The organism is Paracoccus jeotgali, from assembly GCF_002865605.1.
GTDB lineage: Bacteria > Pseudomonadota > Alphaproteobacteria > Rhodobacterales > Rhodobacteraceae > Paracoccus > Paracoccus jeotgali.
Map to the genome: position 1 here is coordinate 1,504,772 of NZ_CP025583.1, position 449,028 is coordinate 1,953,799.

421 protein-coding genes, 6 tRNA genes, 1 other RNA gene and 3 pseudogenes (2 of these 431 only partly in view) are annotated in these 449,028 nt (G+C 67.4%); 170 read left to right on the forward strand and 261 right to left on the reverse strand.

Features of this window, described 5'->3' with window-relative positions:
- Positions 1-277, forward strand: partial view of a dihydroxy-acid dehydratase gene (gene ilvD / locus CYR75_RS07390; protein WP_101499465.1) — the 3' end only. 1,562 nt of this gene lie to the left of the window's left edge; only the last 277 of its 1,839 coding nucleotides appear in the window; the start codon falls outside the window, past its left edge; its stop codon occupies positions 275-277.
- 179 nt (positions 278-456) lie between these two features.
- Here ilvD and proB read toward each other — a convergent pair whose 3' ends face one another.
- Positions 457-1,569: a glutamate 5-kinase gene (proB, locus tag CYR75_RS07395; protein ID WP_101499466.1), complete on the reverse strand. Its 1,113-nt coding sequence runs from the start codon at positions 1,567-1,569 to the stop codon at positions 457-459.
- A complete protein-coding gene (obgE, locus tag CYR75_RS07400; RefSeq protein ID WP_101499467.1) occupies positions 1,557-2,585 on the reverse strand; it encodes a GTPase ObgE in 1,029 nt (342 codons plus the stop codon). Before obgE ends, proB begins: the two co-directional genes overlap by 13 nt.
- 159 nt (positions 2,586-2,744) lie before the next feature.
- On the opposite strand from obgE, the gene CYR75_RS07405 reads away from it, so the two are divergent.
- The 3 genes from CYR75_RS07405 to eno all read left to right on the forward strand — a co-directional run bounded on the left by CYR75_RS07405 (position 2,745) and on the right by eno (position 6,203).
- The gene (locus CYR75_RS07405) at positions 2,745-4,154 is read left to right on the forward strand and encodes a protein adenylyltransferase SelO (RefSeq protein ID WP_101499468.1); all 1,410 of its coding nucleotides are present in this window, start codon (positions 2,745-2,747) and stop codon (positions 4,152-4,154) included.
- Positions 4,151-4,846 carry an endonuclease/exonuclease/phosphatase family protein gene (locus tag CYR75_RS07410; RefSeq protein ID WP_101499469.1) on the forward strand — a complete coding sequence of 232 codons (696 nt, stop codon included), beginning with the start codon at positions 4,151-4,153 and terminating at the stop codon, positions 4,844-4,846. The genes CYR75_RS07405 and CYR75_RS07410 overlap by 4 nt, the downstream gene beginning before the upstream one ends.
- Positions 4,847-4,928: 82 nt before the next feature.
- Complete coding sequence (gene eno / locus CYR75_RS07415; protein WP_101499470.1) at positions 4,929-6,203, forward strand: phosphopyruvate hydratase; 1,275 nt, start codon at positions 4,929-4,931, stop codon at positions 6,201-6,203.
- Positions 6,204-6,287: 84 nt separating this feature from the next.
- Here the strand turns inward: eno and CYR75_RS07420 are convergent, their stop codons facing one another.
- Positions 6,288-6,887 (reverse strand): riboflavin synthase, encoded by a 600-nt coding sequence (locus CYR75_RS07420; protein ID WP_101499471.1) that lies wholly within the window; start codon positions 6,885-6,887, stop codon positions 6,288-6,290.
- Positions 6,888-7,056: 169 nt separating this feature from the next.
- Between CYR75_RS07420 and CYR75_RS07425 the strand changes: the two genes are divergently transcribed.
- From CYR75_RS07425 to CYR75_RS07435, 3 genes and pseudogenes are all read left to right on the forward strand, one after another.
- Positions 7,057-8,400, forward strand: coding sequence for a capsule biosynthesis protein (locus tag CYR75_RS07425; RefSeq protein WP_101499472.1), 1,344 nt, complete (start codon positions 7,057-7,059; stop codon positions 8,398-8,400).
- A 90-nt stretch (positions 8,401-8,490) separates the two neighbouring features.
- The gene (locus tag CYR75_RS07430) at positions 8,491-9,645 is read left to right on the forward strand and encodes a polysaccharide biosynthesis/export family protein (protein WP_225972894.1); all 1,155 of its coding nucleotides are present in this window, start codon (positions 8,491-8,493) and stop codon (positions 9,643-9,645) included.
- A pseudogene (locus CYR75_RS07435) lies at positions 9,638-11,643 on the forward strand (capsular polysaccharide biosynthesis protein). The gene CYR75_RS07430 and the pseudogene CYR75_RS07435 overlap by 8 nt, the downstream one beginning before the upstream one ends.
- A gap of 56 nt (positions 11,644-11,699) precedes the next feature.
- Here CYR75_RS07435 and dctP read toward each other — a convergent pair.
- The 3 genes from dctP to CYR75_RS07450 all read right to left on the reverse strand — a co-directional run bounded on the left by dctP (position 11,700) and on the right by CYR75_RS07450 (position 14,705).
- Positions 11,700-12,788 carry a TRAP transporter substrate-binding protein DctP gene (gene dctP / locus CYR75_RS07440; protein WP_101499473.1) on the reverse strand — a complete coding sequence of 363 codons (1,089 nt, stop codon included), beginning with the start codon at positions 12,786-12,788 and terminating at the stop codon, positions 11,700-11,702.
- Positions 12,789-12,805: 17 nt separating this feature from the next.
- Positions 12,806-14,104, reverse strand: coding sequence for a TRAP transporter large permease (locus CYR75_RS07445; RefSeq protein ID WP_101500932.1), 1,299 nt, complete (start codon positions 14,102-14,104; stop codon positions 12,806-12,808).
- An 88-nt stretch (positions 14,105-14,192) separates the two neighbouring features.
- On the reverse strand, positions 14,193-14,705 hold the full coding sequence (locus tag CYR75_RS07450) for a TRAP transporter small permease subunit (protein ID WP_225972895.1): 513 nt from the start codon (positions 14,703-14,705) through the stop codon (positions 14,193-14,195).
- Between the two features lie 128 nt (positions 14,706-14,833).
- On the opposite strand from CYR75_RS07450, the gene CYR75_RS07455 reads away from it, so the two are divergent.
- Entirely contained in the window at positions 14,834-16,489 is a 1,656-nt protein-coding gene (locus CYR75_RS07455; RefSeq protein WP_101499475.1) for an acyl-CoA synthetase, read from the forward strand.
- 4 nt (positions 16,490-16,493) lie between these two features.
- Positions 16,494-17,264, forward strand: a complete 771-nt coding sequence (locus tag CYR75_RS07460; protein WP_101499476.1) for an enoyl-CoA hydratase-related protein — start codon at positions 16,494-16,496, stop codon at positions 17,262-17,264.
- A gap of 3 nt (positions 17,265-17,267) precedes the next feature.
- On the opposite strand, the gene ribD is transcribed toward CYR75_RS07460, so the two are convergent.
- The 8 genes from ribD to hemC form a co-directional block, all read right to left on the reverse strand.
- Positions 17,268-18,251, reverse strand: coding sequence for a bifunctional diaminohydroxyphosphoribosylaminopyrimidine deaminase/5-amino-6-(5-phosphoribosylamino)uracil reductase RibD (ribD, locus tag CYR75_RS07465; RefSeq protein WP_101499477.1), 984 nt, complete (start codon positions 18,249-18,251; stop codon positions 17,268-17,270).
- A gap of 23 nt (positions 18,252-18,274) precedes the next feature.
- A complete protein-coding gene (nrdR, locus tag CYR75_RS07470; RefSeq protein ID WP_101499478.1) occupies positions 18,275-18,742 on the reverse strand; it encodes a transcriptional regulator NrdR in 468 nt (155 codons plus the stop codon).
- Positions 18,743-18,870: 128 nt separating this feature from the next.
- Entirely contained in the window at positions 18,871-20,379 is a 1,509-nt protein-coding gene (gene rmuC, locus CYR75_RS07475) for a DNA recombination protein RmuC (RefSeq protein WP_225972896.1), read from the reverse strand.
- A gap of 109 nt (positions 20,380-20,488) precedes the next feature.
- A complete protein-coding gene (locus tag CYR75_RS07480; RefSeq protein WP_101499479.1) occupies positions 20,489-20,890 on the reverse strand; it encodes a BLUF domain-containing protein in 402 nt (133 codons plus the stop codon).
- Positions 20,891-20,981: 91 nt separating this feature from the next.
- Positions 20,982-22,943, reverse strand: a complete 1,962-nt coding sequence (rpoD, locus tag CYR75_RS07485; RefSeq protein WP_101499480.1) for an RNA polymerase sigma factor RpoD — start codon at positions 22,941-22,943, stop codon at positions 20,982-20,984.
- A 121-nt stretch (positions 22,944-23,064) separates the two neighbouring features.
- On the reverse strand, positions 23,065-24,978 hold the full coding sequence (gene dnaG, locus CYR75_RS07490) for a DNA primase (protein WP_101499481.1): 1,914 nt from the start codon (positions 24,976-24,978) through the stop codon (positions 23,065-23,067).
- A gap of 69 nt (positions 24,979-25,047) precedes the next feature.
- Positions 25,048-25,632 carry a TetR/AcrR family transcriptional regulator gene (locus tag CYR75_RS07495; protein WP_101499482.1) on the reverse strand — a complete coding sequence of 195 codons (585 nt, stop codon included), beginning with the start codon at positions 25,630-25,632 and terminating at the stop codon, positions 25,048-25,050.
- Positions 25,632-26,612 carry a hydroxymethylbilane synthase gene (hemC, locus tag CYR75_RS07500; protein WP_101500934.1) on the reverse strand — a complete coding sequence of 327 codons (981 nt, stop codon included), beginning with the start codon at positions 26,610-26,612 and terminating at the stop codon, positions 25,632-25,634. Before hemC ends, CYR75_RS07495 begins: the two co-directional genes overlap by 1 nt.
- Before the next feature lie 76 nt (positions 26,613-26,688).
- Between hemC and hemE the strand changes: the two genes are divergently transcribed.
- Positions 26,689-27,735 carry a uroporphyrinogen decarboxylase gene (gene hemE / locus CYR75_RS07505; RefSeq protein ID WP_101499483.1) on the forward strand — a complete coding sequence of 349 codons (1,047 nt, stop codon included), beginning with the start codon at positions 26,689-26,691 and terminating at the stop codon, positions 27,733-27,735.
- On the opposite strand, the gene CYR75_RS07510 is transcribed toward hemE, so the two are convergent.
- From CYR75_RS07510 to CYR75_RS07520, 3 genes are read right to left on the reverse strand one after another with little or no spacing between them, the layout of a single operon-like run.
- Complete coding sequence (locus CYR75_RS07510; protein ID WP_101499484.1) at positions 27,732-28,697, reverse strand: response regulator; 966 nt, start codon at positions 28,695-28,697, stop codon at positions 27,732-27,734. The genes hemE and CYR75_RS07510 overlap by 4 nt on opposite strands.
- Positions 28,694-30,016, reverse strand: a complete 1,323-nt coding sequence (locus CYR75_RS07515) for a sensor histidine kinase (RefSeq protein ID WP_101499485.1) — start codon at positions 30,014-30,016, stop codon at positions 28,694-28,696. The genes CYR75_RS07510 and CYR75_RS07515 overlap by 4 nt, the downstream gene beginning before the upstream one ends.
- Positions 30,013-30,465 (reverse strand): molybdopterin-dependent oxidoreductase, encoded by a 453-nt coding sequence (locus CYR75_RS07520; protein WP_225972897.1) that lies wholly within the window; start codon positions 30,463-30,465, stop codon positions 30,013-30,015. Before CYR75_RS07520 ends, CYR75_RS07515 begins: the two co-directional genes overlap by 4 nt.
- Before the next feature lie 262 nt (positions 30,466-30,727).
- Between CYR75_RS07520 and CYR75_RS07525 the strand changes: the two genes are divergently transcribed.
- The 3 genes from CYR75_RS07525 to CYR75_RS07535 all read left to right on the forward strand — a co-directional run bounded on the left by CYR75_RS07525 (position 30,728) and on the right by CYR75_RS07535 (position 33,901).
- Entirely contained in the window at positions 30,728-31,150 is a 423-nt protein-coding gene (locus tag CYR75_RS07525; protein WP_158644613.1) for a hypothetical protein, read from the forward strand.
- A 1-nt stretch (position 31,151) separates the two neighbouring features.
- Positions 31,152-32,087 (forward strand): tellurite resistance TerB family protein, encoded by a 936-nt coding sequence (locus tag CYR75_RS07530; protein ID WP_101499488.1) that lies wholly within the window; start codon positions 31,152-31,154, stop codon positions 32,085-32,087.
- Positions 32,088-32,248: 161 nt separating this feature from the next.
- Positions 32,249-33,901: an FMN-binding glutamate synthase family protein gene (locus CYR75_RS07535; RefSeq protein WP_101499489.1), complete on the forward strand. Its 1,653-nt coding sequence runs from the start codon at positions 32,249-32,251 to the stop codon at positions 33,899-33,901.
- Here the strand turns inward: CYR75_RS07535 and CYR75_RS07540 are convergent.
- From CYR75_RS07540 to CYR75_RS07555, 4 genes are all read right to left on the reverse strand, one after another.
- Positions 33,898-35,274: a phosphohexomutase domain-containing protein gene (locus tag CYR75_RS07540; protein WP_101499490.1), complete on the reverse strand. Its 1,377-nt coding sequence runs from the start codon at positions 35,272-35,274 to the stop codon at positions 33,898-33,900. The two genes, CYR75_RS07535 and CYR75_RS07540, sit on opposite strands and share 4 nt — an antisense overlap.
- Complete coding sequence (locus tag CYR75_RS07545) at positions 35,271-36,746, reverse strand: mannose-1-phosphate guanylyltransferase/mannose-6-phosphate isomerase (RefSeq protein ID WP_101500935.1); 1,476 nt, start codon at positions 36,744-36,746, stop codon at positions 35,271-35,273. The genes CYR75_RS07540 and CYR75_RS07545 overlap by 4 nt, the downstream gene beginning before the upstream one ends.
- A gap of 205 nt (positions 36,747-36,951) precedes the next feature.
- Entirely contained in the window at positions 36,952-38,211 is a 1,260-nt protein-coding gene (locus CYR75_RS07550; protein ID WP_101499491.1) for a urate hydroxylase PuuD, read from the reverse strand.
- A gap of 155 nt (positions 38,212-38,366) precedes the next feature.
- A complete protein-coding gene (locus CYR75_RS07555; RefSeq protein WP_101499492.1) occupies positions 38,367-40,640 on the reverse strand; it encodes an NADP-dependent malic enzyme in 2,274 nt (757 codons plus the stop codon).
- A gap of 203 nt (positions 40,641-40,843) precedes the next feature.
- Here CYR75_RS07555 and CYR75_RS07560 point away from each other — a divergent pair, with 203 nt between their 5' ends.
- Positions 40,844-42,202: an efflux RND transporter periplasmic adaptor subunit gene (locus CYR75_RS07560; RefSeq protein ID WP_192876693.1), complete on the forward strand. Its 1,359-nt coding sequence runs from the start codon at positions 40,844-40,846 to the stop codon at positions 42,200-42,202.
- Positions 42,203-42,205: 3 nt separating this feature from the next.
- Complete coding sequence (locus CYR75_RS07565) at positions 42,206-45,319, forward strand: multidrug efflux RND transporter permease subunit (protein ID WP_101499493.1); 3,114 nt, start codon at positions 42,206-42,208, stop codon at positions 45,317-45,319.
- A gap of 19 nt (positions 45,320-45,338) precedes the next feature.
- On the opposite strand, the gene CYR75_RS07570 is transcribed toward CYR75_RS07565, so the two are convergent.
- The 4 genes from CYR75_RS07570 to CYR75_RS07585 are packed head-to-tail and all read right to left on the reverse strand — an operon-like array spanning position 45,339 to position 49,121.
- Entirely contained in the window at positions 45,339-46,598 is a 1,260-nt protein-coding gene (locus CYR75_RS07570) for a glycerate kinase type-2 family protein (RefSeq protein ID WP_101499494.1), read from the reverse strand.
- 33 nt (positions 46,599-46,631) lie between these two features.
- Positions 46,632-47,474: an S-formylglutathione hydrolase gene (gene fghA, locus CYR75_RS07575; RefSeq protein WP_101499495.1), complete on the reverse strand. Its 843-nt coding sequence runs from the start codon at positions 47,472-47,474 to the stop codon at positions 46,632-46,634.
- The gene (locus CYR75_RS07580) at positions 47,464-47,997 is read right to left on the reverse strand and encodes a GNAT family N-acetyltransferase (protein ID WP_404825366.1); all 534 of its coding nucleotides are present in this window, start codon (positions 47,995-47,997) and stop codon (positions 47,464-47,466) included. Before CYR75_RS07580 ends, fghA begins: the two co-directional genes overlap by 11 nt.
- Entirely contained in the window at positions 47,994-49,121 is a 1,128-nt protein-coding gene (locus tag CYR75_RS07585) for an S-(hydroxymethyl)glutathione dehydrogenase/class III alcohol dehydrogenase (RefSeq protein ID WP_101500937.1), read from the reverse strand. The genes CYR75_RS07580 and CYR75_RS07585 overlap by 4 nt, the downstream gene beginning before the upstream one ends.
- Positions 49,122-49,249: 128 nt before the next feature.
- On the opposite strand from CYR75_RS07585, the gene CYR75_RS07590 reads away from it, so the two are divergent.
- The 4 genes from CYR75_RS07590 to bfr all read left to right on the forward strand — a co-directional run bounded on the left by CYR75_RS07590 (position 49,250) and on the right by bfr (position 57,729).
- Positions 49,250-54,739: an alpha-2-macroglobulin family protein gene (locus CYR75_RS07590; RefSeq protein WP_101499496.1), complete on the forward strand. Its 5,490-nt coding sequence runs from the start codon at positions 49,250-49,252 to the stop codon at positions 54,737-54,739.
- The gene (locus tag CYR75_RS07595; protein ID WP_192876694.1) at positions 54,717-56,366 is read left to right on the forward strand and encodes a transglycosylase domain-containing protein; all 1,650 of its coding nucleotides are present in this window, start codon (positions 54,717-54,719) and stop codon (positions 56,364-56,366) included. The genes CYR75_RS07590 and CYR75_RS07595 overlap by 23 nt, the downstream gene beginning before the upstream one ends.
- Before the next feature lie 610 nt (positions 56,367-56,976).
- On the forward strand, positions 56,977-57,228 hold the full coding sequence (locus tag CYR75_RS07600; protein ID WP_101499497.1) for a (2Fe-2S)-binding protein: 252 nt from the start codon (positions 56,977-56,979) through the stop codon (positions 57,226-57,228).
- A gap of 15 nt (positions 57,229-57,243) precedes the next feature.
- Positions 57,244-57,729 (forward strand): bacterioferritin, encoded by a 486-nt coding sequence (gene bfr / locus CYR75_RS07605; protein ID WP_101499498.1) that lies wholly within the window; start codon positions 57,244-57,246, stop codon positions 57,727-57,729.
- 79 nt (positions 57,730-57,808) lie between these two features.
- Here the strand turns inward: bfr and CYR75_RS07610 are convergent, their stop codons facing one another.
- The 3 genes from CYR75_RS07610 to CYR75_RS07620 all read right to left on the reverse strand — a co-directional run bounded on the left by CYR75_RS07610 (position 57,809) and on the right by CYR75_RS07620 (position 62,507).
- Positions 57,809-61,252 (reverse strand): pyruvate carboxylase, encoded by a 3,444-nt coding sequence (locus tag CYR75_RS07610; protein ID WP_101499499.1) that lies wholly within the window; start codon positions 61,250-61,252, stop codon positions 57,809-57,811.
- Positions 61,253-61,332: 80 nt separating this feature from the next.
- Entirely contained in the window at positions 61,333-62,118 is a 786-nt protein-coding gene (gene xth, locus CYR75_RS07615; RefSeq protein WP_101499500.1) for an exodeoxyribonuclease III, read from the reverse strand.
- Between the two features lie 62 nt (positions 62,119-62,180).
- The gene (locus CYR75_RS07620) at positions 62,181-62,507 is read right to left on the reverse strand and encodes a HesB/IscA family protein (protein WP_101499501.1); all 327 of its coding nucleotides are present in this window, start codon (positions 62,505-62,507) and stop codon (positions 62,181-62,183) included.
- A 69-nt stretch (positions 62,508-62,576) separates the two neighbouring features.
- Between CYR75_RS07620 and CYR75_RS07625 the strand changes: the two genes are divergently transcribed.
- Entirely contained in the window at positions 62,577-63,743 is a 1,167-nt protein-coding gene (locus tag CYR75_RS07625; protein WP_101499502.1) for a deoxyguanosinetriphosphate triphosphohydrolase, read from the forward strand.
- Here the strand turns inward: CYR75_RS07625 and CYR75_RS07630 are convergent.
- Complete coding sequence (locus tag CYR75_RS07630) at positions 63,740-64,678, reverse strand: DMT family transporter (protein ID WP_225972638.1); 939 nt, start codon at positions 64,676-64,678, stop codon at positions 63,740-63,742. The genes CYR75_RS07625 and CYR75_RS07630 overlap by 4 nt on opposite strands.
- Before the next feature lie 46 nt (positions 64,679-64,724).
- Here CYR75_RS07630 and CYR75_RS07635 point away from each other — a divergent pair, with 46 nt between their 5' ends.
- Positions 64,725-65,147, forward strand: a complete 423-nt coding sequence (locus CYR75_RS07635) for an OsmC family protein (protein WP_318778981.1) — start codon at positions 64,725-64,727, stop codon at positions 65,145-65,147.
- A 73-nt stretch (positions 65,148-65,220) separates the two neighbouring features.
- Here the strand turns inward: CYR75_RS07635 and CYR75_RS07640 are convergent, their stop codons facing one another.
- Genes CYR75_RS07640 through CYR75_RS07655 form a run of 4 tightly spaced genes read right to left on the reverse strand, consistent with a single transcriptional unit; the run spans position 65,221 to position 69,567 of the window.
- Positions 65,221-67,548 carry an aldehyde dehydrogenase family protein gene (locus tag CYR75_RS07640; RefSeq protein WP_101499504.1) on the reverse strand — a complete coding sequence of 776 codons (2,328 nt, stop codon included), beginning with the start codon at positions 67,546-67,548 and terminating at the stop codon, positions 65,221-65,223.
- Positions 67,549-67,555: 7 nt separating this feature from the next.
- Complete coding sequence (deoC, locus tag CYR75_RS07645; protein ID WP_101499505.1) at positions 67,556-68,509, reverse strand: deoxyribose-phosphate aldolase; 954 nt, start codon at positions 68,507-68,509, stop codon at positions 67,556-67,558.
- Positions 68,510-68,545: 36 nt separating this feature from the next.
- A complete protein-coding gene (locus CYR75_RS07650; RefSeq protein ID WP_101499506.1) occupies positions 68,546-69,277 on the reverse strand; it encodes a DUF1523 family protein in 732 nt (243 codons plus the stop codon).
- A 29-nt stretch (positions 69,278-69,306) separates the two neighbouring features.
- On the reverse strand, positions 69,307-69,567 hold the full coding sequence (locus CYR75_RS07655; RefSeq protein WP_225972639.1) for a hypothetical protein: 261 nt from the start codon (positions 69,565-69,567) through the stop codon (positions 69,307-69,309).
- Positions 69,568-69,729: 162 nt separating this feature from the next.
- Between CYR75_RS07655 and CYR75_RS07660 the strand changes: the two genes are divergently transcribed.
- Positions 69,730-71,022, forward strand: a complete 1,293-nt coding sequence (locus CYR75_RS07660) for an acetylornithine deacetylase/succinyl-diaminopimelate desuccinylase family protein (RefSeq protein WP_101500939.1) — start codon at positions 69,730-69,732, stop codon at positions 71,020-71,022.
- On the opposite strand, the gene CYR75_RS07665 is transcribed toward CYR75_RS07660, so the two are convergent.
- Complete coding sequence (locus tag CYR75_RS07665; RefSeq protein ID WP_101499508.1) at positions 71,019-71,408, reverse strand: NUDIX hydrolase; 390 nt, start codon at positions 71,406-71,408, stop codon at positions 71,019-71,021. The two genes, CYR75_RS07660 and CYR75_RS07665, sit on opposite strands and share 4 nt — an antisense overlap.
- A gap of 206 nt (positions 71,409-71,614) precedes the next feature.
- Between CYR75_RS07665 and CYR75_RS07670 the strand changes: the two genes are divergently transcribed.
- The 4 genes from CYR75_RS07670 to CYR75_RS07685 all read left to right on the forward strand — a co-directional run bounded on the left by CYR75_RS07670 (position 71,615) and on the right by CYR75_RS07685 (position 75,794).
- Positions 71,615-71,908: an FtsB family cell division protein gene (locus CYR75_RS07670; RefSeq protein WP_101499509.1), complete on the forward strand. Its 294-nt coding sequence runs from the start codon at positions 71,615-71,617 to the stop codon at positions 71,906-71,908.
- Between the two features lie 89 nt (positions 71,909-71,997).
- Positions 71,998-73,059, forward strand: coding sequence for a pyruvate dehydrogenase (acetyl-transferring) E1 component subunit alpha (pdhA, locus tag CYR75_RS07675; RefSeq protein WP_101499510.1), 1,062 nt, complete (start codon positions 71,998-72,000; stop codon positions 73,057-73,059).
- A 14-nt stretch (positions 73,060-73,073) separates the two neighbouring features.
- The gene (locus tag CYR75_RS07680; RefSeq protein ID WP_101499511.1) at positions 73,074-74,456 is read left to right on the forward strand and encodes a pyruvate dehydrogenase complex E1 component subunit beta; all 1,383 of its coding nucleotides are present in this window, start codon (positions 73,074-73,076) and stop codon (positions 74,454-74,456) included.
- A gap of 12 nt (positions 74,457-74,468) precedes the next feature.
- A complete protein-coding gene (locus CYR75_RS07685) occupies positions 74,469-75,794 on the forward strand; it encodes a pyruvate dehydrogenase complex dihydrolipoamide acetyltransferase (protein ID WP_101499512.1) in 1,326 nt (441 codons plus the stop codon).
- Positions 75,795-76,012: 218 nt separating this feature from the next.
- Here the strand turns inward: CYR75_RS07685 and CYR75_RS07690 are convergent, their stop codons facing one another.
- Together CYR75_RS07690 and dps are read right to left on the reverse strand one after the other, a co-directional pair.
- Positions 76,013-77,614: a peptide chain release factor 3 gene (locus CYR75_RS07690; protein ID WP_101499513.1), complete on the reverse strand. Its 1,602-nt coding sequence runs from the start codon at positions 77,612-77,614 to the stop codon at positions 76,013-76,015.
- Positions 77,615-77,730: 116 nt separating this feature from the next.
- On the reverse strand, positions 77,731-78,204 hold the full coding sequence (gene dps / locus CYR75_RS07695; protein WP_101499514.1) for a DNA starvation/stationary phase protection protein Dps: 474 nt from the start codon (positions 78,202-78,204) through the stop codon (positions 77,731-77,733).
- Between the two features lie 204 nt (positions 78,205-78,408).
- Between dps and ihfA the strand changes: the two genes are divergently transcribed.
- The 4 genes from ihfA (at position 78,409) to CYR75_RS07715 (ending at position 80,664) form a co-directional block, all read left to right on the forward strand.
- Positions 78,409-78,711: an integration host factor subunit alpha gene (gene ihfA / locus CYR75_RS07700; protein ID WP_101499515.1), complete on the forward strand. Its 303-nt coding sequence runs from the start codon at positions 78,409-78,411 to the stop codon at positions 78,709-78,711.
- A gap of 1 nt (position 78,712) precedes the next feature.
- A complete protein-coding gene (locus tag CYR75_RS07705) occupies positions 78,713-79,321 on the forward strand; it encodes a MerR family transcriptional regulator (protein ID WP_101499516.1) in 609 nt (202 codons plus the stop codon).
- Positions 79,322-79,426: 105 nt separating this feature from the next.
- Positions 79,427-79,504 (forward strand) — tRNA-Pro (locus CYR75_RS07710).
- Between the two features lie 53 nt (positions 79,505-79,557).
- Positions 79,558-80,664 carry a 2'-deoxycytidine 5'-triphosphate deaminase gene (locus CYR75_RS07715; RefSeq protein WP_225972640.1) on the forward strand — a complete coding sequence of 369 codons (1,107 nt, stop codon included), beginning with the start codon at positions 79,558-79,560 and terminating at the stop codon, positions 80,662-80,664.
- Here the strand turns inward: CYR75_RS07715 and CYR75_RS07720 are convergent.
- From CYR75_RS07720 to CYR75_RS07755, 8 genes are all read right to left on the reverse strand, one after another.
- Positions 80,645-80,878: a hypothetical protein gene (locus CYR75_RS07720; RefSeq protein WP_225972641.1), complete on the reverse strand. Its 234-nt coding sequence runs from the start codon at positions 80,876-80,878 to the stop codon at positions 80,645-80,647. The two genes, CYR75_RS07715 and CYR75_RS07720, sit on opposite strands and share 20 nt — an antisense overlap.
- Complete coding sequence (gene scpB / locus CYR75_RS07725; protein ID WP_101499517.1) at positions 80,875-81,534, reverse strand: SMC-Scp complex subunit ScpB; 660 nt, start codon at positions 81,532-81,534, stop codon at positions 80,875-80,877. Before scpB ends, CYR75_RS07720 begins: the two co-directional genes overlap by 4 nt.
- Positions 81,531-82,313, reverse strand: a complete 783-nt coding sequence (locus CYR75_RS07730) for a segregation and condensation protein A (protein ID WP_101500942.1) — start codon at positions 82,311-82,313, stop codon at positions 81,531-81,533. The genes scpB and CYR75_RS07730 overlap by 4 nt, the downstream gene beginning before the upstream one ends.
- Before the next feature lie 120 nt (positions 82,314-82,433).
- Positions 82,434-83,429: a beta-N-acetylhexosaminidase gene (gene nagZ / locus CYR75_RS07735; protein ID WP_101499518.1), complete on the reverse strand. Its 996-nt coding sequence runs from the start codon at positions 83,427-83,429 to the stop codon at positions 82,434-82,436.
- On the reverse strand, positions 83,426-84,544 hold the full coding sequence (locus tag CYR75_RS07740; RefSeq protein ID WP_101499519.1) for an SPOR domain-containing protein: 1,119 nt from the start codon (positions 84,542-84,544) through the stop codon (positions 83,426-83,428). The genes nagZ and CYR75_RS07740 overlap by 4 nt, the downstream gene beginning before the upstream one ends.
- Positions 84,545-84,609: 65 nt before the next feature.
- Positions 84,610-86,355 (reverse strand): arginine--tRNA ligase, encoded by a 1,746-nt coding sequence (argS, locus tag CYR75_RS07745; protein WP_101500943.1) that lies wholly within the window; start codon positions 86,353-86,355, stop codon positions 84,610-84,612.
- 64 nt (positions 86,356-86,419) lie between these two features.
- Entirely contained in the window at positions 86,420-87,076 is a 657-nt protein-coding gene (locus CYR75_RS07750; protein WP_101499520.1) for a GntR family transcriptional regulator, read from the reverse strand.
- A 31-nt stretch (positions 87,077-87,107) separates the two neighbouring features.
- A complete protein-coding gene (locus CYR75_RS07755) occupies positions 87,108-87,809 on the reverse strand; it encodes a M48 family metallopeptidase (protein ID WP_101499521.1) in 702 nt (233 codons plus the stop codon).
- Between the two features lie 99 nt (positions 87,810-87,908).
- Here CYR75_RS07755 and CYR75_RS07760 point away from each other — a divergent pair, with 99 nt between their 5' ends.
- From CYR75_RS07760 to CYR75_RS07770, 3 genes are all read left to right on the forward strand, one after another.
- On the forward strand, positions 87,909-88,229 hold the full coding sequence (locus CYR75_RS07760) for an FYDLN acid domain-containing protein (RefSeq protein ID WP_101499522.1): 321 nt from the start codon (positions 87,909-87,911) through the stop codon (positions 88,227-88,229).
- 357 nt (positions 88,230-88,586) lie between these two features.
- Positions 88,587-88,662: transfer RNA gene (locus CYR75_RS07765), tRNA-Ala, on the forward strand.
- 188 nt (positions 88,663-88,850) lie between these two features.
- Positions 88,851-89,759, forward strand: coding sequence for a HEPN domain-containing protein (locus tag CYR75_RS07770; protein WP_225972642.1), 909 nt, complete (start codon positions 88,851-88,853; stop codon positions 89,757-89,759).
- Positions 89,760-90,056: 297 nt separating this feature from the next.
- On the opposite strand, the gene CYR75_RS07775 is transcribed toward CYR75_RS07770, so the two are convergent.
- The 5 genes from CYR75_RS07775 to CYR75_RS07795 all read right to left on the reverse strand — a co-directional run bounded on the left by CYR75_RS07775 (position 90,057) and on the right by CYR75_RS07795 (position 96,274).
- On the reverse strand, positions 90,057-91,487 hold the full coding sequence (locus CYR75_RS07775; RefSeq protein ID WP_101499523.1) for a UdgX family uracil-DNA binding protein: 1,431 nt from the start codon (positions 91,485-91,487) through the stop codon (positions 90,057-90,059).
- Positions 91,487-92,716 (reverse strand): putative DNA modification/repair radical SAM protein, encoded by a 1,230-nt coding sequence (locus CYR75_RS07780; RefSeq protein ID WP_101499524.1) that lies wholly within the window; start codon positions 92,714-92,716, stop codon positions 91,487-91,489. The genes CYR75_RS07775 and CYR75_RS07780 overlap by 1 nt, the downstream gene beginning before the upstream one ends.
- 83 nt (positions 92,717-92,799) lie before the next feature.
- Positions 92,800-93,903, reverse strand: coding sequence for a M24 family metallopeptidase (locus tag CYR75_RS07785; protein ID WP_101499525.1), 1,104 nt, complete (start codon positions 93,901-93,903; stop codon positions 92,800-92,802).
- Between the two features lie 67 nt (positions 93,904-93,970).
- The gene (locus CYR75_RS07790) at positions 93,971-95,560 is read right to left on the reverse strand and encodes an ABC transporter substrate-binding protein (protein ID WP_101499526.1); all 1,590 of its coding nucleotides are present in this window, start codon (positions 95,558-95,560) and stop codon (positions 93,971-93,973) included.
- 36 nt (positions 95,561-95,596) lie between these two features.
- The gene (locus CYR75_RS07795; RefSeq protein WP_101499527.1) at positions 95,597-96,274 is read right to left on the reverse strand and encodes a helix-turn-helix domain-containing protein; all 678 of its coding nucleotides are present in this window, start codon (positions 96,272-96,274) and stop codon (positions 95,597-95,599) included.
- Positions 96,275-96,425: 151 nt separating this feature from the next.
- Between CYR75_RS07795 and CYR75_RS07800 the strand changes: the two genes are divergently transcribed.
- Genes CYR75_RS07800 through CYR75_RS07820 form a run of 5 tightly spaced genes read left to right on the forward strand, consistent with a single transcriptional unit; the run spans position 96,426 to position 100,473 of the window.
- Positions 96,426-97,469 carry an ABC transporter permease gene (locus tag CYR75_RS07800; RefSeq protein WP_192876642.1) on the forward strand — a complete coding sequence of 348 codons (1,044 nt, stop codon included), beginning with the start codon at positions 96,426-96,428 and terminating at the stop codon, positions 97,467-97,469.
- Between the two features lie 16 nt (positions 97,470-97,485).
- On the forward strand, positions 97,486-98,391 hold the full coding sequence (locus tag CYR75_RS07805; RefSeq protein WP_101499529.1) for an ABC transporter permease: 906 nt from the start codon (positions 97,486-97,488) through the stop codon (positions 98,389-98,391).
- Positions 98,388-99,224 (forward strand): ABC transporter ATP-binding protein, encoded by an 837-nt coding sequence (locus CYR75_RS07810; RefSeq protein WP_101499530.1) that lies wholly within the window; start codon positions 98,388-98,390, stop codon positions 99,222-99,224. The genes CYR75_RS07805 and CYR75_RS07810 overlap by 4 nt, the downstream gene beginning before the upstream one ends.
- Positions 99,221-99,976: an ABC transporter ATP-binding protein gene (locus CYR75_RS07815; protein ID WP_101499531.1), complete on the forward strand. Its 756-nt coding sequence runs from the start codon at positions 99,221-99,223 to the stop codon at positions 99,974-99,976. Before CYR75_RS07810 ends, CYR75_RS07815 begins: the two co-directional genes overlap by 4 nt.
- Complete coding sequence (locus CYR75_RS07820; protein ID WP_101499532.1) at positions 99,973-100,473, forward strand: GAF domain-containing protein; 501 nt, start codon at positions 99,973-99,975, stop codon at positions 100,471-100,473. Before CYR75_RS07815 ends, CYR75_RS07820 begins: the two co-directional genes overlap by 4 nt.
- Before the next feature lie 21 nt (positions 100,474-100,494).
- On the opposite strand, the gene CYR75_RS07825 is transcribed toward CYR75_RS07820, so the two are convergent.
- From CYR75_RS07825 to CYR75_RS07835, 3 genes are all read right to left on the reverse strand, one after another.
- Positions 100,495-100,571, reverse strand: a tRNA-Arg gene (locus CYR75_RS07825).
- 61 nt (positions 100,572-100,632) lie between these two features.
- The gene (locus CYR75_RS07830) at positions 100,633-101,127 is read right to left on the reverse strand and encodes a GNAT family N-acetyltransferase (protein ID WP_101499533.1); all 495 of its coding nucleotides are present in this window, start codon (positions 101,125-101,127) and stop codon (positions 100,633-100,635) included.
- Positions 101,128-101,143: 16 nt separating this feature from the next.
- The gene (locus tag CYR75_RS07835; protein WP_101499534.1) at positions 101,144-101,455 is read right to left on the reverse strand and encodes an ETC complex I subunit; all 312 of its coding nucleotides are present in this window, start codon (positions 101,453-101,455) and stop codon (positions 101,144-101,146) included.
- 150 nt (positions 101,456-101,605) lie between these two features.
- Between CYR75_RS07835 and uvrB the strand changes: the two genes are divergently transcribed.
- Positions 101,606-103,792 (forward strand): excinuclease ABC subunit UvrB, encoded by a 2,187-nt coding sequence (gene uvrB / locus CYR75_RS07840; protein WP_101499535.1) that lies wholly within the window; start codon positions 101,606-101,608, stop codon positions 103,790-103,792.
- Positions 103,793-103,843: 51 nt separating this feature from the next.
- On the opposite strand, the gene CYR75_RS07845 is transcribed toward uvrB, so the two are convergent.
- From CYR75_RS07845 to CYR75_RS07855, 3 genes are all read right to left on the reverse strand, one after another.
- Complete coding sequence (locus CYR75_RS07845) at positions 103,844-104,146, reverse strand: I78 family peptidase inhibitor (RefSeq protein ID WP_101499536.1); 303 nt, start codon at positions 104,144-104,146, stop codon at positions 103,844-103,846.
- Between the two features lie 111 nt (positions 104,147-104,257).
- Complete coding sequence (gene parA / locus CYR75_RS07850; RefSeq protein WP_101499537.1) at positions 104,258-104,893, reverse strand: ParA family partition ATPase; 636 nt, start codon at positions 104,891-104,893, stop codon at positions 104,258-104,260.
- Positions 104,894-104,983: 90 nt separating this feature from the next.
- Positions 104,984-105,307, reverse strand: a complete 324-nt coding sequence (locus tag CYR75_RS07855; RefSeq protein WP_101499538.1) for an antibiotic biosynthesis monooxygenase family protein — start codon at positions 105,305-105,307, stop codon at positions 104,984-104,986.
- 122 nt (positions 105,308-105,429) lie between these two features.
- Between CYR75_RS07855 and CYR75_RS07860 the strand changes: the two genes are divergently transcribed.
- The gene (locus CYR75_RS07860; RefSeq protein WP_101499539.1) at positions 105,430-106,479 is read left to right on the forward strand and encodes a dipeptidase; all 1,050 of its coding nucleotides are present in this window, start codon (positions 105,430-105,432) and stop codon (positions 106,477-106,479) included.
- Here CYR75_RS07860 and CYR75_RS07865 read toward each other — a convergent pair.
- The 7 genes from CYR75_RS07865 to CYR75_RS07895 all read right to left on the reverse strand — a co-directional run bounded on the left by CYR75_RS07865 (position 106,457) and on the right by CYR75_RS07895 (position 115,093).
- A complete protein-coding gene (locus CYR75_RS07865) occupies positions 106,457-107,125 on the reverse strand; it encodes a thiamine diphosphokinase (protein WP_101499540.1) in 669 nt (222 codons plus the stop codon). The genes CYR75_RS07860 and CYR75_RS07865 overlap by 23 nt on opposite strands.
- 2 nt (positions 107,126-107,127) lie before the next feature.
- Positions 107,128-107,343, reverse strand: a complete 216-nt coding sequence (locus CYR75_RS07870; protein ID WP_101499541.1) for a DUF2842 domain-containing protein — start codon at positions 107,341-107,343, stop codon at positions 107,128-107,130.
- 4 nt (positions 107,344-107,347) lie between these two features.
- Positions 107,348-108,640: an adenylosuccinate synthase gene (locus CYR75_RS07875; RefSeq protein WP_101499542.1), complete on the reverse strand. Its 1,293-nt coding sequence runs from the start codon at positions 108,638-108,640 to the stop codon at positions 107,348-107,350.
- 217 nt (positions 108,641-108,857) lie between these two features.
- Positions 108,858-111,512, reverse strand: coding sequence for an alanine--tRNA ligase (alaS, locus tag CYR75_RS07880; RefSeq protein WP_101499543.1), 2,655 nt, complete (start codon positions 111,510-111,512; stop codon positions 108,858-108,860).
- A gap of 85 nt (positions 111,513-111,597) precedes the next feature.
- A complete protein-coding gene (gene glyS / locus CYR75_RS07885) occupies positions 111,598-113,682 on the reverse strand; it encodes a glycine--tRNA ligase subunit beta (protein WP_101499544.1) in 2,085 nt (694 codons plus the stop codon).
- A complete protein-coding gene (locus CYR75_RS07890; protein ID WP_101499545.1) occupies positions 113,679-114,164 on the reverse strand; it encodes a DUF6446 family protein in 486 nt (161 codons plus the stop codon). The genes glyS and CYR75_RS07890 overlap by 4 nt, the downstream gene beginning before the upstream one ends.
- On the reverse strand, positions 114,161-115,093 hold the full coding sequence (locus CYR75_RS07895; protein ID WP_101499546.1) for a glycine--tRNA ligase subunit alpha: 933 nt from the start codon (positions 115,091-115,093) through the stop codon (positions 114,161-114,163). Before CYR75_RS07895 ends, CYR75_RS07890 begins: the two co-directional genes overlap by 4 nt.
- A 106-nt stretch (positions 115,094-115,199) precedes the next feature.
- Here CYR75_RS07895 and CYR75_RS07900 point away from each other — a divergent pair, with 106 nt between their 5' ends.
- Positions 115,200-116,666 carry a peptidoglycan-binding domain-containing protein gene (locus CYR75_RS07900; RefSeq protein WP_158644614.1) on the forward strand — a complete coding sequence of 489 codons (1,467 nt, stop codon included), beginning with the start codon at positions 115,200-115,202 and terminating at the stop codon, positions 116,664-116,666.
- Positions 116,667-116,748: 82 nt separating this feature from the next.
- Here CYR75_RS07900 and CYR75_RS07905 read toward each other — a convergent pair whose 3' ends face one another.
- The 64 genes and pseudogenes from CYR75_RS07905 to CYR75_RS08220 form a co-directional block, all read right to left on the reverse strand.
- Positions 116,749-118,200 (reverse strand): TrkH family potassium uptake protein, encoded by a 1,452-nt coding sequence (locus CYR75_RS07905; RefSeq protein WP_101499548.1) that lies wholly within the window; start codon positions 118,198-118,200, stop codon positions 116,749-116,751.
- Between the two features lie 85 nt (positions 118,201-118,285).
- Positions 118,286-119,275, reverse strand: a complete 990-nt coding sequence (locus CYR75_RS07910; RefSeq protein ID WP_101499549.1) for a dipeptide ABC transporter ATP-binding protein — start codon at positions 119,273-119,275, stop codon at positions 118,286-118,288.
- Positions 119,272-120,261: an ABC transporter ATP-binding protein gene (locus CYR75_RS07915; protein ID WP_101499550.1), complete on the reverse strand. Its 990-nt coding sequence runs from the start codon at positions 120,259-120,261 to the stop codon at positions 119,272-119,274. Before CYR75_RS07915 ends, CYR75_RS07910 begins: the two co-directional genes overlap by 4 nt.
- Positions 120,262-120,264: 3 nt before the next feature.
- Positions 120,265-121,134, reverse strand: coding sequence for an ABC transporter permease subunit (locus tag CYR75_RS07920; RefSeq protein ID WP_101500945.1), 870 nt, complete (start codon positions 121,132-121,134; stop codon positions 120,265-120,267).
- Between the two features lie 104 nt (positions 121,135-121,238).
- On the reverse strand, positions 121,239-122,246 hold the full coding sequence (locus tag CYR75_RS07925; protein WP_101499551.1) for an ABC transporter permease subunit: 1,008 nt from the start codon (positions 122,244-122,246) through the stop codon (positions 121,239-121,241).
- Between the two features lie 82 nt (positions 122,247-122,328).
- Positions 122,329-123,915 carry an ABC transporter substrate-binding protein gene (locus CYR75_RS07930; protein WP_101499552.1) on the reverse strand — a complete coding sequence of 529 codons (1,587 nt, stop codon included), beginning with the start codon at positions 123,913-123,915 and terminating at the stop codon, positions 122,329-122,331.
- A 167-nt stretch (positions 123,916-124,082) separates the two neighbouring features.
- A complete protein-coding gene (locus tag CYR75_RS07935; RefSeq protein ID WP_101499553.1) occupies positions 124,083-125,666 on the reverse strand; it encodes a cytochrome D1 domain-containing protein in 1,584 nt (527 codons plus the stop codon).
- Positions 125,641-126,858 (reverse strand): heme d1 biosynthesis radical SAM protein NirJ, encoded by a 1,218-nt coding sequence (nirJ, locus tag CYR75_RS07940; protein ID WP_101499554.1) that lies wholly within the window; start codon positions 126,856-126,858, stop codon positions 125,641-125,643. Before nirJ ends, CYR75_RS07935 begins: the two co-directional genes overlap by 26 nt.
- Before the next feature lie 13 nt (positions 126,859-126,871).
- Positions 126,872-127,354 carry a siroheme decarboxylase subunit beta gene (gene ahbB, locus CYR75_RS07945; RefSeq protein WP_101499555.1) on the reverse strand — a complete coding sequence of 161 codons (483 nt, stop codon included), beginning with the start codon at positions 127,352-127,354 and terminating at the stop codon, positions 126,872-126,874.
- A complete protein-coding gene (locus tag CYR75_RS07950) occupies positions 127,351-127,821 on the reverse strand; it encodes an Lrp/AsnC family transcriptional regulator (protein ID WP_101499556.1) in 471 nt (156 codons plus the stop codon). Before CYR75_RS07950 ends, ahbB (CYR75_RS07945) begins: the two co-directional genes overlap by 4 nt.
- Entirely contained in the window at positions 127,821-128,816 is a 996-nt protein-coding gene (gene ahbB, locus CYR75_RS07955) for a siroheme decarboxylase subunit beta (RefSeq protein ID WP_101499557.1), read from the reverse strand. Before ahbB (CYR75_RS07955) ends, CYR75_RS07950 begins: the two co-directional genes overlap by 1 nt.
- A gap of 2 nt (positions 128,817-128,818) precedes the next feature.
- A complete protein-coding gene (locus tag CYR75_RS07960) occupies positions 128,819-129,982 on the reverse strand; it encodes a cytochrome D1 domain-containing protein (protein ID WP_192876643.1) in 1,164 nt (387 codons plus the stop codon).
- Complete coding sequence (locus tag CYR75_RS07965) at positions 129,979-130,323, reverse strand: c-type cytochrome (protein ID WP_101499558.1); 345 nt, start codon at positions 130,321-130,323, stop codon at positions 129,979-129,981. Before CYR75_RS07965 ends, CYR75_RS07960 begins: the two co-directional genes overlap by 4 nt.
- A complete protein-coding gene (cobA, locus tag CYR75_RS07970; RefSeq protein ID WP_225972643.1) occupies positions 130,316-131,125 on the reverse strand; it encodes a uroporphyrinogen-III C-methyltransferase in 810 nt (269 codons plus the stop codon). Before cobA ends, CYR75_RS07965 begins: the two co-directional genes overlap by 8 nt.
- A 244-nt stretch (positions 131,126-131,369) precedes the next feature.
- Entirely contained in the window at positions 131,370-132,014 is a 645-nt protein-coding gene (gene pdeM, locus CYR75_RS07975; protein ID WP_404825344.1) for a ligase-associated DNA damage response endonuclease PdeM, read from the reverse strand.
- Positions 132,011-134,434: a ligase-associated DNA damage response DEXH box helicase gene (locus tag CYR75_RS07980; protein ID WP_225972644.1), complete on the reverse strand. Its 2,424-nt coding sequence runs from the start codon at positions 134,432-134,434 to the stop codon at positions 132,011-132,013. The genes pdeM and CYR75_RS07980 overlap by 4 nt, the downstream gene beginning before the upstream one ends.
- Complete coding sequence (locus CYR75_RS07985) at positions 134,431-136,014, reverse strand: cisplatin damage response ATP-dependent DNA ligase (RefSeq protein WP_101499560.1); 1,584 nt, start codon at positions 136,012-136,014, stop codon at positions 134,431-134,433. The genes CYR75_RS07980 and CYR75_RS07985 overlap by 4 nt, the downstream gene beginning before the upstream one ends.
- The gene (locus tag CYR75_RS07990; RefSeq protein WP_101499561.1) at positions 136,014-137,018 is read right to left on the reverse strand and encodes a ligase-associated DNA damage response exonuclease; all 1,005 of its coding nucleotides are present in this window, start codon (positions 137,016-137,018) and stop codon (positions 136,014-136,016) included. The genes CYR75_RS07985 and CYR75_RS07990 overlap by 1 nt, the downstream gene beginning before the upstream one ends.
- Positions 137,019-137,489: a pyridoxamine 5'-phosphate oxidase family protein gene (locus CYR75_RS07995; protein WP_101499562.1), complete on the reverse strand. Its 471-nt coding sequence runs from the start codon at positions 137,487-137,489 to the stop codon at positions 137,019-137,021.
- 73 nt (positions 137,490-137,562) lie between these two features.
- The gene (locus tag CYR75_RS08000) at positions 137,563-138,342 is read right to left on the reverse strand and encodes an amino acid ABC transporter ATP-binding protein (RefSeq protein ID WP_101499563.1); all 780 of its coding nucleotides are present in this window, start codon (positions 138,340-138,342) and stop codon (positions 137,563-137,565) included.
- 9 nt (positions 138,343-138,351) lie between these two features.
- Positions 138,352-139,806, reverse strand: a complete 1,455-nt coding sequence (locus tag CYR75_RS08005; RefSeq protein ID WP_101499564.1) for an amino acid ABC transporter permease — start codon at positions 139,804-139,806, stop codon at positions 138,352-138,354.
- A gap of 3 nt (positions 139,807-139,809) precedes the next feature.
- Positions 139,810-141,063 carry an amino acid ABC transporter permease gene (locus CYR75_RS08010; RefSeq protein WP_225972645.1) on the reverse strand — a complete coding sequence of 418 codons (1,254 nt, stop codon included), beginning with the start codon at positions 141,061-141,063 and terminating at the stop codon, positions 139,810-139,812.
- 100 nt (positions 141,064-141,163) lie between these two features.
- Positions 141,164-142,189: an amino acid ABC transporter substrate-binding protein gene (locus CYR75_RS08015; RefSeq protein WP_101499565.1), complete on the reverse strand. Its 1,026-nt coding sequence runs from the start codon at positions 142,187-142,189 to the stop codon at positions 141,164-141,166.
- 170 nt (positions 142,190-142,359) lie between these two features.
- A complete protein-coding gene (locus tag CYR75_RS08020; protein WP_101499566.1) occupies positions 142,360-143,070 on the reverse strand; it encodes an ATP12 family chaperone protein in 711 nt (236 codons plus the stop codon).
- On the reverse strand, positions 143,067-143,720 hold the full coding sequence (locus CYR75_RS08025; protein WP_101499567.1) for an HAD-IA family hydrolase: 654 nt from the start codon (positions 143,718-143,720) through the stop codon (positions 143,067-143,069). Before CYR75_RS08025 ends, CYR75_RS08020 begins: the two co-directional genes overlap by 4 nt.
- A complete protein-coding gene (locus tag CYR75_RS08030) occupies positions 143,717-144,763 on the reverse strand; it encodes an RluA family pseudouridine synthase (protein WP_101499568.1) in 1,047 nt (348 codons plus the stop codon). Before CYR75_RS08030 ends, CYR75_RS08025 begins: the two co-directional genes overlap by 4 nt.
- Positions 144,760-145,134 (reverse strand): fluoride efflux transporter CrcB, encoded by a 375-nt coding sequence (crcB, locus tag CYR75_RS08035; RefSeq protein ID WP_101499569.1) that lies wholly within the window; start codon positions 145,132-145,134, stop codon positions 144,760-144,762. Before crcB ends, CYR75_RS08030 begins: the two co-directional genes overlap by 4 nt.
- Positions 145,135-145,165: 31 nt before the next feature.
- A complete protein-coding gene (locus CYR75_RS08040) occupies positions 145,166-146,491 on the reverse strand; it encodes a replication-associated recombination protein A (RefSeq protein ID WP_101499570.1) in 1,326 nt (441 codons plus the stop codon).
- A gap of 74 nt (positions 146,492-146,565) precedes the next feature.
- Positions 146,566-147,156 carry an acyl-homoserine-lactone synthase gene (locus CYR75_RS08045; RefSeq protein ID WP_101499571.1) on the reverse strand — a complete coding sequence of 197 codons (591 nt, stop codon included), beginning with the start codon at positions 147,154-147,156 and terminating at the stop codon, positions 146,566-146,568.
- Positions 147,157-147,212: 56 nt separating this feature from the next.
- Positions 147,213-147,824, reverse strand: a complete 612-nt coding sequence (locus tag CYR75_RS08050; RefSeq protein WP_101499572.1) for an autoinducer binding domain-containing protein — start codon at positions 147,822-147,824, stop codon at positions 147,213-147,215.
- Positions 147,825-148,118: 294 nt separating this feature from the next.
- A complete protein-coding gene (gene rplQ / locus CYR75_RS08055; protein ID WP_101499573.1) occupies positions 148,119-148,538 on the reverse strand; it encodes a 50S ribosomal protein L17 in 420 nt (139 codons plus the stop codon).
- A 117-nt stretch (positions 148,539-148,655) separates the two neighbouring features.
- Positions 148,656-149,672 (reverse strand): DNA-directed RNA polymerase subunit alpha, encoded by a 1,017-nt coding sequence (locus tag CYR75_RS08060; protein ID WP_101499574.1) that lies wholly within the window; start codon positions 149,670-149,672, stop codon positions 148,656-148,658.
- A 118-nt stretch (positions 149,673-149,790) separates the two neighbouring features.
- Positions 149,791-150,180, reverse strand: a complete 390-nt coding sequence (gene rpsK, locus CYR75_RS08065) for a 30S ribosomal protein S11 (RefSeq protein WP_101499575.1) — start codon at positions 150,178-150,180, stop codon at positions 149,791-149,793.
- Positions 150,181-150,192: 12 nt separating this feature from the next.
- Positions 150,193-150,561, reverse strand: coding sequence for a 30S ribosomal protein S13 (gene rpsM, locus CYR75_RS08070; RefSeq protein WP_101499576.1), 369 nt, complete (start codon positions 150,559-150,561; stop codon positions 150,193-150,195).
- 172 nt (positions 150,562-150,733) lie between these two features.
- Positions 150,734-151,408, reverse strand: coding sequence for an adenylate kinase (locus tag CYR75_RS08075; protein WP_101499577.1), 675 nt, complete (start codon positions 151,406-151,408; stop codon positions 150,734-150,736).
- Between the two features lie 39 nt (positions 151,409-151,447).
- Positions 151,448-152,818, reverse strand: coding sequence for a preprotein translocase subunit SecY (gene secY, locus CYR75_RS08080; RefSeq protein ID WP_101499578.1), 1,371 nt, complete (start codon positions 152,816-152,818; stop codon positions 151,448-151,450).
- Positions 152,819-152,936: 118 nt separating this feature from the next.
- Entirely contained in the window at positions 152,937-153,422 is a 486-nt protein-coding gene (gene rplO, locus CYR75_RS08085) for a 50S ribosomal protein L15 (RefSeq protein ID WP_101499579.1), read from the reverse strand.
- A gap of 195 nt (positions 153,423-153,617) precedes the next feature.
- A complete protein-coding gene (gene rpmD / locus CYR75_RS08090) occupies positions 153,618-153,806 on the reverse strand; it encodes a 50S ribosomal protein L30 (RefSeq protein ID WP_101499580.1) in 189 nt (62 codons plus the stop codon).
- Between the two features lie 12 nt (positions 153,807-153,818).
- Entirely contained in the window at positions 153,819-154,412 is a 594-nt protein-coding gene (rpsE, locus tag CYR75_RS08095; protein ID WP_101499581.1) for a 30S ribosomal protein S5, read from the reverse strand.
- 129 nt (positions 154,413-154,541) lie between these two features.
- On the reverse strand, positions 154,542-154,901 hold the full coding sequence (gene rplR, locus CYR75_RS08100) for a 50S ribosomal protein L18 (protein ID WP_101499582.1): 360 nt from the start codon (positions 154,899-154,901) through the stop codon (positions 154,542-154,544).
- A gap of 11 nt (positions 154,902-154,912) precedes the next feature.
- Positions 154,913-155,446, reverse strand: a complete 534-nt coding sequence (gene rplF / locus CYR75_RS08105; RefSeq protein ID WP_101499583.1) for a 50S ribosomal protein L6 — start codon at positions 155,444-155,446, stop codon at positions 154,913-154,915.
- A gap of 10 nt (positions 155,447-155,456) precedes the next feature.
- Positions 155,457-155,855, reverse strand: a complete 399-nt coding sequence (gene rpsH / locus CYR75_RS08110; protein ID WP_101499584.1) for a 30S ribosomal protein S8 — start codon at positions 155,853-155,855, stop codon at positions 155,457-155,459.
- 10 nt (positions 155,856-155,865) lie between these two features.
- Positions 155,866-156,171, reverse strand: coding sequence for a 30S ribosomal protein S14 (gene rpsN, locus CYR75_RS08115; protein ID WP_101499585.1), 306 nt, complete (start codon positions 156,169-156,171; stop codon positions 155,866-155,868).
- Positions 156,172-156,190: 19 nt separating this feature from the next.
- Complete coding sequence (gene rplE, locus CYR75_RS08120; RefSeq protein ID WP_101499586.1) at positions 156,191-156,751, reverse strand: 50S ribosomal protein L5; 561 nt, start codon at positions 156,749-156,751, stop codon at positions 156,191-156,193.
- Complete coding sequence (gene rplX, locus CYR75_RS08125; RefSeq protein ID WP_101499587.1) at positions 156,751-157,056, reverse strand: 50S ribosomal protein L24; 306 nt, start codon at positions 157,054-157,056, stop codon at positions 156,751-156,753. The genes rplE and rplX overlap by 1 nt, the downstream gene beginning before the upstream one ends.
- Positions 157,056-157,424, reverse strand: a complete 369-nt coding sequence (gene rplN, locus CYR75_RS08130; RefSeq protein WP_101499588.1) for a 50S ribosomal protein L14 — start codon at positions 157,422-157,424, stop codon at positions 157,056-157,058. Before rplN ends, rplX begins: the two co-directional genes overlap by 1 nt.
- 64 nt (positions 157,425-157,488) lie before the next feature.
- The gene (gene rpsQ / locus CYR75_RS08135; protein ID WP_101499589.1) at positions 157,489-157,734 is read right to left on the reverse strand and encodes a 30S ribosomal protein S17; all 246 of its coding nucleotides are present in this window, start codon (positions 157,732-157,734) and stop codon (positions 157,489-157,491) included.
- A 12-nt stretch (positions 157,735-157,746) separates the two neighbouring features.
- Entirely contained in the window at positions 157,747-157,953 is a 207-nt protein-coding gene (gene rpmC, locus CYR75_RS08140) for a 50S ribosomal protein L29 (protein WP_101499590.1), read from the reverse strand.
- A 233-nt stretch (positions 157,954-158,186) separates the two neighbouring features.
- Complete coding sequence (locus CYR75_RS08145) at positions 158,187-158,780, reverse strand: outer membrane protein (RefSeq protein WP_101499591.1); 594 nt, start codon at positions 158,778-158,780, stop codon at positions 158,187-158,189.
- Positions 158,781-158,951: 171 nt separating this feature from the next.
- Complete coding sequence (gene rplP / locus CYR75_RS08150; protein ID WP_101499592.1) at positions 158,952-159,365, reverse strand: 50S ribosomal protein L16; 414 nt, start codon at positions 159,363-159,365, stop codon at positions 158,952-158,954.
- A 13-nt stretch (positions 159,366-159,378) separates the two neighbouring features.
- The gene (gene rpsC, locus CYR75_RS08155) at positions 159,379-160,095 is read right to left on the reverse strand and encodes a 30S ribosomal protein S3 (protein WP_101499593.1); all 717 of its coding nucleotides are present in this window, start codon (positions 160,093-160,095) and stop codon (positions 159,379-159,381) included.
- Positions 160,096-160,169: 74 nt separating this feature from the next.
- Positions 160,170-160,547, reverse strand: a pseudogene (rplV, locus tag CYR75_RS08160) (50S ribosomal protein L22); the annotation flags it as partial.
- 5 nt (positions 160,548-160,552) lie between these two features.
- Positions 160,553-160,831, reverse strand: coding sequence for a 30S ribosomal protein S19 (rpsS, locus tag CYR75_RS08165; RefSeq protein WP_101499595.1), 279 nt, complete (start codon positions 160,829-160,831; stop codon positions 160,553-160,555).
- A gap of 3 nt (positions 160,832-160,834) precedes the next feature.
- Complete coding sequence (gene rplB / locus CYR75_RS08170) at positions 160,835-161,671, reverse strand: 50S ribosomal protein L2 (RefSeq protein WP_101499596.1); 837 nt, start codon at positions 161,669-161,671, stop codon at positions 160,835-160,837.
- Positions 161,672-161,752: 81 nt separating this feature from the next.
- Positions 161,753-162,049 carry a 50S ribosomal protein L23 gene (locus CYR75_RS08175; RefSeq protein WP_101499597.1) on the reverse strand — a complete coding sequence of 99 codons (297 nt, stop codon included), beginning with the start codon at positions 162,047-162,049 and terminating at the stop codon, positions 161,753-161,755.
- On the reverse strand, positions 162,046-162,666 hold the full coding sequence (gene rplD, locus CYR75_RS08180; protein WP_101499598.1) for a 50S ribosomal protein L4: 621 nt from the start codon (positions 162,664-162,666) through the stop codon (positions 162,046-162,048). Before rplD ends, CYR75_RS08175 begins: the two co-directional genes overlap by 4 nt.
- The gene (gene rplC, locus CYR75_RS08185; protein WP_101499599.1) at positions 162,663-163,529 is read right to left on the reverse strand and encodes a 50S ribosomal protein L3; all 867 of its coding nucleotides are present in this window, start codon (positions 163,527-163,529) and stop codon (positions 162,663-162,665) included. The genes rplD and rplC overlap by 4 nt, the downstream gene beginning before the upstream one ends.
- Before the next feature lie 12 nt (positions 163,530-163,541).
- Positions 163,542-163,850 carry a 30S ribosomal protein S10 gene (gene rpsJ, locus CYR75_RS08190; protein ID WP_042247848.1) on the reverse strand — a complete coding sequence of 103 codons (309 nt, stop codon included), beginning with the start codon at positions 163,848-163,850 and terminating at the stop codon, positions 163,542-163,544.
- Between the two features lie 211 nt (positions 163,851-164,061).
- Entirely contained in the window at positions 164,062-164,598 is a 537-nt protein-coding gene (locus CYR75_RS08195) for an HNH endonuclease (RefSeq protein ID WP_158644615.1), read from the reverse strand.
- Between the two features lie 196 nt (positions 164,599-164,794).
- A complete protein-coding gene (gene tuf, locus CYR75_RS08200; protein WP_101498624.1) occupies positions 164,795-165,970 on the reverse strand; it encodes an elongation factor Tu in 1,176 nt (391 codons plus the stop codon).
- Between the two features lie 63 nt (positions 165,971-166,033).
- Positions 166,034-168,157, reverse strand: coding sequence for an elongation factor G (gene fusA, locus CYR75_RS08205; protein WP_101499601.1), 2,124 nt, complete (start codon positions 168,155-168,157; stop codon positions 166,034-166,036).
- A 14-nt stretch (positions 168,158-168,171) separates the two neighbouring features.
- Entirely contained in the window at positions 168,172-168,642 is a 471-nt protein-coding gene (gene rpsG / locus CYR75_RS08210; protein WP_101499602.1) for a 30S ribosomal protein S7, read from the reverse strand.
- Positions 168,643-168,654: 12 nt separating this feature from the next.
- Positions 168,655-169,026: a 30S ribosomal protein S12 gene (rpsL, locus tag CYR75_RS08215; protein WP_022705687.1), complete on the reverse strand. Its 372-nt coding sequence runs from the start codon at positions 169,024-169,026 to the stop codon at positions 168,655-168,657.
- A 281-nt stretch (positions 169,027-169,307) separates the two neighbouring features.
- On the reverse strand, positions 169,308-170,672 hold the full coding sequence (locus CYR75_RS08220; protein ID WP_101499603.1) for an ATP-binding protein: 1,365 nt from the start codon (positions 170,670-170,672) through the stop codon (positions 169,308-169,310).
- A gap of 61 nt (positions 170,673-170,733) precedes the next feature.
- Here CYR75_RS08220 and CYR75_RS08225 point away from each other — a divergent pair, with 61 nt between their 5' ends.
- From CYR75_RS08225 to CYR75_RS08235, 3 genes are all read left to right on the forward strand, one after another.
- Positions 170,734-171,573 carry an MBL fold metallo-hydrolase gene (locus tag CYR75_RS08225; protein WP_101499604.1) on the forward strand — a complete coding sequence of 280 codons (840 nt, stop codon included), beginning with the start codon at positions 170,734-170,736 and terminating at the stop codon, positions 171,571-171,573.
- Positions 171,574-171,632: 59 nt separating this feature from the next.
- Positions 171,633-171,707 (forward strand) — tRNA-Asn (locus CYR75_RS08230).
- Positions 171,708-171,793: 86 nt separating this feature from the next.
- Complete coding sequence (locus tag CYR75_RS08235) at positions 171,794-172,174, forward strand: hypothetical protein (RefSeq protein ID WP_101499605.1); 381 nt, start codon at positions 171,794-171,796, stop codon at positions 172,172-172,174.
- 259 nt (positions 172,175-172,433) lie between these two features.
- Here CYR75_RS08235 and CYR75_RS08240 read toward each other — a convergent pair whose 3' ends face one another.
- The 5 genes from CYR75_RS08240 to CYR75_RS08260 all read right to left on the reverse strand — a co-directional run bounded on the left by CYR75_RS08240 (position 172,434) and on the right by CYR75_RS08260 (position 177,389).
- Positions 172,434-173,681 carry an extracellular catalytic domain type 1 short-chain-length polyhydroxyalkanoate depolymerase gene (locus tag CYR75_RS08240; RefSeq protein ID WP_101499606.1) on the reverse strand — a complete coding sequence of 416 codons (1,248 nt, stop codon included), beginning with the start codon at positions 173,679-173,681 and terminating at the stop codon, positions 172,434-172,436.
- A gap of 26 nt (positions 173,682-173,707) precedes the next feature.
- Positions 173,708-174,100 carry a CopG family transcriptional regulator gene (locus CYR75_RS08245; RefSeq protein ID WP_101499607.1) on the reverse strand — a complete coding sequence of 131 codons (393 nt, stop codon included), beginning with the start codon at positions 174,098-174,100 and terminating at the stop codon, positions 173,708-173,710.
- A 96-nt stretch (positions 174,101-174,196) separates the two neighbouring features.
- Positions 174,197-175,027 (reverse strand): methyltransferase, TIGR04325 family, encoded by an 831-nt coding sequence (locus CYR75_RS08250; protein ID WP_225972646.1) that lies wholly within the window; start codon positions 175,025-175,027, stop codon positions 174,197-174,199.
- Positions 175,024-176,562 (reverse strand): oligosaccharide flippase family protein, encoded by a 1,539-nt coding sequence (locus CYR75_RS08255; RefSeq protein WP_101499609.1) that lies wholly within the window; start codon positions 176,560-176,562, stop codon positions 175,024-175,026. The genes CYR75_RS08250 and CYR75_RS08255 overlap by 4 nt, the downstream gene beginning before the upstream one ends.
- A 2-nt stretch (positions 176,563-176,564) precedes the next feature.
- The gene (locus CYR75_RS08260; protein WP_101499610.1) at positions 176,565-177,389 is read right to left on the reverse strand and encodes a sugar transferase; all 825 of its coding nucleotides are present in this window, start codon (positions 177,387-177,389) and stop codon (positions 176,565-176,567) included.
- 163 nt (positions 177,390-177,552) lie between these two features.
- Between CYR75_RS08260 and CYR75_RS16045 the strand changes: the two genes are divergently transcribed.
- Positions 177,553-177,792 (forward strand): hypothetical protein, encoded by a 240-nt coding sequence (locus tag CYR75_RS16045; protein WP_158644616.1) that lies wholly within the window; start codon positions 177,553-177,555, stop codon positions 177,790-177,792.
- Here the strand turns inward: CYR75_RS16045 and CYR75_RS08265 are convergent.
- The 3 genes from CYR75_RS08265 to CYR75_RS08275 are packed head-to-tail and all read right to left on the reverse strand — an operon-like array spanning position 177,774 to position 190,344.
- Positions 177,774-180,662, reverse strand: a complete 2,889-nt coding sequence (locus CYR75_RS08265) for a condensation domain-containing protein (RefSeq protein WP_158644617.1) — start codon at positions 180,660-180,662, stop codon at positions 177,774-177,776. The genes CYR75_RS16045 and CYR75_RS08265 overlap by 19 nt on opposite strands.
- A 2-nt stretch (positions 180,663-180,664) precedes the next feature.
- On the reverse strand, positions 180,665-188,548 hold the full coding sequence (locus CYR75_RS08270; RefSeq protein ID WP_101499612.1) for a hybrid non-ribosomal peptide synthetase/type I polyketide synthase: 7,884 nt from the start codon (positions 188,546-188,548) through the stop codon (positions 180,665-180,667).
- Positions 188,545-190,344: a non-ribosomal peptide synthetase gene (locus CYR75_RS08275; protein WP_158644618.1), complete on the reverse strand. Its 1,800-nt coding sequence runs from the start codon at positions 190,342-190,344 to the stop codon at positions 188,545-188,547. Before CYR75_RS08275 ends, CYR75_RS08270 begins: the two co-directional genes overlap by 4 nt.
- A gap of 468 nt (positions 190,345-190,812) precedes the next feature.
- On the opposite strand from CYR75_RS08275, the gene CYR75_RS08280 reads away from it, so the two are divergent.
- From CYR75_RS08280 to CYR75_RS08295, 4 genes are all read left to right on the forward strand, one after another.
- The gene (locus CYR75_RS08280) at positions 190,813-192,231 is read left to right on the forward strand and encodes a hypothetical protein (RefSeq protein ID WP_101499614.1); all 1,419 of its coding nucleotides are present in this window, start codon (positions 190,813-190,815) and stop codon (positions 192,229-192,231) included.
- Between the two features lie 241 nt (positions 192,232-192,472).
- Positions 192,473-193,381 (forward strand): glycosyltransferase family 2 protein, encoded by a 909-nt coding sequence (locus CYR75_RS08285; protein ID WP_225972648.1) that lies wholly within the window; start codon positions 192,473-192,475, stop codon positions 193,379-193,381.
- On the forward strand, positions 193,368-194,627 hold the full coding sequence (locus tag CYR75_RS08290) for a glycosyltransferase (protein ID WP_101499616.1): 1,260 nt from the start codon (positions 193,368-193,370) through the stop codon (positions 194,625-194,627). Before CYR75_RS08285 ends, CYR75_RS08290 begins: the two co-directional genes overlap by 14 nt.
- Positions 194,628-194,669: 42 nt before the next feature.
- Positions 194,670-196,691: a hypothetical protein gene (locus tag CYR75_RS08295; protein ID WP_101499617.1), complete on the forward strand. Its 2,022-nt coding sequence runs from the start codon at positions 194,670-194,672 to the stop codon at positions 196,689-196,691.
- On the opposite strand, the gene CYR75_RS08300 is transcribed toward CYR75_RS08295, so the two are convergent.
- From CYR75_RS08300 to CYR75_RS08315, 4 genes are read right to left on the reverse strand one after another with little or no spacing between them, the layout of a single operon-like run.
- Complete coding sequence (locus CYR75_RS08300) at positions 196,688-197,374, reverse strand: 4'-phosphopantetheinyl transferase family protein (RefSeq protein WP_101499618.1); 687 nt, start codon at positions 197,372-197,374, stop codon at positions 196,688-196,690. The genes CYR75_RS08295 and CYR75_RS08300 overlap by 4 nt on opposite strands.
- Positions 197,371-198,543, reverse strand: a complete 1,173-nt coding sequence (locus tag CYR75_RS08305; protein WP_101499619.1) for a glycosyltransferase — start codon at positions 198,541-198,543, stop codon at positions 197,371-197,373. The genes CYR75_RS08300 and CYR75_RS08305 overlap by 4 nt, the downstream gene beginning before the upstream one ends.
- A gap of 11 nt (positions 198,544-198,554) precedes the next feature.
- Positions 198,555-200,843 carry a GumC family protein gene (locus tag CYR75_RS08310; protein ID WP_101499620.1) on the reverse strand — a complete coding sequence of 763 codons (2,289 nt, stop codon included), beginning with the start codon at positions 200,841-200,843 and terminating at the stop codon, positions 198,555-198,557.
- Complete coding sequence (locus CYR75_RS08315; RefSeq protein WP_101499621.1) at positions 200,840-202,156, reverse strand: polysaccharide biosynthesis/export family protein; 1,317 nt, start codon at positions 202,154-202,156, stop codon at positions 200,840-200,842. The genes CYR75_RS08310 and CYR75_RS08315 overlap by 4 nt, the downstream gene beginning before the upstream one ends.
- A 202-nt stretch (positions 202,157-202,358) precedes the next feature.
- Between CYR75_RS08315 and CYR75_RS08320 the strand changes: the two genes are divergently transcribed.
- A complete protein-coding gene (locus CYR75_RS08320; RefSeq protein WP_101499622.1) occupies positions 202,359-203,099 on the forward strand; it encodes a glucose 1-dehydrogenase in 741 nt (246 codons plus the stop codon).
- A 3-nt stretch (positions 203,100-203,102) separates the two neighbouring features.
- The gene (locus tag CYR75_RS08325; RefSeq protein WP_101499623.1) at positions 203,103-204,083 is read left to right on the forward strand and encodes a P1 family peptidase; all 981 of its coding nucleotides are present in this window, start codon (positions 203,103-203,105) and stop codon (positions 204,081-204,083) included.
- A 54-nt stretch (positions 204,084-204,137) separates the two neighbouring features.
- On the opposite strand, the gene CYR75_RS08330 is transcribed toward CYR75_RS08325, so the two are convergent.
- The gene (locus CYR75_RS08330) at positions 204,138-204,806 is read right to left on the reverse strand and encodes a DUF1236 domain-containing protein (protein ID WP_101499624.1); all 669 of its coding nucleotides are present in this window, start codon (positions 204,804-204,806) and stop codon (positions 204,138-204,140) included.
- Between the two features lie 182 nt (positions 204,807-204,988).
- On the opposite strand from CYR75_RS08330, the gene CYR75_RS08335 reads away from it, so the two are divergent.
- Together CYR75_RS08335 and CYR75_RS08340 are read left to right on the forward strand one after the other, a co-directional pair.
- Positions 204,989-206,473 carry an NAD-dependent succinate-semialdehyde dehydrogenase gene (locus tag CYR75_RS08335; protein WP_101500950.1) on the forward strand — a complete coding sequence of 495 codons (1,485 nt, stop codon included), beginning with the start codon at positions 204,989-204,991 and terminating at the stop codon, positions 206,471-206,473.
- A 145-nt stretch (positions 206,474-206,618) separates the two neighbouring features.
- Positions 206,619-207,896 (forward strand): SH3 domain-containing protein, encoded by a 1,278-nt coding sequence (locus CYR75_RS08340; protein WP_158644619.1) that lies wholly within the window; start codon positions 206,619-206,621, stop codon positions 207,894-207,896.
- A 75-nt stretch (positions 207,897-207,971) separates the two neighbouring features.
- On the opposite strand, the gene CYR75_RS08345 is transcribed toward CYR75_RS08340, so the two are convergent.
- Entirely contained in the window at positions 207,972-208,712 is a 741-nt protein-coding gene (locus CYR75_RS08345; RefSeq protein ID WP_101499626.1) for a DUF1013 domain-containing protein, read from the reverse strand.
- Positions 208,713-208,933: 221 nt separating this feature from the next.
- Here CYR75_RS08345 and CYR75_RS08350 point away from each other — a divergent pair, with 221 nt between their 5' ends.
- On the forward strand, positions 208,934-209,611 hold the full coding sequence (locus CYR75_RS08350; protein WP_225972649.1) for a ribonuclease T2: 678 nt from the start codon (positions 208,934-208,936) through the stop codon (positions 209,609-209,611).
- A 7-nt stretch (positions 209,612-209,618) separates the two neighbouring features.
- Here the strand turns inward: CYR75_RS08350 and CYR75_RS08355 are convergent, their stop codons facing one another.
- Both CYR75_RS08355 and CYR75_RS08360 read right to left on the reverse strand, forming a co-directional pair.
- Entirely contained in the window at positions 209,619-210,611 is a 993-nt protein-coding gene (locus CYR75_RS08355) for an NAD(P)H-quinone oxidoreductase (RefSeq protein ID WP_192876644.1), read from the reverse strand.
- Positions 210,611-211,255 (reverse strand): COQ9 family protein, encoded by a 645-nt coding sequence (locus CYR75_RS08360; RefSeq protein ID WP_101499627.1) that lies wholly within the window; start codon positions 211,253-211,255, stop codon positions 210,611-210,613. Before CYR75_RS08360 ends, CYR75_RS08355 begins: the two co-directional genes overlap by 1 nt.
- A 97-nt stretch (positions 211,256-211,352) precedes the next feature.
- Here CYR75_RS08360 and rpsU point away from each other — a divergent pair, with 97 nt between their 5' ends.
- Together rpsU and CYR75_RS08370 are read left to right on the forward strand one after the other, a co-directional pair.
- On the forward strand, positions 211,353-211,559 hold the full coding sequence (gene rpsU / locus CYR75_RS08365) for a 30S ribosomal protein S21 (protein ID WP_101499628.1): 207 nt from the start codon (positions 211,353-211,355) through the stop codon (positions 211,557-211,559).
- 164 nt (positions 211,560-211,723) lie between these two features.
- The gene (locus CYR75_RS08370; RefSeq protein WP_101499629.1) at positions 211,724-212,107 is read left to right on the forward strand and encodes an META domain-containing protein; all 384 of its coding nucleotides are present in this window, start codon (positions 211,724-211,726) and stop codon (positions 212,105-212,107) included.
- Positions 212,108-212,114: 7 nt separating this feature from the next.
- On the opposite strand, the gene recO is transcribed toward CYR75_RS08370, so the two are convergent.
- Together recO and CYR75_RS08380 are read right to left on the reverse strand one after the other, a co-directional pair.
- Positions 212,115-212,831, reverse strand: coding sequence for a DNA repair protein RecO (recO, locus tag CYR75_RS08375; RefSeq protein ID WP_101499630.1), 717 nt, complete (start codon positions 212,829-212,831; stop codon positions 212,115-212,117).
- Between the two features lie 3 nt (positions 212,832-212,834).
- Positions 212,835-213,302, reverse strand: a complete 468-nt coding sequence (locus CYR75_RS08380) for a YbaK/EbsC family protein (RefSeq protein ID WP_101499631.1) — start codon at positions 213,300-213,302, stop codon at positions 212,835-212,837.
- A gap of 24 nt (positions 213,303-213,326) precedes the next feature.
- Here CYR75_RS08380 and CYR75_RS08385 point away from each other — a divergent pair, with 24 nt between their 5' ends.
- Together CYR75_RS08385 and CYR75_RS08390 are read left to right on the forward strand one after the other, a co-directional pair.
- On the forward strand, positions 213,327-213,716 hold the full coding sequence (locus tag CYR75_RS08385; protein ID WP_225972650.1) for a hypothetical protein: 390 nt from the start codon (positions 213,327-213,329) through the stop codon (positions 213,714-213,716).
- Between the two features lie 132 nt (positions 213,717-213,848).
- Complete coding sequence (locus CYR75_RS08390; protein ID WP_225972651.1) at positions 213,849-215,084, forward strand: lytic murein transglycosylase; 1,236 nt, start codon at positions 213,849-213,851, stop codon at positions 215,082-215,084.
- A 359-nt stretch (positions 215,085-215,443) separates the two neighbouring features.
- On the opposite strand, the gene ntrX is transcribed toward CYR75_RS08390, so the two are convergent.
- The 4 genes from ntrX to dusB form a co-directional block, all read right to left on the reverse strand.
- Positions 215,444-216,832 carry a nitrogen assimilation response regulator NtrX gene (gene ntrX, locus CYR75_RS08395; protein WP_101499633.1) on the reverse strand — a complete coding sequence of 463 codons (1,389 nt, stop codon included), beginning with the start codon at positions 216,830-216,832 and terminating at the stop codon, positions 215,444-215,446.
- Complete coding sequence (locus CYR75_RS08400) at positions 216,829-219,096, reverse strand: sensor histidine kinase NtrY-like (RefSeq protein ID WP_225972652.1); 2,268 nt, start codon at positions 219,094-219,096, stop codon at positions 216,829-216,831. Before CYR75_RS08400 ends, ntrX begins: the two co-directional genes overlap by 4 nt.
- 85 nt (positions 219,097-219,181) lie before the next feature.
- Positions 219,182-220,150: a sigma-54-dependent transcriptional regulator gene (locus CYR75_RS08405; protein WP_101499635.1), complete on the reverse strand. Its 969-nt coding sequence runs from the start codon at positions 220,148-220,150 to the stop codon at positions 219,182-219,184.
- Positions 220,147-221,094, reverse strand: a complete 948-nt coding sequence (gene dusB, locus CYR75_RS08410) for a tRNA dihydrouridine synthase DusB (protein WP_101500953.1) — start codon at positions 221,092-221,094, stop codon at positions 220,147-220,149. The genes CYR75_RS08405 and dusB overlap by 4 nt, the downstream gene beginning before the upstream one ends.
- 281 nt (positions 221,095-221,375) lie before the next feature.
- On the opposite strand from dusB, the gene CYR75_RS08415 reads away from it, so the two are divergent.
- The 3 genes from CYR75_RS08415 (at position 221,376) to CYR75_RS08425 (ending at position 224,962) form a co-directional block, all read left to right on the forward strand.
- Complete coding sequence (locus CYR75_RS08415; protein ID WP_101499636.1) at positions 221,376-221,969, forward strand: COG3650 family protein; 594 nt, start codon at positions 221,376-221,378, stop codon at positions 221,967-221,969.
- Between the two features lie 150 nt (positions 221,970-222,119).
- Complete coding sequence (locus CYR75_RS08420; RefSeq protein WP_101499637.1) at positions 222,120-224,264, forward strand: YjbH domain-containing protein; 2,145 nt, start codon at positions 222,120-222,122, stop codon at positions 224,262-224,264.
- Positions 224,261-224,962 carry a YjbF family lipoprotein gene (locus tag CYR75_RS08425; protein ID WP_101499638.1) on the forward strand — a complete coding sequence of 234 codons (702 nt, stop codon included), beginning with the start codon at positions 224,261-224,263 and terminating at the stop codon, positions 224,960-224,962. The genes CYR75_RS08420 and CYR75_RS08425 overlap by 4 nt, the downstream gene beginning before the upstream one ends.
- 135 nt (positions 224,963-225,097) lie before the next feature.
- On the opposite strand, the gene CYR75_RS08430 is transcribed toward CYR75_RS08425, so the two are convergent.
- The 4 genes from CYR75_RS08430 to CYR75_RS08445 form a co-directional block, all read right to left on the reverse strand.
- A complete protein-coding gene (locus tag CYR75_RS08430) occupies positions 225,098-225,307 on the reverse strand; it encodes a hypothetical protein (protein WP_376780309.1) in 210 nt (69 codons plus the stop codon).
- 196 nt (positions 225,308-225,503) lie between these two features.
- Positions 225,504-226,316 carry a metal ABC transporter permease gene (locus tag CYR75_RS08435; protein WP_101500954.1) on the reverse strand — a complete coding sequence of 271 codons (813 nt, stop codon included), beginning with the start codon at positions 226,314-226,316 and terminating at the stop codon, positions 225,504-225,506.
- A complete protein-coding gene (locus tag CYR75_RS08440; protein WP_101499640.1) occupies positions 226,285-227,115 on the reverse strand; it encodes an ATP-binding cassette domain-containing protein in 831 nt (276 codons plus the stop codon). The genes CYR75_RS08435 and CYR75_RS08440 overlap by 32 nt, the downstream gene beginning before the upstream one ends.
- Positions 227,112-227,585, reverse strand: coding sequence for a transcriptional repressor (locus CYR75_RS08445; protein ID WP_225972654.1), 474 nt, complete (start codon positions 227,583-227,585; stop codon positions 227,112-227,114). Before CYR75_RS08445 ends, CYR75_RS08440 begins: the two co-directional genes overlap by 4 nt.
- A 77-nt stretch (positions 227,586-227,662) precedes the next feature.
- On the opposite strand from CYR75_RS08445, the gene CYR75_RS08450 reads away from it, so the two are divergent.
- Together CYR75_RS08450 and hemP are read left to right on the forward strand one after the other, a co-directional pair.
- Positions 227,663-228,577: a zinc ABC transporter substrate-binding protein gene (locus CYR75_RS08450; protein ID WP_101499642.1), complete on the forward strand. Its 915-nt coding sequence runs from the start codon at positions 227,663-227,665 to the stop codon at positions 228,575-228,577.
- A gap of 74 nt (positions 228,578-228,651) precedes the next feature.
- Positions 228,652-228,828: a hemin uptake protein HemP gene (gene hemP / locus CYR75_RS08455; RefSeq protein WP_101499643.1), complete on the forward strand. Its 177-nt coding sequence runs from the start codon at positions 228,652-228,654 to the stop codon at positions 228,826-228,828.
- 86 nt (positions 228,829-228,914) lie between these two features.
- Here hemP and CYR75_RS08460 read toward each other — a convergent pair whose 3' ends face one another.
- Positions 228,915-230,723 (reverse strand): pseudouridine synthase, encoded by a 1,809-nt coding sequence (locus CYR75_RS08460; protein WP_225972655.1) that lies wholly within the window; start codon positions 230,721-230,723, stop codon positions 228,915-228,917.
- 136 nt (positions 230,724-230,859) lie between these two features.
- On the opposite strand from CYR75_RS08460, the gene CYR75_RS08465 reads away from it, so the two are divergent.
- Entirely contained in the window at positions 230,860-231,312 is a 453-nt protein-coding gene (locus CYR75_RS08465) for a nucleoside deaminase (RefSeq protein WP_225972656.1), read from the forward strand.
- Between the two features lie 11 nt (positions 231,313-231,323).
- On the opposite strand, the gene CYR75_RS08470 is transcribed toward CYR75_RS08465, so the two are convergent.
- A complete protein-coding gene (locus CYR75_RS08470; protein WP_101499645.1) occupies positions 231,324-233,513 on the reverse strand; it encodes a primosomal protein N' in 2,190 nt (729 codons plus the stop codon).
- 120 nt (positions 233,514-233,633) lie between these two features.
- Between CYR75_RS08470 and fsa the strand changes: the two genes are divergently transcribed.
- The 5 genes and pseudogenes from fsa to CYR75_RS08495 all read left to right on the forward strand — a co-directional run bounded on the left by fsa (position 233,634) and on the right by CYR75_RS08495 (position 238,215).
- Positions 233,634-234,290, forward strand: a complete 657-nt coding sequence (gene fsa / locus CYR75_RS08475) for a fructose-6-phosphate aldolase (RefSeq protein WP_101499646.1) — start codon at positions 233,634-233,636, stop codon at positions 234,288-234,290.
- Positions 234,287-234,979, forward strand: coding sequence for a DUF484 family protein (locus CYR75_RS08480; protein WP_101499647.1), 693 nt, complete (start codon positions 234,287-234,289; stop codon positions 234,977-234,979). Before fsa ends, CYR75_RS08480 begins: the two co-directional genes overlap by 4 nt.
- Positions 234,976-235,905, forward strand: coding sequence for a tyrosine recombinase XerC (locus CYR75_RS08485; protein ID WP_101499648.1), 930 nt, complete (start codon positions 234,976-234,978; stop codon positions 235,903-235,905). Before CYR75_RS08480 ends, CYR75_RS08485 begins: the two co-directional genes overlap by 4 nt.
- Before the next feature lie 50 nt (positions 235,906-235,955).
- The gene (locus CYR75_RS08490) at positions 235,956-236,663 is read left to right on the forward strand and encodes a CDP-alcohol phosphatidyltransferase family protein (protein WP_101499649.1); all 708 of its coding nucleotides are present in this window, start codon (positions 235,956-235,958) and stop codon (positions 236,661-236,663) included.
- A 77-nt stretch (positions 236,664-236,740) separates the two neighbouring features.
- Positions 236,741-238,215 (forward strand): annotated as a pseudogene (locus tag CYR75_RS08495) (ABC transporter substrate-binding protein).
- 54 nt (positions 238,216-238,269) lie between these two features.
- On the opposite strand, the gene CYR75_RS08500 reads toward CYR75_RS08495, so the two are convergent.
- From CYR75_RS08500 to map, 10 genes are all read right to left on the reverse strand, one after another.
- Positions 238,270-239,196, reverse strand: a complete 927-nt coding sequence (locus tag CYR75_RS08500; RefSeq protein WP_101499650.1) for a lytic transglycosylase domain-containing protein — start codon at positions 239,194-239,196, stop codon at positions 238,270-238,272.
- A 166-nt stretch (positions 239,197-239,362) separates the two neighbouring features.
- Positions 239,363-240,124, reverse strand: coding sequence for a hypothetical protein (locus CYR75_RS08505; protein WP_101499651.1), 762 nt, complete (start codon positions 240,122-240,124; stop codon positions 239,363-239,365).
- A 132-nt stretch (positions 240,125-240,256) separates the two neighbouring features.
- Positions 240,257-241,039, reverse strand: a complete 783-nt coding sequence (locus tag CYR75_RS08510; protein ID WP_225972657.1) for a L,D-transpeptidase — start codon at positions 241,037-241,039, stop codon at positions 240,257-240,259.
- Positions 241,040-241,214: 175 nt separating this feature from the next.
- Entirely contained in the window at positions 241,215-244,124 is a 2,910-nt protein-coding gene (gene uvrA / locus CYR75_RS08515; RefSeq protein ID WP_404825345.1) for an excinuclease ABC subunit UvrA, read from the reverse strand.
- A gap of 275 nt (positions 244,125-244,399) precedes the next feature.
- Entirely contained in the window at positions 244,400-245,791 is a 1,392-nt protein-coding gene (lpdA, locus tag CYR75_RS08520; RefSeq protein ID WP_101499653.1) for a dihydrolipoyl dehydrogenase, read from the reverse strand.
- Positions 245,792-245,830: 39 nt separating this feature from the next.
- Positions 245,831-246,409, reverse strand: a complete 579-nt coding sequence (locus CYR75_RS08525) for a DUF924 family protein (protein WP_101499654.1) — start codon at positions 246,407-246,409, stop codon at positions 245,831-245,833.
- A gap of 70 nt (positions 246,410-246,479) precedes the next feature.
- Positions 246,480-247,835: an MFS transporter gene (locus CYR75_RS08530; protein ID WP_101499655.1), complete on the reverse strand. Its 1,356-nt coding sequence runs from the start codon at positions 247,833-247,835 to the stop codon at positions 246,480-246,482.
- A complete protein-coding gene (gene queA, locus CYR75_RS08535) occupies positions 247,832-248,890 on the reverse strand; it encodes a tRNA preQ1(34) S-adenosylmethionine ribosyltransferase-isomerase QueA (protein WP_101499656.1) in 1,059 nt (352 codons plus the stop codon). Before queA ends, CYR75_RS08530 begins: the two co-directional genes overlap by 4 nt.
- 94 nt (positions 248,891-248,984) lie before the next feature.
- Positions 248,985-249,815, reverse strand: a complete 831-nt coding sequence (locus CYR75_RS08540; RefSeq protein ID WP_101499657.1) for a BadF/BadG/BcrA/BcrD ATPase family protein — start codon at positions 249,813-249,815, stop codon at positions 248,985-248,987.
- On the reverse strand, positions 249,812-250,615 hold the full coding sequence (gene map / locus CYR75_RS08545) for a type I methionyl aminopeptidase (RefSeq protein WP_101499658.1): 804 nt from the start codon (positions 250,613-250,615) through the stop codon (positions 249,812-249,814). The genes CYR75_RS08540 and map overlap by 4 nt, the downstream gene beginning before the upstream one ends.
- A 141-nt stretch (positions 250,616-250,756) precedes the next feature.
- Between map and CYR75_RS08550 the strand changes: the two genes are divergently transcribed.
- Together CYR75_RS08550 and CYR75_RS08555 are read left to right on the forward strand one after the other, a co-directional pair.
- Positions 250,757-251,497, forward strand: coding sequence for a competence/damage-inducible protein A (locus CYR75_RS08550; RefSeq protein WP_101499659.1), 741 nt, complete (start codon positions 250,757-250,759; stop codon positions 251,495-251,497).
- 2 nt (positions 251,498-251,499) lie between these two features.
- On the forward strand, positions 251,500-252,237 hold the full coding sequence (locus tag CYR75_RS08555) for a GNAT family N-acetyltransferase (protein ID WP_101499660.1): 738 nt from the start codon (positions 251,500-251,502) through the stop codon (positions 252,235-252,237).
- On the opposite strand, the gene CYR75_RS08560 is transcribed toward CYR75_RS08555, so the two are convergent.
- On the reverse strand, positions 252,234-252,614 hold the full coding sequence (locus tag CYR75_RS08560; RefSeq protein ID WP_101499661.1) for a hypothetical protein: 381 nt from the start codon (positions 252,612-252,614) through the stop codon (positions 252,234-252,236). The two genes, CYR75_RS08555 and CYR75_RS08560, sit on opposite strands and share 4 nt — an antisense overlap.
- Before the next feature lie 28 nt (positions 252,615-252,642).
- The gene (locus CYR75_RS08565; protein ID WP_264080885.1) at positions 252,643-253,404 is read right to left on the reverse strand and encodes a DUF6478 family protein; all 762 of its coding nucleotides are present in this window, start codon (positions 253,402-253,404) and stop codon (positions 252,643-252,645) included.
- 197 nt (positions 253,405-253,601) lie between these two features.
- On the opposite strand from CYR75_RS08565, the gene CYR75_RS08570 reads away from it, so the two are divergent.
- Positions 253,602-254,192 (forward strand): CAP domain-containing protein, encoded by a 591-nt coding sequence (locus CYR75_RS08570; RefSeq protein WP_225972658.1) that lies wholly within the window; start codon positions 253,602-253,604, stop codon positions 254,190-254,192.
- A 113-nt stretch (positions 254,193-254,305) separates the two neighbouring features.
- On the opposite strand, the gene cls is transcribed toward CYR75_RS08570, so the two are convergent.
- Complete coding sequence (cls, locus tag CYR75_RS08575) at positions 254,306-255,736, reverse strand: cardiolipin synthase (protein ID WP_101500957.1); 1,431 nt, start codon at positions 255,734-255,736, stop codon at positions 254,306-254,308.
- A 95-nt stretch (positions 255,737-255,831) separates the two neighbouring features.
- On the opposite strand from cls, the gene accD reads away from it, so the two are divergent.
- Complete coding sequence (accD, locus tag CYR75_RS08580) at positions 255,832-256,806, forward strand: acetyl-CoA carboxylase, carboxyltransferase subunit beta (RefSeq protein WP_101499663.1); 975 nt, start codon at positions 255,832-255,834, stop codon at positions 256,804-256,806.
- Between the two features lie 15 nt (positions 256,807-256,821).
- Positions 256,822-258,096 (forward strand): bifunctional folylpolyglutamate synthase/dihydrofolate synthase, encoded by a 1,275-nt coding sequence (locus CYR75_RS08585; RefSeq protein WP_101499664.1) that lies wholly within the window; start codon positions 256,822-256,824, stop codon positions 258,094-258,096.
- On the opposite strand, the gene zapE is transcribed toward CYR75_RS08585, so the two are convergent.
- The 5 genes from zapE to CYR75_RS08610 form a co-directional block, all read right to left on the reverse strand.
- Positions 258,093-259,199 (reverse strand): cell division protein ZapE, encoded by a 1,107-nt coding sequence (gene zapE / locus CYR75_RS08590; protein ID WP_101499665.1) that lies wholly within the window; start codon positions 259,197-259,199, stop codon positions 258,093-258,095. The two genes, CYR75_RS08585 and zapE, sit on opposite strands and share 4 nt — an antisense overlap.
- On the reverse strand, positions 259,199-259,945 hold the full coding sequence (locus CYR75_RS08595; protein ID WP_101500958.1) for a glycerophosphodiester phosphodiesterase family protein: 747 nt from the start codon (positions 259,943-259,945) through the stop codon (positions 259,199-259,201). The genes zapE and CYR75_RS08595 overlap by 1 nt, the downstream gene beginning before the upstream one ends.
- A complete protein-coding gene (locus CYR75_RS08600; RefSeq protein WP_101499666.1) occupies positions 259,945-260,400 on the reverse strand; it encodes a RidA family protein in 456 nt (151 codons plus the stop codon). The genes CYR75_RS08595 and CYR75_RS08600 overlap by 1 nt, the downstream gene beginning before the upstream one ends.
- Before the next feature lie 145 nt (positions 260,401-260,545).
- Positions 260,546-261,106 (reverse strand): NADPH-dependent FMN reductase, encoded by a 561-nt coding sequence (locus CYR75_RS08605; protein ID WP_101499667.1) that lies wholly within the window; start codon positions 261,104-261,106, stop codon positions 260,546-260,548.
- A 111-nt stretch (positions 261,107-261,217) separates the two neighbouring features.
- Positions 261,218-262,084, reverse strand: coding sequence for an NAD(P)-dependent oxidoreductase (locus CYR75_RS08610; protein WP_101499668.1), 867 nt, complete (start codon positions 262,082-262,084; stop codon positions 261,218-261,220).
- A gap of 154 nt (positions 262,085-262,238) precedes the next feature.
- On the opposite strand from CYR75_RS08610, the gene CYR75_RS08615 reads away from it, so the two are divergent.
- The 4 genes from CYR75_RS08615 (at position 262,239) to CYR75_RS08630 (ending at position 267,326) form a co-directional block, all read left to right on the forward strand.
- A complete protein-coding gene (locus CYR75_RS08615) occupies positions 262,239-264,683 on the forward strand; it encodes a penicillin acylase family protein (protein WP_101499669.1) in 2,445 nt (814 codons plus the stop codon).
- Positions 264,684-264,744: 61 nt separating this feature from the next.
- Positions 264,745-265,638: a PfkB family carbohydrate kinase gene (locus tag CYR75_RS08620; protein ID WP_101499670.1), complete on the forward strand. Its 894-nt coding sequence runs from the start codon at positions 264,745-264,747 to the stop codon at positions 265,636-265,638.
- Positions 265,635-266,573: a pseudouridine-5'-phosphate glycosidase gene (locus CYR75_RS08625; RefSeq protein WP_101499671.1), complete on the forward strand. Its 939-nt coding sequence runs from the start codon at positions 265,635-265,637 to the stop codon at positions 266,571-266,573. Before CYR75_RS08620 ends, CYR75_RS08625 begins: the two co-directional genes overlap by 4 nt.
- A 12-nt stretch (positions 266,574-266,585) precedes the next feature.
- Positions 266,586-267,326, forward strand: a complete 741-nt coding sequence (locus tag CYR75_RS08630) for a DUF502 domain-containing protein (RefSeq protein ID WP_404825346.1) — start codon at positions 266,586-266,588, stop codon at positions 267,324-267,326.
- On the opposite strand, the gene CYR75_RS08635 is transcribed toward CYR75_RS08630, so the two are convergent.
- From CYR75_RS08635 to sciP, 6 genes are all read right to left on the reverse strand, one after another.
- On the reverse strand, positions 267,242-268,336 hold the full coding sequence (locus tag CYR75_RS08635) for a patatin-like phospholipase family protein (RefSeq protein ID WP_101499672.1): 1,095 nt from the start codon (positions 268,334-268,336) through the stop codon (positions 267,242-267,244). The genes CYR75_RS08630 and CYR75_RS08635 overlap by 85 nt on opposite strands.
- 145 nt (positions 268,337-268,481) lie before the next feature.
- Positions 268,482-268,619 carry a hypothetical protein gene (locus CYR75_RS16050; protein ID WP_158644620.1) on the reverse strand — a complete coding sequence of 46 codons (138 nt, stop codon included), beginning with the start codon at positions 268,617-268,619 and terminating at the stop codon, positions 268,482-268,484.
- Between the two features lie 72 nt (positions 268,620-268,691).
- Positions 268,692-270,806, reverse strand: coding sequence for an ATP-dependent DNA helicase RecG (gene recG, locus CYR75_RS08640; protein WP_101499673.1), 2,115 nt, complete (start codon positions 270,804-270,806; stop codon positions 268,692-268,694).
- Entirely contained in the window at positions 270,785-273,037 is a 2,253-nt protein-coding gene (gene ligA / locus CYR75_RS08645; RefSeq protein WP_101500960.1) for an NAD-dependent DNA ligase LigA, read from the reverse strand. Before ligA ends, recG begins: the two co-directional genes overlap by 22 nt.
- Before the next feature lie 223 nt (positions 273,038-273,260).
- Positions 273,261-273,971 (reverse strand): response regulator transcription factor CtrA, encoded by a 711-nt coding sequence (gene ctrA / locus CYR75_RS08650; RefSeq protein WP_101499674.1) that lies wholly within the window; start codon positions 273,969-273,971, stop codon positions 273,261-273,263.
- Between the two features lie 129 nt (positions 273,972-274,100).
- Positions 274,101-274,376: a CtrA inhibitor SciP gene (gene sciP, locus CYR75_RS08655; RefSeq protein WP_101499675.1), complete on the reverse strand. Its 276-nt coding sequence runs from the start codon at positions 274,374-274,376 to the stop codon at positions 274,101-274,103.
- 142 nt (positions 274,377-274,518) lie between these two features.
- Here sciP and mnmA point away from each other — a divergent pair, with 142 nt between their 5' ends.
- Positions 274,519-275,664, forward strand: coding sequence for a tRNA 2-thiouridine(34) synthase MnmA (gene mnmA, locus CYR75_RS08660; RefSeq protein ID WP_101500961.1), 1,146 nt, complete (start codon positions 274,519-274,521; stop codon positions 275,662-275,664).
- A gap of 28 nt (positions 275,665-275,692) precedes the next feature.
- On the opposite strand, the gene lpxB is transcribed toward mnmA, so the two are convergent.
- The 8 genes from lpxB to CYR75_RS08700 all read right to left on the reverse strand — a co-directional run bounded on the left by lpxB (position 275,693) and on the right by CYR75_RS08700 (position 285,890).
- Entirely contained in the window at positions 275,693-276,853 is a 1,161-nt protein-coding gene (lpxB, locus tag CYR75_RS08665) for a lipid-A-disaccharide synthase (protein WP_101499676.1), read from the reverse strand.
- Between the two features lie 25 nt (positions 276,854-276,878).
- Positions 276,879-277,673 (reverse strand): LpxI family protein, encoded by a 795-nt coding sequence (locus tag CYR75_RS08670; protein WP_101499677.1) that lies wholly within the window; start codon positions 277,671-277,673, stop codon positions 276,879-276,881.
- Positions 277,670-278,455 (reverse strand): acyl-ACP--UDP-N-acetylglucosamine O-acyltransferase, encoded by a 786-nt coding sequence (gene lpxA, locus CYR75_RS08675; RefSeq protein ID WP_101500962.1) that lies wholly within the window; start codon positions 278,453-278,455, stop codon positions 277,670-277,672. The genes CYR75_RS08670 and lpxA overlap by 4 nt, the downstream gene beginning before the upstream one ends.
- Complete coding sequence (fabZ, locus tag CYR75_RS08680; protein WP_101499678.1) at positions 278,445-278,951, reverse strand: 3-hydroxyacyl-ACP dehydratase FabZ; 507 nt, start codon at positions 278,949-278,951, stop codon at positions 278,445-278,447. Before fabZ ends, lpxA begins: the two co-directional genes overlap by 11 nt.
- 71 nt (positions 278,952-279,022) lie before the next feature.
- Positions 279,023-281,143 (reverse strand): hypothetical protein, encoded by a 2,121-nt coding sequence (locus CYR75_RS08685; RefSeq protein WP_101499679.1) that lies wholly within the window; start codon positions 281,141-281,143, stop codon positions 279,023-279,025.
- Positions 281,140-283,941, reverse strand: a complete 2,802-nt coding sequence (locus CYR75_RS08690) for a DUF4159 domain-containing protein (RefSeq protein WP_101499680.1) — start codon at positions 283,939-283,941, stop codon at positions 281,140-281,142. The genes CYR75_RS08685 and CYR75_RS08690 overlap by 4 nt, the downstream gene beginning before the upstream one ends.
- Positions 283,942-284,001: 60 nt before the next feature.
- Entirely contained in the window at positions 284,002-284,895 is an 894-nt protein-coding gene (locus tag CYR75_RS08695; RefSeq protein ID WP_225972659.1) for a DUF58 domain-containing protein, read from the reverse strand.
- The gene (locus CYR75_RS08700) at positions 284,892-285,890 is read right to left on the reverse strand and encodes an AAA family ATPase (RefSeq protein ID WP_101499681.1); all 999 of its coding nucleotides are present in this window, start codon (positions 285,888-285,890) and stop codon (positions 284,892-284,894) included. The genes CYR75_RS08695 and CYR75_RS08700 overlap by 4 nt, the downstream gene beginning before the upstream one ends.
- Positions 285,891-285,946: 56 nt before the next feature.
- On the opposite strand from CYR75_RS08700, the gene CYR75_RS08705 reads away from it, so the two are divergent.
- Both CYR75_RS08705 and CYR75_RS08710 read left to right on the forward strand, forming a co-directional pair.
- Positions 285,947-286,534 (forward strand): DUF1285 domain-containing protein, encoded by a 588-nt coding sequence (locus CYR75_RS08705; protein WP_101499682.1) that lies wholly within the window; start codon positions 285,947-285,949, stop codon positions 286,532-286,534.
- Positions 286,510-287,277 (forward strand): hydroxypyruvate isomerase family protein, encoded by a 768-nt coding sequence (locus CYR75_RS08710; RefSeq protein ID WP_101499683.1) that lies wholly within the window; start codon positions 286,510-286,512, stop codon positions 287,275-287,277. The genes CYR75_RS08705 and CYR75_RS08710 overlap by 25 nt, the downstream gene beginning before the upstream one ends.
- Before the next feature lie 10 nt (positions 287,278-287,287).
- On the opposite strand, the gene CYR75_RS08715 is transcribed toward CYR75_RS08710, so the two are convergent.
- The 4 genes from CYR75_RS08715 to CYR75_RS08730 form a co-directional block, all read right to left on the reverse strand.
- Positions 287,288-288,496, reverse strand: a complete 1,209-nt coding sequence (locus CYR75_RS08715) for a beta-ketoacyl-[acyl-carrier-protein] synthase family protein (RefSeq protein ID WP_101500964.1) — start codon at positions 288,494-288,496, stop codon at positions 287,288-287,290.
- Positions 288,497-288,540: 44 nt separating this feature from the next.
- Positions 288,541-288,801 carry an acyl carrier protein gene (locus CYR75_RS08720; RefSeq protein WP_101499684.1) on the reverse strand — a complete coding sequence of 87 codons (261 nt, stop codon included), beginning with the start codon at positions 288,799-288,801 and terminating at the stop codon, positions 288,541-288,543.
- A gap of 12 nt (positions 288,802-288,813) precedes the next feature.
- A complete protein-coding gene (locus CYR75_RS08725; protein WP_101499685.1) occupies positions 288,814-289,899 on the reverse strand; it encodes a UDP-3-O-(3-hydroxymyristoyl)glucosamine N-acyltransferase in 1,086 nt (361 codons plus the stop codon).
- A 74-nt stretch (positions 289,900-289,973) separates the two neighbouring features.
- Positions 289,974-291,563, reverse strand: a complete 1,590-nt coding sequence (locus CYR75_RS08730; RefSeq protein ID WP_225972661.1) for a L,D-transpeptidase family protein — start codon at positions 291,561-291,563, stop codon at positions 289,974-289,976.
- A gap of 285 nt (positions 291,564-291,848) precedes the next feature.
- Here CYR75_RS08730 and CYR75_RS08735 point away from each other — a divergent pair, with 285 nt between their 5' ends.
- Complete coding sequence (locus tag CYR75_RS08735) at positions 291,849-292,406, forward strand: YcbK family protein (RefSeq protein ID WP_101499686.1); 558 nt, start codon at positions 291,849-291,851, stop codon at positions 292,404-292,406.
- A 143-nt stretch (positions 292,407-292,549) separates the two neighbouring features.
- Here CYR75_RS08735 and CYR75_RS08740 read toward each other — a convergent pair whose 3' ends face one another.
- From CYR75_RS08740 to CYR75_RS08755, 4 genes are all read right to left on the reverse strand, one after another.
- A complete protein-coding gene (locus CYR75_RS08740) occupies positions 292,550-293,179 on the reverse strand; it encodes a DsbA family oxidoreductase (RefSeq protein ID WP_101499687.1) in 630 nt (209 codons plus the stop codon).
- 128 nt (positions 293,180-293,307) lie between these two features.
- The gene (locus CYR75_RS08745; RefSeq protein ID WP_101499688.1) at positions 293,308-293,514 is read right to left on the reverse strand and encodes a cold-shock protein; all 207 of its coding nucleotides are present in this window, start codon (positions 293,512-293,514) and stop codon (positions 293,308-293,310) included.
- Positions 293,515-293,722: 208 nt separating this feature from the next.
- Positions 293,723-295,669, reverse strand: coding sequence for a threonine--tRNA ligase (gene thrS, locus CYR75_RS08750; protein ID WP_101499689.1), 1,947 nt, complete (start codon positions 295,667-295,669; stop codon positions 293,723-293,725).
- Positions 295,670-295,776: 107 nt separating this feature from the next.
- Positions 295,777-296,736, reverse strand: a complete 960-nt coding sequence (locus CYR75_RS08755; protein ID WP_158644621.1) for a glycosyltransferase family 2 protein — start codon at positions 296,734-296,736, stop codon at positions 295,777-295,779.
- A 118-nt stretch (positions 296,737-296,854) separates the two neighbouring features.
- Between CYR75_RS08755 and CYR75_RS08760 the strand changes: the two genes are divergently transcribed.
- A complete protein-coding gene (locus tag CYR75_RS08760) occupies positions 296,855-298,075 on the forward strand; it encodes a multidrug effflux MFS transporter (RefSeq protein WP_225972662.1) in 1,221 nt (406 codons plus the stop codon).
- Here the strand turns inward: CYR75_RS08760 and CYR75_RS08765 are convergent.
- The gene (locus CYR75_RS08765) at positions 298,072-298,815 is read right to left on the reverse strand and encodes a GNAT family N-acetyltransferase (protein ID WP_318778982.1); all 744 of its coding nucleotides are present in this window, start codon (positions 298,813-298,815) and stop codon (positions 298,072-298,074) included. The genes CYR75_RS08760 and CYR75_RS08765 overlap by 4 nt on opposite strands.
- Positions 298,816-298,928: 113 nt before the next feature.
- Here CYR75_RS08765 and msrB point away from each other — a divergent pair, with 113 nt between their 5' ends.
- Positions 298,929-299,336 (forward strand): peptide-methionine (R)-S-oxide reductase MsrB, encoded by a 408-nt coding sequence (gene msrB, locus CYR75_RS08770; protein ID WP_101499692.1) that lies wholly within the window; start codon positions 298,929-298,931, stop codon positions 299,334-299,336.
- On the opposite strand, the gene CYR75_RS08775 is transcribed toward msrB, so the two are convergent.
- Both CYR75_RS08775 and CYR75_RS08780 read right to left on the reverse strand, forming a co-directional pair.
- Positions 299,333-300,526, reverse strand: coding sequence for an AI-2E family transporter (locus CYR75_RS08775; RefSeq protein ID WP_101499693.1), 1,194 nt, complete (start codon positions 300,524-300,526; stop codon positions 299,333-299,335). The genes msrB and CYR75_RS08775 overlap by 4 nt on opposite strands.
- 37 nt (positions 300,527-300,563) lie before the next feature.
- Complete coding sequence (locus CYR75_RS08780; RefSeq protein WP_101499694.1) at positions 300,564-301,007, reverse strand: outer membrane protein assembly factor BamE; 444 nt, start codon at positions 301,005-301,007, stop codon at positions 300,564-300,566.
- A gap of 134 nt (positions 301,008-301,141) precedes the next feature.
- On the opposite strand from CYR75_RS08780, the gene CYR75_RS08785 reads away from it, so the two are divergent.
- Complete coding sequence (locus CYR75_RS08785) at positions 301,142-301,675, forward strand: YceD family protein (protein WP_101500967.1); 534 nt, start codon at positions 301,142-301,144, stop codon at positions 301,673-301,675.
- A 224-nt stretch (positions 301,676-301,899) separates the two neighbouring features.
- Here CYR75_RS08785 and rnhA read toward each other — a convergent pair whose 3' ends face one another.
- From rnhA to ispH, 3 genes are read right to left on the reverse strand one after another with little or no spacing between them, the layout of a single operon-like run.
- Positions 301,900-302,361 (reverse strand): ribonuclease HI, encoded by a 462-nt coding sequence (gene rnhA / locus CYR75_RS08790; protein WP_101499695.1) that lies wholly within the window; start codon positions 302,359-302,361, stop codon positions 301,900-301,902.
- A complete protein-coding gene (locus CYR75_RS08795) occupies positions 302,361-302,819 on the reverse strand; it encodes a DUF3429 domain-containing protein (RefSeq protein WP_101499696.1) in 459 nt (152 codons plus the stop codon). Before CYR75_RS08795 ends, rnhA begins: the two co-directional genes overlap by 1 nt.
- Positions 302,816-303,784, reverse strand: a complete 969-nt coding sequence (ispH, locus tag CYR75_RS08800) for a 4-hydroxy-3-methylbut-2-enyl diphosphate reductase (protein WP_101499697.1) — start codon at positions 303,782-303,784, stop codon at positions 302,816-302,818. Before ispH ends, CYR75_RS08795 begins: the two co-directional genes overlap by 4 nt.
- Positions 303,785-303,900: 116 nt before the next feature.
- Between ispH and CYR75_RS08805 the strand changes: the two genes are divergently transcribed.
- Positions 303,901-305,082: a PQQ-dependent sugar dehydrogenase gene (locus CYR75_RS08805; RefSeq protein ID WP_225972663.1), complete on the forward strand. Its 1,182-nt coding sequence runs from the start codon at positions 303,901-303,903 to the stop codon at positions 305,080-305,082.
- 21 nt (positions 305,083-305,103) lie between these two features.
- Here CYR75_RS08805 and CYR75_RS08810 read toward each other — a convergent pair whose 3' ends face one another.
- Positions 305,104-305,688 carry a LabA-like NYN domain-containing protein gene (locus CYR75_RS08810; RefSeq protein WP_101499699.1) on the reverse strand — a complete coding sequence of 195 codons (585 nt, stop codon included), beginning with the start codon at positions 305,686-305,688 and terminating at the stop codon, positions 305,104-305,106.
- Between the two features lie 64 nt (positions 305,689-305,752).
- On the opposite strand from CYR75_RS08810, the gene folK reads away from it, so the two are divergent.
- From folK to CYR75_RS08865, 11 genes are all read left to right on the forward strand, one after another.
- Complete coding sequence (folK, locus tag CYR75_RS08815; RefSeq protein ID WP_101499700.1) at positions 305,753-306,421, forward strand: 2-amino-4-hydroxy-6-hydroxymethyldihydropteridine diphosphokinase; 669 nt, start codon at positions 305,753-305,755, stop codon at positions 306,419-306,421.
- Entirely contained in the window at positions 306,390-306,746 is a 357-nt protein-coding gene (gene rpoZ / locus CYR75_RS08820; RefSeq protein ID WP_101499701.1) for a DNA-directed RNA polymerase subunit omega, read from the forward strand. The genes folK and rpoZ overlap by 32 nt, the downstream gene beginning before the upstream one ends.
- Before the next feature lie 18 nt (positions 306,747-306,764).
- The gene (locus CYR75_RS08825; RefSeq protein ID WP_101499702.1) at positions 306,765-308,891 is read left to right on the forward strand and encodes a RelA/SpoT family protein; all 2,127 of its coding nucleotides are present in this window, start codon (positions 306,765-306,767) and stop codon (positions 308,889-308,891) included.
- Between the two features lie 139 nt (positions 308,892-309,030).
- On the forward strand, positions 309,031-309,726 hold the full coding sequence (locus CYR75_RS08830; protein WP_101499703.1) for a DUF2062 domain-containing protein: 696 nt from the start codon (positions 309,031-309,033) through the stop codon (positions 309,724-309,726).
- 221 nt (positions 309,727-309,947) lie between these two features.
- On the forward strand, positions 309,948-311,510 hold the full coding sequence (locus CYR75_RS08835; RefSeq protein WP_101499704.1) for a 2-isopropylmalate synthase: 1,563 nt from the start codon (positions 309,948-309,950) through the stop codon (positions 311,508-311,510).
- Positions 311,511-311,722: 212 nt separating this feature from the next.
- Positions 311,723-312,757, forward strand: coding sequence for a rod shape-determining protein (locus CYR75_RS08840; RefSeq protein ID WP_101499705.1), 1,035 nt, complete (start codon positions 311,723-311,725; stop codon positions 312,755-312,757).
- A 15-nt stretch (positions 312,758-312,772) separates the two neighbouring features.
- Entirely contained in the window at positions 312,773-313,741 is a 969-nt protein-coding gene (gene mreC, locus CYR75_RS08845; RefSeq protein ID WP_101499706.1) for a rod shape-determining protein MreC, read from the forward strand.
- Between the two features lie 7 nt (positions 313,742-313,748).
- On the forward strand, positions 313,749-314,276 hold the full coding sequence (locus CYR75_RS08850) for a rod shape-determining protein MreD (protein ID WP_101499707.1): 528 nt from the start codon (positions 313,749-313,751) through the stop codon (positions 314,274-314,276).
- Positions 314,276-316,222 (forward strand): penicillin-binding protein 2, encoded by a 1,947-nt coding sequence (gene mrdA, locus CYR75_RS08855; protein WP_101499708.1) that lies wholly within the window; start codon positions 314,276-314,278, stop codon positions 316,220-316,222. The genes CYR75_RS08850 and mrdA overlap by 1 nt, the downstream gene beginning before the upstream one ends.
- On the forward strand, positions 316,219-317,358 hold the full coding sequence (rodA, locus tag CYR75_RS08860; RefSeq protein ID WP_101499709.1) for a rod shape-determining protein RodA: 1,140 nt from the start codon (positions 316,219-316,221) through the stop codon (positions 317,356-317,358). The genes mrdA and rodA overlap by 4 nt, the downstream gene beginning before the upstream one ends.
- Complete coding sequence (locus CYR75_RS08865) at positions 317,358-318,260, forward strand: 2-hydroxyacid dehydrogenase (protein WP_101499710.1); 903 nt, start codon at positions 317,358-317,360, stop codon at positions 318,258-318,260. The genes rodA and CYR75_RS08865 overlap by 1 nt, the downstream gene beginning before the upstream one ends.
- Here the strand turns inward: CYR75_RS08865 and CYR75_RS08870 are convergent.
- Together CYR75_RS08870 and CYR75_RS08875 are read right to left on the reverse strand one after the other, a co-directional pair.
- Complete coding sequence (locus CYR75_RS08870) at positions 318,257-319,039, reverse strand: SseB family protein (protein WP_101499711.1); 783 nt, start codon at positions 319,037-319,039, stop codon at positions 318,257-318,259. The genes CYR75_RS08865 and CYR75_RS08870 overlap by 4 nt on opposite strands.
- Entirely contained in the window at positions 319,026-319,625 is a 600-nt protein-coding gene (locus CYR75_RS08875) for a uracil-DNA glycosylase family protein (protein WP_101499712.1), read from the reverse strand. The genes CYR75_RS08870 and CYR75_RS08875 overlap by 14 nt, the downstream gene beginning before the upstream one ends.
- Before the next feature lie 142 nt (positions 319,626-319,767).
- On the opposite strand from CYR75_RS08875, the gene CYR75_RS08880 reads away from it, so the two are divergent.
- The 3 genes from CYR75_RS08880 to kdsA are packed head-to-tail and all read left to right on the forward strand — an operon-like array spanning position 319,768 to position 322,875.
- The gene (locus CYR75_RS08880) at positions 319,768-320,421 is read left to right on the forward strand and encodes an ABC transporter ATP-binding protein (protein ID WP_101499713.1); all 654 of its coding nucleotides are present in this window, start codon (positions 319,768-319,770) and stop codon (positions 320,419-320,421) included.
- Positions 320,405-322,045: a capsule biosynthesis protein gene (locus CYR75_RS08885; protein ID WP_101499714.1), complete on the forward strand. Its 1,641-nt coding sequence runs from the start codon at positions 320,405-320,407 to the stop codon at positions 322,043-322,045. Before CYR75_RS08880 ends, CYR75_RS08885 begins: the two co-directional genes overlap by 17 nt.
- Entirely contained in the window at positions 322,042-322,875 is an 834-nt protein-coding gene (gene kdsA / locus CYR75_RS08890) for a 3-deoxy-8-phosphooctulonate synthase (protein ID WP_101499715.1), read from the forward strand. Before CYR75_RS08885 ends, kdsA begins: the two co-directional genes overlap by 4 nt.
- Before the next feature lie 24 nt (positions 322,876-322,899).
- Here kdsA and arsC read toward each other — a convergent pair whose 3' ends face one another.
- Positions 322,900-323,247, reverse strand: a complete 348-nt coding sequence (arsC, locus tag CYR75_RS08895; RefSeq protein ID WP_101499716.1) for an arsenate reductase (glutaredoxin) — start codon at positions 323,245-323,247, stop codon at positions 322,900-322,902.
- A gap of 82 nt (positions 323,248-323,329) precedes the next feature.
- Here arsC and CYR75_RS08900 point away from each other — a divergent pair, with 82 nt between their 5' ends.
- Positions 323,330-323,686 carry an SUF system Fe-S cluster assembly protein gene (locus tag CYR75_RS08900; RefSeq protein ID WP_101499717.1) on the forward strand — a complete coding sequence of 119 codons (357 nt, stop codon included), beginning with the start codon at positions 323,330-323,332 and terminating at the stop codon, positions 323,684-323,686.
- Between the two features lie 60 nt (positions 323,687-323,746).
- Here the strand turns inward: CYR75_RS08900 and guaB are convergent, their stop codons facing one another.
- Both guaB and CYR75_RS08910 read right to left on the reverse strand, forming a co-directional pair.
- Positions 323,747-325,195: an IMP dehydrogenase gene (gene guaB / locus CYR75_RS08905; RefSeq protein WP_101499718.1), complete on the reverse strand. Its 1,449-nt coding sequence runs from the start codon at positions 325,193-325,195 to the stop codon at positions 323,747-323,749.
- Positions 325,196-325,274: 79 nt separating this feature from the next.
- On the reverse strand, positions 325,275-326,336 hold the full coding sequence (locus CYR75_RS08910) for a hypothetical protein (protein WP_158644622.1): 1,062 nt from the start codon (positions 326,334-326,336) through the stop codon (positions 325,275-325,277).
- Between the two features lie 229 nt (positions 326,337-326,565).
- Between CYR75_RS08910 and CYR75_RS08915 the strand changes: the two genes are divergently transcribed.
- From CYR75_RS08915 to CYR75_RS08940, 6 genes are all read left to right on the forward strand, one after another.
- Positions 326,566-327,726: an OmpP1/FadL family transporter gene (locus CYR75_RS08915; protein ID WP_101499720.1), complete on the forward strand. Its 1,161-nt coding sequence runs from the start codon at positions 326,566-326,568 to the stop codon at positions 327,724-327,726.
- A gap of 94 nt (positions 327,727-327,820) precedes the next feature.
- On the forward strand, positions 327,821-328,732 hold the full coding sequence (locus tag CYR75_RS08920; RefSeq protein WP_101499721.1) for an ATPase: 912 nt from the start codon (positions 327,821-327,823) through the stop codon (positions 328,730-328,732).
- Between the two features lie 3 nt (positions 328,733-328,735).
- The gene (locus CYR75_RS08925; RefSeq protein ID WP_101499722.1) at positions 328,736-329,659 is read left to right on the forward strand and encodes a homoserine O-succinyltransferase; all 924 of its coding nucleotides are present in this window, start codon (positions 328,736-328,738) and stop codon (positions 329,657-329,659) included.
- Between the two features lie 33 nt (positions 329,660-329,692).
- Entirely contained in the window at positions 329,693-330,436 is a 744-nt protein-coding gene (locus CYR75_RS08930) for an SDR family NAD(P)-dependent oxidoreductase (RefSeq protein WP_101499723.1), read from the forward strand.
- A gap of 83 nt (positions 330,437-330,519) precedes the next feature.
- On the forward strand, positions 330,520-331,584 hold the full coding sequence (locus tag CYR75_RS08935) for an ABC transporter substrate-binding protein (protein ID WP_101499724.1): 1,065 nt from the start codon (positions 330,520-330,522) through the stop codon (positions 331,582-331,584).
- Positions 331,585-331,711: 127 nt separating this feature from the next.
- Complete coding sequence (locus tag CYR75_RS08940; protein WP_101499725.1) at positions 331,712-332,974, forward strand: SulP family inorganic anion transporter; 1,263 nt, start codon at positions 331,712-331,714, stop codon at positions 332,972-332,974.
- Between the two features lie 15 nt (positions 332,975-332,989).
- Here CYR75_RS08940 and CYR75_RS08945 read toward each other — a convergent pair whose 3' ends face one another.
- Entirely contained in the window at positions 332,990-333,256 is a 267-nt protein-coding gene (locus CYR75_RS08945) for a PepSY domain-containing protein (protein ID WP_101499726.1), read from the reverse strand.
- Positions 333,257-333,332: 76 nt separating this feature from the next.
- Here CYR75_RS08945 and ssrA point away from each other — a divergent pair.
- The 7 genes from ssrA (at position 333,333) to CYR75_RS08980 (ending at position 338,747) form a co-directional block, all read left to right on the forward strand.
- Positions 333,333-333,690, forward strand: a transfer-messenger RNA (tmRNA) gene (ssrA, locus tag CYR75_RS08950).
- A gap of 120 nt (positions 333,691-333,810) precedes the next feature.
- A complete protein-coding gene (locus tag CYR75_RS08955) occupies positions 333,811-334,299 on the forward strand; it encodes an SspB family protein (RefSeq protein WP_101499727.1) in 489 nt (162 codons plus the stop codon).
- An 84-nt stretch (positions 334,300-334,383) separates the two neighbouring features.
- Positions 334,384-335,778: a class II fumarate hydratase gene (gene fumC, locus CYR75_RS08960; RefSeq protein WP_101499728.1), complete on the forward strand. Its 1,395-nt coding sequence runs from the start codon at positions 334,384-334,386 to the stop codon at positions 335,776-335,778.
- A 113-nt stretch (positions 335,779-335,891) separates the two neighbouring features.
- Positions 335,892-336,074 (forward strand): DUF4169 family protein, encoded by a 183-nt coding sequence (locus CYR75_RS08965; protein ID WP_101499729.1) that lies wholly within the window; start codon positions 335,892-335,894, stop codon positions 336,072-336,074.
- A 10-nt stretch (positions 336,075-336,084) separates the two neighbouring features.
- The gene (locus CYR75_RS08970) at positions 336,085-336,303 is read left to right on the forward strand and encodes a ribbon-helix-helix domain-containing protein (protein ID WP_101499730.1); all 219 of its coding nucleotides are present in this window, start codon (positions 336,085-336,087) and stop codon (positions 336,301-336,303) included.
- 26 nt (positions 336,304-336,329) lie between these two features.
- Positions 336,330-337,640, forward strand: a complete 1,311-nt coding sequence (gene purB, locus CYR75_RS08975; RefSeq protein WP_101499731.1) for an adenylosuccinate lyase — start codon at positions 336,330-336,332, stop codon at positions 337,638-337,640.
- 60 nt (positions 337,641-337,700) lie between these two features.
- The gene (locus tag CYR75_RS08980; protein WP_101499732.1) at positions 337,701-338,747 is read left to right on the forward strand and encodes a flagellar motor switch protein FliG; all 1,047 of its coding nucleotides are present in this window, start codon (positions 337,701-337,703) and stop codon (positions 338,745-338,747) included.
- A gap of 37 nt (positions 338,748-338,784) precedes the next feature.
- Here the strand turns inward: CYR75_RS08980 and CYR75_RS08985 are convergent, their stop codons facing one another.
- The 3 genes from CYR75_RS08985 to pyrC all read right to left on the reverse strand — a co-directional run bounded on the left by CYR75_RS08985 (position 338,785) and on the right by pyrC (position 342,128).
- Positions 338,785-340,272 carry a replicative DNA helicase gene (locus tag CYR75_RS08985; RefSeq protein ID WP_101499733.1) on the reverse strand — a complete coding sequence of 496 codons (1,488 nt, stop codon included), beginning with the start codon at positions 340,270-340,272 and terminating at the stop codon, positions 338,785-338,787.
- Positions 340,273-340,410: 138 nt separating this feature from the next.
- Positions 340,411-341,082, reverse strand: coding sequence for an orotate phosphoribosyltransferase (locus CYR75_RS08990; RefSeq protein WP_101499734.1), 672 nt, complete (start codon positions 341,080-341,082; stop codon positions 340,411-340,413).
- Positions 341,079-342,128 (reverse strand): dihydroorotase, encoded by a 1,050-nt coding sequence (gene pyrC / locus CYR75_RS08995; RefSeq protein WP_101499735.1) that lies wholly within the window; start codon positions 342,126-342,128, stop codon positions 341,079-341,081. The genes CYR75_RS08990 and pyrC overlap by 4 nt, the downstream gene beginning before the upstream one ends.
- Before the next feature lie 163 nt (positions 342,129-342,291).
- On the opposite strand from pyrC, the gene CYR75_RS09000 reads away from it, so the two are divergent.
- Complete coding sequence (locus CYR75_RS09000; RefSeq protein WP_225972664.1) at positions 342,292-342,594, forward strand: antibiotic ABC transporter; 303 nt, start codon at positions 342,292-342,294, stop codon at positions 342,592-342,594.
- 48 nt (positions 342,595-342,642) lie between these two features.
- Here CYR75_RS09000 and gap read toward each other — a convergent pair whose 3' ends face one another.
- The gene (gene gap / locus CYR75_RS09005; RefSeq protein ID WP_101499737.1) at positions 342,643-343,644 is read right to left on the reverse strand and encodes a type I glyceraldehyde-3-phosphate dehydrogenase; all 1,002 of its coding nucleotides are present in this window, start codon (positions 343,642-343,644) and stop codon (positions 342,643-342,645) included.
- 73 nt (positions 343,645-343,717) lie between these two features.
- Positions 343,718-343,861, reverse strand: coding sequence for a hypothetical protein (locus tag CYR75_RS16225; protein WP_192876647.1), 144 nt, complete (start codon positions 343,859-343,861; stop codon positions 343,718-343,720).
- Between the two features lie 278 nt (positions 343,862-344,139).
- On the opposite strand from CYR75_RS16225, the gene CYR75_RS09010 reads away from it, so the two are divergent.
- Together CYR75_RS09010 and CYR75_RS09015 are read left to right on the forward strand one after the other, a co-directional pair.
- A complete protein-coding gene (locus CYR75_RS09010; RefSeq protein ID WP_101499738.1) occupies positions 344,140-345,393 on the forward strand; it encodes a DUF5930 domain-containing protein in 1,254 nt (417 codons plus the stop codon).
- Positions 345,383-345,886, forward strand: a complete 504-nt coding sequence (locus CYR75_RS09015) for a bactofilin family protein (RefSeq protein ID WP_101499739.1) — start codon at positions 345,383-345,385, stop codon at positions 345,884-345,886. Before CYR75_RS09010 ends, CYR75_RS09015 begins: the two co-directional genes overlap by 11 nt.
- An 80-nt stretch (positions 345,887-345,966) precedes the next feature.
- Here CYR75_RS09015 and CYR75_RS09020 read toward each other — a convergent pair whose 3' ends face one another.
- The 4 genes from CYR75_RS09020 to CYR75_RS09035 form a co-directional block, all read right to left on the reverse strand.
- The gene (locus CYR75_RS09020) at positions 345,967-346,767 is read right to left on the reverse strand and encodes a DUF2189 domain-containing protein (protein ID WP_101499740.1); all 801 of its coding nucleotides are present in this window, start codon (positions 346,765-346,767) and stop codon (positions 345,967-345,969) included.
- Between the two features lie 60 nt (positions 346,768-346,827).
- The gene (gene coaD / locus CYR75_RS09025) at positions 346,828-347,328 is read right to left on the reverse strand and encodes a pantetheine-phosphate adenylyltransferase (protein WP_101499741.1); all 501 of its coding nucleotides are present in this window, start codon (positions 347,326-347,328) and stop codon (positions 346,828-346,830) included.
- A 77-nt stretch (positions 347,329-347,405) separates the two neighbouring features.
- A complete protein-coding gene (locus tag CYR75_RS09030) occupies positions 347,406-347,846 on the reverse strand; it encodes a CBS domain-containing protein (RefSeq protein ID WP_101499742.1) in 441 nt (146 codons plus the stop codon).
- 50 nt (positions 347,847-347,896) lie between these two features.
- Positions 347,897-348,814, reverse strand: a complete 918-nt coding sequence (locus CYR75_RS09035; RefSeq protein WP_101499743.1) for a LysR family transcriptional regulator — start codon at positions 348,812-348,814, stop codon at positions 347,897-347,899.
- A gap of 107 nt (positions 348,815-348,921) precedes the next feature.
- Between CYR75_RS09035 and CYR75_RS09040 the strand changes: the two genes are divergently transcribed.
- From CYR75_RS09040 to CYR75_RS09065, 6 genes are all read left to right on the forward strand, one after another.
- Entirely contained in the window at positions 348,922-350,421 is a 1,500-nt protein-coding gene (locus tag CYR75_RS09040; protein ID WP_101499744.1) for a CoA-acylating methylmalonate-semialdehyde dehydrogenase, read from the forward strand.
- 68 nt (positions 350,422-350,489) lie between these two features.
- On the forward strand, positions 350,490-351,632 hold the full coding sequence (locus CYR75_RS09045) for a carboxylate-amine ligase (RefSeq protein WP_101499745.1): 1,143 nt from the start codon (positions 350,490-350,492) through the stop codon (positions 351,630-351,632).
- A 77-nt stretch (positions 351,633-351,709) separates the two neighbouring features.
- The gene (locus CYR75_RS09050) at positions 351,710-352,858 is read left to right on the forward strand and encodes an acyl-CoA dehydrogenase family protein (protein WP_101499746.1); all 1,149 of its coding nucleotides are present in this window, start codon (positions 351,710-351,712) and stop codon (positions 352,856-352,858) included.
- The gene (locus tag CYR75_RS09055; protein WP_101499747.1) at positions 352,855-353,871 is read left to right on the forward strand and encodes an enoyl-CoA hydratase/isomerase family protein; all 1,017 of its coding nucleotides are present in this window, start codon (positions 352,855-352,857) and stop codon (positions 353,869-353,871) included. Before CYR75_RS09050 ends, CYR75_RS09055 begins: the two co-directional genes overlap by 4 nt.
- Positions 353,868-354,752 carry a 3-hydroxyisobutyrate dehydrogenase gene (gene mmsB / locus CYR75_RS09060; protein ID WP_101499748.1) on the forward strand — a complete coding sequence of 295 codons (885 nt, stop codon included), beginning with the start codon at positions 353,868-353,870 and terminating at the stop codon, positions 354,750-354,752. The genes CYR75_RS09055 and mmsB overlap by 4 nt, the downstream gene beginning before the upstream one ends.
- A gap of 101 nt (positions 354,753-354,853) precedes the next feature.
- Positions 354,854-355,147 carry a hypothetical protein gene (locus CYR75_RS09065; RefSeq protein WP_158644623.1) on the forward strand — a complete coding sequence of 98 codons (294 nt, stop codon included), beginning with the start codon at positions 354,854-354,856 and terminating at the stop codon, positions 355,145-355,147.
- Between the two features lie 65 nt (positions 355,148-355,212).
- Here CYR75_RS09065 and recN read toward each other — a convergent pair whose 3' ends face one another.
- The 13 genes from recN to CYR75_RS09130 all read right to left on the reverse strand — a co-directional run bounded on the left by recN (position 355,213) and on the right by CYR75_RS09130 (position 370,632).
- Positions 355,213-356,859: a DNA repair protein RecN gene (gene recN / locus CYR75_RS09070; protein ID WP_101499750.1), complete on the reverse strand. Its 1,647-nt coding sequence runs from the start codon at positions 356,857-356,859 to the stop codon at positions 355,213-355,215.
- 22 nt (positions 356,860-356,881) lie between these two features.
- Positions 356,882-357,730 (reverse strand): outer membrane protein assembly factor BamD, encoded by an 849-nt coding sequence (locus tag CYR75_RS09075; protein ID WP_101499751.1) that lies wholly within the window; start codon positions 357,728-357,730, stop codon positions 356,882-356,884.
- A gap of 136 nt (positions 357,731-357,866) precedes the next feature.
- Entirely contained in the window at positions 357,867-358,805 is a 939-nt protein-coding gene (lpxC, locus tag CYR75_RS09080; RefSeq protein WP_101499752.1) for a UDP-3-O-acyl-N-acetylglucosamine deacetylase, read from the reverse strand.
- A 250-nt stretch (positions 358,806-359,055) separates the two neighbouring features.
- Entirely contained in the window at positions 359,056-360,675 is a 1,620-nt protein-coding gene (gene ftsZ, locus CYR75_RS09085; RefSeq protein WP_101499753.1) for a cell division protein FtsZ, read from the reverse strand.
- 222 nt (positions 360,676-360,897) lie between these two features.
- A complete protein-coding gene (gene ftsA / locus CYR75_RS09090) occupies positions 360,898-362,232 on the reverse strand; it encodes a cell division protein FtsA (protein ID WP_101499754.1) in 1,335 nt (444 codons plus the stop codon).
- A 27-nt stretch (positions 362,233-362,259) separates the two neighbouring features.
- Positions 362,260-363,246, reverse strand: coding sequence for a cell division protein FtsQ/DivIB (locus CYR75_RS09095; RefSeq protein ID WP_101499755.1), 987 nt, complete (start codon positions 363,244-363,246; stop codon positions 362,260-362,262).
- On the reverse strand, positions 363,234-364,157 hold the full coding sequence (locus CYR75_RS09100; RefSeq protein ID WP_101499756.1) for a D-alanine--D-alanine ligase: 924 nt from the start codon (positions 364,155-364,157) through the stop codon (positions 363,234-363,236). Before CYR75_RS09100 ends, CYR75_RS09095 begins: the two co-directional genes overlap by 13 nt.
- Before the next feature lie 104 nt (positions 364,158-364,261).
- Positions 364,262-365,134 (reverse strand): NAD-dependent epimerase/dehydratase family protein, encoded by an 873-nt coding sequence (locus CYR75_RS09105; RefSeq protein ID WP_101499757.1) that lies wholly within the window; start codon positions 365,132-365,134, stop codon positions 364,262-364,264.
- Positions 365,134-365,967: a glycosyltransferase gene (locus tag CYR75_RS09110; protein ID WP_101499758.1), complete on the reverse strand. Its 834-nt coding sequence runs from the start codon at positions 365,965-365,967 to the stop codon at positions 365,134-365,136. Before CYR75_RS09110 ends, CYR75_RS09105 begins: the two co-directional genes overlap by 1 nt.
- 37 nt (positions 365,968-366,004) lie before the next feature.
- Positions 366,005-366,928: a UDP-N-acetylmuramate dehydrogenase gene (gene murB / locus CYR75_RS09115; RefSeq protein WP_101499759.1), complete on the reverse strand. Its 924-nt coding sequence runs from the start codon at positions 366,926-366,928 to the stop codon at positions 366,005-366,007.
- Between the two features lie 34 nt (positions 366,929-366,962).
- On the reverse strand, positions 366,963-368,390 hold the full coding sequence (murC, locus tag CYR75_RS09120; protein ID WP_101499760.1) for a UDP-N-acetylmuramate--L-alanine ligase: 1,428 nt from the start codon (positions 368,388-368,390) through the stop codon (positions 366,963-366,965).
- Complete coding sequence (gene murG, locus CYR75_RS09125; protein ID WP_101499761.1) at positions 368,387-369,469, reverse strand: undecaprenyldiphospho-muramoylpentapeptide beta-N-acetylglucosaminyltransferase; 1,083 nt, start codon at positions 369,467-369,469, stop codon at positions 368,387-368,389. The genes murC and murG overlap by 4 nt, the downstream gene beginning before the upstream one ends.
- On the reverse strand, positions 369,469-370,632 hold the full coding sequence (locus CYR75_RS09130) for an FtsW/RodA/SpoVE family cell cycle protein (RefSeq protein ID WP_101499762.1): 1,164 nt from the start codon (positions 370,630-370,632) through the stop codon (positions 369,469-369,471). Before CYR75_RS09130 ends, murG begins: the two co-directional genes overlap by 1 nt.
- 245 nt (positions 370,633-370,877) lie before the next feature.
- Here CYR75_RS09130 and CYR75_RS09135 point away from each other — a divergent pair, with 245 nt between their 5' ends.
- From CYR75_RS09135 to CYR75_RS09155, 5 genes are all read left to right on the forward strand, one after another.
- Positions 370,878-371,078 (forward strand): twin transmembrane helix small protein, encoded by a 201-nt coding sequence (locus CYR75_RS09135; protein ID WP_101499763.1) that lies wholly within the window; start codon positions 370,878-370,880, stop codon positions 371,076-371,078.
- Positions 371,078-371,674, forward strand: coding sequence for a cob(I)yrinic acid a,c-diamide adenosyltransferase (locus CYR75_RS09140; RefSeq protein WP_101499764.1), 597 nt, complete (start codon positions 371,078-371,080; stop codon positions 371,672-371,674). Before CYR75_RS09135 ends, CYR75_RS09140 begins: the two co-directional genes overlap by 1 nt.
- Positions 371,675-371,778: 104 nt before the next feature.
- Complete coding sequence (locus tag CYR75_RS09145; RefSeq protein WP_101499765.1) at positions 371,779-372,537, forward strand: electron transfer flavoprotein subunit beta/FixA family protein; 759 nt, start codon at positions 371,779-371,781, stop codon at positions 372,535-372,537.
- Positions 372,537-373,463 (forward strand): electron transfer flavoprotein subunit alpha/FixB family protein, encoded by a 927-nt coding sequence (locus tag CYR75_RS09150; protein WP_101499766.1) that lies wholly within the window; start codon positions 372,537-372,539, stop codon positions 373,461-373,463. The genes CYR75_RS09145 and CYR75_RS09150 overlap by 1 nt, the downstream gene beginning before the upstream one ends.
- A gap of 161 nt (positions 373,464-373,624) precedes the next feature.
- Positions 373,625-374,500: a 3-hydroxybutyryl-CoA dehydrogenase gene (locus CYR75_RS09155; RefSeq protein WP_101499767.1), complete on the forward strand. Its 876-nt coding sequence runs from the start codon at positions 373,625-373,627 to the stop codon at positions 374,498-374,500.
- Between the two features lie 43 nt (positions 374,501-374,543).
- On the opposite strand, the gene CYR75_RS09160 is transcribed toward CYR75_RS09155, so the two are convergent.
- From CYR75_RS09160 to CYR75_RS09180, 5 genes are read right to left on the reverse strand one after another with little or no spacing between them, the layout of a single operon-like run.
- Positions 374,544-375,224, reverse strand: coding sequence for a TetR/AcrR family transcriptional regulator (locus tag CYR75_RS09160; protein ID WP_101499768.1), 681 nt, complete (start codon positions 375,222-375,224; stop codon positions 374,544-374,546).
- Positions 375,225-375,228: 4 nt separating this feature from the next.
- Positions 375,229-375,507 (reverse strand): HPr family phosphocarrier protein, encoded by a 279-nt coding sequence (locus tag CYR75_RS09165; RefSeq protein WP_225972665.1) that lies wholly within the window; start codon positions 375,505-375,507, stop codon positions 375,229-375,231.
- The gene (locus CYR75_RS09170) at positions 375,504-375,923 is read right to left on the reverse strand and encodes a PTS sugar transporter subunit IIA (protein ID WP_101499769.1); all 420 of its coding nucleotides are present in this window, start codon (positions 375,921-375,923) and stop codon (positions 375,504-375,506) included. The genes CYR75_RS09165 and CYR75_RS09170 overlap by 4 nt, the downstream gene beginning before the upstream one ends.
- The gene (rapZ, locus tag CYR75_RS09175; RefSeq protein ID WP_101500969.1) at positions 375,920-376,888 is read right to left on the reverse strand and encodes an RNase adapter RapZ; all 969 of its coding nucleotides are present in this window, start codon (positions 376,886-376,888) and stop codon (positions 375,920-375,922) included. The genes CYR75_RS09170 and rapZ overlap by 4 nt, the downstream gene beginning before the upstream one ends.
- Before the next feature lie 8 nt (positions 376,889-376,896).
- On the reverse strand, positions 376,897-377,343 hold the full coding sequence (locus CYR75_RS09180; RefSeq protein ID WP_101499770.1) for an HPr kinase/phosphorylase: 447 nt from the start codon (positions 377,341-377,343) through the stop codon (positions 376,897-376,899).
- A gap of 172 nt (positions 377,344-377,515) precedes the next feature.
- On the opposite strand from CYR75_RS09180, the gene CYR75_RS09185 reads away from it, so the two are divergent.
- Both CYR75_RS09185 and CYR75_RS09190 read left to right on the forward strand, forming a co-directional pair.
- Positions 377,516-379,114, forward strand: a complete 1,599-nt coding sequence (locus CYR75_RS09185; protein ID WP_101499771.1) for a phosphoenolpyruvate carboxykinase — start codon at positions 377,516-377,518, stop codon at positions 379,112-379,114.
- 186 nt (positions 379,115-379,300) lie between these two features.
- Complete coding sequence (locus CYR75_RS09190; protein ID WP_264080886.1) at positions 379,301-380,578, forward strand: short-chain fatty acid transporter; 1,278 nt, start codon at positions 379,301-379,303, stop codon at positions 380,576-380,578.
- A 37-nt stretch (positions 380,579-380,615) separates the two neighbouring features.
- Here the strand turns inward: CYR75_RS09190 and CYR75_RS09195 are convergent, their stop codons facing one another.
- From CYR75_RS09195 to cobS, 3 genes are read right to left on the reverse strand one after another with little or no spacing between them, the layout of a single operon-like run.
- Positions 380,616-382,406 carry an aminopeptidase P family protein gene (locus CYR75_RS09195; RefSeq protein ID WP_101499773.1) on the reverse strand — a complete coding sequence of 597 codons (1,791 nt, stop codon included), beginning with the start codon at positions 382,404-382,406 and terminating at the stop codon, positions 380,616-380,618.
- 38 nt (positions 382,407-382,444) lie between these two features.
- The gene (cobT, locus tag CYR75_RS09200) at positions 382,445-384,304 is read right to left on the reverse strand and encodes a cobaltochelatase subunit CobT (RefSeq protein ID WP_101499774.1); all 1,860 of its coding nucleotides are present in this window, start codon (positions 384,302-384,304) and stop codon (positions 382,445-382,447) included.
- Between the two features lie 43 nt (positions 384,305-384,347).
- Positions 384,348-385,325 carry a cobaltochelatase subunit CobS gene (gene cobS, locus CYR75_RS09205; protein ID WP_101499775.1) on the reverse strand — a complete coding sequence of 326 codons (978 nt, stop codon included), beginning with the start codon at positions 385,323-385,325 and terminating at the stop codon, positions 384,348-384,350.
- A gap of 129 nt (positions 385,326-385,454) precedes the next feature.
- On the opposite strand from cobS, the gene CYR75_RS09210 reads away from it, so the two are divergent.
- The 5 genes from CYR75_RS09210 (at position 385,455) to ugpC (ending at position 390,792) form a co-directional block, all read left to right on the forward strand.
- Positions 385,455-386,477: a DUF808 domain-containing protein gene (locus CYR75_RS09210; RefSeq protein ID WP_101499776.1), complete on the forward strand. Its 1,023-nt coding sequence runs from the start codon at positions 385,455-385,457 to the stop codon at positions 386,475-386,477.
- A 195-nt stretch (positions 386,478-386,672) separates the two neighbouring features.
- Positions 386,673-387,992, forward strand: coding sequence for a sn-glycerol-3-phosphate ABC transporter substrate-binding protein UgpB (ugpB, locus tag CYR75_RS09215; RefSeq protein WP_101499777.1), 1,320 nt, complete (start codon positions 386,673-386,675; stop codon positions 387,990-387,992).
- A 66-nt stretch (positions 387,993-388,058) separates the two neighbouring features.
- Positions 388,059-388,937, forward strand: coding sequence for a sn-glycerol-3-phosphate ABC transporter permease UgpA (gene ugpA, locus CYR75_RS09220; protein ID WP_101499778.1), 879 nt, complete (start codon positions 388,059-388,061; stop codon positions 388,935-388,937).
- A complete protein-coding gene (ugpE, locus tag CYR75_RS09225) occupies positions 388,937-389,785 on the forward strand; it encodes a sn-glycerol-3-phosphate ABC transporter permease UgpE (protein WP_101499779.1) in 849 nt (282 codons plus the stop codon). Before ugpA ends, ugpE begins: the two co-directional genes overlap by 1 nt.
- Positions 389,785-390,792 (forward strand): sn-glycerol-3-phosphate ABC transporter ATP-binding protein UgpC, encoded by a 1,008-nt coding sequence (gene ugpC, locus CYR75_RS09230; protein ID WP_101499780.1) that lies wholly within the window; start codon positions 389,785-389,787, stop codon positions 390,790-390,792. Before ugpE ends, ugpC begins: the two co-directional genes overlap by 1 nt.
- A gap of 95 nt (positions 390,793-390,887) precedes the next feature.
- Here ugpC and CYR75_RS09235 read toward each other — a convergent pair whose 3' ends face one another.
- On the reverse strand, positions 390,888-391,259 hold the full coding sequence (locus CYR75_RS09235; RefSeq protein WP_101499781.1) for a hypothetical protein: 372 nt from the start codon (positions 391,257-391,259) through the stop codon (positions 390,888-390,890).
- Positions 391,260-391,552: 293 nt separating this feature from the next.
- On the opposite strand from CYR75_RS09235, the gene CYR75_RS09240 reads away from it, so the two are divergent.
- From CYR75_RS09240 to CYR75_RS09260, 5 genes are all read left to right on the forward strand, one after another.
- Positions 391,553-392,056: a type III secretion system chaperone family protein gene (locus CYR75_RS09240; RefSeq protein ID WP_101499782.1), complete on the forward strand. Its 504-nt coding sequence runs from the start codon at positions 391,553-391,555 to the stop codon at positions 392,054-392,056.
- Positions 392,057-392,107: 51 nt separating this feature from the next.
- Positions 392,108-392,920, forward strand: a complete 813-nt coding sequence (gene proC, locus CYR75_RS09245) for a pyrroline-5-carboxylate reductase (RefSeq protein WP_101499783.1) — start codon at positions 392,108-392,110, stop codon at positions 392,918-392,920.
- The gene (locus CYR75_RS09250; RefSeq protein ID WP_101499784.1) at positions 392,917-393,252 is read left to right on the forward strand and encodes a tRNA-binding protein; all 336 of its coding nucleotides are present in this window, start codon (positions 392,917-392,919) and stop codon (positions 393,250-393,252) included. The genes proC and CYR75_RS09250 overlap by 4 nt, the downstream gene beginning before the upstream one ends.
- Entirely contained in the window at positions 393,252-394,208 is a 957-nt protein-coding gene (locus tag CYR75_RS09255; RefSeq protein ID WP_101499785.1) for a 2-hydroxyacid dehydrogenase, read from the forward strand. Before CYR75_RS09250 ends, CYR75_RS09255 begins: the two co-directional genes overlap by 1 nt.
- A 93-nt stretch (positions 394,209-394,301) precedes the next feature.
- Entirely contained in the window at positions 394,302-394,502 is a 201-nt protein-coding gene (locus CYR75_RS09260) for a CsbD family protein (RefSeq protein ID WP_101499786.1), read from the forward strand.
- 531 nt (positions 394,503-395,033) lie between these two features.
- Here CYR75_RS09260 and CYR75_RS09265 read toward each other — a convergent pair.
- The gene (locus CYR75_RS09265) at positions 395,034-395,717 is read right to left on the reverse strand and encodes a DUF1045 domain-containing protein (RefSeq protein WP_101499787.1); all 684 of its coding nucleotides are present in this window, start codon (positions 395,715-395,717) and stop codon (positions 395,034-395,036) included.
- Positions 395,718-395,740: 23 nt separating this feature from the next.
- Between CYR75_RS09265 and CYR75_RS09270 the strand changes: the two genes are divergently transcribed.
- Positions 395,741-396,874: an alpha-D-ribose 1-methylphosphonate 5-triphosphate diphosphatase gene (locus CYR75_RS09270; RefSeq protein WP_101499788.1), complete on the forward strand. Its 1,134-nt coding sequence runs from the start codon at positions 395,741-395,743 to the stop codon at positions 396,872-396,874.
- A gap of 6 nt (positions 396,875-396,880) precedes the next feature.
- On the opposite strand, the gene hutG is transcribed toward CYR75_RS09270, so the two are convergent.
- From hutG to hutI, 4 genes are read right to left on the reverse strand one after another with little or no spacing between them, the layout of a single operon-like run.
- Positions 396,881-397,816, reverse strand: a complete 936-nt coding sequence (gene hutG / locus CYR75_RS09275) for a formimidoylglutamase (RefSeq protein ID WP_101499789.1) — start codon at positions 397,814-397,816, stop codon at positions 396,881-396,883.
- 6 nt (positions 397,817-397,822) lie between these two features.
- Positions 397,823-399,520, reverse strand: coding sequence for a urocanate hydratase (gene hutU, locus CYR75_RS09280; RefSeq protein ID WP_101499790.1), 1,698 nt, complete (start codon positions 399,518-399,520; stop codon positions 397,823-397,825).
- Positions 399,521-399,543: 23 nt separating this feature from the next.
- On the reverse strand, positions 399,544-401,064 hold the full coding sequence (hutH, locus tag CYR75_RS09285; RefSeq protein ID WP_101499791.1) for a histidine ammonia-lyase: 1,521 nt from the start codon (positions 401,062-401,064) through the stop codon (positions 399,544-399,546).
- Positions 401,058-402,254: an imidazolonepropionase gene (gene hutI / locus CYR75_RS09290; RefSeq protein ID WP_101500970.1), complete on the reverse strand. Its 1,197-nt coding sequence runs from the start codon at positions 402,252-402,254 to the stop codon at positions 401,058-401,060. Before hutI ends, hutH begins: the two co-directional genes overlap by 7 nt.
- A gap of 86 nt (positions 402,255-402,340) precedes the next feature.
- Between hutI and CYR75_RS09295 the strand changes: the two genes are divergently transcribed.
- A complete protein-coding gene (locus CYR75_RS09295) occupies positions 402,341-402,997 on the forward strand; it encodes a UTRA domain-containing protein (RefSeq protein ID WP_101499792.1) in 657 nt (218 codons plus the stop codon).
- Positions 402,998-403,173: 176 nt separating this feature from the next.
- Here CYR75_RS09295 and CYR75_RS09300 read toward each other — a convergent pair whose 3' ends face one another.
- The gene (locus tag CYR75_RS09300; RefSeq protein ID WP_101500971.1) at positions 403,174-405,243 is read right to left on the reverse strand and encodes a catalase; all 2,070 of its coding nucleotides are present in this window, start codon (positions 405,241-405,243) and stop codon (positions 403,174-403,176) included.
- 348 nt (positions 405,244-405,591) lie between these two features.
- Here CYR75_RS09300 and CYR75_RS09305 point away from each other — a divergent pair, with 348 nt between their 5' ends.
- The gene (locus tag CYR75_RS09305; RefSeq protein WP_225972666.1) at positions 405,592-406,815 is read left to right on the forward strand and encodes an MFS transporter; all 1,224 of its coding nucleotides are present in this window, start codon (positions 405,592-405,594) and stop codon (positions 406,813-406,815) included.
- Between the two features lie 141 nt (positions 406,816-406,956).
- Here CYR75_RS09305 and metE read toward each other — a convergent pair whose 3' ends face one another.
- Positions 406,957-409,239 (reverse strand): 5-methyltetrahydropteroyltriglutamate--homocysteine S-methyltransferase, encoded by a 2,283-nt coding sequence (metE, locus tag CYR75_RS09310; protein WP_101499793.1) that lies wholly within the window; start codon positions 409,237-409,239, stop codon positions 406,957-406,959.
- Between the two features lie 99 nt (positions 409,240-409,338).
- Between metE and CYR75_RS09315 the strand changes: the two genes are divergently transcribed.
- On the forward strand, positions 409,339-410,211 hold the full coding sequence (locus CYR75_RS09315; protein WP_101499794.1) for a LysR family transcriptional regulator: 873 nt from the start codon (positions 409,339-409,341) through the stop codon (positions 410,209-410,211).
- Between the two features lie 159 nt (positions 410,212-410,370).
- Here CYR75_RS09315 and CYR75_RS09320 read toward each other — a convergent pair.
- Both CYR75_RS09320 and gltX read right to left on the reverse strand, forming a co-directional pair.
- Positions 410,371-410,447: transfer RNA gene (locus CYR75_RS09320), tRNA-Met, on the reverse strand.
- Positions 410,448-410,617: 170 nt separating this feature from the next.
- Positions 410,618-411,940, reverse strand: coding sequence for a glutamate--tRNA ligase (gltX, locus tag CYR75_RS09325; RefSeq protein ID WP_101499795.1), 1,323 nt, complete (start codon positions 411,938-411,940; stop codon positions 410,618-410,620).
- Positions 411,941-412,031: 91 nt separating this feature from the next.
- On the opposite strand from gltX, the gene CYR75_RS09330 reads away from it, so the two are divergent.
- The 11 genes from CYR75_RS09330 to CYR75_RS09380 all read left to right on the forward strand — a co-directional run bounded on the left by CYR75_RS09330 (position 412,032) and on the right by CYR75_RS09380 (position 421,709).
- Entirely contained in the window at positions 412,032-412,439 is a 408-nt protein-coding gene (locus CYR75_RS09330) for a metallopeptidase family protein (protein WP_101499796.1), read from the forward strand.
- Positions 412,436-413,386, forward strand: a complete 951-nt coding sequence (locus tag CYR75_RS09335) for a 1-phosphofructokinase family hexose kinase (RefSeq protein ID WP_101499797.1) — start codon at positions 412,436-412,438, stop codon at positions 413,384-413,386. The genes CYR75_RS09330 and CYR75_RS09335 overlap by 4 nt, the downstream gene beginning before the upstream one ends.
- Before the next feature lie 2 nt (positions 413,387-413,388).
- Complete coding sequence (gene dtd / locus CYR75_RS09340; protein WP_101499798.1) at positions 413,389-413,838, forward strand: D-aminoacyl-tRNA deacylase; 450 nt, start codon at positions 413,389-413,391, stop codon at positions 413,836-413,838.
- A gap of 383 nt (positions 413,839-414,221) precedes the next feature.
- Positions 414,222-415,463 (forward strand): DEAD/DEAH box helicase, encoded by a 1,242-nt coding sequence (locus CYR75_RS09345; protein ID WP_225972923.1) that lies wholly within the window; start codon positions 414,222-414,224, stop codon positions 415,461-415,463.
- Between the two features lie 157 nt (positions 415,464-415,620).
- Positions 415,621-416,196 (forward strand): thymidine kinase, encoded by a 576-nt coding sequence (locus CYR75_RS09350; protein WP_101499800.1) that lies wholly within the window; start codon positions 415,621-415,623, stop codon positions 416,194-416,196.
- A 132-nt stretch (positions 416,197-416,328) separates the two neighbouring features.
- Positions 416,329-417,468 carry a D-alanyl-D-alanine carboxypeptidase family protein gene (locus tag CYR75_RS09355; protein WP_101499801.1) on the forward strand — a complete coding sequence of 380 codons (1,140 nt, stop codon included), beginning with the start codon at positions 416,329-416,331 and terminating at the stop codon, positions 417,466-417,468.
- Positions 417,447-418,073 carry a dTMP kinase gene (gene tmk / locus CYR75_RS09360; RefSeq protein WP_404825347.1) on the forward strand — a complete coding sequence of 209 codons (627 nt, stop codon included), beginning with the start codon at positions 417,447-417,449 and terminating at the stop codon, positions 418,071-418,073. Before CYR75_RS09355 ends, tmk begins: the two co-directional genes overlap by 22 nt.
- Positions 418,070-419,158 carry a DNA polymerase III subunit delta' gene (locus CYR75_RS09365; protein WP_101499802.1) on the forward strand — a complete coding sequence of 363 codons (1,089 nt, stop codon included), beginning with the start codon at positions 418,070-418,072 and terminating at the stop codon, positions 419,156-419,158. The genes tmk and CYR75_RS09365 overlap by 4 nt, the downstream gene beginning before the upstream one ends.
- A gap of 3 nt (positions 419,159-419,161) precedes the next feature.
- Entirely contained in the window at positions 419,162-419,968 is an 807-nt protein-coding gene (locus CYR75_RS09370) for a TatD family hydrolase (RefSeq protein ID WP_101499803.1), read from the forward strand.
- Positions 419,965-420,771 (forward strand): MBL fold metallo-hydrolase, encoded by an 807-nt coding sequence (locus tag CYR75_RS09375; protein WP_101499804.1) that lies wholly within the window; start codon positions 419,965-419,967, stop codon positions 420,769-420,771. Before CYR75_RS09370 ends, CYR75_RS09375 begins: the two co-directional genes overlap by 4 nt.
- Positions 420,768-421,709: an AEC family transporter gene (locus CYR75_RS09380; RefSeq protein ID WP_101499805.1), complete on the forward strand. Its 942-nt coding sequence runs from the start codon at positions 420,768-420,770 to the stop codon at positions 421,707-421,709. Before CYR75_RS09375 ends, CYR75_RS09380 begins: the two co-directional genes overlap by 4 nt.
- Here the strand turns inward: CYR75_RS09380 and CYR75_RS09385 are convergent.
- The 4 genes from CYR75_RS09385 to CYR75_RS09400 form a co-directional block, all read right to left on the reverse strand.
- Positions 421,706-422,677 (reverse strand): ABC transporter permease, encoded by a 972-nt coding sequence (locus CYR75_RS09385; protein ID WP_101499806.1) that lies wholly within the window; start codon positions 422,675-422,677, stop codon positions 421,706-421,708. The two genes, CYR75_RS09380 and CYR75_RS09385, sit on opposite strands and share 4 nt — an antisense overlap.
- Before the next feature lie 4 nt (positions 422,678-422,681).
- Positions 422,682-424,016 (reverse strand): ABC transporter permease, encoded by a 1,335-nt coding sequence (locus CYR75_RS09390; RefSeq protein WP_101499807.1) that lies wholly within the window; start codon positions 424,014-424,016, stop codon positions 422,682-422,684.
- 55 nt (positions 424,017-424,071) lie between these two features.
- Positions 424,072-425,145: an ABC transporter substrate-binding protein gene (locus CYR75_RS09395; RefSeq protein ID WP_101499808.1), complete on the reverse strand. Its 1,074-nt coding sequence runs from the start codon at positions 425,143-425,145 to the stop codon at positions 424,072-424,074.
- A 63-nt stretch (positions 425,146-425,208) separates the two neighbouring features.
- A complete protein-coding gene (locus tag CYR75_RS09400; protein WP_101499809.1) occupies positions 425,209-426,327 on the reverse strand; it encodes an ABC transporter ATP-binding protein in 1,119 nt (372 codons plus the stop codon).
- 183 nt (positions 426,328-426,510) lie between these two features.
- Here CYR75_RS09400 and CYR75_RS09405 point away from each other — a divergent pair.
- The 6 genes from CYR75_RS09405 (at position 426,511) to CYR75_RS09430 (ending at position 430,989) form a co-directional block, all read left to right on the forward strand.
- A tRNA-Leu gene (locus CYR75_RS09405) sits at positions 426,511-426,597 on the forward strand.
- A 119-nt stretch (positions 426,598-426,716) separates the two neighbouring features.
- Positions 426,717-427,127: a hypothetical protein gene (locus tag CYR75_RS09410; protein WP_101499810.1), complete on the forward strand. Its 411-nt coding sequence runs from the start codon at positions 426,717-426,719 to the stop codon at positions 427,125-427,127.
- Between the two features lie 45 nt (positions 427,128-427,172).
- Entirely contained in the window at positions 427,173-427,844 is a 672-nt protein-coding gene (gene lipB, locus CYR75_RS09415) for a lipoyl(octanoyl) transferase LipB (protein WP_404825348.1), read from the forward strand.
- Between the two features lie 175 nt (positions 427,845-428,019).
- A complete protein-coding gene (locus CYR75_RS09420) occupies positions 428,020-428,493 on the forward strand; it encodes a c-type cytochrome (protein WP_101499811.1) in 474 nt (157 codons plus the stop codon).
- 260 nt (positions 428,494-428,753) lie between these two features.
- The gene (ctaD, locus tag CYR75_RS09425; RefSeq protein ID WP_101499812.1) at positions 428,754-430,427 is read left to right on the forward strand and encodes a cytochrome c oxidase subunit I; all 1,674 of its coding nucleotides are present in this window, start codon (positions 428,754-428,756) and stop codon (positions 430,425-430,427) included.
- Between the two features lie 73 nt (positions 430,428-430,500).
- Positions 430,501-430,989, forward strand: coding sequence for a DUF2244 domain-containing protein (locus CYR75_RS09430; RefSeq protein ID WP_101499813.1), 489 nt, complete (start codon positions 430,501-430,503; stop codon positions 430,987-430,989).
- A 9-nt stretch (positions 430,990-430,998) separates the two neighbouring features.
- Here CYR75_RS09430 and CYR75_RS09435 read toward each other — a convergent pair whose 3' ends face one another.
- Complete coding sequence (locus CYR75_RS09435; protein WP_101499814.1) at positions 430,999-431,187, reverse strand: DUF3008 family protein; 189 nt, start codon at positions 431,185-431,187, stop codon at positions 430,999-431,001.
- 80 nt (positions 431,188-431,267) lie between these two features.
- The gene (locus CYR75_RS09440; protein WP_101499815.1) at positions 431,268-431,729 is read right to left on the reverse strand and encodes a GatB/YqeY domain-containing protein; all 462 of its coding nucleotides are present in this window, start codon (positions 431,727-431,729) and stop codon (positions 431,268-431,270) included.
- 130 nt (positions 431,730-431,859) lie between these two features.
- On the opposite strand from CYR75_RS09440, the gene carA reads away from it, so the two are divergent.
- Together carA and CYR75_RS09450 are read left to right on the forward strand one after the other, a co-directional pair.
- Entirely contained in the window at positions 431,860-433,023 is a 1,164-nt protein-coding gene (gene carA / locus CYR75_RS09445; RefSeq protein ID WP_101499816.1) for a glutamine-hydrolyzing carbamoyl-phosphate synthase small subunit, read from the forward strand.
- 53 nt (positions 433,024-433,076) lie between these two features.
- The gene (locus CYR75_RS09450; RefSeq protein WP_101499817.1) at positions 433,077-435,230 is read left to right on the forward strand and encodes a glycosyltransferase; all 2,154 of its coding nucleotides are present in this window, start codon (positions 433,077-433,079) and stop codon (positions 435,228-435,230) included.
- Between the two features lie 61 nt (positions 435,231-435,291).
- Here the strand turns inward: CYR75_RS09450 and CYR75_RS09455 are convergent, their stop codons facing one another.
- Positions 435,292-438,108 carry a [protein-PII] uridylyltransferase family protein gene (locus CYR75_RS09455; protein WP_101499818.1) on the reverse strand — a complete coding sequence of 939 codons (2,817 nt, stop codon included), beginning with the start codon at positions 438,106-438,108 and terminating at the stop codon, positions 435,292-435,294.
- A gap of 189 nt (positions 438,109-438,297) precedes the next feature.
- Here CYR75_RS09455 and CYR75_RS09460 point away from each other — a divergent pair, with 189 nt between their 5' ends.
- The 3 genes from CYR75_RS09460 (at position 438,298) to ilvN (ending at position 441,607) form a co-directional block, all read left to right on the forward strand.
- Positions 438,298-439,116 carry an arginyltransferase gene (locus CYR75_RS09460; protein ID WP_101499819.1) on the forward strand — a complete coding sequence of 273 codons (819 nt, stop codon included), beginning with the start codon at positions 438,298-438,300 and terminating at the stop codon, positions 439,114-439,116.
- 174 nt (positions 439,117-439,290) lie between these two features.
- Positions 439,291-441,036, forward strand: coding sequence for an acetolactate synthase 3 large subunit (locus CYR75_RS09465; RefSeq protein WP_192876649.1), 1,746 nt, complete (start codon positions 439,291-439,293; stop codon positions 441,034-441,036).
- 13 nt (positions 441,037-441,049) lie between these two features.
- Positions 441,050-441,607: an acetolactate synthase small subunit gene (gene ilvN / locus CYR75_RS09470; protein WP_101500976.1), complete on the forward strand. Its 558-nt coding sequence runs from the start codon at positions 441,050-441,052 to the stop codon at positions 441,605-441,607.
- A gap of 74 nt (positions 441,608-441,681) precedes the next feature.
- Here the strand turns inward: ilvN and CYR75_RS09475 are convergent, their stop codons facing one another.
- The gene (locus CYR75_RS09475; RefSeq protein WP_101499820.1) at positions 441,682-442,047 is read right to left on the reverse strand and encodes a carbohydrate kinase family protein; all 366 of its coding nucleotides are present in this window, start codon (positions 442,045-442,047) and stop codon (positions 441,682-441,684) included.
- Between the two features lie 320 nt (positions 442,048-442,367).
- A complete protein-coding gene (locus CYR75_RS09480) occupies positions 442,368-443,186 on the reverse strand; it encodes a M48 family metalloprotease (protein ID WP_225972667.1) in 819 nt (272 codons plus the stop codon).
- Positions 443,187-443,250: 64 nt separating this feature from the next.
- Between CYR75_RS09480 and CYR75_RS09485 the strand changes: the two genes are divergently transcribed.
- Entirely contained in the window at positions 443,251-443,487 is a 237-nt protein-coding gene (locus tag CYR75_RS09485) for a hypothetical protein (protein ID WP_101499822.1), read from the forward strand.
- A gap of 4 nt (positions 443,488-443,491) precedes the next feature.
- Here CYR75_RS09485 and CYR75_RS09490 read toward each other — a convergent pair whose 3' ends face one another.
- A complete protein-coding gene (locus CYR75_RS09490) occupies positions 443,492-443,758 on the reverse strand; it encodes a DUF167 domain-containing protein (protein WP_101499823.1) in 267 nt (88 codons plus the stop codon).
- Between the two features lie 87 nt (positions 443,759-443,845).
- On the opposite strand from CYR75_RS09490, the gene CYR75_RS09495 reads away from it, so the two are divergent.
- Complete coding sequence (locus CYR75_RS09495) at positions 443,846-444,418, forward strand: nitroreductase family protein (RefSeq protein WP_101499824.1); 573 nt, start codon at positions 443,846-443,848, stop codon at positions 444,416-444,418.
- On the forward strand, positions 444,415-445,116 hold the full coding sequence (locus tag CYR75_RS09500; protein WP_225972668.1) for an EI24 domain-containing protein: 702 nt from the start codon (positions 444,415-444,417) through the stop codon (positions 445,114-445,116). The genes CYR75_RS09495 and CYR75_RS09500 overlap by 4 nt, the downstream gene beginning before the upstream one ends.
- Here CYR75_RS09500 and CYR75_RS09505 read toward each other — a convergent pair.
- Positions 445,088-445,357, reverse strand: a complete 270-nt coding sequence (locus CYR75_RS09505) for a DUF1467 family protein (protein WP_101499825.1) — start codon at positions 445,355-445,357, stop codon at positions 445,088-445,090. The two genes, CYR75_RS09500 and CYR75_RS09505, sit on opposite strands and share 29 nt — an antisense overlap.
- Positions 445,358-445,516: 159 nt before the next feature.
- Here CYR75_RS09505 and CYR75_RS09510 point away from each other — a divergent pair, with 159 nt between their 5' ends.
- Positions 445,517-446,245, forward strand: coding sequence for a response regulator (locus CYR75_RS09510; protein ID WP_101499826.1), 729 nt, complete (start codon positions 445,517-445,519; stop codon positions 446,243-446,245).
- A gap of 233 nt (positions 446,246-446,478) precedes the next feature.
- Here CYR75_RS09510 and aspS read toward each other — a convergent pair whose 3' ends face one another.
- From aspS to CYR75_RS09525, 3 genes are all read right to left on the reverse strand, one after another.
- A complete protein-coding gene (aspS, locus tag CYR75_RS09515; protein WP_101499827.1) occupies positions 446,479-448,254 on the reverse strand; it encodes an aspartate--tRNA ligase in 1,776 nt (591 codons plus the stop codon).
- A 63-nt stretch (positions 448,255-448,317) separates the two neighbouring features.
- Entirely contained in the window at positions 448,318-449,019 is a 702-nt protein-coding gene (locus tag CYR75_RS09520) for a CPBP family intramembrane glutamic endopeptidase (protein ID WP_101499828.1), read from the reverse strand.
- Positions 448,992-449,028 carry the 3' portion of a glycoside hydrolase family 25 protein gene (locus CYR75_RS09525; RefSeq protein WP_101499829.1) on the reverse strand. It continues 761 nt past the right edge of the window, so the window shows 37 of its 798 coding nt (coding positions 762-798); its start codon lies beyond the right edge, outside the window; its stop codon occupies positions 448,992-448,994. Before CYR75_RS09525 ends, CYR75_RS09520 begins: the two co-directional genes overlap by 28 nt.

Below are 449,028 nucleotides of genomic sequence, written 5' to 3' on the forward strand. Positions count from 1 at the left end.
GTCGGGGCTGTCGATCGGCCATTGCTCGCCCGAGGCGGCGCAGCGCGGCGATATCGGGCTGGTCCGCAATGGCGACCGGATCGAGATCGACATCCCCAACCGCACCATCCACATCGCCGTCCCCGAGGATGAACTCGCCGCACGTCGCGCCGAACAGGACCGTCTGGGCTGGAAACCGGCCGAGCCGCGCAAGCGCAACGTGACCACCGCGCTGCGCGCCTACGCCACCTTTGCCGCCAGCGCCGACAAGGGCGCGGTGCGGGTGCTGCCGGAGTAAGAACTGATTGCCTCGCCCTCGGAGCCTTGGCGGCTGCGGGGGCGGGGCGGCTTCGGGGCAGGATCGCGCTGCGAGGCGCAAGCGGCGCAAGCTTGTCGACGCTGATGGCCGCTGGAGCGGTCTAGGGGCGACAGCGACTCCTGACGTTCAGGGTCACGGTCAACAACCACCCGCCTCGCTCACACCACCATATCATCCCGATGCACCAGGGCGGCGCGGGCGGCGTAGCCGAGCAGCGCGGCGATCTCGGTGCTGCGGTGGCCGGCGATGATGCGGGCTTCATCCGCGGTATAGCGGACCAGCCCGCGCGCCAGCGTGGCGCCGGACGGGCCGGTGATCGCCACCGGCTCGCCCCGGCCAAAGCGGCCCTCGACCCGCGTCACGCCCGCCGGCAGCAGGGATTTGCCGCTGTGCAGCGCCGCCTCGGCCCCGGCATCGACATGCAGTTCCCCGCGCGGCTTCATCGCCGCGATCCAGCGTTTGCGCGCCAGTTGCGGGTCGCCGTCGGGCAGGAACCACGTCACCCGCGCGCCCTTAGCGACCGCGCTGATCGGTCGCTGGACCGAGCCCTCGGCAATCGCCATCGCGCAGCCGCCGGCAACCGCGGTGCGCGCGGCCAGCAGCTTGGTCTTCATCCCGCCCCGCGACAGCCCCGAGATCGGATCGCCGCCCATCGCCTCGACCTCTGGCGTCAGATGCTCGACAACCGGCAGATGCACCGCGTCGGGCTCGGTCTTGGGGTTGGCGGTATACAGCCCGTCCACATCCGACAGCAGCAGCAGTTGATCGGCCCCCGCCGTGACCGCGATCTGCGCGGCCAGCCGGTCATTGTCGCCATAGCGCATCTCATCCGTGGCGACGGTGTCGTTTTCATTGACAATGGGCACCACGCCGGCGGCCAGCAGCGCCTGCATGGTCGCGCGGCTGTTCAGATAGCGGCGGCGGTCGGTGATGTCGTCGAGCGTCACGAGGATCTGCGCCGTGGTGACGCCGTGCGGCGCAAGCGCCTCTTCGTAGGCGCGGGCAAGGCGGATCTGCCCCACCGCCGCCGCCGCCTGCGCCTGTTCCAGCGCCAGCGCCCCCGGCGCCAGCCCCAGCACCCGCCGACCCAGCGCGATCGAGCCGGACGAGACGAGCACCACATCGGCCCCCCGCGCCCGCCACGCCGCGACATCGTCGCACAGCCCGCGCAGCCAGTCGACGCGCAGCCCCTCGGGCCCGACCAGCAGGGCCGAGCCGATCTTGACCACCAGCCGCCGGGCGGCCGCGATATCGGGTGTCAGGGCTGCCACCGGCCCGTCTCCTCGGTCTGGACATGGCGCGTGGGCGCGATCTGCACCCACAGCGCGCGCAGCACCTCGGTCAGCCCCTCATGGGTGACGCCCGACATCAACAGCACCGGCCCGTCCAGCGCCGCTTCGAGCGCCGCGCGGCCCTCGGCCAGATCGTCCGGGTCGACCGCGTCGATCTTGTTCAACGCGGTGACGCGGGGCTTGGCCATCAGCACCGGGGAATAGGCGGCCAGTTCGGTCAGCACGGTCTGCGCATCGCCCACCACATCGTCCGAGGTGGCGTCGATCAGATGCAGCAGCACCGCGCAGCGCTCGACATGACCCAGAAAGCGGTCGCCGATCCCGCGCCCCTCGCTGGCGCCCTCGATCAGGCCGGGAATATCGGCCATCACGAACTCGCGCCCGTCGATGCCCACGACGCCCAGATTGGGGTGCAGCGTGGTGAAGGGGTAGTCCGCGATCTTGGGCCGGGCGTTCGAGGTCGCGGCGAGGAAGGTCGATTTCCCGGCATTCGGCAGCCCCACCAGCCCCGCATCCGCGATCAGCTTGAGGCGCAGCCAGATCACGCGCTCAACCCCCGGCTGGCCCGGATTGGCGTTGCGCGGCGCGCGGTTGGTCGAGGATTTGAAGTGCAGGTTGCCAAAGCCGCCATTGCCGCCGCGCGCCAGCACGACGCGCTGCCCGACCTCGGTCATGTCGGCGATCACCGTCTCCTGATCCTCGTCGAGGATCTCTGTCCCGACCGGCACGCGCAGCACGATGTCCTCGCCCGAGGCGCCGGTCCGCTGCCGGCCCATCCCGTGCTGGCCGTTGCGGGCGAAGAAATGCTGCTGATAGCGGAAATCGATCAGCGTGTTCAGCCCCTCGACCGCCTCGACCACGACATCGCCGCCGCGCCCGCCATCGCCGCCGTCCGGGCCGCCGAACTCGATGAACTTCTCGCGCCGGAAGCTGACGGCACCCGCCCCCCCGCCGCCCGAGCGGATATGCACCTTGGCCAGATCGAGGAACTTCATCGCGGCACTCCTTTTGTCAGGCGGATACGCCGAAAACGCCCTCGGCTGCAAGCGTGGCAGGGCTTTGCGGCCCGGTTTCGCGCCCGTCGCGCGGCTTCGCGCGGGGCGGGCGCGCGCCGCGCCCCTTGGCATTCCCGCCGCAAGGCTTACATCAGCGCCATGAACGCACCGGTTTTCGACAACAGTTACGCCCGCCTGCCGCAGCGAATGTTTGCGCCGGTCCGGCCCATGGGCAGCCCCGATCCGCAACTTCTGGCGCTGAACGCGCCGCTGGCACAGCGTCTGGGGCTGGACCCGGACTGGCTGGCCGGACCCGAGGGGCTGGCGATGCTGTCGGGCAATGCGCTGCCGCCCGGCGCGGCGGGGATCGCGCAGGCCTATGCGGGCCAGCAATTCGGCCATCTCGTGCCGCAACTGGGCGATGGCCGCGCGCTGATGATCGGCGAGGTCGTGGCCCCGGACGGGGCGCGCTTCGATCTGCAACTGAAGGGCAGTGGTCCGACGCCGTTCTCGCGGCAGGGCGACGGGCTGTCATGGCTGGGGCCGGTGCTGCGCGAATATCTGGTCAGTGAGTTCATGGCCGCGGCCGGTGTGCCGACCACGCGCGCGCTGGCGGCGGTGGCGACCGGCGGCATCGTCCGGCGCGAAAGCCGCCTGCCGGGCGCGATCCTGACCCGCGTCGCGTCAAGCCATATCCGCGTCGGTACCTTTGAATATTTCGCCCTGCGCGGCGATTGCGAGGCGCTGCGCGCGCTGACCGAACACGCCGGGACGCGACATTTTCCGCAGGCCGAGACGCCTGCCGAGTTCCTCTCTGCCGTCGTCGCCGCGCAGGCGCGGCTGATCGCCTTGTGGATGGGGCTGGGGTTCGTCCACGGCGTGATGAACACCGACAACATGGCCGTGTCGGGCGAGACGATCGACTATGGGCCTTGCGCGTTTCTGGATGAATATCAGCCGGATAAGGTATTCTCCTCGATCGACCGGGGCGGGCGTTACGCCTATGACCAGCAGCCGCATGTGGCGGTGTGGAACCTCGCGCAGCTCGCCTCGTGCCTGATCCCGCTGCTGGATGAGGATGAGGACGCGGCGGTGGCCGAGGCCACGCGCATCGTCCACGCCTACCCCCAGTTGTTCGAGGTCGAGCGGGACCGCGTCTTCGCCGCCAAGCTGGGCCTGCAGCCGTCAGACACGGCGCGAAATCTGGTCGCGCGCCTGCTGGAGCAGATGGCCGAGGAGGCCGCCGACTTCACCCGCGTCTTTGCTGGGCTGTCGGACGGCAGCGCCCGCGCCCAATTCCGCGACACCGCCCGCTTTGACGTCTGGGAACAGGACTGGCGTGCCGCCGCCCCGGAGCAGGACATCATGTCCCGCGCCAATCCCCGCCGCATCCCGCGCAACCACCGCATCGAGGCGGCCATCGCGGCCGCAGTAGGCGGCGACACGGCCCCCTTCGACCGGCTACGTGCGGCCCTGAGCGACCCCTTCGCGGATCGCGAGGAATGGGACGATCTGGCCGCCGCCCCCCTTGCTTCCGAACGCGTAACCCGGACATTCTGCGGGACATGATCCTGCGCGTCGCCAGCTATAACCTGCACAAGTGCCAGGGCCTGACCGGCCCCCACGCGCCCGAGCGCAATCTGCAGGTCATCGCCGATCTGGCCCCCGACATCATCGCCCTGCAAGAGGTCGATTTCCGCTTTGGCGCCCGCCCCGAGGCCCTGCCCCGCGCGCTGATCCAGGACATGACCGGTCTGGTGCCGGTGCAGATGCGGACCACAGGCGAGACCTCGCTTGGCTGGCACGGTCAGCAGGTGCTGATGCGTCCCGATCTGGCCAGCAAGGCCACGACCCGTCGCCTGCCCCTGCCGGGGATCGAGCCGCGCGGCGCGCTGGCTGTCCGGGTGGCGGGGCTGACGCTGATCGGCGTGCATCTGGGGCTGGCGCGGTCGTCGCGGCGCGCGCAACTGGCCCGGCTGGCGGCCAAGGCGTCGCGGCTGGCGGGCGATGCGATCGTGCTGATGGGCGATTTCAACGAATGGCGCGGGGATCGCGGGCTGGAATCGCTGGAAGGGCTGCATGTGATCACGCCCGGTCCGTCCTATCCCGCGCCGATGCCGACGCTGCGGCTGGACCGGATGGCGTTTTCGTCGAGCGTCGAGGTCCTGCGCTGCGGTGTGGCTGACAGCGACCTTGCGCGGCAAGCCTCGGACCACCTGCCGATCTGGGCCGAAATCCGGCTGCGCGGCCGCAGTCACTGACGGACCCGCGCCGGGCAATTGCGGCTTTCACCGCCGGGCCGCCCCGGCTATATCCGACCCCAACCGCATCAGGAGGGGTTCCATGACCGCCATTATCGACATCTATGCCCGCGAAATTCTGGACAGCCGGGGCAACCCCACGGTCGAGGTCGACGTGCTGCTGGAAGACGGCACCATGGGCCGCGCGGCCGTGCCGTCAGGGGCCTCGACCGGCGCGCATGAGGCGGTCGAAAAGCGCGATGGCGACAAGCTGCGCTATATGGGCAAGGGCGTGCTCGACGCCATCGACAGCGTGAATGGCGAGATCGCCGAGCTGCTGGTGGGCGAGGACGCGACCGATCAGCGCGGTCTCGACGCCGCGATGTGCGAACTGGACGGGACCCCGAACAAGGGCCGGCTGGGCGCCAACGCCATCCTCGGCGTATCCCTCGCCGCCGCCAAGGCCGCCGCCGAGGCCTCGGCCCTGCCGCTCTACCGCTATGTCGGGGGGGCCTCGGCCCATATCCTGCCGGTGCCGATGATGAACATCATCAATGGCGGCGAACATGCCGACAACCCCATCGACATCCAGGAATTCATGATCATGCCGGTCAGCGCCGACAATATCCGCGAGGCCGTGCGGATGGGCGCCGAGATCTTCCACACGCTGAAGAAAGAGCTGTCGGAGGCCGGCCTCTCGACCGGCATCGGCGATGAGGGCGGGTTCGCCCCCAACCTCTCCTCGACCCGCGAAGCGCTCGATTTCGTGCTGCGCGCGGTGGAAAAGGCGGGCTACGCCCCCGGCGATGACATCATGCTGGCGCTCGATTGCGCATCGACCGAATATTTCCGCGATGGCAAATATGTCATGTCGGGTGAGGGCAAGACCCTGACCCCGGCTGAAAACGTGGATTATCTGGCCGCGCTCTGCGCCGATTACCCGATCCTGTCGATCGAGGATGGCTGCGCCGAGGACGACTGGGACGGCTGGAAGCTGCTGACCGACCGTCTGGGCAAGTCGGTGCAACTGGTCGGCGACGATCTGTTCGTCACTAACCCCGCCCGTCTCGCCGAAGGCATCCGCGCCGGCTGCGCCAACTCGCTGCTGGTCAAGGTCAACCAGATCGGCACCCTGACCGAAACCCTCGACGCAGTCGCTATGGCGACCCGCGCCGGCTATACCAGCGTCATGTCGCACCGGTCGGGCGAGACCGAGGATTCCACCATCGCCGATCTCGCGGTGGCGACGAATTGCGGCCAGATCAAGACCGGCTCGCTGGCCCGCTCGGACCGGCTGGCGAAATACAACCAGCTGATCCGGATCGAGGAAATGCTGGGCGATTCCGCCATCTACGCCGGCCGCTCGATCCTGCGCTGACCTTTGGACGCCGCGCCCGGCTGCGGGCGCGGCGTTTGAGTATTTAGGCAAAGAAGAAACCGGGCTTCTTCTTTGTCCAAATACTCATCCGGCCTCGGCCAGCCGTGCGACGTAACGGGCCAGCGTGTCGATCTCGACATTCACGCGGTCGCCCTCTTCGACGTCTCCCCAAGTCGTCACCTGGCGCGTGTGCGGGATCAGGTTGACGCCGAAGCGGTTGCCGTCGACCTCGTTCACGGTCAGCGACGTGCCGTTCAGCGCGACCGAGCCCTTGGGCGCAATGAAGCGGGCGAGATCGGGCGAGACCTCGAAGGTCAGGCGCAGACTGTCGCCCTCATGCTGCAGCCCCACCACCTCGGCGACGCCATCGACATGGCCGGAGACGATGTGGCCACCCAGTTCATCGCCCACCCGCAGCGCGCGTTCTAGATTGAGGCGCTGGCCGGTGGCCCAGTCGCCGGCGGTGGTCTTCGACAAGGTTTCGGCCGAGATATCGACGTCGAACCAGTCCTGCCCCGCCTCGCTTCCCTTGGCGACGACGGTCAGGCAGACCCCGTCGCAGGCGATCGAGGCGCCCAGATCGACATGGTCCATGTCATAGCCGGTCTGGATGCGTGCGCGCATGTCGCCGCGTTGCTCGATCTGCGTCACGGTGCCGATATCGGTGATGATGCCGGTGAACATGGGGCCTCCGCTCTGGGTCAGCAACCGATCTAGTCCGCGGCGGCCGGGCAGGCAAGTGGCGCGGCCGCCACAAGCCGTTGGCGACGAGCGTCTTCCCCCACAGGACGCTTCCCAAGTCACGGTCAAGCTGCAACAGATAGGGGTCAGACATATTCAGGTTGCGCCGCACATGAACCTTGCCACCTCTGTCAGCTGGGCGTCAGACCCGACGACGCAGGCGCCGGATATTCCGGCGGCGCAGCGGGTGTTTCTGTTGCTGCAAGGGCCGCATGGTCCCTTCTTCGACCGGCTGGGCAGGCTGCTGCGGGCGACCGGCGCCACGGTCTGGCGCGTGGCCTTCAACGCGGGTGATGCGTTCTTCTGGTCGGACCCCGATCACCTGCTGCGGTTCCAGCAGCCGGTTGCGGCGTGGCCCGAGGCGTTGGCACGCATCCTGAAGGAAAAGGGCGTGACCGACATCGTGCTGTATGGCGATGTCAGGCCCATCCACGCCGCGGCGAAGCAGGCGGCCGAGGCGCAGGGCCTGACGCTGCACATCTTCGAAGAGGGCTATTTGCGACCCTTCTGGATCAGCTATGAGCGCGGCGGCTCGAACGGGTTTTCTCGGCTGATGGGGTTCAGCCTGCCGCAGATGCACGCGGCCCTGCGCGGGCATCAGGCGGAAGTGCCGCGCCCGCCGGCGAACTGGGGCGATATGCGGCAGCACAAATTCTATGGCGCGCTTTATCATTTCCTCGTTCTGGTCGCGAATCGCCGCTTTCCGCATTTCCGCACCCATCGCGAGATCCCGGTCCGGCGCGAATTCGTGCTGAACCTGCGCCGCCTGCTGCTGTCGCCGCTGCTCGCGGTCGACAACGCCGTGCGCACCGCGCGCATCCGGCGCAGCGGGCATCCCTTTACGCTGGTGCTGATGCAGCTGGAACATGATGCTAGCTTTCGCGCCCATTCCGACTATCCCGACATGGCCGCCTTTACCGCCGAGGTGCTCGAGGCTTTCGCCGCCCATGCGCCGCGCCATCATCACCTGGTCTTCAAGGCCCATCCGCTGGATGACGGTCGCTCGCATCAGCGTCGCGACATCCGGCATAAGGCGGCGCAGCTCGGGATTCTGGACCGGATTCACCACGTGCCGGGCGGCAAGCTGGCGCCGCTGCTGGCGCAGGCGCGCTCGGTGGTGACGGTGAACTCGACGGCGGCGCAGCAGGCGCTGTGGCGGGGCCTGCCGGTCAAGGCGATGGGGCGCGCGGTCTATGACAAGCCGCAACTGGTCTCCGACCAGCCGCTGGCCGAGTTCCTGCTGCAGCCGCAGCGGCCGGACCCGGCGAAATACCGCAGCTATCGCGACTATCTGCTTGAGACCTGTCAGATCCCCGGAGGGTTCTATGCCGCCCGCGCACGCGCGCCGGCGCTGCGTCTGGTGGTCGATCTGATGCTGGCGCGCAACGATCCCTATGATTCGCTTGCCGACGGACATGGGACCGCACGGCAACAGCCCGGCTCGGATCGCCGCTAAGGGTGGGCTTGTGCTAGATAATCAGGCAAAGCCCCGCTAGTCTCCACGACAGCGCGCCGGCCGAGTCGGCAAACAGCAGGAGTGACACGTTTGACCGCCGTTGATGTTTCCGCCGCAGCCCGGCACCCTTTCCGCCATACCCTGATCCTCGCGCTGGTCGCCGTGACCGCGCTCGGCGCCTGCGGCCTGCCCCGCTCTGGCCCGAGCAAAAAGGAAATGCTGTCGGGGGCTGTCGAAAATGGCGGCGATGCGCATGTCATCTTTGTCAACAACCACGTCAACCGGACGGCGAATTTCCTGCCCTCCTACGGCTTCTCGCGCGAGTTTCTGCAGGCCGGCGTTGTCGGCGCGGACGAGATCCGGCCCGGCGACGTGCTGGGGCTGATGATCTGGGAAAACGTCGATGACGGGTTGCTGGTGGGTCTGGGTCAAAGCTCGACCCAGCTTCAGCAATTGCAGGTGGACAGCCAGGGCTTCATCTTCGTGCCCTATGCCGGGCGCATCCGCGCGGCCGGAAACTCGCCCGAGCAGCTGCGTCAGTTGATCACCGCACGGCTGGAAACCCAGACCCCGGACCCGCAGGTCAGCGTCACCCGCGTGGCAGGCGACGGGGCCACGGTCTCGATCATGGGCAAGGCCTTCGGCCAGGGCGTCTACCCGATCGAGCGGCCGACCCGGACGCTGTCGGCGATGCTGGCCAAGGCCGGCGGCGTCGCCATCGACCCCGAGGTGGCGACCATAACCGTCAAGCGCGGGCGCGAGACCGGCAAGGTCTGGCTGTCGGACCTGTATTTCAACCCCAGCTATGACATCGCGCTGCGCCCGGGCGACGTGATCCTGGTGGAAGAGGATCAGCGCAGCTTCACCGCCCTGGGCGCGCTAGGCCGGCAGACCAAGGTGCCGCTCGGCAGCGAGCAGATCAGCGCGCTGGAAGCCGTGGCGATGGTCGGCGGCCTGTCGACGCTGTCGGCTGACCCGACCGGCGTTTTCGTGCTGCGTGACGAGCCGTCGCAGGTGGCGTCGGCCGTGCTGGGGCAGCCGGTGTCGGGCACGCAGCGCATGGCCTATGTGCTGGACCTGACGCGGCCGAACGGGCTGTTCCTGTCGCGCGACTTCATGATCCGCGACGACGACACGATCTATGTGACCGAGGCGCCTTACGTCCGCTGGCAGAAGATCCTCGGCGCGATCACCGGCAGTGCCAACTCTGCCCGCGCGCTGGCGGCGACGACCGGGATTGACTGACCCCACGGACCTAGGGTCCGACGAGGCCGCGCCCCGGCCGCTTTACGTCTTCAACGGTGGCCTGCTGCGCGGACGGGTGCGGCGCATTCTTGAGCTGTCGGGCTGGTCGCCACGTCTGGGTTTGCCCGGTCGCGATGATGCGGTCGGCATCTGGGGCGCGGCCGGCACGGCATGGCGCGGGCGCGCGATCGCGGCGCGGCGCGGGGCGGGGCTGGTGCATATCGAAGATGCCTTCCTGCGCTCGATCCTGCCGGGGCGGGCGCGGGGGCGGTTGGCGCGGCGCGGGCCGGTGGGGCTGGTGGTCGATCCGGTGGGGCTGCATTTCGATCCCACCCGGCCGTCGCTGATCGAGACGCTGGTGAGTTCGGGCCGGGCCGCGGGTTTCGAGGCCGAGGCGCGGCAGGCGATGGCCCGGCTGATCGCTGCAGATCTGTCGAAATACAACGCCCACCTGCCCGACGCGCCGGCCCCGCCCCCGATCATGTGCTGGTCATCGACCAGACCGCCGGTGATGCGGCACTGATGGGCGCGGGCCGGGCCGCGTTCCTGCACATGCTGGATACCGCCCGCGCCGAGCATCCGGGCGCGCAGATCGTCATTCGCAGCCATCCCGAAACCGCGCGCGGCCTGCGCCCCGGCCATTTTTCCCCCGCCGATCTGCGGCCGGGCGAGGTGTTTTGCGACGCCCCCCTCTCGCCCTGGCGGCTGCTGGCGCAGGCGCGGGCGGTCTATGCCATGTCCTCGCAACTGGGATACGAGGCGATGCTGGCCGGCCACCGGCCGCGAGTCTTCGGGCAGCCCTTCTATGCCGGCTGGGGTCTCAGCGAGGATGAGCAGCCGGTGCCGCGCCGGGGCCGCGCCAGCATCGAAACACTGTTCGCCGCCTCGCATCTGCTGGCGCCGGTCTGGTATGATCCCTGCGCCGACCGGCTGACGGATTTTGAAGGCGCGCTTCGCCAGATCGAGGCAGAGGTAAAGGCTTGGCGGCAGGATCATCACGGCCATGTCGCCCATGGCATGCGGCTGTGGAAGCGCCGCCACGTCAGCCAGTTCTTCGGCCAGGCCGCCCCGGTTCGCTTCAGGGCGCGGGGAAACGTCCCGACGATCGCCTGGGCGGGAAAGGCCGACGAAGTCATCGGGTTCGACGGGCTGCGGATCGAGGACGGGTTTCTGCGCTCGCGCGGGCTGGGGGCCGCCTTGGTCCCGCCGCTGTCACTGGTCGCGGATGATCTTGGGATCTATTACGACCCGACCCGCCCCTCGCGTTTCGAGGCGCTGATGGCGGCGCCGCTGCCGCCGGCGGGCGCGGCGCGGGCGGCGGCCTTGCGGCAAGCGCTGATCGCGGCGCGGCTGACGAAATACAGCCTCGGCGGCGGTGGTGCGTTGCCGCCGCGCGACGGACGGCGGCGGATCCTGGTGCCGGGGCAGGTCGAGGATGACGCCTCGATCCGGCTCGGCGCGGGGGTCGAGCGGTCGAACCTAGACCTACTGAAACGGGTTCGCCGCGAGAACCCCGAGGCCATGCTGATCTACAAGCCGCATCCGGATGTCGAGGCCGGCCTGCGGCGCGGCAGTATTCCGGAAGCAGAACTGAACCGGCTGGCCGATCACGTCGCCACGCAGGCGGACCCGCTGGCCCTGCTGGCCGATGTCGATGAGGTCTGGACCATCACCTCGACCCTCGGGTTCGAGGCGCTGCTGCGCGGCGTGCCGGTCACGACGCTTGGCGCGCCCTTCTATGCCGGTTGGGGGCTGACGCGGGATCTGGGGCCGGTGCCCGCGCGTCGGCAGGCAAGGCCGGGGCTGGATGCGCTGACCCATGCCGCGTTGATCGCCTATCCGCGTTATTTCGACCCGGTGAGCCGCCTGCCCTGCCCGCCCGAGATCGCCGTTCTGCGGCTGAGCGGCGCGGCGGCTGTCGCGCAGCGCCCGGCGCTGCGGCTGTTGGCGAAACTGCAGGGAGCGTTGGCCGGACATGACTGGATCTGGCGGCGCTGACCGCGCCGCCAGATCGCTTTGATGACGGACGGGCCGTCAGCCCGTCCGCCGCCGGATCACTCCCCGGCGCATTCCTTGATCTTGGCCAGATCCGGCCCGCTCGGCGTGCGGCCCAGGTTGAACGGCGCCGAGGCGTCGCGCCACTTGGCGTAGTCATCGACATAGCTCAGCATCGAGGCATAGACCTTGGCCGAGGTCGGGTTCGCGCAGGCCACCTCGACGATGGTTTCGTTGGCCATGGTCTGGATGTTATCCAGCGTCTCATCGTCCAGACGGGTGATGTTGATGCCCTTGTCCTGGAACGTCTGATACGCCTCGGTCGCGCGCTTTTCGGTGTTGGCCAGCGACCACAGCATGGTGGCGTCGGCCGCGACCTTCAGCTTTTCCTGCGTCTCGGGGCTGAGCGCGTCCCACGACGCCTTGTTGATCATCACCCCGAAGACCGACGACGACTGATGCCAACCCGGCGTCGACCAGTGCTTGGTCACCTGATCGAAACCGCCCGACAGATCGACGTTGGGAGTCGAGAACTCGGCTCCGTCGATGACGCCGCGCTCGAGCGACTGGTAGATCTCGCCACCGGCCATCGAGACCTGGCTGCCGCCCAGTTTTTCCAGCAGCTTGCCCTGTTCAAGTCCCGAAACGCGCAGACGCATGCCTTTCAGGTCGTCGGTCGTCTCGATCGGCTTGTCGACGGTGCGGAAGCCGGATTCGTTGTTGGTCACGCCGTAGGGCAGATAGACCATGCCGAACTTGCCATAGACCTCGTTATAGATGTCGGCGCCGCCCCAGGCCTTGATCCAGTTGACGTAGTCGACGGCGTTGAACAGGCTCGCCGTCGTCGCCAGCGGCGAGAAGGCCGCGTCGCGTCCGGCCCAATAGCCCGGCCAGTCGGCGCCGGCCTGAATCGTGCCCGATTCGACCGCGCCGAACACCTCGCCCGCCGGCACCAGCGCGCCGCCTTCGAAGAATTCGATGGTTAGCTCCTCGTCGGGGATCAGCGCATTGGCGATCTCGACGAAGTGCTTGTCGATCTCGATCAGCTCGAGCGAGGACGGCCAGGTCGAGGTCATGGTCCAGTTGTCGGCCAGCGCGGGTCCAGCCAGGATCGTCGTTGCGGCAAGAATGGTCAGGGTCGTCTTCATGAAAGTTCCTCCTCAGGTCAGCTTCGATACAGGGTGTCAGGCAGCCAGGTGACGAGTTGCGGGAAGAATACGATCAAACCGCACATCAACAGGACCATGACGATAAACGGGATGACACCGCGAATGATGTCCCCGGTCGAGATGTCAGGGGGCGAGATCGCCCGCATGTAGAACAGTGCATAGCCGAAGGGCGGCGACAGGAAGCTGGTCTGCAGCACCACCGCCATCAGCACCACGAACCACAGCGGGCTGACGCCCATTTCGGCCACGATGGGCAGAAAGATCGGGAAGCACAGGAGCACGATGCCGGTCCAGTCAAGGAACATGCCCAGGATGAAGACCGTGACCAGCATCACCACCAGCAGCGTGTTCGGGTCCTCGGCCAGCCCGCGGATCAGGTTCTGCGTCGCGGTCAACCCGCCGGTGATGTTGAAGACGCCGGTAAAGGCGGTGGCGCCCACGACGATGAACAGGATCATCGCCGAGGTGCGGCCGGTCTCCAGAAACGCGCTGTAGAAATTCGCCCAGGTAAAGCGGCGGCGACCAATGACGATCAGCAGCGCCAGCATTGCGCCGATGGCCGACGCCTCGGTCGCGGTCGCCACCCCCATCAGCATCGAGCCGAGAATCCCCAGGATCAGGATCAGCGGCGGCACGGCCTCGACGACCAGCATCCGCCACATCGCGCCGCGCCCGATCTGTTCGGATTCGAGCATGCGCGGCGCGAGGTCAGGCCGCACCACCGCCACGATGAAGACATAGATCCCATACATCAGCCCCAGCAGGATGCCGGGGATCATGGCGCCCGCGAACAGCTCGCCCACCGACAGGCCCGGCGCATAGGACGCCATCAGGATCAGCATGATCGAAGGCGGGATCAGGATGCCAAGGCAGCCCGAGGCCCCGATCAGCCCCGTCGTCAGCCGCTTGTCATAGCCGTATTGCAGCATCGGCTTCAGCGCCATCACGCCCATCACCGTGATCGAGGCGCCGATGATGCCGGTCGTGGCCGCCAGCAGGATCGAGATGAACACGACCGCCAGACCCAGACCCCCGCGCACATTGGCCATCAGGTGACGCAGCGCCTCGAACATCTTGTCGGTGACGCCGCTGTCGGACAGGAACCGCGCCATCAGCACGAACAGCGGAATCGCGATCAGCGTGTAATTGTCCAGCACATCGCCGAAGATCCGGTTGATGGTGATGCCCAGGACCATGGGCTTGCCGGCGATGAAGGCGCCCAGAACCGCCGTCCCGCCCAGCACGAAGGCAAGCGGGTGGCCCATGAACAGGCCCAGAACCAGCAGCGCGGCCATGATCAGCGCGATCGCCTCGCCGCCGATGCCGGGCACCGCCATCCAGCCCAGCACCGGGTTCAGCGCCCCGATGGCGCCGTTGATGAAGTCAGTGAACATCCAGCGGCTCCAGCGGTTCAAGGTGGTCGGTGCGCAGGATCAGCTTGAGCAGCTCGGCGACGCCCTGGATCAGCAGCAGCGTCGCCGCGACCCCCATCGCCAGCTTCAACGGATAGACCGGCAGCTGCACCGCCCCATAGGTCCGCTCTCCCTGATCCAGCGCGCGCAGGGCGAACTGCCAACTATACAGGGTGAATACGATGCTGAAGGGCAGGAAGAACAGGATATAGCCCAGGATTTCGACCCAGCGGCGCACGCGCGGCCCAAGCTGCGCGGTCAGCAGGTCGACACGCACATGCGCCTGATGCCGCAGCGCATAGCCACCGAGCATGACGAAATAGAAGCCATACATCATCTTGGTGACGTCAAAGGCCCAGGGCGTCGGTGCCAGCATCACGTAACGCATGAAGACGTCATAGATGATGATGGCCGCGAACACACCGGCCAGCAGTGACACGACGCGGCCGACCGCCTCGTTCACCCAGTCGATAAGCGAGATCAAAAGCCGCTCTCCCCGTTTTATTTTTTTGAGACTGTCGGTATTTAGGGGCTGTCTGTCAATGGCATGCCACAGATTGCGTTAACGCGCGGTGAAGGCCAGTATCGATTGACGAGGCTGAAGGAGCAGTCATGTTGAGAAATATGGGCGACCCCGTCGCGACCCGAAACGCCTTCCGCTGGGACATCCCCGAACGCTTCAACCTCGGCGCGGCGATCTGCGACCGCTGGGCCGCGACCAAGCCCGAGCGTCTGGCGATCCTCGACGTCACCCCCGGACGCCCGCCGCGCGAATGCAGCTTTGGCAGCTTGTCGGAACAGGCGAACCGGCTGTCGAACGGGCTGGCGAGCCTCGGCGTGGGCCGTCAGGGCGAGGTCGGCGACCGGGTCGGCGTGCTGCTCGCGCAATCCATCGAGACCGCTGTGGCGCATGTCGCCGTGACGCGGATGGGCTGCATCTCGATCCCGCTCTTCACACTCTTCGGGGATGAGGCGCTGCTGCACCGCCTGCGCGATTCGGGCGCCCGTGCCGTCATCACCGACGCCGCAGGCGCCGCGCGCCTGTCCGCGCTGCGGGACCACCTGCCCGATCTGCGGCATATCGTCTCGATCGACGGCGAGGACGAGAACGCCATCGGGATGGACGCGCTCTGCAACTCGCAATCGCCCGAATATGAGGCTTTTCCGACGCTTGCCGACGATCCCGCGATCCTCATCTACACCTCGGGCACCACCGGCAACCCCAAGGGCGCGCTGCACGCCCACCGCGTCCTGCTGGGCCACCTGCCCGGTGTGGAGATGAGCCACGATTTCCTGCCCCAGCCCGGCGACCAGGTCTGGACGCCGGCCGACTGGGCGTGGATCGGCGGGCTGCTGGATGTGCTGATGCCCGCGCTTTACCACGGCGTCCCGGTCGTCGCCTGCCGCTTTCCGAAATTCACCGCCGAGGCGGCCTTTGCCCTGATGCGCGATCACGGCGTGCGCAACGCCTTCCTGCCGCCCACCGCGCTCAAGATGATGCGTGCCTGGCCCGAGGCAGCGCAACATCCGCTCTCGCTGCGTTCGGTGGCGAGCGGGGGTGAGACCTTGGGATCAGAACTGCTGAACTGGGGCCAGCAGGTGCTGGGCGCGACGATCAACGAATTCTACGGCCAGACCGAGTGCAACATGGTCGTCTCGGCGTGCGCGGCGCTGGAACCGCCGGTGCCGGGCAGCATGGGCCGCGCCGTGCCGGGTCACGAGGTCGAGATCATCGACCCCGACAGCGGCCGCGTCCTGCCGCCCGAGACCGAAGGCGTGATCGGCGTGCGCGCCCCGGACCCGGTGATGTTTCTGGGATATTGGAACAACCCGCAGGCAACGCAGGACAAATTCATCGAAGGCCCCGAGGGGCGCTGGCTGCTGACCGGCGATATGGGCCGCAAGGATCGGGACGGGCGGCTGTATTTTGTGGGCCGCGATGATGACGTGATCAGCTCCGCCGGCTACCGCATCGGCCCCGCCGAGATCGAGGATTGCCTGCTCGGTCATCCCGCGGTCCGGCAGGCGGGTGTGGTCGGCAAGCCCGACCCGCTGCGCGGCCACATCGTCGCGGCCTATGTCGTGCTGAATCAGGGCTTTGCCCCCAGCGACGCGCTGGCGTCCGAAATCGCCGCGCATGTCAAAACCCGTCTGGCGGCGCATGAATATCCGCGCCTCGTGCGCTTCATCGACGAGATGCCGATGACCACCACCGGCAAAGTCATCCGCAGGGCCCTGCGCGAATGGGCCGTCAAGGAAGGGGCGTGACATCATGACCGAGGACTCGATCCTGTTCGACCGCAAGGGGGCGGTCGCGACCATCACCCTGAACCGCCCCGCCCGCCGCAACGCCATCGACGCGGCCACCGGCGACGAGTTGCGGCAGGCGGTCGAACGCTTCGCCACCGACCCCGATCTGCGCGTCGCCATCCTCGCCGCGACCGGGCCGGTCTTCTGCGCCGGCATGGACCTGAAGGCCTTTGTCGAGGGCGAGGCCGAAGAGATCCTCTTCGGCGAGGGCCGGCTGGGCGGTTTTGTCAGCCGCGTGGTCCCGAAGCCAATGATCGCCGCGGTCCAGGGCCCGGCCCTCGCCGGCGGGTTCGAGCTTGTGCTGGCCTGCGACCTGGTGGTTGCGTCCCGCGACGCGCGTTTCGGCCTGCCGGAAGCTCGTATCGGCCTTGTCGCCGGCGCGGGCGGCGCGTTCCGCCTGGGGCAGATGCTGCCGCGCGCGCTGGCGACCGAGATGCTGCTGACCGGCGCGCCGATCAGCGCCGAGCAGGCGCAGGCGCATGGGCTGGTGAGCCGGCTGACCGACGCCGATCCGCTGCCCGAGGCGATGGAGCTGGCGCAGCAGATCGCCGCCAACGCGCCCCTCTCGCTTGCCGCGAGCCTCGAGCTGTCGCGCGCCGCCAGCCGGCTACATGACGAGGGCTGTTGGGCGCTGAACGATCGCCTGCTGCGGCGGCTGGTCGACAGCCGCGACGCCGTCGAGGGTGCGCGCGCCTTTGCCGAGCGCCGCGCGCCGGTCTGGCAGGGCGATTAACCCCTAGCCGCCGTCGCGCGACCAGATCTGGCACAGATCCGGCCCGACCCGAAACGCCCGCCTGAACTGCAGCCGGGGCCCCTGCGCAAGACCTGTCAGCCCAAGCGCCGCTACCGCCGCGGCCCCGTCGCCGCCCAGCACCATGCCGGCGCTGTAGATCACCAGATCATCGACCAGATCCGCCGCCAGCAGCTGCGCCGCCAACCCGCCGCCGCCCTCGCAGAGCACGCGGGTGATCCCGTGCGCGGCGAGATCGCGCAGGATGTCCTGAACCGGGCCGGAGGCGCGCAAGATCGGCCCGAAATCCTCCCCCTCCGGCGGCAGATCGGGCAACTCGCCGCTCGAGACGATCACCCGCACCGGCTGACGACGTGGTCCGAAACCGCGCACATTCAGCGAGGGGCGATCGGCCCGCGCTGTTCCCCCGCCCACCATGATTGCATCATGCCGCAGCCTGAGCAGATGGGTATGCTGTCTCGCGGCCGGGCCAGTGATCCACTGGCTTTCGCCGCTCGCGGTGGCGATCCGACCGTCGAGGCTGCAGGCAAGCTTCAGCGTCACCATCGGCCGCGCCTCTGTCACCCGCAGCAGGAAACCGCGCTGCAGATGCCGCGCCTCTGCCGACAGCACATCCTCGGTCACCTCGATCCCCGCCGCCCGCAGCATCGCGTGACCCTGCCCGGCGGTGCGCGGGTCGGGATCAGTCAGCGCGGTGACCACGCGGGCCACACCGGCCTTGATCAGCGCATTCGCGCAAGGCGGGGTGCGCCCCTCATGCGCGCAAGGCTCCAGCGTGACATAAGCGGTGGCGCCACGAGCCGCCTCCCCGGCCTGATCCAGCGCCATCCGCTCGGCATGGGGCCGACCGCCCGTCTGCGTCCAGCCGCGCCCGACGATCCGTCCATCCCTGACCAGCACGCTGCCCACCGCGGGGTTCGGCCAGACATTGCCCAGCCCACGCTGCGCCAACCGCAACGCGTGCGCCATATGGCGCCGGTCCTGCGGCTCACTCACGCCGTATCAGGTCCCGGAGGGCGCAGTTCGGAAACGAACTTGTCAAAATCCCCGGCATCCTGAAAATTCTTGTAGACGCTGGCGAAGCGGACATAGGCGACATTGTCGATCCGCGCCAAGGTCTCCATCACGATCTCGCCGATCACCTTTGAAGGGATGTCGGTCTCGCCCATGCTTTCGAGCCTGCGAACGATACCCGAGATGATCTGATCGATCCGCTCGGCGTCGATGGGGCGTTTCTGCATGGCGATGCGGATCGAGCGGGCCATCTTGTCGCGGTCAAAATCCTCGCGCCGGCCATTGGTCTTGACCACGACCAGATCGCGCAATTGAACGCGCTCGTAGGTGGTAAAGCGGCCGCTGCATCCGGGGCAGAACCGGCGACGCCGGATGGCGGCGTTTTCCTCGGCCGGGCGAGAATCCTTGACCTGCGTATCGGCGTTTCCGCAAAACGGACAGCGCATTGCCCAACCCCTATGTCGTCGCGATGGCCCAGTTATCCACAAGAGAGGGACAATTCGCAACAGTCATTGTGGAATCGCCCTCGCCTCGCACCAGATACAGGCGCAGCACGCGGGGCGCTGGCAACCAGTCACTCGGCCGCGTCCCGTCCCGTGGGCTCCACCTCTCGCGCCTCATCCTCCTGTACGCCCGCCTCAGCCGGCCCCGGCAAGGCCGCGGCCTCGAAATCGGCCTCGCGATCATGGTCCATCTGGATGCGCTTGGTGGCGCGGGCGCCCAGTTCTTGCAGCATCTGCACCTGACGGATGACGTTGCCATTGCCCCGAGAGAGGCGGTCGACGGCCTGCCGGTGCGCGTCGCTGGCGCGATTGATTGCGACGCCGACATTGTCGAGCGACTCGATGAAGCCGGCCATCTTATCGTAAAGTAGCCCCGCCCGCCGGGCGATTTCCAGCGCGTTGGACTCGCGGCGCTCGACCGTCCAGACATGTTCGACGGTGCGCAGGGTCAGCATCAGCGTTGTCGGCGTCGTCAGCCCGACGCGGCGGTCCATGGCGAAGCTGGCGAGTTCCGGATCGAAGCGCATCGCCTCGGAAAAGGCGCCTTCGATGGGGATGAACATCAGCACGTAATCGACCGCGCCCTCGGCCAGTTGGTCATAGCCCTTGCCCGAGAGGGTGGTGATATGCGCGCGCATGGCCTCGACATGGCGCTTCATCGCGGCGCTGCGGGCGATGTCGTCCTCGGCGTTCACCGCCTGCTCATAGGCGTTCAGCGACACCTTGCTGTCGACGACCAGCAGCTTTTTCTGCGGCATCCGGACGATCACGTCCGGGCGCCATGTCTTGCCGTCTTCGTCCGTCCAGCTGGTCTGCACATCGTAATGGATCGACCGCTCGAGGCCGGATTCCTCCAGAATCCGTTCCAAGATCATCTCGCCCCAGGCGCCCTGCTTCTGCTTGTCGCCCTTCAGCGCGCGGGTCAGGGCGCTGGCCTCGTTGCCGATATTGGCGATCTGGTCGCGCAGCCTTGCACCCTCTTCGTCGAGGATACGGTTGCGGTCGCGCAGCTCTCGCTGGAAATGCTGGACCTGTTCTCGGAAAGGGGTCAGCAGCGCGTTCAGCTGCTCGCCATGCGTTTTCTGCATGTCCGCGCCCTGAACCCGCAGCGTCTCATTCGCCATCAGGCGGAAATGGCCGGTCATCTCCTCGCGCAATTCGCGCAGCTGGGCCAGATCATGCGCCGCGCGCTCCTGATCCTTTTCTGCCGCCAGACGAACGCTCGCCAGATCGCGTTCCAGAGTCGAGACCTGATTGCGGCTCTGGTGCAGCGCGTCGGTCAGCGAATCGCGTTCCTCGGCCAGTTCCGCCAGCCGAGCCTCGCGCGCCTCAAGCCGGGCGAGAGATTTTTCCAGTTGCAGCGACAATTCGCGGTGCTCTGATTGCAGGACGTCGTGACGCGAGGACAGATCCTCGGCCAGTTGCACCTGCCGGGCTAGCGTCTCATCCCGATGCCCCAGATCGCGCGTGGCGCCATCATGCGCCATGCGCAGATCCGCCAGCGCCCGCTGCGAGCGCCACAACAGCGCCGCCAGCACCAACACCAGCCCGATGGCGAGCCAGATCGCCGGTTCGGCCATGATCATTCCTGACAAACCGTCACCCCACATGTTCCGCTTTTGTGCCTAGCCCATGCCGCAGGGCACGGCAAGCATCAAGCCACCGCAGGGTTAATGCCGGGTTACCGGCCTAGGCCGCGCGGGCGAGCAGGAAGCGCTGCAGGCTCTGGGCATAGGCGGTGACGTCGCGGGAGTTCGCGTCGTCCTTGGCAAGCCATTCGAACAGCGGCGCCGTCCGGCCCTGCGAGAACCCCATCGACCACGACGGAAATTTTCGTGCGGCGACAGGGCCTTGGCCCAGGATGGTAATGTCTCGGTGGCGCGTGTCGGCCAGGATCGAGGCAATGACCGGGTCCAGCAGTTCCGGCGCCCCCTCGATCCATTGCAGGAACATGCCGTCTTCTGCGTGCAGAAACCCGGTCAGGCCCGCCTCGCCGTTTCTCTGGCGCGCAACCGAAAGGATGTCGTCGCAATCGCGGTCGAACGCATCGAGCCGGCCGGAACTGCGGTAAAACAAATGGGCAAGTTGCATGAATCACACTAAAAAAATGGCCAGACAAGGCTAGGACCCGCTGGCCGTGCGGCGCAAGCAAAAACTCGCGCCGGTTGATAAACAGCAACTTTTACTGGTCGAGGAAGCTGCGCAGTTTGCGCGAACGCGACGGATGCTTGAGCTTGCGCAGGGCCTTGGCCTCGATCTGGCGGATGCGTTCGCGGGTCACGCTGAACTGCTGGCCGACCTCTTCCAGCGTGTGATCGGTGTTCATGCCGATGCCGAAGCGCATGCGCAGCACGCGTTCCTCGCGCGGGGTCAGCGACGACAGCACGCGGGTCGTGGTTTCCTTCAGGTTTTCCTGAATCGCGGAATCCAGCGGCAGAACCGCGTTCTTGTCCTCGATGAAATCGCCCAGCTGGCTGTCTTCCTCGTCCCCGATGGGAGTTTCGAGGCTGATCGGTTCCTTGGCGATTTTCATCACCTTGCGAACCTTTTCCAGCGGCATCTGCAGCTTTTCGGCCAGTTCCTCGGGCGTCGGCTCGCGGCCGATCTCGTGCAGCATCTGGCGGCCGGTGCGGACCAGCTTGTTGATCGTCTCGATCATGTGGACCGGGATGCGGATGGTGCGGGCCTGATCCGCGATGGACCGCGTGATCGCCTGACGGATCCACCAGGTCGCATAGGTTGAGAACTTGTAGCCGCGGCGGTATTCGAACTTGTCCACGGCCTTCATCAGGCCGATATTGCCTTCCTGAATGAGATCAAGGAATTGCAGGCCCCTGTTCGTGTATTTCTTGGCGATCGAGATGACCAGACGCAGGTTCGCCTCGACCATTTCCTTTTTCGCCTGACGGGCCTCGCGTTCGCCGCGCTGCACCTGGTTCACGATGCGGCGGAATTCCTCGATATCGACGCCGACATACTGGCCGACCTCGGCCATGTCGCCGCGCAGCGCCTCGACCTTGTCGAGGCTGCGTTCGAACAGCGCCTGCCAGCCGCGGCCCTTGTTGGCTGACATCCGCTCGACCCAGGTCGGGTCAAGCTCGGCGCCGCGATAGGCGTCGATGAACTCGCGCCGGTTGATGCGGGCGGCGTCGGCCAGCTTGACCATGCCGCTGTCGATGGTGACGATCCGGCGGTTGATGCCGTAAAGCTGGTCGACCAGCGCCTCGATGCGGTTGTTGTGCAGATGCAGCGAGTTGACCAGCGTCACGATCTCGCTGCGCAGCTTCTGATATGCGTCCTCGGCCCCGGCGGAAAAGCTGCCATCCTCGTTCAGCGTCGCGGACATGCGCTGATCCTGCATGTCGGCCAGCTTTTCGTAGTCGAGCGCAATGGCTTCCAGCGTTTCCAGCACCTGCGGCTTGAGGCTCGCCTCCATCGCGGCCAGCGACAGGTTCTGGCCGTCATCCTCGTCCTCGTCATCATCGGGCAGAGGGTTGCCGTCGGCATCGGTTTCCTGCTCGCGCTCGGGCTTGTTGGGGGACGCCGCGTTCGCTGCCAGCTCTTCCTCGGCCTCTTCCTCCATGGCCTGACCGAAAGTCGCGTCGAGGTCGATGACGTCGCGCAGCAGGATGTCTTCGTCCAGCAGCTCTTGCCGCCACATGGTGATGGCCTTGAAGGTCAGCGGGCTTTCGCACAGCCCGAGGATCATCGTGTTCCGACCGGCCTCGATCCGCTTGGCGATGGCGATCTCGCCCTCGCGCGACAGCAGCTCGACGCTGCCCATCTCGCGCAGATACATCCGCACCGGGTCGTCGGTGCGGTCCAGCTTTTCGGTCTCGGTGGTGGCGACGGTGACCTCGCGAGAGCCGGCGGTGGTGGCCACCTCGCCGCCTTCGGGCTCGTCGCCCTCTTCCTCGTTCTCGACGACCTGGATGCCCATTTCGGACAGCATCGACATCACATCCTCGATCTGGTCGGAACTGACCTGATCGGGGGGCAAGGCCGCGTTCAGCTGGTCATAGGTGATGAAGCCACGCTCTTTCGCCTCGGCGATCATCTTCTTGACCGCCGCCTGAGAGATATCCAGAGAATGTGCGTTGTCCTGGCTGTCGTCGCGGGAGGTATCGTCGTCCTTGGCGGCCATGGTCATCCTGTCGTCAAAGTGATTCGGGGGTGCCGAATCAGATGGGGATGCGAGGTGTTTTAGACAAGATGCGGCGCGGTTGATAGGTCGCCCCACATATGAACAGGTGATTCGGGCCGAATCACCCCTGCCCCTCGCCCGATCGCGGCCGGCGTTTGGTGCCGGCATAGGCGGCCAGCCGGGCCGACAGGGCGTCGCGATCCTCGTCCAGATCGGCGCTGTCGGCAAGTTCGGGATGTTCGGCGCGGTGGCGCGCCCGCGCCGATTCGCCCATGCGCCAGGTCAGCCCCTCATCGACAAGCCCTTGAATCTCGGCCTCGGCGCGCAGCAATTCCGACAGCGCGGCCCGGCGGGCCTCGATCTTGTCCAGCAGATTGACCAGCACGGCGGCGGCCCGGTCCAGTTCCACCGGCGCCCGGATCAGCGGCGAGGCGCGGACATAGGCATCGCCCATGATGCGCTGCAACGCCTGCTGGCCATCGGTGCTTTCCGTGCCGGCCAGCAGATCGTGACACAGCGCCGCACGCGCCGGGTCCTGCGGCGCCAGCAGTTCCAGCCGCGATTCGACCCGCGCCGCAAGTCCCGGATAGGTCGCGCACAGCGCCAGCACCATCGCCTCCATCGTCGATTCGGCGGCGTCCTGCTGGCCAAGGGCGGTGGCGCGGGTCTGGGCCAGAACCGGCGGCGTGCCAAAGCTGACGCCGCGCCGCCGCTCGCCGGGGCTGGGGGTCAGGCGGCCGGCGCCGCGCCTGCCGCCGAACAGCGCGTGGCGGCGTTCCTTCAGCGTCGCCGTATAGTGGTTGCGCGTGGCCTCGTCCGGGATCACCGCGATGGCCTTGCGCAGGCTCGCATCCAGCCCCGCGCGGCGTTCGGGGCTGTCGAAATCGCGGCCCTCGGTCTCGCGCTGCCACAGCAGATCGACCAGAGGGCGGGCCTCGTCCAGCAGGGTCTGAATGGCCGCGGGGCCGCGCGCGCGCAGCAGGTCGTCGGGGTCCTGCCCCGCCGGCAGCAGCGCGAACCGCAGCGCCTGCCCCGGCCCGGTCATCGGCAGCGCCAGATCGATCAGCCGCAGCGCCGCGCGCTGACCGGCGCTGTCGCCGTCCAGCATGATCACCGGCTCGGGCGAGATGCGCCACATCAGGCGCAGCTGATCCTGCGTGATTGCGGTGCCGAGGGGCGCCACCGCGCCGCCGAACCCCGCAAGCGCCAAGGCGATGACGTCCATATAGCCTTCGGCGACGATCAGCGGCGCGCCCTTGGCCACCGCCGCCCGCGCCGGGCCGACATGGTAGAGGCTGCGGCCCTTGTCGAAGAGCGGCGTTTCCGGGCTGTTGAGGTATTTGGCCCGCGCATTCGGGTCCATCGCCCGCCCGCCAAAAGCAATCGCCCGGCCGCGCGCGTCGCGGATGGGAAAGATGATGCGGCCGCGGAACCGGTCAAAGGGCGCGCCGCCGTCATCGGGCCGCGCGGCCAGCCCGGCCTCGACGATCGTCTCGGGCGGGATGCCCTTTTCGCGCAAGGCGGTGAACAGCCCTTGGCGGCTGTCGGGGGCAAAGCCGATCTCGAACCGCTCGATGGCCTTGGCGTCCAGCCCGCGCCCGGTCAGATAGTCGCGCGCCGCCGCCCCCTGCCCGGTGCCCAGTTGCAGGCGATAATGCCGCGTCGCGGCCTCCATCGCGTCGGCCAGCGTGGCGCGGCGGTCGGCGCGGCGGGCCTCGGCCGGGTCGCGGTCGGGCATCGCCATCCCCGCCTCGGCGGCGAGGACCTTGACCGCCTCGATGAAATCCAGCCCCTCGGCCTCGCGCAGGAATCCCACCGCGTCGCCCTTGGCGTGGCAGCCGAAGCAATAGAAAAAGCCCTTCTGGTCATCGACGTGAAAGGACGCGGTCTTTTCGCCGTGAAACGGACACGGCGCCCACCAGTCGCCCTTGGCCTGATTCGAGCGCCGCAGATCCCATGTCACCTTGCGCCCGATGATGCGGCTGATCGGCACCCGGGCACGCAATTCATCAAGGAAAGCAGGCGAGATCGACATCTGGAACCCGGACTGAAACTGACAGGAAGGCGCGGTGGCCGAAACGGCGACACCCGGACCGGCCGAAGCTTACGCCCCCACCGCCCCCCGGACAAGCGCACCGTAATGACGGTAGAGCGCCTGCCGATCCAGCCGCCCGCCCGAGCGATACCAGTTCGTCACCCCGGTCAGCATCGCAATCAGCGCCATGGTCGCCAGCCGCGTGTCATCGACGCGCAGCACCCCGGCCGCGACCCCGTCATCCAGGATGTTCTGCAGCCCGTTTTCATATCGGCGACGCAGGGCGGCGATGCGGGCGTGGTTGTCGGGTGTCAGGCTGCGCAGCTCCATATAGGACAGGAACACCCCGTCGGCATGGTCGAGGCTGGTGTCGATGTGGAACCGCACAAAGGCATCCAGCCGCGCGGTGACGGCGGCGGCGGGATCGTCCTGCCAGCTTTCCAGCAGCAGCGTCATGTGATCGGACAGAAGATCGGCCAGCAGCGCCTGCTTGTCGGCGGTATAGGCATAGAGCGTGCCCGCCTGCACCCCCACCGCCTGCGCGATCTGGCGCATCGAGACGGCGGCATAGCCGTGCCGGGCGAACAGGCTGCGGGCCGCGTCGCGGATCAGCGGGCCGGTGATGTCGGCCCGCGATCCCTGCGTCCGCGCCATCAGCGCGGGATTGGCGGAGAGCCGCGCCCCGCCGCGCTGCCGATCAGGTCAAAAAAGTCCTCGGGCGCCTGCGCGCGCAGCTCGGCAGCCAGATCGCGGCCCATCGCGGCCCCGTCATCCGCCGCGCCCTCGCGCGTGCCGCGAAACACGGCAGAGCCGTCGGGCAGCAGGATCTCGCCCCGCAGATGCAGGCGGCCGTCGCGCAGCAGCGCCAGCCCGGCGATGGGCGTCTCGCAGGACCCGTCCAGCCCGGCCAGGAACGCCCGCTCGGCCAGCAGCCGCAGCGTGGTGTCGGCATCGTTGATCGCCGCCAGCAGCGTGGCCACGCGGTCATCGTCGCGCCGCCGCTCGATCCCGATGGCGCCTTGCGCCACGGCCGGCAGCATCTCTTCGGACGAGATCTCGCTGCGGGCCAGATCGACGCGGCCCAGCCGCACCAGCCCGGCCATGGCAAGGAAGGTCGCCTGCGCCACGCCCTCTTGCAGCTTCTTCATCCGCGTCTGCACATTGCCGCGGAACTCGACCAGTTGCAGATCGGGGCGGCGATGGGCCAGCTGCGCGCGCCGGCGCAGGCTGGAACTGCCGACCACCGCGCCCTGCGGCAGATCGGCGATGCTGGCGTGATGGGGGCTGACAAAGGCGTCACGGACGTCCTGACGCGGCAGATAGCAGTCGATCACCAGCCCGTCGGGCTGCAGCACCGGCATGTCCTTCATCGAATGGACGGCGATGTCGATGCCGCCGTCCAGCAGCGCATCCTCGATCTCGCGGGTGAACAGACCCTTGCCGCCGATCTCTTTCAGCGGGCGGTCGATGATGCGGTCGCCCGTGGTCTTGATCACGACGATCTCGAAGGCGTCGGCGGAGAGCCCGTGGGCCAGCATCAGCCGATCGCGGGTTTCATGGGCCTGCGCCAATGCCAGCGGCGATCCGCGCGTGCCGATTTTCAGGGTGTTTTCGGGGTCGGGCCAATGTGTCATGGGCCAGCCATAGCCGCGGCGCCCCGCCTTGACAATGGCCCGCCCCCTGCGATGAAGGGCCGCAAAGGAGAGTGCGATGACCAAGAAGATCCTCCGCGCCCTGGCCGGCGAGACATTGCCCACGCCGCCGGTCTGGATGATGCGGCAAGCGGGACGTTACCTGCCCGAATACCGCGCCACCCGGGCCGAGGCGGGCGACTTTCTGTCGCTGTGCTACGCGCCCGAACTCGCGGCCGAGGTGACGCTGCAACCGATCCGCCGCTTCGGCTTCGACGCGGCCATCCTCTTTGCCGATATCCTGCTGATCCCGCAGGCGCTTGGCAGCGATGTCTGGTTCGTCACCGGCGAGGGGCCGCGCCTGTCCACGATTACCGATGCAAGCGGCGTGAAGGCGCTGAAACCGGCGGCGGATGTGCATGAAACGCTGTCGCCCGTGTACGAGACGCTGCGCATCCTGACCCGCGAACTGCCCCGCGACACCACGCTGATCGGCTTTGCCGGTGCGCCCTGGACGGTGGCCACCTATATGGTCGCCGGGCGCGGCACCCCGGATCAGGGCCCGGCCCATGCCTTCAAGGCCGAGGATCGGGCCGCCTTTTCGGCGCTGATCGACCGCATCGCCGAGGCGACCATCGAATACCTCTCGGCCCAGATCGAGGCCGGGGCCGAGGTCGTCAAGCTGTTCGATTCCTGGGCCGGCAGCCTGAAGGGCGAGGATTTCGACGAATTCTCACTCGCCCCCGCCCGCCGCATCATCGCCGCGCTGAAAGAGCGTCACCCCGGCATCCCGGTCATCGCCTTCCCGCGCGAGGCGGGCCCCCGTTACGAAGGCTTCGCCCGCGCGACCGGCGCCGATTGCGTGGCGCTCGACCAGTCGGTCGATCCGGCATGGGCGGCGGCGCATGTGCAACGCGACGGCTGCGTGCAGGGCAATCTGGACCCGCGACACATGGTCACGGGCGGTCAGGCCCTGATCGACGAGACGCGGCGCGTGGTCGAGGCGTTCCGGGGCGGGCCGCATATCTTCAATCTCGGCCACGGCATCACCCCAGACGCCGATCCCGACAATGTCGCGCTGATGGTGGAAACGATCCGCGCGATGGACCCGGGCGACAGCGCCTAGACCTCGCCCGTCACCAGCGGCATGGACAGGATCAGGCCGACCAGTTCGGCCTGACGCCCCGCCCCGGTCTTGCCGAAGATGTTGCGCAGGTGAAAGGCGACGGTGGTCTGCGAGATCCCGATCTGCGCCGCGATCTGGTCGCGGCGCAGCCCCTCGGCCAGCAGGCTTGCGACCCGCGCCTCGGTCGGGGTCAGGCCGAACAGTTGGCCCAGCATCGCATCACCCATCGGCGCGACCCGGTCAGGGTCGCGCAGGACCAGCATCGCGCGCGCCCGACCCCCCGGCCCGTCCTGGCGCAAACGCAGCCCCGCGACCATCACCGCCGCCCCGGCCTGCAGGCGCAGCGCCTCTTCGGCATCGCCGCCGGGGGTCAGCAGGCGGTCGATCAGGGCGGCCAGCCGGCGGCCATCCTCGCCTATGCCGCTGACCCGCCCCGACAGCGTGATCCCGGCCAAAGGTGCCAGCTTGCGGGCGGACAGGTTGGCGTGAACGACGCTGCCCTCCGCGCCCAGCAGCACGACACCGAGCGACAGCAGGTCCAGCGCCGCGAGCCCCGCGCCATCCGGCTGCGCGTCGCGCAGCCGCGTCACCTGCCCCAGACGCGCCGCCACCGTCGCCCGCAGCAGGTCATAGTCGATGGGCTTGGTCAGATAATCGTCCGCCCCCGCGATCCGCCCGTCGATCACCTGCGCGCGCGAGGTCAATGCGGTCAGAAACAAGAACGGCACCACGTCCAGATCGGGCCGCCGCTGCCGCAGATGGGCCAGCAGCGCCTTGCCGTCCATGCCGGGCATGACGATGTCGCACAGGATCAGATCGGGGCGCTGGCCTTCCAGCAGCGTCAGCGCCTGATCTGCGTCGGCGGCGGTCAGCACCTCATATCCGGCATCGCGCAGGTCAAAGGCGATGTCGTCGCACAGCGCGGGCTCGTCCTCGATGCACAGGATCAGCGGCGCGGTCATGGCGCGGGCTTCGGCAGCGTCAGGGTCGCGGTCAGCCCGCCACCCGCCCGCGGCGCCAGCGTCACCTCGCCCCCCTGCAGCCGCGCCAGATGCCGCGCCAGCGTCAGCCCGAGGCCAGAGCCGGGGACGCTGCCCTGCCCCGCCCCGCGCCGGAACCGGTCGAAGGCGCGCGCCAGATCCGCCGCGCTCATTCCCGGCCCGCGATCGCTGATCCGGCACCACACCTGCCCGTGATCCGCACCCACAGCGACCTCGACCGGGCTTTCCGGCGGCGCATAGGCCAACCCATTGCCGATTAGGTTCGACAGGATCTCGGAGGTCAGCGACAGATCGCAGGCGGCGGTGACGGGCGTCTCGGGCGCAATGACCGTGACGCGAGCGGCATCAGCGGGGCGCGAGCGGGCCAGCCCCTCGACGCAGGTCTGCGCCAGTTCGTGCAGATCATGGGCGCGCAGCCGGGGCTGGATCGCATCCCGCTCTAGCCGCGACATCATCAGCGCGGTGTCCGACAGGCTGACCAGCCGCGCCACCGCCTCGCGCGAGACGGCGGCCTTTTCGGCGATCAGCGCGGCCGAGGCGGTGGCCCCGTGCCGGGTCAGCCGGTGCATGGCGCTGTCGATCACCGCCAGCGGCGTCCGCAGCTGATGGGCGATCAGATCGGCGAATTGGCGGTGGTTCTCGGACAGCTCACGCTCTCGCTCCAGCGCATGGGCCAGCCGCGCGGCCTCGATCCGGTCGAGGCGCGCGCGCATCAGCCGCCGCTCGCGGTCGATGAGGATTAGCGCGAGGCCCAGCCCCGCCAGCCCCGCCACCAGCACCGCCATCAGCGCCAGCCGATGCAGGTGCCCCAGCCGATCCAGATGCGCCGCCTGCTCTTGCCATTCATGCGACATGGCAAGGCTGGCGCTGCCGCGCAGCGTGGCAGTCAGGCGGGTCACATCCTCGGCCAGCGCGCCAAGGTCGCCCCCCGCCGCCGGGTCGTTGTCCAGCAGCGTCGCGCTCCAGCCCGACAGCACGTCAAACACACCCGCCGCCTGCAGAAACCGCCGCTGCGGCCCCTGATCCAGCAGGCCCAGCCGCGACAGCAGCAGATCGAAGCGCGTCTCGACCGCCGCTGGATCGGCGCCGTCCGACAGCGCCAGCGCCAGATGCAGCGCCTCGGCCTGGGTCTGGCCAAAGATCCAGATCATGTTCTCGGTCGCCGAAATCCGCATCTGCCGTTCAAGCGCGACCAGATGCCACGCCGCCAGCCCCAGCAGGCCCAGACAGACCACGACCAGCCCCCCCATACCCAGAAACCGCGCCCGCAGCGGGGTCATCTGACCTCGAGCCCGACCAGTTGCCAGACCCAGCGCATGTCATAGCGGATATCCTGAAGCTCGGCAAAATCGTCGCGGGGATAGACGATCCAGACCGGCCCCTTGTCGCGCGGTCCAAGCGCCTCGCCATTCATGTAGAGCGCCGCGAGGACGTCGAACCGGTCGAAATCGCTGGCCGGGATGTCGATGACATAATCGTTCAGCGCGGTCGCCCGCACGCTGTCCCCCTGCGCCCCGGCAAGCGCCAGCAGGTCGCGCATCAGCACCCCCCGAAACCGCTGCGGCCCATCGGTGACGCTGGTCGAGGTGACGAGTTCGTGCCAGCCCAGCCCCTCGAGCTGCGCCCGGCTGATCGCGACATGGCCGCCTGAGACCTTGCCGGTCAGCGTCAGGATCGGCTGATCGGCATGGGCCGGAAGGGTCAGGGTAAGCAGGGCGGTGAGGGTCAAATTGGACAGAAATACTCGCATTCGCAGAGCCTAGCACCGGAATCGCCAAAGCGGCCAGATCAATCCCTTGTCTTATGGGCCAGACCCGAGTCACTTCGCAAAAGCGGTCAGGCGCAGGACATGCAATTCGCGCCTTGTCACTCGTAAGCCGGGCGAAACGAACAGGGCCTCGAACGGAAAGCAACGAGCGAAACAAAAGCTTGTCCGCCTCGCACATCGCTTCTATCTTCACGAAAGCGTTTTCTCGGTATGGTGTTGTTTGATGAGTACAGCGTTTGACAGCCTTGCGCGTGAGTTGAATTCCGCGCCTCCCACTCGCAAGATCCGGCAGATGTTGGAGCGGACGGACCTTCCCGCCGATGTCAAGGCGCTGCTCTTTGAACTCGCCGACATCACGGTCACTGTCGGCGGCAAGATCCTCGCCATCGGCCGAAAGCTTCTGGACTTTGCGCTAAGCCTTTTGCGCGCTTTTCCCGGAATCGCCTTGGGGATCATCGTTGCCTATGTGCTCGCCGGGGTGATTGACGCTATTCCGCTGTTGGGCAAGTTGCTTAGGCGGATCATGGGACCTCTATTGCTGGCGATGGGTATTGCCATGGGTGCGCTGAAGGATTTCACTGCCGACGACTTCCGGGCACGCGTGGACGGTTTCATCGATGCGTTTCGCGCCTTGACGGAGGCCTGAGATGGACCAGGAACAGCAGCAGGCGACCGAGAGGCTCGTCGACGACCTGAACCAGGTCGAGATGGTGGTCGCGGATAGCAACAAATTCAAGTTGAAGCTTGGCATCGGCGAGGACGCCTACACCAGCCAGAAACTCTTGAATGTCTATGACCTTTTCACTGACGCTAAGAGTGCCTTTTTCTTGGGTTCGACTGGCGCAGGTTTTGCCGCCACTCTGATTCCCGCTGCCAAGGTCGGGTTGATGACGAAGGCGGCGATAGCCGTCGGTCTCGCCACCGCACCCGCGACCGCGCCGCTGGCGCTGGTCGCAACGGCTGCGGCGGGGATTGCCTCGGGGGGCGTTTATTTCGGCGCAATGCGCGCTATCAAGGGCGGAACCTCGAGGCAGGTCGAAACAATCCCGAAATTCATCAATACCCCCATCGACATTCTGGGCGCCACGCTGTTCGACATGATTGCCGGGCTGGCGCTGAAGGTCGCATCATTTTCCGGACCTGTCGACGAGAGCGAGCGCGAAGCGGTTGTGAATTATTTCTCCGAGGAATGGGGAATTTCGACCGATTATGCCCGCAAGGCTTTGCCTCTGCTGGAATTGCAGATCCGCGATCAAAGCCTGAAGGCAATGGCGAAATCGTTGGCAGATTTTCAGTTGGACAACCCGGACTGCGAGCCGGACGCGATGCGGAAGGTGATCAAGGATTTCCTGATCGAGATTGCAGAGGCCGACGGCGAACATGACGAGGCCGAAACATTGGCCATCGACGCGGTCGAACGCGAATTCGCCGCGGCATTGTCCACCCAAGCCAAATTGACGCGCAAGGCAGGGCAATATTCGTCCAAGGCGACGGATATGGCGAAAAGCGGCGGATCGGCGGTCAGCGCCGGTGCCAGAACCGCATTTCAGAGCCTGCGCGGCCGGATGTCGCGGGAAAAATAGCGACCGCGCGTCGAAGGCGGGTGGCACCACCCTCGGGGTCGCTCCCCGGGGGCTGTCTTGGCTGCGCCGAACTGCTATGACCAGAGTCGCATCAAGGGTGCCCCCGGCCGCAGACACCTATATGTCGCGGCCGGGCGCAGCCCGCCCATGTTGGAAAAGCGATGAAGATTCTCAAGCGATACACCATTTTCGCGCTGTCGGGCCTGCTGGCCCTGGCGGCGCTTGTGGCGGCGGTCCGGACCGGCAGTTTCGGCTGGTATGCGGCGGCGGCGGTGCCGGTTCTGCTGTTTCTGCTGGGGATCTATGACCTGATCCAGCGGCGGCACGCGATCCTGCGCAACTATCCGATCATCGGCCATCTGCGCTTTCTGTTCGAGAATTTCCGCCCCGAGATCCGCCAATACATGATCGAGGGAGACCGCGACGAGGTGCCGTTCAGCCGCGATGCCCGCGCGCTCGTCTATCAGCGCGCCAAGGGGGTCGAGGACAAGCGGCCCTTCGGCACGATCGAGAATGTCTATGGCTCGGGCTATTCCTGGCTGACCCATTCGGCGACGCCTGTCGCCAATACCGACAGCGATTTCCGCGTCACCGTCGGCGGGCCGGACTCCCTGCAACCCTATTCCGCCAGCCTCTACAACATCTCGGCGATGAGCTTCGGGGCGCTATCGGGCAATGCGATCCTGGCGCTGAACAAGGGCGCGCGCATGGCCGGGTTCGCGCAGGACACGGGCGAGGGCAGCGTCAGCCGCTTTCACCGCGAGGGCGGCGGCGATCTGATCTTTCAGGTCGCCTCGGGCTATTTCTCGTGCCGCAACCCGGATGGCAGCTTTTCGCCCGAACGCTTTGCCACCATCGCCGCCGATCCGCAGATCAAGATGGTCGAGATCAAGCTGAGCCAGGGCGCCAAGCCCGGTCATGGCGGGATGCTGCCCGCCGCCAAGATCTCGGCCGAGATTGCCGAGGCGCGGGGCATTCCGATGGGCGTCGACTGCATCTCGCCGCCCGCGCACAGCACCTTTTCGACGCCGATCGGGCTGATGCAGTTCATCAAGCAGCTGCGCGACCTGTCGGGCGGCAAGCCGGTCGGGTTCAAGCTGTGCATCGGGCACCGGCGCGAGTTTCTCAGCATGGTCAAGGCGATGCTGGAGACCGGCATCCGCCCCGATTTCATCGTCATCGACGGGGCCGAGGGCGGGACCGGCGCGGCCCCGGTCGAGTTCGTCAACCGCGTCGGCATGCCGATGCTCGAGGGGCTGACCTTCGTCCACAACGCCCTGCGCGGCGCCGGGCTGCGGGACGAGATCCGCATCGGCGTCGCGGGCAAGATCGTCTCGGCCTTCGACATCGCCCGCGCGCTTGCCCTGGGCGCGGACTGGTGCAATTCGGGCCGCGGCTTCATGTTCGCCATCGGCTGCATCCAGGCCCAATCCTGCCACACCAACACCTGCCCGGTGGGCATCGCGACGCAGGACCCGCTGCGCCAGCGCGCGCTGGATGTGGGCGACAAAAGCGAGCGCGTGGCGCGGTTCCACCGCAACACCATGCACGCCCTGGGCGAGATCGCGGGCGCGGCGGGGCTGCGAAATCCCAGCGATTTCATGCCCTATCACTTCATGTTCCGGCAAAAGGACAATGAGTTCCGCGACGGGAACGAGGCCTATCCCTATCTGCCCGAAGGCTTCCTGCTGTCGGATGAAGAGATCCCCGAACTCGCCGACTGGTATGCCCGCTGGGGCCGGGCCAGCGCGCACAGCTTTGACCCGCCGGAAATTCCGCACGGGCCGTTTCCGCGCAGCATGAAGCGCGCCTAGCCGTCAGCGCCGCCCTGGATCAGGCGGCGCAGTCGGGCCACGCCGTCCGCCAGCAAGGCGCGGTCGCCGCGCGATTCCGCGTTCAGCCGCAGCAGGGGTTCGGTGTTCGAGGCGCGCAGGTTGAAGCGCCAATCGCCCAGATCCAGCGACAGCCCGTCGGTCTCGTCCCGCCCGATCGCGGCGGGGCCGAAAGCGGCCTCGACCCTTGCGCGGGCGGCGGCGGCGTCATCGACGACGAAGTTGATCTCGCCCGAGGACGGAAACGCCGCCCGCCGCGCCGCGATCAGCGACGACAGCGGCTGGCCCGAGCGCGACAGCAGCCCCGCGACCAGCAGCCACGGGATCATGCCGCTGTCGCAGCAGGCGAAGTCGCGGAAATAGTGATGCGCGGACATCTCGCCGCCATAGACGGCGCCGGTTTCGCGCAGCGCGGCCTTGAGGAAGGCGTGCCCGGTGCGCGACTGAATCGCCCGCCCGCCCGCCTTTGCCACGATGTCGCGGGTGTTCCAGATGATGCGCGGGTCGTGGACAATGGCAGCCCCCGGCTCGCGGGTCAGGAACTCTTGCGCCAGCAGGCCGACGATATATTCGCCGTCGATGAAGGCGCCGGTTTCGTCAAAGAAGAAGCAACGGTCGAAATCGCCGTCGAAGGCGATGCCCAGATCTGCGCCGTGATGCAGCACCGCCTGCCCGGTCACCGGCTGGTTCTCGGGCAAGAGCGGGTTGGGGATGCCGTTGGGAAAGCTGGGATCGGGCTGGTGATGCAGCCGGGTAAAGCGCAGCGGCGCGCCCTTGGCGGCCAGCGCCTCGGCGATGGCGTCGAGGGTCGGGCCAGCGGTGCCGTTGCCGGAATTGACCAGCAGATGCAGCGGGCGCAGCGCGTCCAGATCGGCGAACTCGACCACCCGCGCGACATAGGCCGCCCGCGCCGCTTTTGCCACGTCGCGGCGCGCGCCGCCGGGCACGGCGGGGCCGAACTCATCCGCCTCGGCCAGTTGCCGGATCTGGTCCATCTGCGCGGGCGACAGCGGTGCCGAACCCGCGCCCACCATCTTCATCCCGTTGTAATCCATCGGATTATGCGAGGCGGTGACGGTGATCCCGCCATCCGCGCCCAGATCGGCGGTGGCGAAATACATCTCCTCGGTGCCGGCAAGGCCAAGGTCCAGCACGGTGGCGCCTTCATCCATCAACGCCTGCGCCACGGCCCCGGCCAGCTCGGGGCTGCGCTGCCGGATATCGCGCCCCAGCACGACCGTCCTGGCCCCCAGCGCCCGCGCGAAGCCGCGCCCGATCCGATAGGCGATGCCCGCATCCAGATTGTCGCCCAGCCGGCCGCGGATGTCATAGGCCTTGAAGCAGGTCAGCGTCATCCCTTGGCCCCCTGCCCGCGCGCATAGATGTCGTCATAACGAATGATGTCATCCTCGCCCAGATAGCTGCCGGTCTGCACCTCGATCAGCACCATGGGCAGCTTGCCCGGGTTCTCCATCCGGTGGACCGCGCCCAGCGGGATATAGACCGACTGGTTTTCGGTGATCAGCCGCGTCTCGTCGTCGATCTGCACCTTGGCGGTGCCTTCGACGACGATCCAGTGCTCGGCCCGGTGGTGGTGGCTTTGCAGGCTCAGCGAGGCGCCGGGATTGACCACGATGCGCTTGACCTGAAAACGGCCGCCCAGCACCAGCGTCTCGTACCAGCCCCAGGGGCGGTAATCGCGGGGCAGCATCTCGGCCTGCGTCTGCTGCTGGCGGCGCAGCAGATCGACGGCCAGCTTGACGTCCTGCGCGCGGTCCTTGCGCGCCACCAGCACCGCGTCGGGCATGGCAATGGCGATGATGTTGTCCAGCCCGATACCGATCAGCACCTGCGCGTCGGATTCGGCGCGCAGCAGGCTGTCGCGGCAGCCGATCGCATGGGCAGGCCCCGACAGCGCCACGCCCTGTTCGTCCGGGTCCTGCGCCCGCCAGACCGCGTCCCAGCCGCCCAGATCGGACCAGCCGTCCGAAAACGGCACCACGGCCAGATTGCCGGCCTTTTCCATCACCGCATAATCGACCGAGATCGAGGGCACCTTGGCATAGGCGCGCGGGTCGAGCCGCAGAAAGCCCAGATCCGCGGTCGCGGATTTCAGCGCGGCCGAGACCGGCTCGACCACCTCGGGGGCGTGGGTGTGGAAGGCCTGAACCATATCCGCCGCCCGCGCGAGGAAGATGCCCGCGTTCCACAGGAAATTGCCGGATGCGAGCATCGCCCGCGCCGCCTCGGCATCGGGCTTTTCCACGAAGCGCACCAGATCGACGGCACCCGCATCATCGGGCGCGGCGGCGAGTTCCAGATAGCCATAGCCGGTCTCGGCGCGGTCGGGGGTGATCCCGAAGGTCACGATCCGGCCATTCCGCACCGCCGACAGCCCGCGCCCCACCGCGGCGCGAAACGCGGCCGGGTCGGGAATGGCATGATCCGAGGGCGCCACCAGCATGATCGCCTGCGGGTCGCGGGCCAGCAGGTAATAGGCGGCGGTCAGCACGGCAGGGGCGGTGTTGCGGCCCTCGGGTTCGATCAGCACCGCACCGGGGTCAAGGCCGATCTGCTGCAACTGCTCGACCACGATAAAGCGGAAATCGCTGCCCGTGACGACCAGCGGCGCGTCAAAGACCGGCGCTTCGGGGGCGTCGGTGCCCTGCGCCGGCACAAAGCGGCGGGCGGCCTGCTGGAACAGCGTCTCGTCCCCCAGAAGCTGCGCAAATTGCTTGGGATAGGATTTCCGCGACAGGGGCCAGAGGCGCGTGCCCGAGCCTCCGCACAGCAGAACCGGAACGATATGAGGGTTGTCGTGATCCATGATGTCATCCGCAATCTTGCCAGGCTGGCAAAGGCGCAGCGGCATCGGGTGATGATTACGCTGCGCGGCCCAGTCTGGCAATCATGCAATCACAGGATGAGCAGCGGCCGAGACGCCGGCGGCGCCCGGCACGGCTGCCGAGCGCCAAAGTTGTCCGTCTCGGCACCGGATCAGCAGCGCGCGAGAACAGCGCGTGCCGTGCTCTTCAATTGCTGGCGACCCGACGCGGATCGGCGCCGGTCGCGGCGCGGTACCAGGCGACGATCGCCTGCCGCTCTGGCTCTTCCATATAGCTCACATTGGCGGGCGGCATGGCGTGGGTCAGCCCGGCCTGCAGATAGATCTGGCGGGCCGCGCGGGTCACGTCGTCGGGGGTTTCCAGCAGCAGCCCCTTGGGCGCGTAATGGATGCCGTCATAGCCCGGCTCGCGGCCGTGGCACATGGCGCAGCGGCCGGGGACGATGCCCATCACCTCGTCAAAACCCGCCGCATCCGCGAATTTCTGCTGCGCGGGCGACAGCACCCGCGCCTCAGAGTCCTCATAGCTGACCATCCGCATCGGCGCGGTCGACAGCCACATCACCCCGATGAACAGCAGCACCGTCGCGGCCCAGGTCCACCACTTCATCCCGCCGCCGGCATGCATGGTGTTGAAGAAGTGCCGGATGGTGACGCCCATCAGGAACACCAGCGCCGCGATCAGCCAGTTATAGTCGGTTGCGAAGGCCAGCGGGTAATGGTTCGACAGCATCAGGAACACGACGGGCAGCGTCAGGTAGTTGTTGTGGGTCGAGCGCAGCTTGGCGATCTTGCCGTATTTCGGGTCGGGTTTGCGACCTTCCTGCAGATCCTTCACCACGATGCGCTGATTTGGCATGATGATGAAGAACACGTTGGCGGTCATGATGGTGGCGGTGAAGGCGCCCAGATGCAGCATGACGGCGCGGCCGGTGAAGACCTGATTATAAGCGTAGCCCATGACCACCAGCAGCGCGAACAGCAGCAGCATCAGAACCGTCGGACGCTCGCCCAGCGGGGATTTGCACAGCCGGTCATAGACCAGCCAGCCGATCGACAGCGACAGCGCCGAGATGGCGATGCCCTGCCACAGCGCCAGATCCGCCTTGGCCGGGTCGATCAGGAACAGCTCGCCCCCGACCCAGTAGACGATCATCAGCAGCGCCGCGCCCGACAGCCAGGTGCTGTAGCTTTCCCATTTGAACCAGATCAGGTGGTCCGGCATGTTGGCCGGCGCGACCAGATATTTCTGGATGTGATAGAAGCCGCCGCCATGGACCTGCCATTCCTCGCCATGGGCGCCGGGCGGCAGATGCGGGGCCTTGCGCAGCCCCAGGTCGAGGGCCACGAAATAGAAGCTGGAGCCGATCCAGGCGATTGCGGTGATGACGTGAAGCCATCGCACCGCAAAGGCCAGCCAGTCCCACATAATGGCGAATTCACTCATCAAGGCATCTCCTCGGCTGATTTCCGGGCGTGTGTGCAGTCACGCTAACGCAAGCCGGGACCGCCCGTTAATGGGGATATTTCCCAAATACTTTCAAACAAAACCCGAAAGCCGGGGCCGCGACGCGCGCCGGGCGGTCGCAGCCCCGCAAAGCCTCAACTGTAGGTCGAGACGTTGCTGCCGGCGAGGGCGGCGATGTTCATCAGCCCGCGCACGGTGATGCCGGGGGTGACGATATGGGCGCGGTTGCCCATCCCCATCAGAATCGGCCCGACCTCGAGCCCGCCCGCGACCGAGCGCAGCATGTTGCGCGCCGCGCCCGCGACCTCGGCATTGGGATAGATCAGGCAGTTGGCGCGCCCGGTCAGGCGGCTGCCAGGGAACAGCCTTTCGCGCAGTTCGGGTTCCAGCGCGACATCGGCGGGCATCTCGCCCTCGTATTCAAAGTCGAGCTCCATCTCGTCGAGGATGTCCAGCGCGTCGCGCATGTTGCGGCCCGACCGCGTCTCCATATTGCCGAACTGCGAGCTGGCGCACAGCGCGATGCGCGGCTTGACGCCAAAGCGGCGCATGTGGCGCGCGGCGCCGATCACCGTGTCGGCGATCTGGACCGGGGTCGGGAACAGGTTCACCTGACTGTCGGCCACGAACAGCGGCCCCTGATCCAGAATGATCAGCGACAGCGCGCCCACCGGGTGATAGCTGTCGCGGCCGAGGATTTCCGAGACGTATTTCAGGTGCCAGCGATATTCGCCGAAGGTGCCGCAGATCAGCGAATCGGCGTCGCCCAGATGCACCATCATGGCCGCGATGACGGTCGTGTTGGTCCGCAAGATGGCGCGGGCCAGATCCGGCGTCACGCCGCGGCGGCGCATCAGCTGGTGATAGGCCGACCAATAGTCGCGGTAACGGGCGTCGCTTTCGGGGTTGATGATCTCGATCGCGTCGATGTCGATCGAGATGCCCTCGCGGTTCAGGCGCTGCGCGATGACCTCGGGGCGGCCGATCAGGATCGGGGTGTCGTGGCCGTCCTCGATCAATTCGCGGGCGGTGTGCAGGATGCGTTCGTCCTCGCCCTCGGCAAAGACCAGACGGCGGCTGGCCATGCGGTCGGCCTCGAACACGTTGCGCATGATCGAAAAGCTGCGATAGACGCGCGATTTCAGCTGGCGGTGATAATCGTCCAGATCCAGCTCGCGCGTGGCCACGCCCGATTCCATCGCCGCCCGCGCCACGGCGACCGCGATGCGCGGCAGCAGGCGGGGATCGAAGGGCTTGGGGATCAGGTATTCGGGGCCGAAGGTCAGCGTCTCGCCGCGATAGGCCTGCCCGACCTCGGCCGAGATCGTCTCGCGCGCTAAGGCGGCGATGGCCTCGACGCAGGCGACCTTCATCTCGTCATTGATCTGGGTCGCGCCCACATCCAGCGCGCCCCGGAAGATGAAGGGGAAGCACAGCACGTTGTTGACCTGATTGGGATAATCGCTGCGGCCGGTGGCGATCAGCGCGTCGGGCGCGGCTTCGCGGGCGAGGTCGGGCATGATCTCGGGCGTCGGGTTCGCCAGCGCAAAGATGATCGGGCGCGGCGCCATGCGCGACACCATCTCGGGCGTCAGCAGGCCGGGGCCCGAGACGCCAAGGAACAGGTCCGCCCCCTCCATCGCGTCCAGCGTGCTGCGCATTTCGGTGTCGCGGGCGAACTCGGCCTTTTCCGCGTTCAGATCGTTGCGGCCGGTGTGGACGACGCCCTTGCTGTCCAGCATGATGATGTTCTCGCGCTTGACGCCCATCACCATCAGCATCTTCAGACAGGCGATCCCCGCCGCGCCCGCGCCAAGGGCCACCACCTTGATATCCTCGAAGTTCTTCTTCGCCAGCCGCATCGCATTGGTGGCGGCGGCGGCGGCGACGATGGCGGTGCCGTGCTGGTCGTCGTGAAAGACCGGGATGTTCATGCGCTCGCGGCACAGCCGCTCGACCAGGAAACATTCGGGCGCCTTGATGTCTTCCAGGTTCACCGCGCCGAAGGTGGGTTCCAGCTTGCAGACGATATCGGCCAGCTTTTCGGGATCGGTCTCGTTCACCTCGATGTCGAAGCAGTCGACGCCGGCGAATTTCTTGAACAGGACCGCCTTGCCCTCCATCACCGGTTTCGAGGCCTGCGCGCCGATATCGCCCAGACCCAGCACCGCCGTCCCGTTCGAGATCACCGCCACCAGATTGCTCTTGGCGGTATAGCGCATCGCGTCCTGCGGGTTCTTCTGGATTTCCAGACAGGCTTCGGCGACGCCCGGCGAATAGGCGTTGGACAGGTCGCGGCCGGTGTCCATGGCCTTGGTGGCGCGGATCTCCAATTTGCCGGGGCGCGGAAATTCGTGGTAATCCAGCGCTTCCTGGCGGCGGTCGCTTGGCAGTTCATCGTTCGGCACGGCAAGTCCTCCCTTTTCGCGTTGAACGCGCTTAGGGGTTCATTTGCGCATTGTTACGTCCGTTTTTGCAATGGCAGACTTGCCGGAAACAGCTTGTGGAAATCGCAGGCAAATCCGGGGCGAAATCCGGGGCGCGGGTTGCGGCACCGTGCCTCACGCGTTTGGGACTTGCCGCGCCCGGTCTGCGCGGCGAAGTTGCTGACATGATCACGCACCCCCCCTTTCCGGCCCTGCGGCGCGCCCTGCTGGCGCTGATCGCGGTGGCGACGCTGGCGCCGGGCGTGGCGCTGGCGCAGTTTCAGGGCGGGCCGCAGGGGCCGGTGACGGTGGGCGTGATGCCGATGACGCGCAGTGATGTGCCGGTCCGGGTCGAGCTGCCGGGCCGGGCCGTGGCCTATCAGATGGCCGCCATTCGTCCCCGCGTCGGCGGCGCGATCACCGACATCCCCTATCAACCCGGCCACGAGGTCGAGGTGGGCGAGATCCTGTTCCGGCTCGAGGACGAGACCCTGGCCGCCCAGCTTGCCGCGGAAGAGGCCTCGGTCGCCTCGGCCGAGGCTGCCCGCGACGGTGCGCTTGCCACCGCCGAACGCTACCGCGCGCTGCGCAATTCCGGCGTCAGCCGGGCCGAGCTTGAACAGGCCGAGACCGCCCTTGCCACCGCCGAGGCCGGCGTCGCCACCGCGCAGGCCCGGCGCGATCTGGCGCGGCTGGCGCTGCAGCGCACCGATATCGAAAGCCCCATCGCCGGCGTCGCCGCCGTCAGCCCGTTCAGCGTCGGCGACATCGTGCAGGCCGGCCAGTCCGAGCCGCTGACGACGGTCGTCCAGCTGGACCCGATCTATGTCGATGTGATGGAATCGCGCGCCCATGTCCTGCGCCACATGCAGCGGCTGGCCGATGGCCGCATCCAGCGCGACAGCGCCCCGCCCGCCGCCCGGCTGACGCTGGAAACCGGCGCCGACTATCCCGAGACGGGGCGGATGCTCAGCCCCGGCAGCCGGGTGTCGGCCACCACCGGCACGACGACGCTGCGGCTGCAATTCGCCAATCCGGACCGGCTGATCCTGCCCGGCCAGTTCGTCCGGGTGACGATGACGGTCGGGCAGTTGAACGCCTTTCTGGTCCCGCAGCGGGCGACGACGCGCAGCGCCGATGGGCAGCTTGCCGCCTTCGTGGCCCGTGACGGCCGCGCGGTTCAGGTCGCGCTGACCGAGGAAGGCACCCATGACAACGCTTGGCTGGTGACGGACGGGCTGCAACAGGGCGACCTGCTGATCCTCGACGGCTTGGGAAATCTGCGCGACGGGGCCGAGGTCACCACCACCCCCGTCACCATCGACGACAGCGGCGTGGTTCGCGATGTGACGCCCGACACCGACCCCGCCGCCGCGCAGGCGGCCGAGGGCGACGCCGCGCAGGCGGCCGAGGGCGACGCCGCGCAGGCGGCCGAGGGCGACGCCGCGCAAGCGGCGGATGGCGACGCCGCGCAAGCGGCCGAGGGCGACGCCGCGCCGCGCCCGCCCGCCACCGCGCAGCCCGCCCCGACCCGGGACGGCTGAGGGGTGGGACAGTTCTTCATCCATCGCCCGGTCTTCGCCTGGGTTCTGGCCATCGTGACCATGCTGGCCGGGGTGGCGGGGCTGCTCGGGCTGCCGGTCTCGCAATATCCCGACATCGCCCCCACCACCGTCCGCATCAGCGCCAGCTATCCCGGCGCGACGGCCGAGGCGGTGCAGAACTCTGTCACCACCCCCATCGAGGATGCGCTGACCGGGATCGAGGGGCTGGTCTATTACGAATCGAACTCGTTTCAGGGCCGCTCGTCGCTGACCCTGACCTTTGACGAGCGGGTCGAGCCGAATGACGCGCTGAACGATGTGCAGGGCAAGGTCCGCAGCATCGAATCGCGCCTGCCCTCGGTCGTGCAGTCGAACGGGGTCAGCATCTCGCGGTCCAGCTCGTCCATGCTGATGGTCGGCTCGCTGGTGTCGGCGGATGGGCGCTATTCGACGGTGGAACTCGGCAACCTGCTGGAAGAGGTGGTCGAGGGGCCAGTCAAGCGCGTCACCGGCGTCGGCGGGATCAACGTCTTCAGCTCGGGCTATGCGATGCGGATCTGGCTCGACCCGTTCCGGCTGGTGCAATACGGGCTGCTGCCCACGGACATCACGGCGGCGGTCTCGGCTCAGAACGCCATCGTCTCGGTCGGCTCGCTGGGGGCGCAGCCGGTGGTGCCGGGCCAGCAGTTCACCGCCACCATCACCGCCCAGAGCCAGCTTGCGAGTGTCGAGGAATTCCGCCGCATCCTGCTGAAAACCGACGAGGAAGGCGCCGCCGTCTGGCTTGGCGACGTGGCCGAGATCGAGATCGGGCAGAACCGCTATGGCTCGGACAGCCGGTTCAACGGGATGAACTCGGCCGGGTTCGGGGTCAATCTGGAAACCGGCGCCAACGCGGTCGATACGGCGCGCGGCGTGCGCGCGGTGCTGGCGCAGTTGAACGACGCCCTGCCGCAGGGGGTCGAGCTGCAGGTGGCCTTCGACACCTCGCCCTTTGTCGAACGCTCGATCAACAAGGTCTGGCAGACGCTGGTCGAGGCGATCGTGCTGGTCGTCGCGGTGATCCTGATCTTCCTGCAAAGCTGGCGGGCGACGATCATCCCGGTGGTGGTGGTGCCGGTGGTGATCCTGGGGACATTCGCCGTGCTGGCGGCCCTTGGCTATTCGATCAACACGCTGACCATGTTCGCCATGGTGCTGGCCATCGGCCTTCTGGTCGATGACGCCATCGTCGTGGTCGAAAACGTCGAACGCGTGATGCGCGAGGACGGCATCGGCCCGGTCGAGGCGACCGAGCAGTCCATGCGCCAGATCACCGGCGCGCTGATCGGCATTGCCGCCGTGCTGGCGGCGGTGTTCCTGCCCATGGGCTTCATGGCCGGGGCGACGGGCGTCGTCTATCGGCAATTTTCCGTCACCATCATCACCGCCATGGGCCTGTCGCTGGCCGCCGCGCTGATCCTGACGCCGTCACAGACCGCCAGCCTGCTGCGCCCGCATCGCGGCCCGCCGCGCTTTGCGCCCGCGCGCTGGTTCAATGCCGGGTTCGATCGGCTGTCGCAGGGTTACGGCGCCGCGGTCGCCCGTCTGGTCCGCCGCCCGGTGCTGGCGCTGGTGCTGCTGGCGCTGATCGCGGGCGGCGCCTGGCACCTGTTCACCCGGCTCAATTCCACCTTTCTGCCGACCGAGGATCAGGGCGTGCTGATGGCCCAGATCAGCCTGTCCGAAGGCTCGACCGCACAGCAGACCAAGGCCGTCGTCGAAGAGATCGAGGCCTATCTGCTGAACGAGGAGGACGCGGTGGAATCCGTCTTCGGCGCGCTCGGTTTCGGGATCTCGGGCAGCGGGCAGTCGCGCGCGATGCTCTACGTCAAGCTGCGCGATTTCGACCTGCGCCCGGACGAGGTGCAATCCGCAAGCGCCGTCGCCCGCCGCGCCAACAAGCGCTTTGGCGACCACCGCGCCGGACGCATCTTTTTCGTCCAGCCCCCGCCGATACAGGGGTTGGGCGATCAGTCGGGCTTCAGCTTCTATCTGATCGACCAGACCGGTCAGGGCCTCAAGGCGCTGCGCGAGGCCTCGGCCGCGCTGGAAAACGCCGCCGACGCGCATCCGATGATCGCCGATCTTCGCGGCCGGGGGGATGAGGATGACGCCGCGCTGCGCCTGCAGATCGACACCCAGCGGGCGGAAACGCTGGGGCTGCGGATCGCAGATGTGAACGCCATGCTGTCGGTGATCTTTTCGGGGCGCGAGGTGAATGATTTCGCCCTTGGCGCCTCGCTGCGGCCGGTGATCGTGCAGGGCGCGGCCCGTTTCCGGATGCAGCCCGAGGATCTGCAGGCCTGGTATGCCCGCAACAGCGCGGGCGAGATGGTCCCCTTCAGCGCCTTTTCTAGCTATTACTGGGAGCCGGTCGCCCCGCGCCTTCAACGCTATCAGGGCAGCGACGCGATCTCGATGTCGGGGACCGAGGCGCCGGGGGCCAGTTCCGGTCAGGCGATGGACGCGATCCTGGATCTGGTCAGCGATCTGCCGGGCGGGTTCGGCGTCGCCTGGACCGGGCTGTCCCTGCAAGAGCAGCAATCCGGCAGTCAGGCGCCGATGCTGTATGCGCTGTCGGCGCTGGTCGTGTTCCTGTCGCTGGCGGCGATCTATGAAAGCTGGTCGGTGCCGTTTTCGGTGCTGCTGTCGGTCCCGGTGGGTATTCTGGGCGCAGTCGCGGCGGCACTGATCTTCGGGCAGGCGAACGACGTCTATTTCAAGGTCGGGATCCTGACCACCATCGGGCTAGCCGCGCGCAACGCCATCCTGATCGTCGAGTTCGCCCGCGTGCTGGAACTGCAGGGCCGTAGCACCGCCGAGGCCGCGACCGAGGCCGCGCGGCTGCGGCTGCGGCCGATCCTGATGACCTCGCTTGCCTTCATCATGGGCGTGGTGCCGCTGGCCACGGCGCGGGGCGCGGGGGCGGCGGCGCAGAACTCGATCGGGATCGGGGTGATGGGCGGGATGATCGCCGCGACGGTGATCGGGATCTTTCTGGTGCCGGCGTTCTACGTGGCGGTGCGGCGGTTGGGCGGCCCGCTGCGGGCAGCGCCGAAGCCGGTGCGCGAGTAGCTTTGTCGGCTTGGGCCCGTCACTCTGCCGGGCGGATCAGCAGCGCACGGAAGTCATTGACGTTGGTCAGCGTCGGGCCGGTCACCACCTGATCGCCAATCGCCGCGAAAAAGCTGTGCGCGTCATTGCGCGCCAGCGCCGCATCGGCATCGAGCCCCGCCGCATGCGCCCTTGCCAGTGTATCGGGCGCGACCGTCGCCCCGGCCACCTCGGCCGCGCCGTCGACGCCGTCGGTGTCGCAGGCGATGGCGTGGATGCCCTGCGCCCCTTGCAGCGCAAGGGCCAGCGCCAGCGCATATTCCGCATTCGGCCCGCCAATGCCGTCACCCCGGCGCGTCACCGTCAACTCTCCCCCCGACAAGATCAGCAGCGGCGGGTCTGCGGGGGTGCGCTCTGCCTGCGCCGCCAGCGCGCGTGCGGCGTGAGCGCGGGCCACCTCGCGCGCCTCGCCGGCCAGATCATCGCCCAGGATTTGCACTTCGAACCCTGCCTTGCGGGCGTCATCGGCAGCGGCGGCAAGCGACTGCGCCGGGGCGGCCACGACATGGTTCCGAACCCGCGACAGGCGCGGATCGCCCGGCGGCACGACCCCGGTCGGCCCCGACAGCACCTTGTGCGCCGAGGGCGGCAGCGGGATGCCCCAGCGCTCGGCCACCGCCATCGCCTCGGCCGGGGTCGAGGGATCGCCCACGGTCGGCCCCGATCCGATCATCGCCGGATCGTCGCCCGGCACGTCCGAGATCAGCAGCGCCACCACCTGCGCCGGCGCCGCCGCCGCCGCAAGCTGGCCGCCCTTGACCCCGCTCAGATGCTTGCGCAGCAGGTTCATCTGCTCGATCGGTGCGCCCGATTGCAGCAGGGACGCGTTCACCGCCTGCTTTTCCTGCAGCGTCATCGCCCCGGCAGGCTTGCACAGCAGCGCCGAGGCCCCGCCCGAGACCAGCGCCAGAACCAGATCATCCGCCGTCAGCCCACGCAGCAAATCCAGCATCTGCTGCGTGGCGGTGACCCCGGTCGTGTCGGGCACCGGATGGGCGGCCTCGATGATGCGGATGCCCTGGGTCGGTCGGGCATGGCCGTAGCGTGTGATCACAAGCCCCTCGCACGGCCCCCACGCGGCCTCGACCGCCTCGGCCATGCGGGCGGACGCCTTGCCCGCGCCGACCACCAGCACCCGCCCCTGCGGCCGGGTCGGCAGGTTGCGGGCGATGAAGCGCATCGGATCGGCCGCCGCGACGGCCGTCTGGAACAGCGAGATCAGAACCGCCTTGTCGTCCATCCCTGCCCCGATCCCTGTCCTGAGCCGCCGCGCCTAGCCCTTGGCCTTCAGCCGCTCGGCATGCCAGTCGACATGATCGCCGATGAAGCTGTTGACGAAGAAATAGCTGTGGTCATAGCCGCGCTGCATCCGCATCACCGAGGGCTGGCGGCGCCGCGCCATGGCGGCGGCAAGCGTCTCGGGCTTGAGCAGGTCGAGGAACTGGTCCTCGCTGCCCTGATCGATCAGCACCTCGCCCGGATAGCCCTGCTCGGCCATCAGCAGGCTGGCGTCATGCGCCCGCCACGCCTCGCGCCCTTGGCCGAGATAGGCGCCGAACTGCTTCTGACCCCAGTCGCTTTCCGTCGGGTTGGCGATGGGGGCAAAGGCCGAAACGCTGCGGAACTGGTCGGGCAGGCGCATCGCCATGGTCAGCGCGCCATGCCCACCCATCGAGTGCCCGGTGATGCCCTGCGCCTCGGCCTGCAGCGGAAAGTTGTCGAGCACCAGCTTGGGCAGATCGCTGGTGATATAATCCCACATGCGGAAATGCGGCGCCCACGGGGCCTCGGTCGCGTTGACATAGAAGCCCGCGCCCTGCCCCAGATCAAAGGCGTCGTCATCGGCCACCCCCTCGCCGCGCGGCGAGGTGTCGGGAAAGATCAGCGCCAGACCGGCGCGGGCGGCATGTTCCTGCGCGCCGGCCTTGGTCATGGCGTTTTCATGGTTGCAGGTCAGGCCGGACAGATACCACAGCACCGGCACCGGGCCGCGTTGGGCGGCGGGGGGCAAATACAGGCCAAAGGTCATGTCGGTGCCGGTCGCGTCCGAGGCGTGGCGATAGACGCCCTGCACGCCGCCGCAGCTTCGGTTTTCGCTTATTGTCTCAAGGCTCATCGGAACCTCCTTGGGTCAGGTCGTGATACATGACAAGCGCGTCCACATGGCCCAGGCGCGGATGATCGAACGCGCCCGGCAGCCGGCCCACGACCGTGAAGCCCGCCTTTTGCCACAGATGGACCGCATCGGAATTGCTGGCCACGACAAAGTTGAACTGCATGGCCCGGAACCCTTCGCCCCGCGCCCAGTCCTTGGCGTGGGCGACCAGCCGCGCCGCCACGCCCTGCCCGCGTGCGGCCGGTGCGGTGGCAAAGCTGGCATTGGCGACATGCGCGCCGCCGCCGGGCCGGTTCGGGCCGATATGGCTGGTGCCCAGCACCGCGCCCCGCGCCTCGGCCACGAAGACGCGGAAGGGGGCGGCGAACCAGTCCTGCAACGCCGCCTGTCGCGGGATGTCGCGGGGGATGCAATAGGTCTCGCCCGCGCGATAGACGGGTTCGAGGATCGCCCAGATCGCGTCGTGATCCTGCGGACCCGCGGCGCGGATGGTCAGCGGGTCGCGCAGCGCCAGCGTGGTCAATAGGTCACGACCGAGCGGATCGACTTGCCCTGCCGCATCAGCTCGAACCCTTCATTGATGCGGTCGAGGGTCAGGTCATGGGTGATCATCGGGTCGATCTCGATCTTGCCGTCCATATACCAGTCGACGATCCGCGGCACGTCGGTCCGCCCCCGCGCGCCGCCAAAGGCCGAGCCTTTCCAGATCCGCCCGGTGACAAGCTGGAAGGGCCGAGTGCTGATCTCGGCCCCCGCCGGTGCCACGCCGATGACGACCGAGACGCCCCAGCCGCGATGCGTGCATTCCAGCGCGTCGCGCATCACCGCCACATTGCCGGTGCAGTCAAAGCTGTAATCCGCCCCGCCGATCTGGTCGAAGGGCGTCTTCGTCATCTCGACGATTGCCTGCACGACATTGTCGACGTTTCTCGGGTTGATGAAATGGGTCATGCCAAAGCGTTCGGCCATGGGCTTCTTGTCGTCGTTCAGATCGACGCCGATGATCATGTCGGCGCCCGCCAGCCGCAGGCCCTGGATGACGTTCAGCCCGATCCCGCCCAGACCGAAGACCACCGCCTTGGCGCCAATCTCGACCTTGGCGGTGTTGATCACCGCGCCGATCCCGGTGGTGACGCCGCAGCCGATATAGCAGATCTTGTCAAAGGGCGCGTCGGGCCGGACCTTGGCCACGGCGATTTCCGGCAGAACCGTGTGGTTGGCGAAGGTCGAGCAGCCCATGTAGTGATGGATCGGCGTGCCATCCAGCATCGAGAACCGCGTCGTGCCATCGGGCATCAGCCCCTGCCCCTGCGTCGCGCGGATCGCGGTGCACAGGTTGGTCTTGCCTGACAGGCAGGACGGGCATTGGCGACATTCGGGCGTGTAAAGCGGGATGACGTGATCGCCGGGCTGGACGCTGGTGACGCCGGGGCCGACCTCGACCACGACGCCCGCGCCCTCATGGCCGAGGATCGCGGGGAACAGCCCCTCGGGGTCGTCGCCCGACAGGGTGAATTCGTCGGTGTGGCAGATGCCGGTGGCCTTGATCTCGACCAGAACCTCGCCCGCCTTGGGGCCTTCCAGATTGACCTCCATCACCTCCAGGGGTTTTCCGGGTTCCAGGGCGACTGCGGCGCGGGTTCTCATCGGCATCTCCTGATCTGAGGTTCGGCCCATCATGGCCATGGCTGCCATAGCGTCAACCGGTTCGTCATTGCCCCGTCACCCGCGCTCTGTCAGGTTCGCATCAGGGCTGCAGTTGAAGGAGTCGCAACATGCGCGGGTTGATCCTTGGTATCCTGGCGACGCTGTCGCTGCTAAGCGCGGCCCCGGCCCAATCCCAGCAGGCCGTGCCGCAGGCGCGGGTGCCCCTGCAGCAGGATTTCGACCGCCCCGGCGGCGATCTGGGACCGATCTTCAACATCGGTCAGGCGGCCTGCGTGCAGGCCTGTCTGGCCAATGATGCCTGCACGACCCTGACCTATAACGCGACCAGCCGCGCCTGTTTTCCGAAGGCCGGCGCCGGCCCCGCCATGCCCTTTGCGGGCGCGCTGTCGGGCGACGTGATCCCCACCAGCCCCGCCGTTCTGTCCCGGGCCGAAGCGCGGGTCCAGTCGTCGCGGCCCTGGCTGACCGAGCGTGACCGCCAGTTCGCCTATGAGCAGGCGGCAGAGCTGGGCCAGACCTATCCCGGGCCGGGGCTGGATGCGCAGGGGTTGCGGGCCTCGGCGCAGGCGCGGGCCGGTGACGATCCGCAGGGCGCGCTGCAGCTTCAGGGGGCGGCGACGGCGCTGACGGACAGTCCCCGCGACTGGGCGGCGCTGTCGCGGCTGATGCTGGCGGCGGCCGAGCGTGACCAGAACCCCTACCCGCTGCGCCGCGCGGCGCTGAACGCCGCCACCAATGCCTGGCTGCGCGCCGATGGCGAGGGCGCGGCGGAACTCGCCCTGTGGGCCGAGGCGGCCGAGGCGAATGACCGGGGCCGCGACGGGCTGCTGGCGCTGCGCATGGCGCCTGCGGGCGATGCCGGGATCGCCGCGATGCTGGACAGCTTCGAGGGCCGCTTCGGCTTTCGCGTCACCGACAACAACGTCGAGGCGAACGGCCCGGAGCCGCGCCTGTGCATCAGCTTTTCCGACGACGTCGCGCGCGACGCCGATCTGCGCCCCTATCTGGGCCTGCCCGACCCCGGCTTCGGGATCGAGCAGCAGGGCAGCGAGGTCTGCATCACCGGCATGACGCGCGGTCAGGACATCAGCGTGACCATGCGCGCCGGCCTTCCCGCCGCCTCGGGCGAGGTGCTGCGCCGCGACGTGGCGATCAGCAGCTATATCCCCGACCGCAGCCCGACCGTTCGCTTTCCGGGCCGCGCCTATGTTCTGCCGGCCTCGGGCGATCTGGGGCTGACCATGTCCACGATCAACGCGGACGAGGTCGAGTTGACGCTGTATCGCATGTCCGACCGCAACCTCGTCGCCGCGCTGCGCGACGATTTGTTCGGCACGCCGCTGTCGGGCTGGCGCGCGGACAATTTCCGCGACGGGCTGGGACAGGCGGTGTGGGAAGGTTTCGCATCGATCGCCCCGCCGCCCGGTGGCGGCAGCCACCCGCTGAACGCCGAGGTGGCGACCCGCCTCGATCTGCGGCAAGAGGCCGGGCCGCTGAAGCCCGGCGTCTATGCGCTGTCCGCGGCCGTGCCCAATACCGACCCGGATGAAAACCCGGCCGCGACGCAGTGGTTCATGGTCTCGGATCTCGGCCTCAGCAGCTTTTCCGGCACCGATGGGCTGACGGTGGCGGTGCGCGGCCTGTCGGATGCCGGCCCCCGTCCGGGGATCGAGGTCGCGCTGATCTCGCGCGGGAACGCGGTTCTGGGGCAGGCCGTGACCGACAATCAGGGCTTTGCCCGATTCGAGGCCGGTCTGACCCGTGGCCGCGACGCCGCCGCGCCGGCGCTGATCACCGCGACCCGGATGCAGGGCGAGGCGGTCGAGGATCTCAGCTTTCTGTCGCTGATGGACCCGGAATTCGATCTGTCGGATCGCGGGGTCGAGGGCAACCCGCCCGCGCCGCCGGTCGATGTCTTCCTCAGCCTCGATCGCGGGGCCTATCGCGCGGGTGAAACCGCCCATGCGACGATCCTGGCTCGCGACGGGCTGGCGGCGGCAATCGAGGGCCTGCCGCTGTCGGCGCGGATCATCCGGCCCGACGGGGCGGAATATCAGCGCCTGATGCCCACGCCCGTCGGTGCGGGCGGTTACGTGCTGGACCTGCCGATCCCGCCCACCGCGCCGCGCGGGGCCTGGCGGATCGACCTGCGCATCGAAGAGGACGGCCCGCCCCTCGCCTCGGCTCGGATGCTGGTCGAGGATTTCCTGCCCGAGCGGATCGATTTCACGCTGGACCTGCCCGACACGCCCTTGCCCCCCGACGCCCCGCTGACGACGCAGATCGAGGCGCGTTGGCTGTTCGGCGCCCCCGCCGCCGATCTGACGGTCGAGGGCCAGATGACCCTGACCCCCGCCCGCAGCCTGCCCGGCTGGCAGGGCTGGCAGTTCGGCCGCCATGACGACACCGATCCGCTTGGGGCCGAGGTCCTGGCCGGAACCACCGATGAACAAGGCCGCTTCACCGCCCGGATCGAGATGCCGCCCGCGCTGGCTAACGCCACCCGCCCCTATGACGCAGCACTGCGGCTGTCGGTTCTGGAAGGCGCGGGCCGCCCCGTCGAGCGGCAGGACACCGCGCTGATCCTGCCCGCCCGTCAGGCCGTGGGCATCCGTCCCGCCTTCGAGGGCGGCACCGTCCCCGAGGGCAGCGAGGCCGGTTTCTCGGTCATCGCGCTCGGCAAGGATCTGACGCCGGTTGCCGCGCAGCTCGACTGGACGCTGACCCGGATCGAGACGGATTATCAGTGGTATGCCATCGACGGCGACTGGCAGTGGGAGCCGGTGACCCGGCGCAGCCCGGTCGCCTCTGGCAAGCTGGACATCCCGGCCGAGGGGCCGGCGACGCTGTCGGTTCCGGTGAGCTGGGGCCAGTTCGAACTGGCCGTCACCGCCCCCGATGGCGCGCAGACCAGCACGGTCTTCGATGCCGGCTGGGGGGCTGCCACGGGCGCGCAGGACACGCCCGACCGGCTGCGCGTGACGCTGGACAAGCCCGCCTATCGGCCGGGCGAGACCGCGACCGTCAGCTTCGAGGCCCCGGCGGATGGGGCGGCGCTGGTCTCGGTCATGTCGAACCGGCTGGTCTCGCTGCAATCCGTGGCGGTGACGCAAGGCGACAACAGCGTCGATCTGCCGGTGACGGATGAATGGGGCGCGGGCGTCTATGTCGCGGTCAGCGCGATCCGCCCGGTCGCGCAGGATGCCGGCCACGCGCCGGTCCGGGGGCTGGGGCTGGTCACCGCCGGCGTCGATCCGGGCGACAAGCAGTTGCAGGCGCAGCTTGAGGTGCCGGCGCAGACCGACCCGCGGCAGGACGCGATCGTGACCCTGCGCGTGGACGGCGCGGCACCGGGCGAGACGGTGCACGCGACCCTCTGGGCCGTCGATCGGGGTATCCTGAACCTGACCGGCTATCAGCCGCCAGACGCGAGCGAGCATTACTTCGGTCAGCGCCGCTTGGGCGTGGGGCTGCGCGACCTCTATGGGCGGCTGATCCTCGCCTCGGGGGCGGCGGATGGGGCGCTGCGCAGCGGCGGTGACGCGATGGGCGGCAATGCGATGGCGCCACCGCCGACGGAAAAGCTGATGGCGTGGTTTTCCGGCCCCGTCACCCTGGGGCCGGATGGCAGCGCCAGCGTCCAAGTGCCGCTGCCCGACTTCAATGGCGAGGTCCGGGTCATGGCGCTGGTCTGGACCGAGACGGCACTCGGTCAAGCCGATGCGACGATGCTGGTCCGCGACCCGGTGGTGATGACCGTGACCGCGCCCGCCTTCCTCGCCCCCGGCGACCGCGCCCGGGCCGAGGTCACGCTAACCCATGTCGCAGGCCCGCCGGGCGAGCTCGCGCTGCAGGCCACGAACGATCCCACCGGCGCGCCGCTGGCCACCGCCGATCTGCCCGACCGGCTGCAGATCGCGCAGGATGAACGCAAGCGCCTGACCCTGTCGCTGTCGGCCTTGCCGGATGCCGCCGAGGGCGTGGCGGGCGTCACCATCGCCGCCACCCTGCCCGACGGGCGCGAGATCACCAAGGATCTGCAGATCCCGGTCCTGCGCCTTGACCAGCCGGTGACGCGGGCGCTGCGGCTGACCCTGCAGCCCGGTCAGGTGCAGACCCCGGATCTGGCGGCGCTTGGCAGCTTTTATCCCGGCTCTGGCCGGGTCAGCATTTCGGTCGGCGCCTATGCGCTGCTGGATGTGCCGGCGGCGCTGACGCTGCTGCGCGACTTCCCCTATGGCTGCACCGAGCAGATCGTCTCGGGCGCGATGCCGCAGCTGTATGTGGACGCGCTGCTGCCGGACGGGGCGCAGCCCTTGCCGGGGCAGCCGGACCGCTCGATCCCCGATGCCGTGACGCGCATCCTGACCCGACAGACCGCCTCGGGCGGGTTCGGGATGTGGCGGGCGGATGGCAGCGATCCGTGGCTGGACGCCTATGTCACCGACTTCCTGTCGCGCGTGCGGCAGGCGGGCCATGACGTGCCGGATGCCAATTTCCGCCGCGCGCTGACCAATCTGCAGAACAACCTGAACGCATCCGCCGATCCGCAATATGCCGACGCGGATGAGGCTGCCGCCATCGCCTACGCCGCCTATGTGCTGGCGCGAGAGCGCGCGGCGGTGGTCAGCGATCTGCGCTATTATGCCGATGTCGGGGCCGACAGCTTTGCCACGCCGATGGCGGCGGGGCAGCTTGGCGCGGCGCTCGCCTCGGTCGGGGATCAGCCGCGCGCGGACCGGATGTTCGACCGCGCCCGTGTGCTGCTGGCGTCCCCGCCCGACGGCAAGGGCCTGCGCCGCGATCTCGGCACCGCCACCCGCGACAAGGCCGCGCTGCTGACCCTCGCGGCCGAGGCCGGCACCCAGCGCATCGACCTGCCGCAGCTTGCAACCGAGATCGCCTCGGACGTGGCGCAGGCGTCGAAGAATGGCGGGCTGTCCACGCAAGAGGCGCTGTGGGTGGTGCTGGCCGGTCACGCGCTGGCGGCGGGTCAGGCGGCGGGTCAGGGCGTGACCATGGCCGGCGCGCCCCTGCCCGGCCCGGTCGTCGATCTGGGCGACGCGGCCGCACCGCTGTCGGTGCCGCTGGCCAATACCGGCACCCGCGCCGTCGATGTGACGCTGTCGGCCACGGCGGTTCCGACCGATGCGCCGCCGGCGGGCGGCACCGCCTATCAGGTCACCCGGCGCTATTTCACCCCCGACGGCGCCCCCGTCGATCCGGGGCTGATCCCGCAGGGGCAGCGCATGGTGGCGGTGATCGAGATCACGCCCTTCGACGACAGCTCGGCCCGGCTGATCGTGACCGATCCGCTGCCGGCGGGGTTCGAGATCGACAACCCGAACCTGATCGCCTCGGGCGAGTTGTCGGGGCTGGATTGGGTGGACAGCGCCTTCCCCGACATGGCCGAGTTCCGCGCCGACCGCTTTGCGGCCTCGCTGGACATCGCGGGGGGTGAGAGCATCCAGCTCGCCTATCGCCTGCGGGCGGTGACGGCGGGCAGCTTCCATCACCCGGCGGCGACGGTGTCGGATTTCTACCGCCCCGAGCGGCGTGGCTGGACCGACAGCGATGACATCACCATCGCCCCCTGACCCCGCCGCCGCCCGGCCCCGGCGTCAGGGCGGCCGGATCATCGCGCTGACGCTGGCGCTTGGCCTGCTGGCGGGCGCTATGGATGCCGGGCGGATGCAGTTCGACCGCTGGCTCGACGCGACGCCGATGCCGCCCCTTGCCGTGCCGGTGGGCACCGAGGTCGTGGCGCGGAACGGCAGCCTGCTGCGCGCCTTTCAGGTGGGTGACGGGCTGTGGCGGCTGGCGCCCCCGGCCAGCGGCGTCGATCCGCGCCTGCTCGACATGCTGATCGCGTGGGAGGATCGGCGCTTTGCCAGTCACCACGGCGTCGATTGGCGGGCGGTGCTGCGGGCGGCGGGGCAAGCTGTGCGGCATGGGCGCATCGTCTCGGGCGCTTCGACGCTGTCGATGCAGACCGCGCGCCTGCTGGAACGCGGCCCGACCGCCGACTGGCGCGGCAAGCTTAGGCAGGCACGGCTGGCGATGGCGCTGGAACGGCGCATCGGCAAGGACGGCATCCTTGCGCTCTACCTGCGGCTGGCCCCCTATGGCGGCAATACCGAGGGCGTGCGCGCCGCAGCCCTGATGTGGTTCGGCAAAGAACCCACCCGCCTGACCCCGGCCGAGGCCGCGCTGCTGGTGGCCCTGCCGCAAGCCCCCGAAAGCCGCCGGCCCGACATCGCGGCGCGGCGCGGGGCCGCGCAGGCGGCGCGTGACCGGGTGCTGGCCCGCGCCGAGGCCGCCGGGATCATCGACGCCGACACCGCCGCCCTTGCGCGCAAGACCCCGCTGCCCACCGGGCGCCGCGCCTTCCCCGCCCATGCCGCCCTGCTGGCCGAGCGTCTGCGCGCCGCCCATCCCGGCGCGGTGCGGATCGAGACGACCATCGACCCGCAACTGCAACGCGCGGCCGAAACCATGGTCGCCCGCGCCATCGCGCGCGGGTCCGAGCGTCTGTCAGCCGCCGCCATCGTCGCCGATCACGTGACGGGCGAGGTGCTGGCCGAGGTCGGGACCGCCGATTTCGGGGCCACGCCGCGCGCCGGCTTCATCGACATGACCCGCGCCCTGCGCTCGCCTGGATCGACGCTGAAACCCTTTGTCTATGCGATGGGCTTCGATGACGGGCTGATCCACCCCGACAGCCTGATCGAGGACCGCCCCGCCAGCTTCGGCCGCTGGCAGCCGCAGAACTTCGACCGCCAATTCCGCGGCACCGTCACCGTGCGCGAGGCGCTGCGGCAATCGCTGAACATCCCCGTGGTGCGGATCGCCGATGCCCTTGGACCGGCCCGCGTCGTGGCCGGGCTGCGCCGCGCCGGAATGCGGGTCGAGACGCAGGGCGGCGCGCCGGGGCTGGCGGTGGTGCTGGGCGGTGCGGGCGTGTCGCTGCATGATCTGGTGTCGGGTTATGCAGCGCTGGCACAGGGCGGGCAGCGGGTGGTGCTGCACGATCTGGCGGGCGCGGCAGAGGCCGCCGGCCCCGGTTCGGTGCAGGGGGCAGCGCGTGGTCAGCCGCAGTGCGGCCTGGCAGGTGGGCGACATCCTGTCGCGCATCCCCGCGCCGGAAGGCCGCGCGCAGGGGCGCATCGCCTACAAGACCGGCACCAGCTATGGCCACCGCGACGCGCTGTCGGTGGGCTATGACGGCCGCTTTGTCGCCGGGGTCTGGATCGGGCGGCCGGATGGCACGCCGGTTCCGGGCGCCTTTGGGGGCGAGGTCGCCGCGCCGCTGCTGTTCGACCTGTTCGACGCCCTGGGCGCGCGCCACCGCCCCCTGCCCCCACCCCCGCCCGAGACGCTGATCGCGCCCAACGCGCATCTGCCCATCCCGCTGCGGCGTTTCACCGCGCCCGGCCGTGTCGTCTCGGGGGATGCCGGTCGGCTGACGCCCGACAGCGACCCGCTGACCATCCTGTTCCCGCCGGACGGGGGCCGAACTGGAACTGACGGGCGACCAGATCCCGGTGCGGCTGCGCGGCGGCGTGCCGCCCTATACCTGGCTGATGAATGGCCGCCCCGCCGCCATCGCCTCGCCCCTGACCGAGGCGCGGCTGCCGGGGATGGCGGGGATGTCCGAGATCTCGGTCACGGATGCTCTGGGGCGCACGCAAAGGGTGCGGCTGCGGATGACGCGGCCCTTGGGCGGCTGAGGCGCTGCACGGGCTTGTGAAGATACCCGAGCGAAAGCGTTTGACATAACCGCAGCAAAAGAGTCAGAAAGAACCCGCCACCAACCACGGCGAGGTTCGCCACCATGATCATCTGCCACTGCACCCAGACCACCGACCACGAAATTCGCTCTGCGGTCGACTGGATGCGCGCATCCGACCCTGATACCATCGTCACGCCGGGCAAGATCTACCACGCGCTCGGCCGGCGGCCCGATTGTGGCGGCTGCATCAAGTTGTTCGTCGCCACCATGCGCGCGGCGGATGGTTTTGCCGTGGGCAGACAGCCAGATCTGCCGCCGGTGCTCATGGGCCTGCGCAAGGCTGCGGCGGGCTGATCGAAAGGACAGTGAATGAAGGGCGACGCGAAGGTCATCGAATATCTGAACGCGGCATTGCGGTCGGAACTGACGGCGGTCAGCCAGTATTGGCTGCATTACCGGCTGCAAGAGGATTGGGGCTTTGGTCGCCTCGCCGACAAGTCGCGCGCCGAGTCCATCGAAGAGATGAACCACGCCGACCGGCTGATCCAGCGCATCATCTTTCTGGAAGGCCACCCGAACCTGCAAAAGCTGGACGCGCTGCGGATCGGCCAGAACCTCAAGGAAACGCTCGAGGCCGATCTGGCCGCCGAGCACGAGGCCCGGACGCTGTACATCGAGGCCCGCGACCATTGCGAAAGCGTCCGCGACTATGTCTCGAAAGACCTGTTCGAGGATCTGATCGCGGACGAGGAAGGCCATATCGACTTCCTCGAAACGCAGCTGGAGCTGTATGAAAATATCGGTGCGGCGAATTACGGCCAGCTGAACGCCAAACCGGCGAACGAGGCGGAATAAGCCAAGCCTTCAAGCCTGAGACCGAACGGCGCCGCTCTCGCGGCGCCTTTTTCGTTGCAAGCGGACCGAAGCGGCGCCGCTATTCCATCTCGATCAGCAGATCCTTGGCGTCGATCTGCTGGCCGGGTGTCACATGGACCGCCTTGACCGTGCCGTCGCTGTCGGCGTGGATCGCGGTTTCCATCTTCATCGCCTCGATGGTCAGCAGCAGATCGCCCGCCCGCACCGGCGCCCCGACGCTGGCCGCGACCGAGGCCACGACGCCGGGCATCGGCGCGCCGACATGGCCGGGGTTCGACGCATCCGCCTTGGGCCGGGCCACGATGCTGGCGGCGCGGGCGCGGTCTGGCACGCGGATGTTGCGGGGCTGGCCGTTAAGTTCAAAGAACACCCGCACCTCGCCCTTGTCGTCGGTCTCGCTGATCGCCTGCAGGCGGATTTCCAGCGTCTTGCCGGGGTCGATCTCGACCGAGATCTGGTCGCCCGGCTCCATCCCGTAGAAGAAGTTGCGGGTCGGCAGGGTGCGGACCGGGCCATAATTCTGATGGCGCGCGGCATAGTCGAGGAACACCTTGGGATACATCAGATAGCCGTTCAGATCCTCGTCATCGACCTGCGCCCGGTCCAGCTTTTGCGCCAGCTCGGCGCGGGTGGCTTCCAGATCGACCGGCTGCATGCTGGCGCCGGGGCGGGTCGTCAGGGGCTTTTCGCCCTTCAGCACCTTGCGTTGCAGCGTCTCGGGCCAGCCGCCGGGGGGTTGGCCCAGATTGCCGCGCATCATGTCGACGACGGAATCCGGGAAGGACAGATCGACCTGCGGGTCTTCGACCTGCGCGCGGGTCAGGCCCTGGCTGACCATCATCAGCGCCATGTCGCCCACCACCTTGGACGAGGGCGTGACCTTGACGATATCGCCGAACATCCGGTTCACATCGGCATAGGTCTGCGCCACCTCGTGCCAGCGGTCCTCGAGCCCAAGGCTGCGGGCCTGCGCCTTGAGGTTGGTGAACTGACCGCCCGGCATCTCGTGCAGATAGACCTCGGAGGACGGCGCCTGCAGACCGGATTCGAAGGCCGCGTAATCGGCCCGGACCCGTTCCCAGTAATTCGAGATCTCGCGGATCGCGCCGATGTCCAGACCGGTGTCGCGCTCGGTACCCGACAGCGCCTCGACCACCGAGCCCAGCGTTGGCTGGCTGGTGTTGCCCGACAGCGCGTCCATCGCGCCATCGACGATATCCACCCCCGCCGCCGCCGCGGCAAGACAGGCGGCCCCGCCCATGCCAGAGGTGTCGTGGGTGTGGAAATGGATCGGCAGCCCGACCTCGTCCTTGAGCGCGCGGATCAGCCGCGTCGCGGCGGCGGGTTTGAGCAGCCCGGCCATATCCTTGAGGCCGAGGATATGCGCCCCGCCCTCGCGCAGCTCTTTCGCCAGCGAGACATAATATTTCAGGTCGTATTTCGACCGGTCCGGGTCGTTCAGATCGCCGGTATAGCAGATCGCGGCCTCGCAGATCCGGCCCGAGTCGAGCACCGCGTCCATCGCCACGCGCATGTTCTCGACCCAGTTCAGGCTGTCGAAGACGCGGAAGACGTCGATCCCGGTCTCGGCCGCCTGCCGGACAAAGGACTGCACGACATTGTCGGGATAGTTGGTGTAACCGACCCCGTTCGAGGCGCGCAGCAGCATCTGGGTCAGAAGGTTCGGCATCGCGGCGCGGATGTCGCGCAGCCGCTGCCACGGACATTCCTGCAAAAAGCGATAGGCCACGTCAAAGGTCGCCCCGCCCCAGCATTCCACGCTGAACAACTGCGGCAGGTTGGCGGCATAGGCGGGCGCGACGCGGATCATGTCGATGGACCGCATCCGCGTCGCCAGCAGCGACTGGTGGCCGTCGCGCATGGCGGTGTCGGTCAGCAGCAGGCGGGTCTGCCCCGCCACCCAGTCCGCCACCGCCTGCGGGCCTTGCGCGTCGAGCATCTGCTTCAGCCCCTCTGGCGGGGGCGAGACGCGGGGGCGCGGCGGCACGGCGGGCCGGGCCTCGGCCGCAGGCAGGGCGCGGCCGGCGGTTTCGGGATGCCCGTTCACGCTGATATCGGCCAGATAGGTCAACAGGCGTGTGGCCCGGTCCTGCGGGGCGCGAAACTCGAACAGCTCGGGCGTGGTGTCGATGAACTTGGTGCTGTAGTCGTTCGACAGGAACACCGGGTGCTGTAACAGGTTGATGACAAAGTCGATATTGGTGCTGACGCCGCGGACGCGGAACTCTCGCAAGGCGCGGTCCATGCGGCGGATCGCCTGTTCCGGGGTCTGCGCCCAGGCCGTCACCTTGACCAGCAGCGAGTCGTAATAGCGCGTGATCACCCCGCCCGAATAGGCGGTGCCGCCGTCGAGCCTGATCCCCATGCCGGTGGCGCTGCGATAGGCGCTGATCCGGCCGTAATCGGGGATGAAGTTGTTCTGCGGGTCCTCGGTGGTGACGCGGCACTGCACTGCATGGCCCGACAGCGTCACCGCCGACTGGTCCGGCGCGCCGGTCGCCTCGGCCAGCGTCGCGCCTTCGGCGATGCGGATCTGGGCCTGCACGATGTCGATGCCGGTCACCTCTTCGGTGACGGTGTGCTCGACCTGGATGCGGGGATTAACCTCGATGAAATAGAACGCGTCGCTGTCCATATCCATCAGGAACTCGACGGTGCCGGCGTTCTGATAGCCGACGGCGCGGCCGATCTTCAGCGCCAGATCGCAGACCTCGGCCCGCTGCGCCTCGGTCAGATAGGGCGCGGGGGCGCGTTCGACCACCTTCTGATTGCGGCGCTGCACGGTGCAGTCACGCTCGTACAGGTGATGGAGGCCGCCATGCAGATCGCCCAGCAACTGCACCTCGACATGACGGGCGCGCAGGATCATCTTTTCCAGATAGCCCTCGCCATTGCCAAAGGCGGCCTCGGCCTCGCGGCGGCCCTCGCGCACCTTCTCGGCCAGTTCATCGGGCGAGTCGATGGGTCGCATCCCGCGCCCGCCGCCGCCCCAGCTGGCCTTCAGCATCAGCGGATAGCCGATGGCGTCGGCCTGACGGCGGATGTCGTCGAAATCCTCGCCCAGAACCTCGGTCGCGGGGATGACGGGAACGCCTGCCTCGATCGCCACGCGCCGCGCGCTGGCCTTGTCGCCAAGGGCGCGCATGGTCGCCGCCGTGGGCCCGATAAAGGTGATCCCGGCCTGGGTGCAGGCATCGACCAGATCGGGGTTTTCAGACAGCAGCCCGTAGCCGGGATGGATCGCGTCGGCGCCGCTTTCGCGCGCCACGCGGATGATGTCGGGAATCGAGAGATAGGCCGCGACCGGCCCCAGCCCCTCTCCGATCCGATACGCCTCGTCCGCCTTGAACCGGTGCAGGCCGAGCTTGTCTTCCTCGGCATAGACGGCGACGGTTTTCTTGCCCAGCTCGTTCGCGGCCCGCATGACGCGAATGGCGATCTCGCCGCGGTTGGCGATCAGGATCTTGCGTATCTCGGCCATGGCGGTCCTTTTCAGGTTTCTGCGACTGCGAAACCATAGCAAAGGAACAAGCCATGTAAACGACCGAAGTCGCGGCAGCATTACGCGGCCAGTTCGACCCAGACCGGGACGTGATCGGACGGCTTGTCCCCGGCCCGCGCCTCGCGGTCGATGCCCACCGCGCGCAGCAGGTCAGCAGCCTGCGGGGACAGCATCAGATGGTCGATGCGGATGCCGTTGTCGCGCTGCCAGGCGCCTGCCTGATAGTCCCAGAAGGTGAAGGGGCCGCGCGTGGCGAACGGGTCCGAGACGCGGACGGCATCGGTCCAGCCCTGCGCTGCGATGCGGCGAAACGCGGCGCGGCTGTCGGGCAGAAACAGCGCGTCATCGACCCATTTCTGCGGCTCGGCCGCGTCGCGGGGTTCGGGAATGACGTTGAAATCGCCCAGCATCACCACCGGCATTTCCGTCGCCAGCAACTCCGCCGCCCGCTGGCGCAGGCGTTCCATCCAGGCCAGCTTGTAGTCGTATTTCGGCCCCGGCGCCGGGTTGCCGTTGGGCAGGTAAAGCCCGGCGAGGCGGATCGCCGTCTCGCCCGTCACCGTCGCCTCGATATAGCGGGCCTGTTCGTCGCTGTCGTCGCCGGGCAGGCCACGGCTGACATCCTCGATCGGCAGGCGCGACAGGATCGCCACGCCGTTGAAGCCCTTTTGCCCGTGGGTTTCGACATTCCAGCCCAGATCGCCGAAATGCTCGGTCGGAAAGCCCTCGTCCACGGTCTTGATTTCCTGCAGCACCACCACATCGGGGGATGCGGCTTCCAGCCAGTCGGTCAGCGCGCCGATGCGGGCGCGCACGCCGTTGATGTTGAAACTGGCGATCTTCATGGCAGGCTTCCGGGGCTGGGGCGTGTCAGGGGCGCACACACCGCGCCCGGCGCAAGGGGGGGTTACAGCGAAAACGATGTGCCGCAGCCGCAGGACGAGGCGGCGTTGGGGTTTTCGATGACAAAGCGCGCGCCGATCAACTCGTCGGCAAAGTCGATCACCGCGCCGGCCAGAAACGGCAGAGAGACCGGGTCTACCAGCACGCGCTGGCCCTGCCCTTCAAGGACCAGATCATCCTCGGCCGGGGCGTCCAGCTTGATTTCATATTGAAAGCCCGAGCAGCCGCCGCCCTCGACGGCGACGCGCAGCCCTTGCGGGGTTTCGGCGCCGTCATTGATCTCGGCCAGCCGGGCAAAGGCGCGTTCGGTGACGGATGGAGGCAGGTTCATGGGGCGTTCCCGTTTCACTAGGCTAGGTCGGAATATAGGCTCTGGTCGGTATCGCTGCAAGGAACCCGCATGACCGCGCCCTATGCCTGCCAGCCCGCCGACAGTCGCGGCCGGCTGTATGATGAAGACCTGTCCAGCTTTCGCAGCCCCTGGCAGCGGGACCGCGACCGGATCATCCATTCCAGTGCGTTCCGGCGGTTGAAGCACAAGACGCAGGTCTTTGTCGAGCAGGAAGGCGACGCCTATCGCGGCGATTACTTCCGCACCCGGCTGACCCACACCATCGAGGTGGCGCAGGTCGCGCGCACCGTCGCGGGCGCGCTTGGCCTGAACACCGACCTGGCCGAGGCGGTGGCGCTGGCCCACGACCTCGGCCACCCGCCCTTCGGCCACACCGGCGAGGATGCGCTGGCCGCGTTGATGCAGCCCTTCGGCGGCTTCGACCACAACGCGCAGGCGCTGCGGATCGTGACCCGGCTGGAGCGGCATTACGCCGGCTTTGACGGGCTGAACCTGACATGGGAGACGCTGGAAGGCATCGCCAAGCATAACGGCCCGGTCGCCCCGCCCTATCCCTATGCGCTGGAACAGGTGAACGCGGCCTGGGATCTGGAGCTTTCGACCCATGCCAGCGCCGAGGCGCAGGTCGCTGCCGTGGCCGACGACATCGCCTATAACCACCACGATCTGCATGACGGTCTGCGCGCCGGCCTGTTCACCGAGGATGATCTGGCGCAACTGCCGATCATCGGCCCGGCCTTTGCGCAGGTGGACCACAGGCACCCCGGCCTCGACCCCGACCGCCGCCGTCACGAGGCGCTGCGCCGCGTTTTCGGCGTCATGGTCGAGGATGTGATCGCGGTGGCGAACGACCGGCTGGCCCGGCTGAACCCTGCCTCGGTCGACGATATCCGCGCGGCGCAGGGCGCGGTCATCAGCTTTTCGCCCCCGCTGCATCAGGGGCTGCGCGAGATCAAGACCTTCCTGTTCAAGCGCATGTATCGCGCCCCGTCCGTCGTGGTCGAGCGGCGGCTGGTGACGGCCATGCTGAACGAGCTGTTTCCGCTGTTTCTCGCCCGGCCCGAGGCGCTGCCCGGCCATTGGCAGACCGACGCCGCCGCCGCCCCGATGCAGGAACGCGCCCGGATCGTGCTCGATTACGTCGCCGGCATGACCGACCGCTATGCGATGGCGGAATGGGAGCGGCTTTGCAATTCTGCCGCGCCCACGGGCTAGCGCAGAAAGATCAGCGCCATGCCGACCACCGCGATCAGCGCCCCCAGCCAGCTTGTCAGGCTGGGCCGGGCGCGGGTCACGACCCACAGCCCCGGCAGGATGAAGACCGGCGACAGCGCCGACAGGGTCGAGACGATGCCGACCTTGCCGCCCTGCAGGGCGAACAGCATCAGCGACATGCCGACGACCATGGCGACGATGCCGCTGGTTGCCAGCAGCAGAAACACCGGCCATGTCATCGGGTTCTTCTTGCGCACCTGATCCAGCGGCAGCGCCATCAGCGCGGCCAGACAGGCAAAGGCGGTGGCGACGCGGATCAGGCTGCCGGTAAAGGGGTCCATGCCCCCTTCCATCACCGGCCGCGCGATCAGCGAGCCGACCGCCTGCCCCAAGGCCGCCAGCAGCCCCGCGCCGACCGCGATCCACAGCGCGCCCTGCACCCGTTCGAAGGCGTGGGTGCCGCTGCGGCCGGGGCGGCCCATCACCGCCACGCCCACGCCCAGACTGCACAGGCCGACGCCGGCCCAGCCAAGCGGCAGCAGCGTCTCGCCCAGAAACACCTGCCCCAGCACCGCAGCCATCGGCGCGTTCAGCGCGAACACCGCCCCGGTCCGCCGCGGCCCCATCCGGTCGAGCGCGGCGAACAGCAGCGTGTCGCCCAGAAAGATCCCGACCAGACCCGAGGCGAAAAGCTGCGCCACCTGCGCCGGTGTCGTCCCGTGCCACAGCCCGCCCAGCCCCACGATCAGCGCCAGCACCAGCGTCACGAAGCCCTGCCGATACATGTTGAAGCGATAGGCGCCCAGATGCGACACCGCCGGCATCGCCATCAGCCCGGTGACCGCCCAACAGATCGCCGACCCGATCGCGGCCAGTTCATAGATCGGCAAAACCATGTCCGCGCTTTCCGCATCGACGCTGTGATATGAACCCATCCGCCTGTCATGCGTTGGGTGTGCTGAGCAGATACAGGAGGCTTTGATGATTACCAAGAGCGGTTCCGCACAGTGGCAAGGTGGGCTGAAGGACGGAAAAGGCTCGGTTTCTTCGGAATCCGGCGCGTTGTCCGAACAGCCCTATGGCTTCAACACCCGCTTCGAGGGCAAGCCCGGCACCAACCCCGAGGAATTGATCGGCGCGGCCCATGCGGCGTGCTTCTCGATGGCGCTGTCCAAGGCGCTGGAAGAGGCCGGCGTCACCGATGTCAGCGTCAAGACCACGTCAAAGATCAGCATGGACAAGGACGGCGAGGGCTTCTCGATCACCAAGGCCGCGCTGACCTCGACCGTCAGCGGTAATGGCGACCGCGACACCATTCAGCAGGCCGCAGACGGCGCCAAGGTCGGCTGCCCGGTCTCGAAGCTGCTGAAGGCCGAGATCACGCTGGATCTGACGATCTCGTAACGCGTCGCGCGACGGGACATTTCAAGGCCCGGCCTGTTCGTTCGGGCCGGGCCTTGCGTTTTGATCGGCTGGCTCAGTAGGCCGGCCCCGCGCTGCCCGCCGGCAAGGCGCCATAGGGCAGCCAGATCGTCTTCCACTGCACCGCCTGGTCCAGAAACGCCCGGCCCTGCGCATCCGCCGCCGACCAGTCGCGATTGGGCAGCGCCCAGACCGGCTTGAGGTTCCCGGCCGAGGCGGCCTCGACCGCATCACGCCCGGTCTCGCCGCAGAACCACATCGCCGCGACATCGTCATGCTGCGCCAGCGTCAGCGCCAGATCGCGGCGCGGGCCGGACACAATATTGACCACCCCGCCCGGCACGTCGGAACTGTCCATCACCTGCGCCAGATCGAAGGCCGCCACCGGGTCGTCCTGCGACGGCACCGCGACGACGCGGTTGCCCATCGCAATCGCGGGCGCGATCAGGCTGACAAAGCCGATCAGCGGCGCGTCATTCGGACAGACGATGCCCATGACCCCGAACGCTTCGGGCACGACATTGACCAGATGACCGGGCCGGGTCTGGACGTTCCAGCCGTCGAACTTGTCGGCCCAGGCGGCATAGTGGAACAGCCGCGCGATGGCCGCCTCGACCTGATCGGCGCCGTGGAGGCGGGACAGATCGCGTTGGCGCTGCGACAGGTTCTCGGCCAGGAAATACAGCACCTGCGCGCGGGCGGGACCGCCCATCGTGGTCCATTTCCCGGCCTTTTGCGCCGCCTCGACGGCGTTGCGGATGTCCTTGCGGTTCCCCAGCGGCACCAGATCGCCCGAGGCAGCGCGGTAACTCGCCCCGCCATCGGGCCGCTTCTGCGCGCCACCGATATAGAGCTTGATCGTGCGGTCGATCCCCGCTGCCTCGCTTGCCACGGGTGCCGCCTCGGCGTTTGGTTCAGGATCGGGCCGCGTCTCAACCGGCGGCGGGGCCAGATATTCGGCCAGCCCGACCCGCCCGCCCTCGCGCCCGAAGCCGCTTTCGCGCATGCCCCCAAAGGGGGCGGCGGAGTCAAACATGTTGGCGCCGTTGATCCAGACCACGCCCGAGCGGATCAGCGCCGCCAGATCGGTCGCGACCGTGGCACTTTCCGACCAGATCTGCGCCGCCAGGCCATAGCGGCTGTTATTGGCCAGGGCGACCGCCTCGTCCGCGGTGCGGAAGGTGGTCAGGGTGGCGATGGGGCCGAAGATTTCCGCCGACCACAGCGGGTTGGCGGGCGAGACGGCGCGCAGATAGCCGGGGTTGACGAAACACCCCTCGGCCGGGGGCGAACCGATCAGCTCTGCCCCGGCGGCGATCCCCTGATCCAGCAGCGACAGGATGCGATCCCGCTGCACCGGGTGCACGATGGCGCCGATATCGGTGGATTTGTCCAGCGGCGGACCGACCCGCAGCGTGGCCAGACGGCGCTGCAACAGATGCTCGAACCGCGGGGCCACGGCCTCGGCCACCAGCAGGCGTGACCCGGCGCAGCAGACCTGCCCCTGATTGAACCAGATCGAATCGACCACGCCCTCGACCGCGGCGTCGAGATCGGCGTCCTCCATCACCACAAAGGGCGATTTGCCGCCCAGTTCCAGCGTCAGCCGCTTGCCCGTCCCCGCCGTCGCCTGCCGGATCGCGCGTCCGACCTCGGTCGAGCCGGTGAAGGCGATCTTGTCCACCTCGGCCCGGACCAGCGCCGCCCCGGTCTCGCCATCGCCGGTCACGATGTTGACGACGCCCTTGGGCAGCCCGACCTGCTGGCAGATCTCGGCGAAGGCCAGCGCGGTCAGCGAGGTATATTCGGCCGGTTTCAGCACCACCGTATTGCCCGCCGCAATGGCCGGCGCGATCTTCCAGGACAGCATCAGCAGCGGGAAGTTCCACGGGATGATCTGCCCGGCCACGCCCAATGCCTGCTGGCCGGGGAATTCATCGGCCATGATCTCGGCCCAGCCGGCGTGGTGGTAGAAGTGGCGCACCGCCAGCGGGATGTCGATGTCGCGCGATTCGCGAATCGGCTTGCCGTTGTCCAGCGTCTCCAGCACCGACAGAAAGCGCTCGCGCTTCTGGATCGTCCGGGCGATGGCATAAAGGAACCGCGCCCGGCCATGACCGCCCAGCCCCTGCCAGCCGGGTTGAGCCGCGCGGGCGGCGGCCACGGCGGCGGCGATGTCGTCTGCCGTTCCTTGCGTCACCTGCGCCAGCAGATCGCCGCTCGCGGGGTCGCGGCTGTCGAAGAGGTCGCCGGCTTCGGTGAAGCCGCCGTCGATGAAATGCCCGCGTGCCGGCGTCGCGGCCAGCCAGTCCCGCACCGCGCTGCTGTCTTCGACCGAGGGGCCGTATTCCATGCTTTCCATGATCTCGCTCACACTCGGCATGTCATCCTCAGGCCATGGTCAATCGGTGGGCGGCCGCATAGCGGCCAGTGACGTGGTGGCTGATCTGGCGTTCCAGATCGCCCAGCAAAGAGCTGGCGCCGATGCGGAACCGCGCGGGCCGCAGCCAGTCGCGGCCCAGCTCCTCGCGCATCAGCACCTGCCAGGCGATCGCGTCCTTGGCGGTCTTCAGCCCGCCCGCCGGCTTGAAGCCGACCGCGATCCCGGTGCGGTCGTGGTGGTCGCGGATGGCGCGGCACATGACCAGACTGACGGTTAGCGTCGCATTCACCCCTTCCTTGCCGGTCGAGGTCTTGATCCAGTCCGCGCCGGCCTGCATCGCCACATGGCTGGCCCGCGCCACGTTTTCCAGCGACTTCAGATCGCCGGTGGCAAGGATCGCCTTCATCCGCGCCGGACCGCAGGCCTGCCGCATGGCGCGCAATTCGTCATAAAGCGCGGGCCAGTCGGCTTGCAGCACATGGGCGCGGGTGATGACGATGTCGATCTCGTCGGCGCCCTGGTCGCGGGCGTATTCGATCTCGGCCAGCCGCAGGTTCAGGGGCATCAGCCCGGCCGGAAAGCCGGTGGCGACGCTGGCCACGGGGATGTCGGTGCCGCGCAGCGCCCGCTTGGCCGCCGCGACCATGGTGGGATAGACGCAGACCGCGCCGGTGGTCAGCCCCGACACCCCCATCGCGTCCAGCAGATCGGGCGCGATGGGCTGGCGCGCCTTGGCGCACAGCCGGGCGACGCGATCCTCGGTATCGTCGCCCGACAGCGTCGTCAGGTCCATGCAGCGCACCGCGTTCAAAAGCCACGCCGCCTGCCACTCTTTCTTGAGCGAGCGGCGGCTGGGCAGACTGGCGGCGCGACGCTCGACCGCCGGGGTATTGATGCGGATGGTGTCGAACCAGTCGGTCTGCAGTTCCGTGCCGGAATTGCGGGGCGCGTCATCGGTCATGGCATGTCCTTGCGGGCGAGGCTGGGGCGGCCGCGATCAGGGCCGCGTGCTGCGCTTCCAGGTGTCGAGCCAGCCGGTGAAGCCGGGCTGCGGGGCGGGCTGAGGGGCGGGCTGGGGCGGCGGCGGGGCGGGCGCAGGTTCACGCGCCGCGGCGGGTGGTGACGCGGGCGGCGGAACAGGGGCGGCCTCGCGGCTGCGGCGGCCGCCAAAGCGGCGGCGGAACGGCAGCAGGCTGCGCTCGCGGAACTGGTTCCACATCCGCCAGATCAGCGCCAGCAGCAGGCCCAGGATCGTCAGCACCAGCGCCGCGGGCCAGTTCAGCGGGTGGACGTCCGGCCCCGCCACCGGCCGCACCGAGATCGCGTTCGGATAGATTGAGAACAGCGGGATCCGCCACCCGTAAGAGGTGATGCTGACCCATTGCGGATCGGCCGAGGTCGAGCGCAGATTGGTCATCTCGGCATGCAGGTTCGAGCTGTCATATTTGAAATAAGGCGGCCAGATCAGCCCGGTATCCTCGTTGCGATAGACGAAGACCTTGCCGTTCGGGCGCACCGTCTCGACAAAGCGGACATCGCGCTGGCCGGACGAATTCTCGATCGTGCCGGTCTTTTCCGAGGCGTAGAAGATCGAGTTGGCCCCGATCTCGGTCAACCGGTTCAGCGTGTTCGACACCCGGACCGTGTTCTTGCTGGGCAGGGCATAGTCGAGGAACAGAAACACCGCGACCCCCAGGATCACCCCCAAGGCCACCTTGACGTAATGCATGCGCGTCTCTCCTGATTGCCGGCGTGTCGTCATTGCACATTAACCACCCAGGCGATGACCACAATCGCCACCGTGGGCAGAATGAAGACCAGCCCCACCAGCCGGGCGCGCATGGTCTTCTGAAACCCCTGCATCGCGCGGCGCACAAAGACGCGCCGTTCGGGGCTGTCGCCGCTGCGGTCGGGGTGGCGGCGGTCCCATTCCTCTTCCAGCGATTCGCGGCGGGTCGAGCGCAGATAGATCGTCAGCAGCAGATAGAAGATCGCCTCGATGAAGAAGAGAATCAGCATCAGCCGCAGAAAGACCATCTTTCATCTCCAGTGACGCCGCGCCCGACATGGCCGGTCTTGCCACCTGACCGGGATGGGCGGGCAATGTCCAGCCGCACGCGGCAGATGGCGCTGCGGCGGGACGGCTGGACAGCCCGCCCCGCCCGCGCCAATGTGCCTGACATGAAAGCCCTTTCCGACGCCATCGGCGCCCGCCGCGACGATCTGATCCGCCTGACCCAGGACCTGATCCGCATCCCGACCCTGAACCCGCCGGGCCAGCATTATCACGACATCTGCGCCTTTCTCGAGGCGCGGCTGGCGCCCGGTGGGTGGGACTGCGAAATGGTCCGGGCCAAGGGCACGCCGGGCGATTGCGCGGCCTATCCGCGCTGGAACCTGATCGCGCGGCGCCGCGGCACCCGGCCCGGCGACTGCGTGCATTTCAACTCTCATCACGACGTGGTCGAGGTGGGCGCGGGCTGGACACGCGATCCCTTTGGCGGCGAACATGACGTGGCGCAGGACCGGATCTATGGGCGCGGGTCGTGCGACATGAAGGGGGGCCTGGCGGCCTCGATCATCGCCGCCGAGGCCTTCGTCGCGACCTGCCCCGATTTCGCCGGCCGGATCGAGATTTCGGCCACCGCCGACGAGGAATCGGGCGGCTTCGGCGGCGTGGCCTATCTGGCCGAGCGCGGCGATTTCGCCGATGTGCAGCACGTCATCATCCCCGAACCGCTGCACAAGGACCGCATCTGTCTGGGCCATCGCGGCGTCTGGTGGGCCGAGATCGAGACCCATGGCCGCATCGCCCACGGCTCGATGCCGTTTCTGGGCGACAGCGCCATCCGCCACATGGGCGCGGTGCTGGACGAGATGGAGCGGACGCTGTGGCCGCTGCTGGCCGGTCGCCACACCGAGATGCCGGTGATCCCCGAAGGCGCGCGGGCCTCGACCCTGAACGTCAACTCGATCCACGGTGGAGAGCCGGATCTGGGGCCAGAATTCACCGGCCTGCCCGCCCCCTGCGTGGCCGACCGCTGCCGCATCACCATCGACCGCCGCTTTCTGGTCGAGGAAGACCCCGCCGAGGTCAAGCGCGAGATCGCCGCCCTGATGGAGCGTGTCCGCGAGCGCCGCCCCGGCTTCCGCTACGAGATCCGCGACCTGTTCGAGGTCGCGCCCTCGATGACCGAACGCGACGCGCCCGTGGTCCGCACCACCGCCGCCGCGATCGAGCGGGTTCTGGGCCGGCAGGCCGGCTACGTCGTCAGCCCCGGCACATATGACCAGAAGCATATCGACCGCATCGGCAAGCTGAAGAACTGCATCGCCTATGGGCCGGGGGTGCTGGAAATGGCCCATCAGCCGGATGAATGGATCGGCGTCACCGACATGATCGATTCGGCCCGGGTGATGGCGCTGGTGCTGAACGATCTGCTGGGACAGCCGGGCGAGAGCGGTCGGCCTTAGCCCCAGATCGCCGGCACGACGTGGTCGCGGGTCAGGGGTGCGAGGACGAATTCCTGCAACTCGCCCGAGCGGAACCAGCGCGCCTCGGCGATGCAGGCATCGGCCGAAAAATGATCGTCGATATCGACGCGGTAAAGCTCGGCGAACAGCCGCGCTTCGTCGCTGTCGGGGGCGCGCGTCTCGACCCGGCCCAGAAAGCGCGGGCCGGGCTCGGGCGGGGTCAGGCCCAGCATCTCGGCCAGCGCCCGGCACAGCGCGACCAGCGGCGCCTCGCCATCCTTCAGCAGGCAGCCCGGTTGGTCAAAAGCGTGGTCGCCCTGATGGCGCAACAACAAGGTCGCCCCATCGGGACGCATCACGACCGCAGCGGCGATATGAACATCCATGATCTTGCCCCGGCGTCAGCCTGCACGATCAAATCGTGCCAGCCGCGCGGCAAAAGCGCAATATTCCACCCGCACCCGCCTGCCGGAATCTTTCCGCAGGCCAGAATCCGCCGATCCCTCCGCGCGCGCAGGCATCTTTTCCAGCCCCGTCTTTCGTGCCAGGATTGCATCACGGGCCGCCACAAGGCCGGAACAGGGGACAGGTCATGGCGCAGCGCCTTTCGCTTTCGGCGATCATCATCGTTCTGCTGGCCGGGCTCGCCAGCCTCTATTTCGCCTTTGCCGCCGTTCAGGGGCCGTCCGGGCTGATGCGGCGTATCCAGTTGCAGGCGGAAACGCAGGAACTGATCGAACAGCGCGACGAGCTGCAGGCCGAGGTCGACCGCATGAAGAACCTGACCCGGCGGCTGTCCGACGACTATCTGGATCTGGACCTTCTGGACGAACGCGCGCGCGAGGTTCTGGGCCTGATCCGCCCCGACGAAGTCATCATCCGCTAGCGTTCAGATCGCAGATTGCAGCCCCTGCGACGATGCGTTACGGATAGTTTAACGCTGAACTATCTCGCCAGCTCGCAGGAGGAACCCGCATGGCCAGGAAACCCGCAGCCAAAACTCCCGATGAAAAAGCGGACGACACGCCGCAGGACGCGCCCGCAAACCGGTCCAACGTCTCTCGCGACGAGTTGCTGAACTACTACCGGGACATGCTGCTGATCCGCCGATTCGAGGAAAAGGCCGGGCAGCTTTACGGGATGGGCCTGATCGGCGGTTTCTGTCACCTGTATATCGGGCAAGAGGCCGTCGTCGTCGGTCTGGAAGCGGCGGCCGAGGAAGGCGACAAGCGCATCACCTCGTATCGCGACCACGGCCACATGCTGGCCTGCGGCATGGACCCCGGCGGCGTCATGGCCGAACTGACCGGGCGCGAGGGCGGGCTGTCCAAGGGCAAGGGCGGCTCGATGCACATGTTCTCGAAAGAGAAGCATTTCTACGGCGGTCACGGCATCGTCGGCGCGCAGGTGCCGCTTGGCGCCGGGCTGGCATTTGCCGACAAGTATCTGGGCAATGGCCGCGTCACCTTCACCTATTTCGGCGACGGTGCGGCCAACCAGGGTCAGGTCTATGAGACCTATAACATGGCGGAACTGTGGTCGCTGCCGGTGATCTTCGTGATCGAGAACAACGGCTATGCCATGGGCACCAGCATGAAACGCTCGACCAAGTCCACGACGCTTTACGGACGCGGCGAGGCGTTCGGGATCAAGGGCGAGCAGGTCGACGGCATGGACGTGCTGGCGGTCAAGGAGGCCGGCGAGCGCGCCGTCGCCCACTGCCGCGCCGGCAACGGCCCCTATATCCTCGAAGTCATGACCTATCGCTATCGCGGCCACTCGATGTCCGACCCGGCCAAGTATCGCACCCGCGAAGAGGTCCAGAAGATGCGCGAGGAACGCGACGCCATCGAACATGTCCGCGAGCTGCTGCTGCAAGGCAAGCACGCATCCGAAGAGGATCTGAAGGCCATCGACAAGGAAACCAAGGACATAGTCAACAAGGCCGCCGATTTCGCCAAGGAAAGCCCCGAGCCGCCCCTGGAAGAGCTGTGGACCGATATCTACGCCGAAGACATGGCGCCGCAGGAAGCCTGAGGGAGGGAACAGACATGGCAACCGAAATCCTGATGCCCGCATTGTCCCCGACCATGGAGGAAGGGACGCTCGCGAAATGGCTGAAAAAGGAAGGCGACAGCGTCGCCGCCGGCGACATCATCGCCGAGATTGAAACCGACAAGGCCACGATGGAATTCGAGGCGGTCGACGAAGGCATCCTCGGCAAGATCCTGATCGAGGAAGGCACCCAGGGCGTCGCCGTCAACACCCCGATCGCGGTGATGCTGGACGAGGGCGAAAGCATGGACGATGTCCATCTTTCCTCGGGCGACAAGAAACAAGACGACGCACCCGCGCCGCAGCAGACCGAAGACACCCCGCCTACCACCTCGGCCGTGGCCGAGCGCAAGACGCCGCAGCCCGACACCTCGCCCGACTGGCCCGAAGGCACGGCGATGAAGACCATGACCGTGCGCGAGGCCCTGCGCGAGGCGATGGCCGAGGAAATGCGCCGCGACGACACCGTGTTCCTGATGGGCGAGGAAGTCGGCGAATATCAGGGCGCCTACAAGATCTCGCAGGGGTTGCTGGACGAATTCGGCCCCAAGCGCGTCGTGGACACCCCAATTTCCGAGCATGGCTTCGCCGGCATCGGCGTCGGCGCGGCCTTTGGCGGCCTGCGTCCGATTGTCGAGTTCATGACCTTCAACTTTGCCATGCAGGCGATGGACCAGATCGTCAACTCGGCCGCCAAGACGTTGTATATGTCGGGCGGACAGATGGGCGCGCCGATGGTGTTCCGTGGCCCGAACGGCGCGGCCGCCCGCGTCGCGGCCCAGCACAGCCAGGATTACGCGGCATGGTTCGCGGCGATCCCGGGCCTCAAGGTGGTGATGCCCTATTCGGCGGCGGACGCCAAAGGGCTGCTCAAGACCGCGATCCGCGATCCGAACCCGATCATCTTCCTTGAAAACGAGATCCTCTATGGCCGCAGCTTCGAGGTGCCGGATCTCGAGGATTTCACCATCCCCTTTGGCAAGGCGCGCATCGCGCGCCAGGGCAAGGACGTGACCATCGTCAGTTTCGGCATCGGCATGGCCCATGCGCTGGAAGCTGCCGACAAGCTGGCGCAGGACGGGATCGAGGCCGAGGTCATCGACCTGCGCACCCTGCGGCCCATCGACTATGACGCGATCATCGCCTCGGTCCAGAAGACCAACCGCATGGTCACGGTCGAGGAAGGCTTCCCGGTCGGGTCCATCGGAAACCATCTTTCCGCCTATGTGATGGAACATTCCTTCGACTATCTCGATGCGCCGGTCCTGAACTGCACCGGCAAGGACGTGCCCATGCCCTATGCGGCGAATCTGGAAAAGCTGGCGCTCATCACCCCCGACGAGGTCGTCGAGGCGGTGAAGAAAGTCACCTACAAATAAGGAGAGAGCGAGATGCCAACGGAAATCCTGATGCCCGCGCTTTCTCCGACGATGGAGGAAGGCACGCTGGCCAAATGGCTGGTGAAAGAGGGCGACACCGTCAGCAGCGGCGACATCATCGCCGAGATCGAGACCGACAAGGCCACGATGGAATTCGAGGCCGTCGATGAAGGCACCATCGGCAAGATCCTGATCGAGGAAGGCACCTCGGGCGTGCCGGTCAACACGCCCATCGCCGTGCTGCTGGAAGAAGGCGAAAGCGCCGACGACATCGACAGCGCCGCCCCGGCCCCTGCGGCCAAGGACGGCCAGCCCGCATCGGGCGATCAGGCCAAGCCTGCCGAACAGGCCGCGCCCGCATCGGACGGCAAATCGTCAAGCCCCCTGCCCGAGGCCAAGGCCGGTGACGGCTCGCGCATCTTCGCCTCGCCGCTGGCGCGGCGCATCGCAGCCGACAAGGGTCTGGATCTGGCGGCGATCAAGGGCAGCGGCCCGCATGGCCGCATCGTCAAGGCCGATGTGGAAGACGCCAAGCCCGGCGCCAAGCCTGCCGCCGCAGCCGCCGCGGAACCTGCCAAGCCCGCCGCGGCTGCACCGGCCGCGCCCGCCTCGCCCTCGGCCGAGACGATCAAAAAGATCTATGCCGACCGCGAGACGGTCGAGGTCACGCTGGACGGCATGCGCCGCACCATCGCGGCGCGACTGGGCGAGGCCAAGCAGACCATCCCGCATTTCTACCTGCGCCGCAGCGCCAAGCTGGACGCGCTGATGGCGTTCCGCGCGACACTGAACAAGCAGCTCGAGGCGCGCGGGATCAAGCTGTCGGTCAACGACTTCATCATCAAGGCCAGCGCGCTGGCCCTGCAAGAGGTGCCCGAGGCCAATGCCGTCTGGGCCGGCGACCGCATCCTGCAACTGAAGCCGTCGGATGTGGCCGTGGCCGTCGCCATCGAAGGCGGTCTGTTCACCCCGGTCCTGAAGGACGCGCAGCAAAAGACGCTGTCCACGCTGTCGGCCGAGATGAAGGACCTGGCCGCCCGCGCCAAGACCCGCAAGCTGGCGCCGCATGAATATCAGGGCGGCAGCTTTGCCATCTCGAACCTCGGCATGTTCGGGATCGAGAACTTCGACGCGGTCATCAACCCCCCCCACGGCGCGATCCTCGCCGTCGGCGCCGGTATCCCGACGCCGGTGGTGGAAGACGGCGAGGTCGTGATCCGCAACGTGATGTCGATGACGCTGTCGGTCGACCACCGTGTGATCGACGGCGCCCTGGGCGCACAACTGCTCGAACGCATCGTCGCGCATCTGGAAAACCCGATGGGGATGCTCGCCTGAACGCGGAAACAGTCTGAAGAAGGGGCGGGGTTTTCCCGCCCTTTTTTCATGGCGCAGTCGGCAGAGGCTGACGAGTCGGTAACTCGGCCGCCATCAGCGCCCCGGTGCCGCGCTTTAACCGTAAACCAAGACGTGGCGTGTCCAGCCGACAGTCCTCAGAAAGCCGCTATCCGCGCTGACGATGCGTCTGGCAGGCAGGAAACCGTGCCTGCGCCTGCCTAGACCATCATCTCTTTCGTCGCGGTCAGCCGCAGTTCCGGGTGATCGCGGGTCACGCGGTCGATGTCCCATTGCAGGCGGGTCAGATAGACCAGATCGCCGTCGTGATCCGTTGCCATGTGCTGCTTGTTGACGTTGGCGAAGGCCTCGACCTTGTCCTGCGGGCCGGTCAGCCAGCGGGCCGAGGTGAATTGCGAGCCCTCGAAGCGGACCGGGATGCCGTATTCCAGCTCGATCCGGCTGGCCAGCACCTCGAATTGCAGCACGCCCACCACGCCCACGATGAAGCCAGAGCCGATCTGCGGCTTGAAGACCTTGGCCGCGCCCTCTTCGGCGAATTGCATCAGCGCCTTTTCCAGATGCTTGGCCTTCATCGGGTCGGTGGCGCGGACGCTTTGCAGCAGTTCCGGCGCAAAGCTGGGGATGCCGGTAAAGCGCAGCGCCTCGCCCTCGGTCAGGGCGTCGCCGATGCGCAGTTGGCCGTGGTTCGGGATGCCGATGATGTCGCCGGCCCATGCCTCTTCCGCCAGTTCGCGGTCGGCGGCCAGAAACAGCACCGGGTTCGAGATCGCCATCTGCTTGCGGCTGCGGACATGCAGCAGCTTCATCCCGCGTTCGAAATGCCCCGAGGCCATGCGAACGAAGGCCACCCGGTCGCGGTGCTTGGGGTCCATATTGGCCTGCACCTTGAAGACAAAGCCGGTCACGCGCGGCTCTTCCGGCGCGATCTGACGCTCGGCGGCGGTCTGGGGCTGCGGGGCGGGGCCGTATTCGGCCATGCCGTCCATCAGCTCGCGCACGCCGAAGCTGTTGATCGCGCTGCCGAACCAGATCGGGGTCAGATGCCCTTCCAGAAAGGACTGCCGGTCGAATTGCGGTAGCAGCTCGCGCGCCATCTCGATCTCCTCGCGCAGCTTTTCCAACTGGTGGGGCGGCACATGCTCGGCCAGCTTGGGATCGTCGATGCCAGAGATGCGGATGGTTTCCGCGACCCGGTTGCGGTCGGCGCGGTCCATGATCTCGAGCCGGTCGTGGATCAGGTCATAGGCGCCCAGAAAATCGCGTCCCATGCCGATGGGCCAGCTTGCCGGGGCCACGTCGATGGCCAGGTTTTCCTGGATCTCGTCGATGATCTCGAAGGTGTCGCGGCTTTCGCGGTCCATCTTGTTGCAGAAGGTCAGGATCGGCAGATCGCGCAGGCGGCAGACCTCGAACAGCTTGCGGGTCTGGCTTTCGACGCCCTTGGCCCCGTCGATGACCATGATCGCGGCATCGACGGCGGTGATGGTGCGATAGGTGTCCTCGGAAAAATCGCTGTGACCGGGGGTGTCGACCAGATTGAAGCGGAACTTGCCGTAATCGAACGACATCGCCGAGGCCGAGACCGAGATGCCGCGCTCCTGCTCCATCTTCATGAAGTCGGAGCGCGTGCGCCGCGCCTCGCCCTTGGCGCGGACCTGCCCCGCCATCTGGATCGCACCGCCGAACAGCAGGAATTTCTCGGTCAGGGTGGTCTTGCCGGCGTCCGGGTGGCTGATGATGGCAAAGGTGCGGCGGCGGGCGATCTCGGCCGGCAGGTCGGGGCGGTTGGTCAGGGTCATGGTGGTCCTTTCAGCGCCCGTTGCCTTATCCTGCCTTGGCCGCGCCCGCAATGAAAAGGGGCGCGGCCCTTGCGGCCACGCCCATTGTCGATCGGTCGGGGTTGATACCGAACCGATTATTCCAGATGCGACTCGAGGAACCACAGATCCTTGTCCGCCTCGCGCGAGGCGGCGGTCAGCAGATCGGCGGTGGCGGCGTCGCCGGCCTCGTCGGTGGTGTCGATGTCCTTGCGGACCTTGCTGCCGTAATCGCGCAGCCGCTCGCACAGCGCGTTCAGATGATCCTCGACCTTGGTCAGATCGGTCGGATAGGGCTCGATGGTGGTGGCGTCCGCGACCTTTTCGACGGTGCCGACGGCGGTGCCGTCCAGAACCTGGATGCGTTCGGCCATGGTGTCGACGTGACCATCGACGCGGGCCTTCACCTCGTCAAGAAACTCGTGCACCGCGATGAAATTGCGGCCTTTCATGTTCCAATGCGCCTGCTTCAGCGCCATCGACAGCGACAGCGCGTCGCACAGCCGGGCCTGCAGGCACTCGATTGCGGTCTTGCGGGCGTTGTCTTTCAGTCCTTCGACGTTGACTGCCATGAAAATCTCCTTGTTTGATGGTGGGGGTTGCCCAGACAACGTATGTCCTGCCGGCAAGTTCCTGCCCCGGCGGGATTTGGGGAAAGCCGGGCTAGCGCCCTCATTTCATGGGCAGTTCCACCGGCGTCGGGAACGAAATGGGCCCGGCTCCTGTTGACTTCAGGCAGGCTTGACCGCATCCTTTCCGCATCTGAGAGGTACGCCATGAACGACAAGACCCTGACACGGATGGACCTTGCCGAGGCCGTTTTCCGAGAAGTCGGGCTGTCCCGACATGAATCCGGCCAGCTTGTCGAATCTGTGCTGACCCATATCTCGGATGCTCTGGTGCGTGGCGAACAGGTCAAGATTTCCTCTTTCGGCACCTTCTCGCTGCGCGACAAGAACGAGCGTGTGGGTCGCAATCCCAAGACCGGGGAAGAAGTTCCCATCACGCCGCGCCGGGTGCTGAGCTTTCGGCCCTCGCATCTGATGAAGGACCGCGTGGCGGCCGGCAACAAGCGCTGACATGGCAAAGGCGGCGGCGGCATTCCGTTCCATTGGCGAGGTGTCGCAACTGGTCGGGGTCGCACCGCATGTGCTGCGCTATTGGGAGACGCAGTTTCCCTTGCTGTCGCCGGTGAAACGCCGCGACGGTCGGCGCTATTACCGCCCCGACGATGTGCGCCTTGCCGCCGGGCTGTGCGAGATCCTGCGCGAGGAAGGCATGTCGATCCGCGGCGCCAAGCAGCAGATGTCGGCCGACAAGGGCGCCGCGATCCGCGCCCGCGGCGCAGCGCGTCTGGGTGGCGATTTCGCGGTAGAAGCGCCGGAGCAGGCGCGGGAAGGGGCTGAGGATATGGTGAAGGTCTCGGCTGACCCGGTGCGCCCGTCCAAACCCGCAGAACCCGTCGCGTCCGAACCCGCGCGCCGCCGAAAGGAGGCCGACACCCAGCCCCTGCCGCTGTTCCCCGACGCCACCCCTGCCCCTCAGGCCTCCCCTTGCCTCGACTGGCTGCACCGCCTGCGTCAGCTGCGTCAGGAGTTGTCAGGCTTCGCCCCCACCGCGTCCTGCCGGCACGGTTTGGCCGCGATCCACCAGCGCCTGTGCCAGGCGCGGGCCTCGCTTGCTGCGTGATCCGGCAACTCTCCGACCCTTCTGAAAACCCGTCAGAAGTTTTTCGTGTCGGCCCCCGATTCCGCCCTTGTGTCCCTGTCGCGCTTCGCCCTATATGACCGGCGTCGGGCCGTGGCGCAGTCTGGTTAGCGCGTCCGTCTGGGGGACGGAAGGCCGCGAGTTCGAATCTCGCCGGCCCGACCATCACCGAAACGCCCACCCCTTTCGGGTGGGCGTTGGCATATGCGGAACCTGACATGAGCGGCAGCACCTCGTTTTCCGGCATCAGCGGCGTCCTGCCCGACAGCGCGCTGCGGCAGCTGGTCGAGACCGGCGCGATCGCCGCCGATGTCCCGATCCTCGACGCCCAGATCCAGCCCGCCAGCCTCGATCTGCGGCTGGGGACGCAGGCCTGGCGGCTGCGGGCCTCGTTCCTGCCGGGGCGCGGGCGCAGCGTCGAAAGCCGCCTGCCCGATTTCGAGATGCACCGGATGGACCTGACCGATGGCGCGGTGCTGGAACGCGGCTGCGTCTATCTGGTCCCGCTGATGGAGCGGCTGTCGCTGCCTGCGGGCCTGTCGGCAGTCGCCAACGCCAAATCCTCGACCGGGCGGCTGGACCTGCTGACCCGGCTCATCACCGATGGCGGGACCGAGTTCGACCGCTTGCCCGACGGCTATGACGGCCCGCTTTACGCCGAGATCTGCCCGCGCAGCTTTTCGGTACTGGTGCGGCCGGGGATGCGGCTGAACCAGCTTCGGCTGCGGGGCGAGCATGCGGTGCTGGACGATGACAGCCTGCGGGCGCTGCACGACGCCTCGCCCCTGGTCGAGGGGCCGGCGCTGATCGATCAGGGCCTGGGTTTTTCCGTTGATCTGCGGCCCGAGGGCGGCAGTCTGGTCGGCTTTCGCGCCAGACCGCATAGCGGCGTGATCGACCTCGACCGGATCGGCGCCTATGACCCGCGCGATTTCTGGGACGCGCTGCATGCCAGCGACGGGCGGCTGATCCTTGACCCCGGCGCCTTCTATATCCTCGTCAGCCGCGAGGCGGTGGCGATTCCCGGCGAATATGCGGCGGAAATGGCCCCCTATCTGGCGATGGTGGGCGAGTTCCGGGTGCATTATGCGGGGTTTTTCGATCCCGGCTTCGGGATCGGCCAACAGGGCAAGGGCGCGCGGGGCGTGCTCGAGGTGCGCTGCCACGAGGCGCCCTTCGCGCTGGAACACGGGCAGGTCGTCGGCCGGCTGGTCTATGAACGGATGAGCGCGCGGCCCCGGCGGCTTTACGGCCAGGACATCGCGTCGAATTATCAGGGCCAGCGGTTGAAGCTGGCCAAGCAGTTCAGCGAATACGCCGGGTGATGCGCGCCGCCTGACGGGCCCGCTTGACCATGTCGCGCGAGTTCTTCTGCGTCTTCTTGGCCTGCGCTCGCTCGGCCGGGGTCATGGAAGCGGGGTCCTTGCCGCGATTGGCGACGGTGTTGATGCCCTTGGCGATGCCGACCGCCATGGCCGCGCGCATCAGGCTGCGAATGATCCGGCGCCCGAACGGGCCGCCAAGCTGGTTAAGGTTCAAATCTCGTCCTCCTCTTCACCGAACAGATCGCCCGGACGGGCGCTGTCCCCCATATCGTCATCTTCGTCCGTCCGCGCAAGCGGCGCGCCCAGATCGGTTTGCGGGCGGCCGTCCAGCAGCCCTGCGGCGCGCAACTCGGCCAGACCGGGCAGATCGCGAGCGGTTTCCAGCCCGAAATGGTCCAGAAACGCATCGGTGACGATGAATGTCACCGGCCGCCCCGGCGTCATCCGGCGCCGCCCGATCCGCACCCATTCCAGCTCGATCAGCTGATCCAGCGTCCCGCGCGAAGTGCTGACGCCGCGGATCTCTTCGATCTCGGCGCGGGTGACGGGCTGGTGATAGGCGATGATCGCCAGCGTCTCGGTCGCCGCCCGCGACAGGCGACGGGTGTCGAGCGTCTCGGTCTGCATCAGAAAGCCCAGATCGGGCGCGGTGCGAAAGGCGAAGCCGTCGCCGACCCGCGTCAACTCGACCCCGCGCCCGGCATAGCGGCGGCGCAGACGGGCCACGGCCTCGGCCGCGTCGGCGCCATGCGGCAGCCGCTCGGCCAGATCGGACAGCGCGAGGGGCTGGGCCGAGGCGAACAGCATCGCCTCGACCATGCGTTCCTGCTGGTCGAGCGGCGGCGGGGGGAAGCTCGACGGCTCACTCATCTCTCGGGTCCGCTGTCGCGGCGGCGCAGGGTGATGGGGGCGAAGCTCTCGCTTTGGCGCAACTCGATCCGGCCCTGCCTTGCCAGTTCCAGCGAGGCCGCAAAGGTCGCCGCCAGCGCCGAGCGTTGCCGCGCCGGATCGCCCCAGCCTTCGGGCAGAAAGCTGGCCAGCGCGATCCAGTCGCCGGCAAAGCCGATCATCCCGCGCAGCTTTTCCAGCGCCTCCTCCATGGTGAAGATATCGCGGCGGTCAAAGGCAAAGGGCCGGAACTCGTCCCGCGTACGCAGCCGGGCATAAGCGCGCATCAGGTCGATCAGCCCGACGCGATAGGTCACGTTCCGCCGCCGCGCGATCTGTTCCGGCATCCCGCGCGCAAATCGCGTCAGCCCCAGCCGATCCCGCGCCATCAGCCGCGCCGAGGCGCCGCGCATCGCGTCCAGCCGTTCCAACTGGAACGCCAGATGCGCCGCCAGATCCTGCGCCGAGGGGCCGTCCTCGGCCGGGTCGGGGGGCAGCAGCAGCCGCGATTTCAGAAAGGCGAGCCAGGCGGCCATGACCAGATAATCCGCCGCCAGCTCGATCCGCAGCGCCCGCGCCTTGTCCACGAATTGCAGATATTGCTCGGCCAGTTGCAGGATGGAGATCTGCATCAGATCGACCTTTTGCACGCGGGCGAGGTTCAGCAGCAGATCGAGCGGGCCCTCGAACCCGTCCACATCGACGATCAGCGATTCGCCCGCCACACGCTCGGCCACGGCGCGCTGCGCGGCCTCGGGGATGGGGTCCGGAGCCGTCGCGCGGGTCCGGCGCGGCAGGGTCAGGGGGGTGACGTTGTCGGTCACGATGATCTTTCCGATGGTTTGCCGGGTGAAACAGGGTCGTCAGGCAGGGCGCGGCTGTCAAGCCTGCGGCCATTCCACCTGCCCGCCAAGGGCTCGATATTCGGCCAGCAGTTCCGCTGCGGGCACATCGTCGCCCGGATGCCGCAGCGACAGCGCCCGCGCGGCGCGAGAGGTGGCCTGAGGCACCAACGCACCGGCATTGGCGGCCACATCCTCCATCTCGGCCCGGTCGCCGTTGCAGTGCAGCACCAGATCGCAGCCGGCCGTAATCGCCGCCGTCGCCCGCTGCGCGATGGTCCCGTGCAAACCCTGCATCGACAGATCATCGGTCATCAGCAGCCCGTCAAAGCCGATCTCGTCCCGGATCAGCCCGATCACGCGGGGCGAGGCGGTGGCGGGCACATCGTCCAGCGCGGTAAAGCGGATATGCGCCGTCATCGCCAGCGGCAGATCGGCCAGCGCCCGGAACGGCGCGAAATCGGTGTCGCGCAGATCATCCAGCGTCGCCGTCACCTCGGGCGTCTCCAGATGGCTGTCGGCCTGCGCGCGGCCATGGCCTGGCATGTGCTTCATCACCGGCAGGACGCCCGCCGCCAGCATCCCGTCCGCCGCCGCGCGGCCATGGGCGATAACGCTGTCCGCGTCGCGGCCAAGGCAGCGGTTCTGCAGGAAAGGGTGGGTCATATCGCCGGCGATATCCAGCGTCGGCGCGCAATTGCTGTCGATGCCGAGGCCCCGCAGCTCGTGCCCGATCAGGCGATAACGCAGCAGCGTCGCGCGGGGGCCGTGGCCGGCATCGTCCAGCGGCGGTGCCCATTCGGCCCAGAATGGCGCGCGCAGTCGCTGCACCCGCCCGCCTTCCTGATCGACGGTGATCAGCGCCTCGCGCCCGACCGCCATGCGCAGCTCCTCGGTCAGCCGGCGAAGCTGGTCGGGGTCGGCGACATTGCGGGCGAAGAGGATAAAGCCCCAGGGGTCGGCCTCGCGGAAGAAATCCCGCTCGGCCGGGGTCAGCGCGGGCCCGGCCAGCCCGAAAATCGCCGCAAGCGTCATTGCTGGGTGGCGATGCAGTCCGCGCCTTCGGCCAGCAGCGCCGCACAGAAGCGCCGCGCATCGTCGCGCGATTCGAAGCCCGCGACGCGCAGGCGATAGAAGGTGCGGCCGTTCTTGACCGTGGTCTGGACCACCTGCGACTTGCCCGCGAACATCGACGAGAAGCGGTTCGAGATCCGGCCCCATTCGCTGTCCGCGATGCTGCCCGAATCGAAAGCGCCCAGTTGCACCACCGGCGCACCGGCGGGGACGCTGGCCCGCTGCGGCTCGGGTTCGGGTTCGGCCTCGGGTTCGGCGACGGCTTCGGCCACGGCGGCCTCGATCGCCGGGCGCTGCTCGGCCGCGGCAGGTGCCGCCGCAGGTGCGGCGGCGGCGCGGGCGGCGATGCTGGCCGGGCGCGGGGCCGGGCGCGGGCCGGTGGCGGCAGGGACCGGGGTCAGCGCGATCTCGGCATCGCTCAGCGTCGCCTCCATCGGGTTTTCACCGGCGGCGGCGGCCAGGTCCTCGGCGGTGACGATGCCAAGCGCGGCAAGGTCGGTGGGCTGCCCGTCCGGGCTGGCGGCGGTTTCGGCGTCGGTCATGGCGACGACCGGGGCCGCGGCCAGCGGCGGCGCAGGTTCGGCCGCAGGCGCGGCAAGCCCCGCCACATCGGCCAGCTCGCCCATTGCGATGTCATCCTCGGTCAGCGCGGTGGGCGCGGGGGCAATGGCGATTTCGGCATTGGGGGGCATGGCGACACCGGCGGCGACCTCGTTCACGGTCAGCCCGCCATTGCGCGCCAGCTCGCCGCCCGGCTCCTCGGGCGTGGTGCGCGATTCGCCCTCGACCGCGCGGATCACCGGCACGCCCGAGACGTCGCGCGCCACCAGCTTGTAGCCCCAGACCACCAGCCCGATCATCAGACCGACCGAGACGATGGCGCCCAGATATTTGGTGACCCGGCCCATGCGCGCGCCCAGGGTTTCGGGCTGCATGGGATCGGTCAGCCCGTCCTCGTCATACCAGCCGTAATCGTCGTCATAATCGTCCTGCGCACGGTGCTGATACGCATAGGCGCGGCCCTGCCGTGCCTCGGAATCGACGATACGGCCCGCGCCGAAATCGGTAACTGCCATAAGGTGCCTGCCTGCCGGTGTACCGGCTGTTGATTACTGCCCGAGACCGGCCAGAGCACTTTATGTCAGCGCATTTCCTTGGCCGGAGTCACGCCAAGAATAGCAAGCCCGGACGAAATGACAACGCCAACCGCACGAACCAGCGCGATTTTCGCCGCCGTGGCCGCAAGGTCGCCATCCTGCAGGAAGCGCAGCGACTGGTCGTCATTGCCGCGATTCCACAGCGCGTGCAGGCTGCCGGCCAGGTCATACAGGTAGAAGGCGACCCGGTGCGGCTCGTGCGCGGCGGCGGCGGCCTCGATCAGGCGCGGATATTCGGCCAGCTTTCCGGCCAAAGCGAGTTCGGCCGGGTGATCCAGCCGGTCCAGATCGGCCTGCGCCAGCGCCTGTTCCGAAAGGTCGATCCCCATCTCGGCCGCGCGGGCCATGACCGAATGGACGCGGGCGCTGGCATATTGGACATACCAGACGGGGTTGTCCTTTGACTGTTCCAGAACGCGGGCGAAATCGAAATCGAGCGCGGCGTCGTTCTTGCGGGTCAGCATGTGGAACCGCGTCACGTCGCGCCCGGCCTGTTCGACCACGTCGCGCAGCGTGACGAAGGTGCCGGCGCGCTTGGACATCTTGAACGGCTCGCCGTTCTTGAACAGCCGCACCAGCTGGATCAGCTTGACGTCCAGCGGCACTCGCCCGTTGGACAGCGCGCTGACGGCGGCCTGCATCCGCTTGACATAGCCGCCATGATCGGCGCCGAACACGTCGATCAGCTGGTCGAAGCCGCGGTCGATCTTGTCCCAGTGATAGGCGATGTCGGGCGCGAAATAGGTCCAGGCGCCGTCGGATTTCCGCACCGCCCGGTCCTGATCGTCGCCATGCGCGGTCGAGCGGAACAGCGTCTGTTCGCGCGCCTCCCAATCGTCGGGCAGCTTGCCCTTGGGCGGCTCCAGCACGCCTTCGTAAATCAGCCCGGCGCTGCGCAGCCGCTCGATCGCGGCCTCGATCCGGCCCGAGCCATACAGCGCCTTTTCGGACGAATAGACGTCCATCTGCACGTTCAGCAGCGCCAGATCGTCGCGGATCATGTCCATCATCGCGGCGGTGGCAAACTCGCGGACCTGCGGCAGCCAGTCCTCTTCCGGCTTGTCCAGCAGCGAATCGCCGTGGATCTCGCGCAGGGCCTGCCCGACCGGGATCAGGTAGTCGCCGGGATACAGCCCCTCGCGGATCTGGGCGGGCTGGCCATTGGCCTCGCGGTAACGCTCATAGGCCGAGCGGGCCAGCACATCGACCTGCGCGCCACCGTCGTTGATGTAGTATTCCCGCGTCACGTCGAAGCCCGCGAAATCCAGCAGGCTGGCCAGCGCATCGCCGAACACCGCGCCGCGGGTATGGCCGACATGCATCGGGCCGGTCGGGTTGGCGCTGACGAACTCGACATTGACGCGCACCCCCTGCCCCTGCGTCGAGCGGCCAAAGCCAGATGGGTCGCGCAGCGCCGCGCGCACCACCTCGTGCCAGGCCGAGGGCGCCAGCCGCAGATTGATAAAGCCCGGCCCCGCCACCTCGGCCGAGGTGATGCGCGCATCCTGCGCCAGCCGGTCGGCCAGCAGGGTCGCGATGTCGCGCGGCTTCATCGCGGCGGGACGCGCCAGCACCATCGCGGCATTGGTGGCCATGTCGCCATGGGCGGGGTCGCGCGGCGGCTCGACCGTGACGGCGCCAAGCTCCAACCCCCGGGGCAGCGCCCCTTCGGCAGCAAGAGCGTTCAGCGCATCCAGCACGACGCCGCGAATATCGGCAAAAAGGTTCATCATCGTCTTCCGCTTGTTCCTGCCTGCGATAGCCTCGGCAGGGTCCAAAGGTCAACGGCCCGCCTCAGCGCGAGGGCGCCTCGGCCGTCAGGTGGCGCAGCCCGTGGGTGACATCGGCGCGGATCGCCAGCCGCAGCCCCGGCTCGTCCCCCGCCTTCAGCGCGGCAAGGATCAGCCGGTGGTGACGCGGCGGCTCGTTGCGCTGCACCCGCCCATACAGCGCGCGCATCGTCGGCCCAAGCTGCAGCCAGACGGTTTCCAGGATCGCCAGCATCGCCGGGGCCTGCGCGCGCAGATACAGCGTGCGGTGAAACTCCAGATTGGTGCGGATATAGGCGGTCGCGTCGTGGCGCATCACCGCGTCGGCGATGTTGGCGTTGATCGCGCCCAGCCGGTCGATCAGCGCGAAATGGGCGCGCGGCAGGGCGCGGCTGGCCAGCTCTGGCTCGATCAGCGCGCGCAGGGCGGCCAGTTCCTCGATCCGCTCGACCGACAGCTCCGGCGTCGTGACCCGGCCCGAGGCAGACAGCGTCAGCGCCCCTTCCGCCGCCAGCCGGCGCACCGCCTCGCGCGCGGGGGTCATCGAGACGCCATATTCCGCCGCCAGCCCGCGCAGCGTCAGCGGCAGGCCGGGCGGCATCTCGCCCACCAGAATCCGCCCACGCAGATTGCGGTATAGCCGTTCATGTGCGGCAGGATCGGTTGAGCGCGTCGGGGTCATCGTCGCGATGTGCGGCCAATATCGGGCAGCGTCAAGGCTGCGCGTCGGGCGCGTCGCGAAAGCGCCATGCCATCAGCTCGGCCCCGTGTCGGCGCAGCCAGGCGCGGTGCGGGGCGTGGCCGGGCATCAACGCCTCGACCTGCGCCCAGAAGCGCGGCGAGTGGTCCATATGCGCCAGATGCGCGACCTCATGCGCGGCGACGTAATCCAGCACCGGCGGCGGCGCCATCGCCAGCCGCCACGAAAACATCAGCCGCCCCTCCGCCGTGCAGCTTCCCCAGCGAGAGCGGGTGTCGCGCAGCGCCAGCGCCGTGGGGCTGCGGCCCAGAACGGCGGCGTGGCGGTCGACCGAGACCCGCAGCGCCAGATGCGCCCGATGCCGCAGCCAGGCCTGAACCGTGGGCCCGGCGGGGCGGTTCTGCGGCACCGCCAGTATGTCGCCCTGCAGCGTCACCGCCTTGACCGGCAGCAGCCGCAGCGTGACCTCGACCCCCGCCACCGGCAGGCGCGCGCCCTCGGCCACGACCGAGGGCTGCGGCATCTGTGCGACGGTTCGCCGCAACCACCCTGCCTTCGAGGCCGCGAATTGCTGCCCCGCCCGCAGGCTGGCGCGCAGGGGCAGCGTCAGCAGCACCCGCCCGTCCGCACGCGAGACCCGCAGCGTCATCCGCCGCGCCCGCGCATGGCGCCGGACCAGCACGACAAATTCCTCGACCGCGATCTGTTCGTCCATCGTCACATTCGGTCCATGCGGGCGGAAAGTTCTTTACAGCCTGAAAGGCGTGTGGCAGGGCGTCCGCGATTCACCTAACCGCCGCGCAAGGAGATTACCATGCCCAAGGAAGAATGGGGCACGAAGCGCCTCTGCCCGCATTGCGGGACGCGTTTCTATGACCTTCAGAACGACCCGATGACCTGCCCGGCCTGCGAGGCCCAGTTCACGCTGGACAGCCTGACCAGCGGCCGCGGCCGCACCATCGCCGCCGAAAAGACCTCGAGCAAGGTGGTCGAGCCGAGCGACGATCTGGTCGATGACGAGTTGGAAGAAGACGACAGCGCCGAGCTGGACGACGACCTGCTGGACGATGACGACGACGACGCCGACGTCTCGCTGGACGAGATCGCCGACCGCACGACCGAAGACGAAGACTGATATCCGCTGCCGGACCGGAGGGCATCGCCTATCTGGTCCGGCGGTTCCGGCTGCGCGTGGCGACCGCTTGGTGCGGCGCTGGCGGCAGGCCGCCCGCCTCCCCACAACGCCGCTGGAACGGCAGCCCGAATGCTGCAGCGAACCCGCTTGCCTGCGCCTTGTTCGCGGCCCTCAGTCCCCACCGCACTGGCAAGGGGGGCTCTCCGAAACCTCGGCGAGATCAAGCCGTCAACCGGCTTTCCATGCCCGCGCGCCGGAAGATCGTCACCACCGCATTTTTCCGCTTGCACCCCCCCCGGACGCGCCCTATACGACGCCCCACAGCCGCAGCGCATGGCGCCGCAGCAGACCTCCGGTGGGGCCATAGCTCAGTTGGTAGAGCGCTTGAATGGCATTCAAGAGGTCAGGGGTTCGACTCCCCTTGGCTCCACCACTCAAATAATTTTTCGATTTGTTATCAACAACTTATAGCTGACATCCCGCAACATCACGCTGCTTCCAAGGTTTGCCGCAACAAATCCCGCAACATCGGTGGCTTGGCTGTCCCGCGGAGACGTTACATCATCCCCTGGTTCGAGTGCGCTTCAACCCGAGGGGCCTCATCCGGCGCAGGGGATTCGCATGAGCACGTTTCATTTCCCGGCTCTTTTTTGGAACTGCCCCAAGTCCGAAGAAATCGTTCTCGACGGCTTCTCCTTGGTCAGCCGGAGATGGGACGTGTCCATCTTTGATCTGTACTCGCTTGAAGTCGGCGGACACATGAGAGTTCCTGCCGGCTTAATGGACCTGTTCCTAAAGCACGTAAACCTTGAGATTTCGATAGAAGCCGCCGATCCTCGTGAAGCTTATGATCTCCTGGACATACTGCGTGCTGCCTTATATGCGGCTGGAATGTCGCCGACCATTGTACCGCTTGCAACAAGTCACTCGCTCAACGCTTATGCGGGCATTAACGCTCGATCTTCGCCGATCCGACATTCCAGCCTGCCGGACGATTTGTCAGAGGGCATAACAATTCACGAATCGAAGGTGAAAAGTTGGTCGAAGGAATTAACCTTCAGCTGCCTCAGGGGCGACAGCAACGAAACCAGAAATTGCCTGACCTCGGCGGTGTTCTCGAAGGCAGTCGAGGATGCGGCAGTGTGGAGAAGAATTGAAGAAAAGCATGCGCCTGCCCGGATTGTCCGCGGGGCAATGAACAAAGCTCCGCTAATGCCTGATATATCTTCTTCAATTCTTCATATCTGGCAGGCGCTTGAAAGTCTCTTCCGAGTTCAGTCCGAAATAACGCACAGAATATCGTTGCTGTTAGCGCAACTACTGTCGTCAACTGAATCCCGCGCCACGACCTACAGTGTCGCAAGAAAAAGCTATCGCGATCGGAGCAGGATCGCCCATGGTTCAGAATCGAAGCTTGAGCCAGAAAACTGGACGAGGGCGTGGTTGCTTCTTTGCAATGCTCACAAATCGATTCTATCTCGGGGCGGACTCCCCTCAGAAGATGATTTGATCAGAGAGCTTTTAGCATGAGCGAGGAACCTCATGTGGGGTCGTCTGGGCGCGTATTGAGCTAGCAAGAATCCCGCAACAAATCCCGCAACATTGTCTGGCGCTGCGGTTAGAATATCTAAATATTTTTCTTTCAAAACAAGGGTTTGTATTAAATTGCCCGTCGGACTGCAAACTCCTTGGCTCCACCAATTTGATTTTCAATTGATTTTCGTCGTGAGCGTGCAGCGACCCTTGCGGTTGCTCAGCCAAGATTGCTGGCGCCTAGAGCCGTCTCTGTCGCTCCTCCGGCCGCCGTGCTTCGACACCGCCTAGACGCTACCCCGCCTCGATCCTTGCCAGCACCTCCCGCGCCGTTGCCAGGTCGGCGGCCAGTTCGGCGCGGGCGGCGGGTTGGTCCGGCGTGGGCAGGCGCAGGATGCGGCTGGGGTGCCAGGTCAGCAGGACCGGGCCGCCGTCGGTGGCGGGCTCGATCCGGCCACGGCGGGGGGTCAGGGGGGCGGCGCTGCCGGTCAGCGCGAAGGCGGCCGAGGCGCCGAGCGCCACGGTCAGCTTTGGCCGCACCATCTCGCGTTCCAGATCCAGCCACCAGCGGCAATGGCTGATCTCGCCCCGCGTCGGGTTCTGGTGCAGGCGGCGCTTGCCGCGCGGGGTGAATTTGAAATGTTTCACCGCGTTGGTCAGCCAGGTGGGGCCGATCTCGGCGCGGGCCAGTTCCTCGCGCAGCAACTGCCCGGCGGGGCCGACAAAGGGGCGGCCTGACAGATCCTCGGCGTCGCCCGGCGCCTCGCCCACGATCATCAGGGGCGCATCGGGCGGACCTTCGCCCCACACGGTCTGGGTCGCGGCCTCGCACAGTCCGCAGCGGCGGCAGGCGGCGGCCTGATGCTGCGCCTCTGCCAGTGTCTGCGGGCGCTGTAAGTCCATCTGCGGCGCCTGCCGGTTAAGGATGCGCTGCGCCCGCGCCGGCGTGTCGGTGGGCATGGCGGCGCGCATGGCGGCGACGCGCGCATCGGCGCCGGCCAGCATCTCGGGGATCAGCCGCGTTTCGGGCAGGTTCGACCAGTATTTCCGCGGCATTTCCGACTGCATCGCCTTTACCGCCAGCCGCGCGGGGTTGAAGATATTGGCGAAATAGGTGCCCCACAGCGCCTCGGAGGCGTCCTCGGGCAGGTCGGGCCGGGGCGCGGGCGGGTGAAAGGTCAGCCTGCCATCGAAGCGCGCGACACCCTGCGGCGTCGCGATCATCCAGTCCATATCGGCGAAGCGTTTTGCGAAAAACGGCGTCGCGGCTTCGAGAATCGCGTGCTCGGGCTCGAACCAGGCGCCAAAGCTGCGGCGCGGGCCAGCGGCAGGCAGCTCGCGAAAGCGGACGAAGGCGTGCATCTTGTGGATCTCGCGCCGGACCGGCTTGGCCAGTTCCTCGAGCCTGCGGGTCAGCGGGTCGGCGGGGTTGAATAGCGCGCGCAGGTCGCGCTGGTGCCGGTGAAGCGCCTGATACAGCCATGACGGCGCCTGCGGGTCGCGGTGGCAGAGCACCGTCTCGACCAGCCGCTGAAAGGATGCGGGCGCGGTCACGCGCGCCGGTCCGTCGCGTTCGGGCAAGGGATCGCCGCCGCCGAACAGATCCGCCGCCGCGTCGCGCGACCAGATCACCGATTCGGGCGGCGTGTCATGGCTGGCCAGCAGCCGTGCCGCATCGCGCCAGATCTGCACGAACCCCAGCGGCGGCAGCGTGACGCGGATCATCAGAACAGGGACAGCTGCTCGGGCGGCGGCGCGAACTTGTCGCGCAGCGCCTGGCTGTCGGTCAGCGCGCCGGGCCGCCAGTCCGGCAGCACGACAAAGGGCGCGGCCTTGCCCATCAGCGCCCCGATCCGCAGCAGATCGCCGTACCGCACCGGTCCAGAGCGGCGGGCAGCGAGGATGCGGGTGACCGTGCGCGTGCCAAAGCCGGGGATGCGCAGCAGCATCTCTCGCGAGGCCTTGTTCACATCGACCGGGAACTGAGCGCGGTTGGCCAGCGCCCATGCCAGCTTGGGATCGAGCGTCAGATCGAGATTGCCCGAGGGCGCGACGCCGGCGATTTCCTCGACCTCGAAGCCATAAAACCGCATCAGCCAGTCAGCCTGATACAGCCGATGCTCGCGCATCAATGGCGGCTTGATCAGCGGCAGCGCGGTCGAGGCGTCGGGGATCGGCGAAAAGGCGGAATAATACACCCGCTTCAGATCATAGCCGCTATAGAGCCGCGCCGAGGTGGTCAGGATATCGCGATCCGAGGCCGCATCCGCTCCCACGATCATCTGCGTCGATTGCCCGGCCGGGGCGAATCGCGCGGAGCGCTTGCCGGTATGGCTGCGCTCTCGGCTGGCCTCGCGCGACAGGCGGACGCCGGCCATGGCGGCGCGGATGGTTTCGGGCTTTTTCTGGGGCGCCAGCTTGCGGGTGCTGGCATCCTGCGGCAGCTCGATATTGACTGACAAGCGGTCGGCGAACAGCCCCGCCTGCTCGATCAATTCGGCCGAGGCCTCGGGGATGGTCTTGAGGTGGATATACCCCTTGAAGCCGTGGTCGATCCGCAGCATCCGCGCGATCCGCACCATGTCGGCCATGGTGTCGTCGGGGCTGCGGATGATGCCCGAGGACAGGAACAACCCCTCGATATAATTGCGGCGATAGAATTCCAGCGTCAGGCTGACGACTTCCTCGGGCGAGAACCGCGCCCGCTCGACGCCTGACGAGACGCGGTTGATGCAATAGGCGCAGTCATAGATGCAGAAATTCGTCATCAGGATCTTCAGCAGGCTGACGCATCGCCCGTCGGGCGTGTAGGCGTGGCAGATGCCCGACCCGCCCGCGCTGCCGATCCCGCCGGCGCGCGAATCGCGCCGCGTGGTGCCGGACGACGCGCAAGAGGCGTCGTATTTCGCCGCATCGGCCAGAATGGCCAGCTTGTCCTGAAGGCTGCGTTTCATCCGAACAAAGATAGAACGCAAGGCGCGGTTGCACAAGCCCGAATGAAAGCCGCCGGCCCCGGATGGCGGGACCGGCGCAGGCGTTACAGCACGACCATGTCGCGCGGCATGTCCGAGAAGATCTCGGGGCCGTCCTCGCGCAGGATGACGATTTCCTCGAGCCGCACACCGAAGCGGCCGGACAGATAGATCCCCGGTTCGATGGAAAAGACGTTGCCGGCCTGCAGCACCGCGTCGGAACTGGCGGCGATATAAGGCGGCTCGTGGATATCCAGCCCCAGCCCGTGGCCGGTTCGGTGCAGGAAATTGTCGCCGTATCCGGCATCGGCGATGGTCTGGCGGGCGGCGCGGTCGACCTCGGCCGCCGGGACGCCGGGTTTGGCGGCCTTCAGCGCCGCCTGCACCGCGCTTTCGACGACGGCGAAGACGCGGCGGTATTCCTCGTCCGGGGTGCCGAAAAAGCCGCTGCGCGTCATGTCGGACGGATAGCCGTCGACCCGACAGCCGGTGTCGATCATCACCGCCATGTCGCGCGCCAGCCGCGTGGTGCCGGAACTGTGATGCGGAAAGGCGCTGTTAGGCCCGAAACAGACCGAGCAGAAGACCGGCGCCGCGCCCTGCCGTTCGTATTCGGCGGCAATCAGCGCCTGCACCTCAAGCTCTGTCATGCCCTCACGCAGCGCGGCGAAGGCCTTGCGGACGGCCTGATCGTTCACCCGATGCGCGGATTTGATCGCGGCGGCCTCGCCTGCATCCTTGACGGCGCGCAGCGCGGCCAGGGTATCGCCGGTGAAGCGGCGGCTTGGGCTGTCCATCGCGTCCAGCAGAAGCAGCGCGAAATCGGCGCGCATGGTCTCGTCCAGAACCACCGACAGGCCGGGGCGGCGGGCGTCGCAATCCTCCAGCAGCGCCGACAGCGCGGCATCCGGGCCTTCATCGTCGCGCCAGCAGCGGAAGGGCAGATCGGTCGCCTTGCGCGCCGCATCGGCGTTCAGCGAGGGCATCAGGAAGCCGGCGCGATCGGCGCTGATCAGCAGCAGCACCGGGCGTTCGTCGCCGTGAGGATGGACGCCGGTCGTCCACAGCATATGGCTGGACGGCCCAAGCGCCACCAGATCGGTGCCGGTCGAGGCCATGCGGGCGCGCAGGCTGGCAAGGCGGGTTTCGGTCAGGGGAAAAGCGGACATCGGCGGCCTTCATTGCGGTAACGGGAATGGAAACGGGCCGCCCGGATGCGGCGGCCCGAGGGGCTGATCACTCTTTCTCGACCAGACGGTAATAGACAAAGTCGGAGGTCGCGCCGTTCACATAGCCGGTCACCCCCTTGTCCATCGCCACCTGATAAGCGGCCTGGAACATGATGATGATGGGCGAATCTTCCTGCACCTTGCGCTGCAGGTCGCGATACATCTCCTCACGCTTGGCGGGGTCGGTTTCGGACAGGGCGGCCATGGTCTCGGCGTTCATCTCGTCCGGGACGGCCCAGGCGTTGCGCCATGTCGTCGTCGCGGCATAGTTCTCGTCCGAGTTGTCGGGGTTATAGGCGAAGGCCTTGGCGTTGGAATGGGGGTCCATGAAATCGGGGCCCCAATACAGCAGCATCGCCTGATGGCTGCGCTCGCGGTATTTGGTGATGACCTGGCTGCCGGTGCCGGGCAGGATCTCGAAATTGATCCCGGCCTCGGCAAAACCCGCCTGAAGCGACTGCGCCATATCGGTGAAGGGGGCCGAGTTGATGACGTCCAGCGTCACCGTGATCGGCGTTTCCACACCCGCATCGGCGAGGATCTGCTTGGCCTTTTCCGGGTCATGGGTAAACGGCGTCTCGTCATAGGAACCGGGGAAGCCCTGCGGCCAGAAGGCCTGATGCACCTTCATCTGCCCCTTGACGATGCTGTCGGCCATGCCTTCGTAATTCACCAGATAGCGCGCGGCCTGCCACACCGCCGGGTCGGTCAGGCTGTCGGTTTTCTGATTGAAGGACAGGAAGTGGACGGCGGCCTGGGGATAGGTCTCGACCTTGATCTCATCGCTGTTCATCGAGGCGATCTGGTCCGGGGTCAGGTTTCGCGCCAGGTCGATATCGCCTTTTTCCAGCAGCAATTGCTGGGTCGCGGCCTCGGCCACATGGCGGATGATGACGCTGTCGATGGCCGGCGCGCCCTTGAAATAATCCTTGTTCGCCGACATGCGGACCATCTGCGCTGGCGTATAGCGGTCGAGCACAAAGGGGCCGGACCCGGCCGCGTTCTCGTTCAGCCAGGCATTGCCCATGTCGCCGTCCTGCTCATGCTCCTTGACCACGACGCTGTCGACGATCGAGGCCGGGCGCGAGGCCAGCACGTTCAGCACGAAGGACGGCGAGAAGTCGCCCTCGTATTTCACCGTCACCTGCCCGTCCTGCCCGGTCACCATCTGATCGACATTCTCGGGCGTCCAGCCAAGCTGGGTCAGGATGAAGGCCGGGGTCAGGTTCAGCTTGACCACGCGGGCCAGCGAATAGACCACGTCATCCGCCGTCACCGGATTGCCCGAGGCGAATTTCGCCCCGTCGCGCAGGGTGAAGGTGATGGTCCGCGCATCGGCATCGACCTGCCAGTCCGAGGCAAGCCCGCCGGCCAGCACGGTCACATCCTCGGCATCATACTGCACCAGCCGGTCATAGAGGTTGGTCACGATCTCGCCCGAGGTGAACTCATAGGCCTGCGCCGGGTCGATGGCCACGATGTCGTCGATGTTCTGCGCGACGACCAGCACGCCGTCGGGCGTCTCGGCCAGCGCGGCGGGCGCGCTCAGGGGCAGCGCAAGCGCGCTTGCCAGCAGGGCGGAAGTCAGGTGTTTCATGGTCTCTCTCCTCGTTGGATGGGGGGGCCGGTGCCGTCAGTCGTCGCGGGCGCGGGTCTTGCTGCGCGCGGTCTGGCGCGGGGCACGCGGGGTCATTTCGGGGATCGCGGCGGCACCGCGCGGGGTCAGCACGGTCAGCGTGCCGGTCCACAGGATGCGCGCCGGGCGGTCGGTCGGGTTGCGCCAGGCATGGGGGGTGTCGCCGCTGTAATGCAGCGCGTCGCCCTGCCGCATGTGGAACGCCTGCCCGCCCAGTTCCTGCACGATCTCGCCGTCGAGCAGATAGATGATCTCTTCACCCTCATGCTGGACAAGTTCGGATTCGTAACCCGGCGGCACGGTCAGGATATAGCTGGACAGCTCGGCCCCCGGAAAACCGGCGGCGAGGTCTTCATAACCCAGCGCGGAATGGGGCAGCGAGAATGTCGGCCGCTGATCTGCGCGGGTCAGCCCGTCGGCCGGTTTGGGGGCCGAGACGAAATAATCCAGCCCCACCCCCAGCGCATCGGCGATCTGCGCCAGCGTGCCCAGCGTAGGGGTGGCATTGTCACGCTCGACCTGGCTCAGATAGCCGACCGAGACCCCCGACGCGGCCGAGACCGCCTGCAGCGTCAGCCGCATCTGCTTGCGCCGCTTTCGGATCGCGGGGCCAAGACGCGGCTCGGCCCGCGCGGCATCCGGCTGGGGCCGGGTCTGCGGCTGTTCGTCGTTCATCGCAACCGCCCTCCCCCTCGCTTGCCGCGACAGGCCCGCGCGGCCCGTCTGCCGGAACGCTACTAAGAAAATATTGGCAACGCAAAAATTATTTTTTGTAATTCCTGAAAATTGCTCTATCACCGCAGGCAGCATTCACGAGGAGGCGCGAATGGCTGCTTTTCTGCAGGGACGACCCCGTTGGCGGCAGACGGTCGGCTCGGTCACCGAATTCGCGGTGCTGACGCTGCTGACATTCATCGGCCTTCTGGCGATCACCTTCTTCATCGGGCGCGTCATTCCCATTGACCCGGTGCTGGCGGTGGTCGGCGACCGCGCCACGACCGAGCAATACGAGGCCGCGCGCAGCGCCATGGGCCTTGACCGGCCGCTGATCGTGCAGTTCGGCAGCTATGTGACCGACGTGTTCCGGGGCGATCTGGGCCGGTCGGTGACGACTAACCGTTCCGTCGCGCAGGATCTGGCGGTGGTGTTTCCGGCGACGCTGGAAATGGCGACGCTGGGAATCCTGATCGGCGTGGGCTTGGGCGTGCCGCTGGGGGTCTGGGCGGCCGCGCGGCAGGGGCAATGGGTCGATCAGGTGATCCGGGTCGTGGCCCTGCTGGGCTATTCGGTGCCGGCCTTCTGGCTGGGGCTGGTCGGGCTGGCGGTGTTTTATGCCGGTCTCGGCTGGGTCGCGGGGCCGGGGCGTGTGGATATCTTCTATGACGGGCTGGTGCCGGCGCGGACCGGGCTGATGCTGGTCGACGCCACCCTCGCCCGCGACTGGGACGTTCTGCGCAACGCCGTCGATCACCTGATCCTGCCGGCCGCGATCCTTGGCTTCTTTGCGCTGGCCTACATCGCGAGGATGACGCGCAGCTTCATGCTGGACCAGTTGGCGCAGGAATATGTCACCACCGCCCGCGTCAAGGGCGTGGCCGAGTGGCGGGTGATCTGGGTCCACGCCTTTCGCCCCATCCGCGTGCAGCTGATCACCGTGATCGGGCTGTCCTATGCGGCGCTGCTGGAAGGCTCGGTGATGATCGAGACCGTGTTCAGCTGGCCCGGCATCGGCAACTACCTGACGCAGGCGCTGCTGAACGCCGACATGAACTCTGTTCTTGGGGCCACGCTGGTCATCGGCGCCGTGTTCATCCTGATCAACCGCCTGTCGGACGTGCTGTATCGCGTGCTCGACCCGCGCAGCCGCTAGGACAAAGGGGGCCAAGATGATCCTGACGAAACGCTGGCTGCTGGACGAAAGCCCGGCCTCGCGGCTGCAGGCGAGCATGGGGCGGCTGTATCGGATGTGGGTGGCGCTGCTGCGCAATCCGCTGGCGGTGCTTGGCGGGGTGATCCTGCTGGTGCTGCTGCTGACCGCGGCCTTTGCGCCCTGGATCGCGCCCTACAGCCCCTATGGCCAGAACCTCGGCCAGCGGTTGCTGCCGCCCTCGGGCCTGCACTGGATGGGCACGGACGAGCTGGGCCGCGATATCTTCAGCCGCGTGGTCTATGGCTCGCGGATCACGCTGATGATCGTGGCGCTTGTCGCGGTGATCTCGGCCCCGCTGGGGCTGCTGATCGGCGCGATCTCGGGCTATTTCGGCGGTTGGGTGGACAAGGTGCTGATGGGCGTGACCGATGTGTTCCTGTCCATGCCCAAGCTGATCCTGGCGCTGGCCTTTGTCGCGGCGCTTGGACCGGGGATCGAGAACGCGGTCATCGCCATCGCCATCACCGCCTGGCCCGCCTATGCCCGCATCGCCCGGGCCGAGACGCTGACCTTCCGCAATTCCGAATTCATCATGGCGACGCGGCTGCTGGGGGCGTCCGACCTGCGGGTGATCGTGGGCCATGTGCTGCCGCTGTGCAGTTCCTCCATGATCGTGCGGGTGACGCTGGACATGGCAGGCATCATCCTGACCGCCGCCGGGCTGGGATTCCTGGGTCTGGGCGCGCAGCCGCCGCTGCCGGAATGGGGGGCGATGATCTCGCGCGGGCGGACGTTCATCCTTGACCAATGGTGGGTGGCGACGATGCCGGGCTTTGCCATCATCCTCGTCTCGCTGGGCTTCTGCTTTCTGGGCGACGGGCTGCGCGACGTTCTGGACCCCAAGCAGGGGGGCAAGTCATGACCGCGCCCCTGCTGGAGATCGAGAACCTGCGCGTCAGCTTTCCGACCAACAAGGGCCGCGTGGACGTGGTGCGCGGCCTGTCGCTGACCCTGGGCCGCGAGCGTCTGGGGATTGTCGGCGAAAGCGGCTCGGGCAAGTCGATGACCGGCCGCGCCATCCTGCGCCTGATCCGGCGTCCGGGCCACCAGCAGGCCGACCGGCTGATCTTCGACGGCATCGACCTGCAGGCGCAGTCCGAACGCGCCATGCGCCGGCTGCGCGGGGCGCGGATCTCGATGATCATGCAGGACCCGAAATTCTCGCTGAACCCGGTGATGACCGTCGGCGCCCAGATCGCCGAGGCGCTTGTCACGCACGAGAACCTGCCCCGCAGCGACCTGCGCGCGCGGGTGATCGAGATGCTGCATTCGGTCCGCATCAACGAGCCGGAGCGGGTGACGGCGCTTTATCCGCACGAGGTCTCGGGCGGGATGGGCCAGCGGATCATGATCGCCATGATGCTGATTCCGCGCCCCGACCTGCTGATCGCGGACGAGCCGACCTCGGCGCTGGATGTCTCGGTGCAGGCGCAGGTGCTGGACCTGATCGACGAACAGGTGCGCGACAAGGGCATGGGGCTGATCCTGATCAGCCACGACCTGAACCTTGTGGCGCGCTATTGCGACCGCATTCTGGTGATGCATGCGGGCGAGGTGGTGGAAAGCTGCGTCGCCTCGGAACTGCACAAGGCGCGCCATCCCTATACACGCGGGCTGCTGGCGGCGGTGCCGCGGATGCGCGAGACCCGCGACGAATTGCCGGTGCTGGACCGCAGCGCATGGGGTGGAACATGAACGCGATCACGCTGACCGATCTGAACATCGCCTATGGCGCCTCGCGCGTCGTCCATGACGTCACGCTGTCCGTGGCCGAGGGCGAGAGCTTTGCTCTTGTCGGGGAAAGCGGGTCGGGAAAATCGACCATCCTCAAGGCTATCGCCGGCCTCGCCCCCGATTGGACGGGCGAGATCACGGTGCTGGGCCAGCCCTGCGGCAAACGCCCGGACCGGGCCTTTGCGCGGCGCTGCCAGATGGTGTTTCAGGACCCCTATGGCTCGCTGCATCCGCGCAAGACCGTCGATGCGGTCCTGTCCGAGCCGCTGATCATCCACGGCATCGGCAACCGCGACCGCCGCGTGGCCGAGATCCTGTCCGCCGTCGGCCTCGACCAGCGCTTCCGCTTCCGCTTTCCGCACCAGCTTTCCGGCGGGCAGCGGCAGCGCGTCGCCATCGCGCGAGCGCTGATGCTGGAACCCAAGGTGATGCTGCTGGACGAGCCGACCTCGGCGCTGGATGTCTCGGTGCAGGCGGAAATCCTGAACCTTCTCAAGCGGCTGCGGCGCGAACAGGGGCTGACCTATCTGATGGTCACCCACAACCTGCCGGTGGTGGGTTTCATGTGCGAGCGCATGGCCGTGATGAACAAGGGCCGCATCGTCGAGATCGCGCCCGCCACCGCGCTGCATGACGGCAGCTTCAACCACCCCTATTCGCAGGCGCTTTATGCGGCCTCGGTCGGGGCCGATCACGACAAGGAAATCGCATGACCCAAGACCCGCGCCATATTTTCGAGGCCGCACTGGCCTCCGCCGAGACGCCCACGCAGGCGTTCGACGCGCTGTGCACCCTGACCAAGGCCACGGTCGGCGCCAAACTGTTCACCGTGATGACGGCGGATATGGAACGGATGGAGTCGCGCCGCGCCTATACCGACGACGCCGCGAACTATCCCACCTCGGGCACCAAGACGATCCAGATGAACCGCTGGTTCGAGCAGGTTCACGGCCGCCACGAGGCTTTCGTCGCCAACACGCTGGCCGAGATCGACACCGTCTTTCCCGATGCCGAGCTGATCGGCCGCCTTGGCTGCGGGTCGGTGGTGAACCTGCCGATCATCCTTGCCGGCAAAATGGTGGCCACGGTCAACATTCTGCACGAGGAAGGCTATTACACCCCCGCCCGCGTGGCGCAGGTCCACGACCTGCTGACCCTGCCCGCGCTGGCGGCGCTGGCGGTGGCACGGGTGCTTGAAGCGGATAGCTGAAGGCGCGTGACTGGTTTCTGCTGGCGATCCCGGGACGACTCGAACGCCCAACCTGCCGATTAGAAGTCGGCCGCTCTATCCAGTTGAGCTACGGGACCGCGCCCGCATTGAATGCGCGAAACGCCGGCCGGATGCAAGCAACGGGCGGCGAGAAATCGGCTAGAGCTCGCAGGTCATGAAGACGCTGTTTGGGTCCGGGCCATAGCCCTGAAACGGACCACATTCGACGAAGCCCGCGCGCTGATACAGGGCGCGGGCGGCGATGAAGGTGGGCTGGATGCCGGTTTCCAGACTGACGCGGCGATAGCCCCGGTCGCGGGCGGCGTCCAGCAACGCGGTCAGCATGGCGCGCGACAGGCCCCGGCCGCGATCCTCGGCCAGCACATGCATCGACTTGATCTCGGCATGGGTCGCGTCGATCCGCTTCAACGCCCCCATCGCCACCGGCCGGCCCGCATCGCGCATGACGAAGAACCCGATATCGGGCGCGACGAGGTCCGAGCGATCCAGCATGTGGATCGATTCGGGCGGCGTGTCGGCGTGCATGTCCTGCGTGTGGCGCTGAAACAGCAGGTCCAGATCCGCCGCCAGCGGGCTTTCCGGCGCGATCTTCAGCGCGTCGGGCGACGTGGTCTTCGATTCGTGCTGCGTCATGTGAACCGCGCGGCGTTCAATGCGTCCAAGGCGCCACGCGGTCGGTCGCGAAATTCTCGCCATAGCCGCGCGGGCGGATGTTCAGCGAGCGCTTGTGCGAGGGCTGGATGACGTAATCCAACCCGTTCTCGCGGGCATAGGCCTCGGCGTCGGCGCGGGTGTCGAAGCGCATGCGGACCTGGCTTTGGGTGTCTTCGGAACTGGTCCAGCCCATCAGCGGGTCGATGTCGCGCGGCTCGGCCTGCGGGAATTCCAGAAACCAGTGCCGCGTCCGTGCGGTTCCCGATTGCATGGCGTTGCGGGCGGGCTGATAGATGCGGACGCGCATGGCTGGCTTTCCCAATATTGGCTCTGGCCATGTTATCGGCCATGTGCGCCACGGGATCAAGTGGCGCGCCCACGTCACGCTGTCACACCGCCCGGCCCTTGCAACGGCTGTCTGAATCGCCATTTAGGGAACCGGAACAAAGGTAAAACCATGGGTCACAACAATACCAACGCGCCCCTGCCCCGCTTTGCCGAGGTGACGCGGCCAAAGCTCGAGGGCGGGCGGCGCTTTGTGATGAAGTCGGATTTCGAACCCGCGGGCGACCAGCCGACGGCCATTGCCGAGCTGACGGCGGGCATCACGGCGGGCGACCGCGATCAGGTGCTGCTGGGCGCCACCGGCACCGGCAAGACCTTCACCATGGCCAAGGTGATCGAGGAAACGCAGCGCCCGGCCATCATCCTCGCCCCCAACAAGACGCTGGCGGCGCAGCTTTACGGCGAGTTCAAGGGGTTCTTCCCCGACAACGCGGTCGAATATTTCGTCAGCTATTACGACTATTACCAGCCCGAGGCTTATGTCGCCCGCTCGGACACCTATATCGAGAAGGAATCGCAGATCAACGAGGCCATCGACCGGATGCGCCACTCGGCAACGCGGGCGCTGCTGGAACGCGACGATGTGATCATCGTGGCCTCGGTATCCTGCATCTATGGCATCGGCTCGGTCGAGACCTATTCGGCGATGACGCAGGACATGATCGTGGGGCAGAACTACGATCAGCGCGAATTCATCGGCCAGCTTGTCGCCCAGCAATACCGGCGGCTGGACGCGGCGTTCCAGCGCGGCGGGTTCCGCGTGCGCGGCGACGTGGTCGAGGTCTGGCCCGCCCACCTCGAGGACCGGGCTTGGCGCTTCGACTTCTTTGGACCGGAACTGGAAAAGATCACCGAGTTCGATCCGCTGACCGGCGCCAAGACCGATGATTTCAAGCAGATCCGCATCTACGCCAACAGCCACTATGTGACGCCTCGTCCAACTTTGCGTCAGGCTATCAAGGGGATAAAGGAAGAACTTCGCGTGCGGCTGATCCAGCTGAATGACGAAGGCAAGCTGCTCGAGGCGCAGCGGCTGGAACAGCGGACGAATTTCGACCTCGAAATGCTCGAGGCGACCGGCGTCTGCAACGGGATCGAGAACTATTCCCGCTATCTGACCGGCCGCGCGCCCGGCGAGCCGCCGCCGACGCTGTTCGAATTCATTCCCGACAATGCCATCGTCTTTGCCGACGAATCGCATGTCAGCGTGCCGCAGATCGGCGGCATGTATCGCGGCGACTACCGGCGCAAGTTCACGCTGGCAGAGCACGGCTTCCGGCTGCCCTCCTGCATGGACAACCGCCCGCTGAAGTTCGAGGAATGGGACGCGATGCGGACCCAGTCGGTCTTTGTCTCGGCCACGCCGAAAGAGTGGGAGCTGGACCAGACCGGCGGCGTCTTTGTCGAACAGGTAATCCGTCCCACCGGCCTTCTGGACCCGCAGGTCGAGATCCGCCCGGTCGAGATGCAGGTCGACGATCTGCTGGACGAGATCCGGCGGGTGAACGCGCAGGGCTATCGGACGCTGGTGACCACCCTGACCAAGCGCATGGCCGAGGATCTGACCGAATATCTGCACGAGCAGGGCATCAAGGTGCGCTACATGCACTCGGACATCGACACCATCGAGCGGATCGAGATCCTCCGCGACCTGCGGCTGGGTGCGTTCGATGTTCTGATCGGAATCAACCTGTTGCGGGAAGGACTTGATATTCCCGAATGCGGGCTGGTGGCGATTCTGGATGCCGACAAGGAAGGTTTCCTGCGCTCGGAAACCTCGCTGATCCAGACCATCGGGCGGGCGGCGCGGAACGCGGACGGGCGGGTGATCCTGTATGCCGACCGCATGACCGGCAGCATGGAACGCGCGCTGGCCGAGACCGACCGCCGCCGGGCCAAGCAGATGGCCTATAACGAGGAACACGGCATCACCCCGCAGACGGTGCGCAAGAATGTCGATGATGTGCTGGCCGGGCTGTGGCAGGGCGACACGGATCAGGCGCGTATTACGACGCGCGTCGAAAAGCCGCTGATCGGCGCCAATCTGGCCGCCCATCTGGACGCGCTGCGGGCCGGGATGCGCAAGGCCGCCGAGAACCTGGAATTCGAGGAAGCCGCCCGGCTGCGCGACGAGGTCAAGCGGCTCGAGGCGGTGGAACTGGCCGTGGCCGACGATCCGCTGGCGCGGCAGGCCGCGGTGGAAGCGGCGGCCGAGGCCGCGGTCGGGGCCTCTGGCCGGTCCAGCGCCGGGCGCGCGGGCCAGCGCGGCGGCAACAAGCGGTCCAAGCGGCGGCGCTGAGGCGCGGACGGGAAACGAAAGAGGGCGGCCAGAACGGCCGCCCTTGTCATGTCAGCCGCAGCTCACGCGGATCAGCGTGCCGCTGCGGTCATATTCAAAGTTCAACCGCTCGGGGCGCAGGTCCAGCGTCACCGGATCGCCGGTGCGATAATGGCGGAACTCGGCCCCTGCGGGCAGCGAGATCGCGGGCGATTTCTGCCCCACGAATTGCTGATAGGCGGCAGAGCCGCAGGCGTCGGTTTCGGTCGCGGGCGAGGTCGGGACAACGACGGGATCACTGGCCGGCACGCAGGCGGCGATCCCCATGGGCGCCAGCAGCGCGAGTGCCAGTGCCGATTTGCGAATGTCGGTCATGGAAAATTCCTTTCAACGCAAGGGACGGGCGCGCGGTCTGATCCTTGCGCCCGGTCATGCCGGGAAAAGCCCGGCCGCGTCGAAAAGTTCCCCGGCGGCGTCAGTCGGCGCTTAAGCCCACATCTCCAGCAGTTCGGTTACCAGCGCCTCGATCTCGTCCCGCGCGGGCTTGGCGTCGCTGCGCTCGGCGACTGCCAACCCCTGCCCCAGCGTCTCGGCATAGGCCACGCGGTTGCCGATCTGCGTCGCCGCAAGCGTCGCGCCCAGATCGGCCGCGCCCTGCGCCACCTCGACCCCCAGCCGCGTGTTCGGGCGCGTGCGGTTCATCACGACCAGCACCGAGGCCCGCTCGCGCCGGGCAAGGTCCAGCACGCCCTCGGTCGCCCACAGATCGACCTGCGACGAGGCGACCGGCACCAGCACCAGATCCGCCACCCGCAGCGCCGGGCGCAGGTCGCTGTCGATCTTGGGCGGCGTGTCGATGATGACGACGTCGAAGCGCTTCTTCAGCTTTTCGCTTTCATAAGACGCACCCCAGGCGGACGAGGTTGAAAACTCCAGCCCCTCATCCTCGCCGAAACGCGCCATGCGCTCCATGTACCACCGGCCAAGGCTGCCTTGCGGGTCGGTATCGATCAGCGCCACGCCCAGACCGCGCCGGCGCAGCGCGACGGCCAGATTGACGGCCATGGTTGTCTTGCCCGAGCCGCCCTTTTGCTGCGCCACGGTGATGATGCGTCCGGCCATGCCCTGCGCCCCCTGCCTGTGATGGGCGCGACCCTAGCCGCCCCGGCCCGGATTTGCACGGAGTTTCTGCACCTGCATCATACCCCGCGCTCAGCCGTCATAGACGGAATGCAGCTCGTACATCACCGGCTCGAAGCTGCGGCACAGCGCGTTGATGACGCGGTTGCGCTCTCGCATCTCGGGGGTGCGCAGCATGGCCTGATAGTCGCCCCGGTCGCGCCACTGGGAATAGGTCGCGACGCGGGTCTGGGCGTCGTTCAGATGCACCGCGCCGCCGATGAAACCGGGCTGGCGGCTGATGACCTTGTCCCACGCATCGGTCAGCGCGTCGATCAGATCATGCGCCGTGCCGGGGGTGACCTCAAAGGTGGTGATGACGGTCTGGCCGTCAAAGTCGGGGCTGATCCGTGGCATGGCTGGCTCTTTCCAAAATTGGCTGTGCCGGGTCAGACTGCCACGGATCGGCGCGGGCGGAAAGACGGTTGCGACGGCACGGGCGGCGACGCAAACTGCCGCCGAACTGCAAGGAGCCCGCGATGATTCCGGTGTTTGACGGCCATAATGATTTCCTGCAACGGCTGGTGGCACCGGGGGCCGACCCGGCGGCGATCTGGGCCGAGGGCGATGGCAGCGGCCATATCGACCTGCCCCGGCTGCGCGCGGGCGGCATGTTCGGCGGGTTTTTCGCGCTGTGGGCGCCTTCGCCCGCCGGGACCGATGGCATCGACTGGAAGGCGCGGCAGGAAAACCCGCCCTATGCCGTGCCTCTGGATCAGCCGATCCCCACCGGCCCCGCGACCGAGCATATGCTGCGCCTTGCCGGGCAGTTGGCGGCGCTGGAACGCAGCGGGACCCTGACGATTTGTCGCAGCGTGGCCGATATCGAGACCGCGCGCGATCAGGGCCGCATCGCCGCCATCCTGCATATGGAGGGGGCCGAGGGCGTGGCCGACCCCGATGTGCTGCATCTGTGGCATACGCTCGGCCTGCGCTCGCTGGGGCCGGTCTGGTCGCGGGCGAACGCGCATGGCCACGGCGTGCCCTTCGCCTTTCCCGGCGACCCGGATACCGGCCCCGGCCTTAGCGATCAGGGCAAGGCGCTGATCGCGGAATGCGACCGGCTGCGGATCATGGTCGATCTGGCGCATCTGAACGCCAAGGGGATCGAGGATGTGGCCCGGATCAGCGGCGCGCCGCTCGTCTCGACCCATTCCGGGGCACATGCCGTCGCGCCCTCGACCCGCAACCTGACCGACGCGCAATTGCAGATGATCGCGGCGACCGGGGGCGTCGTGGGCCTGAACTTTGCTGCGGGCTTCGTGCGGCCCGACGGGCGGCGCCTGCCCTTTGACGGGTTCGACCCCTATCTGCGCCATCTCGACCACCTGCTGACCCATCTGGGCGAGGACGGGGTGGCGCTCGGCTCGGACTTCGACGGGGCGCTGATGCCGAACGATCTGGCCGACGCGGCCGCCCTGCCCCGGCTGGTCGAGGCGATGCGGGCGCATGGCTATGACACGCCGCTTCTGGAGAAAATCTGCTGGCGGAACTGGCTGTCGCTGCTTAGCCGGACGTGGCAGCGGTAAGCGCCGCCAGCGCCAGATCCAGACAGTCGCGCGGCAACAGCCCGATCACCGGCCCCGTCACCGCCAGCGTCACCGGCCCAAGCGCCGCGTTCGAGGTGCCGATGGAGCCGTCGGGCGCAAAGGCGATGCCGTCGATCGGCCACAGCAGCCCGGTGCTGCGCCCCTGCGCCGGCCCCATCGGAAACAGCGAGACACGGGTGCCGGGCGCCAGCGGCAGGTCAAGCTGCGGCGGGACGGCAAAGGCGATATCCTCGGCCGTCAGCATGATGCAGGGCAGATGGCGGTGGCGCACCATCACGTTCAGCGCCGCCAGCGTGTGATCCAGCCGGCGCCCCGAAAACCCGGTGGCGATGACAAAGGGCGCCTCGATCCGCGTCAGCGCCTTGGCGAAATCGGTGCTGTCCTGCTCGGCCACATGCAGCAGGCGGTCCGGCCCCAAAGCGGCGCGGGCGGCGTCCGAGATCGAATCGAGGTCTCCGATCGCCCGGACCGGCATGTGACCCAGGGCAAGCGCGGCGTCGGCCCCGCCATCGGCCGCCACCAGACAGGGCGCATGCGCCAGCGCCAGGTCCAGATCGCCCGGTTGCAGCGCGCCGCCGCCGATCAGCGTCACACCGACCCGGCTGTGCAGCACGCCATCCGCCACGCTCAGTCCTCGGACTTGCCGATGCCGCTGAAGACGCGGCGGAAGGGCAGGATCCAGACGATGCCCAGGAACATGACCAGCAGCCCCTCGGCCCAGATCGGCAGGCGGCCCCAGCGGTCGTTGACATAGGCCAGCAGCATCCAGGCGACGGCGATATAGCCCGGCAGCCCGATGATCAGGATCAGCAGCGACAGGCGCTTGCGGGTCTTGAGGTCCATCGGCTCAGTCCGCGAAGGGGTCGGTGACAAGGATGGTGTCGTCCCGCTCGGGCGAGGTCGACAGCAGCGCCACCGGGCACTGGATCAGCTCTTCGACGCGGCGGACATATTTGATCGCGGCGGCGGGCAGATCGGCCCAGCTGCGCGCGCCTTGCGTCGATTCCTGCCAGCCCTCCATCTCTTCATAGATGGGCCGGACGCGGGCCTGCAGCGCGGCCGCGGTGGGCAGATAGTCATAGGTCTCGCCGTCGATCTCGTAGCCGGTGCAGATCTTCAGCGTGTCGAAGCCGTCCAGCACATCCAGCTTGGTCAGGGCGATGCCGTTGACGCCGGAAATCGCACAGGTCTGGCGCACCAGCACGGCATCGAACCAGCCGCAGCGGCGCTTGCGGCCGGTGACAGTGCCGAATTCATGGCCCCGCTCGCCCAGCCGCTGGCCGTCGGCGTCGTGAAGCTCGGTCGGGAACGGGCCTTCGCCGACGCGGGTGGTATAGGCCTTGACGATGCCCAGCACGAAGTCGATGGCGCTCGGCCCCATGCCGGTGCCGGTCGCGGCCATGCCCGACATGGTCGTGGACGAGGTGACATAGGGATAGGTGCCGAAATCGATGTCCAGCAGGCTGCCCTGCGCGCCTTCGAACAGGATGCGCTTGCCGGCGCGGCGGGCCTCGTTCATCACCTTCCAGACCGGCGCGGCATAGGACAGCAGCTTGGGCGCGATCTCGACCAGCGCGGCCTTCAGCGCGGCGCGGTCGATGGCCTCGGCCCCCAGCCCCTGTCGCAGCGCGTCGTGATGCGCCAGCAGGCGGTCGAGGCGGCTGTCCAGCGTCTCCTCATCCCCCAGATCGGCGAGGCGGATGGCGCGGCGGCCAACCTTGTCCTCGTAAGCCGGGCCGATGCCGCGACCGGTGGTGCCGATCTTGGCCGTGCCCGCCGCCTGCTCGCGGATCTGGTCCAGATCCTGATGCAGCGGCAGGATCAGCGGCGTGTTTTCCGCGATCAGCAGGTTGTCGGTGTCGATGCGGACGCCCTGTGCGGACAGCTTGTCGATTTCCGCAAACAGCGCCCAAGGGTCCAGCACGACGCCGTTGCCGATCACCGCCAGCTTGCCCGGCCGCACGATCCCCGAGGGCAGCAGCGACAGCTTATACACCGTCTCGCCGATGACCAGCGTGTGCCCGGCATTATGGCCGCCCTGAAAGCGGGCGATGATCTCGGCCCGTTCCGAGAGCCAGTCGACGATCTTGCCCTTGCCTTCGTCGCCCCATTGCGCGCCGACCACCACGACATTGGCCATTTTGCTTTCCTTCCGCGATCACGAATGCCGCGGCTGGTATAGTCGGCCTGCGGGACGGGGGGAAGCGTCATTCGTGGCGGTCGGGGCGCCTGCAGTGGGGACGCATGACGCGACAGCCCCCAAGGACGGGGTCCAGGGGGGCTGCCGGTCAGTTTCGCCATGTCGCGCCGGTTCCGGCGCGGGTTCTTCGTCATGTCGCGCCGGTTCCGGCGCGCGGTCAGGCCGCCGCGATCACCGCCTCGACCGCCGCAATCGCCGCGTCGGCGGCATCCAGCGACGGCGCGCCGCCCTGCGCCCGGTCGGGACGCCCGCCGCCGCCCTTGCCGCCCAGCGCCTCGGTCGCGGCCTGCACCATCGACACCGCGCTGAGCCGGTCGGTCAGATCGCCGGTCACGCCCGCGGCCACGGTCGCCTTGCCGTCCGACCCGCCCAGCACCAGCACTGCGCCGCTGCCTAGCTGCGACTTCATCTCATCGACCAGCGCCCCCAGCTCCTTGCCCGAGACGCCTTCGACGACGCGCCCGACAAAGCGCACGCCGCCGACATCCTTGGCCTCGGCCGCGCCACTGCCGCCCATGGCGAGCTGGCGCTTGAGCTGCGCGACCTCATTGGCCAGCGCGCGCCGCTCATCCGCCAGCGCGCGGACCCTGTTGACCACATCGCCCGACTGCGCCTTGAGGATGCCCGCGATCTCGGACAGTTCGCGGTCCACGCGGCGCAGTTCGGCCATGGCGGCGTCGCCGGTCAGCGCCTCGATCCGCCGGATGCCCGCCGCCGAGGCGGTCTCGCCAGTCAGGGCGAACATGCCGATATCGCCGGTGCGCGCAACATGGGTGCCGCCGCAAAGTTCCAGCGAATAGGTCTGCTTGTCGCTGCCCTTGCCCGAGCCTTCCAGCTGCCCCATCGAGACAACCCGCACCTCGTCGCCGTATTTCTCGCCGAACAGCGCCTGCGCACCGATGGCGCGGGCGTCGTCGGGGGTCATGATCCGGGTCTGGACCGGCGCGTTCTGGCGGATGAACTCGTTCACCTCGGCCTCGACCCGGGCGATCTCCTCGGGCGTCAGCGCCTTGTTGTGGCTGAAGTCGAAGCGCAGACGGTCATGCGCGTTCAGCGAGCCGCGCTGCGCGACGTGATCGCCCAGCGCCCGGCGCAGCGCCTCGTGCAGCAGATGTGTGGCCGAATGATTGGCCCGGATCGCCGTGCGGCGGCTGTGATCGACCTCGAGCTTGGCGGCCTGTCCGCGGTCGATGCGGCCCATCGTGACCTCGGCCATGTGGATGAAGATGCCGCCGGATTTCTTGGTGTCGGTGATCCGCGCCATGCCGGATTCGGTCTGGATCGTGCCGCTATCGCCGACCTGACCGCCGGATTCGGCGTAAAAGGGCGACTGGTTGACGACGATCTGCACCGCCTCGCCCTCGCTTGCGCTGTCGATGGGCGAACCGTCGCGGACCAGCGCCAGCACCTGCCCCTCGGCGGTTTCGCTGTCATAGCCCAGAAACTCGGTCGCGCCGTGCTGCTCGGCCAACTCGTACCAGATGGCCGCATCGCGGGTCTCGCCAGAGCCGGCCCAGGCGGCGCGCGCCTGCGCCTTTTGTTCCGCCATGGCGGCATCGAAGCCCTTGATGTCCACCCCGCGCCCCTTTTCGCGCAGCGCGTCCTGCGTCAGGTCGAGCGGGAAGCCATAGGTGTCATACAGCCGGAACGCCGCCTCGCCGGGCAGATCCGCGCCTTCGGGCAGGCGGGAGATCTCGTCGTCGAGCAGGCGCAGGCCGCGATCCAGCGTCTTGCGGAAGCGGGTTTCCTCGGACAGCAGCGATTCCTCGATCATCGCCTGCGCGCGGCCAAGCTCGGGATAGGCCTCGCCCATCTGGCGCACCAGCGCGGGCACCAGCCGGTGCATGACCGGATCGGCTGCGCCCAGCATGTGCACATGGCGCATGGCGCGGCGCATGATCCGGCGCAGCACATAGCCGCGCCCCTCATTGCTGGGCATCACCCCGTCGGCCAGCAGGAAGCTGGTCGAGCGAAGATGGTCGGCGATGACCCGGTGATGGACCTTGCCCGGCCCGTCCGGGTCCGAACTGGTGGCGTTGGCCGAGGCCTCGATCAGCGCGCGCATCAGGTCGGTGTCGTAATTGTCGTGCTTGCCCTGCAGCAGCGCGCCGATGCGTTCCAGCCCCATGCCGGTGTCGATGGACTGCATGTCGAGTTCGCGCATGCTGCCGTCCTCGAACTGCTCGTTCTGCATGAAGACGAGGTTCCAGATCTCGATGAAGCGGTCGCCGTCCTCGTCCTTGCTGCCGGGCGGGCCGCCCCAGATGTGGTCGCCGTGATCGAAGAAGATCTCGGTGCAGGGGCCGCAGGGGCCGGTCGGACCCATGCGCCAGAAATTGTCGTCGCTGGCGATGCGGATGATGCGGTCGTCGGGCAGGCCCGCGACCTTTTTCCACAGCGCCGCCGCCTCGTCATCAGTGTGATAGACGGTGACCAGCAGCTTGTCCTTGGGGATGTCGAAATCGCGGGTCAGAAGTTCCCACGCAAAGGGGATCGCCTGGGCCTTGAAATAGTCGCCGAAGCTGAAATTGCCCAGCATCTCGAAGAAGGTGTGGTGGCGGGCGGTATAGCCCACATTGTCGAGATCGTTGTGCTTGCCGCCCGCGCGCACGCATTTCTGCGAGCTGGTGGCGCGGACATAGTCGCGTTTCTCGACCCCGGTGAACAGGTTCTTGAACTGCACCATTCCCGAATTGGTGAACATCAGCGTCGGGTCGTTGCGCGGCACCAGCGGGCTGGAGGGCACGACGGTATGATCGTTGCGCCGATAGAAGTCGAGGAAGGTCGAGCGGATGTCGTTAAGGCTGGGCATGGCGGCGTGTCCTTGGGGTTTGGACTGATTTAGGGTGCCCGGCGCGTGCTGTCCACGCCGATGAGTATTTAAGCAAAGAAGAAGCCTAGCCCTCGATCCGCCCGAAATCGGCAATCTGGCGGCCGGCGGCGCGGATGCGGTGCAGCAGGTTCAGCCGATTGCGGCGGACGATCTGGTTGTCGGTATTGACCTGCACGGCCTCGAAGAAGGCGTCGATGGGCGCGCGCAGATCGGCGATGGCGGCGAGGGCGGCGGTCACATCCTCGGAGGCGACGGCCTGACGGATCGCCGGTTCGGCGGTGTCGAGTGCAGTGAAAAGGGCGCGTTCCTGATCAGTTTCGGCGAATTTGGGGTCTGCGCCGAAGCTGTATTCGACGCCGTCGCGTTCCTCGGCCTGGGCGAGGATGTTGCTGGCGCGTTTCAGGCCCTGCGTCAGGTTCTGCCCGTCATCCGTGGCGAGGAGCGCGTTCAGCGCGCGTGCCCGGCTGACCACCAGCACCAGATCGTCATTGCCCGGCTGCGCCAGCACCGCGTCGATGATGTCGTGGCGGATGCCCTGGTCGCGGAGATGGACCTTGAGGCGGTCGTGGAGGAAAGAGAGGAGGCTGTCGGCGGCGTCGCTGTCGTCTGCTTTGGGCGCCTCATGCGCGGCGAGGCCGCTTTCGATCAGCTTCGCCAGCGGCAGGCGCTTGTTGTTGTCGACCACCAGACGGATCACACCCAGGGCGGCCCGCCGCAGGGCGAAGGGGTCTTTCGAGCCGGTCGGCTTTTCGTCGATGGCCCAGAAGCCGGTCAGTGTGTCCAGCTTGTCGGCAAGCGCCACGGCGACCGAGACCGGCGCGGTCGGCACCTGATCCGAGGGGCCGAGCGGGGCGTAGTGGTCGCGGGCGGCGTCGGCGATTTCCGGCGGTTCGCCGGCCTCCAACGCGTAATAGCGGCCCATGACGCCCTGCAGTTCCGGGAACTCGCCGACCATGGACGAGCGCAGGTCCAGTTTGGCCAGCCTGGCCGCCCGTTCGGCCTGATCCGGGTCCGCACCGACCATCGGCGCGATCTCGCGGGCAAGGGACGCGATGCGGGCGACGCGGTCGGCCTGACTGCCCAGCTTGTTGTGGAAGGTGACGCTGGCCAGCCCCTGCGACCAGTCATCCATCCTGGCGCGGGCGACGCGCAGGTCGTTGTCCCAGAAGAACGCCGCATCCGACAGCCGCGCCGCCAGCACGCGTTGATTGCCGGCGAGGATGGTGGCGCCGTCATCGGGTGTCTCGATATTGGCGACGGTGACGAAGCCCTCGATCCGGCCGGTCTTGGGGTTGCGGGCCGAGAAGAACTTCTGATGCTCTTTCATCGAGGTCTGCAGCACCTCGGGCGGCAGGTCCAGAAACTGCGGCTCGATCCGGCCCATCAGCGTCACCGGCCATTCGACCAGACCCGCGACCTCGGTCAGCAGGGCCTGATCCTGCACCACCTCGAGCCCGCGGGCGAAGCCCAGATTGTCGGCCTCCTGCGCGATGGCGGATTCGCGTTCGGCGGGGTCGAGCATCACCTTGGCGCGGCGCAGCTTGGCGGCGTAGTCATCAAAGCTGCGGACCGCGAAGGCGTCGGGCGCCATGAAGCGGTGACCGTGCGTCCGGTCGCCGGCGGTGATCCCGTCCACGGTCAGCGGCACGATCTCGGCCCCGCTTTCGTCTTCCAGGATGCACAGGATCGCGTGCAGCGGCCGCACCCAGCGCAGCGAACCGCTGCCCCAACGCATGGATTTGGGCCAGGGAAAGTCGCGGATGGTGCGGGTCAGCACCTCGGCCACGATCTCGGCCGCCGGGCGGCCCGGCTTATCGAAGACGGCGACATAGACCTGCCCCTTCTTCTCGTCGCGGATCTGCAATTCCTCGCGCGTCAACCCGGTCGAGCGCAGGAAGCCCTGCAGCGCCTGTTCCGGCGCATCGACGCGCGGGCCCTTGCGCTCTTCCCGCTGCGGTTTCGACGCGGGGTCCAGCCCCTCGACCGACAGGACCAGCCGGCGCGGGGTCGAGAACGCCCCGGCGCTGGCAAAGGTCAGCCCCGCCTCGACCAGCCCGTCGGTGACCAGCCGCCGCAAGTCGTCCCGCGCACGCGGCTGCATCCGGGCCGGGATTTCTTCCGAGAAAAGCTCGATCAGCAGATTGGTCATTTGATCACTTTCGTCTCTTCGGCGGTTTCGTTCAGCTGATGCCAGGCGAATGCGCGGCCATCGGGATAGACCGCGATGACGCGGTCGACGCCGGGCAGAATGTTGCGTTCGCCAAGAAAAGCCCGCGCGGCACCGCTTTGCAGATCGCCGGTCAGGCCGCGCGCGGAAAAGCAGGAAAACCAGCGCGGCCCGACCAGGGGGGTCGCATCGGGATAGGGCTGCGCGGCCGCGGGCAGCGCCGGGTCGTCCAGACGGAAGCAGGCGCGATAGCGCAGGGGCGAGCTTTCGGCGTCGATGCCGCGGAACTCGCTGACCTGCACGGGCAGCAGCGTGCCCTGGGCATCGGCGAGATGGATCTGCTCGGCCCCGGTGATGTCGTCGACGGGTTCATAGAAGCCGTAGACCTGCATGTAATAGATCGCCATGCCGGTCAGCAGGGCCGACAACAGCAGCATCGAGACGAGGATCTTGCCAGAGCTCATGAGTGCACCTGTGCCAGCGGAGTTTGCATGAAGAGGTCGGCGCAGCGCTTGGTCAGCGCCCGGACCCGTCGGATATAATCGGCCCGCTCGGTCACCGAGATGACGCCGCGCGCGTCGAGCAGGTTGAACAGGTGGCTGGCCTTGATCGCCTGATCATAGGCCGGATGGGCCATGATGATGCGCCGCCCGGCCTCGTCGGCCTCGGCCGCGTCGGCGATGCGTTCGCATTCCGCCTCGGCATCGCGGAAATGGCGGAACAGGTTGTCGGTATCGGCCACGTCGAAATTCCAGCGGCTATATTCCTGCTCGGTCTGGCGAAAGATGTCGCCATAGCTCAGCGGAATGGCGCTGTCGGGGTCGTTGAAGGGCATGTCCATCACATGCTCGACCCCCAGCACATACATCGCCAGCCGTTCCAGCCCATAGGTCAGCTCGCCCGAGACGGGGTGGCAGTCATAGCCCGCGACCTGCTGGAAATAGGTGAACTGCGACACCTCCATCCCGTCGCACCAGACCTCCCATCCCAGACCCCAGGCGCCGAGCGTGGGCGATTCCCAGTCATCCTCGACAAAGCGGACGTCATGGATCAGCGGGTCCAGCCCGATGGCGCGCAGGCTGTCCAGATACAGGTCCTGCAGATCGGGGGGGCTTGGCTTGATGATCACCTGATACTGGTAATAATGCTGCAGCCGGTTGGGGTTCTCGCCATAGCGGCCATCGGTCGGCCGGCGCGAGGGCTGCACATAGGCCGCAGCCCAAGGCCGCGGACCCAGGCTGCGCAGCGTCGTGGCGGGGTGAAAGGTGCCGGCGCCGACCTCCATATCATAGGGTTGCAGGATCGCGCAGCCGCTCTGCGCCCAGTGATCCTGAAGCCGCAGGATCACATCCTGGAAACAACGCGGCTTATCGGCGCGACGGGGGCTGGTCATCCGGGCATCCTTTTTCGTATGTGTGCGGAAACACGCGCGTGTTCTAGGCGCGGCGCAAGGCATGGTCAATCGGACCTGGGCGCGCAGGGATCAAGGGGCTGACAAGATGATGAAGCGTACCGCATTGCTGCTGCTTGGCGCGACCCTGCCCTGGCAGGCCCTGGCCGAGGACGTGTTCATCCGCGTCGAGGCCAAGCGCAGCGAGGCCAGCGCGCAGGCGGCGGCGGTCGCGTGGCAGGAAAAGCTGGGCGATCTGCCGGTGGCGATCTTCCCGCTTGGCAGCGAATGGACGGCGATCGGGCTTGGCCCCCTGCCCCGGGGAGAGGCCGAGGCCCGGATGCAGGCGCTGAAGCAGTCCCGCAGCATCCCCGCCGACAGCCTGCTGACGCAGGCGGAAGGGGTGGACGCGACCGGCATCACCGATGCGGCCAGCGACCGGACCGGCGCGGTCAGCATCGACGACGCGCCCGAACCGGCGGCAAGCGGCAGCCCCTCGACCGCCGGCCTGCCCGGGGATGATGCGGCAGAGGCGGCGCCAGAGGCGGTCGAGCCACCCGCCCCACAACATTACATCCGCATGGCGTCCTTTGCCGACCGGGCCGAGGCCGAGGCCGCGCTGGCCGAACGCCGCCGCAAGATCCCCGAGGCCGGGTTGTGGCAGTTGCCGAATGACCGCTTCGCCATCGTCGCAGGCCCGCTGAGCGAGACGGCGGCCCGGCAATGGCTGAAGGCCCTGCAGGGCGAGGCGATCCCCTCTGACAGCCTGATCGCGACCGGGGACGAGTTGGGTCAGCCGCTTGACCAAGGCACCACCCCCGACTGGCCCGAGGCGCCCGAAACCTCCGCCGAGATGCCGCCGGTGGCCGAGATGCAGGACACGCTGCAATGGGCCGGATTCTATGATGGCGAGATCGACGGCAAGACCGGCCCCCAGACCCGCGCCTCGCTGGCGGCGGCGGTGGCGGCGCAGCGCCAGTCGCCCGATCCGGCGCAGGTGCTGCAGGCGCTGCGCGACGAACGTCAGGCCTGGCGCGACCGCATGGGGTTCGAGACGCTGACCGACGCGCATACCGGGCTGGCCCTGTCCGCGCCGATGACCCGGCTGGAACATGACCGGGACGAACGTGCGCTGTCGATCTATGGCCCCAAAGGCGATTCCGGCGCGGCGTTGATCCTGTTTTCGCAGCCGGGCGGCCAGCAGGAAATGCTGGACATGACCGGGCTGATCACCGCGCTTGGCTGGGTGCCCGCGCCCAGCCGCGACATCGGGCGCGGCAGCGCCAGCCTGTCGGGCCGCGACGAGACCCATATCGGCCGGGCCGAGGCCCGCGTCAGCGATGGCCGGGTCGAGGGCTGGGTGCTGGTCTGGCCGGTCGAGGACGCACAGAACGCCCCGCGCATCGCCTCGGAAATCGCGGCGACCTTCGAGCGCGCCGCGCCGCCGCGGTCGGAACAGCCGGTCGAGGCGGAAGCGGGTGAGGCGGAAAGCGAAGCGACAGCGGCCGAAGGCGAGGCCGTGGACGCACCCGCTGACGTGCCGCAGGCAGATGCGACCGAGGCTTCGGACCAATAGCATTAACGGCGCGGCGTCTCGCCCCTTCGACCACGTCGGATGAAGCCGCGCCCCTGCGGCACGCCGTAAGCACCGACCCCGGCTAGCCGCGCCAGAAGCGCGGCAGCAGCAGCACGAAGACGCTCATCAACTCGAGCCGCCCCAGATACATCCCCAGCGTCATCAGCCATTTCGCGGCGGTGGGAAAGCTGGCGATGCTGCCGTTATAGCTGACCTCGGGGCCCCAGACCGGGCCGATATTGGCAATCGCCGTCCAGGCCCCGGTCAGTGCCGTCTTGGGGTGCAGCCCGGTCAGCGCCAGCCCCACGATCAGCAGACCGAAGGTCAGCACGAACATGGTGAAGAAGGCCATGACCGAATAGACCACGTCATGTTCCAGCCGCTTGCCCGACAGGCGCAGCGAATACAGCCGGTGCGGCGACTGCATACGGCGGATCTGGGCGCGGATCGCCTCGAACAGGACCTGATAGCGGAAGATCTTGACCGAACATCCGGTCGAGCCGGTGCAGCCCCCGATCAGCCCGACGCAGAACAGCACCACAAAGGGCAGATGCCCCCATTCCAGCACATTGGTCGAAGCAAAGCCGGTGCCGGAAAAGATCGTGATGACGTTGAAGGTCGTCTCGCGCACCGTGTCCCAAGGGTGCATGGTCTGGTGGATATACAGCATCCGATAGGCCACGATCACCGCCACGCTGTAGAAGATCCAGCGAAGATAGGTCCGCACCTGCGTGTCGCGCCATAGCGGCACGAAATCGCCGCGCGTGGCCTGGATCATCCGCACGAAGGGGATCGAGGCCAGCACCATGAACAGCGAGGCGACCCATTCCGCCGGGCCGATGAACCCGCCAAAGCTGGCGTCGTAATTGGAAAAACCGCCGGTCGAGCAGGTGGTCAGCGCGTGCAGAAGCGCGTCGTAAAAGCTCATCCCGCTGGCGATGAACATGACCGCGCAGGCGATGGTGATGCCAAGGTAAAGCCACGTCATCTCGGCCGCGATCTGGCCCGCGCGCGGCAGCACCTTGCCCAGCGTGTCGAACCCTTCCGAGCGGAAGAACTGCATCCCACCGACCTTCATCACCGGCAGGAACACCATGGCCACGACTACGATCCCCAGCCCGCCCGACCATTGCAGGATCGCGCGCCACATATTGGCGCCGGGCGGCAGATCGTCGAGTTTCGGGATCGCGGTGGTGCCGGTGGTGGTCAGGCCCGACATCGATTCGAAATAGGCATCGGTGAACGACAGCTTGGGCGCGCCCAGCATCAGCGGCAGCGCCCCGATCAGCGGCAGGACCAGCCACAGCCCCGAGGTCAGCAGAAAGCTCTGCTCGATGGTCAGGCTGCCGGCGCGGGATCGGCTGGCGGTGGCGATCAGCGCCGACAGCACCGTGACGATCAGCATCGACTGGACCATCCGCACCCAGTTCGGATCGCGGGCCTGATAGTCGATCACCGCCGGCAGCGCCATCATCAGGCCCAGCACAAAGCCGATCCGGGCGATCAGGTTGATCACCGGCCGCAGGTCGATCACCGCGCCGCCCCGCCTCTTGTCGCGGCGAGCCACGACTGGCCCGGTACCGCCACGCGCGAGCGAGCCGCGCGTCGCCGGGACCGGATCATGCGGCGGCGGTTTCGTCGTCGGGGACGGGATTATGGCAGGCATAGCAGTGATCCCCCTGCCCCTCCAGCGCGGGCTCGACCGATGTGCAGATCTCAAGCCGGCGCCAGCAGCGCGGGTTGAAGGAACAGCCCGGAGGCTTGTTCATGGGCGAGGGCAACTCGCCAGTCAGCTTGATCCGCTCTTTGCGCAGCGCGGGGTCGGCGACCGGCGTCGCCGACAGCAGCGCCTTGGTATAGGGGTGGCGGGGGCGGGCGAACATCTCGTCCTTGGGGCCGACCTCGACCGGCTGGCCCAGATACAGGACCAGCACCTCGTCGGCGATGTGACGCACCACGGACAGGTCGTGGCTGATGAACAGATAGGCCAGCCCCAGCCGTTCCTGCAGATCCATCAGCAGGTTCAGCACCTGGCTTTGAATCGACAGATCCAGCGCCGAGACGGGCTCGTCCAGCACCAGGATCTTGGGATCCAGCATCAGCGCGCGCGCCACCGCCACCCGCTGCCGCTGCCCGCCCGAGAACATGTGCGGGTAGCGGTCGAAATGCTCGGGGCGCAGGCCGACAAGGGTCAGCATCTCGCGCGCGCGGGCGTCACGCTCGGCGGGTTTGATCTCGGGCCGGTTCAGCAGCAGCGGCTCCATCAGGGTCTGGCCGATGGTCTGGCGCGGGTTCAGGCTGCCGTAAGGGTCCTGAAACACGATCTGCACCATCGCCCGCAGATCGCGGTCGCGAGACGCGCCCTCGGGGCCGATCAGGCGGCCGCCGATGGACAACTCGCCCTCGGTCGGAGGTTCGATCATGGTCACGACGCGGGCCAGCGTGGACTTGCCCGAGCCGGATTCGCCGACCACTGCCAGCGTCCGGCCCGGCGTCAGCGAAAAACTCGCGCCGTCAAGCGCGCGCACCGTCGCCGGGGGCTTCATGAAGCCGCCCTTGACCTCGTAATGGCGTTTCAGGTTCCGGGCGGTCAGGATCGGTTCGCTCATGCGGCTGTCTCCTTGCCGGTTGGCTGGCCGTTGACCAGCGGATAGTGGCAAAGCGCGTGACCCATCGCCGCGCCCGCATCGGGGGGGCGGATGGTCCGGCAACGCTCATCGGCAAAGCGGCAGCGGGGCGAGAACAGGCAACCCTGCGGCCGGTCGAACTGCCCCGGCACGACGCCGGGAATCGTCGGCAGCCGCCGTTCCGTGGCGCGTTCCGGCAGCGCCGCCAGCAGGGCGGCCGTATAGGGGTGGTGGGGGTCGTCGAACAGCCCGCGAACCTCTTGCAGTTCAACGCGTTGGCCGGCGTATTGCACCTGAACCCGCTCGACCGTTTCGGCGACCACGCCCATGTCATGGGTGATCAGAACCAGCGCCATGCCGATCTCTTCCTGCAGGCCGGTCAGCAGTTCCAGGATCTGCGCCTGAATGGTCACGTCCAGCGCCGTCGTCGGCTCGTCCGCGATCAGCAGCTTGGGCTTGTTGGCCAGCGCCATGGCGATCATCGCGCGCTGGCTCATCCCGCCGGAAAGCTGGTGCGGATAGGCCTGCAGGCGCTTTTCGGGCGCCGGGATGCCGACCTGCTGCATCAGTTCGACCGCGCGGTCCTGCCGCTGGCGGCGGTTCATGTCGGTGTGCTTGCGCAGCGATTCGCGGATCTGCCAACCAATGGTGAAGGACGGGTTCAGCGAGGACATCGGCTCTTGAAAGATCATCGAGATGTCGCGCCCGATGATCTTGCGCCGCGCGCGCCCCGACAGCGTCCGCAAATCCTGCCCGTCGAATTGCAGCTTGTCGGCGGTCACGGTCGCGGTCCAGGGCAAAAGCCCCATCAGCGCCAGCATCGACACCGACTTGCCCGAGCCGGATTCGCCCACGATCGCCAGCAGGTCGCGCTGATCGACGGTGACATCGACCCCGTCCACGGCCCGGAACTGGCCCGAAGCGGTGGCGAAATCGACGCTGAGGTTACGGATTTCCAACAGGGCCATGGCTCAGCTCCGCTTCAGTTTCGGATCGAGCGCGTCGCGCAGCCCGTCGCCCATCAGGTTGATCGCCAGCACGGTGATCAGGATGCAGAGGCCGGGGAAGGTGACGACCCACCAGGCGCGCAGGATGAACTCTCGCGCCTCGGCCAGCATGGTCCCCCATTCGGGCGTCGGCGGCTGCGCGCCCATGCCCAGAAAGCCCAGTGCCGCAGTGTCCAGAACGGCGGTGGAAAAGGACAGCGCCGCCTGCACGATGATCGGCGCCAGGCAGTTCGGCAGCACGGTGCGGAACATGATCCGCAGCGGCCGCCCGCCCGCCACCCGCGCCGCGGTGACGTAATCGCGCGAGCGTTCGGACAGCACCGCCGCCCGCGTCAGGCGCACGAAATGGGGCTGCAGGACGACGGCGATAGCGATCATCGCGTTCAGCAGGCTGGGGCCGAGGATCGCCACCAGCACCAGCGCCAGCAGCAGGCTGGGGAAGGACAGCACGATATCCATCAGCCGCATGATCAGCGTGTCCAGCCAGCGCGGCGCAAACCCCGCCACCACGCCCAGCAGCACGCCGAAGGTCGTCGCCAGCGTCACCACCAGCAAGCCGATGAAGAACGAGAACCGCGCGCCAAAGATCAGCCGCGACAGCAGATCGCGGCCCAGCGCATCGGTGCCCAGCAGAAAGCGGGTCGTGCCGCCATCCTGCCAGAAGGGCGGAACCAGCAGCGCGTCGCGATATTGCTCATGCGGGGCATAGGGCGCCAGCAGCGGCGCGAACAGCGCGACCAGCAGAAACAGGACAAAGGCCGCCAGCCCCATGACCGCGCCGCGATTCTCGCGGAAGGACGACCAGAACTCGCGCAGGCGCGAGGGCGGGGCCATCGCACCCGCCGGGGGCGGGGCGTCGGGGGGCAGTCCGGCGGCGCGCTGATCGCCTGCGGGCAGGCGGGCGGCAGAGGCTTCGCTGACGGTATCACTCATGTCGCTCAGCCCTTCCGAATCTTGGGATTGATGAAGCCATAGGTCAGGTCGACGATCAGGTTCACGATCATTACCACGAGCGCGATCAGCAACAGCCCGCCCTGCACCGCCTGATAATCGCGGCGGAAGATCGAATCCACCATCCATTTGCCGATGCCGGGCCATGAAAAGATGGTCTCGGTCAGGATCGCGCCGGCCAGCAGCGTGCCGACCGACAGGCCGATCACCGTGACCACCGGGATCAGCGCGTTGCGCAGCGCATGGATGCCGTTGACGCGCATCGGCGACATGCCCTTGGCGCGGGCGGTGCGGACGTAATCCTCGCCCAGCACCTCGAGCATGGCCGAGCGGGTCTGCCGCGCGATCACCGCCAGCGGGATCGTGGCCAGCGCAATCGTCGGCAGGATCAGATGCGACACGGCCGAGCGGAACGCCCCCGGCTGCCCCGACAGCAGGCTGTCGATCAGCATGAAGCCGGTGGGCTGGTCAAAGAAATACATCAGCCCCAACCGGCCCGACACCGGCGTCCAGCCCAGCGTGCCCGAAAACACGATGATCAGCAGCAGCGCCCACCAGAAGATCGGCATCGAATAACCCACAAGCGCCGTCGACATCAGCGCCTGATCGAAGAACTTGCCGCGATTGACGGCGGCGATGACCCCGGCCGGGATGCCCAGCAAGGTGGCGAGGATGATCGCGCACAGCCCCAGTTCCACCGTGGCCGGAAACAGCGCCATGAATTCGTCCAGCACCGGCCGCTTGGTCACGAAGGACGTGCCCAGATCGCCGTGCAGGATGCCCCAGACATAGTCCAGATATTGCCGCCAGACCGGCTGGTCGAAGCCGAACTGCTGACGCAGCGCCTCGTAGCGTTCGGCGCTGACGCCGCGTTCGCCTGCCAGCAGCAGGATCGGATCGCCGGGCAGCAGGCGGATGAAGGCGAAGGCGATGACCGTCACGCCGATGAAGGTCGGCAGAAAGGTCGCCAGTCGGCGGATCAGAAAGCTCAGCATCGGGGGGTTCCGGGCTTGGCGGGACAGAAACGAGACGGCCGGGCAGCATCATGCCGCCCGGCCGCGAGGCTTGGAAACGGGCCTACTCGGCCAGGCTGACGCCGTAGAAGACGTGGCCGCCGAACGGGTCGATCTTGTAACCCTGGACCTTGCTGCTGATCGGCTCGTTCACGACCGAATGGGCGATGGTGGCCCAGGGCGCCTGATCCTTGAACACGACCTGCGCCTGCTCATACAGCTTGGTGCGCTCGGCCTGATCGGATTCGACCTTGGCCTTCTGGATCAGATCGTCGAACTCTTCATTGCACCACAGCGCGCGGTTGGCGCTGCCCACGGCATCGCAGCCCAGCAGCACTGCGAGGAAGTTGTCCGGGTCGCCATTGTCGCCGGTCCAGCCCAGCAGCACGGCACCGTCGCGGTCCTCGGCCTTGGAGCGTTCCAGATACTCGCCCCACTCGTAGGACACGATCTCGGCCTTGACGCCGACCTTGGCGAAATCGGCCTGGATCATCTCGGCCATGCGGCGGGCGTTGGGGTTGTAGGGACGCTGCACCGGCATCGCCCAGACCTTCATCGACAGATCGGTGACGCCGGCATCTTCCAGCATCTTCTTGGCCGCTTCGGGATCATAGGGGTCGTCTTCGATGGCGTCGTTATAGGACCACATCGTCGGCGGGATCGGGTTCTTGGCCACCGCGCCGGCACCCTGGAAGATCGCGTCGACAATGGCCTTCTTGTCCATCGCCATGTTCAGCGCCTTGCGGACCTCGGGCTTGTCGAAGGGCTCCTGCTTGGTGTTATAGGCCAGATAGCCGACGTTCAGCCCCTCGCGGCTGACAACGTTGATGTTCTCGTCCGACTTCATGGCCTCGAGATCGGCCGGGTTCGGATAGGGCATGACGTGGCATTCGCCGGCCTTCAGCTTCTGGTACCGGACCGAGGCGTCGGGCGTGATCGCAAAGATCAGGTTCTCGATCGCGGCCGGTTCCTGCCAGTAATCGTCGTTGCGGGCAAAGCGGATCACGGCGTCCTTCTGATAGCCCACGAACTTGAACGGGCCGGTGCCGATGGGCTGCTGGTTCATCAGCTCGGGCGTGCCGGCCTCGACCAGCTTGTCGGCATATTCCTTGGACAGGATCGAGGCGAAGGGCATGGCGAGGTTGGCCAGCATCGGCGCCTCGGGGCGCGACAGGATGAACTTGACGGTATAGTCGTCCACCTTCTCGATCGACTTGATCAGGTCGGGCATCGACATCGAGTTATAGTATTCGTAGCTGCCGCCCTGCGTCATCTGATGATAGGGGCTGTCGGCATTGCCCTGACGATCGAAGGTAAAGATCACGTCGTCGGCATTGAAGTCGCGGCTGGGGGTGAAGAAGTCGGTGGTGTGGAACTTCACGCCCTGACGCAGATGAAAGGTGTATTCGGTCCCGTCCTCGCTGACCTCCCAGCTTTCCGCCAGGCCCGGCTCGGTCGAGGTCTCGCCATGGGTGAATTCCACAAGCGTATTCATCACGTTACGCGCCGAAGCATCGAAGGACGTCCCCGAGGTATACAGCGCCGGATCGAACCCCTCGGGCGAACCTTCGGAACAATAGACCAGATTCGCAGCCGAGGCCGCGCTGCCCATCAGCATCGCGGACAGGCTGATCGCGATGAGTTTTCTCATGTTATCTCTCCTGTTGGTATGACGCGCCTCGAAAGGCGCGGTCTTGACCTCGCCAAATTGCCCCGAAGGGGCGTTGAATTGCAAGCGTTTAACTGACGTGACCGTGAACGCGCGCCAGCGCCGCGAAAGGCGGGGGCAAGCGCCCCCTGCCCCCCGTCTCGCCTGCCTCAATGGCTGGTGCCGTCCTCGAAGGTGATCTTGTTCCAGACGTTGTACTTGCCCGAGGGCTTGCGCATCGGCAGGCGCTTGACCTCTTCCAGGGTGGCCGCGTCATAGATCAGCACCGCGCCGTCATCTTCCCACAGCGAGACCAGCACATGACTGCCGTCGCGGGTGAATTCGGCATGGGCGAAGGTCTTGCCCGGAAACGGCTTCAGCGTCTGCACGATTTCCAGCGACTGCTTGTCGATGATGTGCATCTCGTCCTTGTGGTCGCCGATGAAGACATCCGCCCAGACATAGGGCGTGCTGTCATGGCTGCGCAGGAAAAAGCCCGGCCCGTCGGTCTTGACCTGCCCGACCAGCGACCAGTCGGTCATGTCGATCACCGACAGCACGCCCTCGTTCAGATGCGGGGTGGCCATGACCCGGTGCCCGTCGCGCTGCCAGGTGATACCCGACCCCAGATGCGGCATCCCCGGCAGAGGCAGCTCCGCGATCCGCCGCCCGACATCGAGGTTGATGACCACGCCCTTGTCGCCGTCGCGATTGGTGCCGATCAGCTCGCGATAATCGGGGGTGAAGAAGAAATCGTCCAGCGGCTCTTCGATCACGATGCGGCGGCGGGCGAACAGACCAGCCTCGGCGCCCAGCGCCTCGGTCATGCCCTTTTCGTGGCTGTGCACGAAGCCGTCACGGAAGGGGCCGGCGTCGGGGTCGGTGGCGATCTCCCAGATCTCGGGCGCGTCCTTCAGTGCCAGCACGAAGGATTTGCGCGCCGGGGCCTGATAGACCGCCGAGACGCGGCTTTCCGTGCCGTCGCGGGCGGTGACCGGCAGGCTGGCGGCCAGGCTCAGATCCTCGGTCGACAGGATGCTGAGACTCGCGGGCAGGTAGTTCGCCACCGCCAGCCATTTGCCGTCATGGCTCATGGCGATGTTGCGGCTGTTCAGCCCGGCGCGAACGCGGCCGACCTCGGCCAGCGACCAGATGTCGTATTTCTGCACCCAGCCGTCGCGCGACATGATGTAGACAAAGCGCCCGTCGGGGCTGAATTTCGGCCCGCCATGAACGGCAAAGGGCGTCTCGAACCGGTCCAGCACCTCGAAACTGTCACCGTCCAGCACGCTGACGTGGTGGTCGCCGGTCTCGACGACCAGCGTGATGTTCATCGGATCGCCGGAAAACACCGGCGCGGGCGCGGGCACGTAATCCGCGTTCATCGCCCGGCTTTCGGCCACCTGCTCGGGCGACCAGCCGGGATGCCCCTCGACCGGCTGTTTCAGGTAATCGACCAGCGAGGCGATCTGGTCGGGGTCCAGTTCCTCGGCGAAACCCTGCATCTGGGTCAGCGGGCGGCCTTGGGCGATCACGGTCTCGATCCCGCGCACGCGGCCCAGCGTGTCGGGGATCAGCGCCGGGCCGGTGCCGCCCAGACGGTCGTCGCCATGGCACGAGGCGCAGTGTTCGGCATAATCCGCCGCCGCATGGGCGCGGACGGGGCCGGCGGACAGTGCCGCCAGCCCCAGACCTGCCGGCAGCGCGGCCAGCAGAAGAACGGCAAGATCAGTGGAAGCGATGCGCCGGATCATGGCTTTTCCCGCGGAAAGGGGTGACAGAAAGCCGCGCCAGATCGGCGTCATCGACCCCGATTTCCGCCGCGTCCAGATAGCAGGCCGGGTCTTCGGCCCAGGGGTCGCCGGTCAGTTGCAGCGCGCGGATGCGGGTGTTGCCACCGCAGACATCCTTGTGCAAGCACGCCCCGCAGCGCCCCTTGAGCGGGCGCGGCCGCGTCCGCAGCGTGGCGAGGATCGGGTCGTCGCCGGTCCAGATCTCGGAAAACGGGCGTTCCTTGACCGAACCCAGCGTATAGTCGGACCAATAGGTGTCGGGGTGGACCTTGCCCTGCGGGTCGATATTGCCGACCCCAAGCCCCGACGAGTTGCCGCCCCATGCCTTCAGATGCGCGCGCAGATGGGCAATCTTTTCGGCCGGGAAGCGGTCCTTGGCCCAGTTCAGGAAATAGACCGCATCGGCGTCGTTGTTTCCGGTGACAACTTCGAAGGCCTCGCCCGCCTGAACGGCGGCCCATGACCGCTCCATCAGCAGATCGAGCGCGTTGCGGGTGTGGTCGTGGCCGGTATCCTCGGCCCGGTGCTTGTCGCCGCGCCCGGCATAGACCAGATGCGACAGATAGAACTTGTCCACGCCCTCGTCCCGGCACAGATCCAGCATCTCGGGCAGATGGTGGGCGTTGTCGCGGGTGATGGTAAAGCGCAGCCCGACCTTGACGCCGCGCGCCTTGCAGGCCCGAACCCCGGCCAGCGCCTGGTCGAAGGCGCCCTCGACGCCGCGGAACCAGTCATTGACCGCCCCGATCCCGTCCAGCGAGATGCCCACATAGTCAAAGCCCAGATCGGACAGCCGGTCGATGTTCTGCGCGTCGATCCTGGTGCCGTTGGTGGACAGCGACAGGTGGCGGAAGTCCAGCCGCCGCGCCTCCGCCGCAAGCTCCCAGAAATCGAAGCGCGACATCGGCTCGCCGCCCGACAGGATCAGCGCCGGGATGCGGAAATCCGACAGGTCCCGCAGCACGCCCATCGCCTGATCATGGGTCAGCTCGCCCGGAAAGGGCCGATCCGCCGAGACCGTATAGCAGTGACGGCATTTCAGGTTGCAGCTGCGCGTCAGGTTCCAGATCACCACCGGCTTGACCGCCCCCGTGCGCTGCCGGGGCGGGGTCGGGTGCAAAAGCTGGTGCATGTATTGGGTCAGGCGGAACATCGGTTCTCCTCTCCTAGCCGTCGCGCAGGCGAAGGCCGGTCTTTTTCAGGATCCGGGTTGAAAACAGGATGTCATGGGCGGCGCAATCGTCGCCCAGCATCTCGCGGATGATCTGGCGCTTTTCCTCGACCTCATCGCGCGAGCGGCCATGCAGCATGGCGAACAGGTTGTAGCGCCAGACTGGCGCGCGGGGACGCAGATAGCAATGGGTGACGAAATCGAGCGCGCCGATCTGGCGCCCAAGCTCGGTCGCGCGGGCATCGGTGACGTCCCAGACGCTCATCCCGTTGGCGGTCATGCCCAGCGCATAGTGATTGGGCGCAATGGCGATGCGGCGGATGATGCCGCGTTCCTGCATGTCCGCCAGCCGCGCGATGACCTCGTCCTCGGTCAGGTCCAGCGTCTGGGCGATGCGCGCATAAGGGCGCTCGGTCAGGGGCAGGCCCCCTTGGGTCGCGGCGATCACGCGCCGGTCGGTCTGGTCCAACACGCTCATGCCTGCACCCGAAAGCCGATGAAGAATTCTTCCAGTTTGGGGAATTGCCAGACCTTCAGCCCGGTCTCGCTTTCGATGCGCTCGCAGGTCTCGGCGATGCCCTCGGGCTTGCCGGTGGCCAGCACGAACCACATGTTCAGCTCGTGGTCGCGCTGATAGTTATGCGCGACCTCGGGGAAGGCGTTGACGGTCGCCGCGACAAAGTCGAAATCCTGCGGCGGCACCGCCATGGCGCACAGGCAGAACGCGCCCCCCATGGCGGCGGCGTCAAAGAACGGCCCGAACCTTGTCGTGGCGCCGATCTGGCGCAGGCGGGTCAGGCGCGCGATCAGATCCTCGCCCGACAGGCCCAGCGGCTCGGCGGCGGCGGCATAGGGCTCGGGCACCAGGGGAAAGCCTTCCTGCAAGGTGTTGAGAATGGCGCGATCCGTCGCGTCCAGCGCATCTTCGGGCAAAGTTTCACGCATCAGGCCGCCCTCCCCTTGCGGCGTGGTAGTGTATCTGTGGTGATGACGGCCCCGCGCTGGCGAAAGCAGCGGGTGGAAAACAGGATGCGATGCTCGACGCCGTCGAGCTGCGGCAGGGCGCGGGCGCGGTCCAGAACCGCCATCGCCTCGGGGCGCGAGCGGGCGTGGATCATGCAGAACAGCGGAAACTCCCACAGGCCGGGCACGGTGCGGCGCTGATAGCACAGGGTGACGCCGGGGATGCGCGCCAGCGCCTCGCCCGCGGCCTCGATCTGCGCCTCGGGCAGGCGCCAGACGACCATTGCGTTCTCGCGCCAGCCCAGCGCGCGATGCCGCACGATGACGCCGACGCGGGTCAGGATGCGCGCCTGCGCCAGCGCCTCGATCCGCTGCAGGATCTCGGCCTCGGGCCGGTCCAGCGTGGCGGCGAGCGCGGCGAAGGGCTGCGGCACAAGCGCCAGCCCCTGCGACAGCGCCTGCATGATCGGCCGGTCGCCGGGCTGCATCGCGTCCTCATCCGCCGCGCGGTCCAGCGCCATGCTGCGGCGCGGGCCGGACAGCGGAAAGCCCAGATCGATGTTGAAGGCCCGCAGCAGCGGCAGCGACAGGACGGGCAGCCCCGAGGCGTCTTCGATCCGCGCCAGGCTTTCGGCCAGCTGATCCTGATCGGGCGCGGTGGCGACGAACCAGATGTTCCAGTCGCCCTCGCGCAGATAGGAATGGTTGACGCCCGTCTCGGCGTTGACGATTTCCGCGACCTCTTCGATGCGGTCCTCGGGCACGGCCAGCGCCGCCAGCGTCGAGGCCGCCGCCGTATTCGGCCGGCAGGTCGCGCCGACCCGGCTGATCCGGCCCATCTCGCGCATCGCGGCCAGCCGCGACAGCACCTCGGCCTCGGTCAGGTTCAGCGTCTCGCCCATGGCGCGAAAGGGGCGCGACACCAGCGGCATGTCGCGCTGAAACTCATTGAGCAGGCGCAGGTCCAGATCATCCATGGTCACAGCCCCATCCGATGCGCGCGGTCGGTGAAGAAGATGCCCGAGGGCGCGCGCGCCTCGATCTCGGCCAGCACCTCGTGGCTGCGGGCGTCGCGGATCTCGACCCGGTTCTCGTCACGCACCGACAGCCAGACCTCGCGGCCGCGCGGGGCGAATTCCATGTGCAGGACGCCTTTGCCCGGCGTCAGGGTGCGCGTCACCTTCCGCGTCATCACGTCGATGATCTGCACCTTGTCATTGTCCGGCGGCGCGAAATTCACCCAGACTTCGCGCTTGTCCGGGCGGGCGAGCGCAAAGACGGGCTGGCCGGCAAGTTCGGTCCGGCCGGTCTCGGCCAGCGTCGCGGCATCGACCCACAGCAGCTGGTGCAGCCCCACCGCCGGCAGCGCATAGACGCCATCGGCCAGCGTCCAGCCCTGCAGATGCGGCATTTTATACACCGGCATGTCCGGCTGATCGCGCCCGTAATCGGGCAGGAAGCGCGTGGCCTGCGGCGGGTCCTGCCACAGATCGACGGCGGTCAGGCCCTTTTCGCCGAACAGCCCGACGATATAGGTCCGCCCGTCGCCGGTCAGCAGCGCGTCATAGGGGTTGGCGCCGATGCCCTCCAGCCGGGTGATTTCGGGGTTGGCGGGATCGGCGGAATGGTCCAGCAGCCACACCTCGCCCGTGTCCCAGGTGGCGACCACGAAGCGAGAGCCGGGCACATCGGCGATGCCCACCGTCTTGGAGCCCATCGGGATGTCCGCCACCAGCGCCAGCGTGTCGGCGTCAAAGACCTTGACCCCGCCCGGTTCGTAATTCGACACCGCCACCAGCCGCCCGTCATCCGAGATCGCGCCGCCGATCGAGTTTCCGCCCTGAATGACGCGGTTGACGACGCTTTGGGTCAGCAGATCGACCTTGCTCAGCCCACCATCGCGGCCAAAGACAAAGGCGAAGCGTTCGTCGGGGGAATAAACTAGGCTGGCATGGGACAGATCGCCCAGGCCCTCGATCCGGCCGATGGCGGCGCGTTCGCTGCGGTCCACGACCAGAAGCGAGCCGGCCTCGCGTTCCACGATCAGCCCCAGATCGCCGGTGCCGCGCAGATCGTCGGCCATGGCAGGGCCGGTCAGCATCAGCACCGCCAAAGCGGCTGCGGCAAGCGCGCGCAAGGTCATTTCTCGTCCCCTTCCAGCAGATAATCGGCGATCCACAGCGCCTCATCCTCGGTCAGCAGCGGCCGCCAGGGTGGCATCGCGGTGCCGGGGATGCCGTCGAGGATCAGCCCGGCCAGATCCTGCGGGTCGCGGTCGGCCAGATCTTCGGGCGTGATCGCGGCCCCCAGCCCGCCGGTCATCCGCAAGCCGTGGCACGATCCGCAATCCTGCCGGACCATGTGGCGCAGCTCGTCCGCGCGGGCCTCGGGGATCGCGGTCGCGTCGCCCGACATCGCCGCCGCGGGCCAGCCCGGCACCAGCGCCACAAGGCAGACGGCCAGCAGGGTCCGCGTCTCAGTCATGGCTCGCCAGTTCCACCGCCGCGTTGAAATCGGGCGCAAAGCCGGCCGCCAGCGCAGCCGGGACCGGACAGGGCAGCGCCGCATCCTCGGCCAGCGCGGCGACATGGCCGATGATGAACAGCAGCGGCGCGGGCATGGGCCCCGGTTCCTGCCCGTTCGCCAGCCCCGCCAGATCGAAGCGGCGGCGCGTTTCCGACGGCGTTGTCGCGGCAGAGACCGCCAGCACCGGCAGCGCCGCGGGCATGCCGTGGGCGATCAGCCGGGTCGCGATGTCCTGGATATTCGCCCCGCCCATATAGACGACCAGCGTGGTGTCGGGATCGGCCAGCGAGGCCCAGTCGAGGTCCAGCGCCGCGTCTCGCGCCCGATGGCCGGTGACCAGCCGAAGCCCGGTGGCCAGCCCGCGATGCGTCAGCGGCAGGCGCGCCGAGGCCGCAGCCCCCTGCGCTGCCGTGATGCCGGGCACGTAATCGCAGGGGATGCCCGCCGCGCGCACGGCCTCGAATTCCTCGCCGCCGCGCCCGAAGATCGTCGGATCGCCGCCCTTCAGCCGCGCCACATGCAGCCCGGACAGCGCCAGTTCGACCAGCAGCGCGTTGATGCTTTCTTGCGGGACCGGGTGGCAGCCCGATTCCTTGCCGACAAAGATGCGGCGCGTGCTGGCGGGGATCAGTTCCATGATCTGATCCGACACCAGACGGTCATGGACCACCACCTCGGCGGTCTGCAGCAGCCGCAGCGCGCGGATGGTCAGCAGGTCGGGATCGCCCGGCCCCGCGCCGATCAGGTCGACGCGGCCCATGGGGCGCTGGCCGGCAGGCCCCCGGCGCGGCGAATCGGAATAGCCGTCGCGCATCATGCCGCCCTCGCCCTCTGTGCGACTGGCGCGCCGCAGCCCTGTCCGTTCCGATCTTGCATGGGGACACCCCGTCTGGCTGGATCATCTTTGCCCCGTGATGCCCCGTCGGCTCTGTCCGGGCCTTGACGTCGGTCAACGTCGCGGCGGAATCTTCACAAGCTGGCCAAGGGTTAGGGCGCGGCCTTCGCTAGCGCAGCGGCAATGGCAGCGGCAGCGCGCGGCGGCCGGTCAGCACCGCCAGCCCCGCCGGCACCAGCGCCCGCAGCACCGGCGCGTCATGCGCCAGCCCGCCGGTATAATGCCCGAAGGCGGGCAGGATCAGGTGGTCGCGCCCGACCAGAAACACCGGACGCGAGCGCCCGGCGAGGCTGAGCTTTGGGTGGTAATGCCCTGAAATGTCAGGCCCCTGCCCCGACACCGCGATATGGCGCAGGACCAGCCCGGCGCAGGCCCAGTCCACCGGCCCCGAGGCGACATCATGGTTCCCGGCCAGAAACAGCGTCTCGACCCGCGCCGCGATGGCGTCCAGCGTGGCGCGGTCGGTCTCGGTCAAGGCATGGGCCGCCAGATCGTCGTCGAAGATATCGCCCAGCAGCACCAGCCGCGCCGGGCGGGTCGCCGTCAGTTCGGCACCCAGCCGGGCCAGCGTCTCGCGCGTCTCGAATGGCGGCAGCAGCGTGCCGCCGCGCCGGGCCATCCGCTCGGACTTGCCCAGATGCAGGTCGGCCGCGATCAGCATGTCCTGATCCGGCCAGTAGAGCGTGCCCGAGCCGCGCGCCACCAGATGCTGCCCGCCAAAGCGGAAGCCGTATCCCGCCCCGCCCTCGATCACATCAGATCCGCAAGCCCGGCCTCGGCCATCAGGCGGGCGGCCTCGCGCTCGATCAGACGCTCGGCGCCCTCGCCCTCGATCCGCACCCGCCCAGCCTCGAGCAGCAGGGGCGCGGCCAACGGGGTGACATGGGGGGCGCGGGCGTGGACGATGCGCGGGCGGTCGGCCAGCATCTGCTCGATCCGACCGAAATCGACCAGGCCCCGCATCGCCTCGGTCCGGGTCAGGCGCAGCAGCAGGTGGTCGGGGTCGTGACGGCGCAGCGTGTCATAGATGATGTCGCTGGAAAATGTCGCCTGCCGCCCCGATTTGCGCTGCCCCGGCAGGTTGCGCTGCAGCAGCCCTGCCACCGTCGCCACGTCGCGAAAGGCGCGTTTCATCACCGCGTTCCCCGCCAGCCAGTCGGCCAGCCCTTCGCGCAGGCTGTCGGGGGCAAGGAAGGGCGCAGGATCATCCACCGGATCGACCGACCAGATCAGCACCGCGTAATCGCTGGCGATGAAGCCCAGCGGGCCAAGGCCCGCCTGCTCCATCCGCCGGGTCAGCAGCAGGCCCAGCGTCTGGTTGGCGTTGCGCCCGGCAAAGCTGTAGGCGACGAGGCAGGCCTGATCGCCGCGCAGGAACGTCTCGCAGGTCAGCGTGCCGGGCTGCGGCAGGACCGAGATCTCGCGCTGCAGCTCAAGCCATTCGCGGGTGTGGCCGGGCAGCGCATCCCAGGCGCCGGGATCGCCGATCAGCGCCAGCACCCGTTCCGACAGCCGGGTCGAGGTCGCCAGCTTGGTGCCCGAAAACACCGCGATCTTGGGCTGGCGCGAGGGGTTGGGCGTCACCTCGACCACCATGTCGCGCAGCCGGTCATAGCGCACCGTCTGCCCGCCCATCAGAAAGGTGTCGCCGGGCGAGAGCTGCGCGGCAAACGCCTCTTCGACCTCGCCCAAAGGCGCGCCGCCGCGCCCGCTGCGGCGGACCTTCAGCTTTTCGGTGTCGGTGATGGTGCCGATGTTCATCCTGATCGCGCGCGCTGCCCGTGGATCGCGCAGATGCCATAATCCGTCGCGCTGAACCAGCCTTTGCCAGCGGTCATAGGCGCGCAGCGCATAGCCGCCCGTCGCCGCGAAATCGAGGCAGTCGTCAAAGGCTGCGCGGCTGACCCCGCCATAGGGCCCGGCAGTGCGGATCTCGGCAAACAGCGCATCGGCGTCGAAGGGCCCGGCGCAGGCGGTCAGCAGGATCTGCTGGCACAGCACGTCCAGCCCGCCGGGGCGCCTAGCGTCATCCTCTCCATCCAGATCATGGGCGGCGACGGCTTGCAGGGCGGCCACGCATTCGATCACCTCGAAGCGGTTGGCGGGCACGATCCGCGCCCGGCTGGGGGCGTCGTAGCGGTGGTTCGCGCGCCCGATGCGCTGCACCAGCCGCTTGATGTTCTTGGGCGCGGCGACCTGTATGACCAGATCGACATCGCCCCAGTCGATCCCCAGATCGAGGCTGCCGGTCGCCACCACGGCCCGCAACGCGCCGGCGGCCATCGCCGCCTCGACCCGGGCGCGGGTCTCGCGGGCGAGGCTGCCGTGATGCAGTCCGATGGGCAGGTTGGCGTCGTTGACGGCCCACAGCGCCTGAAAGAACAGCTCAGCCTGGGCGCGGGTGTTGACGAAGACCAGCGTCAGCCGCGCGGCCGCGATGGCGTCCATGACGTCCTGCGCGGCGTGCCGCCCGCCGCCCCCCGACCAGGGCGGCGGGCGGGCCACATCCAGCATCGCGATGTCGGGCGGCGGGCCGGGATCGGCCTCGACCACGCGCGCGCCGCCCATCCACCGCGCCAGCGCCGGCGGGTTTTCCACCGTCGCCGACAGCGCCGCGACCTGCAGCCCCTGCGCGAGGCTGCGCAGCCGCGCCAGCCCCAGCATCAGCTGATCGCCGCGCTTGCTTTCGGCCAGCGCATGGATCTCATCGATTACCACCCGCTTCAGCGCGCCGAAGATCCTGGGCGCTTCGGGATAGGACAGCATCAGGGCGAGGCTTTCCGGCGTCGTCAGCAGGATCTCGGGCGGGTCGACGCGCTGTCTGGCGCGACGGGTCTGGCTGGTGTCGCCGGTCCGGTCCTCGATGCGGATCGACAGGCCCAGATCGGCCACCGGGCGCGACAGGTTGCGGGCGATGTCATGGGTCAGCGCCTTCAGCGGGCTGACATACAGCGTGTGCAGCCCCTCATGCGGGTCCTGCAGCAATTGCGCGAGCGTCGGCAGAAACCCCGCCAGCGTCTTGCCGCCCCCGGTCGGCGCCATCAGCAGCACATCGCCCTGCGCCGCCAGCAGGTCAAGCTGATGCGGATGCGGCTGCCAGTGCTGCGCGGCGAACCACGCCGCAATCTCGCGGGGCATGACCTCCGCGCCGAGCGCTTGCGCCGCCTCGCTCATGGTGTTTCGGGCGGCAGCATGGCGCGGAGCGTCTCGATCCGGTCGGCCTCGGCGGCGGGCTTGTCGTCGCGGATGCGGCTGATCCGGGGAAAGCGCATGGCCAGCCCGGATTTGTGGCGGGGCGAGCGGTTCAGCCCCTCGAACGCGACCTCGACCACCTGAGTCGGACGCAGCGCGCGGACCGGGCCGAAACGCTCGGTCGTGTTGCTGCGCACGAAGCGGTCCAGCCCGCGCAGCTCCTCGTCGGTGAATCCGAAATAGGCCTTGCCAACCGGCACCAGCTCATCCCCGTCCCAGACGCCAAAGGTGAAGTCGGAGTAATAGCCCGACCGCTTGCCATGCCCGCGCTGCGCATAGAGCAGCACCGCGTCCACCACCATCGGATCGCGCTTCCACTTGAACCAAGGGCCCTTCATCCGCCCGGCCAGATAGAGGCTGTCGCGGCGTTTCAGCATCAACCCTTCGATGATCGCGTCGGGCGGATCGGCGCGCAGCGCGGCCAGCGCCTGCCAGTCGTCAAAGGGCAGCAGCGGCGACAGGTCGATCTGCGGATCCGCGATTTCGGCAATGGCGGCCTTTAGCGCGGCGCGGCGGTCGTCGAAGGGCTGAGCGCGCAGATCCTCGCCCTTCCACAGCAGCAGATCATAGGCGCGCAGCAGGGCCGGGTGGGTGCCGAGCAGCTTTTTCGGCACGGTCTTGCGGTTCAGCCGCTGCTGCAGGTCGGAAAAGCTGCCGACCGCCTCGCCGCGCGTCACCAGCAGCTCGCCATCGATCACCCCGTCGAAATCGAGCCGGTCGAGCAGGTCGGGGAAACCCGCGCTGATATCCTCTCCCCGCCGGGAATATAGCCGCCGCACGCCCTGATCGGCCACCGCCTGCACGCGGATGCCGTCCCATTTCCACTCGGCGGCGAAATCGGCCGGATCAAGCTGGGCCAGCGCCTCGGCATCGGTGGGGGTGGACAGCATCACGGGGCGAAAGGGTGCGCGGGCGGCGGCCTCGGGGCGGTCGCCGCCCTCGGCCCAAGCGAAAAGGTCGAGATAGGGCGGGCTGAGGCCGTGCCAGATCTCCTCGATCTCGGTCAGGGGCAGATTGCCGAACTCGGCCAGCGCCGCCCGCGCCAGCCGGGCCGAGATGCCGACCCGCAGCGCCCCGGTCGCCAGCTTCAGATAGGCATAGCGTTCCGACGGCGGCAGCCGGTCCAGCTCGCCCGCGATGATGCCGGGCAGCGCAGCCTTGCCGCTGGTCTGCAGTTCGTGCACCAGATCGGGCAGGTCGGGGTCGCTGTCGTTGCGCCGCAGATCGTCGGGCGCGGGCCAGATCAAGGCGATGGTCTCGGCCAGGTCGCCCACGAAATCGTAGCTGATGGCGAAAAGCTGCGGATCGACGCGCTCGGCCACCAGCCCGCGCAGCAGCGACGGCGTCACCGCCCGCAGCTTCAGATCGCCGGTCAGCGCGGCCAGCGCCAGCCCGCGCTCGGGATCTGATGTCTCGCCGAAATATTCGGCCAGCAGGCGCAGCTTGCCATTGCGCTGCGGCGTGAAGGCAAGGCGTTCCAGCAGGGTCGCAAAGCGCCGCATCACTCGGCCTCGTCTTCAAAGCCGGCCAGATGCAGCGGGATCGCGACCCGGCCCTGCAGCTCGCACCAGCGGATCACCGCATCCTCGCGCCCATGCGTCACCCATGTCTGGGCGGGGTCCAGTTCGGTGATGGTGCGCGTCAGGTCCGGCCAGTCGACATGGTCCGAGATCACCAGCGGCAATTCCACCCCGCGCTGCCGGGCCCGCGCCCGCACCGCCATCCAGCCGCTGGCAAAGCAGATCACCGGATCGGGGAAACGCTGCGCCCATGTCGCCTCGAAGGCCGAAGGCGGCGCGAGGATGATCTGCCCCGCGAAATCCGCCTTGCGCATCTGATCGGTGGTGGCGGGACGCAGATCGCCCAGCGCGACCCCCTGCTGGATGTGGTATTCGCACAGCGCCAGCATCGCGCCGTGCAGATAGATCGGCCCCGTCCAGCCCCGCTCGCGCAGCAGCATGATGACCCGCTGCGCCTTGCCCAGCGCATAGGCGCCGACCAGATGGGCCCGTTCGGGAAAGCGGGCGACGGAATCGAGCAGCTTGTCGATCTCGGTCGCGGGGTCGGGGTGGCGAAAGACCGGCAGGCCGAAGGTCGCCTCGGTCACGAAGATGTCGCAGGGGACCGGCTCGAACGGCGCGCAAGAGGGGTTGGCGACGCGGGCATAGTCGCCCGACACCGTGACCCGAACGCCCTGCGTGTGCACGGCGATCTGGGCCGAGCCGAGGATATGGCCGGCCGGGTGAAAGCTGACGCGGGCATCACCGATCTGCGTCTCTCCCTGCGCGGGCTGGCGGCTGGCGGTGAAATCCTCGCCATAGCGGATCGCCATCAGGTCCAGCGTCTGCCGGGTGGCCATCACCGCGCCATGCCCGGCGCGGGCGTGGTCGCCATGGGCGTGGGTGATCAGCGCGCGCGGCACCGGGCGCTGCGGGTCGATGTAAAAATCGCCCGAAGGGCAGTAAAGCCCTTCGGGACGCGGGATCAACGGCGCAGGGGCCGACATTCAGAACTGAAGGGTGAAATTGCTGCCCAGATCAGGATGCTTGCCGGTGATCTGCGCGCGCGCCATCTGGTAGAGGAAGTTGATGGTGCCGCCCTCGCTCATCCAGACCTCGGCGCTGCGCGGCTGATACGAGACCAGCAGCACATCGTCGTCGCGCTTGCCATCCTCGAACCAGCTTGACGCCACCACGTTCCAGACCTCGTCCAGCTTCTCGCGGTCATGCGAGACCGAGAGATGCCCGGACACATCGGCGTAAAGCCCCTTGTCCTCGCTGGACAGGACCAGCCGCGCATCGGTGCCCTTGCTGGCCTCTTTCGCCATCGGGGTTTCCTTGGCGGTGATGAACCAGATCGTCTTGTCGCCCTCGACGAGGTTGGGGGACATGGGCAGATAACGGTCACCGACCTGCAGCATGCCAGCCTGAATACCCTTGAGACGGTCGTAGAATTCTTCCTTGCGGTCGGTCGTCATGAAACACCTCTTTGCTGAGTCGTGCCTCAACACCGCGCCACCGGGCGAAGTTCCCCGCCCGGCCACGCAATCCTCAGCGGTCGAGGATCTGGCTGAGAAACAGCTTGGTGCGTTCGGATTTCGGATTGTTGAAGAACTCTGTCGGGTTGTTCTGTTCGACGATCTGGCCCTGATCCATGAAGATCACCCGATCGGCGACCGCCTGGGCAAAGCCCATTTCATGCGTGACGCACAGCATGGTCATGCCGGTTTCGGCCAGCTCGATCATGGTGTCCAGAACCTCCTTGATCATCTCGGGGTCGAGGGCCGAGGTCGGTTCGTCGAACAGCATGATCCGCGGCTCCATGCACAGCGATCGGGCGATGGCCACGCGCTGCTGCTGGCCGCCGGACAGCTGGCCCGGATATTTCTGCGCCTGCTCGGGGATGCGGACCTTTTCCAGAAACCGCATGGCGATCTCGTCCGCCTTCCGGCGTGGCAGCTTGCGGACCCAGATCGGCGCGAGGGTGCAGTTCTCCAGCACCGTCAGATGCGGGAACAGATTGAAGTGCTGGAACACCATCCCGACCTCGGACCGGACCTTGTCGATGTTCTTGATGTCGCTGGTCAGCTCGGTCCCGTCGACGAAGATGCGGCCGGTCTGATGCTCTTCCAGCCGGTTGATGCAGCGGATCAGCGTCGATTTCCCCGACCCCGACGGGCCGGCGATGACGATGCGTTCGCCCGTGGCCACGGTCAGGTTGATGTCGCGCAGGACGTGGAAGGCGCCATACCACTTGTTCATCGACTGGATCTGGATGGCGGGCCGTTCGGCCGGGGCGGCGGGATCGGCGGCTGGGATCGGTTCGGACATGACGCCCCCTTAACGGTGTTCGCGGCTGAGCCGGCGCTCGAGATACATCGAGTAACGCGACATGGCGAAGCAGATGGAAAAGAAGATCGCGCCGACAAAGACGAAGGGCTCCCAATAGATGCCCTTCCAGGCGAAATCGGCGCGCACGAAATCCGAGATCCCCTTGAGCGGCTCGTAAAGCCCGATCAGCCCGACCAGGGTGGTGTCCTTGAACATGCCGATGAAGGTGCCGACGATGCCGGGGATCGAGATCTTCAGCGCCTGCGGCAGCACGATCAGCCGCTGCGCCTGCCAATAGGTCAGCCCCAGCGAATCGCTGGCCTCGTATTGCCCGCGCGGCAGCGCCGCCAGCCCGCCGCGAATGACCTCGGCCATATAGGCGGCGGCGAAGATGGTCACCATGATGATGACGCGCAGGATGATGTCGAAATTCGTCCCCGGCGGCAGGAAATAGTTGAGCAGCATCGAGGCCACGAACAGCAGCGTGATCAGCGGCACGCCGCGGATGAACTCGATGAAGACGACGGCGAAGATGCGGATCAGGAACATCTCGGATCGGCGAGCAAGGGCGAGCACGATGCCCAGCGGCAGCGACATGGCGATGCCCGAGACGCCGATCACCACGGCCAGCAGAAAGCCCCCGAACTCGCGCGATTCGACGGCGGGCAGCCACAGCGGCAGCGCCCGCGCCGCCGCCTGCGCCAGCGGCGCGGCCAGGAAGGCCAAGAACAGCACCGTCGCCGCGACACCGATCAGGGGCGCCAGCGCCGGCAACCGCGTCGCCAGCAGCCGCGCGATCACCAGCCCCACGCCGGCCCCCGCCAGCACCATCAGGGGCAGCCACAGCGTCCCGCCCCACAGCAGCCAGACCCCGGCAAAGGGGTAAAGCAGCGTGAACCACAGCAGCCCACGCGGCGCGGACCGGGCAAGAAACAGCGCCAGCGCGAACAGCGCCAGCGTGAAGCCCATTGCCGGCAGACCCACCCCCGCCACATACATCAGCGCCAGCGTCAGCAGCCCGCCGCCGACCAGCACCCGCAGCCGGATCGCGGCGCTGACCGAAAACAGCACCGGGGCCAGTGCGATGAACAGCAGCCCCATGGTCAGGATCGGGCGCCAGTATTCGGCGCGGGGATAGAAGCCGAACAGATATTGATGCCAACGCTCGCGGATGACGGCGAAACAGGCGCCGGTGGCATCCGGGCCCCAGGTGGCGGCGATGATCTCGCGGCATTCCTTTAGGCTGTCGGCGCGCCAGACGGCATGGGCGAACCACGGCCAGAAATGGCTGACCAGCAGCCAGATGATGATTAGCCCCAGCACCGTCAGCAGGCTGTTCACCCAGCCCGAGAACAGGTTCTGCCGCAGCCAGCCGACCGCGCCCTGCCCACCCGGCGGCGGCGGTTGCGGCGGCAGCATGGTGTCGCGGACAAAGGGCACGGTCTCGGCGTGGATCTCGCTCATCGCTCAGCGCTCCTTCAGGGTGACGCGGCGGTTATAGAGGTTCATCACCCCCGAGATGATCAGGCTGATCGCCAGATAGACCAGCATCATCAGCAGGATGCCCTCCAGCTCTCGCCCGGTCTGGTTGACCGTCGTGCCGCCCAGCGTGCCGCGCAGATCCATGTAACCGACCGCGATCGCCAGTGACGAGTTCTTGGTCAGGTTCAGATATTGCGAGATCAGCGGCGGCACGATCACCCGCAGCGCCTGCGGCAGGATCACCAGATTCATCGTCTGGCGCGGCCCCAGCCCCAGCGAGTAGGCCGCCTCGGTCTGGCCGCGCGACACGGCGAGGATGCCCGCCCGCACGATTTCCGCGATGAAGGCGCCGGTATACAGCGTCAGCGCCAGCCACAGCACCACCAGCGAGTTGTCGACGCTGATCCCGCCCTTGAAGTTGAATCCCGCCAGCGCCGGCAGTTCCAGATGCAGGCCAAAGACCTGCCACAGCACCACCGGCGGCACCGCGAACAGCGCCAGATTGATCCACCATGTGACCGGCCTGCGCCCGGTCCGGCCCTGTATCCGCCGGGCGCGACTGTTGATGGCAGAGCGGATCACCACCGCCGCGACCAGCAGCCCGATGAACATGATGGCGAGCCACGGAATATGGATGCGCCCCAGTTCCAGCACGCCGGGCGAGTGTTCGGCCACGATGGCGGGGATCGCGGTATAGCGGTTGGTCGGCGCGACCAGACCCAGGATCAGCTGGCGCCCGTCCTCGCCCTGATAGGCGCGGGGCGCGGGCGTGATCTCGGTGAATACTGCATAGATGATCAGGATCCACAGCAGCAGCGGGATGTTGCGGAAGGTCTCGACATAGATCGTCATCAGCCGCGCGAACAGCCAGTTGCGCGACAGGCGCAGCACGCCGGCCGTGATCCCCAGCAGCGTCGCCGCGATACAGCCAAGGGCCGAGACCAGCAGCGTGTTCAGCAGCCCGACGACCGCCGCCCGCAGATGGGTGTCGTCGCTGTCATAGGGGATAAGCTGTTGCGGGATGTCATAGCCCGCGCGGTTGAACAGGAACCCGAAATCGATGTCCTTGCCCAGCCGCGACAGGTTCTCGACCGTGTTTCCGATCAGCCACCAGGCCAGCGACATGACCAGAATGAAGACGATGACCTGAAAGGTAAGCGACCGGTAACGGCGGTCATAGATCAGCATGCCGGGGCGAAAGGGCGGCGCGGGCGGGGCAGCCGGAAGGCTGTCTGTCATCGCTGTCTCTCCGTGGCGGCGGACGCGGACGCTCCTGTCTGGTCAGGCGTGGCGGACGCGCAGGCAGCCCCGCGCGTCACGCCCGTGTTCCCGGCCGCGATCAGCGGAAGGGCATCGCATACAGCAGACCGCCCTGCGTCCACTGCGCATTCAGCCCGCGCGGCAGGCCGATGGGGGTCTGCTCGCCGATGGTGGCGGCGAAGATCTCGCCGTAATTGCCCGAGGCCGCGATGGCACGCTTGGCCCATTCCTTGTCCAGCCCGATCATCGCGCCCAGATCGTCGGTGGTGCCCAGCAGGCGCTGCACTTCGGGGTTCTGCGAGGATTTCGCCAGTTCCTCGATGTTGGCCGAGGTGACGCCGTATTCCTCGGCCGCGATCAGCGCGAACAGCGTCCAGCGCACGATATCGCCCCAGTTGTTGTCGCCGTGGCGCACGATCGGACCCAGCGGCTCTTTCGAGATGATCTCGGGCAGGATGACGTGCTGATCCGGGTTGGCAAAGGCCGCGCGGGTCGCGGCCAACCCCGAGGCGTCGGTCGTATAGCTGTCGCAGGCGCCGGCCATGTATTGCTGCTCGCCCTCGGCATTGCTGTCGATATTGACCGGGCGGTATTCCATGTTGTTGGCCTTGAAGTAATCGGCCAGGTTCAGTTCCGTCGTGGTCCCGGTCTGGATGCAGATGGTCGCGCCGTCCAGCTCCTTGGCCGAGCTGACGCCCAGCGATTTCGGCACCAGGAAGCCCTGCCCGTCATAGTAATTGACCCCCGCGAAATCGAGCTTAAGGTCGGTGTCGCGAGAAAAGGTCCAGGTCGAGTTGCGGGACAGCACATCGACCTCGCCCGAGGACAGGCCGGTAAAGCGCGTCTGCCCGGTCAGCGGCACGAATTTCACCTTCGAGGAATCGCCCAGCACGGCTGCGCCCAGTGCTTTGCAGAATGCGACGTCAAAGCCGGTCCAGTTGCCGTTCGCGTCGGGCGAGGCAAAGCCCACCAGCCCGGTATTGACCCCGCACAAAAGCTCGCCCCGGCTTTTCACCTGCGCCAGCGTGTCACCTTCGGCTGCGACACTCGCGCCGGCGACCAGCGCCGTCGCGGCGGCGACGCTGAAAAAGACGGATTTCCTCATGAATTTCCCTTCCCGTTGGGCGGTCGGCGCCGCCTGTTATCGCCGGACCTTGACCAGCCCGCTTGGCGATATTGTGACGATCACCGCCAACGCGTCAAGCATGGCGTCGGCCAGTAAGGCGATTGTGCGCGGCAGCAGTCGGTCGGCGAAGGGGCCGGGGGTTGCGCCGATCAGTCCCGCAGCAACTGCAGCAGGCGTTCGGCGTCGCGCATGGCCTGCAGGCGACCGGCGGCCGCGCTCGCAGCCTCGGCATCGGCCCCCCAGACCGAGGCCTGGTAATCCTCGTCCACCCGCGCCAGCCCATGCGCCTGTTCGGCGTCCAGTCGGCCCTCATAGACCGCGAGGCCGAGGATCAGCGAGCCGGGCAGCGTCACCAGATCATGCAGCCCGGTCAACTGGAACGGCGTCAGCGGGTCCAGCCGCGCCCGCAGCGCCGCCAGCGTCGGCGCGGGCTGCGTCACCGGCATCACCCCTTGGGTCACGGTCAGTTCGATCCCGTAACGGTCCTGCGCCCAGTCGATCAGCGGGTCCCAGGCCTGCGCCTGCGCCTGCACCAGTTCCGCCGGGGCGGTCGCGCGATAGCAGAGCAGATCGGTCGCGCCATAGCTGGCCAGTATGTCGGCCACGGCGTCGAATTGCGGCGCGACCTTTTCGATGGCGGAATTGGCGGCGCGGGTCAGCGGCATCGACAGCGGCGCAATCACCTCGCCTTGGGCGTCCCACTCGGCCGCGACCGCCTCGGCCAGCGGATGCGAGGGCAGACGCAGGGGCTGCTTGCCCGGCGTCAGGACCGGGCGCCCGTCCAGCAACACCTGCCAGCCGCCGTCGCAGGGCGCGACCGTGGCCTTTGTCCAGAACCGCCGGGCCTTCCATTCGGTCATGCGCCCCACCTTTCGATCATCGCCATCAGCGCCGGAAAATCGCTGGCGACCTCGACCCCTTCGGCTTGCAGCGCGGCGCTGTCGTGATAGCCCCAGGACACGCCCAGCCCGGCCACCCCGGCGGAACGCGCCATCTGCATGTCGAACACCGTGTCGCCGATCATCGCCGCGCGGGCCGGATCGACCCCGGCGGTCTCGCAGGCCGCCAGCAGCATCGCCGGATGCGGTTTCGACGGGTTGCCGTCCGCAGTTTCCAGCGCCACGAAATGCCGCGCCAGCCCGTGATGGTCCAGGATCGCGTCCAGCCCGCGCCGCGATTTGCCGGTGGCCACCGCCAGCAGCACATCGTCGCGCCCCGCCAGCGCATCCAGACAGTCGCGCGCGCCGGGATAAAGCGGCGCCTCGTCCGACAGGCGGCGGGACATGTAGGCGCGGCGATATCCTTCGACCACCTGCCCCTGCGCGCGCGGCGCGGCGTCGGGCACAAGCGTGCTGACCGCGACCGGCAGCGACAGCCCGACGATGGAGAGCACCTGACGGTCCGGCAGGGGCGGCAGATCGGCGGCGGCCAGCCCCGCCTGCATCGCCGACAGGATCAGCGCCTGACTGTCCACCAGCGTCCCATCGACATCGAAGACGACCAACTTCACGAAGCATCCTCGAACGGGTCGGCGGGCACGTCGTTCTCGATCCAGCCGAGCGTCTTCCAGGTCCGCTTCATGTGATCGGGCAAGGGCGCGGTCAGGGTGATCGGCTGCTTGGTGATCGGGTGGAGGAAGGACAGGCTGCGGGCGTGCAGATGCAGCTTGCGGCTGATCTCGCCGCCCAGCTGCGCGCCCCAGCCATCGCCCAGATTTTCCTGCCCCGAGCCGCCATATTTCCCGTCGCCGATGATGGGATGCCCCAGCTCGGCCATATGCGCGCGCAGCTGGTGGGTGCGCCCGGTGATCGGCACCAGCGCGCACCAGCTGACCCGCTGCGCGAGATTGTCGAGCACGGCGTAATCGGTGGTCGCGCGCTTGGCGCCCTCGGTCCGGTCGATGTCGCGGGGGTGGACGGCGATCATCTTTTCGCCCTCACCACCGCGGCCGTGACCGGGGGCCTTGACCAGGCCATAGCGGATCGTGCCCATGCGCGGCTGCGGCACGCCCGCGACGGCGGCCCAATAGATCTTGCGGGTGGTGCGGGCGCGGAAGGATTCGGACAGCGCCCGCGCCACGCGGTCGGTCCGCGCCAGCAGCAGCAGACCCGAGGTGTCCTTGTCCAGGCGATGGACCAGCTTGGGCTTGTCCTTGTAGCCAAAGCACAGCGCCGCCGACAGCCCGTCGACATGCCGGTCCCCCTGCCCCGAGCCGCCCTGCGAGGGCAGCCCCGGCGGCTTGTTGAGGGCGATGATGTGCTGGTCCTTCCAGATCACCGCCTGCTGGATCATCTCGGCATCCGACTCTGCGATCCGGGGGCCGGACAGGGCCACTGGCGGCGGCGCGTCGGGCAAGGGCGGGATGCGGACCTCTTGCCCGGCCTCGATCCGGGTATTGGCGCGCACCCGGCCGCCGTCGACGCGCAGCTGCCCGGTGCGGCACATCTTTTCGACAGTGCCTTGCGAAAGCTGCGGAAATTTCCTTTTCAGCCAGCGGTCGAGGCGCTGATCGCCGTCATCCGCGCCCACGCGAACGGTCTGCACCGCGCTCATGCCCAAATCCCTCTTCCGATGGCCAGACCGGCGATCACCGCCGCCAGCGACAGCAGCACCGACCCCGCCACATAGATGCTTGCCGCGACCGGCTGCCCACGTTCCCACAGGGTCAGCGTGTCCAGCGAAAAGGCCGAAAACGTGGTGAACCCGCCCAGCAACCCGGTCATCAGCAGCGGTGCGAGCTGGTTGTTCCAGCGCAGCGCCATCAGCGCGGCGAGCAGGCCCATGACAAGGCTGCCGCTGACATTGACCAGCAGCGTGGCCAGCGGAAAACCCGCCCCCTGCAGGGGCAGCGCGCGGCCGACGCCGTGGCGCAGCACGGCACCGGCGGCCCCGCCAAGGGCGATCTGAAGCACGGGGTTCATCATCCGTCCCCCATGTGTCCGGGCGCGGGCAAAGTCAACCGCCGCGCCTTGCCCGCTGGCTGACGAACCAGTCCAGCCGGCGCTTCAACTCGCGCTCGAACCCACGCTCGACCGGGGTATAGAGGACCGGGCGTTTCATGCCGTCGGGGAAATAGTTCTGACCGCTGAAGCCGTCCTCGGCGTCGTGGTCGTAATCATAGCCCGCGCCGTAACCCTGCTCTTTCATCAGCTTGGTCGGCGCGTTCAGGATATGGGCGGGCGGCATCAGGCTGCCGGTGCGCCGCGCCTCGGCCCGCGCGGCCTTGTAGGCGCTGTAGCCGGCGTTGGATTTGGGTGCGAGCGCCAGATAGATGACCGCCTGCGCCAGCGCCAGCTCGCCCTCGGGCGAGCCGAGCCGTTCATACAGCGCCCAGGCGTCAAGACAGTGGCGCTGCGCCGCCGGGTCGGCGAGACCAATATCCTCGATCGCCATGCGCGTCACCCGGCGCGCGATATAGCGCGGGTCCTCGCCCCCCTCCAGCATCCGCGCCAGCCAATACAGCGCCGCGTCGGGGTCCGAGCCGCGCACCGATTTGTGCAGCGCCGAGATCAGGTTGAAATGCTCGTCCCCGGATTTGTCATAGACCGCCGCGCGCCGCATCAGGCGCTGCGACAGCTGCGCCTTGGACAGCCGGCCATCGACCTTCCACGCCACCACCTGCTCGATCAGGTTCAGCGCGGCGCGGCCGTCGCCATCGGCCATCTCCAGCAGCGCGTCGCGCGCGGGGCCGTCAAGCGGCAGCGGGCGGCCCAGTTCACGCTCCGCCCGTTGCGCCAGCAGTTCCAGATCGGCCAGTTCCAGCCGCTTCAGCACGATGACCTGCGCGCGCGACAGCAGCGCGGCGTTCAGCTCGAAACTGGGGTTTTCGGTGGTCGCGCCGACCAGCAGGATGGTGCCGTCTTCCATATGGGGCAGAAAGCTGTCCTGCTGCGCGCGGTTGAAGCGGTGGATCTCGTCCACGAACAGCAGCGTGCCGCCGCCCTGCTGACGGCGCAGGCGCGCGGCCTCGAACACCTTGCGCAGTTCGGGCACGCCGGAAAAGATCGCGCTGATCTGGACGAAATGCAGGTCGGTCTCTGCCGCCAGCAGCCTTGCGATGGTGGTCTTGCCGACCCCCGGCGGCCCCCAAAGGATCAGCGAGGACAGGCTGCCCGAGGACAGCATCGCCCCCAGCGGCCCGTCCCGCTCCAGCACGCGGCCCTGCCCGATCACCTGCGACAGGGTCGCCGGCCGCAAGCGGTCGGCCAAAGGCGCCGCGCGGGTGGTCCGCGCGGCGGCGCCGGGGTCAGGCCCCGGAGAGGTATCGAACAGATCAGCCATACCGGGCGAAGATAGGCTGCAAGCCGGGGCGGCGAAAGGGCCGCCACAACAAATCCGCTCGCCCGGCAGGCCGGTCAGTGCAGCTTTTGCACCAGATTGGTCGCAACCACCTGAAACTCGCCATCGTCGAAGTTCAGGACCGGACCCATGGCTTCGCCCTCCATGCCGCAGCGGCGATACCAGCGCGGCCAGTTGGCGTTGATCAGGCCCAGGTGGCGCGTCGCCCCCAGCTCGCGCGCGGCCTGGTTCAGCCCGGCGATCAGCTCGGCGTGGACCTTGCGGCGCACGCCCATGGGCACGGCATGGCTGACGAACACGCGGCTGGATTCCCAGACATGTTCATCGACCGGCGCCTCGTCGAACAGCAGATGCTTGGGGATCGACCCGCCAAGGATGCCCCGCTGCGCGTCGCGGATCATGTAGGAATAGATCCCGCAGCGCGCGGTGGTCGGGGTCAGTCGTATCCCGGCCAGCACCTCGCCGCGCTCATGAACCGCTACCCAACGCGAGGCGGGTGTGTCATACTGGTCGAACTCCATGCCTTCGGCCTGCGGCAGGTCCCAGTTGTTCTGGACGATAAAGCTCTGCCGCCGGGCGCGCAGAACATTGGCGAAAAGCTCCCCATGCGTGTGCATGTTGGTGAAGGAAATTGTGGTCGTCTGCATTGGTCTAGCTCCTGGGATGAAGGGCAGGCCCCAGGTTGACGGAATGCGGGTGTGCCCTACAGCAGACGGTATTCCTTGGCCCGCTGAAGCGCTTCGGCTGTGGTTCTGGCCATCAGCCGTTCACGGGCTGAAATAAGCCGTGCCTTGAATGCGCTTTCCGTGATGCCAAGTTTGGCAGCCGCTGCCGCATGACGGTCACCCTCCGCAATACACCGAAGGGCCTCGATCTGAGCCTTTGTCAGGCTCTCCGGCGGCTCCGTGATCTCATGGAGCTGACGGATCAGTTTCGAGATCGTCTCGATCTCGGAATCGGTGTACTCACGGTCGCCGCGGGTCAGTCCGGCAATGGTGCGCGAGCTGATCTCGCCAACCGAAACTGCGACGCCGTATTTCATTCCGTGACGCGCCGCGTCGCCCAGAATGTCGAAGGGGTCAGGCACCGGCACCGCCGACCAACGCACCGCACCGGTGGTCGAGAACCCCCAGGCGATCATCGGGTCGCGCAGCGCATACGCCCTGGCCGAGTAATGGTCGCTCCATTCCGTGCTGTAGGTCTGGAACTGCATGATGGGCACCGCAAAGCGGATATGTAGCCCGATGAAATAGCCGGTCGGGGCAAGCGGGTTAAGCTTGTCAATGACGACTTTGATCTCTGCGCGTGCTGCCATCTGTCTTTTTAGTCAATATGTATCTATTTGGGTAGGTTCACCCTTACGCGTTTCGTGCGACAAGGGAAGCAAAATATCGCGCTGCAATCACAAGATGTAGTTGTGTTGCCCGAAATCAAGTCAACAAATGGTTAATTTTGCGGCTTTGGCCGCGCTTTGCGCATGATTTCGCCGGTTTTCCGGCCGCCCCGGCGATTCTGGCCATCGGCGAATCACCGCCGTGGAAGCAAAAACCCCGCAACCCAAGGGCTGCGGGGCGAATCTGTGCGGTCGTGGACGACCGGCGGGGACGAATCAGTCCTCGGCAGCCTCTTCGGCTTCCAGCCGGGCGCGGTCGGCCGAACCTTTGGCCGAGATGTCGCGGTCGACCAGTTCGATGATCGCCATCGGCGCCATGTCGCCATAGCGGAAACCGGCCTTCAGCACGCGGACATAGCCGCCCTGACGGTCCTTGTAACGCTTGCCCAGCACGTCGAACAGCTTGGCGGTGTGGTGGTCCTGCTTCAGCTGCGAATGCGCCTGGCGGCGGGCGTGCAGATCGCCGCGCTTGGCCAGCGTGATCAGCTTTTCAACGATCGGACGCAGTTCCTTGGCCTTGGGCAGGGTCGTCTTGATCTGCTCGTGCTCGATCAGCGAGCCGGCCATGTTAGCGAACAGCGCCTTGCGGTGTTCGTGGGTACGGTTCAGGCGGCGATAGCCGCGGGCGTGACGCATTGTCATCTCCTATAGCGTTTTTACTTTGTCCGGTGACCCATGCGTGGCGGGCCACTCTCCTTGGGGCGCGTTGCGCCCGGTCGTGCAGCGGGGACCGTCCGGGCCCCCGCCGATCTCTTAGAACTGGTCGTCGAAACGCTTGGCCAGATCCTCGATGTTCTCCGGCGGCCAGTCGACCACGTCCATGCCCAGATGCAGGCCCATGCCCGACAGCACTTCCTTGATCTCGTTCAGGGACTTGCGGCCAAAGTTCGGGGTCCGCAGCATCTCGGCCTCGGTCTTCTGGATCAGGTCGCCGATATAGACGATGTTGTCGTTCTTGAGGCAGTTGGCGGAACGCACCGACAGTTCCAACTCGTCAACCTTCTTCAGCAGGCGCGGGTCCATTTCAAGACCGTCATCGCTGTCCTGCGCACGCGCCGCTTCCGGCTCGTCGAAGTTCACGAACACCGACAGCTGGTCCTGAAGAATGCGCGCGGCATAGGCCACGGCGTCTTCCGGCGTCAGCGAGCCGTCGGTTTCGACCTTCATCGTCAGCTTGTCGTAATCCAGCACCTGACCTTCGCGGGTCGGGGTGACTTCATAGCTGACCCGCTTGACCGGCGAAAAGATCGCGTCGATCGGGATCAGACCGATGGGGGCATCGTCGGGGCGGTTCTTGTCCGCAGCCACATACCCCTTGCCGGTAGTAACGCTAAGTTCGACCTGCAGTTCCGCGCCGTCATCGAGGTTGCAGATGACGTGGTCGCGGTTCAGGATGGTGATCCCGGCGGTTTCCTGGATGTCGCCGGCCTTGACTTCGCCCGGCCCCTGCTTTTTCAGGGTTAGGCGTTTGGTGCCCTCGACGTCCATCTTCAGCGTGACGCCCTTGAGGTTCAGCACGATGTCGGTCACATCCTCGCGGACGCCCGGCACCGACGAGAACTCGTGCAGCACGTTGTCGATCTGAACGCTGGTGATCGCGGCGCCCTGCAGCGAGGACAGCAGAACCCGGCGCAGCGCGTTGCCGAGCGTCAGGCCGAAGCCCCGCTCGAGCGGTTCGGCGGTGACGGTCGCGGTGCGCGTCGCGTCCGAGCCGGTCTTGATCGCCAGTTGTGCGGGCTTGATCAGTTCAGCCCAGTTCTTGTGGATCATGCGTTTGCCTCCATACCTGTTCCGACGCCATGACCAGCAGAGGGAACGCCCGAGGTGAAATGCGAAAAACCCCGCCTGCGCCCCGGTCGCGGGACGCAGGCAGGTGTGTCAGGTCCGATCAGACGCGGCGGCGCTTCGGCGGACGGCAGCCATTATGGGCGATCGGGGTCACGTCGCGGATCGCGGTGATGTTGAAGCCGACGGCCGCCAGCGCACGCAGCGCCGATTCGCGGCCCGAGCCGGGGCCCTGGACTTCGACTTCCAGCGTGCGGACGCCGTGTTCCTGGGCTTTCTTGCCCGCATCCTCGGCAGCCATCTGGGCGGCGTAGGGGGTCGATTTCCGCGACCCCTTGAAACCCATCGTGCCAGCCGACGACCACGAGATCGCGTTGCCCTGGACGTCAGAGATCAGGATCTTGGTGTTGTTGAACGAGCTGTTCACATGCGCGACGCCCGTCGCGATGTTCTTGCGTTCCTTGCGCTTGGTGCGCACCTTGTCACGTGCCATCTGCCTGCCTCCTTATTTCTTCTTGCCGGCGATCGGCTTCGCCGGGCCCTTGCGGGTGCGGGCATTGGTGTGGGTGCGCTGACCGCGCACAGGCAGGCCACGGCGGTGGCGCAGACCGCGATAGGACCCCAGATCCATCATCCGCTTGATGTTCATCTGGGTGTCGCGGCGCAGGTCGCCTTCGACGGTCAGGTTTGCGTCGATATATTCGCGGATCTGCAGGATTTCGGCATCCGACAGGTCATTGACGCGACGGCCCGGCTCGATCCCCACGGCAGCGACGATCTCGCTGGCGAAGTGGTTACCGATGCCGTGAATATAGGTCAGAGCGATGGGGACGGGCTTTCCCGTCGGGATGTTGACGCCAGCGATACGAGCCACGCGTTTTCCTTTTCCAAGTTGCGGTTCCGTAGCACCGGAACCTTTTTTCACAACCAAAGGCCCGAAATTCGATTTCGGGCCCCAGCCAATTCACCGGAGTGGTGATTCCCCTTGCGGGATGCCGTCAACTAAAGGCTATCCGCCCGCTTGTCAACAGGCGGCGCCCGATCGGTCAGCCCTGCACCGAGTTGCGCGGGATGCTGTCCATCACCTGCGCGATCTCGGAGGCGACCTGCGTGACCTCGGCCATGCCGTCGATCGTGTTCAGGCTGCCGCCGCGATAATAGTAGCCGATCAGCGGCGAGGTCTTCTTGTAATATTCCAGCAGCCGGATCTTGAGGCTCTCGGCATTGTCATCGGCGCGGCGGCGCAGATCGGTCGAGCCGCAGACATCGCAGACGCCCTCGGTCTTGGTCGGCCGGGTGGTGTCGTGATAGACCTCGCCGCAATTGCCGCAGGTATAGCGCCCCGAGATCCGGTCGACGAGCGCGTCGTCATCGACCCGCATCTCGATCACCGCATCGACCGCCTGCCCCAGCCCGTTCAGCAGCGTGCCAAGCGCATCGGCCTGCGCCAGCGTCCGCGGAAACCCGTCGAAGATAAAGCCGGGCGCGTCCACGCTTTCCAGCTTTTCGCGGATCAGCCCGATCACGATCTCGTCCGTGACCAGCTGGCCCTTGTCCATGACCTCGGCCACGACCTTGCCCATCTCGGTGCCCGAGCTGCGCGCCTCGCGCAGCATGTCGCCGGTGGAGAGCTGCACCAGCCCACGCTCTTCGACCAGCCGGCGGGCCTGCGTGCCCTTGCCGGCGCCGGGCGGTCCCAGAAGAATGATGTTCACGGTCATGTTGATCCCTCGTCCGTTTTCAGCCCGACCGGCCGCGCCCTAGCGGCGCGCCGGGGCCTTTCGTGGCCGGGCGGTTCCCGGTTTGCGCTTGCCGCGAAGCTGCGACTTTTCGATCAGGCCCTCATATTGATGGGCAAGCAAGTGGCTTTGTACCTGGTTGATGGTGTCCATCACCACCGACACCACGATCAGAACCGATGTGCCGCCGAAATAGAAGGGCACGGCCAGCTGGCTGCGGATCACCTCGGGCAGCAGGCAGACCGCCGCCAGATAGCCGGACCCCAGCACCAGCACCCGGTTCACGACGTAATCGAGATATTCCTCGGTCCGTTTGCCGGGCCGGATACCCGGAATGAAGCCGCCCTGGTTCTTCAGGTTCTCGGCCACGTCGTCGGATTTGAACGCGACGTTCTGGGTATAGAAATACGCGAAGAAGACGATCATCAGCGCGAAGAACAGCAGATACAGCGGCTGCCCCGGCCCGAAATAGGCCAGCACGCGCGACATCACCGGCCCGGTCTGGTTGCCGGAAAAGGTCGAGATGGTGACCGGCAGCAGCAGCAGCGAGCTTGCGAAGATGGCGGGAATGACGCCCGACGGGTTGACCTTGATCGGCAGGTGGCTGCTCTGCCCGTCATACACCTTCATCCCGACCTGACGGCGCGGATACTGGATATGGATCTTGCGCAGCGCGCGTTCCATGAAGACGACAAAGGCGATCACCGCGATGACCATGACGATCACGCCGATGACCACCGGGGTCGAGACCGCGCCCGACCGCCCCTGGCTGAAGAACTGCGCCAGCGCGCCGGGAATCTCGGCGATGATGCCAACAAAGATGATCAGGCTGATGCCGTTGCCGATGCCGCGCGCGGTGATCTGCTCGCCCAGCCACATCAGGAACATGGTCCCGCCGACCAGCGTGATGACGACCGACGCCTCGAAGAACAGGCCCGGCTCGTTCGCCAGCCCGCCCGCTTCCAGCGATTTGGCCAGACCGAAGGCCTGGAACAGCGCCAGCAGCACGGTGCCATAGCGCGTATACTGGTTGATCTTCTTGCGGCCCTGCTCGCCCTCTTTCTTCAACTGCTCGAGCGCCGGCACCATCGAGGCCAGCAGCTGCACGATGATCGAGGCCGAGATATAGGGCATGATGCCAAGGGCAAAAACGCCCATCCGGCCAAGCGCGCCGCCGGTGAACATCGACAGGATGCCGCCGATCCCGGCCTGCGCATCGGCCATGAAGTTGCGCAGCGCAACGCCGTCGATGCCCGGCACCGGGATATAGGTGCCAAGGCGATAGATGATCAGCAAGCCAAGGGTGAACCAGATTCGCTGACGAAGTTCCGTGGCCTTGCCGAACGCCCCCCAAGAGAGGTTCGCGGCCATCTGTTCTGCGGCTGACGCCATTTCTGCCCCCAGTATCGGGTCTGTTCATGACAGCGCCGCCGGACCTCGCTGAGATCCCGCGGCGCTTAGGAAACTCGGTGCCGTATGTAAGGGGACGCGCGCCCCCTCACAAGCACAATCACTCGGCCGCGGCGTCTTCGCGAACAGGCGCGGTCAGGGTGATCTTGCCGCCGGCCTTCTCGATGGCCTCGACCGCCGATTTCGACGCGCCGGCCACGGTCAGCTCCAGCTTCGAGGTCAGCTCGCCCTTGGCCAGCACCCGCACGCCGTCCAGCTTGCGCCGCACCAGACCCGAGGCGACCAGTGCGTCCTCGGTCACCGGGCTGCCGGCATCCAGCTTGCCCGCGTCGATGAAGGCCTGCATCTGGCCCAGATTGACGACGGCGAACTTCTTGGCGTTGGGGGCGGTGAAGCCGCGCTTGGGCAGGCGGCGATACAGCGGCATCTGGCCGCCTTCATAGCCGTTCAGCGCCACGCCGGACCGCGAGGTCTGACCCTTGATGCCGCGACCGGCGGTCTTGCCCTTGCCCGAACCGGGACCGCGCGCAACGCGCTTCTTCTTGCGGTTCGCGCCTTCATTGTCGCGGATTTCATTCAGTTTCATTGTGCTTCTCCTTGGCCGGAAGCGCCCCACGAAGCGAAAGGGCGGACACGGCATATGCTGATCGTGAAGGCAGCCCTTACGGCTGCCGGGGGTTCCTAGTCCATCGCGGCTCGCCGGTCAAGCGCCGGGCGGTGGCCGCGAAACGAAAACGCCCCGGACAGGCCGGGGCGTGATCTGCGGGGTCAAGCCTGCGGCTCAGCCCTTTTCCTCGATGATGACGGCCAGATGCGGGATCTTGGCGACCATGCCACGGACGGCCGGGGTGTCTTCCAGCTCGCGCGTGCGGTTCATCTTGTTCAGGCCCAGACCCTTCAGCGTCTCACGCTGGATGGCGGGGCGGCGGATCGGCGAGCCGATCTGCTTCACGACGATGGTTTTTGCCATGATGTGCTCTCCTTACGCCTCGGCCGAGGTCACGGTGGCGTCGGTGCCGACCGTGGCTTCGGGCGCTTTCTCCTGCGGGGGCAGGATGTCGGCGACCTTCTTGCCGCGACGCTGCGCGACCGAGCGGGGCGAGGCGCCGCTTTTCAGCGCGTCCAGCGTGGCGCGGATCATGTTGTAGGGGTTCTGCGAGCCCAGCGATTTCGCCACGACGTCCTGAACGCCCAGCATCTCGAACACGGCGCGCATCGGACCGCCGGCGATGATGCCGGTGCCGGGAACGGCGGTGCGCATCACGACGCGACCGGCGCCGTGGCGGCCTTCGGCGTCATGATGCAGGGTGCGGCCGTCGCGCAGCGGGACGCGGACCATCTGGCGCTTGGCCTGCTCGGTCGCCTTGCGGATCGCCTCGGGCACTTCCTTGGCCTTGCCCTTGCCGAAACCGACGCGGCCGCGCTGATCGCCGACCACCACCAGGGCCGCAAAGCCGAAGCGCTTGCCACCCTTGACGGTTTTCGAGACGCGGTTGATCGCGACCAGACGATCCTGAAATTCCGGGTTCTCATCACGGTCGTCGCGGCGACCCCGGCGGTTATCACGTTCTGCCATTCAGGCATCCTTTCCATGGTGGCGCAGCGCGCCGAATGATCCAATCGAAGTGGGCAAGGCGCGACAGCCCCCTGCCCCCCGATCATCGGGATGGCGCGCGGGCAAGACCCGGCGCCATCCGCATTTTCGTCAGAACTTCAGGCCGCCTTCGCGGGCCGCATCGGCCAGCGCCTTGACCTTGCCGTGGAACAGGAAGCCGCCACGGTCGAAGACGACGTCCTCGACCCCGGCCTTCCTGGCCCGCTCGGCAATCGCGGCGCCGATCTTGGCGGCGGCCTCGACGTTGTTCTTGCCCACCACGCCAAGATCCTTCTCGAGCGTGGATGCCGCCGCCAGGGTCACGCCCTGCAGGTCGTCGATCACCTGAACCGAAATGTTCTTGTTCGAACGGTGAACCGACAGACGCGGACGGCCCGAGGACATCGCGTGCAGTTTGTTCCGGTTGCGCAGACGGCGCTTGAGGAACAGTTCCCTTTTTGTCAGTGCCATATCTGCGTTCCTTACTTCTTTTTGCCTTCCTTGCGGAAGACGAACTCACCCTTGTAGCGGATGCCCTTGCCCTTGTAGGGCTCGGGGCGCTTCCACTCGCGGATGTTCGCGGCGACCTGCCCGACAAGCTGCTGGTCGATGCCTTCCACAATGATTTCGGTCTGCTTCGGCGCCGTGATCGTCACGCCCTCGGGCGTTTCAAAGTTCACGTCATGCGAATAGCCGAGCGCCAGCTTGAGCGTCTTGCCCTGCATCTGCGCGCGATAGCCGACGCCCTGGATCTCGAGCTCTTTCTTGAAGCCGTCGGCGACGCCGGTCACCAGGTTCGACACCATCGAGCGGGTCATCCCCCACTGCTGGCGCGCACGCTTGGACAGGCCGCGCGGCAGAACCGACACGGAACCGTCTTCGACCTTCAGCTCGACATCATCGGTGGCGGTGAAGCTACGGGTGCCCTTCGGCCCCTTCACCTCGATGGTCTGGCCCTTGATCTCGGCCGTCACGCCCTTGGGCAGTTCGACCGGTCTTTTACCAATACGAGACATCCTGCCCTCCTTAGAATACGGTGCAGAGCACTTCGCCGCCGACATTGGCGTTGCGAGCGGCTGCATCCGACATCACGCCTTTCGGCGTCGAGACGATGGAAACCCCAAGGCCCTGACGGACCTGCGGGAGCTGGGTGGCACCGGCATAGACGCGGCGACCGGGCTTGGACACGCGGGACAACTCGCGGATGACCGGCTGACCTTCATAGTATTTCAGCTCGATCGACAGCTCGGTGTGGCCGGTGTCGGTGGTGACTTCTTCATAGCCGCGGATATAGCCCTCGGCCTTCAGCACATCCAGAACCCAGGCGCGAAGCTTGCTGGCAGGCGTGCGGACCGTCGACTTGCCGCGCAGCTGCGCGTTGCGGATGCGGGTCAGCATATCGCCGAGAGGATCGTTCATGTTCATCTTCGTCCCCTTACCAGCTCGATTTCACCAGGCCCGGAATCTGACCTTGCGAGCCGAGCTCGCGCAGCATGATCCGGCTGAGTTTCAGTTTGCGGTAATACGCATGCGGACGGCCGGTCAGTTGGCACCGGTTGTGCAGGCGCGTGGCCGACGAGTTGCGCGGCAGATCGGCCAGCTTCAGCGTGGCCTTGAACCGCTCTTCCATCGGACGTTCTTGATCGTGGATGATCTCGTTCAGCTCGGCCCGCTTGGCGGCATATTTCTGAACCAGACGCTCGCGCTTCTTCTCGCGCTCGACCATGGATTTCTTTGCCATATCTTCTATCCCCTCGCGATCAGCTGTTGAACGGCATGTTGAATTCCTTCAACAGCGACTTCGCTTCCGCATCGGTCTGTGCGGTGGTGCAGATGATGATGTCCATCCCCAGAACTTCGTCGACCTTGTCGAAGTTGATCTCCGGGAACACGATGTGCTCTTTCAGGCCCATGGCATAGTTGCCGCGGCCGTCGAACGAGGTGCCCTTGACGCCGCGGAAGTCGCGGACGCGGGGCAGCGCGATGTTGATCAGACGGTCGAGGAACTCGTACATCCGGTCGCCACGCAGCGTCACCTTGGCACCCAGCGGCATTTCCTCACGCAGACGGAAGCCGGCGATCGACTTCTTGGCCTTGGTGATGACGGCCTTCTGGCCAGCGATCAGCGACAGTTCTTCTGCGCCCTGCTTGACCTTCTTGGTGTCCTTGACGGCTTCGCCGATGCCCATGTTCAGCACGATCTTTTCAAGACGCGGGATCTGCATGTCGTTCTTGTAGGAATATTCTTCCTTCAAGGCGGCACGGATCCGGTCCTTGTACTCGGCCTTCAGACGCGGGGTGTAATTGGCTTGGTCCAGCATCAGATCACGTCTCCCGTGGTCTTGGCAAAACGAACCTTCTGGTCGCCTTCCATGCGGAAACCGACGCGGGTCGCCTTGCCGTTCTTGTCCATCAGCGCCAGATTCGACAGGTCGATCGGCATTGCCTTCGGCACCCGGCCGCCCTGGCTGGTCTGCGACTGGCGGGTGTGACGCAGCGCGATGTTCACGCCGTCCACGATGGCCTTGTTGTCCTGCGGCATGACGCGGGTGATCTCACCCTGCTTGCCCTTGTCCTTGCCGGCCAGCACGACGACCTTGTCGCCCTTTTTCAGCTTGGCAGCCATCACAACACCTCCGGAGCGAGCGAGATGATCTTCATGAAGTTCTTGGCACGCAGCTCGCGCACGACCGGCCCGAAGATCCGGGTGCCGATCGGCTCGCCCTGGTTGTTCAGGATGACGGCGGCGTTGCGGTCGAAGCGGATCGAGGTTCCGTCCTCGCGCTTCACTTCCTTGGCGGTGCGGACGACGACGGCCTTGCGGACGTCACCTTTCTTCACGCGACCGCGCGGGATGGCTTCCTTGACGGAAACGACAATGATGTCGCCCACCGACGCATAACGCCGGTGCGAGCCACCCAGAACCTTGATGCACTGCACCCGGCGAGCGCCAGAGTTGTCAGCAACATCCAGATTGGTTTGCATCTGGATCATGGTTTACTCCCGACCTTTGGGGACGGCGATGCATGCCGCCCCAGGGTTTCGTATGAATGCTGGTTCAGGCTGTGGCCTGTTCGTCCGCCAGGACGGTCCAGCGCTTGGTTTTCGAGACCGGCGCGCATTCCATGATGCGAACCTTGTCACCGACCTTGAAACTGTTCTCCGCGTCATGCGCACGGAATTTCTTCGAGATCCGAACCGTCTTCTGCAGCAGCGGGTGCTTGAAGCGACGCTCGACCAGGACCGTGACGGTCTGGTCGTTCTTGTCCGAGGTGACGGTGCCTTGCAGGATGCGTTTGGGCATAAGTCAGCCTCCTCAGTTCGACGCGGCGGCGTCTGCCGCTTTCTGGTTCAGAATGGTCTTCACGCGGGCAACCTCGCGGCGCACGGTCCGCATGCGGGCCGTGTTCTCAAGCTGGCCGGTGGCCTGCTGGAAGCGCAGGTTGAACGCTTCCTTCTTCAGCGCGACGAGTTGATCCTTCAGCTCGTCAGGCGTCTTCGATTTCAGTTCCTGCGCGGTCATGCGCGTCGTCCTTTCCAACATCACCAGCAGGCCCTGGAGAGGTGACCTGATACCCGGTGGAGTAAATGATAAACCCGCGACATCCGCATGACGGACGCGCAGGTTGCGTCCCTATAGGCAAGCGGGACGGGAAGCGCAAGCAAAACTTTTGCCGAAGCGCCGAAACCGGCGACGCGGACGCCGCCGGCGGTCGTCAGGGGTCCGCTGGGCAGCACCCTGCCCCGCCGCCCGGATCAGAAGCGGAAGGCCGCCCGCATCTGGATCGTCGTCGCATCGACGTCGATGCCGCTGTCGTTGAAGTCGTCGAACTTGTGATACAGCACCTCGCCGCCCAGGCTGAAGCGGTCGCTCAGCCTGTGCTCGTAACCGGCGCCGACGAAATAGCCGTCGTCATTGCCCAGCACATCGGTCTTGGCCTTGGCATAGCCGCCGGAAAGATAGGCCAGACCGTTGCCGATCTTGTAGCCGCCGCGCAGCTTGACGCGCATCACCTCTTCGACCTCGACCGCGGCCGGCTCCAGCTCGATCCCGGTCCAGTCATAGTCCAGCCCGGCGCCGATGACCCAGTTGCCCAGATCATAGTCATAGCCCGCGATCAGACCCCCGATGGCGCCGTCGCCCTCGACCCCCTTCAGCGAGGTGCCGATGTCGCCGTAACCGATCTGCGCGCCCAGATAGCCGCCGGTCCAGTTCGGGCCGACGCTGGTGGCCATCACCACCGGCTCGACCACCACCGGCTCGGCGACCGGGGCGGTCAGGCCGCCGGCCAGGGCGGGTGCCGCGCCCAGCATCGTCACAGCGACCGCACTATAGAAGCTTGTCTTCATGGCATTCTCGCTTTCAGTTTGTTGACGCGCCAATGCTACGATTTTTCCGGCGAACAGGCAAAATCCGGCCAGCGCGATCACGAAGTTTTGCGCGCGGCCCACGTCACAGACGCGACAACGCAAAACCCCGCCCGGTGAGGGGCGGGCTTCCATCTTGTCCGTCAGGCGCGCTTACCAGTCGGTGCGCTCGACGATGCGGGTCATGACCGGCAGCTTCATCGCGCCGAGGCGCAGCGCCTCGCGGGCGATGGAGTCCGACACGCCGTCGATCTCGAACATCACGCGGCCGGGATGGACGCGGGCGGCCCAGAAATCGACCGAGCCCTTGCCCTTACCCATCCGCACTTCGGTCGGCTTCGACGAAACCGGGACGTCCGGGAAGATCCGGATCCAGACCCGGCCCTGACGCTTCATGTGACGGGTGATCGCGCGGCGGGCCGCCTCGATCTGGCGGGCGGTGACACGCTCGGGCTCGGTGGCCTTCAGCGCGAAAGACCCGAAGTTCAGCTCGTAACCGCCCTTGGCTTCGCCGTGGATGCGGCCCTTGTGCTGTTTGCGGAACTTTGTCCGTTTCGGTTGCAGCATTGTTGTCTACTCCTTACCGGGCGTCGCGGTCGCGGCGCGGGCCACGAGGCGCAGGTCCGTCCTGCGCTTCGGCCGCGCGGCGGTCGTGGGCCTGCGGATCATGTTCCATGATCTCGCCCTTGAAGATCCACACCTTGATGCCGATGATCCCGTAAGGGGTCATCGCCTCGCCCAGGGCATAGTCGATATCGGCACGCAGCGTGTGCAGCGGAACGCGGCCCTCGCGGTACCACTCGGTCCGTGCGATCTCGGCACCGCCAAGGCGGCCCGCGACGTTGACACGGATCCCCAGCGCACCCATCCGCATGGCGTTCTGAACCGCACGCTTCATGGCGCGACGGAACGAGACGCGACGCTCGAGCTGCTGCGCGATGCTTTCCGCGACCAGGGCCGCGTCCAGCTCGGGCTTGCGCACCTCGACGATGTTCAGGTGCAGCTCGCTATCGGTGAACTGCGCCAGCTTCTTGCGCAGAACCTCGATATCGGCGCCCTTCTTGCCGATGATGACACCCGGCCGAGCGGCATGGATGGTCACGCGGCACTTGCGGTGCGGACGCTCGATGATGACGCGGCTGATGCCGGCCTGCTTGGCCTCGGACTTGACGAAGTCGCGAATCTTCAAGTCTTCCAGCAGCAGATTGCCGTATTCCTTGTCATCGGCGTACCAGCGGCTGTCCCAGGTCCGGTTGACCTGCAGGCGCATCCCGACGGGGTTGACCTTCTGACCCATTACGCTTGCTCCTCTGCGGTGGCGGCCGTGGCCGGCTTGCGGGCAGCTTTCTTGGCTTCCGCAGCAGCCGCAGCGGCGGCCGGATCGACCTCGCGCAGCTTGATGGTGATTTCCGAGAACGGCTTCAGGATGCGGCCGTAACGACCACGCGCCCGCGGACGGCCGCGCTTGAGCACCATGTTCTTGCCCACCCAGGCTTCGGCAACGATCAGGTTGTCGACGTCCAGGTTGTGGTTGTTCTCGGCGTTCGCGATGGCCGACTGCAGGCACTTCTTGACGTCGCCAGCGATGCGGCGCTTCGAGAAGGTCAGGTCGGACAGCGCGGTTTCGACCTTCTTGCCGCGGATCAGACCGGCGACAAGGTTCAGCTTCTGCGGCGAGGTGCGAAGCATCGTGGTCTTGGCCATCGCTTCGTTATCCGCCACGCGGCGCGGATTCTTTTCCTTACCCATGACGATTACTTCCTCTTCGCTTTCTTGTCGGCGGCGTGACCGTAATAGGTCCGCGTCGGCGAGTATTCACCGAATTTCTGGCCGATCATCTCTTCGGTCACGTTGACCGGGATGTGTTTCTTGCCGTTATAGACGCCGAAGGTCAGACCGACGAATTGGGGCAGGATCGTCGAGCGGCGCGACCAGATCTTGATCACGTCGGACTTGCCGGCTTCGCGGGCCTTCTCGGCCTTCTTCAGAACATAGGCGTCGACGAACGGGCCCTTCCAAACAGAACGTGCCATGGATTAACGCCCCTTCTTCACGTGACGCGACCGCAGGATATACTTGTCGGTCGACTTGTTCGAGCGGGTCTTCCGGCCCTTGGTGTCCTTGCCCCAGGGCGTCACCGGCGTCCGGCCACCCGAGGTGCGGCCCTCACCACCACCATGCGGGTGGTCGATCGGGTTCATGGCGACACCGCGCACGCTGGGACGGATGCCCTTGTGACGGTTGCGGCCAGCCTTGCCGAAATCCTGGTTCGAGTGGTCGGCGTTCGACACCGCGCCGATGGTCGCCATGCATTCCTGCCGGACCAGACGCAGCTCGCCCGAGGACAGACGGATCTGGGCATAGCCCCCGTCGCGCCCGACGAACTGGGCATAGGTGCCGGCCGAACGCGCGATCTGGCCACCCTTGCCGGGCTTCAGCTCGACATTGTGGACGATCGTGCCGATCGGCATCCCCGCGAACGGCATCGCGTTGCCCGGCTTGACGTCGACCTTGGCGCCCGACAGGACGCGGTCGCCGATGCCCAGACGCTGCGGCGCCAGGATATAGGCGCGCTCGCCGTCCTCATACTGCACCAGCGCGATGAAGGCCGTGCGGTTGGGATCGTATTCGATCCGCTCGACGGTGCCTGCGACATCAAACTTGTTGCGCTTGAAATCGACGATGCGATACAGGCGCTTTGCGCCGCCGCCCTTGCGGCGCATGGTGATCCGTCCGGTGTTGTTCCGGCCGCCCTTCTTGGTCAGACCCTCGGTGAGGGACTTGACCGGACGACCTTTCCAAAGCTCCGAACGGTCGATCAGAACCAGCCCGCGCTGGCCAGGCGTCGTCGGTTTATACGACTTGAGTGCCATCTTTCTGTCTTCCGTTGCTTTGTTGAGTCAGATGCGTCTGCGGCCCCCGCGCCGGCGGAGGCCGCTGTCTTTCCGTCTCGATCACAGACCGCTGGTCATGTCGATCGAGTTGCCTTCTTCCAGCGTCACATAGGCCTTCTTGACGTCCTTGCGGACACCCGGACGGCCCCGGAAACGCTTGACCTTGCCTTTGGTCACGGTGGTGTTGACCGCCTTGACCTTGACGCCGAACAGGCTTTCCACCGCATCCTTGATCTGCGGCTTGTTCGAGTCGATGGCGACTTCGAACACGAAAGCATTGCTCTCGCCGGCCATGGTGGCCTTTTCTGTGATGACCGGCTTGCGGATCACGTCGTAATGTTCAGCTTTCGCGCTCATTTCAGGCGAGCCTCCAGAGCTTCGACACCCGCGCGCGTGATCACCAGCGTGTCACGCTTGAGGATGTCATAGACATTCGCACCCATCGACGGCAGCACGTCGACGCCTTCGAGGTTGCGCGCGGCGCGGGCGAAATCTTCGTTCACCTCGGTGCCGTCGATGACCAGCACCCGCTTCCAGCCATTCTCACGGACCGCCTTGGCGACGGCTGCGGTCTTGGCATCGGCGAGGTTCAGATCCTCGATCACGAACAGCTCGCCCGCGGTGGCCTTGGCCGACAGCGCATGACGCAGACCCAAAGCGCGGACCTTCTTGGGCAGGTCGAACGCGTGGCTGCGCGGAACCGGACCCTTGTAGATGCCGCCCTTGCGGAAGATCGGCGCACTGCGCGCACCGTGGCGAGCGCCGCCGGTGCCCTTCTGGCGATAGATCTTCTTGGTCGAATACGACACTTCGGACCGGCCGAGCGTCGAATGCGTCCCCTGCTGCGCCTTGGCGCGCTGCCAGCGCACCACGCGCTGCAGCAGATCGCCGCGCGGCTCGAGGCCAAAGATCTCGTCCGACAGCTCGATCGTCCCGGCCTTGCCGGAATCCAGCTTGATTACGTCGAGTTTCATTCCTTGTTCTCCCCTTCCGGCGCGGCGTCGCCCTGCTCGGCCTTGTCGGCCTCGATCGAGGCTTCGGCTTCCTGCAGCGCGGCTTCCTGGGCAGCGGCTTCGGCTTCCAGAGCAGCCTGACGGGCGGCTTCTTCCTCGGCAGCGGCGGCGGCAGCAGCCTCTTCGGCCATGCGCTGAGCTTCCTTCAGCTTCGAACGGGTCGCAGCCGGGGTAATCAGGTTTTCAGGCAGTTGCTTCTTGACCGCGTCCTTGATCGTGACCCAGCCGCCACGCGAACCGGGCACCGAACCCTTGACCATGATCAGCCCGCGCTCGCTGTCGGTGCGGATGACCTGAAGGTTCTGGGTGGTGACACGGACGGCGCCCATATGGCCGGCCATCTTCTTGCCCTTGAACACCTTGCCCGGGTCCTGGCACTGACCGGTCGAACCGTGCGAACGGTGGCTGACCGACACGCCGTGCGAGGCACGCAGACCGCCAAAGTTGTGACGCTTCATCGCGCCCGCAAAGCCCTTGCCGATCGAGGTGCCGGCGACGTCGACGAACTGACCGGCAAAGTAGTGATCGGCGACGATCTCTTCACCGACCTCGACGAGGTTGTCCTCGGAGACGCGGAACTCGGCGATCTTGCGCTTCGGCGCGACACCGGCCTTGGCGAAATGGCCGCGAACCGGGGCCGTGACGCGCTTGGCCTTGGCATCGCCCGCACCCAGCTGAACTGCGACATAGCCGTCACGATCCGAGGTGCGCTGCGCGACGACCTGCAGATTGTCGAGATGAAGAACGGTCACCGGAACCTGGCGGCCGTCTTCCATGAACAGCCGGGTCATGCCCAGCTTCTTGGCGATAACACCCGTACGCATGACGCTTCCCCTTTAAACCTTGATCTCGACATCCACGCCGGCGGCGAGGTCAAGCTTCATCAGGGCGTCCACGGTCTGGGGCGTGGGGTCCACGATGTCCAGAAGCCGCTTGTGCGTGCGGATCTCCCACTGGTCGCGCGACTTCTTGTCGATGTGCGGACCACGCAGGACGGTGAATTTCTCAATCTTGTTCGGCAGCGGAATCGGACCGCGAACGGTCGCGCCGGTGCGCTTGGCGGTGTTGACGATTTCCTGGGTGCTGGCGTCCAGCACGCGGTAATCGAACGCCTTCAGCCGAATGCGGATATTCTGACTTTGCATCGTCATCCCTCGGTCGTTGAGGGTTCGAGTCGAGAGGCTGACGACACACCACGCGGCGCCAGCATCGGACCTTGTGAAAAAACTGCAAGGCCGCCCCCATAGCGGGCGGCCCTGTCAGGTGCAACCGATTCGTGCGCGAGTTGGCTGAAGCGGCGGCGATGGGGGCTTATCGTGTCATTGTCCCCCAGTGTCAAGTCCAAGAGGATCTTCGCTATGAAAGCAGCCGTGTCAGCCCGTCCCACTCGATTGTCATCGGCGCGCGTTCTCGCGGATCGGACAGGTCGAGCTGATGAAGCGTGTAGTTGTGCTTGCCGAAATTGCAAAGGCCACAAGAGATCACGACATTCTCCGCATCCGATCGTCCGCCGTGACTATGCGGAACGACGTGGTCGTATTGCAGCCATAAAGCGGCGAAGCCTGCATGTTGACGACGCAGATCAGTCGTGACCCACGGGACAGCGACCGGGTATAGCAGGTGCGCACGTTTGCGAACCTGCGCCGGGATCACTCGGACGCTGCAGTAACGGCAGCGATACCCATCCCTGCCCAGAACCTCTCTCCTGACCTGCGCACAGATGGTTCGGTCCGGATCCCGATCAGCCTTGGGAACGGCTACGCTGTCACCGACAGGCGCGATCTCTACGACGTTCTTTTCCACGTCGAACCAGCACGGATTCAGCCAGAAGAAAACCGACAAACTGTCTGCTGCTCGAAAATGCCGGGCAGCGTCTTTGTCATCGCCAGCCAAGTGCGCATCTATTGCCCGCCTCAGACGATCTGCAGCGGCGTGCACTGCCTTAGTGGGGTCTTTGATACAGTTTCTCATCCGACGTCACCGCAAGCCATCTCGGGTCATCCAGACGTAGCGCTATCATTGGAGTCAGGCCAACGAAAAAGGCCCGCCCCCTGCGGGACGGGCCTTCAATGTCGCGATAGCTGTCAGATCACTCGATGATCTTCGCCACGACGCCGGCGCCGACGGTGCGGCCGCCTTCGCGGATGGCGAAGCGCAGCTTTTCTTCCATCGCGATCGGGGCGATCAGCTCGACCTCGAACTTCAGGTTGTCGCCCGGCATCACCATTTCGGTGCCCTCGGGCAGCATCACCGTGCCGGTCACGTCCGTGGTGCGGAAGTAGAACTGCGGGCGGTAGTTGGCGAAGAACGGGGTGTGGCGGCCGCCCTCTTCCTTGGTCAGGATATAGGCCTCGGCTTCGAACTTGGTGTGCGGCTTGACCGAGCCGGGCTTGCACAGCACCTGGCCACGCTCGACGCCGTCACGGTCGATGCCGCGCAGCAGCGCGCCGATGTTGTCGCCCGCTTCCCCGCGGTCGAGCAGCTTGCGGAACATCTCGACGCCGGTGCAGATGGTCTTTTTCGTCGGGCGGATGCCGACGATTTCCAGCTCGTCACCCACGTTGACCGCGCCACGCTCGACCCGGCCGGTGACCACGGTGCCTCGGCCCGAGATCGAGAACACGTCCTCGATCGGCATCAGGAAGGGCAGGTCGACGGCGCGCTCGGGCGTCGGGATGTATTCATCCACCGCCTTCAGCAGCTCGCGGATCGAATTCTCGCCGATTTCCGGGTCGCGGCCTTCCAGGGCGGCCAGCGCCGAGCCCTTGATGATCGGGATGTCGTCGCCGGGGTAGTCGTACGAGGACAGCAGCTCGCGGACCTCCATCTCGACCAGTTCGAGCAGTTCCTCGTCATCCACCTGGTCGACCTTGTTGAGGTAGACGACCATGTAGGGGATGCCGACCTGACGGCCGAGCAGGATGTGCTCGCGGGTCTGCGGCATCGGACCGTCGGCGGCGTTCACGACCAGGATCGCACCGTCCATCTGCGCCGCGCCGGTGATCATGTTCTTGACGTAGTCGGCGTGGCCGGGGCAGTCGACATGGGCGTAGTGGCGGTTCTCGGTCTCGTACTCGACATGGCTGGTCGAGATGGTGATGCCGCGCGCCTTTTCCTCGGGCGCCCCGTCGATCGCGTCATAGGCCTTGAAATCACCGAAATACTTCGTGATCGCAGCGGTCAGCGTCGTCTTGCCGTGGTCGACATGGCCAATCGTGCCGATGTTGACGTGCGGCTTGTTCCGTTCAAACTTTGCTTTTGCCATAGGGGCCAAGCTCCTGATAATCGATTGCGTTGGTGGCGGGGGTCACCCCCCGCCCTGCCCTTGTCAGGCAAATTTCTTCTGGATCTCGTCCGAGATGTTCTGCGGCACGGCGTCGTAATGGTCGAACTGCATCGTGAACACTGCGCGGCCCGAAGACATCGAGCGCAGGTTGTTGATATAGCCGAACATGTTGGCCAGCGGCACGAAGGCGTCGATGACGTTCGCGTTGCCGCGGCTGTCCTGACCCCGCACCATGCCCCGACGGCTGGTCAGGTCGCCGATGATCGAACCGGTGTATTCTTCCGGCGTCACCACCTCGACCTTCATGATCGGTTCCAGCAGCTTGGCCCCGGCCTTGCGCAGACCTTCGCGCATCGCGGCACGAGCCGCGATTTCAAAGGCCAGCACCGACGAGTCGACGTCGTGGAACGCACCGTCGATCAGCGCGACCTTGAAGTCGATCACCGGGAAGCCCGCCAGCGGACCGGAGTCCATCACCGACTTGATGCCCTTTTCGACGCCCGGGATGTATTCCTTGGGCACCGAACCACCGACGATCTTGCTTTCGAACGAATAACCTTCGCCCGGCTCGGTCGGGGTGATGACCAGCTTGACGCGGGCGAACTGGCCCGTACCACCGGTCTGCTTCTTGTGAGTGTAGTCGATCTCGGCTTCGTTCGAGATGGTCTCGCGATAGGCGACCTGCGGGGCACCGATATTCGCCTCGACCTTGAACTCGCGCTTCATGCGGTCGACCAGGATGTCGAGGTGAAGTTCGCCCATGCCCTTCATGATCGTCTGGCCCGATTCCAGATCGGTTTCGACGCGGAAGGACGGGTCTTCGGCGGCCAGGCGCTGAAGGGCGAGGCCCATCTTTTCCTGATCGGCCTTGGACTTCGGCTCGACGGCAATCTCGATCACCGGCTCGGGGAAGGACATGGTTTCCAGAACCACCGGCTTGGCCGGGTCGCACAGGGTGTCACCCGTGGTGGTTTCCTTCAGCCCCGCCAGCGCGATGATGTCGCCGGCATGTGCCTGGTCGATTTCCTCGCGGTTGACGGCGTGCATGACCATCATCCGGCCGACGCGCTCGCGCTTGCCCTTGGTCGAGTTCATCATCTGGTCGCCCTTCTTCAGCGCGCCCGAATAGATGCGCGTGAAGGTCAGCGAACCGACGAAGGAGTCGTTCATGATCTTGAACGCCAGCGCCGAGAACGGCTCGTCGTCCGAGGCATGACGCTCGATGTTGCGGGTCTCGGTCTCGTCACCGGGGGCGAAGCCGACATAGGCCGGCACGTCCAGAGGCGAGGGCAGATAGTCCACAACCGCGTTAAGAAGCGGCTGCACACCCTTGTTCTTGAACGACGAACCAGCCAGCACCGGGAAGAAGGACAGCGACAGCGTGCCCTTGCGGATCAGCGCGCGCAGGGTGTCCTCGTCAGGCTCGTTGCCTTCGAGATAGGCTTCCATCGCCTCGTCGTCCTGTTCGACGGCGAGTTCGATCATCTTGCCGCGCCATTCCTCGGCCAGGTCCTGAAGCTCTTCGCGGATCGGCTGACGGATCCAGCTTGCGCCCAGATCCTCGCCGCGCCAGACCCATTCTTCCATCTTGACCAGATCGACGATGCCTTCCAGCTTGTCCTCGGCGCCGATGGGCAGAGCCACCGGGCACGGGGTCCCGCCGGTGCGGTCCTTGATCATCTGGACGCATTTGAAGAAGTCGGCGCCGATCTTGTCCATCTTGTTGACGAACACCAGACGCGGAACCTTGTAGCGGTCGGCCTGGCGCCAGACGGTCTCGGTCTGCGGCTCGACGCCGGCATTGGCGTCCAGCAGCGCGATCGCGCCGTCCAGAACCGCCAGCGAACGCTCGACCTCAATGGTGAAGTCGACGTGGCCGGGGGTGTCGATGATGTTGAAGCGCATCTTTTTCGACTGGTCGGGCACGAAGTCAGTGTCTTCATGACGCTCCCAGAAGGTCGTGGTCGCCGCCGACGAGATGGTGATCCCGCGCTCGGCTTCCTGTTCCATGAAGTCCATCGTGGACGCACCCTCGTGGGTTTCGCCCATCTTGTGGTTCTTGCCGGTGTAGAACAGGATACGCTCGGTCGTCGTGGTCTTGCCCGCGTCGATATGGGCCATGATCCCAAAGTTGCGGTAACGCTCCAGCGGATATTCGCGTGCCATAGGCTTTCCCCCGTTTACCAGCGATAATGGCTGAACGCTTTGTTGGCGTCGGCCATCTTGTGGGTGTCTTCGCGTTTCTTCACGGCGGTACCGCGGCCATTGACGGCGTCGGCAAGTTCGCCGGCAAGACGCTCTTCCATTGTGTTTTCGTTGCGGTTCTTGGCCGCGGTGATCAGCCAGCGGATCGCCAGCGCCTCGCGGCGGACGGGGCGGACCTCGACCGGCACCTGGTAGGTGGCACCACCGACGCGGCGCGAACGCACCTCGACCGAGGGCTTCACGTTGTCGAGGGCCTCGTGGAACACCTCGATCGGGGCGCGCTTGAGGCGGACTTCGACACGTTCCAGCGCGTTGTAGACGATGCGCTCGGCGGTCGATTTCTTGCCATCGACCATCAGGTTGTTCATGAACTTGGTCAGCACGCGATCGCCATATTTGGCGTCGGGCAGCACTTCGCGCTTTTCAGCGGCGTGACGACGGGACATCTGGTTATCTCCTTATTTCGGACGCTTCGCGCCGTATTTCGAACGACGCTGACGACGATCCTTGACGCCCTGGGTATCCAGCACACCGCGCAGGATGTGGTAACGGACACCCGGAAGGTCTTTCACGCGCCCGCCACGGATCAGCACGACGCTGTGTTCCTGCAGGTTGTGCTTTTCGCCCGGAATATAGGAGATGACCTCGAAACCATTCGTCAGGCGCACCTTGGCAACCTTGCGCATGGCCGAGTTCGGCTTTTTCGGCGTCGTGGTATAGACGCGGGTGCAGACACCGCGTTTCTGCGGGCAGCCCTGAAGGTGCTGCGACTTGCTGCGCTGCACTTTCGGCTGCCGCGGTTTGCGGATCAGCTGTTGGATCGTCGGCATTCGGTTCTTCCCGTTGCTTACTGTCAATACTCGCAGCAAACCTTGCTGCGCCACTTCTCGACAACGTTCCGCGCGAATCGCGAAACGCAAAATCCCGTCCGGTCCCCGATCCCGGGTCGCGGCGGGTTTTCCCCAAAATTCATGGCCTTGTGAAAAAACGCGGCGATGAGTCTGGCTGCCAGTTCAAGACCCGGTCATGACGAACATGTGCAGGGTCTGGCGGCATATAGAGGCTGGGTCAGGCCAAGTCAACCAGAGCCGGGCCGCCGCGCCGCGGCCCGTCACCGCGCGACCAGCGTGATCTCGGCCCGCAGCCCGCCCAGATGCGGGCTCTGGTCCAAGCGCAACTGCCCGCCATGGCTGCGCGCGGCGTCGGCGGCGATGGCCAGTCCCAAGCCCGCCGCACCGCCCCCTTGCGGGCGCGAGCGGGCCTTGTCCAGCCGCGAGAAGGGCCGCATCGCCTCTTCGCGCAGCTCTTCGGGAATGCCCGGCCCGTCATCCTCGACCGCGATGCGCAGATGGCGGGGGCTGCTGGACAGCCGCAGCTGTGCTTTGGTGCCGTGGCGCACGGCGTTGTTGATCAGGTTCTCGATCGCGCGCCGCATCAGGTCGGGCCGCAGGCTTGCCGCCGGCACACGGGCACCTTGCTTCGTGGTCTCGTCGATCCATGCGATGTTGTGCCCGGCGCGATGGGCGTCCTGCACGATGCGTTCGAGAAACGGCCGCAGCGCCACCGTCTCGGCCGGCCCGTCCTGCGCGGCGTCGCGGGCAAAGGCCAGAAACGCGTTCACCATCTGCGTCATGTCCGACACGTCGCGCTGCATGGCGGCGATCTCTTCCTCGTCCGGGGGCAGGTCCGGCGACAGCATCGACAGCGACAATTGCAGCCGGGTCAGCGGAGTCCGCAGGTCGTGGCTGATCCCGGTCAGCATGATCCCCCGGCTTTCGGCCAGCCGCTCGAGCCGGTTGCGCATATCGACAAAGGCCGCGCCCGCGCTACGGATCTCGGCCGCGCCGCCGGGGCGATAGGGCGTGATGCGCCCGCGCCCGTAATCCTCGGCCGCCAGACCCAGCTGACGGATCGGGCGCAGCTGGTTGCGCAGGAACAGCCCCGCGATCACCGTCATCAGCGCGGCCGTGAACCCCAGCAGCACCAGAAGCTGATGCGGGTTCGAGGCGCTGACCCGCGCCCGCGGAAATGACAGCGTATAGCGCCCATGCCGCCCCGCCAGCCCCAGCCGCACCAGCTTTATATCGCTCAGCGCCACCGCCTGCACCGCGCTGACCCGATCGCGCAGCTCATCCGCGACGATCCGGCCCGAGACATCATAATAAAGCCGCGAATCCGTCAGATCCTCGCCCGGCATGTCGAAGGCAAAGCCCAGCTGCGCCCCCAGCCGCGTCCCCAGCTCGCGCGCGGTGGCGGCGTCGGGGGCCTGATCGACGCTGTCGGCCACGAATTCCAGCCCCGGCGCGACGCTGGCGGTCATCTGGCGGGTGACCCCTTCGAAGTGCCGCTGCAGAAAGGTGACGGTGACGACCAGCACCAGCGTAAAGACCGGCAGCAGCAGGATCAGCGCCGCGCGGCCATACAGCCCGCGCGGCATGAAGCGTTTCAGCCAGCTGAAATCGGGTCCGAATTGCATGGCGCCCCCTTCTCCGGCGGGTTACGTTACAGGCCGGACAGGCCAAGGGAAAGCCGTGACGATGCTGCAGACGATCCTTGCCCCGAACCCCTCGCCGCTGACGGGTCCGGGCACCAACACCTTCCTGATCGGCAGGGATCAGATCGCCGTCATCGACCCCGGCCCCGACATTCCCAGCCACCGCGACGCGATCCTGTCAGCCGGCGCGGGCCGGATCAGCCATATCTTCGTGACCCACGCCCATCTCGACCATTCCGAGGGCGCCGCCGCGCTGGCGCAAGCGACCGGCGCGCCGGTGCTGGCCTTTGGCGACGCGAATTCCGGCCGCTCGGTCGCCATGCAGCGGCTGGGCGAGGCCACCGGCGGCGGCGAGGGCCGCGATCTGGCCTTCCGCCCCGACCTGCTGCTGCGCGACGGTGACGAGGTCACGAGCGACGAGTGGACCCTGCGCGCCATCCACACCCCCGGCCATATGGGCGGCCATCTGGCGTTTCTGTGGGACAAGACGCTGTTTTGCGGCGATCTGGTGCTGGGATGGTCCTCGACGCTGATCTCGCCTCCGGACGGCGATCTGCTGGATTATTTCCGCAGCCTCGACCGGATCGAGCTGCTCTCGCCCACCCACCTGCTGCCCGCCCATGGCGACCCCGTCGAGGCCCCCGGGACGCGTCTGGCCGAGCTGCGCGCCCACCGCCAGGACCGGACCGCGCAGATCCTGCACGCGCTGCAGGACGGCCCCGCCAACGCCACCGCGCTTGCCCAGAGGCTCTATCACGTCCCCGCCGCCCTGATGCCCGCCGCCGCCCGCAGCGTGCTGGCCCATCTGATCGCCCTGACCGAACTCGGCGCCACCACCGCCACCGCCCTTCCCGGCCCGGAAACGCCCTTCTCGCTGCGCTGAAAATTCTTCGAAATACCCTCTGGACGTCCCCGAAACCGGCCGCTATATCACCCCCGTGTTCCGGCGTAGCTCAGCGGTAGAGCAGTTGACTGTTAATCAATTGGTCGTAGGTTCGATCCCTACCGCCGGAGCCAATTTTCAAAAAGTCGAAGAGTAAGTCTGTGCGCCCCGAAGGGGCTTTTTCTCGTTTGTAAGCGACTAAGAGCAGGGATGGCAAAGAGTGGAACTGAAAGAGTTCGTTAAGGCAACACTGCAGTCGCTGCAGGATGCAAGTCTGGAGCTCACCTCCGCAGGCATAAACGTCAATCCTGCCACGGATCGGACAATGCGCGGAACCGACGTCGTTTCCTATTTCAATGGGTTCGTCCCTGTTACAAGCGTCAAGTTCGATGTTGCTGTGACTGAGTCTTCCGCCGACAAAGCAGCTGGGAAAGCCGGCATTTCCATTTTGCCCTTGCGGGCGGAAGCAGGTGGCGAGGTGAGCAACGCTACTCAGAACGCCAGCCGGATAACCTTTGAGATGCGCATCGCCCTGCCTTCAACAAAGGTCGAAGGGGAGACTGAAGAGGTCCCTACGTTTCAGCGTCGCAGCATTCTCTAGAAAACAGTTGGACTGTCCACCGTTGTCACTCCTCCGTCCGAGTTCGCTCACGGTGGAGCCACCATGATAAAACCTGTCGAACTCGGAACGAGCGGGGCTACAGTCTTCATCCAAGCTCAGCCTCTGCGGAGTTGACTGAAACAATCGCACCGCTTCGCGAGGCGTGCGGCTGGTAAGCTCCAGCCGCACGCCTCGCAAGAACGGTCTCATTTGGTCGCGGCCTCGGCAGTCCGCTGCACGACCGCCAGAACCACCCTTCCTACCCCATGAAAAACCGCACCATTTCCGCCGAGGCGTCGGGGCCGCTCGGGTCGGTGAAGCTGCCGTCGGGGCTGCCGCCGGACCAGGCGTGTCCGGCGCCGGTGATGGTCCAGGCTTCGACCACTACCTTTCCGTCGGGGGTCTTGACGATGTCTCGGCTCCACGACCGGTTGGCCTTGGTGGTGCCGGTTTCGCGGCGGGGTTTGCCATGCGCGCCGGCGCCGGTCGAGGCGAAGAGCGCCTTGGCGTTGGAGGGGTGGACGGTCGCATCGGCGCTGCCGTGGAAGATGATCATCCGCACCGATCCTTGCGTTTTAGTAATGCTCCCATTCGGCTGCCCGCGCATGGCGGCGAAGGCCGAGGGCATGTCGTGCGCCGCGCCGTGCGGCAGGCCGGAATGGACGCCGACCGCCCCGAAAAGCTCGGGGTGGGTGGCGGCCAGCGTCGCGGCCATGGCGCCACCGGCGGACAGGCCCGCCGCATAGACGGCGCCCTCGGGGACGGCGAACTCGGCGCGAACCTCGCGGGCCAGCGCGGCCAGCAATGCGGCCTCGCCCGAGGCGGCGCGTTGATCCTCGGGCCGGAACCAGTTCCAGCAGCCCTGCGCGTTATGGGCGCGGGACTGGTGCGGGTAGACAAGGATCAGCCCGTGCCGCTCGGCGTGGCTGTTCATGTCGGTCCCGCAGGCGAAATCATCCGGGTTCTGGGTGCAGCCATGCAGCATCAGGATCAGCCCCTTGGGACCGTCCGGCAGGCTGGACGGCACGAACAGGCGATAGTCGCGCGCACCATGTTTCGAGGTGAAGTGCCGCGTCTCGTAGCACGCGCCCTCGGGGATAGCGGGTGTCTTGCCGCTGCCGGGCAGGCCCTGCGGCAGGCCCGTCAGACCCTGCGGCAGGCCGTTCAGCCCCTGCGGCGACATCGCGCCCAGCTTGCCCAGCATCTGCTGCAGATCCACGCCGCCCTGACCCAGACCCGAGGGCATGGCAAAGCCCGCCATCGGCCCGCGACGCGGCGGCGTTTCCGAGATGATCTCGGCATCCTCGATAGGTGCCTTGGCCCCCGGCTTGACCGAGGGTGCAGGCGGCGCGGCCTTGGCCTTGGCCGCCGGTGCCGGTGCCGGTGCCGGTGCCGGTGCCGGTGCGCCGGTCAGCGCGGCCTGGATCAGACGCGTTGCCTCGGCCGGGTTTCCGGCGCGGGTATGTTCCATCGCGCGGCCAAGCGCCGCGGTAAAGTCGTTGTTCATGTCGTGTGTCTCCGGGGGCTGCGCCCCTAGCTGATGCGGTCCTTGAGAGCCGCCTTGATCTCTGGCCGGGCCTGCAACGCGCCCAGCACGGTCAGCGAGCCGATGGCCTTGCGAGCCAGTTCGACGCTGACATCGGGGGCGATCCGCGCCAACCCGACCACCTTGATATGCAGCACCTCGCCTGCCTCGGCGGTGGCTTCCAGTTCCGCGCGGCTGATGTCGCGCAGGCCCATCTCCAGCGTGTGCCGCTCGATCGAGCGGCTGACCGCGTCGGCTTCGGCGGTCAACTGGTTGCGGATGGCGGTGCGGATGAAATCGCTGCGATTGCCATAGAAGCCTTCCTGCACCAGCAGGTCGATCCGCCCAAGATCGACGTGACCGAGGTTGATCGTGATCTTCTCGTTATCCGTCAGCTTCATCGGCCTGCGCCTCACCTTACCATCCGCGTAGATGGTATATGGATGTATAGTGGCGGGTGTGCAACCCTCTGGGGAATTATTCGTTCACGGCGCCTGTCAGCCCTCAGCCCGGCGCAGCGCGTAGCCGCAGCTTTGGCTTTGACCCTGCCAGGGATGGGTGGGGATCACATGCGCCAGTTCGGGAATCGTCCAGCTATCCGCGATATCATACCCAAGGGCCGAGATGTCGTTAAGCCATTCGCGGCGATTCCGGATCCGATAGGGCACCCGCGCGGTGCCGATCCGCTCGAGCGTGAACAGGGTCGGCCCCTCGCGCACCGCCACCTTGTTGAGCAGGATGAAACGCGGCGGCCGCGGGAACTGCGCGATCAGATCGGCAAAGGGCACATCCAGATATTGCAGCAGCCCGGACCCGAGGAGGATGTCGGGCGTCTCGGCGACATCCAGCCGGTCGATGAAACCGATCTCTGCCGGCAACTCGCCTGCCTTCTGACGCGCACGCGCCGTGCGGATGATCGCAGGCAGGTCATAGACCGTCCAGTCCGTCCGCGACAGATCGAGAAGGCGGGAAAACGCGATGAACTTTGTGCCCATATGCCCGCCGGCATCCAGCAGCGAGCGGCTTTCCGGCAGCCAGCGGTCCAGCCAGAACAGGACGGGATAATCCCAGGCGGCCGTCCGGCACATCCGGGCGAAAGAGACATCCGCAAGCGCCTCGTGATCGTAACCCACATCTCCCAGACGGGCGGCGGCGGCCACCGCCTGCTCGCGGCTGTCATAGGCCCCGGCAAAGCGCGGCGGGCGCGCGGTCGGGGCGCGCAGCCGGGCGACAGCGGCGGCGGGCGCAGCGCGCAGCAGCCGGGCCGCGCCCCTGAGACGGGGCCGCCAGCCGTCAAGCGACCCCATGGCAGCAGATGTGTCGATCATGGCGAGACCTCGACGCCGGGGCGCCTGCGGCGCAGGATGATGGTGACCTGCTGGAAGATGGACTGGTCGAAGACAGCCAGCGCCAGCAGATATCCCGCGCCCCCCGTCAGCCCGACCGCGATGGCCCGCACCAGCGCAGGCAGGCCGGTTCCCGCGAACAGCCGGTCCAGCAGCAGCAATGCCAGCATGCCAAGGATCAGCGGCACGATCAGCGTCGCCAGAGGCCCGACCAGACCGCGCCACGGCACACCAGCCCGGCGGTCGAACAGCCAGAAGGTCGCGACCATGACCATGGCGCAGATCGCGCTTTGGCCCCAGGCGATGGCGATCACGCCGAAGGGCGCCGTCACCAGCGTCAGCAGCACCGAAACCCCCAGGATCGACGCCATGAAGCGCGGCAGATCGCTGACCCGGCCCAGTATCGTCATCAGCGGCTCGGTCAGGATCCCCGGCATCATGATCAGCCGCCCGGCGGCCAGGATCGCCACCAGCACCGCCGCAGGCGTCCATTCCGGGCCCAGCAGCCCCTCGATCAGGGCGTGGTTCATGATCACCAGCCAAAGCAGCAGGGGCGCGCCAAGGGCCATGACGACCTTCAGATGCCGCGTCGCCTGCTCGCGGACCCGCGCCGCCTGATGCGCCGGATCGCCCTGATCGCGGGCCTGACGCAGATGCGCCCACGCAAGCATCTGCGCGGGCACCATGATCAGCTCGCACACCGCGCCGACCAGACGCTCGGCGGCGCGATAGAAGCCGACGGCCGCCGGGCCAAGAAACGCGCCGATGGTCAAGGTGATGAACTGAAAGCGCAGCTGCACCAGCATCCGGCTGGCAAAGAACTGGACCGAGAAGCGCCACAGCTCGCGCAGCACCTCGCGCGGCAGGCCGGGGCGGGGCAACCGCCGCATTGCCAGAAGACCCAGCACCAGCGTCACGCTCTGCGCAGACAGCCGGCCATAGACGAGGGCGAAGACCCCCTGCCCCTGCTGCAGGGCGTAGATGGCGACGACCAGCCCCGCCAGCTCGCCGCCGATCTCGCACAGCGCGCCGGCCTTCAGCCGGTTCATCCACATCAGCACCCCGCGCTGCGCCCGGGAGGCATTGGCCAGCGCCACCCACAGCGCGAACAGCACGCCCAGCATCACCAGATCCTGCCCCAGCCCCAGCAATCCGGCGCCAAGGGACAGCAGCGCACCCAGCACGCCGAAGACCGCACCGTTCAGTATCGCCACGAACAGCACCTGCAACGGCACCGATTCGTCGCCGTCGCGCGACATGATAAACGGCACCCAGGCGACCTCGGCCACGCTGAGCAGCAGGATCGCGCAAGCCGAGACTAGCGAGAACAGCCCGAACTCGGCAGGGCCAAGGATGCGCGCGGCGAGCAGAAAGATCGCGAATTGCGAGACCTGCAGGATGATCCGCTCGGCAATGGTCAGGATCGCATCGCCCGCGGCCTTGTGGCTTGAGGCGTGGCTGGACGCGCTTGTGGCCTGATCCCGTGCCGTCGCAGAATTTCGGAACCGTCCCGGCATGATCAATAGGCACCGTGGCCGGTCAGCACGACGCGCACCGTCCGCAGCAGGATGCGCAGATCCAGCGCCAGCGACATCTCGCGCACATAGCGGACATCCAGCGCCACGCGCTCGCCATAGGTGGTGTTGTTGCGGCCGCTGACCTGCCACAGCCCGGTGATGCCCGGTCGCGCGGCCAGGTAATAGCGGATGAACTGGCCGTAATTGCGCATCTCGGCGCGCACGATGGGCCGGGGGCCGACCAGGCTCATATCGCCGATCAAGACGTTGAAAAGCTGCGGTAATTCGTCGAGGCTCGATTTCCGCAGGATCTTGCCGACGCGGTGGACGCGGGGATCGCATTTCAGCTTTTGCGTGGTTTCCCATTCGTCGCGCAGGCGCGCATCGCTTTCCAGGCAGTCGGCCAGGATGCGGTCGGCGTCGGGATACATGCTGCGGAACTTGAAGCAGTTGAACTCGGTGTCGCCGCGACCGATGCGGCGATGGCCATACAGCACCGGCCCACCATACCGCAGCTTGAGCGTCACCGCGATCAGCAGAATCACCGGCGCGAGGAACATCAGCAGCAGGAAAGAGAGCACCAGATCGAAGGCCCGCTTGGCCAGATCGGCGAGAATTGGCCGGTCGAAACAGGGCTCGACCGGGCCCGCGGCGTCGCCGCTTCCGGCCTCGACCAGATAGATCCGCGGCAGCGGCGGGCCGGAAACCTCCTCTGCCGCGACCGTCGCCGCCCCGGTTATCGTTTGATCCTGCAACAGAATCTGCGGGCCTGCCTGCTGCAGGGCCTCCTTGACCTTATCTGTGACCGCCAGCCGTTCCGACATCATCCACACCCGACGTTTAAAATTTTACTCACTAAGACACTGGTAACGCGGGCAGATACGCATCTGCCCGATTGCATCGCGGCCCCCGCTTATGGCACAACCATGGATGGAGCTTGCGCGGTGGCCGGGTTCCTCTCTGGAACTGACCGCACCAAAGGCAGGGGCCGTGACCGCGCAACGCCGTGACCATTCAGACTATCAGCCACGATCAGAGTGGACCGATGACGAACTCTCAGACCTGCCGGATGGCAGTTGGTATCCATCGGGCGACACCGCGTCGTCGGCAGTGGAAGACCCTGCGGTGACGGCCGGCAGACGCGAGATCGCCGGGCACCAATGGCGCCTGATCGCGATTGCGGCCTGTGCCGCGGTCTGGGGTCTGACAGCCTATGTGACATTGTTCTGACCCTGCCCTTGCGCTGACGCCGTTCCGGGTTTGGCGCCGGCATCCTCGGCCGCAGACAGCAGATCCTCGATCCGCCGGGCGGCTTCATCAATGCCCTGCTTGGCGCGCCTGCCGACATAAAGCTGCGGCAGCGCCTGCGTGACCAGCCGCCCAGTCACCAGCCGCGCCCAACCCATTTCCGGGTCGAAGGGCGGCCGCGTCGGCGTCTCGCGCGTCACGAAGTGCAGCACGGTGCCGTCATAGGGGTCCGGCCTGTGGACGTTGCGGGCGTCGGTCAGATAGTTCACGAACTCCTCCTGCTCCTGATCCATGTCGGTGTTGCGGACCCGCTCGATCAGCCCCAGCTTGACGCCGGCGGTCAGCAGCCCAGTCTTTCGGACCAGCCGGAACGTGCCCAGGAACGCCGACAGCGACTGCTCGCCCGCCAGCACCAGACGCAGCCGGGTTTTCAGGAAATGCAGCCGCCCGAGGATCGCCGCGCTGCGGCTGTCGTCGAGGCTTGCGGCATAGGCCGGCTCCCACACATCCTTCAGGATCACGGCCGCGACCTCTTCGCCCGCGGCCTGCAACTGCCGCGCCACCTCGATCGCGAGGTTGCCATGCACGCAGATGCCGAACAGCGCGTAAGGCCCGTGCGGCTGCGCACTGCGGATCGCCTCTATGCATTCCGTCGCGATCTCTTGGAACGGGCGCGGGGTCAGCTTGGCGCCGCGGTGTTTTTCGAACATCCTGACCGACAGAACGGGCCGCGGGACGCTCATGCCCCGGGCCAGTTCAAAGACCATCTGCGCATTGTTGATCGCGATCAGGGGAATGCCCTCGCCCGCCTCGATCAGCGGCTGAACGCGCCAGAGGCGATCCTCGGCAGGATCGGCCTTCTCCTCCGGCTCGGATTTGTCCGAGATGCTCGCAAGGTGCTGGGCAAGCGCCCGCAAGGTCGGCACATGATAGATCGTGGCGAGGCTGAGGCGTCGCCCGAACTCGCGCTCGATCATCACCAGCATCCGCACCGTCAGCAAGGAATGTCCGCCCAGATCGAAGAAATTTGCCGAGGGCGAGATGTTGTCCAGCCCCAGCAGGTCGGACCAGATCGCCGCCAGCCGCGCCTCGATGTCGGCGGCGGCCGCCATCGGCGAGGGGGCGGGCGCTGCCGGGGTCGGCGCGTATGTGGTCGCGGCGGCGGCCTCGGGCAGAGGCAGGCGATGCCGCGCGATGTTGCCGTTACGGTCACGAGGCAGGTCCAGCAGCACGCTGATCCCGTCCGGGCGGTCGGGTGAACCAGCGGCTTGGTCCAGATGTTCCGCCAGCGCCCGGGGCAGCGCCTCGAGCGGCATCGGCGGCGCGTCCCTGTCCGGCGCGACAAAGGCGTGCAGCCGCTCGGACCCATCGTCGCCGCGATACCGGACCGCGGCGGCCGCGCTGACGCCGCGATGCGCGGTCAGCACGGCTTCCAGATTGTCCAGCCGCCGCGCGGTCTCGGCACGCGCCTGCGGCCCGATGGGGATCAGCGGCAGGTCCGACAGCAGCCTGTCCTCGCCGTCGAAGGCGAATTGAAACGCCGCCAGCCACGCCGCCAGCAGGTCCTGGGCTGTCTTGCGGTCGAACAGATCGGTGCTGTGTTCCAGCGTCATCCGCCAGCCGCTCGCCCGTCCGATCAGCACGAAATTAAGGTCATAGATCGCCCCCGGCGCCTGCGACGGCGAGCTGGACAGTTCGAAGTCGCCGTAGCGCGCCGTTTCCATGAACACTTGCTGCAGAATGAAGTTGATCGAGATCAGCGGCGTACGCGAAGGGTCACGCGGCGGGTTCGCGATCTCGACCAGCTTGTTGAACGGCACCGGGTGGCCCGTCAGCGTGTCCTGCAGGGTCTCGCGGACATGGTCCAGATGCAGCGCCATGGTGCGATTTTGGGCGGTGTCGAAGCGCAGAATGACATTGTCGATGAACACGCCGATCAGCGGCTCCAGATCGACCTCGGACCGTCCGGCGACCTGGCTGCCGAACAGCACCTCGGGCGCGCCGGTGAGGCGCGAAAGCAGGGCGGACAGCACGGCGGCACCATATCCGAACGGGGACATCGACCGGGCCCGCGCGGCGGCCCGCAACCGCTCGCCAAAGGCCGGGGGAAGCTCGGTCGTGACAAGGGCACAGGCGGGGCTGCGCTGAAGAGAGCGCGGGAAGTCGGGTTCAAGCTCGAAATAGGGCGCGTCCCGCAACCTGTCGTGCCACGGCGCCAGCTCGGCAGCAAAGGGCGCGCTTTCGGCATATTCGCGCTGCCACAGCGCGTAATCACCATATTGCAGCGGCAATTCCGGCAAGTCGGCGGTCACGCCCTTCTGGAAGGCCGCCGCCAATTGCCCGACCTCGCGGCCCAGAACGCCGATGGACCAGCCGTCGAAACAGATGTGATGCACCGTGATCGCCAGCAGCGCGCGGTCGTTCGACAAGCGGATCAGGGTCGCGCGCAGCAGGCCCGGCTGGGCCAGATCGAACGGCATTCGCGCGTTTTCCATCGCAATTGCGTCGATCCGATCCTCTTGCTCGGCCTGCGGGGTGTTGCGGATGTCGATCTCCGACAGATGGAAGGGCGCCGAGGGCATGATCTGCTGAACCGGCCGGCCATCCTTCAACAGATACCGGGTCCGCAGGATCTCGTGCCGCGCGATGACGCCCTTGAAGGCCGCCTCGAACGCCGCAGCGCTGAATTTTCCGCTGACGTTCCAGCGAAAGGCGATGTTCAGGGCCAGATTGCCGGGGTCCATGCGGTCGAGAAACCAGAACCGCTCTTGCGTGGCCGAGCAGGGCAGCAGCTCGCTGCCCGCATCGGGTGCCAGCGCATCGTCAAAGTCTTCGGTCGGTCCAATCGGCATGGTCATGTCCCTGACGCGGCCTGCCGCCGCGCTCCCTTGCGAAAATCGCGCAGGGACGGGCCGGTGGGCGTCGCCTCGCGTGATTGGTGGAAGGCTGCGGCGGCGCGCACGGTCGGGTGCTGCATCAGATGCCGCGCCTCAATCCCCAGCCCCTTGTCCAGCATCCGCGCCGCGATCCGGAAGATGCTGAGCGAATCCGCCCCAAGCTGGAACAGATCCTGCGTGACCCCGATCCGTTCGAGGCCCAGAACACCCTGCCAGATCTCGGCCAGCAGCTGTTCCAGATCGCCGTCGGGGGCGACCAGTTTCGTCGCGGCGACTGCCGGGCCGGGTTGATCCAGCGGCGGCAGCGCGCGGCGGTCAAGCTTGCCGTTGGCAGTCTGGGGCAGCGCGTCCAGACGCTGGAAGCGCGTCGGGATCATGTAAGCCGGCAGCACGGCTTTCAGCGCCTGCGTGATCGCCGCTGCATCGACCGCCTCGGACCCCACCCAAAAGCCCACCAGCATGGCGCCGCCGGGGCCGTCGCGCAGCGCCACCGCTGCGGCAGCGATGCCCGGCACGGCGCGCATCGCGGTCTCGATCTCGCTCAACTCGATGCGGAAGCCGCGCAGCTTGATCTGGCCGTCGCGCCGGCCCAGCAGGGTGATCCGGCCATCCGCGCCGCGCCGCGCCAGGTCGCCGGTGCCGTAGAGCCGCATCGGCTCCTGGCCGGGGATCTCGACCATGCGGAACGCCGCCTCGGTCAGGTCGGGTCGGTCCAGATAGCCGCGCGCAAGGCCCGCGCCGCCGATGTTCAGCTCTCCGATCACGCCGATGGGGGCGATCTGGCCGCCCTCGTCCAGCACATGCATCACGGTGTTGGCGATGGGCGTGCCGATGTCGATGGGCCCGCTGTCGACCCGCCCACAAGAGGACCAGATCGTCGTCTCGGTCGGCCCATACATGTTCCAGACCGACCCGCCGAGCGCGATCAGCCGGTCGGCCAGATCACGCGGCAGCGGCTCGCCGCCGACCAGCAGGGTCAGGCGCGGGTCGGGGGTCAGTCCGGCTTCGAGCAGCATCTGCATCAGCGTGGGCGTGGCCTGCAACATGGTGATATCGCCCTGCCCCAGCCGCGCGACCAGCGGGAACGCCTCTTTCACCTCCTGCTCGGCGGCGATGACGACGCGCCCGCCGCAGACGAGCGGCAGGAACAGCTCCAGCGCCGCGATATCGAACGACACCGTCGTCACCGCCAGCAGCACGTCGTCGCGGGTGAAGCCGGGCCGGTCGGCCATGGACAGCAGGAAATTCGCCAGCGCCGAATGCGGCACCTCGACCCCTTTCGGGGTGCCGGTCGTGCCCGAAGTAAAGATGACATAGGCGCTGTCATTGCCCGCCGCGTCAGCCAGCGGCGGCAGGTCGGTCGGCGCGTCCGCGGCGATGTCCGCCGGGTTCATGCAGATCAGGTCCAGCCCCTTCGTCAGATCCGCAACCTCGCCGTCATGGACCAGCCCGGCGGCGCCCGACGCCTGCAGCACGGCACGCAGCCGCGCCGACGGGTGCAGCGGGTCGAGCGGGATGTAAACCTTGCCCGCCTTCATCACCGCCAGCAGCGCGACCACCATCCGGGCCGAGCGGTCCATCAGCACCGCGACCCGTCCGCCGGATTCGGGCAGGCGACGGCGGATCTCGGCCGCCAGCCGATCGCTTTGCCGACCCAGATCGGCATAGCTCAGCCCGCCGGTCGCGTCCTCGATGGCGATGGCGTCGGGCTGGCTTTCGATCATCTTGTCGATCAGCGCATCGGCGCGCAGCGGCAGGGGGACGGGGCGCGCGGTGTCGTTGCCCATCGCCGCCAATGCCGCAGCCTCGTTCGGCGGGATCAGCGGCACCGACGCCAGCGGGCGGTCCAGATCGGCGACCAGTTCCTGCAGCAGATGCTCATACTGGCGGCACCAGCGGGCGCAGGTCTGATCGTTCAGGATGTCGCTGGCATAGGTCAGGTCGATCCGCAGCCCCTCGGGGCTTTCGGTGACGTTGAAGATCAGGTCGAAATTGGTGAAGGCGCGCGGATTGCTGGCGACCGAGGTCCGCAGCCCCGGAAAACCGAAATCGGCGGGCTGCTGGTCAAGGTTGAACTGAATCTCGGACAGCGGCTGGCGGTGCATCCCGGCCCGCAGCCCGGCCGCCCGCAGGATCGAACCATAGGTCATGTCGCCCCGGTCGAAGCAGTCCAGAAACCGCGTCGAGGCCGCCTTCAGGTGCTCGCGCAGCGGCATCTGACAATCGCAGTCCAGCTTGACCGGCAGCAGGTTCACGCAATGCCCGACCAGACGGTCGTTCGCCAGCAGGGTTTGGCCCGCAAAGGGGACGGCCAGCACGATCTGATCGCTATGCGACATCCGCCCCAGCATGGCCGCCAGCGCCCCGCCAAGGGCCGCAAACAGGGTCACGCCCTCGCGCCCCGCCGCCCGCTTCAGCGCGCGGGTGGTCTCGGCGTCGATATGGTGGATGTGGGTGGCGCCGGTAAAGCTGCGCATCCCGTCGCGGCGGGCGTCGGTCGGCAGTTCCGGCAGTTCCGGCATCTGCGGGAACTGCGCCTGCCAGAAACCGGCGGAGGCTGCATCGGGGGCGCGTGCCTCGGCCTGACCGGCGTAGTCGGCAAAGCTGGGCGCGGGCGGCAGATCGGCCGTGGTGCCGCGACGCTGCGCATCATAAAGCGCGGCGAGTTCGTCCAGCACGACGCTGGTCGACCAGCCGTCGCAGACGATGTGATGGCTGGTCAGGATCAGCACATGGCGGTCGGGCTGCAGCCGCAGCAGGCGGGCGCGGATCAGCGGCCCTTCGACCAGATCGAAGCCGGTCCGGGCGTCCTCGGCGATGATCGCCTGCAAGCCGTCGGGGTCGGTCTCCTCGGGCGTCAGCGTCAGGCGCAGCTCGGGCATGACCTCGGCCCCGCCGCCATCGGCGTCGAAGCGCAGGCGCAGCGCGTCATGGCGGGCGATGACGTGGTTCAGCGCGGTCTCGAGCGCGGCGGCGTCCAGGTCGCCGTCAAAACTGATGCGGGCGCTTTCGATGAAGACGCTGGACGCGGCCTCGCCCAGCTGCGCGGCCATCCAGACCTCTTTCATCGGCTCGGTCAGCGGCAGCGAACGCGGCTGTTCGGGCTGTGCCTGCCCCTCGCCCAGCAGGATCCCCGCCGCCTGCAGCCGGTCGAGCGCCGCGGCAAAGACCTGCGCCACCTTGGCGAAATCCTCCTCGGAATGGGCGGTGGTGAAGAACCAGCCATAGCCGTCGATGACATGCACGCCGCCCAGCCGCATCAGCGGGAACAGCAGCCCCGCCCGCGGATCGAGCGGGGTCAGGTTGACGATCAGCCAGCTTGACACCCCGGTCACGGCCGGAGGCAGCCCGCGCTGTTGCAGGATGTCGTTCAACTGCGCCAGCAGCGCCTGCGTACGCGGCCCGACGCGGTCATACAGCGCCCGCCCCTCGCCCGCGATGTGATCGAGCACGGCCGAGGCCGCCGCCAGCACCAGCGGGTGCCGCACGAAGGTCCCGGCAAAGAAGGTCGGCGCGACCTCGGGGATGGATTCGTCGCCGAAGGACCAGAACCCGCCATCCAGCGCGTCCATGAAGCGCGCATCCCCGGCCAAGACGCCGATGGGCATGCCGCCGCCCACGACCTTGCCATAGGTCGCGAGGTCGGGCCGGATCTGCCACAGCTCCTGGATGCCGCCCGCCGCGACGCGGAAGCCGGTGACGATCTCGTCGAGGATCAGCGCCGCCTCGCCCTGTACCGTGATCTCGCGCAGGGTTTCGACAAAGGTGCGGGGGCGCAGCTCGGGGTGGCGGCTCTGGATCGGTTCGACCAGCACGGCCGCCACCTCGTCGATATTCTCGCGGATCCAGTCGAGCGCCTCGTCGCTGCCATAGCTCAGCACCACCATGTTCGAGACCGAGGCGGCGGGAATCCCCGCCACCGCCGGCATCGCGGTCGGATCGCCGGACCGGCGGCCGCGCACCAGCACCTCGTCGAACATGCCGTGATAATCGCCGTTGAAGCAGACCACCGTGTCGCGCCCGGTCACCGTCCGCGCCAGCCGGATCGCGGCCATCACCGCTTCGGAGCCGGTATTGCAGAAGGTCACCCGCTCATGCCCGGTGGCCTTGATGAATTTCTGCGCGACCTCATGGGCCAGCGCGGTCTGGGGGCCGATGGGAAAGCCCTTGTCCAGCTGCGCCGAGACGGCGCGGGTGACGAAATCGGGCGCGTGGCCAAAGGCGGTCTGGCCGAAGCCGTTGACCAGATCGATCAGCGTGTTGCCGTCAGGGTCGGTCAGCTGGGATCCATGCGCGGTCTCGGCGATGATCGGAAAGACCAGCTCTTTCCATTCCGGGCGGAAGCCGCCTGCGGTGCGCGGATCGGCCAAAGCCCGCCGGTTCGCCTGCGTCCGCGCCTTGGAGGTGGGAAAGCGGGCACTGTATTCCTGGCACAGGTCGCGGACGAAATGCATCTGTTCGGGCGACAGATCGGCATCGCCCGCCGCGCGGCGGTTCATGTCCAGCCGGCTGCCCTCCTCCGCGCCGGGGCTGGCGGCTGCGGGGGCGCGGGTCTTGATAACGGGCGCGGCGGTCGGGGCGGCGGCTTGGGAAGCGGCGACGGGCTGCATGGCCGGGGCGGGCTGGCCGCCGCCCGACAGGCCGCGGATCTGGGTTTCGAACAGCGACAGCATCGCCTGCGTCTGCGCCTGCATCAGCGCGCCCAAATCGCCGCTGGCTTGGGGCATGGGCGAGGTCGCAGGCTGCGCGGCGACAGTCGTCGGCTGCGGTGCGGTCACAGGCTGCGGATTGGCTGCGGGCTGCGGCTCGGTCGCTTGCGGCGGGTCGTCGGGCAGCACCGTGTCCAGATGCGCGACGAGGGTCGCGGCATCGGGATAATCCGTCATCAGCTGGCGGAAGGTCAGCTTGCAGCCCATCTCGCGGTCCAGCCGCTGCGCCAACTGGCCCAGCAACAGCGAATCGAAGCCAAGCTCCAAAAAGCTGCTCTGCGCGTCGGCGGGGGTGAAGCTGTCCCCGCTGAGATCCGACAGCAGCGCCAGCAGGGTTTGGGTCAGACGGTCGGTGCGGTCGGGTTGTGCCATGACAGGCCTCGTGTTGCTGAGTTCGGTATCCGCAGCCTGCGCGGGTGGGGGCGCGTCGCGCAGCGGGGCCTGCGCCTGCCGTGACAGCGGCACCGGCGGTTCGATCCAGTGCCGCGATTTCTGGAACGGATAGCCGGGCAGAGAAACCCGCTGCCCGCCCTGCCGCATCTGCGACCAGTCCACCTGAACCCCATGGGTCCAGAGCGTGCCGAAGGCCGCGGCCATCGTCTCGCGGTCGCGGTCGGGCGCATCGTGATCGGGCAGCGACTGGATGACCGCGCCGCGACGGTCGCGCGGCAGGATCTGGCCGGCAAAGGCGCTGAGCGTCCGCCCCGGCCCGACCTCGAGCAGCGCCGGCGCGGCATTGTCGCCGGCCAGCGTCCGCAGCCCGGCGTCGAAATCCACGCTGGCCCGGCAATGGCGGGCCCAATAGGCGGGGTCGGTCGCCTGCTCCGGCGTGATCCATGTGCCGGTGACGCAAGAGACATAGGGGATCTGCGGCGCGGCAAAGCTGTGTCGTGCAGCCTCGGCCTGCAGCGCCTCGACCACCGGGTCCATCATCGCGGAATGGAACGCGTGCGAGGTGTGCAGCTTTCGCGCCGGCAGGCCGGCCGCCTCAAGCGTCGCGGCAAAAGCGTCGATCGCCTGATCCGGCCCGGCAAAGACCAGCAGGCTGGGCGCATTCCGGGCCGCCAGATCGACGCCCTGCGGCACAAGTGCCTGCACCGCGTCAAGGCTCGCGCGGACCGACAGCATCGCCCCGGATGGCTGGGCCTGCATCAAGCGGCCGCGCGCCGCAATCAGCGCAAGCCCGGTCTCGAAACCCATCACGCCGGACAGCGTGGCCGCGACGAACTCGCCGACCGAATGGCCGATCATCGCCCAGGGCTGGATGCCGCGATGCTGCCACAGCCGCGCGGTGGCGTATTCGATCAGATACAGCGCGGGTTGCGTGATCGCGGTATCCCGCAGCACCCGCGCCGCGTCGGCAGCGTCCGTGCTGCGAAACAGCAGATCGGCGAGGTTCAGCCCCAGCGTCGAGGCCAGCGCCTCGGCCCCGTCATCGAGGATGCGGGCAAAGACCGGCTCGGTCTGATAAAGCCCCTGCCCCATGCCCGGATATTGCGCCCCCTGACCGGGGAACATGAAGGCGATTGCTGGCGCCTCGGCCGGCGCGGGTCGGGCGACAAAGGGCGCGCTCAGCGCCCCAATCGCCTCTTGGCGGGTCGCGGCCACGACCACCCGCCGATGGTCGAAGGCGCGGCGCCCCTCTTGCAGGGTGAAAGCCACATCGGCCAGTTCGGGCGCAGCGTCGCTGGACAGAACCGCTGCCAGTTGCTGCGCCTGCGCCGCCAGCGCGGCCTCGTTCCGCGCGGAGAGCGGCAGGATCGACAGCCCCCCGGCTTGCGTCTCGGCCTGCGTCTCGGCCTGCGTCTTGCTGCGCGGCGGTGCCTCTTCCATTATCACATGAACATTCGTGCCGCCGACGCCGAAGGCGCTGACCCCGGCCCGCAGCGGACCATCGGCGGTCCAGTCCTCGGCCGTCATGGGGATGCGGAAGGGGCTGGGGCCAAGGTCGATATTCGGGTTCGGCCGCGTATAATTGGTCATCGGCGGCAGCACGCGGTCGCGCAGCATCAGCGCCGTCTTGATCAGCCCGATCACCCCCGCAGCCGCATCGCAATGCCCGATATTTGCCTTGACCGAGCCGAGCGCCACCTGCCCCTGCCCGACCCCCTGAAACGCCTTTTTCAGCCCCTCGAATTCGATCGGATCGCCAAGGGGCGTGCCGGTGCCGTGACATTCGATATAGCTGATGCTGCCCGGATCGACCCCCGCCGCGCCCTGCGCCTGCGCGATGGCGATGGCCTGCCCGGTGACGCTGGGGGCGGTGAAGGCGATCTTGTCGGCGCCGTCATTGTTGATCCCCACGCCCCGGATCACCGCATAGATGTGGTCGCCGTCGGCCACCGCATCCTCGACCCGGCGCAGCGCCACGACGCCCGCGCCATGGCCGAAGACCGTGCCTGTCGCCCCCGCATCGAAGGGCCGGCAATGCCCGTCGCGCGAGACCATGCCGCCTTCCTGATACAGATAGCCGCGTTCCTGCGGAAAGGTGATCGAGACACCCCCGGCCAGCGCCACATCGCATTGAAACGCATCGAGGCTCTGGCACGCCAGTGCCACCGCCGTCATCGAGGTCGAGCACGCGGTCCCCACCGTCAGCGCCGGCCCGGTCAGCCCCAGCCGGAAGGCAGTGCGGGTGGCCAGGGTATCGGTCAGCGCGCCCATCGAGATGTGGTAATCGCCCAGTTGATAGGTCGAGACGAAATTCTCGATGGCGCCGCGCTCTGCCATCACATTGTTCAGGAAATAGGTCGGCATCCCGGCCCCGCCGAAGACGCCCACCGGCCCCGGCGCGCGCATCGGATCGCAGCCGGCATCCTCGAGCGCGTGCCAGCAGCATTCCAGAAACACCCGGAATTGCGGGTCGGTCAGCGCCGCCTCGCGCGGCAGCATGTTGAAGAAGGGCGCGTCGAACATCGCCGCATCGCTGATGGACGGCCGGACCGGCACATAGGCCTCGCTGGCGCGGTCGGCATCGGTGAAATTGTCGGCCAGCACCGCGCGGTCATGCGGGCGGATCAGGTCGCGGCCCTCGCGGATCGCGGACCAGAACGCCTCGACCGACTCCGCGCCGGGAAAGCGGCCGGCGAGCCCGACGATGGCAAAGCCCGAACTGGCGATGTCCTGCGTCATTGCAACGCCCCCCTTCTGGCCCGCGCCCGCGACATCCGCACCCGGCTGGCGGCAACGGGGTCGAGGGCCGCAGCCGGCGCGGTGAAATCAGGCGCGGCGCCGGCGATCAGCACCTCGAGATCGCGGATGCGCGGGGCCTCGAACAGGCGGGCGATGTCGAAGACGCGCCCTAGCCTCTGCTGCAGGCGGGCATGGACGGCGATCAGCTGCAGCGAGGTGCCGCCGAGGTCGAAAAACGTCGCATCGGCGGGTTCGGCCGGCCGGCCCAGAACCTCGGCCCAGGTCGCCCGGATGACCGCGCCGATCCCATCGGCGGTCGGCGAAGCCGAGGGCGGTTGCATCGCCTCGACCTCGGCCGCCAGACGCTTGCGATCCACCTTCCCCGAGGCGGAGAGGGGAAACGCGTCCCTGATCATCAGCTGCGACGGCACCGCGGCGGCAGGCAGCGTGGCGCGCAGCCGCGACAGGATCGGCGCGACCTGCCCCTCGGGCCCCGCACCGGCTTGCGGCTTGACGAAGCCGAGGATCTCACGGCTGCCATCGGGCCGTACCCGCGCCACGACCGCCGCATCCTCGACAGCGGGTTCGGCGCGCAGGGCGTGTTCGACCGCATCCAGTTCCACCCGCTGGCCGTTGATCTTGACCTGCCGATCCATGCGCCCGTGGAACATGAACACCCCGTCGGGCCGCATTTCCGCCAGATCGCCGGTCAGATAGACCTTGCCGGAAAAGCCGTCTGCCTCGAAATGCACGAAGGACGCAGCCGTCACGTCGGGCCGGCCCAGATAGCCGAGCGCAATGCCGGCCCCGCCGACGGCAATCTGCCCGACCTCACCGGGACCGAGCGGCCGCAGATCCTCGTCCAGAATGAACACCCGGTCATGCGCCAGCGGCCGCCCGATGGGCACCGGGCCGCCGGTCCAGTCGTCCCCGATGGTGTGAAAGCAGGTAGCGACGGTGTTTTCGGCCGGACCATAGCCATTGATCAGGCGCAGTTGCGGCAGCCTGCGCCGGATCTGCGCCACATGGGTTTCCGACAGCACATCGCCGCAGGAACAGACCTGCCGCAACGGCGCCAGAAGCGCCGGCCGATGCTCGGCGATGATGTGGAACAGCCCGGCGGTGATGAAGGCGAATGTCACGCCGTGGTCGCGGATCGCCGCCTCGATCCGGTCCAGCGACGGCGCGGCATCGGGCAGAATGACCAGCGTGCCGCCATTCATGATCGCGCCATAGGTCTCGATCACGATGGCGTCGAAGCCGACGGCAGCCATGCAGAGGATGACCTGATCCGGCCCGAAACCCGCGTAATCCTGCCCCCGCACCAGCCGGCAGACCCCACGATGCGGCACCATCACCCCCTTTGGCTCGCCCGTCGAGCCAGAGGTGAAGATCACATAGGCCAGATCCTCTGGGCCCGGACCCTGCGGCCAGACCAGATCGGCCGGCGCGGCAGGAATGTCTTGCAAGTCGATGATGTGGCGGCCTTTGCCCGCATCCGCAGCGGCATCGCCATGCGTCAGGATCACATGGATGCCCGCCGCGTCCAGTATGCCCGACTGCACCGCGCCGGGCGAGGCCGGGTCGAGCGGCACGAAGGCGGCGCCGATGGTCAGCACGCCCAGTTGGGCGGCCACCGCTTCGATGCTGCGGCCGGACAGGATCGCCACGCGGTCGCCCTTGGTGACACCCGCCGCCAAAAGCGAGGCGCCGATGCGCTGCGACAGCTCTGCAAGCTGGGCATAGCTCAACCGCCGGTCGCCGCAGATCACGGCGATCTTCTCGGGCCGTTTCACGACCTGAGAATTGAAGTTATCGATTATCGTCGACTCCGGGGCGTAAAGCGAATGACGCCAGAGCCCGGTTGCAGCCGTTTCATGGAGCACCATTTTCCAACTCGCTAACCCAACAGACTGCAACCTGCAGTCGAATACCCACATCTTAATTGACTACACGATAATCCCGAAATCGCCAAACAATACCGGAAAAGACAGCGTATTTACCGCCAATGGACGAAATGGAATCGAATTGCTCAACCGGCGAGATATGTGTTTAGCTGAAACTCGCGACGCGGACTGGAAGACAGGGTTATTCGGACCCTAGCCAATTAGTCTAATCCTGCTAAAACTTTTGGGCATTCCATCGAACATCGGGAAATAACCGCAATTGTTTTTGCGGTTTTCCTGAAACGGGCTAGAATCAGAACCGATCCCGCCGCCCTGCCAATGGGGCGGCGCCAGGCATCCTGCCGGAAGGAGCAGCGCGTGGAGGCCTATGCCGTCACCCCCATCTTCGGCCTGATCCTGCTGCTCGCCATGATCGGCGGCGCACGTTGGCTGTTGATGCTGACGGCGGCGATGATCCCCTTTGGCATGATGGCGGTCATCACCCTGCCTTCAGTCGGCGGCCTGTCGCTTCTGGCGGTGAACCTGTCGGCGGCCGCCCTTGTCGGCTGGGGATGTCTGGCGCTGATCGGCTGGGTCATGGCGGCCAGACCCATCCGGATCGAGCCCGCGACCATCGCGCTGCTCTGCTTCGCCGGCTATGCGATCTTTTCCGCGACGGTGCTCGTGCGGCTGTTCGCGGGCGAATCGATGGTTTTCGCGCTGGCACGAGGGGCGACGGGGGTGCGGGTCAGCACCTTCTTTGCCTGGGGCAAGGTCTGGCTGGGGCCCAGCAACGCCAATATCTCGCAGACCTTCTATGTGCTGCTGGCCTGCGGGTTCTTCGTCGCCGCCGTCCATGTGCTGACGCGGCACGGGGCGGGGTTCGGGGCCAGATGCATGGCGCTGGCCGCGTGGCTGAACCTGGTGCTGGGGATCATGGATCTGGCCGCGCTCGACACGCTCCTGTCCTTTATCCGCACGGCGAACTATTCGCTTTTGAACGAGGCGACGGTCAAGGGCATCCCGCGCATCGTCGGCGGATTCTCCGAGCCCTCGGGCTTTGCCTCTGCCAGCGCAATGTTCTTCGGCTTCTTCGCCTCGGCCTTCCTTCACTCGCGGCGGCGGGGCGACGCGGTGCTGGCGCTGGGCAGCGGGACAATGACGGTGCTGGCGCTGTCGTCGTCGGGTTTCATCGCGCTGGCGGTCGTCGGCGTGGCCCTCGCCCCGCGCCTGCTGCGGCTGCGCGCGCGCCTGCGCCGGCCAGAGATCATCGTGATTGCCGTCATCGGGGGCATCCTGACCGGCGTGATCGCGGCGCTGCTGCTGTTCACCTCGGCCCCCGATATGGTCGCCTCGGTCATCGACGATCTGATTTTCAGCAAGACCGAAAGCTCTTCGGGGATGGAGCGGACGGCATGGGCGATGGGCGGGCTCGAGGCGCTGCGCGACACCTGGGGGCTGGGGGCGGGCACGGGGTCGCTGCGATCGAACGGGATGATCTTTGTTCTGCTGGGCAGCGTCGGGATCATCGGGACGGGCGCGTTTCTGGCGTTCCTGTTCCTGGCCTTTGGCGGCCGGGCGCGGGGCGCGAATGCCGCGCAGCTGTCCAACGCCCGGATGGGCGGGCTGGCGGTGCTGTCGACCATGATGCTGTCGGCCACCGTCCCCGATCCCGGCGCGCCGCTGATGCTGCTGGCCGCCATCGCGGTCGCGTCGCGGCGCAGAGAGCCCGCCCGCGCACCCGAGGCCGCCTCTGGCGCCAGAGATTATGCCGGACATATCGCAGGCGAGATCTGAAGGAATGGCGATGCCACCGGGGCGTTATTGCGGCCTTTGTTATTCAGTTCATTTCGTTAGCGAATTAACGAACCGCAAGAGGCGGAAATAGGGCTATACTCGAATCGGCAAGTTTCCTAATCTGACCCTAGCCGGTCATTTCCATGATCTCTGCCGTCATGTGCAAATGGCCCGCTTTGTTTTCGCGGTGATAATAACTCATCGCGCTTGTTTGGTCAGCGTTTTCATCGGTATGAATGGCATGAAGATTACAGTCGCAATTGCAACCACCGGGCGGCCGCAAATCATCGGCACCGCCATTCGCGATCTGGCACGGCAGCAGCGCCTGCCGGATCGGCTGATCATCTCGGCCGCGTCTCGGGCGGATGTCGATCCGCGCGACATCGCCGCCAGCGTCGTGGCGCCGGAAATTGTCTTCGGCCCCCGCGGCGCGACCACGCAACGCAACGCGGCGCTGGCGCGGCTGACGGATGAGGATGTGATCCTGTTCCTCGACGATGATTTCGTCATGGCGGGCGACTTTCTGCTGCGGCTCGAGGGGCTTTTTCGCGACCACCCGGATCTGTCCGTTCTGACCGGCCGCGTGCTGGCCGACGGGATCGGCAATTCCGGCATCGCGCATCACGACGCGCTGCAGATGCTCGCCGCGCATGAGGGCGCAGGCGATGCCGGACCCGGCGCGCTGCGGCCCGTGAACAACGCCTATGGCTGCAACATGGCCTTTCGCTGCGCCCCGATCCGCGCCCATGGCCTGCGGTTCGACGAGAATCTGCCGCTCTATGGCTGGCTCGAGGATATCGACTTTTCGCGCCGCGTCGCCGCCCATGGGCGCTGCATGCAGGCGAGTGCGCTGACCGGCGTGCATCTGGGCACCAAGAGCGGGCGCAGCAGCGGGTTGCAGTTCGGCTATTCGCAGGTCGCGAACCCCGTCTATCTGTTCCGGCGCGACACGATGCGCGGCGGCCATGCGCTGCGGATGATCAGCCGCAACTTCGCCGCAAATCTGGCGAAATCCCTGCGGCCAGAGCCGTGGGTCGACCGGCGCGGGCGGCTGCGCGGCAATATGCTGGCGCTGGCCGATCTGCTGCGCGGACGGCTGGAGCCGCGCAACATCCTGACGCTCGCCGGGCCTGCCGATGCCAGATCCTGATCGCGTGGTGATCCTGAACGACTTCGCCTCGGCCGAGGGCGGGGCCGGCTATCTGGCATCGCGGCTGGCCGAGGGGGTCGCGGCGCGCGGCGTCCCGGTGACCTTCATCACCGGCGATGACCCGGCGGGCGCGGCGCTTCCGGGCGTCACGCCGCTGGGTCTGGGCGGGGCTGGCTTGCTCGCCAGCGGTGCCGCACGCGCCGCGGTCAAGGGGCTGCGCAACCGCGAGGTGCTGGCGCAGATGCGGGCTTTGATCGCCGCCCATGACACGCCCGGGACAATCTATCACCTGCACAACTGGTCGAACATCCTCTCGCCTGCCATCTTCGACGCGCTGGCGCCGGTGGCGGATCGCTGCGTCATCCACGCGCATGATTTCTTTCTCGCCTGTCCGAACGGCGCGTTCCTCGACTATCCCCGCGCCGCGATCTGCCGGCGCGTGCCGCTGTCCCTCGGCTGCGTGACGACGAATTGCGACAAGCGGGCGTATAGCCACAAGCTGTGGCGGGTGGTGCGGAACGGCGTGCTGGCCACCGCGCTGCGGCCGCATCTGAAATCCGCCAGCTTCGTCCTGATCCACGAGGCGATGCGGCCCTGGCTCGCGCAATCTCTGCCGGGCGCGCGTTTCACCGCGATCCGCAACCCGGTCACGCCCTTCGGCCCCCTCGCCCCTGCCCCCGAGGCGCAGCGCGGCATCGCCCATATCGGGCAGGTGCAGCGGTTGAAGGGCGTTTTTGAGCTTGCGGCGGCGGGCGAGAGGCTGGGCCAGCAGATCGAGTTCTTCGGCAGCGGCGAAGATCTGGACGATCTGCGCCGCCGTTACCCGAGCCACCTCTGGCACGGTCATACCGACCGCGCCGTGGTCGGGCAGCGGCTGCAACGGATGCGCGCCGTCGTCGTTGCCAGCCAAAGCCCAGAGCCGTTCTGCATGGCAGCCTTTGAAAGCATTGCGACGGGACTGCCGCTGGTGCTGTCCGACGCGATCCTCGCCGCGCCAGAGCTGCGCGACAGCGGGGCCGCGCTGACCTTTCCCGCCGCCGACACCGATGCGCTGACCGCGACCCTGCGGCGGGTGCTGGCGGATGATGTGATGGTCGCCACGATGGCCGCGGCGGCCCTCCGGTCGGGTCCGGCGCTGTCGCATGGGCTGCCGGACTGGGTCGACGCGCATCTGGCGCTCTATGCGACGCTGACGCAGCCAGACCCTCTGCCCGCGCAGATGGGCGGGGTGCCCGCCCATGCCTGACCGCACGCGCCTGTCAGCCGCAGATTCCCGGCTGGCCCGCCGATGATCTCGCGCCGCACGCTCTTTCGCCTGACCTCGATGGCCACGGCCGCCCTTGGCGGGTCGGCACTGGCGAAAGCCGCGCAGGCCCGGCCTGCGGCTGTCACCGATCTGGCGGGGTTGGCCGATCTGCCCGCACCGGACGACGCCGCACCCATCCACATTCCCGGCCAAGGCTGGTTCGAACCGGCCGACCCCTCGGGCGGGGAACCGGACGGGATCACGCGGATCGCAGGCGCGGATGGCCGACACTGGCGGCGCAGCGGTTATGCGGGCAGGCTCGATCCGGCATGGTTCCGGCAGCCGCAGGACGGCACCGACGACGCGCCGGCGCTGCAGCGCGCCTTGGATCACCCCAAGCCCGCGGATGCCGTGGTCGTGGCGCTTGGCAGCCGCCATTACCGCTGCCTGTCCAGGCTGACCATCGACCCGACCCGCTGCGCGGTGGAAGGCCACGGCGCGGTCCTCGACTTCTCCGACATGCCGCCACCGCCCGATCTGCCCCCGGCGCTGACGCTGGCGGATCTGCCGACGGGCCAAGGCTGGCAGCATCAGGACGGCAGCTTTTCGCGCGACGAGGGTCCGGGCGAGGCGCTGACCCATCAGCTTTCGCTGCCCGAACCGGGCCGCTACCGCTTCGAGCTGCTGATCACCGAGCTGTCCGGCCGCATCGACTATCCCGCGCTCTACCTCATCGTCACCGATCAGGACGGGACCGAGTTGGGCGGCACGGTCGCCGTCTCGCCCGGCCATTTCGATTTCGAGATCGAGAGCCCGCAAGGCCCGGCCACGCTGTCGATCCAGACCGACTGCGCCCTGCGTCTGACCCGCTTTGACGTGACGCCGCAGCACCGGCGCGAGGCGGTGCTGATCCAGGCGGGCGAGGACAGCGCGCAATACGGGCATCTGTGGCTGTCGGGCGTGACGCTGCGCGGGCCCGGCGCGGACGCCACGCTGCACGGCATGCGGTTCGAGACGCTGGCCGAGGCGCGGTCATCGCGGCTGGCGATGCGCGATGTCACGGTCGAGGGCTTTCACACCGGGGTGATCCTGTCGCACCGCGCCTATCTGATCCACGCGACCGGCCTGCACTGCGCCTGCGAGACCGGGCTGCATTTTCTGGGCGGGGCGCGGGATGCGGGCGAGATGATCTCGCTCTACGCCAGCACCATCGAGGCCGCGCGCATCGCCCTGCGCAACAATGGCGGCGAGTTCGCGCTGTTCGGCACCAGCATCGATTTCGTCGATCAGGTTCTGGTCGGCACCGGTCAGCTGGGCCTGCAGGCCTGCCATCTGGAAACCAACCGGCCCAAGGCGGCCGACAAGCCGCTGTTCGATCTGGGCCACGGCACGATCACCATCGATTCAGGTTCGTTCCAGATCGGCGGCAACGAGTTCGAGTTGGGCAACCAATGTGATCACATCTTCCTGCTGCGCTCGCGGCTGGCGACGGCGCGGATGCAGGACGTGGCGATCTATAACCTGCTCAGCCAAAGCGGTGCGCTGGCCGGCGGGTTGGGGCGGCTGGATATCGCGCGTATCCGCGGCAACCGGCCGCGTCACATGGCCCCCATCGTCCAATTTGCGCCGGAACGGAACCTGCTGGGGCCGCTGCCGCTGGACCTGCGCAGCAGCGATTCGCCCACTGGCGCGATGCGGCGGTTTTCGCTGGCCCAGACGCGGGTGACGGTCCCGCCCGAGCATCGGCATCTGTGGGTGGTGGGCGCCGCCGTGCCGGGGGCAGAGTTGGGCCTGTCCTTCCGCATCCGCAGCGATGCGACCGGGGTGGTCTGGGTCACGGCGCAGGCGCTGGATGGCGAGACACGGCTGGGCATCGGCGACGGCTGGCCGGTCGAGGTCGGGCCGGACTGGACGGCGGTGATGCGAAACACTGGCGGCCCGCACCCGCTGGCGCCCTTGGATGGGCGCATGCCGCAGGGCTTTGCCGAGATCGCTCTGGTGCTCGACCTGACCGGCGTCATGGGGCCGGTCGAGATCGACGACGTCTTTCTCTGCGCAAGCTAGGGGGCGCCGCGCAGCCGCAGCCCGATCGGTCGGCCGCAGTTGCGGATGGCGAGGGCACCCGCGATGCCTTCAGGCGTGGCGAGGTCCAGCAGCGTCCAGTGTCCCGGCGCATCCCCGGCGCAGGACAGCAGGCGGGGCGGATCGTCGGGCGCAAGGGTGACGCAAAAGCTGGACAGATCAGTCGACAGCCCGGTGCCGACGGCCTTCAGATATGCCTCTTTCCGGGTCCAGCAGCGATAGAACGCGGCCTGCTGCCCGACATCCGGCAGGGCGCGCAGGGTGGCGATTTCGGTGGCGGCAAAATGCGCCTCGGCGACCGCCATCTCGATGGGAGCGACGGTTTCGATGTCGATGCCAAGCGGCAGGTTGGGGACGGTCGTCACGACAAGCGCGGCAAAATCGCCGGTATGGCTGAGGTTGAAGGACAGGCCCGCGACCAGCGGCCGCCCGAACGCGCCGTAGCGAAAGCGGATTTCGCGCGGCGCGAGGTCCAGACAGCGGCCCAAAACCCGCCGCAAGGCCGCCCGGCCAGCGATATAGCGCGCGCGGTCGCGGTCAAAGACAAACCGCGCGGCGCGGGCCTGTTCGTCGGCGGACAGATCGCTCGCATCGCCCCCGGCAAGCCGCCATTGCCACAGATCGAGGCCGAGCGGCTGCGCCTCCGCCTCGGCACCCGCTGTCACCGCGTCTCGAACCGCGCCGCCTTGCGGGCGCGGGTCGCCTCGATCTCGGCCAGAAGCTCGCGCCGGAACCGGTCGGGACCGAAGCCCGCAGCGTGGCGGGCGAGGGTTTCCGGGTCGAACCGGTCGCGCTGCCCGTCGAAGGCCAGCACCGCGTCGCGCAGCGAGGCGGGCGTCGGCGCGTCGAAAAACAGCCCCGTCACCCCCGGACGCACCGAATCGAGCACACCGCCGCGCCCATAGGCGATGACCGGGGTGCCGCAGGCCATCGCCTCTAGCGGGACGATGCCGAAATCTTCTTCCCCCGGAAAGATCAGCGCGCGGGCGTTGCGGTACAGCTCTGCCATCTCGGCATCGCCGACGCGGCCCAGCATCTGCACGTTTGGCGGCGCGGCGCGCGAGAGGGCGTCGAACTCGGCCCCCTGCCCCACCACCTTCAGCGGCAGGTCGAGGTCGCGGAACGCCTCGATGGCCAGATCGGCGCGCTTGTAGCGGACCAGTTCCGAGACAAAGAGGTAATAGCCGCGCTCACCCTGCGGCACCCCCGGCCCGACAAGCGAATAGCGGTCCAGATCGACCGGCGGGTTCACAACCCCGGCCTCGCGCCCCCAGACCCGCTCGATCCGCGCGGCCACAAAGCGCGAATTGGCGACGAAACGATCCACCCGCGCCGCCGAAGCCACATCCCAGCCCCGCAGCCGATGGGCGAGGCCCGAGAAATAGCGCCGCTTCAGCGCCCCCAGCGGCCCCTGCAACTCGGCCCGATAGGTCGCATAGTGATCCCAGATATAGCGCATGGGCGAGTGGCAATAGCACAGATGCGTGGCGTCGGGCCGCGCGATCACCCCCTTGGCCGGGCCGGATTCCGAGGACAGGATCAGGTCATAGGCGCCCAGATCCAGCTCTTCCAAGGCGCGGGGCATGAAGCCCAGATATTTCTGGTAATGCCGCCGCGCGCCCGGCAGGCGGCCCACGAAAGTCTCGGTCACATTGCGCTCGGCCAGCAGCGGGCTGAGCCGCGATCGGTCGACGACATGGGTGAAGATATCGGCAGCGGGATAGAGCCGGGCCATCTCCTCGAGCACCCGCTCGCCCCCGCGCATCCCGACCAGCCAGTAATGGATCAGCGCCACCCGTCGCGGGGGCGCCAGGCGGTCGGCGGTGTCAGACATGGCTTGCCGGGTCAGGCATGGGTCGCGGGTTCGGTGACGGGCGCGGTTTCGCGCGCCGGCTGCTTCAGCATCAGGCGCCGGGGGGCCTGAACGCGGACCCGTTCCTCGGCATGGGAAAGCACCGTCCCCAGCACATCGCCGCCCGCGCCTTCCAGCGTGTTGATCGCATCGACCACCCGCGCCTCGTCCACCGACCGGCTGCGGACCACCAGAACCACCAGATCGGCCAGCCCCGCCAGCGTCGCCGTGTCGGCCATGCCGGTGGCGGGCGGCGCGTCGATCAGCACCACGTCATGACGCTGCGCCAGCTCCCGGATCAACGCCTCGAAAGCGGGGGAAGAGATCAGATCGGCCGCCATCGCCGGGTTGCGCGGGGCGTGGATGACCGACAGCCCCGGCTCGACCTGCGCGCGGGTGATGTCGCTGACGGTCGCGGTGCCGGCCAGATAGGATTCGATGCAGGCATTCCCGGTGCCAGTGCCGGTGCCCAGCAGGCCGGCGAGCCCGGGCCGGCGCAGATTGGCGTCCAGGACCACGACGTTCAGCCCGACATCGGCCATGACGCGGGCCAGGCCCACCACCGTGGTCGAGGTGCCGGCGCCCCAATCGGCGCCGGTCAGCAGCACGATCCGGGGCGGCTCGGCGCCCGCGTTCTTCATCAGGCTGAAGCGCAGCAGCCGCAGCCCCTCGGCATAGCTCGACGCCGCCGCGCCGCGCAGATGCCGCGTCTGCCACGACCCCGCCGGGCCGCGCAGCCGCAGCCGGGGCAGCGTCGCCAGCACCGGCAGCCTGGTGATCCGCGTCAGCTCGGCCGCGCTGCGGATGCGGCGGTCCATCGCCGCGCTGATCAGCGCCGCCGCGATCCCCAGCATCGCGCCCAGCACCAGCGCCACCGCCATCACCAGCTTTTTGCGCGGACGCGCCGGCGACAGCGAGGGCTGGGCCGCGCTGATCACGCGGGCATCGGCGCGCTGGAATTCCAACTGCTGCGCGGTTTCCTGAAATCGCGCCAGAAAGCTTTCATAGACCTGACGCATCGCGCCCGCCGACCGCTCGAGCTGGCTCAGCCGCACGCGCGAGCGCAGCAGTTCAACCTGCAATTGCTGAGCCGTGGCGATATCGGCGAGGATCGCCGCCTCGCGCCCCTTGGCCTCTGCCTCGGCGGCGGCGAGTTCGTCCACCGCCGCCCGGATCGCCGCCGCGCGGTCGCGCAGCACATCCTGCAGCGCCATCTGCACCGCCCGCATGTCCGGGTGCTGCGGCCCCAGCCGGCTCGCCAGCTGCGCGCGCTGCCGTTCCAGTTCGGCCAGTTCGGTGTCCAGATTGGTCAGCCGCGTGGTGGACAGGATCGCGGCCGCATCCTCCGCGCCCTTGGTGTCCAGCACCTCGCGGATATAGGCCAGACGCGAGGCGGCGGCGGCGCGGTCGCTGCGCGCGACCACCACGGCGTTGTTCATCTGCGTCAATTGCTGGCTGACGCCCTGTTCGTCGCCGCCTTCCTCGCGCACCTGCTTGGCCATGAAATCGACGACCGCATCCTCGGCATTACGCAGCTGGGTCTCAAGCTCGATCAGGCGCCGGTCCAGCCAATCGACCACGCGCCGGGTCGCGACCAGCTTGGCCTCAAGCTGGTCGCCGATATACTTGTCTGCGATGGCATTGGCGATATCGGCGGCGGCCTTGGGGTCTTCGGCCCGCATCGAGATCGTGATGACATAGGAAATCCCGCTCTGGAACACGGTCAGGTTCCGGCGGACCTTCCAGATCACCAGATTGCGCGCATCCTCTTCGCTCAGCCGGCCCGATTCGGGCGTGTCGGGCATCGGCTCGGGCGCGGCGGCCCTCAGACCGATCGCGCTTAACACCGCAGCGACGCGGTCGCCCATCCGCGACAGCAGGCCGGGACTGGCGATGGCTTCGGGCGCGAATTCGGGATGGTGCATCAGGTCCAGTTCATCGACCACCTGCCCCAGCAGCAGGTTCGACTGCACCACCGCGATTTCGCCCGCGACGATCGAGTTGCTGACATCCAGCGCCGAGATCACCTGCTCGACCCCGACCACGCGTTCCTCGCGCGTGTTCAGCAGCACCTCGACGGTCGAGAAATATTGCGGGCGGGCGTTCTTCAGCACCGCCATCGCGATCAACCCCGAGACGAGGATGCAGCCGAGGATCATCCATTTCCGCCGGCGCAGCGCGCGGAACAGCTCGGTCAGTTCCAGCCCTTCGGGCTCGGGCGGCGGCGGATAGGGCGCCGCGCGGCGCGAGAAGGGACCGGGGGTGGCGCGCTGACGGTTCATCTGATCAGGACATCCTGTGCCAGCGGGTCGCCCCGGCTTTCCGAGAGGGTGGTTTCGGTCCGCTGCAGCTTGACGATGATGACGTCGCCGGGCTGGACGGTGTCGGTTTCGGTGACGGTGATCGTCTCGTGCTCGCCCTCGGGCGTGCGGCGGCGAACGACAAAGCTGACCCGCAACCCGCGATCGGCATCGGCGGTGCGGCGGGACCAGTCTTCGACCAGCGCGATGCGGTCGAGCACCGAATCCTGCGTCGCGCGCAGCTGCGCGATCTCGACCTCGGCATTCGCCAGCGCCTCGCGCCAATCCTGCGTGCGGCGGAACTTGATGCTCAGCAATTCGCGTTCCAGCCCGGCCCGGTCGCGGCGGGTGGCGGCGAGGGTGGTTTCCAGCCGCAGCAGGGCGGTCTGTTCATCGGCCACCCGGCGCAGCAATTGCGCACGCACCGGGGCCGCAACCAGCCCGCGATCGGACAGCGTCTCGTTGCTGGCAAGCTCGGCGTCATAGCTTTCGATCTGGGCGGTCTGGGCGCTGATCTGCTGAATGATCAGGTCGATCTGCTTCGAGGCTTCCTCGATGGCGCCTTCGACCAGGGCCTGATCCTCGCCGTGATGCACGCGCTCGGCGGCGATGATGGCGTTTTCCTGCACGACAAGGCTGGCGATCAGCGCCGCATCGGGGGTCGAGACGGCGGGCACATCGACATCGCCCGGCGCGATCCGGTCGCTGCCGGCCAGTTGCGCGCGCAGCCGCGCCGCCGTCACTGCCGCCCGCAGGATGCGGCTGTCATTGGCGACCATCTCGCCCTGCAACGCCACCCGCTGCAGCGAACGCGCCTCTTCCCCGCCGGGGTCCTGCCGCGGCCCACCGGCAAGACCCACCGCCTGTTCGATGGTGATGTTCTCGCGATAGTCGAAAAAGCCGGGGGACTGCACCTCGCCGATGACGGAAAACGGGCGCAGATTGACGATGGACAGGTCAAGCTGCGGCTCGACCAGGATCTGGCGCTCGGCATATTGCGCGATCATCGCCAGCCGCGCCTGATCCAGCGTCTGCCCGGCCACGGCGAAACTGCCCAGATAGGGAAGCTGCACATTGCCGCGCCCGCCGACCGTCAGGGGAAAGGCTTCCTCGCTGTCATCCAGAAAATCGAGCTGCAGCGCATCCCCGACCGAGATCCGATAATCAGCCGGGTCCTGCGCCGTGGCGGCGGTGGCGGTCAGCATCGTCGCGACAAGCAGGGCAAGCACCGGCAGAACCCCGGCCAGACGGCTGAAGCTGCGCGCACAGATCTTGCTGATGATGCCACCACTCACGACAGGATACTCGCCAACTTCCGCAGCAGATCGCTGCAGAGAAACACAACACGCCGCGCAACACTGATCCCCTGCTTAGCAAGTTTCCGCGCAGATTTCTACAGATTTGCACGGCGGCGGCCCGGCATCCGCGAACGCCGCCGTCTTGCCCTCTGCCCCGCTTGCCGCCACAGTCACGCCGTCAACAACAGGGGCGCAGGGCATGAGGCTAGAGACCAAGACCGCAATCATCACCGGGGCCGGATCGGGATTTGGTGCCGGCATCGCGCGGAAATTCGCGGCCGAGGGCGCGCGGATCGTCGTCGTGGACCTGAACGCCGAGGCCGCGCGCGCCGTCGCAGCCGAGGTCGGCGGTATCGCCGTGACCGCCGATGTGGCCACGATTGAGGGGATCGAGGCCATGACCGCCGCCGCGCTGGAGGCGGGCGGGCGCGTCGACATTCTGGTCAACAATGCCGGCGTCACCCATCTGCCCGCCTCGATGGAGGAGGTCAGCGCCCATGATTTCGACCGCATCTTTGCCGTCAACTGCAAGTCGATCTATCTGGCCGCGCAGCGGATCGTGCCGATCATGAAGGACCAGAAGGCCGGCGCCATCGTCAACATCGCCTCGACCGCCGGCGTGTCGCCCCGGCCGCGGCTGTCGTGGTATAATGCCTCCAAAGGCTGGGTCATCACCGCGACCCGCGCCATGGCGGTCGAGCTTGCCCCCTTCGGCATCCGCGTCAACGCGCTGAACCCGGTCGCGGGCGAGACGCCGCTGCTGGCCAGCTTCATGGGCGAGGACACGCCCGAGATGCGGGCCAAGTTCCTGTCCACCATCCCCATCGGCCGCTTTTCCACGCCCGAGGATCTGGGCAACGCCGCCTGCTTCCTCGCCTCGGACGAGGCCGCGATGATCACCGGCGTCGCGATGGAAGTCGACGGCGGGCGCTGCATCTAGCCCATGCGGATCGGAGCGACAAACCTGATCACCGACGTGCCCGGCCTGCTGGTCGGAAACGCCACCGACGCGGCCCTGCGTTCCGGCGTGACGGTGCTGACCGGCGACGCGCCCTTTGCGGCCGGCGTTCACGTCATGGGCGGCGCCCCCGGCACGCGCGAAACCGACCTGCTGGCCCCCGACAAGACGGTGCAGGCGGTGGATGCGCTGTTCCTCTCCGGCGGTTCGGCCTTTGGGCTGGCGGCGGGCGACGGGGTGATGGAGGGGCTGCGGGCCGCCGGGCGCGGCTTTCAGGTGGGCGATATCCGGGTGCCGATCGTGCCCGGCGCCATCGTTTTCGACCTGCTGAATGGCGGGCGCAAGGACTGGCAGACGAACCCCTATCCCGCGCTTGGCCGCCGCGCCTATGAAGCAGCGGCGCGGGATTTCGACATCGGCTCGGCCGGTGCGGGCACCGGCGCGATGACCGGGCGCTGGAAGGGCGGGCTGGGATCGGCCTCGGCGGTAATGGAGTCGGGGATCACGGTCGGCGCGCTGGTGGTCGTGAACGCCCTCGGCGACGCCACCGCGCCCGATGGCCGCTTCTGGGCCGCCCCGTGGGAGCTGGGGGACGAGTTCGGCGCCCTCGGCCCGCCGGCGCAGTTCGCGCCGCAGACCGAGCCGCGCCCGGTCAAGCAGCAGCGCGAGGCCACCACCATCGCCATCGTCGCCACCGATGCGCGGCTGGACAAGGCGGCGCTGACCCGGCTTGCCACCGCCGCCCATGACGGCATGGCGCGGGCGCTGGTGCCCAGCCACACGCCGATGGACGGCGATCTGGTCTTTGCGGTCTCGACCGGATTGCGCGACGCGCCCGGCCCCGAGGACGGCTTTGCCCTGGGCCATGTCGCCGCCTGCTGCCTCGCCCGCGCCATCGCGCGCGGCGTCTATCACGCCAGCCCCGCGCCGGGCGATCCGCAGCCCTGCCGGATCGGCCGCGACTGAAGGACACAAAAAGGGCGGGGCCGAAGCCCCGCCCGATGTCCCTGCCAAACGGGATCAGCGATAGATGTAGACGATCGTCCGGTCGTTGGGATCGACCAGCACCGGCAGGCCGTTCACCGTCACATAGCGGTAATCCGGCGCCTCGGGGATATCATACAGCGTCACCGTTTCCGGGATACCGGCGCCGATCACGACCTCGCCCTCCAGCAGCACGGGGTCATGCGGGTTGGCGTCGATATAGGTCTTGATCTCGGGCTTCGGCTCGGTCGCGGCCGCACCTGCCACGGTCCCCGCCGTGGCGCCGACGATGGCCCCCAGCGGACCGCCGACCAGCGCGCCCATCGCGGCACCGGTCCCGGCACCGACGGCGGCGTTCTGGTCCTGCTCGGCGTTGTCGATGGTCGGCGTCTCGACCACGGTCACGCCCAGCTCCTGCCGGTTGGGATAGATCGGCTTGAACTCCTCGCCCATCTTGGCGGCGAGATAGTCGCCATAGGCCCAGCCGGATTCGCCCTCATACTGGACCTCGCACCAGTTCGCCTCTTCGATGCAGCCCAGCACATTGACGGCATCGCCGCCCTTGATGACGCCCGTCACCTCGTGCTGGACGCCGGGACCGGCGCGCATGTTCAGGTCGGTTCCCGCCGTGGCCTCGGTTTCGGCAAAGGCCTGACCCGCAAAGGCCAGCGTCAGGGCGGTGGTCGCAGCAAGCATCCTGTTCATGTCAATCACTCCGTTTGCAAATATCGGCGCTTGGCCGGTGAATGGCGCATCAACCGTCCCGCAGCGGACAAGGTTGCGTCACGTTTTCCCGCGGAAGCGTGATCGGCGGCGTCCGGCCCTGCCCTTTGACAAGGCCCGCGCGGCGTGGTGACACTTGCCCCGACCCGATGCCGGAGGAAGCCATGCCCGATCCCAGAACCGACCAGACGACCGACCTGAAATCCCTGCTGGCGGACCCGGACCTGTTCCGGACCCGCGCCTATGTCGCCGGCGAATGGATCGACGCCGATGACGGCAAGACCTTCGACGTGGTCAACCCGGCGCGCGGCGACGTCATCGCCAGCGTGGCCGACCTGACCCGCACCGAGGTCGCGCGCGCCATCGACGCGGCGCAACAGGCAATGCAGGACTGGGCAGCGCGTCCGGCCAAGGAACGCGCCAAGGTCATGCGCAAATGGTTTGACCTGATGATGGAGAATCAGGACGATCTGGGCATCATCCTGACCGCCGAGATGGGCAAGCCGCTGGCCGAGGCCAAGGGCGAGATCGCCTATGGCGCCAGCTTCATCGAATGGTTCGGCGAAGAGGCCAAGCGCATCTATGGCGAAATCATCCCCGGCCACATGGCCGACAAGCGCCTCAGCGTCATCCGCCAGCCGATCGGCGTTGTCGGCTCGATCACGCCCTGGAACTTTCCCAACGCCATGATCACCCGCAAATGCGGCCCGGCCATTGCCGCCGGCTGCGGTTTCGTCGGGCGACCGGCGGCGGAAACCCCGCTGTCGGCGCTGGCGCTGGCCGTGCTGGCCGAGCGCGCCGGGCTGCCCAAGGGGCTGTTCAGCATCGTCACCTCGTCCCGCTCGTCCGAGATCGGCAAGGAGTTCTGCGAGAACCCGACCGTGCGCAAGCTGACCTTCACCGGCTCGACCGAGGTCGGGCGCATCCTGCTGCGCCAGGCCGCCGATCAGGTGCTGAAATGCAGCATGGAGCTGGGCGGCAACGCGCCCTTCATCGTCTTTGACGACGCCGATCTGGATGCCGCCGTCGAAGGCGCGATGGCGTCCAAGTTCCGCAATAACGGCCAGACCTGCGTCTGCGCGAACCGCATCTATGTGCAGTCCGGCGTCTATGACGAATTCGCCGAAAAGCTGGCCGAGGCGGTGAAGAAACTGAATGTCGGCGACGGGCTGAAAGAGGGCGTGACCACCGGCCCGCTGATCAACGAGGACGCGGTCGAGAAGGTGCAGGAACACATCAAGGACGTGCTCGATTATGGCGGCGCGCTGATCACCGGCGGCAATCGGCGCGAGGGGCTGTTCTTTGAACCCACCGTCGTCACCGGCGTCACCGACGCCATGAAGGTGGCGAATGAGGAAACCTTTGGCCCGCTGGCGCCGCTGTTCCGCTTTGACACCGAACAGCAGGCCATCGACGCGGCGAATGACACGATCTTCGGCCTTGCCAGCTATTTCTATGCCCGCGACATCAGCCGCATCACCCGCGTGCAAGAGGCGCTGGAATACGGCATCGTCGGCGTCAACACCGGCATCATCTCGACCGAGGTGGCGCCCTTTGGCGGGGTCAAGCAGTCCGGCTTGGGCCGCGAGGGCAGCCGCCACGGGATCGAGGATTATCTGGAGATGAAATACATCTGCCTGTCGATCTGACCTCACATCCGAACACAGTTGCGCGACGCGCTTCTATTGGACCTGCGTCTTGCAGGGCTCTGACGCATTATCCCGCCATCCGATCCTGTCCACCGGCCGCAAGGCCGGTGCGACCAACAACAACATGAAAAGAAAGAGGCAGAGAATGCTTGCCAGATTGCTATGCAGCGCGGCCCTTGCCGCAGCGCTTACCGCGTCCGCCGCAGCCCCGGCGGCCGCAGACACCACCACCCCCGTCACCTTCGCCGCGGGGATGAGCGGGACCGCCGTCAGCGGCACGGTCGCCGGTGCGGACAGCACCAACTTTACCCTGACCGCGCGTCAGGGCCAGCGCCTGTCGGTGCGATTGACCAGCGACAACAGCGCGACCAGCTTCAACATCTTCAAGCCGGGCGACGTGCCGGGACAGGCGCAGCCGATCTTTGCCAGCGCCCAGCAGGGCGGGCAGGCCGATCTGGTGCTGCCCGAAACCGGAACCTATGTGCTGCAGACCTATCTGCAGCCGGGGGCCACGACGACGGCGGCGCGGTTTTCGCTGACCATCGACATCGACGGCGAGGCGCAGGCCCAGCCGGACCCGGCGCAAGCGGCTGACGCAGCCGCGCAGACGCAGGACGCCGCGACCGCAACCGCAACCTCAACCGCCACGGCAGCGGCCGCGCCGGCGGCGGATGGCGGACCGGATTACTGGCAGGTCGCAGGCGTCACCGGCGGGCTGAACCTGCGGGCCCAGGCGGGCACCACCGCCGCCGTCGTCACCCGCCTGAACAGCGGCGCGCGGCTGCGCAACCTTGGCTGCCAGACGGTCTCGGATCGCAACTGGTGCAAGGTGGAGACGGTCGAGACCCCCGCCCGGCAAGGCTGGGTTGCGGGCGAGTATCTGAAGGAAGCCGGTGCGCCGGACAGCGCCGCCGCGCCGACGGCAACAAGCCCCGCCGCACCGGCGGGTTCAGCCGCGCAGCCGCAAACCGGTTCGGCCACGCAGCCGGCCTCATCGGCGCGGCCCCCGGCGGCACCGGCCTCGAAACCGGTTCCGGGTCAAAAGCCCGCAGCCGCCCCCGCCCCCAGTCCCGCGCCAGAGCCAGAGGCCCCGCCGCAGAAACCCGCCCGCACCGAAGCCGAGGCCCCGGCCCCGGCGGCCAGCAGCGGCACCGCCACGGCGACGGACAAGGGCACCCTGCCCTGTTCGACCGTGCTGGGGATGCCGACGCGCGATTGCGGCTTTGCGGTGACGCGCAGCGGTGGCGGGAATGCGGTGGTGACGATCATCCGCCCCGACGGCTCGACCCGCGATATCCGCTTTGACGCGGGGACGCCGCAGCCGCGCGATGGGCAGACCACGGAACGGCGCGGCGCGCTGACGGTCATCAATATCGGCGATGAGCGCTACGAGGTGCTCGACAGCGTCATCAATGGCGGCTGATCGGCGACGGTTCTGACAAAGGAAAGGGCGGCCCGGAAACGGACCGCCCTTTTTGCATGATACCGGACGAAACGCCTATTCGTCGTCTTCGTCCTTGTCCGCATCGGGCAGGTTGAAGAAGCTGTCGGCGTCCAGCTTGGGCTCGGGCTTCTTGTCCTCGGACCGGCTCAGGCTGAAATTCTCGAGCCCGGCGATCGAGCTGGGCAGGCGCGGCTCGTCCGACATCGCGAGCGAGGTCTCGGTCGAGACCAGCTTGCGGCGGTCCTCATCGCTCATCACCGCGGCCTCGCCACCGTTCTTCTTGGCGGCTTTCTGGACGGCGGCGTCGAGCTCGGTCTGGCGGCACAGGCCAAGCGCCACCGGGTCGATGGGCTGGATGTTGGCGATGTTCCAATGCGTCCGGTCGCGGATCGCCTGGATCGTCGGCTTGGTGGTCCCGACCAGACGCGCGATCTGCGGGTCGGCGAGTTCGGGGTGGAACTTGACCAGCCACAGGATCGCGGCCGGGCGGTCCTGACGCTTGGACAGCGGCGTATAGCGCGGCCCGCGACGCTTTTCCTCGCCCTCGGCGGCGGGGTTGAACTTGAGCTGCAGGCGATACGAGGGGTTCTTCTGCGCCTTTTCGATCTCGGCCTGATCGAGCTGGTTCGAGGCGACCGGGTCGAAGCCCTTGACGCCCGTGGCCACGTCGCCATCGGCGATGCCCTGGATTTCCAGCTCGTGCATGCCGACGAAATCGGCGATCTGCTTGAAGCTCAGCGTGGTGTTGTCGATCAGCCAGACAGCGGTCGCCTTGGCCATCAGCGGTTTGTTCATCGGATCTGCTCCTTGCGCATGACTCTCCCGGCCGGGGAAAACGGCTTTTGGGCGAGGCCAGTCCACGTTTTCGGGATGATTGTGCCGATATATAGAACCGCTGTCAGCGAAGGTGAAGGGGTTTTGCGCGATTTCGGTCGGGAAAACCTGCGTGATCGGGTCTGGCAAAGGCCCGCGCCCCGCGCATAGAACCACGGGGCCGCAGCCGGAAAGGGACCGAGATGAGCGATCGCAAGGGGCAGACCGCCATGGCGCAAGGTGCGCGTGTCTTGCGCGCGCTGCTGCTGGCGCTGGCGCTGCTGGCGGGGGCGCCGGGTCATGCCGACCAGCCGGGGCGGTTCGATTACTATGTGCTGGCGCTCAGCTGGTCGCCGAACTGGTGCCGGACGACCGGCGACGACCGGCAGGCGGCGCAATGCGATCCGGGCGGCGGCGCCGATTTCACGCTGCATGGGCTTTGGCCGCAGCATGAGCGGGGCTGGCCCGCCGACTGCGTGACCCCGGCCCGCGACCCTTCGCGGCGCGAGACGGCGGCGCAGGCCGATCTGTTCGGCTCGGGCGGTCAGGCGTGGTATCAGTGGCGCAAGCATGGGCGCTGCAGCGGGCTGTCGGCCGCCGACTATTTCCGCACCGCTCGCGCGGCGCTGGACCGTATCCGACTGCCCGAGCATTTCGAGGGGCTCGACCGCGACATCTCGATCCCGCCCGCGCTGATCGAGCGGGCGTTTCTGCTGGCGAACCCCGACATGCGCGCCGACGGCGTCACCGTCACCTGCAAGCGCGACGATCTGGCCGAAATCCGCATCTGCCTGACCCGCGATCTGACCCCGCGCGCCTGCGGGGCCGACATCAGCCGCGATTGCAGCCGGGACGCGATCCGCATGGACCGCGTCCGCTAGGCCCCCCTTAGTCGTGGTCGATCCGCAGCACGATCTTGCCGATATGGCTGCTGCTTTCCATGTGCCGATGCGCCTCGGCCGCGTCGTTCAGCGCGTATTCGCTGTCAATCAGCACCCGCACCTTGCCGACCCGGATCAGTGGCCACAGATGCTCGCGCAGCTCGCGCGCAATCTCGGCCTTGGCGGCGTCGGATTGCGGGCGCAGCGTCGCGCCGGTCACGGTCAGCCGGCGGGTCATGATGAAGGCAAAGTTGATCTCGGCCTTCGGCCCTTCCAGAAAGGCGATCTGGACCAGCCGCCCGTCAAGGTCGAGCGATTTCAGGTTCCGCTCGATATAGCTGCCGCCGACCATGTCGAGGATCAGGTTCGCGCCGCCCGCCTCACGCATGATCTTGACAAAATCCTGCGTGCGATAGTTGATCGGCGTCGCGCCAAGGGCCGCGACGGCCTCGCATTTCTCGTCCGATCCGGCCGTGGCCCAGACCCGCGCGCCAAGGGCGACCGCCACCTGAATCGCCAGCGTGCCGATGCCGGAACTGCCGCCATGGACCAGAAACCGCTCGCCCGCGCGCAGCTTGCCGCGCATGACCACGTTCGACCAGACCGTAAAGGCGGTCTCGGGCAGGGCCGCGGCCTCGCGCAGGGTCATGCCATCGGGGATCGGCAGCGCATGGGCGTGGTGGCAGAGCGCGTATTCCGCATAGCCCCCGCCCGGCAGCAGCGCGCAAACCCGGTCGCCGACGCTGATGCCCGACACGCCGCTGCCGATGGCCACGACCGTGCCCGCCCCTTCCAGCCCCGGCAGGTCCGAGGCGCCGGGCGGCGGCGCATAGCTGCCCATCCGCTGCGCGACATCGGGGCGGTTCACCCCGGCGAAGTCGAGGCGGATCACGATGTCGTCATGCCCCGGCGCCGGGACCGGCCGGCGCGTCGGCACCAGCATCTCGGGGCCGCCGGCCTGGGCAATTTCGATGGCGTTCATGCTGTCGGGCAAGGTCATCAGCGGTCCTCCGCCGGGGCGGTGGCAGACGGCGCGCGGACCCAGCCGGTCGCCAGATCGCCCAGCATCCCCACACCGGGGATCTTGCGCAGCTGCCCCTTGAGCTTTTCGAACCGCATCACGCCGTCGATCCGGCGGTCGATGAAGGCGCGGGTATCGGCCTGCGCCTCTGACGTGTCACCCAGCCAGTAAAGCACGCAGGCGGCATAGACGCCCGACAGGGTGGCGCGTTTCGAATACCAGTTCACGTCGCGCGACGAATCGCCCAGCCCGTTCCAGATCGTGTCGGCGGTTTCCCACATCATCCGCGCCGCCATCGGCTGATGATGCGGCAGCGCCAGCACCGACGAGGCGGCGCGGACCAGCTCGCGATCGGCAAGCTGCAGCCGCTTTTCGATCGCGTCGGCGATGCGGTCGCGCATCCGTCCCTCGGGCGCTGTCTTCAGCCATTCGGCCAGCTCCGCGTCGCCCTGGCGGTGCAGCCACATGGCCAGATCGGCCCCGCCCATGGGGAAATAGGCGCTGACGGTATCGGGCGACATGCCCAGATCGCGCGCGCCCGACCGCAGCGCGGTCATGTTCATCCCGTCGAAGGGCACATGGTCCAGTGCCGCCTTGGCGAGTCTGTCTTTGGTCTCGGTCATGTTTCTCTCCGGCTCTGGACAGGACAGGGGAAAGCCCTTATATCGCGGGCTTCCTGCAATCTGATCAACTCTAACCTAGGAAGGTGGTGACAACCACATGCAGGTGAGCGTTCGCGACAATAACGTCGAACAGGCGATGCGCGCGCTGAAGAAGAAACTTCAGCGCGAGGGCGTGTTCCGGGAAATGAAGCTGCGGCAACATTTCGAGAAGCCGTCCGTCAAGAAGGCCCGTGAAAAGGCCGAGGCCGTGCGCCGTGCCCGCAAGCTGGCCCGTAAAAAGGCTCAGCGCGAAGGTGCGCTTTAAGATCTGACGAACCTTTACCGGTTCAGAACCTCCGCAGGCATCGCCGGCGGGGGTTTTTTCATGGCTTGGCAGTTCAGCGCGTGCCAGTTCATCGCTTGCCCGCCGGAACCGGTCGCGGCACGGCGCGGTTGGACCGGCAGCATTTCAATTCAAGAGTCACTGACATGACATTCAAACTGGCCGCCCTTGCCCTGTCCACCGCACTGATCGCGGGCTGCACCGAATCGCCCGGTGACCCCGCCAGCTTCGACGGCAGCTATCGGTTGCAGCTTCTGGACGGCCAGCCCATCCAGGGCAGCGCCAGCCTGACCATCGACGGCGACGCGCTGTCGGGCGAAGGCCCGTGCAACCGCTATACGACCAGCAACGGCGCCGAGTGGCCCTCGGTCGCACTGGCGCCCATCGCCTCGACCCGCCGCGCCTGCCTGATCGAGGGCGGCGAAAGCGGCTTCTTCGACGCCATGGCGCAGGTCACGCAGGCGAGCCTATCGGACGGCGTGCTGGACCTGACCGGCCCGCGCCACAGCCTGAAATTCGTGTCCGAGTAATCGGCGTTCAGCCCGCGCGGACCAGCCTTGAAACCAGCCGATCGCGTGCGGCCGGCAGGGGTCGTCCGACATGGCCATGCGCAAGCCACAGCCGCAGGAAGTGCCCGGTGATGGCCAGCGCGTCCGGGATCTCGCGCGCTTGCGGCGGCCCGCCCAGCAGGCCCGGCAGCGGCAGCAGGCGCGCGGCGAACTCGCCCGCGCCGTCCTGCGTCACGGCACGCCCGGTGCGCGGGCTGACATAGCACAGCCCCGATCGCGCCCCGGTGACGGCACAGCGCGTCAGGTCGAGGCGAAAGCCCATCTCGTCCAGCAACACCATCTCCCACCGGACATAATCGGCGGCCCAGTCCTCGCCCGCATCCATCCGGTCCCACAGCGCCTCGGACGCCTCGGCCAGACGCGGATGCGGGTCGCGTTCGGGCAGCGCAAAGCGCAGCAGCGCCGCCGTCGCGTTGATCCCGTCCAGCGCCGCCGCGTCGCCCATCAGCCCCGGCCGGGGCGCGCCAGGCTCCAGCGTCAGCGTGCCAAGCTGGTCGGCCAGCCGCGCCCGCCACAGCGCCGAGACGCGGTTGCCGGGCTGGACCATCGCCGCCTTGCGCCGCCCGCCGCCGCCCGGCACCAGCCCCGCGACCCGCCCCTGATCGAGGCTGAGGATCTCGACCAGCGCCGCATTCTCGCCATGCGGGCGGTGCGCGATGACGGTGCCCTGGCCGCGCCACTCCATCCGTCAGCCGGTGAAATCCGCGACCTGCGCGTCGCAGAGGCGCTGCAGTTCGGCGGGGGTGATGGCAAAGACATGGCGCGGCGTGCCCGCCGCCGCCCAGACCCGGTCGAACTCCATCAGCGCGGGGTCCAGAAACGCCCGCACCGGCCGCAGATGGCCGACCGGCGCAACGCCGCCGATGGCGAAACCCGTCTCGGCCCGGATCAGCGCGGCGTCGGCCTTGCCAAGGGGCTGCCCCGCCAGCGCGCTGGCCTTGCCGGGATCGACGCGATTGCCGCCTGCGGTCAGAAACAGCACCACATGGCCGTCGCTTTCGCCGCGAAAGATGATCGATTTGGCGATCTGGTCCACCGCGCAGCCGACGGCCGCGGCGGCATCGGCGGCGGTGCGGGTGTCGCCCATCAGGGCGATCTCGACCGCGATCCCGGCCTGCTGCAAGGCCGCCTCGACCCTTGCCAAACTCTTGCTCATCGCGCACTCCAGCCTACACCGCATATGTGTAAGGAGGCCCGCGTGGCGCAACAAGTCTATACGCTGCTGGTTCAGGTCGGGCGCAGCCAGGGCGACAACTGGCCCGAAGGCGCCATCGGGGCGGCGATGTTGTGCTATGCCTCGGGCGTGGACGAGGCCGAGGCGGTGCGCGAGACGGTGGCGGTGCTGAAACAGGCCGGGCTGTCGCCGCTGGACGTGACCGGTTACGGCACGCTGGCCGAACGCGAGGCCGAAGGGCACGAGATCGGCCCCGAGGACCGCGCCCTGATGCAGCGCGCGCTGGACGAAAACGCCGTCATCGTGGCCCAGACCGAGCCCGTCTTTCCGGGCGACATGGATGACGGGGACATGGATGACGGGGACGAGGACGACGGCCCGCCCACGCTGCACTGATCCGCCTGCCGCGCACGCGAACCGGCGTCGTCAGGCTTTGCCGGTTTTCCTTGTGCCGGGCCTGCGCTATCTTGCCCGCAAATCACCTTTGAAGGCAGGGACAGGATAAAAATGAGCAGATCTTTCACCCGAATGACGATTTCGGCCGCGGTCGTGTCGATTCTGGCCGCCTGCGGGGCGCCGGTGGGCAGCGTGTCGACGGGCAGTTCCGTCACCCCGGCGCCCATTCCCGCCGCCTCGCCCGCGTCCGAGGCCGGGCTGCAGGCCTGGGTCAAGAGCTTCCGCCCACGCGCCATCGCCTCGGGCGTGCGCCCCGAGGTCTATGACAACGCCATGCGGTTCGCCCGCTACAACCCCGACGTGATCCGCCTCGACCGCAAGCAGGCCGAGTTCTCGCGCCCGGTCTGGGAATATCTGGACAGCGCGGCCTCTGACAGCCGGACCAGCAAGGGTCGGGCGCTGGCGGGGAACCTTTCGGGCACCCTTGGCCGGATCGAGGCGCGCTATGGCGTCGACCGCAACATCGTCATGGCGGTCTGGGGGATGGAGTCGAATTTCGGCGCCAACCGCGGCAAGATGCAGATCATCCCGTCGCTGGCGACGCTGGCCTATGACGGCCGCCGGGGCGAGATGTTCGCCAAGCAGCTTGTCGCCGCGCTGCAGATCATTCAGGCGGGCGACACCGACCCCCAGCACATGCTGGGCAGCTGGGCCGGCGCGATGGGGCACACGCAGTTCATGCCGACGTCGTATCTGTCCTATGCGGTCGATTTCACCGGCGACGGCAAGCGCGACATCTGGTCCGACGATCCGACCGATTCGCTGGCCTCGACGGCGGCCTATCTGAAGCGTTCGGGCTGGGTGACGGGCCTGCCGGCGGTGGTCGAGGTGCGGCTGCCCGGGGGCTTCAACTATGGCCAGACCGGGCGCGGCAACGTGAAGTCCGGCGCGACCTGGGCCGCGCAGGGCGTGCGCGCGGTGGACGGGCGCAGCCTGCCCTCGGGCGGGATCATCGCGCCGGCGGGGGCGAAGGGGCCGGCCTTTCTGGTGACGCGGAACTTCATGGCGATCCGGGCCTATAACGCGTCCGACAACTATGCCTTGGGCGTTGCGATGCTGGCCAACCGCATCGGCGGCGGGCCGGGCATCGTCGGCAGCTTCCCGCGCGAGGCGGGCGCGCTGACCCATAACCAGAAGGAAGAGGTGCAGCGCCGCCTGAACCGGCTGGGCTATAATGTCGGCGAGCCGGATGGCGCCATCGGCGAAAAGACCATGGCCGCGATCAAGGCATTCCAGCAGCGCATCGGCGTCTCGCCCGACGGCTATGCGAACGCCGATCTGCTGAAGCAGTTGCAGGCGCGAAGCTGATCGCTCGCTGAGGCGGCGGAGTTTTCGGGGCGCGGTCGAAGGGGACCGCGCCCCGTTGCGTCCCGCGACAGCAAAAAAGCTAAGAGCAGGTTTCGATCGTCGGGAGCGTGAGGCTATGCTGACCCGACACCACAACGTCGCCAGTAGACATGAGGGCCCGTCCGTTGTGTCAGACCCTCATCCGCAAGGCTCACGCATTGGCGCGCGTAGCTTCGAGGGTGATGTCGGCCGAACCACTCCCTCCCGCTGGCGAAGACGGGTGCCGGTCGTCAGAGGGTAGTCATAGGCGCTTCTGCCGCAACATCTGCAGCGGGAACAAAGTTGCGACGAACGGGACCGCGACCCGGCCCCGCCGGCAATCACACCTCTTCCACCTCATCCACCGCACGCCCCCCGACGACGCCCAGCGATTTCAGCTTGCGGTGGAGGGCGCTGCGCTCCATGCCAACGAATTGCGCGGTGCGGCTGATATTGCCGCCGAAGCGGTTGATCTGGTTCAGCAGATATTCGCGCTCGAACAGCTCGCGCGCCTCGCGCAAGGGCAGCGAGGTCATGCGCGGACCCAGCGTCAGCGTGTCGGCGCCGTCGCCCTGCGCCCCGCCCTGCCCCTGCAACTCGGACGGCCGCACCGGGCCGCTATCCTCGGCGAGGATCAGCACCCGCTCGATCACGTTGCGAAGCTGCCGGATGTTGCCGGGCCAGTCCATCACCTGCAGCGCGGCCTGCGAATCCTCCGAGATCTCGCGCAGCGGCAGGCCCTGTTCCTCATGGACCTGCTGCATGAAATGCTCGGCCAGCAGGGGGATATCCTCGCGCCGGTCGGCGAGCGAGGGCACCGCCAGCGGCACCACGTTCAGCCGGTCATACAGCTCTTGCCGAAAGCGGCCGGCGTTGATCTCGGCCGGCAGATCGCGGTTCGTGGACGAGATCACCCGCAGATCGACGCGCACCCGGTCGGCACCGCCCGCCCGCGTGAACTGCTGTTCGGTCAGCACCCGCAGGATCTTGGGCTGGGTGCCCAGCGGCATGTCCGAGACCTCGTCGAAATAGATCGAGCCCCCATGCGCCTGTTCCAGCAGCCCCGGTTCGATCCCGCGTTCGGGCGATTCGCGGCCGAAGAGAACCTCTTCCATCCGCTCGGGCTCGATGGTGGCGCAGGGGACGATGACAAAGGGCCCGGCCTCGCGCGGGGAATGGGCGTGGATATAGCGCGCGGCCAGTTCCTTGCCCGCCCCCGGCTCGCCGGTCAGCATCACCCGGCCATTGGACTTGGCGAGCTTGTCGAGTTGGTCGCGCATCCGCCGGAACGCGGCCGAATTGCCCAGCATCTCGGCCGCCTTGACGTCGCCGCGGCGAAGCTGCGCGTTCTCGCGCCGCAGCCGGCTGGTTTCCATCGCGCGGTTGATGACCACCAGAAGCTGGTCGATGTTGAAGGGCTTTTCGATGAAATCATAGGCGCCCTGACGGATCGCGGCGACCGCGATCTCGATATTGCCATGGCCCGAGATGATGATGACCGGCACATCGGGGTTGTTGCGCTTGACCTGCTTGAGGATGTCGATCCCGTCCATCCGGCTGTCCTTCAGCCAGATGTCCAGAATCATCAGCGCCGGCTCGGCCTGATTCAGCGATGCCACCGCCTCGTCGGAATTGGCCGCGGTGCGGGTCTGAAACCCCTCGTCCTGTAGGATGTCTGCGATCAACTCGCGGATGTCCCTTTCGTCGTCGACGATCAGAATGTCGCTCATGTCACGTCCTGCTCTTTGTTCTTTCTGGCTATTCGCACCGGGTTTCGTTCGCGCGGCAATCGCAGCTCGGCCCGCGCGCCCTGTCCGCCCGGGGCATCGGTCAAGGAAAAGCTGCCGCCATGTTCCTCGACGATCTTCTTGACGATGGGCAGGCCGAGACCGGTCCCGCCCGCCTTCAGCGTCACATAAGGGTCGAACAGCCGCGAGCGGTCCTCGGGCAGGCCCGGCCCGTTATCGGTGATCGAGACGGTGACGCTGTCCGGGCTTTCGCACAGCGCCACATGGATTTCCGGCTGCCAGCCCGGGGGCGGGTCGGCGCGGCATTCGTCGATCGCCTCGGCGGCGTTCTTCAGCAGATTGGTGAAGACCTGCGCCATCATGGTCGCGTCGCAGTCGATGCGCACGGGCACGTCGGGCAGATCGGACACCAGCTCGGCCCGGACGGCGTCTTCCTGCAGCAGCATGGTGTCGCGCAGCAGCTTGGTCAGGTCGGTCTCGCGCCGGTCGGGTTCCGGCATCCGGGCAAAGCGCGAGAACTCGTCCACGATCCGGCGCAGGTCGTTGGTCTGGCGGATGATGACCTCGACATAGGAATCGAGCGCGGCGCGGGCCTCGTCATCGGGTGCGATCTTGCCGAAGCGGCGGCGCAGGCGTTCGGCGGAAAGCTGGATCGGGGTCAGCGGGTTCTTGATCTCATGCGCGACGCGGCGGGCGACGTCGCCCCAGGCGGCAAGACGCTGCGCGCTGACCAGCTCGGTCACGTCGTCGAAGGCCACGACATAGCCTTCCAGCCCGCCATCGGCGCGGTGCCGCACCGCCATCCGCACCAGCAGGCTTTCCATCCGCCCTTCACGGACCAGCCGGATCTCGTCCTGCATCGTCTCGGCCACGCCCGCGGACAGCCGCTGGAACAGGGCCGAGAATTCGGGCACCACCTCGGCCAGCGGGCGGTCGATGTCGCGCAGGGGGTCCACCCCCAGCATCCGCACGGCCGAGCGGTTCATGAAGTCGATATCGCCGTTCTCATCCAGCCCGATCACGCCCGCGGTGACGCTCGACAGCACCGAATCGAACAGGCGGCGCTGTTCCTCGCTGGCCTGATGGCTGGCGACCAGTTCCTCGCGCTGCGCCTTCAGCTGGCGGGTCATGCGGTTGAAGCTGTGGCCCAGGGTCTGGATCTCGTCGCCGGTATCGGCTTCGGGGATCTGCAGGTCCAGATTGCCCAGACCCACCTGTTCGGACGCCTCGGCCAGCCGCCCGATGGGTCGGGCGAGGCGTTCCGCGAACCACAGCGCCAGCCACATCGCCGCCGCGATCAGCAACAGCGCGAATCCGAGATAGACCAGCGAGAACTCGAACAGCACCCGGCCGCGATCCTGTTCCAGCTGGCGGTATTCGCTGATCGTCTCGCGCGTGTCGTCCAGCAGCCCCAGCAGCCGACCGTCCACGTCGCGGGTGACATACAGAAAGCGGTCGGCCAGCGGCGGCAGGGCCAGCAGGGCGCGGAACTCGCTTTGCGCCCAGTCTTCGATCAGGGTGATGCCGTCGGCGCGGGCCAGATCGAACTGCGTCGAGGTCGGCGGTTCGAACCAGAAATCATAGGACCGCTCGCCGCGCGCATGGATGGTGCCGGCGCCGTCGATCACATAGGCCTCGCGCAGGCCGCGCTGGATGCGCGCCTGCTGGTCGGTCAGGATCAGCCGCAAATCGCCATCCCCGATCAGCGGATCGCCGGCGGCGGCCTGCCGCAGGACGCGGGCAATGGCCAGCGAATCCTCGGTCAAGTCGTTGCGGTGTTCGTCCTGATAGGCCACGGCCGCGGATTGCGCGTTGCCGACCACCTCGCGGACGCGGTCCGAGAACCAGCCCTCGAGCCCGATATTGATGACCACGCCCGCAAACAGCGCGACCAGCACCGTCGGCACCAGGGCGATCAGCGCGAAGATGCCGACCAGCCGCGCATGCAGCCGCGACCCGGCCCGCGCGCGGCGCCGCGCCGCCGCCATCTGCGCCAGCCGCATCAGCACCAGCCCCAGCAACAGCAGCAGATAAACGAAATCGAGCAGCAGAACGAGGCTGAGCACCTTGGACCCGCCGGTGACGCCGACCGCGCCCAGCACCACCACGGTCAGGATGCCGAGCACCGGGGCCATGACCACCAGTGCCAGCGTCGACCCCGTCCGCAGCCGGCGACGCGCCGCCAGACCGGCCAGCCGGTCCGCCCAGCGCGAGGCGCGGATCTGCATCAATCCCTGTGCTGCCATCTGCTCGCCCGTCCGGTCTTGCGCCGCTTGCCCCTGCCGCGTCTTGTTGCAACAGCGTGACGATTGTCAGGCTGTTGTGACCGTTTTACATCACCCGACGGCTGCGTGTCACCTGAATATTCCGCTCAGCCAGTTTCTTGCGCAGCGTATTGCGGTTCAGGCCCAGCAGTTCGGCGCAGCGCAGCTGATTGCCGCCGGTCGCGTCCAGCGCGATGCGCAGCAGCGGCGTCTCGATCTCGCGCAGGATGCGATCGTAAAGGCCCGGCGGCGGCAGCTGGTCGCCATGCAGATCGAAATAGCGTTGCAGATGCGCGGCGACCGAGGCGGCAAGCTGGCCCGTAGCCTCCAGCGGCAGCGGGTCGGGTGAGAGCGCGTCAGGCGCATCCAACTCGCTCGCAAGCACCGGCCCCTGGCCGGTGGCGGCAAGGCGGCGGATCAGCAGGTCCAGCTCTCGCACATTGCCCGGAAAATCGCGCTGCGCCAGCGTGGTCAGCAGATCCTCGCCCATGGTCCGGCCGGAATGCCGCGCGGTCAGGTGCCGGGCCAGCAGCGGCACATCCTCGCGCCGCGCCGAGAGCGGCGGCACCGTGACGATGGCTCCGGAGAGGCGGTGAAACAGATCCGCCCGCAACCGCCCGCGCGCGACATCACGGCGCGGATCGAAGCCGCCGGTGGCGATCAGACGCGGGGTATCATCCGCTGCGCGGTCCAGCAGCGCCACCAGCCGCGCCTGCGCTGACGGGTCAAGCTCGGCGGGGTTTTCGATCACCAGCGTCCCGCCGCTCGCGCTGTCGATGGCGCGCTGTATGGCCTCGGGTCCGTTGGCGGCATCAAGGGTCAGTGCCGTCGCGGTCCGGTCCGACAAGCGATGCAGAAGCTGCGCGAAGGCGGTCTTGCCCACGCCCGCCTCGCCCACCAGCATCACCGGCAGGTCGCTAACCGCCAGTTGCTCGATCCGGCGAAACAGCGCCTGCATGACTGGCGTCTCGCCCACCAGCGCGCTGTCGGCCGGGCCACCGGCATTGTCGGCGGCGAGGGAGAGCCTGCGGCTCATGCCGCGCGCGACAGCTGCGGGCCGGGCGCGTCGGCAAAGACCTCGGCGATCAGCCGCAGCGTCTCGGCGGGGCTGGCGGCGCGGAACAGCCGGTCCTTGCCCGCGGCGCCCGCGACATCGGCATACCAGCCCAGATGCTTGCGGGCGACGCGCAGGCCGGGGTCGGTGCCGTAAAACGAGATCATGTCCTGATAATGCTCGCCCACCAGATCGGCCAGCGCCGCGCCCTGCGGGATGAGGGGCGCGGGCGTGCCGAAAACCTCATGCGCGATCTGCGCCAGACGCCAGGGCGCGCCCTGCGCGCCGCGCCCGACCATCACCGCCTCGGCCCCGGATTGCGCCAGCGCCTGCCGGGCGGTCTGACCGTCCACGACGTCGCCATTGGCGACCAGCAGCGGCCGGCCCGGCAGATCGGCCACCGCGCGGATCGCCGCCCAGTCTGCCCGGCCCTTGTAGAACTGCGCCCGCGTCCGCCCGTGGACGGTCAGCATTTGCACGCCCGCATCGCGCGCCCGCGCGGCAAGCGTGGCGGCGTTGCGGCTGTCATCGTCCCAGCCCAGCCGCATCTTCAGCGTGACCGGCAGATCGACCGCCGCCACCACCGCCTCGATCAGCGTCAGCGCGTGGTCGAGGTCGCGCATCAGCGCCGCGCCCGACAGCCCGCCCGTCACCTTCTTGGCCGGGCAGCCCATGTTGATGTCGATGATTCGCGCGCCCATCCCGGCCACGATCCGCGCCGTTTCGGCCATCGGCTGCGCCTCGCGCCCGGCGATCTGGACCGAGACCGGCACCCCCGCCTCGGTCAGCGCCCGCGCCCGGACCGAGGCACGGGGCGAGGGGCGCGAGGTCACCATCTCGGACGAAGCGACCATCTCGCTGACCACCAGCCCGGCGCCAAAGCGCGCGACCATGCGCCGGAACGGCAGATCGGTGATGCCCGCCATCGGCGCCAGAAACACCGGCACGCCCAGCGTCTCGGGCCCGACGGTCAGCCGGGTTGCCTGAGGGATTTTCGGAACTGCCACCACTGTCACCGTCTCGACGTCTTGCGGATTGTTGCGCGGCGGCCCGGCCAGCAACACCGGCCGGATCCCGCCTAAAGGAAATGCCGTGTCGCGCTTGCCGCCTTTGACAGGATTACGCTATGCCAAGGGCCAAGGAAACGGCCAATTGCCGCCCGACAGGGGCAGGTCGACCACGACAACCGGAACAAGGGAACCGCCCGATGAAATTTCGCCTCGTCTTTGCCCTGCTGCCTCTGGCGCTTGCCGCCTGCGACGAACAGGCCATGCAGGACTTCCGTTTCCCCTGGGACAAGCCGCTCGAGGCCGCGCCCCCGGCCGAGCCGGTCGATCCGATGAAGACCCCGCTGGTCACCCCGGCGGTTTCGCCCCGCGATGTGCCGATCGAGGTCGAGGGCGAGCGCAAGCCCGCCGTCAACGCTGAAACCACGACCCTGAACACCACCGCCTTTGTCGCACGCGGAAACGAGCCCTTCTGGCGCGTCGATGTCGCGGGCACAACGGCGAATTATCAGACCCCGGACAACCCGAAGGGCCGCGCCATCTCCGTGCGCCGGCTGGTCTATGCCAAGGGCGTCGAATATGTGGGCACGCTGAATGGCTCGGCCTTTGCGGTGAACATCCGCGGCGCGGCCTGCGTCGACAGCATGTCGGGCGAGAAATTCCCGATGACCGCGACCCTGCGCGTCGGCGGCAAAAGCCTGACCGGCTGCGCCTCGCCCGCAGCCGAGGCCAGCGCCACCGCGAGCCCAGCCGCCAAGCCCGAGGCCAAGCCCGCAGCCGCCGCGCAGGGCTGAGCGCGCGACCGCGATCTCGCACGCCACGCGCAACGACGCCACAGCGGCGCGGAATCTCGCCACCGCCCTTTCCTGCGGGATTGGCGCGGCGGCGGGCTGCCCCTATAGTCGCCGCGACTGGCCCATCACCGGCCCATTAAAGGAGCGTCCATGCATCGCCCCCGCTTTCGACCGTTGCTGCTGACCACGACGGCGCTGCTGACCGCCTCTGTCACCGCGCTTGGGGTGCCGATGACGCTGTCGGCGCAGACGCTGAACAGCTATGGGATGCCGGGCGCCATCGACACGCCCACCGCCGTCGCCCCCGCCGAGGGGCAGTTTTCCGCCGATGTCAGCTACAGCGATTACGGGCGCCGCGTCACCACCAGCTTTCAGGTGCTGCCGCGCCTGACCACGGCGCTGCGCTATTCGCGGATCAAGGGCATCGATCCGAACCGGGACGCGCTGTATGACCGCAGCTTCGACATCCAGTTCCAGGTGTTCGAGGAATCCGGCTGGCGACCCTCGGTCGCGGTCGGTCTGCGGGATTTTCTGGGCACCGGCATCTATTCCAGCGAATATCTGGTCGCGACCAAGCAGGTGACGCCATCGATCCGGGTCTCGGGCGGGATCGGCTGGGGCCGGCTGGCCGGCGCATGGCGGCGCACCGATTACAATGACGAGGGCGGCAAGCCCAAGGTCGAGGACTGGTTCAGCGGCCCGGCCCGGCCCTTCGCCTCGATCGAGTGGCAGGCGACGGACAAGCTGTCGGTGCTGGCTGAGTATTCCAATGACGATTACGAACCCGAATCCGACGCCGACGGGACCGAGCCGCCGGATGGGCGGCTGAATCTGGGCGTGAATTACCGTCTCGGCGACACCTATCAGATCGGCGCCTATACCATCGGCGGCGACACCTTTGGCATCCGCGCCAGCGTGGCGCTGAACGCAAGGCAGCCGCAATACCCGTCCGGGCTGGAGCCCGCGCCCGCGCCGGTGCGTCCCCGCCCCTCGCCCGCCGCCGATCCCGACGGCTGGTCGGGCGCGTGGTCGGCCGATCCGACCGCGCAACCGGCGATCCAGACCGCGCTGAGCACGGCGCTGGCCAAGGAAGGGCAGGTGCTGGAATCCATGTCGCTCTCGGCCAACCGGGCCGAGATCCGCATCCGCAATACCCGCTATCCCATCCAGGCCGAGGCGATCGGCCGGGCCGCCCGCCTGATGACCCGCGCCCTGCCGCCTTCGGTCGAGACCTTCGTCATCACCTCGATGAAAAGCGGGATCGCGACCTCTTCGGTGGAGCTGCGGCGCTCGGATGTCGAGGCGCTGGAAAACACCGCCGCCGCGCGCATCGCGCAGCGGGCCAATATCCTCAATGCGCCGCAATATCCGGGCGATCTGCTGGCCTCGCCGGGGATCTATCCGAAATTCAGCTGGCGGCTGGCGCCTTACGGCGACATCGGCCTGTTCGACCCGGACGAGCCCTTCCGCTATGAGCTGGGGGCTGAGCTTTCGGGGCGTTACGAGATCCTGCCCGGCCTGATCCTGAAGGGCCGCGTCCGCCAGCGGGTGATCAGCACGCAGAAGAAAAAGGCCCCCAAGGGCTACACCATCGACGAATATCTGGCGCTCGATTCCGATCAGCGCACGGCCGAGAACAACGGCGTGCCGCGGGTCAGGTCCGACACCCGCATGTTCGCCGGCAATGGCGGGCCGACGGTGCCGGAACTGACGCTGGCTTGGTATGCCCACCCGACGCCCACCACCTATACGCGGGTGACGGCGGGCATGATCGAGCGTGCCTTTGGCGGCGTTTCGGCCGAGGCGCTGTGGAAGCCGGTCGATTCTCGGCTGGCCCTGGGGGCCGAGGTCAACCGCGTCCGCAAGCGCGACTTCGACAGCGTTCTGGGCTTTCAGGATTACGAGGTCACCACCGGCCATGTCTCGGCCTATTACGATTTCGGCAACGGGATCTGGGGGCAGGTCGATGTCGGCAAATATCTGGCCGGCGACAAGGGCGCGACGGTCTCGCTCAACCGCGAATTCGCCAATGGCTGGCGGATCGGCGCCTATGCGACCAAGACCAACCTCAGCGACGAGCAATACGGCGAAGGATCGTTCGACAAGGGCATCACCATGTCGGTGCCGCTGACCTGGGCGCTTGGGACCCCCAGCACGCAGCGGGTCACCGGCGATCTGCGCTCGCTGTCGCGCGACGGCGGCTCTCGCCTGCGGGTCGATGGGCGGCTCTACGAGACGGTGCGCGAAACCCACAGCGGCAAGCTGTATGAAGGATGGGGACGGTTCTGGCGATGACAACGGGTCGTATCTGGCAATTCTGCGCGGCCCTGGCCGTTCTTGGCGTGGCGGGCTGCGGCAGCGACCGGGCCGCGGACGAACCCTCGATCTATGGCGCGCTGAAGGACGCGGCCGCGCCTGCCCTCGCCCGCGCCACCGGCGGCGGCGAGGCCCCGGCCCCGGCCGCGCCGCCAAACCCCGACCAGATGGCCGCCCGCGCGCTGGCCGCCAATCCCGCGCCGCTGATTCTGGCCGGGCTGGAAAGCAGCGGGGCCACGCAGGTGATGGCGATGACCGGCGAAAACGCCGGGATGCGCAGCTATATGAGCCCGAACATGCAGGCGCTGATCCTGCGGGGCGGCATCCTGACCGGCACCAAGGGGCTGGGCCATGACCTGTCGGTTGTCGATGGCGACAGCCCGTCCCTGATCCGCGCCCGCCGGGCCGGTCAGGCGACCCGCATCCACCGCTATATCAGCGGCGACGGGGTCGAGCGGCCCTTGCCGATGACCTGCAATGTCACGGTCGGCGGCGCGAAAAGCTTTGCCTTTGCCGGCCGGTCATGGACCGCGACACAGGTCGGCGAAAGCTGCCGCAGCGGCGCGCTGACGGTCGAGAATTCCTATCTGGTGACAGCGGACGGGCAGATCCCGGTCTCTCGCCAGTGGATCGGCCAGCAGCTCGGCTATGTCACGCTGCAGACCATCCGGCCCTGAGCGGCCTTCGCGATCTGACTGGAACGCCCGGCGCATCCCGCCGGGCGTTTTTTCATGCCGCGTTGCGCTGGCGAAAGTCAGAAACGAAAAAGGGCCGGCGCAAGCGCCAGCCCTTCGGAAAATATCCTGTAAGGATCAATCCGAATCGTCGTCGTCCGAAGCGACTGCGGCGATGACGCCCAGCAGCAGCAGGGCCGGAACAACCAGGCCTGCGTTCGAGGTTGCGGGCTGGCCGGCGTCGACGACGACGGGCTCAACTTCCACAACGGGGGCGACGTAGCCACCGGCCAGAGCCGACGATGCGGTCAGGGCCAGAGCGGCGGCGAAGGTAGCAAATTTGGTCATGATCATGCTCCGTTTGGTCTTGTGAAGGCTACTGTTTCCAGCAGCATCGTCGCGACAGTCTCACAATCGGCGAGGCTTTGAAAGCGGGTTAACTGTCCCTGCCAAGCTGGTTTGCCCCGACTGTTGCATATTTCACAACACCCTGTTTGGTGCAGAGTTCCTCCCCACACAGGGCGTGCGGGGTAAAACGTGACATTTATGCCAGCCCCCGCCGAAACGGCAGCATGACCAGAAAAATCGCTGCCGCCGCCGCGATGATCGACGGCCCGGCCGGGCTGTCGGCAAACAGGCTCGCCCCCAGACCGACGCCCACGGACAGCACACCGACCAGTGTCGCGATCAGCGCCATCTGTTCCGGGCTGCGGGCGAAACCACGGGCGGAAGCGGCCGGAATGACCAGCAGCGCCGAGACCAGCAGCGCCCCCACGACGCGAATCGAGACCGCGACGATGATCGCCATGGCCAGCGTCAGCAGCAGCCGCTCGGTCGCCGGACGGATGCCGGCGGCCATGGCGAGCTCCTCGTTCACCGTCGCCGTCACCATCGCCTGCCAGCGCCAGGCCAGCACGACCAGCACCACCGCCGCCCCGCCCCAGACCCACAGCAGATCGACCGGCCGGACCAGCAGGATATCGCCGAAAAGCCAGGCGTTGAGATCGCCGCGCAGCCCCGGCACGAAACTTGCCGCCACCAGCCCGGCGGCCAGCGCGCCATGCGCCAGCACCCCCAGCGCGGTGTCCACCGCCTCGCCCCGCCCGGCCAGATGCGCGACCAGCCAGCCCATCGCCAGCGCCACGCCCAGCGTGCCCAGATAGACCGGCCCGCCCAGCGACAGGCTCAGCGCGACGCCCAAGATCGCGGCATGGGCGGTCGCGTCGCCGAAGTAGGCCATGCGCCGCCAGACCACGAAACAGCCCAGCGGCCCGGTCGCCAGCACCACCGCCAGCCCGGCCAGCGCCGCGCGGATCAGGTAATCGTCAAGGAGCAGAGTCACAGGCGTCCCCGTCATGGTCATGGCTGCACCCGCCCTGCAGCGCGGGCTCGCCCAGCCCGTCATGGGCGTGGTCGTGGTCGTGGCGATACAGCGCCAGAGTCTGCGCGGAATCGGCACCGAACAGCGCCTGATATTCTGGTGCGGCACTGACCGCCTGCGGCGTGCCGTGGCAGCAGACATGCCCGTTCAGGCAGATGACGTGATCCGAGGCCCGCATGACGACCAGCAGATCATGGCTGACCAGCAGCACCGCCGCGCCGGTTTCCTGCCGGATCTCTTCGATCAGGCGATAGAAGGCGACGATGCCGGGCTGGTCCAGCCCCTGCGTCGGCTCGTCCAGCACCAGAAGCTGCGGCCGGTTCAGCAGCGCCCGCGCCAGCAGGACGCGCTGGAACTGCCCGCCGGACAGCCGCCCGATCTGGCGCGCCCCCAGCCCCTCGACCCCGGTCCGGGCCAGCGCCTCTGGCGCCTCGGCATCGGTGACGCGGCGGGGCAGCGACAGAAAGCGGCGCACCGTCATCGGGATGCGGTGATCGACATGCACGCGCTGCGGAACATAGCCGATGCGCAGCCCCGGCTGGCGCCACAGCCTGCCCGCGCTCAGCGCGACATGGCCCAGCAGGGCGCGGACCAGCGTCGATTTGCCCGATCCGTTCGGGCCGACCACGGTGACGATACGGGCGGGCGAAATGGACAGATCGACATCGCGCAGCGCCGGGCGGTCGGCGCCCGGCAGCCGCACGCCCAGCCCCTCGGCGACGATCAGCGGCGCGGGGTCGTTCGTTTGCGGGGGCAGAATCTCGGCCGCCGTCATGCCGCCTCGCTGCAGGCGGCGCAGAGGCCGAGGGCCTCGATGGTGGTGCGCTCGACGGTGAAGCCGGCGCTGGCGGTGTCGGCTTCCAGCGCGGCGCGCAGGCTGGTCGCGTCCAGCTCTGCCACGGTCTGGCACAGGCGGCAGATCAGGAAGGCCGGCGCATGTCCGCCCGCGCAAGAGGACTGGCAGGCGGTAAAGGCGTTCAGCCGCTGGACCCGGTGCGCGAACCCGTTCTGCACCAGAAAATCCAGCGCCCGATAGGCGACGGGGGGCTGCTTGCCCAAACCCTCGACGGCGAGCCTGTCCAGCACCTCGTAGGCGCCCATCGCGCGGTGCTGTTCCAGCAGGATTTCCAGCACCCGACGCCGCACCGGGGTCAGCCGCAAGCCGCGATCGCGGGCGACACCCTCGGCCCGCGACAGCGCGGCATCGGCGCAAAGCGCGTGGTCATGCTGCTCGAATGCGGTCATGTTATCCTGTAACATTTCGGTTGACTTGTTATCTTATCACCTAGAGCTTGTCCGCCTGTTTCACAAGGAAAGATCCGATGCGCCTTGCCCTGACCTTCGCTATCTCGCTGTTCGCCCTGCCCCTCGCTGCGCCAGTCGCGGCCGATCCGCCGCAGGTGCTGGCCGATACTCGGGTGACGGGCGCGCTTGTCCAGCAGGTGCTGGGTGATCTGGGCGAGGTCGAGGTGCTGCTGGACAAGGGCAGCGATCCGCATGACTTCCAACTGCGGCCCAGTCAGGCGCGTGCGCTGCAACAGGCGGAACTGCTGGTCTGGATCGGGCCAGAGCTGACGCCGTGGCTGTCACGCGGGGCCGAGACCCTCGCGCCCGAGCGGCGACTCGCGCTGCTCGCCACCCCCGGCACCACGCTGCGATCCTATGGCGAGAGCGACGCGCATGAGGCCGGCGATGGCCACGACCACGCGCCTGGCAGCATCGACCCGCACGCCTTGCTCGACCCCACCAACGCTGCGGTCTGGCTGGACGAGATCGCCGGGCGGCTGTCCGCGCTCGACCCCGCCCACGCGTCCGCGTTTGCGGAGAACGCCGAGGCGGCGAAGCAGCAGATTGCGCAGCTCGATGCCCGGCTGACCGCCCTGCTGGCCCCGCTCGCCGGGCAGCATATCGTCACCTTGCATGACGCTTACGGCTATTTCACCGCGCATTATGGGCTGGCCGAGACGATCCCGGTGTCACTGGGCGATGCCAGCGCGCCCTCGGCCGCGCGGATTGACAAGATTCGCCGCCAGATCACCGCCCATCAGGTCCGCTGCGCCTTCCCCGAGGCCAATCACCCCTCTGCGGTTCTGGACGCCGTGACGTCGGGCAGCCCGGTCACGCTGGGCGAGCCTCTCGACCCCGAAGGCAGTCAGATCGACGCGGAATCAGGGTTCTACACCGAATTGCTGAGCCAGCTCGCCGAGCGGATTCATGCCTGCCTCAGCGCGCGGTGACATTCCTGACAAAAACGCTTTGACAACTTTCGCGCGGCCATGCACAGTCACCCCATCAGCGAACAGGAGACGACATGACCGCGACCCGCCCTTCCGAGTTTTGCCGCCCCTGCGCGATGCCCGTCAACAACCTGCCTTTGCATGACGCGGACCATCTGACGCAGGGCGGTAACCAGGCCCTGATCGTGCTGAACGAGCAGGTCTATAACCTGCGGATCACCAGAGCCGGAAAGCTGATCCTGACGAAATAAGATCGGGCGCCGACCGAGAGACCCGCTCTCGGTCGGCCACGCCTGCATCTGTCTGCCCGAGGCGCCGGCCGCGGGAGAAGCGTGTGCTACGACGACCGGGGCCCACGCGGCCCCTTCGGTCCGCCGCCGCCCGGCCCGCCACGCGGCTTGCCGCCACCGGCACCGCCCACGCCCGAGCCACCCGGCTTCGGTCCGCCGCGGCTCGGCCCACCGCTCCTCGGTCCACCAGTGCCAGGCCCGCCCGTCCTCGGTCCGCCAGTCTTGGGCCCACCCGGCCCGCGCCCGCCACCGCTAGGCGCACCGGAGCCCGGCCGGCCAGAGCCGTAACCACCCCCACGCGGACCCCCCGGCCCGCCCGCGCCCGCCGAGCCCTGCCGCGGCCCCTTGGCCGGACCGCCGTGATATGGCTTCCGCTCGCCGTCACGCGGGGCATAAGGCTTCCGCTCACCGTCTCGCGGGGCATAAGGCTTCCGTTCGCCATCCTCGCGGCGTGCGTAAGGCTTCTGCTCCCCATCGCGCTTGGCATAGGATTTCCGCTCGCCATCGCGCGGGGCGTAAGGTTTCCGCTCACCATCTCTCGGAGCATAGGGCTTGCGCTCTCCATCTTCGCGACGCGCGTAGGGCTTCTGCTCCCCATCGCGCCTGGCATAGGGCTTTCGTTGCTCATCGCGGTCGCCATAGGGTTTCCGCTCGCCATCCTCGCGCCGCGCGAACGGCTTGCGCTCTCCGTCCCGCTGACCAAAGGGCTTCCGCTCCCCGTCGCGATCCGCAAAGGGCCTGCGTTCGCCATCACGCTTGGCGAAGGGCTTCCGCTCGCTGTCGCGGTCGCCGTAGGGTTTTCGTTCCCGGTCCTCACGCCGCGCGAAGGGCTTCCGCTCGCTGTCGCGATCACCGTAGGGCTTCCGCTCCCCGTCTTCACGCCGCGCATAGGGCTTCCGCTCACCATCACGCGCCGCGAAGGGACGCCGCTCGCCGTCGCGGTCGCCATAGGGCTTCCGCTCTCCATCCCGCCGCGCGAAGGGTCTGCGCTCGGCGCAATCCGGGCCGGGGCCTCTGTCCTCGCCTGCGGCGCCGCGGTCGCGGTGGGGGCGGTCCTTTTGCTCGGCCTCGCCGGTCAGCAGGCCGCCAAGCTGGTCGCGCAGCATCCGGCGTTTGACCTCGCGGACCTCGTTCGGCTCCAGCCCGGTCAGCTTGAACGGGCCGTAGCCGATGCGGATCAGACGGTTCACCTGCAGCCCGACATGGGACATGGCGCGGCGGATCTCGCGGTTGCGACCCTCGCGGATGCCGACGGTCAGCCAGGCATTGGCGCCCTGCTGGCTGTCCAGCTTGATCTCCATCGGGGCGAAATCCTCGCCGTCGATCGAGGCGCCGCGGCGCAGCGGGGCGAAGGTCAGGTCGTTGGGCTGGCCGTTCACGCGCACCCGATAGCGGCGCAGCCAGCCGGTCGTCGGCAGTTCCAGCCGCCGCTTCAGCTCGCCGTCATTGGTCAGCAGCAGCAGCCCTTCCGAGTTCAGGTCGAGCCGTCCGACCGACATCACCCGCGGCAGGTCGCGGGGCAGCGCGTCGAATACGGTCTGGCGGCCCTTTTCGTCCGCCTCGGTCGTCACCAGCCCGACGGGCTTGTAATAGAGCCAGAGCCGCGTCTCCTGCGGCGCCTCGAGCGGCGTGCCGTCGACGGTGATCCGGTCGGCGGGAGTCACGTCAAGCGCCGGGCTGTCGATCTTGCGGCCATTCACGCTGACGCGCCCCTCGACGATCATGCGCTCGGCCTCGCGGCGGCTGGCGACGCCGGCGCGCGCCATCACTTTGGCGATGCGGTCGGTGTCGGCGGGTTTTTCGGGGGTGGATTCGGCCGGAGTCGGGGTCGAAGTCGGATCGGTGGGGCTGGTCATGGCGATTCTCCTTGGCGCATCGCTGCGGCGAAACGAACCGCATATGCGGCCGCGTGAGCAAAGGAAAGGGATTCCCTGCCGCCAAGGTTCCGAGAGTTCGGCTTGCCAGCCGGCGCGGGCCGCGCGACAAACCCGCATGGTCCGCTTCATTTCCCACATGCCGCTGGCGCTGTCCGAGGCGCGCGCCGCCGCCGCCCGGGGCGAGGTGCCGGTGGGCGCGGTGATGACCGACCCGCACGGCCATGTCGTCGCCAGCGCCGGCAACCGCACGCGAGAGCGCCACGACCCCACCGCCCATGCCGAGATCGAGGTGATCCGCGCCGCCTGCCAGCTGGCCCGGTCCGAGCGGTTGCCAGGCTATCGGTTGTGGGTGACGCTGGAACCCTGCCCGATGTGCGCGGGGGCGATTTCGGCAGCGCGGATCGAGACGCTGTATTACGGCGCCGACGATCCGCGCATGGGCGGCGTGCGGCATGGCGCGCGGGTCTTCGACCATCCGCAATGCCACCACCGGCCGGAGATCCATGACGGGATCGGCGCGAAGGACTCGGCCTCTCTGTTAAAGCAGTTTTTCAGCAATCGGCGGTAGCGCATTGACAGTCATAGAAAACTCTGCGGGTCGATGTCCACCGACAGCCGCAGATTTGTCGGCGGCTTGAGCTGCGCCAGCCAGTCCGCAATCGCCCGCTGCACCGGGGCCTGACGCGGCGCGCGGATCAGCATTCGGACGCGGTGGCGGCCCCGGATCCGAGAAATGGGCGCGGGCGCAGGCCCGTAAAGCTCGGCCCCCGCCTCGCGCAGGGGGGCGGCGCGGCTGGCCAGCTCGCGGGCGAAATTGCTTAGGATACCGGGATCTGGATGGGACAGGATGATCCCGGCCAGCCGGCCAAAGGGCGGCATCCCGGCCGCCTGCCGCTGCGCCGCCTCGGCGTTCCAGAAGCCCTCATCATCGCCGGCGAGGATGGCGCGGATCACCGGATGCTCGGGCTGGTGCGTCTGCAGCAGCGCCAGTCCGGGACGCTCTCCGGGCAGGCGACCGGCACGGCCGGCGACCTGACGCATCAGTTGAAAGCTGCGCTCGGCCGCGCGCAGATCGGCGCCCTGCAGGCCCAGATCGGCGTCGATTACTCCGACCAGCGTCAGGCGGGGGAAATTGTGCCCCTTTGCAACGATTTGCGTGCCGATGATGATGTCGGAATCGCCTTGGGAGATGGCGGCGATGGTCTCTTTCAGCGCGCGGGCCGAGCCGAACAGGTCGGACGACAGGATGGCCGCCTTGGCGTCGGGAAAGCGGCTTTCGACCTCTTCCGCCAGCCGCTCCACGCCGGGGCCGATGGGCGCCAGCCGCCCCTCGACCTTGCACGAGGGACATTCGGTCGGGATCGGCCGCGATTCGCCGCATTGGTGGCAGACCAGACGGTTCTGAAAGCGGTGCTCGACCATACGCGCATCGCATTGCTGGCAGGCGATCTGCTCGCCGCAGGCGCGGCAGATGGTCACCGGCGCATAGCCGCGGCGGTTCAGGAACAGCAGCGATTGCTCGCCCCGCGCCAGCCGGGCCTCGACCGCGCCGGCAAGCGTGGGCGAGATCCAGCGACCGCCCGGCATGTCCTCGGCGCGCAGGTCGATGGCGGCCATGTCGGGCAGTTCGGCCTCACCATAGCGCGCGCGCAGATCGAGCCGGGCGTATTTGCCGCTGGCAGCGTTTACCCAGCTTTCCAGACTCGGCGTGGCCGAGGCGAGGATCACCTGCGCCGACGCCCCCGCCGCCCGCAGCACGGCCATGTCGCGGGCTGAATAATAGACCACATCTTCTTGTTTATAAGAAGAATCATGTTCCTCATCCACGACGATCAGGCCAAGGTCGCGGAAGGGCAGGAACAGCGCCGACCGGGCACCCACGACCAGTTGCACCTCGCCTTGACCCGCCATGTGCCAGACCCGCCGCCGCTCGCTGCGCGAGATGCCGGAATGCCACTCGGCCGGGCGGGCGCCGAAGCGCGCCTCGACCCGGTCCAGAAACTCGACCGACAGCGCGATCTCGGGCAGCAGCACCAGCACCTGACGGCCCTGCTTGAGACAGGCGGCCACGGCTTCCAGATAGACCTCGGTCTTGCCAGAGCCGGTGACGCCGCGCAGCAGCGTGGTGCCATAGCTGCCCGTCGCGATCGTGGCCCGCAGCGCCTCGGCCGCCGCCTGCTGGTCGGGCGCCAGCGGCTTGCCGGGCAGGTCGGGGTCGAGCCGGGGATAGGGCGCGTCCTTGGGCGCGCTATGCTGCACCAGTGTCCCGGCGGCGACCAGCCCCTTGACCACGCTGGACCCGACGCCGGCCAGCTGCGCCAGCTCGGCCGGCGCGAAACCCGCGCCGCCGTGGTCGTCCAGCACGCGCAGCACGGCTTCCCGCGCCTCGGTCATGCGCTCGGGCGGCGGACCGGCGCGGGCGATCACCTGCCGCTCGGCCGGGGGCTTTTCCAGATCGGGCGCGCGCAGCGCCATGCGCAGCATCTGCGGCAGCGGCGTCAGCGTGTATTCGGCGGCGCGGGTCAGGAAATCGCGCAGCTCGTCCGACAGCGGCTCGGCCTCAAGCGTGCGGATCACCGGGCGCAGCTTGGCGGCGTCAAAGCCGCCCTCGCCCTTGCCCCAGACCGCGCCGATCACCCGGCGCGGCCCCAGCGGGCACAGCACCAGCTGGCCGTCCAAGACGCCGTCCTCGGGGGCCAGATAATCCAGCAGCCCGACCGGTTCCGTGACCAGCACGCCGATGCGCGCCCCCTGTGGATGAAAGCTCATTCTGTCCGCGATGGTTGGCAAGGCCGGCAGACTGCCCAAAGCCCCGGCAAAAAACAACCCGCCGACTTTCCGGCGCTCCCGCGATAGGCTATCACGCAACAAACCATTCAGGAGAGCGTCATGAAATTCTTTGTCGATACCGCCGATGTCGATGCCATCCGCGAATTGAACGAGCTGGGCATGGTCGATGGCGTGACCACCAACCCCTCGCTGATCCTGAAATCGGGCCGCGACATCACCGAGGTCACCCGCGAGATCTGCGAGATGGTCGATGGCCCGGTCTCGGCCGAGGTGGTCGCCGAAAAGGCCGATGACATGATCCGCGAGGGCAAGCTGCTGGCCGAGATCGCCGAGAACATCGCCATCAAGGTGCCGCTGACCTGGGACGGGCTGAAGGCCTGCCGCGCGTTGTCGGATGACGGCCACATGGTCAACGTGACGCTGTGCTTTTCCGCCGCGCAGGCGATCCTGGCCGCCAAGGCCGGCGCGACCTTCATCAGCCCCTTCATCGGACGTCTGGACGACATCCATCTGGACGGGATGGACCTGATCGAGGACATCCGCACCATCTACGACAATTACGGCTACGAGACGCAGATCCTTGCCGCCTCGATCCGGTCGGTCAATCACATCATCGAATCGGGCCGGATCGGGGCGGACGTCATCACCGCCCCGCCCGCCGTCATCAAGGCCATGGCCGGACATCCGCTGACCGACAAGGGGCTGGCGCAGTTCAACGCCGACTGGGCCAAGACCGGGCAGAAGATCGGGAAATGACCCACAGCGCGCTGAGCCCCGAACAGCGCCAGGCCCTGCTGGACGATCCGGCGGCGATCCTGTCGGACCGCGACCTGATGCGCGCCATCGTCGGCGCTCATGAGGCCGATGCCGGCGACAATGTCATCGACATTCGCGGCCGCGCGATGAGCGCGCTGGAAGCGCGGCTGGACCGGCTGGAGGCGGCGCATGAAAACGTCATCGCCGCCGCCTATGAAAACCAGTCGGGCATGGCCACCATCCACCGCGCCGTGCTGTCGCTGCTGGAGCCAGTCGATTTCGACGGTTTTCTGGAAAACCTTCAGGGCGATGTGGCCGACATCCTGCGCATCGACACGCTGGTTCTGGTGATCGAGACCGCGACCAAGGAAGGCCAGCCGGAACTGGGCGGGCCGCTGACCATGGTGCCGGCGGGAACGGTCGCGCAGGCGATGATGGGCGACCGTCGCGGGCAACATTGGCCCGACGTGATCCTGCGCCGCGTCAGCCGCGTGACCGAGCCGCTGCATGGCGGCCCGGTCGCGTCCGAGGCGCTGATCCGGCTGGACCTTGGGCCGGGGCGGATGCCGGCGCTGCTGCTGATGGGCGCGGACGAGCCGGGCCGCTTCTCGCCCGCGCATGGCACCGACCTGCTGCGCTTTTTCGGGCAGGCCTTCCGGCTGCTGCTGCTGCGCTGGCTGGAGGAATGACCGCGCCGCTGGCGCTGACGCCCGCGATGGCGGATGCGCTGGCGCAGTGGTTGCAGGGCCAATCGGCCGCACGCGACCGGTCCGCCCATACCATCGCCGCCTATCGCGACGATGTGATCGCCTTTCTTGGCTTTCTGGGCGGCTATCACGCGCAGGGCGCGACGCCGGCCTCGCTGGCCGGTCTGAGGCAGGCGGATATGCGGGCCTTCGCCGCCGCCGAACGCGGGCGGGGGCTGTCGGCGCGCTCGCTGGCGCGTCGGCTGTCGGCGGTGCGCAGCTTCCTGCGCTGGATGTCGGACCGGCACGGCTATGACCTGTCGGCGGCGCTGTCGATGCGCGGGCCGCGCTATCAACGCTCGTTGCCTCGACCGCTGGCGGTGGCGCAGGCGCGAGAGCTGCTGGACCACGCCCGCCAGCATCACGACACGCCCTGGATCGCGGCCCGCGATGCCGCCGTGCTGACGCTGCTCTACGGCTGCGGGCTGCGGATTTCCGAGGGGCTGGCCCTGTGCGGCCGCGACTGGCCGCTGCCCGATGTGCTGACCATCCGCGGCAAGGGCGGCCGCGAACGCCGGGTGCCGGTGCTGCCGGTCGCCCGCGACGCCATCGAAACCTATCTGCGGCTTTGCCCCTATACGCTGACCCCTGACGAGGCGCTGTTTCGCGGCGCGCGCGGCGGGCCGCTGCGGCCGGGGGTGCTGGAAGGTGCCATGGCGCGGATGCGGCAATCGCTGGGTCTGCCGCCGACGGCCACGCCCCATGCGCTGCGCCACAGCTTTGCCACGCATCTGCTGTCGGCCGGGGGCGATCTGCGGACGATTCAGGAACTTCTGGGCCATGCCAGCCTGTCCACGACGCAGGTCTATACCGATGTCGACGACGTCCGCCTGCTCGAGATCTATCGCCGCGCCCATCCCCGCGCATGACCGCGCGTGCCGGGTTGCGCGCCGAGGGCCAGAGTGCGAAAACGCGCGCCATGCAAATTCGTCTGAAAGCCCTGCTCGTCCATCTGCTGACCGCCACCGGCGCCGTCTTGTCCATGCTGGCCATGCTGGCGGCGGTCGAGGCCGACTGGCCGCGCATGTTCTTCTGGCTGATCATCGCGCTGGTGGTGGACGGGATCGACGGGCCGCTGGCGCGGCGCTATCACGTCAAGGAAAACTGGGCGCTGTATGACGGCGTGCTGATGGACCTGATCATCGACTTTCTGACCTATGTCTTCATCCCCGCCTTCGCGCTGTTCGTGTCGGGGCTGCTGCCGGGCTGGACGGGGTGGCTGGCGATCATCGCGATCACCTATGGCTCGATCCTGTATTTCTCGGATACGCGGATGAAAACGCAGGACAATTCCTTTGCCGGTTTCCCCGCCTGCTGGAACATGGTGGTGCTGGTCCTGTTTGCGCTGAAGCCCGCCTTCTGGGTCAGCCTGGCGATCGTGGTGATCCTGACCTTCACCATGTTCACCAATCTGAAATTCATCCACCCGGTCCGCACGCAGCGCTGGCGGGCGGTCTCGCTGCCCATGTCGGTGGCATGGGTCGGGTTTTCGGTCTGGGCGATCATCGTCGATTTCCATCCAGCCAGCTGGGCGATCTGGGGGCTGGTCGTCACCAGCCTGTGGCTGATCTGCGCCGGCATCCTGCAACAGGCGATCCCGCCGCGCGGGGGCCGCGCCACAAGCTGAACCCCTTGGCTGAAATTCCTTGATTGCGGAAAATATACCCCCATGATGGCGCCTGACATCGCTTTTTGGGGGGAACAATGTTCCATAACTGGACCGCCACCGCCGTCACGGCGCTAAGCCTGCTGGCCGCGCCCGCGCTTGCCGCGCCGGATTCGATCACTCTGGGCATGGTGCTGGAACCGCCCAGCCTCGACCCGACCGCCAATGCCGCCGCCGCCATCGACGAGGTGGTCTATGCCAACCTGTTCGAGGGGCTGACCCGGTTCGGCCCCGACGGCACCATCCAGCCGGCGCTGGCCGAAAGCTGGGAGGTCAGCGAGGACGGCAAGACCTGGACCTTTCACCTGCATGAGGGCGTGACCTTCCATGACGGCGCCGAGTTCGATGCGTCCGACGCGGTTTTTTCGCTTGACCGCGCCCGCGCGCCGGAGTCGACCAACGCGCAAAAGCAGTTGTTCGAGGGGATCACGGAGGTCGAGGCCGTCGATCCCAGCACGCTGCGGATCGTGCTGGACGCGCCGGACGGGACCCTGCCCTTCAAGCTCGCCTGGGGCGACGCGGTCATGCTGGACCCGGCCAGCGCCGAGACGGCGGCCAGCAAGCCCATCGGGACCGGCCCCTTCCGCTTTGTCGACTGGAAGCAGGGCGATTCGATCCAGCTTGCCGCCTATGACGGCTATTGGGGCGACAAGCCCGCGCTGAGCAGCGCCACCTTTCGCTTCATCAGCGATCCGACCGCCGCCTTTGCCGCCATGATGGCCGAGGATGTGGACGCCTTCCCGATCTATCCCGCGCCCGAGACGCTGGCCCAGCTTGGCGCCGATCCGCGCTTCAAGGTCATCGTCGGCACCACCGAGGGCGAGACGATCCTCGCGCTGAACAAGGCCGTGCCGCCGCTGGACGATGTGCGCGTGCGTCAGGCCATCGCCCATGCCGTCGACCGGCAGGAGCTGATCGACGGCGCCATGTTCGGCTATGGCACGCCCATCGGCACCCATTTCGCGCCGCACCACCCGGATTACGTCGATCTGACCGACCGCTCGGCCCATGACCCCGACGCCGCCCGCGCGCTGCTGGCCGAGGCCGGGGCCGAGGGGCTGAAGCTGCGCCTTGCCCTGCCGCCCACGCCCTATGCCCGGCGCGGCGGCGAGTTGCTGGCAGCCCAGCTTCGCGATGTCGGGATCGAGACCACGATCACCAACATGGAATGGGCGCAGTGGCTCGAGACGGTGTTCAAGGGCAAGGATTACGACATGACCATCATCAGCCATGTCGAGCCGATGGATATCGAGATCTATGCCCGCGACGAGTATTACTTCAACTATAACAACCCGGAGCTGAAAAAGGTGATGGCCGAGGCGCGCACCACCGTCGATGACGCCAAGCGCTCTGACCTGCTGAAAGAGGCGCAGCGGATCATCGCGGATGATTACGCGAATATCTACCTGTTCCAGCTCGCCAAGACCGGGGTCGCCAATGCCAAGATCGAGGGGCTGTGGGAAAACACCCCCACCCCGCCAACGATCTGACCGGGGTTCACTGGGTCGATTGAGCCGCCAAACCGAGGAATGGGGGCGTCGCGTCTGCGGCGCCCTTTTTCGTGCGGTCAGTTCCGCAGCACGATGCAGGACAGCCCCACGGTGCGGGCCTTCTGGCAGAACAGGTTCGCTTCGCTGCGCGAGTTCCAGCCCACCTGCGCGGTATAGACCTTGCGCGTGCCCTTGCGCAGCGAGCGGCGGACATAGCTGACCTGCTTGGGGCCAAGGATCGGGCGCAGCGCCCGGTTCAGCCGCTGCACCTGCCCCTGCGCACCGCCTTTGGAGGGGTGAGAGGCCAGGATCACGCCCCAGGGCAGGACCGGCGACTGACCCGAGGGCGCGAATTCGCGCAGCTGCCGGTTGCCCGCCAGCCGGATGCAGGCATCCAGAAACGGCGCGTCGCCATCCAGCCGCAGATCCAGCTTGTCCGGGCCGGGCGGGTCCTCGCGCCAGCGCCAGGCGTTGAAGCCGGTGATCGCCTCGACATAATCCTGCGTCTCGTAAGGCAGCGTGCCACCGTCGCGCATGAAATCCGCCGCCCGCCGCTCGCCGCCATTATAGGCCACCGCCGCCAGCCCCAGCGAGCCATAAAAGCGGCTGAGGCGCGACAGATAGGACGCCGCGACCTGGATCGCCTCGGCCGGGTTAAAAGGGTCGTGCAGCCCGACGATCCGCGCGGTGCCGGGCATGAACTGCGCGATCCCCTCGGCACCAACGGGCGACAGGGCCGAGGGCTCGAACCGGCTCTCTTTCCAGATCAGGCGGGCGAGGAAATGCTTGTCCAGCCCCTCGCGAGAGGCGGCGCGCTCGATGGTGCGGCAGACGTCGGGGACATAGCTTGACACCTCGATGCAATGCAGCCCATCGGCGGTGCAGCGGCGGTCCTTGACCTCGGCCACCGGCGGCAGCCCATAGACCGCATCCACCGCCGGCCGCGCCTGCACCGCGCCCGCCGCCAGTCCCAACGCCGCCGCAACTGCCCACAACCGGCGCATCAAAGCCCCCTCACGCGTTCCACATTCGCTTGACCCCCGGACCTAGCAGATCGCGGCGGCGGGGGAAACGCTGGCAGGCCGGGGGTGGATCGGGATCGTCGGGCGGGGAGCGGAACGCGACACTACCGCCCGGCTGACCGGCAACGCGGCCCGCCTGCCCCATCGGTCAATCATCCAAAGCCGCGGCGGCGCGTCTGGCCTGACGGGCGGTCTTGCGGGCCTTGCGCTCGGCGCGGCGCAGCTTTTCCTCGGCCTTGCGGGCCTTTTTCAGCGCCTTCTTGCCCCCGAACTCGATGGCCGCGGCAATCAGACGTTCGCGCTTGTCATGGGCGCGGATGACCTTTTCGGCCCGCCGCTCGGCCTTTTCGGTGAGGTATTGCACCAGCTTGGCGCCGGTCAGAACCTCGTCGGCCTCGGTCTCGTCCGTGGGTTCGGCGGGCGCGGCAACGCCGTTCGTGCCGGGTGGGGCAGCGGTGCGGATGGCCGCAGGCTTGCGCGGGCCGCTGCCGCGACGGTCGGCGGCGGTCTTGCGCGGCAGACGGGCGGCGGGCTGGCGCTTGGCAGCTGCAACGCGCGGGGCGGCGGGCAGGACGGCGGCGCTGGCGCCTTCGGCCGGGGCCGCCTCGGGGGCGGCAGGCGGCGCTGATCCTTCCTCCGTGGCGGCGGCGTCCGGCTCCGCGCCCTCGCTGGCAGCGGCACGGCGCTGCAATTCGGCGCGGACGCGGCGAAGGGCAGCTTCCAGATAGTGACGCCGGTCGCCTTGGGTTGCATCGTCGCGGATCGCCTCGCGGGCGCGGCCCAGCTTGCCGACCAGATCATGCAAAGCCGCGTCGCCCAGCTTGCCGATCTGCGGTTTGCGGGTGCTTCTGGACCAGTCGAACTCGTCTTCGGTCAGTGCCTGTCGTTCCTGTAGGGCCAGATTCGCCATGCTCGATCCCCGCGCTGCTGAGCTATTGATAGCCACGCCGTCGGGCCTTGAAAAGCACCCCTCCGCGTGATCCGCGCAGCAAAAAGCCCCGGCCGACGGGCGACCGGGGCTGAATGGTGACGGCGTCGCAGATCAGCCGCGATAGGCGCTTTCAACCGGGCTCGCGCCAAAGGCCGCGGCCTCGCTCACGGGGGCCTGATTGACCGGCAGCGCATAGCCTTCGGGCGATTCGACCACCGGGCCTTCATAGCGGACGCTTTCGGCCTGGGTGCGGACCTTGACGCGGGTGCCGTTCGGCACGCGCTCGAACATGTCCATGATGTCCTGGTTGAACATGCGGATACAGCCCGCCGAGGTCGCCTTGCCGACCGAGGACGGGTCCAGCGTGCCGTGAATCCGGTAATAGGTGTCGCGGCCGTTCTGATAGAGATACAGCGCCCGCGAGCCGAGCGGGTTGTCGAGACCGCCCTTCATCCCGCCCTTCAGCGGGCCGTAAAGCTCTGGCTGGCTGCTGACCATGTTGGCGGTGGGCGTCCAGCTGGGCCAGGTCGCCTTGCGGGCGATGGTGCCTTCGCCGGCAAAGTTCTTGCCGGCCGCGCCCACGGCCACGCCGTAACGCTCGGCCATGCCGCCGTCCTGCACATAATACAGCACCCGCGCATAGGGGTCGACGACGATGGTGCCGGCGCCTTCGGGGCCGTTATAGGGCACCGTCGTCCGCATCGTGCGTTCGTTCAGATAGGCGGTCTTGATGGCCTTGATCTCGACAGGCTCGCCATTCGGCCCGATATCAGTGCGGGCCTCGTAATAGCTGGGGACGGTCTTGCTGGGCGCGGTCGACGCCGTCGGCTGGCTGGGCGCACAGGCAGCGAGCCCCAGCAGGACAGCAAGCGCGATGGGATAAAGGCGCATCATCGGTTCCTTTTGCTTCACGCGGCAGCGTTGCTGCGGCAGAGGAAATGGGTGGCGGGGCGCGTCGATGCGCCCCCATGTCACAGGGCTATCGCCCCGATATGTCATCAAAAGCAACCCTTGCGCCGGCGGGTTCCCGACCATTTGAACACAAGCGGCCCCGCGGCCACCATTCGTGTCACTTTTGCCGCAGTATCCGGGGTTTTCGGGCCTTTCCGCCGCCCCCGGCTGCCGCAGCCACCGGCACGCGGTCACTGACCAGCATCGGCGCGAGATAGTGTCCGGTGTGGCTGTCGGGACAGGCCGCGACCTCTTCCGGGGTGCCCACGGCCACGATCCGCCCGCCTCCATCGCCGCCTTCGGGGCCGATGTCGATGATCCAGTCGGCGGTCTTGATGACGTCGAGGTTGTGTTCAATCACCACCACCGTATTCCCCTGATCGACGATGTGGTGCAGCACCTCGAGCAGCTTTCGGACATCCTCGAAATGCAGGCCGGTGGTCGGCTCGTCGAGGATATACAGCGTCTTGCCGGTCGAGGCGCGGGCCAGTTCCTTGGCCAGCTTGACCCGCTGCGCCTCGCCGCCCGACAGCGTCGTGGCCTGCTGGCCGACCTTCACATAGCCCAGACCGACCTGCATCAGCGCGTCCATCTTGCGCCGGATCGAGGGCACCGCCTTGAAGAAGTCCTGCGCCTCTTCGATGGTCATGTCGAGCACATCGGCGATGGACTTGCCCTTGAACAGCACCTCGAGCGTCTCGCGGTTATAGCGCTTTCCCTTGCAGGTCTCGCAGGTGACATAGACGTCGGGCAGGAAGTGCATCTCGATCTTGATCAGCCCATCGCCCTGACACGCCTCGCAGCGGCCGCCCTTGACGTTGAAGCTGAAGCGACCGGGCTTATAGCCGCGGGCCTTGGACTCGGGCAGGTTGGCGAACCAGTCGCGGATATGGTCATAGGCGCCGGTATAGGTGGCCGGGTTCGAGCGCGGCGTCCGCCCGATGGGCCGCTGGTCGATGTCGATCACCTTGTCGAGGTTTTCCAGCCCCTTGATGGTCTGACACGGCGCCGGGGCCTGCCGCGTACCGTTGAGCCGCATCGACGCCGTCTTGAACAGCGTCTCGATGGTCAGCGTCGACTTGCCGCCGCCGGAAACCCCGGTCACGCAGACAAAGCGCCCCAGCGGAAACTCGGCGGTCACGTCATGCAGGTTGTTGCCGGTGGCGCCGACCACGGTCACGGATTTGCCGTTGCCCGCGCGCCGTTCCGCCGGCACCGCGATCTCGCGCCGGCCGGACAGGTATTGCCCGGTCAGGCTGGCGGGGTTCGCGGCGATTTCGGCGGGCGTGCCCTTGGCCACCACGCCGCCACCATGGACACCGGCCCCCGGACCCATGTCAAAGACGTAATCGGCGTGCCGGATCGCGTCCTCGTCATGTTCCACGACCAGAACCGAGTTGCCCTGATCGCGCAGCCCCTTCAGCGTGCCGATCAGCCGGTCATTGTCGCGCTGATGCAGGCCGATGCTGGGTTCGTCCAGCACATACAGCACCCCGGTCAGGCCCGACCCGATCTGGCTCGCCAGCCGGATGCGCTGACTTTCGCCGCCCGACAGCGTCCCCGCCGCCCGCGCCAGCGTCAGGTAATCCAGCCCGACATTGACCAGAAAGCCCAGCCTTTCGCGGATTTCCTTGAGGATCGCGCCGGCGATGGCGTTCTTCTGCACCGACAGGCTGTCCGGCACCGCCTGCACCCAATCGAGCGCCTCGTGAATCGATTTCTGCACCACCTGACCGATATGGTGGTCATGGATGCGGACCGACAGCGCCTCGGGGCGCAGGCGATAGCCGTTGCAGGCGCCGCAGGGGCGGTTGTTCTGGTAACGCTCCAGCTCCTCGCGGACCCAGGTCGAGTCGCTTTCACGCAGCCGGCGCTTCATGTTGGGGATCACGCCTTCGAACTGGCGGGTGACTTCGTAGATGCGGCCGGCATCGTCAAAGCGGAACTTGATCTCGTCCTTGCCCGAGCCGCGCAGGAACATGCTGCGGACCTCTTCCGGCAGGTCGCGCCACGGGGTTTTCTTGTCAAAGCCGTAATGCTTGGCCAGCGCGTTGACGGTCTGGGTCAGATAGGCGGATTTCGACTTGGCCCAAGGCGCGATGGCCCCGCCCGCGACCGACAGCGCCTGATCGGGCACGATCAGGTTCTCGTCAAAGAACAGCTCGACCCCCAGCCCGTCGCATTTCTGACAGGCGCCCATGGGCGCGTTGAAGGAAAACAGCCGCGGCTCGATCTCGGGCAGGGTAAAGCCAGAGACCGGGCAGGCAAAGTTCTCGCTGAAGGTGATGCGCTCGCTGTCGCCTTCGCTGGGGGCGGTCTCCAGGATCGCAATGCCGTCGGCCAGATCGAGCGCGGTCCGCAGGCTGTCGGCCAGCCGCGTCTCGATCCCCGGCGCGACCACCAGACGGTCGACCACCACATCGATGTCGTGACGGTATTTCTTGTCCAGCTCGGGCGGCTCGTCCAGCTCGTAGAAGGCGCCGTCGACCTTGATGCGCTGAAAGCCCTGCTTGCGCAGTTCAAGGAACTCCTTGCGGTATTCGCCCTTGCGGTCACGCACGATGGGGGCCAGCAGATAGCCACGCATCCCCTGCGGCATGGCCATGATGCGGTCCACCATGTCCTGCACCTGCTGCGCCTCGATCGGCAGGCCGGTGGCGGGGCTATAGGGGGTGCCGACGCGCGCGAAGAGCAGGCGCAGATAGTCATAGACCTCGGTCACCGTGCCGACCGTCGAGCGCGGGTTTTTCGAGGTGGTCTTCTGTTCGATGCTGATCGCGGGCGACAGGCCGCTGATGTGATCGACATCGGGCTTGCCGGCCATGTCGAGGAACTGCCGCGCATAGGCCGACAGGCTTTCGACATAGCGCCGCTGCCCCTCGGCATAGATCGTGTCAAAGGCGAGGCTGGACTTGCCCGACCCCGACAGCCCGGTGATCACGACAAGCTGATCGCGGGGGATATCCAGATCGACGTTTTTCAAATTGTGTTCGCGCGCGCCGCGAACCGAAATGAACTTCTGTTCCATCAAATGTCCTTTTTGCCCGCATCGAGGGCTTGCTGGCATCAGATAGGAACGCGCCGCGAAAACGCAACCGGAAAGAGGGAACGAAGCTGGAACGATAGGCGGCATTTCCGTGCGGACGGATGGGCTGCGCAGCCGCTTGCCGTGGCTTTCCGGCTGACCCTCGCGCAAGACAGACGCCTGATCACGCCAATGACGCGGCCCCAAACCCCTTAGCCTCAAAGCAAAACGCCCCGCCGGATCGCGGGGCGCGTGTGCGTGTTCAGAACCGGAGGCGTCTAGAAGTGGATCGCGCGGCCATAGGCCGACAGGACCGATTCATGCATCATCTCGGACAGGGTTGGATGGGGGAAGACGGTCTCCATCAACTCGGCCTCGGTCGTTTCCAGCGTGCGGCCGACGACATAGCCCTGGATCAGTTCGGTCACCTCGGCGCCGACCATGTGGGCGCCCAGAAGCTCGCCGGTCTTGGCGTCGAAGACGGTCTTGACCAGCCCCTCGGGCTCGCCCAGCGCGATGGCCTTGCCGTTGCCGATGAAGGGGAAGCGGCCCACCTTGATCTCGTAACCGGCGGCCTTGGCCTTTTCCTCGGTCAGCCCGACCGAGGCCACCTGCGGGTTGCAATAGGTGCAGCCGGGGATCGAGTTCGGCTTGATCGGGTGCGGCTTTTGCCCCGCGATCAGCTCCGCGACCATCACCCCTTCATGGCTGGCCTTGTGCGCCAGCCAGGGTGCGCCCGCGACGTCGCCGATGGCATACAGCCCCTCGACCCCGGTGCGGCAGTATTCGTCGGTGACGACATGGGTGCGGTCGATCTTGACGCCCAGCTTTTCCAGCCCGATCCCCTCGACATTGCCGACGATGCCCACGGCCGAGATGACGGTGTCGAATTCGTGGCTCTCGGTCTTGCCGCCGGTCTCGATGGTGGCGATGACCTTGTCGGATTTGCGGTCCAGCGACTTGACGCTGGCCTTTTCCATGATCGTCATGCCCTGCTTGACGAACTGCTTTTTGGCCAGCGCGCTGATCTCGGCATCCTCGACCGGCAGCACCCGGTCCATCACCTCGACCACGGTGGTCTTGGCGCCGAGCGTGTTGAAGAAGCTGGCGAATTCGATCCCGATGGCGCCAGAGCCGATGACCAGCAGCTTTTGCGGCATATGCGGCGGCTTCAGCGCGTGGCGATAGCTCCACACCCGCTTGCCGTCCGCTTCCAGCCCCGGCAGTTCGCGGGCGCGTGCGCCGGTGGCGAGGATGATCGACTTGGCGGTCATCTCTTCGCTGCCCTTGTCGGTCTTGACGGTGATCTTGCCGGGCGCGGTGATCGCGGCCTCGCCCATGACCACAGTCACCTTGTTCTTTTTCAGCAGATGCCCGATCCCGCCAGACAGCTGCTTGGCGACCCCGCGCGAGCGGTCGACGACCTTGTCCAAATCATAGCCCGGCTTTTCGACCGACAAACCGAATTCTTTGGCGCGGTGCATCAGGTGGAACACCTCGGCCGAGCGCAGCAGCGCCTTGGTCGGGATGCAGCCCCAGTTCAGGCAGATCCCGCCCAGATTCTCGCGTTCGACGCAGGCGACCTTGAGGCCAAGTTGCGCGGCCCGGATCGCAGCGACATAGCCGCCCGGCCCTGTCCCGATCACTATCACGTCGAAATTCTGCGCCATGCGGATCTCCTTGGCAAAACTGGTTTAGCGTTAAACCATTCAGTGAGCCCCATCAAGCGACAGCTTGCCCTGCACCATCGCGCCATAGCCGCCGGCGTCCAGAAAGGCGCGTTCATTGGGACGGGTCTCGCGCCCCAGCGCCTCGTTGCGCCAGGGAAAGCGGCCGAAGGTCTGGATCACGTCGCGGTGCATCTTGGCGTGGCGCAGGTTCGATTCCGCCTCGGGCAGGCGTTCCTTGAACAGGGCGACGCAATGATTCTGGTCGCCCAGCTCTTCGGAGTGCATGAAGGGAACATAGACGAACTGCCGCAGCAGCGGGTCGAGTTTCATGTCGTGGCCCGCGTCGATGGCCGACTGCGCCAGCTTGCGGGCCAGCATGTCGGTGGCAAAGCTGCGCGAATCGTCGCGGAACATGTTGCGCGGGAACTGGTCGGTCAGCAGGATCGAGGCCAAGGCACCGTCGGGGCTGTCGGACCACTCCGCCGTCAGTTCCGAGGCCCGCTGCCACGCATCCAGAAACCGGTCGCGGATCTTGTCGTCCAGCGCGACGCTGCCCTGATACCAGTGCTGCTCGCCGACCTCGTCGACCCAGAACCCGATCACATCCTGCGGCGTCATGCGCGACCCTCCATTGATTGTTGGACCGATGGTCGCAGCCGGGGCCGGGTCGCGCAAGCAGGTTTTCGGATCAGGTCCGGGGGTCGGCTTCGGGCGCTGGCTCGGCCGTGGCCTCCTCAACCGCCGCATCCTCGGGCGGCAGGACGGCGTAATCGGCGGCGGCGATGTTGTCGCCCAGGTCTTCGCTGGCCGGGCTGTCATCCTGCGCGGCCTCGATCGCGGCACCGACGGCGATGGTCGTCGCGGCCGGCACGATGACGGCAAAGTTGCCGGTGTCGGCCGGTGCCACGCCCTCGCGCCGGTTCATCCGCCAGGCAGTATACAGCGCCAGCGCGATCATCAGCGTCACGATGAAGATCCAGAACCCGTTCGGCCCCAGCAGCCCCATCAGCCGCCCGACGATCAGCGGCCCGCCGACCGCGCCAAGGCCGTTCAGAAAGATCAGCCCGGCCGAGGCGGCGGCCATGTCCGATGTGTCCAGGTGGTCATTGGTATGGGCCAGCAGCAGCGCATAAACCGGGTTCGACACCGCCCCGGCGATGCCCGCGACCAGCAGCGTGCCCCAGATGCCGGGATTGGCGGTCAGTTGCAGCATCACCGCAACGATGCCCACGATCAGCAGATACAGGACCAGATGCCGCCGATCCATGCGGTCTGAAATCCAGCCGATGGGAAACTGCAGGATCAGCCCGCCCAGATAGACCGCCGCGATGATGGCCGAGATGTCGCGCACGCTCAGCCCGACCACGGTCCCCCAGACCGGCGTCATGCCCAGAAGCGCCGAGAACACCCCGCCCATCAGGAAGATGCCGATGCAGCCAAGGGGTGAGACGTGGTAAAGCTGCCTGATGCTCATCCGGCCCAGGGCGCCAAAGGCGGGCGCGGGCTGGACCGACAGCAGGATCGGCGTGAAGGCCAGCGAGACCAGAACCGAAGGCAGGATGAACAGCAGAAACCCGCCCGGATCGCCCAGGTTCACCAGAAACTGCGCGCTGACCAGACCGGTCATCTGCACGATCATATAGGCCGACATCGCCTGCCCGCGATTTTCGTTGCTGGTCGAGGCGTTCAGCCAGCTTTCGGCGGTGATATAGACGCCGGAAAAGGAGAACCCGATCAGCAGGCGCAGGAACGACCACGCGACCCAGTTCGGCACGGCGGCGTAAAGGATCAGCACCGCCGAGATCAGCGAGCCGAGCGCCGCAAAGACCCGCACATGCCCGACCCGCTGGATCAGCGCCGGCGCGGTGCGGCTGCCCAGCAGGAAGCCCGCGAAATAGCTGGCCATGACGACCGACATGCGGTCGGTCGAGATGCTCTCGATGCCGCCCCGGATGCCCAGCAGCGTGCCCTGCATGCCGTTGCCGACCAGCAGCAGCATGACGCCCAGCAGCAGGGGCCAGGTAGTGCGCAGAACGCTGATCATGGTGACCTCTCGGGCAGCAGCAGCGACGCATCGCCATAGGAAAAGAAGCGATAGCCGTGGCTGACTGCGTGCTGATAGATGCGGCTGATCCGGTCCCGCCCCATCAGCGCCGAGACGAGCATCAGCAGGGTCGAACGCGGCAGGTGAAAATTGGTCATCAGCGCGTCGGTGACGCGGAACCGATAGCCGGGATAGATGAAGATATCGGTCGCGGCGCGGTATGGCGTCACGCGCCCGTCCTCGGTCGCGGCGGATTCGAGCAGGCGCAGCGCGGTGGTGCCGACCGGGATGACGCGGCCGCCGGCGGCCTTGGCGGCGTTGATGCGTTGGGCGGCCTCGGGCGTGATCTCGCCCCATTCGGCGTGCATCCGGTGCGTGGTCACGTCCTCGACCTTGACCGGCAGGAAGGTGCCGGCGCCGACATGCAGGGTGACGTGGACGAACTCGACCCCGCGCTCGCGCAGGCGCGCCAACAGCGCGTCGTCGAAATGCAGGCTCGCGGTGGGGGCGGCGACGGCGCCCGTGTGCCGCGCCCAGATGGTCTGGTAATCGGTGCGGTCGCGGTCGTCCGGGGCACGCTGCGCGGCGATATAGGGCGGCAGCGGCATGTCGCCCACCTGTTCCAGCGCGGCGTCGAGGGCAGAGCCTTCGGCGTCGAAGTCCAGCGTCAGTTCGGCCTCGGCGATGGACAGGACGCGGGCCGACAGCGTCTCGCCAAAGCGGATCACCTCGCCCGGCTTCAGCTTGCGCAGCGGCTTGGCAAGCGCCCGCCAGCCTTGGGACGCGGGTTCCAGCAGCGTGACCTCGACCCTGGCCGAGACCTCGCCCTGCGGGGTCTGGCGGCGGCGCTCGCCGGTCAGCCGGGCGGGAATGACGCGGGTGTCGTTCAGCACCAGCAGATCGCCCGGCCCCAGCAGATCCGGCAGATCGCTGACCCGCCGGTCGGCGATCGAGTCGCCCTGCGCCACCAGCAGACGCGCGGAACTGCGCGGCCGTGCGGGGCGCGTGGCGATCAGCCCCTCGGGCAGGTGAAAGTCGAAATCGGAAAGCTGCATGTCCGGCTTGTCGGCCCGCCAGAACAGCAGGTCAACCCCCGGCCCGAGCGGTCGCGCAAAATTGCCCCGGTTTCGCCGGGGTTTGCAGCGAGGGCTATAGCGTCAAGGCCAGCCGCAACGCGCCGTCCAGCGGCGTGCCGAGCGGTGGCCGGATCTGCCAGCGATCCGCCAGCAGCCGCGCATAGACCGGCCCCAGCCCGCCAGAGAACACCACCGGCAGCCCGAGATCGGTCTGCAGCGCCTCGATATAATCCGCAACGCAAGCGGCGGCGGCGTCCCACAGACGCAGCGCCGCCGGATCGTCCGGAAACCCCAGCAGATGCGGCACCTCGGCCCCAAAGGCGGCCCCGGTCGCTGCGCGGGCGAAACCGACGATGCCTGACGCGCCGCCGTGGCGTTCAAGCGTCTGCCGGGTCAGCGGCGTCTGCGGCAGAAACCCATCCTCGGCCCGCAGCACATCGGCCAGAAAGCGCCGACCCAGCCAGTTGCCGGACCCCTCGTCGCCAAGGATCGGACCCCAGCCGCCCCGCGTCGTCACCTGCCCGTCAAGCTGGCGGATGAACGCCGACCCGGTGCCCATCGCGGCCACGATCCCGTCCGCAGCGCCCAAGGCCCCCGCCGCCGCCGTCACCGCATCCTGAACGACCCGCACCTGCCCCAGCCCCAGCCCCAGCCGCGCCGGCAGCCACTCGGCCGCGCCCGAGGTATTGACCCCGGCCAGCCCCAGCACCGCGCGGATCTGCGCCGGATCATGGCCGCCCACCGCCTGCGCCAGACAATCGGTGATCGCGGCAACCGCGCCGTCAGGGTCGGACATGACATTGGCGGGGCCGCCTTGCCCGCGCCCCAGCACCGTCCCTGCCGCATCGGCCAGAACGGCGCGGCACCCGGTGCCGCCGCCGTCCAGCCCCAGGAACAGCCTCACCCCAGATCCGGGAAGAAGCGCCCGGCGGGGGAAAGGGTAAAGATCTCGGCCCCGGTCGCGGTCACGCCGATCGAGTGCTCGAACTGCGCCGACAGCGACTTGTCGCGGGTGACGGCGGTCCAGTCATCGGCCAGCACCTTGGTATCGGGGCGGCCGAGGTTGATCATCGGCTCGATGGTGAAGAACATGCCCTCTTCCAGACGCGGGCCTTTGCCGGGGCGGCCGAAATGCAGCACGTTGGGCGGCGCGTGAAAGACCCGCCCCAGACCGTGCCCGCAGAAATCGCGGACGACCGACATGCGCTGCGCCTCGGCATATTCCTGAATCGCCCAGCCGATATCGCCAAAGGTCGCGCCGGGCCGCACCGCCTCGATCCCGCGCATCAGCGAGTCGTGGGTGACCTGGATCAGCCGCCGGGCCTTCACCGACGGCGTGCCCGCGACATACATCCGGCTGGTGTCGCCATACCATCCATCGACGATCACGGTCACGTCGATGTTCAGAATATCGCCCGCGTTCAACACCTTGCCGCCGGGGATGCCGTGGCAGACGACGTGATTGACGCTGATGCAACTGGCGTGCTGGTAGCCGCGATAGCCGATGGTGGCCGAGGTCGCCCCCGCCTCGACGATGCGGTCGTGGATGAAGCTGTCCAGCGCCTCGGTCGTGGTGCCCGGCTCGACCAGCGGGCCGACCTCGTCAAGGATTTGGGCGGCCAGCGCCCCCGCCTTGTGCATGCCCGCGAAATCCTCGGGCTGGTGGATACGGATGCCCTCGGGCGTTAAGGAACCATCATTCATCGGATCAACCTTTCTCAGCCCCCGACATAACCCCGGCCTCTGCGTTCTTCCAGCCCGGATCTGCCGCCGCCAAATCCGCCGCGCCGGTCTATTGCCCAGCCCCGGCGCCATGCGTAGATTGCCGACGAAACGGAGGTTTCCATGCAATCCGACAACAAGACGGCGGCCATTCTGGTCATTGGCGACGAGATCCTCTCGGGCCGCACGCGCGAGGGGAATGCCCATCATCTGGCCAGCGTGCTGACGGCCGTGGGCATCGATCTGCGCGAAATCCGCGTCGTCGCCGATGAACAGCCGCTGATTGTCGAGGCGATCCGGGCGCTCGATTCCTCGCTGGGGGGGCGCTACGACCTGCTGTTCACCTCGGGCGGGATCGGGCCGACGCATGACGACGTGACCGCGGATTCGGTGGCCGAGGCGTTCGGCACCGGCATTGAGATGAACGAAGAGGCGCTGGCCGTCATGCGCGCAAGGTGGGAGGCGCGCGGCATGCCCGTCACCGGCAACCGGATGCGGATGGCGCGGATCCCGTTGGGGGCCAAGCTGATCCCCAACAAGTTCAGCGCGGCGCCCGGTTTTCATCTGGGCAACACCTATGTCATGGCCGGCGTGCCCGAGGTCTTCCGCGCGATGGTCGATGCGATCCTGCCCGACCTGCCGACCGGCCGCCCGGTCGTCAGCGAATCGATCGACGTCAATCGCGGCGAATCCGATGTGGCCGAGGATCTGCAACAGGTGGCGCTGGCCTATCCCGACCTGTCGCTCGGCTCTTACCCGTGGCACCGCGAGGGCAGCTATGGGACGATGCTGGTCGTGCGCGGCCTCGATGGCGCCCGCGTCGCTGCCGCCATGACCGATCTGCGGCAGCGGATCGGGTTGTGAGCGTGAGCGAGGCCGACCGGCTTGATCGCGCACTCGAGGCGAGCTGGCCGGCGTCCGACTATGCCGAGGCCGGTGCGTTCCGCGTCGGCCGCGCCGGGGCCGATCCGGCGCTCGGCGCGGCTGCGCTGCGGTCCCGCGACGCGGCGTGGCAGGATGAGGATCTGCAGCTTGCGTTTGATCTGCACGCAGGCTGGCAGCAACCGCCGATCTTCCGCCTGCCCGACGACGCCGATCCGGCGCTGGTCGCGGCGCTGACGCAGCGCGGACTGCGGCCCGCGCGCGAGATGCGGATTCTGGCGGTGGGGATCGACCGGCTGACCACCCAGCCGGTGCCGCGCGTGACCAGTTTCGCGGTCTGGCCACCTCTCGCCATCCAGCGCGACCTGTGGGCCGAGATGGGGCTGGATGCCGCGCGGCAGGCGATCATGGACCGGGTCGCGCTGCCGAAATCCGCCATTCTGGGCCGCACCGATGACCGCGCCGCCGGCGTCGCCTTTGTCGCGGCAAGCGACGGGCTGGCGGTGCTGCATGCGCTGGAAATCGTGCCCTCGCTGCGCCGGCAGGGGCTGGCGGGCTGGATGATGCGCGAGGCCGGGTTCTGGGCCACCGCGCAAGGCTGCGACCGGCTGTGTCTCGCCGTGGCCGCCGACAACGCCGCGGCCATCGCGCTGTATCGCAAGCTCGAATTCCAGGACGCTGGCGGTTTCTGCTATTTCGCCCCGCCCGGCACGCGCCTCTAGCCCGCCGTCGCGCGGGCCAGCCGGCGGAACTCGCGTTGCAGCAGGTCCAGTTCCGCCCGCATCAGGTCGATCTCGGCCCGCAGATCGTCGCCCGCCGGGGCGCCCGCGATCAGCGACAGGCTGCCCAGCATCTCGCCCGGCCCCGGGTCCGCGTCCCCCGGATCGGCCAGCAGCACCAGCGTTTGCAGCCCGTCCGACAGACATTCGACCGGCACCCGGGCGCTGATCCGCCAGCTTTGCGGCCCCTCGGGCTGCACCTCGGCCTCGGCCACGGGGCTGCCGTTACAGGCCAGCGTGACCCGCGCCGGGGCGTGCTCGCGGTGCAGCCGCACGGTCCAGACCCCCGCCCGCAATCCCAGAGATTCGAAATCGGACATGCGGCCCTCCTGACCGGTTCGCGTTGCGTCAGACATTCGCCCTCGGATGGCGCGAGACGATCATTTCACGGATGCCGACAGCGTTCATCGCGGGCTTTTCCAGGATCACGTCCAGCCACACCTTGTCGATGCGGTTCTCGTTCATCGCGGTCTCGGCCAGGTCAAACTCGGTGACGTGGCGATTGCCGCGCCCGGCCTCCATCCCGCCCAGATGCCGCAGAATCTCCTCGGTATTCGGGCCGTTGCCGATGTTCAGACGCAGATAGATGTCGGCCTCGGCCTCGGGCTGGATCACCGTCTCGACCCGGATGATGTGATCGCGGGTCAGCCCGTCGCGCACCTCGTCCGGCAGATCGGTGCTGAGCGACAGGAAACTGCCGCCAAAGCCCAGCACCTCGATCCGCAGGATCTGGCTGGACAGGTCCGCGCTGTCGGTGTTGCCGGTCTGGCGCAGCAGCAGGGCGCGGTCCGGGCAGTCATGCCAGACCGTCAGGCCCGGCCCCAGCAGCGTCCCGCTGTCCGGCCCGACCGAGCCCGCAGGCGTCATCGGCGCATCCAGAAACCCCGGCCGCCAGCGCCAGTCGGTGCCGCCCGGCATCGGCAGCCGGTCGAGCGCGGCGCGCGACCCGCGCACCCGCTGATGGCTGACGGTCAGAAAACTGTCGAGATGCTTGCGCAGGGTCAGCGCCTGCTCGCGCAGATAGGGCAGTTGCGCGGCGCGCAGCCGCTCGGCCTGGCTGTCCAGCCGCGCCCAGTCGTCGCAGGCGCGTTGGCGCAATCTGCGTTCCAACCAGCGTTTCGGGCGAAAAGCCATGTTTTTCCTGAGCCTCGCAACGGGGACAGCGCCCCCGAGGGATAGTGAAGGGCCGCGCTTTCGGCAAGATCCAGCCGACCCTTAACTGGACGTTAGCACATGACTGTTTAGATAGGCGCAACCAAAGGAAGAACCGCTACAGGAAACTGCGCTTGATGATTGTTCATAGCTTCTTGAAAACGCTTGCCGTTCTGGCCCTGAACGGGCTGGTACTGGCAAGCTGCGCCCCCGCCCCCCAGCCAGAGCCTGCGCGCCAGCCGGCACGCGAATCGACCGTCTCGCCGCGTCTGCCGGGCCGGATCGTCGTCACCGACGGGCATGGCGACATCCATATGGCGCTGGCCGGAAACGCCCAATGCGCCGCCACCTCGGGGGCCGAGACCGCCGCCGCGCTGGCCTCGACCAATGCGATTCGCGCGCAGCGGGGGCTGGCGCCCCTCAGCGTCGATCCGCGCCTGCAGCGGGCGGCGGAAAGCCATGCCTGCGAAATGGCGCGGCGCGGGACGATGACCCATGTCGGCGGCAAGAGCAGCGGCCCGATGGCCCGCATCAAGCAGCTCGGCTACAAGCCGCGCATGGCGGCCGAAAACATCGCCGGCGGACGCTTTGACCTGGCCCGCGTGCAGTCGGAATGGGTCAACTCGCCCAACCACCGCGCCAACCTGCTGCTGCCACAGACCCGGCATTTCGGCCTCGGCCGGGCAGTCGCGGCCGATGGCAAGACGGTGTTCTGGTCGGCGGTGTTCGCGCAGCCCAAGGGGTGAAAGAGGTGAGGGCGGCGCGTGGGCGAATGTTAAGCTTCCGGTGGCGCCGCCTGGGCGGGCGTAAGGCGACATTCAGACCACAGCAGCAGCGTCGCCAGCCCCCGCCCCAGCCGCTAAAGCAGCGGCGTCGCCAGGGCCAAGGTGTTGTTCCGGATCCGCCGCCAGCTTGGCCATGCCGCGACCTCGTCCAGCGTGATCTCGCGGGCGCGGTCCAGATAGCTCTGCTGGCGGGCGTCGATCGCGGCAATCGCGGCGCCGTCGGCCACGATCATGTTCATCTCGTAGTTCAACTCAAAACTGCGGCGGTCGAGATTGCCGCTGCCCAGCATGGCGATGCGGCCATCGACGGTGATCAGCTTGGCGTGCAGCAGCCCCGGCTTGAACGCCATCAGCCGTACCCCGGCCCGCAGCAGCCCCAGATAGAAGCCCTGCGAGGTCGCGCCTACGAACAGCGAATCATTGCGCGCCGGCAGGATCATCGTCACCGCGATGCCGCGCCGCGCGCAGGCCTGAATGGCGGCATCGGTCGCGGGATCGGGGACGTAATAGGGTGTCGTGATGATGACCTGCTTTCGCGCCGCCGCCAGCAGCGCGATGATGCAGTCGGACACGCTGCCCGCCCGCAGGTCCGGCCCGGTCGAGACCACCTGCGCCACCACATTGCCGCCCTCGGCCGGGGGCACGGCGGCCAGCATCTCGCTGCCCAGATCGACGCCGGTATAGCTCATCCAGTCGGCGAGAAACACCGTCTGCATCTGGCGCAGGACCGGGCCTTCGACCGCGAACCAGACGTCGATCCAGGGCGCGTAGCGCGGCTTGACGGCAAAGGCCATGTCGGCGGCATTGCGACTGCCGGTAAAGCCCAGCCGGTTGTCGATCAGCACGATCTTGCGGTGATTGCGCAGATCCAGCCGCCGCGACAGCATCCGCAGCGGGAAATAGCCGGTGGGCATGGCGCGGACCAGCACCACGCCTGCATCCTCCATCTCGGTCCACAGCGACGACCGCCAGAACCGGCGCGAGCCGAGATCGTCGACCATCACCCGGCAATCGACCCCGCGCTGCGCCGCCTTGCACAACGCCTTGCCGATCCGCCCGCCCGAGACGTCGTTCAGCCAGATATAGAACAGCACATGGACATGGGTCCGCGCGGTCTCGATGGCGCGGATCATCTCGTCAAAGGCGTCGTCGCCCTCGGGCAGCAGCCGCAGCCGGTTGCCGTCGACGGGCGGCATCCCGCCCACCGATTCGGCGGTCGCGGCGATGCCGGCCATCCAGTCGGGCGGTGTCTCGATCCGGTGCGGGCTAGGCGTCATCACGCCGCTGAGGTGACTGCGGATGTCGGCGGCGCGCTGCCGGTCGGCCTGCGCGATCCGCACCTCGCCGAACAGCAGATAGGCGACGATGCCGACGAAGGGCAGCGCCTCGACGACCATGATCCAGGCCAGCCGGACCGATGGCTCGATCCGGTTGCGGGTCAGAACCCGCACCACGATGAAGGCCGCCAGCACATAATGGGTGATGACGAGAAGGGTGGTCCACATGCCCGGCATGAAACCTGTTCCGGGCCCTCGCTGCAATTGCAATTCCGTGACGCGCGGCCTATCTGTCCTGCGACCCCGGTCAGGAGCCGTTTCAGATGAACTGGATCACCAACTACGTCCGCCCGCGCATCAATTCGCTGTTCTCGCGGCGCGAAGTGCCCGAGAATCTGTGGACGAAATGTCCCGAATGCGGAACGATGCTGTTTCACCGCGAACTGGCCGACAACCTGCAGGTCTGCACCAATTGCGGCCATCATCTGCCGATCTCGCCGCGTGACCGCTTTGCGGCGCTGTTCGACAACGGCCTGTTCCGCGAGGTCGCGGTCCCCGAACCCGTTGCCGATCCGCTGCAGTTCCGCGACCAGAAGAAATATCCCGACCGCATGAAGGCCGCGCAGAAGGCGACCGGCGAGAAAGAGGCGATGCTGGTGGCCGAGGGCGAGATGGGGCGCACGCCCATCGTCGCGGCGGCGCAGGATTTTTCCTTCATGGCCGGGTCGATGGGGATGTATGTCGGCAACGCCATCATCGCCGCCGCCGAACGCGCCATCGAGCTCAAGCGGCCGCTGGTGCTGTTTTCGGCCGCAGGCGGCGCGCGGATGCAGGAAGGCATCCTGTCGCTGATGCAGATGCCTCGCACCACCGTCGCCGTCCAGATGCTGCGCGAGGCCGGGCTGCCCTATATCGTCGTGCTGACTCATCCGACCACCGGCGGCGTCACCGCGTCCTATGCGATGCTGGGCGACGTCCAGATCGCCGAGCCGAACGCGCTGATCTGCTTTGCCGGCCCGCGCGTGATCGAGCAGACCATCCGCGAGAAACTGCCCGAGGGGTTTCAGCGCGCCGAATATCTGCTGGAACACGGGATGCTCGACCGCGTCACCCCGCGCAGCGAGTTGCGGGAAGAGCTGATCACGATTCTGCGGATCCTCTGCGACATGCCGCCTGCGGTGATGGGCGAATTGCCGCCGCCCTCGCCCGCCGGACAGGCGCAGATCGCCGACAAATCCGCCACCACGCCGACCCCTGCGCCCAAGGCCGCGGCAAAGCCCGCCCCCGCCAAACCCTGACGCGACGGCGCGGCCATGGATCACTCTGACGCCATCCTCCACCGGGTGATGGGCCTGCACCCCAAGATCATCGACCTGTCGCTGGACCGGATGCAGCGCCTGCTGGCCGATCTGGGCGATCCGCAGGACCGGCTCCCGCCGGTCGTCCATATCGCGGGGACGAATGGCAAGGGCTCGACGCTGGCGATGATCCGCGCCGGGCTGGAATCGCAGGGCCGCCGCGTCCACGCCTATACCTCGCCGCATCTGGCGCGGTTTCACGAACGCATCCGCCTCGCCGGGACGCTGATCCCCGAGCCGGACCTGGCCGACATCCTGACCGAGATCGAGAAGGTCAATGAAGGCCGCCCGATCACCTTCTTTGAGCTGACGACCGCCGCCGCCTTCATCGCCTTTGCGCGGACGTCGGCCGATTATACGCTGCTCGAGGTCGGGCTTGGCGGGCGGCTGGACGCGACCAATGTCATCGAGACCCCGGCGCTGACCATCATCACGCCGGTCAGCATCGACCACACGCAATATCTGGGCGACACGCTGCCGCAGATCGCGGGCGAAAAGGCGGGCATCCTCAAGCGGCGCGTGCCGGCGATCATCGCCCGCCAGCCCGATGCGGCGCTTGCCGTGATCGAGGAGCGCGCCCGGCGGCTGTCCGCGCCGCTGCACATCGCGGGGCAGGATTGGCATAGCGCCGCCGAGCGGGACGGGATGGTGTTTCAGGATCAGGACGGCTTGTTGGACCTGCCGCTGCCGAACCTGCCCGGCCCGCACCAGATCGACAATTCCGGCACCGCCATCGCCGCGCTGCGGGCGCTGGGATTCGGCGCCGACGCCGCGCTTGCCGCCGTCACCCGTGCCGACTGGCCAGCGCGGATGCAACGGCTGCGGCGCGGGCCGCTGGTGGCCATCGCCGAGGCGCAGGGCTGCGAGCTATGGCTCGACGGCGGCCACAATGCCGCCGGGGGGCAGGCGATTGCGGCGACGCTGGCGGGGCTGCCGCAGCGGCCCACGCATCTGATCTGCGGGATGCTGAACACCAAGGATGTCACTGGCTATCTGCGCCCGCTGGGTCAGGTCTCGCAATCGCTGGTCGCGGTGTCGATCCCGGATGAGGCGAACACCCTGCCCGCCGAACAGACGCGCGATCTGGCAAGTTCGGTCGGGCTGCTGGCCAGCACCGCGCCCGATACCGCAAGCGCGGTCCGGCGGCTGGCGCAGGACCATCCGGGCGCGCGGCTGCTGATCTGCGGCTCTCTGTATCTGGCCGGGACGGTGCTGCGCGACAACGGCTAAGCCGCCGCAGCACCCCAATCGGCGTCCTGCATCTCGCGCAGCCGAGAGGCCGTTCGCTCGAATTCGAAGCTGCCCTCGCCTTCGACATACAGGTTCTCGGGCTCGGCCGCGGCCGAGGCGATCAGCCGGACCTGCGCCTCGTAAAGCGCGTCGATCAGCGTCACAAAGCGCCGCGCCTCGTTGAAATTGCTCGAGGAAAGCTGCGGGATCTCGTCGATCACCAGCAGATCGACGGCCTCGGCGAGCGCCAGATAATCCGCCGGGCCCAAGGGCCGCCCGCACAGATCCCAGAACCGGGTCCGCGCCATGCGGTCCAGATGCTGCGCCACCTCGACCTTGCGGCCCTTGACGTCGAGCACCAGCGGCGGCGCGGGACGCCCTTGCGTGATCCGGCGCCAGATGGCGTCGATCTCGGCCCGGCTTTCGCGGTTCAGCGGGCAGAACCAGACCTTGTCGCCGCCGATCCGGTCCTGACGATGGTCGCGCGGACTGTCCAGCGCCACCACCTGCAACCGGTCGCGGATCATGGCGATGAAGGGCAGGAAAAGCTGGCGGTTCAGCCCGTCCTTGTACAGATCCTCGGGTACGCGGTTCGAGGTGGTGACGATGCAGGTGCCCTCTTCGAACAGCACCTGAAACAGCCGGCCGACGATCATCGCATCGGCGATATCGGTGATCTGCATCTCGTCGAAACACAGCAGCCGCACCTGACGGGCGACGGCCAGCGCGACCGGGCGGACGGCGTCCTGATCGCCGCGCTTGCGGGCCTCGTTCAGCCCGGCCTGGATTTCCTGCATGAAGGCGTGGAAATGGACGCGGCGCTTGGCTGCGATGGGCGTGGCCTGCATGACCAGATCCATCAGCATCGACTTGCCGCGCCCGACCCCGCCCCACAGATACAGCCCCGCCGGCGCCGGCTGGGGCGCCGCGCCCGCGCCCGAAAACCAGCCGCGCCAGCCGCCGCGCGTCTTGGGCGCGGTGTCGGTATGGGCCAGCCCGGTGGCGATGGCGTCGAGGATCGGCAGCACCTCGCGCTGCGCCTCGTCATCCTGCAGCAGCCCGTCATTTATGCGGGCCTCGTAAAGCGCGGTGACCGGTCCCATCAGGGCAGGAAGCGCTCGAACGTGATGTTGTCGGCCTGCTCGCGGGTCTGGGCTTGCTGCTCGGCCGAGGTGATGGTCCAGCACAGCACCGGCACGCCACGCGCCCGAAGGTCGATTACGGCAGGATTTTCCAGATCATGCCAGTCATGGGACAGGAACTCGGCCCCGGTGCTGTCGAAATCGGCAAGCTGGCTCAGCCGGGCGCGGGTTTCGTCGTCCAGCATCGGCCAGTCGTCCTTGTCGAACTTGCAACTGGTCAGGCCCCGGCTGACCCGCGGCGCGGCCTTGCCAAAGGCGGTGACGGTGTGCGGGTTGAAGGACATGACCGCGACCGGCCCGTGATAGTTCTGCAGCAGCGCGGCGACCCGGTCCTGAACCTCGCCGATGCCGCGCCCCAACCGGCCGTCCTGATCCTTGATCTCGATCAGCAGCGGCACCTGGCCGGCGACCAGCCGCAGAACGTCGTTCAGCGTCGGGATACCCTCTTCGCTGTCGCCCAGCCGCAGCTCGGACAGGTCCTCGGGGTCGAGATCGACGACGAACCCCTCATCCCCGCACATCCGCGACAGATCGTAATCGTGAAACACCATCGGCGTGCAGTCAGACGCCGGCTGGACGTCCAGCTCGATCCCATAGCCGGCCTCGATCGCGGCGCGAAAGGCGGCGCGAGAGTTTTCCGGCACGCCGGGACCGTGCAGCCCGCGATGGGCGATGGGAAGCCGCAGAAAATCCGGATGCAGTGCCATCATTCCACCTCGAACACGGCCTCGATCTCGACCGCGACGCCGCGCGGCAGCGCATTGGCCGAGATGGCGGCGCGGGCGTGGCGACCGGCATCGCCGAACACCTGCGCGATCAGGTCCGAGCAGCCGTTCACCACCTCGGGCTGTTCGGTGAATTCGGCGGTCGAGTTGACGAATCCGCCCAGCCGCACCACCTGCCGCACCCGGTCCAGCGACCCCAGCGCGGCGCGGACCTGCGCCAGCAGCGCCAGCCCGCAACGGCGCGCGGCCTCGGCGCCCTCGGCCGTCTCCATATCCTCGCCCAGCCGGCCGAGGATCAGCCCGTCCTCATTCGCCGAGATCTGGCCTGACACGAACAGCAGATTGCCGCTGCGGACATAGGGCACATAATTCGCCGCCGGCGCAGGTGCCGGGGGCAGCGTCAGACCCAGTTCGGCAAGGCGGTCATCGATGGACATGGCAGTGTCTCCGTTCATGCTGCGGCGGCCGGGCCGCGTGGCGCGATCCTAACCGCCACGACGCGGATTGCCAGACGCGAATTGCCGCGTCGGCGGGTCTCGGCGCGCGCGCCGACGCCCCCGCCGCCGGGGCAGCCAGCGCGGCTTAGCGCATGGTTTTCAGCGCCTTGGCCCATTTCGCCAGTTCCGGCAGCAGCGCATCGGCGCTTTTGATCATCTCATCATTGGGCTGCAGCTTGTTGTCCTGCACCTGCTTGTGAACGAAGGGAATCATCACCTGCTCGGTCAGCGGCATCATCTTGAGCGTGGTCATCACCGGCTTGGCCGACTGCACCGCACGCAGGCCGCCCGACACGCCGCCATAAGACACAAACCCCGCCGGCTTGTAGTTCCATTCCTTGACCAGATAGCTCAGCGCGTTGAAAAAGCTGGGCGGCGCGACGAAGTTGTATTCGGGCAGCACGAACACGAAGGCATCCGAACCGGCGACGATCTCGGACCATTTCTTGGTATGGTCGTGCTGGTATTGCTGCATCGCGGGATGCTTCGGCTCGTCGAACAGCGGCAGGTCCAGCTCGGCCAGATCCGTCAGAACCACCTCGTCAAAGCCCGAGGCATGGCTTTGGGCATAGGGAAAGAACCAGTCCGCGACGGTCTTGCCGATGCGGGTGGGCCGGGTCGAGACGATGATGACGTTCAGTTTCATGGGGTGATCCCTTGGTTGTTTCACTGGAGGCCGTCGCAGCTACGACGCAACCGGCACCGGATTCAAGGCGATGCCGGATCACGCAGCGATTTTATCGGGTTTGGCGGCGCTTCAGTCCCGCAGCCGCTGGATCAGGGCCGAGGTGTCCCAGCGGCCGCCGCCCATGCGCTGGATATCCTTGTAGAACTGGTCGACCAGCGCCGTCACCGGCAGACTGACGCCCAGATCATCGGCGGCATCCAGACAGATGCCCAGATCCTTGCGCATCCAGTCGACGGCGAAACCGTGGTCGAATTTCCCCTCGGCCATGGTCTTGTGGCGGTTCATCATCTGCCAGCTTCCGGCCGCGCCCTGGCTGATCACCTCGACCACCTCGCCGATTTCCAGCCCGGAAGCCTCGGCGAAACGCAGCGATTCCGCCAGTCCCTGCACCAGACCGGCAATGGCGATCTGGTTGCACATCTTGGTGACCTGGCCCGACCCGACCGGCCCCATCAGCCGGCAGATCTTGGCATAAGTCGCGATCACCGGCTGCACGCGGTCGAAATCTGGCTGCGCACCGCCGCACATCACCGAAAGCTGGCCATTTTCCGCCCCCGCCTGCCCGCCCGAGACCGGCGCGTCGACAAAGCCGATGCCCGCCTCGGCCGCGATCCCGGCCAATTCCTGCGTCACTCGGGCGGAAACCGTGGTGTGATCGGCAAAGACCGACCCCTTTGCCATGCCCGCAAACGCGCCGTCCTGACCCAGACAGACCTGACGCAAATCGTCGTCATTGCCCACACAGGCCAGAACGATCTCGGCGCCGTTTGCGGCCTCGCGCGGGGTGGCAGCGCGGTGGCCCGGATACGTGGCCAGCCAGGCGTCGGCCTTTTCCGGGCTGCGGTTAAAGACGGTGACCTCGTGTCCGGCGCGGGCCAGATGCCCGGCCATCGGAAAACCCATCACCCCCAAGCCCAGAAACGCGATCTTTGCCATGCTGTCCCCACTCTGTCCCAGATGCCCAAAAGCCTTGGCGCCGCCGCCTTTCGCGCGTTGAAAGGGCGCGGCGCTTGGCCTACACAACCCGCAAGACACCACCCCCCGGCCCCGCGGTCAAGCGAGGACGCGCTGCGAAGGACGACGCCCCCCGATGCTGACCCTGTTCCGCTGGTTCCTGCGGCTGACGCTTGGTCTGATCGCGCTGTCCGCGGCGGCGCTGCTGCTGGTGTGGTATTTCGCCATGCGCTCGGTGCCCGATTACGCGGCGAGCTATGTCGTGCCCGGCATCGGGGCCGAGATCGAGATCGTGCGCTCGACCGAGAACGTGCCGCATATCTTTGCCAAAAGCGACAGCGATGCGTTCTTTGCGCTCGGGCTGGCGCATGCGCAGGACCGGCTATTCCAGATGACCGTGCTGCGGCGCGCGGCGCAGGGGCGGCTGGCGGAGATCTATGGCGAACGCGCGCTGGCCGCCGATGATCTGGCCCGACGGATCGGCATGGCCCGCGCCGCCCGCGCCAGCGTCGCGGCGCAATCCGATCAGGCGCGCGCCGCGCTGCAGGCCTATGCCGACGGCGTGAACCGCTGGATCGAGATCGTCAACCGCGACGCCTTGGGCCGCGGCGCGCCAGAATTCTTCCTGTTCCCCGACGAGATCGCCTATTGGCAGCCCGCCGATTCGCTGGCGATCCTGAAGCTTTATGGGGCCGCCAGCAGCCGTCAGATCCCGGCCGAGGTGCTGCGGGCAAGGCTGTCGCTGGCCGAACCCGAACGCGGGCAGGACCTCGTCTCGCGCCCGGGCGAAGCTGCGATGCCCGCCTATGGCACGCTGTTTCCGGCCAAGCATATCCAGCCCGTCGCCTCTGCCGCGCCGGAATGGCCGCTGGACCTGGCGGGCTATCTGACGCCGTTTTCGGGCGTGGGGGCCAGCGCCTTCGCCGCCGATGGCAAGCGCACCGCCGCCGGGATGCCGCTGCTGGCCAGCGACCCGCAGGCGGCGCTGACCATGCCCTCGCTGTGGTATCTGGCGCGGCTGCAACTGGGCAGCGGCGATGTGATCGGGGCGACCATTCCCGGCGTGCCGGCGGTGCTGTCGGGCCGCTCGGCGCGGCTGGCATGGGGGTTCGTGCCGGCGCAGATCGACGATGCCGACATCCATATCGAAGAGGTCCAGCCCGGCGACAGCAACCGTTATCGCGGCGTGAATGGGTGGCAAGATTTCACCGCCCGGACCGAAACCCTGCGCGTGCGCGGCGCGCCTGACCGTCAGATCACCCTGCGCGAGACGGAGAACGGCCCGCTGCTGTCGCCCGCGAGCCTCGGCCTCGGCTCGGTGACGCCGGCGGGCCATGCGGCGGCGCTGTCCTGGACCGGGCTTGCGCCCGACGACCGCAGCTATAGCGCGCTACTGGGGGTGATGACCGCCAGCGACCGGCGGGCAGGCTTTGCCGCCGCGCAGGACTGGGCCGTGCCCGCCGCGCATTTGGCGCTGGCCGACCGCGAGGGGATCGAAGAGCGGCTGATCGGGCTTGCCCCCGAACGTGCGCCGGACCACCCGACGGCGGGCCGGATGCCGGTGCCGGGCTGGATCGCTGGCAATCGCTGGCAGGGGGTCACGCGGCTGGATGCGCCGGACGAGACGCAGCACGGCCTCGGGTTTGCGACCGGCGCGCTTGGCAGCAACAGCGCCGGGTTGGGTTTCGACGGCGATTCGACCCTGCGCCGGGACCGGCTGCAACGCCTTCTGGCCGGGCGCGAGGTCCACAGCCGCGACAGCCTGATCGAGACGCAGCTCGACATCGTCAGCCCCGCCGCCCGCGCCCTGCTGCCGCTGGTCGGCGCCGATCTGTGGTTCACCGGCGAGCCTGCGGCGCGCGGCACGCCGGAACGCCAGCGGCAGGACGCGCTGCGGCTGCTGGCCGAATGGGACGGCGCGATGAACGAGCACCTGCCCGAGCCGCTGATCTATGCCGCCTGGATGGCCGCGCTGCAGGACCGGCTGGTCCGTGACGAGCTTGGCCCGCTGGCCGACGAGCTGACCGCCCTGCGCCCGGCCTTTATCGAGCGTGTGTTCCGCAACCGTGGCGGGGCGGCGATCTGGTGCGATATCCGCCAGTCGGCGGCGGTCGAGACATGCTCGACCATCGCGCGGCAATCGCTGGACGCTGCGATCCTGGATCTGACCGCGCGGTACGGTCCCGACGTCACAAGCTGGCGGTGGGGCGACGCGCATGAGGCGATCCAGACCCATCCCGCGCTTGGTCCGACGCCGCGCCTCGGCTGGATCGTGAACCTGCGGCAATCGCTGTCGGGGGGCGATCACACGCTGGCGCGCGCACCGCTGCTGGGACAGGGTTCGACGCCGTTCCGCCCGACGCAGGGCGCAGGGTATCGCGGCGTCTATGACCTCGCCGATCCCGACAGCTCTGTCTTCATCATCGCTTCGGGGCAGTCCGGGCATCCCTTCTCGCGGCATTATGACGATCTCGCGGTCAAGTGGCGGCGCGGGGAATATGTCACCATGTCGCTCGACCCCGATCTGGCGCGGGCGGCGGCGGTCGGGGTCACCCGGCTGATCCCCTCCGAACCCCGCTGACAGCGGCAGTTGGCAAGCCGCCGGGTGCGGCATATCAAGGGTGCAAACGGGTCTGGAACAGATGACAAGGCAAGCGGATCTTCTGTGCATCGGCGCGATGCTGTGGGACGTGATCGGGCGCTGCCCGCGCCCCATGCCGCCCGGCGCCGACATGCCGGGCCGGATCGCGCATCTGCCGGGCGGGGTGGCGCTGAATGTGGCCGTGGCGGTGGCGCGGTGGGGGATGGTGCCGACGGTTCTCAGCGCCGTCGGCCGCGATGCCGAGGGCGATGCCCTGATCGCGGCGGCGTCCTCGCTGGGGGTGATTTGCGACCATCTGTGCCGCGATGGCGGGCCGACCGACGTCTATATGGCGATCGAGGACAGCCGCGGGCTGATCGCGGCCATCGCCGACGCCCATTCGCTGGAGGATGCGGGTGACCTGATCCTGACCCCGATCCGCGACGGCAGGCTGGCATCGGCCACGCAGCCCTGGCGCGGGATCGCGGTCATCGACGGCAATCTGACCACCGCCCAACTGGCCCGCATCGCGGCCGAGCCGGGTCTGTCAGCGGCCGATCTGCGGATCGTGCCCGCCAGCCCCGGCAAGGCCGAGCGCCTGCTGCCGCTGATCGGCGCGCCGCATGGCTGCTTCTACATCAACCGGTTCGAGGCCGAGGTGCTGGCCCACCGCCCCCTTGCCAATGCTCAGGACGCCGCCTTCGCGATGCTGGATCTGGGCGTGCAGCGGGTCATCGTCACCGATGGCGCGGCGTCGGTCGCGGACGGGCTGACCGGCGCGGGCGTGATGACCGCGACCCCGCCCGCCGTGCCCATTGCCCGCGTCACCGGCGCGGGCGACTGCTTTCTTGCCGCCCATCTTGCCGCCGAACTGACCGGATCGGACCGCAAGACCGCCCTTGACCGCGCCGTTGCCGCCGCCGCTGCCCATGTTTCAGGAAAGGACATGCCATGACCTCGCTTGCCAACCACATCCGCACCACATCCGAGGTCGCCCGCGCGCTGCAGGACGGCGCGCCCGTCGTCGCGCTCGAATCGACCATCATCACCCACGGCATGCCCTTCCCGCAGAACCTCGACATGGCCCGCAAGGTCGAGGCCGAGATCCGCGCTGCGGGCGCGATCCCCGCCACCATCGCGGTCATCGACGGGGTGATCTGCATCGGGCTCGAGGACGAGGCGATGGAGGGGCTGGCCCGCATCCCCGCGGCCCAAGTGATGAAGCTGTCGCGCGCCGATCTGGCCGGCTGCGTCGCCATGGGCCGGACCGGGGCCACCACCGTCGCCGCGACGATGATCTGCGCCCATCTGGCCGGGATCGAAGTGTTCGCCACCGGCGGCATCGGCGGCGTCCATCGCGGGGCCGAGACCAGCTTCGACATCTCGGCCGACCTGCAGGAACTGGCGCAGACGCCGGTGACCGTGGTCTGCGCCGGGGCCAAGGCGATCCTCGATCTGCCGAAAACGCTCGAGGTGCTGGAAACCCTCGGCGTGCCGGTGATCGCGGTCGGGCAGGACCAGTTGCCAGCCTTCTGGTCGCGCGAATCGGGACTGCGCGCGCCCTTGCGGATGGACGACCCGGCGCTGATCGCGCTGGCGGCCTCGCTGCGCGGGCGGATGGGGCTGCCGGGCGGGCATCTGGTGGCGAACCCGATCCCCCCCGAGGCCGAGATCCCGCGCAGCGTCATCGCGCCGATCGTCGATCAGGCGCTCGAGGATGCCGCCCGCCACCGCATCGCCGCCAAGGCGGTCACCCCCTATCTGCTGCAACGCATCTTCGAGCTGACCGAGGGCGCCTCGCTGCAGTCGAACATCGCGCTGGTGCTGAACAACGCCCGCTTTAGCGCGCAGATCGCCATTGCGGCGGCAGAACTGCGGCGCGATGGCTGACCGGACGCCCGCGTGACGCGCCTGCCCGAACCGCGCCGGCCAAGGCGAAAGCGGCGCGCCTCGGGTCCGCTGGCCGGGCTGCGGGTGTCGTTCCTGACCGGGCTGATCGTCATTGCGCCCTTGGCCATCACCATCTGGCTGATCTGGACGCTGACCGGCTGGGTCGATGGCTGGGTTCTGCCGCTGGTGCCACCGCGCTGGCAGCTGGAGCGCTATATCGGCGTCAATCTGCGCGGCGTGGGGGTGGTGATCTTCCTGATCTTCACCCTGCTGATCGGCGCGCTGGCCCGTGTCGTGGCCGGCCGCGCGATCATCGGCGCGGGCGAGGCCATCGTCGCGCATGTCCCGCTGATCGGGGCAGTCTATGGCGGGCTGAAGCAGATCGCCGAGACGCTGTTCACCCCCGGCGACGACAAGTTCGACCGCGCCTGCCTGATCGAATATCCGCGCAAGGGTCTGTGGGGCTTGGGCTTTGTCGCCGGCGGCGCGCGGGGCGAGGTGGCGCGGCTCGTCTCGGACGGGCAGCCGGGGCGGACGGTCGCGGTGTTCGTGCCGACGACGCCCAACCCGACCTCGGGCTTTCTGCTGTTCGTGCCGGAACGCGAGCTGCGCTATCTTGATATGCCAGTCGAGGACGCGGCCAAGCTGGTGATCTCGGGCGGGCTGGTCTATCCGCCCGAGGGCATGGGCGGCGCGATCGAACCCGACGCCGCGCGCGGAAACATGGCGCCGAAATCGACCGAATCGCGCTGATTGAGGTTGTCGGCGCATTCTTTAAGAAAGCTGTCCGCCGCCTGCCGCCCTGCGTTGAACATCTGATCCAGCAGGCCGGGGCCGGGCAGGATCTTGGTGCGCGCCGACAGCCCGTTCATCAGCTTGTCGTCCAGGATCATGTGCATCAGCACGTTCTTCATCTCTTTTCCGCTCAGCCGGTCCTGCTGGTGCAGGCGCTTGACGAAGTTGATCGCCCGCAGCTCTGACAGCAGGGCGGCGTTGAAGCTGACCTCGTTGACGCGGTCGGCGATCTCGGCCGGGGTCTTGGGCAGGTCGTCGCGGCGCAGCGGGTTGATGTTGACCAGCACGATGTCGCGCGGCAGTTCGGGCGCATAAAGCGGCCACAGCGACGGGTTGCCGGAATAGCCGCCGTCCCAGTAATGCTCGGTCCGCCCGGTGCGGGGGTCGTCGATGGCCACGGCGCGATAGATGGTCGGCAGGCAGGCCGAGGCCAGAACCGCATCGACCGTCACCTCGGCATCGCCAAAGACGCGCGCCTGCCCGGTGCGGACATTGGTGGCGTTGACGAAGATCCGCGTGTCGCAGCTGCGCCCAAGCTGCGGATAAGGCATGGTTTTCAGGATCGCGGACAGCGGATTGCTGTAGAACGGCCCGTAATCATAGGGGCTGAACAGCCGCGTCAGCCCGTCCAGCCAGGCAAAGGGCGACAGCGCCTCGGTCCAGCGGTCCAGCGCGTGCGGCATGGGCATGAAGGAATGCAGCCAGCGCAGCACCTGCGAATCGCTGATCGTGCTCAACCGGTCCCAGATGTGGCGCATGTTGCGGCGCGCGGCCTCGCGCCCCTGCCGCCCCTTGGCCGAGGCCAGCCCCGCCTGCGCCGCCGCCCCGTTCAGCGCCCCGGCCGAGGTGCCGCTGATCGCCGCGATGTGCAGCCAGTCCTCGTCCAGAAGCCGGTCCATGACCCCCCAGGTAAAGGCGCCATGCGCGCCGCCCCCCTGAAGCGCCAGATTGATGCTACGCGGTTTCATTGCGCCCCTTTGCCGTCGCCCGATCCAGACGCGCACCTAACCGGGTTTTGCCGGGGCCGGCAATGTCGGATGAAAAAGCGGGTGACGGGCCGAGGGCCGCGCCACCCGCAAGGTGCTGATCCGTGGCCGAAGCCGTCGGAACAGGTCAGGCAGACAGGATCGCCGGCAGCCACAGCATGACGGACATGGTGACGCCCAGGGCCAGCACGCCCAGGGCATCGCCCAAAAGTTCGCGAGCGCTGGTGGTCTCGTCGCTCAGCACGGATTTCACGGTTTCAGTCATGGCAACCTCGCTTGCAGTTGCCCGTTTGTTCCCACATTCCTGCCCGAGTCGCAAGAACTTTTTAAGAACATGTTAACCTGTGTGAATCAATCTGATCGCCTGATCCTGCTCCATCAGCCAAAGCAGCGCCCGCACCGCCTGCCCCCGGTCCGAGGTCATGTCGGGATCGCGCTCCAGAAACGCCCGCGCGTCCGACTGGGCCAGCTGCATCAGCCCCGCCTGACGTTCCAGATCGGCGATGCGGAACCGGGGCAGGCCCGATTGCGCGGTGCCGATCAGATCGCCCGCGCCGCGCATGGCCAGATCGACCTCGGCGATGCGAAAGCCGTCCTCGGTATCGCGCAGCGCCTGCAACCGGCGCGAGCCGGTGTCGGACAAGGGCGCCTGGTACATCAGCACGCAGGACGACGCCGCCTGCCCGCGCCCGACGCGCCCGCGCAGCTGGTGAAGCTGGGCCAGACCGAAGCTTTCGGCGCGTTCGATGACCATGATCGAGGCTTCCGGCACATCCACGCCCACCTCGATCACCGTGGTCGCGACCAGGATCTGCGCGCGCCCGGCGGCGAAATCGGCCATGGCGTTGTCGCGCTCATCCGGCGGCATCTGGCCATGCACCAGCCGCACCGCCGGACCGAACCGCGCCCGCAGCGCCGAAAACCGCGCCTCGGCGGCGGTCAGATCGGACAGCTCTGATTCCTCGACCAGCGGGCAGACCCAATAAGCCCGCGCCCCGCCCGCAATGGCGACGCCCACCCGCTCGACAATCTCGTCCAGGCGGCGGTCGTCCAGCATCACCGTCGTCACCGGCTTTCGCCCCGGCGGCTTTTCGTCCAGCACCGACAGGTCGAGATCGCCATATTGCGACAGCGCCAGCGAGCGCGGAATCGGCGTCGCGGTCATCACCAGCACATCCGGCGGCGCGGTGGTGCCCTTGGCCGACAGCTTCAAACGCTGCGCCACGCCGAACCGGTGCTGTTCGTCGATCACCGCCAGGCGCAGATCGGCAAAGCGCACCTCGTCCTGAAACACGGCATGGGTGCCGACCAGAATGTCGATCCGTCCGGCATGCAGATCGGCCAGGATATTGGCCCGCGCATCGCCCTTGTCGCGGCCGGTCAGCGCCTCGATCCGCACGCCCGCAGCCTCGGCCAGGGGCAGCAGCGCGCGCAGATGCTGGCGGGCGAGGATCTCGGTCGGAGCCATCATCACCCCCTGCCCGCCCGCCTCGACCGCGATCAGCAGCGCCAGCATGGCGACCAGCGTCTTGCCCGCGCCCACATCGCCCTGCAGCAGCCGGTTCATCCGCCCGTCCGAGGCCATGTCGGCGGCGATTTCGGCCACCGCCCGGCTCTGCGCGCCGGTGGGCGGCCAGGGCAGCGCCTGCAGCACGCGGCGGCGCAGGCGGTCGTCGCCGCGGCTGGGCCGCCCCTTGCCGCGCCGGTTCTGACGCCGGGCCAGCGCCAGCGTGATCTGATGGGCGAAGAGCTCGTCATAGGCCAGCCGCGACCGCGCCGGCGCGCTGGCCGCCAGATCGCCCGGGCCGTGCGGGGCATGGGCCTGCTGCAACGCCGCGCGCCAGTTGGGCCAGCCCTCGCGGCGCAGCAAGGACGGGTCGATCCACTCGCCAAGCTCGGGCGCACGCGCCAGCGCCGCCTCGGCGCCCCGCGCCAGAACCCGCTGCGTCAGACCGGCCGACAGCGGATAGACCGGTTCGAACCCCGCCGGTGGGGCATCGGTCTCTGGCAGGATATGGTCCGGGTGCACGATCTGCGCCACACCGTCGAACAATTCGACCTTGCCTGAAACGATACACTTTTGTCCCACCGGCAGTTCGCGTTCCAGCCAGTCGCGCCGCGCGTGGAAGAACACCAGCACCAGATCGCGCGCCCCGTCGCTGCAGATCACCCGATGCGGCCGCCCGCGTGCCGCGGGCACCACATGCCGCGTCACCGTGACGGTCGCGGTGATGATCTCGGGCGGGCGCAGATCCGACAGATCCGCGACCGACCGCCGCGCCACCCCGCCGGTCGGCAGGGTCAGCAACAGGTCGCGCGGGCGCGTGATCGCCATGGCCTCCAGCGCGGCGGCCGCCTTTGGGCCGATGCCGGGCAGGGTTTCGACGCCGGCAAACAGCGGAAACAGGATCGGCGGGCGGCCCCTGGGTGCTATTCGATCAGGCGCAGCCATGCGTCCTCGTCAATCACCTCGACCCCCAAAGCCTGCGCCTTCGCGCCCTTGGATCCCGCCCCCGGCCCCGCGACGACCAGATCGGTCCTGGCCGAGACCGACCCCGCGACCTTGGCACCCAGCGCCTCGGCCCGGGCCTTGGCCTCGGCGCGGGTCATGCGTTCCAGCGTGCCGGTAAAGACGATGGTCTTGCCGGCGATGGGGCTGCCCTCGGTCGCCGGGGCCTCGGCGTCGAGGACCTGCAGATGCGTCAGCAGCGCCTCGATCTCGGCCCGTTCGCGGGTCTGGGCGAAGGTCGCGCACAGCGATTGGGCCACGACATCGCCGATCCCGTCGATCGAGGTCAGCTCTGCATAGGCCGCCAACGCGTCCGCCGGCAGCGCCGGCTCGGCGGCCAGCACCTGCTCGCGGGTCTGCGATATCCGCGCACGACGGCCCTCGGCGGCGGCGACGGTGCGTTCCTGCAGAACCGCCTCATCGGCCTGAAGCTGACGCTCGGCGGCGGGGATCGCGGCATCGACGGTCTGCGCAAACGCGCTCCACGAGGTGAAGTGCCGGGCCAGATCGCTGGCCGCGACCTCGCCCACATGCCTGATGCCCAACGCATAGATCAGCCGCGCCAGACCGATCCGCCGGCGCGCCTCGATGGCGTCGAAGAGGTTGCGGGCCGAGGTCTCGCCCCAGCCCTCGCGATTCTTCAGCCGCGCCAGCCCGGCGGCGTCGCGTGCCTGCAGGGTGAAGATGTCGGCGGGGGTGCGGATCGGCAGGCTGTCGTCGTGATAGAACGCCTCGATCTGGCGGGCGCCCAGCCCCTCGATGTCGAAAGCCGCGCGGCTGACGAAATGCTTCAGTTTTTCAATCGCCTGCGCGGGACATATCAACCCGCCCGTGCAGCGCCGCACGGCATCGCCCGGCTCTCGGATCGCGTCGGAACCGCATTCCGGGCAGGTCTCGGGAAAGACATAGGGGGCGGTATTCAGCGGTCGGCGGGACTCGTCGACATCGGCAATCTTGGGGATCACGTCGCCGGCGCGATAGACCTGCACCCAGTCGCCGGGGCGGATATCGGTCCCCCGGATCCGCTCGCCCATGCTGTTCAGCCCGGCGATGTAATCCTCATTATGCAAGGTCGCGTTCGAGACCGTCACGCCCCCCACCGTCACCGGATCGAGCCGCGCGACCGGGGAGAGCGCGCCGGTGCGGCCGACCTGGATCTCGATCTCGCGCAGCCGGGTCCAGGCGGTTTCGGCCGGGAACTTGTGGGCGATGGCCCAACGCGGCGTGGTCGAGCGAAAGCCCAGCCGGGCCTGCAGCCCAAGGTCGTTCACCTTGTAGACCACGCCGTCGATGTCATAGCCAAGCGTCGCACGTTGCGCCTCGATCCGGGCGTAATGGGCCAGCATCTCGGTCGTGTCGTGGCAGAGCCGGGTCAGCGGGTTGACCTGAAAGCCGAAACCCTCCAACGCCTCGATGGCGCCGATCTGGGTGTCGGCAAAGGGCGCGCTGACCTGCCCCCAGGCATAGGCGAAAAAGCGCAGCGGACGGGCGGCGGTGATGGCCGGATCAAGCTGGCGCAGCGAGCCCGCCGCGGCATTGCGCGGATTGGCGAAGGTCCGGCCGCTGTCGCTGGCGTTGAGCGCGGCAAAATCGGCGTGGCTCATATAGACCTCGCCCCGGACCTCGAGGATTTCGGGCGGATCGCCGGCGAGGGTCTTGGGGATATCCGGAATGGTCAGTGCGTTGGCGGTCACGTTCTCGCCGATCATGCCGTCGCCACGGGTGGCGGCCTGGGTCAGCCGCCCGCCCTCGTAACGCAGCGAGAGCGAGAGGCCGTCGATCTTTGGCTCGGCGGTGAAGCTTAGCTGGGTCTCGGCCGGCAGGTTCAGGAAGCTGCGGATGCGGGTGACGAAATCGGCGATCTCGTCCTCGGCAAAGGCGTTCTCCAGCGACATCATGCGCTGCGCATGGGCGACCTTGCCGAAGGCGTCAGAGGGCGCGGCCCCGACCTGCGCCGAGGGGCTGTCGGGCTGCGCGAGATCCGGAAACGCGGTTTCGAGCGCCTGCAACCGGCGTTTGGCGTGGTCGTAATCGGCGTCGCTGATCGTCGGCGCGTCCTGCTGGTGATAGTCCAGATTGGCCTGCGCCACAAAGGCCGACAGCGCCGCGATGCGCTGCTCTGCCTGAGCCGGCGTCAGCTCAGCAGCGGCGGTTTCCTCACGCGCCCATGCCATCGCCTCCTCGCCCGCCCCGGCCGGATTGCCAGAGGTCTCGCGCTGATCCGATGCGGCCATGATCGCCCCCCAAACTGCCTTTCGCGGCCGATGCCTGCGGCCTGTGCCGGGTGTAACCCGGCCGGCGGAACGATGCCAGATGCCGCAAGCGGCGGCAGCGTCACGGAGCGGGACGCTGCCGCCACCTGGACAGGGGCGTGGCAGAGGCGGGAGGGATCCGCCGCTACGCCCCGACCGCGAGCCGTTCGCTGTCGGCCGGCTGTGGATCGCGCAGCACATAGCCGCGGCCCCAGACCGTCTCGATGTGGTTTTCGCCGTTCAGCGCCTCGGCCAGCTTCTTGCGCAGCTTGCAGATGAAGACGTCGATAATCTTGAGTTCCGGCTCGTCCATGCCGCCATAGAGGTGGTTCAGGAACATCTCTTTGGTCAGCGTCGTGCCCTTGCGCAGGCTGAGAAGTTCAAGGATCTGGTATTCCTTGCCGGTGAGGTTGACCGCCTTGCCATGCACCTCGACCGAGCGCGCGTCGAGGTTCACCACCAGATCGCCGGTACGGATCAGCGCCTGGCTATGCCCCTTGGAGCGCCGGATGATCGCCGCGATCCGGGCGATCAATTCCTCGCGGTGAAAGGGCTTGGTCATGTAGTCGTCGGCGCCGAAGCCGAAACCGCGCAGCTTGCTTTCGGTGTCGTCCGAGCCGGTCAGGATCAGGATCGGCGTGTCGACGCGCGACATGCGGATCTGGCGCAGCACCTCCATCCCGTTCATGTCCGGCAGGTCGAGATCGAGCAGGATCAGGTCATAGTCATAGAGCTTGGCCAGATCGATGCCTTCCTCGCCCATATCGGTCAGGAAGACGTTGTAGCTGGCATGGGTCAGCATCATTTCGACACTGCGCGCGGTCGACGGATCGTCTTCAACCAGAAGTATACGCATGGCTCAGCCCTCGTTTGCGAATCGTTCCATTGATTTCAAATTCGCTTCAATTCGTTAATATCACGTTACCGTTGGTTGTCGCGGATTTTATGCAACCTTGGGGTGTATTCTGACCTGTGCCCGCGCGCCTCACCCCTGTCGATAATTCTGCAGCGCCGTGACCCGCAGAGCCTTCACGCCGTGGTCGCGGATGGCCCTGCACCAGCTGTCGAATTCTTCTTCGGACAGGCTGTATCGGCTGATCGCTTCGTCGCGGGTCAGCAGTCCGCAGCTGACCGCCTTGACCACCAGCGCCTTGCGGCTGGCGACCCATCGCACCGACGGGTCAGGCAGGTCCGCCAGCGTCATGACCGACCCATCCGGCAGATTGACCGTGCGCGGTCCCGAGGATTTTCGCAGATACATGGTCACCTCCGTTGCAGAAAGCTTTAGGGCCAACAGCTTAAGCGAGGGTGAACCCCGCCCTTGAAGATCCGGCAAATATTCCTATAATTTTCGGGATTATCGGCTTGGCCGATGACAGATTTCAGGACATTCCATGACCGTCATGACCGCACATCCACCCGTCGCAGGGGTGAACTCTCTTGGCTTCGACAAGCCGCCAGCGCAAACCCGCGTCGTCGTGGCCATGTCGGGCGGCGTCGACAGCTCGGTCGTGGCGGCCAAGCTGGCGCAGGAAGGCTATGACGTCATCGGCGTGACGCTGCAACTTTACGATCACGGCGCGGCGCTGGCGAAAAAAGGCGCCTGCTGTGCCGGGCAGGACATCCACGACGCGCGCCGGGTCGCCGAGCGGATCGGTTTCCCGCATTATGTGCTTGATTATGAAAACAAGTTCCGCGAGTCGGTGATCGACGAGTTCGCCGATGCCTATCTGGCCGGCGCGACCCCCGTGCCCTGCATCCGCTGCAATGAGCGGGTGAAGTTCCGCGATCTGCTGGAAACCGCGCGCGATCTGGACGCCGATTGCATGGCGACCGGCCATTATATCCAGCGCCGCATGGGGCCCGAGGGCGCCGAGCTGCACATGGCCGCCGACGCGACCCGCGACCAAAGCTATTTCCTGTTCTCGACCACGCAAGAGCAGCTAGATTTCCTGCGCTTTCCGCTGGGCCATCTGGCCAGCAAGGACGAGACGCGGGCGCTGGCCTCTCGCTATGGTCTGTCGGTCGCGGACAAGCCGGACAGTCAGGATATCTGCTTTGTGCCGAACGGGAACTATGCCGCGGTGATCGAAAAGCTGCGTCCCGGCGCGGCCGATCCGGGCGAGATCGTGGACGTGGACGGCAATGTGCTGGGCCAGCATCAAGGCGTGATCCACTATACCATCGGGCAGCGGCGCGGTCTGGGGATCGGCGGTCTGGGCGATCCGCTTTATGTCGTGCGGCTCGACCCGGTCGCGCGGCAGGTTATTGTCGGCCCGCGCGAGGCGCTGTCGACGCGGATCGTGCCGGTGGCCGAGGTCAACTGGATCGGCCCCGGCGCGTTTCAGGACGGCCCGCGCGAGATCATGGTCCGCATCCGCTCGACCCGCCCGCCGCGCGCCGCGATCCTGCGCCCGGCCGGTCCCCATAGCGCCGAGGTCGAGTTGCTCGACCCCGAAGAGGGCGTCAGCTCCGGCCAGGCCTGTGTCTTCTATGAGACCGGCGGGACGCGGGTGCTGGGGGGCGGCTGGATCCAGGCGCGGCGCTAAGGCCGGCGGCGGTCATATTCGCCGGCGGTCACGCCCCGCGGCTTTTGGCGATGAAATCCAGCACCGACTTCGCCGCCCGCAGGCCGGGCGGTGGGCCGCCCTCGCCCAGACGTTCCATGGTCAGCACCATGGCGTCGATCTGGGCGGCACGACGTTCCGGGCTTTCCAGCAGGTCCAGCAGCGCGTCGGCGATGGGACCGGCGCGACAGTCGCGGCCGAGGAATTCGGGAATCGCGCGGCTGTCGCTGACCAGATTGACCAGCGTCACCGTATCGGTCTTCAACAGCATCCCGATCAGCCAGCGCGACAGCGGCGCCATGTCATAGGCGATCACCATCGGCAGGCGGTTGGCGGCGAGTTCAAGGCTGACCGTCCCCGACGCCGCCAGCGCAATGGTCGCCGCCTGAAACGCGGCGCGCTTGTCGGCGGGGGCCTCGACCACGATGGGGGCGGTGGGCCAGCGGCGTGTCATGTCGCGCACCATGCGCGAGACGCCGGGCACGGTGGGTATGACCACGCGGGTTTCGGGAATGCGGTCGCGCAGGCGGATCAGCGCCTCGTCGAAGCGCGGGGCGAGGCGGGCGACCTCGCTGCGGCGCGAGCCGGGCAGGCACAGCACCAGCGGCGCGTCCTCGGCGATGTGATGGGCGGCGCGAAAGGCCAGCCCCTCGGCCGCCGAGGCGCGTTTCTCGGCCACGACCGGGTGGCCGACGAAATCGCAGCTCATTCCCGCGGCCTGCATCAGCGGCGGCTCGAAGGGCAGCAGGGCCAGCACATGATCGACGAACCTCGCCATCCGCGCGGCGCGGCCGGGGCGCCAGGCCCAGACTGAGGGCGCGACATAGTGAATCACCGGCCCCGTGAACCCCATCTCATGGGCCTGACGCGCGACGCGCAGGCAGAAATCGGGGCTGTCGATGGTCAGCAACGCATCGGGCGCGGTCTGCGCCACCACTTCGGCGGTTTCTCGGATGCGGCGCTTGAGATGGCGGTATCTGGGCAGGATCTCGGCGATCCCCATCAGCGACAATTCCTCCATCGGGAAACGGCTGACCAGCCCCTGCGCGGCCATGTCCGGCCCGCCGATCCCGTCAAAGCCGAGACCCGGCGACAGCGCCGACAACCCCCCCATCAGCGCCCCGCCCAGTCTGTCGCCCGACACCTCGCCCGCGATCAGAAACAGCTTCATCGCGAACCCTTCCCCTTGCCAGACGCTAACGCGACCACAAGAAAACGCCTGCCGCGCGGGCCTGTTCCGCGGTCTCTTCCGCCTCGAGCAGGATCACCCCGCCCGATTGCCACGCCACCCCGCCCAGACCGGCCCGCGCCACCTGCCCAACCGTGTCCGGCCCGATCGAGGGCAGGTCAATGCGCCGGTCCTGCCCCGGCTTCGGCGCCTTCCACAGCACCCCGCGTGGCCCGTTCAGGCGCGGCCGCTGATCGCGGTGCAGGGCCACGAAATCCAGCATCGCTTCGGTCCCCGGCAGGGTCTCGACGGCGAGGCACAGGCCCTGCGCCACCACCGCGCCCTGCCCGATATCCAGATGTCCCAGCCCCTCGACGATCTCGGCGGCGCGGGTGGCGTCGTCGATGTCGGCGGCACTCGGCTCTCCGCACAGGATGCCGGGGCCGGGGACCAGTTCCGGTGCGATTTCGGCGGTGCCGGCGACGGTAAAGCCGGCCTCTTCGAACAGCGCCACAACCTCGCGCAGGGCGGCATCGTCGCCGGTCTGCATGGCGGCAAGGATGCGCGGCACCAGGCTGGCGGTGCGCGGATCGAACGCCTCGGGGTCGAGACGCGGGCGACGCACGGCCCCGGCAAAGGTCACGCGGTCTACGCCCTGCGTGGTCAGCCAGTCGAAGAAGGGGACCAGCCGCTCGAGCCGAAAGCTCTGATGCGGCATGGGTGGCGAGAACCCTTCCAACGCCGCGATGACCGGATTGTCCAGCCGCGCGGCGATCGAGGGCGCCAGCGCGCCCTGACCGGCGATGATGGCGGTGCGGCTCATAACGGCTTCAGAAAGCTGCGGTCCGAGGGCCCGAGGATGAAGTCGAGCATCTGCTGCACCAGCGGGCCGTTCTGCTCGTCCTGCATCTCTTGCGCGGTGGGGCGCAGCGCGCCGCCATGCAGGCGCTGAAGGGCCGCGCGCAGTTCGGCCAGCTCGGCCCGGCTGATGCCGCGCCGTTTCAGCCCGACAAGGTTCAGCCCGTCCAGCCCCGCGCGCGGGGCCTGCACCAGCCCGTGCGGGACGACATCCGCGGTCACCATCGACAGCGCGCCGATCATCGCGCCCTGCCCGATACGGACGAATTGGTGGATGCCGGACAGCCCGCCGACGATGACGTCATCCTCGATCACGCAATGACCGGCGACGGCGACCGAGTTGACCAGGATCACCCGGTCCCCGATCCGGCAGTCATGGCCGACATGGCAGCTGGCCATGAACAGCCCGTCATCGCCGATGCGGGTCAGCCCGCCCCCGCCGCTGGTGCCGGGGTTCATGGTGACATATTCGCGGATGCGGTTGCGGGCGCCGATTTCCAGCCGCGTATCCTCGCCCCGGAACTTGAGATCCTGCGGCTCTTGCCCGATCGAGGCAAAGGGAAAGATGCGCGTCTCTGCCCCGATCCGGGTGTCGCCGCCGATCACCACATGAGAGGCCAGCCGCACCCCGTCGCCCAGCCTGACGCGGGGGCCGATGACGCAGAACGGGCCGATCTCGACCCCCTGCCCCAGCTCGGCCCCGGCCTCGACAATGGCCGAGGGGTGGATGCGTGTGTCAGCCGTCATTGCGGCCAGCAGCGGGGGCATCGGCGGTCGAGGTCGCGGTCGCGGACTGGTCCATCATCGCGGTAAATTCCGCCTCGCAGGCCAGTTCATCGCCGACCATGGCGCGGCCGGCGAATTTCCAGATCCGCCCGCCGCCGCGCCGCGCCTCGACATGCAGTTCCAGCACGTCGCCCGGCACCACCATGCGGCGGAACTTGACCTTGTCGATGGCCATGAAATAGGTCTTCATCCCCTTGTCGGCCAGATCGAGGCTGGCGCAGACCACCACCGCCGCCGTCTGGGCCATCGCCTCGACGATGGTGACGCCGGGCATGACCGGCTGGCCGGGGAAATGGCCCTGGAAATGCGGCTCGTTGATGGTGACGTTCTTGATCCCGACCCCGGATTTATGGGGCACGATGTCGCGGACCCGGTCGATCAGCAGGAACGGATAGCGATGCGGGATCATCCGCTGGATCAGGCCGATATCGGCTTCGGCAGGGGTGGTGTCGGCCATGATGTCCCTTTCGGAAGGTTGCGTATCAGCAGCTAGCAAAGCCGGGGCCGGATTGGCAAGCCGCGCGGCCCTCAGGCGCGGCGGCCCTCGCGCAGCCAGCCCCCCAGCATCGCACCCGCGATCAGCAGCAGCCAGCCCCAACCGGGCAGCAGCGGATTTCGGCTGAGGCCGGTGACGGTTTCGGCCTTGCGCTCGACCAGCCCGATCCACGGCCCCGAAAGCCCCTGCCCGTCGGTCGCGCGCCCCTGGCCGGTGCGGCGCAGCTCCGGCAGCCCGTCCGACAGCAGATTGATGCTGCCGCCCGAGGCTTCGGTCAGCCCGGCCAGATCGGCGCCATTCGCGACGGTGCGCTCGAATTCGCGCGGCGAGGCGGGGCCCACGGCGATCGAGCGGACCAGATCGCCCTGTCGCGCCGTGTACAGCCCCGGCATCGGCGCGACAAAGCGGCCGGTAAAGCGGCCCGGCCCGGCCGGCGACAGCGCGACCTGCGCGGTGCTGCCATCGGGCGCGGTCATCACCACCGGCGTCTCGGGCTCGGTCAGGCTGCGGCGCAGGATCTCGATGGTCTCGCCGCGGGGTGCGGCCAGCGTCAGCGCCTCTTCCTCGAGCTCGGGCTCTTTCATCGCCCAATGCGCCACGCGCCGCATCAGGTCGAGCTGCGGCCCGCCGCCCTCAAACCCCCGTCCCCACAGCCAGATCTGGTCCGAGGCGATCAGCGCCACCCGCCCCTTGCCCTGCCGCCGCAGCATCAGCAGCGGCTGGTTGTCGGCCCCGGTCATGGCGACGACGGCATCGGGGCGCGGGACGGTTTCCACCATCCGCAGCCAGCGACCCCAGACGTCATCGGGCACCGGCGCGCCGGGGGGCGGCGGGGCGCCGGGCAGATCGGCGGTGACCGGGTGACGCCGGCCTTCCGGCGTCAGTTCGGGGGTCAGCGGCATCTCGATCACGCGCCCGGTCGGCCGCGCGGGCAGCACCGTGCCAAGCGCCGATCGCGCAAGGCTGTCCACGCCCGCGAATTCCGGCCCGGCCGAGACCAGCACCGCGCCGCCCTCGTCCACATAACGGCGCAGATTGTCGTAATATTCCGGCAGCAGGATGCCGCGCATCCGGTAGCGGTCGAAGATGATCAGGTCGAAATCCGCGATCCGCTCAGTGAACAGCTCTCGGGTCGGGAAGGCGATCAGGGCCAGTTCCTCGACCGGGACACCGTCGAATTTCTCGGGCGGGCGCAGGATGGTGAAGTGGATCAGGTCGATGTTCGCGTCCGACTTCAACAAGTTGCGCCAGGTTCTTTCACCGGGATTGGGCTCGCCCGAGACCAGCAGCACGCGCAGCCGGTCGCGGACCGCGTTGATGGTCAGCGCGGTCTGGTTGTTAAGCGCGGTCAGCTCGCCCGGCTCACCCTCGACCGAGAGTGTGATCACATTGGCGCCGGCGCGTTCCAGCGTCACCGGCAGTTCGACCTGCGTGCCGGGCGTGACGGCGACGGTGGCGATCACCTGATCGTCCAGCCGCGCGGTCAGGGTGGTGGGGCGGCCCCCATCGTCGGGACGCGCGCCCTCATCGGCGATGTGCAGGCGGATCGTGGTCTGCTGCCCGATCAGCGCGAAACGCGGGGCTTCATCGATGACGATGCGGCGGTCCCAGTCCTGCGGCGAGCCGGTCTGCAGGAAATGCACCGGCGCGGGCGCAGTGTCAGGGATGGCGGCGGCATCATGGCTCAGCCCGTCGCTGACGACGATCACCCCGGCCAGACGGTTCGCCGGCTCGGCCGCGATGGCGCGCGACAGCGCCGCGCCCAGCAAGCTGCCGTCGGGGTCGTCATCGACCTCGATCCGGCGCAGGTCGAGGCCCGGCATCTGCGCCAACTGCGCCTCGATCCTCGCCGTGGCGTCCTCGGCCTGCGCGGCGCGGCCCGGCAAGGACTGGCTGGCGGTGCGGTCACGCAGCAGGATCACGATGTCCGACAGCGCCTGCGCGCTGCCCCGCTCGAGCCCCGGCCCGGCCAGCGCAAGCGCGATCAGCGCCAGCGTCCCGGCCCGCCACCACACCCCGCGCAACCCGCGCCACAGGCCCAGAGCCACCGCCAGCACCACGCCCACCGCCACGGCCAGCACCAGCCACCAGGCCAGATCCGGCCCGATCAGCGGCGCCAGCAGAGGGTCAAGGATCAGCCCGTCCCAGTTCATCGCAACTGCTCGCGCTGCAATCGCTGCAGCAGGGCGGGGACGTGGATCTGGTCGGATTTATAGTTGCCGGTCAGCACATACATGATCAGGTTCACGCCGAAGCGATGGGCGATTTCGCGCTGCCGCTCGCCGTCAAAGCCGCTGCCCACGGCGAACAGCGGCAGGCCGCGCTGATCCACCGCCCAGGCCTCGGCCCAGGCATTGCCGCCGATGACGACGGGCGAGACGCCGTCATTGACCGCCGCCCCGCCCTCGGGTGCGGCGTCGGCAGCGACCCAGACCTGGCCCCCGTCAAAGCGGCCGGGCAGACTGTCGAGCAGATAGAAGCTGCGCGTCAGCACATGATCGCGCGGCACGATCTGCAGCTGCGGCATGTCCAGCGGCCCCGCGAGCCGGCGCAGATCGCCCGAGGCATCGGCGCTGCTGCCGGCCAGATCGGCGTCGCGGCTGTCAAACAGGATCATCCCACCGCCGCGCAAAAATCGGTTCAGCCGCAGATAGGCCTGCGCCGAGGGCAGCGGCTGGCGGTCCCCGACTGGCCAGTAAAGAAACGCCAGCAGCGACAGATCGGCGGTTTCCAGATCGACCCCGACGGGGGCGGATGGCTCGACCGTGGTGCGCGCGGCCAGCGTCTGCGACAGCCCGGTCAGCCCGGCGCGGGACAGCCCGTCCAGTTCGGGATCGCCGGTCAGCACATAGGCGAGCGCGAAATGCGAGGCCGCCCGGACCAGATCGGGGTCAAGCTGCGCGGTCTCCGGCGCCTCGCTTTCGGAAGGGGGCAGCGGGTTATAGGGCAGCAACAGGTCGGGGATCAGACCCTCCTGCGCGCGCAGGTCCTGCGGCGCGATCAGCAGCGCCAGCGCCAGTATCGCGACCAGCCCGCCCCGGCGCTGCACCCCGCCACGCAGCGCCGCGCTGCCCAGCAGGTCGAGCATCAGCGCCAGTGCCGCCAGCAGCAGCAGCCACGCCTGAAGCGGCAGGCCCGGCGCGCCGGCGGCCTCGATCTGCGCGCCCGGCCACTCGGCGCGGGCGATGGGCGCGCCCGCATTCACCGCGACCACCCGCTCACCCGAGGCATAGATGCCGGCGGGCACCTGGGGCGAGGCGCCTTGCGCCAGCACCTCGGCCGCGACCGGCACCGGGTCGGGCGAATCGTTCCAGCGGCCAAAGCCATCCAGCAGGCGCAGCGGCGTCCAGCTGCCGCCCTCGGTCAGGCTGGGCGTGTCGGCGATCTCGCGTCCGGCGCCGTCGATCAGCCGTTGCAGCATCTGCACGAACAGCCCCGAAATCGGCAGCGAGGACCAGTCGGCATTGGCGGTCGAGTGAAACAGCACCAGCTGCCCCTGCCCGTAACCCGCCCGCGTCACCAAGGGCGTGCCGTCGGACAGCACCGCAATGCTGCGCGCCGACAGATCGGGCGAGGGTTCGGCCATCAGCTGCGCACGGACGGTCACATCCCGCGGCACGGTCAGCCCGGCAAAGGGGCCGTCGGGGTCAAAGGGCGCGATCGCCCGCGGCTCGCCCCAGCTCAGCGCGCCGCCCATGTCGCGCCCGCCCGGCCGCAGCGCAACCGGCAGCAACGGCTCGAGCGCCAGATCGGGGGCGGCGGCCATGCGCGGCCCGGCAAAGCGGATCAGCATCCCGCCCCCGGCGACCCACTCGGCCAGCGGCCCCGCGGCCGGCAGACCGGCGCGGTCGAGGATCACGATGACATCGGGCTTGGCGGCGATGGCGTCGGACAGCCCCGCCTCGATCGCTCGGGCCGGACCGTCCAGCGCGCTGAGGATGAAGTGTCGTGGCGACAGCAGCGCCTGCCCCTCATCCGCGCTTGGGCCGGGGCCGACGACCGCCATCACCGGGCGCCGCAAGCGGTCATCGCCCAGCACGACAGCGGCGGCGGACTCGACCCCGTCCAGCTGAAACCGCGTGACCCGGCCGAGCAGTTCCGGCGGCAGATCCGCGGTGACGGGGCGGCGGGTGATGCCGGCCTCAACCTGCGCCGGGCCGGGCGTCAGCCGCGCGAGTTCGCGCGGGATGCCCTGTGGATCGGGGCCGAGCGCCAGAATGTCGGGCGCGGTCGGGGTGGTCGCCTGCACCTCGAAACCGGGCGGGTGGCCGTCGCGGGTCATGCGCAGCACATGCGGCGGCGTGGCGGGCGGGACCACGCGGACCGTGCCGCGCGCGGCCAGCGCAATCAGCCAGGCGGCGCGGTTCGGATGGTCCAGCCCGTCGCTGAGCCACAGCGTCCCCAGCCCGGCGGCGGGCGCGTGTTCCAGCAGCGGGGCCGGATCGGGCGGATAGGCGGCGGGCCAAGGCTGCGGCTGCGCGGCGCGCAAGGCGGCCGGCAGGCTGTCATCGGCGCTGAAGGTCAGGGCGGCGGTCTGTTGCCCATCGGCCAGCAGCAGGGCCACCGGCGCGCCGCGCGACATCGCGCCCTCGGCCGCTGAAATGGCGCGGCTGCGGGCGGCGGCCCAGCCGGGCGCGGCGGTGGCGCCCGCGTCCATGACGATAAGCAAGGCGTCCTCGGGCGCGGGGTCGGCCACCGGGCGCCAGATCGGCGCGGCAAAGGCCAGCACCGCCGCCGCCACCGCCAGCAGGCGCAGCATCAGCAGCCACCACGGCGTGCGCCGCGCCACCGGCTGCGGATCGACCAGCCCGGCCAGCAGCACCGTCCCCGGAAAGCGCACCCGGCGCGGCACCGGCGGCAGCGCGCGCAGCAGCCACCACAGCAGCGGCAGCGCGGCCAGCCCCAGCAGCAGCCAGGGCGCGGCAAAGCCGATCGGTCCCAGCATCATCATCGCCGCACCATCATGCCCGTTCCGCCCCGCCGCCCGAGTTCAACGCCGATCCTGCCGCCATTACCGCGCCGTCAGCGCCCCATGCGCCCAGATCAACGCCTGCGACACCGGCTGCCCCAGATGATGCGTGCCGAAGATGAACCCCGCCTGCGCCGCCATCTCGGCCAGTGCCGTGCGCCGCAGCGACAGGCGCGTCCGGTAGGCGTCACGCAGGCCGTTCGCGTCGCGGGTCTGGTGGGTCAGCCCGCCCTGAGTTTCGAAGCGGATCGCGCCCTCGAAGGGGAAATCCTCCTCGTCCGGGTGCAGGATCTGCAGCATGATGCCGCCCGAGCCAATCCCCGAAACGGCATGAAGAAAGGCATCCAGCGCCTTGTCCTGATACAGAAAATCGTCCATCAGGATGATCGCCTGCCCGCGCCGCAGGCTGGTCGGGTCGGGGCTGTCGATTTCCGAGGGCAGCGGCAGCAGCCGCGCCAGCGTCTCGGTCATGCGGCTGGCCTGCACGGCGCCGGTCCCGGCCTGCGCGCCCAGCATCCCCACCCGCTCGCCCGCCCGGATCATCGAGAGCGACAGCGCCAGTGCGATCAGCCGGGCGCGGTCGAGCTTGCTTTCGCGCGCCCCGCCCGGTGCCGTCCCCTGCCCGGCATAGCCCATCCCCGCGCCGCGCCCGATCCAGAAGGTCGCGCGCCGCGCCACCTGCCGCTCGCGGTCGCGGACGAATTGCAGATCGCCCCGGGCCGAGCGGCGCCAGTCGATGGCGGCGGCGGTGTCGCCCTGATGCGCGAGGCGGTATTGCCAGAAATCCTCGCCCGAGCCGGGGCGGCGCAGACCATGCGCGCCGTGACCGAAATTCAGCGCGGCGGGACCGGCGGACAGGGTCAGGGGCGGCAGGGCATTGGCTGCCGCCTCGGCCTGCGCGCGCAGCGCGGCCGTGCTGGCGCCGGTGCCGTTCACGCCGCCTGCCGGCCCTGTGTATCGCGGACGCGGGCGATCAGGCCGTCGATGCTCTGCCCCGCCGCGCGGGCCGCAAAGCTGAGCGCCATGCGGTGCCGCAGCACCGGCGCGGCCATCGCCTGCACATCGTCCAGCGTCGGCGCGAAGCGGCCGTTTAGCACCGCCCGCGCGCGCGTCACCAGCATCAGCGCCTGCGCTGCGCGCGGCCCCGGCCCCCAGCTGAGCGCCTCGGCCACCCAGGGCTCGGCGTCGGGACCGGGCCGAAGCGCGCGCACCAGATCGAGGATCGCGCTGACCACCGATTCGCCCACCGGCATCCGCCGGATCAGCGCCTGCGCGGCCAGCAGCTCGCCCGGTTGCAGCACCGCATGGGGCGCGTCATCCATGACGCCGGTCGTGGCCAGCAGGATCGCGCGTTCGGTGTCGCGGTCGGGGTAATCGACGTCGATCTGCATCAGGAACCGGTCGAGCTGCGCCTCGGGCAGCGGATAGGTGCCTTCCTGTTCAATGGGGTTCTGGGTCGCCAGCACATGAAAGGGCCGGCCCAGCGGACGGTGCGCGCCGCCGACGGTGACCTGCCCCTCTTGCATGGCCTGCAGCAGGGCGGACTGGGTGCGCGGGCTCGCGCGGTTGATCTCATCCGCCATCAGAAGCTGGGTAAAGACCGGCCCCTCGACAAAGCGGAAGGCGCGGCGGCCATCGGCGGTCTGGTCCAGAACCTCGGACCCCAGGATATCGGCGGGCATCAAATCGGGGGTGAACTGGATGCGCGCGTCTTCCAGCCCCAGAACCGTCGCAAGCGTATCGACCAGCATCGTCTTGCCCAGCCCCGGCTGCCCGACCAGCAGCGCGTGGCCGCCCGACAGGATCGCCGCCAGAACCTGCTCGACAACCTCGTGCTGGCCGACAAAGCGCCGCTCGATGCTGGCGCGGGCCTCGATCAGGCGGGCGCCAAGGGTCAGGATCTCGTCAACCAGTTTGTCATCGGTGGTCATGACATCGCTTCCATTCTGCACTATGACATATGAAACACGGATCGGAGGCGGGTGAAATGGTCAAACCACCCAAGGACACGTCCCAGCCCGGTCAGGCGGCGGATCGCGCAGCCGGCATCGCCGAGGCTGCCGCGCGCGAAGGCTTGCGTGGCCCGGCGCCGGTGCATCTGTGGACCCCCCCCTATTGCGGCGAGATGGATCTGGTCATCCGCGCCGATGGCAGCTGGTGGCACGAGGGCTCGCCCATCGGCCGGCCGGCCATGGTCCGCATGTTCGCCAATATCCTCAAATTCGAAGAGGGGCGGCATTATCTGGTGACGCCGGTCGAAAAGATCGGCATCCAGGTCGAGGACGCCCCCTTTATCGCTGTCGATGTCGATCTGGGCGACGACATCGTCTTTCATACCAATATCGGTGATTCTGCGCGGCTGGATGCCGACCACCCCCTGACCATCGAGGGCACGCCCGACCTGCCCCGGCCCTATGTCGCGATCCGAAACGGGCTGCGCGCCCGGATCGACCGCAAGAGTTTTTACCGTTTGGCAGAACGCGCCACCCCCGGTCCTGATGGCCGGCTCGGGGTGCGCTCTGCGGGTCTTTTTCACGAGTTGGAGTCATCATGGCAAGGTTCGCCGCAAACCTGACGCTGCTGTTCAATGAACTGCCCATCCTGGATCGTTTTGCCGCCGCGCGGCGGGCCGGATTTCAGGGCGTCGAGATCCTCTTCCCCTATGACCTCGCAGCCGGAGAGCTGCGTCAGGCCGCCCGCAAATCCGGCATGGACGTGGTGCTGATCAACTGCCCGCCGCCCAACTGGGCCGGCGGTCCGCGCGGATTCGCCGCCGTGCCCAGCCTGCAGGACCGCTTTCGCCGCGACTTTGAGCGCGCCCTGCGCGTGGCCGAGGCGCTGTCGGCGCGCCATATCCACATCATGTCCGGCAAGGGCGAAGGCCCTGCCGCGCGTGACTGCATGATCGCCAACCTGAAATGGGCGACCGCCCGCGCGCCCCATGCCAGCCTGACCATCGAGCCGATCAACCAGCACGACATGCCCGGCTATTTCATGTGCGACTACGATCTGGCCGCAGAGGTGCTGGATGCGGTCGACGCGCCGAATCTGGGGCTGCAATTCGACGCCTATCACGCCCATATGATCACCGGCGACGTGCTGGGGACATGGCAGGCGCATGGCCACCGCGTCCACCACATCCAGATCGCCGGCGCCCCCGGACGCCATGAGCCGCGCGAGGGCGATATCGACTTTGCCGCCTTCTTCCACGCCGTCGACAACTCGGGCTATCAGGGCTGGGTGTCGGCGGAATACAGCCCGCGCACCACGACCGAGGCCGGGCTGCGCTGGATGGCCGCCGACATCGCCGCCGAATAGCCGCGCGGCCTCAGACCCGCTTGAGCGCGATCACCGCGTTCAGCCCGCCAAAGGCAAAGGCGTTCGACAGCACCGCATCGACCCGCGCCTCGCGCGCGACATTGGGCACGACGTCCAGCGCACATTCGGGGTCCGGTTCCTCGTAACCGATGGTCGGCGCGATGACGCCGTCGCGCAGCGCCATGATGCAGGCCAGCATCTCGATCGCGCCGGTGCCGCCGATGCAATGGCCGTGCATGGATTTCGTGGACGAGATCATCACCTGATCGGCGTGATGGCCGAAGGCATGGGCCACGGCCGCGCATTCGGTCTTGTCATTGGCCGCCGTCCCGGTGCCGTGGGCGTTGATATAGCCGATCTGGTCGGCGTTCAGCCCGGCATCGTGCATCGCGCCCCGGATCGCCCGTTCGGCACCCTTGGCCGAAGGCATGACGATGTCCTGCGCGTCCGAGGACATGGCGAATCCCACCACCTCGGCCAGGATATCGGCGCCGCGGGCGCGCGCATGCTCGTAATCCTCGAAGACGAAGACGCCCGCGCCCTCGCCCTGGACCATGCCGTTGCGGTTGGCGCTGAAGGGGCGGCAGGCGTCGCGGGACATGACGCGCAGCCCCTCCCACGCCTTGACGCCGCCAAAGCACAGCATCGCCTCGGACCCGCCGGCGAGCATCACCCGCGCCCCGCCGGACCGCACCATCTGGAAGGCCAGCCCCATCGCGTGATTGGAACTGGCGCAGGCGGTCGCGACGGTAAAGGAGGGGCCGCGCAGCCCGAACTCCATGCTGACATGGCTGGCGGCGGCGTTGTGCATCAGCTTGGGCACGACGAAGGGGTGAACGCGGTTCTTGCCCTCTTCATAGACGACCCGGTAATTCTCGTCCCAGGTGTTCATCCCACCCGCAGCGGTGCCCAGCACCACGCCCGAGCACAGCCCCAGCTCGCCCTGAAAATCGAGGCCGGACTGGGCGACCGCCTCTTTCGCGGCCAGCAGGGTGAACTGGGTGAACTTGTCATAGAGCAGGATCTGCTGGCGGTTGAACCATGTCTCGGGGTGCCAGTCATGGATCTGCGCGCCGATCTGGATGGTCAGCCGCTCGACATCGCGGAACGCAAGCTGGCTGATCCCGCTGCGGCCTTCGCGCATGGCGGCCAGCGTCGTCGGCGCATCGAGGCCAAGCGCGTTGACCGTGCCCATGCCCGTGATGACGACGCGGCGCAGGCCGGTCGCAGCCGGCTGCGGCGGCGTTTTCGCTGTTGGGCCGGTCATTCCTTGGCGGCCACCAGCTTTTCGACGCCGGCGATGATGCTGCCCATGTTCGAGATGTCGAAGTCGGATTTGTCGGGTTCGTTGGCGTTGAACGGGATGGTGATGTCGAATTCCTCTTCCAGCGCAAAGATCGATTCGACCAGCCCAAGGCTGTCGATTCCCAGCTCTGCCGGGGTCGCGTTGTCGGTCACCTGATCGGCATCCAGCATCGCCTGTTCAGCAATGATGGCCCGGATACGGTCGCTTGTCTGGGTCATGGGCTTCTCCGTTCAGGATCTTTCGGCAAGCTCTGTAACAGCTTTCTGAAGTTTTGCGAGCTTGTCCGCAAGCCGCGGAAGGCGGCGCGACGCACGGTCCATTTCCATCCGCGTCCGCATCTCGACCGCCGGATTTCCCAGCACCACGCGCCCCGCCGGCACACGGCTGAAGATCTTGCTGGCCCCGCCCGCGATCACGTCATCGCCCACGGTGATGTTGTCGGAAACGCCGCATTGCCCGGCCAGCACCACCCGGTCGCCGATGACCGACGACCCCGCGATGCCGACCTGCCCGCAGATCAGGCAGTCGGCGCCGACGATGACGTTGTGGCCGATATGGACCAGGTTATCCAGCTTGCTGCCCGCGCCGATGCGGGTGGCGCGCACGGTGCCGCGGTCGACGGTGGCATTGGCGCCGATCTCGACATCATCGCCGATCTCGACCGCGCCAAGGGAATGGATGCGCTCCCAGCTTTGGGCGCGCATGACCTCGCGCTTGCCAAGGGTGCGGCGGATCTCCTCGACCCCCGATTCCTCGGCGGTGACAAAGGAAAACCCGTCCGCCCCGATGATTGCATTGGGGTGCAGGATCACCCGGTCGCCGATGCGGCAGTCATGCTGCACCCGCGCCCCGTTCAGGATCAGCGCGTCGTCGCCGATCACGCAGCCGCGCCCGATGCTGACATGGCTGGCGATCCGCGCCCGCGCACCGATCTGCACATCGGCCCCGATAACCACGAACGGCCCAATGGAAGCGTGTGCACCGATCTGAGTTGACGGGTCGATGATGGCCGTGGGGTGAATGCCGGGCGCGATGTCCGGCCCCGGATCAAAGCTGCGGGTCAGCCCGGCCATCACCAGGCGCGGCCTCGGCGCAAAGATCGCGGCGGCAAGACCATAGGCTTCGGGGTCCATCCCTTCGGCCAGGATCGCAGCACCGCCGGGCGACAGTTTCTCGGCATAGCGCGGCGACATCGCCAGCGCGATCTGGTCCGGCCCCGCCGCGCCGGGTTCCGCCGCGCCGGTGACGCTGCGTTCCAGATCGCCCCAGGCCCGCGCGTCAAGCGCGTGGGCCAGATCCCGGATCGTGACCTTCATTGCAGACTCCGCATCGTTTCCGGGTTGGAACCTAGGCACTCGCCACTTGCTTTGCCAGCCCTGCGCGGACCGGCCTAGCTGCCCGCATCGGCGGCCTTCTGCATCGCGGACCACAGCTTGGCGTCGCGGTTATAGATGTCGGGATAGGTATGCAGCAGCCCGTCGGTGCCGGGCAGCGCGGTGAAATAGACCAGATGGATCGGCAGCGGTTCGGCCAGCTTGATCCATTGTTCCTCACCCCGGTCGAGCGCGCGCTGGAAGAACGCCTGCGGATCGTCCGAATTGCCGCGCAGCAGCTCATGCGCCAGCTCGAAGGGCTTTGCCACCCGCACGCAGCCATGCGAGGCGGCGCGGTCGGCATTGCCGAACAGCCCCTTCGACGGCGTGTCGTGCAGATAGATGTTCCACGGGTTCGGGAACATGAACTTGACCCGCCCCAGCGCATTGTCGGCCGACGGCTTCTGCCGCAGCCGATAGGGGAAATTCGCATTGCTGTATTGGTTGAAGTCGATCTGGTCGCGCGGCACCACGCGGCCATTGCGGTCGACCACGTCCAGATGCCCGACCGCATGGCGGTTCGCCCGCAGCTTCGGCAGGTAAGAGGCGACCGCGATGGATTTCGGCACGTTCCAGCGTGGGTTCGGGACGACGAATTTCATCGTCTCGGAAAACTCGGGCGTCTCCCAGTCGGGATCGGGGCGACCGACGACGACGCGCGAGGAAAACACCGTCTCGCCGCCCTCGCGGATTTCCACGAACTGGGCCGGGATGTTCACCCACAGATGCCGCCCGTTCAGGTCGTGCCCGTTCAGCCAGCGCAGGCGCTCCATCGCCAGAACCAGCCGCCGGGTGCGGGCCGGAAGCTCGGTCCCGGCAAGCTGACCCACGGTCCTCGGCCCGGCGATGCCATCGACCGGCAGGCCCGAGGCCTGCTGATAGGCGCGCACGGTCTCGGTCAGGGGGTCATCGTAAAGCTGCGGATCGGCAGTGGTCTCGGCGGCGAAACCGATGCTCGCCAGCCGCGCGCGCAGGGCGGCGATCTGGGGCGAGGACTCGCCCGGCCGATACAAAGCCGGTTCAACCTGCGGCGCGTCGGCGGGGGGCACCAGCCGCGCATCGCCGGCCAGCATCTCGCGGAGGGTGCGATAGGCGTTGTCCTGCGGCGGCAGCTTGGCGAGCGCCGCGGCGGGGTCGCCCTGGATCATCCCTTCCAGCAGACCGGTCATGTCGACCGGCAGCACCTTGCGCTTGTTCATGCTGTCGGTCGCAGACGGATCGACCAGCCCGTTGCCGACATCATTGGCCCAGAGCGACAGCACACGGGCAAAGCGCAGCTCGGTCTCGACATCGTCGCTGACCTCGGCCTCGGTCAGTGAGGCGGGGCGATAGCGGGCGCTCGGCAGGCCGTGGCTGGGCGCCTGGGCGACGGCCGCGCGCAGCGCCTCGCGCCGGGGTGTGGCGTCGGGACCGGCGAAGACGGGCTGCAGATCATGGGCGCCGTAGAACTGCGCCAGCGCGAAATCCCCGGACACCGCCTGCGCGAGTTCCAGTTCAAAGCCGGAAAAATCCAGCTTCGGCGCAGGCGCCGACTGCACCGACAGGGGTGCCGCGGCGACAGTCGCCGCCAGGGCCATCAGGCGCAGGCGATTCGCAAGCTTGTTCACGGTTTGACCTCTGCTCGGCGGTTTTCCACTGTTGTGGCAGTCCGATAGGGAATGGTCCAGCGGCCTGCGATGTTCCGGGATCTTGACACACAACTGTTGATCGAATCGTGACCGCCGGACCACACACCGGCGGATTTTCGCCTATTCTGGCGCGATTTTGCCGCCATGGGAACGAATTGCTTTCGGCACGCGCCGGGTTGGTGACATATTCTTTACCAGCCCCGCATAAGCAGGGGCGTGCCACCTAACGTGGTGAGTTAAGAAAAGCAGGACAGGCGATCTGAAATGACAATCGACATCACCCGCCGCGGCATCCTCGGGGTTTTTGCCGCAACCGCAGTCGTGGCCGCTCCGGTCAGTTCCAATGCCTTCGGGATTCTTCGCCGCGCTGGCGATTATCGCCGGATCAGCATGTATTCGCCGCGCACCGGCGAAAGCATCGATACGGTGTATTGGATCGACGGGAAATACATCCGCGACGCCTTGAATGAAATCAACTACTTCATGCGTGATTGGCGCACCGGCCAAGCCATCGGCATCGACCCGCGGACCGTTGACGTGGCGGCAGCCTCGCATCGGATGCTGCAGACGAACGAGCCCTACATGATGCTGTCGGGCTATCGCTCGCCCCAGACCAACGCCATGCTGCGGTCGCAATCCTCGGGCGTGGCGCGCAACTCGCTGCACATGACCGGCAAGGCTGCGGATCTGCGGCTGAAATCGCGCTCGGTCAACCAGATGTATCAGGCCGCCTCGGCTTGCCGCGCTGGCGGTGTCGGACGCTATTCGCGCTCGAACTTCGTGCACATGGATTGCGGTCCGGTGCGCAGCTGGGGCGCCTGAGCGGGCGAACCGGATGACCGGCGGCAGGCGGTGGTGACGGCCTGCCCAAGAGATGGCTGACGATCCGCGCAGGATCGTCTGGCGAGAGAGATACGCAGAAAGGCCCGCCTCATCTGGCGGGTCTTTGCCGTTTTTGTCCCGGGTCAGCCCTGCGCCAACTCGTCGATCACCTGACGCCACAGATCGGCCGGCTGCGCCCCGGTCAGCACATGGCTGCCGCCGATGATGAAGGTCGGCACCGCCTTGACCCCGCGCTGGCGGGCATGCGCCTCTTGCGAGAGGATCAGGTCGCGGTCGGCATCCGTGCCCAGCAGGCGCAGGATCACCGCCTCGTCCATGCCCGCGCCCTTGCCGATCTCGGCCAGCACCCGCGCATTGGCGATGTTGCGGCCCTCGCGCCAATAAGCCCGCAGCAGCCCCGACATGACGCGGCTCTGCGCGCCCTCGATCCCGGCCCAGTGCAACAGGCGGAAGGCATCCAGCACCGGCGGCACCCGCTGGATCGCGGCCATGTTGATCCACAGCCCCAGACGCTCCGACGCGGCAAGGACGGGCTGATTGGCCGCGATGATCCCCGCCTCGTCCCCGAACTTGGCCTTTTGATACTCGACGTGATCCATCCCGCTTGGCGGCAGGTCGGGGTTCAGCCGGAAGGGCCGCCAGACGATCTGGAACGGATGGTCAGGCCGCGATTCCAGCGCCAGATCAAGCTCTGCCTTGCCGATCAGGCACCAGGGGCAGGTCGGATCGGCGAAAATATCAAGCGTTGTCATGGTTCATCCGCAGTCAGAAAACCGAATTGGTCCCAAGGCGGGGCCGCAAAACGAAACCGCCTGCCCGAGAGGCTTGGGCAGGCAGCGGAAGATCTGTCAGAGGTGCTGGTGCGCCCGCTTCGACGCGATCAGAGCAGCTTGAGATCCGAGGCGGATTCGCGGCCGTCGCGGCCCGACTGCAGTTCAAAGCTGACCTTCTGGTTGTCCTGCAACCCGGTCAGTCCGGCGCGTTCCACCGCCGAGATATGGACGAAGATGTCCTTGCCGCCCGAATCGGGGGCGATGAAGCCATAGCCTTTGGTGGTGTTGAACCATTTAACGGTGCCGGTGGCCATTTCTGTTCTCTCCTTCAGGTTTCCCGGCCACGGGCTTGCGGCCGAGTCGTGCAGCCCTTTCGATAGTCCGGCTGCCCCTTGAAGGGACGCGGTAGAAAGTCATGCTCACGCCTTCAGAATGACGCAGAAAACGCGAAAAGCAAGCGGGAAAAACACGCTGAACCATGTTCAGCGTGTCTGTGCCGGATGACCGTTGCGCCAGCAGGGGCTAGCGCAGATCGGGCGGCGTGGCTTCCTGCGCCAGTGTTTCGACGGCCTCGGCAAGGCTCAGCGTCTGGCTGCCCTGCTGGTCCATGCGGCGCATCGAAACGGTGCGCTCCTCGACCTCTTTCTTGCCGATGGCGAGGATCGCCGGCACCTTGGCGACCGAGTGTTCGCGGACCTTGAAGTTGATCTTTTCGTTGCGGGTGTCGGCCTCGGCCCGGATGCCGGCGTCGCGCAGCGCGGCCACCACCTCGCGGACATAATCATCCGCCTCGGAGACGATCGAGGCGACGACCACCTGCCGCGGGGCCAGCCACAGGGGCAGCTTGCCGGCGAAGTTCTCGATCAGGATGCCGATGAAACGCTCGAAGCTGCCCAGCACGGCGCGGTGCAGCATGACCGGGCGGTGGCGGTTGCCATCCTCGCCGACATATTCCGCGTCCAGACGCTCGGGCAGGTTGGGGTCGACCTGCAGCGTGCCGCATTGCCAGTCGCGGCCGATGGCGTCGGTTAGCACGAATTCCAGCTTTGGCCCGTAAAACGCACCCTCGCCTTCAAAAATCTCATAGCCATAGCCCGCCGCCGAGACCGCGTTGGCCAGCGCCTGTTCGGTATAGTCCCAGCTTTCGTCGCTGCCGATGCGCTTTTCGGGCCGGGTGGACAGCTTGATGCGCCAGTTGTCGAAGCCGAGATCGGAATAGATTCCGGACAGGAACTCGATGAATTTCTTCGACTCGGCCTCGATCTGGTCATCGGTGCAGAAGATATGGGCGTCGTCCTGGGTAAAGCCGCGCACCCGCATGATACCGTGCAGCGCGCCCGAGGGCTCGTAGCGGTTGCACGAGCCGAACTCGGCCATGCGCAGCGGCAGGTCGCGATAGGATTTCAGCCCGACATTGAAGATCTGCACATGGCACGGGCAGTTCATCGGCTTGAGCGCGTTGATCGCCTTGGTCTTGGCGTGTTCCTCGTCCACTTCGACGATGAACATGTTTTCCTGATAATTGTCCCAGTGCCCGGATTCTTCCCACAGCTTGCGGCTGACCACCTGCGGGGTGTTCACCTCGACATAGCCGCCCTCGCGCTGCTTGCGGCGCATGTAATCCTGCAGCGCCACATAGATGTTCCAGCCATTCGGGTGCCAGAAGACCTGGCCCGGCGCCTCTTCCTGCATGTGGAACAGGTCCATCTGACGGCCCAGCTTGCGGTGGTCGCGCTTGGCGGCCTCTTCCAGCATGTGCAGATGCGCCTTGAGCTCGTCCCGCGAGCGGAAGGCCACGCCATAGATGCGCTGCAGCATGGGGCGGGTCGAATCGCCCAGCCAATAGGCGCCCGCGACATGGGTCAGCTTGAAGGCATCAGCGGGAAGCTGGCCGGTCGATTGCAGATGCGGGCCGCGGCACAGATCCTGCCAGTCGCCATGCCAATACATCCGCAGATCCTCGCCTTCGGGGATGCGGTCGATCAGCTCCAGCTTGAAGGGTTCGTTCTTCTCTTTGTAATGCGCGATGGCGCGGTCGCGGTCCCAGACCTCGGTGCGGACCGGGTCGCGGGCGGCGATGATCTGCTTCATCCGTGCCTCGATGGCGCCGAGGTCTTCGGGGGTGAAGGGCTCGGCGCGGTCGAAGTCGTAGAACCAGCCGTAATCGCGGACCGGGCCGATGGTCACCTTGACGTCGGGCCAGATGTCCTGAACCGCGCGGGCCATGACATGGGCCAGATCGTGGCGAATCAGTTCCAGCGCCGGAACCTCGTCCTTCATGGTGTTGATGGACAGCCGGCCGCTGCTTTCGATGGGCCAGGACAAGTCGATGTGACGTCCGTCGAGGCTGGCCGAGATCGCCTTCTTCGCCAAGCTGGGCGCGATCGAGGACGCGACCTCGGCGGCGGTCACGCCGGCGGGATATTCACGGCTCGCGCCATCGGGAAATGTCAGGGAAATCTGGCTCATGGCCATGCTCCTCGTCGGTTTGGCGCCCACGGAACGCCCGGTTGCGGGTTATGTCGGGGCTGGAAATGCGACGATTTCACCCCCGTGTCAACCGGGGCGCGTGCGGCCTAGCCGTCCAGTTCCCGAAACAGCGCCTGCAGGCGCTGGCGGGTCAGCGCCTCGGTCCGCGCCTGCGCCTCGGCCACGCCGGGCAGCGCCAAAAGCGCCGCCATCTGCGCCTCGGTCGCGGCGCCATAGCGGTCGTTCAGGCGGCGGTCGGGGATGTCGGCGGCGGCGAAACGCGCCCAATAGGCTTCGTCATGGCGGGTCTGCGGATCGCCCGCCGGGCGCGCCCCACGCCCGCGCTGACGGCGCAGCATATAGGATTCGAGCGATTTGATCGGGTAGTGGTTATACCACCCCAGCTCGTGCCCGACATCCTCGGGCTTCAGCCGCCGCAGATGGTGCCACATGCGCGCGCCCTCTGGCACCTCGCCGGTCTTGCCGCTGCCCAGCAGATAGCGCGCCGCGCCCTGTCCCCGGAACTCGACCGGGTGGTGATTGTGCAGCCCGCCCCACCGCCCCTGCCCCCGGCTGAGGCTTTTGACCGGCCGATTGGCCTCGGACTGCGCGGGCAGGCGCAGATCGAACTGCTGCGTCACCCGGCCGGGCTGCCAGTCCTCGGCGTCCGAAGTGCCAAAGTTCAACGCGCTGAGCGAGATGACGTCGATCTCGTCCTCCGCCAGCGCGGTCAGGTCCGCCACGCGGCCCGCGCCATGCGGCACGAACAGGAACTCATCGATATCCAGCACCATCACCCAGTCGGCCTCATCGACCGGTTGGCGGCGGCGCAGGCGCTGATAGGCCCGGTGCTGCGGGATCTCGCCCGGCTTCACCGGGTTGCGGGTGTGGGTGATGGCACCGCCCGCCGCCAGCGCGTCCAGCAGCAGATCGGTGCCGTCGCTGCAATCATTGCTGGCGATGTGGATGGCATCGAAGCCCAGCACCAGATGATGCGCCACGAATTCGAGGATGAACGGTCCCTCATCCTTCATCGAACTCAGCAGCACATGTCGGGAAGGGCTCATCTTGCGTCCTTGTTGTCGGGCGGCACCTTGCCAAAGCGCCGCCGTCCCGACAAGCGGCGGGGTTGCCGGTCCGGGATGGCTTCTATATCTCCGCCGGACCGAGAGAAGGTTTTTCCAGATGCAGACCCAGACGAGGCCACCGGCGCGACCGGGGCAGCTTTCCGTTCCGGAATTCGTGGCCATGCTGGCGGTTCTGTTCGCGACGGTCGCGTTTTCCATCGACGCGATGCTGCCCGCCCTGCCCGAAATCGCGGCCGAACTGACCCCCAGCGACGTCAACCGCGCGCAGCTGATCCTGACCGCCTTCGTGGCCGGTATGGGTCTGGGCACCGCCGGGGTCGGGGCGATTTCCGACGCCATCGGGCGCAAGCGAGCCATTTTGCTGGGTTCGACCGTCTATATCCTCGCCTCGATTGGCGCGATCTATGCCGACTCGCTCGAGATGCTGCTGCTGACCCGCTTTGTGCAGGGCATGGGCGCGTCGGGGCCTCGGATCGCGGGGACGGCGATGGTGCGGGACATGTTCTCGGGGCGCGAGATGGCGCGGATCACCAGCTTTGTGATGATGATCTTCATCATGATCCCGGCGCTGGCGCCGACGCTGGGGCAGTTGATCATCGACACGGCGGGCAGTTGGCGCGCGGTGTTTGGCGCCTTCGTGCTGTTCGGCGCGGTCGGCGCGGGCTGGGTGATGCTGCGCCAGCCCGAGACGCTGCCGCCCGAGCGGCGCGTGCCGCTGAACCTGACCAACCTCGCCCGTTCGGCGCGAGAGGTGTTGTCGAACCGGCAGGTGATGCTGTGCACGCTGGTCCTGACCTTCGGGTTCGGGCAGATGTTCGCGCTGCTCTCCTCGGCCCCGCAGCTGTTTGGCGAGACCTATGGCCGCGCCGACAGCTTTCCGCAGTGGTTCGCGGTCATGGCGCTGCTGTCCGGGCCGGGGACGATCCTGAACGCGCGTTATGTCATGCGCTACGGGATGCGGCGGATCGCGCGGTGGGCCTATGCGATGCAGATCGTCGCCTCGACGCTGGGGCTGCTGCTGGTCGGGACGGGCGCGCTGCATGGCGACGCTGCGTTTTACGGGTTCTTCCTGTGGGCGGTCAGCGTCTTCTTCATGGCCGGGGTCACTTTCGGCAACCTCAACGCGCTGGCCTTGCAGCACATGCCGCATCTGGCCGGGATGACCGCCAGCATCGTGGCCGCGCTGTCGAGCCTGGGCGCGGTGGTGATCGCCGCACCCGTCGGGCTGGCCTTTGACGGCACCGCGCGCCCGATCATGCTGGCGACGCTGGTCTGTTCGGCGCTGGCCTGGGTGCTGATGGCGCGGCTGCGCGACTAGACCTGCCCCGACACCGCGCGCAGCAATCGCTGCCGCGCCGGCGGGATCGCGGCGATTTCCAGCCCGGTGAACACATGCAGCGTGTCCAGCGAGCGATCGACCACCGCGTGATCGCTGACCCAGCCGCCCATCGCCAGATAGCTGCGCAGCAAGGGCGGCAGCCCGGCCATGGCCCGGCGCGGATCGGCCGGGTCCTCGCGCCCGGCCCGGCCAAAGCGGAACACCTGCGGGGCCTTGACCCGCGGCAGCCAGCGGCGCGGGGCCAGATGCCGCGCGCGCAGCAGGGCGAAACTGTCGGCGTGGTCCTGAGTGCCGGTGCCCGCGAAGGACGAGCAGCCGAACAGCAGCCGCACCCCATGCGCATCGACATGACGCGTCATCCAGCCCCAGGCCATGCGCAGGATGTCGGGATGGCTGTGGCCGGGATGGACGCAGAAGCGCCCCATCTCGACCACCGGCCCGGCAAAATCATGCAGGCGGGCGAGGTCATAGAAGCGGGCGGAATAGCTGCGCTCGATCTCGGTGGCGCTGTCCAGATGCAGAAAGCGAAAGGTCGCGACCGGCTGCGCGCTTGCCCGGTCGAGGATCAGCACATGGCGGCAGGCGGCATCGTGGTCATCGGCATCGACGCCCGCTGGCCCCGCGTCCAGATCGCGGACCCCCTGCCTTTGCCCGACAAAGCCCAGCCAGCGCAGCCGTTGCGCGGCCAGCAGATCCTGCGCGTCCGCAGCCTCGCGCACGATATATCTGCCCTTGCTGAGCAATCACCCCTCCACCTGCCGGCGACCTGCCTGCCACTTGTTACCATGCCGCATCATCCTATCTTGGATACGCGACGCAACAGGAGAATTCGATGCCCAAGGTGCAAAAAACCGACGCCGAATGGCGGCAACAGCTGGGGGACGAGGCGTTCCGCATCACCCGTCAGGCGGGAACCGAGCGGCCCTTCTCTCATCCCGGCTTCCCCAAGAATGAGGGGTATTACGCCTGCGTCTGCTGCGGCGCACCGCTGTTCCAGCAAGACGCCAAGTTCGAGAGCCATTGCGGCTGGCCCAGCTTTTCCGCGCCGGGCGGGGCCATCGACGAACACCGCGACGCCAGCCTCGGCATGATGCGGACCGAGGTCCGCTGCCAGGATTGCGACGCCCATCTGGGTCACGTCTTCCCCGACGGCCCACCGCCGACCGGGCTGCGCTATTGCATCAACGGGCTGGCGCTGCGTTTTGTCCCCGCGGATGAGGCGGCAGGCGAGACTGCCTAATCCTGCTGCGGCCCCGGCCAGTCGGCCGGGGGCGCGTCGGGTCGATGGGGCGGCAGATCGTCGCCAAGGATATCCTCGATATAGATACGCTGGACCAGCACCATGGCCACGACCAGCAGGGGCGCGGCCACCAGAATCCCCGGCAATCCGAACAGCACCCCAAAGGCGATGACGCCGAAGATGGTCATCACCGGCGGCAGACCGGCCGCACGGCGCTGGATCAGCGGCATGATGATGTTGCCCTCGACCTGCTGGATCACCAGGAACAGGATCAGCACATACAGCGCGTCCTGCGTGCCCTGCGTCAGCGCGAACAGCACCGCGATGCCGCCGCCGATGAAGGGACCGACATAGGGGATGACGTTGGTCACACCCGCGATGAAGCCCAGCACCAGCGCCAGCGGAATCCCGATCGCCCATAGCCCCAGCCCCGACAGCGCCGCGACCACCAGCATGTCGACGGCCTGCCCGGCCATCCAGCTGCCCAGCTTGTCGCCGATCTCGCGCATGATCTCGGCCGCGCGGGGGCGATGCTTGATCGGCACCAGACGCAGCGACCCTTGCACATAGGGGCGCGGGTTCAGCGCCAGAAAGATCGCGACCGTGATGACCAGGAACAGGTTGACGATGCTGCCGGTGGCCGCGTTGACCGTGCCGCGCAGAAAGCCCAGCACGCCATCAAGGCTGCTGACATCCGGGATCGCCTCACCATCGGGCATGTCCGCCCCGGCCCCCTCGCCGCCCGGCATCTGCCCCATCATCATGTTGCCCAGCGAGCTGTCATGCAGCCAGTCCGAAATCGTGGTCCACGCCTCGGGGATGGCGGCGAAGAGCTCGCGGAATTGCTTGGCGATCTCGGGCCCGGTATACCAGCCCAGCCCGCCCAGCACGGCCAGCACCAGCCCCAGCGCCAGAAATACGCCCACGCTGATGCTGATCGGCAGCCAGCGGGCCAGCCCCTTGGCCGAGTTGCGCAGCGCGATGGCCAGCAGCACGCTGGCAAAGCCCAATAGCAGGACGAAGGACAGCATCCACACCGCCGCGAGGGCCGCCGCAATGGCAAAGGCGGTCAGGATCGAGGCCAGCGGGATCGGGCGATGCGAGACCTTCAGCCCCGCGCCATGCGGGTCGGCGGGATCATGCGTCTCGGGCGCGGGCTGCGGTCGATCCGGGGTCTGGGGCGGAAGCATGTGCGTGTCCTGACTGCCGCCAGCGCGGCGTTACCTGTCAGTCGAACACCTGACCGGCGCTGAAGTTGCCCATATTTCCAAGAATCTGCCGGATGAACCCGACCGAGACGACGTTGGAATCGGTCACGCGCTGCGACAGCGTCACCACGCGGCCCTGCTCCAGCCCGAAACGCTCGACATTCGAGACGGTGCCATCGGGGGCAAAGCTGACGGCCACGACCTCGCGGCTGATCTCTTTCGGGGGCAGCGCGCCGAAATCGCGCCAGCGAGAGCCGACATAATACCAGCCCGAGCCTTGCAGCAGCCCCTTGGCGGTCGGGCGGCCGACCAGCGATTCGACGTCAAACTGCGTCGTCTCGCCCACCACGATGGCGGACAGATCCTGATCCGGCGGAACATAGCCGTGATGGCGATAGACCGGGGTGCAGGCGGTGATGAACAGGGTCAGCGAAAGCAAAAGGCCGCGGATCATCATCATCATTACCCAGGTTTTTCCCGCCAGCCATAGGCCGCAAATCATGGCGCCGGTTGACGCCGCCTGCTACGCTTAGCAAACTCGGCCCGCCCGCTCAAGAACCCCGCGGGCAAGCCCGTGATCCGTTTGTGGAAAAGCTGATGAACCCCAATTCCCTTCTGCCCGAACGTCTGCGCGTGGCGCATCTGTCTCCGGCCCGCGACAACGATTTTGATCTGAGCCCCGATGCCGAGACGCGGCAGCGGATCGCCGAGGCGCTTGGCCTGCTGTCGCTGCCCAAGATGCGATTTCACGGCCAGGTCCGGGCGCGGGGGCGCGACGAATGGGTGCTGGAGGGGGAGCTGCAGGCCAGCGTCGTGCAGCCCTGCGTGGTCACGCTGGACCCGGTCCGCACCGCGCTGCGCGAAGAGGTTCACCTGATCTTCACCCCCCATCTCAGCCAGCCGGACGAGGAAGAGGTCGAGATGGGCGACGACACGCTGGAGCCGCTGGGGGCGTGGATCCAGCTTGGCGGCATCGCCATCGAGGCGCTGTCGCTGGCCCTGCCGACCAACCCGCGCAAGCCCGATGCCGAGATGCCCGAAGAGGCGACCGACCCGCTGGACATCGACGAACCGCCCGAGCCGCGCAAGCCCTTCGCCGGGCTGGCGGACATGATGAAGAAGGACAAGTGACGGGAAGGGCGTTTTTGCCCTCAGCCGTTCTGGCGTTTTGGGGGCCGCAGAAGGGCGAAGGCGCTGCCGGCTGACCTTCGGCGGCGCTGGATTGCGCGACGCTTATGGTTCAGGTGCCAGCGTCTTGGTCGGGCGACCGCTTAGCCGGTAACTATCCACCGGACCGACGCCGTCACCCCAAGGTCAGCCTCCGGCGAGTGCCGGCAATCCCGTTCGCCACACCTCTACGCCGTCTGGCTCTTGAACGGCGCCATGCCGGCCCGTGCCAACTCGTCCGCGCGCTCGTTTTCGGGATGCCCGGCATGGCCCTTGATCCAGGCCCAGTGGACCTTGTGACGCGCCTGCGCTTGGTCCAGACGCTGCCACAGATCGACATTCTTCACCGGCTTGCGGTCCGCGGTCTTCCAGCCATTCCGTTTCCAGCCGTGAATCCAGCTTGTCACGCCGTTCTTCACATAGGCCGAATCGGTGGTGATGGTGATGGTCGAGGGCCGGTTCAGCGTCTCGAGCGCCGAGATCGCAGCCATCAGCTCCATCCGGTTATTGGTCGTGTCGGCCTCGCCGCCCTGCAACTCGCGTTCCTTCAGCACGGTGTCGCCCTCGACCGCGCGCATCAGAACGCCCCAGCCGCCGGGGCCGGGATTGCCGCTGCAGGCACCATCGGTCCAGGCGAAAAGCTCTGCCATCAGGGGCGTGGGGCGGTCATGTAGATCGCCGCCAGACAGGCGATGACGACCGCCGACAGCGGCAGCCGCAGGCGCATCCACCAGCCCGGCGCCGCACCCCGCCACTGGAAATACCAGTCGATCGGCAGCAGCGCGGCGAAACCCGCCATCAGCGCCAGCGTCAGGCTCGCCGGTTCCAGGATCAGCGCCGCGATCAGCGCCAGCACCGGGGCCACCGACAGCCCGTGATTGAACCAGCCGCCCAGCCGCGCGGCAAAGGGCCAGAAACAGCCGGCCATGTAGCAGAAGATCATCAACCCATAGCCATTGGCGACAAAGCGCGGCGTCAGGCCGGGCAGGACAAAGCGCCCGGTCTGCAGGGCCAGCACCGCCCAGACAAAGGGGATCAGCCCGGCCATGCCAAGGACCATCGCCGCCACCGGCACCGCCGCGCGACGCGCGCCGACGCGCCCTCTCATGATGCGCCCTGCGCCGGTTCGCGCAGGACTCGCGGCACCTTGAATTCCACATTCTCCTGCGCCGTCTCGACCACCTCGAGGGTGACCTCGAACCGCTCGCGGAAGGCGTCGATGACCTCGTTCACCAGCACTTCGGGGGCCGAGGCCCCGGCGGTGACGCCGACGGCGCTGACCCCTGCCATCGCGCGCCAGTCAATCTGGTCGGCGCGCATGACAAGCTGGCTATAGGCGCAGCCCGCCGCCCGCCCGACCTCGACCAGACGGCGCGAGTTGGACGAATTCGGCGCCCCGATCACCAGCAGCGCCTGGATCAGCGGCGCGACCGCCTTGACCGCCGCCTGACGGTTGGTGGTGGCGTAGCAGATGTCTTCCTTGGCCGGGCCCACGATCTGCGGGAAACGCGCCTGCAGGGCGGCCACGATCTCGGCCGTGTCATCGACCGACAGGGTGGTCTGGGTGATGAAGGCCAGCCGCGCCGGGTCGCGCGGCGCGATGCCGGCCACATCGGCCACGGTCTCGACCAGCAGCACCTCGCCCTCGGGCAGTTGGCCCATCGTGCCCAGCACCTCGGGGTGACCAGCATGGCCGATCATCACCATCTGCAGCCCGGCGGCGTGGTGGCGCTCGGCCTCGACATGGACCTTGCTGACCAGCGGACAGGTGGCGTCGACAAAGACCATCTCGCGGCGGCGGGCCTCGGCGGGGACGGTCTTGGGCACGCCATGGGCCGAGAAGATCACCGGGCGATCATCCGGCACCGCGTCCAGTTCCTCGACAAACACCGCGCCCTGGTCGCGCAGGCTGTCCACGACGTATTTGTTGTGCACGATCTCGTGGCGCACATAGACCGGCGCGCCCCATTTCTGCAGCGCCATCTCGACGATCTTGATGGCGCGGTCGACACCCGCGCAAAAGCCGCGCGGCGCGGCGAGATAGAGCTTCAGCGGGGGCTTTTCCTGTTCCATGCGCCGGACCTAGCAAGCGGCGCGGGAAACTTCCAGTGGACCCTTTGCGGCCTTGGGCGCGTTGGTCTGGCAGTTCCCCCCGAATTTGCGAGAGAACCATGACCCCGATTTTCCCCATGACCCGCACCCTTTCTGTCGCCGCAGCGCTGCTGTGCGCCGGCGCCACCGCCTGGGCCGAGCCCTGGCCGCAGCCCGCGCCCGAGGCGCCGTTTTCCCCCGCCTTTGCCGAACAGACCCGCGCGCCGGCGATCAATTCCGGCATCACGCTGGCGGTGCAACCCGTCGTGCGCGGGCTCGACCACCCCTGGGCCGTCGAATTGCTGCCCGACGGCGCAGTGCTGATCACCGAACGTCCGGGCCGGCTGACCTATCTGAAGGATGGCGAGGCCACCGCGGTCGAGGGCCTGCCGCAGGTCGACGCCAAGGGCCAAGGCGGGCTGCTGGACGTCGCCATCGCCCGCGATTTCGCCAGCTCCCGCGTGATCTTCGTCAGCTATGCCGAACCGCGCGAGGGCGGGAACGGCACCTCGGTCGCGCGGATGGTGCTGGCGCCGGACGGCGCGTCGGTCAGCGATGTGCAGGTGATCTTCCGCCAGCAGCCGACCTATGACGGAGACAAGCATTTCGGCAGCCGGATCGTGCCGATGCCCGACGGCTCGCTGATCGTCACCCTGGGCGAACGCTCGGACACGCCGATTCGCGACACCGCGCAAGAGATGAACAACCATCTGGGCAAGCTGGTCCGCATCATGCCCGACGGCAAGGTGCCCGGCGACAACCCCTATCTGGGCCAGGACGGCGCACAGCCCGAGATCTATGCGACCGGGCTGCGCAACGTGCAGGCGGCGGCGCTGGACAAGTCCGGCCAGCTCTGGACCGTCGAGCACGGGCCGCGCGGCGGTGACGAGGTGAACCGGATCGAGCCGGGCAAGAATTACGGCTGGCCGGTCATCACCTATGGCATCGACTATGACGGCACGAAGCTGAACGAAGGCATCGCCGTGCAAGAGGGGATGGAGCAGCCGGTCTATTACTGGGACCCGGTCATCGCCCCCTCGGGCGCCGCATTCTATGACGGCTCGATGTTCGCCGATTGGCAGGGCGATCTGATCATCGGCGCGATGAAGCCGCCGGGGCTGGTTCGGCTGACCATGTCGGATGGCCGCGTCACCGGCGAAGAACGTTTCGACCCCGGCATCGGCCGCATCCGCGATGTGCAGGTGGGTTCGGACGGCGCGATCTGGGTCGTCACGGACGAGGATGAAGGCGGGCTGTATCGCCTGACGCCGGCACAGTAACCGGCCCGCCGCCCGCGCGGTTCAGATATCGCGCGGGATCGGCGGCTGGGTGCCCTCGCGCAGCGGCTGGTTGCCGTCCCGCGGCGGGCGGCCGATAATTTCGCGCAGCGCGTCCAGTTCGATGAAGTTGTCCGCCTGCCGCCGCAGATCGTCCGAGATCATGGGCGGCTGGCTGCGCGTGGTCGAGACGACCGAGACCCGCACCCCCTGCCGTTGCAGCGCCTCGATCAGCGGGCGGAAATCGCCGTCGCCGGAAAACAGCACGGCGTGGTCGAGGCGGGGCGCAAGCTCCATCGCGTTGACGGCAAGCTCGATATCCATGTCGCCCTTGATCTTGCGACGGCCAAGCGCGTCGGTGTATTCCTTGGCCTGCTTGGTCACCAGCGAAAAGCCGTTATATTGCAGCCAGTCCACCAGCGGCCGGATCGGCGAGAACTCTTCGTTTTCCAGCAGCGCGGTATAGTAGTACGCCCGCATCAGCTTGCCCCGACGCTCGAATTCCTGCCGCAGAAGTTTATAGTCGATGTCGAACCCAAGCGCTTTCGCGGCAGCATAAAGATTGGCGCCGTCAATGAACAACGCAAGCCGATCGTCCTTGTAGAACACGAATACTCCCTCGACGCGGCGGCGCGTCTGCAATGAATGAACAAAAAGCGGGACCGAACCCAGAATGGCGCTTAACCTAGCCCTCATCGCGCTTGGATCAAACCAGTTTTCTTCCGCCGGCGCGCCTGCCCCCAGCCTGCGGGCGGCGCTGATCCGCTTGGCGGAATCGGGCGGGATCAGCCTGCGCGCCGTCTCGCGGTTCTACAGCACGCCCGCGTTTCCGGCCGGGTCGGGGCCGGATTACGTCAACGCCTGCGCGGCGCTGGCGACGGACTTGACGCCGCGTGCGCTGCTGGATCGGCTGCATCTTGTTGAAACTGCAATGGGACGGCGCCGCGACACGGGCCGCTGGGGCGCGCGCGGGATCGATCTGGACCTGCTGGCGATGGGTGACACTGTCTTGCCCGACCGGGCCAACCATGACCGCTGGCGCGCCCTGCCCCTGCCCGACCAGATGCGCGAGACCCCGGCCGAGCTGATCCTGCCGCATCCACGGCTGGCCGAGCGCGCATTTGTGCTGCAACCGCTGGCCGATATTGCGCCCGACTGGCGCCACCCCGTGACCCGACGCAGCGTCACGGCGATGCTGGACGATCTGCCGCCCGCTTCGCTGCACGAAATCCGGGTTTTCCTTGACAATCGGTCAACAACTGACCAAGTAACGTTTTCTGCCCTTCCTGATTCGAACCGAAAGGTGATCCATGGCCCGCGTGACCGTCGAAGACTGCGTTGACAAGGTACCGAACCGTTTCGAGTTGGTGATGCTCGCCGCCCATCGCTCGCGTGAGATCGCCACCGGCAGCCCCCTGACCATCGACCGCGACAACGACAAGAATCCCGTCGTCGCCCTGCGCGAGATCGCCGAGGAAACCCAGGATGTCGAGGATCTGCGCGAGCGGATGATCGAGGCCAGCCAGACCCAGATCGAGGTCGACGAGCCGGAAGAGGACGCCATCGCCCTAACGCTCAGCGTCGAGAGTGACCGTCCCAAGCCCGCGGATGAGGAATCCGAGGAAAAGATGCTTCGCATGATGCTCGAGGCACAGGGACGCGGCTGATCTGCACGGGGTCTTCGGGTGGAAAAATTCGACGTCGAAGACCTGCTGGCGCTGATCCGCAACTATAACCCGCGCACCGACGAAAAGCTGATCCGCAAGGCATATCTGTATGGCCAGCAGATGCATGAGGGGCAGCGCCGGCATTCCGGCGAGCCCTATTTCACCCATCCCGTCGCCGTCGCCGCCATCCTGACCGAGATGCGGCTGGACGATGCGACCATCGTCACCGCACTTTTGCACGACACCATCGAGGATACCCGCGCAAGCTGGTCCGATGTCTCGGAAAACTTCGGGCGCGAGATCGCCGATCTGGTCGATGGCGTGACCAAGCTGACCAATCTGGAACTCTCGGGCAGCCATTCCAAGCAGGCCGAGAATTTCCGCAAGCTGTTCATGGCGATGACCCGCGACCTGCGGGTGATCCTGGTCAAGCTGGCCGACCGGCTGCACAACATGCGCACCATCCGCGCCATGCGCCCGGAAAAGCAGGTCAAGAAGGCCCGCGAGACGATGGACATCTATGCGCCGCTGGCTGGCCGCATGGGCATGCAGTGGATGCGGGAAGAGCTTGAAGACCTCGCCTTCAAGGTCATCAACCCCGAGGCGCGCAACTCGATCATCCGCCGTTTCCTGACGCTGCAGAAGGAATCCGGCGACGTCATCGCCAAGATCACCGCCGATATCCGGATCGAGCTGGACCGCGAGGGGATCGAGGCCACCGTCTATGGCCGAGCCAAGCGCCCCTTCAGCGTCTGGCGCAAGATGCAGGAAAAGCAGCTGACCTTCTCGCGGCTGTCGGATATCTACGGCTTCCGCATCATCGTCCGGACCGAGGGCGAGTGCTATCGCGCACTCGGCCTGATCCACCATCGCTGGCGCGCGGTGCCGGGACGGTTCAAGGATTATATCAGCCACCCCAAGACCAACGGCTACCGCTCGATCCATACCACCGTGACCGGCCGCGACGGCAAGCGGGTCGAGGTGCAGATTCGCACCCGCCAGATGCACGAGGTGGCCGAGGCCGGGGTCGCCGCGCATTGGGCCTATCGCGATGGCGAGCGTTCGACCAACCCCTTTGCCGTCGATCCGGCCGAGTGGATCACGCAGTTGAACGAGCGTCTCGAGGGCGAGGATCACGACGAGTTCCTCGAACACGTCAAGCTCGAGATGTATTCCGATCAGGTCTTCATCTTCACGCCCAAGGGCGACGTGATCCAGCTGCCCAAGGGGGCCACGCCCATCGATTTCGCCTATGCCATCCACACCCGGATCGGCAATGGCACCGTCGGCGCCAAGGTCGATGGCATCCGTGTGCCGCTGTGGACACGGCTGAAGAATGGGCAGGTGGTCGATATCATCACCGCGACCGGCCAACGCCCGCAGGCGGCCTGGCTCGAGATCGTGCAGACGGGCCGGGCGAAATCCTCGATCCGCCGCAGCCTGCGCGAGGAAGACCGCGCCCGGCTGATCCGGCTGGGCAGCGAGTTGGCGCGGATCAGTTTTGAACATCATGGGCGGCGGGCGACCGACAAGGCGCTGCGGACCGCCGCCGCCAAGCTGGCGCTGCCCGACGCCGATGAGCTGCTGGCCCGGATCGGCTGCGCGGAGCTTTCCGCGCAAGAGGTGCTGACGACGCTTTATCCCGAGCTTGAGACCAGTCAGGAAACCGTCGATCCCAAGCGCCCCATCGCCGGGCTCGAGGCCGACCAGACGCTGGCGCGTGCGCCCTGCTGCCAACCGCTGCCGGGCGAACGGATCGTCGGCATCACCTATCGCGGGCGCGGCGTCATAGTTCATTCGATCGACTGCCCGGTGCTGGCGCAGCTTGACAGCGACGAGGATCTGAAACGCTGGGTCGATCTGCGCTGGCGCGACGGGCGCCACCCCGCCGCCTATCCGGTCACGATCTCGGTCACCATCCGCCATGATGCGGGGGTGCTGGGGCGGATCTGCACGCTGATCGGGTTGCAGGGGGCGAATATCTCGGACCTGATCTTTGTCGACCGCAAGCCCGATTTCTATCGCCTGCAGATCGAGGTCGAGCTGCATGGCGCCGACCATCTGCACGCGCTGCTGACGGCCCTTGAAGCCGAATCGGACGTGGCGCAGGTGACGCGGCTGCTGCGACCTGAACTCGCGCCTTAAACCCCGGCCAAGCCCGCAGCCGGGACCGGCGCTTGACCATGCGGCTTGACCATTCCTAAAGTTTTGCCCCGTATAAGGCCAAGACAAGGGCCCCGTTCTGGCCATCCGCCGATCCATCTCGCCCGACAGTCGAAGAAATATGTTCAAACGCCGCAAGCCCCGCAGCTATTCCCAGATCGCGACCGAACTTCTCTATCCCCGCGGCGGATGGGTTCGGGCGTCGCAATATGTGCTGCATCGCGTGCGCCGCCTGCCCGACCAGCCGCACCGGATCGGGCGCGGGGTCGCGGCCGGGGTCTTCATCTCGTTCACGCCGCTGCACGGGTTTCATTTTCTCGCCGCCGCCGGCATCGCCTGGGTGATGGGCGGCAATATCCTGGCGGCGCTGCTGGCCACCTTTGTCGGCAACCCGATCACCTTCCCCTTCATCGCCTATGCCTCGACCACGCTGGGGCGCAAGATCCTGGGCAGCAGCGGCAGCCTGTCGCCCAAGTCGATCCTGCTGGAATTCGCGGACGCCTCGGCGCAGCTCTGGCGCAATCTGGGGGCGCTGTTCGGCCCGCGCGAGGCGCATTGGGACCGGCTGTCCTCGTTCTTCAACGACATCTTTTTGCCGTATCTGGTCGGGGGAATCATCCTGGGAATTCTGGCCGGGGTGGTGGCGCATTACCTGACCGTGCCGGTGATCCGCGCCTATCACCGCCGCCGGGCGCGCAAGCTTGCCCTGCGGGTCGAGAAGCTGCGCGCCGCCGCCAGCGCCGGCAAGGCCGCCCCGCGGGCCGAGGCGATGGGGCCGCCGCCGCCGGTCCGACCGCCCGACAGATCGCAACGGTGAAATAGGGCTTTTCATCGTGGCCCGCCGGGCTATAGTCGCGCCATGACCCGGATGCGACATATCGCCACCACCCGCAACGCGCAGATCGGCGCGCGCTTTGCCGTGAACCTCCGCGGTCTGCTGCTTCTTACGCTGCGCTGAGCGGGTTCCGCCGGGCCGCCGCTCAGTCTGGTCACGCGCCCGGCGCCTGTCCGACCAACGTATCAGCGAAAGAGCATCCCATGTCCGACCCGAACCGCGTCTATATCTTCGACACCACCCTGCGCGACGGCGAACAGTCGCCCGGCGCGACCATGTCCCACGCCGAAAAGCTGGAAATCGCCGCGATGCTGGACGAGATGGGCGTCGACATCATCGAAGCCGGCTTTCCCATCGCGTCCGAGGGCGACTTCGCCGCCGTCTCGGCCATCGCAAAGCAGGCGCAGAACAGCGTGATCTGCGGTCTGGCGCGGGCGCAACTGCCCGATATCGACCGCTGCTGGGAGGCCGTGCGCCATGCCAAGCGGCCGCGCATCCACACCTTCATCGGCACCTCGCCGCTGCACCGCGCGATCCCCAATCTGGACATGGACCAGATGGCCGAGCGGATCGAGCAGACCGTCACCCATGCCCGCAACCTGTGCGACAACGTCCAGTGGTCGCCCATGGACGCGACCCGGACCGAGCATGACTATCTGTGCCGGGTGGTGGAGATCGCCATCAAGGCCGGGGCGACGACGATCAACATCCCCGATACCGTGGGCTATACCGCGCCCCGCGAATCGGCGGCGCTGATCCGCATGCTGCTGGAACGTGTGCCGGGCGCCGACAATGTCATCTTCGCCACCCATTGCCACAATGATCTGGGCATGGCGACCGCCAACAGCCTGGCCGCGGTCGAGGCGGGCGCCCGCCAGATCGAATGCACCATCAACGGCTTGGGCGAGCGCGCCGGCAACACCGCGCTGGAAGAGGTCGTGATGGCCCTGCGCGTTCGGCACGACATCATGCCCTATACCACCGGCATCGACACCACCGGCATCATCGGCATCTCGCGCCGGGTGGCGCAGGTGTCGGGGTTTCCGGTGCAGTTCAACAAGGCCATCGTGGGCAAGAACGCCTTTCTGCATGAAAGCGGCATCCATCAGGACGGGGTGCTGAAGAATGTCGAGACGTTCGAGATCATGCGCCCTGCCGATATCGGCCTAAATGAAACCAACATCGCCATGGGCAAGCATTCGGGCCGCGCCGCGCTGCGCGCCAAGCTGAAGGATCTGGGCTTCGAGGTGGGCGACAACCAGCTCAAGGACGTGTTCGTCCGCTTCAAAGCGCTGGCCGACCGCAAGAAAGAGGTCTTCGACGAGGATATCGTCGCCCTGATGCAGGACAGCGCCGCCAACACGGACGAAGATTACCTGCAGGTCCGGCATCTGCGCGTCGTCTGCGGCAGCGACGGCCAGCAGGCCAGCCTGACCATGACCGTCGACGGGGTCGAGAAAAGCGCCGAGACCGAGGGCGACGGCCCGGTCGACGCCGTTTTCCGCGCGGTCACGCAGATCTATCCGCATGACGCGCAGTTGCAGCTTTACCAGGTCCATGCCGTGACCGAGGGCACCGACGCGCAGGCCACCGTCTCGGTCCGCATGGAAGAAGACGGCCGCATCGCCACCGGGCAGGCCAGCGACACCGACACCATCCTCGCCAGCGTCAAGGCCTATGTCGGCGCGCTGAACCGGCTGCGGGTGCGGCGCGGACAGGTCGGCGAAGGCGGCGACGCCAAACAGGTCAGCATGTATTCGCACTGACCCCCGGCCGATCCCCCTGCCCTGTGCCGGGGCGGGGTTTCCGGCGCGGCAAACTCCGGCGAAAGCCCGCCGCTTGCTGCATGACAGGGCTTTCGGGATGCCGCGCCCGGGTTTATACGAGGCGCGCGGCGTGCTGCGGACCGAGGCGACTCGGTCGGCGGGGGCAGGATTCTCACAAGCCGGCGAAAGTCCGGCATCGAAGGGTAGAGCAGATGGCGTTCTTCGGGCTGTTTTCGACAGATATCGCAATCGATCTGGGAACAGCGAACACGCTGGTCTATGTGAAGGGCAAGGGGGTCATCCTGAATGAACCCTCGGTCGTGGCCTACCACGTCAAGGACGGCAAGAAGCAGGTTCTCGCGGTGGGCGAGGACGCCAAGCTGATGCTGGGCCGCACCCCGGGCAGCATCGAGGCCATTCGCCCGATGCGCGAAGGCGTCATCGCCGATTTCGACAGCGCCGAAGAGATGATCAAGCACTTCATCAAGAAGGTCTTCCGGCGCACCAGCTTTGCCAAGCCCAAGGTCATCGTCTGCGTCCCGCATGGCGCCACCCCGGTCGAAAAGCGCGCGATCCGGCAATCGGTGATCTCGGCCGGCTGCCGCAAGGCGGGGCTGATCGCCGAACCCATTGCGGCGGCCATCGGGGCCGGGATGCCGATCACCGAACCGACCGGCAGCATGGTCGTCGATATCGGCGGCGGCACGACCGAGGTCGCGGTGCTGTCCCTCGGCGACGTGGTCTATGCACGCTCGGTCCGGGTCGGCGGCGACCGCATGGACGAGGCGATCATCAACTATTTGCGCCGCAATCATAACCTGCTGATCGGCGACCAGACCGCCGAGCGGGTCAAGACCTCGATCGGGACCGCGCGCATGCCCGATGACGGGCGCGGCGCGACCCTGCCGGTGCGTGGCCGCGACCTCATGAACGGCGTCCCGCGCGAGCTTGAGATCACGCAGGCCATGGTCGCCGAGGCGCTGGCCGAGCCGGTCCAGCAGATCTGCGAGGCGGTGATGGTCGCGCTTGAGGCGACGCCCCCCGATCTGGGCGCCGACATCGTCGATCGCGGCGTCATGCTGACCGGCGGCGGGGCGATGCTGGGCGAGCTGGACCTTGCGCTGCGCGAACAGACCGGGCTGTCGATCTCGATCGCGGATCAGCCGATGAACTGCGTGGCGCTTGGCACCGGCAAGGCGCTCGAATTCGAAAAGCAGCTGCGCCACGTCATCGACTACGACAGCTAGGCCGGGAAGGGCGCCATGGCGCGCAAGGGTTACGATTTTGCCACCCCTGTTCGCCGCATCCTGATCGGGCTGCTGGCCCTGCTGCTGGTGTCGCTATTCCTGTTCTGGCGCGTCGACAGCCCGCGCGCCGAGGCGATGCGGGCCGAGTTCGTGGACCGCTTCGTGCCCGGTTTCGAATGGGCGATGACGCCGCTGACGCAGGTGACGCGGATGGTGTCCAGCCTGCAAAGCTATTCCCGCATCTATGCCCAGAACCAGGAACTTCGCCGCGAGCTGCAGAAGATGCAGGCGTGGAAAGAGGCCGCCGTCCAGCTGGAGCAGGACAACGCCAAGCTGCTGGCGCAGAACAACGTCCGGCTCGACCCCTCGCTGACTTCGATCACCGGGCAGGTGCTGACCGATTCCGGCAGCGCCTTTCGGCAGTCGGTGCTGCTGAATGTCGGCCGCCGCGATGGCGTGGTCGATGGCTGGGCGGTGATGGACGGGCTGGGGCTGGTGGGGCGGATCTCCGGCGTCGGCAACCAGACCAGCCGGGTGATCCTGCTGACCGATCCCTCCTCGCGCATTCCGGTCAAGATCCAGCCGTCGGGGCAGAACGCGCTGCTGACCGGAGACAATTCGATCCTGCCGACGCTGGATTTCATCGAGCGGCCGGAAAACGTCCGCCCCGGCGACCGCGTGGTCAGTTCCGGCGATGGCGGGGTGTTTCCGCCCGATATCCTGGTCGGTCAGGTGGCGCAGCGCAGCGACGGGCGGCTGCGTCTGCGGATGGCGGCCGATTACGGACGGCTCGAATTCCTGCGCGTGCTGCGCAGCCACCCGGCCGAGCGGCTGGAGGATGGCGGCGCGCTGATCCTGCCGCCCGAGGCCGCCCCCATCGGCCCCCAGCTTCCGCCCGCCCCCGCCGCGCGTCCGCAGGCCAGCGCCCCCGCTGCGGGCGCGGTCTTGCGCGCCGGCGACGCGGCCCCGGCCGAGACGCCCTGATCCCGCCATGCCCCTGCTGATCCGCCACCGTCTTGTCGGCACCGCCATGTTCGTCGGGATCGGGCTGGCCATCCTGTTCTTCCGGCTGATGCCGCTGGCCCCCGGCGCCACCGCCCTGCCGGGCCCCGAGGTGATGTTATGCGTCACCTTGGCCTGGGTGTTGCGCCGTCCCGACCACCTGCCCGCGATCATCATCGTGGCCATGACGCTGATCGGTGATATCATGCTGGGGCGGCCGTTCGGGCTGTTCAGCCTGTTCGTGCTGACAGCGACCGAGCTGCTGCGGTCGTGGGCGCTGCGGTGGGGGGACCAGCCCTTTGTCTTCGAATGGCTGCGGATCGCTGTGCTTGTCGGCCTGTTGCTGTTGGGGTATCGGATCGTGATGCTGCTGTTCATGCTGCCGGTGCCCGCGCTGGGGCCGGTCATGCTGCAATGGCTGGCGACGACCGCCGCTTATCCCGCGGTGGTCGTGCTGCTGCGACTGGCCGGGGTGCGCCGACCGACCGCCGCCGAACTGGAAATGATGGGAAGCTGATGCGGAAATCGCCCAAGGACGTGCTGGACAGCGTTCGCGCCGTGACACGGCGCGGCATCCTGCTGGGCGCGATTCAGGCGGCGGTGATCGGGACGCTGGCGTGGCGGCTGCGCTCGATGCAGATCGAACATGCGGATGAATACCGGATGCTGTCGGACGGCAACTCGATCAAGTTCCGGCTGCTGCCGCCGGTGCGCGGGCTGATCCATGACCGCAACGGCATCGTCATCGCCGGGAACGAGCAGAACTACCGCGCCACCATCACCCGCGAACTGGCCGGCGAGATCGAGCCGGTGGTCGAGCGTCTGCGGCATCTGGTGCCGATGAACGACGCCCAAGCCGCCGAGCTGATCGCCAATATCGAAAAACGCAGCGCCATCACCCCGGTCAGCATCGGCGAGCATCTGAGCTGGTCCGAGTTCTCCTCCATCGCCGTCAACGCGCCCGCCCTGCCCGGCGTGCAGCCCGAATCCGTGCTGTCGCGCGTCTATCCCCGGCAGGGCGATTTCGCGCATGTGCTGGGCTATGTCGGGCGGGTGTCGGATTACGACCTGTCCAAGATGGAAAACCCCGACCCGGTCCTGATGCTGCCAGAGTTCCAGTTCGGCAAGGTCGGCGCGGAAAGCAAGCTGGAACCGATCCTGCGCGGCAAGGCCGGCATCCGCAAGGTCGAGGTCAACGCCGCCGGCCGCGAGATGCGCGAGCTGTCGCGGCAAGAGGGGCAGCAGGGCGCGACCGTCCAGATGACGCTGGATGCGGGGCTGCAGAACTATGCGACCCAGCGTCTGGGCGAGGAATCCGCCGCCGCCGTGGTCATTGACGTGACCAATGGCGACATCATGGCCATCGCCTCGAACCCGGTCTTTGACCCGAACCTGTTCGTGCGCGGCATCTCGAGCGCCGATTACCGCGCGCTGATGGAACATGACCACCGGCCCTTGGCCGACAAGACGGTGCAGGGGCTTTATCCGCCGGGTTCGACGTTCAAGATGGTCTCGCTGCTGGCCGGGCTGGAAGCCGGCATCATCAACGAAGGCACCAGCTTTTTCTGCAATGGCGGGCTCGAGGTCAGCGGCCGCCGCTTTCACTGCTGGAGCCGGGGCGGCCACGGCCATGTCAGCGCGGTGGCAAGCCTGCAGAAATCCTGCGACGTCTATTACTACGAGGTCGCCCGCGCCGTCGGCATCGACCGCATCGCGGAAATGGCGCGGCGGCTGGGGATCGGGGTCGAACATGACCTGCCGATGTCGGCCATCGCCAGCGGCATCGCGCCGGACCGGGCGTGGAAGCAGGACCGCTATGGCCAGCCTTGGGTGGTGGGCGATTCGCTGAACGCCGCCATCGGGCAAGGCTTCGTGCTGGCCTCGCCCCTGCAGCTTGCGGTGATGTGCGCCCGCGTGGCCACCGGGCGTCAGGTCGTGCCCCGGCTGGTCCGCGCCATTGACGGCATCCCGCAGGCGGTGCCCGAATTCGCCGATCTGGGCCTGTCCGAACGCAACCTGCAGATCACCCGGCGCGGCATGGATGCGGTGGTCAACAGCGCCGCCGGATCGGGCGCTCGGTCGCGGATCATGAATGACGACTGGCGGATGGCCGGCAAGACCGGCACCAGCCAGGTCCGCAACATCACCGCCGCCGAGCGGGCGCGGGGCGTGACCCGCAACGACCAACTGCCGTGGAACCGCCGCGATCACGCGCTGTTCGTCTGCTATGCGCCCTATCAGGCGCCGCGCTATGCGGTCTCGGTCGTGGTCGAGCATGGCAGCGGCGGCTCGACCGTGGCCGCCCCCATCGCGCGCGACATCATGCTGTATGCGTTGGCCGGCGGGCTGCCGCCGCTGACCGCCTATCCCGACAGTCAGCGCCGCCAGATCGAAGAGATGCACCGCAACATGCGCCTGTTCGCCCCCGTCGCCACCTCGGGGCAGGAGCGGACGCGGGCATGAGCTATCTCGACTATAAGGTCGCCGAGACGCCGCGCGGGATGCGCAAGCTGCTCAGCCTGAACTGGCCGCTGGTGTTTCTGCTGGCGGCGGTCGGCTCGGCCGGGTTCCTGATGCTCTATTCCGTCGCCGGGGGCGATATCGACCGCTGGGCGCGTCCGCAGATGGAGCGGTTCGGCATCGGGATGGTGCTGATGATCGCGCTGGCCTTCGTGCCGATCTGGTTCTGGCGCGGCATCTCGGTCTTTGCCTATATCGTCTGCGTGCTGCTGCTGGTGGCGGTCGACGTGGTGGGCGAGGTCGGTATGGGCGCGCAGCGCTGGCTGGATATCGGCCCGATCCGGCTGCAACCCTCTGAGATGATGAAGATCTCGCTCGTCCTGATGCTGGCCGCCTATTACAGCTGGCTCGATCTGGGGCGGGTGTCGCGGCCGCTTTGGGTGCTGGTGCCGGTGATCCTGATCCTGGTCCCGACCGCGCTGGTGCTGCAACAGCCCGATCTGGGGACGGCGGTGCTGCTGCTGACCGGCGGGGCGATCGTCATGTTCGCGGCCGGGGTCAGCCTGTGGTATTTCGCCGTCGTCGCGGGCGCGGCCATCGGGCTGGTCTGGACGGTGCTGGAAAGCCGGGGGACGCCGTGGCAGTTGCTGCATGACTACCAGTTCCGGCGCATCGACACCTTTCTGGACCCGACGCAGGACCCGCAAGGTGCGGGCTATAACATCATTCAGGCGCAGATCGCGCTGGGGTCGGGCGGCTGGTCGGGGCGCGGCTTCATGGAAGGCACGCAGTCGCGGCTGAACTTCCTGCCGGAAAAGCACACCGACTTCATCTTTACCACGCTCGCCGAGGAGTTCGGCTTTGTCGGTGCCGGATCGCTGCTGCTGCTTTACGCGCTGATCCTGGGCTTTTGCCTGCATTCGGCGCTGACCAACCGGGACCGCTTTGCCAGCCTGCTGACCATCGGCATCGCCGGCACATTTTTCCTTTTCTTTTCAATCAACATGGCAATGGTCATGGGGCTGCTTCCCGTGGTGGGCGTGCCCCTGCCCCTGGTAAGTTACGGAGGAACCGCGATGATGATTCTGCTGATGGCGTTCGGGATGGTGCAATCGGCCCACGTCCACAGGCCGCGCTGATGCGGGTTCTGTTCGCCGCCGATGGGTGGGAAAAATGGGCCCCCGCCATCTCTGCCGCCTGCCCCGAGGCCGAGTTGCTGCAGACCGCGCCGCCCGACAGCGTCGATGCGATCATCTATGCGCCGAACGGGCCGGGCTGCGACTTCGCGGCCTATCCGTCGGCCAAGCTGGTGCAGGGGCTGTGGGCCGGGGTCGATCAGATCGTGCCGGACAGCAGCCTGACGCAGCCCCTGGCGCGCATGGTCGAGCCGGGGCTGGAACGCGGCATGGTGGAATACTGCACCGGCTGGGCGCTGCGGCTGCATCTGGGCATGGACCGTTTCGCGCAGGACGGGGTGTGGCGCAACGACATGGCCCCGCCTTTGGCCACACGCCGCAAGGTGACGGTGCTGGGCGCGGGTGCGCTGGGTCAGGCGGTGGCGCGAGCGCTGGCGGCGCTGGATTTCGACGTCGCCACCTGGTCGCGTTCCGGCGAGGGCGCGCCGGGCATCCCGGCCTTTTCGGGGCCAGAAATGGAACAGGCGCTATCGCGGGCCGAGATCCTGATCGCGCTGCTGCCCGACACGCCCGAGACGCGGAACATCCTGAACGCCGAGCGGCTGGCCCTGCTGCCGCGCGGCGCGTCGATCATCAACCCCGGTCGCGGGACGCTGATCGACGACGCGGCCCTGCTGTCGGCGCTGAACAGTCGCTATCTGCGCCACGCCGTGCTGGACGTCTTCCGCACCGAGCCCCTGCCCCCCTTCGACCCGTATTGGAGCCACCCGGGCGTTACCGTGACCCCGCATATCGCCTCGGAAACGCGGGTCGAGACGGCGGCGCTGGTGGTGGCAGAGAACCTGCGCCGGGTGATGCGGGGCGAGACGCCGCTGCATCTCGTGGACCGCAGCAAGGGCTATTAGAAGCGCAGGATCGGCGGCTTGTCGGGGTCGCTGCCGGGTGCGCGCGGGGTCTTGCGCGGCTCCGGCTGCGGCGCGGGCGCTTGCGGGCGCAGCACCACCGCCTCGGGCGGCAGTTTCAGATCGAATGCCACGTCGCAGCGGTCGGGCAAGGGCGGCAGAAAGGCCAGCATCTCGGCCAGCGCCTTGGCGATGCGGGGCTGCTGATCCGCGGGGGCGCCCAGCACGACCAGCAGATGCCCCCGCTCGCCCGGCCCGGACCCGGCTTGGCCCCAATCCGCACCAACGATCCCCAGCCCCTCGACCAGACCGGCCATATCGGCCAGCCGCGCGGCCAGCGGATCGGCCAGCGCCGCCACCACCGGCAGCGCCGGGGCCGACAGCCGGGCCTGCGCGGCCTCGGTCGCTTCGGGCTGCGCCGACAGCGCCTGCGACAGCCAGCCCAGCATCCCGGCATCCAGCAGCATCTGCGACGGCGCACCGGGATTGACCATCAGCGCGGCGCCCTCGGCCGCCAGCATGGCGGCCAGCACCCGGCCCGGAAGCTCGGCATGGGCGGTGGGGGCGGACAGGAAATCGGCCAGCCGCTCGGGCTGATCGGCCGCAAGCGCGGTCCGCGCCTCGTCCGCGCCCAGCATCAGCAGCCGCGCGCGGTCGCCCTGCGGGTCATCGGCCAGGGCGACGAACAGCGTCGTATCGGCCAGCCGGTTCAGCACCCGCGCGCGGTCGGCATCGGGCAATTCGTGGAACGGCGCGGGGCAGAGCGCGTCAAGCGGGGTCATTCAGCACCTCTCGGATCCGGTCGCGCAGCACCGGCAGCAACTCGTCGCCGAACCAGCCGTTGCGCTTGAGCCAACCGGTATTGCGCCAGGACGGGTGAGGCAAGGGAAAGACCCGGGGCGCATGGTCGCGCCATCCCGCGACGGTGGCGCTGACCCCCGTTCGGCTGCCCAGATGCCAGCGCTGCGCGTGCCCGCCGACCAGCAGGATCAGCCTCGGGTCCAGCGCCGTCAGCAGCCTCTGGCGCCAGGTCGCCGCACAGACCTTCGGTGGCGGCAGGTCCGATCCGGTGCTGTCATAGCCGGGAAAGCACATCGCCATCGGCAGGAACGCGATGCGGTCGCGGTCATAGAAGGTCGCCTCATCGACGCCCATCCAGTCCCGCAGCCGCGCGCCCGAGGCATCGTCAAAGGGCCGCCCGCGCTCGTGCACCCGCACCCCCGGCGCCTGGCCCGCGATCAAGATCCGCGCGCCGGGCCGCATCCAGACGACGGGGCGCGGCGCATGGGCCGTGGCCGTCCCGGCAAAGCGGTCGGCGCAAAGCCGGCAGGCGGACACCTGCGCTAGAAGCTGCGTGAAATCAACCATGCGGGCCTAACTAGGCATCGGGCGGCGCGGCGAAAAGCCCTTGCGGGCGCGTCAACACTTCATCAACCAGGAGTGCAGGGATTCATGGACTTTCGGCGCCATGCCGCCTATTTTCGGCCGGGTCGGATGGGAAAGCCCGCGAATGATCGAGTTTGATAATGTTTCCAAGTCGTTCTGGACCGGAACGCAGCGCAAGGTGATCCTCGATCAGGCGTCGTTCCGGGTCGAGCTGGGCCGGTCATTGGGCATCCTCGCCCCCAACGGCACCGGCAAGACCACGATCATCAACATGATGTGCGGGCTGGAAAAGCCTGATGAGGGCGTGATCCGGCGCAGTTCGCGGATCTCGTTTCCGCTGGGTTTCATGGGCGGGGTCGTCGGCAAGCACAGCGCGAATGAAAACGCCCGCTTCATCGCGCGGATCTATGGGCTCGATCCCGACTACGTCGCCGCCTTCACCCGCTGGCTGACCGATATCGATGAATATTTCGACATGCCGGTGGGCACCTATTCCTCGGGGATGCGGCAGAGATTCGTGTTCTCGCTGCTGTTGTCGCTGGAATTCGACGTCTACCTGATAGATGAGGGCATGCCGAGCGCCACGGATGTGGAATTCAACCGCAAGGCCGGGCAGGTCCTGAACGAACGGCTGAAGAATTCGACCGTGGTCATCGTCTCGCACCAGCCCGAGGTGCTGGAAAACTTCTGCCGCGAGGCAGCGGTGCTGCGCGACGGCAAGCTCTACATGTTCGAAACGCTGGACGAGGCAAGGCAATATTATGACTACACCGCCTAAGGTTCGGGTCTTCCACAGCCGCCGCAGCGATTCGGGACTGGGCGAACAGCAGGCCGCCGGACGCAAGGCCGCCGCCGCCACCGCCAAGGCGGCAGAGGTGGCGCAGCAAAGCGCCGAGGCCGCGAACAGCCAGCCCGCGCCCGATCTGGAACAGCGCATCGCCGCGGTCCGCGCGGAAAGCCTGACCGGGCGGCAGTTGCGGCTGGCGCGGCGGATCGCGGCCATGCACGGCATCGACGCCAACAGCGATGAAGAAGCCGTGGTCCTGCTGCGCGACCGCAATATCGACCCGTTCCACCGCTCGTCCTTGGCGCAGCTTGTGGCCAGCGCCGGTATGGCCGCCTCGCCGCAAACGCCGCCCACCGGCAGCGAGTTGGCGCTGCGGCCCAAGACCCCGCTGCCCGGCCCCGCGGGTCAGGTCAACCTCGCCCCGCCCGGCCCCCGCCCCGACCTGCCGCCCCGCGAGCAGTTGACGGAGGAAAAGCGCGCAGCCGAGATCTATCGCATCCAGCGCGACATTGCCCGCCGCCGCCGCATCCGCATGGGCTGGCTGATCGTCCGGCTGTCGCTGCTGGTGGTGCTGCCGACGATCATCGCGGGCTGGTATTACTTCAAGGTCGCGACGCCGCTTTACGAAAGCAAGTCGCAATTCCTGATCCAGCAGGCCGATACGGCGATGGTCGCCAGCGGCAACTCGATCCTCAGCGGGCTCCAACTGAACCCTGATTCGGTCGCGGTGCAAAGCTATCTGACCTCGAAAAACGCCATGCTGCGGCTGGATGAAGAGGTCGGTTTCAAACAGGCGTTTCAGGATCCCGCGCTTGATCCGCTGCTGCGCCTGCCGCCCGATGCCACCGATGACGACGCCTTCAAGACCTACAAGAACATGGTCAAGGTCGGCTACGACCCGACCGAGGGCGTGCTGAACCTGACCGTGATCGCACCGGAACCGGCGCTGAGTTCGGAATATTCGCACGCTCTGATCCGCTATGCCGAGGGCATGGTCGACGACATGACCGCGCGTGTGCGCGCCGATCAGATGTCGGGCGCGCAGGCGAATTACGAGGCCGCCGAGGCGCGGGTGCGCGACGCCCAGCAGGCGGCGCTGACGCTGCAACAGCAGCTCGGGGTGCTGGACCCGGCCACGGAAAGCGGCCTGGTGATGAGCCAGATCGGGCAGATGCAGTCCGAGGTGACGAAGAAGGAACTGGAACTGGCGCAGCTGCTCGCCAACCCGCAGCCCAATGCCAGCCGGGTCGCTGGCGTGCGCGGCGATATTGCGCGGCTTGAAGAGCTGATCGCCAGCCGCCGCAGCGAGTTGACCGAGGATTCCAGCGACCGCGGTTCGCTGGCCCAGATCACCGGTCAGCTTCGCATCGCCGAGGCCGATCTCGTGACCCGTCAGGGCCTGCTCGCCGCCGCCGCCGAACAGCTTGAAATCGCTCGGGTCGAGGCGAACAAGCAGGTCCGCTACCTGTCGCTGTCGGTGGCCCCGGTGCCGCCGCAGAACGCGACCTATCCCAAGGCGCTGTCGAACACCGTGGTGGCCTTCCTGATCTTCATGGGGATATATCTGATGCTCTCGCTGACGGTCTCCATTCTTCGCGAACAGGTCTCGACATGAAACACGTCCAAATCGGCAAACTGACCTGCGGGAACGATCTGCCGCTGACGGTGATCGCGGGGCCGTGCCAGCTGGAAACGCTGGACCACGCGCTGATGATCGCCGAGGCGATGGCAGAGGCCTGCGAAAAGGCGGGTGCGGGCTATGTGTTCAAGGCCAGCTATGACAAGGCTAACCGGACCTCGCTATCGGGCAAGCGCGGCATCGGGATGCAGGACGGGGTGCGCATGCTGGAAACCGTGCGCGACCGCATCGGCTGCCCGGTCCTGACCGATATCCACGACCCAGAACAGGCGCGAACCGCCGGGGCGGTGGTCGACGTGATCCAGGTGCCGGCGTTCCTGTCGCGGCAAACCGACCTGCTGCTGGCGGCGGGCGAAAGCGGGGCGGTGGTCAATATCAAGAAGGGCCAGTTTCTGGCGCCCTGGGACATGGACAATGTTGCCGACAAGGTCGCCTCGACCGGCAATTCGCGGATCATGCTGACCGAACGCGGGGTCAGCTTCGGCTACAACACGCTGGTCGCCGACATGCGGGCGCTGCCGATCATGGCCCGCACCGGCTGGCCGGTGATCATGGACGCGACCCACTCCGTCCAGCAGCCCGGCGGGCAAGGCGGCTCGTCCGGCGGGCAGCGCGAATTCGCGCCGGTCATGGCACGGGCAGCGGTGTCGATCGGTGTCGCGGGCGTGTTCATCGAGACGCATGAGGACCCCGACCGCGCGCCGTCGGACGGGCCGAACATGATCCCGCTGGCGCAGATGCCAGAGTTGATCGCCAGCCTGATGCGGTTCGACGCGCTGGCGAAATCCGATCCGCTGCGGGTCTGAGGCGTTATCGGCCGACGCGGGCCGCTAGAGCACCTCGTCCAGAACCGAGATCGGCCGCACCAGCCGGGTGCCCTTGGGACCGCTGACGATGGGGCGGTTCAGCAGAATCGGATGCGCCTCGAGCGCGTCCAGCAGCGCCTCGTCATCCAGCCCCTCATCGCCCAGACCCAGCGCGTCATAGGGTGTGTTCTTTTGCCGCAGCAACCCGCGCACCCCCAGACCGCTGTCTTGCGCCAGCATCCGCAACTGCGCGCGCGTGGGCGGGTCGGTCAGATAGGCGACGATGGCAGGCTCGATCCCGCATTCGCGGATCTCGGCCAGCACCTTGCAAGAGGTCGAACAGCGGGGGTTGTGATAGATCGTGACGGTCATCGCTCGGCTTTCCTGGGCGGGCGGGGCTGGAAGCGTCCCGCCATGTCGCCTATATGCAATGCGACAGCACGGGAAGGAAACCATGACCGACAATCTGAACGAAGGCGAGCCGTTGATCCGCCCCTCGACCACGGAACATCCGCTTTACGATCAGGTGGTCGAGGCCTGCCGCACGGTGTACGACCCCGAAATCCCCGTCAACATCTATGACCTCGGCCTGATCTACACCGTCGATATCGACGCCGAGGGCAAGGTCGGCATCGTCATGACCCTGACCGCCCCCGGTTGCCCCGTCGCGGGCGAGATGCCGGGCTGGGTCGCCGATGCCGTCGAAGCCGTGCCGGGCGTGCGCGAGGTCGATGTCGAGATGACCTTCCAGCCGCAATGGGGCATGGACATGATGTCCGACGAGGCGCGGCTGGAGCTTGGCTTCATCTGAGACCCCTGACCTGCAGGGCGGCCTGCCGCTAAGACCGGCCGCCCCTGTCAGACCTGACGCCTATCCCATCCGGTAATTCGGAGCTTCCCGCGTGATCTGCACGTCGTGGACGTGGCTTTCCTTCAGCCCCGCGCCGGTGATGCGGACGAAATCGCAGCCGCCGCGCATGTCCTGCACGCTGGCGCTGCCGGTATAGCCCATGGCCGCGCGCAAGCCGCCGACCATCTGGTGGATGACCGCCGTCACCGAGCCCTTGTAGGGCACCTGCCCCTCGATCCCTTCGGGCACCAGCTTGTCGCTGGCCGCGTCCTTCTGGAAATAGCGGTCGGCCGAGCCGCGCGCCATGGCGCCCAGCGAGCCCATCCCGCGATAGGATTTATAGCTGCGGCCCTGATACAGGATCACCTCGCCCGGGCTTTCATCGGTGCCGGCGATGGCGCTGCCGACCATGGCGCAGCTTGCCCCCGCCGCAATCGCCTTGGCGAAATCGCCCGAGAACTTGATCCCGCCATCGGCGATCACCGGCACATCGCCCGCGACCGAGGCCACGTCCATGATCGCGGTCAACTGCGGCACGCCGACGCCGGCCACCACCCGCGTCGTGCAGATGCTGCCCGGCCCGATACCGACCTTGACCGCATCCGCCCCCGCGTCGATCAGCGCGCGGGCCGCGTCGGCGGTCGCGATATTGCCGGCGACGATCTGGATGTCGGCGCTGAAGGCACGCAGCCGCGCCACCGCCTGCGCCACCCCTTCCGAGTGGCCATGCGCGGTGTCGATCACCACCATGTCGACGCCGGCCTCGATCAGCGCGGTGCTGCGGGCGAAGCCTTCTTCGCCCACGGTCGAGGCCGCGCCGACACGCAGGCGGCCCAGCTCGTCCTTGCAGGCAATGGGGTTCAGCACGGATTTTTCAGTGTCCTTCAGCGTCAGAAGCCCGGTCAGATGGCCGCTGGCATTGGTCACCAGCAGCTTTTCGATCCGGCGTTCCTTCATCATGTCGATGGCCTGCGCGCGGTCGGCGGGCTCTCGCAGGATCGCCAGATCCTCGGCGGTCATCATGGCCCGGACCGGGGTGCGGTCGTCGCTGGCGAAACGCATGTCACGGTTGGTCACGATGCCGACGACGCGGCCCGACTGGTCGACGACCGGAAAGCCGGTGACGTTGTAGCGCTGCGCCAGTTCCTTGGCGTCGGCGAGGGTCTGGTCGGGGGTCAGGGTGATCGGATCATAGACGATGCCGGATTCGAAACGCTTGACGCGGCGCACCTCGTCGGCCTGCTCTTCAATGGTCAGGTTGCGGTGGACGACGCCGATCCCGCCCGCCTGCGCCATGGCAATGGCCATGCGGCTTTCGGTGACCGTGTCCATGGCCGAGCTGATCAGCGGGATGTTCATGCTGATCCCGCGCGTCACGCGGGTGGTGACATCGGCGGTGGACGGCAGCACCTTCGAGGCGGCCGGAACCAGTAGAACGTCGTCGAAGGTAAGCGCCTCACGAATCTGCATCGCAGCCATCCTTTATGGGGTTCGTTTGGCAGTTCCCCTTTTCATTTCAGACCCGGTTTGTCCACCCCGCCCCGACATCTCATGCAATGGCGGCGTTCGAGCGGTGGGCCAGCGCGCCCCGCGCCCAGTCCCGCAGGCCCAGGAAGCACAGCGGCAGCACGATCAGCGTGGCAAGGATCAACGCCAGCCCCGGCAAAAGATCGCCGCCGCCGGCCTGCGCAAAGACCAGCGCGACGCTGGCCAGCGCCACCGCATAGGCGCCGTGAAACAGCCCGCGTCCCGTCTCGGCCCGAGCGGTCAGCGCGATCACCCCGACGCCCAGGGTCGCGGCGCCGACCAGCCAGATCAGCGCCTGCGGCACGCGCATGTCAGCGGCGGCAAGCGCGAGGCCCAAGCTGCACAGCGACACCAGATGCAGCGCCAGAAGCGGCCGCAGGGGTTGCGGGATGCGCGCCTGACCCAACTGCCCAAGCCCCAGCAGCAGCACCGCCGCTGCAATCACCCCGCCCGCGACCAGCAGCACCTGCCCCGGCCCCGGCCATCCCGCCATGGCCGCCACAAAGGCCGCAAGCAGCAGCGCCGAGGCCAGAAGCTGCGCGTCCGGCCCGATCATCTGCGGATGGCGCGGCGGGGTCGGCCCCTCGCGCCCGCTGGCGCGGGCGGCGATCAGCTTGGCCAGCAGCGCCTCATCCGGGACGCGGGCGGCGGGACCGGGGCCGGAAAGCGCCTCGCGCAGTTCGACGAACAGCAGCGCCAGCGTGGTGGCGATGGCAAGGACCAGCACGATTTTCGCAAGGACCGGCAGATAGGGCAGGATCACCGCCGCGAACCCGACCGAAGCCGCCATCGCCGCTGCCAGCCCGACCCGGCCGGGCAGCGCGGTCAGTTCCTCGATCACCACGGCGGGACGCAGCCACAGCTTGCGCAGGTAGCCGCCCGCCGCGAACAGAAAGAGCGCCGCCGCCGCCCCTTCCAGCAGGCCGGGCAGCCCGACCGGCAGCGCAAAGCGCCCGATCCCCGACCGCCAGGCCAGCGCCAGCAGCAGCAGCGCCAGCACCGGCACGAAGGCCATCGGCGGCATCCGCCGGAACAGCCCCTTGGGGGCCTGTTTGGGCATCGCGAATCGTAACCTGTCAGCCATCTGGCGCGTCCTTGCTGGCATGTGCGGGGCCGCGGCCTGCTGCGTCTGCGGCACCAGCCGGATCATGCCCCCGCGTCACCTTGGCGACAAGCGTTGCAGCCGCGACACGGTAGCGCAAGACCTCGGCCACGGACGCGACGTCAGGCGCCCGCGCCGATTGATTCGCCCGCAACTCGCGTTACCGTGAAGTGCAAGCGGTGGTCAGCACGCCCCGCACAGGGAGGGTAAGATGAAAAAAAAATTGACCGGCGCGGCGGCTCTGCTGATCTCGGCCAGTCCGATCTTCGCAGCCGGGATCGAGCGTTCGACCCAGTCGATCGGCATCCTGTTCGAAGAGGGCAACTACGCCGAGTTCAACGCCCAGATCACCCGGCCGAAGGTGGATGGCAACGACCTCGCGATCTATGGCGGCCGCTCGACCGGGAACGTCGCGGACAACTTCAACGTGGTCGGGCTTGGCTACAAGCACCAGTTCACCCCGCAACTGTCGGGGGCGATCATTGTCGAGCATCCTTACGGCGCTGATATCGACTATCCGCTGGGTCGGTCGGTCATGCTGGGCGGGACCAAGGCGAATGTGGAAAGCGCCCATATCTCGGGCGTTCTGCGCTACAAGTTCAACGAGGCGATGGGCGTTCACGGCGGTATTCGCGTCTCGAAAGCCTCGGGCGACATCACGCTGAATGGCGCCGCTTATGGCGGCCCGTTCCCGGACGGGGTCTCGGGCTATCGCGCACGTCTCGACAGCAGCACCAAGGCCGGCTGGCTGGCCGGCGTGTCGTGGGAGCGTCCCGAGATCGCTGCCCGCGTGGCACTGACCTACTACTCGAAGATCAAGCACGAGTTCGACACGACCGAGACGATCGGTCCGATCAGCTATGGCAGCGTGACCGAGGTCGACACCCCCAGCCAGATCGCGCTGGACTTCCAGACCGGGGTGGCCGCCGATACGCTGGTCTTCGGTCAGATCCGCCGCGTCTATTGGTCGGAATTCCGGGTCGATCCGGCACTTTTCACCAACGACCGTCCGACGGGGCCGGGCGATCCGCTTGGGCTCGGCGTGACCGACGGGCTTGTCAATCTTGAGGATTCGACCACCTTCACGCTCGGCGTCGGCCGCAAGTTCACCGATCAATGGTCGGGTTCGGCCGCGATCACCTATGAACCCAAGGGCGACGATCTCGTCTCGCCGCTGGCGCCGACCAATGGCCGCGTCGGCCTGACGCTGGCCGGGATCTATACCCAGGACAACTGGAAGATCACCACCGGCATCAACTACATGAAGCTGGGCGATGCCTCCCCCGAGACCGGCACCCCGGACACCGCGCGCGCCAACATGACCGACAACCACGCGGTCAGCCTGGGCCTGCGGATCGGCTATCAGTTCTGATCGCCGCCGGATCGTGCAAACCGAAAGCCCCGCCACCAGCGGGGCTTTTCCTTTCAGGCGGCGCTGCCTAGATTGCCCGCCTGAAGGAGACGCCATGATCCACGACAGCGGAACGGAATATCTGGCCAGCAACCGTAAGCGGGTGCTGCTGTTCGGCATGTCCGGGCTGGGCAAGACCTTTCTGTCGAACATGCTGCGCGAGGCGGGCGACTGGTTCCACTACAGCATCGATTACCGCATCGGCACCCGCTATATGGGCGAGTTGATCGCCGACAACTTCAAGCGCGAGGCGATGAAGGTGCCGTTCCTGCGCGATCTGCTGCTGTCGGACAGCGTCTATATCGGCAGCAACATCGCCTTCGACAATCTCTCGCCGCTGTCGACCTATCTGGGCAAGCCCGGCAGCCAGACCCGCGGCGGCCTGCCCTTCGACGAATATCTGATCCGGCAGGCCCAGCACCGCACGGGCGAGATCGCGGCGCTGCTCGACACGCCGCATTTCATCCGCCGCGCCGACGACATCTATCGCCTGCCGCATTTCGTCTGCGACAGCGGCGGCTCGATCTGCGAGGTGGTGGACCCGGACGATCCCGATGATCCGGTGCTGGGGACGCTGGAACAGCATCTTCTGCTGGTCTGGATCAAGGGGTCCGACGCGCATACGGCGGAACTGGTGCGCCGCTTCGACCGCGCGCCCAAGCCGATGTATTATCAGCCGCAGTTCCTGGACCATGCCTGGCGCGACTATCGCATGATCAAGGGCCTGCGCGAGGAAGAGGTCGATCCCGACGATTTCATCCGCTGGACCTATGCCCGCGCGCTGGCCCATCGCCAGCCCCGTTATGCGGCCATGGCCCGGCGCGGCGTGACCGTCACCGCCGAGGAGGTGTCCGAAATCCGCACCCCGGATCAGTTCAACAGCCTCATCGCGCGCGCCATCGACCGCCGCACGGGCTATCCCGCGCCCGCTTCCGACCCTGCCTGCCTGCACCGCAAGGACGCCTGAGCCATGCCCATCACCCTGCCCAACGACCTGCCCGCCTATGACATCCTGTCGAATGAAGGCGTCATGGTCATGTCGCCGGGGCGCGCGGCGACGCAGGATATCCGGCCGCTGCGGATCGGTCTGCTGAACCTGATGCCCAAGAAGATCCAGACCGAGAACCAGTTCGCCCGCCTGATCGGGGCCACGCCGCTGCAGATCGACTTTCAGCTGATCCGCATGTCGGACCATGACAGCCGCAACACCGCCGCCGACCACATGCAGTCCTTTTATCGCCGCTTTTGCGATGTCGAGGCGACGGGCGAGAAGTTCGACGGGCTGATCATCACCGGCGCCCCCATCGAGCAGCTTCCGTTTGAGGAGGTGACCTATTGGGACGAACTGACCCGCGTCTTTGACTGGACCCAGACCCATGTCCATTCGACCTTCGGCGTCTGCTGGGGGGCGATGGCGATGGCCTGGCACTTCCACGGCCTGCCCAAGCATGATCTGCCGGTGAAGGCGTTCGGCTGCTACCGGCACGAAAACCGGGCGCCTTCCTCGCCCTATCTGCGGGGTTTCTCCGACGATCTGCTGATCCCGGTCAGCCGCTGGACCGAGGTCCGGGCCGAGGATGTGGCCGCCATCCCGGCGCTGGAGACGCTGCTGGCGTCGGACGAGGTCGGGCCCTGCCTGCTGCAGGATAGCGGGCACCGGGCGCTGTATGTGTTCAACCACTTCGAATATGATTCGACGACGCTCAAGGAGGAATATGACCGCGACGTCGCCTCGGGCAAAGGGATCGCGCTGCCGGTCAATTACTATCCCGACGACGATCCGACCCGGATGCCGGCGAACCGCTGGCGCAGCCACGCGCATCTTCTCTATGGCAACTGGGTGAACGAGATCTATCAGACGACCGAGTTCGACATGGCCCGCATCGGAAGCTGAACGCTGAACCCTGCAAGCAAAGGAAACCGCCAGATGCAGTTGAACGAAACCTGCGCCATCGTGACCGGCGGCGCCTCGGGTCTGGGTCACGCCACGGCGCAATATCTGCGCGAACAGGGCGCGCAGGTGACGGTGCTGGACCACGATCCGCGCGGAGCCGAGGTCGCGGACAAGATAGGCGCCCATTTCGCCCGCACCGATGTCACGGACGAGGCGAGCGTCGCGGCGGCCATCGCCCATGCCGTGGACCGGATGGGCCGGATCACCGCCTGCATCAACTGCGCAGGAATCGCGACCGGGGAAAAGACCCTTGGCCGCGACGGGCCGCACGCGCTCGACAGCTTTCGCCGCACCATCGAGGTCAACCTGCTCGGCAGCTTCAACGTGCTGCGCCTCGCCGCAGCCGAGATGGCGGGCAATCCGGGGCCGGAACGCGGCGTGATCGTCAACACCGCCTCGATCGCGGCCTATGACGGGCAGGCCGGACAGGCGGCCTATGCGGCGTCCAAGGCCGGGATCGCCGGCATGACGCTGCCCATCGCCCGCGATCTGGCCCGCAACGGCATCCGCATCATGGCGATTGCGCCCGGCATCTTCGGCACGCCGATGCTGCGCGGCCTGCCGCAAGAGGTGCAGGACAGCCTGGCCTCCGAGGTCACCTTTCCCAAGCGCCTTGGCCTGCCCGAGGAATTCGCCCGGCTGGTCGGAACCATCCTGCAATCGGAATATCTGAACGGCGAGGTCTTCCGCATCGACGGCGCCCTGCGGATGCGCTGAGGCCGCCCCTGATCGCGCTTGCCTGACCGGTTTCGCCCGGCTAGCGTCAGGATCATGTTTCCTGAACCGAAAGGCCACGCCTGATGACCTTGCTGCGCTCGACCGCGACCCATGCCGCGCTTGCTGCCCTGACCCTTCCCGCCCTGACCGCCGGGGCTTGGGCCGCCGACCCTGAACTGACGGTCTTCGACTGGGCCGGATTCGAAGAACCGGTGATCTATCAGGGCTATATCGACAAGCACGGCGAAGGCCCGACCTTTGCCTTTTACGGCGATGATGACGAGGCGTTTCAAAAGGTCGCCTCTGGCTTCAAGGCCGATGTCGTCCATCCCTGCAGCCAGATGGTGTCGAAATACCGCGACGCCGGGCTGATCGAGCCCTGGGACGTCTCGCGCATCCCCGCCTATGCCGATATGGACCCCGAGCTGAACAATTCCGAGGTGTTCCACGACGACGAGGGCGTCTGGTACATCCCGACCGATTGGGGTGCGACGGCGATTGCCTATAACACCGAAACCGTCCCGGCCGAGGATGTGGCCTCGCTGGATGTGTTCATCGACCCCGATTATGCCGGCCGCATCTCGCTGCCCGACAGCTCGGACGATGTCTGGGCGCTGGCCTATCTGGCGACCGGCGTCACCGACTGGACCGACGTCACGGACGAGCAGTTCAAGGCCGCCGCCGACTGGCTGCGCAAGGCGCATGAAAACGTCGCCGCCTATTGGTCCGACCCGTCGGAGCAGGCGCAGCTGATGGCGTCCGGGCAGGTCGATGTGGCGTGGTCGTGGAATGATGGCGTGGTCTATCTGCAGGCTGATGATTATCCGGTGGGCTTTCAGCGCGCGCCCAAGGAAGGCTCGTCCAAGTTCATCTGCGGCTTCGTCAATCTGAAGGACGGCCCCGGCAACGAGGACAAGGTCTATGACTTCATCAACGCCTGGTTGGCCCCGGAATCGGCCAAGGGGTTGCTGGACACCATCGGCTATGGCGCCACCACCACCACCGGGATGGAGACGGTGAAGGATGAAGAGGCGGTGAAGACCGGCCTTGGCCCCATCGACGCGCCGATCCTGAACCAGACCCCGAACGACCCCCAGCAGCGCAACGAACAACTGGCCGAGTTCGAGAAGATCAAGGCCGGTTTCTGACCCGGCTCGCGCCGCGACATCTTGTCCGGCAGCGCTGGCGGCCCCCGCAAGGGGCCGCCTTTTCGCTTGTAATCCCGCGCGTCCGGGGCAGATTCGGGCCGGCCGCGCAACCGAACGGACCTCTGCGATGAAACCCAAGCTGATCACCACGCTGAAATCCTATGACGCGGCCACCTTCCGCGCCGATCTTCTGGCCGGGCTGACGGTGGCGATGGTGGCCCTGCCGCTCAGCCTTGCCATCGCCATCGCCTCGGGCGCGCCGCCGGAGACGGGGATCGTGACAGCGGTGGCGGGCGGGTTCCTGATCTCGCTGCTCGGGGGCAGCCGGGTGCAGATCGGCGGGCCGACGGGGGCGTTCATCGTCGTCGTCTATGGGGTGATCGCCGCGCATGGCATGTCGGGGCTGGTGCTGGCCACGCTGATGGCGGGGATCATCCTGATCGTGGGGGCGCTGCTGCGCGCCGGCAACCTGATCCGGCTGGTGCCAGAGCCGGTCATCAACGGCTTTACCATCGGCATCGCCATCATCATCGCGACCAGCCAGCTGGAGGATTTATTCGGCCTGCAAACGGGCGAGGTGCCGGCCGATTTCATCCCCAAGATCGAGACGCTGTGGACGGCGCGCGACAGCCTGTCGCCGACCGCGCTTGGCATCGGGCTGGTGACGATGGTGCTGATCCTTGTGCTGCGGCGCATGGCACCGCGCTTTCCGGGGCTGATCGTGGCCATCGGCATCACCTCGGCCGTGGCGGCCATCGGGCATCTGCCGGTCGAGACCATCGCCAGCCGCTTTGGCGCCCTGCCCCGCGGCCTGCCGATGCCGGGCCTGCCGCCCATCAGCCTGACGCTGATCGGTGAACTGCTGCCCTCGGCGCTGATCATCGCCTTCCTGGCCGGGATCGAATCGCTGCTGTCGGCGATGGTGTCGGACCGGATGATCGGCGGCAGTCACCGGCCCAATGCCGAGATCATGGCCGAAGGCGCGGCGAATATCGGCTCGGCACTGTTCGGCGGGTTGCCGGCGACGGGGGCGATTGCGCGGACCGCGACGAATGTGCGGGCCGGGGGGCAGACGCCGGTGGCGGGGCTGGTCCATGCGGCGGCGATCCTGCTGATCATGCTGGTCGCAGCGCCGGTGGCCGGGATGCTCGCCCTGCCGGCGCTGGCCGGGCTGCTGATGCTGACGGCGTGGAACATGGCCGAGTTGCATCGCTGGCGCATCTGGCTGGCGCAGCCGCGCGGCGATCTGTTCCTGATGGCGCTGACGATGATCCTGACCGTTGTCGCGGACCTGACCATCGCCATCGGCACCGGCATCGCCATCGGGCTGGCCATGCGGCTGCAGCGCCGCAACGCGCCGCCGCCGCCCTGGCATCCGCCCGAGCGCTAGCCCGGGCCCTGCGGCTTACTGACGCACCGCGCCGGTCTTGGGGTCAAGCCGCACCTCGACCTCGCGGCCGTCAGTGGTGCGGTATTCGACCTCGTAATAGCCGTCATCGTCCCAATCGACCTCGTCGATATAGGCCAGATCGGCGCCGGTATCGGTCTCGAACTTGGCGAGGATCTCGGACAGCTTCATCGCATCTGCGGGCGGGGCGGTGTCGGCCAGCACTGGCAGCGCCAGCATGGGCGTGGCGATCAGCGCGGCGGTGAACATCTTGAAACGGGTCATGGTGGGTCCTTTCTGCAGGTGTCCGGGGCAGGAACGGCCCGGCGCGGGCATCGTTCCATCGGCAGACCCGCCCATGACCCTTGCAGGACCGCATTGGCCGCCCTATATTCGAACTGTTCGGGTTCGCCCGGACTATAGGTATAAACGCGCTCGTAATAAGCGGATCGGACCCGGGGGCGGTACCCGGCGGCTCCACCATCATTCGCCTTCGTTGGGGGGATCTGGGGCCGAAACAGGATCGACGAACGTCTAAAGGGGTTTGCTTTACCTCGGTGAGCTACCACCGTTATCGGTGCGAATTGTACAGTTGCCAACGACAACCGTGCTCCGGTCGCTCTGGCTGCGTAAGCAGCTCGGGTAACCGAAACCTAACTCCTTGCGCTTAGCAGCGTAAGGCGGGGCCGGCAGGAGCCTTGCAACAGAATCCTGCCACTTTTCCCTTTTTTCAGTCGAAGCCGCTGCGTCAGCGTCCACCCCGGCCGCTGCCGGATTCGCGCTTTTCATCGTCCGCCGATTGCCTATGCTGGCGGTCAGAGCGGAAAAGGGGACGCGCGATGGTTGGGGCGATCGATTACGGCGGAATGATGCATCGGGCCATGCAGGGCCTGATCGCAGAGGTTCTGTCCCGCGTGGCCGAACATGGCCTGCCCGGCGATCATCATTTCTTCATCACCTTCGACACGCGCGAGGACGGCGTCGAGATCGCAGACTGGCTGCGCGAACGCTATCCGGCGGAAATGACCATCGTCATCCAGCATTGGTACGAGGATCTGCGCGTCACCGGCGACGGGTTCGAGGTGACGCTGAACTTCGGCAACGCGCCCGAACGCCTGATCGTGCCCTTCGACTCGCTGCGGACCTTCGTCGATCCCTCGGTCGAGTTCGGGCTGCGGTTCGAAACGCAAGAGGGTGACGAGCAGGAGCCCGACGCGCCCTCTTCGGCCCAGATCGACCTGCGGCCCGAACCGTCCGACGACGACACCTCGCCCGACGGACCCAAATCGGGGGCCGAGGTGGTCAGCCTGGACAAGTGGCGCAAATAGCCGGTTCCGGTATGCGACCGCATACCGATTGCGGTTTCCGGCGCCGAGGGCTAGAATTTCGCCAAACCGCGAGGGGAGCCCATCATGACGAAGACCCGCACCGAAACCGACAGCTTCGGCCCGCTTGACGTTCCTGCCGACAAATACTGGGGCGCGCAGACGCAGCGCTCGATTCGCAACTTCCCCATCGGGTGGGAGCGTCAGCCGGTGGCGATCATCCGCGCCCTTGGTGCGATCAAGCTGGCCGCCGCCCGCGTCAACCACGCCAATGGCAAGCTGGGCGACGACATCGCGCCGGCCATCGAGCAGGCCGCGACCGAGGTATTCGAGGGCAAGTTCGACGACAACTTCCCCCTCGTCGTCTGGCAGACCGGGTCCGGCACGCAGTCGAACATGAACGCCAACGAGGTCATCTCGAACCGCGCGATCGAGATCATGGGCGGCGAGATGGGCAGCAAGAAGCCCGTTCACCCCAACGATCACTGCAATATGGGCCAGTCGTCCAACGACACCTTCCCCACCGCGATGCACGTCGCCATCGGCATGATGGCCCGCGACACGCTGCTGCCGGGGCTGGAAAAGCTGGCCAAGGCGCTCGAGGACAAGTCCGAAGAGTTCAAGGACATCATCAAGATCGGCCGCACCCACACCCAGGACGCCACGCCGCTGACGCTGGGTCAGGAGTTCGGCGGCTATGCCCATCAGGTCCGCATGGGGATCAAGCGGGTCCAGATGTGCCTGCCACAGATTTATGAACTCGCGCAGGGCGGCACCGCTGTCGGCACCGGGCTGAACACCAAAAAGGGCTGGGACACGGCCATCGCGGCCGAGATCGCCAAGATCACCGACCTGCCCTTTGTCACCGCGCCCAACAAGTTCGAGGCGCTGGCCGCGCATGACGCGATGGTGTTCTTTTCCGGCGCGCTGAAAACCGTCGCGGCAAGCCTGTTCAAGATCGCCAACGACCTGCGGCTGCTGGGTTCCGGCCCGCGGTCCGGCCTGGGTGAGCTGATCCTGCCGGAAAACGAGCCCGGCAGCTCGATCATGCCCGGCAAGGTCAACCCGACCCAGGCCGAGGCGCTGACCATGGTCTGCTGTCAGGTGATGGGCAATGACGCCGCCGTAGGCTTTGCCGGGTCGCAGGGGCATTTCGAACTGAACGTCTATAACCCGATGATGTCCTATAATGTGTTGCAATCCCTGCAGCTTCTGGGCGACGCGGCGGGCAGCTTTACCGACAACATGGTCGTCGGCACGCAGGCCAACATCCCGCGCATCGACAAGCTGATGAAGGAATCGCTGATGCTGGTGACGGCGCTGGCGCCCACCATCGGCTATGACAACGCAACCAAGGTCGCCAAGACTGCGCACAAGAACGGCACCACCCTGCGCGAAGAGGCCGTGGCCCTGGGCTTTGTGACCGAGGATGAGTTCGACCGCATCGTGCGACCCGAACTGATGATCGGCCCCGAGGACTGATCGCACCACCCGCATCCCATCAGGCCCGCCGATCCGGCGGGCCTTTTGCGTCCCGCGGCGAGGCGCTACCATGCCGCCAGCAGACCCGCACAGCGTTTCACAGGCAGGCTTTCATGGCGCAGCCGACCGTCTTCAATCTGAACAAGGCCCGCAAGCAAAAGGCGCGCGCCGCCGCGCGCAGCCAGGCCGACGCCAATGCCGCCAAGCATGGGCGGACCAAGGCCGAGAAACGGGCCGAAAGGGCCGAGGCAGAGCGGATTCGCGCGCAGCTTGACGGGTTGAAGCGTGACGATTGACCTGCCGCCGATGGATGCGCCGGCGAAACGCTCGGTCAGCATCGACGGGCATCGCACCTCGGTCAGTCTCGAAAACGCCTTCTGGCGCGGGCTGGACCGCGCCGCCCGCGCACGCAGCACCACCCGCGCCGCGCTGATCGCCGCCATCGACCACGCCCGCCCGCCCGAGGTGGGTCTAGCCACCGCCTGCCGCCTCTTCGTGCTGGCAGAACAGCGCCGCGACCGCTAAACCCCGGGCAACATTAGGAGGCCTTGATGATCCCGCGCTATTCCCGCCCCGAAATGACCGCCATCTGGTCGCCCGAGACCCGATTCCGGATCTGGTACGAGATCGAGGCCCATGCCTGCGACGCCCAGGCCGATCTGGGTGTGATCCCGCGCGAGAATGCCGAGGCGGTGTGGAAGGCCAGGGACGTCGAGTTCGACGTCGCCCGCATCGATGAGATCGAGGCCGTGACCAAGCATGACGTCATTGCCTTCCTGACCCATCTGGCTGAGCATATCGGCAATGACGAGGCGCGCTTCGTCCATCAGGGTATGACCTCGTCCGACGTGCTAGACACCGCGCTGAACGTCCAGCTTGTGCGCGCCGCCGACATCCTGCTGGCCGATATGGACAAGGTGCTGGACGCGCTGAAACGCCGCGCCTTTGAGCACAAGGACACCGTCCGCATCGGCCGCAGCCACGGCATCCACGCCGAACCGACAACGATGGGCCTGACCTTCGCCCGCTTCTACGCCGAGATGCAGCGTGGCAAGCGCCGGCTTGAACTGGCCCGTGACGAGGTCGCGACCGGCGCGATCTCCGGCGCGGTCGGCACCTTCGCCAATATCGACCCGGCGGTCGAGGCGCATGTCTGCGCGCAGATGGGCCTGCGCCCGGAACCGATCAGCACCCAGATCATCCCGCGCGACCGTCACGCCATGTTCTTCGCCACGCTCGGCGTCATCGCCAGCAGCATCGAGAATATCGCCATCGAAATCAGGCACATGCAGCGGACCGAGGTGCTCGAGGCCGAGGAGTTCTTCAGCCCCGGTCAAAAGGGCTCGTCGGCCATGCCGCACAAGCGCAACCCGGTGCTGACCGAGAACCTGACCGGGCTGGCGCGGCTGGTCCGCATGGCGGTAATCCCGGCGATGGAAAATGTGGCGCTGTGGCATGAACGCGACATCTCGCATTCCTCGGTCGAACGCGGCATCGCGCCGGACGCGACCATCACCCTCGATTTCGCGCTGAACCGGCTGGCTGGCGTGGTCGACAAGCTGGTGATCTATCCCGAGAATATGCTGAGGAACATGAACAAGTTCAAGGGCCTGGTGATGAGCCAGCGGGTCCTGCTGGCGCTGACGCAAGCCGGCGTGTCGCGCGAGGACGCCTATCGTCTGGTGCAGCGCAACGCCATGAAGGTCTGGGAAGAAGGCAAGGATTTCAAGACCGAACTGCTCTCCGACGCCGAGGTCACCGCCGCCCTCTCGCCCGCCGAGATCGAGGAGAAGTTCGATCTGGGCTATCACACCAAGCATGTCGACACGATCTTCGACCGGGTTTTCGGTCAGGCGCGATAACCGGGGCTTAAACCTTTCCTGACATGGTCGGTCCTGCGAATCATGCGGGGATGACAAGACATGCTGGAACCCGGGCTGACCCCGCGGCAAAAGGCTGCGGTGATCGTGCGGCTGCTGCTGGCGAATGGCGAGACGCTGTCGCTGGAACAGCTCGACCCGACCTCGCAGGCCGCATTGGCGCAGGAAATGGCGCTGATGGGGATGGTCGACCGGCACACGCGCGATCAGGTGGTGGCCGAGTTCTGCGATTCGCTGGAACAGGTCGGGCTGACCTTTCCGGGCGGGATCGAGGACACGCTCGACATGCTGGGCGATTCGCTCTCGCGCGACATCACCGACCGGCTGCGGCGCCGGGCCGCCATGACCGGCCAATCCGACCCGTGGGAGCGGATCGCCGCGCTACCGCCGGCGCAACTGGCCGACCTTGCGCTTGGCGAGGCGACCGAGATTGCGGCGGTCATGTTCTCGCGCCTGCCGGTGCCCAAGGCGGCGCAGACGCTGGGACTGATGCCGCCGCTGCGCGCCCGCCAGATCGCCTATGCCATGTCGATGACCGGCGGAATCGAGGCCCCGGCCCTGCGCCGGATCGGTGTCGCGCTGCTGCAGGCGGCCGAATCTCTGGCCGCACCGGCGCTGGACGGCGGACCTGTGGAACGTGTCGGCGCGATCCTGAACTTCACACCGGCCAACACCCGTGACGAGGTTCTGACCGGGCTGGATCAGGACGACGCCGATTTCGCCAATGAGGTCCGCAAGACGATCTTCACCTGGGCCAACATCCCGCAGCGCATCGACCCGCGCGACGTGCCCCGGATCGTGCGCGAGGGCGATCAGGCCTCGCTGCTGCGCGCGCTGGCCGGGGCCAAGGGCAAGAACGCCGCCTCGGCCGAGTTCATCCTGGCCAGCCTGTCCTCGCGCATGGCCGAATCACTGCGCGAGGAGATGGCCGAGTTGACGCGGCTAACGGATGCCGAGGCCGAGGACGCGATGGCCGCCATGGTATCCACGATCCGGCGGATGGAGGAAGCGGGCGATCTGTTCCTGATCGCCGGCGAGGCCAGCGACGACGGCGCCGGCGTCACCATCAAGACCGCCGATCCGGGATGATGGGCACGCGAGGCAGGGCCGGCTGCGGCGCGGGCGATCAGTCCCAATCCGACTGCCGGGCCTTTTCCAGATTGCCGAAGCGGGTAAAGCGGCCCTCGAAGGACAGCTCGACCGTGCCGATGGGGCCGTGGCGCTGCTTGCCGATGATCACCTCGGCCTTGCCATGAACGGCGTTCATCACCTCTTGCCACTTGGCCAGCTTGTCCAGCTCGTGATCTGCGGGTTTTTCGCGCTCACGGTAATATTCCTCGCGGAAGACGAACATGACGATGTCGGCGTCCTGCTCGATCGAGCCCGATTCGCGCAGGTCGGACAGCTGCGGGCGCTTGTCCTCGCGATTCTCGACCTGCCGCGACAGCTGCGACAGCGCGATCACCGGGATGTTCAGCTCCTTGGCGATGGCCTTCAGCCCCTGGGTGATCTCGGACACCTCGTTCACCCGGCTGTCCCGGGCCGAGGCTGCCTTGAGCAGCTGCAGATAGTCGACGATCAGCAGGTCCAGCCCCTGCGTCCGCTTCAGCTTGCGGGCGCGCGCCGCCAGCTGGTTGATCGGCAGGGCCGGCGTGTCGTCGATGTAAAGCGGGCAGGATTGCAGGTCGTTGGCGGCCTGCACAAAGCGGCGGAATTCCTCTTCGGTCATGTCGCCCGAGCGGATCTGGTGGCTGCCCACCTCGGCGGCCTCGGACAGGATCCGCGCCGCCAGCTGCTCCGCCGACATTTCCAGCGAGAAGAAGCCGACCACCCCGCCCTCGACCGCGCCGGTGGTGCCGTCGGCCCGCTGACCGGGGCGATAGGCCTTGGCCACGTTGAAGGCGATGTTGGTCGCGAGCGAGGTTTTCCCCATGGACGGCCGCCCGGCCAGGATAATCAGGTCGGAATTGTTCAGCCCGCCCATCTTGCGGTCCAGATCGACCAGCGCGGTCGGGATGCCCGACATCTGCCCGTCGCGCTGAAATGCCGCCGCGGCGGCATCGACCGCCCCCGTCACCGCCTTCAGGAACGACTGGAAGCCGCGCTCGGCAGTGCCTTGCTCGCCAAGCTTGTACAGCGTCTGCTCGGCCGCCTTGATCTGTTCTTCGGCGTCATCCTCGACCCGCACCGAGGCCGCGCGGGCCGAGATGTCGCGCCCCAACGCGATCAGGTCGCGGCGCAGCGCGAATTCGCGGATCATCTGCGCATAGTCCCGCGCCGCATAGGCCGAGATCGCCGCCCCGGCCAGCCGCGCCAGATAGGCGGGCCCGCCCAGATCCTTCAACCCGGCATCGTTTTCCAGAAACGCCTTGAGCGTCACCGGGCTGGCCAGCGCGTTCTTGCGGATGCGCTCGGCCGCGATGTCATAGATCCGGGAATGCACCGGCTCGTAGAAATGTTCGGATTTCAGCACCTGGCTGATCCGGTCGAAGACCTCGTTATTGGTCAGCAACGCACCCAGCAATTGCTGCTCGGCCTCGATCGAAAAGGGAACGGTCTGCTCGTCCGCCGGCGCCGGAAGGCCGGTCGGATGCAATGCGCGTATCTCGGTCATCGCTGTCTCTGTCTATGGCTTGAGCAGGCTTATGCCACAGTTGCCGGCAATACCAAACCGGCCTCTGGAAGATTCAGGTGGGTAAAGCTGTGGACAAGTCGGGGACGGGTTCGGGACAACCTGCCGCCCCGTCACGGTTCACGGATTGCGCTGCTGCCAGGCGCGGGGATCGTGCAGAAACGCCTCGACCTCGGAGAGCGTCGCCTCGTCAAAGGCGGCCTGGGTGCGGGCCTCGTCCAGCACGTCCCACCAGCTGCACAGATGATGCAGGCGCACGCCGTGATCGGCCAGCCGCTGCGTCGTCTCGGGGAAGATGCCATAGTAAAAGATCACCGCCGTATGCCCGCAAGAGGCGCCGCTGTCGCGGATCGCGTCCACGAAGCTCAGCTTCGAGCCGCCATCGGTGGTCAGATCCTCGACCAGCAGCACCCGATCGCTTTCGTCCATCCGCCCCTCGATCCGGGCGCCGCGACCATAGCCCTTGGGCTTCTTGCGCACATAGCTCATCGGCAGGCCCAGCCGTTCGGCGACAAGCGCGCCAAAGGGAATCCCCGCCGTCTCGCCGCCCGCGACATTGGTGAACTGCTCGAACCCCGCGTCGCGCAGCACCGTCGCGGTCATGAAATCCATAAGCGTACTGCGCACCCGAGGATAGGAAATGATGCGCCGGCAATCGACATAGGTCGGCCCCTTCAGCCCCGAGGCATAGGTGAAGGGCTGGCGCGCGTTGAAATCCACCGCGCCGATTTCCAGCAGGGCGCGGGCGGTCAGCCGGGCGATGTCAGAGGGCGGGGTGAAGGACAGGCTCATGCGGGCTCCGTGTGCCAGAACAGGGGGAAACCGGGGTCGAAGACGGTGACGGTCTCGTCGCCCGCTGCGATCTCTTGCGGGAAGGTGACGGGGGTCTGATGGCGCGACAGGCGGATGCGATCCTCGTTCGGCGGCAGGCGGTAAAAGGCGGGGCCGTTCAGCGAGGTGAAGGCTTCGAGCTGGTCAAGCGCGCCGTCCTGCTCAAAGACCTGCGCGAGGATCGAGACGGTGTTGGGCGCGGTAAAGCAGCCGGCGCAGCCGCAGGGTTGCAGCTTGGCACGGTCGGGGTGCGGCGCGGAATCGGTGCCCAGAAAGAACGGGCCCTGCCCCGAGGTCGCGGCCGTGCGCAGCGCCAGCCGGTGCCGCTCGCGCTTGGCGACGGGCAGGCAATAGTAATGCGGCCTGATCCCGCCGGCGAGGATGGCGTTGCGGTTGATGACCAGATGATGCGTGGTGATGGTGCCGCCCATCGCGCCGCCAGCGGCATGGTCGCGGACATAATCGACGCCCTCGGCGGTGGTGATATGCTCCATCACCACGCGCAGCCCCAGCGTCGCGCGGCGGATCGGGTCGAGCACGCGGTCGATGAACACCGCCTCGCGGTCGAAGATGTCGACCTCTGGGTCGGTCACCTCGCCATGGACGCAAAGGGGGACGCCGGCCTCGGCCATGGCCTCGAAAACCGGGCGGACGCGGTCGAAATCGGTCACGCCGCTGGCGGAGTTGGTCGTCGCGCCGGCCGGATACAGCTTGACCGCCGCGATGATGCCGTCACGATGCGCGGCCACGACATCCGCCGGATCGGTGGTTTCCGTCAGATACAGCGTCATCAGCGGCTGAAGCGCGGCACCCTCGGGCAGCGCGGCCAGAATCCGCTCGCGATAGGCGCGGGCCTGTTCGCTGGTCACCACCGGCGGCACCAGGTTGGGCATGATGATCGCGCGGCCGAATGCGGCGGAATGGGGGGCCACGGTCTGCAGCATCTCGCCGTCGCGCAGATGCAGGTGCCAGTCGTCGGGGCGGCGAAGCGTCAGGGTCTTGTACATGACAGCGGCAATATACCGAGGCAGCCGGCGAGGGAAGCCGCCAATACCACCGACCCCTTGTCCGGGCGGTGTTTCGTTACCAACTTGAATTCGTCATGCTGCAAGTGCAGCATGGGCGAACCCAGCGACAGGATAGAATTTCATGGGATTTCTCCCGAAAGGAATGGCCGACGCCACAAGGCTTTGGTCGCAAGTGGTTCAGATTTCGTTTGAATCCCAGATGGTCATCGCGATGCGCGCGGCCGGAATGGTGGGTCTGCTGCCCCAACATCGCAACGAATCATCGCGGATGGTGCGCGAAAAGGTCGAAGCCGCGCAGGAAGCCGGCGATGCGGTCATGAAGGCCGTGACCAATGGCGCGCCGGCCGATCAGGTCATGTCGGCGGCACTGACCCCGTACGGGCGCCGCACCCGCGCCAATGCGCGGCGGCTGACCAAGACCTCGAATCTGCGCAAGCGCAAATGAAAACGGCCCCGCGAGGGGCCGTTTCAGTCTGGGAACCGGGGGCGCGGATCAGATCAGCTTGCCCATGGCGACGGCGGTGTCGCTCATCCGGTTCGAGAAGCCCCACTCATTGTCATACCAGGTCAGAATGCGGCACAGCCGGCCAGCCATGACCTTGGTCTGGTCGAGTGCAAAGATCGACGAGTGCGGGTCGTGGTTGAAGTCGATCGAGACGTTGGGCTGGTCGGTATAGGCCAGCACGTTCTTGAGCCGGCCATCGGCGGCGGCGCGGATCGCCTGATTGATCTCGTCCACGGTGGTGTCGCGGGTCGCGGTGAAGACCAGATCGACCACCGAGACGTTCGGCGTCGGCACGCGGATCGACACGCCGTCCAGCTTGCCGTTCAGCTCGGGCAGGACCAGCCCCACGGCCTTGGCCGCCCCGGTCGAGGTCGGGATCATCGACAGCGCCGCGGCGCGGGCGCGATACAGGTCCTTGTGCATCGTGTCCAGCGTCGGCTGGTCGCCGGTATAGGCGTGGACGGTGGTCATGAAGCCGTTGACGATGCCCACCGCGTCGTTCAGCACCTGCGCCACCGGCGACAGGCAGTTGGTGGTGCAACTCGCATTCGAGACGATCTTGTGCTCGGCCGTCAGCACGTCATCGTTGACGCCGTAAACGATGGTCGCATCCGCGCCGTTCGACGGCGCCGAGACGAGCACGCGCTTGGACCCGTTGTCGAGGTGTTGGCGGGCCTTGTCGGCATCGGTGAAGATGCCGGTGCATTCCATCGCCACATCGACATCGCCCCAGGGCAGATCGGCCGGGTTGCGGATCGCGGTGACCTTGATCGGGCCGCGGCCGACATCGATGCTGTCGCCATCGACCTTGACCTCGCCCGGGAAGCGGCCATGCACGCTGTCAAAGCGGATCAGATGGGCGTTCGTCTCGACCGGACCCAGATCGTTGATCGCGACGACCTCGATATCGGTGCGCCCCGACTCGATGATCGCGCGCAGCACGTTGCGCCCGATCCGGCCAAACCCGTTGATTGCCACCTTCACAGCCATGATGAACCTCCGCAGACTGATTTCGCACCGCTTATAGGCGTTTCGCTGGGCATTGAAACCCCGCCGCACGCCTCTATCGCCAGAAGCTGAGATATTCCACGAAACCGACGAATTGCCGCCCGACGAAGGTCGGCAACTGGCCCTGGAAAAACACGCGATCCGCCGCGAAAAGCAACAGGATCAGCACAAACAGCGTCACGGCGTTACGGGTCGTCAATGGCCGCTCCTCGGGCGCGCGGGATGGGCCGATTCATAGCCACAGCCGCCGGCCGCGACAAGTGACCGCATCCGGGTTCCCCGCCATCGCCTGTCACACACGCATTAGGCGAAAATCTGCCGACGCTGGCGGGTTTCTGCCAGTTCCGGGCCGCGCCGCGGCAAGAGGCTTGCAACGGACCACTGTGTCCTGTTTACGACAGTTACAGTTTTTCGCCCTTGGCCCGGTGTCTGATCGGGAACCACAAGACAGGTGCGTAATCAATCACTTGACTGGGGATGGCTGCCTTGCTCCACCGTCTGAACTCTGCCCTTGGGCGCATACTTCCAGAGCGCCGCCTGCATCTGAAGACCGACTCCGCGACCCGTATCCTGCATCTCAAGCCGATGACCCAGCTGGGTCTGATGGGCGGGACCGCGATCCTGATGGGATGGACGATCCTGTCGGGCGCGCTGCTGGTTCAGGACCGGATCGGCGCCAGCGGGACCGGGCATGCCGTGCAGGCGCAGTCGACCTATGAGAGCCGGCTGGCCGCCCTCGCCGATGAGCGGGACGCCCGGGCCGAGGAAGCCCGCGAGGCGCAGATGCGCTTTGCCGTCGCCCTCGATCAGGTGGCGCGCTATCAGTCCGACCTGCTGAATGTGCAGAAACAGAACCACGAACTGGAAGCCGGGCTGGATGCGATCCAGCAAAAGCTGGGCAGCGCAGTGTCGGCCCACGCCAACGAGGCCCCGGCGGGAGAGGTCGATCTGGCCCTGAACGCGCTGAACGAACAGCTTCGCGCCACCGCCGAGGCCCGCGACGAGGCCACCGCCACCGCCCGTCTGGCGCAGGCAGAGGCCGCACTGGCCCGCGCCGAGCAGGAACAGGTGATGGCCCGCAATCAAGAGCTTTTCGCCCAGATCGAGGATGCCGCCACCGCCGCCGCCCTGCCCTATCGCGACATGTTCGCGCAGCTGGGCCTGAACACCGATGCGCTGCTGTCGGCGGTCGATGCGGATTACGCCGGCGTCGGCGGGCCGCTGACCCCGGCCACCGTCTCGACCAGCGGCAATGCCGCGATCACCCAGTCCGAAGCGCGGGCGAAGGAAATCATCGTCAGCCTCGACCAGGTGAACCGCTATCGGATCGCCGCCGACAAGCTGCCGCTCGACATGCCGGTGAAATCGGCGTTCCGTTATACTTCGGGCTTCGGTCAACGCTGGGGCCGCGCCCATCAGGGCGTCGATCTGGCCGCGCCGGTGGGCACCCCCATCGTCGCGCCGGGTGAAGGCGTCGTCACCTTCGCCGGCTGGCAGCGCGGCTATGGCAACCTGATCAAGATCGAGCACGCCCTGGGGACCGAGACCCGCTATGGCCATCTCAGCAAGATCCGGGTCAAGGTCGGCCAGAAGGTATCGCGCGGGGCGCTGATCGGTGATATGGGCAACACCGGACGGTCGACCGGCCCGCATCTTCACTATGAGGTTCGGGTGAACGGCGCGGCCGTAAACCCTATGAAGTTCATCAAGGCGGCACAGAATGTTTTCTAAGTCTCGTGTGACCGAAACCCCAAACCAGCCCAAGACCCTGCCCCCCGAATCAGAGCCGATGCGCAGCGACCCGCAGGCAGAACCGTTGGCCGCGTCCACGGCGCCGCGTCCGCGCACCGCGCCGTCGGTCCTGTCCTCGGACCTGACCATCAAGGGCGATCTTCAGACGGCGGGTGATGTTCAGATCGAAGGCACCATCGAAGGCGACATCCGCGCCCGTCAGCTGACCATCGGCGAAACCGCCACCGTGCGCGGCGAAGTGCTGGCCGACGAGGTGATCGTCAATGGCCGCGTCATCGGCCGCTTGCGCGGGCTGAAGGTGCGTCTGTCCTCGACCGCGCGGGTCGAGGGCGACATCATCCACAAGACCATCGCCATCGAGTCCGGCGCCCATTTCGAAGGCTCGGTGCAGCGTCAGGACGATCCGCTGGCGCAGGGCAGCACGAAAAAGCTGGCTCCGCCGACCACCGATTTCAGCAAGACCGGCGAATAACGCCGGCAGAACCGAGTTATCGGGACAGTGAGCGGGGGCCTTTCGGGGCCCCCGTTTTCTTTGCGTCAGGCTGCCAGCCCTCAGTCCTCTGGCATCAGTTGCCGATACATGTGCCAGCTGGCATGGCCCAGCACCGGCAGGGCGATGAACAGGCCCAGAAACACCGGCAGGATGCCCGCGAACAGCACCACCGCGATGATCGCCGCCCAGACCGCCATCACCGCCGGGTTCAGCAGCACCGCCCGGACCGAGGCGATGATCGCGCTGATGAAGTCGATCTCTCGTTCCATCAGCAGGGGCAGGCCGACGACGGTAAAGCTGAACAGCACCGCGGCGAAGCCCGCGCCGATCAGCGTGCCGATGGCGAGCATGGTGATGCCACGCCCCTGCAACAGCACCTCGGGCGAGGAGGTGATGTTGGTCAGCGACGACACGCCCATGAACAGCGCGAAGGTCGTATGGGCGACGAAGACCCAGAACATGAACATCAGCAGGATGACCATCGCCATCGAGGGCAGTTGCCGGTCCTTTTGCGCGAACACCGTGCCCAGCACCTCGCGCCAGATCAGCGGCAGGCCGGTCTCGATCCGGCGGCTGACCTCGTACAGGCCCACGGCGGCGAAAGGCGCGATCAGCGGAAAGCCCACGATGAAGGGCATCAGCCACCATTCCTGCCCCGAGGCGGCGGCGACGGCGGTCAGCACCAGCCCGCCCGCGACATAAAAGGCCGAGAAGAACAGCCCATAGCCCGGCGCGCGCATGAAGTCGCGCCAGCCGGCCCGCAGGCTATCGGCAATCGCGCCCATGGCGATCACCTCGGGTTCGGGGATCTCGTCCGGGCTGCGGTCGGGCAGGCCAAGATCGGGTCGGGTATTCACCATGCTCACCTCTGCTATGCGCAGAAAGGCTAGGCCGGCAGCGCCCTTGCGATCAACTGAATTTCAGTCCTGGGCGGGAAAACGGTTCCGCAGCGCATCGTTTACCGCAGGCGTCACGAATTTCGACACATCACCGCCCAGCCGCGCGATTTCCTTGACCAGCTTGGACGCAATCGCCTGCCGGCGCGCATCGGCCATCAGGAACACGGTCTCGATGGTCGAATCCAGCGCGCGGTTCATGCCGACCATCTGGAATTCATATTCGTAATCGGCCACCGCCCGCAGCCCGCGCACAATGATGCCCGCGCCGACATCGCGGGCGCAGTCGATCAGCAGGTTGTCGAAGGGATGGACGACGATCTCGCCGCCGGTCTGCCGGGTCAGGGCGCGGGTCTCGCTTTCGACCATCGCCACCCGTTCCTCGAGCGAAAACAGCGGCCCCTTGTCGCGGTTGATCGCGACGCCGATGACCAGCCGGTCGACCAGCGCCATCGCCCGCTGGATGATGTCCACATGGCCGAGCGTGATCGGATCGAAGGTGCCGGGATACAGGCCGATGCGCATGGCGGTTCCTTTCGCTGTCACCGCAACCCACCCCAAGCGCGGCGCGGAATCAAGCCCCGATTGCCGCGCGGGCGCGTTCAGCTGCCCATTATCATCCCGGTCAGCGCCTCTTTTTCCGCGCTGAGTTCCTTGAGCCGGGCCGACACCGCGTCCCCGATCGACACCAGCCCCAGCATGTGGCCCTCGGCATCGACGACCGGCAGGTGACGGAAACGCCCCTCGGTCATGCGTTCCAGCACCGTCATGGCGTCGTCGCCGGTGACGCAGGTGGCGACCTTGCGGGTCATCAACGCGCTGATCGGCTGCGCCAGCGCATCCGTCCCCTGCTTGCCCAGTTCGCGCACAATGTCTCGTTCCGACAGGATGCCTTCGGGCGTGCGGCCGTCGCTGCTGACCACCAGGGCGCCGATGCGTTTCTCGGCCAGCAACCTCGCGGCATCGGCAACCCGCTGTTCGGGTTTGATCGTGACGACCGAATTGCCGGCGTCCTTCATGGAAAGAATCTGCCTGACCAGCATGGTGCCCTCCGAGGTTGTGTGGGACCAGTCTGCCGCATGGCGGGGGAAGGTCAAGCCTTGGCAATGGTCGGGGCGGCAGTTTCCAGCCGCGCGACCTCGGCCCGCAGCCGGTGGGCCAGATCGTCCGCCAGCCGGTTCAGGCGTTCGGACCGGCGATCATCGGCGTGGCGGATCAACCAGAAGCTGCGGGTCAGGCTGAACTCATCGGTCAGCACCCGGCCCACATCGGGGGTGAAGGGCAGCGCGAAGTCATGCACGATCCCAATCCCCGCCCGCCCCCGGATCGCCTGCATCTGGACCGAGACCGAGTTCGAGGTCAGCCGCGCCCCACCTGCCCCGCTGCCCTTCAGCAGCGGCGCGAGATAGTCGAGTTCCGGGTCAAAGATCATGTCGGGAATATAGCCGATCAGTTGGTGCCGGCGCAGATCGGCCAGCGACTCCAGCGGCGGCGCGTCTGCCAGATAGTCGCCATGGGCGGCAAGGTGCAGGTGATAGTCGCACAGCCTTTGCACCACCAGCCGCCCGCTTTGCGGCGGGCTGACGGCGACGGCGAAATCGGCCTCGCGCTTCGACAGGTTGAAGACGCGCGGCAGGGCGACGATCTGGATCTCCAGCCCGGCATGGGCGTCGCACATCGCCGCCGCGACCTGCGGCAGCAGATAGTTTGCACAGCCGTCCGGCGCGCCGATCCGCAGCTGCCCCGACAGATCGCCGGGATGGCCAAGCGCGTCGGCGGCGCCGGACAGCGCGCGCTCGGCCGCTTCGGCATGGGGGATCAGACGTGTGCCCTCGGGCGTGGGCGCATAGCCCTGCGGCGATTTGACGAACAGCACCCGGCCAAGCGCCGTTTCCAGCCGCGCGATCCGCCGCCCCACGGTCGAGGCGTCCAGCCCCAGCCGCTTGCCCGCCCGCGACAGGCTGTCATCGCGCGCCACCGCCAGAAACACCCGCAGATCGTCCCAGTCCATCCCGGCCCCTTTGCGATTACGCAAAACGCTTTTGCTGCATTCTCGCTTCCCTGCCGCATTTTCGCAAGATAGGTTGTCCGGGAAACAAGCATATTGGGAGTCACGCCATGAAAGAGATCGGCCACTGGATCGACGGCAAGAATGTCGCGGGCACATCGGGACGCTTTGCCGATGTGTATAACCCGGCCACGGGCGAAGTGCAGGCGCGCGTCGCGCTGGCATCCGAGGCAGAGATCACCGCCGCCATCGACAGCGCCGCCGAGGCGCAGGTCGCTTGGGGTGCCACCAACCCGCAGCGCCGGGCGCGGGTGATGATGGAAATGGTCCGCCTGCTGAACCGCGACATGGACAAGCTGGCCGAGGTTCTGTCCGCCGAACACGGCAAGACCTTCCCCGACGCCAAGGGCGATGTGCAGCGCGGGCTGGAAGTGATCGAGTTCTGCGTCGGCGCCCCGCATCTGCTGAAGGGCGAATTCACCGACGGCGCCGGCCCCGGCATCGACATGTACAGCATGCGCCAGCCCTTGGGCGTCGTCGCCGCGATCACGCCGTTCAACTTTCCGGCCATGATCCCGCTGTGGAAGATGGGCCCTGCCCTTGCCGCCGGCAACGCGATGATCCTCAAGCCGTCGGAACGCGACCCCAGCGTGCCGCTGATGCTGGCCGCGCTGTGGCAAGAGGCCGGGCTGCCCGACGGCGTGCTGCAGGTCATCAATGGCGACAAGGCCGCCGTCGATGCGCTGCTGCAAAGCGAGACGATCCAGGCCGTGGGCTTTGTCGGCTCGACCCCGATCGCGCAGTATATCTATGAAGAGGCCGCCCGGACCGGCAAGCGCGCCCAGTGCTTCGGCGGGGCCAAGAACCACATGATCATCATGCCCGACGCCGATCTGGATCAGGCGGCGGACGCGCTTGTCGGGGCCGGTTACGGCGCGGCGGGCGAACGCTGCATGGCGATCTCGGTCGCGGTGCCGGTGGGCGAGGAAACCGCCGACAAGCTGATCGAAAAGCTGGTGCCGCGCATCGAAAAGCTGAAGGTCGGCCCCTATACCGCCGGCGACGATGTCGATTACGGCCCGGTCATCACCAAGGCCGCCAAGGAAAACATCCTGCGTCTGGTCCAGACCGGCATCGATCAGGGTGCGGAACTGGTGGTCGATGGCCGCGATTTCAGCCTGCAGGGATACGAGGACGGCTTCTTCGTCGGCCCGCATCTGTTCGACCGGGTGACGCCGGACATGGACATCTACAAGACCGAGATCTTCGGCCCGGTCCTGTCCACCGTCCGCGTCGACACCTATGAAGAGGCGCTGAAGCTGGCGATGGACCATGAATACGGCAACGGCACCGCGCTTTACACCCGCGACGGCGACACGGCCCGCAACTTTGCCAGCCGCGTCAATGTCGGCATGATCGGCATCAACCTCCCGATCCCGGTTCCGCTGGCCTATCACACCTTTGGCGGCTGGAAGAAATCGGGCTTCGGCGATTTGAACCAGCACGGGCCGGATGCGTTCCGCTTTTACACGCGGACCAAGACCGTGACCGCCCGCTGGCCCTCGGGCATCCGCGAGGGTGGTGAGTTCAACTTCAAGGCCATGGACTAGGCCCAACGCGCCTGCCGCCCCCGCGGCAGGCGCAACCCGGTCCGGGCCGCACGCGCAAGGAGCAGGACGTGACCGAAGCCCCCGCCTTCAGCCTTGGGATCGAGGAAGAATATCTTCTGGTGGACCCCGACACCGGCAATCTGCGCCCCGCCCCGCAAGGGCTGCTGGACGACTGCCGCAGCGTGCTGGGCGACCGGGTGACGCCGGAATATCTGCAAAGCCAGATCGAGGTCGGCACCAGCGTCTGCACCAACATCGCCCAGGCCCGGACCGAGCTGACCGAGCTGCGTCAGGTGGTCGCGGACAAGGCGCGCGCGCTTGGGGTGACCCCGATCTCGGCCTCGTGCCACCCCTTTGCCGACTGGCGCAGCCAGCACCACACCAGCAAGGAACGCTACGACCAGCAGCGCGAGGACATGGCCGCAGTCGCCCGCCGCATGGTGGTCTGCGGGATGCATGTCCATATCGGGATCGAGGACCGCGAGCAGCGCATCGACCTGATGAACCAGTTCACCTATTTCCTGCCGCATCTGCTGGCGCTCTCGGCCTCGAGCCCGTTCTGGCGCGGCGAGGACACCGGCCTTGCCAGCTATCGGCTGACAGTCTTCGGCAACATGCCCCGCACCGGCTTTCCGCCCCGCTTCGACAGTTTCGACGATTTCGAACGGAACGTGGCGCGGCTGCAGCAGCTCGACCTTCTGGAAGACGCCAGCAAGATCTGGTGGGATCTGCGCCCCTCGGCTCATTTCCCCACCATCGAGACGCGGATCTGCGACGCCAGCCCCCGGCTGGAACAGACCCTGACGCTGGCGGCGTTGTGCCAGTCCACGCTGCGGATGCTGTGGCGGCTGGGACGGCAGAACCAGCAATGGCGGCTGTATGACAACTTCCTGCTGGGCGAGAACCGCTGGCGCGCGATCCGGCATGGCGTGACCGGCGGGCTGATCGACTTTGCCCAAGGCACCATCCGCCCGATGCCGGAACTGCTGGACGAGTGGATCGAGCTGATCGCCGAGGATGCCGACGCGCTTGGCTGTCTGGCCGAGATCACCGCCGCGCGGTCGATGCTGGATCAGGGCAACGCCGCCGAGGCGCAGCGCGCCACCGATGCCCGCGCCCGCGCCAAGGGGCAGGACAATCATCAGGCGCTGCGGACGGTGGTGGCCGAACTCGCCGCCGCCTTCGATCCCGACCCGGCAGAGGCGGGCTGAAACACTCTGGAAAGATTTGTCGATTACACCATCACGCGACCACCGGAAAAACGGCAGCAACAGCGACGAGGAACGACATGGATTTCGCCCTCAGCGAGGAACAACTGGCGATCTTTGACATGGCCCGCGATTTCGGCGCCACGCATATCGCCCCCCATGCCGACGCGTGGGAGCAAGAGGGGACGATCCCCCGCGCGCTGTGGCCCAAGGTGGCCGAACTGGGTCTGGGCGGCATCTTCGTGGACGAGGATTACGGCGGCTCGGGCCTGTCGAGGCTGGACGGGACGCTGGTCTTCGAGGCGCTGGCCATGTCCTGCCCCTCGGTCGCGAGCTTTCTGTCGATCCACAACATGTGCGGCGGCATGATCCAGAAATTCGGTTCTGACGCGACGAAGGAACGCTTCCTGCCCGGCCTGTGCCGGATGGATCAGGTCTGGTCCTATTGCCTGACCGAACCGGGATCGGGCTCGGACGCCGCCGCGCTGCGCACCCGCGCCGTCCGCCGCGACGATGATTACGTGCTGAACGGCACCAAGGCCTTCATCTCGGGCGGCGGCTATTCGGATTGCTACCTGACCATGGTCCGCACCGGGCAGGACGGCCCCAAGGGCATCTCGGCGCTGGTGGTGCAGGACGCCACGCCGGGCCTCAGCTTTGGCGCGAACGAGCGCAAGATGGGCTGGCGCGCGCAGCCGACGGCGCAGGTCCAGTTCGACGATTGCGCCGTGCCGGCCGAGAACCTGATCGGCGACGAGGGGCGCGGCTTTGCCTATGCCATGGCGGGTCTGGATGGCGGGCGGCTGAACATCGCGGCCGCAGCCTTGGGCGGCGCGCAGGCGGCGCTGGACAAGACGCTTGGCTACATGTCCGAACGCCGCGCCTTCGGGCAGACGCTCGATCAGTTCCAGGCGCTGCAGTTCAAGCTGGCCGAGCTGGAAACCGCGCTGCAATCCTCGCGCATCCTGCTGCGGCAGGCGGCGTGGAAGCTGGATCAGCGCGCGCCCGACGCGACCAAGTTCTGCGCCATGGCCAAGCTGCACGTCACCGACCGCGCCTTCGAGGTCGCGAACGCTTGCCTGCAACTGCATGGCGGGTATGGATATCTGGCCGATTACGGGATCGAGAAGATCGTGCGCGACCTGCGCGTGCATCAGATCCTGGAAGGGACGAATGAAATCATGCGGCTGATCATCAGCCGCGCACTGCTGACGGAGCATGCACGATGACCGAGTTGCTGATCCGCAAGGACCGCCGGGCCGGGCGGATGACCTTCAACCGCCCGCAGGCGCTGAACGCGCTCTCGCACGAGATGGCCCGCACCATCCACCGCACCCTTGACGAATGGCGCGACGATGACGGCGTCGAGCTGGTCATCATCGACGCCGAGGGCGACCGGGCGTTCTGCGCGGGCGGCGACATCGCTGCCGTCTATGCCTCGGGCAAGGCCGGCGATCACGCGCTTGGCAAGCGGTTCTTCTTTGACGAATACCGCATGAACGCCGCCATTGCGGATTATCCGAAACCCATCGTCGCCTTCATGCAGGGCTTCGTCATGGGCGGCGGCGTGGGCGTCGGCGGGCATGCCAGCCACCGCATCGTCGGCGACACCACCCGCGTGGCCATGCCCGAATCGGGCATCGGCCTGATCCCCGATGTGGGCGGAAGCTGGCTGCTCTCGCGCGCGCCGGGCCGCATCGGCGAATATCTGATGATGACCGCCGACCGCATGGGTCCGGGCGACGCGATCCATGCCGGCTTTGCCGATACCTATCTGCCCGAGGCCAAGTGGCCGGCCCTGATCGACAAGCTGGCCGAAAGCGGCGAGGTCTCGGCCATCTCGGGCCGGACACCCCCCGCCGCGCCCCTGGCCGATGCCGATCTGTCGGCCTTCGGGGCGGCGACCGTGGCGGGGATTGAAAAGCGGCTGGCCGAGCAGGGGCAGGACGACATCCTCAAGACCATGCGCCGGAACTCGCCGCTGTCCATGGCCGCCGGGCTGCGGCTGGTGCGCGAGGCGCGCGCCGACCGGCAGATTCAGGACAGTCTGGCGCGGGAATACCGCTTCACCAATCGCGCCACCGAGCATAGCGATTTCATCGAGGGCGTGCGCGCCCAGATCATCGACAAGGATCGCCGCCCCAATTGGACCGCGGACGCCTCGCCCCAGGCGGTGGACGCGATGCTGGCCCCGCTGGGGGACGAGGAACTGCATTTCGACAGGGAAGAGGCTTTGCAATGAAGATCGGGTTCATCGGGTTGGGAAATATGGGGCTGCCGATGGCGCTGAATCTGGCCCGGGCAGGCCACGAGGTCAGCGGCTTTGACGTGGTGAACCGGCCCGAGCCGCCGCTGCGCGCGGCAGGCTCCGCCGCGGACGCCGTCGCGGATGCCGAGGTGGTCATCACCATGCTGCCCAACGGCCAGATCCTGCAGGACGTCGCGGCCGAGATCATCGACCACATGGCCCCCGGCGCGGTGCTGTGCGACTGCTCGACCGTCGATGTGGAAAGCGCGCGACTGGTCGCGGAAAAGGCGCTTGCGGCCGGGCTTGGCGCGCTGGACGCGCCGGTGTCGGGCGGCGTGACCGGGGCCGACAAGGGCACGCTGACCTTCATGGTCGGCGGCAGCGACGATGCCTTTGCCAAGGTTCAGCCGCTGTTCCAGATCATGGGCCAGAAGGCGGTCCATTGCGGCGATTCCGGCACCGGACAGGCGGCGAAGATCTGCAACAACATGATCCTCGGCGTGACCATGATCGCCACCTGCGAGGCTTTTGCGCTTGCCGACCGGCTGGGGCTGGATCGGCAGAGCCTGTTCGACGTCGTCTCGACCTCGTCCGGGTCAAGCTGGTCGGTCAACGCCTATTGTCCGGCGCCCGGCGTCGGCCCGCAATCGCCCGCGGATAACGGCTACAAGCCGGGCTTTGCGTCGGAATTGATGCTGAAGGATCTGCGCCTGTCCCAGATGGCGGCCGAGGCGGCCGAGGCCGACACGCCGATGGGCCAGCTTGCCGCGCAGCTTTACGCGCAGTTCGTGGAGGGCGAGGACGGCCGGGGCCGCGATTTCTCGGCCATGTTGCCGCGGTTCGAGCAGCGCAAGCGGGGATCGGCGAACGGTTAATTCGATCGTAAACAATTTGTGCAAAAATATTTGAAAAGTTCTGGAACCTGTCGGCAGGTTCCGCGTTTTCGGGTGACGCAGTGCAACAAGTTGACTTGATCGTGCCACGCAAGATTCTTCCGGCTTTCGTCGCAATCGCGGCGCTCTCGGCTGCTTTGGTCGGGGCTGGAAGCCTGCGCGGTGATGAAACGGCAGTGATCGAACCGGCGGTGCAGGTCGGCGACACGGTGCCCCCGGCGCGGCTGCACATCGTCACCTATCCCGGACTTTATGGACTGGGGCCGGACCTGCCCGGCAGCAAATATGCGGTGGTCGACGGCTACCTGCTGCGCGTCGATCCCGAAAGCCGCAAGGTGCAGTCGGTTATCCGCCGCGTCGATGCGATCCGCGATTAGCTGCGGGATCGCCGTCCAGTTCTCCGCATAAGAACCAAGCTGTTGGCTTAGCGGCCTCGTCCGCCTCACCCCGACGCGATCAGCGACCGCGCCGCCTCTCGCGCCACATCGGTGATCTGCTCTCCCGACAGCATCCGCGCGATCTCGTCCACCCGCGCCTGATCGTCCAGCGCCTGCACCTCGCTGGTGGTCATCCCGTCCCGGACATGCTTCGCGACCCGGAAATGTGTGGCACCCAGCGCCGCGACTTGCGGCGAATGCGTCACCACCAGCACCTGCGCATCATGGGCCAGACGCGCCAGCCGGCGCCCCACCGCATCGGCGGTGGCACCGCCCACCCCGCGGTCGATCTCGTCAAAGATCATCGTCAGCGCATCGTTCCCGCGGGCGAGGCTGACCTTCAGCGCCAGCAGAAAGCGCGACAACTCACCACCCGAGGCGATCTTGTCCAGCGCCCCCGCCGGGGCGCCGGGGTTCGTCGCCACGGTGAACGCCACGCTGTCGCGGCCCTCCGGCCCATCCTCGGCCGGGGAGACGCGGGTCTCGAAGACCGCGCGCTCCATCTTCAGCGGCGCCAATTCATGCGCCATCGCCGCATCCAATTGCTGCGCGGCCTCTTGCCGGGACGCCGTCAACGCCTGCGCCAGCGCGTCATAGTCCCGCGCCAGCCGCTTTGCCTGCTCTTGCAGATCATCCAGCCGCGCATCGGAATCGCCCAAGGCCGCCGCGCGTTCGCGCAGCTCATCCGCGAGGCCGGCCAGATCGTCCGGCAGCACGTCATGCTTACGGGCCAGCGCGCGCAGGGCGAACAGCCGCTCTTCGGTGCGGTCAAGCTCGGCGGGGTCGAATTCCATCGCTTCGACGGCGGCCTCGACCCCGGAATAGGCCTCTCCCAGCTCGATCAGCGCGCGCGACAGGGCCTGCAGCGGGGCGTTCAGCCGGTCCTCGGCCTGTTCGGCCGCGCCTTCCAGCCAGCGCGAGGCGTCGAGCATCGCGCCTTCCGCCCCGTCTGGACCAAGCGCGGCCAGCGCGCGCGCCACATCGCCGCGAATCCGCTCGGCCCCCTGCATGGCACGACGGGCGGCGTCGAGTGCGGCGTCTTCCTCGGGCTGCGGGTCGAGCTGATCAAGCTCCTGCAGGGCATGGGCCAGAAACTCGGCCTCGGTCCGGCGGGCGTCGCTTTCCCGGCGCAGCGTCTCGATCTCGGCCTCGACCTGTCGCCAGTCGCGCCACGCCTTGCGGATCGGGCCGAGGTCGAGCCCGGCAAAGGCATCCAGCAGCAGCCGGTGCCCGCGCGGGTTCAGCAGGCCGCGATCGTCATGCTGGCCATGCAGCTCGACCAGCCGTTCCGACAGGGCGCGCAGCACCTCGCCACTGGCGCGGCGGTCGTTGATCCAGGCGGATTTGCGGCCATCGGCGGTGTTGACGCGGCGCAGGATCAATTCGGCGCCGGCCTCGATCCCGGCCTCGGTCAGCACCTCGCGGGCGGGATGACCGGCCGGCAGGTCGAACACCGCCGTCACCTCGCCCTGATCGGCGCCGCTGCGGACCAGTTCCGCCCGGCCGCGCCAGCCCAGCACAAAGCCGAGGCAGTCGAGCAGGATCGACTTGCCGGCCCCGGTCTCGCCGGTCAGCACGTTCAGGCCGGGGCCGAAGGCCAGTTCCAGCCGGTCGATCAGCAGGATATCGCGGATATGCAGCTCTCGCAGCATGGTCAGACCCCGGACGGGCCGGTTACAGCCATTTGCCCTGAATGACCTGACGATAGACGCGGGTCAGCCAGTTGTCGCCCTGCGGGGTCGCGGTCAGGCCGCGGCCGCGAAGCTGCGCGAAGGCGTCCTTGTAGAAGGGCGAGGACTGGAAGTTGTGACCCAGGATCGCGCCGGCGGTCTGCGCCTCGTCCGTGAGGCCAAGCGCCAGATAGGCCTCGACCAGCCGCATCAGCGCCTCGGGCGTGTGGGTGGTGGTCTGGAACTCCTCGACCACGACGCGGAAGCGGTTGACGGCGGCGGCGTGGTGGCCGCGCTTGAGGTAGTAGCGCCCGATCTCCATCTCTTTGCCGGCGAGATGGTCGAAGGACAGGTCGAACTTCAGGATCGAGCTGCGGGCGTATTCGCTGTCGGGATATTCCTCGATCACCTCGCGCAGCGATTGCAGCGCCTGGAAGGTCAGGCCCTGGTCGCGGCCGACATCGTCGATCTGGTCGTAATAGGACAGCGCCAGCAGGTATTTCGCATAGGCCGCGTCGTCGTCGCCCGGATAGGTGTCGATGAAACGCTGCGCCGCGCCGCGCGCGTCTTCGTATTTGCGGGCCTTGTGATAGCCATAGGCCTGCATGATCAGCGCCCGCTTGGCCCATTCCGAATAGGGATACAGCCGCTCGATTTCCGAGAAATAATACACCGCCGCATCGGGCTTGCTGTTGTTTTCCAGCTCGTATTCGCCGCGCTTGTAGATTTCCTCGGCGGTGAAATTGTCGACCGGCAGCTTCTGTCCCGCCCCGTCCCCGCCACCGCAACCTGCCAGAACAGCAGCGCACAGAATGACGGCAACCAGAGTTTTGGAAGAAACGGTGCGGACCATCGGAACCTGCCTGTCAGATACAAAACACCGGGCGACGAGTCAGCCCCGCGGGTCCGGACGTCCTAGCATAGAACATCAGGGGGCGCAAAATGGCAATGTGGTGAATTTACTTGGGCTTGCGCGGGTGCCGCGGCGGTCAGGCCACGGCGATCAGCGAGGGCGCCTGCACCGGGCCATAGGCGGCAACGCCGGCGCCCGGCAGCCGGCATTCCAGATCAGTCCCGCAGGTCACCCACTCCCACGCGTCGCGCTGCGCAAACAGCGCGCGCAGCAGCTTGTTGGTCAGCGCGTGACCGGCGCGGTTGCCGGTATAGCGCGCCAGCAGCGGCGCCCCGGCAAGCGCCAGATCGCCCATCGCGTCCAGCATCTTATGGCGCACGGCCTCGTCCTCGTGGCGCAGACCGCCCGGCGACAACACCTTGTCGCCATCGACCACGACCGCGTTCAGATAGGTGCCGCCAAGCGCGAGGCCGCCCTTGCGCATCGCCTCGACATCCGACTGGCGGCAAAAGGTCCGGCTGTCCATCAGCTCGCGCAGGAAGGCGCCGTTGGCCATGTCCAGCGTCTTTTCCTGCCGCCCGATGGCGGCGTCGTCGAACTCGATATGAAAGTCGATTTCCAGGTGATCGGCGGGCTCCAGACGGGCGACGGCGCGCCCATCGCGGACCTCGATCGGGCGGGTCAGGCGGATCGCGCGCAGCGTCGCCTCTTGCATGACGATGCCGGCTTCCAGAATGCCCGCGACGAATTCGGCCGAGGAACCGTCAAGGATCGGCACTTCGGGCCCATCCAGACGGATAAGCACATTGTGCAGGCCGGTGCCGGCGATGGCCGCCATGATGTGTTCGATGGTGGACACTTGGGCGCCGTCGTCATTGGCGATCAGCGTGCACAGGCGCGAGGACACCACGCGGTCCCACAGCGCGGGAATCCGGTTGCCACCGGCGGGCAGATCGGCGCGTTCGAAGACGATGCCGTGACCTGCGGGCGCGGGCAGCAGGGACATCCGAACGGCCACGCCGGAATGCAGCCCGACGCCGTTGAAATGTGCTGGTTTTGCCAAAGTCGCCTGCATGGTCCTGTCCGTTCTTATCAACCCGACGATAAAGCTTCGCCGGCTGACCTTAGTTAGGCACAGGCGCCAAAAGCCTCAATTAACGTTTTGTGACTCCTTGTAACAATGACAGGGGGATAGGCGCCTTGGGCCAGCCTTGCTGATGTGGACGGCGCGGCAAATGTGATCGCTGCGCGAAGGCGTCACCGGCCGTTGCGCATGAAAAAGGGCCGCTCGATGGCGGCCCTTCCGGTTCGGTGATGTGGTCGGATCAGTTGGCCTGACGGCGCAGGAAGGCCGGGATCTCGGCGTTGGTCGAGGGTTGGTCGTCGGCCAGATCGTCGAAATCGGCGTCCAGATTGCCCTGACGGCGCGCGGCGAGACGTTCGCTGACCCGGTCCGCGATCGAGGCCGAGGACGGCTTGTCGGCGGCCTGCCCGCCCGCCATCCGTTCGATCATGCGGCCCAGACCGGCCATGCGGCTTTCGCCACGGCTCGGCTGCTCGGGCGCGGCGGGACGCGGCGCGGCGGCCGGCGTCCGGGCCGAGGCACCGGGCTGCGCCGAGGCGGCGCGGCGCATCCGCTCGAGCACTTCGGCGGGCGGAGTGCCACGCGCGGCGCCGGCGCTGCGCGGGGCGACGAAATCGCCGGCGTTGTCGCTGATCGGGTCGGCATGGGGCGCACGGGCCTGCTCGCGCGGCTGATAGGCCGGGGCGGGCATGTCATCCTGGCTGGGCTGCGGCGCGGCCAGATCGACGCGGGCCGAGGCCGGGGGCGTGGCCCGGCGCGGCGGCAGCTCGTCCTGGGTGGCGCGGGCGACGGGCGCCTCGGCGCGGATGTCGACGCGGGGGGCCGGTGCCGGGGTGGCGGGCGCGGCGGCGGTCTCGACCCGGCGCGGCGGCGCGGGCGGTGCGGCCTCGGCGGCGACGGTGTCGATGCCGGTCGCGACGACCGACACGCGGATTGTGCCCTCCATCGCCGGATCGAGGGTCGAGCCGACGATGATGTTGGCGTCGCCATCAACCTTGTCGCGGATGATGTTCGCGGCCTCGTCAAGCTCGAACAGCGTCAGATCGGTGCCGCCGGTGATGTTGATCAGCACGCCCTTGGCGCCGTTCAGGCTGATTTCGTCCAGCAGCGGGTTGGCGATGGCCTTTTCGGCGGCCTGCACGGCGCGGTTTTCGCCCGTGGCCTCGCCCGTGCCCATCATCGCCTTGCCCATCTCGTCCATGACGGCGCGGACGTCGGCGAAGTCGAGGTTGATCAGGCCCGGCCGCACCATCAGGTCGGTGACGCCCTTGACGCCCTGATACAGCACGTCATCGGCCAGGGCGAAAGCCTCGGTGAAGGTGGTCTTTTCGTTGGCCAGCCGGAACAGGTTCTGGTTGGGGATGATGATCAGCGTATCGACGTGCTTTTGCAGCTCGGTCACGCCCTCATCGGCCTGACGCATCCGCTTGGTGCCTTCGAACTGGAACGGCTTGGTCACCACGCCGACGGTCAGGATGCCCATCTGGCGGGCGGCCTGCGCGATGATCGGGGCCGCGCCGGTGCCGGTGCCGCCGCCCATGCCGGCGGTGATAAAGCACATATGCGCGCCCTGCAGGTGATCGACGATATCCTCGATCGTTTCCTCGGCCGCGCGGGCGCCGACATCGGGCTTGGCGCCGGCACCAAGCCCTTCGGTCACTTTCGGACCCAGCTGGATGCGGCTGTCCGATTTCGACTGCTTCAACGCCTGCGCGTCGGTGTTGGCGACAACGAAAACGCAGCCCTCAAGCTGCTGATCGATCATGTTGTTGACCGCGTTCCCACCTGCCCCGCCGACACCGAAAACGGTGATGCGCGGGCTGAGATCGTCGTCGTCGTTCATCGTCAGATTGAGGTTCATGGTTTCCGCCTGTTGTTATATCCCGCCCGGCCTCGCGCGGGCGGTCGAATCCGCCGTATCCCCTGTCAGTTTAACGAATGGGGGCCTTAACGTCACCCATAAATCTGGGAAAATACGCAAAATCTTGTGGGCAAACAGGCCCATTCCGGCGGTATCTTGCCGATACCGCTGCATATAGCGGAAACGCGTTGCGCACCCACCATTAATCATTTCAGCGGCCTGTCACCAGTTGTTGCGAAACCAGCGATAGGCCCGTCGCAGCGAGCGCGACGGATAGGTTTCGGCGGGCATTTCAAAGTCCCACCATTCGTCCTGCGGATGGGCCGCGAACAGCGCCAGCCCCACGGCCGAGGCAAAGCCTGGCCCGGTCAGTTGATGCGGCAGCCCGTGGATGCGCAGCGGCCGCCCGATTCGCACGTTCCGCCCCAGCATCCGCGCCGCCAGCCCGTCCAGACCGGGGATCTGGCTGCCGCCGCCGGTCAGCACGACCTGCTGGCTGGGCATGTGGTCGAAGCCGGCGGCATCCAGCGTCGCTGCGACCTCTTCCAGGATCTCCTCGACACGCGGGCGCATGATGCCGATCAGATCGGCGCGGCTGACGGTGCGGCGGTCGGTCTCCCAGTCGCCGGTCTCGCCGCCCAGCTCGATCAGTTCGCGGTCGTCGCGGCCGGTCGCCTCGACCCCGCCATGCAGGGTCTTCAGCCGCTCGGCCACGCTCATGGGGACGCGCAGCCCTTGCGCGATGTCCTGCGTCACCAGATCGCCGCCCATCGGCACGGCATCGGCAAAGATCATGTGCTTGCGCACGAAGATCGAGCACCCGGTGACGCCGCCGCCCATGTCGATGCAGGCCGCGCCCAGTTCCTGCTCATCCTCGACCAGCGAGGACAGCGCCGACATATACGACCCCGATGCCACCCCGGCGAGTTCCATGTCGCAGCGCCGGATCACATGGATCAGGTTGTCGATCGCGTCGCCATCCACAGTCAGCACATGCATGTCGACGCCAAGGCTGGTCCCGGCATGTTCGCGCGGGTCCATCAGGCCCGACCGCCCGTCGACCAGGAAATTCACTGGCTGCGCGTGCAACACCTGCCGCCCGCGCCCGAAATCGGGGACGTCGCAGGCGCCCAGCACCTGCGCGATGTCGCCCTGCCCGACGCTGCCATTCTTCAGCGCGATCTCGCCCGCCAGCCCGTAAGAGGATGGCCGCGCGCCCGAGATGCAGGCAATGGCGTGATCGACGCGCACCCCAGCCAGCTTCTGCGCGGCCTGAACGGCGGTGCGGATCGCACGCTCGGTCTCGGCCATGGCCTCGATCTCGCCCATCCGCACCCCGCGAGAGCGGGTGGTCGCCGCGCCGATCACGCGGAAGCTGGTCTGGCCCGCCATCGGGCCCACGCCATCGGCCTCGCGATAGGTGCCGGGGCCGTCGAATTGCAGCACAAAGCAGGCGACCTTGGAGCTGCCGATATCCAGCACCGCCACCACGCCGCGTTGCAGCGCCGCCTGCCGCATGTTCCGCATTGCGCGCTGCTGCTGGTAAAGGTCTTTCATCGCTTGCCCCCTGTCATCGCCCGCCCTCTAGCCCTTCTTCTTATCGGTCTTGATCTCGCGCCCATCCGGCCCCAGCGGGTTCTGCCCCCGCTCGGCGCGGATGCGGTTCTGCGCGTCGAGGCCGATGCGCGCCAAGGGCCGCGTGCCGTCGCGCAGATCGACCAGCGAGATGTCGCGCGCCAGCATGTCGCCCGCCTGATCCAGCGCGATCAGCCGCTCGAGCGCGGCGACCGGCGCCTCTTCGGGCAGCAGGATGCGCTGGCCGCGATCCAGCACCACGTCCCAACGCCGCTCGCCCACCCGCTGCAACCCGCGCACGCGCGGCAGCAGCGGGCCGGCGGCCGCAAACAGTTGCAGCGCCTGATTGGCGTGGCGGTCCGCGCCCTCGCCCGCGATCAGCGGCAGGTCGGCCCGGACCGAGCGTTCGGAAACAGAGGCCACGCGATGCCCGGTCTCGTCCAGTTGCTCGATCCCGCGGGCGTGACGCCACAGCAGCGCCGGCTTGCGCTCGACCACGCGGGCCGCCAGCACGCCGTCGGGGCGGATGCGCAGCTCCACCTCGCGCACGGCGTCCAGCATCAGGATGTCGCGGCGCAGCTGATCCAGGTCGATATCGAAGCTGGAGGCCGGCAGATCGACCGGCAGCATCATCCGCAAGGCCCGATCGACCGGACCCGAAGCGCCGTTGATGGTCATCACCTTGACCATGAACTGTTCGCGGTTCTGGACCTTTTCGACCAGCCCGGTCAGCCCGCCCGACAGGCTGGCGCGGCGGTCGTCATCCGACAGCCAGAGCAGCGCGACAAAGGCGATCAGAAAGGCAGGCAGCCCGACGCGGGTCAGGCGGCGAAAGGCCGGCGTCAGCCACATCCGATGCAGCCGATAGGCCAGCCGCGAGGGCGCGGGGTCGCGCCGGGGCCGCTGCGCCTGCGCCTGTGGCCGGTCCCAGCTTTTGCGGGGCGGCGTCGGGCGCGGCGAGAAGCCGGCGCGCTGGTCGTGGTCTATGCCCTGCACAGCGCGTCCTCGATCAGCCAGGCGCAGAGCGCGGGAAAGTCGAGCCCGACCGAGGCCGCCTGCTCGGGCGCAAGCGAGGTCGGCGTCATGCCGGGCTGGGTGTTGGTCTCCAGCAGATACAGCCCGCGCAGGCCCTGCGCGTCGTTCCACCGGAAATCCGTCCGGCTGAGGCCCCGGCAACCCAGCGCGCGATGGGCGCGCAGCGCGTAATCGCGGCAGGCGACGGTGATGTCGTCGGGCACCTCGGCCGGGATGACGTGGCGCGACCCGCCGGTGCTGTATTTCGCGTCGTAATCATACCAGCCCGAGGTCAGGATCTCGGTCACGCCCAGCACCCGGTCGCCCATGACCGACACGGTCAGTTCGCGGCCCGGAATATAGGCCTCGACCATGACCGAGGGCGGCATCTGGTCGCCGATCCGCGCCGGTTCGGTCGCGCCTTCGGGCACGATATAGATGCCGACGCTGGAGCCTTCGGCATTGGGCTTGACGACATAGGGCGGCGGCATGGGGTGGGTCTTGCGGGCGATCTCGGTCGGGACGATGACGCTGTCGACGACCGGCAGCCCGGCCTCGCGATAGACCTGCTTGGTCCGCGTCTTGTCCATCGCCAGCGCCGAGGCCAGCACGCCGGAGTGGGTATAGGGGATCTGCAACCATTCCAGCAGGCCCTGGACGCAGCCATCCTCGCCCCAGCGGCCATGCAATGCGTTGAAGACGACATCGGGCGCGGCCTCGGTCAGCCGCGCGGGCAGATCCTGCCCCGCGTCAATCTCGGTCACCCGATAGCCCGCTTGCCGCAGCGCCTTGGCGCATTCTGCACCCGATGACAGCGACACCTCGCGTTCTGCCGAGGGGCCGCCCATCAGGACGACGACATGCGGGGCTGTCCTGCTCGACTCGCCCGCCATCTTGCCTTTCCGCCCGGTTGCAATCCGGGTCTGGTTCGCTGCCCGGTTGGTCCGGGTCATGACTGAAAACGAGTCTAGCGAAGTCGGGCGAATCAGGGAAGAGCCTATCTGCCCCGCGACGCAATTCCCGCCTGCGCCGCGATGTCGCGCAGCGTGGCCTGCAACCGGTCGATCCCGCCCCCGCGCCAGCCCCGTGCCGCCAGCCGATCCGTCCGCATGACGCGAAAGCCGGACGGGTCGGCGCGTTCGGGCAAGGTGCCGCCCGCCCCGGTGATCCGCGCCCACATCGCCAGCAGGTCGCGCCGGTCCAGCAGCAGGTCCGAGACGTTGTAGACACCGCGCAGCCCGTCCAGCCCCAGCCGCACGGCGGCCGCCAGATCGTCGCCATGCACCTCGCTGCCGATGCGCGGCGCGATGGGCTGGCCGGCGGCGAAATCATCGAAAAGATCCGCCCATTTGTGCCGCTGCCCCGGCCCCGGCGCGCCATAGACGCCGGTCGCGCGCAGCACCAGCGCGGGCTGGCCGCTGCCCATCAGCGCCTGTTCCGCCGCCAGCTTGGCCTGCCCGTAAAGCGTGTCGGGGCGGCAGCTCATGCCCTCGTCCAGCGGCCCGTCCTGCGGCCCATAGACCGCGCGCGAGGACAGGAACACCACCGGCACACCCGCTCGCGCCGCCTGATCGAACAGCCGGCGCGAACCGTCGAGGTTGCGGGCCAGAAACCCCGCCGGATCGTCGCCCTCGCCGCCGCGATAGCGGCCGGGCAGGTGATCGAAGGCGGCGTGAACAAGGGCGTCGAAGCCGCTGAGATCAGGTGGTTCTGCGTTGAGGTCATAGGCCAGATGCGCCACCTCGCCCGCGAAAAACCCCGGCACCGGGACGCTGCGGATCAGCACCGTCACCCGGTCGCCCGCGCGCAGCGCCTCGTTCACGATGAAGCGGCCGACCAGCCCGGTCCCGCCTGTGACAGCCAGCCGCATCAGCCCGGTCCGGGCAGGCTGGCCGGGTCCAGACGCGGCCCCTGGCCCGCATAGCCGCGCCACAACTCGATCAGCGGGCGCAGCCGATCGGCCTTGTCGTGATCCTGCCACGGCTTTTCATACTGGTAATGCAGGATCGAGATCTGCTGCCACGACCACAGCTCGGGCAGGTTCAGCCAGACATATTGCAGCATGTTGAAAAACACCGGCAGCCCGTGCCAGTCGGGAAAGAATTCCTGCAGGAAGGTCTGGTCGGTGCGCCGCCAGAACACGCCGGGCCGGTCCAGCCGGTCGAGCATCTGTTCAAAGCGCGCCTCGGACGGGCGGGCGGTGAAGACGCCGGAGTTGAGCCGGTGAAAATCCGTCAGGCTTTCATAGACATTCGGCGCCGCGCAGAACTCGGGATAGTCGAACAGCCGGTCGCAGTTTCGCAGCATGATCGCGTCGGCGTCGATGAAGACCACGGCGCGATATTCCGTCAACTGCCACAGCCGCAGCTTGACGAAATTGTCCAGCGGGGTGTGAAAGGGCGGCTTGTTGCCCTTGGTGAAGGCCGCGCGGGCGTGCAGCGCGTCGCGGGCATGGGTGGCGTTGAACCCGTCCGAGGTCGGCAGCAGATCGGTCGCGATCAGCCGCGCCCCCGCCTGCCGCAGCCGCGCCAGCGCGTCATCGGGAACGGCGGTATGCAGCACCACGCAATCGGCATCCGTCCCCGTCGCGCGGATCGAGTTGACCAGCGCCAGCGCGCCCAGCGCATAATCGTCATTCGTCGCCAGCGTGACATAGGCACGCGGACTGCCGGGCGGGGTTTCGGGGCGCAGACCTTGGGACATGGGACGCTTTCAGGGGGAACAGGCGACAGAAGACCGGTCAGGCGGGATCGCCGATGCGGATGACCTCCCATTGCAGGTCATGGCCGGACGTCTCGCGCACGCGGTCGCGGACCAGCTCGCCCAGGCCCTCCAGATCGGCGGCGGTGGCGTCCCCGACATTCAGAAGGAAATTCGGGTGCTGTTCGGACATCTGCGCGCCGCCGAGGCGATGGCCGCGCAGGCCCGCCGCCTCGATCAGCTTCCAGGCCTTCAGCTCGTGGCTGTCATCCGCGCGCCCGGTCGAGCTGAACCCGGCCGGGTTGCGAAAGGTCGACCCCGCGCTGCGGTCGCGCACCGGCTGCGTCGCGTCACGGCGGTCAAGCTGCTCCTGCATCCGGGCGTGGATCTGCTGCGGATCGCCGCGCTTGGCGCGGAACCGGGCGCGGGTGATGACACAGCCCTCTGGCAATTCGCTGTGGCGGTAAGCGAGGCGCAGATCGGCGGGCGACAGCGTGACGATGCGGCCATCGCGGGTCACGCAGTCGGCGTCGATCAGGTGGTCGGCGACGTAAGAGCCATAGCAGCCTGCATTCATCCGGACCGCGCCGCCGATGCTGCCGGGGATGGTCCGCAGGAAACCCAGATCAAGCCCCGCATCCGCCGCCTTGCGGGCAACATGGGCATCCAGCGCCGCCGCGCCTGCGGTGACGGTCTCGCGGTCGCAGGTGATGCCGTTGAAGCCGCGGCCAAGGCGGATCACCACGCCCCGGATGCCGCCATCGCGCACGATCAGGTTCGACCCGACGCCCATGGGAAAGACCGGAACCTCGGGCGGCAGGTCACGCAGGAAATCGGCAAGATCGTCCTGATCGGCGGGCTGGAACAGCCAGTCGGCGGGGCCGCCGACGCGCAGCCAGGTCAGCCCGTCCAGCGGACGCGCGGCGGTCAGCGTTCCGCGAACGGCTGGCAATTTGTGGTCCATCACGACGCTCCGTCAACGGGCCGCAAGGCGTGGCTCAGGCCGCGCGGGCCTGCAGCAGTTCCGGCAGGGCATAGGCCCAAGCCGAGATCGACCCCGCGCCGAGGCACACGACCATGTCGCCCGGCCGCGCCTGTTCGCGGACCAGCCGCGCCAGATCGTTTTCGTCCATGATCGCACGCGCGTGGCGATGGCCATGGGCGATCAGCCCGGCCACCAGATCGTCGCGGCTGGCGCCAGGGATGGGTTCTTCGCCCGCGCCATAGACCTCGACGATGCCGACGACATCCGCCTCGTTGAAGCAGGTGCAGAATTCCTCGAACAGGCTGGACAGGCGCGAATAGCGGTGCGGCTGGTGGACCGCGATGACCCGGCCCTTGGTCGATTGCCGCGCGGCCTTGAGGACGGCGGCGATTTCCACGGGATGGTGGCCGTAATCGTCGATGATGGTGACGCCCCCGACCTCGGCCACGCGGGTAAAGCGGCGGCCGACGCCAGCGAATTTCGCCAGCGCGGCGCGGATCTCGTCGCGCTTCATGCCCAGATGCCGGGCCACGGCAATCGCGGACAGTGCGTTCGAGACGTTGTGATCGCCGGGCATGGGCAGGGTGCAGTCGCGGATCATCGGCACCTCGCCGTCCTGCGGATCGGCCTCGCCCTGCAGCGCCACGTCGAAATGCGCGACGCCGTCCTGATAGTGCAGGTTCATTGCCCGCACATCGGCCTGCGCGTTGAAACCGAAGGTGACGACGCGGCGGTCATGCAGCTTGCCGACCAGAGCCTGCACCTCGGGGTGATCGGTGCAGCAGACGACCAGACCATAGAACGGCACCGACGACACGAAGTTGTAGAACCCTTCGCGCAAGCGGTCGAAATCGCCCCAATGCTCCATATGCTCGGGGTCGATATTGGTGACGATGGCGATGGTCGCGGGCAGACGGTTGAAGCTGCCGTCGGATTCGTCGGCCTCGACCACCATCCACTCGCCCTCGCCCGCCCGCGCGTTCGAGCCATAGGCGTGGATCACGCCGCCATTGATGACCGTCGGGTCGAAGCCGCCGGCATCCAGCAGCGTCGCCACCATGGTCGTCGTGGTGGTCTTGCCGTGGGTGCCGCCGATGGCGACGTTGGATTTCAGGCGCATCAGCTCGGCCAGCATCTCGGCCCGGCGCACGACGGGCAGGCCACGGCTGCGCGCCTCTTTCAGTTCCGGGTTGTCCTTGCGGATCGCGGTCGAGACCACGACCACCCCGGCCGCGCCGATATTCTCGGCCCGCTGCCCCTCGAACACGCGCGCGCCCAGCTGTTCCAGCCGGTCGGTGATCTTGGATTTCTTCGCGTCCGAGCCCTGCACGTCATAGCCCAGCGTCATCAGCACCTCGGCGATGCCAGACATGCCGATGCCGCCGATCCCGATGAAGTGGATGGGTCCGAGTTCGCCGGGAAGTTTGGTGGCGGCATTCATAAGGCAAGCTCCGTGACGAGGTCGTAAAGGCGCCGCGCCGCATCGGGCCGGCCAAGGGTGCGCGCGGCCTCGGCCATCTGGGCGGCACGGTGGGGATCGGTCAGAATGGCCGCGATGTCGCGTGTCAGGCTGGCAGCGTCAAGCACGGATTCGGGCAGAACGATGGCCGCGCCCGTATCGGCAAGAGGCCGCGCATTGGCCGACTGGTGATCGCCCGCCGCAGCCGCATAGGGGATCAGGATCGCTGGACGCCCGATGGCGGTGATATCGGCGACCGAGGACGCGCCGGCGCGGCTGATGACCAGATGGCATTCGCATAGCCGCTGCGGCACGTCGGAAAAGAAGGGCTGGACCAGGGCCTGAACGCCGGCCTCGGCATAGGCGGCGATGACGCGGTCCTGATCTTCGGCCCGCGCCTGATGGGCGATGGTCAGCCGCGCGCGCAGATCGGCGGGCAGGTCGGCCACGGCGACCGGCACGATGTCCGACAGCACGCGCGCGCCTTGGCTGCCGCCGATGACCAGCAGGTTCAGCGGCCCCTGTCCCGGCGGCTGATAGGCAGCCCCGGCGCGGTCCAGCACCGCCTGACGCACCGGATTGCCGGTAAAGGCACCCTCGACGCCGGCGGGGAGTTCCGTCGGCCAGATGCCGCAGGCGACGCGGTGGACGCGCGAGGCAAAGATCGCGTTCACCCGCCCCATCACCCCGTTCTGTTCGTGGATCATGCGCGGGATGCGCAGGGTCGAGGCCGCCGCCATCGCCGGGATCGTCGGATAGCCGCCAAACCCCACCACGACATCCGGGCGCTCGCGCCGAAAGGCCCGCCGCGCGGCCATGACGCCGGCCGCGATCCGGAAGGGGGCGGCCAGCTTGCCCGTGATCCCGCCGCGCGCCGTGGTGGCCGAGGACACGACCTCGCGCCGGACGGCGTCGGGGAAGGCGTCGGCATAGCGGGCGCCGCGATTGTCGGTGGACAGGGTGACGCGCCAACCGTGGGCCAGCAGCACCTCGGCCAGCGCCTGCGCGGGAAACATGTGCCCGCCGGTCCCGCCGGCTGCGATCAGGGCGTATCCCGGCATCAGCGGCTCCGCCGGATCACGTCGGCCATCTCGCCCTGCGCCCGGTGCCGGGTCAGCGCCAGCAGCATCCCCACCGCGATCCCCGAAGCGATCACGGACGAGCCGCCATAGCTGACAAAGGGCAGCGTCATGCCCTTGGCCGGCAGCAGCCGCACCGCCACGCCCATGTTGATCACCGCCTGAACGCCAAAGGCGCAGGCAAGACCGGTCCCGGCGATGCGGGCAAAGGCGTCGCGTTCGCGCAGCAGGCGCATCAGCGAGCGGAAGACGATGGTCGCGTAAAGCGCGATGATGACCAGCACCATCACCAGCCCGTATTCCTCGGCCGCGACGGCGATGATGAAATCGGTATGCGCGTCGGGCAGCGACCATTTGACCGTGCCCTCGCCCAGCCCGACGCCGAAGAATCCGCCCTCTTGAATGGCGTTGGTGGCATAGCCGATCTGGGTGCGGGGGTCGATCTCGCTGCTGAGGAAACCGTCGATGCGGCGGGCGAAATGCTCGGAGGCGCCATAGGAGAACAGGCCGAAGCCTACGACCAGCCCGCCCGCGCCCAGCAGCCAGAACAGCGACGCGCCGGACACGAAGAACATCACCCCCCAGGAGAACATCACCAGCGAGGCCTGCCCGAAATCGGGCTGCGCGGCCAGCACCAGCGCCACGAATACCGCGAGGACAAAGCTGAAGCTCTTGCCCTGCGGGCCGCCGACCTCTTGACTGGCGGCCATGCACCAGGCGGCGGCGGCGACGAAACAGGGCTTCAGGAACTCGGACGGCTGGACCGAGGCAAAGCCGAGGCTCAGCCAGCGGGTCGCGCCCTTGCCGAAATCGGTGCCGATGAAGGGCAGCGCCAGCACCACCAGCCCGGCGACGAAGAACCCCAGCACCCCCAGCCGGCGCACCTGCCGCGGCGTCAGCAGCGAGATGACGAACATCGCCAGCAGACCCATGCTGCCGAACACCGCCTGACGGGTGACATAGTAGAAGGGCGGCAGGTTGTTCTTTTCCGCCAGCGGGACCGACGCGGCCAGCCCCAGCACCAGCCCGAAGGCGAACAGCATCAGCACCGCGAACAGCGACCAACGGTCGATCGTGCGCCACCATTTCGGAAGAATCGGGTCGCCAGCCCGAACGGGCGTCGCGCCAAAGACCATCTCGGTCATGGGAATACCGCTTTCACTGCCTGTGCCTGTCGCCCGCTTGTGCGGATCTGTGAGGGGCAGCATAACCCGATTGTCCCGGCCGCGCTACACATGATTGCGCCGTCTGCGGCAATGCCGGCCCGACCCATGCCACACCGCTTGGCACGGCCCTGTCGGCGCCCGGTCCAATTTCCGGCAACGTGACGTCTGGACCCCGGCCCGGCCGCTCGTTACGGTGCCGCCGCGCATAACCGCAGGAACCGCCCATGAGCCAAGACCCCATCTTCATCGCGATCCTGATCGTGATGGTTGCCGTGGTGGTGATCCTTGCCGTCGGCATCTTCGGCTTTGGCGTCGGCGGCAGCTTCAACGCGCGCAACGGCAACCGCATGATGCGCTGGCGGCTGATCGGACAGGCGATCGCCGTGGCCATGATCCTGCTGTTCCTGTGGCTGCGTAGCGGCTGATGGTCGTCCTGAACCGCATATATACCCGCACCGGCGATGACGGCGAAACCGCGCTGTCGGATGGCAGCCGCACGGTCAAGCATGATCCACGGGTCGAGGCCTATGGCACGGTGGACGAGCTGAACGCGGTTTTGGGCCTCGCCCGGCTGGCGGCGGGCGAGAACCCGCAGATCGAGACCGCCCTGCAGATGATCCAGAACGAACTGTTCGACCTCGGCGCCGATCTGTCGCGGCCGGACATGGCGGGCGACGCGGACGCGCCCTATCCGGTGCTGCGGATGCAGCCCGAACAGACGCGCCGGCTGGAACAGCAGATCGACGCCATGAACACCCGGCTGGAACCGCTGCGCAGCTTCGTGCTGCCCGGCGGCAGCTTGTTGGCCACGCAGTTGCATGTCGCCCGCACCGTCGCCCGCCGGGCCGAGCGTCGCACGACCGCGCTGGCCGCGGCGACCGGCGGCGATGTGAACCCCGATGCCGCGCGCTATCTCAACCGCCTCTCGGACTGGCTGTTCGTCGCGGCGCGGATCGCCAATCTCGATTTCGGGGGCGACCTGCTGTGGCAGCCGGGCGCCGGCCGGACTGCGGAGGCGTGATGATCGTCAACGCAGCGTCATGGGCTTTTGCCCTGTTCGCGCGCATGAAGCGCGGCTATCAATTCAACCCAAATGCTTGAGGCAATGAAAGGGAGTCAGTGCCGATGAAGGTCCTTGTGCCAGTAAAGCGCGTGATCGACTATAACGTGAAAGCCCGGGTCAAGGCCGACGGCTCTGGCGTCGATCTTGCGAACGTGAAGATGTCGATGAACCCCTTCGACGAAATCGCCGTCGAAGAGGCGATCCGGCTGAAGGAAAAAGGCGTCGCCGAAGAGGTCGTCGTGGTCTCGATCGGGGTCAAGCAGGCGCAGGAAACGCTGCGCACCGCGCTGGCCATGGGCGCCGACCGCGCCATTCTGGTCATCGCCGCCGATGATGTGCATAACGACATCGAACCCCTCGCCGTCGCCAAGATCCTCAAGGCCATCATCGACGAGGAACAGCCCCGGCTGGTCATCGCCGGCAAGCAGGCCATCGACAACGACATGAACGCCACCGGCCAGATGCTGGCGGCGCTGCTGGGCTGGGGTCAGGCGACCTTTGCCAGCAAGCTGGAAATCGACGGCGACGCCGCCAAGGTGACGCGCGAGGTCGATGGCGGCCTGCAGACGATCAGCGTCAAGCTGCCGGCCATCGTCACCGCCGACCTGCGCCTGAACGAGCCGCGCTATGCCAGCCTGCCCAACATCATGAAGGCCAAGAAAAAGCCGCTGGACGAAAAGACCGCCGCCGATCTGGGCGTCGATGTCACGCCGCGGCTGGAAATCCTCTCGACCGCCGAACCGGAGGGCCGCAAGGCCGGGATCAAGGTCGAGTCGGTGGACGAACTGGTCTCGAAACTTAAAGAAGCGGGGGTTGTGTGATGGCTGTTCTGCTGCTGGGTGAAGTCACCAACGGAGAGTTGAACCGCGACTCGACCGCCAAGGCCGTGAACGCGGTCCGCACGCTGGGCGATGTGACGGTGCTGTGCGCCGGCGCCAGCGCCCGCGCCGCCGCCGAAGCCGCCGCCAAGATCGACGGCGTGGCCAAGGTTCTCGTGGCCGAAGACGCGCTGTATGGCCACCGTCTGGCCGAGCCGACGGCGGCGCTGATGGTCAGCCTCGCCGGGGATTATTCCCACATCGCCGCGCCGGCGACCACGGATGCCAAGAACGTCATGCCGCGCGTCGCCGCGCTGCTGGACGTGATGGTGATCTCGGACGTGGCCGAGGTGGTCGATGCCGACACCTTCAAGCGCCCGGTCTATGCCGGCAACGCGATCCAGACCGTGCGGTCCAAGGACGCGACCAAGGTCATGACCATCCGCACCGCCTCGTTCGACGGCGCGGGCGAGGGCGGATCGGCCCAGATCAGCGACGCCGCCACGGCCGACGATCCGGGCCTGTCGTCCTGGGTCGCGGACGAGGTCGCGGAAAGCGACCGTCCGGAACTGACCTCGGCCGGGCGCGTCGTCTCGGGCGGGCGCGGCGTCGGCTCGGAAGAGAATTTCGAGCTGATCGAAAAGCTGGCCGACAAGCTGGGCGCCGCCGTCGGCGCCTCGCGCGCGGCGGTCGATTCAGGCTTTGCCCCGAACGACTGGCAGGTCGGCCAGACCGGCAAGGTCGTCGCACCCGAACTGTATGTCGCCGTCGGCATCTCGGGTGCGATCCAGCACCTTGCCGGGATGAAGGACAGCAAGGTCATCGTGGCGATCAACAAGGACGAGGAAGCCCCGATTTTCCAAGTCGCCGATTACGGGCTGGTGGGCGATCTGTTCACCATCCTGCCGGAACTGACCGAGAAGCTGTAAGACCGGGCGGCCCTCGGCCGCCTGACCACGACAAGACAGCAAACGCCGCGATCTTTCGCGGCGTTTTCCGTTTCATGGCGCGAACCCGCCCTGCCGACAGTTGCGCATTGATCCCGACCCCCGCGCACCATATCGTCCCGGCAACGGCAAAAGGAGTTGTCATGGCTATTCAATCGGTGGGGATCGTCGGCGCGGGCCAGATGGGGAACGGGATCGCGCATGTCTTTGCGCTTGCAGGATATGACGTGCTGATGACCGATGTCAGCACCGAGGCGATGGAAAAGGCGATGAGCCTGATCGACCGCAACCTCGAACGGCAGCTTCGCGGCGACAAGATCACCCAGTCGGAAAAGGACCAGGCCTTCGGGCGGATCAAGACCACGCCGACGCTGACCGATCTGGGCCAGTGCGACCTGATCATCGAGGCCGCGACCGAGAAGGAAGCGATCAAGCACAAGATCTTTGAGGAGCTGCTGCCGCATCTGAAGCCCGAGACGATCCTGACCTCGAACACCTCCTCGATCTCGATCACCCGGCTGGCCAGCCGCACCGATCGGCCGCACCGCTTCATGGGCTTCCACTTCATGAACCCGGTGCCGGTGATGCAACTGGTCGAACTGATCCGCGGCATCGCCACCGACCAGGAAACCTATCAAACCCTGCTGCAGGTGGTCGAACAGATCGGCAAGACCTCGGCCACGGCCGAGGATTTCCCCGCCTTCATCGTCAACCGCATCCTGATCCCGATGATCAACGAGGCGGTCTATACGCTGTATGAGGGCGTCGGTTCGGTCAAATCCATCGACCAGTCGATGAAGCTGGGCGCGAACTGGCCGATGGGCCCGCTGGAACTGGGCGATTTCATCGGTCTGGACACCTGCCTTGCGATCATGAACGTGCTGCATGACGGGCTGGCGGATACGAAATACCGTCCCTGCCCGCTGCTGGTGAAATATGTCGAGGCGGGGTGGCTGGGCCGCAAATCCGGCCGCGGCTTCTATGACTACTCCGGCGAGACGCCGGTTCCGACGCGCTGACCCTTCGGTGCGGGGCGCGCAATGCGCCCCCGCCCCCGCCCCCTCAATCGTCCGAGCGCGGCCCGCCGATGGGCCATTTCCCCGCAATCCAGGGCGAGGGCGCGAAGTCGGGCGCGATCAGGCCCAGACCGGTCAGATAGGACCGGCAGGCAAGGATCAGGCTTTCATGCGGCGAGGAGGTGGGCGCCGGCGCGTCCGGTCCGCCCATGCAGAACAGCGACACGGTGCCATGCGCCAGCGCCCAGATGTGATTGGCGACCATGCGCGGATCGGGCCGGCGCGCTTCCGGCAGCGGCGCGGACAGCACCTTGATTGCGTTGACCAGTTCCGCCAGACCCTGCTCGTTCCGCTGCCACGCGGCGGACTGCCCGTCCACCGCCAGCCCAGATTCGAACATCGCGCGATAAAAGGCGGGTTGCGCGAGGGCAAAGTCCAGATAGGCCTCACCCATCCGCGCCAGCCCCATCACCGGATGCGGCTTGCCGCCATCCCAGGCCGTCCGCATGACCTGACCGAGTTCCGAAAAACCGCGCTGCGCCACCTCGGCCAGCAATTCCTCGCGCCCCTGATAGTGGCGATAGGGCGCGGCGGCCGACACGCCCGCGCGCCGGGCGGCCTCGGCCAGGGTAAAGCCCTGCGGGCCGCATTCACCGATCAGGTCCGCCGCCGCCTCGACCAATGCCTCGCGCAGATTGCCGTGGTGATAGGAACGTCGTGCCGTCAATGATTCAGATGCCCTCGCCAAATCGGTCAGCGATCAGCGCGCTCAGCGCCCGTGCCAAGCCCTCGGCCTCGGGGCCGGCGGTCTCGATCTCGATCTCGGTTCCGCGGCTGGCGGCCAGCATCAGCAGCCCCATGATCGAATCGCCCGAGACGGTCATGCCGTCGCGGCTGACCCGCGCCTCGGCGTCGAAGCGTTCGACGATCTCGACGAACTTCGCCGATGCGCGCGCGTGCAGGCCCTTTTCGTTGACGATGGGCAGACACAGCCGGACCGGCGCCGTCACTGGGCCACCCGCCCCGGCTTTTGCACCTCGGCGCTGACCCGATAGCTGTCGATGTATTTGCGTCCCGCCTCGGCCGCCAGATCGGCGGCCTCGGTCGCCGGCAGATGCCGCAGCTTGGCCAGCTTGAGCAGCATAGGCAGGTTCGCGCCATACAGGATCACACGGTTCTGCACCGCGCAGGCCGGCAGCGACAGGTTCGAGGGCGAGCCGCCGAACAGATCCGTCACCACCACCACCCCGTCGCCGCGGTCGACATCGTCGGCGGCGTCGCGAATCTCGCGGCTTTTCGCATCGCGATCATGCCGGTCCTCGATGGTGATGGTCCGCATGCCGCTTTGCGGTCCGACGACATGTTCAACTGCCGCCATATATTCCCGTGCCAATCCGCCATGGGCGACAATGACAATCCCGATCAAATCTGCGTCCCCTGAGGCGTCGAAGCCGAAATCGCGTGATGTGCCGCGTCCGCTGCGCGGCGTTCCAGTTCCCTGTGCCGTTTTGACACCTGCCAGCCCTGCTCCGCAAGCGCTGCCGCCATCAATTCCGTCAAAGTGACGGAACGATGTTGGCCGCCCGTGCATCCGAAGCCGATGGCCACATGAGTTTTCCCCTCGGCCAGATGTGCAGGCAAAACGAAAAGAATCAAGTCCCGAACGCGGGTGAAAAACTCGTCAAAGCGCGAATCTGCGCGGATATGCGCCTGAACCGCGTCATTTCGCCCGTCCTGTGCGCGCAACTCGGGCTGCCAATGCGGATTGTCGAGGAATCGACAATCAAACATGATGTCGATGCCGCGCGGCACCCCGCGTTTGTAGGAAAAGCTTTGCACCGAGACGGTCAGCCGCTGCGTCTCGCCGGTGTCGAAGAACCGCGCCAGCTCGGTCTTCAGATCATGGGGCGACATGTCCGAGGTGTTGACCAGCACATCGGCCCGCGCCCGGATCGCGGCCAGCAGGTCCTTTTCCGCCTCGATCCCGTCCATCGGCGCGCCCGCCTCGGCCATCGGGTGACGGCGCCGCGTCTCGTTGAAGCGGCGCACCAGCGTCGAGGAGTCGCAGTCGAGATACAGAACCTCGGGCGCATAGCCGGGATGCCGGGTCAGCCGGTCGATCAGCTCGATCACCGCCGTCGCGGAAAAGTCGCGGTTGCGCACATCTAGCCCCAGCGCCAGCGGGGTCGGACGCGGCGGCCCGTCCAGCAGGCGCGGGATCAGCGAAAAGGGCAGGTTGTCGATGGCCTCATATCCCAGATCCTCGAGCACGTGGATCGCGGTCGAGCGTCCGGCCCCGGACGGGCCCGTGACCAGCACAAGCCGGGTCACGTCCTCGTCCGTATCCTCGGCGCGCGGGGTCGGGTCTGGGTCCTGATCGGGCGCCGCCATCTGCTGCATCAGCCTTTCGCCTGCGCGTGACCTTCGGGATCGACACGACCGCCGCGCAGCAACAGCCGGATCGCCATGGGAAGATGAGCGGTCAACGGCCCGAGAACAAGGGGAAGCCGCGTCGCGGCGATGGTGATGTGGCGGATCGGCGGCAGTCGCTGCGTCTCGGTCTGGCCCAGATCCACCACCAGCCGGATCGGCGCGGCGACGTGATCGGTCCGCAGCAGGCCCACCCCCCGCGCCTCGATCAGCCCGGCCAGCACTTCGGGCGCGCGCGTGATCAGCCCGTCGGGCGTGGGGTTCAATACCACCCGGTCATCCGCGACCAACACGCCGCCCAAGCCCATCAGCGACAGCGCGAGCGCGGACTTGCCGCTGCCCGACGAGCCCAGAATCAATACCCCCTGCCCGTCCAGCGACACCGCGGTGCCATGAATGGTTTGCAATGCAGCCATGCGGCTGGCACCCTTCTTACATGCCAACCACAGCAAACAGCGCCGTGGTTGCGCTATCATTCTTTGGTGTCGCTAACATCGCCGACAAGCCACTGTCCAATCGAAACCGCCGTGCTATAGGGGCCTTGACCCACACATTTCCTTCTTTTGCCCCAGCCTTCGAGGATTTCCCATGTCGCAGCCCCGCGTGAACCCCAATTTCAGACTGGAAGATCAGGGAATCGAGGGTGCCGGGGTGGTCCATTATAACCTGCTCGAGCCGGCACTGGTCGAACATGCCATCGCACGCGGCGAAGGCAAGCTGGGTCTCGGCGGGGCGTTTCTGGTCTCGACCGGCGCGCATACCGGCCGCTCGCCCAAGGACAAGTTCGTCGTCCGCACCCCCGATGTCGAGGACAGCATCTGGTGGGAAAACAATCAGCCGATGGCGCCCGAGGCGTTCGACCGGCTGTATGACGACATGATCGCCCATATGAAGGGCAAGGAATATTTCGTTCAGGATCTGTATGCCGGGGCCGACCCGCAGCAGCGGCTTGATGTGCGCGTGGTCAGCGAATTGGCATGGCACAACCTGTTCATCCGCCACCTGCTGCGCCGCCCCGAGGCGTCCGAGCTGGCCGGTTTCCAGGCCGAATACACCATCATCAACTGCCCCAGCTTCAAGGCCGACCCGGCCCGCCACGGCTGCCGCAGCGAGACGGTGATCGCGCTGAACTTCGACCGCAAGCTGATCCTGATCGGCAACACCGAATATGCGGGCGAGAACAAGAAGGGCGTCTTCTCGCTGCTGAACTACATCCTGCCGGCGCGCGGCGTCATGCCGATGCATTGCAGCGCCAACCACGCGCCGCAGGATGAAAACGACGTGGCCGTGTTCTTCGGCCTGTCGGGCACCGGCAAGACCACGCTGTCGGCGGACCCCTCGCGGGTGCTGATCGGCGATGACGAGCATGGCTGGTCGGATGACGGCGTCTTCAACTTCGAAGGCGGCTGCTACGCCAAGACCATCAACCTGTCCGCCAAGGCCGAGCCCGAGATCTTCTCGACCACCAGCCGGTTCGCCACCGTGATCGAGAACATGGTCTATGACCCCGACACGCTGGAACTGGATTTCGAAGACAGCAGCCTGACCGAGAACATGCGCTGCGCCTATCCGCTCGACTATATCTCGAACGCGTCGGAAACGGGGCGTGGCGGCGTGCCGAAAAACGTCATCATGCTGACCTGCGACGCCTTCGGCGTGCTGCCCCCGATCGCGCGGCTGACGCCCGCGCAGGCGATGTATCACTTCCTGTCCGGCTTCACCTCGAAAACGCCGGGGACCGAGGTCGGCGTGACCGAGCCGACGCCGACCTTCTCGACCTGCTTCGGCGCGCCCTTCATGCCGCGCCGGCCCGAGGTCTACGGCGAGTTGCTGCAAAAGCGGATCGCCGCGGCGGGCGCGACCTGCTGGCTGGTCAACACCGGCTGGACCGGCGGCGCCTTCGGCACCGGGGCGCGGATGCCGATCAAGGCCACCCGCGCGCTGCTGCACGCCGCGCTCGACGGTTCGCTGAACGAGGTCGAGTTCCGCCGCGACCCGAATTTCGGATTCGAGGTGCCGGTCTCGGTCGAAGGCGTGTCCGACGTGCTGCTGAACCCGCGCCAGACCTGGGCCGACCCTGCCGCCTATGACGCGCAGGCCCGCAAGCTGGTGCAGATGTTCTCGGACAATTTCGCGCAATATGTGGACAAGGTGGACGAGCAGGTGCGGCAAGCCGCCATCGGCTGACCCCGCCGCCTCTGATCCGGCCCTGCGACGTTAAATCCAGACGCCCGCCCTTTGAAAAGGCGGGCGTTTGTCGTCGCAGGACGCCTTGGCCCTTGCCGAAGCGGCGGCGCTGTCCCAAGCTGCAGCAACAGATTTCAGGGGAGAACTCGGATGCTGCGGATCCTGTCACGTCCCGCAACCCGGCTGATGGAACGCTGGTTGCCCGACGCTTTTGTCTTTGTGCTTGTGCTGACGCTGATCGTCATGCTCGCGGCCCTCGGGATCGAGCGGACGAACCCGCTCGACCTGATCCGTATGTGGGGCGACGGGTTCTGGGCGCTGCTCAGCTTCGGGATGCAGATGTTGCTGGTGCTGGTCACCGGCTTCATCCTCGCCTCGTCGCCGCCGGTCCGGCGGCTGCTGCGCAGCGTGGCGGGCCTGGCCAGCAGCGCGGGCAGCGCGATCATTCTGGTCACGCTGGTGTCGCTGGCGGCAAGCTGGATCAACTGGGGCTTCGGACTGGTGGTCGGCGCGATCTTTGCGCGCGAACTGGCGCGGCAGGTCAAGGTCGATTACCGGCTGCTGGTCGCCTCGGCCTATTCCGGGTTCCTGATCTGGCATGGTGGCATTTCCGGCTCGATCCCGCTGACGGTCGCCACGCCCGACCATTTCACGCAGGACGTCATCGGCATCATCCCGACCTCGCAGACCATCTTCGCCGGCTGGAACCTGCTGCTGGTGGCGCTGCTGGTCATCGCGCTGCCGCTGATCAACCGCATGATGATGCCCCGCCCCGAGGAAACCGTGCTGGTCGATCCGGCGGTTCTGGGTGAAGAGGCCGACCTGCCGCCCCTGCCCCCCAGCGCCACCCTGGCCGAGCGGATGGAGGCCTCGCCCATCCTGATGTATCTGGTCGGCGGTGCCGGTCTGATCTGGCTGGCGCAGTATGCAGCCTCGCTGGGCGGGCTGAACCTGAACGTGGTGAACTTCCTGTTCCTGTTCGTGGGCATCGTGCTGCATGGCAGCGCGCGCAGCCTGCTGGGGGCGCTGGACGAGGCCGTGCGCGGCGGCGCCGGCATCGTGCTGCAGTTCCCCTTCTATGCCGGGATCATGGCGATCATGACCAATTCCGGGCTGGCGGCGACCATGTCGGAATGGTTCGTCAGCATCTCGACCGCCCAGACCCTGCCGTTCTGGAGCTTCATTTCCGCCGGGATCGTCAACATCTTCGTGCCCTCGGGCGGCGGGCAGTGGGCGGTGCAGGCGCCGATCATGCTGCCGGCGGCGCAGGCGCTGAATGCCGACATGACCAAGGTGGTCATGGCCGTGGCCTGGGGCGATGCGTGGACCAACATGCTGCAGCCCTTCTGGGCGCTGCCGATGCTGGGGATCGCCGGGCTGAAGCCGCGCGACATCATGGGCTTTTGCGTGGTCGTGCTGCTGTTCAGCGGCCTGATCATCAGCGGCGTGCTGCTTTACGCCTGATTTTGGCGCGACGCCGCCAGCTGCGGCGTCGCGACCGTCAGACCAAGGCGGTCGCGGCCTGCAGCCAGTCGCGCGTCGCCGCATCGACCAGCGGCCCGATCTTTTCCATGACCTGGGCGTGATAGTCGTTCAGCCATTGCCGTTCTTCGCCCGACAGCATCTCGACCACGATCAGGCGGCGGTCGATGGGCACGAAGGTCAGCGTCTCGAACCCCAGCAGATCGCGGCCATCGGGGCTGTCGGCCTTGGTCACGGCCAGCAGGTTCTCGATCCGGATGCCAAAGGCGCCCTCGCGGTAATAGCCTGGCTCGTTGGACAGGATCATGCCCGGCTGCAGCGGCACCTCGGACGCGCGCGAGATCCGCGCCGGGCCTTCATGGACGCACAGCGCCGCCCCGACGCCGTGCCCGGTGCCGTGATCGTAATCGAGGCCCGCGACCCATAGCGGCGCCCGCGCCACCGCGTCCAGATCGCGTCCGGCCAGCCCACGCGGAAAGCGCAGGCGCGAGATGCCGATCATGCCCTGCAAGACGCGGGTGAAGCAGCGGGCGACCTCGTCCGGCATCTCGCCCACCGCCATGGTGCGGGTGATGTCGGTGGTGCCGTTCGGATATTGCCCGCCCGAATCGACCAGCAATACCTGACCCGAGGCCAAAGCTGCGTTGCTGGCTTCGGTCACGCGGTAATGGGGAAGGGCCGCGTGCGGGCCGACGCCGCAGATGGTGTCGAAGCTGATGTCCAGAATGCCCGCCTTGCGCCGGATGCGTTCCAGCTCGCCGGTGACGTCGATCTCGGTCTGATCACCGGGCGCGGTGGCATCAAGCCAGCGCAGGAAACGCGCCATCGCCGCGCCGTCTGTCAGATGGGCGGCGCGCATCCCCGCGATTTCGGCCTCGGTCTTGACCGCCTTGGCCATGATGATCGGGTCGGCGTCAAAGGCCGTCTCGATCCCGGCCTCGTCCAGCAGATCCGCGACCGCCTGCGGCACCGATGCCGGATCGAGGCGGACGGTGCCCGTCAGCGCCGTCAGCGCCGCCGGAAACGCGGCCACCGGATGCACGCTGACCGCCGGGCCGAGGGCGTCGCGGACGGTGCCGTCGAACTTGCCCGGATCGGCAAAGACCTGAACCGAGGCGTCTTGATGCAGGATCGCAAAGCCCAGCACCACCGGGTTGCAGGGCAGATCGCTGCCCCGGATGTTCAGCAGCCAGGACAGCGAATCCGCCAGCGTGATGACCAGCGCGCTCTGCCCGGCCTCGCGCAGCGTGGCGGCCAGGCTCTCTCTCTTTTCGGCCGCCGTGGCGCCGGCCACGCTGTCGTCATGCAGCCGCACCGCGCCGGCGGGCGCCGGCGGGCGGTCGGTCCAGATCGCGTCCACCGGATTCTCGACTGGCGCCAGCGTGATGCCCTGCGCCCGCAGGCGCTTGTCGAGCGCGGCGATTTCCTGATGCGTGTGCAGCCAGGGATCGAAGCCCACCTTGCCGCCATGCGGCAGCGCCTTGGCCAGCCAGTCGGCGGGGCGGGTGTCGGGAAAGGCCACCGGCGTGAAATGCCGGGTATCCACCTGTTCGCGCAGTTGGACGCGATAGCGCCCGTCGACCAGCACCGCCGCCGCGTCATGTGTCACGATCGCGATGCCCGCGCTGCCGGTAAAGCCGGTCAGCCAGCGCAGCCGCGCGTCGCAATCGGCGACATATTCGCCCTGATGTGCGTCGGCGCGCGGCACGATGAAGGCGTCCAGCCCCTGCGCGATCATCTGCTTGCGCAGCGCCGCCAGCCGGGGCGGATGACGCGCCGGGTCGGCGTCCGAGGCGAAGGTCTGGAACATGGCTGATCCCTGTTTGACGAAAGACGATGACGCCGGGCCTAGCGGCCGCGCTGCATGGCCCGCGCGCGGCGCCTTGGGTCGGATTCGAACAGCGCCGCCAGTTGCTCGGTGATCGCGCCGCCCAGTTGCTCGGCATCGGTGATGGTCACCGCGCGGCTGTAATAGCGGGTGACGTCATGGCCGATGCCGATGGCCAGCAGTTCGACCTGACGGCGCTTTTCGATCATGTCGATGACGTCGCGCAGATGCCGTTCCAGATAGTTGGCGGGGTTCACCGACAGCGTCGAATCATCGACCGGCGCCCCGTCCGAAATCACCATCAGGATGCGCCGCTGCTCGGCCCGGCGGACCAGACGACGATGCGCCCATTCCAGCGCCTCGCCGTCGATGTTTTCCTTGAGCAGACCTTCCTTCATCATCAGCCCCAGATTGGGGCGCACGCGACGCCACGGGGCATCGGCGCGCTTGTAGATGATGTGGCGCAGGTCGTTCAGGCGGCCGGGCAGCGCCGGGCGGTTGTCGCGCAGCCATTGCTCGCGGCTTTGGCCGCCCTTCCAGGCGCGGGTGGTGAAGCCGAGGATCTCGACCTTGACCTGACTGCGTTCCAGCGTCCGGGCCAGCACATCGGCGCAGATCGCCGCGATGCTGATCGGCCGCCCGCGCATCGAGCCGGAATTGTCGATCAGCAGGGTGACGACGGTGTCGCGGAACTCGGTGTCCTTCTCGACCTTGAAGGACAGCGGCGTGGTCGGGTTTGCCACCACCCGCGCCAGCCGGCCGGCGTCGAGCACGCCCTCTTCCTTGTCGAACTCCCAACTGCGGTTCTGCTGGGCCTGCAAGCGGCGCTGCAGCTTGTTGGCCAGCCGGCTGACCGCGCCCCGCAGCGGTTCGAGCTGCTTGTCCAGATAGGCCCGCAGGCGTTCCAGCTCGGCCGGTTCGGCCAGTTCCTCGGCCCCGATCTCCTCGTCGAAGGCCTGGGTATAAACCTTGTAATCCGCGCTCGCCTCGCTGACCGGGGGCGGCAGTTCCTGCGGCGCCTCGCTTTCCTCGGCCTCGGCTTCCTCGGTCATCTCGTCATCGGAGGAATCGTCCATCGAGACCTGCGCCTGACGCTCTTCCTCGGTCCGTTCCTGACTGCGCTCGGGCGAGGATTCGCTGTCCTCGCTGTCCTCATCCTCGTCCCGCGCCTGATTGTCGCCGGATTCGGGGTCCGGCTCGGCATCCTCGGTCGCGTCGTCGTCGTTCTGGGCGTCGGGATCGTCGCCCAGCTGATCGCCATAGCCGAGATCCGAGATCAACTGCCGCGCCAGCCGCGCGAAGGCCGCCTGATCGGCCAGCCGCTCGGGCGCGGTGTCGAGGATATGCCCGGCCTGCTGGGTGACGAAGGGGCGCCACAGCTCGGCCGCATGGGCGGCGGCGGGCGGCAGGTCGCGCCCGGTCATCGCCTGCCGCAGCAGATAGCCCGCGGCCACCGACAGGGGCAGATCGGCGGGCTGCTTGAGCTGCGAATAGCCGCGCTTTTCGGCCTCGGCCCCCATCTTGGCGTCGATGTTCGACAGCGCGCCCGGCATCTGCCGCGCGCCCAGCGCCTCGACCCGCGCGGTCTCGACCGCCTCGAAGATGTCGCGCGCCATCGGCCCCGAGGGGACATAGCGGGCATGGGTCGCGGGGTCGTGGTGGCGCACCCGCATCGCCAGCGCATCGGCGGTGCCGCGCGCCTGCACGATCTCGTCGCGGGTCATGCGGCGGCTGATCTGCGGCAGCCGCATGGTGTCGCCCGCCACGCCTGACGGGTCGGCGGTGAAGGTGACGTTCAGCTCGCCCTCATGCGCAAGGGCACGGGTGGCCTCGGTCAGGGCCTTCTTGAACGGATCGGCGGGGTTGTCGGTCGGTTTCATGGCAGCAACGACATCCTGTTGGCCGGGACGGCAGCGCCGGGGATCACCCTGCCCGGACGGCCGCGCTTTCGGGCAATTCCTCGTCGAAGAGACGCTGATAGAACTCGGCCACGGTCTGGCGTTCAAGCTCGTCGCATTTGTTCAGGAAGGTCAGCCGGAAGGCGTAACCGACGCTGTCGAAGATGCGCGCGTTCTGCGCCCATGTGATCACCGTGCGCGGCGACATGACGGTGGACAGATCGCCCTGCATGAAGGCGGTGCGGGTCAGATCGGCCAGCGTCACCATGCGCGAGATGATGCTGCGGCCTTTCTCGTTGTTATAGGTCGGCACTTTGGCCAGCACGATGGCGGCCTCGGCGTCATGGGACAGATAGTTCAGGGTGGCCACAAGGCTCCAGCGGTCCATCTGGCCCTGGTTGATCTGCTGGGTGCCGTGATACAGCCCCGTCGTGTCGCCCAGACCGACCGTGTTCGACGTGGCGAACAGCCGGAAATAGGGGTTCGGGGTGATCACCTCGTTCTGGTCCAGCAGCGTCAGCTTGCCGTCGGTTTCCAGCACGCGCTGAATGACGAACATCACATCGGCGCGGCCGGCGTCGTATTCGTCAAAGACGATGGCGGTCGGGTTGCGCAGCGCCCAGGGCAGGATGCCTTCGTGGAACACCGTCACCTGCTTGCCGTCGACCAGCTTGATCGCGTCCTTGCCGATCAGGTCGATCCGGCTGACATGGCTGTCGAGGTTGACGCGCACGCAAGGCCAGTTCAGCCGCGCGGCCACCTGCTCGATATGGGTCGATTTGCCGGTGCCGTGATAGCCCTGGATCATCACCCGGCGGTTATAGGCAAAGCCCGCGAGGATCGCCAAGGTCGTGTCCGGGTCGAACTTATAGGTGGTGTCGATTTCGGGCACGCGGTCGGTGCGTTCGGCGAAGGCGCGCACCTTCATGTCGCTTTCCAGGCCAAAGACCTCGCGCAGGTCGACGTCTTCGGTCGGTTTCGCGGTGGCATCCAGATCGGCCATGGTCCTGCCCTTTTTTCAGTGTTACGCGTTCGTGGTGATGCAGCATTCGCTGCCCCGGTGCAAGCACCGGCGGCGGAACCTTGTCTGACGTCAGCCATTATTCGCAGATGGAACGGTGAAAGGAACCTCATGAGCGGCTTGCTTGCGCTGCTGGACGACGTCGCCGGAATCGCCAAGGTCGCGGCCGCCTCGGTGGACGATGTGACGGGGATGGCGATGAAATCCTCGGCCAAGGCGGCGGGGGCGTTGATCGACGATGCGGCGGTGACGCCGAAATATGTCCATGGTTTCGACGCCAAGCGCGAATTGCCGATCATCTGGAAGATCGCCAAGGGCTCGATCTTCAACAAGCTGGTGATATTGCTGCCCATCGCGCTGCTTCTGTCGGTCTTTGCGCCGTGGAGCATCGCGCCGCTGTTGATGCTGGGCGGCGGCTATCTGTGTTACGAAGGCGCGGAAAAGGTCTGGCACGTCCTCTCGCCCCCCGGCGACCCCGAGGATCATTACGAGGGCGGCAAGGCCGACCCGGCGGTCGGGCTGGAAGAGCAAAAGGTCGCGGGCGCCATCAAGACCGACTTCATCCTGTCGGCCGAGATCATGACCATCGTCCTGAGCGAGGCGACCGGGCTGATCGACGCCATGCAGCTGGCCCGCCCGGCCGAACTGGCCTTCGAGGCCGCCGTGCTGGCCGTCGCCGGTCTGATGATCACGGCCGTCGTCTATGGCGCCGTCGCGCTGATCGTGAAGATGGACGATATCGGGCTGTCGATGGTGCGGCGTGACCAGCTGGCGGCCCTGGGGCGACTGATCGTCAAGGGAATGCCCGCGGTGATGAAGCTGCTGACCATCGTCGGCACCGCCGCGATGATCTGGGTCGGCGGCAATATCGTCATCCACGGCCTGCACGAACTGGGCCTGCGCCAGCCGGACGAGTGGATCATCCGGCAGGCGGAATGGGCGGCGGCGGCGGTGCCTTTCGCCCATGGCGCGGTGCGCTGGCTCGTGGTCGCGTTCTTCGACGGGATCTTTGGCCTGATTCTCGGGCTGATCCTGATCCCGACCAGTCACCACGTCCTGGGGCCGCTGGCGCGGGCCACGGTTCTGCCGCTGTGGTCGGGCGCCAAGGCGCTGTTCAGCGGAAACCGCGCCTGATTCGCGCGGTCCGGGCGGCAAAAGATGCGCGGTCTGCGGCGATTCATGCGCGAATTTGTGCGAATTTGATCAATCGGCCATCAAGGCGTTGACTGATGGCGCAATTCTGCCACATTTCGGACACCAGAACCGACATCCCGGCTGTGACAGGCCGGAACCAGTCAGGCAAAGCGTCTCAACAGGAAGGACTGTGACATGACCCGTATTTTCTCCGCATCGGCGATTGCGCTGATCGCATCGCTCGGTGCGGCCAATGCCGCCACCGACATCCAGTGGTGGCACGCCATGGGCGGCGAGCTGGGCGCGAAACTTGAAGACATCGTCAAGGGCTTCAACGAGTCGCAGGACGAGTACAAGGTCGTCCCCTCGTACAAGGGCAACTATGTCGAGACGATGACCAGCGCCATCGCCGCCTTCCGCGCCAAGCAGCAGCCCGCCATCGTGCAGGTGTTCGAGGTCGGCACCGGCACCATGATCGCGGCCGAGGGCGCGGTCTATCCGGTCTACAAGCTGATGGCCGACCACGGCAGCGACTTTGACCCCGACGCCTATCTTCCCGCCGTCGCCGGCTATTACACCGACACCGACGGCAACATGCTGTCGATGCCGTTCAACAGCTCGACCCCGATCATGTATTACAACAAGACCGTGTTCGAGAAAGCCGGCCTCGACCCCGAAAACCCGCCCAAGACCTGGGCCGAGATGGAAGAGGCTTCCAAGAAGATCATCGACTCCGGCGCGGCCAAATGCGGCTTCACCACCGGCTGGGTCAGCTGGATCCAGACCGAAAACTTCTCGGCCTGGCACAATGTCCCGATCGGGACGCTGGAAAACGGCTTTGGCGGGCTGGATGCGCGCCTGACCGTGAACGGCCCCGAGCAGGTGCGCCATTGGGGCAACCTGAAGAAATGGGCCGATGAGGGGCTGTACAAATACGCAGGCCCGCTGGGCGGCGACAACGCGCAGCCGATGTTCTATGGCCAGGAATGCGCGATGATGATGAACTCGTCGGGGTCACGCGCCTCGGTGGTGGAAAACGCCAAGGATTTCGACCTCGGCTTTGCCATGCTGCCCTATTATGACGATGTCGAGGGCGCGCCCCAGAACAGCATCATCGGCGGCGCGACGCTGTGGGTGCTGCAGGGCCGCCCGGACGAAGAATACAAGGGCGTGGCCGAGTTCTTCAAATACCTTTCGAGCCCCGAGGTGCAGGCCGACTGGCACCAGTTCAGCGGCTATCTGCCGATCACCACCGCCGCCTATGAACTGTCGCAAGAGCAGGGTTACTATGACGAGAACCCCGGCGCTGACACGGCGATCAAGCAGATCACGCTGAACACGCCGACGCCGAACTCGAAAGGTCTGCGCTTCGGCAATTACGTGCAGGTCCGCACCATCATCGACGAAGAGTTCGAGGCGATGCTGGGCGGGTCCAAGGACGCGCAAGGCGCGCTTGATGCCGTGGTCGAGCGTGGCAACAAGCTGCTGGAAGACTTCCAGGCTGCCAACCAGTAACCAGACCCTTACAGCGGCGCCCGCACACCCGATGCGGGCGCCGTTTCCTTCTGCCCGGAGCCGCCCATGAAGCGCGCCTTTTTCACCAACCGCTTCCTGCCCTGGCTGCTGCTGGCACCCCAGCTTGCGATCACGGCGATCTTTTTCCTGTGGCCCGCCGGACAGGCGATCTGGCAGAGCTTTCTGCGCGAGGATGCGTTCGGGCTGCGGTCGGAATTCATCGGTCTGGGCAATTACCGCCAGCTGCTCGCCAGCAGCGAATATCACAACAGCTTCACGGTCACGCTGATCTTCACCGTCTCGGTGACGCTGGTGACGATGATCTTTGCGCTGTTGATGGCGGTGGCCGTGGACCGGCTGATCCGGTCCGACAAGCTGTATACCACGCTGCTGATCTGGCCCTATGCCATCGCGCCGGCGGTGGCGGGCATCCTGTGGTGGTTCATCTTCAACCCCTCCATCGGCATCCTGCCCTTCGTGCTGTCGCAGCTGGGCATCGACTTCAACTGGATCTATGACCCGACCGACGCGATGATCTTTGTCGTCATCGCCAGCTCGTGGAGCCGGATCTCTTACTCCTTCCTGTTCTTCGTGGCCGGGCTGCAATCCATCCCCGCCAGCCTGCGCGAGGCTGCCGCCATCGATGGCGCCGGGCCGATCAAGCGCTTCTTTACCATCACCCTGCCCCTGCTGTCGCCGACGACCTTCTTCCTGATGGTGGTGAACCTCGTCTATGCGATGTTCGAGACCTTCGCCGTGATCGACGCGACCACGCTGGGCGGGCCGGCGCAATCGACGAACATCCTTGTCTACAAGGTCTATCAAGACGGCTTTGTCGGCCAGAACCTGGGGTCCAGCGCGGCGCAATCGGTGGTGCTGATGGTCATCGTCATCGTGCTGACGGTGATCCAGTTCCGCTTCATCGAAAAGAAGGTGGCTTACTGATGGTCGAAAATCGTCCCATCCTGAACCTGCTGGCACATCTGGTGCTGATCCTCGGCGTGGTCGTCGTGGCGTTTCCGGTCTGGATCGCGCTGGTCGCCTCGACGCGGGCCTCGACCGACTTCCTGCAGGGCGTGGTGCCGCTGTGGTTCGGCGATCAGGGGCCGCAGAACTACGCCCGGATGCTGGGGCAAGGCATCTCGACCTCTGGTATGCCGCCGGTCGGCTGGATGATGGTGAACTCGCTGATCATGGCGCTGGGCATCGCCTTCGGCAAGATCGCGATCTCGATCACCTCGGCCTTTGCCATCGTCTATTTCCGCTTTCCGCTGCGGATGCTGGCCTTCTGGATCATCTTCGCGACGCTGATGCTGCCGGTCGAGGTGCGGATCGTGCCGACCTTCAAGGTGGTGGCCGATCTGGGGATGCTGAACAGCTATCAGGGGTTGATCATCCCGCTGATCGCCTCGGCCACCGCGACCTTCCTGTTCCGCCAGGTCTTCCTGACCATGCCCGATGAGCTGACCGAGGCCGCCCGCATCGACGGCGCCGGCCCGATGAAGTTCTTTCGCGACATCCTGCTGCCGCTGTCGCGCACCAATATCGCGGCGCTGTTCGTGATCATGTTCATCTATGGCTGGAACCAGTATCTGTGGCCGCTGCTGATCACGACGGGGTCGGACATGTACACCATCGTCGCCGGGATCAAGCGCATGGCCAGCGTCGCGGACACCGATCCGCAGTGGAATTACATCATGGCGACCGCCGTTCTGGCGATGCTGCCGCCGCTGCTGGTGGTGATCTTCATGCAGCGATTGTTCGTCAAAGGCCTTGTGGAGACCGAAAAATAATGGCGCAAATTACGATCGACAGCCTTGGCAAGGTCTATACCGGCGGCACCCGCGCGGTGCAGAACGTCAGCATCGACATCGAGGATGGCGAGTTCATCGTGCTGGTCGGCCCCTCGGGCTGCGGCAAGTCCACGCTGCTGCGCATGGTCGCGGGGCTCGAAGCGATCAGCGAGGGCACCGTCACCATCGGCGACCGCGTCGTGAACGAGATCGAACCGGCCGAGCGGGACATCGCGATGGTGTTCCAGAACTATGCGCTCTACCCGCATATGACCGTGCGCCAGAATCTCGCCTATGGGCTGAAGAACCGCCGCACCCCGCGGGCCGAGATCGACCGCCGCGTGAACGAGGCGGCCGAGATCCTGCAGATCGGCGCCTTCCTGGACCGAAAGCCCCGTGCCCTGTCCGGCGGGCAGCGGCAGCGCGTCGCGATGGGCCGCGCCATCGTGCGCGAGCCGGCGGCGTTCCTGTTCGACGAGCCGCTGTCGAACCTGGACGCCAAGCTGCGCATCACCATGCGGCTCGAGATCAAATCCCTGCAAAAGCGTCTGCGCACCACCTCGATCTATGTGACGCATGACCAGCTCGAGGCGATGACGCTGGCGGACCGGCTGGTGGTCCTGAACAAGGGCCGGGTCGAGCAGATCGGATCGCCGCTCGAGGTGTATCGCCGCCCGGCTTCAGCCTTTGTCGCCGGCTTCATCGGCAGTCCGGCGATGAACCTGCTCTCGGCCCGCGCGGTTCCGCATCTGCCGGGCACCGCCCATGCCGGGCTGATTGGCATCCGCCCCGAGGACATGCACCCCGATCCGAACGGGCAGTTGCAGATGCAGGTCGATGCGGTCGAGGAGTTGGGCGCGATCCGGCTGGTTCATGGCAACATCTCGGGCGAGCCGCTGACCGCCACCCTGCCCGTCGATGTCGAGGTGCCCGAGACCCTGCGCCTGAGCGTCAGCCCCGACGACATCCACCTGTTCCACGCCGAAACCGGCGCGCGCATCAACTGACCGACCCGGTTGCGTCCCGCGGTGCTTCCGCAGGACGCAATTCTGGATACGCAGGGAAGGGCCGGGAGGCATTAGCCCCGGCCTTGAGGACGCGGCTATTCCTTGAAGACGATGCCGCAATTGCGGGCGCGGTTGGCGGCCTCGATGGCCTCGCGCTCGCCCTTCAGTCGGGCGACCTCGGCGGCCTGGCTGCCATCGCCCTTGATCATGAACAGCGCCGGCCAGAACAGGATCATGCCCACGGTCGCGGCGGCGGCGTCATTGTTGGCCTTCTTGTCTTGCGCCTGAATGGCCGAGCGGGCGCGGTCGGACACGGTCTGCGCCTCGGCCCCCAACTGGCGGCAATTCATCGTGTCATAGCGGCTCGACGAGACATAGGACGGCGCGATATCGGCGCTTTTCTCTGCGCAGCCGGCGAGAATCAGGGCGGCGGCGAGGGCGGGGGCGAGGGTGGCAGGTTTGAACACACAATTCTCCTTGGTTACAACTAAGCACCTGCCCCGGTTAGCCCGGCGCCTGCCCGTTAACCAAATGAATAGTCTAGCGATTTTTAGTCACCTTTGAACCAAAGACGCCGGCAATCGCCCCTGCCCCCGCGCCTTTCATCCACAGGAATCTTCCCCTGCGCCGGGTGTTTGACCTTTACAGTCAGACCCTTCTGAACCACCCTGATCTAGCGGTCCGGCAGGTCGAAACCACAACCTGTCGCAGGCGAACGCAACCAACAGTGGTCCCGGAACGGTTCAGGGAAACGGCATCTATGGCGCAAGCGGACAGCTATCTGCACGGCAGCGACATCCATCCGATCGACATCGTCGAGACGATCGCGGCCCATCGCGAGTGGGAGTTCGACCGCCTCGCCGACGACCAGATCGCCATGTCGGTCGAGGGTCAATGGCGCAGCTATGCGGTGACGCTGGCCTGGTCGCCGGCCGAGGAAATGCTGCGCCTGATCTGCACCTTCGACATGGACCCGCCCGCCGACAAGATGGGCAGCCTGTATCAGGTGCTGAACATGGCCAATGATCAGGTCTGGGACGGGGCGTTCACCTTCTGGCCGTCGCAGCGGCTGATGGTCTGGCGCTACGGCCTTGTTCTGGCAGGCGATTCGCTGGCCTCGCCCGAGCAGATCGACCACATGATCCGCACCGCCGTCGAGCAGGCCGAGCGGCTTTACCCCGCTTTTCAACTCGCCGTCTGGGGCGACAGCACGCCCGAGGCCGCTATGGACATCGCCATTGGCGAGGCCTACGGACGGGCCTGAAAACCGGGTGCCGGAGGGGGCCGTCCGGTGGCAGGCCAAGGGGGGAACGCCATGACAGGCAAGGATTTTTCGACCATCAATTCGCGGGGATTGGTGCTGGTCGGCTGCGGCCGCATGGGCGGCGCGATGCTAAAAAGCTGGCTGGCGCGGGGGCTGGATGCGACGGCGGTGACGGTGATCGATCCCCACGCGCCCGCCGCCCTCGCCGATCAGGGGGTGCGGCTGAACCAGACGCCGCCCGCCCGCCCCGCCGTGCTGGTGCTGGCGGTCAAGCCGCAGATGATGGGCGACGTGCTGCCGACGCTGGAAATCGGCCCCGACACGGTGCTGCTGTCGGTGGCGGCCGGTGTGACGCTGGCCGGCTACGCCCGCGCCTTTCCCGACGCCCGCATCGTTCGGGCCATGCCCAACACCCCCGCCGCCATCGGTCGCGGCATCTCGGCCTTGATCGGCAATGACCGCGCCGATGCCGAGGCGCTGGCGCTGGCGGAAACACTGATGTCCGCCGTGGGCGAGGTCGTGCGGCTGCAGGATGAGGGGCAGATCGATGCCGTGACCGGCGTCTCTGGCTCGGGCCCGGCCTATGTGTTCCACCTGATCGAGGCCCTGGCCGAGGCCGCCCGCGCCGAAGGCTTGGCCGACGACGTGGCCCTGCAACTCGCGCGTGCGACCGTCGCCGGCGCGGGCGCGCTGGCGATGGAGGACGACACCCCGCCCGCCGCGCTGCGCGAGGCGGTCACCTCGCCCAACGGCACCACGGCGGCCGGGTTGGCGGTGCTGATGGACCCGCAGACCGGTCTGCGTCCGCTGATCGCCCGCACCGTCCGGGCGGCGACGGAACGCTCGCGCGAGTTGGGCAAATGACCGCGAGCCTTGAGGATTTCGACCGCCTCGACATCCGCGTCGGCACCATCACCCACGCCGAACCCTTCCCGCAGGCCCGCAAACCGGCGCTGAAGCTGCGCGTCGATCTGGGGCCGGATCTGGGCACCCGCAACAGCTCGGCCCAGATCACCGCGCATTATGCGCCAGAGGCGCTGGTCGGTCGGCAGGTGCTGGCGGTGGTCAACTTCCCGCCGCGCCAGATCGGCCCCTTCATGTCCGAGGTGCTGGTCCTGGGCCTGCCCGATCAGGCGGGCGAGGTCGTGCTGATCGGCCCGGAAAGGCCGGTCCCCAACGGCGGAAGGATGTATTGATGAAGCTGCTCGTCACCCGCCCGATGACTGCGGCGGCGACGCGGGCCATCACCGCCCGCTTCCCCGAGACCCGGTTTCGCGAAACGAACGTCCCGATGACGCTGGATGAATGTGCGGCGGCGCTGTCCGACCACGACGCGATCATCCCCACGCTCGGCGATGCCTTTGTCGCCTCGGCCTTCAAGACCCGCCCGCTGCGGACCCGGCTGCTGGCGAATTTCGGCGCGGGGTTCAACCATATCGACCTCGACGCCGCCCGCGCCGCCGATGTCGCGGTGACGAACACGCCTGACGTGGTGACCGACGCGACCGCCGATCTGGCGGTGACGCTTTTGCTGATGACCGCCCGCCGCGCGGCCGAGGGCGAACGGCTGGCCCGCAGCGGCCAGTGGCAGGGCTGGCACCCGACCCAGATGCTGGGCAGCCCGGTCAGCGGCCGGGTGCTGGGCATCGTCGGCATGGGCCGCATCGGTCGTGCCATCGCCCGGCGGCTGCATCACGGCTTTGGCATGAGGGTGCTGTTTCACAACCGCTCGACCCTGCCGCCGCAGGATTTCCCGGCCGAGCAGGCCGGCTCGCTGATCGAACTGATGAAGCGCAGCGATTTCGTCGTCATCGCCGTGCCGGGCGGCGCGGGCACCCGGCATCTGATCGACGCGCGGGCGCTGCGGGCGCTTGGTCCGGACGGGATCATCGTCAACATCGCGCGCGGCGACGTGATCGACGAAACCGCGCTGTGCGAGGCGCTGGCGCAGAACCGCATCCGCGCCGCCGGGTTGGACGTCTATGAACACGAGCCGCTGATCTCGCCCGAGCTGCGCGAATTGGACAACGCGATCCTGCTGCCCCATCTGGGGACCGCGGTCGAGGAAACGCGCACCGAAATGGCGCTGCGCGCGCTGCAGAACGTCACCGCCTTTGCGCAGGGAAAGCCCATGCCCGACCGCGTCGCCTGAACGCTCTGGCCCCTATCCCACGGCTCTCATGCAACCCCTTCGCGCATCGGCGCGTTGGGGTGGCATACCGCAACCATGGAAAAGGAGTATGCCATGAACTGGGATATCGTCGAAGGCAAGTGGGACCAGATGAAGGGTTCGGTCAAGCAGCAGTGGGGCAAACTCACCGATGACGAGCTGACCGAGATCAACGGCAGCCGCGACAAGATGTCGGGCAAGCTGCAAGAGAAGTACGGCTGGACCAAGGAAGAAGCGGACGAAAAGCTGAACGAGTTCGCTCGCAACCAGAGCTGATCGCCGCCGACGGAGGTCAGGCAAGTGTGGCTTTGCAGGCGGATGACCGCCACATCAGCAGCGCTGAGGCAAAGTCATATTGAAAATACCTGAAACTTCCGGATACTCAAAAGCCTGACCCTCGGCAATCCGCCTTGGTAAAGGCAGCGGCGGCTGTGTCTCTCGATACAGCCGCCACACTAACAAGTATCACTCGCTACCCACGATGTGAAACTAGCAAACATTACCCGCAAAGCGGAGGTTTTTTTTGCGGTTTTCACCTGTCTTTTCGGGCAGTTTTTCGCGTTTCCCTTGGGGTTTTGGACGATTTCAACCGCTACGTGATGACCCGCGCAGGGCTTCGCGCGGACCTTCCCCTGCGTCACCTTTCGCGCGCTTCAGCAGACGCGAATCACCGATGCGTTTCGGGGCACGCAAACCGGCCCAATCTTCGCCGCATCAACATTTATCGATTGCGCTGCTGGCTTTCAGCGGCCGCTGATTCGCCTCCGACCTCGCCTCAGTTCACCCCGCAAGCCGCTGCGTCAGCGATTATTCGCCTGACAGCGCAATCCGCCGGATCAGGCGCATGCGCCCATCCGCGCCCTCTCCCATCACACTGATCGCATCCAGCACGAACGGCACCGGCAGGACCGCCAGATGCGGGACAAGCTGCGTCGTCAGCCTCGCCTGCGTCTCGGGCTCTAGCGCGTCGCTCAGCGTCATGTGAAAGCGGAACTCCTCCATCACATAGGGATAGCCGAAGCGGTGCAGCAAGGCGCGTTGGCGCTCGCTCAGCCGGTCGGGGTGGCGGCGCGCGATCTCGACCTCGGTCAGAGGTGCGCGGAAGGGTTCGAGCGCCTGCACCACCGTATCGGCCAGCGCCGACAGCGCCTGCCCCTCGCCCGCCGGCGTCAGCGCCAGAAAGCCGCCGATCGACATCAGTTGCAGGCCCGGCAGCGTCACCGGCCGCAGGGCAGGCGCCACCGCCTCGGCCATAGAGAGCAGCCCGCCCTCATCACGCCCCTCAGCCAGCCGGAACGGCGCTTTCAGCGTCGCGTGAAAGCCGTAGCGCCGCGCGCCCGCCGTCAGCGCGGCAAGGTCCAGCCCGTCCAGATCGGGCTGCGCGACCTCGCGCCCGGTCGCGGCATCCCAGCCCAGCCAACTGGCCCCGAAATCCGCGAACTCGCCCGGTGGCGGGGTGTAATAGACGGCGTATCTGCGATAGGAAGCCATGCGAAACCTGTCCGGGGTAGAAGATGCAAGACACCATACTGGCCAATGCCCATCTGATCCTGCCCGATCGCACCGTCCGGGGCCACCTTGTGCTGCGCGATGGGATGATCGCCGAGATCGGCACCGGCACCGTTCCCGCCGGGGCCATGGATTGCGAGGGCGATTTCGTCGCGCCCGGTCTGGTCGAACTGCACACCGACAATCTGGAACGGCACATCCAGCCCCGGCCCGGCGTCGACTGGCCGCTGGCGGCGGCGATCTATGCCCATGACGCGGAGCTTGCCGGTTGCGGGATCACCACGGTCTTCGATTCGATGCGCGTCGGCTCGATCCCCTCGCGCAAGGATTACGCGCCCTATGCCCGCCCGCTGGCGACCGAGCTGATCGCGCAGATCACCCGCCGCAACCTGCGCATCAGCCATTACCTGCATCTGCGGGCCGAGATCTGTTCCGAAAGCCTGCTGGACGAGCTGGCAGAGTTCGGCCCCGAGGACCGCGTGCGGCTGGTCAGCCTGATGGACCACACCCCCGGCCAGCGCCAGTTTCGCGACACCACCGGCTTTCGCACCTATCTGCACAGCAAGGTCGGGCTGGATGAAAGCCAGATCGACGATTACTTCGCCGAGCTGCGCGAGCTGTCCGAACGGAACGGCCCCGCGCATGAGGCCGGCGCCGTGGCCTTTGCCGGGCGCGTGGGCGCCAAGCTGGCCAGCCACGACGATTCGACCCGTGACGAGGTCGCGCGGTCGGCAGCCCACGGCATCCGCCTGGCCGAGTTCCCGACCACCCGCGAGGCGGCCGAGGAATGTCACCGCCACGCGATCCGCACCATCCTTGGCGCGCCGAACCTGATCCGGGGCGGCTCTCATTCCGGCAATGTCGCCGCACGCGAACTGGCCGAGGCGGGGTTGCTGGATATCGTCAGCTCGGATTACGTGCCCGCCGCGCTGTTGTCGGCGGCGGCGCTGCTGGCCGAGATCTGGGGCGACTGGTCGCGCGCCATGGCCTGCGTCACCGCGACGCCGGCGGCGGCGGCGGGGCTGTCCGACCGGGGCCGGCTGGCGCCCGGTCTGCGCGGCGATCTGATCCGCTTTCGGCTGGCGCAGGGCACGCCGCTCTTGCGCGAAACCTGGGTGCGCGGCCGCCGCATCGCCTGAGGCCGCCTAGCCCGCCAGCAGCCGCCGCGCGATCAGCGCCGCCACCCGTGCGGTCAGCCCGGCCGGGTCATGGGGCGGCGACAACTCGACGATATCCGCCAGCCGCACCTTGCCGGTGGCCAGAACGCGGTCGAGGATGGCCTCGACGACATGCAGCGGCACCCCACGCGCGGCGGGCGAACTGACCCCCGGCGCGAGCGAGGCGGGCAGCACGTCCAGATCAACCGACAGATAGATCGTATCGCAGCGCGCGGCGATGGCGTCGATGGCGGGGAAGGCCGCCTCGGCATCCCGTTGCAGCGCGTGGTCGGCGACCACCGTCACCCCCCATTCCTGCGCCCGGTCGGTCAACGCTAGGGTGTTGGCCTCTGCCGCCAGGCCCAGCACCGCATAGTTGAAGCCCTCGGGCTCGGTCTGGTGGATCTGGAAAAACGGCGTGCCGGATGACGCGCCCGCCGCGCCGATGGCGCGAATGTCGGGATGGGCGTCGATATTGACGATGCCGATGCGCGCATCGGGCAGCGCCGCCCGCAGGCCCTGCCAACTGCCCACCGCGGTTTCGTGACCGCCGCCCAGCACCAGCACGCGGGCGTGATCGCGCAGCAGCCCGGCCACCGCCAGACCCAGCGCCTGCTGGCCGGGACCGGGATCCTCGCCCGCCAGCACCACGTCGCCATGGTCGTGAAAGCCGGGCAGTCCCTCGGGCGCGGACAGGTTCGCCATCGCCTGCCGGATCGCCTGCGGCCCCTGCGCCGCGCCGGGTTGGCCCTGATTGCGGATCACCCCCGCGTCGCAGGCAAATCCGATCAGCGCCCGGTCGGCGCCGTCGCGATTGGCGATGTGGTGCAGGCGCAGGGTGCGCGCGCCATCCTCGGGGTCGGAGCGGCCCTGCCATTCGGGCGCGGGCTGGTGGGAGACAGTGTCGTTCGGGGCATCATTCATCGCGGATCATCCAAGTATGGCGGGCAGGTTCAGCCCATGCTCACGCGCACAGTCCAGCGCGATCTCATAGCCTGCATCCGCATGGCGCCAGACGCCAGAGGCCGGGTCGTTCCACAGCACCCGTTCCAGCCGCAGCGCGGCCTCGGGCGTGCCATCGGCGCAGATCACTACACCGGCATGTTGCGAGAACCCCATCCCTACCCCGCCGCCGTGGTGCAGGCTGACCCATGTCGCCCCCGAGGCGGTGTTGACCAGCGCGTTCAGCAATGGCCAGTCCGACACCGCGTCCGAGCCGTCGCGCATCGCCTCGGTCTCGCGGTTGGGCGAGGCGACCGAGCCGGCGTCGAGGTGGTCGCGCCCGATCACCACCGGCGCCTTCAGCTCGCCCGAGGCGACCATGGCGTTGAATTTCAGCCCCGCCCGGTGCCGCTCGCCCAGACCCAGCCAGCAGATCCGCGCCGGCAGGCCCTGAAAGGCGATCCGGTCGCGCGCCATGTCCAGCCAGCGATGCAGATGGGTGTTGTCGGGAAACAGCGCCTTCATGGCGCGGTCGGTCTTGTAGATATCCTCGGGGTCGCCCGACAGCGCGCACCAGCGGAACGGCCCGATCCCCTTGCAGAACAGCGGGCGGATATAGGCGGGCACGAAGCCGGGAAAGGCGAAGGCGTCCTGCAGCCCCTCGTCAAACGCGACCTGGCGGATGTTGTTGCCGTAATCCAGCACCGGGACGCCCGCCTGCCAGAATCCAACCATCGCCGCGACCTGCTCGCGGATCGAGGCACGCGCGGCTGCCGCGACCTCTTTCGGGCGGCTCTCTTGCGCCTCGCGCCAGGCGCCAAGCTGCCAGCCGCGCGGCAGATAGCCACGCAGCGGGTCATGGGCCGAGGTCTGGTCGGTCACGATGTCAGGGCGGCCATTCGGCATCGCCTCGCCCGCCTGCATCCGCCGCAGCAGTTCCGGAAACACGTCGGCGGCATTGCCGATCAGCGCCACCGATTTCGCCTGCCCGTCGCGGGTCCAGCGGTCGATCATCGCCAGCGCCTCGTCCAGCGACTGGGTCTTTTCGTCGCAATAGCCGGTGCGGATGCGGAAATCGGCGCGGGTCTCGTCACATTCGACGGCCAGACAGCAGGCGCCCGCCATCACGGCCGCCAAGGGCTGCGCGCCGCCCATCCCGCCCAGGCCCCCGGTCAGGATCCAGCGGCCGGTCAGATCGCCGCCATAATGCTGCCGCCCGGCCTCGGCAAAGGTCTCGTAGGTGCCCTGCACGATGCCTTGCGTGCCGATATAGATCCACGACCCCGCCGTCATCTGGCCATACATCGCCAGCCCCTTGCGATCGAGTTCGTTGAAATGGTCCCAAGTCGCCCAATGCGGCACCAGGTTCGAATTCGCGATCAGCACCCGCGGCGCGTCGGCATGGGTCTGGATTACCGCGACGGGCTTGCCGGACTGGACGACCAGCGTCTGGTCGTGATCCAGCTTTTTCAGCGCATCCACGATCAGGTCGAAATCGCGCCATGTCCGCGCCGCGCGCCCGATGCCGCCATAGACGACCAGCTCATGCGGGTTTTCGGCGACGTCGGGATGCAGGTTGTTCATCAGCATCCGCAGCGCGGCCTCGGTCTGCCAGCTTTTGGCGTTCAGCGTGGTGCCGGTGGGCGGGTAGATGTCGCGGCGATTGTGGCGGGGATCGGCGGTCATGGGCACTCCGTGGTCAAGGGGCGTCAAAGCGGCAGCGAGACACCGGCGGCATCGGCCAGCCGCCCGCTTTCGATCAGCGCCTGCGCGGCGGCAAGGTCGGGGGCGAGATAGCGGTCGGCCCCCATCGGGGCGATCTGCGCGCGCAGCGCGTCGATGGCGGCGCGGATCGGGGCGGAACTCGCCAGCGGCGCGCGAAAGGCGATGCCCTGGGCGGCGCAGATCGCCTCGACCCCGAGGATGCCGGACAGGTTCCCGCACATCCGGCCCAGACGCCGCGCGGCATGGGCGGCCATGCTGACGTGATCCTCTTGATTGGCTGAGGTGGGGGTCGAATCGACCGAACAGGGCGCGGCCAGATGCTTGTTCTCGCTCATCAAGGCCGCCGTCGTCACCTCGGCGATCATCAGCCCGCTGTTCAGCCCCGGTTCCGGGGTCAGGAAGGGCGGCAGCCCGAAACTGAGCGCCGGGTCCACCATCAGCGCCACCCGGCGCTGCGCGATGGCGCCGATTTCGGCCACGGCCAGCGCGATCTGATCGGCGGCAAAGGCCACCGGCTCGGCATGGAAGTTCCCGCCCGAGACGATCTTGCCGTCGGACAGCACCAGCGGGTTGTCGGTGGCGCCATTCGCCTCGGTCAGCAGGGTCGCGGCGGCGAAGCGCAGCAGGTCCATCGCCGCGCCGGTCACCTGCGGTTGGCAGCGGATGCAATAAGGGTCCTGCACGCGCAGATCGCCTTCGCGGTGGCTTTCGCGGATCTCGCTGCCCGACAGCAGCTCGCGCGCGATGGCGGCAACGGCGATCTGGCCGCGATGGCCGCGCAATTCGTGGATCTGAGGGTGCAGCGGCGCGGTCGAGCCCATGACGGCGTCGGTGGACATGGCCCCGGTCAGGATCGCGCCGCGCAGTCCGGTCCAGGCGCGGAACAGGCCGATCAGCGCCAGCGCGGTCGAAAACTGCGTGCCGTTGATCAGCGCCAGCCCCTCTTTCGCACCCAGCACGACCGGCCTCAGCCCGGCGCGTTCCAGCGCCGCACCGCCCGGCATCCGCTCGCCTTTGAAGAACGCCTCGCCATGGCCCAGCATCACCGCCGCCATATGCGCCAAGGGCGCCAGATCACCCGAGGCGCCGACGCTGCCCTGATCGGGGATCATGGGCGTGACGCCGCGCGCCAGCATCCCCTCGATCAGGGTGACGATCTGGGGCCGGACACCCGACGCGCCGCGCCCGAGGCCCAGCAGCTTCAGCGCCATCATCATCCGGGCGGCGGGGATCTCCAGCGGCTCGCCCAGCCCGCAGCAATGGGACAGGATCAGGTTCTGTTGCAGCAGCGCCGTGTCCTCGGGCGCGATCCTCACCGAGGCGAGCTTGCCGAAGCCGGTGTTGACGCCGTAAACCGCCGCGCTGCCCTGCGCCGCCGCCGCGATGGCCGCGGCCGAGGCCTGTATTCCCGGCATCGCGGACTCATGCAGCCGCACCGCCGTGCCGTCGCGCCAGATGGCTTCCAACTGCGCCAGCGTCGTCTGGCCGGGGATCAGTGTCAGCATCTTTCACCCTCGAAATAGCGCGCATGCAGCGGGTTGAAGCCGATGCGATAGGACAGCTCGGCCGGGTGGTCGATGTCCCAGACCGCCAGATCGGCGCGGTTGCCGACCGCGATCACGCCGCAATCCGTCAGCCCCAGCGCGCGGGCGGCGTTGGCGGTCACCCCGCGCAGACATTCCTCGGGCGTCAGACGGAACAGCGTGGCCCCCATGTTCATCGTCAGCAGGATCGAGGTCAGCGGCGACGTCCCCGGGTTGCAGTCACTCGCCAGCGCCATCACCGTGCCGGCCTGACGAAAGGCCGCGATGGGCGGCAGGCGGGTTTCCCGCAGCGTATAGAAGGCGCCGGGCAGCAAGGTGGCGACGGTCCCGGCCTGCGCCATGGCGGCCGCATCCCCGGAATCGGCGTATTCGAGATGATCCGCCGACAGCCCGCCCCGCTGCGCGACCAGACGGCTGCCGCCCTGATGCGACAACTGCTCGGCATGCAGCTTGACCGGCAGACCCAGCGCGGCAGCGGCATCGAACAGCCGCGCCATCTGCGCGGCGGAAAAGGCGATCTCCTCGCAAAAACCGTCCACCGCATCGACCAGCCCCTCGGCATGGGCGGCGGTCAGGCCGGGAATGGCGATCTGATCCAGATAATCATCGCTGCGGCCGGCATATTCGGGCGGCACGGCATGGGCGGCGAGCCAGCTTGTGACAATGCGAACCGGCCGCAGCCGGGCCAACCGCCGGGCCGCGCGCAGCATCTTCAACTCGTCGTCGATGGTCAGCCCATAGCCGGATTTGATCTCGACGGTGGCCACGCCCTCGGCCACCAGCGCATCAAGTCGCGGCAGCGCGGCGTCGACCAACTCATCCTCGCTGGCGGCGCGGGTCGCGGTCACGGTGGACAGGATGCCGCCGCCAGCCCGCGCGATCTCCTGATACGAGGCACCCTGCAGCCGCATCTCGAACTCGCGGGCGCGGTCGCCGGCAAAGACCAGATGGGTATGGCAGTCGATCAGCGCCGGGGTGACGACGCGCCCGCCCAGATCGGTGATTTCGGCGTCCTCGAACCCCGCCGGGATGCTGCCCATCGCCTCGATGCGCCCATCGGCCAGCACCAGCGGCCCATCGCGCAGCTGATACCCCGCCGCTCCCGGCTGACAGGTCAGCAGACGCAGATTGTCCAGAACGCGGCGAATCATCCACCCCTCCTCGCTTGCATCCATGACTAGTCAGGGCGGGTTATTATGTCTAGACATATCCGGCGAGGGATTTGAAAGGGCGGCACATGGCGCGACATGACGAGATCCGGGCCGAGATGATGCGGCGGATCAACGCTGGCGAATGGCCGGTGAACCGGGACATCCCGAGCGAGGTCGAGCTGGGGGTCGAGTTCGGCGTGGCGCGCGGCACCATCCAGCGCGCGCTGTCCTCTCTGGTCGCACAGGGCCTGATCGAGCGTCGCCGCCGCGCCGGCAGCCGCGTCGTGCCGCGCACCGCCCATGCCTCGCGCCTCAGCATCCCGCTGATCCGGGAAGAGATCGAGGATCGCGGCTTCGCCTATGGCTATCGCCTGCTGGACCGCGCGGTCGTGGGCGGACCAGTGCCGCATCTGCGCCTGTGCTGCCTGCACATCGCCGACGGCCAGCCGTTCCAGTTGGAGCGCCGGGTGATCAGCCTGACTGCCCTGCCCCAAGCCGAGGCGCAGCCGTTCGACATGTCCGGCCCGAATGAGTGGCTGGTCCGAGAGGTCCCCGCCAGCCGCGTCACCACCCGCATCAGCGCCGAGGCCGCCGATCCCGACAGCGCCGCCATGCTGGCCCTGCCGCCGGGCGCCCCGCTGCTGGTGGTTGCGCGGCAGACCTTTCTGGCCGACGCGCCCCTGACCCGCGTCCGCCTGCTGCACCCGGCCGAAAGCTATGCGGTGACGACCGAGTCATTCTAGCTACGCGCCGCAGCGCGCTGGCTGGGCGAGAGGTGTTCTTCGCTTACCGGCCTGCCTCGGCCCCACACACACCGGCTCGAACCCGCCCCACCGCAAAGCCTCACCCTCTGCCCCTACTGATCCCTCAGCCCAGCACGGCCTTCCGCCGACCCCATTTGAGGCCGGCGGAGTGTCGATCAACTCTGCGCCGCCCAGATCTTCTGCTCGCGGCTGAAGTAGCGTTGCTTGGCCGCCTCGGGCAGGTCCGAGAGGCTGACCACGCCCTCGTCGGTGCTCACCCCGGCCTTTTCCAGAAGCGGCTTGGCGCCGTCGCTATGGCCGATGGCCTTGCAATGGGCGAAGGCGTCCGAGACGAAGTCGATGGCGGGCTTGTGCTTGCACAGCTTTTCCGCCGCCGCCTCGGTCAGGACCAGCGCGATGGCGTCCACCAGCACCGAGGGCGTGCCGTCGAGCTGACCGTCGCGCAGGCCCCGGCGCGGGGCGATCAGGGCGGCGGTGCCGCCTTCGGCCTCGATGGCCGAGGTGAGCGTGTCGATCTCGTCCTGGTCGCTGTCGTCGTCGACGAGGACGCCGATCTTGCGGCCCTTCAGCGTCTCAAGCGCGTTCTTCAGGATCGACAGCGCGTCCGAGGGCTGCATCTCCACCGTCTCGCTGGCCGCGGGGGCGCGTTCGGGCAGGTCGAGGTCCAGCCCCTTGGCGACCCGCTGGGCCAGCGCCTCGTCGATATTGCGAAGCTGCGCCAGCACGTTGATGCGGACATGAGGTAGATCGACCTTGGACAGCTCGAAGGTGAAGGCAGCGGCGATGTGGTCCTGCTCGACCTCGGTCTGGCTGACATAGAACAGCCGCGCATGGCTGAAATGATCGGCGAACTTGTCGGCGCGGACGCGCAGCTTCTGGTTGGCATCCTCGCGCTGATCCATGCGGCGGATGGTCTGGAAGCCCTGATCCGAGGGACGCGGACCGGGGTCCTCGCCCGCCCGGTCGAGGCTGTTGGGTTCGTAGTTCGACCGGCCCTTGTGGATCAGCGTCTGCATCATGCCGTCGCGCTGCATGTTGGCGAAGGGGCAGCGCGGGGCGTTGATCGGGATCTGGAAGAAATTCGCCGTTCCCAGCCGCGATTTCTGCGTGTCGAGATAGCTGAACAGCCGCCCCTGCAGCAGCGGATCGTCGGTAAAGTCGATCCCCGGCGGCACGTTCTGGGGCATGAAGGCCACCTGCTCGGTCTCGGCGAAGAAGTTGTCCGGGTTGCGGTTCAACTGCAGCGTGCCGATGATCTGGACCGGCACGTCCTCTTCCGGGATCAGTTTCGTCGCGTCGAGCACGTCATAGAACTGCGAATCCGCGAACTCGGAATCGAAGACTTGGATGCCCAGATCGTATTCCGGGAACTCGCCGCGGTCGATGGCCTCCCACAGGTCGCGGCGGTTGAAGTCGGGATCGGCGCCGCTGACCTTGACGGCCTCGTCCCACAGCAGCGACTGCATCCCCAGCCGGGGCTTCCAATGGAACTTGACGAAGCTGACATCGCCGTCGGCGTTGACCATGCGGAAGGTGTGGACGCCAAACCCCTCCATCATGCGGAAGCTGCGCGGCAGGGCGCGGTCGGACATCAGCCACATGACGGTGTGCAGGGTTTCCGGCATCAGCCCGACGAAATCCCAGAAGGTGTCATGGGCCGAGGCCGCCTGCGGGAACATCCGGTCGGCCTCGGGCTTCACAGCGTGGACGAGGTCGGGGAACTTCATCGCGTCCTGAATGAAGAAGGGCGCGAAGTTGTTGGCGACCAGATCCCAGTTGCCTTCCTGCGTATAGAACTTGGTGGCAAAGCCCCGCACGTCGCGGGGCGTGTCCTTGGACCCTTTCGAGCCGGCGACGGTGGAAAACCGGGTGAAGGTCTCGCAGCTGTTGCCTTCCTCCTGAAACAGCGCCGCGCGGGTCAGTTCGGGGATGGCGCGGGTGACGGTGAAGGTGCCATGCGCGCCCGATCCCCGGGCATGGACGATGCGTTCGGGGATGCGTTCATGATCGAAATGGAAGATCTTTTCGCGCAGCACGAAATCTTCCAGCAACGCCGGCCCGCGCGGCCCGGCCTTCAGGGTGTTCTGGTTGTCGCTGATCGGCACGCCATGATCGGTGGTCATCACGCCAGAGCCGTCGCGCTGCTGCGTCTCGCCCCCGCTGCCCTGCGGCAGGTCCGAGACGCGGTTCATCGCGTCCTTGCTGGCCTTGGCGGCTGAATCCATCTTGCCGTGTTTGGCGCCCGGTGCGGGTTCTGGCGTGTTCCTGACCTGGTCGTTGCTGCGGTCGTCTCCGGCGGGGCGGTCGGTCATGGCGATCCCTCTTGATCTGGCTGGTTTGGCCCCGGCGCGATAGGGTCGGGGCGCGGCTGGCATAGGGGGCAGGCATCGGACGGGGCGGGCGGTCTGGTGGCGACCCCGCGTTTGCCGTCCGGGCGGTGCACCGTGCTGAAACCGGCGAGGGGTCGGAAAGTTCCGCTTCCCGGTGCGGGGAACGCCGCCGCGGTCGCCGGAAAGCGCCATGCGAGGCGGATCGACGCTGACAGACCCGCCGATCTGGGCTAACTGCATGCCATGTTGACCAATGCACGCCCCCGTCCCGGCCGGATCGGCTTTATCCTTCTGATGGTTCTGGTCGGTCTGAACCTGCGCCCGGCGCTGTCCTCGCTGGCCCCGCTGCTGCCCCGGATCGAGCGCGAGGGCGAGTTGTCGGTGCTGATGCTGTCCTCGCTGACGACGCTGCCGGTGGTTTGTCTGGGCCTGTTCGCGCCGCTGGCCCTGTGGCTCGCCAAGCGGCTGGGGATGGAGCGGAGCATCGCGCTTGGCCTGACCATCCTCAGCGTCGGGTTGATCCTGCGCGGTGTCGCCACGGCGCCGGCGCTGTTCGCGGGCACGCTGCTGGCGGGTGCGGCGATCGCCATTGTCGGCACGCTGCTGCCGGCGCTGGTGATGCGCGAACTGGCGGGCAGCGCCGATCTGGTCACCGGCGTCTATACCATGGCGCTGTGTCTGGGCGGGGCCCTGGGCGCAGGGCTGAGCATCCCGCTGGCCGATCTGATGGAGAGCTGGCCCGCGAGCCTGATGTCATGGGCCGGGCTGTCGCTGGCGGCACTGCTGGCGTGGTGGCTGGCGATGCCGCAATCGGCCCCGGACCGCAAGCTGCGCGTGGCCAAGGGCAACACGCTGTCCATGCTGCGTCAGCCGTTGGCGTGGCAGGTCATGGTGATGATGGGCAGCCAGTCCTCGCTGGCCTATATCGTCTTCGGCTGGCTGCCGACGCTGCTGGTGGCGCGCGGCTATAGCGAAGGCGAGGCCGGCTGGCTGATGAGCGTGTCGATCCTGACGCAGCTGGTTTCAGCCATCGGCGCGCCGTGGCTGGCGCGGATGCACAGGGACCAGCGCCCGATGCTGATGCTGGTCGTGGGGCTGGTGGCGGCAGGGCTGTGGGTGCTGCTGATCGGCCCGTCGGCGCTGCGCTGGCCGGGCAGCCTGCTGCTGGGGCTGGGTCAGGGCGGGCTGTTCAGCCTGGCGCTGACGCTGATCGTGCTGCGCAGCGGCAGCCCCGCCATCGCGGGCGAGTTGTCGGTTCTGGCGCAGGGCGGCGGCTATCTGATGGCCGCTCTGGGCCCGCTGCTGGTCGGGCTGCTGCTGCACGCCGATGCCAGCATCGCGCGGATCACCTATGCGCTGTTCGCGATCCTCAGCGTCACCGCCACCATGGCGCTGCTGGCCGGGCGCAAGCTGCGGCTGGAACTGGACGGCGATGAGGGGCTGGTGACGGTGAATCAGCGGTTCTAGCGGCTTTGCCGGGACTGATTCAGGGCTGACGCTGTCGCTGCCGCGACCGCCTGAATGAAATGTCGCTCCGAGCGTCGTTCCGCAGCCCCTACAACAGAAAGGGGCGCAAACCGCGCCCCTCCCTGTCAGCCCCACCACCAGTCACGCCGACCGCCGCGCCTCTGGCTGCACCGAGTCGCGCAGCTGCTTCGCCGCCGCCACCAAATGCGTCAGCGAGCGTTCGACCTCGGGCCAGCCGCGCGTCTTCAGCCCGCAATCGGGGTTCACCCACAACCGCTCGGGCGGGATCAGCGCCGCCGCGGCCTGCAGCAGCGCCACCATCGATGCCTCGTCCGGCACGCGCGGGCTGTGGATGTCCCAGACGCCCGGCCCGATCTGGTTCGGATAGGCGAAATCGTGGAAGGCCGACAGCAGTTCCATATCCGAACGCGAGGTCTCGATCGAGATCACATCCGCGTCCATCGCGGCAATTGCGGGCATGATGTCGTTGAACTCGGAATAGCACATATGGGTGTGGATCTGCGTCTCGTCCGAGACAGGCGAGGAAGCCAGCCGGAAACACGCCACCGCCCAATCCAGATACGCCGCCCGCTCGGCCTGGCGCAGGGGCAGCCCCTCGCGCAGCGCGGCCTCGTCGATCTGGATGATCGGCAGCCCGGCCTGTTCCAGATCCACCACTTCGTCCCGGATGGCCAGCGCGATTTGCCGACAGGTCTGGGCGCGGGGCTGGTCGTCGCGGACAAAGGACCATTGCAGGATCGTCACCGGCCCGGTCAGCATCCCCTTCATCGGGCGGTCGGTCTGCGCGGCGGCAAAGCGCGCCCAGTCCACCGTCATCGCGTCGGGCCGCGAGACATCGCCGAAGATCACCGGCGGCTTGACGCAGCGCGAGCCATAGGACTGGACCCAGCCGTTGCGGGTAAAGAAGAACCCGGCCAGACGCTCGCCGAAATATTCGACCATGTCGTTGCGCTCGAACTCGCCATGGACCAGCACGTCGAGGCCCAGTGCCTCTTGCCGCCGGATGCAGTCGCGGGTGCGGTCCTGCAGAAAGCCGTTATAGTCGGCGTCGTCCATCTCGCCCCGGCGATACGCGGCGCGGGCCTGACGGATATCGGGCGTCTGCGGGAAGGACCCGATTGTGGTCGTCGGAAAGACCGGCAGCCCCAGCCGCGCCTGCTGCCTTGCGGCGCGCTCGGCATAGGGGCTGGCGCGGCGAAGATCGGCGTCAGCCACGCGCGCCACCCGCGCCTTGACGCTGGCGTCATGGATGCGCGGCGAGGCGCGGCGCGAGGCGATGGCCGCGTCGGCGCGGTCGAATGCCTCGGCCGCCGCCGCCCGCCCCCCTGCCGCCGCTGCCGCAAGGGCTGCGACCTCGTCCAGCTTTTGTCGCGCAAAGGCCAACCAGCTTGCCTGTTCCTCATCCAGCCCGCTCTCCAGCGCCAGATCGACCGGCACATGCAGCAGCGAGCAGGACGGCGCGACCTCGACCCGGTCCGGCCCCAGCCGCTCGACCGCCCGCGTGGCCAGCGTCAAGGCCGCGCTCAGGTCGCTGCGCCAGATGTTGCGCCCGTCGATCAGACCCAGCGACAGCGTGCGCTCGCCGACGCGGTCCAGCACCGCGTCAAGCTGTGCAGGTGCGCGCACCAGATCGACATGCAGCCCCGCCACCGGCAACCCGCAGGCGAGGTCCGTATTGTCGCCCAGCGCGCCGAAATAGGTGGCGAGCAGGATGTGCGGACCGGCTTCGGCGAGGGCAGCATAGGCGCTTTGCAGCGCCGCGGCCTCGGGCTCGGTCAGGTCGCGGACCAGGATCGGTTCGTCGATCTGCACCCAATCCGCGCCCGCCGCCTTCAGCCGCGACAAAAGCTCGGCATAGACCGCGACCACCTGCGGCAGCAGCGACAGCGGGTCAAAGCCCTCGGTCTTGGATTTGCCAAGCGCGAGCCACGTCACCGGCCCCAGCAGCACCGGGCGGGTGTGGATGCCCTGCGCCTTGGCCTCGGCGAAGCGCTGGACGGGCAGGTCATGGGCGAGATGCAGGTCCAGATCCGGCGTCAGTTCCGGGACGATATAGTGGTAATTGGTGTCGAACCACTTGGTCATCTCCATCGCCGGGGCGTGGGTGGTGCCCCGCGCCATGGCGAACAGCGCGTCGAGACCCTGACGTCCCGCAAAGCGCGGCGGCACGGCGCCCAGCAGCGCCGTCATATCCAGCACGTGATCGTAGAAAGAGAAATCATTCGACGGAATGCGCGTCAGCCCCGCCTTGACCTGCGCCGCCCAGTTCTGCTGCCGCAGTTCCGCGCCGAGCGCTTCCAGCGCGTCGGCGTCGATCTCTCCTTTCCAATGGGCCTCCAGCGCCCGTTTGAATTCGCGCCGTGCGCCGATGCGCGGATAGCCCAGATTTGCCGATGCGACCATGTCACCCTCCGTCAGCTGATGTCCTGTCCGACATAGCGGGATTGGAACATGACGAGAAATGGGATTATGTCAGGGTTCAATGACACGGAGTCATGTGAGATGATCGACATCCAGCCGCTTGCCATCCTGCGCGAGATCGACCGCACCGGCAGCCTGACGCTCGCCGCCGACAAGCTGTGCCTGACGCAATCCGCCGTCAGCCACGCCATCCGCCGCTTTGAAGAGCGTCACGGGGTCAGGCTGTGGGACCGGCAGGGCCGGCGGCTGCTGCTGACGCCGTCGGGCCAGTATCTGCTGGCGCTGGCCAACCGCGTGCTGCCGCAGCTTGAACACGGGGCGACCGTGCTCGAGGATTACGCCCGCGGCCGCCGGGGCGCGATCTGGGTGGGGATGGAGTGTCACCCCTGTCAGGACTGGCTGATGCGCGTCGTCGACCCGTTTCTGGCGCAATGGCCGGATGTCGATCTGGATGTGACCTCGGCCTTTCAGTTCGGCGGGCTGGCGGCGCTGCTGGGGCACGAGATTGACGTGCTGGTGACGCCCGACCCGACCGAGCGCCCGGGCCTCGAATATCTTCCGGTCTTTGACTACGAGCTGGTGCTGGCCGTGGCGCAGGACCATCCCTTGGCCTCAAAGCCCCGCCTGACGCCCGAAGATCTGGTCCACGAGACGCTGGTCACATACCCCGTCGCGCTGGAACGCCTTGATATCTATACGCGCTTCCTGATCCCCGCCGGCGCGCTGCCGCGTCGGCACCGGACGGTCGAGACCACCGACCTGATGCTGCGCCTCGTCGCCTCGGGCCGGGTGGTCAGCGCCACCCCCGACTGGCTGCTGCGAGACACCCCCGGCATCCGCGGCCTGCGCATCGGCGAAGGCATCGCCAAAAGCATCCATCTGGGCCTGCGCAAGGGCGAGCGGCCGGAATATCTGGCGGGTTTTATCGATCTGGCGCGGCAGGTGAAGGTGTAGGGGCTGCACGCCGGATGGCGTCGCTTAGCGGCAGTTGATGATCGAGGCCGTCGCGTCGCTCACGGCTGGGCCGCCACCCAAAACCGATACAACAACCTCGCCGACCGCGAGCTTCACGCACCGTTTCACCACTGTCGAGAGATAAACCCGGATTTGCGGTGGTAGCGGAGGAGGGACTTGAACCCCCGACACGCGGATTATGATTCCGCTGCTCTAACCAGCTGAGCTACTCCGCCCCAAGCGCCCGGCTTCGGGTGGTGGGGATTTAGGTCAGGCGCTGCGGGGCGTCAAGACGATTCTGCGGGTTTTTCGCGCGGTGGTCGGCTCTGCCGGAAACCGCAGCGAAAACAGCCAGCCAGACCCGCAGGCGAGGGCGTGGCCACAGCGGCGACGCGACCGCGAACCGCTATTCCCGCGCCTTCACCACCTGCAACAGCGGCATCACATCGGCCATCTCAGGCCCGTGGGCCTGGCCGGTCAGCGCCTTTCGCAGCGGCATGAACAGCGCCTTTCCCTTGCGTCCGGTGGCCTGTTTGACCTCGGCCGTCCATTTTGCCCAGCTTTGCTCGTCATAGGGCGGGGGCGGCAGCAGGCGCATGGCCTCGGCCACGAACTCCGAATCCTCGGCGGCGATTTCGGGCGTCGCGCCGGTGCTGAAGATGTCCCACCACTCGGCCAGATCGTCCAGACGCGTGATGTTCTGGCTCGCCACGCGCCAGAAGCGCTCGGCCTGCGCGTCGGGGACGCCCAGATCGCGAATCCGCCCTTCCACGGCGGAGAACGGCAGCGACTGGTTCTGGTGGCGGGTCAGCGGCCACAGATCCTCGGGGTCGAAGCGGGTCGGCGAGGCGCCGAAATGCGACAGATCGAAGCTGTCGGCGATCTCGTCCATCGACAGCAGCTCGACCGGCTGGCTCGACCCCAGCCGCGACATCATCGACACCAGTGCCTGCGGCGCCACGCCCGCCTCGCGCAGATCGCGGATGGACAGCGCGCCGATGCGCTTGGACAGCTCTTCGCCCTGCGCGCCGGTCAGCAGGCTGTGATGCGCGAAACGCGGCAGCGTGCCGCCCATCGCCTGCATGATCTGGATCTGGGTCGCGGTGTTGGTGACATGGTCCGCGCCGCGCACGATATCGGTCACCCCCATATCCACGTCATCGACCGAGGACGCAAAGGTATACAGCACCTGCCCATCGGCGCGGATCAGCACCGGATCGGACACCGATGCGGCGTCGATCGAGATCTCGCCCAGGATGCCGTCCTGCCACTCGATCCGCTCGCGGGCGAGCAGAAAGCGCCAGTACCCCTCGCGCCCCTCGGCCCGCAGTTGCGCCTTGTCGTCCTCGCTCAGCTCCAGCCCGGCGCGGTCATAGACCGGGGGCTTGCCCATGTTCAGCTGCTTCTTGCGCTTCAGGTCCAGCTCGGTCGGGCTTTCGAACACCTCATACAGCTTGCCCGCCTCGCGCAGCCCGGCGGCGGCTTCGGTATAGCGGTCGAGGCGTTTCGACTGCTGCTCGAACCGGTCCCAGGTGATGCCCAGCCACTCCAGATCGCGGCGGATGCCGTCCATGTATTCCTGTTTCGACCGCTCGCGGTCCGTGTCGTCGAAGCGCAGGATGAAGGTCCCGCCGGCCTTGCGCGCGATCAGATAGTTGAACAGCGCGGCACGCAGATTGCCGACATGGATATGGCCCGTGGGCGAGGGCGCAAAGCGGGTGATGGTCATGGCTGGGTTCCCCTGATTGCGCTTGCTCTTTCACAGGCGGGCGATTTTGTCCATATCAGGGCGAGCCCCACCCCTCGACAGGACATGCCGAATGAGTGACTGGACCGACCGCACCGCCCCCGATGCCGCCGAGATCGAGGCCCTGGCGCAGAAGCTGATCGCCACCCTGCCCGAGGCCTTCGCCGCCCCCGCGCGCGAGGTCGTGCTGCGGGTCGAGGAATTCGCCGATGAAGAGATGCTGGACGAGCTGCAGATCGACGACCCGCTGGAGCTGACCGGCATCTATGACGGCGTGCCGATGACCGAGAAATCGGCCAGCCATCCGCAGGCCTTCCCCGACACGATCTGGCTGTTCCGCCGCGCCATTCTGGACGAATGGGCCGAACGCGGCGACGTCACGCTGTCGGATCTGGTCGGCCATGTGATGGTCCATGAACTCGCCCATCATTTCGGCTGGTCGGATGAGGATATCGCCAAGATCGACAGGTGGTGGGAATGAACCAGGCGCCGATCCTGACCGTCACGCTGAACCCGGCGCTGGACCTGTCGACCGAGGTGGACGAGGTCAAGCCCGACCTCAAGCTGCGCTGCGCCGCGCCGGTCACCGACCCCGGCGGCGGCGGCATCAATGTCAGCCGCGCCATCGCGGTCATGGACGGCGAATCCGCGGCCTTCGTGGCGCTTGGCGGGGCCACCGGGACGCGGCTGGCCGAGCTGCTGGACCGGGCCGGGATCAACCTGCACTGCATCGACGCGCCGGGCGAGACGCGCGAATCGCTGGCCGTCACCGACCGCGCCACCGGCCAGCAATACCGCTTCGTGATGCCGGGGCCAACATGGCAGGACCGCGACGCGCAGGCCGCGCTGGACGGGATCGTGCGGGCCGCGCCGCCGGGCGGGCTGGTGGTGCTGTCCGGCTCGAACCCGCCGGGCGTGCCGGATGATTTTGCCGCGCGGCTGGCGGCGCGGCTGGCGGACGAACAGGCCGGGCTGATCGTCGACACCTCTGGCCCCGCGCTGCGCCAATTGGCCCGCGGCGGGCATCGCGTGACCCTGCTGCGGATGGACCGCGCCGAGGCCGAGGAACTGGCCGGCGCGCCCCTGCCGCAGCGGGCCGACACGGCAGGCTTTGCCGCCTCGCTGGTGCTGGCCGGGGCCGCGCAGGCGGTGATCGTGGCGCGCGGCGATGACGGCAATATCGTCGCCCATGAAACCGGTCAGTGGCACGCCGAATCGCACCCGGTCGAGGTGGTCAGCAAGGTCGGCGCGGGCGACAGCTTTGTCGCCGGCTTTACCCTCGCCACCGCGCGCGGGCTGGATGTCGATCACGCGCTCGGCTGGGGGGCGGCGATGGCCTCGGCCGCCTGCATGACCCCCGCGACCGAGCTGTGCCGCGCCGAAGACGCGCACCGCCTGTTCGCCGAACGCATCGTCACGAGGCTATAGACATGCGCGCCCTGATCCAGCGCGTCACAAAGGCCAGCGTCACCGTCGCGGGCGAGGTGACCGGCCGCACCGGGCCGGGCCTGCTGGTGCTGGTCTGCGCCATGCCCGGCGACACCGATGCGACCGCCGACAAGCTGGCGCAGCGGGTGGCGAAGATGCGGATCTTCCGCGACGCCGAGGGGCGGATGAACCGCTCGCTGCTCGACACCGGTGGCGGCGCGCTGGTGGTAAGCCAGTTCACGCTGGCCGCCGACACCCGCTCGGGCAACCGCCCCGGCTTTTCCGGCGCTGCCCCGCCCGACCTCGCGCAGGACCTTTATCTGCGCTTTGCCTCTGCCCTGCGCGATCAGGGCATCGCCACCGAAACCGGCGTCTTCGGGGCGGAAATGCAGGTCGCGCTGGTCAATGACGGGCCGGTGACGATCTGGCTCGACAGCGCCGAGCGCGGCTAGAACCTTCGGCGGCAAGCGCAAGTTTTCCTTGACACGCGGCCGGAAAGCCCCCATCTGGCAACCAGTCCCGAAACTGCGTGCTGCCGCGTGTGCAGCCAGTCGCAGCCGGGCCAGTCAGGTTCCCACCGACACGCAGGGGCACCGCCGGGCCGCCGTATCATGGCCCGCACCCCTCTTGCGGCGTATGCCGCCCGGCCGTGCCCGATACGGGTGCCCGGCCCGTTTCTTATGCAAGTGACTTCAGAATGACCGAAGACTTCCGCCGCCCCCGTCGGGGCCAGAAACCGCGCCCGCAATCGGCGCGGACCCCGCGTGCCGCCGATGTGCAGGCACGCCGCACAGCCACCGTTCGCGAACCGCTGACCACCGGCCCCTTTGCCGAGATGGGCATCGACCCGCGCATCAACGCCAACCTGCCGCCGATGGGGCTGACCACGCCGACGCCGATCCAGGCGCAGGCGATCCCCCATATCGTTCAGGGCGTCGACCTGCTGGGCCTCGCCCAGACCGGGACCGGCAAGACCGCGGCGTTTTCGCTGCCGATGCTGACCCGGCTGCTGAACCACGGCCGCAAGCCCGATCCGCGCAGCTGCCGCGCCCTGATCCTCGCCCCCACGCGGGAACTGGCGACGCAGATCGCGCAGTCGGTCGAAAGCTTTGCCGAAGGCACCCCGATCCGCGCCTTCCGCGTTGTCGGCGGTGCCTCGATCAACGTCCAGATCCAGCGGATCGAACGCGGCGTCGATGTGCTGATCGCGACGCCGGGCCGGCTGATCGACCTGCTCGACCGCAAGGCGGTCGATCTCTCTCAGACCGAATATCTGGTGCTGGACGAGGCCGACCAGATGCTCGACATCGGCTTCATCCACGCGCTGCGCCGCATCGCGCGGACCCTGCCGCAAAAGCGTCAGACGCTGCTGTTTTCCGCCACCATGCCCAAGCTGATGGAGGAACTCGCCAGCACCTATCTGCGCGACCCGGTCCGCGTGCAGGCCAACCCGCCCGGCCAGGCTGCCGAAAAGATCGAACAGGGCGTCCATTTCGTCAACCAGGGCGACAAGGCCGCGCTGCTGGCCGAATATGTCTCGCGCCACCCGGGCGAGCTGGCGATCGTCTTTGGCCGCACCAAATACGGCTCGGACAAGCTGGCCAAGCTGCTGGAAAAATGGGGCTTCTCGGTCGCCGCGATCCACGGCAACAAGTCGCAGGGCCAGCGCGAGCGCGCCCTCAGCGCCTTCCGCGAGGGCAAGACCCAGGTGCTCGTGGCCACCGACGTCGCGGCCCGCGGGCTCGACATCCCGGCGGTCGCACATATCTACAATTACGACCTGCCGAACGTGCCGGAAAACTATGTCCACCGCATCGGCCGGACGGCGCGCGCCGGACGCAAGGGCCGGGCCGTGGCCTTCTGCGCCCCCAGCGAGGTCGGCGAACTGCGCGACATCGAGAAAGCCATGAAGGCCCGCATCCCGGTCATCGGCGGCGAAGCCCCGCCCGAACCGACCTCGGCGCCCCGTGGCCGCGGCCGCGCCGCGCCCGCCGGTCGCCCCGGCGGGGCCGAGATGCCGCGCAAGCGCGCGAGCAGCCGCCCCTCGCGTCGCCCCAAGGCCGAACGCCAGGGCTGACACCCTGACAAACCCGACAACACAGCCCGCGCCGACACACTCGGCGCGGGCTTCTTCTTTGCCCAAATACTCATCACCGGCACCGCCCCCGACCCCGCCGCCCGCCGGGTCGCGCCGGACAGCTTGATGCAGCCCGCGCCGGGCGCTATCTGGCGCCATGGCCAAGCTCTACTTCCATTATTCGACCATGAACGCCGGCAAAAGCACGCTGCTCTTGCAGGCGTCCTACAACTACCGCGAGCGCGGGATGAAGACGCTGCTGCTGATCGCCTCGCTCGACGACCGCGCGGGCGACGGGGTCATCGGCTCTCGCATCGGGATCAGCGCGCCGGCCACGGCTTTCGGCCCCGCCCAGGATCTCTTTGCGCTCATCGCCGCCGATCCCGGCCCGCTCTCTTGCGTGTTCGTGGACGAGGCGCAGTTTCTCTCGGCCGATCAGGTCTGGCAGCTGGCGCGGGTCGCGGATGATCTGGGCATTCCGGTCATGGCCTATGGGCTGCGCGTCGATTTCCGGGGCCAGCTGTTCCCCGGCTCGGCGGCCCTGCTCGCGCTTGCCGACGATCTGCGCGAGGTCCGCACCATCTGCCATTGCGGGCGCAAGGCGACCATGGTCGTGCGCCGCGACGCGCAAGGCCGGGTGCAGACCGCAGGCGCGCAGGTGCAGGTGGGCGGGAACGAGACCTACCTCTCGCTCTGCCGCCGTCACTGGCGCGAGGCGGTGGGCACGGCCTGACGCCCCCCCCCGCAAACGCCGCGCCCCGCGCGGATGTGATCGCTGCCGCGCGTTGCCCCAATCGCCCAGTTGCGCTAATCCTGTGGCCAAACCCGCCCGGCCCGACCGCCGGCCCATGACAGGCAGACCACCATGCGCGCAGTCCTGATTGCCCTTCTGACCCTTTTGCCCCTGCAGGCGGGCGCCTTCGACACCACCGCGCGCTCGGCCTGGGTCTATGATGTCGGCACCGGCACGGTGCTGCTGGCCAAGAACGCCGACGAGCCGCTGCCGCCGGCCTCGATGTCCAAGCTGATGACCCTCTACATGCTGTTCGAGGCACTGCATGAAGGTCGCCTGCAGATGGACACGCGGCTGCCGGTCTCGACCCAGGCGCGGCAGATGCAGGGCTCGACCATGTTCCTGAACGAACGCGACCGCCCGACCGTGGAAGAGCTGATGAAGGGCATTATCGTGCTGTCGGGCAATGACGCCTGCGTCGTCGTCGCCGAAGGGCTGGCCGGGACCGAAGAGGCCTTTGCCCGCCAGATGAACGACCGCGCGAAATCGCTGGGCATGACGCAGTCGCATTTCGTGAACTCGTCGGGCTGGCCCGCGCCCGGCCATGTCATGTCCGCGCATGATCTGGGGATTCTGGCCGAGCATCTGATCGAGGATTTTCCTGAACTCTACAAATACTTCGCGATGACCGAGTTTCCGTTCGATGACCGCGCCCCGGCCAACCGCTTCAACCGCAACCCGCTGCTCAAGCTGGGGATCGGCGCCGACGGGCTGAAGACCGGCCACACGCAAGAGGCCGGCTACGGCCTTGTCGGCTCGGCCGTGCAGGGGGATCGCCGGGTGATCTTCGTCGTCAGCGGGTTGGAAAGCGAAAAGGCCCGCGCCGAGGAAACCGAGCGTCTGGCGGCTTGGGCGTTTCGCGACTTCACCATGAAAGAGGTCGTGCCGCAGGGCGAGACGGTGGCCACCGCGCCGGTCTGGCTGGGGGCCTCGTCGCAGGTCGCACTGACCACGCAAAAGGGGCTGAACGTGCTGGTCCCGGTCGGCGCCGAGGCCGGCATCAAGGCCGAGGCCGTGTTCAAGGGTCCGGTCGAGGCGCCCATCGCCAAGGGCGCGCGTCTGGGCGCGCTGCAGATCGAGGTGCCCGGCGTCGGCCCCGCCACCGTGCCGCTGATCGCCGCGCAGGACGTGGCGGCGGCGGGCTTTGTCGGCCGGCTGAAGGGCGCGGCGATGCGTCTGGGCGGGCAGGCATGGACGGCGGCGCGGAACTGACCGCCCGCATGTTGATCAGCTTCGAGGGCATCGACGGCAGCGGCAAGACCACGCAGGCCCGGCTGCTGGCCGAGCATCTGCGCCGCGCAGGAACCGAGGTCGTGCTGACGCGCGAGCCCGGCGGCTCGGACGGGGCCGAGGCGATCCGCCGCCTGCTGGTCGAGGGCGGCACCGACCGCTGGTCGGCCGAGACCGAGATCCTGCTGTTCACCGCCGCCCGCCGCGACCATCTGGAACGCACCATCCGGCCCGCCCTGGCCCGGGGCGCCACCGTCATCACCGACCGCTTCGCCGATTCGACCCGCGTCTATCAGGGCGTGACCCGCGGCGATCTGGCCGCGACGGTCGAGACGCTGCACCGGCTGATGATCGGCGTCGAGCCGGACCGCAGCTTCATCATCGACATCGACCCCGCGCTTGGCCTTGCCCGCGGTGCCGCGCGGGGCGGGGCCGAGGATCGGTTCGAATCCATGGGCCTCGGCTTTCAGCAGAAGCTGCGCGCGGGCTTTGCGGCGCTGGCGCAGGACCACCCGCAGCGGGTGCGCCTGATCGACGGCCACGGCACCCCGGACGAGGTCGCGCGCCGGGTGCAGGCCGCGCTGTGACCGACGCCGCCCCCGAATCCGACCGCGTCGCCGGCAGCCCCCATCCCCGCCATGCCGATCGGGTGGTGGGCCATGACGCCGCGATTGCCGAGTTTCTGACCGCCGCCGGGGCGCAGCGGCTGCATCACGCCTGGATGCTGACCGGCCCGCGCGGCATCGGCAAGGCGACGCTCGGCTGGGCCATGGCGCGCTGGCTGCTGGCCGAGGGCCCGACCGACCGGCTGCACATCCCGCCCGACCATCCGGTGACGCGCCGCATCAACGCACTGTCCGAACCGCGCCTGCATCTGGTCCGGCGCGGGGTGGACGACAAGGGGCGACTGAAGCCGGGCATCGGAGTGGACGATATCCGCGCGTTCCGGTCCTTCTTTCAACTCAGCGCCGCCGATGGCGGGCGGCGGATCGCGATCATTGACGCCGCGGACGAAATGAACACCGCCGCCGCCAACGCCCTGCTGAAGACGTTGGAAGAACCGCCGCAGGATGCGCTGCTGCTGCTGATCGCGCATCAGCCGGGCCGGCTGCTGCCGACGATCCGCTCTCGCTGCCGAGAATTGCGGCTGTCGCCGCTGTCGCCGCAGGATATGGGCGCGGTGCTGCAGGCGCACGGCATCGACGAGGACGCGACCGCGCTGGCCGCGCTGTCGGGCGGCTCGGTCGGCGAGGCGCTGCGGCTGGCGGGTCAGGACGGGTTGCAGGTCTATCGCCAGATCGTCGATCTGTTCGCCACCCTGCCCCGTTTCGACCGCAGCAAGGCCCGAGCGCTGGCCGATGCCGCCGCCCCCCGCGCCAGTGCCGAGGGCGACGCCTTCGATCTGCGGATCACGCTGCTCGATCTGTTCCTGTCGCGGCTGGCGCGGGCCGGGCTGCTGGGCGCCCCTATCCCCGAGGCCGCACCGGGCGAGGCCGAGTTGATGGCGCGGCTGTGTCCCGACGCCGATGCGGCGCGGGTGTGGGCCGGCGCGCAGGCGGAACTGTCGGCGCGGGCGCGGGCCGGGCGGGCGGTCAACCTTGACCCCGCCGCCCTGCTGTTGGATATGCTGGTGCAACTGGCCGGGCTGGCCCCGGCGCACGCGAAAGCCTGACCGATGCCCCTGCCCCTTGCCGGCCCGGCGGTCCCTGTCGTGGACAGCCACTGCCATCTCGACTTCCCCGACTTCGACGGAGAGCGTGACGACCTGATCGCCCGCGCGCGCGCCGCCGGCGTCGGCCGCATGGTCACCATCTGCACCAAGCTTGCCGAGGAACCCCAGGTCCGCGCCATTGCCGAGGCGCATGACGGCGTCTTCTACGCCGCCGGGGTCCATCCGATGAGCGTGGCCGACCAGCCCGCGGTGACGGTGGCGGACCTCGTGGCCCTCGCCGCGCATCCGAAATTCGTCGGCATCGGCGAGACCGGGCTGGACTACCACTACACCGCCGACAGCGCCGAGGCGCAGCGCCGTTCGCTGCGGGTGCATATCGGGGCCGCGCGGCAGACCGACCTGCCGCTGATCATCCACGCTCGCGATGCCGATGACGACATGGCCCGCATCCTGACCGAGGAGCACCGCGCCGCCCCCTATCGCTGCGTGATGCACTGCTTTTCCTCGGGCGCGGGGCTGGCGCAGGCGGCGCTGGATCTGGGCTTTTACCTGTCGATGTCCGGGATCGCGACCTTCCCGCGCTCGACCGAGCTGCGCGAGATCTTCGCCGCCGCCCCCGTCGACCGCATCCTGGTCGAGACCGACGCCCCCTATCTGGCCCCGCCGCCCCATCGCGGTCGGCGCAACGAGCCCGCCTTTGTCACCCGCACCGCCGCCACCGGGGCCGAGCTGTTCGGGATGAGCTATGCCGATTTCGCGGCCCAGACCTCGGCCAATTTCGACCGGCTGTTCAGCAAGGCGGCTGCATGATCCGTGTCACCATCCTGGGCTGCGGATCGTCGGGCGGCGTGCCCCGCATCGGCGGCATCTGGGGGGCCTGCGATCCCGACGATCCGCGCAATCGCCGCCGCCGCTGCGCTATCCTGATCGACCGCATCGGCGCGGGCGGCGCGATGACGCGGGTGCTGGTCGATACCGGCCCCGATCTGGTGGCGCAGATGCTGGATACAGGCGTCAGCACGCTGGATGCGGTGATCTGGACCCACGCCCATGCCGACCATGTCCACGGCATCGATGATCTGCGCCAGATCGCCTATAACGCCCGGGCACGGATTCCCGGCTATGCCGACGCGCCGACCACGGCGGAACTGCGCGGGCGCTTCGACTATATCTTCCGCACGCCCCCCGGCTCTGGCTATCCGCCGATCTGCGACCTGCACCCGTTCGAGGGGCCGCTGGTCATCACGGGCGCGGGCGGGCCAATCTGCATCACGCCCTTTACCGTGCCGCATGGCGAGATCGTGGCCTTGGGTCTGTCCATCGCGACGGCCGGCGGCGGCATCGTCTATCTGCCCGACGTCCAGACCATCCCCGACGCCGCCTGGTCCATCATCGGCCGGCCCGAGGTGTTCATCTGCGACGCCCTGCGCCACACGCCGCATCCCAGCCACGCGCATCTGGCGCTGGCGGTGGAATGGATCAACCGCTCTCGCGCGCATCGCGGCATCCTGACCAACATGCATGTCGATCTGGACTATGCCCAGACCGACGCAGAAACGCCCGACCACATCACCCCCGCTTATGACGGGCTGACGCTGACGGCACGCGCTTGACCGGCCTGTTCAACGTCGTCCTGCCGGTCTTTCTGGTTCTGGGCTTCGGCTATGTGGTCAGTTGGCGCGGCCTCTTCGGCGAATCGGCGGTGGATGGGGTCATGCGGTTCGCGCAGAACTTCGCCGTGCCGGTGCTGCTGTTCCAGTCCATCGCCCGGCTGGATCTGTCGGCCGAGTTCAACCTGCCGATGCTGGCGGCCTTTTATGCCGGCGCCTTCGCCAGCTTTGGCGTCGGCGTCTGGGGCGCGCGCAAGCTGGGCCGCGCGCCGCAGGACGCGGTGGCGATCGGCTTTGTCTGCCTGTTCTCGAACTCGCTGCTGCTGGGCGTCCCGATCACCGAGCGCGCCTATGGGGCCGAGGCGCTGTCGGGGAACTGGGCGATCATCTCGATCCACTCGCCCATGCTCTATACCTTCGGGATCACGGTGATGGAGTTCGTGCGCGCGCGCGGCCAGAACCTGTCCGTGGGCCGGGTCGCGGGCCGCGCCCTGACCGGGGTGCTGCGGACGCCGCTGGTCCTCGGTATCCTGTCGGGGCTGGTGGTGAACCTGGGGATGCAGGCCGGTCTGGTCCTGCCCGGCGGGTTCTGGGACGCGGTGGCGATGATGGCCAAGGCCGCGCTGCCGGCGGCGCTGTTTGCGCTTGGCGGCATCCTCTATCGCTACAAGCCCGAAGGCGACAGCCGGGCGATCCTGCTCTGCTGTCTGGCCTCGCTGGTGCTGCATCCGGCGATTGCCTATGGCCTTGGCCGCGGCTTCGGGCTGGATGACAGCGCGCTGCGCTCGGCGGTGATGACGGCGGCGATGGCGCCGGGTGTCAACGCCTATCTGTTCGCCTCGATCTATGGCGTCGCCAAGCGGGTCGCGGCCTCGGCGGTGCTGGTGGCGACGGCAGCCTCGATCCTGACGATCTCGGTCTGGTTGCAGATCCTGCCCTAGCCGGGGCTCAGCCCGCGTATCCGCTCGGACCGGCGGCGCAGCAGCTCGACCGTGGTCAAGAGCGCCACCGAAAAGATCACCAGCAGCGTCGCCACGGCAAGGATCGCCGGGCTGATCTGTTCGCGGATGCCGTTCCACATCTGACGCGGGATGGTCTGCTGATCCGGCCCGGCGATGAACAGCACCGCCACCACCTCGTCGAACGAGGTGACAAAGGCGAAAAGCGCGCCCGAGATCACGCCGGGCAGGATCAGCGGCATCGTCACCCGAAAGAACGTCACCCGCGGATTGGCGCCAAGGCTGGCCGCCGCCCGGTTCAGCGACTGGTCAAAGCCGACCAGCGTCGCCGTCACGGTGATGATGACGAAGGGAATCCCCAGCGTCGCATGGGCCATGATGACGCCCAGATAGGTGTTGGCCAGACAGCCCGAACTGGACAGGAACGGCCCCAGCAGCTTGTGCGCCCACGACCCCTGCGGCACGCAGGCCGAGGAATAGAAAAAGAACAGCCCCGTCGCGGTGATGATCAGCGGCACGATCATGGGCGAGATCAGCGTCGCCATGATCAGCCGGCGGAACGGCATCTCTGGCCGGGCCAGCCCCAGGGCGGCCAGCGTCCCCAGCACCGTCGCCAGCACCGTGGACAGCACCCCGATCAGGACCGAGTTCTTGGCCGCGTTCACCCATTTCGCGTTCGACCACATGTCGGAAAACCACGCCATGTCGCGCGGCGCATCCGGCGCCAGCATCCCGAAGGTCATCAGATTGTCATACCAGCGCAGCGAATAGCCCTGCGCGTCGAAGGACAGCATCTCTCGGGTAAAGGTGAAGTAAGGCTCGGCGTTGAAGCTGAGCGGGATGATCACCAGGATCGGCGCGATCAGGAACAGGAAGATCAGCGTGCACAGCGTCAGATAGACGTAATGCCAGATCCGTTCCATCGGCGAGGCGTATGTCTGAAGCGCCATGTCCCTACCCCAGCTTGAGATTGTCAATGCCGACCAGCCGGTCATAGACCCAGTACAGGATCAGCACGCCCGCCAGCAGGATCGCCGCCAGCGCCGCGGCCATCGACCAGTTGAGCGTCCGGGTCATATGCTCGGCGATCATGTTGGAAATCAGCTGCCCCGAGGCACCCCCGACCAGCGCGGGCGTGATATAGTAGCCCACGGCGAGGATGAAGACGAGCAGCGCCCCCGCCCCCAACCCCGGCAGCGTCTGCGGGAAATAGATGCGACGGAACGCCGTCCAGCTTGTCGCGCCAAGGCTGCGGGCGGCGCGAACATAGGCCGGGTTGATCGTCCGCATCACCGAATACAGCGGCAGGATCATGAAGGGCAGCAGGATATGGGTCATGGCGATGATCGTGCCGGTCTGGTTGTACATCATCTTCAGCCGCCCATCGGCGCTGATGATCCCCAGCCAGATCAGCATGTCGTTGACCACGCCCTGTTGCTGCAGCAGCACCATCCAGCTTGTCGTTCGCACCAGCAGCGACGTCCAGAACGGCAGCAGCACCAGGATCATCAGCAGGTTCGACCGCCGCAGCGGCAGGGTGGCCAGCAGATGCGCCACCGGAAAGCCCAGCAGGAAGGTGGTGAAGGTCACCAGCGCCGACAGCCACAGCGTCCGCATGAACAGCATGATATAGACGCGGTGGTTCTCATTGACCTGCGTGATGCGGCCCTGATCGTCGCGCGTCCGGTCCAGCGAGGCCAGATAGAAGCTGTCGGTATAGGCGGTGGACGAGGTCCGCATCGCCGTCCACAGCGCCGGATCGCCCCAACCCTTGTCCAGCGCCAGCAGCGCCTCGCGATAGGGCGGCTCCAGCCCGTTCCTGACCTTGCGCCCGGTCGAGGTGAACAGCGAGCGCGTGCCCGACATCTCGTAATTGATCCGCGTGCCGACGATGCCGATGGTGCGTTCCTCGGCCGCCAGCCGCAGATCCTCGGCCAGCGCGGCAAAGGCGGCCTCGTCCGGGGCGGTGCCCGGCTCGGTCTGGGCGAACCAGGCGCCGATCTGCGGCATGTTGGCCGAAAACCCGTCATTATGGACCGAGCGGTGCAGCATCTGCCCGATCGGGATGACGAAAGTGATGACGATGAACGCGAGCAGCGGCAGGACCAGCAGAAAGGCGCGGCGCCGCGACCGGCGCGACGCCCGCGCCAGCGCCCGCTTCAGCGGCTTGCCGTCGGCGGTGGTCAGCCCGGCGGCGCGCGCGGCCTGCGCGTCACGCGCCGGGGCTTCGGGCGGCAGGCCGCCCGCCTCGGTCACGACGGCGGCATGGGGATCAAGGGGTGAGGCCATTTGGTCGGTTCCGTGTCGGCCCGGCTGCGCCCAAGACGCGGCCGGGCCAGTGGTGTCAGCCGGCGAGCCAGGCGTTGAAACGCTCGTTCAGTTCCGAATCGTGATCGACCCAGAAATCGAGGTCAGAGCCGAGCGCGTTGGTCATGTTCGCCTCGGTCGTGGGCAGATGCGGGCCCATCGGCTGGTCGCTGCCCTCGATATTGCCGACGATGGCGGCAGCGGATTTGCGCGGCGGGCCATAGCTGATGAACTCGGCCGCGCGGGCCTGGTTCTTGGGCGCGGTCGAGAAGGCGATGAACTTGATCGCCTCTTCCATATGCGGCGCGCCGCGCGGGATCACCCAGCCCTCCATCTCGTAGATCTGACCGTCCCAGACGATCTTGAAGGGCTTGTTGTCCTTCATCGCCGCATCGAAGATCCGGCCGTTGAAGGCATAGGCCATGGTGACCTCGCCATCGGCCAGCAGTTGCGGCGGCTGCGCGCCGGCTTCCCACCAGACGACATCGCCCTTGATGCTGTCGAGCTTGTCGAACGCCCGGTCGACGCCTTCCGGCGTGGCCAGCGTGTCATAGACCTCGGACGCAGGCACGCCGTCGGCCATCAGCGCGAATTCGAGGTTGAACTTGGCGCCCTTGCGCATGGTGCGCTTGCCGGGGAATTTCTCGAGATCGAAGAAATCGGCCGGGCCGGTCGGCTTGGCGTCGGCGAATTTCGAATCGTCATAGACCTGGACCATCGAATAGACGTCGGTGGCGACAAAGCAGTCGGTCACGCCGCCCTCGATATAGTCGTCGGCAGCCGCGGTGCCGTCATCGGCGGCGGTCAGCGCCTCGGCGTCCAGCGTTTCCAGCAGGCCCTCGTCACACAGGCGGACCGCATCGGCATATTCGACCGAGGCGACATCGGCGGTGACGTTGCCGGCCTCGACCATCGCCTTGATCGGCGTGGCCGGGTTGTCGGCATCGGCGATGTTGACCGGGATGCCGGTTTCGGCGGTGAAGGGCTTGGCATAGGCCTCGGCATGGGACCGGCCATAGGCGCCGCCCCAGCTGAGAAGGTTCACCTCTTGCGCCTGCACGGTCAGCCCCATGCTGCACAGCGCCGAAGTCAGGATCAGGGTCTTTTTCATCGAAATCTCCTGTTGCGGTGGATCGGCGCATTGGCCGTTATCATTGGGCCCTATGGCCAGTCGTCAGGCCGGTTCGCTGGGAACCGGATCAAGCGCGCGGGCATCCTGTGGATGCCAGCCGACGCGGATCTGATCGCCGGGGTTCAGCCGTGTCTGACCCAGGGTGTTGCGGTATTTCATCACGAAATCTTCCTGCCCCGCGACCCGCAGCCGGGCGCGCAGGATGTCGCCCATATAGATGACGTCGCGGACCACGGCGGGCAGCGTATGGGCATCGGGCGGCATCAGTTCGGGCTTGAATTCGATGCGTTCGGGGCGGATCGAGACGGTGGTCGGCTGCCCGACCTCGCGCAGGTTGACGGCGGTCGCGTCGATCATCCGCCCATCGGCCAGCCGCACCAGCGCACGGTCGCCGTCGAGGCTGTCGATGATGCCGTCCATGGCGTTGTTCTCGCCGATGAAGCCGGCGACAAAGCTGTTTTCCGGCCGCTCATACAGATCGGCGGGGGCGGCAAGCTGCTGGATGCGGCCGTCATTGAAGACTGCGATCCGGTCGGACATGGTCAGTGCCTCGCCCTGGTCATGGGTCACATAGACCACCGTCACCCCAAGTCTTTCATGCAGCGCCTTGATTTCGAACTGCATATGCTCGCGCAGCTGCTTGTCCAACGCGCCAAGCGGTTCGTCCATCAGCACCAGTTCGGGGTCGAAGACCAGCGCCCGCGCCAGCGCGATCCGCTGCTGCTGCCCGCCCGAAAGCTGCGCCGGACGGCGGCTGCCAAAGGCGCCCATCTGGACCATGTCCAGCGCCTTGCGGACCCGCTCCTCGCGCTCGCTGCGGGACATGCCGCGCACCTCCAGCGGGAAGGCGAGGTTTTCGGCCACCGTCATATGCGGGAACAGCGCGTAGTTCTGGAACACCATGCCGATGCCGCGCTTGTGCGGCGGCACGTCGTTGATGTTGCGCCCGTCCAGCAGGATCTGGCCATGCGTGGCGGTTTCGAACCCCGCCAGCATCATCAGGCACGTGGTCTTGCCCGAACCGGACGGCCCCAGCATGGTCAGGAACTCGCTCCTGCCGATGGAGAGGTTCAGGTCTTTCACGACGAGGCTCTGCCCGTCATAGCTTTTCTGCACGTGATCGAAGACGACGAAACCGCCGTCATGGGTCTTGGACGTCAAGCGGGCCCCCTGTCGTGGCATGTTCGTTTCTTGTCTTCCGCTGAGGGCAGGTTAGGCGCGGCTTGGGCAGGATTGCAACAGCCGCGTGCATCGGCGTCCGCTTTCGCGTTTTCTGCGGCTTATCGCGCAGAATCCCTCTTTTCATCCCGCGCCGAAGCCGTTATCTGCACGCCTTGTCGCGATGCGGTCGTGGCGGAATTGGTAGACGCGCAGCGTTGAGGTCGCTGTTCCTTAACCGGAGTGGAAGTTCGAGTCTTCTCGACCGCACCAGACGACACCCCTGCCGGGTCGGACTGATCCGCCAAGGCGGGACCACAATCACAGATTGCACTGGACGTCGCGTAACACGTTTGGGTAGTGTCAACCGACACAACCCGAACGGAACGCCCATGCGCCACCCCTTGATCGCCCCGGTCCTTGCCTGCGCCCTGCTGGCCGGCTGCGTCGCCAATGACACCCCGGTTACCACCCGCCCCGCCCCCTTTGTCGACCGCGACCGCGCCCTGATCCAAAGCGCGATCATCGACGACATGAAGGACCCCGGCGCGGCGCAGCTGCGCAAGCTGGTCGCCTATGACCTTAGCGAGGGGCAAGGCCGGGTGCTGTGCGGCGAAGTCAATGGCAAGAACTCCTTCGGCGCCTATGGGGGGTTTCAGCCCTTTTTCCTGCGAATCAAGGATGGCCGTGCGGTGACCAGCTATGTCGGCGCGGCAGCGTCGGACGATGTGTGGGGCCGGCTTGCCACCAAGGGCTGCACGGCGGCGGCCAGCGGTCAGATGATGGTCGCGGGCGCCAAATAGCGGCGCAGGCTTTTCTTTTCCCGCGCCTGGGCTTACCTGAGCGGCATGAATAGCGCCCTTGCCTCAACCCTGCCCGACTGGGTGATCGAGCCCGGTCTGACGCCGTATCCGCAGGCCCTCGCCACGATGGAGCAGCATGTGGCAGAGATGCTGGCCGGCCGCGCCTGCGAGCGGATCTGGCTGGTCGAGCACCCGCCGCTTTACACCGCCGGCACCTCGGCGCGGGCGGCGGATCTGCTGGATGCGCGGTTTCCGGTCCATGTCGCGGGACGCGGCGGGCAATACACCTATCACGGGCCGGGGCAGCGCGTTGTCTATCTGATGCTGGACCTGAACCGGCGCGGGCGCGATGTCCGCGCCTTTGTCCAGACCCTGGAAGCCTGGGTGATCGAGACGCTTGCCGCCTTCGGCGTGCGCGGCGAGATCCGCGAGGGCCGCGTCGGCGTCTGGGTCGCCCGGCCTGAAAAGCCGCCCCTTCCCGACGGCGCGATTCGCGAGGACAAGATCGCAGCCATCGGCATCAAGCTGCGTCGCTGGATCAGCTTTCACGGGCTGGCCATCAATGTCGAACCCGATCTGTCCCATTATGGCGGCATCGTGCCTTGCGGGATCAGCGGCCACGGCGTCACCAGCCTGGTCGATCTGGGGCTGCCGGTGACCATGCCCGATCTGGACAACGCGCTAAAGGCGAGCTTTCCGAAGGTCTTCGGCGATTGACCGCTGCGACGTCAAAGCACGAGAAACTGATCCGGAACTTATTGCCAAAGCATCCGTTTTCCATCAGCCTGAGCCCCGTCGCGGACATGATTTGACAGATGTCATGACCGTCTCGGATGGTCATTGCTAGTGCGAATTGCGATGTCGCTTTGCGACGACATGAAAGGAAGACACGATGAAAACCAGCCTGATCGCCACGTTGACCGTGCTGAGCCTGGCCGTGCCCGCGGTCGCGCAGGACGCCGCCAAAGGCGAAAAAGAATTCAACAAATGCAAAGCCTGCCACATGATTCAGGATGCCGACGGCACCGACATCATCAAGGGCGGCAAGACCGGGCCGAACCTGTACGGGATCGTCGGGCGGCACTTCGCGGCGGTCGAGGATTACAAATACGGTGACGGCATCCTGAAGCTGGCCGAGGCCTATCCCGACGCGGTCTGGGACGTCCACTCGCTGAAGGCCTATGTCACCGACCCGACCGGCTATCTGGACGAGTATTCGGGTGACCCGAAGGCCAAGTCGAAGATGACCTTCAAGCTGACCAAGAACCAGGACGATCTGGTGGCCTACCTGCTGTCCGTCTCGCCCGACGCCCCGCCTCAGCCCGAGGAAAGCGACGGCGAGCCGATGGCGCCGCCGGCCGAGTAAGCCTCGGACGCGCAGCGGTCGGGGGCGAGAGATTCGCGCCCGACACCCTGCCATCGCCGGACTGCGACATGTTGTCGCAACACCCTGCCTCACCCTCTGCGGTTTCTGCCGCAGGGGGTTTGTTTTTTGCGGGGGAAACCGTGCCACGCCGCCAACTTTCCCCCCTGAGGCGCATTGCCGCATCCCGACAACGGCGCTAATGTAAGGGCCATCTGCCGGCGCTGCCGGCTGCCTCAGGATCAACCCAGGGAGATCGCGCAATGGCCGATGCAGCCGTTCACGAATCCGGCGGACATCATGACAAGCGGGGGTTCTTCACCCGCTGGTTCATGTCCACCAACCACAAGGATATCGGTATCCTTTACCTTTTCACGGCCGGCTTCGTCGGCCTGATTTCGGTCTGCTTCACCGTCTATATGCGGATGGAGCTGCAATATCCGGGCGTGCAGTACATGTGCCTTGAAGGCGCGCGGCTGTTCCCCAGCGCCGAGGAATGCACCCCGAACGGGCATCTGTGGAACGTGATGATCACCTATCACGGCGTGCTGATGATGTTCTTCGTCGTGATTCCCGCGCTGTTCGGCGGCTTCGGCAACTATTTCATGCCGCTGCATCTGGGTGCGCCGGACATGGCCTTTCCGCGTCTGAACAACCTGTCCTATTGGATGTATGTCTGCGGCGTGGCGCTTGGCATCTCGTCGCTGCTGTCACCGGGCGGAAGCGACCAGCTCGGCTCTGGCGTCGGCTGGGTGCTCTATCCGCCGCTGTCCACGACCGAGGCCGGCTATTCGATGGATCTGGCGATCTTCGCCGTCCACGTCTCGGGCGCCTCGTCGATCCTGGGCGCGATCAACATCATCACCACCTTCCTGAACATGCGCGCGCCCGGCATGACGCTGTTCAAGGTGCCGCTGTTCGCTTGGTCGGTCTTCATCACCGCCTGGATGATCCTGCTGTCGCTGCCCGTGCTGGCCGGCGCGATCACCATGCTGCTGATGGACCGCAATTTCGGCACCAACTTCTTCAACCCCGCAGGCGGTGGCGACCCGATCCTGTATCAGCACATCCTGTGGTTCTTCGGTCACCCCGAGGTCTACATCATCATCCTGCCCGGCTTCGGCATCATCAGCCATGTCATTGCGACCTTCGCGCGCAAGCCGATCTTCGGCTATCTGCCGATGGTTCTGGCCATGGTGGCGATCGGGCTTCTGGGCTTTGTCGTCTGGGCGCACCACATGTACACTGTCGGCATGTCGCTGACCCAGCAGTCCTATTTCATGCTGGCGACCATGACCATCGCGGTGCCCACCGGCATCAAGGTGTTCAGTTGGATCGCGACGATGTGGGGCGGCTCGATCGAGTTCAAGGCGCCGATGCTTTGGGCCTTCGGCTTTCTGTTCCTGTTCACCGTCGGCGGCGTGACCGGCGTGGTGATCGCGCAGGCACCGCTGGACCGGGTGTATCATGACACCTACTATATCGTGGCGCATTTCCACTATGTGATGTCGCTGGGTGCGGTCTTTGCGATCTTTGCCGGGGTCTATTTCTGGATCGGCAAGATGTCGGGACGCCAGTACCCGGAACTGCCGGCCAAGATCCACTTCTGGATGATGTTCATCGGGTCGAACCTGATCTTCTTCCCGCAGCACTTCCTGGGCCGTCAGGGCATGCCGCGCCGTTACATCGACTATCCCGAGGCGTTCGCCTTCTGGAACAATGTCTCGTCGATCGGCGCCTACCTGTCCTTTGCCTCGTTCCTGCTGTTCATCGGCATCGTGTTCTACACGCTCTTCGCAGGCAAGCGCGTGACCCAGAACAACTACTGGAACGAATACGCCGACACGCTGGAATGGACCCTGCCCTCGCCGCCGCCCGAACATACCTTCGAGCAGCTTCCCAAGCGCGAGGATTGGGACCGCTCGCACGCCCACTAGGTGACATGCACTGAACCACGGCCCCGGAGCGATCCGGGGCCGTTTTCGTCCGGACATAGGGGAACGCAGCGACGTGCCTTATCAATGGCTGGATCAGGACGGGACAAGACTGCTGCACGCGCGGCCCCATCGCTCGCTGCCGCGCACCGGCTTTGTCTGGTTCATCGGGATCACGGCGGGGCTGCTCAGCCTGCCGCTGATCGCGCTGCTGGGAAGCGTGCTGATGTGGGCGCTGCTGCCCTTCATGCTGGCCGCCATCGCGGCGGTCTGGTGGGCCATTGAGCGCAGCTATCGCAGCGGCACCAGCTTCGAGGTGCTGCGCCTGACGCGCGACCGGATCGGCCTGACCCGGCACGATCCGGGCCAGCCCGACCGTCACTGGCAGGCCAACCCCTATTGGATCAGGGCCGAGATCCGCCCCGGCCCGGTCGAACGCTATCTTGTCCTGACCGGCGACCACAAGACCGGCCGCGAGATCGAACTCGGCGCCTTCCTGACCCCGGAAGAGCGCAGCGCGCTGCAGACCGAGTTGAACCGGGAACTGGCGCGGCTGCGCGACTAGAGCGCCCGGTCATTCGTCCTCGACATGCTCGGGCAGCCCGTCCAGATCCGTCGAGGCGAAATCTTCCAGCTCATCCTCGGACATGCTGTCATACATGTCCTTGGACGCGCCTTGCAGGTCGCTGACCTTTGTCTCGCCGCGTTTTGCGGACAGGGCCGCACCGGCGGCACGTTGCTGGGCCTTGGATTTTGCGGGCATGGCTTCCTCCGTTCATCAAAAAACAGAAACGCCCCGCGCGGCGGGGCGTTCCGATGGACGATGCGGCGGCAGCCTTGGCGTTACAGCAGGCGTTGCTTGACCGACTGCCCCACCGCGCCGAAATCCATCTGACCGGAATAGCGGGTCTTCAGTTCCGCCATGACCCGGCCCATATCGCGGACCGAGCTTGCGCCCAGCTCGGCGATGACGGCGTCGATGGCGGCCTCGCTTTCTTCGGTCGTCATCGGGCGGGGCAGAAACTCGCCCAACACCTCGATCTCGGCCAGTTCCTTCTCGGCCAGTTCCAGCCGCCCGCCCTCTTCATAGGCCTTGGCGGATTCCTGACGCTGCTTGACCATCCGCGCCAGGATCGCCAGCAGGTCGGCATCCGACAGCCCGGCAACCTCGCCCTCGCCGCTGCGCGCGGCGATCTCGCGGTCCTTGATCGCGGCCGAAATCAGGCGCAGCGTGGACAGCCGCGCGGCGTCGCGGGCGCGCATCGCGTCCTTGGTGGCGGTCTGGATTTTGGTCTTCAGATCCATGTCGGTTTCCAATCTCTGGCAGGCCGCCTCATCTATGCCGCGAAAGCCGCGCGATCAAGTCCGCGCTTGCTTGACCAGCGGGCGGCGCTTCACTAGGTTCGCTACGATTATCAGATCAGGAGCCACCGCCATGACCGCGCCTGCCGCGAAACCGACCGCCTGCCTAGCCCTAGCGGACGGCACGATCTTCATGGGGCACGGCTTTGGCGCCACGGGCGAGGTCGTGGCCGAACTGGTCTTCAACACCGCGATGACCGGCTATCAGGAGATCATGACCGATCCCTCCTATGCCAGCCAGATCGTCACCTTCACCTTCCCCCATATCGGCAATACCGGCGTGACCGAGCAGGATGACGAATCCGCCGATCCGGTCGCCAGTGGCATCGTGGTCAAATGGGACCCGACCGAGCCGTCGAACTGGCGCTCGACCGCGCGGCTGCAGGAATGGATGCAGCGCCGGGGCCGGCTGGGCATGGGCGGCGTCGACACGCGGCGCCTGACCCGCGCGATTCGCCAGCAGGGCAGCCCGCATGTGGTGCTGGCGCATGACCCCGCGGGCGAGTTCGACATCCCGGCGCTGATCGCGCGGGCCAGGGCGTGGAAGGGGCTGGTCGGCCTCGATCTGGCGCGCGAGGTCTCGACCCGGCAAAGCTATCGTTGGCAGCAGGGCATGTGGGAATGGCCGGGCGAATTCGCGCCGCTGACCGAGCCGAACCCCTTCAAGGTGGTCGCCATCGACTATGGCGCCAAGCGCAACATCCTGCGTTCGCTGGTTGCAATCGGCGCCGATGTGACCGTGCTGCCCGCCACCGCCACGACCGAGGATATCCTGGCGCATAACCCCGAGGGCGTGTTCCTGTCCAACGGCCCCGGCGATCCCGAGGCCACCGGCGAATATGCCGTGCCGATGATCCGCGACCTTCTGGACCGCGACATGCCGATCTTTGGCGTCTGTCTGGGACATCAGATGCTGGCGCTGGCCCTAGGTGCCCGGACCGTCAAGATGAGCCACGGCCATCACGGCGCCAACCATCCTGTCCGCGAAACCAAGACCGGCAAGGTCGAGATTACCTCGATGAATCACGGCTTTGCGGTCGATTCCCAGACCCTGCCCGAGGGCGTGGCCGAGACCCATGTCAGCCTGTTCGACGGCTCGAATTGCGGGCTCGCGGTGACGGGGCGGCCGGTGTTCTCGGTCCAGTATCACCCCGAGGCCAGCCCCGGCCCGCAGGATTCGAACTATCTCTTCGCGCGCTTCGCCAGCGCCATGCGCGAGCGGCGGGACGGGGTTTAACCTAACCTTAACTCCTGCCGTGTCAGTCATTGCGAAACCAACAGGGATTCGCCATGACTGCCCAGCCCGCTGCCGCAAACGCGCCGGTTCCGATCCGTCCGGGCATCCGCATCCAGGCCCCGCCTGCGGATCTCTCTGACCGCGACCTTCGCCCGCTGGGCCAGATCCTGCTCGAGGATGGGGCCGTCAGTCCCGGCGACCTGCTGAAGGCCACGGTGATGCGGCGGCGCCAGAATGTGCGTCTGGGGCAGATCCTGCTGGCCAATGGCTGGGTGACCGAGGCCGCGCTGACCCACGCGCTGACCCGGCAATGGCGCAGCTCTGCCGTCGATCCCGTCGCCATGCCCGCCGATTCGCGGCTGGTGGACGAGCTGGGGGCCGGGTTCTGCCTGAAACACGCGATCCTGCCCTGGCGGCGCGTCGGCGGCGTCAGTTTCATCGCCACCTCGCGGCCCGAGGACTTTGCCCGGACGACCGCCCTTCTGCCCGCCGGTTTCGGGCCGGTGCGGATGCTGCTGACCAGCGAAAGCGCGATCCATCAGGCGATCATCTCGATGCGGATGACCTCGCTGACGCGGCAGGCCGAAAGCAGCGTCCCGGCCGAGGAAAGCTGTCGAACGCAGCGCGCCGGGCTGATGACGCGGCTGGCGCTGGGGCTGGTAGCGCTGCTGGTGGTGGGGCTGTGGCTTGCCCCGGCGCTGGTGCTGGCGGTGCTGGCCGGATGGGCGGTGCTGACGCTGCTGGCCGGGACGGGGCTGAAGCTGATGGCCTTCGCGGCGGTTCTGCGGGGGCGGACCGAGGCGGCGGCAGACACCGCGCTGATCTCGGCCGGGCTGAAAGCCGCCCCGCCGATGGACGCGGCGCTGCCGGTGATCTCGGTCATGGTGCCGCTGTTCCACGAAAGCGATGTCGCGGGCAAGCTGGTCGGCCGGCTGGCCCGGCTGGACTACCCGCGCGAGCTGACCGACATTCTGCTGGTGGTCGAGGCCACCGACCCGATCACCCGCGGCGCGCTGCATGGCGTGACCCTGCCGCACTGGATCCGCGTCGTCGTGGTCCCGCCCGGCCCGGTCCAGACCAAGCCGCGGGCGCTGAACTACGCGCTGAACTTCTGCCGCGGCGATATCGTCGGGGTCTGGGATGCCGAGGACCGGCCCGACCCCGATCAGCTGCACAAGGTCGCGCGCCGCTTTGCCGTGGCCCCGCCGCAGGTGGTCTGCCTGCAGGGGCAGCTCGATTATTTCAACCCGCGCACCAACTGGCTGGCGCGCTGCTTCACCATCGAATACGCCTCGTGGTTCCGCGCCAACCTGCCCGGCATCGCGCGGCTGGGTCTGGTCGTGCCCCTAGGCGGGACGACGCTGTTCTTCCGCCGCAACGTGCTCGAGGAACTGGGCGGCTGGGACGCCTGGAACGTCACCGAAGACGCCGATCTGGGCGTGCGCCTGACCCGGCGCGGCTGGCAGACCGAGCTGATCGAGACGACCACCGATGAAGAGGCCAACTGCCGCGCCCTGCCCTGGGTCAAGCAGCGCTCGCGCTGGCTCAAGGGCTATGCGATGACCTGGGGCGTCCATATGCGCAACCCGCTGGCCCTGTGGCGCGAGCTGGGCGCCAAGCGGTTCCTGGCCTTCCAGATCCAGTTTCTGGGCACGATGTCGCAATATCTGCTGGCCCCGGTGCTGTGGAGCTTTTGGCTGCTGGCTCTCGGCCTGCCGCATCCGCTGCGCGAGCCGCTGTCATCGCTGGGCGGCGGTGCGGCGCTGACGGCGGTCTTCACGCTGTTCGTGGCGTCAGAGCTGATCTCGATGGCGGTCAGCCTGTGGGCGGTGCGCGGGCCGAAACATCGCCACCTGATGATCTGGGTGCCGCTGATGCATTTCTATTTCCCGCTTGGGTGCCTTGCCGGGTGGAAGGCGATCTACGAGGTCGTCACCAACCCCTTCTACTGGGACAAGACCGTGCATGGCGTCTTCGACGAAAGCGAAGAGGCTGACGCCGCGCCCGCGCCGCTGCCGCAGGGCCTGAGCCAGGTCCCGGTCTTGGGCCAGATCGGCGGCGCCGAGATGGCGCGGTCCGTCCCCGTTCAGCCCGGCGCTGCGGTTCTGGTCGTGGCAGAGCCTGCACGCCCGGTTGACCCGGCGCAGCCTGAGATGTTGGACGGCGCCGGATGGGAAGCCGAACCCGCCAACCGCGCCACGGCGTGACCGAAGCGGCCGCAGGCGGAGCCGTCCTGCCGCTGCGGCCCGTCGCCGAGGACGCGCAGGTTCACTCGCGCTCTTGCGCGCCGTCCTGCGCCGGGCCGAGCGCGCCCTCGATCACCTCTCGCGCGTTCCGCGACACCTGCGCCAGCCGCTCGGCCATCTCCTCGAGATCGTCGCAGCCCGTCTCGCGCAGCAGGAACTCCTGCCCGCCGCGCCCCAGCCGGCTCATGTCCAGCGCCTGTTCGCTGATCAACCGCCCCGCCGCATGCAGCCGCCACAGAAAGCGCTGCGCCGAGGCCAGATCCTCGCCCTCGATCCGGCCAATCAGACCGTGACGCGCCCCCGCCCGCAACTGCGCCAGCGCCGTCCGCGCCGGATCGCCGCTGCGAAGCGCGAGGGATTGGGCGAACAGCTCGACATCCTGCAGCCGGCCGGGCCCGATCTTGGCTTCCCATGCGCCATCGGGCGGCTTGGCGGCGAAGATGCGCTGTCGCATGTCGGCAAGGTCCGCCAGCACCCGGTCGTCATGCCCGCGCTCGCGCAGGATTTCGAGGCGAAGCGTCTCGATCTCGGTCGAGAGCGCCGCGGCCTCGGCCCCGCAGGCGGCGACGGGACGGGCGCGGGTCAGGGCCAGATGCTCCCATGTCCAGGCCTCGCCCAGTTGATAGTTCCGGAAGGACTGCAGCGAGGTCGCGACCGGCCCCTGCCGCCCCGAGGGCCGCAGCCGCATATCGACCTCGAACAGCCGACCCGAGGCGGTCTGCGCCGACAGCGCGGTGATCAGCGCCTGCGTCAGGCGGGCATACCAGGCCCGCGGCGCCAGCGGCTTCGGGCCCTGCGATTCGTCGACCCCTTCGGCGTCATAGATGATCAGCAGATCGAGGTCGGAAGCCGCGTTCAACTGCCGCACCCCAAGCGACCCCATCCCCAGCACGACGGCGCCACGCCCCGGCGGCGGGCCGTGGCGCACGGCCACCTGATCGGCGGCGAGCGGCAACAGCGCGATGATCGAGGCGGTCGCGATATCGGCGTATTCCTGCCCGATCTGCGCCGCATCGGCGAGACCGCGCAGGTGGTGGACACCGATGCGGAACTGCCATTCATGCGCCCAGCGCCGCGCCTCGTCCAGCGCGCGCTCATAGCCGCCGTCGCGGGCCTTCATCTGCTGGTCCAGGCGATGGGCCAGGTCGTCCTGCAGCGCCTGCGGCCCCGGCCAGGGCGCGAAGAAGGACCCGCCCAGCACGCCGTCCAGAACCTCGGGGTGGCGGCCCAGATAGGCGGCGAGGCCCGGGGCGGTGGCGCAGATATCGACCAGCAGATCGACGAGGACCGGGTTGGCCTCGAACAGCGAGAAGATCTGCACCCCGGCCGGCAGGCCCTGCAGAAACAGGTCGAAGCGGCGCAGCGCGTCCTCGGCATATTCGGCGCGCGACATCCGCGACAACAGGTCCGGCTTGATGCGGCGGAAGATCTGCTGGGCGCGCGTGCTGCGCAGCGCCGCATAGCTGTCCCAGCGGTCGATGATTTCCTGCGAGCGCTCGGAAATCTCGGGCAGGGGCGCAGCATCGCCGGGGCTGAAAAAGGCGTCGGTCAGCGTCTCGACCCGCTTCAGCCGTGCCAGCAGGCGGTCGGACCAGGTGGTGAGGTCGGGCTCGCCCATCATGCAGGCGATGTTCTGCAGCCCGGCCTCATCGCGCGGCAGATCATGGGTCTGGGCGTCGTTCACCATCTGCACCCGATGTTCGATCTCGCGGTGCTGGCGATAGTGGTCCGACAGTTCGGCCGCGATGTCGGCGGGCACCCAGCCCTGCTGGCTCAGCGCCGCAAGCGCCGGGACCGTCCCGCGCAGCCGCAGCGAGCGGTCGCGACCGCCGGCGATCAGCTGGCGGGTCTGGGTGAAGAACTCGATCTCGCGGATGCCGCCCTGCCCCAGCTTCATGTTGTGGCCGGGCAGGGTCAGCGAACCGCCCAGCGCGTTGTGATCACGAATCCGCAGGCGCATGTCATGGGCGTCCTGAATCGCCGCGAAATCCAGATGCCGCCGCCAGACGAAGGGCCGCAGATCGTCCAGAAAGCGCTGTCCCGCCGCCAGATCGCCGGCGCAGGGCCGCGCCTTGATATAGGCCGCACGCTCCCATGTGCGGCCCTCGGCCTCGTAATAGGACAGCGCGGCGCTGGCCGACAGGCAGACCGGCGTCACCGCCGCGTCGGGGCGCAGCCGCAGATCGGTGCGGAAGACATAGCCGTGCTGGGTGTTGTCCGACAGCGTCGCGGCCATGCGGCGGGTGGCGCGGATCAGCGAGGCGCGGGCCTGCTGGCGGTCACCCACCGCATAGGCTTGGTCGTCGAACAGCACGATCAGGTCGATGTCGGAGCTGTAATTCAACTCTGCCGCGCCCATCTTGCCCATCGCCATGACAAACAGCCCGCCGGCGTCGGCATCGGTGTCGGGCAGCTTGCCGCGCGCCACCTCGACCGCCAGATGGGCGCGGATGGCCAGATCCGTCGCCCGGTCGGCGAACGCGGTCAGCGCGCCGGTCACCTGCTCGAGGCGCCACGCCCCGCCAAGATCGGCCAGCCCCGCCAGCAGCGCGATCCGCCCTTTGGCCTGACGCAGCGCGACGCCCAGACTGGCCGGGTCGCAGTCCTCCAGCCCCTCGGTCTCGCGCGCGACCACGCGGTCATCGGCAGCCGCCACGGCCTGGGCCAGCCAATCAGCTTCGCGCTGCATCAGCGACCACAGATAGGGGCTGCACCCGGCTGCCCCCGACAGCAGATCGACAAGGCGCGGATCGAGGCCCGCGAAACGCGCAGCGGCCTCGGCCGCGCGCGATGTGTCGCAGGCGATAGGCAGGCGGGTGATGGCGGAGGCAAGCTGCATGTCGCTTGGTGTGCGCCATGCCGCCGGGCAGGTCAATCTGACGCAAACGGGCCGATATCTTTGCTTGGCCTTGGCGCCGTCTGTTGCTACCGTTCCGCATCAGAAGCGTCGGTTTCGGATTGACATGACGGCAGGCACTCGCGCCACGACAAGCGTGCCAGGGGCGCGGGGTGACGGATGGGATCGGCCATGCGCCATACGGTAAATCACGCGCCGCAATTCTATGTCACGGCGCCGCAACCCTGCCCCTATCTGCACGGTCGGGCAGAGCGGAAGCTGTTCACCTCGCTGCATGCCGGCAACGCGCAAGAGCTGAACAACGCGCTGTCGCGGCAGGGCTTCCGCCGCTCGCAGAATGTGCTGTACCGGCCCAGCTGCGAAAGCTGCGTGGCCTGCATGTCGGCGCGCATCCGGGTCGCGGATTTCGTGCCGCGCCGGTCGCAGCGCCGGGTCGCCGCGCGCAATGCCGACCTGATCCGCGTCGCGACCAGCGCCTGGGCGACCGAGGATCAGTTCGATCTGTTCCGCCGCTATCTGGACGGCCGCCACGCCGATGGCGGCATGGCCGATATGGATATCTTCGAATTCGCCGCCATGATCGAGGAAACGCCGGTCCGCACCCGCATCATCGAATATCGCGGCCGCAACCTGACCGAGGGTGACAGCGACGAGGATCTGGCCGCCGTCTGCCTGACCGATGTGCTGGATGACGGGCTGTCGCTGGTCTACAGTTTCTTCGATCCGCGCCTGACCGCGCGCAGCCTCGGGACGCATATCATCCTTGACCACATCGCCCTCGCCCGCGAGGCGGGGCTACCCTATGTCTATCTGGGCTATTGGGTGCCGGGCAGCCGCAAGATGGATTACAAGGCCCGCTTCAGCGCGCTCGAGATCTACAAGGGCGGGGTCTGGCAGGATATCGGCAACCCGCAGGACCACTCGGACGAGGCGCATCCGCTGTCCGTCGCGCCGATTGTCGAACAGGTGGCGCTGATCGACCTGCCCTGACGGCCAGCCGCGCATCTGCAGCGTAATAAAGTTGCGCGGATTGGCCCCCTGACGTCATTTCAGGAAAAATGGCCATTGACCCTGCCCCGCGACGCCCATAATTTGCGGCGGTGCGGCGAAGCCTGTGCGAATCCGGCGCAGCGCTGCCGCGAGCTGACAAAAGAGGTGACGGATATGTCCCGAAAGATGACGGGTGCGAGAATGGTGGTCGAGGCGCTGCGCGATCAGGGCGTCGATACGGTATTCGGCTATCCCGGCGGGGCTGTGCTGCCCATCTATGACGAGATTTTTCAGCAGAACGACATCCGCCACATTCTGGTGCGCCACGAACAGGGCGCGGTCCATATGGCCGAAGGCTATGCCCGCTCGACCGGAAAGCCGGGGGTTGTGCTGGTCACCTCGGGCCCGGGGGCCACGAATGCGGTCACCGGGCTGACCGACGCGCTGCTCGATTCGATCCCGCTGGTGGTCCTGTCGGGCCAGGTGCCCACCTTCCTCGTCGGCACTGACGGGTTTCAAGAGGCCGACACCGTCGGCATCACGCGGCCCTGCACCAAGCATAACTGGCTGGTCAAGGACACCGCGAAGCTGGCGCAGACCATCCATCAGGGCTTTCACGTCGCGACCTCGGGACGGCCGGGGCCGGTGCTGATCGACATCCCCAAGGACGTCCAATTCGCCGAGGCCGATTATGTCGGCCCGGCGGACGCGCCGAAAAGCCCCTATCAGCCGCAGCGGCAGGGCGATCCCGACGCCATCCTGCGCCTTGTCGAGGCGATGGAACAGGCCGAGCGGCCGGTCTTCTATACCGGCGGCGGGGTCATCAATTCGGGCGACGCCGCCAGCGAGACGCTGCGCGAGTTGGTCGATGCCACCGGCTTTCCGATCACCTCGACGCTGATGGGGCTGGGCGCCTATCCGGCCAGCCGCGGCAACTGGCTGGGGATGCTGGGGATGCACGGCACCTATGAGGCCAACCTTGCCATGCACGGCTGCGACCTGATGATCGCGGTCGGCGCGCGGTTCGACGACCGCATCACCGGCCGGGTCGCGGATTTCAGCCCCGGTTCGGTCAAGGCGCAGATCGACATCGACAAATCCAGCATCAACAAGGTGGTGCGCGTCGATATTCCCATCGTCGGCGATGTCGGTCAGGTGCTGGGCGACATGCTGGAGCTGTGGCAATCGCGTGGCCGCAAGACCAGATCCGAGGCGCTGCGTGCGTGGTGGGCGCAGATCGAGACGTGGCGGGCGGTGAATTGCCTTGGCTACAAGAACTCGGACCAGCTCATCAAGCCGCAATACGCGATGGAGCGGCTCGAGGCGCTGACCCAGGGCCATGACCGCTATATCTCGACCGAGGTCGGTCAGCATCAGATGTGGGCCGCGCAATATCTCAAGTTCGAGGGGCCGAATCGCTGGATGACCTCGGGCGGGCTGGGGACGATGGGCTACGGCCTGCCGGCCTCGATCGGGGTGCAGGTCGCGCATCCCGAGGCGCTGGTCATCAACGTCGCGGGCGATGCAAGCTGGCTGATGAACATGCAGGAAATGGGGACCGCGGTGCAGTTCCGCGCCCCGGTCAAGCAGTTCATCCTGAACAATGAACGCCTCGGCATGGTGCGGCAATGGCAGCAATTGCTGCATGGCGAGCGCTATAGCCAGAGCTGGTCGGAAAGCCTGCCCGACTTCGTCAAGCTGGCCGAGGCCTTTGGCTGCGGCGGCCGGCGGGTCAGCGATCCGGCGGAACTGGACGACGCGATCCGCGAGATGATCGACTATGACGGCGCCTTCATCCTGGATGTGCTGGTCGAGCGTCACGAGAACTGCTTCCCGATGATCCCGTCCGGCAAGCCGCATAACGAGATGCTGTTGTCCCCCGATGCGGCGGCCTTTGCCGGCGGCGCGGCCCTGGTCTGAGAAAGGCAAGAACATGGCACTGAACATCAAGCAGGGCGCGTCCAGCCACTCGGCCTATGATCTGCGCGACCCCAATGTCGAGATCGAGGAACGTCACACCCTCGCCGTGCTGGTCGAGAACGAGCCGGGCGTGCTGGCGCGCGTGATCGGGCTGTTCGCCGGGCGCGGCTACAACATCGACAGCCTGACCGTGGCCGAAACCGACCATGCCGGCCACCAGTCGCGCATCACCATCGTCACCCGCGGCACGCCGGCGGTGATCGTCCAAATCAAGGCCCAGCTTGGCCGCATCGTGCCGGTCCACGAGGTCCACGACCTGACCACCGACGGGCCGAGTGTCGAGCGTGAGCTGGGCCTGTTCAAGGTCTCGGGCAGCGGCGACCACCGCGTCGAGGCGCTGCGGATCGCCGAGATCTTCCGCGCCAATGTCGTCGATTCGACCCTGCGCAGCTTTGTGTTCGAGATTACCGGCACGCCGGAAAAGCTGGACGCCTTTGCCGATCTGATGCGGCCGCTGGGCCTCAGCGATCAGGCGCGGACCGGGGTCGCGGCGCTGGCCCGCGGCGCCTGAACCGCGCAGGCCCGCGCGGCGTGTGCCGGGCGGGCCTTGCGGGACTGGATTTTCTTTAGACGAAGTTTGCCGGCTCAGCGCGAGGCGGCTGGGGCGAGGCTGGACGCGTGCTTGCCCTCGCCCGCGCGAAAGGGGTCCTCGACCCGGCTGTCATCGCCACGCGCGACGATGCGCAGATGCGAGGCGGGGCGGTTCGTCTGACCCAGAAGTGCCGCGGGAAGCTGCGGACAGGCCCGCGCGGCAATCACGCTGACCGAGGTCGCGTGTCGCAGATTGCCGACGGTTTCACATTCCAGCCGCAGCAGGTCGCCCGGCACCGGCCAGTCCAAATCGGCGATCACGCCCTCGCCGCCCCCCAGATAGGCGAGCGGCCCCTGATCCTCGCACCAAATCACCGCTTTACGGGTTTCTTCGCTGCTCCAGATTACGACGCCGATCATTCAATTACCCCGCGGGTGAACAGCTACAAAAGGGACCCGCCTGTCTCGTCAGCGAATACAACCCAAACGTTAACCGAGTTATGCCTGCCTACAATGAGCTTTCCCACCAGTTCCAGCCCGTGACGTAAGGTAATTTCACATTTTTGTGGGTTCTGGGCAACATGTCGCAGCCGCTCTGCACTGCACTAGGACATGTTTATTGCTGTAACATCTGTACTTTGTCAGATGCTGACCGATCTGCAACAGCCCTGTTCCCGGCGCAGCACAAAGACACCGGGAAACAGATTCGTTTTCCCCCGAACTTGAACCCGCCGGTTCGATCAGCGGGCACGGCCCGAGCGGACATCGGCCACCGCGCGCTGGACCTGCGCCATCCGCGCCGCCCGCGACGGGTGCGAGCCAAGGATGTGATCGCCGGGGTCGGGCATGCGGCGGAAGAACTCTGCCCCGCGCACCGGATCGTAGCCGGCGGCCAGCGTGATGATCGTGCCCATATAGTCGGCCTGCAGCTCCCATTCCTTGGAATAGACGCGCGACCCGACCGAGGCGCCGACCCGCTGAATGCTGCCGATGGTGCCCGGATCGGCCCCAGCCGCCGCCGCCAGCCCGCCCAGGATCACCGCGCCCGCCGTGGCCGAGGTCGATTTGCGCGACAGGTGGTTCAGGATGTGGTGGCTGGCCTCGTGGCCGACGACAAAGGCCAGCTCATCGGCGTTCTGCGCCGCCGCGATCAGCGACACGGTAAAGCCGATGATCGGCCGCCCGGCGCGGTCGAGGGTCTGGAAGGCATTAGGCTCCATATCCAGCCGGTCATCGACGACGAACTGGTAATCGCAATTGATGTTGTCGGTGCGGCGGGCAAGGCATTCGCGCTCGATCACCGGCTCCATCCGACGGATCACCGTCAGGAAGTTGTTGGCCGCTTGGCGCGGGGATTGCGGCGTGACGGCCGGTGCCGAGATCTGGCCGACGTCGGGCGGCCCCGGCAGCGGCGGCGCATCGCTGACCACGACCGGCGCACAGGCCGTCAGGGCAAGCGCGGCAAGAAGGCCAAGGGCGGCGCGGCGAAGATGGCCCGTCGGGGCAAAGCGATGCAGCATGATGTTCCTGTCGGCTGAGGCTGGCGGCAGAATAGACATCCGCCCCTTGCGAGGCAAACCCGTTCGCGTCACCCTGAGCCGACCGCAATCCGCAGGAGGCCCCATGTTCACGATCGAACACGAATTCGACGCCACCGTCATCACCCTGATCGACGAGCCCGAGTCGGCGCCTCTTCAGGGCGACATCACCATCACCGCCTTTGACGACCGCGTCGTGCTGCGGCAGGACGAACCCGACGGCGACCGCTATAGCGAGATCACGCTGAGCGCCCGGCAACTGGCCGAGCTGCGCGCCGCGCTGAACCTGCCCGAGGGGGGATACCGGCTGGACCCGACCTGATCCGTCACTCCAGCAGCCGAAAGCTCTTGTCGCGCGAGACAGCACCACGGGCCAGCACCACGCGCGTCTTTGGCACCGCAAGCGCCTTGGCCAGCATCTCGGCCACCGCGCGGGTGGCCTTGCCCTGTTCCGGCGCGGCGGTGACATAGGCGCGCAGCGCGCCATGTTCGTCCACCACCAGCCGGTTTCGCGCCGCCTTGGGCGTCACGCGCACCTCGATCCGCCCGTCCGGGGTCACAAAACGGCGAAGACCTGGCAAATCATCCCACATGCTGCCACAAGCGCCGGTCGAATGCGGCGCGTCAAGCCTTGGCGACCGGCGGGGCAGCGCTTAGATCCCCCTCAACAGGAGAGTGTCATGCCCGATCCCCATCAAGATTCTGTCGAGTTTCTGCGCACGCGGCGGTCCTATCCGCCGGTGCTGATGACCGGCCCCGGCCCCGATGATGTGCAACTGCGCGAGCTGCTGACGATGGCTGCCCGCAGCCCCGATCACGGCAAGCTGGAGCCCTGGCGCTTTGTGGTGATCCGCGGCGAGGCCCTTGCCCGCCTTGCGCCCATGGTCGAGGAAGCCTCGCTAAGCGCCGGAAACAGCCGCGAGAAAGCCGCCAAACATCGCGCTGCGTTTCAGGTGCCGGTGGTGGTCGCGGTGGTGTCGAGCCCCGTCGACAGCGACAAGGTGCCCCGGTGGGAGCAGTTCCTCTCCTCGGGCGCGGTCTGTCTGGGGCTGGTCAATGCCGCGCTGGCCTCTGGCTTTGCGGCAAGCTGGCTGACCGGGGTCGCCGCGCAGCCCGAGTTTGCCGCGAAGCATCTGGGGCTGACCGAGGGCGAAAAGATCGTCGGGCTGATCCATATCGGCTCGCGCGGACCGACCGCGCCGCCCGACCGGCCGCGCCCGGACATGGACAGCAAGATCACGGTTCTCGAATGATCGTCACCCGCGCGCTGCTGCTGGCCTGGACCGATCTGCTGCGCCCTCGGGTGCTGTCGATCGTGCTGACCGGGATCGCACTGACCATCGGCCTCTTCGTGGCGCTGCAGCTGGGCATCTTCTGGGCCATCCGCGCGCTGTTTTCCGGCAGCATCCATCTGCCGCTGCTGGGGGATGTCGTCATCGGTCCCCTTCTCAGCTGGGGCAGCCTGATGCTGTTTCCGGTGATGGGGTTCTTCCTGATGGCCCCGGTCGCCGCCGCCTTCTCGGGCCTTTTCGCCGGACAGGTCGCGGACGAGGTCGAGGCGCTGCACTATCCCCAGCGTCGCGGCGAGGACCCTGACTTCTGGGAGGGGCTTCTCGAAGCCCTGCCGGTGATGGGCGCGGTCCTGCTGGTCGGGCTGGTCAGCCTGATGCTGACGCCCTTCCTTGGCCCCTTCGCGCCGGCGCTGTTTTATGGCGCGAATGGGTGGCTGCTGGGGCGAGAGTTCTTTCAGATGGCCGCGCGGCGTCACCTCGACGAGGATGCGGCCAGCGCGCTGCGTCGCGCGCGGCCGCTGTCAGTGACCCTGCTGGGGGTGATGATCGCCTTTGCGCTGACCGTCCCGATTGCCAATATCGCCGTGCCGGTGCTGGCGGCGGCGGGGTTCACGCATCTGTTCCACCTGCTCAGCGGATCAGTTGATCGAGCTGCATGATCTGCTCGCGCGTGAAGATGCCGCCCAGGATCAGCCAGGCGCAGATCCCCCACAGCACCGCCGAGATCGCCGTCGCCAGCAGCATCTTGCGCCCCAGACGCGGCGCATGCGGCGCGCCGGGCGGTGTGCCGGGGACGACCTCGCCCGCATCCTGCTGGCTGACCTGACCGATGGGCAGGATCACGAACAGGGTCAGGAACCACAGCACCACATAGAGAACGACTCCGCCGGTCAGATTCACGACATCACCTCTTGGTCTTGGACCGCCGGGCGCGGTCTGACGCGGGTGTTCTAGGCCCCGCGGCGGGTGAAGCCAAGGGAAACCGCCCGGTGTTAACGGCCCATTAGGGGTTCTGCGCCTAGCGTGGGGCATCAGGTGATTCCACAGGGGGATGCAAGAATGCAGACCGAACAGATCCCGACCGGCGCCGCAGCGCCGCTATGGCAGACGCAGCTTCCGGGGCGGCCGCTCTCTGGGCTGACGGTGCTGGTCGTTGAAGATTCGCGCTTTTCATCCGAGGCGCTGCGGCTGCTCTGCCTGCGGTCGGGCGCCCGGATCCGCCGCGCGGACAGCCTGCGGGCGGCCATGCGGCATCTGAAGACCTATCGGCCCAGCGTGCTGATCGTCGATATGGGGCTGCCCGATGGCAGCGGGGCCGAGCTGATCCACCGCGTCAAGGGCATGGGCAGCAATGCGCCGGCGACGCTGGCGATCTCGGGCGATCCTGCGACGCGGGACGAGGCCATGGCGGCGGGCGCGCTGGGGTTTCTGGAAAAGCCCATCGACAGCCTCGCCGCGTTCCAGCAGGCGGTGCTGCAGGCGCTGCCGCCGCACGCCCTGCCCCGCGGGCCGAGGCTGTTGCCCGACGACACCGTGACCCCGGATCTCGCCGCCCTGCGGGATGATCTGGCCCATGTCGCGGCGATCCTGTCGGGCGACGCCGACCCGGCGAGCATCGACTATGTCGCCCGCTTCCTGACCGGCATCGCGCGATCCTCGCACGACCTGCCCCTCGCCGAGGCGGCAGAGGCGCTGAGCCAGCAACAGGACGCCGGCCGCGCCACCGGGCAGGACCTGAAGCGCCTGAGCGGCTTGGTCCATGCGAGGCTGGCGGCGGGGTGTGCGTGACGGCAGCGCGGCGCCCGGCTGGGGCCGCATCGCCATGGGATTGCGTCTTGCGGCGGCGTGGCGAGCGGAGGTGCAACTCGCAAAGGGTAATCCGGTGCGGCATCGTCAGCGGGACGTCACGTCAGCGGCATCTGCGATAGCTCGGTGCTTAACGACCACCCGCAGGCGCAACTCATGCGTCAACCTAAGACGCCCGCGGCCGTTGAACTGCGTCCCGCGGGGGTTGAGGCCGATCAATCCTTGGGCAGCACCCGCAGGCGCAACTCGCGGAGTTGCTCGTTGTTGGGTTCGCTGGGGGCGCCCATCATCAGGTCTTCGGCGCGCTGGTTCATGGGGAACATGATGACCTCGCGGATGTTCTGCTCGTCGGCGAGCAGCATCACGATGCGGTCGATCCCGGCCGCGCAGCCGCCGTGCGGGGGTGCGCCATAGCGGAACGCCTTGACCATGCCGCCAAAGCGCTTTTCGACCTCGGCCGCCGGATAGCCGGCCAGTTCAAACGCCTTGAACATGATCTCGGGCTTGTGGTTGCGGATCGCGCCCGAAATCAGCTCATAGCCGTTGCAGGCCAGATCGTATTGATAGCCCAGCACCTTCAGCGGATCGCCCGACAGCGCCTCCATCCCGCCCTGCGGCATCGAGAAGGGGTTGTGCGAGAAGTCGATCTTGCCCTCGTCGTCCTTCTCATACATCGGGAAATCGACGATCCAGGCGAATTTGAACTGGTTTTCCTCGATCAGCCCCAACTCGCGCCCGATCTCGTTGCGGGCCCGGCCGGCGACCGCCTCAAAGCTCTCGGGCTTGCCGCCCAGGAAGAACGCCGCGTCGCCCTCGGCCAGGCCAAGCTGCTGACGGATCGCCTCGGTCCGTTCCGGGCCGATATTCTTGGCGATGGGACCGGCGGCCTCGGTCGTGCCGTCATCGCCCTTGCGCCAGAAGATATAGCCCATCCCCGGCAGACCCTCTTTCTGCGCATAGGCATTCATCCGGTCGGCGAATTTGCGGCTGCCGCCGGTGGGGGCGGGGATGGCGCGGATCTCGGTGCCGTCCTGTTCCAGAAGGTTGGCGAAGATGGCGAAGCCAGAGCCGCGGAAATGCTCGCTCACATCCTGCATCTCGATGGGGTTGCGCAGGTCTGGCTTGTCGCTGCCGTATTTCCGCAGCGCCTCGGCATAGGGGATGCGCGGCCAGTCGGCGTTGACCGGGCGGCCGCCGCCGAACTCTTCGAACAGGCCCCGAATGACGGGCTGAATCGCGGCGAAGACGTCATCCTGCTCGACAAAGGACATCTCGACATCGAGCTGATAGAAATCGGTGGGCGAGCGGTCGGCGCGGGGGTCTTCGTCGCGGAAGCAGGGCGCGATCTGGAAATACTTGTCGAAGCCCGCGACCATGATCAGCTGCTTGAACTGCTGGGGGGCCTGCGGCAGGGCGTAGAACTTGCCCGGATGCAGCCGGGAAGGCACCAGAAAGTCGCGCGCGCCCTCGGGCGACGAGGCCGTGATGATCGGGGTCTGAAATTCAGTAAAGCCCTGATCCCACATGCGATTGCGCAGGCTGCGCACGACCTTGGAGCGCAGCATGATGTTGTTGTGCAGCGTCTCGCGGCGCAGGTCGAGGAAGCGATAGGCGAGCCGCGTCTCTTCGGGGTAATCCTGCTCGCCGAAGACCGGCAGCGGCAGCTCATCCGCCGGGCCGAGCACCTCGAGATCGGTCGCATAGACCTCGATCTCGCCGGTCGGCAGCTTGGGGTTGACCAGCGACGGGTCGCGCAGCTTGACCCGCCCATCGACGCGGATCACGGTTTCGGCGCGCAGCTTTTCCATCGCGGCAAAGGCCGGGCTGTCGCTGTCGGCCAGCACCTGCGTCATGCCGTAATGATCGCGCAGATCGACGAACAGCACGCCCCCGTGATCGCGCACCCGGTGGACCCAGCCCGACAGGCGGACGGTTTCACCGGCATTGGCGGCGGAGAGTTCAGCGCAGTTATGGCTGCGATAGGCGTGCATGTCGGACCTCGTTTTCGTCAGGCTCGCATGAACCTGTTTGGACGGGCGAAGTCAAGCGCAGGCTCAGAACGGGCGAACGACATTGCCGGAGTAGAAATAGATCCCAAGCCCCGCCGTGAACAGCAAATTGCCGGCCAGGCCGTGCATCGCGAAGGCCCAGGGCAGGCCGCGCCGCAGATAGCCGATGGCAAAGGCCAGCCCGCCGCCGAAGGTCATCGCGGCCACGATCCAGTTCCAGTACATCAGATGGGCGAGGCTGAAGAACGCCGCGTTGACCAGCACCGCCTGTCGCGGGCCGCGGAACAGCTGGCCATAGCGGTGAAAGAACAGCACCCGAAAGATCAGCTCTTGCGGCAAGGCGGACAAAAGCGGGTAGAGCAGCCAGACCACGACCAGAAAGCGCGGATCGCGGCGGACAAAGCCGAACAGCGCCTCGGGCCGCGTCTGCGCCATGACCAGCACCGCGATCCCCAGCGTCAGCGCGCCGAACAGCGCCAGCAGCCCCCAGTCAAAGCGCCCCCAGCCGCGCAGCAGATCGCGCCACTCGAACCCGCCGGTCCGCCACAGCAGCACCAGCCCGCCACCCATCAGCACGAACAGCGCCGGAAACAGCCAGCCCTTGGGCAGAAACAGCGCCAGCGCCACCGGGATCGCGCCATACAGCAGCAGCATCTCGGCCCACAGCGCGGCGAGGTTCTGCCCGCCCGCCGGCTGACGCCAGCGGAAGCGCGCCCGCCCTAGCGGACCAGGCGACGTGAGAGCCATGCGCGCCAC

Bases quoted from the DNA above. Each gene is read 5' to 3' on its own strand.
- obgE (WP_101499467.1), bottom strand. From the start codon at position 2,585: ATGAAGTTCCTCGATCTGGCCAAGGTGCATATCCGCTCGGGCGGCGGG.
- CYR75_RS07405 (WP_101499468.1), top strand. From the start codon at position 2,745: ATGAACGCACCGGTTTTCGACAACAGTTACGCCCGCCTGCCGCAGCGA.
- CYR75_RS07410 (WP_101499469.1), top strand. From the start codon at position 4,151: ATGATCCTGCGCGTCGCCAGCTATAACCTGCACAAGTGCCAGGGCCTG.
- eno (WP_101499470.1), top strand. From the start codon at position 4,929: ATGACCGCCATTATCGACATCTATGCCCGCGAAATTCTGGACAGCCGG.
- CYR75_RS07420 (WP_101499471.1), bottom strand. From the start codon at position 6,887: ATGTTCACCGGCATCATCACCGATATCGGCACCGTGACGCAGATCGAG.
- CYR75_RS07425 (WP_101499472.1), top strand. From the start codon at position 7,057: ATGAACCTTGCCACCTCTGTCAGCTGGGCGTCAGACCCGACGACGCAG.
- dctP (WP_101499473.1), bottom strand. From the start codon at position 12,788: ATGAAGACGACCCTGACCATTCTTGCCGCAACGACGATCCTGGCTGGA.
- CYR75_RS07445 (WP_101500932.1), bottom strand. From the start codon at position 14,104: ATGGCCGCGCTGCTGGTTCTGGGCCTGTTCATGGGCCACCCGCTTGCC.
- CYR75_RS07455 (WP_101499475.1), top strand. From the start codon at position 14,834: ATGTTGAGAAATATGGGCGACCCCGTCGCGACCCGAAACGCCTTCCGC.
- CYR75_RS07460 (WP_101499476.1), top strand. From the start codon at position 16,494: ATGACCGAGGACTCGATCCTGTTCGACCGCAAGGGGGCGGTCGCGACC.
- ribD (WP_101499477.1), bottom strand. From the start codon at position 18,251: ATGGCGCACGCGTTGCGGTTGGCGCAGCGTGGGCTGGGCAATGTCTGG.
- nrdR (WP_101499478.1), bottom strand. From the start codon at position 18,742: ATGCGCTGTCCGTTTTGCGGAAACGCCGATACGCAGGTCAAGGATTCT.
- rmuC (WP_225972896.1), bottom strand. From the start codon at position 20,379: ATGGCCGAACCGGCGATCTGGCTCGCCATCGGGCTGGTGTTGGTGCTG.
- CYR75_RS07480 (WP_101499479.1), bottom strand. From the start codon at position 20,890: ATGCAACTTGCCCATTTGTTTTACCGCAGTTCCGGCCGGCTCGATGCG.
- rpoD (WP_101499480.1), bottom strand. From the start codon at position 22,943: ATGGCCGCCAAGGACGACGATACCTCCCGCGACGACAGCCAGGACAAC.
- dnaG (WP_101499481.1), bottom strand. From the start codon at position 24,978: ATGTCGATCTCGCCTGCTTTCCTTGATGAATTGCGTGCCCGGGTGCCG.
- CYR75_RS07495 (WP_101499482.1), bottom strand. From the start codon at position 25,632: ATGGCGCGGACGCAGGGATCGCGGGCCGACATCACCGGCCCGCTGATC.
- hemC (WP_101500934.1), bottom strand. From the start codon at position 26,612: ATGACACATTGGCCCGACCCCGAAAACACCCTGAAAATCGGCACGCGC.
- hemE (WP_101499483.1), top strand. From the start codon at position 26,689: ATGACCAAGAAGATCCTCCGCGCCCTGGCCGGCGAGACATTGCCCACG.
- CYR75_RS07510 (WP_101499484.1), bottom strand. From the start codon at position 28,697: ATGACCGCGCCGCTGATCCTGTGCATCGAGGACGAGCCCGCGCTGTGC.
- CYR75_RS07515 (WP_101499485.1), bottom strand. From the start codon at position 30,016: ATGACCCCGCTGCGGGCGCGGTTTCTGGGTATGGGGGGGCTGGTCGTG.
- CYR75_RS07525 (WP_158644613.1), top strand. From the start codon at position 30,728: ATGAGTACAGCGTTTGACAGCCTTGCGCGTGAGTTGAATTCCGCGCCT.
- CYR75_RS07530 (WP_101499488.1), top strand. From the start codon at position 31,152: ATGGACCAGGAACAGCAGCAGGCGACCGAGAGGCTCGTCGACGACCTG.
- CYR75_RS07535 (WP_101499489.1), top strand. From the start codon at position 32,249: ATGAAGATTCTCAAGCGATACACCATTTTCGCGCTGTCGGGCCTGCTG.
- CYR75_RS07540 (WP_101499490.1), bottom strand. From the start codon at position 35,274: ATGACGCTGACCTGCTTCAAGGCCTATGACATCCGCGGCCGGCTGGGC.
- CYR75_RS07545 (WP_101500935.1), bottom strand. From the start codon at position 36,746: ATGGATCACGACAACCCTCATATCGTTCCGGTTCTGCTGTGCGGAGGC.
- CYR75_RS07550 (WP_101499491.1), bottom strand. From the start codon at position 38,211: ATGAGTGAATTCGCCATTATGTGGGACTGGCTGGCCTTTGCGGTGCGA.
- CYR75_RS07560 (WP_192876693.1), top strand. From the start codon at position 40,844: ATGATCACGCACCCCCCCTTTCCGGCCCTGCGGCGCGCCCTGCTGGCG.
- CYR75_RS07570 (WP_101499494.1), bottom strand. From the start codon at position 46,598: ATGGACGACAAGGCGGTTCTGATCTCGCTGTTCCAGACGGCCGTCGCG.
- fghA (WP_101499495.1), bottom strand. From the start codon at position 47,474: ATGAGCCTTGAGACAATAAGCGAAAACCGAAGCTGCGGCGGCGTGCAG.
- CYR75_RS07585 (WP_101500937.1), bottom strand. From the start codon at position 49,121: ATGAGAACCCGCGCCGCAGTCGCCCTGGAACCCGGAAAACCCCTGGAG.
- CYR75_RS07590 (WP_101499496.1), top strand. From the start codon at position 49,250: ATGCGCGGGTTGATCCTTGGTATCCTGGCGACGCTGTCGCTGCTAAGC.
- CYR75_RS07595 (WP_192876694.1), top strand. From the start codon at position 54,717: ATGACATCACCATCGCCCCCTGACCCCGCCGCCGCCCGGCCCCGGCGT.
- CYR75_RS07600 (WP_101499497.1), top strand. From the start codon at position 56,977: ATGATCATCTGCCACTGCACCCAGACCACCGACCACGAAATTCGCTCT.
- bfr (WP_101499498.1), top strand. From the start codon at position 57,244: ATGAAGGGCGACGCGAAGGTCATCGAATATCTGAACGCGGCATTGCGG.
- CYR75_RS07610 (WP_101499499.1), bottom strand. From the start codon at position 61,252: ATGGCCGAGATACGCAAGATCCTGATCGCCAACCGCGGCGAGATCGCC.
- xth (WP_101499500.1), bottom strand. From the start codon at position 62,118: ATGAAGATCGCCAGTTTCAACATCAACGGCGTGCGCGCCCGCATCGGC.
- CYR75_RS07620 (WP_101499501.1), bottom strand. From the start codon at position 62,507: ATGAACCTGCCTCCATCCGTCACCGAACGCGCCTTTGCCCGGCTGGCC.
- CYR75_RS07625 (WP_101499502.1), top strand. From the start codon at position 62,577: ATGACCGCGCCCTATGCCTGCCAGCCCGCCGACAGTCGCGGCCGGCTG.
- CYR75_RS07630 (WP_225972638.1), bottom strand. From the start codon at position 64,678: ATGGGTTCATATCACAGCGTCGATGCGGAAAGCGCGGACATGGTTTTG.
- CYR75_RS07635 (WP_318778981.1), top strand. From the start codon at position 64,725: ATGATTACCAAGAGCGGTTCCGCACAGTGGCAAGGTGGGCTGAAGGAC.
- CYR75_RS07640 (WP_101499504.1), bottom strand. From the start codon at position 67,548: ATGCCGAGTGTGAGCGAGATCATGGAAAGCATGGAATACGGCCCCTCG.
- deoC (WP_101499505.1), bottom strand. From the start codon at position 68,509: ATGACCGATGACGCGCCCCGCAATTCCGGCACGGAACTGCAGACCGAC.
- CYR75_RS07650 (WP_101499506.1), bottom strand. From the start codon at position 69,277: ATGCATTACGTCAAGGTGGCCTTGGGGGTGATCCTGGGGGTCGCGGTG.
- CYR75_RS07655 (WP_225972639.1), bottom strand. From the start codon at position 69,567: ATGCTGATTCTCTTCTTCATCGAGGCGATCTTCTATCTGCTGCTGACG.
- CYR75_RS07660 (WP_101500939.1), top strand. From the start codon at position 69,730: ATGAAAGCCCTTTCCGACGCCATCGGCGCCCGCCGCGACGATCTGATC.
- CYR75_RS07665 (WP_101499508.1), bottom strand. From the start codon at position 71,408: ATGGATGTTCATATCGCCGCTGCGGTCGTGATGCGTCCCGATGGGGCG.
- CYR75_RS07670 (WP_101499509.1), top strand. From the start codon at position 71,615: ATGGCGCAGCGCCTTTCGCTTTCGGCGATCATCATCGTTCTGCTGGCC.
- pdhA (WP_101499510.1), top strand. From the start codon at position 71,998: ATGGCCAGGAAACCCGCAGCCAAAACTCCCGATGAAAAAGCGGACGAC.
- CYR75_RS07680 (WP_101499511.1), top strand. From the start codon at position 73,074: ATGGCAACCGAAATCCTGATGCCCGCATTGTCCCCGACCATGGAGGAA.
- CYR75_RS07685 (WP_101499512.1), top strand. From the start codon at position 74,469: ATGCCAACGGAAATCCTGATGCCCGCGCTTTCTCCGACGATGGAGGAA.
- CYR75_RS07690 (WP_101499513.1), bottom strand. From the start codon at position 77,614: ATGACCCTGACCAACCGCCCCGACCTGCCGGCCGAGATCGCCCGCCGC.
- dps (WP_101499514.1), bottom strand. From the start codon at position 78,204: ATGGCAGTCAACGTCGAAGGACTGAAAGACAACGCCCGCAAGACCGCA.
- ihfA (WP_101499515.1), top strand. From the start codon at position 78,409: ATGAACGACAAGACCCTGACACGGATGGACCTTGCCGAGGCCGTTTTC.
- CYR75_RS07705 (WP_101499516.1), top strand. From the start codon at position 78,713: ATGGCAAAGGCGGCGGCGGCATTCCGTTCCATTGGCGAGGTGTCGCAA.
- CYR75_RS07715 (WP_225972640.1), top strand. From the start codon at position 79,558: ATGAGCGGCAGCACCTCGTTTTCCGGCATCAGCGGCGTCCTGCCCGAC.
- scpB (WP_101499517.1), bottom strand. From the start codon at position 81,534: ATGAGTGAGCCGTCGAGCTTCCCCCCGCCGCCGCTCGACCAGCAGGAA.
- nagZ (WP_101499518.1), bottom strand. From the start codon at position 83,429: ATGACGCTTGCGGCGATTTTCGGGCTGGCCGGGCCCGCGCTGACCCCG.
- CYR75_RS07740 (WP_101499519.1), bottom strand. From the start codon at position 84,544: ATGGCAGTTACCGATTTCGGCGCGGGCCGTATCGTCGATTCCGAGGCA.
- argS (WP_101500943.1), bottom strand. From the start codon at position 86,355: ATGAACCTTTTTGCCGATATTCGCGGCGTCGTGCTGGATGCGCTGAAC.
- CYR75_RS07750 (WP_101499520.1), bottom strand. From the start codon at position 87,076: ATGACCCCGACGCGCTCAACCGATCCTGCCGCACATGAACGGCTATAC.
- CYR75_RS07755 (WP_101499521.1), bottom strand. From the start codon at position 87,809: ATGGACGAACAGATCGCGGTCGAGGAATTTGTCGTGCTGGTCCGGCGC.
- CYR75_RS07760 (WP_101499522.1), top strand. From the start codon at position 87,909: ATGCCCAAGGAAGAATGGGGCACGAAGCGCCTCTGCCCGCATTGCGGG.
- CYR75_RS07770 (WP_225972642.1), top strand. From the start codon at position 88,851: ATGAGCACGTTTCATTTCCCGGCTCTTTTTTGGAACTGCCCCAAGTCC.
- CYR75_RS07775 (WP_101499523.1), bottom strand. From the start codon at position 91,487: ATGATCCGCGTCACGCTGCCGCCGCTGGGGTTCGTGCAGATCTGGCGC.
- CYR75_RS07780 (WP_101499524.1), bottom strand. From the start codon at position 92,716: ATGAAACGCAGCCTTCAGGACAAGCTGGCCATTCTGGCCGATGCGGCG.
- CYR75_RS07785 (WP_101499525.1), bottom strand. From the start codon at position 93,903: ATGTCCGCTTTTCCCCTGACCGAAACCCGCCTTGCCAGCCTGCGCGCC.
- CYR75_RS07790 (WP_101499526.1), bottom strand. From the start codon at position 95,560: ATGAAACACCTGACTTCCGCCCTGCTGGCAAGCGCGCTTGCGCTGCCC.
- CYR75_RS07795 (WP_101499527.1), bottom strand. From the start codon at position 96,274: ATGAACGACGAACAGCCGCAGACCCGGCCCCAGCCGGATGCCGCGCGG.
- CYR75_RS07800 (WP_192876642.1), top strand. From the start codon at position 96,426: ATGGCTGCTTTTCTGCAGGGACGACCCCGTTGGCGGCAGACGGTCGGC.
- CYR75_RS07805 (WP_101499529.1), top strand. From the start codon at position 97,486: ATGATCCTGACGAAACGCTGGCTGCTGGACGAAAGCCCGGCCTCGCGG.
- CYR75_RS07810 (WP_101499530.1), top strand. From the start codon at position 98,388: ATGACCGCGCCCCTGCTGGAGATCGAGAACCTGCGCGTCAGCTTTCCG.
- CYR75_RS07815 (WP_101499531.1), top strand. From the start codon at position 99,221: ATGAACGCGATCACGCTGACCGATCTGAACATCGCCTATGGCGCCTCG.
- CYR75_RS07820 (WP_101499532.1), top strand. From the start codon at position 99,973: ATGACCCAAGACCCGCGCCATATTTTCGAGGCCGCACTGGCCTCCGCC.
- CYR75_RS07830 (WP_101499533.1), bottom strand. From the start codon at position 101,127: ATGACGCAGCACGAATCGAAGACCACGTCGCCCGACGCGCTGAAGATC.
- CYR75_RS07835 (WP_101499534.1), bottom strand. From the start codon at position 101,455: ATGCGCGTCCGCATCTATCAGCCCGCCCGCAACGCCATGCAATCGGGA.
- uvrB (WP_101499535.1), top strand. From the start codon at position 101,606: ATGGGTCACAACAATACCAACGCGCCCCTGCCCCGCTTTGCCGAGGTG.
- CYR75_RS07845 (WP_101499536.1), bottom strand. From the start codon at position 104,146: ATGACCGACATTCGCAAATCGGCACTGGCACTCGCGCTGCTGGCGCCC.
- parA (WP_101499537.1), bottom strand. From the start codon at position 104,893: ATGGCCGGACGCATCATCACCGTGGCGCAGCAAAAGGGCGGCTCGGGC.
- CYR75_RS07855 (WP_101499538.1), bottom strand. From the start codon at position 105,307: ATGCCACGGATCAGCCCCGACTTTGACGGCCAGACCGTCATCACCACC.
- CYR75_RS07860 (WP_101499539.1), top strand. From the start codon at position 105,430: ATGATTCCGGTGTTTGACGGCCATAATGATTTCCTGCAACGGCTGGTG.
- CYR75_RS07870 (WP_101499541.1), bottom strand. From the start codon at position 107,343: ATGGACCTCAAGACCCGCAAGCGCCTGTCGCTGCTGATCCTGATCATC.
- CYR75_RS07875 (WP_101499542.1), bottom strand. From the start codon at position 108,640: ATGGCCAATGTCGTGGTGGTCGGCGCGCAATGGGGCGACGAAGGCAAG.
- alaS (WP_101499543.1), bottom strand. From the start codon at position 111,512: ATGCCCAGCCTTAACGACATCCGCTCGACCTTCCTCGACTTCTATCGG.
- glyS (WP_101499544.1), bottom strand. From the start codon at position 113,682: ATGACCAATCTGCTGATCGAGCTTTTCTCGGAAGAAATCCCGGCCCGG.
- CYR75_RS07890 (WP_101499545.1), bottom strand. From the start codon at position 114,164: ATGAGCTCTGGCAAGATCCTCGTCTCGATGCTGCTGTTGTCGGCCCTG.
- CYR75_RS07895 (WP_101499546.1), bottom strand. From the start codon at position 115,093: ATGACCAGCCCCCGTCGCGCCGATAAGCCGCGTTGTTTCCAGGATGTG.
- CYR75_RS07900 (WP_158644614.1), top strand. From the start codon at position 115,200: ATGATGAAGCGTACCGCATTGCTGCTGCTTGGCGCGACCCTGCCCTGG.
- CYR75_RS07910 (WP_101499549.1), bottom strand. From the start codon at position 119,275: ATGAGCGAACCGATCCTGACCGCCCGGAACCTGAAACGCCATTACGAG.
- CYR75_RS07915 (WP_101499550.1), bottom strand. From the start codon at position 120,261: ATGGCCCTGTTGGAAATCCGTAACCTCAGCGTCGATTTCGCCACCGCT.
- CYR75_RS07920 (WP_101500945.1), bottom strand. From the start codon at position 121,134: ATGGCCCCGCCCTCGCGCCTGCGCGAGTTCTGGTCGTCCTTCCGCGAG.
- CYR75_RS07925 (WP_101499551.1), bottom strand. From the start codon at position 122,246: ATGCTGAGCTTTCTGATCCGCCGACTGGCGACCTTTCTGCCGACCTTC.
- CYR75_RS07930 (WP_101499552.1), bottom strand. From the start codon at position 123,915: ATGAGAAAACTCATCGCGATCAGCCTGTCCGCGATGCTGATGGGCAGC.
- CYR75_RS07935 (WP_101499553.1), bottom strand. From the start codon at position 125,666: ATGATCCGGCGCATCGCTTCCACTGATCTTGCCGTTCTTCTGCTGGCC.
- nirJ (WP_101499554.1), bottom strand. From the start codon at position 126,858: ATGTTCCGCCTGACCCAATACATGCACCAGCTTTTGCACCCGACCCCG.
- ahbB (WP_101499555.1), bottom strand. From the start codon at position 127,354: ATGAGCGTGTTGGACCAGACCGACCGGCGCGTGATCGCCGCGACCCAA.
- CYR75_RS07950 (WP_101499556.1), bottom strand. From the start codon at position 127,821: ATGCGTGAAACTTTGCCCGAAGATGCGCTGGACGCGACGGATCGCGCC.
- ahbB (WP_101499557.1), bottom strand. From the start codon at position 128,816: ATGGATGATCTGGACCTGCGCCTGCTCAATGAGTTTCAGCGCGACATG.
- CYR75_RS07960 (WP_192876643.1), bottom strand. From the start codon at position 129,982: ATGACCTTGCGCGCGCTTGCCGCAGCCGCTTTGGCGGTGCTGATGCTG.
- CYR75_RS07965 (WP_101499558.1), bottom strand. From the start codon at position 130,323: ATGACTGAGACGCGGACCCTGCTGGCCGTCTGCCTTGTGGCGCTGGTG.
- cobA (WP_225972643.1), bottom strand. From the start codon at position 131,125: ATGGGCCGCGTCGACCTGATCGGCGCGGGGCCGGGCGATCCCGACCTG.
- CYR75_RS07980 (WP_225972644.1), bottom strand. From the start codon at position 134,434: ATGAGCGAGGCGGCGCAAGCGCTCGGCGCGGAGGTCATGCCCCGCGAG.
- CYR75_RS07985 (WP_101499560.1), bottom strand. From the start codon at position 136,014: ATGCGGCGCTTTGCGACCCTGCTGGAACGCCTTGCCTTCACGCCGCAG.
- CYR75_RS07990 (WP_101499561.1), bottom strand. From the start codon at position 137,018: ATGTCGGCCCCTGCGCCGTTGATCCCGCGTCCCGAAGGGCTTTACTGC.
- CYR75_RS07995 (WP_101499562.1), bottom strand. From the start codon at position 137,489: ATGACGACCGACCGCAAGGAAGAATTCTACGACCGTCTCAAGGGTATT.
- CYR75_RS08000 (WP_101499563.1), bottom strand. From the start codon at position 138,342: ATGTCCGAACCGATCCCAGCCGCCGATCCCGCCGCCCCGGCCGAACGG.
- CYR75_RS08005 (WP_101499564.1), bottom strand. From the start codon at position 139,806: ATGAGCGAGATCCACGCCGAGACCGTGCCCTTTGTCCGCGACACCATG.
- CYR75_RS08010 (WP_225972645.1), bottom strand. From the start codon at position 141,063: ATGACAGACAGCCTTCCGGCTGCCCCGCCCGCGCCGCCCTTTCGCCCC.
- CYR75_RS08015 (WP_101499565.1), bottom strand. From the start codon at position 142,189: ATGAGGAAATCCGTCTTTTTCAGCGTCGCCGCCGCGACGGCGCTGGTC.
- CYR75_RS08020 (WP_101499566.1), bottom strand. From the start codon at position 143,070: ATGACCGAATGGAAGGCCCGGCGGTTCTGGACAAAGGCCACGGTCGCG.
- CYR75_RS08030 (WP_101499568.1), bottom strand. From the start codon at position 144,763: ATGAGCGCGGTGCAGACCGTTCGCGTGGGCGCGGATGACGGCGATCAG.
- crcB (WP_101499569.1), bottom strand. From the start codon at position 145,134: ATGATGAACCCCGTGCTTCAGATCGCCCTTGGCGGGGCCGCCGGTGCC.
- CYR75_RS08040 (WP_101499570.1), bottom strand. From the start codon at position 146,491: ATGGCTGATCTGTTCGATACCTCTCCGGGGCCTGACCCCGGCGCCGCC.
- CYR75_RS08045 (WP_101499571.1), bottom strand. From the start codon at position 147,156: ATGCAGACGACCACAATTTCCTTCACCAACATGCACACGCATGGGGAG.
- CYR75_RS08050 (WP_101499572.1), bottom strand. From the start codon at position 147,824: ATGGCAGCACGCGCAGAGATCAAAGTCGTCATTGACAAGCTTAACCCG.
- rplQ (WP_101499573.1), bottom strand. From the start codon at position 148,538: ATGCGTCACGCCCGCGGCTATCGCCGCCTGAACCGTACCCACGAACAC.
- CYR75_RS08060 (WP_101499574.1), bottom strand. From the start codon at position 149,672: ATGATCCACAAGAACTGGGCTGAACTGATCAAGCCCGCACAACTGGCG.
- rpsK (WP_101499575.1), bottom strand. From the start codon at position 150,180: ATGGCACGTGACAAGGTGCGCACCAAGCGCAAGGAACGCAAGAACATC.
- CYR75_RS08075 (WP_101499577.1), bottom strand. From the start codon at position 151,408: ATGACCGTGAACATCATTCTTCTGGGACCGCCCGGCGCCGGCAAGGGC.
- secY (WP_101499578.1), bottom strand. From the start codon at position 152,818: ATGGCGTCAGCCGCAGAACAGATGGCCGCGAACCTCTCTTGGGGGGCG.
- rplO (WP_101499579.1), bottom strand. From the start codon at position 153,422: ATGAAACTGAATGAAATCCGCGACAATGAAGGCGCGAACCGCAAGAAG.
- rpmD (WP_101499580.1), bottom strand. From the start codon at position 153,806: ATGGCAAAAACCATCGTCGTGAAGCAGATCGGCTCGCCGATCCGCCGC.
- rpsE (WP_101499581.1), bottom strand. From the start codon at position 154,412: ATGGCAGAACGTGATAACCGCCGGGGTCGCCGCGACGACCGTGATGAG.
- rplR (WP_101499582.1), bottom strand. From the start codon at position 154,901: ATGGCACTGACAAAAAGGGAACTGTTCCTCAAGCGCCGTCTGCGCAAC.
- rplF (WP_101499583.1), bottom strand. From the start codon at position 155,446: ATGTCTCGTATTGGTAAAAGACCGGTCGAACTGCCCAAGGGCGTGACG.
- rpsH (WP_101499584.1), bottom strand. From the start codon at position 155,855: ATGAACATGAACGATCCTCTCGGCGATATGCTGACCCGCATCCGCAAC.
- rpsN (WP_101499585.1), bottom strand. From the start codon at position 156,171: ATGGCAAAGAAATCCATGGTCGAGCGCGAGAAGAAGCGCGAGCGTCTG.
- rplE (WP_101499586.1), bottom strand. From the start codon at position 156,751: ATGCTGGACCAAGCCAATTACACCCCGCGTCTGAAGGCCGAGTACAAG.
- rplX (WP_101499587.1), bottom strand. From the start codon at position 157,056: ATGGCTGCCAAGCTGAAAAAGGGCGACAAGGTCGTCGTGCTGGCCGGC.
- rplN (WP_101499588.1), bottom strand. From the start codon at position 157,424: ATGATCCAGATGCAAACCAATCTGGATGTTGCTGACAACTCTGGCGCT.
- rpsQ (WP_101499589.1), bottom strand. From the start codon at position 157,734: ATGCCCAAACGCATCCTGCAAGGCACCGTCACCTCGGACAAGAACGAC.
- rpmC (WP_101499590.1), bottom strand. From the start codon at position 157,953: ATGACCGCGCAGGAACTGAAATCGAAGACGCCTGACGAGCTGAAGGAT.
- CYR75_RS08145 (WP_101499591.1), bottom strand. From the start codon at position 158,780: ATGAAGACAAGCTTCTATAGTGCGGTCGCTGTGACGATGCTGGGCGCG.
- rplP (WP_101499592.1), bottom strand. From the start codon at position 159,365: ATGCTGCAACCGAAACGGACAAAGTTCCGCAAACAGCACAAGGGCCGC.
- rpsC (WP_101499593.1), bottom strand. From the start codon at position 160,095: ATGGGTCAGAAGGTCAACCCCGTCGGGATGCGCCTGCAGGTCAACCGG.
- rpsS (WP_101499595.1), bottom strand. From the start codon at position 160,831: ATGGCACGTTCTGTTTGGAAGGGCCCGTTCGTCGACGCCTATGTTCTG.
- rplB (WP_101499596.1), bottom strand. From the start codon at position 161,671: ATGGCACTCAAGTCGTATAAACCGACGACGCCTGGCCAGCGCGGGCTG.
- CYR75_RS08175 (WP_101499597.1), bottom strand. From the start codon at position 162,049: ATGAGCGCGAAAGCTGAACATTACGACGTGATCCGCAAGCCGGTCATC.
- rplD (WP_101499598.1), bottom strand. From the start codon at position 162,666: ATGAAACTCGACGTAATCAAGCTGGATTCCGGCAAGGCCGGGACGATC.
- rplC (WP_101499599.1), bottom strand. From the start codon at position 163,529: ATGCGTACGGGTGTTATCGCCAAGAAGCTGGGCATGACCCGGCTGTTC.
- rpsJ (WP_042247848.1), bottom strand. From the start codon at position 163,850: ATGCAAAGTCAGAATATCCGCATTCGGCTGAAGGCGTTCGATTACCGC.
- tuf (WP_101498624.1), bottom strand. From the start codon at position 165,970: ATGGCAAAAGCAAAGTTTGAACGGAACAAGCCGCACGTCAACATCGGC.
- fusA (WP_101499601.1), bottom strand. From the start codon at position 168,157: ATGGCACGCGAATATCCGCTGGAGCGTTACCGCAACTTTGGGATCATG.
- rpsG (WP_101499602.1), bottom strand. From the start codon at position 168,642: ATGTCCCGTCGTCACGCCGCTGAAAAGCGCGAAGTGCTGCCCGACGCC.
- rpsL (WP_022705687.1), bottom strand. From the start codon at position 169,026: ATGCCGACGATCCAACAGCTGATCCGCAAACCGCGGCAGCCGAAAGTG.
- CYR75_RS08220 (WP_101499603.1), bottom strand. From the start codon at position 170,672: ATGCAATTCGGACCCGATTTCAGCTGGCTGAAACGCTTCATGCCGCGC.
- CYR75_RS08225 (WP_101499604.1), top strand. From the start codon at position 170,734: ATGCTGCAGACGATCCTTGCCCCGAACCCCTCGCCGCTGACGGGTCCG.
- CYR75_RS08240 (WP_101499606.1), bottom strand. From the start codon at position 173,681: ATGAACAACGACTTTACCGCGGCGCTTGGCCGCGCGATGGAACATACC.
- CYR75_RS08245 (WP_101499607.1), bottom strand. From the start codon at position 174,100: ATGAAGCTGACGGATAACGAGAAGATCACGATCAACCTCGGTCACGTC.
- CYR75_RS08250 (WP_225972646.1), bottom strand. From the start codon at position 175,027: ATGATCGACACATCTGCTGCCATGGGGTCGCTTGACGGCTGGCGGCCC.
- CYR75_RS08255 (WP_101499609.1), bottom strand. From the start codon at position 176,562: ATGCCGGGACGGTTCCGAAATTCTGCGACGGCACGGGATCAGGCCACA.
- CYR75_RS08260 (WP_101499610.1), bottom strand. From the start codon at position 177,389: ATGATGTCGGAACGGCTGGCGGTCACAGATAAGGTCAAGGAGGCCCTG.
- CYR75_RS08265 (WP_158644617.1), bottom strand. From the start codon at position 180,662: ATGCCGATTGGACCGACCGAAGACTTTGACGATGCGCTGGCACCCGAT.
- CYR75_RS08270 (WP_101499612.1), bottom strand. From the start codon at position 188,548: ATGACGCAGGACATCGCCAGTTCGGGCTTTGCCATCGTCGGGCTCGCC.
- CYR75_RS08285 (WP_225972648.1), top strand. From the start codon at position 192,473: ATGAAGATTACAGTCGCAATTGCAACCACCGGGCGGCCGCAAATCATC.
- CYR75_RS08290 (WP_101499616.1), top strand. From the start codon at position 193,368: ATGCCAGATCCTGATCGCGTGGTGATCCTGAACGACTTCGCCTCGGCC.
- CYR75_RS08295 (WP_101499617.1), top strand. From the start codon at position 194,670: ATGATCTCGCGCCGCACGCTCTTTCGCCTGACCTCGATGGCCACGGCC.
- CYR75_RS08305 (WP_101499619.1), bottom strand. From the start codon at position 198,543: ATGTCTGACACCGCCGACCGCCTGGCGCCCCCGCGACGGGTGGCGCTG.
- CYR75_RS08310 (WP_101499620.1), bottom strand. From the start codon at position 200,843: ATGAACCGTCAGCGCGCCACCCCCGGTCCCTTCTCGCGCCGCGCGGCG.
- CYR75_RS08320 (WP_101499622.1), top strand. From the start codon at position 202,359: ATGAGGCTAGAGACCAAGACCGCAATCATCACCGGGGCCGGATCGGGA.
- CYR75_RS08325 (WP_101499623.1), top strand. From the start codon at position 203,103: ATGCGGATCGGAGCGACAAACCTGATCACCGACGTGCCCGGCCTGCTG.
- CYR75_RS08330 (WP_101499624.1), bottom strand. From the start codon at position 204,806: ATGAACAGGATGCTTGCTGCGACCACCGCCCTGACGCTGGCCTTTGCG.
- CYR75_RS08335 (WP_101500950.1), top strand. From the start codon at position 204,989: ATGCCCGATCCCAGAACCGACCAGACGACCGACCTGAAATCCCTGCTG.
- CYR75_RS08340 (WP_158644619.1), top strand. From the start codon at position 206,619: ATGCTTGCCAGATTGCTATGCAGCGCGGCCCTTGCCGCAGCGCTTACC.
- CYR75_RS08345 (WP_101499626.1), bottom strand. From the start codon at position 208,712: ATGAACAAACCGCTGATGGCCAAGGCGACCGCTGTCTGGCTGATCGAC.
- CYR75_RS08350 (WP_225972649.1), top strand. From the start codon at position 208,934: ATGAGCGATCGCAAGGGGCAGACCGCCATGGCGCAAGGTGCGCGTGTC.
- CYR75_RS08355 (WP_192876644.1), bottom strand. From the start codon at position 210,611: ATGACCTTGCCCGACAGCATGAACGCCATCGAAATTGCCCAGGCCGGC.
- CYR75_RS08360 (WP_101499627.1), bottom strand. From the start codon at position 211,255: ATGACCGAGACCAAAGACAGACTCGCCAAGGCGGCACTGGACCATGTG.
- rpsU (WP_101499628.1), top strand. From the start codon at position 211,353: ATGCAGGTGAGCGTTCGCGACAATAACGTCGAACAGGCGATGCGCGCG.
- CYR75_RS08370 (WP_101499629.1), top strand. From the start codon at position 211,724: ATGACATTCAAACTGGCCGCCCTTGCCCTGTCCACCGCACTGATCGCG.
- recO (WP_101499630.1), bottom strand. From the start codon at position 212,831: ATGGAGTGGCGCGGCCAGGGCACCGTCATCGCGCACCGCCCGCATGGC.
- CYR75_RS08380 (WP_101499631.1), bottom strand. From the start codon at position 213,302: ATGAGCAAGAGTTTGGCAAGGGTCGAGGCGGCCTTGCAGCAGGCCGGG.
- CYR75_RS08385 (WP_225972650.1), top strand. From the start codon at position 213,327: ATGTGTAAGGAGGCCCGCGTGGCGCAACAAGTCTATACGCTGCTGGTT.
- CYR75_RS08390 (WP_225972651.1), top strand. From the start codon at position 213,849: ATGACGATTTCGGCCGCGGTCGTGTCGATTCTGGCCGCCTGCGGGGCG.
- ntrX (WP_101499633.1), bottom strand. From the start codon at position 216,832: ATGAGCGACATTCTGATCGTCGACGACGAAAGGGACATCCGCGAGTTG.
- CYR75_RS08400 (WP_225972652.1), bottom strand. From the start codon at position 219,096: ATGGCAGCACAGGGATTGATGCAGATCCGCGCCTCGCGCTGGGCGGAC.
- CYR75_RS08405 (WP_101499635.1), bottom strand. From the start codon at position 220,150: ATGAGCCGCAGGCTCTCCCTCGCCGCCGACAATGCCGGTGGCCCGGCC.
- dusB (WP_101500953.1), bottom strand. From the start codon at position 221,094: ATGGCGGGCATCACCGATCTGCCGTTCCGGCGCATGGTCGCGCGCTTT.
- CYR75_RS08415 (WP_101499636.1), top strand. From the start codon at position 221,376: ATGAAATTTCGCCTCGTCTTTGCCCTGCTGCCTCTGGCGCTTGCCGCC.
- CYR75_RS08420 (WP_101499637.1), top strand. From the start codon at position 222,120: ATGCATCGCCCCCGCTTTCGACCGTTGCTGCTGACCACGACGGCGCTG.
- CYR75_RS08425 (WP_101499638.1), top strand. From the start codon at position 224,261: ATGACAACGGGTCGTATCTGGCAATTCTGCGCGGCCCTGGCCGTTCTT.
- CYR75_RS08430 (WP_376780309.1), bottom strand. From the start codon at position 225,307: ATGACCAAATTTGCTACCTTCGCCGCCGCTCTGGCCCTGACCGCATCG.
- CYR75_RS08435 (WP_101500954.1), bottom strand. From the start codon at position 226,316: ATGACGGGGACGCCTGTGACTCTGCTCCTTGACGATTACCTGATCCGC.
- CYR75_RS08440 (WP_101499640.1), bottom strand. From the start codon at position 227,115: ATGACGGCGGCCGAGATTCTGCCCCCGCAAACGAACGACCCCGCGCCG.
- CYR75_RS08445 (WP_225972654.1), bottom strand. From the start codon at position 227,585: ATGACCGCATTCGAGCAGCATGACCACGCGCTTTGCGCCGATGCCGCG.
- CYR75_RS08450 (WP_101499642.1), top strand. From the start codon at position 227,663: ATGCGCCTTGCCCTGACCTTCGCTATCTCGCTGTTCGCCCTGCCCCTC.
- hemP (WP_101499643.1), top strand. From the start codon at position 228,652: ATGACCGCGACCCGCCCTTCCGAGTTTTGCCGCCCCTGCGCGATGCCC.
- CYR75_RS08460 (WP_225972655.1), bottom strand. From the start codon at position 230,723: ATGACCAGCCCCACCGATCCGACTTCGACCCCGACTCCGGCCGAATCC.
- CYR75_RS08465 (WP_225972656.1), top strand. From the start codon at position 230,860: ATGGTCCGCTTCATTTCCCACATGCCGCTGGCGCTGTCCGAGGCGCGC.
- CYR75_RS08470 (WP_101499645.1), bottom strand. From the start codon at position 233,513: ATGAGCTTTCATCCACAGGGGGCGCGCATCGGCGTGCTGGTCACGGAA.
- fsa (WP_101499646.1), top strand. From the start codon at position 233,634: ATGAAATTCTTTGTCGATACCGCCGATGTCGATGCCATCCGCGAATTG.
- CYR75_RS08480 (WP_101499647.1), top strand. From the start codon at position 234,287: ATGACCCACAGCGCGCTGAGCCCCGAACAGCGCCAGGCCCTGCTGGAC.
- CYR75_RS08485 (WP_101499648.1), top strand. From the start codon at position 234,976: ATGACCGCGCCGCTGGCGCTGACGCCCGCGATGGCGGATGCGCTGGCG.
- CYR75_RS08490 (WP_101499649.1), top strand. From the start codon at position 235,956: ATGCAAATTCGTCTGAAAGCCCTGCTCGTCCATCTGCTGACCGCCACC.
- CYR75_RS08500 (WP_101499650.1), bottom strand. From the start codon at position 239,196: ATGCGCCGGTTGTGGGCAGTTGCGGCGGCGTTGGGACTGGCGGCGGGC.
- CYR75_RS08505 (WP_101499651.1), bottom strand. From the start codon at position 240,124: ATGGCGAATCTGGCCCTACAGGAACGACAGGCACTGACCGAAGACGAG.
- CYR75_RS08510 (WP_225972657.1), bottom strand. From the start codon at position 241,039: ATGATGCGCCTTTATCCCATCGCGCTTGCTGTCCTGCTGGGGCTCGCT.
- uvrA (WP_404825345.1), bottom strand. From the start codon at position 244,124: ATGGAACAGAAGTTCATTTCGGTTCGCGGCGCGCGCGAACACAATTTG.
- lpdA (WP_101499653.1), bottom strand. From the start codon at position 245,791: ATGGCGCAGAATTTCGACGTGATAGTGATCGGGACAGGGCCGGGCGGC.
- CYR75_RS08525 (WP_101499654.1), bottom strand. From the start codon at position 246,409: ATGACGCCGCAGGATGTGATCGGGTTCTGGGTCGACGAGGTCGGCGAG.
- CYR75_RS08530 (WP_101499655.1), bottom strand. From the start codon at position 247,835: ATGATCAGCGTTCTGCGCACTACCTGGCCCCTGCTGCTGGGCGTCATG.
- queA (WP_101499656.1), bottom strand. From the start codon at position 248,890: ATGCAGCTTTCCGATTTCGACTTTCACCTGCCCGAGGGGCTGATCGCC.
- map (WP_101499658.1), bottom strand. From the start codon at position 250,615: ATGAATGATGGTTCCTTAACGCCCGAGGGCATCCGTATCCACCAGCCC.
- CYR75_RS08550 (WP_101499659.1), top strand. From the start codon at position 250,757: ATGCAATCCGACAACAAGACGGCGGCCATTCTGGTCATTGGCGACGAG.
- CYR75_RS08560 (WP_101499661.1), bottom strand. From the start codon at position 252,614: ATGTCCGATTTCGAATCTCTGGGATTGCGGGCGGGGGTCTGGACCGTG.
- cls (WP_101500957.1), bottom strand. From the start codon at position 255,736: ATGTGGACCACCCTTCTCGTCATCACCCATTATGTGCTGGCGGCCTTC.
- accD (WP_101499663.1), top strand. From the start codon at position 255,832: ATGAACTGGATCACCAACTACGTCCGCCCGCGCATCAATTCGCTGTTC.
- CYR75_RS08585 (WP_101499664.1), top strand. From the start codon at position 256,822: ATGGATCACTCTGACGCCATCCTCCACCGGGTGATGGGCCTGCACCCC.
- zapE (WP_101499665.1), bottom strand. From the start codon at position 259,199: ATGGGACCGGTCACCGCGCTTTACGAGGCCCGCATAAATGACGGGCTG.
- CYR75_RS08595 (WP_101500958.1), bottom strand. From the start codon at position 259,945: ATGGCACTGCATCCGGATTTTCTGCGGCTTCCCATCGCCCATCGCGGG.
- CYR75_RS08600 (WP_101499666.1), bottom strand. From the start codon at position 260,400: ATGTCCATCGATGACCGCCTTGCCGAACTGGGTCTGACGCTGCCCCCG.
- CYR75_RS08605 (WP_101499667.1), bottom strand. From the start codon at position 261,106: ATGAAACTGAACGTCATCATCGTCTCGACCCGGCCCACCCGCATCGGC.
- CYR75_RS08610 (WP_101499668.1), bottom strand. From the start codon at position 262,084: ATGGCAAAGATCGCGTTTCTGGGCTTGGGGGTGATGGGTTTTCCGATG.
- CYR75_RS08615 (WP_101499669.1), top strand. From the start codon at position 262,239: ATGCTGACCCTGTTCCGCTGGTTCCTGCGGCTGACGCTTGGTCTGATC.
- CYR75_RS08620 (WP_101499670.1), top strand. From the start codon at position 264,745: ATGACAAGGCAAGCGGATCTTCTGTGCATCGGCGCGATGCTGTGGGAC.
- CYR75_RS08625 (WP_101499671.1), top strand. From the start codon at position 265,635: ATGACCTCGCTTGCCAACCACATCCGCACCACATCCGAGGTCGCCCGC.
- CYR75_RS08635 (WP_101499672.1), bottom strand. From the start codon at position 268,336: ATGAAACCGCGTAGCATCAATCTGGCGCTTCAGGGGGGCGGCGCGCAT.
- CYR75_RS16050 (WP_158644620.1), bottom strand. From the start codon at position 268,619: ATGACTGAAACCGTGAAATCCGTGCTGAGCGACGAGACCACCAGCGCT.
- recG (WP_101499673.1), bottom strand. From the start codon at position 270,806: ATGGCTGCGCCTGATCGAATAGCACCCAGGGGCCGCCCGCCGATCCTG.
- ligA (WP_101500960.1), bottom strand. From the start codon at position 273,037: ATGGCATGGGCGCGTGAGGAAACCGCCGCTGCTGAGCTGACGCCGGCT.
- ctrA (WP_101499674.1), bottom strand. From the start codon at position 273,971: ATGCGTATACTTCTGGTTGAAGACGATCCGTCGACCGCGCGCAGTGTC.
- sciP (WP_101499675.1), bottom strand. From the start codon at position 274,376: ATGTATCTGCGAAAATCCTCGGGACCGCGCACGGTCAATCTGCCGGAT.
- mnmA (WP_101500961.1), top strand. From the start codon at position 274,519: ATGACCGCACATCCACCCGTCGCAGGGGTGAACTCTCTTGGCTTCGAC.
- lpxB (WP_101499676.1), bottom strand. From the start codon at position 276,853: ATGAAGCTGTTTCTGATCGCGGGCGAGGTGTCGGGCGACAGACTGGGC.
- CYR75_RS08670 (WP_101499677.1), bottom strand. From the start codon at position 277,673: ATGAGCCGCACCGCCATCATCGCCGGTCAGGGCGCGCTGGCGCCCTCG.
- lpxA (WP_101500962.1), bottom strand. From the start codon at position 278,455: ATGACGGCTGACACACGCATCCACCCCTCGGCCATTGTCGAGGCCGGG.
- fabZ (WP_101499678.1), bottom strand. From the start codon at position 278,951: ATGGCCGACACCACCCCTGCCGAAGCCGATATCGGCCTGATCCAGCGG.
- CYR75_RS08685 (WP_101499679.1), bottom strand. From the start codon at position 281,143: ATGAACTGGGACGGGCTGATCCTTGACCCTCTGCTGGCGCCGCTGATC.
- CYR75_RS08690 (WP_101499680.1), bottom strand. From the start codon at position 283,941: ATGATGATGCTGGGACCGATCGGCTTTGCCGCGCCCTGGCTGCTGCTG.
- CYR75_RS08700 (WP_101499681.1), bottom strand. From the start codon at position 285,890: ATGACCACCGATGACAAACTGGTTGACGAGATCCTGACCCTTGGCGCC.
- CYR75_RS08705 (WP_101499682.1), top strand. From the start codon at position 285,947: ATGGTCAAACCACCCAAGGACACGTCCCAGCCCGGTCAGGCGGCGGAT.
- CYR75_RS08710 (WP_101499683.1), top strand. From the start codon at position 286,510: ATGGCAAGGTTCGCCGCAAACCTGACGCTGCTGTTCAATGAACTGCCC.
- CYR75_RS08720 (WP_101499684.1), bottom strand. From the start codon at position 288,801: ATGACCCAGACAAGCGACCGTATCCGGGCCATCATTGCTGAACAGGCG.
- CYR75_RS08725 (WP_101499685.1), bottom strand. From the start codon at position 289,899: ATGAAGGTCACGATCCGGGATCTGGCCCACGCGCTTGACGCGCGGGCC.
- CYR75_RS08735 (WP_101499686.1), top strand. From the start codon at position 291,849: ATGACAATCGACATCACCCGCCGCGGCATCCTCGGGGTTTTTGCCGCA.
- CYR75_RS08740 (WP_101499687.1), bottom strand. From the start codon at position 293,179: ATGACAACGCTTGATATTTTCGCCGATCCGACCTGCCCCTGGTGCCTG.
- CYR75_RS08745 (WP_101499688.1), bottom strand. From the start codon at position 293,514: ATGGCCACCGGCACCGTTAAATGGTTCAACACCACCAAAGGCTATGGC.
- thrS (WP_101499689.1), bottom strand. From the start codon at position 295,669: ATGAGCCAGATTTCCCTGACATTTCCCGATGGCGCGAGCCGTGAATAT.
- CYR75_RS08755 (WP_158644621.1), bottom strand. From the start codon at position 296,736: ATGAGCCCTTCCCGACATGTGCTGCTGAGTTCGATGAAGGATGAGGGA.
- CYR75_RS08760 (WP_225972662.1), top strand. From the start codon at position 296,855: ATGCAGACCCAGACGAGGCCACCGGCGCGACCGGGGCAGCTTTCCGTT.
- msrB (WP_101499692.1), top strand. From the start codon at position 298,929: ATGCCCAAGGTGCAAAAAACCGACGCCGAATGGCGGCAACAGCTGGGG.
- CYR75_RS08775 (WP_101499693.1), bottom strand. From the start codon at position 300,526: ATGCTTCCGCCCCAGACCCCGGATCGACCGCAGCCCGCGCCCGAGACG.
- CYR75_RS08780 (WP_101499694.1), bottom strand. From the start codon at position 301,007: ATGATGATGATGATCCGCGGCCTTTTGCTTTCGCTGACCCTGTTCATC.
- CYR75_RS08785 (WP_101500967.1), top strand. From the start codon at position 301,142: ATGAACCCCAATTCCCTTCTGCCCGAACGTCTGCGCGTGGCGCATCTG.
- rnhA (WP_101499695.1), bottom strand. From the start codon at position 302,361: ATGGCAGAGCTTTTCGCCTGGACCGATGGTGCCTGCAGCGGCAATCCC.
- CYR75_RS08795 (WP_101499696.1), bottom strand. From the start codon at position 302,819: ATGAGAGGGCGCGTCGGCGCGCGTCGCGCGGCGGTGCCGGTGGCGGCG.
- ispH (WP_101499697.1), bottom strand. From the start codon at position 303,784: ATGGAACAGGAAAAGCCCCCGCTGAAGCTCTATCTCGCCGCGCCGCGC.
- CYR75_RS08805 (WP_225972663.1), top strand. From the start codon at position 303,901: ATGACCCGCACCCTTTCTGTCGCCGCAGCGCTGCTGTGCGCCGGCGCC.
- folK (WP_101499700.1), top strand. From the start codon at position 305,753: ATGGCGCTTAACCTAGCCCTCATCGCGCTTGGATCAAACCAGTTTTCT.
- rpoZ (WP_101499701.1), top strand. From the start codon at position 306,390: ATGGCCCGCGTGACCGTCGAAGACTGCGTTGACAAGGTACCGAACCGT.
- CYR75_RS08830 (WP_101499703.1), top strand. From the start codon at position 309,031: ATGTTCAAACGCCGCAAGCCCCGCAGCTATTCCCAGATCGCGACCGAA.
- CYR75_RS08835 (WP_101499704.1), top strand. From the start codon at position 309,948: ATGTCCGACCCGAACCGCGTCTATATCTTCGACACCACCCTGCGCGAC.
- CYR75_RS08840 (WP_101499705.1), top strand. From the start codon at position 311,723: ATGGCGTTCTTCGGGCTGTTTTCGACAGATATCGCAATCGATCTGGGA.
- mreC (WP_101499706.1), top strand. From the start codon at position 312,773: ATGGCGCGCAAGGGTTACGATTTTGCCACCCCTGTTCGCCGCATCCTG.
- CYR75_RS08850 (WP_101499707.1), top strand. From the start codon at position 313,749: ATGCCCCTGCTGATCCGCCACCGTCTTGTCGGCACCGCCATGTTCGTC.
- mrdA (WP_101499708.1), top strand. From the start codon at position 314,276: ATGCGGAAATCGCCCAAGGACGTGCTGGACAGCGTTCGCGCCGTGACA.
- rodA (WP_101499709.1), top strand. From the start codon at position 316,219: ATGAGCTATCTCGACTATAAGGTCGCCGAGACGCCGCGCGGGATGCGC.
- CYR75_RS08865 (WP_101499710.1), top strand. From the start codon at position 317,358: ATGCGGGTTCTGTTCGCCGCCGATGGGTGGGAAAAATGGGCCCCCGCC.
- CYR75_RS08870 (WP_101499711.1), bottom strand. From the start codon at position 319,039: ATGACCCCGCTTGACGCGCTCTGCCCCGCGCCGTTCCACGAATTGCCC.
- CYR75_RS08875 (WP_101499712.1), bottom strand. From the start codon at position 319,625: ATGGTTGATTTCACGCAGCTTCTAGCGCAGGTGTCCGCCTGCCGGCTT.
- CYR75_RS08880 (WP_101499713.1), top strand. From the start codon at position 319,768: ATGATCGAGTTTGATAATGTTTCCAAGTCGTTCTGGACCGGAACGCAG.
- CYR75_RS08885 (WP_101499714.1), top strand. From the start codon at position 320,405: ATGACTACACCGCCTAAGGTTCGGGTCTTCCACAGCCGCCGCAGCGAT.
- kdsA (WP_101499715.1), top strand. From the start codon at position 322,042: ATGAAACACGTCCAAATCGGCAAACTGACCTGCGGGAACGATCTGCCG.
- arsC (WP_101499716.1), bottom strand. From the start codon at position 323,247: ATGACCGTCACGATCTATCACAACCCCCGCTGTTCGACCTCTTGCAAG.
- CYR75_RS08900 (WP_101499717.1), top strand. From the start codon at position 323,330: ATGACCGACAATCTGAACGAAGGCGAGCCGTTGATCCGCCCCTCGACC.
- guaB (WP_101499718.1), bottom strand. From the start codon at position 325,195: ATGCAGATTCGTGAGGCGCTTACCTTCGACGACGTTCTACTGGTTCCG.
- CYR75_RS08910 (WP_158644622.1), bottom strand. From the start codon at position 326,336: ATGGCTGACAGGTTACGATTCGCGATGCCCAAACAGGCCCCCAAGGGG.
- CYR75_RS08915 (WP_101499720.1), top strand. From the start codon at position 326,566: ATGAAAAAAAAATTGACCGGCGCGGCGGCTCTGCTGATCTCGGCCAGT.
- CYR75_RS08920 (WP_101499721.1), top strand. From the start codon at position 327,821: ATGATCCACGACAGCGGAACGGAATATCTGGCCAGCAACCGTAAGCGG.
- CYR75_RS08925 (WP_101499722.1), top strand. From the start codon at position 328,736: ATGCCCATCACCCTGCCCAACGACCTGCCCGCCTATGACATCCTGTCG.
- CYR75_RS08930 (WP_101499723.1), top strand. From the start codon at position 329,693: ATGCAGTTGAACGAAACCTGCGCCATCGTGACCGGCGGCGCCTCGGGT.
- CYR75_RS08935 (WP_101499724.1), top strand. From the start codon at position 330,520: ATGACCTTGCTGCGCTCGACCGCGACCCATGCCGCGCTTGCTGCCCTG.
- CYR75_RS08940 (WP_101499725.1), top strand. From the start codon at position 331,712: ATGAAACCCAAGCTGATCACCACGCTGAAATCCTATGACGCGGCCACC.
- CYR75_RS08945 (WP_101499726.1), bottom strand. From the start codon at position 333,256: ATGACCCGTTTCAAGATGTTCACCGCCGCGCTGATCGCCACGCCCATG.
- CYR75_RS08955 (WP_101499727.1), top strand. From the start codon at position 333,811: ATGGTTGGGGCGATCGATTACGGCGGAATGATGCATCGGGCCATGCAG.
- fumC (WP_101499728.1), top strand. From the start codon at position 334,384: ATGACGAAGACCCGCACCGAAACCGACAGCTTCGGCCCGCTTGACGTT.
- CYR75_RS08965 (WP_101499729.1), top strand. From the start codon at position 335,892: ATGGCGCAGCCGACCGTCTTCAATCTGAACAAGGCCCGCAAGCAAAAG.
- CYR75_RS08970 (WP_101499730.1), top strand. From the start codon at position 336,085: ATGGATGCGCCGGCGAAACGCTCGGTCAGCATCGACGGGCATCGCACC.
- purB (WP_101499731.1), top strand. From the start codon at position 336,330: ATGATCCCGCGCTATTCCCGCCCCGAAATGACCGCCATCTGGTCGCCC.
- CYR75_RS08980 (WP_101499732.1), top strand. From the start codon at position 337,701: ATGCTGGAACCCGGGCTGACCCCGCGGCAAAAGGCTGCGGTGATCGTG.
- CYR75_RS08985 (WP_101499733.1), bottom strand. From the start codon at position 340,272: ATGACCGAGATACGCGCATTGCATCCGACCGGCCTTCCGGCGCCGGCG.
- CYR75_RS08990 (WP_101499734.1), bottom strand. From the start codon at position 341,082: ATGAGCCTGTCCTTCACCCCGCCCTCTGACATCGCCCGGCTGACCGCC.
- pyrC (WP_101499735.1), bottom strand. From the start codon at position 342,128: ATGTACAAGACCCTGACGCTTCGCCGCCCCGACGACTGGCACCTGCAT.
- CYR75_RS09000 (WP_225972664.1), top strand. From the start codon at position 342,292: ATGGCCGACGCCACAAGGCTTTGGTCGCAAGTGGTTCAGATTTCGTTT.
- gap (WP_101499737.1), bottom strand. From the start codon at position 343,644: ATGGCTGTGAAGGTGGCAATCAACGGGTTTGGCCGGATCGGGCGCAAC.
- CYR75_RS09010 (WP_101499738.1), top strand. From the start codon at position 344,140: ATGGCTGCCTTGCTCCACCGTCTGAACTCTGCCCTTGGGCGCATACTT.
- CYR75_RS09015 (WP_101499739.1), top strand. From the start codon at position 345,383: ATGTTTTCTAAGTCTCGTGTGACCGAAACCCCAAACCAGCCCAAGACC.
- CYR75_RS09020 (WP_101499740.1), bottom strand. From the start codon at position 346,767: ATGGTGAATACCCGACCCGATCTTGGCCTGCCCGACCGCAGCCCGGAC.
- coaD (WP_101499741.1), bottom strand. From the start codon at position 347,328: ATGCGCATCGGCCTGTATCCCGGCACCTTCGATCCGATCACGCTCGGC.
- CYR75_RS09030 (WP_101499742.1), bottom strand. From the start codon at position 347,846: ATGCTGGTCAGGCAGATTCTTTCCATGAAGGACGCCGGCAATTCGGTC.
- CYR75_RS09035 (WP_101499743.1), bottom strand. From the start codon at position 348,814: ATGGACTGGGACGATCTGCGGGTGTTTCTGGCGGTGGCGCGCGATGAC.
- CYR75_RS09040 (WP_101499744.1), top strand. From the start codon at position 348,922: ATGAAAGAGATCGGCCACTGGATCGACGGCAAGAATGTCGCGGGCACA.
- CYR75_RS09050 (WP_101499746.1), top strand. From the start codon at position 351,710: ATGGATTTCGCCCTCAGCGAGGAACAACTGGCGATCTTTGACATGGCC.
- CYR75_RS09055 (WP_101499747.1), top strand. From the start codon at position 352,855: ATGACCGAGTTGCTGATCCGCAAGGACCGCCGGGCCGGGCGGATGACC.
- mmsB (WP_101499748.1), top strand. From the start codon at position 353,868: ATGAAGATCGGGTTCATCGGGTTGGGAAATATGGGGCTGCCGATGGCG.
- recN (WP_101499750.1), bottom strand. From the start codon at position 356,859: ATGCTGCGAGAGCTGCATATCCGCGATATCCTGCTGATCGACCGGCTG.
- CYR75_RS09075 (WP_101499751.1), bottom strand. From the start codon at position 357,730: ATGGTCCGCACCGTTTCTTCCAAAACTCTGGTTGCCGTCATTCTGTGC.
- lpxC (WP_101499752.1), bottom strand. From the start codon at position 358,805: ATGCAGGCGACTTTGGCAAAACCAGCACATTTCAACGGCGTCGGGCTG.
- ftsZ (WP_101499753.1), bottom strand. From the start codon at position 360,675: ATGAACCTCAATCTGACGATGAACGACGACGACGATCTCAGCCCGCGC.
- ftsA (WP_101499754.1), bottom strand. From the start codon at position 362,232: ATGAAAGACCTTTACCAGCAGCAGCGCGCAATGCGGAACATGCGGCAG.
- CYR75_RS09100 (WP_101499756.1), bottom strand. From the start codon at position 364,157: ATGGCGGGCGAGTCGAGCAGGACAGCCCCGCATGTCGTCGTCCTGATG.
- CYR75_RS09105 (WP_101499757.1), bottom strand. From the start codon at position 365,134: ATGCGGCTGGCTGTCACAGGCGGGACCGGGCTGGTCGGCCGCTTCATC.
- CYR75_RS09110 (WP_101499758.1), bottom strand. From the start codon at position 365,967: ATGTCCCAAGGTCTGCGCCCCGAAACCCCGCCCGGCAGTCCGCGTGCC.
- murB (WP_101499759.1), bottom strand. From the start codon at position 366,928: ATGGACCACAAATTGCCAGCCGTTCGCGGAACGCTGACCGCCGCGCGT.
- murC (WP_101499760.1), bottom strand. From the start codon at position 368,390: ATGAATGCCGCCACCAAACTTCCCGGCGAACTCGGACCCATCCACTTC.
- murG (WP_101499761.1), bottom strand. From the start codon at position 369,469: ATGCCGGGATACGCCCTGATCGCAGCCGGCGGGACCGGCGGGCACATG.
- CYR75_RS09130 (WP_101499762.1), bottom strand. From the start codon at position 370,632: ATGACCGAGATGGTCTTTGGCGCGACGCCCGTTCGGGCTGGCGACCCG.
- CYR75_RS09135 (WP_101499763.1), top strand. From the start codon at position 370,878: ATGAGCCAAGACCCCATCTTCATCGCGATCCTGATCGTGATGGTTGCC.
- CYR75_RS09140 (WP_101499764.1), top strand. From the start codon at position 371,078: ATGGTCGTCCTGAACCGCATATATACCCGCACCGGCGATGACGGCGAA.
- CYR75_RS09145 (WP_101499765.1), top strand. From the start codon at position 371,779: ATGAAGGTCCTTGTGCCAGTAAAGCGCGTGATCGACTATAACGTGAAA.
- CYR75_RS09150 (WP_101499766.1), top strand. From the start codon at position 372,537: ATGGCTGTTCTGCTGCTGGGTGAAGTCACCAACGGAGAGTTGAACCGC.
- CYR75_RS09155 (WP_101499767.1), top strand. From the start codon at position 373,625: ATGGCTATTCAATCGGTGGGGATCGTCGGCGCGGGCCAGATGGGGAAC.
- rapZ (WP_101500969.1), bottom strand. From the start codon at position 376,888: ATGGCGGCGCCCGATCAGGACCCAGACCCGACCCCGCGCGCCGAGGAT.
- CYR75_RS09180 (WP_101499770.1), bottom strand. From the start codon at position 377,343: ATGGCTGCATTGCAAACCATTCATGGCACCGCGGTGTCGCTGGACGGG.
- CYR75_RS09185 (WP_101499771.1), top strand. From the start codon at position 377,516: ATGTCGCAGCCCCGCGTGAACCCCAATTTCAGACTGGAAGATCAGGGA.
- CYR75_RS09190 (WP_264080886.1), top strand. From the start codon at position 379,301: ATGGAACGCTGGTTGCCCGACGCTTTTGTCTTTGTGCTTGTGCTGACG.
- CYR75_RS09195 (WP_101499773.1), bottom strand. From the start codon at position 382,406: ATGTTCCAGACCTTCGCCTCGGACGCCGACCCGGCGCGTCATCCGCCC.
- cobT (WP_101499774.1), bottom strand. From the start codon at position 384,304: ATGAAACCGACCGACAACCCCGCCGATCCGTTCAAGAAGGCCCTGACC.
- cobS (WP_101499775.1), bottom strand. From the start codon at position 385,325: ATGGCCGATCTGGATGCCACCGCGAAACCGACCGAAGACGTCGACCTG.
- CYR75_RS09210 (WP_101499776.1), top strand. From the start codon at position 385,455: ATGAGCGGCTTGCTTGCGCTGCTGGACGACGTCGCCGGAATCGCCAAG.
- ugpB (WP_101499777.1), top strand. From the start codon at position 386,673: ATGACCCGTATTTTCTCCGCATCGGCGATTGCGCTGATCGCATCGCTC.
- ugpA (WP_101499778.1), top strand. From the start codon at position 388,059: ATGAAGCGCGCCTTTTTCACCAACCGCTTCCTGCCCTGGCTGCTGCTG.
- ugpE (WP_101499779.1), top strand. From the start codon at position 388,937: ATGGTCGAAAATCGTCCCATCCTGAACCTGCTGGCACATCTGGTGCTG.
- ugpC (WP_101499780.1), top strand. From the start codon at position 389,785: ATGGCGCAAATTACGATCGACAGCCTTGGCAAGGTCTATACCGGCGGC.
- CYR75_RS09240 (WP_101499782.1), top strand. From the start codon at position 391,553: ATGGCGCAAGCGGACAGCTATCTGCACGGCAGCGACATCCATCCGATC.
- proC (WP_101499783.1), top strand. From the start codon at position 392,108: ATGACAGGCAAGGATTTTTCGACCATCAATTCGCGGGGATTGGTGCTG.
- CYR75_RS09250 (WP_101499784.1), top strand. From the start codon at position 392,917: ATGACCGCGAGCCTTGAGGATTTCGACCGCCTCGACATCCGCGTCGGC.
- CYR75_RS09255 (WP_101499785.1), top strand. From the start codon at position 393,252: ATGAAGCTGCTCGTCACCCGCCCGATGACTGCGGCGGCGACGCGGGCC.
- CYR75_RS09260 (WP_101499786.1), top strand. From the start codon at position 394,302: ATGAACTGGGATATCGTCGAAGGCAAGTGGGACCAGATGAAGGGTTCG.
- CYR75_RS09265 (WP_101499787.1), bottom strand. From the start codon at position 395,717: ATGGCTTCCTATCGCAGATACGCCGTCTATTACACCCCGCCACCGGGC.
- CYR75_RS09270 (WP_101499788.1), top strand. From the start codon at position 395,741: ATGCAAGACACCATACTGGCCAATGCCCATCTGATCCTGCCCGATCGC.
- hutG (WP_101499789.1), bottom strand. From the start codon at position 397,816: ATGAATGATGCCCCGAACGACACTGTCTCCCACCAGCCCGCGCCCGAA.
- hutU (WP_101499790.1), bottom strand. From the start codon at position 399,520: ATGACCGCCGATCCCCGCCACAATCGCCGCGACATCTACCCGCCCACC.
- hutH (WP_101499791.1), bottom strand. From the start codon at position 401,064: ATGCTGACACTGATCCCCGGCCAGACGACGCTGGCGCAGTTGGAAGCC.
- hutI (WP_101500970.1), bottom strand. From the start codon at position 402,254: ATGATTCGCCGCGTTCTGGACAATCTGCGTCTGCTGACCTGTCAGCCG.
- CYR75_RS09295 (WP_101499792.1), top strand. From the start codon at position 402,341: ATGGCGCGACATGACGAGATCCGGGCCGAGATGATGCGGCGGATCAAC.
- CYR75_RS09300 (WP_101500971.1), bottom strand. From the start codon at position 405,243: ATGGATTCAGCCGCCAAGGCCAGCAAGGACGCGATGAACCGCGTCTCG.
- CYR75_RS09305 (WP_225972666.1), top strand. From the start codon at position 405,592: ATGTTGACCAATGCACGCCCCCGTCCCGGCCGGATCGGCTTTATCCTT.
- metE (WP_101499793.1), bottom strand. From the start codon at position 409,239: ATGGTCGCATCGGCAAATCTGGGCTATCCGCGCATCGGCGCACGGCGC.
- CYR75_RS09315 (WP_101499794.1), top strand. From the start codon at position 409,339: ATGATCGACATCCAGCCGCTTGCCATCCTGCGCGAGATCGACCGCACC.
- gltX (WP_101499795.1), bottom strand. From the start codon at position 411,940: ATGACCATCACCCGCTTTGCGCCCTCGCCCACGGGCCATATCCATGTC.
- CYR75_RS09330 (WP_101499796.1), top strand. From the start codon at position 412,032: ATGAGTGACTGGACCGACCGCACCGCCCCCGATGCCGCCGAGATCGAG.
- CYR75_RS09335 (WP_101499797.1), top strand. From the start codon at position 412,436: ATGAACCAGGCGCCGATCCTGACCGTCACGCTGAACCCGGCGCTGGAC.
- dtd (WP_101499798.1), top strand. From the start codon at position 413,389: ATGCGCGCCCTGATCCAGCGCGTCACAAAGGCCAGCGTCACCGTCGCG.
- CYR75_RS09345 (WP_225972923.1), top strand. From the start codon at position 414,222: ATGGGCATCGACCCGCGCATCAACGCCAACCTGCCGCCGATGGGGCTG.
- CYR75_RS09350 (WP_101499800.1), top strand. From the start codon at position 415,621: ATGGCCAAGCTCTACTTCCATTATTCGACCATGAACGCCGGCAAAAGC.
- CYR75_RS09355 (WP_101499801.1), top strand. From the start codon at position 416,329: ATGCGCGCAGTCCTGATTGCCCTTCTGACCCTTTTGCCCCTGCAGGCG.
- tmk (WP_404825347.1), top strand. From the start codon at position 417,447: ATGGACGGCGGCGCGGAACTGACCGCCCGCATGTTGATCAGCTTCGAG.
- CYR75_RS09370 (WP_101499803.1), top strand. From the start codon at position 419,162: ATGCCCCTGCCCCTTGCCGGCCCGGCGGTCCCTGTCGTGGACAGCCAC.
- CYR75_RS09375 (WP_101499804.1), top strand. From the start codon at position 419,965: ATGATCCGTGTCACCATCCTGGGCTGCGGATCGTCGGGCGGCGTGCCC.
- CYR75_RS09385 (WP_101499806.1), bottom strand. From the start codon at position 422,677: ATGGCGCTTCAGACATACGCCTCGCCGATGGAACGGATCTGGCATTAC.
- CYR75_RS09390 (WP_101499807.1), bottom strand. From the start codon at position 424,016: ATGGCCTCACCCCTTGATCCCCATGCCGCCGTCGTGACCGAGGCGGGC.
- CYR75_RS09395 (WP_101499808.1), bottom strand. From the start codon at position 425,145: ATGAAAAAGACCCTGATCCTGACTTCGGCGCTGTGCAGCATGGGGCTG.
- CYR75_RS09410 (WP_101499810.1), top strand. From the start codon at position 426,717: ATGCGCCACCCCTTGATCGCCCCGGTCCTTGCCTGCGCCCTGCTGGCC.
- lipB (WP_404825348.1), top strand. From the start codon at position 427,173: ATGAATAGCGCCCTTGCCTCAACCCTGCCCGACTGGGTGATCGAGCCC.
- CYR75_RS09420 (WP_101499811.1), top strand. From the start codon at position 428,020: ATGAAAACCAGCCTGATCGCCACGTTGACCGTGCTGAGCCTGGCCGTG.
- ctaD (WP_101499812.1), top strand. From the start codon at position 428,754: ATGGCCGATGCAGCCGTTCACGAATCCGGCGGACATCATGACAAGCGG.
- CYR75_RS09435 (WP_101499814.1), bottom strand. From the start codon at position 431,187: ATGCCCGCAAAATCCAAGGCCCAGCAACGTGCCGCCGGTGCGGCCCTG.
- CYR75_RS09440 (WP_101499815.1), bottom strand. From the start codon at position 431,729: ATGGATCTGAAGACCAAAATCCAGACCGCCACCAAGGACGCGATGCGC.
- carA (WP_101499816.1), top strand. From the start codon at position 431,860: ATGACCGCGCCTGCCGCGAAACCGACCGCCTGCCTAGCCCTAGCGGAC.
- CYR75_RS09450 (WP_101499817.1), top strand. From the start codon at position 433,077: ATGACTGCCCAGCCCGCTGCCGCAAACGCGCCGGTTCCGATCCGTCCG.
- CYR75_RS09455 (WP_101499818.1), bottom strand. From the start codon at position 438,108: ATGCAGCTTGCCTCCGCCATCACCCGCCTGCCTATCGCCTGCGACACA.
- CYR75_RS09460 (WP_101499819.1), top strand. From the start codon at position 438,298: ATGCGCCATACGGTAAATCACGCGCCGCAATTCTATGTCACGGCGCCG.
- CYR75_RS09465 (WP_192876649.1), top strand. From the start codon at position 439,291: ATGTCCCGAAAGATGACGGGTGCGAGAATGGTGGTCGAGGCGCTGCGC.
- ilvN (WP_101500976.1), top strand. From the start codon at position 441,050: ATGGCACTGAACATCAAGCAGGGCGCGTCCAGCCACTCGGCCTATGAT.
- CYR75_RS09475 (WP_101499820.1), bottom strand. From the start codon at position 442,047: ATGATCGGCGTCGTAATCTGGAGCAGCGAAGAAACCCGTAAAGCGGTG.
- CYR75_RS09480 (WP_225972667.1), bottom strand. From the start codon at position 443,186: ATGTCTATTCTGCCGCCAGCCTCAGCCGACAGGAACATCATGCTGCAT.
- CYR75_RS09485 (WP_101499822.1), top strand. From the start codon at position 443,251: ATGTTCACGATCGAACACGAATTCGACGCCACCGTCATCACCCTGATC.
- CYR75_RS09490 (WP_101499823.1), bottom strand. From the start codon at position 443,758: ATGTGGGATGATTTGCCAGGTCTTCGCCGTTTTGTGACCCCGGACGGG.
- CYR75_RS09495 (WP_101499824.1), top strand. From the start codon at position 443,846: ATGCCCGATCCCCATCAAGATTCTGTCGAGTTTCTGCGCACGCGGCGG.
- CYR75_RS09500 (WP_225972668.1), top strand. From the start codon at position 444,415: ATGATCGTCACCCGCGCGCTGCTGCTGGCCTGGACCGATCTGCTGCGC.
- CYR75_RS09510 (WP_101499826.1), top strand. From the start codon at position 445,517: ATGCAGACCGAACAGATCCCGACCGGCGCCGCAGCGCCGCTATGGCAG.
- aspS (WP_101499827.1), bottom strand. From the start codon at position 448,254: ATGCACGCCTATCGCAGCCATAACTGCGCTGAACTCTCCGCCGCCAAT.
- CYR75_RS09520 (WP_101499828.1), bottom strand. From the start codon at position 449,019: ATGGCTCTCACGTCGCCTGGTCCGCTAGGGCGGGCGCGCTTCCGCTGG.